The organism is Streptomyces sp. NPDC093111 (genome assembly GCF_040683955.1).
Lineage (GTDB): Bacteria > Actinomycetota > Actinomycetes > Streptomycetales > Streptomycetaceae > Streptomyces.
In genome coordinates this window covers 1-394,543 of record NZ_JBFBNW010000007.1, presented here as the reverse complement: position 1 = coordinate 394,543, position 394,543 = coordinate 1, and the positions used below count along the sequence as shown (strand labels likewise).

Sequence of the window (394,543 nt, the reverse complement as noted above, 5' to 3'; positions counted from 1 at the left end):
TACTGCAGGGGGGACCCTGTGGGAGAGTAGGACGCCGCCGAACAATCATTGTGGGAAAGCCCCGCACCTTATGGTGCGGGGCTTTTCTGCGTTTAGGGTGATCTCCATGGGCTATGACCTGATCATCTTCGACAACGACGGTGTGCTCGTGGACAGCGAGCCGATCTCCAACACCCTCCTGGCCGGCTACCTCACCGAGCTCGGCCACCCCACCTCGTACGAGGAGTCGATCCGCGACTACATGGGGTCGGCCATGCACCGCATCCACGAGCTCGTCGAGGAGCGGTCCGGGAAGCGCCTGCCGGCGGAGTTCGACGAGGTCTTCCACCAGCGCGTGTTCGAGGGCTTCCAGCGGGAGTTGGAGCCCGTCGCCGGGGCCGCCGAGGTCATCGAGCGGCTCGTGGACGCGGGAGTGCCGTACTGCGTGGCCTCGTCCGGGAGCCACGAGCGGATCCGGGTCGGACACCGGAAGACCGGGCTCGACGTCTGGTTCCGGGACGGGATCGTGTTCAGCGCCGAGGACGTCGGCCGGGGCAAGCCGTCGCCCGACCTCTTCCTGCACGCCGCCGAGCGCATGGGAGTGGCCCCCGAGCGGTGCGCGGTGATCGAGGACAGCGGGCTCGGCGTCCAGGCCGCCGTGGCGGCCGGGATGGACGTCTACGCGTACACGGCGATGACGCCGCGCGAGCGTCTGGCGGGTGCCACCGGGTACTTCGGGGCGATGGACGAGCTTCCGGCCACATTGGGTATGTGATCCATCTACCGCTGAGTAGGTCCCGGCCCTACGCTGTGCCGCCATGAACGATGCGCGTTTGCGGCGTGGGCGGGGATCCCTGGCGGTCGGCTTCTTCGTGCAGGGGGTCACCTTCGCCCTGCTCGTGACCCGAATACCGGCGATCCAGGACCGGTACGGGATCTCCGACGGGCTGCTGCCCCTGTTCCTCGCGGCCGTGCCCGTGCTCGCCGGGGTGTCCAGTGTGCTCACCGAGAAGCTGGTGGCCCGGATCGGCCCCGCGCGGGTGCTGCGCTGGGCCCAGCCGGTGGTGCTGCTGGCGCTGCTCGGCGTGGGCGCCGGGTCCGAGCTGTGGCAGGCGGCCGTCGCCCTCGGGGTGTTCGGCCTCGCCGTCGGGGCGCTCGACGCCTCCATGAACATGCTGGGCGTCAGCCTCCAGCGGGCGTACGGGCGGAGCATCATGCTCGGCTTCCACGCCACGTACAGCCTCGGCGGCATCGCCGGTGCCTCGCTCGCCTGGGCGGGGGCGCACTGGCAGCTGTCGCTGTTCGTGTCCTACCTGCCGGTGGTGGCGCTGCTGCTGCCCGTGGTCCTCGTCGGGAGCCGCTGGTACGTGGCCGGGGAACGGGGCCCGGCGGCCGGAGAGGAGGGCGCCCAGGCCCCGGCGGGCGGCGGCGGTGTGGTGTTCCGGATGCTGCTGCCGCTGTGCCTGGTGATGACCTTCGCGTACATCGGGGACTCGACGGTCTCCAACTGGTCGGCGAAGTACCTCCAGGACGTCCTCGGCTCCTCCGAGGAACTGGCGACCGTCCCCTACAACGCGTACATGGTGACGACGCTCCTCGGGCGGGCCGTGGGCGACTTCGGGGTGCGGCGGTTCGGTGCCGTGCTCGTCGTGCGGTCCGGGGCCGTGCTCGCGGCCCTGGGCTTCGCCGTGGTCGCGCTGGCGCCGGGGCCGTGGGCGGGGATGGCCGGGTTCACGGTGCTGGGGCTCGGCCTGAGCGTGATCGTGCCGCAGACCTTCGCCGCCGCCGGCCGCATGTTCCCGGCCGCGAGCGACGCGGCCGTGGCACGGCTGAACGTCTTCAACTACGTGGGCTTCCTGGTCGGCTCGCCGCTGGTGGGCGCGCTGGGCGACGCGTGGAGCTACCGCGGGGCGATGGTGGTGCCGATGGTGCTGGTCCTGGTGACGGTGGTGTACGCCACGTCGTTCGGCTCGGAGAAGGCCCGATACGGTGGCTCGCATGAGCGGTCGCGCACTGTTGATGTGGGATGAAGCGGTCACGGGGTACGACTTCGGGCCCGAGCACCCGATGGACCCGGTGCGCCTCGCGCTGACCATGGGGCTGGTACGGGCCTACGGGCTCGACCGGGCCGTGGACGTGGTGGCGGCGAAGCCGGCCGGGGAGTCGACCCTGCGGCTCGTGCACCGCGAGGACTACGTGGCGGCGGTGCGGGCGGCGTCGGCCGACCCGCGGGCGGCCGACCAGGCGTACGGGCTCGGGACGGTGGACGACCCGGCGTTCGCCGGGATGCACGAGGCGTCGGCGCTGATCGCCGGGCAGTCGGTGGCCGCGGCGGAGGCGGTGTGGCGCGGCGACGCGGCGCACGCCGTCAACTTCGCGGGCGGCCTGCACCACGCGATGCCGGGGGCCGCCTCGGGGTTCTGCGTCTACAACGACGCCTCGCTGGCCGTCGCCCGGCTCCTGGAGCTGGGCGCGGAGCGGGTCGCGTACGTGGACGTGGACGTGCACCACGGGGACGGCGTGCAGGCGGCGTTCTGGGAGGACCCGCGGGTCCTGACGATCTCCCTGCACGAGCATCCGCGGACGCTGTTCCCGCAGACCGGCTGGCCGGAGGAGACCGGCGCGTCCGGCGCCGGCGAGGGCGCGGCGGTGAACCTGGCGCTGCCCGCGGGCACCGGGGACGCGGGCTGGCTGCGCGCCTTCCACGCGGTGGTGCCGGAGCTGATCGCCGATTTCCGGCCGCAGGTCCTGGTGACGCAGCACGGCGCGGACACCCACTTCGAGGACCCGCTGGCGCATCTGGCGGTGTCGCTGGACGCGCAGCGGGCGGTGCAGGAGGCGTGCCACGAGCTGGCCCACGCGCACGTCGACGGCGGCAGGTGGGTGGCGCTCGGCGGTGGCGGGTACGCGGTCGTGGACGTCGTACCGAGGTCGTGGACGCATCTGGTGGGCATCGCGGCGCACGCCCCGGTGGAGCCGGAGTCGGTGATCCCGTCCTCGTGGCGGGACGAGGTGTACGCGCGGACCCGGCAGCTGGGTCCCGCGCGGATGACGGACGGGCGCCGGCCGGTCGAGTGGCGGGACTGGGCGGCGGGTTACGACCCGGCGGACCGGCTCGACCAGGCGATCCTGGCGACGCGCAGGGCGGTGTTCCCGCTGCGCGGGCTGCTGGTCTGAGCCTGGCCTGAACCCGTTGCGGACAGATGCGTGGTGGTTACGCCAACTGTGCGGTGTGCGGGAGGTTTCGGCTCGGCCGCGGGGGTGTTCCGGCAGCATCGGGAGGATGTTGAGTACCGGGGCGCTGCGGGCGCATCTGTTGGCGGCGGGGTTGGCGGGGACGGTGGCGACGCCCCGGGAGACGAGTCTGCGCAGCTACCGGCTCTTCGCCGCGCGCGATCCTCGGGTGACCTTGGGGATCGAGCCGCTGTGGCGGTGGGACGAGGCCGAGTTGCTGCGCCTGATGGCGGACCGGTGCGGGGTGTCGGGGGATCCGGCGCACCGTTCGGGGCCGGACGCGATCGATCCGGAGCGGACCCTCGGGGGCCTCGCGGCGTTCGCGGAACGGCTCGGGGAGGCGGCGGGACGGCGTGCCCCGGTGCTGTTCGGAACGGGCCATCCGCACCGGCTGCTCGGTTTCTACGCCACGCTCGCAGACGCTTTGTCGGCGGCGGGATGTCTTGTTCTCACCCCGGCGCAGGGGAGATGTGTCGACATAACGACCCGGTTCGGCGTACGTACGTACCTCGTGGACTACGTACGGGGGGTCGCGCTGGTGCGCGAAGCCGACCTGTCCGCCGCAGGGCGTGAGACCGGGGCGCACACCCACTCCCCGCTGCCGGTTAGGGCCGTGCTGGAAGGTGCGGCCGAGGCCGGCTGGCCGCTGCCGGAGCTGGTGGTGGGGGATCACGGCTGGGTCTGCGGGGCAGGTCAGCTGGGTATCGAGGCCATCGGTCTCGCCGATACGGATGATCCGGCGTTGTTCGTCGGGGAGGCGCAGGGGCAGGTGTCCGTGGCCGTTCCGCTTGATGACGCGGTGCGCTCGGACTACTACCGTCCACTCACTCGCTATGTACTCAATCGAGCGTGTCTGTCACGGTAAACGGTCGATGGCAGCTCCTCTTCCCCACTCGTACCACCCGCCCCTAGTCTGGGCGTGAGCGCTCAGCGACGAAGAGTCACCGGAGGGGAAGCCGGTGCGCGTCGTGTGCGGAAGGTACAGGTGGGTCATGGCTGCTGGCGACAGGCCTCTCAACGAGGTGAAGTTTCTGACCGTGGCGGAGGTCGCCTCGGTGATGCGCGTCTCGAAGATGACCGTGTACCGCTTGGTACACAGCGGTCATCTGCCGGCGATCCGGGTGGGCAGGTCCTTCCGGGTGCCGGAACAGGCGGTTCACGAGTACCTCAGGGAGTCCTTCGTGGGGGTGGCGACCGCGTAGCGAGCGCGCGGCCCCAGTCCGCTTCCGCCCTCGGATTACGAGCGGGTCGCTCGGGGCGGTAGGCTAGCCCCTCGTAGGTCGTGTGGGCCCAGACGCCCCGCACCGATCCCCGCTGGCGCGGGGATGTTCCGAGTAGTGAGCGAGGGTAGTCGTGGGCTCTGTTATCAAGAAGCGGCGTAAGCGGATGGCGAAGAAGAAGCACCGCAAGCTGCTGAAGCGCACGCGTGTTCAGCGTCGCAACAAGAAGTAAGCGACCGTTGTAACGACGGCGTTCTGCCTCGGCGTGGCCCCTCACCGGTTTTCCGGTGGGGGGCCACGCTTTTATTGCGCCGAAATGCGGAGGCGCTACGGTGTCGGACAGCGGAACACCGATGGAAGACCGACGGAAGGCGCTCCTCTTGGGCAAGGTCGTGCTCGTCACCGGTGCGGCCCGGCACCTGGGCGCACGTTTCGTACGGCGCGTCCAGCGGGACCCCGAGGTCGGCCGGGTGATCGCCGTCGACGCGGTCGAGTCCCCGCACCCGCTCGGCGCCGCCGAGTTCGTCCGGGCGGACATCAGACAGCCCGCGATCGCCAAGATCCTGGCCCAGCACGACGTCGACACGGTCGTCCACATGGACGTCACCGGGACGGCGCTCGGCTCCGGCGGCCGTACGTCGGTCAAGGAGACCAACGTCATCGGCACCATGCAGCTGCTCGGCGCCTGCCAGAAGTCGCCGCGGGTCAGGCGGCTCGTGGTCAAGTCCAGCACCAGCGTGTACGGGGCCGCGCCCCGCGACCCCGCGGTGTTCACCGAGACGACGCCGGCGAAGTCGCTGCCGAGCGGGGGCTTCGCCAAGGACGCCGCCGAGGTCGAGGGGTACGTACGGGGCTTCGCCCGGCGCCGCCCGGACGTGGCGGTCTGCGTGCTGCGGTTCGCGAACATCCTCGGGCCGCGGGTGGACTCCCCGCTCGCCGAGTACCTGGACCTGCCGGTCCTGCCGACCGTCTTCGGCTACGACCCCCGGCTGCAGTTCGTCCACGAGGACGACGTCATGGACGTCCTGGAGCTCGCCGCGCGGGAGCCGCGCCGGGCCACCCTCAACAGCGGCACGTTCAACGTGGCGGGCGAGGGGGTGCTGCTGCTCTCCCAGTGCGCGCGGCGGCTCGGCCGGCCGACGGTGCCGGTGCTGCTGCCGGCGGTCACCTGGGTGGGACAGGCGCTGCGCACGGTCGGGGTCACCGACTTCTCGCCGGAGCAGATCCGGCTGCTCACCCACGGCCGGGTGGTCTCCACCGTCCAGATGCGCGAGACGCTCGGCTTCACCCCCCGGTACTCGACGGCGGAGGCCCTCGCCGACTTCGCCGCCAGCCGCGGTCCCGGCCTGCTGCCGCCGGAGCTGCTCGCGGGGGCCGTGGACCGGCTCGCCGGGCGCGTCGCCGCCTCCTCCACCCCGACTTCCCGACCCGCGGAATAGGAGCCCAGATCCCGATGGCGGACGCCAAGGTCATTCCGTTCGACGACGACCGGTCGCGGGCCCGTCGCAGGCCCCCCGTCCCCGGTGGCGGGGACGCGGCCGTGCGGGCCCTGCCGGCGCAGCAGCCCCCGGCCGGGGCCCCGGCGGAGCCCGCCGCGGGGTCCGCCGGCTGGGAGCGGCGCCTGGCGGGCGGTCTCGCGTTCCTGCGGCGGCGGGTGACCGGTGACTACGAGGTCGACGAGTTCGGCTACGACAAGGAGCTCACCGACCAGGTCCTGATGTCGATGTTGCGCCCGGTGTACGAGAAGTACTTCCGGGTGGAGGTGAAGGGCGTCGAGAACATCCCGAAGGACGGCGGGGCCCTGGTGGTCTCCAACCACTCGGGGACGCTGCCGCTGGACGGCCTGATGATGCAGGTGGCCGTCCACGACCACCACCCGGCCGGCCGGCACCTGCGGCTGCTCGCGGCGGACCTGGTCTTCATGCTGCCGGTGGTGAACGAGCTGGCCCGCAAGGCCGGGCACACGCTGGCCTGCTCGGAGGACGCGGAGCGGCTGCTGCGGGCCGGGGAGATCGTCGGTGTGATGCCGGAGGGCTTCAAGGGGATAGGGAAGCCGTTCGCCGAGCGGTACAAGCTGCAGCGCTTCGGGCGGGGCGGTTTCGTGTCGACGGCGCTGCGCGCGGGCGTGCCGATCGTGCCGTGCTCGATCGTGGGCGCGGAGGAGATCTATCCGATGCTCGGCAATGCCAAGACCCTGGCGCGGGTGCTGGGCCTGCCGTACTTCCCGCTGACCCCGACCTTCCCGTGGCTGGGGCCGATGGGCGCGCTGCCGCTGCCGACGAAGTGGACCATCCAGTTCGGCGAGCCGATCCCGACGGACGGCTATCCGCTGGAGGCGGCGGAGGACCCGATGCTGATGTTCAACCTGACCGACCAGGTCCGGGAGCAGATCCAGCACACGCTGTACAAGCTGCTGGTGCAGCGGCGGTCGGTGTTCTTCTGACGGCCGCCGACGGGCGCCGCTGAGCCCTGCCGTAGGTACGGGGAAGGGGGCGCCGCCCGGCCCGGGTGGCGCCCCCTTCCCCGTATCGCCGGGGCTACTTCACGTCCTCGCTGTTGATGCCGAGGCCGGGCAGCAGGCCCGGGAGGATCGGCGGGATCGTGACGTCCGGCGGGCGGGGTGTGGGATCGCCGGACGGGGTGGTGTTCTGGCCGGTCTGGGGCGGGTTGAGCAGGCCGCCCGTGTTGCCGCCGAGGAGGCCCTCGTCCTTGGGCGCACCCGTGCCGGTGCTGGAGCCCGAGGGGTGCGGCTGGGTGGCGTCGCCCGTGGTGGAGGGCGTGGCCGGCTGGGTGCGCGGGTGCTGGGGGTCGGCCGGCTGGGTGTGTCGCGGCGTGCTCGGGCCGCCGGAACCGATCGTCCCGCGCTCGGGGGTGCGCGGGAGCACGGACTGGAGGGGCTCGACCTCTTCGTCTATGGCGTCGAAGACGTCGTTGACCTGGTTGCCCACGTCGGTCAGCTGGACCGGGAGCCGGTCGCGCAGCCCGTCCCAGGTGGCGCGGTGGGACTGGGCGAAGGAGTTCAGCCGGGCCATGGGGCCGATCTCGCCGTCCCGTTCGTAGGCCTGGCGGAGCAGTCGGTGCCCCTCGGAGGCATCGTGCTCCATGCCGCTCAGCACTCGGCGGATCTCGCCGAGGGACTCGTGGTCGAGGTCGCCCAAGCGGCCCCGTTCCATGAGTCTGCGGGCTTCGCTCAGTCGGGTGGAGGCCTGGTCGAGGTAGATCCCGCCGCGGTCGGCGTCGTCGTCGGCCATGCCCAGCTTGAGGTCCTCCATGCCGCGCTTCAGCCCGTACAGGGAGTCGCCTGGGAGGGCGTCGGAGCTCGCTGCGGCGACGCCGCTGAAGGCTCCCGCGGCGACGCCGACGGTGAGCCCGCCCGCGGCGAGGCCCTTGGTCCAGCGGGAACGTGGTCGTAGCTTCCGGAGCGGGGAGGCCCGGTGGGCCCCCTTGCCGCCGGCCGTCCGCTGCTCGGGCACGGTACGGACCGCTGCCGCGGTCCCCTCCGCGAACATCGCCTCCATGGCGGCGACGAGCTGTGCTCGTTGCACCACCTTGACCTCGGGGTCCATCACCGGCTTCGGCAGCTCGCCGAGACCGTTCGCCAGGGCCAAAAGCCGTCCCTGCTCGGCCGGTTCGGCCGTAGCTTCGGACTGCTCGGCCGCCACGGCCTCGGACGTCCGGTCCTCCAGGGCCTGGGCGAAGGCGTTCGCCCGCCGGTGCGCCGATACGTTCGCGATCACTGGCGGCACCTCCTCTCGTCATGACGTACGACTCCCCGGGGGGTTCGGAGGGTTGCACACCTTGAGCGCATCCACACGAAAGAGTGAGTGGATGCGGACCCGGTGTGACCACAGGGAGTCTGCATGTCGCACAACGAGCGGCGCGGCACTTGGGTTACGCGCGAAAGATGATCGGACCAGTGCGTCATCGAGGCGTCACCGACTGTGAGTTGGTCTCGGGTAGTGGGGGGTGTGGGGGGAGGGGCGACGCCCGGGCGTCGCGGCGCGTGTGGGGGGCGCGCCGCGCTCAGCGGGCGTCGTCCGGGAGGAGCCGGGCCAGGGTGCGGACGGCCCGGTACTGGAGGGTCTTGATCGCTCCCTCGTTCTTCCCCATGACCCGGGCGGTCTCGGCGACCGACAGGCCCTGGAGGAAGCGGAGCGTCACGCACTCCTGCTGCTGGGGGTTGAGGCGGCGGACCGCGTCGAGCAGGGCGGCGTTGGAGAGGGACTCGAGGACGGAGTCCTCGGGGCTGCGCTCCACCTCGTTGGCGTCGAGCATCTCGCCGGTGGTCACTTCGAGGCGGAAACGGCTCGACTTGAAGTGGTCGGCGACGAGGTTGCGCGCGATGGTCACCAGCCAGGCGCCGAAGTCGCGGCCCTGCCAGGTGAAGGTGGAGATCCGGCGCAGGGCGCGCAGGAAGGTCTCGCTGGTGAGGTCCTCCGCCGTCGCCTTGCCGCCGACGCGGTAGTAGATATAGCGGTAGACGGTGTCGCTGTACTGGTCGTAGAGGCGGCCGAAGGCGTCGGCCTCCCCGGCCTGGGCGCGTTCGACCAGGTCCATCATGCGGGCGCTGTCGCTGTCGGCGGTGGGCCGGCGGGCGGCGGTCGAGGTTCCGGCGCCGCCCCGGGAGCCGCGTCTGCCGACGGCGGCACCGCTCTCGGCGAGGGCATAGCAGGGACCGACAGGTGCCGGTCCGGCGAAGGCGGGTGCGAGGCCGGCGTACGCGGTGGGGACGAAGCCGCGCAAACGGTCGAGGACCGTTGCGCGCAGCGTAGCCAGGCCCGAGGCGTCAACCCCGACGTGTGGGTACACGGGACTCCCAGAGGCAGAGCTTCCATCACGTGCAGTGCGGGACCGTTCACTCGTCGTGGCGACGTGTGGGGTCTCTCATGCGTCTGAGGAGAATAACGCTTCGTACAGGCAGCGCTACACCCAGTTGCTCAAATCATCGATTCCGTCGTATCCGTTACTGCTTACAGTCGGAACAAGTCGCACTTCGTGACCGGTTGTTGACCGGATTACTTCCGAGTGTGATCGGAGGCGGGTTGGGTTGTGCTCAAGTGCGGGACGGGGGAGTGATCGAGGCCGCTGCCGGGTAGGGGGCGGTGTCGCCGGGGTGGCGCCGCGCGCGTGGGTGTTCGACCACGTACGGGTGAGGCCGGCTGGTCCCGGGTTGTCCTAGGTGATCACAGCCGGAACGTATCCGCGGGGCGCGCCGCGCCGGGAGCGCGCGGGAGCGGGGCGGCGCCCGGGCGGGCCGGGCCCGGTGTCAGCGGCGGCGGCGGTGCAGGGCGAGCGCGGCGGCCGTGCCGCCCGCGAGGGCGCCGACGCCGGCGGCGGCCGGGATGCCGACCTTGGCGGCCTTGCGGCCGGTCCGGTAGTCCCGCAGCCGCCACTCCCGCTCCCGCGCGTGCCGGCGCAGCTTGGTGTCCGGGTTCACGGCGTACGGGTGCCCGACCAGCGAGAGCATCGGGATGTCGTTGTGGGAGTCGCTGTACGCGGCGCAGCGCGCGAGGTCCAGGCCCTCGGCCGCCGCCAGGGCGCGGACCGCCTCGGCCTTGGCCGGTCCGTGCAGGAGCTCGCCGACCAGGCGGCCGGTGTAGACGCCGTCGACGGACTCGGCGACCGTGCCCAGCGCGCCGGTCAGGCCGAGCCGGCGGGCGATGATCGTGGCGGTCTCGACGGGGGCCGCGGTGACCAGCCAGACCTTCTGGCCCGCGTCCAGGTGTGCCTGGGCGAGCGCCCGGGTGCCGGGCCAGATGCGGTCGGCCATGTACTCGTCGTAGATCTCCTCGCCGATCGACATCAGCTCGGAGACGCGGTGGCCCTTGACGATGGACAGGGCGCTGTCGCGGGCCTCCTGCATGTGCTCGGGGTCCTCGACCCCGGCCAGCCGGAACCAGACCTGCGCCCAGGCGAAGCGGGCGAGTTCGCGGCGCTGGAAGAACTTCCGCTTGTACAGGCCGCGGCCGAAGTGGAAGATCGCGGCGCCCTGCATCACGGTGTTGTCGAGGTCGAAGAAGGCGGCGGCCTCGGTGTCGCCGGCGACCGGGAACTCCGGCTCCGCGGGGGCGGTTTCCTCGGCGGCCTCGTCCCGCCGCAGCGCCTCTTCTCTCTCCCGCTCCAGCTGCTGCGAGGTCTTGCGGGCCGCCTCCGCGGCGGCCTCGCCTGCCAGGACGCTGCGCGCGGTGGCGGAGCGCCTACGGGGGGTGAGCCATCCCAGAGCGGCCATGTCGTTGAGCATAGCCAGTCTGTTCGGTACTTCCCGACTTGTGAGGATGCCGTGGTGTGAACTCTGGGAGCCGCGCGTGTGACCCGGGCCGTGCGGGCCGCGCAGAATGGGCGGCATGTTCGGACGTACGAAGAAGAAGGCCGGCCCGCGCACGGTGACGCTGATCGGGAAGCCGGGGTGTCATCTGTGCGACGACGCCAGGGCGGTGGTCGAGGCCGTCTGCGCCGAGACGGGCGCACTCTGGGAGGAGAAGGACATCACCCTGGACGAGGAGCTCCACCGGGCCTACTGGGAGCAGATTCCGGTGGTCCTGATCGACGGCGAACAGCACACGTTCTGGCGGGTGGACGCCGGGCGGCTCCGGCGCGAACTGGGTGCGTGACCGAAAGACGGCTACCATCATGGACGTTTTGTTGGGTTTGGGGGCGGCGTGGTGAGGAGAGTGTGCGGCTTTGCCCCCTTCGGGTTCTCAACGCTCTGACGCCGTCCGCGGTTCCGTACCGTCGCGAACCGGCCGCGTGACCCCGGTCACTTTGGCCAGACAAAACGGACACCATCTTTGTGCACGCGTTCACAAAGACATAGCCTGCATTCGACGGGGCGGTCCTGGGACACACGGCCGCCTGCAGCCCCGCTCATCCCGCAGGAGCACCGTGGCAACTGGCCGAACTCACCGACCGGCGACCCGTAGCCGAGGAATTCCCGAGGCCACCGTCGCCCGCCTTCCGCTGTATCTGCGTGCCCTCACGGCGCTGTCGGAGCGCTCCGTACCCACGGTCTCCTCCGAAGAGCTCGCGGCCGCCGCGGGGGTCAACTCCGCGAAGCTGCGCAAGGACTTCAGCTACCTCGGCTCGTACGGGACGCGCGGCGTCGGCTACGACGTCGAGTACCTCGTCTACCAGATCTCCCGCGAGCTCGGCCTGACCCAGGACTGGCCCGTCGTGATCGTCGGGATCGGTAACCTCGGCGCCGCGCTGGCCGGCTACGGCGGCTTCGCCTCCCGTGGCTTCCGGGTCGCCGCCCTGATCGACGCCGACCCCGCGATGACCGGCAAGCCGGTCGCCGGGATCCCCGTCCAGCACAGCGACGACCTGGAGAAGATCGTCAACGAGGACGGCGTCTCCATCGGCGTCATCGCGACCCCGGCCGGGGTCGCCCAGGTCGTCTGCGACCGCCTCGTGGCCGCCGGCGTCACCTCCATCCTGAACTTCGCCCCGACCGTGCTGTCCGTGCCCGACGGCGTGGACGTGCGCAAGGTCGACCTCTCCATCGAGCTGCAGATCCTCGCCTTCCACGAGCAGCGCAAGGCCGGCGAGGAGACGGGCGCCGACACCGCCGCCGCGCCGCCGGCCGGCCGCGGCACGGACGAGGGCGAGCGCAAGGGACCTGACGGGGACATGCCCGCCGTGATGCCGGCATGAGCCTCCTCGTCGTCGGTCTCAGCCACCGCAGCGCCCCCGTCAGCGTCCTGGAGCGGGCCTCCCTCTCCGGCGACGCCCGCGCCAAGCTGCTGCACGACACCCTCGCCGCCGAACCGGCCGCCGAGGGCGCCGTCCTGGCCACCTGCAACCGCATCGAGCTCTACGCCGACGTGGACAAGTTCCACGCCGGTGTCGCCGAGCTGTCCACGCTGCTCGCGCAGCACAGCGGCGTCGGCCTCGAAGAGCTCACCCCTTACCTCTACGTGCACTACGAGGACCGGGCCGTCCACCACCTCTTCTCGGTGGCCTGCGGCCTGGACTCCATGGTCGTCGGCGAGGGCCAGATCCTCGGCCAGATCAAGGACGCCCTCGCGGTCGGCCAGGACCTGCACACCGCCGGACGCCTCCTGAACGACCTGTTCCAGCAGGCCCTGCGGGTCGGCAAGCGGGCCCACAGCGAGACCGGCATCGACCGCGCCGGACAGTCGCTGGTCACCTTCGGGCTCCAGCGCCTCGTCGAAGGCGCCGGCAATGGCACCGGCACCGGCACCGGCGCCGCGCACGGCACCGACGTGGACGCCTGGGCCCGGGGCAAGCGCGCCCTGGTCATCGGCGCCGGCTCGATGTCCTCGCTGGCCGCCGCGACCCTCGCCCGCTCCGGCGTCGCCGAGATCGTCATCGCCAACCGCACGGCCGCCCGCGCCGACCGCCTCGTGGAGATCCTCACCGAGGCCGGGGGAACGGGCGTGGCCGCGCGCGCGGTCGAAATGGTTGCCGTCGGCGACGAACTGACACGTGCCGACATCGTCGTCTCCTGCACCGGCGCCACCGGCCTCGTCCTCACCGGCGACGAGATCGAGACCGCCGCCCAGGGCCGCACCGCGCCCCTCCACCTGCTCGACCTCGCCATGCCCCGCGACATCGACGCCGCCGCCCACCGCATGCCGGGCGTCCACCTCGTCGACATCGAGTCCCTGGCCGAGGCCTCCGCCGACGCGCCCATGGCCGCCGACGTCGACCAGGTGCGCACCATCGTGTCCGACGAGGTCGCCGCCTTCGGCGCCGCCCAGCGCGCCGCGCACATCACGCCGACCGTGGTCGCCCTGCGCGCCATGGCCGCCGGCGTGGTCGCCGGCGAGGTCGCCCGCCTCGAAGGCCGGCTGCCCGACCTCGACGACAAGCAGCGCGCCGAGATCACGCAGACCGTGCGCCGCGTGGTCGACAAGCTCCTGCACGCGCCGACCGTGCGCGTCAAGCAGCTCGCCAGCGAGCCCGGCGGCGCCGGGTACGCGGACGCACTGCGGACACTCTTCGACCTCGACCCGGAGACGGTTGCCTCTGTCAGCCGGGCCGACCTGAACGACGGCGACGTCAAGAACCGAGGGCGAGTATGACCGAGAGGGCACTGAGGCTCGGGACCAGGCGCAGCAAGCTCGCCATGGCCCAGTCCGGACATGTGGCCGACGCCGTCCGGCAGGCGACCGGCCGACCCGTCGAGCTCGTGGAGATCACGACGTACGGGGACACCTCCCGCGAGCACCTCGCGCAGATCGGCGGCACCGGCGTCTTCGTCGCCGCCCTCCGCGACGCGCTGCTCGCCGGCGAGGTCGACTTCGCCGTGCACTCCCTCAAGGACCTGCCGACCGCCCAGCACCCCGAGCTGGCGCTGGCCGCGATCCCGAAGCGCGAGGACCCGCGCGACGTCCTCGTCGCCGGCCCCGGGGTCACCCTCGACCGGCTGCCCGCGGGCGCCCGCGTCGGCACCGGCTCCCCGCGCCGCATGGCCCAGCTCAACGCGTACGCGCGCAGCCACGGCCTGACCATCGAGACCGTGCCGATCCGGGGCAACATCGACACCCGCGTCGGCTATGTACGCAGCGGAGAACTGGACGCGGTGGTACTCGCCGCGGCCGGACTCAACCGCATCGGCGGAACCGAGGAGCTCACCGGCTCCCTGTCGCTCGACCACCTGTCGGTCGACTCGGTCCTGCCCGCCCCCGGCCAGGGGGCCCTGGCGGTCGAGTGCCTGGCGTCCGACGCCGCGCTCGTCGCCGCGCTCGCGGAGCTCGACGACCCGTTCACCCGGGCCGCCGTGACCGCCGAGCGATCCCTGCTCGCCGCCCTGGAGGCCGGCTGCTCCGCACCTGTGGGTGCGCTGGCCGACCTGCTGGCCGACGACCCCGGTCACGGGCAGGTTGTCACCGAAATGCGCCTGCGCGGCGTCGTCGGCACCACCGACGGCTCGACGCTGGTGCAGCTGTCCACCACCGGTCCCGTACCCACCTCGCACGACGAGGCGGTGGCACTCGGACGCGAACTCGCGGACGAGATGCTCGCCAAGGGTGCGGCCGGTCTTATGGGGGAGCGAGCACTTTGAGCCCCACCAGCCCGACCACCAGCCCCGCGTCCGCAGCCTTCTTCGGCCACGGTCACGTCACCTTCCTCGGCGCAGGCCCGGGCGACCCCGGGCTCCTGACGCTCCGGGCCGTCGAAGCCCTGTCCGGAGCGGACGTCCTGATCGCCGAGCCGGAGGTGCTCGAAGTCGTTCGCGGCCATGCGCGCGCGGGCGTGAGCACGCCTGAGCTGACGGTCATTGACGACGCGTCAACAACCGTCGGAGTCCCCGTGTTGAGGGATGCGACCAATCTTGTCATGGAGGCCGCACGCGGCGGCAAGCGGGTCGTCCGTGCGGTGACCGGCGACCCCGGCCTCGACGGGAACGCGGGCCAGGAGATGCTCGCCTGCGCCGCCGAGGGCATCGCCTTCGAGGTCGTGCCCGGTGTCGCCACCGCCGTCGGCGTGCCCGCGTACGCCGGTGTCCCGCTGCGCGACGCGCAGGGCACCGACGTCCGCTTCGTCGACGCCCGTACCGCCGACGACCGCTGCTGGTCCGAGGTCGGCGCCTCCGACGGCACCGTCGTCGTCTCCACGACCCTCGACGCGGTGGCCGCGGCCGCCGGTGAACTGGTGGCGGCGGGCCGTAAGCCGGACACCCCGCTCACCGTCACGATCGCCGGCACCACCACCCGTCAGCGCACCTGGAACGCCACGCTCGGCACCATCGCGCAGGTCTTCAAGCAGGGCAAGGTGCTCCCCTCGCCCGAGGGCCACCGGCCGGCGATAGCCGTGGTCGGCGAGCGCAGCGCCGCCGCACAGCGCGACCAGCTGTCGTGGTTCGAGTCCAAGCCGCTCTTCGGCTGGCGGGTCCTCGTGCCCCGCACCAAGGAGCAGGCCGCGTCGCTCTCCGACCAGCTGCGTTCCTACGGCGCGGTGCCGCACGAGGTGCCGACCATCGCCGTCGAGCCGCCGCGCACCCCGCAGCAGATGGAGCGGGCGGTCAAGGGCCTGGTCACCGGCCGCTACGAGTGGATCGCCTTCACCTCGGTCAACGCCGTCAAGGCCGTCCGGGAGAAGTTCGAGGAGTACGGGCTCGACGCCCGCGCCTTCGCCGGCATCAAGGTCGCCGCGGTCGGTGAGCAGACCGCCGCCGCCCTCGTCGACTTCGGCGTCAAGCCGGACCTGGTGCCCAGCGGCGAGCAGTCCGCCGCCGGCCTCCTGGAGGACTGGCCGCCCTACGACCCGGTCTTCGACCCGATCGACCGCGTCTTCCTGCCGCGCGCCGACATCGCGACCGAGACCCTCGTCGCCGGGCTCATCGAGCTGGGCTGGGAGGTCGACGACGTCACCGCCTACCGGACCGTACGGGCCTCGCCGCCGCCGGCGGACACCCGCGAGGCGATCAAGGGCGGCGGCTTCGACGCCGTGCTCTTCACTTCCTCGTCGACCGTGCGGAACCTCGTCGGCATCGCCGGCAAGCCGCACAACGTCACCGTCATCGCCTGCATCGGCCCGGCGACCGCCAAGACGGCCGAGGAGCACGGCCTCCGGGTCGACGTCCTGTCGCCCGAGCCGTCCGTGCACAAGCTGGCCGAGGCCCTCGCCGACTTCGGCCTGCGCCGTCGCGCGGCGGCCCTGGAGGCCGGCGACCCGGTCACCCGGCCGAGCGAGCGACGGCCCGGGGCACGGCGCCGCCGCACGACGTGATGTGACCCGCCCGAAAGGGGCGCGGACCCTCCCGGGACCCGCGCCCCTTTCGCGTACCGGCGGCAACACGGTGTCGGTAAGTGCGCCCGGCGGGCGGGCGTAGCCTCGGGGCATGAATGCGTACGGATCCTTTCCCGGGGCGCGCCCGCGCCGGCTGCGGACGACTCCCGTCATGCGACGGATGGTGGCCGAGACGAGGCTGCATCCAGCCGATCTGATCCTGCCCGCCTTCGTGCGGGAGGGCGTCACCGAACCCGTGCCGATCTCCGCCATGCCCGGCGTCGTCCAGCACTCGCGGGACACGCTCCGCAAGGCCGCGGTCGAGGCCGTCGCCGCCGGCGTCTCCGGGATCATGCTGTTCGGCGTGCCCGAGGACGAGAAGAAGGACGCCGCCGGCACCGCGGGCACCGACCCCGACGGGATCCTCCAGGTCGCCATCCGCGACGTGCGGGCCGAGGTCGGCGACGAGCTCGTGATCATGTCCGACCTGTGCCTGGACGAGTACACCGACCACGGCCACTGCGGCGTCCTCGCCGCCGACGGGCGCGTCGACAACGACGCCACCCTGGAGCGCTACGCCGAGATGGCCCAGGTCCAGGCCGACGCCGGCGTCCACGTCGTCGGCCCCTCCGGGATGATGGACGGCCAGGTCGGCGTCATCCGCGACGCCCTGGACACCATCGGCAAGGAGGACGTGTCGATCCTGGCGTACACCGCCAAGTACTCCTCCGCCTTCTACGGCCCCTTCCGCGAGGCCGTCGGCTCCTCCCTCCAGGGTGACCGCAAGACGTACCAGCAGGACCCCGCCAACCTGCGCGAGTCGCTGCGCGAGCTCGCCCTCGACCTGGAGGAGGGCGCGGACATGGTCATGGTGAAGCCCGCCGGGCCCTACCTGGACGTCCTCGCCAAGGTCGCCGAGTCCGTCGACGTGCCCGTCGCCGCGTACCAGATCAGCGGCGAGTACGCGATGGTCGAGGCCGCCGCCGAGAAGGGCTGGATCGACCGCGACAAGGCGATCTTCGAGACCCTGACCGGCATCCGCCGGGCCGGCGCGCAGATGATCCTCACGTACTGGGCGACGGAGGTCGCGCAGAAGCTGAGGGCGGCGCACTCTGGATAGGTAGCCGACAGGTATCCCGCCGGAGGTGGTCCTCATGATGAACACGCTTGTCGGATGGCACGTCGAGATGGAGTTCCGGGAGGAGGGCGACCGGACGAGCGCGGCGGCGATGGTGCGGCTCGGCGACGGCACCGAGTTCCGCGCCCACGGCAACGCCCATCGGCACCCCTCCGACCCGGATCAGCTGCGCGTCGGGGAGGAGATCGCCGGCGCCCGGGCCCTCATGGACCTGGCCTCCCAGCTGCTGCAGAAGGCCCACACCGAGATCGACGACGCCTCGGGGCGGACCTCCCACCCGATCAACCGCTGAGGGCCGAGGCCCTCAGTACGTGAGCGCGTCCTCCAGGGTGCGCTGCCAGTACGAGACGGCGGCGCCGTCGTCGGCGAACGTGCCGCTCGGCGCCGTCACCGTCTTGCCGCTGTCCGAGGTCAGGTACACCCGGATCGTGCGGATGGTGCGGCCGTTCGTGTCCGGGCCCGGCTCGCCCGTCAGGATCAGCGAGGCGTAACCCGACTCGCCCGGCGCCAGCGTCACCACCGCCTGCGGCTTGCTGTCCTCCACGACCCTGATCGCCGCCTGCGGGTCGTCGAAGCCCACGGAGGGCGCGCCCAGGGCGTTGCAGGGGCGGCTTCCCACGTTGGTGACGGTCAGCACCAGGTGGTTGACGGGGCGGCTGACCCGGCTCGCCACGATCTTCGTGTTCGCCGCCGTGCAGGTGGCGGTGACCGGCGTGCCCGAGGACGGCTTGTGGGGCTTGGCGGACGGCTTCGGCGCGGGCTTCCCGGTGGTCTGCGGCGCCGGCTTCGCGTCCTGCCCCGACGCGGTGGGCTCCGCCGACGGCGTCCCGGACGCCGTTCCGGACGGCTGCCCGGCCGGGGGAGTCGTGTGCGTCGCCTTGCTCGTCGCCGACGTGACCGGGGCCGGGTCGGCGGTCGTCCTGCCCCCGTCCGACTGGCAGGCGGTCAGGGAGAGCGCCGCCACGAGGGCGGCGGCGGGCAGGGTGAGACGGCGGGCGAAGGTGCGCATGGTGGGGTCCCCGTGTGGTGGTCGGTGAGTGGTGCGGTGCGGTGTGGTGCGTGGTGCGGTGCGGTGCGGTGCGGTGCGTGGTGCGGTGCGGTGTCGTGCGTGGTGCCGTGCGGTCACTGGTGGATCAGGAGAGCGATCACGATCGCCGTGCAGGCGATCAGGACCGCGACGGCCAGGGCGTCGGTGACGCTGCTGTTCGGCATGGCTCAAACCTTGCGGGGAGAGGTGATCCACCCGCAATCGGCACGGGACAATGGGGGACGCTGGAACGCTCACACCTACGGTGACCTGGGGAAATGGTCCTCCCCTGGAACGCGTTCCCGGGATGCGGGGAGAGGCTGATGGAGGCGGCGGACGGCTTCGCGGAGCTCATGCGTGAGCTGAAGGAACGGTCCGGACTCAGTTACGGCGCGCTGGCGAAGCGCCTGCACGTCAGCACCTCGACCCTCCACCGGTACTGCAACGGGGACGCCGTACCGACGGAGTTCGCCCCCGTCGAGCGGCTCGGGCGCCTGTGCGGCGCCGGCCGCGAGGAGCTCGTCGAGCTGCACCGGGCCTGGATCCTCGCGGACGAGGCGAGGCGGCGGGGGAAGACGGAGCCGGGGGGCGGGGCGGGAGCCGAGCCGGGAGCCGGGCCGGAGGGCGGGGCGGAGGGCGGGGCGGGAGCCGAGTCGCTAGTGGCCGCCGGAGGCGGGGGCGGGGCGGAGAGCGGGGGCGTGGCGGAGGCCGGGGGCGTTCCCGAGGCCGGAACCGTGCCCGGGGCCGTTGCCGTGGCCGTGGCGTCCGGGTCCGGTGTCGCCGGTGGTGTTCCGGGGGCCCGTAAGCGGCTCGTCGTCCTGCTCGCCGCCGTCGCGGTCGTCGGACTCGTCGTCCCCACCGCGTACGTCGTCGGGCGCGCCGACGACAACCGGGACGGAGCCGCAGGAGCGGGCGCCGACACGGGGCCGCCCGCACCGCTGAGCGTCGGCATCAGCTCGTACAACTGGGCCGAGCCCTGCGGCCAGTACTACGTGCTCGACCAGCAGCCCGGGCACGTCCCGCCGCCGCCCACGCCCCAGGACACCCGCGGCTGGGCCCGTGCGCTCGGCGGGATCGACGGCGGGCACATGCAGCTCCAGCTCACCGTCACCGGCCGCACCCAGGCACCCGTGGTCCTCACCAAGCTCCACGTGCGCGTCGCCGAGCGCGGCAAGCCGCTGGACGGTTCGGTGTACTCCATGGGCGACGGCTGCGGCAGCGGGGTCACCCCGCAGACCTTCGACGTCGACCTCGACGCCCCCCGCCCCTACCTGAAGCCCGTCGCCGGACAGGACGGCGACCGGGTGGTGCCCGCCAAGAACTTCCCGTACAAGGTCTCCACCGGCGACCCCCAGGTCCTCAACCTGGACGTGCACACCGAGGAGAACGCCGCCACCTGGTACCTGGAACTCAGCTGGAGCAGCGGCGAGCAGCACGGGACCGTACGCGTCGACGACGGCGGGCAGCTGTTCCGCACCACCGCGATCGCCGGACGCCCCACGTACGGCTACTGGCCCGACAAGGGGACCTGGAACAAGCAGGAGTGACCCGGTCCCCTCGTCGTGCCGCCGTGTGCCGTCAGAGGCGCTCGGGGGTCCGGATGCCCAGCAGCGCCATGCCCTGGTGCAGGGTGCGGGCGGTCAGGTCGCACAGGAACAGGCGGTTCTCCACCTGCTCCGGGGTGTCGGCCTTCAGGACCGGGCACTCCGAGTAGAACGTCGTGTACTGCGACGCCAGCTGGTACAGATACGCGGCCAGCTTGTGCGGCGCGTACTCCACCGCCGTCTCCTGGACCAGCTCGCCGAACGTGTCCAGGTGCAGACCCAGCGCGCGCTCCGACGCCGCCAGCGCCAGCTCCGGGTGGGCGACCGGCTTCGCGTCCCCCGCCTTCCGCAGGATCGACTGGATCCGCGCGTACGCGTACTGCAGGTACACCGACGTGTCGCCGTTGAGCGAGACCATCTGGTCCAGGTCGAACTTGTAGTCACGCGCCGCCGACGTCGACAGGTCCGCGTACTTCACCGCGCCGATGCCCACCTGGGCGCCCCGCTCGGCGATCTCCGCCTCCGACAGGTCCTGGGCCTTCTCGCGGACGACGGCCGACGCGCGGTCGATCGCCTCGTCCAGCAGGTCCACCAGACGCACCGTCTCGCCCTCACGGGTCTTGAACGGCTTGCCGTCCTTGCCGAGGACCGTGCCGAACGCCAGCTGGACGGCCTTCACGTCGTCGTTCAGCCAGCCCGCCCGGCGGGCCGTCTCGAAGACCATCTTGAAGTGCAGCGACTGACGGGCGTCCACCACGTACAGCAGCGTCGACGCCTTCAGGTTGCCCACCCGGTCACGGATCGCCGAGAGGTCCGTCGCCGCGTAGCCGAAGCCGCCGTCGGACTTCTGGACGATCAGCGGCGTCGGGTTGCCGTCCGGGCCCTTCACGTCGTCGAAGAACACGCACAGCGCGCCCTCGGACCGCACCGCGACACCCGACTCCTCCAGGAGCCGGCACGTCTCCTGGAGCATCTCGTTGTAACCGGACTCGCCGACCACGTCGACGTCACGGATGTCCATGTCCAGCTTGTCGAAGACCGAGTAGAAGTAGATCTTCGACTCGTCGACGAACCGCTGCCACAGCGCCAGCGTCTCCTCGTCACCCGCCTGCAGGTCCACCACCCGCGCACGGGCCCGCGCCTTGAACTCCTCGTCGGAGTCGAACAGCGCGCGGGAGGCCTTGTACAGCCGGTTCAGGTTCGACATGGCCTCCTCGCCGGAGACCTCCGCGCCCTCACCGCCGGCCGAGTGGTCCAGCTCGTGCGGGTGCTCGATCAGGAACTGGATGAGCATGCCGAACTGGGTGCCCCAGTCGCCGATGTGGTGACGCCGCACCACCGTCTCGCCCGTGAACTCCAGGATCTCGACCATCGCCGCGCCGATCACCGCCGACCGCAGGTGCCCGACGTGCATCTCCTTCGCCACGTTCGGCTGCGCGTAGTCGATCACCGTCGTGCCCGCCGACGGGTTGAACGGCACACCCAGCCGGGCGTCCGCCGCACGGGCGGCCAGCGTCCGCACGATCGCCTCGTCGGTCACCGTGATGTTCAGGAAGCCGGGGCCCGAGACCTCGATCTCCTTCAGCACGTCGTTCTCCGGGATCGCCGCGACGACCTGCGTCGCCAGCTCACGCGGATTGCCCTTCAGCCGCTTCGCCAGCGCCAGGATGCCGTTGGCCTGGAAGTCGGCCCGGTCGCTTCGTCGCAGCAGCGGGTCGGCGGACCCGGCGTCCGGCAGGGCTGCCGAGAGGCCGTCCGCGAGGCGCTGCTGCACGGTCGAAGCGAGGGAAGGGACCGAGGCCATGAGCTTCCGTTCCTGTAGGGGGATGTCCGGGCCGCGCCCGGTGGTCTATTTCGCTTGTCAAGTGTCCCATGGGGCGGCAACGTGTTTTCTCCGCCTGTGGACAAAACGCCAGCCTGTGGACAACCTCGGAGCGCGCGCTTCCGTCTGGGACAATGGCGGAAGCAACGCCGCAGGGCCGCGAGGCCGTGCAGGGCATCAGGGAATCCAGCAAACCCCAGGAATGAAGGACGTACCGACCGTGGCTCAGAGCAGCACCGAGACCGACTGGGTCTCCCGTTTCGCGGACGAGGTCATCGCCGAGTCGGAGCGACGTGCGCCTGGCAAACCGGTCGTCGTCGCCTCCGGCCTCTCCCCGTCCGGCCCCATCCACCTCGGCAACCTCCGCGAGGTCATGACCCCGCACCTGGTCGCCGACGAGGTCCGCCGCCGCGGCCACGAGGTCCGCCACCTCATCTCCTGGGACGACTACGACCGCTACCGCAAGGTGCCCAACGGCATCGAGGGCATCGACGCGTCCTGGGCCGAGCACATCGGCAAGCCGCTGACCTCCGTCCCCGCCCCGGCCGGCTCCCCCCACGCCAACTGGGCGGAGCACTTCAAGGCGGCCATGGTCGAGGCCCTGGCCGAGCTGGGCGTCGAGTACGACCCCATCAGCCAGACCGAGCAGTACACCGCGGGCGTCTACCGCGAGCAGATCCTGCACGCCATGAAGCACCGCGGCGACATCGACGCCATCCTCGACCAGTACCGGACGAAGAAGGCCCCGAAGAAGCAGTCCCAGAAGCCCCTCGACGAGGCCGAGCTCGAAGCCGCCGAAGGCTCCGGCGCCGCCGGCGAGGACGACGGCTCGGGCGCCGGCGCAGGCTACTTCCCGTACAAGCCGTACTGCGGCCGCTGCGAGAAGGACCTCACCACCGTCACCTCGTACGACGAGGACACCACCGAGCTCGCCTACACCTGCACCGCCTGCGGCTACGCCGAGAACGTCAAGCTCAGCGAGTTCAACCGCGGCAAGCTGGTCTGGAAGGTCGACTGGCCCATGCGCTGGGCCTACGAGGGCGTCATCTTCGAGCCCTCCGGCGTCGACCACTCCTCGCCCGGCTCCTCCTTCCAGGTCGGCGGCCAGATCGTCGGCATCTTCGACGGCGTCCAGCCCATCGGCCCCATGTACGCCTTCGTCGGCATCAGCGGCATGGCCAAGATGTCCTCCTCCCGAGGCGGCGTCCCCACGCCCGCCGACGCCCTGGCGATCATGGAGCCGCAGATCCTGCGCTGGCTCTACGCCCGCCGCAAGCCCAACCAGTCCTTCAAGATCGCCTTCGACCAGGAGATCCAGCGGCTCTACGACGAGTGGGACAAGCTGGAGGCCAAGGTCGCCGACGGCACCGTCCTGCCCGCCGACGCCGCCGCCCACACGCGCGCCGCCCGCACCGCCGCCGGAGAGCTCCCGCGCACCCCGCGACCGCTCCCGTACCGGACGCTCGCCTCCGTCATGGACATCACCGCGGGCCACGACGAGCAGACCCTGCGCATCCTCACCGAGCTCGACCCGGAGAACCCGGTCACCACCCTCGACGAGGTCCGCCCCCGCCTCGACCGCGCGGAGAACTGGATCACCACCCAGGTCCCCGCCGACCAGCGCACCATCGTCCGCGCCGAGCCCGACACCGAGCTCCTCGGCACCCTGGACGACGAGGGCCGCGAGTCCCTCCGCCTCCTCCTGGAGGGCCTCGACAGCCACTGGTCCCTCGACGGCCTCACCACGCTCGTCTACGGCGTCCCCAAGGTCATGGCCGGCCTCACCCCCGAAGCCAAGCCGACCCCCGAGCTCAAGCTGGCCCAGCGCACCTTCTTCGCGCTGCTCTACCAGCTGCTCGTCAGCCGCGAGACCGGCCCCCGCCTGCCCACCCTGCTCCTCGCCGTCGGCGCGGACCGGGTGCGCAAGCTGCTCGGCGCGTAACCGGCACCGGTCACCCGGCCCGGCCACCACGGAAGGCCGTCACCCGCACCGCGGGCGACGGCCTTCCGTGTCGTCGGCGTCGTCGGCGTCTTCGGCGTCCTGGGCGTCGTCAGCGTCGTCAGCGTCGTCTGTGTCTTCTGCGTCGTCTGTGTCTTCTGTGTCTTCTGCATCCTTCGGCGGAGGGCGAGTTCCACCGTGGGCACGACGCGACGCCCACCGCGCCGGGAGACCGTGGAGACATGAAGAACGAAGCCCTCGCAGTCATCGGCTGGATCGCCCTCGTCCAAGGCGGACTCGGCGCCGCAGGCCGCCTCTTCGGAGACGGCCCCTGGGGCCTGCTCCAGAAATGGTGGGACATCCCCACCCCCGTCTACCTCGTCCTCTTCGCCCTCGGCGCCGCCCTCGCCGCGTACGGCGAGAACGAGAAGAGAAAGGCCAAGGCCACGACGGCCTGAGGAGAAGGGCGGCCGGCACCCACGGGACACGGGCGCGCCTACGGCGTGTGGGTCTCCGCCCACTCCTGCTCGATCCGGTGCCGCAGCTGCGGCGTCAGCTCCCGCAGGATCGACGCGCTCCGCGGATGCGTGATCCCGTGCATGTCACTCAGCCTTATGTCGAGCTGCTCCGACGTCGGGAACTCCTGGTGCTCCTCCAGGAAGTCCCACATCGCCTTGTACGCCGCCTCCGCGAACTCGTCCCCCGAAGGCTCCTCGTCCACGAACTCCGAGTACTCCTCGAACTCCTCGGGACCCGGCGGAGGAACATCCTCCGGACCCTGCGGAATCGGCACCGGCGTCGGCTCCAGACCCTCCACGATCTGCGGGTTGTACGAACCCTGATACGTCTCCGGCGACACCTCGGCCGCGAACCACTGGCTCTCCTGCGACGCCGCGTCGCCCTCCGGCACGGCCACCGGCCCCGGCCCCTGCCGCGGAACCTCCGCGAGCCGCACCGGCACACCACCCGCCACCGGCTGCGGCACCGACGCCTGCGCCTGCGTCAACTCCGGCTGCGGGAGCTGCTGCGCCTGCCCCGCCTGCACCGCCGGAACGGCCTGCACCGGCCCCGGCGGCAACAGCACCGGCTCCACACCCGCCGCCGCCAGACCCGCCGCCGCCGTCTCCGCCAACGGCACCCCGTACTTCGCCAGACGCAGCGGCATCAACGCCTCCACCGGCGCCTTACGCCGCCACCCGCGCCCGAACCGCGCCTGGAGCCGCGCCTGATAGATCAGGCGGTCCTGCTCCAGCTTGATCACCTGCTCGTACGAACGCAGCTCCCACAGCTTCATCCGCCGCCACAACCGGAACGTCGGCACCGGCGACAACAGCCACCGCGTCAGCCGCACACCCTCCATGTGCTTGTCGGCCGTGATGTCCGCGATCCGGCCCACCGCGTGCCGCGCCGCCTCGACCGCCACCACGAACAGCACCGGAATCACCGCGTGCATACCCACACCCAGCGGATCCGGCCACGCCGCCGCACCGTTGAACGCGATCGTCGCCGCCGTCAGCAGCCACGCCGTCTGCCGCAGCAGAGGGAACGGGATGCGCATCCACGTCAGCAGCAGATCCAGCGCCAACAGCACACAGATACCGGCGTCGATACCGATGGGGAAGAAGTACGAGAAGGTGCCGAAACCCTTGTCGATGGCGAGCTCGCGCACAGCGGCGTACGAGCCGGCGAAACCGATCCCGGCGATGACCACCGCACCGGCGACGACCATGCCGATGAGTATTCGGTGCGTCCGTGTCAGCTGCATCGCGGCCACCCGCGACCCCTCCCCGTCAAACGACAACTCGCGGGCACAGCGTGGCACACGCGCGACGGGCCCGACCCCCGGGGGAGGGACGGGCCCGTCATAAAACAGCTCAAACCGCTACTTGTTGGCCACCGCGACCGCCGCGACGGCCTCCTTCGCCGCCTTCAGCGCACCCTCCGTCACCGTCTTCGACGACGGACCGTCCGCACCCGCGTACCCCGCACCGTTGTACGACAGCAGCACCAGCACATTGCCCGTACGCGCCACCACCGACGCGTACGTGAAGTCCTCGTCCGTCTTCCGCAGCTGGTACGTCACCGTGTTCGCCTCGTCGCCGATGCCACCCGCGGTCATCGTCTTCAGCTGCTTGGCACCCTGCGTGCCCTGGATCTTGGCCAGCTCCTTGGCGAAGTTCTCCGACGCCCGCTCCTGACCACTGCCCAGCGTCGCGTCCGACGTGTACCGGTAGAAGGACACGTCGAGCCAGCGGTACTGCGAGCCCTTCACACCCTTGTCCTCAAGGCCGTTCCACGAACACCCGCCACGGCTGGCCGCGTCACTGGACTCGGCCGTCGTACCGTTCTTCGCCTTCGCCTTCGGCACCAGACTCGCCGTCGTCTTCGCCGACACCGCCTTGCACACGTCCGGCAGCTTCGCGAACTTCGCCGCCTCCACCGTCTTCGTCGGCGTGGGCTTCGGAGTCGCCGACGCCGACGACGAAGCCTCACCCGAGGAACCGGAGCCCTTGTCACCGGAATCCGAACCGGACGAGCAGCCGGCGGCGACGAGCATCACCGGGACGGCGGCACAGGCGAGTATGCGGGAGAGTCGCGAGGCGGATCGCTGCATGGTTCCTTCAGTCGCTTGTCGTACAGGCCCGCGCGTCACACGGACCGGGCGGCCGGCGGCCGGGGTACGCCGACACGTTACGTGGTCGGACCCCGCTCACGGAGCGGGTCCGAACCGCTACTCCTCCAGCCGCTCCGCGAGCAGCCGAGCCAGATTCCGGGCCTTTTCCTGCAGCTCCCCGCTGTCCGGAGCGTCCGCCGACGCCGTCGACTGCTCCTCGTACTGCACCGTCACGATCACGTTCGATGTGCGGAACACCACGCTCACGAGCCGCTTCACACCCGCCGGACCCGTCGTCGTCAGGGCGTCGTCCAGATACGCGACATCACCCGGACCGTCCAGGGAACGCGGCTCCAGACCGGTGGTCGGCGTCGAGGACGGAGCCGTCGCACCGACCGGCGGCTTGCCCGACCCGGCGGCGTGCCCGCCCGGAGCCTGCGGCGGACGCTGCCCGGCGGCCGGGGCGCTCGCCGTCGAGGTGGCGGTCGCCGTCGGCGTCGCGGTGGCCGTCGGCGTCTTCGGCGCCAGCGGCACACCGGCCGCCGTCTGCTTGCCGGCGAACACCTCCTGCGCCCGGTCGTCGTCGCTCACCGCCGGGTCGTACGAGACGACCCGCTCGATGTCCAGGGTGAGCCGGTGCGCCGCGTCGGGGGAGTCGGCCCGCCAGCTGCAGCCGACCCGGCGATCGGTGTCGAACGTGACCGCCGCGGTGCCTCGGTAGGCCCGCTCCCGCTCGACGTCCGGCAGCGCCGCGGCGCCCGGGAGCAGGTCCTTCAAGGTCGCCTGCGGGACGGCGCCGCAGGGCTCGAAGAGGGTGCGGTAACGCCCGGGGGGCACGGCCTGCGCGGCGGGCCCCGCCTTGGCGTCGACGGCGTCGACGTCCGCCTTCGCGCCGGAGGAGCAGCCGCTCAGGCCGATTCCCAGACCGAGGGCGAGGGCGGCCGCGGTGAGCACCGCGGGCCTGGACCGGCCGGGCACGTACGCCTTTCGCTGCACGATCCCAGGCTCCCTTCTCCCGGAGGCATCCCCCGAAAACCGTTTGTCGCGCCCCAGGGGGCGATGAACACAATGTCTATCGCACGCGCCGCTGTTGATGCCGGTCCGTAGTCACCTGTACGGGCTTGTGCTCCGGTTTTTGCGCTATCAGACTTATGGGGGGAATTGAGGCACTATGTCGTACGTAGAGGTAGCGGGCGCGAAGGTCCCCATCCGCCTGTGGACCGACCCGGCGTCGGTCGACGAGGGCGCGATGCGACAGCTCCAGAACACGGCGACCCTGCCCTGGATCAGGGGCCTGGCCGTCATGCCGGACGTGCACTACGGCAAGGGCGCGACGGTCGGCTCGGTGATCGCGATGCAGGGCGCGGTGTGCCCGGCGGCGGTCGGCGTGGACATCGGCTGCGGCATGTCCGCCGTCAAGACCTCCCTGACCGCGAACGACCTGCCGGGCGACCTGTCACGGCTGCGCTCGAAGATCGAGCAGGCGATCCCGGTGGGCCGGGGCATGCACCGAGAGATGGTGGACCCGGGCCGGCTCTTCCAGTTCCCGACGGCGGGCTTCGGGGACCTGTGGTCGCGGTTCGACACGGTCGCGGACTCGGTGAAGTTCCGGCGGGAGCGGGCCGAGAAGCAGATGGGAACGCTGGGATCCGGAAACCATTTTGCAGAGCTTTGTGTCGATATGTCCGATTCGGTGTGGCTCATGTTGCACTCGGGGTCGCGCAACATCGGCAAGGAGCTGGCCGAGCATCACATCGGCGAGGCGCAGAAGCTGCCGCACAACCAGGGGCTGGTCGACCGGGACCTCGCGGTGTTCGTCGCGGACACCCCGCAGATGGCGGCGTACCGCAACGACCTGTTCTGGGCGCAGGAGTACGCCAAGTACAACCGGGCGATCATGATGGCCCTGTTCCAGGAGGTCGTCCGGCGCGAGTTCCGCAAGGCGAAGGTGAGCTTCGACCCGGTGATCTCCTGCCACCACAACTACGTGGCGGAGGAGCGGTACGAGGGCATGGACATGCTCGTCACCCGCAAGGGCGCGATCCGGGCCGGCTCCGGTGAGTTCGGGATCATCCCGGGCTCGATGGGCACCGGTTCGTACATCGTGAAGGGCCTCGGCAACGCCGCCTCCTTCAACTCGGCCTCGCACGGTGCGGGCCGCCGGATGAGCCGGAGCGCGGCCAAGCGGCGCTTCTCGACGCGGGACCTGGAGGAGCAGACGCGGGGTGTGGAGTGCCGCAAGGACTCCGGCGTCGTGGACGAGATCCCGGGCGCCTACAAGCCGATCGAGCAGGTCATCGAGCAGCAGCGTGACCTGGTCGAGGTCGTCGCGAAGCTGAAGCAGGTCATCTGCGTCAAGGGCTGACCGGAACGGAGACAGGGTGCCGCGTCAGCGGCACCCTGTAGTTCGCCGTGGTGTCGGGCTACTCGGCGGGTGTCGGGGTCCGGCCGGTGCGGAGTCGCCACAGACGCATGGAGCAGCTTTGTTCGGTCCGGTCGAGGGCGACGGCCGCAGCGGCGGGGTCTCCGAGCCGCAGGAGTTCGCGGTCGTCCCTCTCGGTCCAGCGTCGACGCGGCGGTGCGATCCTCATGTCCGCCGGGCGTACCCAGGTCTGGATCGCCGCCGCGTTGGCCTTCTTGTGCTCCAGGGCGAGGCAGTCGGGGTAGTAGAGGTGCTTGGCGAGCTGCTGCGCCTGTTCCTTGAAATACGTGATGACGTAGACCTGGTCGCGGGTGTTGCGGCGGGCGATGCGCTCGGCCCCCGTGACCTTCTTCCCGTAGTGGCAGAGGTAGGCGGCCACGGCCGTACTGGCCGAGGTGAGCGAGAGGAACGGGATCCCTTGTGCGGTCCAGCCGAGGGACCCGTCGGCGTCAATGACGCCGCGGATGTAGTCGGGTCGGGAGAAGTCGACGCGCGGCGGCTTGATGGTTCGCGACTTCTTGCCGTGAGGGATCCCCAGCTCGTTGAGGGTGCTTCTGGCCTCCAGCGCGTGTAGCGACCACGTGGCGGAGTGGTGCTGTTCGGCGAAGTTGGTGGTGCGGACCCGTTCCGTGATGGAGCTGTAGTACGGGGTCAGGCGCTGGAACTCGTACAGGATGTGGGCGTCGCGCGCGTTGATCTCGACGGTCAGTGTGCCCTTGCGCCCCTTGCCCGCAGAGAGGTGCCCGTCGGCCTGGAGGAAGCCGAACATGTACGCGTACTCGGGGTTTTCCAGGTCCATGAAGGACGGCGTGGGTGCGGCGAGGTCGAACAGGGTCGGGGCGCTAGGGTCGTGTTCAGCCATGGGAAGTTTTCGCCTTCCTGATGGTGAGGCCCTCGGTCGGGATGGGAGTCCCGGCCGAGGGCCGTTCTGTATGGAGTTGTGTCGAGCCTAGGTTCGGGTTTCGTACGGTGTGGGGGTTTTGGGGCCGTTCACTCGAACGGGTGGGCGGTGGTCGTCAGAGCTCGCGGTGGACCTTGGTGTTGGAGGCCTGGGCTCGGGGGCGGACGACGAGGAGGTCGATGTTGACGTGCGGGGGGCGGGTGCAGGCCCAGGTGATGGTGTCGGCGACGTCGTCGGCCGTGAGGGGTTCGGCCACGCCGGCGTAGACCTTGGCGGCCTTCTCCGTGTCGCCGCGGAAGCGGGTCGTGGCGAACTCGTCGGTCTTGACCATGCCGGGGGCGATCTCGATGACGCGGACCGGGGTGCCGACGATCTCCAGGCGGAGGGTCTCGGCGAGGACGCGGGCGCCGTTCTTCGCGGCCACGTAGCCGCCGCCGCCCTCGTAGGTGGAGTGGCCCGCGGTGGAGGAGAGGACGACGACCGTGCCGTCGCCGCTCGCGGTGAGGGCGGGGAGCAGGGCCTGGGTGATGTGGAGGGTGCCGATGACGTTGACCTCGTACATGCGGCGCCAGTCCTCCGGGTCGCCGGTGGCGACGGGGTCGGCGCCGAGTGCGCCGCCGGCGTTGTTGACCAGGACGGCGAGGCTGCGGAACGCGGTGGCGAACTCGTCGACGGCGGCGCGGTCGGTGACGTCGAGGGCGTAGGCGGTGGCCTGGTGGCCGGCTTCGTTGATCTCGGCGGCGAGGGCTTCGATGCGGTCCTTGCGGCGGGCGGTGAGGACCACGCGGTAGCCGGCGGCGGCGAGCTGTCGGGCGGTGGCGGCGCCGATTCCGCTGCTCGCTCCGGTGACGACGGCGATGGGGGTACCGGCGGCAGTCATGACGTGCTCCTCGCGCGTGTGGTCGATTACGGTCGATCGCCCGGCCAGGATAGGCGGGGTGCGGTCAGCGGCCGCGCGGGGCGTACATGATCACGGCCATGCCGGCGAGGCAGATGAGGGCGCCGGTGACGTCCCAGCGGTCGGGTCGGTAGCCGTCGGCGACCATGCCCCAGGCGAGGGAGCCGGCGACGAACACGCCGCCGTAGGCGGCGAGGATGCGGCCGAACTCGGCGTCGGGCTGGAGGGTGGCCACGAAGCCGTAGATGCCGAGGGCGATGACTCCGGCGCCGATCCAGACCCAGCCGCGGTGTTCCCGGGCGCCTTGCCAGACGAGCCATGCGCCGCCGATCTCGAACAGGGCGGCGACGGCGAACAGGGCGATGGAGCGGGCGATCAGCATGGGGGAAGGGTGTCATCCCGTTCGTGTGGTCTTCGGGACACGCGGCTGACGGCTAGTCATAATGTATGGGTGTGTGTCGGTATGTTCCTGGTATGAGTGTGATGCGCAAGGCTCTGCTCGGCGCGGCCCTCGCCGCTGCCCTGACGGTCGGCACGGGGGCCGGCGCCCGCGCCGTCGGGCCCGGGGCCGAGGCCGAGGCCGATCTGGCCCATCACGGGCATGTCTCCCTCTGGGGCGGGCGGCTCGGGGTGTGGCTGGTCAGCGAGAATCACGGGCCCTCGGACGTCTCCCAGGCGACCGTACGGCTCGACTTCTCGGAGCCCATGGCGGGCGGCCAGGAGCTGCCGCCGGCCTGCCTGTGGAGCAGCGACCGGGTGGTGTCCTGCCGCACCGGTGAGCTGCGGGCGGCCGGCGCGGCCGGCGAACTGGCCCTCGATCTGCGGACGGCCGGGCGGCCGGACGAGCTGACCGTCGACATCCGCACGGCGTGGCGGGACGGGGTCGCCGACACGAACCCCCGGAACGACCGGCATCGCGTGCTCGTGCTGGCCACCGGGGATCCGTACGTCTTCTGACGCCCGCCGCCTCGATCAGGCGCTGAGCGGGGTCGTGTAGCCGTCCGGGCGGATCAGGACCGTCTCACGGCGGGCCGGGTCCGCCCAGGTGGCCCGTATCAGGCGGGCCGGTGCGACCGGGGCGGTCGGGGGCAGGGCCGGGCTCCGGCCCTCCGGGGCGATCAAGACGAACTCGCCCGCCCGCAGCGCCTCGTACAGGCGCCCCTCGCGCAGGGCCTCGTCCGGGGCGCGGCGGGCCCCCGAGGCGTACGCGATGCCGATGCCGCTGATCTGGCCCATGGCGCGGGTGGCGACCGGGCGGACCGTGCCGAGCAGCCGGGTGGCGAGGGTGCGGGCGGTGCGCTGGAGCGGGGTGCGGGCCATCGCGAGGCGTACGAGGGTGCCGCTGCTGCGCAGGACGGTGGCGCCGACCGGGTGGCGTTCGGCCTGGTAGCTGTCGAGCAGCGTCTCGGGGTCCCGGGCCTCGTCGCGCAGGACGGCGGCCAGCTTCCAGGAGAGGTTGGCGGCGTCCTGGAGGCCGGTGTTCATGCCCTGGCCGCCGGCCGGGGAGTGGACGTGCGCGGCGTCCCCGGCGAGGAAGACGCGGCCCGAGCGGTACGCCGGGGCCTGCCGCTCGTCGCTGTGGAAGCGGGAGACCCAGCGGGCGTCATGCATGCCGAGGTCGCTGCCGAGGGCGCGGCGGGTGATCGCCCGGACGTCGTCGAGGCCGACCGGTTCGGTGTCGTCGGCCTGCCGGGTCGCGTCCCAGCCCATCACCCGGTACCAGCCGTCGCCGAAGGGGGCGACGAAGGCGAAGGCGTCCTCCGCGGCGGTGACGGTGAGCAGCCTGCCCGGTTCCTCGGCGAGGCGGACGTCCGCCAGGACCATGGAGCGGATCACCGACGCGCCGGGGAAGGGCAGGCCGAGGGCCGTGCGCACGGAGCTGTGCACGCCGTCCGCGCCGACGAGGTAGCGGGCCCGGAGGGTGTCGCCCGTGGCCAGTTCGGCCGTCACCGCCGTGGCGTCCTGGCGGAGGGTGCGCAGCTCCGTCCCGTACCGGAAGTCCACGCCCGCGGAACGCGCCCGGCGTTCGAGGAGGCGCTCCACCTCGTACTGCGGCGTGAGGAGGAGGAACGGGAAGCGGGAGGGGAGCGCGGACAGGTCGAGCGTGAGGCGGCCGAAGAGGCGCAGGTCGGCGACCGGGGTGCCGGTGGCGACCAGTTCGTCGGCGAGGCCGCGGGCGTCGAGCTGCTCCAGGGTGCGGGCGTGGACGCTGAACGCGCGGGTGAGGTTGCTGATGCCGGGGGCTCTGCGCTCGACGAGGGTGACCCGCAGGCCGGCGGTGGCGAGATCACCGGCGAGGAGGAGGCCGGTGGGGCCCGCGCCGATGACGAGGACGTCGACAGCCGTATCCGTACCCGTACCCGGATCCGTAGCCGTACTCGGATCCGTACCTGCGCCCGTGTCCGTACCCGCGTCCGTGGGCTGTGAGTCGTTGCCCGTGCCCTTGGTGCTCATCGTTGCCTCCGAGAGGGTCCTGCTCGCGCATCAACGGCCGTTGGCCAACGCTTGTTGGTCAACGCTTGTTGGCAAGTCTGGACCCGTCGGGCATAGCGTGTCAACGCCCGTTGGCCTACAGTTGTTGGCATGACGACCGCACGCCGCTCCGACGCCACCCGCGCCGCGATCCTGGAGGCCGCCCGCGAGCACTTCGCCGGCGAGGGGTACGAGCGCGCGACCATCCGGGCCATCGCCCGTGACGCCGGGATCGACCCGTCGATGGTCATGCGCTACTACGGCAGCAAGGAGGGGCTGTTCACCGCCGCCTCCGACTTCGCGCTGGAGCTCCCCGAGCTCGGCGCGCTGCCCGCCCGGCACGTCGGCGCCGCGCTCGTCGCGCACTTCCTCGACCGCTGGGAGCGCGACGACGTCCTCACCGGGCTGCTGCGGGTCTCCGTCACCAACGCCGCCGGGACCGAGCGGATGCAGAAGATCTTCGAGGAGCAGCTCGGGCCGGTCACCCTCGGCGTCTGCCCCGACCCCGCCGAGGCGCCGCGCCGGGCCGCGCTCGTCGCCTCCCAGATCCTCGGCATGGCGCTCACCCGCTACGTGCTGCGCCTGCCGCCCGCCGTCGAGATGTCCCGCGAGGAGGTCGCCGCCTGGCTCGGGCCGACCGTCCAGCGCTACCTCACCGCCGAGCACCCCTAGGAGCGCCGTTCCGGCCGGGCGCCCCGGTGCCTGTTCCGTACACTCTCTGCATGCCGCAGAAGACCAGCGCACGGCGCGACGAGCTGATGACCGAGCTCCAGGGGGAGGCCCGGCGCTACATGGCCGCCTACGCCCTGTTCAACCAGGCGGTCGCCGACCACCTGGGGCTGCACCCGACGGACGTGCAGTGCCTCAACCTGCTCAGCCTGGAGCGCGACCCCGTCACCATCGGGCGGATCGCCGAGCTCACCGGGCTCACCACCGGCTCCGCCACCCGGCTCGTCGACCGCCTGGAGCGGGCCGGATACGTGCGGCGGGAGCGGGACGCGGTGGACCGCCGGCGGGTCATGGTCGCGACGGAGCCCGCTCGGATGGCCGAGCTCGGCACATTGTGGCGGCGGCTCAACGGGACCTGGGGCACCCTCTTCGACGGCTACAGCGAGCCGGAGCTGGCCCTGCTCACCGGCTACATGCGCAAGACGGTCGAGCTGAGCGCCGTACAGATCGAACGGCTGCGGTCGGGCGCGTTCTCGGGGCCGTCGGAGGAGACGGCCGGGGACCTCGGGGGCGCCCCGGAGCCTGCGGGCGACTCGGGCGACTCGGATGCCCCGGACGCCGGGAAGCGTACCTAGTCGGGCGGCCGTCGGGCGGCAGTCGGGCGGTCAGCCGCCAGGCAGACACCAGCCAGCCGCCAGCCCGGCACCCGCCAGCCATCCGCCGGCCCCGCGTCGCCTCAGCTCGCCGTCGCCTCGCCGAACTCCCGCAGCGCGTCGCTGACGACGGCCTCCAGGCGGGCGTGGTGGGCGCCCCGCCAGTACACCCGGTCGCACCTCGTGCACTGCGCGAAGACGTCGTACGTGTGCTCCGTGCCCTGCTCCAGCCGCTCGCGCACCGCGTCCTTGTCGGCCTCCGCCAGCTCCCCGTTGCACGCGGTGCAGCGGGTCCAGGGCGCGAGGCGCGGAGCGAAGCGGCCGAGGACGTCGCGGAGCTGCTCGTCGGGCTGGTCGCTGTAGACGTACGCACCGGCCCACAGCTCCCGGCGGCGCAGCAGACCCCGGTCGCGGGAGAGCAGCACGCGCCGCTCCTTCGCCGACCGCGCTGCCAGCGCCGGGTCGCCGATGTCCTCGCTCTCGTACGCCGCGTCGACGCCGAGCAGGCGCAGTCGCCGGGCGAGCGTGCCGAGGTGCACGTCGAGGAGGAAGCGGAGAGGGGCGCCGGGGACCGGCTGGGGGCGTGCGACGCCCTCGACGTCGACGGTCTCGCCCGCCGCCGGGACGTGCGAGGCCGCCACCGGCCGCCCGTCCACGAGCAGGCGCCCGGCCTCGGTCAGGGGCACGCCCAGCGACTCCACCACGTGGCCGAGCGAGGACGAGCCGTCGGTCGTCACGGCCGAGTGCCCCGAGCGGCGGTCGGCCGCCACGAAGAGGCGCAGGGCGGGGGCGAAACTGATCTGGATCTCCGGTCCGTTCACGGGGACAGGATGGCACCGGAGCAAGCGCCCGGCCAGGGAATTCCGGTGGCGCCCCCGGGCCCCGGGGTACGGTCCCGCCATGAAGATCATCGATGTCGAGCCCGGCGATCCGCGCCTGGAGTCCGAGCTCCTGCCCGTGCTGAGCGAGCTGCGCCCGCACCTGACGCCGGAGCTGTTCCACGACGTGTACGAGCGGGGGTACCCGCAGGGGCTGCGGTTCAGCGCCGCGTACGCCGACGACGGCGCGTGTGTCGGGGTCGCCGGATGGCGGATCGTCCACAACACCAGCTCCGTGAAGAAGCTGTACGTGGACGACCTGGTGACCAAGGCCGTCAGCCGGTCGAGCGGCGTCGGGCACGCGCTCGTCGAGCACCTCGAAGGGCACGCCCGCGCGGCCGACTGCTTCGAGCTGAACCTGGACTCCGGCACCCACCGCACCGGAGCCCATCGCTTCTACCTGCGGGAACGATTCGACATCGTCGCCTTCCATTTCACCCGGATGCTCAAGAGCCTGGGGTAGTGAGACCTGGGGTAGTGAGACCTGGGGTAGTGAGACCTGGGGTAGTGAGACCTGGGGTAGTGGGAGCGGGGGGAGTGAGTTCGAGACGCCAGTCGTTGCAGCGCATCCGCCGGCCCGGCGGGTACTCGAACTCCCGCTCCGTGAGCAGCGTGAAGCCCGCCTTGCGGCACACCGCGTTCGACGGCGCGTTCTCCGTGGACGGGTAGGCGTGCAGGTGGCGGAATCGGCCCTCCGCCCGGGCCCGTTCCACCACCGCGAGCGTCGCCGCCGTCGCCACGCCCCGGCCCTGGAATCCGGGGAGCACGGTCCAGCCCGTCTCGTACACGGAAGTGCTCGGGGTGCCCGGAGTGTCCGGGGTGTCCGGCGTGCCGGTGTCCTCCACGTGCTCCCAGAACCCGATCGAGCCCGCCGCCTTCTCCTCCGGCAGCAGCACGATCCGGAACATGCACCCCGCGCGGTCGGCGTCCACGCTCAGCCGCTCGTAGCGCAGCTGGCGGGCCGCGAGCTGCTGTTCGGTCTCCGGGCCGCCCAGATGCTCCATCAGCTCCGGCGCGTTCATGGCCCGGAGGAGCCAGAAGTCCTCCGCCGACCAGGGTTCGAGCCGTACCGTGTCGTGCGCGCCGTTCCCGCTCTCCTCGTCCATGCGCGCACCCTAGGTCACGCCGCTGACAGTGCCCGGGCGTACGCGGTCGGCGGCACTCCCACGGTGGCCGTGAAGTCCCGTACGAGATGGGCCTGGTCGCTGTAGCCGAGTTCGGCGGCGAGCCGGGACCAGTCCGGGGTGCCGGCCGCCGGGGCGGACCTGGCGCGTTCCAGGGCCTCGTGGATGCGGTAGCGGAGGATGACCCACTTCGGGCCGACGCCGACGTACGTGGCGAACAGGCGCTGGAGCGAGCGCGGCGAGAGTCCGGCCTCGTGGGCGAGGACCGAGACGCGGCGCATCGCGCGGTCCGTGCGGACCAGGTCGACCAGTGCCATGGCCTCGTCGGCGAGCGGGTCCGGGTCGGGGCCGTGGGCCAGCAGGAACGCGTCCAGCGCGGCCACGCGGGCCGTGTCCTCGGCGGGGGACAGGACGCCCGAGACCTCGGCGGGGCCGGTGGCCGGGAAGGCTTCCGTGAGCGGGGTGATCCGGCCCGTCCAGTGCGAGACCGGCCACGTGGCGGCGAACGGGCGGAAGCCGCCGGGCCGGAACTGCACGCCGCAGACCCGGCCGGTGCCGGTCAGGCGCTTCGTGAACAGGCCGAGGCCGATGCCGGACAGGACGGCCGAGCCACCGGCCCCTCCGCCCCCTCCGCCTCCCCCGGCGATACCAGCGCTCCCCGTGTTCCCGGAGTGCTCGAACACCACGTTCACCGACGGGTGCGGGACGACGTGGGACGCGTACGGCTCCGTCAGGTCCCAGTCGATCAGCCAGTAGTGCTCCAGGTACGGGCGGAGCGCGGGTGCGGGGGAGTGGCGGCGGAAGTGGACGCGGGTGAGGAGTTCGGCGGGGTCCACGATGCCCCGGGTGTCCCGGCGCGGGTGAGGGCTCAGCGGAGCCGCCCCGCCGAGCTCAGCGAGAGGCGGGAGACGACCTGGCCGAAGACCTGCTCCTCGGCCGGGGTGAGGGCTACCGTCTCCTGCGGGTGCCAGATCCGCTCCAGCGGGGTCCTCGCCCGGTCGCGGCGGGCGCGGGCCCGCAGGCCCAGGGCGACCCAGACGGCGGCGGACAGGGCGAGGAGGCCGAAGAGGGTGATCACGCGGGGGTCCGAGAACTGGCCGGGCAAGGTCATGGCTGACTCCAGGGCGGGGGACCGCACGGTGGCGTGCCCAGGGCAGGGGCGCACGCGCGTACGGTGCTGTCGATTCCTACTGCTTCCTCCCGACCCGTTCAGTTAACACCACCCTGGGGGTCTTTCGGCAGGGGGGTCCGGGACCAAAGTCCCGCGGCGCGCGCCGGAGCGGAGGCCCTCTTGTGCGCGCCGTGGAACCGCTTCAAGGTGGCGGGGACGGAGGTTTCCGGCCGGGGAGGGAGCGGTCCTATGGCTGACGCGACGGGTACGGGCGGGTGGGGTTTCACCGACGACCGGGGTACGGCCCTGGCGGCGGGGCGCAGGCCGGAGCGGGTGGTGGCGTACGTACGGGCCGGGGCGGCCCTGCTGGACCTGGGCGTGCGGCCGGTCGCGGTGTACGGCTCCGGGCACGACGGCGAGCTGCTCGATCCGGTCAAGGCGGGCGGTCTGGCGGCGGCGGGCGTGCCGTACCTGGGGCCGGGGCGGGCGCTGGACGCGGCGCGGCTGCGGGCGCTGGGCGGCGTGGACCTGGTCGTGGACGTGACGTACGACGGGAAGAGCCCGTACGCCGTGGACGAGGCGCTCGCGGAGGAGCTGGCGGTGCCGTTGGCGGCGCTGTCGGTGGGTGGCGAGCTGACGCTGCCGGCGATCGTGGACCGGTTCGGGGAGCTGGCGGCCGAGCTGGGCGCGGCGGCCGGGTCCTCGGGGCGGGTGGGCGACGCGGAGGCGGCCTTGCGGGCGGCGGCCGGGCGTGCGGACGTGGGGGTGCTGGCGCTGTCGGGGGCCGGGCCCGAGCAGGTGCATCTGGCGCGCCCGCACGCCTGGCCCGAGCTGGCGCGCCTCGCCGAGCTGGGGGTGCGGTTCGTGGACCCGGGGCCGGGGCCCGGCGCGAACTGGCTGACGACCGACTGGGAGCACGCGGTGGGGCTCGCGCCGGACCTGGTGCTGTTCGACAGCCGGGCCAACGCGGTGCCGCCGCACGCGGTCCCGCCGGGGGCCCGGCTCGCCCCCTGGAACCCGGAGACCCCGCCGAGCCCCGCCGCGTGCGCCCGCTTCTTCCAGGACCTGGCGGCGGCCTTGGAGGGCCGGGAGGCGTAGCCGCGCGCCGGGCGACGGCCCGAGCGCTCCCGCCCCCCTACGGCAGCCGCGCCCGCAGCGACGCCGCGAACTCCTCCGCCCTGGTCAGCTGGGCGTGGAGTTCCGCGACGCGGGCGCTCGCGGCGCGTTCGTAGCCGCGGACGCGGGCGACGAGGGCGGCCCGGGTGGGCGGGTCGAGTTCGTCCGGGGTGTCCGGGGTGTCGGCGGCGAGGCGGTCGACGGCGGTGAGCAGGTCGCGGGTCTCGTCGAGGGTGAAGCCGAGCGGCTTCATGCGGCGGATCACCATCAGCCGGGCCACGTCGGCGTCCGTGTAGAGCGGGAAGCCGCCCTCGGAGGCCGCGGACGGGACGACGAGGCCGCTGTCCTCGTACTGGCGGATGGTGCGCAGGGGCAGTTCCGTGCGGGCCGCGACCTCGCCGATCTGCAGGGGGTCGCCGGTCACGCGGGGGGCGGTGCGCGTCGTGCTCACGGTGTCGGGTCCTTCCTCGTGCGGGCCCTTCGGAAGGGCCTCGTGCGGACTGTCGTGCGGACTGTCGTGCGGACTGTCGTGCTGACTCTCGTACGCGACCCTCGGTGCGGGCTCTCGTGCGGACTCGTACTGACTCTCAGGCGGGCTCTCGGGCCGGCTCGCCCGCGCTGTCGGGCCGGTGCGCCCAGGCCCTCGTCCGGGCCGTGGGCGGGCGCGGCTTCCATGTATTACATCCGATTCGTCCTAACTTCAGCACTTATGAGAGCTGGAAGCGTGGCGAAACGCCTGCTGGTAGGACGTCCGTTGGACAGCGCGCGGCTCGGCGAGACGCTGCTGCCGAAGCGGCTGGCCCTGCCGATCTTCTGCAGCGACCCGCTCTCCTCGGTGGCGTACGCGACCGAGGAGATCCTGCTGATCCTCGCCCTCGGCGGCCTCGCCGTGCTCCATCTGGCCTGGTACGCGGCGGTCGGCATCGTCGTCCTGCTGCTCGTGGTCGTCGCCTCCTACCGGCAGACCTGCTACGCCTACCCGGGCGGCGGCGGGGCGTACATCGTCGCCTCGGAGAACCTGGGCACCACGGCGGCGCTCACCGCGGCCGGCGCGCTGCTCATCGACTACGTGATGACCGTCGCCGTCTCCGTCGTCTCCGGGGTCGCCGCCATCACCTCCGCGGCGCCCGCGCTCGACGGGCACGCGACGCTCATGTCGGTGGGGTTCGTGGCCGTGATCGCCTGGCTGAACCTGCGCGGGGTGCGCGAGTCGGGCCGCTGGTTCGCGCTGCCCACCTACGCGTTCGTCACCGTGATCTACCTGATGTTCGCGGTCGCGGCGGCCCGGATGGCGACCGGCACGACGATCCGCGCCGAGTCGGCGGACCTGCCCGTCGAGGCGGTCTCCACCTACTCGGGCATCGCGCTCGTGCTGCTCGGGCTGCGGGCCTTCGCCTCCGGCTGCACGGCGCTGACCGGCGTCGAGGCGATCAGCAACGGCGTGCCGGCCTTCGCGAAGCCCAAGAGCCGCAACGCGGCCATGACCCTCGCGGTGATGGGCGGTCTTTCCGTGACCATGTTCTTCGGGATCACGGTGCTCGCCATGGTCTACCAGGTGCACGTCGCCGAGGACCCCACCCAGCTGGGGCTGCCGCCCGGCACCCCGACCTCGACCGCGCTCGCCCAGATCGGCCGCGCCACCTTCGGCGACTGGCACGTCCTCTTCTACGCCCTCCAGGCCGTCACCGCGGGCGTCCTCGTCCTGGCGGCCAACACCGCCTTCAACGGCTTCCCGATGCTCGCCTCCGTCCTGGGCCGCGACCGCTTCGCGCCCCGACAGCTCGTCCACCGCGGCGACCGGCTCGTCCACTCCAACGGCGTCCTCCTCCTCGCGCTGGCCGCCATCGCCCTGATCGTCGCCTTCGACGCCAACCTCACCCGGCTCATCCAGCTCTACATCCTGGGCGTCTTCGTCTCCTTCACGCTGTCCCAGGCGGGCATGGTCAAGCACTGGCGGCGAGAACTCGCCACGCCGGCCGGTGCCGCCGAGCGCCCGCACATCCTGCGCCGGCTGGCGATCAACGCGTTCGGCGCCTGTCTGACGGCGGTCGTCCTCGTCATCGTCCTCATCACCAAGTTCACGCACGGCGCCTGGATCGTCGTCATCGCCATGCCGGTGCTCTTCGCCGGGATGAAGGGGGTGCGCCGGCACTACGACGCCGTCGCCGCGGAGGTGGCCGTCGCCCCCGACGCCCACCCGCAGCCCCTCGCCGCGAACCACGTCCTGGTCCTCGTGTCCTCGGTCACCGCGCCGAGCCTGCGCGCCCTGTCGTACGCGAAGACCCTGAAGCCCGCCTCGCTGACCGCGGTCACCGTCGCCGAGGACGTCGCCCAGGCGGAGGCGCTGCGCGCCTCCTGGGAGGCCCACGGCATCGACGTACCACTACGGGTGCTGAACTCGCCCTACCGGTCGATCGTGCAGCCGCTGCTGCGGCACATCCGCGACGCGCCCGAGCGTTCCCCCGACTCGGTGCTCTCCGTGGTCATCCCCGAGTACGTGGTCGGCCGCTGGTGGGAGCAGCCGCTGCACAACCAGAGCGCGCTACGGCTGAAGACACGCCTGCTGTTCATGAAGAACGTCGTCGTCATCGACGTGCCCTACCGGCTCGCGTCGGCCCGGGAACTGGCCGCCGAGCGCGCGAGGGCCGCCGACGAAGCCGCCGGACTCGTACGCCGGGACGAGGGACCCCGGGACCCGGCCTAGGGCCACACCAGGCAGTACGGCTGGTGGCCCGCCTCGTGCAGACGGACCGAGAAGTCCTGCCACTCGTGGAGCAGCTGGTAGACGTTGAAGGCGTCCCGGGGGCCGCCGCGGTCGGGGACCGTGGACCAGATGAAGGCGGCGGCGCCGACCGACTCCTCGCCGATGCCGCGCAGCGGGTCGACGACGGTCATGGGCAGCTTCACCACGGCGTAGTCGGGGTGCAGCACCACCAGTTCCAGCGGGGGCACCTTGTACAGGGGCATGCCCTGGATGCCGGTGAGCACCATCGCGGCTATGGTCTCCGGCTTGATCTTGGTGAACATGCCGCCCATGCCGAGCTCGTCACCGCCGAGCTCCTCAGGGCGCATCGAGATGGGCACCCGGGCCGCCGTCGCTCCGTCGGGCGCGCCGAAGTACTTGTACGTCACCCCCAAGCGTCCTCCCCGCGACTCCTCGGCCTTCGGCTTGTCCGCCCCCGGCTCGCCCGGTCCCGCCGGCTCTCCCGTCCGCGGGGCGTTGGCCCTGGGCTCCTCGGCCCTCCGGCGCCGGTGCCTCCCCCGCCGGACAGGGTCGGGACCCAGGTCGTCGGTCCCCTCGCCCGGTCCGCCACCGCGATGCATATCTCCACCCGACTGCTGTTCCGGGCCGCGCGTCTCCGCGGCGTGACCCGATCATCGTGACAATGACCTCCCCCACGTTCGTACGGTGAAACACCTGTCCGCAAGAACGCCGTGGCCTCTGACACCATGGATTCCGTGAGCCATCCCTATGACGCCCCAGTTTCGCAGACGCGGAGGACAGACGCCCCGGCGTAATTCAGAGGGTGCTCACTCCATCCCTCCGTACTCGCAGGTCAGGATCCCAGTGCCGTATTCATACGAAGCCCCAGTCTCACAGACGCTTTTCGACCGCGCGTCCCTTGTGACGCCCGGCGGCGTGAACTCACCGGTGCGCGCCTTCCGTGCCGTGGGCGGTACGCCCCGGTTCATGGTGTCCGGTACCGGTCCGTATCTCACCGACGCCGACGGGCGTGAGTACGTCGACCTCGTGTGCTCGTGGGGTCCGATGATCCTCGGTCACGCGCACCCGGAGGTGACCGCGGCCGTGCAGGCGGCGGTGGTCCGCGGTACCTCGTTCGGTACGCCGGGCGAGGGCGAGGTCGCGCTCGCGGAGGAGATCGTCGCGCGGGTCGAGCCGGTCGAGCAGGTCCGGCTGGTCTCCAGCGGCACCGAGGCCACGATGTCGGCGATCCGGCTGGCCCGCGGCTTCACCGGCCGCGCCAAGGTCGTGAAGTTCGCCGGCTGCTACCACGGGCACGTGGACGCGCTGCTCGCCGCGGCCGGCTCCGGTGTCGCCACCTTCGGCCTGCCGGACACGCCCGGCGTGACGGGCGCGCAGGCCGGGGACACCATCGTGCTGCCGTACAACGACCTGGCCGCGGTGCAGGAGGCGTTCCACCGCTTCCCGGGCGAGATCGCCTGTGTGATCACCGAGGCGTCGCCGGGCAACATGGGCGTCGTTCCGCCGCTGCCGGGCTTCAACCAGGGTCTGAAGGACGCCTGCGCGAAGAACGGCGCGCTGTTCATCTCCGACGAGGTCATGACCGGTTTCCGCACCTCGCGGGCCGGCTGGTACGGCGTCGACGGGGTGAAGCCCGACCTGATGACCTTCGGCAAGGTCATGGGCGGCGGCTTCCCGGCGGCGGCCTTCGGCGGCCGTGCCGACGTGATGGGCCACCTCGCCCCGGCCGGCCCGGTCTACCAGGCGGGCACCCTGTCCGGTAACCCGATCGCCACCGCCGCCGGCCTCGCGCAGCTGAAGCTGCTGGACGCCGCCGCGTACGAGAAGGTCGACGCGGTCTCCGCGGAGATCCAGGGTCTGGTGACCGACGCGCTCACCAAGGAGGGCGTGGCGCACCGGCTGCAGACGGCGTCCAACATGTTCTCGGTCTTCTTCACCTCCTCCGAGGTGCGCGACTACGAGGACGCGAAGCGTCAGGAGGCGTTCCGCTTCAACGCCTTCTTCCACTCGATGCTCGCGGACGGGGTCTACCTGCCGCCGTCGGCGTTCGAGTCCTGGTTCGTGTCGGCCGCCCACGACGAGCGCGCCGTCGAGCGGATCGCCGCCGCGCTGCCGGCCGCCGCCCGCGCCGCCGCGGAGGCCACGGCATGAGCGACGTACGCCCCGAGGGCAACGCGAGCGACGTGAGCGGCCCGAGCGACCCGAGCGACCCGAGCGACACCGACATCACCGTCGTGCACCTGATGCGGCACGGCGAGGTCCACAACCCGGACGGGGTCCTGTACGGGCGCCGCGCGGGCTACCACCTGTCCGAGCTGGGCCGGCAGATGGCCGACCGGGTCGCCGAGCACCTGGCCGGCCGGGACATCACGCATGTCGTGGCCTCCCCGCTGGAGCGGGCGCAGGAGACGGCCACGCCGATCGCCAAGACCCACGGTCTGGACCTGGCCACGGACGGGCGCCTGATCGAGGCGGCGAACGTGTTCGAGGGCAAGACCTTCGGCGTCGGCGACGGGGCCCTGCGCAAGCCGGGCAACTGGAAGCACCTCACCAACCCGTTCCAGCCGTCCTGGGGCGAGCCGTACGTGGAGCAGGTCGTCCGGATGATGGGCGCGCTCGACGCGGCGAAGGACGCGGCGCGCGGGCACGAGGCGGTGTGCGTGAGCCACCAGCTGCCGATCTGGATCGTGCGCAGTTTCGTGGAGAAGCGCCGGCTGTGGCACGACCCGCGGCGGCGGCAGTGCACGCTGGCCTCGCTGACCTCGTTCACGTACCGGGGCGACCGGATCGTGTCGGTCGGCTACAGCGAGCCGGCCCTCGATCTGGTGCCGGTCCACCTGCGCGCCGGTGCGAAGCCTGTGAAGGGTAAGGCCAAGGCCTTCGGCGCGTAGCTCTTCCGCTCTATTGTTCGGGGCGGCCCGTGGTGATCAGTCACACGGGCCGCCCTAAAATATTTGTTCGTTTTTCCGGAACCTCCGTGTTCCTCAGGACATCTCACTGTTTGTCGGTTTGAAATGACTTCAGGTCATACGTCAGCGCGAATGGGGATGTCATGCGCGGGATCAGTCGAAGGGGACTTCTGGGGGCCGGGGTCGGTGCCGCGGCGGTGCTCGGGATCGCCGGATGCGGTGGTGGCAATCAGGACAAGTCGGGGCGTTCCGGGCCGGGCAAGGGTGGTGACGCGACCGGCGCCCCCGCGACGCCCACCCGGGACGACGGCCGGCTCATCGGCGACGGTTCGACCTCCGACACCGGAAAGCAGCCGAACCAGCCCGACGCCCCCGTCCCGCTCGAACCCGGCCAGACCCCGCCGCAGTTCGTGATCTTCTCCTGGGACGGCGCCGGCGAGGTCGGCAACGGCCTCTTCCCGCGCTTCCTCGAACTGGCCAAGAGCCACGACGCGGCCATGACCTTCTTCCTCTCCGGGCTCTACCTCCTGCCCGAGTCGAAGGCCCAGCTCTACCGCCCGCCGAACAACCGCGTCGGCGCCTCCGACATCGGCTACCTCACCGACGACCACGTCAAGCAGACCCTGAAGTACGTCCGCCAGGCCTGGCTGGAGGGCCACGAGATCGGCACCCACTTCAACGGGCACTTCTGCGGCGGCTCCGGCTCGGTCGCCAACTGGACCCCCGCCCAGTGGCAGAGCGAGATCGACCAGGCGATCGGCTTCGTCACCAAGTGGAAGACGAACAGCGGCTGGACCGACCTCGAACCGCTGCCCTTCGACTACACCAAGGAGCTCGTCGGCGGCCGCACCCCCTGCCTGCTGGGCCAGGACAACCTGCTGCCCACCGCCAAGCGGCTCGGCTGGCGCTACGACGCCAGCTCCCCGGGCGGCCGTCAGATGTGGCCGGTCAAGCGCGGCGGCCTGTGGGACCTGCCGCTCCAGGCCGTGCCGTTCCCCGGGCACTCCTTCGAGGTCCTCTCGATGGACTACAACATGCTCGCCAACCAGTCGAAGAACTCGACCAAGGGCATGCCCTCCCGCTACCCGGGCTGGCGCAAGCAGGCCACCGAGGCCTACCTGGCCGGTTTCAACCGGGCGTACGAGTCCAACCGCGCCCCCTTCTACATCGGCAACCACTTCGAGCAGTGGAACGGCGGCATCTACATGGACGCCGTCGAGGCCGCGCTCAAGGGCATGGCCGGCAAAAAGGACGTCCGGCTCGTCTCCTTCCGCCAGTTCTGCGACTGGCTGGACGTCCAGGACCCGAAGATCCTCGCCAAGCTGCGTACCCTGGAGGTCGGCCAGGCCCCGGCCGGCGGCTGGAACACGTTCCTCAGGCCGGCTTAAGCGATCTTGACAAGGGGCATCTGGGGCACGTAGGGGGGTGCCCAAGATCCGCGAAACGCCCATGCGAAACTTTTCACATGAGTCTTAGCCGTACCTCGCGACGCACCCTGCTCGCGGTCGGAACCGTGACGATCGCCCTTGCTCTCTCGGCCTGCAGCTCGGACACGAACGGCAAGTCCGGCGGCGGTGGCGACACCAACTTCGTGACCAACACGGGCGGTATCTCCACCGTCGCCAAGGGCGAGCGCAAGCCCGTCGCCACGCTCTCGGGCGACACGCTCGAAGGCAAGCGGCTCGACGTCGCCGACCTCAAGGGCAAGGTCGTCGTCCTCAACGTCTGGGGCTCCTGGTGCCCTCCCTGCCGGGCCGAGGCACCGCACTTCGCCAAGGTCGCCAAGGACCTCAAGGCCAAGGGCGTGGAGTTCGTCGGCATCAACACCCGCGACCCCAACAAGCAGCCCGCCCTCGCCTTCGAGGCGGACTACGGGGTGCCCTACCCCAGCCTCTACGACCCGGCCGGCAAGCTCATCGTGAGCGGCTTCCCCAAGGGCACGCTCAACCCGCAGGCCATCCCCTCCACCGTCGTCCTGGACAAGAACGGCAAGGTCGCCGCGCGTTCGCTGATGGCGCTCGACGAGACCAAGCTCCGCTCCATGATCGAACCCCTGATCGCGGAGAAGTGAGAGGCACGACGTGAACGAGACGGTCTTCAGCGGAGCCCTTCTGCTGGCCCTGCCCATCGCCGTCCTCGGCGGTCTGGTCTCCTTCTTCTCGCCGTGCGTGCTGCCGCTCGTCCCCGGTTACCTGAGCTACGTCACCGGGGTCACCGGCACCGACCTCGCCGAGGCGCGGCGCGGCCGGATGGCCGGCGGGGCGGCCCTGTTCGTGCTCGGCTTCACCGTCGTGTTCGTCTCCGGCGGCGCGCTGTTCGGCTACTTCGGCTCGACCCTCCAGGAGTACCGCGGGACGCTCACCACCGTCCTCGGCGTGCTCATGATCCTCATGGGCGTCTTCTTCGTCGGCCTCATGCCCTGGTTCACCCAGCGCGAGTTCCGCTTCCACAAGAGGCCCGTCACCGGCCTCGTCGGCGCGCCGCTGCTCGGCGCGCTCTTCGGCATCGGCTGGACGCCCTGCATCGGCCCGACCCTCGCCTCCGTCACCGCGCTCGCCGCGAACGAGGCCAGCGCCGGCCGCGGGGCGCTGCTGACCGTCGCGTACTGTCTCGGCCTCGGGCTCCCCTTCATCCTCACCGCCATCGCCTTCCGCAAGGCGCTCGGCGCGTTCGGCTGGGTGAAGAAGCACTACACCTGGGTGATGCGGGTCGGCGGCGCGATGATGATCGTCACCGGTCTGCTGCTCCTCACAGGAGTGTGGGACAGCATGGTGGCCGACATGCAGAGCTGGTCCAGCGGTTTCACGGTGGGGATCTGAGGGTTTTCGACATGAGCAAGACCGAAACGACGGAACAGCAGGAGCCCCTCGGCGACGCCGGGGCCCAGCTGTCCACCGCCCCCCGGGAGGAGTCCGTCCTCGGCGGGCCCACCCTCGGCCCGTTCGGCTGGGTCCGCTGGTTCTGGCGCCAGCTGACCTCCATGCGGGTCGCCCTGATCCTCCTCTTCATGCTCTCGCTCGGCTCGATCCCGGGCTCCCTCATCCCGCAGACCAGCGCGGACGAGGTGAAGGTGCGCACCTTCAAGGAAGCCCACGAGACGCTCACGCCGGTCTACGAGAAGCTCCAGCTCTTCGACGTCTACAGCTCGGTGTGGTTCTCCGCGATCTACATCCTGCTGTTCGTCTCCCTCATCGGCTGCATCGTGCCCCGCACCTGGCAGTTCGTCGGCCAGCTCCGCAGCCGCCCGCCGGGCGCCCCCAAGCGGCTCACCCGCCTGCCCGCGTACACGACCTGGCGCACCGAGGCCGAGCCCGAGCAGGTCCGCGAGGCCGCGCTCGCGATGCTCAAGGGCCGCCGCTACCGCGCCCACCAGGTGGGCGACGCGGTCGCCGCCGAGAAGGGCTACCTGCGCGAGGCCGGCAACCTCATGTTCCACGTCGCGCTCATCGTGATGCTGGTGGCCTTCGCCTGGGGCGTGATGTTCAAGTCCGAGGGCGGCAAGCTGATCGTGGAGGGCGACGGCTTCTCCAACACGCTCACGCAGTACGACGACTTCAAGTCCGGCTCGCAGTTCGGCACCGACGAACTGGAGCCGTTCGGCTTCACCCTGGACAGCTTCACCGGCACCTACGAGAAGAGCGGCCCGCAGCGCGGCACCCCGCGCACCTTCGAGGCGGCCGTGCGCTACTCCGAGGTCGGCAAGCCGGAGAAGAAGGCGGTCATCCGCGTCAACGAGCCGCTGAAGGTCGGCGACGCCAAGGTCTTCCTGATCGCCCACGGGTACGCGCCCGTCGTCACCGTCAAGGACGGCCGCGGCAAGGTCGTCTACCACGGCGCCGTCCCGCTGCTGCCCTTCGACAACAACATCACCTCCACCGGCGCGATCAAGGTGATGGACGGCTACCGCGACAAGAACGGCAAGAAGGAACAGCTCGGCTTCAACGCCTTCTTCGTGCCCACCTTCGCCGGCGCCGGCAAGGGCCAGATGTTCTCCCAGTTCCCGGCGCTCGACTTCCCCGTGATGGCCGTCACCGGCTACCACGGCGACCTGCGCGTGAACTCCGGTCTGCCGCAGAACGTGTACCAGCTGGACACCTCCAAGATGAAGCAGTTCAAGGTCCAGGGAGGCACGGGCAGCGCGAACCGGCTGCTGCCCGGCGAGACCATGACGCTGCCCGACGGAGCGGGCTCGATCACCTTCGAGAAGGACATCAAGGAGTGGGCCAGCTTCTCCGTCACCCAGCAGCCCGGCAACGGCCTCGCCCTCGCCGGGGCGGTCGCCGCGATCGCCGGACTCAGCGGCTCGCTGTTCATCCAGCGCCGCCGGGTCTGGGTCCGGGCCGTGCGGGGCGAGGACGGCGTCACCGTCGTCGAGATGGCGGGCCTCGGCCGGAGCGAGTCCGCCAAGCTGCCCGAGGAGCTGGCCGGACTCGCGGTCACGCTCAACACCCAGGCGCCGACCGCGCCGGAACCACCCTCCGAAGAACCCGCCGAATCCGCGGAAGAACCTGCCGAAGGGGCTGAGAAGTGAATCTCGCCGCCACGACCCTCGCCGCCACGACCAACGAGAGCATGGCGCAGATGAGCAACACGCTCATCTACTCCTCGATGGCCGTCTACACCCTGGCCTTCCTGCTCTACATCGCCGAGTGGGTGCTCGGCAGCCGCAGCAAGGTCGCCCGCACGGCCGCCGCGCTGACCGGCCCCGAGGCGGCCGACAAGGCCCCGTCGGTCACCGTCACCTCGGCGGCGGGCGGCACCGCCGTCCTCGACCGCCCGAAGGTCGTCGTCCGCTCGGCGGCCGGCTCCCGGGACGTCCCCGACGGCCCCGGCGCGGCCGGCGGCACCGCCAAGGGCGACCTCTACGGCCGGATGGCGATCTCGCTGACCGTCCTCGCCTTCGCGATCCAGGCGACCAGCGTCGTCGTCCGCGCCCTCGCCGTGCAGCGCGCCCCCTGGGGCAACATGTACGAGTTCTCCACCACCTTCTCCACGGTGGCGGTCGGCGCGTTCCTCGGCTTCCTCCTGGCGAAGAAGAACGTCCGCTGGATCGGCCTGCCGCTGGTGACGGTCGTCCTGCTGGACCTCGGTGTCGCCACGACCGTGCTCTACACCTCCAGCGACCAGCTCGTCCCCGCGCTGCACTCGTACTGGATGTGGATCCACGTCTCGACCGCGATCATCTGCGGCTCGGTGCTCTTCCTCGGCGCCGTCGGCACCGTCGCGTACCTGCTGCGCGACTCGTACGAGAACAAGCTGGCGGGCGGCGGGAAGCCCAGCGCCCTCACCACCTCGGTGATGGAGCGGCTGCCCTCGGCGGCGACCCTGGACAAGTTCGCGTACCGGGTCAACGCGGCGACCTTCCCGCTGTGGACCTTCACGATCATCGCGGGCGCGATCTGGGCCGGCGACGCGTGGGGCCGCTACTGGGGCTGGGACGCCAAGGAGGTCTGGGCCTTCATCACCTGGGTCGGCTACGCCGCCTACCTGCACGCCCGGGCGACGGCCGGCTGGAAGGGCCGCAAGGCCGCGTACATCGCGCTCATCGCCTTCGGCTGCTTCCTCTTCAACTACTACGGCGTCAACATCTTCGTGAGCAGCAAGCACTCCTACGCGGGCGTCTGAGCCGGCTCCGGGCCGCTCCGCGCTAGCGGGCGACGGGCCCCGGGGTCACGCTGGAGGTATGAGCGAGATTCCCCGGGGCAGGAGCGAGACCCACGACGGCGACACGCACCTGCTGCGGTTCACGGCCGGACTCCCGCACCCGATGCCCCTGGTGTGGGCGGCCGTCGCCAGCCCCGAGGGCCTGCCGCAGTGGCTCTGCGCGGCCGACCCCCTGGAGCCGCGGCTCGACGGGAACGTCACGCTGCGTTGGCTGAACGGCGACACGGTCGTCTCGGGCCGGGTGACCGCCTGGGACCCCGACAACGTGGCCGAGTACACGGTCGGCCCGCCGCACGGCCGGATCCGGTTCCACCTGGAACCCGGACCGGACGGCGGCGGGTCGACCGTGCTGCGTTTCACCGCCGAGTTCCGCGGGACGCGCGGCGTGAAGCTGGACATGCTGGCCGGCTGGCACGAGCACCTGGAACGACTCGCCCGCGCCCTGGCCGGCCACCCCACGGACTGGCGCGACTGGACCCCCGAGCGCTGGAGCGCGCTCCGCGAGCTGTACGGGCGGGACGACGCGCCCTGGCCCCGCTGGGAGCCGTAGGACACGCCCGGCCCGCCCGGGGTGTCACCCCTTGCCGGGCGGCAGGCAGCTCTCCGCCGGGGGCCTGCCCTCCGGCCAGGCGATCGCGACGAAGCGCTGGGTGCCGTCCTGGGCGAGCTCGACGATCGGGACGGCCTTGTTGTACGGGTTGCCGTAGTTGTCCAGGCAGATCCAGCCGCTCGCGCCCTGCACCCGCAGGGAGCCCTTCACCTGCGGCCACTGCACCGGGACGTCCGCGAGCTCCGGGTACGCGGCCTTGTCCGGGGTGGCCTGCCGGATCGCGTGGACGGCCGTCGCCATCGCGTCGTACGCGACGATCGCCTGCCCGTCGGCGAGCGGCACCGGCTTCTTGGAGGCGCGCGCGATGTCGCCGACGAAGGTGTCGTACGCGATGGTCGAGCCGCCCGTCGCCGGGACCGGCCGCCCGGGGGCGGGGCGCCAGGCGTCGGGGTGGGCGAGCGAGGCGTAGCGGACGGTCAGCCGCGCCTTGAGGGCGGCCCGGTTCAGCTGGGCGTCGTTGCCCAGGTACGAGCCCTCGTCGCCGGTGAGGATGGTGAACGGGCGGTCGATGCAGCCGCGGGCGCCCAGCGCGTTGATGAACTGGCGCAGCTGGGTGTGGCGGCCGGCGAAGAAGACCGTCTCGGCGCGGGTGTCGCAGATGAGGTGGGTGATCTGCCGGAAGGTGTTGGCGGTGGTGCCCTCCTCGGTCGGGTCCGGCGGCGAGGTGAACAGCTGCGGCTCGTAGGGCGCGCCCTTGAGGGAGGCCGAGAACGCCGCCTTCAGGGTGTCGGTGTAGTGGTCGCCGTTGCGGGTGTCCTGGACGAGGATGGCCTTGGCCGCGTTCACCTTGCCGAAGTGGGCGAGGGCCTTCGCCTCGTCGCTGTTGGTGGGGGAGACCCGGGCGAGCCCGGGGTACTTGTCGTGGCCGGGTCCGTCGGCGATGTCGTCGGCGGTGATGGTGGTGCCGACGACGGCGATGCCCGCGCCGGTCAGGGCCGCCACCGCCAGGCGTATCTCGGTGGACGAGGTGGCGACGCCGGTGACCGCGCGCAGCCGGGCCGGACCGTCGGTCATGCCCTTCAGCTGCTCGACGACGCTCTCCCAGTGGGCGTTGCCCTTGCCGGTGTTGGCGAGCACCAGGCGGATCTTCGGGGTCTCGCTGTTGGACTCGTGGTTGGCCCGGTACTGGCGGGCGTAGGCGCCCTGGAGCTCGTGCAGGACCTTGACCCGCATGCCGGGGTCGGGCGAGGTCAGCGGGAGGAAGACGGCGACGGTGGCGTACGTGTCGGGCTTCAGGGTGGCGTTCTCGCGCTGGATGAGCCCGGCGACCTCGGCCAGGCCGGGGACGCCGAAGGCGTAGCCGTCGCCGTTGACGCCGACGCACTCGGTGGAGCCCTGGGGGCGCTCCACGCCCGCCGCGCAGGAACGGTCCTCCGGAGTGACCCAGGCCCGGATCCCGTAGAACAGCGGCACACCGAGGACGACCAGGGCGATCAGTCCGGCGAACAGCTTCTGTCTCGCGGTGTAGAGGTAACGGTTGCGCAGCCGGTTGGCCATGGCCTCAGACTCCGTCCTCGCGGCCCGGCGGCAGTGACAGGCGCCGCCAGGCGTGAATGTCCCTCGGCCAGTGGGTGGCCGCGTCCCACAACGGGCTGTTGCCGGTCAGATGACGCCCGGACAGCTGGCGCAGCTCGTGCGCCAGCTTCTCGGTGACGTCGTCGTCGGGCAGGGCGAGCGGATCGGTGAGCAGCCATACGGCGTGCAGCAGACGCCGTACGGACAGGTGGAGTTCGGTCGCCTCGGCGTCGAGCCCGGCGGGCAGCCGGTCCGGCACCTGCCGGCCGAGCGCGGCGTCACGGCGCGGGTCGGGGCCGGTGCGGCCGGCGACCCGCGGGTACGGGGCGGAGGCGATGAACCGCAGCCGGCCCAGCCAGCCCACCACGTCGAGCTGGTGGAAGGTGCTCCGCAGATGGGCGACCGCGTCCTCGGCCCGGCCCAGGGCGAGCTCGTGATGGAGCCGGTACGGACGGGCCGTGTTCGGATCGTCCCCGCCGTAGTGCCGGTGCAGGGTCTCGTGGACCGCCCGCCAGGCGTCGTGGCGCGGGTGGTCGCCGTCGGCGAACCGCAGCCGGTGCAGCAGCAGGGCGCGCAGCAGCGGGTCGCCGACGAAGTGCTCGGGGCCCTCCGGCCAGTCCTCGGCGCGCAGCTGGTCGCGAACCCGCAGCGCCATGTCGCCGTCGCGGGACTCGGTGTGCAGCCGGGTGCGGGCGAGCAGCCGGGCCGACACCTCGTCGTGGGCGGCGGCCAGCACGGTGAACGGCTCCAGGCGCGGCTGCGGCAGGAGCGCGGCGAGCAGGGCCGGGGCGACGGGCACCGGGTGGGCGTCCTCGCGGAGTTCCACGTCGCGGTCGAGGAGGGCGCCGGGGGTGAGCCCGGGCCGTTCGGAGCGTGGCGTCTCGGCGGCGGCCTGCCCGAGCAGCGTCACGCCCAGCGGGCGCCCGCCGGTCAGCCGGTGCACGCCCCGGGCCAGTTCGGCCGGGGTCAGTCCGGAGGGGTCGAGCCGGTCGAAGGCGGCCTGGGTCTGGGCGGCGGACAGCGGGGTCAGCTCGACGGCGAGGATGCCGGAGGTGACGTCGCCGCCGCGCTCGCAGGGCGCCCGGTGGGTGGTCTCGGGCAACCGCAGGCGGCGGGCGTGCCGCATGCCGTCGTGCCGGCCGACCCGGGAGGTCGCGAAGACGACCACCTTGTCGCGGCGGCCGTCGTGGCGGCCCCGCAGGACCGGCTCGACGAGCCGTCGGCCGAGCTCGCCGTGGGCGTTGTCCAGGAGCAGGACGGGCCGGCCGCGCCGGGTGCCGACCCGGGTCAGGCCCTTGTACGCCTGCCCCAGGTCCTCGACGAGCGCGCCGACGAGGAAGTCCTCGGCCTCCTGGCGGCGCCGGCCGCCCGCCTCGAAGTCGATGGCGAGCTGCTGGAGCCCGGCCTTGCCGCGCCCGCCGGCGTTGCGGTAACTCCCGTACCAGCTCTCGGACTTCTGGTGGAAGCGACCGAAGACCTCCTCCATGACCGTCTCCACGGTGGCCTCGGCGAGCAGCCCGGCCAGCGGGACGGCGGCGTCGGCGAAGGTGGCGGCCAGCTTGGTGAGGACCTTGGTGACCCAGTTGGTGGCGGCGCCCTTGGTGGCGTCGACGGTCGACAGGACCGGGCCGAGCCGCTGGAGGTCGCGCTGGGCCCGTTCCTCGTCCTGCTGGGTCCAGCTGATGGAGGCGACCGCGACCAGGCCGAGCGAGAGCCTCGGGAACTGCACGGACTTCGCCCCGGTCACCCGCGGCGACAGCTGGACGGCGAGCTCGGCCAGCGCGCCCGTGAGCTCGGTCCAGCCCGGTCCGTGGTCGGCGGGCGGCTCGATCCGCTCGCAGTCGATCAGCGCGAGCGGGGTGGCCCCCTTGTAGGTGTTGCGGAGCTGTTTGAGCAGCGCGGACTTGCCCATGCCGCGCCCGCCCGTGAAGACGACCACGGGCGGATCCTCGCCGTGCTCGAACGCGACCCGCGCGAAATCCTGGCCGCGGAGCCCGATGAGCCGCGCCGCGAGTCCCGAGTCGTGGAACACCGCCTCGCGACCGTAGAGGACTCTGTCCACCCGCCACCCCCGCATCCCACCAGACGTGCCCCGTCACATCCTCAAGTCCAGGATATCGAGCGGGTGTTGGGAAATGAGCAGACTTTACGACCCGGTTTTCCCCGGATCCCCGGCCCGCCGCTCGATCAGCGGCCGGCAGCACCCGGCACCGGGGCCGGGCGGCCCTCCGCACCCCCACGGTCCTCCACCCCGTCCCCGCCCCCGACCTCACCCTTCACCGATGTCCTCGTTCCACAGCTCCGGGTTTCCCTCGATGAAGTCCCGCATCAGCGCGGTACACGCGGGATCGTCGAGCAGGACGATCTCGACCCCGTGATCGGCCAGCCACTCATGCCCGCCGGGAAAGCTCCGCGCCTCCCCGACCACCACCCGCGAGATCCCGAACTGCCGCACCAGCCCGGAGCAGTACCAGCAAGGCGACAGCGTCGTCACCATCGTCGTCCCCCGATACGACCGCTGCCGCCCCGCCGCCCGGAAGGCGGCGGTCTCGGCGTGCATGGCCGGGTCCCCGTCCTGCACCCGCCGATTCCGCCCCCGCCCCAGCACCACCCCGTCGGCCCCAAAGAGCGCGGCCCCGATCGGCACCCCACCTTCCTTGAGCCCGGCCCGCGCCTCGTCGAGCGCGGGGGCCAGCCAGCGGCGTGCCAGTTCCAGATCCATGCGAGGAGCCTTCCCCGGCAGGGCGCCGGTGTCACGCCGGATCGGTCGATGCGATGCGCTATTTCCCGGCCGAGCGGTTCATTCCACGGAATTCCCGCATCCATATATATGTCAAGTAGCTATGGGGGTATGGCTGCGGGAATGTCCCATTCCTTGCTCCGGAACCCTCAGGTCTACCTCAGAACTATCCGAGGCTTCTTTCGTGCGGGCCGAAGGTGTCTAAGGTTGTGCCCAGCCGGTCGGCCTGTCAGGGTCGGCCTGGGGGAGGGGAATAGGAAATGGGACTCGATATAAAGCGCGGCCCGCTTCTGGTCGCGTTCGCCCTTGCTGCCGCGACGGCCGTGGCAGCTCCGGCGACCGCGTTCGCCGCGCAGGGCGCGGCGGCTGCCGTCACGGAGGAGCCGGCGCCGGTGGGCACCGCACCCGCCGACGACGCGGTCAACACCGCCCCGCCTCCGGAGCCGGAGGAGACCGATCTGCAGGCGCCCGGCGACCCGGAGCCCGAGCCGGCAGTGACGGGCAAGCCGCCCACGGACACCACGAACGGTGAGTACTGCGGCCCCACCCAGCGCATCTACAACCCCACGAGCAAGGGCACCACCTATCACGTCCTCGTCGGAGCCGTGAACTCGAACTACAACGGCACGTCCCGGACGGTGCGCTCGACCTTCACCTCGGAGGTCACCGGCGAAGTCGGTGTTTCGATCACCGCCGGTCTCTCGCCCAGTATCGAAGTGATGATTGCCAAGATCGAGGGCAAGTACGAGGTCAACCTGTCGGCCAAGCTCACCGCGAAGCTGGGCAACTCCGTCTCCGTCGACACTCCGCCGAAGAAGACCACCAACGCCAAGTACGGCGTCTACCGGCTCAAGAACACCGGAACGAGTTATACCGTCTACAGCAACTGCACGAGCACCCCGAAGAAGACGATTATCAGCTACACCCCGATGAAGGTTGGCTGGTATCTGTGGGAGAACTGAAGCGAATGACGCGCAGGAATCCGATCCGCACGGGAGCCGCGTTCCTCGCCTGCACCGTCGCTCTGATGGGTGCCGGCGCGTGCACCGACACCGGCGCCGGCCGGCAGACGCCCACCACGTCCGCGACGCGGCCGACCAGCACGCCGAGCAGCACCAGGGCCGAGCACGTCGAGGGTGAGAGTGTCACCAGGGCGCCCAAGGCCGTCAACGGGACCGCGCTGCTCAGCGTCTCGTCGCGTACGGGCAACGCCACTCTGCCGCTGGGGAAGAAGGTGACTCAGGGGCGGGTGGGTATCCAGGTCAATTGCCTGGGTGAAGGCACCCTCACGGTCTCGCTCGTGCCAGTGGGCCTCGACTTCCCCCTGACGTGCGTCGACGGAGAGGTCAGCAGCACCTACAACGAGATCCACCTCAAGGAACCCCGCGACGAAGCGGCCGTACAGATCACCGCGCCGTCCACCGTCCGCTGGGCACTGACAGCCGAGCAGTGAGCGGGGGAGCATCCGGCAGGACGCTGGTCACCTTCTCGAAGGTGACCAGCAGTCGCAGCTCCATCAGCCCTCGGTCTCCTCGCCCCGTTCGCGGCGCTTCAGCTCCTCCTCGCGGCGGCGCAGGTCGGCCTCCCAGTCCTTGAGGTGGGACGCGTCGTCCGCCGGCTGCTCGGCGGGGGCGGAGTCCTCGCGGAGCGACTTCAGGAACTCGGGGTTGTCGTCGGGGGCGACCCAGCCGGAGCCGGCCGCGCCGCCGCGGGCCGAGGCCCGGCGCTGCTTGCCGGCGGCGAACCAGACGATCGGGCCGACGATCCAGAAGAGCAGGATGATGATGACCCAGACCACCTTGGGCAGGTGCTTGGTCTCTTCCTCGGGGGTGTTGAGGCAGTCGATGAACGCATAGATCGTCAGCGCCAGCGGCAGGATGTACATCAACGCCCTGAGCATGTGGGACAGCCCCCTGGAAGCAGCGGCGGGAGCGCGTTTCGACGGCCCCGGTGACACGGCCAGCGTAGCCGGTGACCGATACTTGCCCGTATGGCTTACGACGATCTCCGCTCGCTGCTCAGGGCGCTGGAGCGCGAGGGCGACCTCAAGCGCATCAAGGCCGAAGTCGACCCGTACCTGGAGGTCGGGGAGATCGTCGACCGCGTGAACAAGGCGGGAGGCCCGGCGTTGCTCTTCGAGAACGTGAAGGGCTCCGCCATGCCGCTCGCGATGAACGTCTTCGGCACGGACCGCCGGCTGCTCAAGGCCCTCGGCCTCAAGTCGTACGAGGAGATCTCCGAGAAGATCGGCGGGCTGCTCAAGCCCGAACTCCCGCACGGCTTCGTCGGGGTCCGCGAGGCCTTCGGGAAGCTGGGCTCGATGGTCCACGTGCCGCCGAGGAAGGTGAAGGACGCCCCCGTGCAGGAGGTGGTCCTGACCGGCGACGACGTCGACCTCGACCTGCTGCCGGCGCTGTTCACCTGGCCCAAGGACGGCGGCTCCTTCTTCAACCTGGGCCTCACCCACACCAAGCACCCCGAGACCGGGGTCCGCAACCTGGGCCTCTACCGCCTCCAGCGGCACGACCGGCGCACCATCGGCATGCACTGGCAGATCCACAAGGACAGCCGCAACCACTACGCGGTCGCCGCCGCGAAGGGCGAGCGGCTGCCGGTCGCCATCGCCTTCGGCTGCCCGCCGGCCGTGACGTACGCCTCTACGGCGCCGCTGCCGGGCGACATCGACGAGTACCTGTTCGCCGGTTTCGTGCAGGGCAAGCGGATCGAGATGGTCGACTGCAAGACCGTCCCGCTCCAGGTCCCCGCGCAGGCGGAGGTCGTGATCGAGGGCTGGCTGGAGCCGGGCGAGATGCTCCCGGAGGGCCCGTTCGGCGACCACACCGGCTTCTACACGCCGCAGGAGCCGTTCCCCGCGCTGAAGATCGACTGCATCACCATGCGGAAGCGCCCGCTGCTCCAGTCGATCGTGGTCGGTCGCCCGCCGACCGAGGACGGCCCGCTGGGCCGGGCGACCGAGCGGTTCTTCCTGCCGCTCCTGAAGATCATCGTCCCGGACATCGTCGACTACCACCTGCCGGAGTCGGGCGGCTTCCACAACTGCGCGATCGTCTCGATCGACAAGAAGTACCCGAAGCACGCGCAGAAGGTGATGCACGCCATCTGGGGCGCGCACATGATGTCGCTGACCAAGCTGATCATCGTGGTCGACAAGGACTGCGACGTGCACGACCTGCACGAGGTGTCCTGGCGGGCGCTCGGCAACACCGACTACGCCCGTGACCTCACGGTCGTCGAAGGCCCCGTCGACCACCTGGACCACGCCTCGTACCAGCAGTTCTGGGGCGGCAAGGCCGGCATCGACGCGACGAAGAAGCTGCCCGAGGAGGGCTACACGCGCGACGGCGGCTGGCCCGACATGGTCGAGTCGGACCCGGCGACGGCGGCCCTGGTGGACCGCCGCTGGAAGGAGTACGGGCTGTGACCACGGCCGCGGTGCCCGGCGCGCAGCCGGGACGGACGAAAGCGTTCCTGCGGCTGGTGATGATCGAGCACTCGGTCTTCGCGCTGCCCTTCGCGTACATCGCCTCGCTGACCGCCATGTACCAGCTGGACAAGGAGATCCACTGGTGGACCCTGTTCCTGGTGACGGTCTGCATGGTCGGGCTGCGCACCTTCGCGATGGCCTGCAACCGGATCATCGACCGCGAGATCGACGCCCGTAACCCGCGCACCGCGCAGCGCGAGCTGGTCACGGGCGCGGTCTCGGTGCGTTCGGCGTGGACCGGCGCCGGTGTCGCCGTCGTCGTCTTCCTCGGCGCCGCGGCGCTGCTGAACCCGCTCTGCCTGGCGCTCGCGCCGCTCGCCGTGATCCCGATGGTGGTCTATCCGTACGGCAAGCGGTTCACCAACTTCCCGCACGCGATCCTGGGCCTGGCCCAGTCGATCGGCCCGATCGGGGCGTGGCTCGCGGTCAGTGGCGAGTGGTCCTGGGACGCGGTGATCCTGGGTCTCGCGGTGGGCATCTGGATCGGCGGCTTCGACCTGATCTTCGCCTGTCAGGACGTGCAGGCGGACCGTGCGCACGGCGTGATGTCCGTCCCGGCGCGCTTCGGCGTCCCGGCCGCCCTGTGGGGTGCCCGCGCCTCGGCCGTGGTGACCACGGGCCTGCTGGTCTGGTACGCGCTGGCGACGGACGCGGGCATGTTCTTCTGGGCCGGTCTGGTGATCGTGGCGGCGGCCTTCTGCTACGAGCACTCGATCGTGAAGCCGCACGACCTGTCGCGGCTGAACCGGGCCTTCTTCACCACCAACGGCTTCATCGGCGTCTGCCTGTTCCTGTGCGCGCTGCTGGACCTGCTGGTGCGCGGGCTGTCCCTGTAGGGGCCGGATAGGCTCGTCGGCGTGGAGCAGGTGAACGAAGAGCAGCGTCGTCCGTGGGTCGTCGGGGTGTCGGGGGCGTCGGGGACGCCGTACGCCGCCGCTGTGCTGCGGGGACTGCTCGCGGCCGGGGAGAGCGTCGATCTGGTGGTGTCGCGGGCCTCGCGGCTGACGCTGCTCGACGAGACGGGGATCGCGTTCCGGGACGCGCACTGGCGCGAGGACCTGGCGGTCTGGCTGGCGCGGGGGGCCGACGGGAAGCCGGACACCTTCGACGTGTCGGGCGGGCTGGACGACGTGCGGTACTGGCCGGCCGGGGATCTGGCCGCGGGGCCGTCCTCCGGCTCGTACGCCGTGAAGGGGATGCTGATCGTGCCGGCGTCGACGGCCGCAGTGGCGGGGGTCGCGCTCGGGCTTTCGAAGGACCTGCTGCAGCGGGTGGCGAGCGTCACGCTCAAGGAGCGGCGTCCGCTGGTCGTCGCGGTGCGGGAGACCCCGCTGAACGGACAGACCCTCAAGCACATGGTGGCGCTGGACGAGGCGGGCGCAGTGGTGCTGCCCGCCTCTCCGGCGTTCTACGCGGGGGCGACGCACATCCAGGATCTGGTGGACTTCGTCGCCGGGCGGGTGCTCGACGCGGCAGGTGTGCCGCACGTGCTGTACCGCCGTTGGGAGGGAGAGCTAGGTGGCGCCCTCCGACCTGCTGATTAGCGCTTCTTGGCGCGCTTCTTCGCGGCGCGCTTCGAGGCGGGGGTCGACTGGTGGGCACGCGAGCGGTTGGCCATTTCCTGCAGCTCGCGCATACGGGCGTAGGCCATCTCGATCGTGTACACGGTGAACACCACTCCTGAAAGATCGTCTTTGATCTGCTGAAAGATTCACAGGGTGTCGCCCCTGTGTACCTTAGATTCTATACCTAAACTCGCGGTATCGCTGGACAATGGAAGGCTTCATACCTATGGACGCCGTGGACAGGCAGCTCATCCAGGCTCTGCGCGAGAACGGCAGGGCCTCGTACGCCGAGCTCGGCCGGCTCGTCGGGCTCTCCGGCCCCTCCGTCACCGACCGCATCAACCGACTTGAGGCGGCCGGGGTCATCACCGGTTACCGCGCCACCGTCGACGCCGCCTCGCTCGGCCTCGGCGTCACCGCCCTCATCGGCATCTCGCTCTCCGACGCCGCCGACCACGAGGACGTGGCCCGCCGGCTGAAGGACCTGGCCGAGATCGAGGACTGCTGGTTCATCGCCGGCGACGACTCCTTCATGCTCAAGGTCCGCTCCGACGACGTGGACGGCCTGGAGAAGACGATCCGTCGGCTCAGCGGGACCAAGGGCGTGTCGCGGACCCGTACGACGATCGTGCTCTCCACCAAGTGGGAGAACCGGGTCGGGGATCTGCCCGAGGAGGGCTGACGCGAAGCGGCATGGGGGCCCCTCCCGCCCGAAAGGCGGGGGAGTACGGTTGGCAGGCCTGATTTCGGAGAAAGAGGAGGCATCCGTATGGACGCGGGGCTCAAGCGGGAGCTGGAGCAGAAGGTCCTCGCCGGCGAGCGGCTGAGCCGTGAGGACGGCATCGCCCTGTACGGATCGGACGACCTCGCCTGGCTCGGCGGACTGGCCCACGAGGTCCGGACCCGCAAGAACGGCGACGTGGTGCACTTCAACGTGAACCGTCATCTGAACATGACGAACGTGTGCACCGCCTCCTGCGCCTACTGCTCCTTCCAGCGCAAGCCGGGCGAGAAGGACGCGTACACCATGCGCATCGAGGAGGCCGTGCGCCTCGCGAAGGCGATGGAGAACGAGAACCTCACCGAGCTGCACATCGTCAACGGGCTGCACCCCAACCTGCCCTGGCGCTACTACCCGCGCTCGCTCTCCGAGCTGAAGAAGGCGCTGCCGAACGTCTCGCTGAAGGCCTTCACCGCCACCGAGATCCACCACTTCGAGACCATCTCGGGCCTGTCGGCCTCCGAGATCCTCGACGAGCTGATCGAGGCCGGTCTGGAGTCCCTGACCGGCGGCGGCGCCGAGATCTTCGACTGGGAGGTCCGGCAGCACATCGTGGACCACGCCACCCACTGGGAGGACTGGTCCCGGATCCACCGGCTCGCGCACGAGAAGGGCCTGAAGACCCCGGCCACGATGCTGTACGGGCACATCGAGGAGCCGCGCCACCGCGTGGACCACGTGCTCCGGCTGCGGGAGCTCCAGGACGAGACCGGCGGCTTCCAGGTCTTCATCCCGCTGCGCTACCAGCACGACTTCGTGGACATGAAGGACGGCAAGGTCCGCAACAAGCTCCAGGCGCGGACGACGATGGCGACCGGCGCCGAGGCCCTGAAGACCTTCGCCGTCTCCCGGCTGCTCTTCGACAACGTCCCGCACGTCAAGGTCTTCTGGGTGATGCACGGCGTCCAGACCGCGCAGCTGGCGCTCCAGCACGGCGCGGACGACATGGACGGCTCGGTCGTCGAGTACAAGATCACGCACGACGCCGACAACTACGGCACCCCGAACAAGCTGGGCCGCGAGGACCTGCTGGAGCTCATCCGGGACGCCGGTTTCAAGCCGGTCGAGCGCAACACGCGCTACGAGATCATCCGCGAGTACCCGGGCCCGGACGCGGAGCGGCGCGAGACCCCGCAGCTGATGCGCTTCTGACCGGTCGTCGCCCGCCGCTGCCGCCGCCTCCTAGGTGAGCGGCAGCAGCATGACGATCTCGTCGCGGTCGTCGCCCGGGGACACCCGGACGGCGGCCGGGACGCGGCCGACCTCCTTGTAGCCGGCCCGCGCGTAGAAGGCGTCGACGCCGGTGCCGCCCCGGCAGGTGAGCCGGACCGCCTCGATCCCCTCGAAGCCCTCGGCGGTCCGCGCGGCGCGCTCGACGGCGGCCATCAGCTCCAGCCCGTACCCCTTGCCCTGGTGCCGGGGGTGCACCATCACCGTGTACAGCCACACCCAGTGCGTCATCAGGGGGTGGCTGTTGTACGTGAAGAAGGCGGTGGCGGCGACCCGGCCGGTGCCGTCGCGGCCGACCAGCAGCCGGGTGTCCCCCCGGGCCATCCCCACCAGGTGGGTGAGGAGGGCGGGCCGGATCTCCTCGCGGGTCACGGGCGGTACGAAGCCGACGGCGCCGCCCGCGTTGGACACGTCCGCCCAGAGGTCGAGCACGCCGTCGCGCAGTGCGGGGCCGACGGGCGGATCCAGCTCAAAGGTAAGGGTCATGGGCCGAATCTATCCCTTACTTGGTAGAGCGCTCAAGGAGTTCCGACCTTCGGACGTCCGGATCGGGACCTTCGGCCGTCGGTCCGGGATAAGGGCCGGAGTAGTTTGTGAATGTATTCACGAGCTCCGATCCCGGGCTCCTGACCAGGGAAGAAGGTTGTCGCCATGGCTGTCCACACGCCGGAACGTCACACCCTCCGCAGCACCGCCGGCCGACCCGGAAGCCAGGACGACGTGCTCGTCCGCTCGGGCGCCACCCGCGCCCTGCTCGGCGCCTCGCGCGTCCTCGTCGGCTTCTTCTTCCTGTGGCCGTTCCTGGACAAGGCCTTCGGCCTCGGCAGGTCGACCCCGTCGGCCGGCGCCTGGATCAACGGCGGGCACCCCACCGAGGGCTTCCTGCTGCACGGCACCAAGGGCCCCTTCGCCCACATGTTCGACTCGGTCGCCGGTACCTGGTGGCTCGACACCCTCTTCATGCTCGGCCTGCTCGGCGTCGGCCTCGCCATGATGCTCGGCATCGGGATGCGGATCGCCGCCGTCTCGGGAACGCTGATGATGGGCTTCATGTGGATGGTCACCCTCTGGCCCGACGCCAACCCCTTCATGGACAGCCACTGGATGATCGCCCTGGTGCTGCTCATCACCGCCGCCACCGGCGCCGGAAGCTACTACGGTCTCGGCGGCTGGTGGGCCCAGCAGCGCCTGGTCCGCGAGCACCGCTGGCTGATCTGACCGCCGCCACGACCCCGGTCCCGACGAGCGTCCCTCCCCGTGCTTCACTGGAGGGACGCTCGTCCGGTATGGGAGGGAACAGACATGCTCCGCTACACCCTGATGCGCCTCGGCATCTTCGCCGGCAGCTTCCTCGCACTGTGGGGCCTGGTCTACGTCGGCGTGCTGCCGCGAGGCCTCGGCGACTCCAACCTGCTGTGGGTCCTGCTGCTCTCGGTGGTCATCTCCGCGCCGCTCAGCTTCGTGCTGCTGCGCAAGGAGCGGGACGCGATGAGCGTCCAGATCGTCGACAAGGTCGACCGCGCCAAGGGCCGGCTCGACGCGAACCGCTCCGCCGAGGACGCGGTCTGAACGGCATAAACGCCGCGTAAGTTACCTCACATCACCGCCCCGGGCGGGAGCTTCCAAGGCTCCTGTCTGGGGTTTTCTGCGTTTCGAAGGCGTCTCACCCCAAAGAACACCTTTGAGGATCTCAAAGTTCAAGTGTTAACGTGTTCGACATGAAGACAGCAGTGCGCCTCCCCGATGCCGCGAGCACCCCGCTCGTCGCGCGCCTGCATGTCGATCTGTGCCGCTGTATGTCCGCGGTCTGTTGCCGCTAGGTCCGACCCCGGCATCATGCAGCGGTCCGCGTTTCGAGCGCGGGTGCCGCACCCCCGTCCCGTATTTCCCGATACGCACCGCTGGAGTGTGTCCGTGTCCGCGTCCTCGTCCGTGCCCGTGGCGAAGTCCCGCATACCCAAGGTCCCGTTCTGGGCCCAGATCGTCGCCGGTCTCGTCATCGGCGTCCTGCTCGGCTGGCTCGCCCGCAGCCAGGACATCGGCTGGCTGAAGGAGACCCTGACCCAGGTCGGCGGCATCTTCGTCCAGCTGCTCAAGCTGGCCGTCGCCCCGCTCGTCTTCTTCGCGATCCTGGTGTCGATCACCAACCTCCGCAAGGTGAACAACGCGGCCCGGCTGGCCGCCCAGACCCTGATCTGGTTCATGATCACCTCGCTGATCGCGGTCGGCATCGGCCTCGCGATCGGCCTGCTGACCAACCCCGGCGCCGGCACCGGCCTCACGCCGAAGGACGGCAAGCTGCCCGAGCACCAGGGCAGCTGGATCGACTTCCTGACCGGCATCATCCCGACGGACGTCATCACCCCGTTCACCGAGCTGAACGTCCTCCAGATCGTCTTCATGGCCGCCGTCGCCGGCATCGCCGCCCTGAAGCTCGGCGAGAAGGCCCAGCCGATCCTCTCGCTCTCCGAGTCGGTCCTGGAGCTGCTGCAGAAGGCCCTGTGGTGGGTCATCCGGCTCGCCCCGATCGGCACCGCCGGCCTCATCGGCAAGGCCATCGTGAACTACGGCTGGGACCTGCTCGGCAAGTACGCCACGTTCACCGCCGACGTCTACATCGGCTGCGCCCTGGTCCTCTTCGGCGTCTACCCGCTGCTCCTCGCGACCGTCGCCAAGCTGAACCCGCTGCAGTTCTACAAGGGCGCCTGGCCCGCCATCCAGCTGGCTTTCGTCTCCCGCTCCTCCGTCGGCACCATGCCGGTCACCCAGCGCGTCACCGAGCGCCTCGGCGTCCCGAAGGAGTACGCCTCCTTCTCCGTGCCGTTCGGCGCCACCACGAAGATGGACGGCTGCGCCGCGATCTACCCGGCGCTCGCCGCGATCTTCATCGCGCAGATCTTCGACGTGCAGCTGGGCATCAAGGAGTACCTGCTGATCGCGTTCGTCTCGGTCATCGGCTCGGCGGCCACCGCCGGCCTCACCGGCGCGACGGTCATGCTGACCCTGACCCTCTCCACCCTCGGCCTCCCGCTGGAGGGCGTCGGCCTCCTGATGGCCATCGACCCGATCCTCGACATGATGCGCACGGCCACCAACGTCGCCGGCCAGGCCCTGGTCCCGGTCCTCGTGGCCTCCCGCGAGAAGATCCTCGACCTCGCCGCGTACGAGTCGGCCTCGGCCTCCCCGGTCGACGACCTGGTCGACGCCGGCGCGCCCGAGCCGAAGGTCGCCGTCGCGGCCTGACGCCCCACCGCACCGCGGCCGTGAGGCCCATGCCCCCGAGGAGGGGGGCATGGGCCTCACGGCTTTTCCGGCTACGCGCGCTCGGGATCCGGCTTCGCGTCGGGCTTCGTGTCCGGCTTCGTGTCGGCCTTCGTGTCCGCCGGGGCCGTCCCGTCTGCGTCCGCGTCCGTTCCCGTTCCCGTGCCCGGCGTCGAGTAGAGGATGTCGCGGGCCTGCTCGGCGGCCCGCATCAGGCTCTCGCCGATGAAGTCGACGAAGCGGGCGATGGTCTCCAGGCGGGCGGCGGCCGGGGTGTCGGGGCCGAGGACGCCGATGCCCTGACGGGCCGTCTCGGCGAGCTGGAGGTTGGCCCGGGCGCCCGCGATCGTGCCCTGGTACCAGACGTCGTTGTCGGCGGTGTAGCGCTCGCGGCGGCGTTCGTCGCGCTCCCGGCGGACGAGGCCCTGGCCGTCGAGGAAGGTGATGGCCTTGGAGACGGACGCCGGGCTGACCTGGAGGTGCTGGGCCAGTTCGGAGGCGGTGAGGCTGCCCGAGTCGCTGGTGTAGAGGGCCATCAGGACCCGGGCCATCATCTTGGGCAGGCCCTGCGCGATGAGGAGGGTCGTGAACGTCTCCTCGTACTCCCGTACGGCCTCGGGGTCGCGCCCGTGGGTCTGCGGCGCCGCCCCGCGCCCCCGGGGCGTGGTCTGCCGGCGCTGGTGGGTGCGGCGCTCGGTGGCGCGCTGGGCGAGGTCGGAGCGGTAGGAGGTGGGGCCTCCGTTGCGCATGACCTCGCGCGTGACGGTCGAGGTCGGGCGGTCGAGGCGCCTGGCGATCTCCGCGTAGGCGAGGCCGTCGCCCAGTCCCAGCGCGATCTGCTGACGTTCCTGCTGGGTGAGTCTGCCTCCCGGCATCGCGGTCTCCCTCTGTGTGCCCTTTTCCTGCTGCCTGACCTGGCCAGCATAGCGTTCACTCCACATCCATTGCAACGTCAAGGGCTGCTGACGTTGCGTTAAATCCATCTCCGTTGCAACGATTTTACTGCTGTGACCTGGGATTATCTGATCTGCACGCAACGAAGATGTTGATGAGATCTCGAACGCAACGTAGCTTTTCCAATGTCGGAAACGCCGACGGAGCGGTCGAGAGTCACAGGAGAACGTCATGCAGAACTTCGCCACCACCACCCCCGTCACCACCGTCCTGAACATCCCCGCCGGCCGCGTCCGGCTCGTCGCGGCCGACCGGCAGGACGCCACCGTCGACATCCGCCCCGCGAACGCCGCCAAGGGCCGCGACGTGAAGGCCGCCGAGCGGATCGAGGTCGCCTTCGCCGACGGAGTGCTGCGGATCGCCGCCCCCGAGGCCGAGCACCAGCTCCTCGGCAGCTCCGGCGAGGTCGAGGTCGAGGTCCGGCTCCCGGCCGGCTCCCGCGTCGAGGCCAAGGTCGCCGCGGGCGAGCTGCGCGGCGCCGGACCGCTCGGCGACGTCGTCCTGGAGACCGCGCAGGGCCCGGTCACGCTGGACGAGGCCGCGAGCGCCCGGATCGGCGTCCAGGACGGGGCCATCACGGTCGGCCGCCTGAACGGCCCGGCCGAGCTCCGCACCCGGCAGGGCGACATCAAGGTCGCCGAGGCCCTGCGCGGCGCGGTCGAACTGCGCACCGAGAAGGGCGACATCGAGATCGGCACGGCCCCCGGGGTCTCCGCCACCCTCGTCGCCGGCACCGGCTACGGCCGCGTCGACAACGCGCTCCGCAACGCCGAGGGCGCCGCCGCCGAGCTGAACCTCCGCGCCACCACCGCGTACGGCGACATCACCGCCCGCAGCCTCTGACCCCGACGCAGGCGCCGACCCCGACACCGGCGCCCACCCCCACCCCCACCGCACTCCCCATCCCGCCCACCCGGCAGCAGCGTGAAGGAGCACCTCTCATGACCGGTTCCACCGACCTCGCCATCGCGGCGCACGGGCTGCGCAAGTCCTACGGGGACAAGCTGGTCCTCGACGGCATCGACCTGGCCGTCCCCGAAGGCACCGTCTTCTCGCTGCTCGGCCCGAACGGGGCCGGCAAGACCACCGCCGTGAAGATCCTCTCCACCCTGGTCTCCGCCGACGCGGGCACCGGCGGCATCCGGATCGGCGGCCACGATCTCGCGTCCGACCCGCAGAAGGTGCGCGCCTCGATCGGCGTCACCGGACAGTTCTCCGCCGTCGACGGGCTGATCACCGGCGAGGAGAACATGCTCCTCATGGCCGACCTGCACCACCTGTCCCGGCGCGAGGGCCGGCGGGTCGCCGCGGAGCTCCTGGAGCGCTTCGACCTCACGGACGCGGCGAAGAAGCCCGCCTCCACGTACTCCGGCGGCATGAAGCGGCGGCTGGACATCGCGATGACGCTGGTCGGCGGCCCGCGGATCATCTTCCTCGACGAGCCGACCACCGGCCTCGACCCGCGCTCCCGGCACACCATGTGGCAGATCATCCGCGGCCTGGTCGCCGAGGGCGTGACGGTCTTCCTCACCACCCAGTACCTGGAGGAGGCCGACCAGCTCGCCGACCGGATCGCCGTGCTCAACGACGGCCGGATCGCGGCCGAGGGCACCGCCGAGGAGCTGAAGCGGATCGTCCCCGGCGGACACGTCCGGCTGCGCTTCACCGACCCGGCCGCCTACCGGGCCGCCGCCCTCGCCCTCGGCGAGGTCCTGCCGGACGACGAGTCGCTCACCCTCCAGGCGCCCAGCGACGGCAGTCAGCGCGCCCTGCGCGAGCTGCTCGACCGGCTGGACTCGGCCGGCGTCGAGGCCGCCGAACTGACCGTGCACACCCCGGACCTCGACGACGTGTTCTTCGCCCTGACCGGCCCCGGATCCGGCCCCGGCGCCACGCTGCCGGCCCAGAGCGACCGCTCGGCCTGACCGGCCGACGGGCACCCCCTCCCAGCCCGCACCGCCCAGCCCGCACCGCCCAGCCCGCACCGCCCGTACCGCCTCGCCCGCCCCGCCCCGTCCAAGGAGGACGTCCGATGAGCTCCCTCTCCCTCGCCGTGCGCGACTCGGCCACGATGCTGCGCCGCAACCTGCTGCACGCGCGCCGCTACCCGTCGCTGACGCTGAACCTGCTGCTCACCCCGATCATGCTCCTGCTGCTCTTCGTCTACATCTTCGGCGACACGATGAGCGCGGGCCTCGGCGGCGGCGTCCCGGACCGCGCCGCGTACATCGCGTACCTCGTCCCGGGCCTGCTCCTGATGACCATCGGCAGCACCACGATCGGGACCGCGGTCTCGGTCTCCAACGACATGACCGAGGGCATCATCGCCCGCTTCCGCACCATGGCCATCCACCGCCCGTCGGTGCTCGTCGGACACGTCGTCGGCAGCGTGCTCCAGTCGGTCGCCAGCGTCGTCCTGGTCGGCGCCGTCGCCGTCGCGATCGGCTTCCGCTCCACCGACGCCACCGTCCTGGAGTGGCTGGCCGCCTTCGGACTGCTCGTGCTCTTCTCCCTGGCGCTCACCTGGATCGCGGTCGGCATGGGCCTGGTCAGCCCGAACGCCGAGGCCGCGAGCAACAACGCGATGCCGCTGATCCTGCTGCCGCTGCTGTCCAGCGCGTTCACGCCGGTCGAGTCGATGCCCGGCTGGTTCCAGCCGATCGCCGAGTACCAGCCCTTCACCCCGGCCATCGAGACCCTGCGCGGGCTGCTGCTCGGCACCGAGATCGGCTCCGACGGCTGGCTGGCGGTCGCCTGGTGCGTCGGCCTCGCGGTCCTCGGCTACTTCTGGTCGACGTCGAAGTTCAACCAGGACCCCCGGTAGCGGCGGCCGCCGTGACGGCAACGGGTCACCGCCCCAGGGCGGCGCACCCCGGCGACACCGCCGGAGCGCGCCGCCCTTTCGGCGTTCCCGGGCCGAACGAGGCGCGCGCGGATCTGTCCAAATCCCTTGCCGCACCCTAGATTTACTCGGAAGTAAGGTTACTGTCCGGTTCTCGACGCCCGAGGAGCCGCACGTGCCCGTCTCCGAGTCGCCGCCCCTCCGCGGCACGGCACCGCCCGCTCTGGTCCGCGTCGACGGGACCGTGCGCGAGGCGTCCGTACCCGCGCTCGTGCCGCCCGTACGGCGCGGCTCGCTCGCCGACCTCCCGTACAGCACCGCCCGGGAGGAGCCGACGGCCGTGCTCTTCGCCCGCAAACGGGCCGACGGCGGCTGGGCCGACGTCACCGCCGCCACCTTCGCGGCCGAGGTGCACTCCGTCGCCAAGGGGCTCATCGCCCAAGGGCTGCGGCCCGGCGACCGGCTCGCCCTGATGGCCCGCACCCGCTACGAGTGGACCCTCATCGACTTCGCGGCCTGGGCCGCGGGACTCATCACCGTCCCGCTCCACCCCACCTCCTCCGCGTACCAGACCCGCTGGATCCTCCAGGACTCCGGCGCCGCCGCCTGCGTCGTCGAGGACCCGGCCCAGGCGCGCCTGGTCTCCGCCGAACGGCGCCAACTGCCCGCGCTGGCACAGCTCTGGGTGCTCGACACCGGCGCCGTCGACCAGCTGCGCAAGGCCGGCGCGCACGTGCCCGACGAGGCCGTCACCGCCCGCCGCGGGCTGCTCACCCCCGAGACCCTCGCCACCCTCGTCTACACCTCGGGCACCACCGGCCGCCCCAAGGGCTGCGCGCTGACCCACGGCAACTTCCTCACCGAGGTCGACAACGCCGTCGGCCTGCTCCACCCCGTCTTCAAGGCGCTCAGCGAGGAACCCGCCTCGACCCTCCTCTTCCTCCCGCTCTCCCACGTCTTCGGCCGCATGGTCGCCATCGGCTGCGTCCGCGCCCGCGTGAAGGTCGGGCACACCCCGTCCGCGGAGAGCGACGAACTCCTCGCCGACCTGGCCGCCTTCCGGCCGACCTTCCTCCTCGCCATCCCGTACGTCCTGGAGAAGGTCTTCCACACCGCCCGCGCCACCGCCGAACGCGCCGGCCGCGCCGCCTCCTTCGACCGCGCCGCCCGCGTCGCCGAACGCTACGGCCACGCGCTCCGCCCCTCGCTCGGCCTGCGCGCCGCCCGCGCCCTCTACGAGCCGCTCGTCTACCGGCGCATCCGGGCCGCGCTCGGCGGACGCGTCCGGCACGTCATCTCCGGCGGCTCGGCGCTCGGCGCGCGGCTCGCCGAGTTCTTCGCCGGGGCGGGCATCGAGGTCTACGAGGGGTACGGCCTGACGGAGACCGCCGCCGCCGCCACCGTCACCCCGCTCGGCGGACCGCGCCCCGGCACGGTGGGCCGCCCGCTGCCCGGCACCGCCGTGCGGATCGCCGACGACGGCGAGGTCTGGCTCAAGGGCGGCCACGTCTTCGCCGGCTACTGGGACGCCCGGCGCGGCGTCGCCCTTCCCTACACGGACGAGGGCTGGTTCCCCACCGGCGACCTGGGCGCCCTCGACGAGGAGGGCCATCTGCGGATCACCGGCCGCAAGAAGGACATCATCGTCACCTCCGCCGGCAAGAACGTCGCCCCCGCCCCGCTGGAGGACTGGCTGCGCGCCCACCCCCTCGTCGCCCAGTGCATGGTCCTCGGCGACGACCGCCCGTACGTCACCGCGCTCATCACCCTCGACCACGACGGGCTGCTCCACTGGCGGCACATGCGGCACAAGGACCACCTCGCGCTGTGGGAGCTGGCCCGCGACGAGGAGCTGACCGCCCTCGTCCAGCGCGCCGTCGACGAGGCCAACCGGCTGGTGTCGCGGGCCGAGTCGATCCGGGACTTCCGGATCCTGACGAGGGAGTGGACGCAGGCCGGCGGACACCTGACACCGTCCCTGAAGCTCAAGCGGAGGGCGGTCCTGCGGGACTTCGGCCGGGAGATCGAGGAGATGTACGGGGGCTGAGGTCCCGTCAGGGCCAGAGCAGCTCCCGCTCCCAGCCGCCGCCCGGCGTCCGCCGGTACCGGAGCCGGACGTGCCGGCGCCGCTCGTCGCCCTGGAAGAACTCCACCTCGGCCGGCTCGACCACGTACAGGGTCCAGCTCGGCGCGTCGGCCGCCGGCTCCCGCAGCGCCCGCTCCCAGGCGGCGGCGCTCGCCTCGGCGAGGGTCCGCGTCGCGTCCAGCACCTCGCTCTGGTGCCCCACGAGCGCGGAGGCGAGGGCGCCGGGGGTGCGGGCGTGGAGGTCGGCGTACGCCTCCTCGGGCGTCCCGGTGGACACCCGGCCCCGGACCCGGACCTGGCGGCCCTGGACCGGCCAGTAGAAGGTGAGCGCCGCCTCGGGCCGCGCGGCGAGCTGCCGCCCCTTGGCGCTGCCCGCGTGCGAGGCGAAGTGCCAGCCGCGCGCGTCGGCGTCGTGCAGCATCACGATCCGCGCGTCCGGCCGCCCGTCCGCGCCGACGGTCGACAGCGCCATGGTGTGCGGCTCCACGGCCCCGGCCGCGACGGCGGCGACGAACCACTCGTGGAAGAGCGGCAGCGGCTCGGCGGGCGCGGAGTCGGGCGCGAAGGCGGGCAGCGCGGTGTCCCAGACCCGGGACGACCGCAGGGCCTCGACGAAGGGCGACTGGCTCGTGTTCATGCCGCCCATCATGAGGCCCCGCGGGGGTGTGCCGCCGCCGTCAGCCGGTGTAGTAGCCGGCGATGTCGGCGATGAGGTCGACGGTGCCGGAGTGGTTGTAGAAGGTGACCTTGCCTTCCCGCACCGGCACGACGACGAGGTTCGGGACGGTCTGGCCGGCGACGAAGTTGAGGTTCGAGGCGGCCGTGCGGGTCGTCCCGTACGGGTACACGGAGACGAAGCCGTCGGCCGTCGGGCCGGTCGCGGTCACGTTGAGGACGACGGCGGTGTACTTGTACCCGACCGGCAGGTTCACCGTCTTGCCGGCCCCGATCCTCCCCTTGGCGACGCCGGTGCCGTCACGGGTGTCCATGAGGCGCTTGGGCTGCATGCCGGTGAAGACGGAGCCGGTGCCCTGCTTGAAGTAGCCGGCGACGTCGGCGAGGAGGTCGACGGTGCCGCTCTTGTTGTAGAAGGTGATCCTGCCGTCCTTGACCGGGACGACGACGAGGTTCGGGACGGTCTGGCCGGCGACGAAGTTGAGGTTCGAGGCGGCCGTGCGGGGCGTCCCGTACGGGTGGACCGAGACGAAGCCGGTGGCCGTCGGGTTGGTCGCGGTCACGTTGAGGACGACGGCCGTCGCGCCCGGCTCGGTGACCGGCAGGGTGACGGTGCCGTTCGCGGCGACCTTCGCCTTGGCCACGCCGGTGCCGTTACGGGTGTCCATGAGCCGCTTCGGCGTCACCGGCTGGTAGGTGGAACTGCTCGTGCCCTCGGTGTAGTAGCCCGCGATGTCGGCGAGCAGGTCGACCGAACCGGCGCGGTTGTAGAACTCGACCCAGCCGTCGACGACGGGCACGGTGACCAGGTTGGCGCTGGTCCGGCCGGCCGTGAGGTTGAGGTTCGAGGCGGAGGTGCGCCGCGTGTCGTGCGGGTACGCGGAGACGAAGCCGCTCGCGGTCGCGTTGGTCGCGGTCACGTTCAGCACCACGGCGCTGAGCCCCTCGGCGGGCACGCCCGCCTGGCCGGCCACCTTCAGCAGGACCGTGCCGTCGGCCCCCAGCTTGGCCTTCGGGACGCCGAGGCCGGAGCGGGTGTCCATGAGGCGGGTGGGGGTGACGGGGGTGTAGGTGCCGGGGAGGGTGGTGAGGGAGCTGCCGGTGACGGGGAGCGCCCCCCACGCGGTCCGGGAGGGCCCGACCCCGTCCAGCGGGCGGGCGGTCAGCTCCCAGCGGTACTGGCCGGACTCGATGCCGCGGCCCTTCGCGTCCTTGCCGTCCCAGTCCACGCGGACGGCGGCGCCGTCGCCCCGCGTCCCTTCGAAGGTGCGCACGACCGCGCCGTCGCCCTTCAGGAGGGAGACCTTCCAGGAGCCGACCGGCTTGGAGAAACGCCAGACGGGCGTCCAGGCCGCCGTCGGCTCGGCCGTGTCCTTGCCGCTGAAGGGCAGACCGGAGGGCACGCGGGACTCGACGAGCGCGAGCGGCGGGCGTACCGACGCGACCCGCTTGACGTGGATGTCCTGCGTCCCCGGGTCGACGAACGCGACGTCGCCGCCGAACTTGTCCACGGTCCAGGCGGTCCCGCGGCCGGAGCCCGTCGCGGAGGCGGGCAGGTCCGCGAAGTCGGTGGTGGTGCCGGTGGCCGCGTCCGTCAGGCGCAGCCTGTCGCCCTCGTGGCGGACGAGGAAGCCGTCGCCGAGCAGCGCCTCGCCGGTGGGCACGGCGACGCTCTTCTTCAGCGTCCGGTCGTAGACACCGGCCTTGGTGGCACCGCAGGCCCAGTAGAGCCAGCGGTCCGTGGTCTGGAGCTCGGTGGGCCGGCAGCCGGAGCCGAGGTCGACGGGCGCCGAGGTGGCCTTCGTCTTCAGGTCGTACGCGTTGACCGTGCCCGTCGTCGTGGCGGGCTTCCATGCCTGGGTGCCCCACACGGCGGCGGGGGAGTCCGTCAGGGTGAGCAGGACGGCCGAGGCGTCCGCGCGGGCGCTGTCGAGGTCGCCGACGTAGGTCTTCGTCCCGTCGGTCGCCACGGCGTAGCGGCCCGCCGCGTCCACGACGGTGCTCTGCGCGGGCAGCGGGAAGGTCCGGTAGGAGCCGGGACCGGTGGGGGCGGCGAGCGTGCCGCCCGAGTGGGCCACCGCGTCGCCGTCGCCGAGGGACGCCATGCTGCTCACCGGGGCGTGGAAGGAGTACCGCAGCGCTGGGGCGGCCGGCGTGGCGGATCCCGCGACGTCCACGTCGAGGAGCTCGGTCGTGTCGTCGCGGGGGCTCAGGTAGCTCAACCGGCCGCCGCCGAGCGCGAGTCGGGTGACGCCCCGGGGCATCACCGGCACGGCGCGGACCGTGTCGGGCGCGGGCTTGCCGTCCGTGCCGAGGGCGAGGCGGTGCACCGCCCAGTCGGTGGCAGCGCTGCCGCCGACGGTACGGAGGCTGCCGTCGCCGGCGGGGGCGATCCGGCCCGCCGTGTGGGGCAGCAGCTGCACGGCGGTGCCGCCGCCGAGCGGGACCGCGCGGAGCGGCGCGCCGAGGGCCGGCCGCTGCCCGGCGTAGGCGGTGGTGAGCACCCAGTCCCCGAGGACGGCGAAGTCGCCGGTGACCGGGCCGGCTCCGTTCGGTACGACGACGGTCGTCATGGGCGGGGCGACCGGGTTCGCCCGGGGTACCGAGACCAGCGTGCCCGAGCCGCCCTTGCGGGCCAGGAGGTGCGCCGGGGAGAGGCGGTAGTCGGTGAGACCGGAGAGCGCGGGCGGGAGTTCGGTGAGGGCGGCGCTCGCGAAGTCGAGGTAGAACGCCCGGGTGCCGACGGGGTCGGAGAAGAGCGCGCCTCCGGAGTCCTGCACCTCCAGGTACAGGTCGTCCAGGCCCGCCGGGAGGCCGGTCACGGGGCGTTCGGCGGCTGCCCCGGCCCCGGCGGAGAGCAGCGTGAGCGAGCTGAGCCGGTCCGCGTCGTACCGGCCGGCCAGCACGGTGTCGGCGGTGAACGCCTCGACCCAGGCCAGGCCCTGGGGCACGCCGACGGAGGTCGTGCGGTCGGTCGCGAGGTCGGTGATCTCGACGGCGTCACCGGACCCCTTGGCGCTGAGCCCGGAGTGGCCGGACTCCGCCTGCCAGGGCAGGGACTTCGTCGCACCCGAGGCCGCGTCCGTCCACAGGATGCCCTCGGTGCCCTCCTGCCGGTGGGCGTAGCCGGTCGTTCCCGCCTGGAGCAGGACGTCCAGGCGGGGCCTCTCGCGCCCCGGGTCGGGGATGACGACCTCGTCCGTCGCGGTGCCGGCGGCCGGTGCCGCCGAGGCCGGGACGGCCGTGACCGCGGCGGTCAGGCCGGCCGCGAGGCCGAGGGTGGTGGCGATGGCGAGCGCTTTCCGCGTACGCGCTCGTACGTGCTGCTGCAAGGCGGGTTCCCCTCCGGGGCTCGTCAGGTCCGGGTACGGGCGCCGCCGCGAGCGCGGCTTCCGCGCTGCCCCCTCCGGCGCCCGTCCCGGGCCGTGAACGTCGTTCTGCTGTCAGCTGGTGTAGTAGCCGGCGATGTCGGCGATGAGGTCGACGGTGCCGGAGTGGTTGTAGAAGGTGACCTTGCCGTCGTGGACGGGGACGACCACGAGATTCGGGATGGTCTGGCCGGCCGTGAAGTTGAGGTTCGAGGCGGCCGTGCGGGTCGTCCCGTACGGGTAGACCGAGACGAAGCCGGTCGCGGTCGGGCCGGTGGCGGTCACGTTGAGGACGACCGCCGTGTACGCCGGGTTCACGTCGAGGCTGACGGTCCGGCCGGCCCCCACCTTGCCCTTGGTGACGCCGGTGCCGTCGCGGGTGTCCATGAGGCGCTTGGGCTGCATGCCGGTGAAGACGGAGCCGGTGTCCTTCTTGAAGTAGCCGGCGACGTCGGCGAGGAGGTCGACGGTGCCGTACTTGTTGTAGAAGGTGACCTTGCCGTCCTTGACGGGGACGACGACCAGGTTCGGGACGGTCTGACGGGCCGTGAAGTTGAGGTTCGAGGCGGCGGTGCGGGTCGTCCCGTACGGGTAGACGGAGACGAAGCTGGTCGCGGTCGGGTTCGTGGCGGTCACGTTGAGGACGACGGCGGTCGCGCCCGGCTCGGTGACCGGGAGGGTGACGGTGCTGTTCGCCGCGAGCTTGGCCTTCGGGACGCCGGTGCCGTCACGGGTGTCCATGAGCCGCTTCGGCGTGACCGGCTGGTACGCCGAACCCGCCGTCCCCGCGGTGTAGTAGCCCGCGACGTCGGCGAGCAGGTCGACCGAACCGGCCCGGTTGTAGAACGTCACGCGGCCGTCGACGACCGGCACGGTGACCAGGTTCGCGGCGGTCCTGCCGGCCGTGAAGTTGAGGTTGGACGCGGACGTCCGGCGGGTCCCGGACGGGTGGACGGAGACGTGGCTGCTCGCGGTGGCGCCGGTCGCGGTCACGTTCAGGACCACCGCCGTCACGCCCGCGGCCGGCACCCCGCCGGTGCCCGTCACCTTGAGGGAGACGGACTGCCCGGCGCCGACCTTGGCCTTGGCGACACCGAGGCCGGAGCGGGTGTCCATGAGGCGGGTGGGGGTGACGGGGGTGTAGGTGCCGGGGAGGGTGGTGAGGCCGACGTCGAACCCCCAGACCGTGCCGGTGCCGCGCACGGCGGCTCCGACGCCGTTCGCGGGCTGCGCGGTCATGACGTACGTGTACGTGCCGTCCTCGACACCGCGGCCGAGGTCGTCGCGGCTGTCCCAGTCGACGGCGACGCCGGCGCCGTTCCCGGCGGTGCCGCGGTAGGTGCGGACGGCCTTGCCGGCCGCGTTCCTGATCTCGACGCTCCACGCCCCGACCGATCGGGACATGCGCCAGCGGAGCTTGCTGGTGCCGCCGTCGTACTGGAGCAGGCCCGTGTCGAGCAGCGTGAGCGGCTGGGCGGCGACCGGGACGCGCTTGACGTGGATGTTCCGCTGGGCGTCGGTGAAGGCGACGTTCGCGCCGAACTTGTCGACGGTCCAGCTGGTCCCGCGCGGGTCGGCGGCCGTCCAGGCCGGGACCGTGGCGAAGTCCGTGGTCACGCCGGTCGCGGCGTTCGTCAGGAGCAGCTTGTGCGCCGCGCTGTCCCGGCGGACGACGAAGCCGTCGCCGAGCAGCGACTCGCCCACCGGGACGGCGACGTTCTTCTTCAGCGTCCGGTCGTAGACCCCGGCCTTCGCCTCCGCCGCGCACGCCCAGTACAGCCAGCGGCCGACCGCCTGGAGTTCGGACGGGACGCACGCGGAGCCGATGTTCAGCGCCGGCGAGGTCGTGCCCGTCGCCAGGTCGTAGGCGTTGACCGTGCCCTTGGTCGGGGCGGGCTTCCACACCTGGCTGCCCCACAGGGCGGCGGCGGACTTGACCAGGGTGAGCCGGAGTTCGGACTCGTTGGAGTTGTCGATGTCCAGGTCGACGGCGTAGGTCGTGTCGCCGTTCCTCGCCAGGACGTAGCGGCCCGCGGCGTCCACGACGGTGCTCGCGGCGGGCAGTTCGGAGGAGCGGAACGAGTCGTGCGTGGGCGCCTCGACCCAGTTGTTCTGCCCGTAGACCGCGTTGCCGTCCCCGAGCGAGCGAAGGCCGTTCGGGGTGCCGAAGGGCTGGTACCGCAGCCGCGGCGCGGACGCCGAGGGGGTGCCGGTCGCGCTCGTGTCGACGTCGAACAGGGCGGGCACGCTTCCCGGCGTCGAGTCCGCCAGGTAGCTCAGCTGGCCGCCGCCGAGCGTCAGGCCGCTGTACGTCACGGGGACCCGTGGCACCTCCCGCACGGCGGCCGTACGGGGAGCGCCGTCCTCGCCCAGGGTGATCCGGTGCACCGCCCAGTCGGCGGCGCCGGTACCGCCGACGGCCAGGACACCGCCGTCCGGGCCGACGGTGAGGCCGGCCGCCGCGGCCGGGAGCAGGTCCGTGGTCGCGCCGCCGCCGAGGGGCACGGTCTGGAGCTTCTGGGCGAGTACGCCGCGCTTGTCGTAGAACGCGGCGGGCCGGACGAAGAGGACGCGGGAGCCCAGGACCGAGAACTCCACCTTGCCGGCGGGGTCGGACGGGGACGGGACGTCGGTGGTCACGGGCGTCGCGGAGGCGTCCGCTCGCGGGACCGTGTACAGCGTGCCCCTGCCGGTGGACCAGGCCAGGACGTGGTCCGGGGCGAGCCGGAGGACCGAGGCGTTCCTGAAGGCCGCGGGGAGCGGAGTCAGCGTGCCGGTCGCGTAGTGGAGGTAGAACACGGCGCCGTCGGAGGAGCGGAGGATCGCGCCCCGGCCGTCCTGGCCGGTCGTGCCGGCCCGGCTCAGCGCGCCCGTGCCCTCCGGGACGCCGGTCACGGGGGTCTCGACGATGCCGCCGTCCACGGAGCGCGTCAGCGTGAGCGCCACGGACGTGCCGTCGGCCTGGGGGGTGCTGGTGACGATGCCGTCGGCGCTGTAGACCCCGGACCAGCTCCGGCCCGCGGGGACGGAGATCGTGGTCGTGGTCCCCTTCGCGATGTCGGTCACGGTGACCGCGCCGCCGCCGGTGGTGGCGTAGAGGCCGGAGTGGCCGTTCTGGGCCGCCGCGGGGAGCGTGGTGGTGGTGCCGGAGGCGGCGTCGGTCCAGAGGAGGCCGGTGGTCCCCTCCTGCCGGTGGACGTAGCCGGTGGCCCCGGCCTGGAGCAGGTTCTCCTCGCGCGGCCTGGCGCGTCCCGGGTCGGGGATCACGGCCTCGTCGGCCGCTGCCGGGATCTCGGCGGCGAGGGCCGGGGCGGTCAGTGTGGTGGTGAGGCCGGCCGCGATGGCCAGGGTCGTCGCGGCGGCAAGCGCTCTGCGCGCGCGCACGCGGGAGTGTCCGTTCAAGGTGGTTCCCCTCCGAAGCCTGTGCAGGCAGGGGACGGGTGGCCTTCGTTCGCGCGTGTTCCGCGCGGCCCCTCCCGGCGCTTCCCGTCCGAAGCCGTGATCGTAACAGGGGGTCCGTCCGCACCGGTAGCGGATTTCGAACGGGTTCAAATGCCCTGGAGTGTCCCGTTCACCGGGTTCATCCGGCTCGCCCCCTCGGTCGCCTTCCTCTCGTGCGCCCCGTACTCCTTCACCGGCACCGCGTGGGCCGCCCGCTGGATCTCCTCCCGGATCATGCGCGCGATCAGGTTCCTCCACGGCATCTTCGGCAGGGTCCGCACCAGGAGCATGCGCAGGGCGATCTTGCGGCGGGACGAGACCGTCATCTCCTTGACCATCTTCTCGGCGAAGCGCCGGTTGAGCTCCACGCCCGGCCGCATCACCGTCTCGTACGCCGCGAAGGCCGCCACGTGGTCGCCGCCCGCCGCCGCGAGTTCGCCGGCCAGGACGTAGGCGCCGGTCAGGGCGAGGCCGGTGCCCTGGCCCGAGGCGGGGGAGGTGCAGTGGGCGGCGTCGCCGAGGAGGACGACGCGGCCCCGGGACCAGCGGTCCATGGTGATGGTGGCGATGGAGTCGAAGTAGAAGTCCTCGGCGTCGGCGGAGTCCGCGATCAGGTGCGGGATCTCCCAGTCGTCGCCCGCGAACGCCTCCGCGAGCAGGCGCTTCTGGGCGAGGGTGTCGCGGTGGTCGTGGGCGAGCTCGGCGGGGGAGGCGAAGACGAAGCAGTTCTTGGCGGTGCCGGCGCGCTCGCCGGACGTGCTGTAGACGGAGACCAGCTTGTCGGGGCGGGCGTGGTAGGTCTCCCAGCGGTCCAGGCCGAGCCGGTCGGGGCCCGTGAAGATCGAGATGTACGCGCCCAGGTGCCGCTTGAACCGCCGTTCGTCGCCGAAGACGAGCCCCCGGGTGTGCGAGTGCATGCCGTCCGCGCCCACCACCAGGTCGAAGCGGCGGCGGGTGCCGCTCTCGAAGACGACGTCCACGCCCTCGCCGTCGTCGTGCAGCGAGGCGACGGAGTCGCCGAAGAGGTACTCGACGTCGTCGCGGGTCTTCTCGTGGAGGATGCGGGCGAGGTCGCCGCGCATGATCTCGTCGTCCTGTTCCGCCCGGCCGCCGAAGATCTCGGCGGGCAGTTCGCCCACGGTGCGGCCCCGCGCGTCGACGTACGAGCCGCCGGCCATGTCCGTGGAGGCCGCGCGGACCTCGGCGAGGATGCCCATCCGCTCGCAGATCTCGATGGCCCCTCCGCGCAGGTCGACCTTGTAGCCGCCGGTGCGCAGTGCGGGGGCGCGCTCGACGACGGTGGGGGCGAAGCCGTAGCGGTGCAGCCAGAGCGCGAGGGCGGGGCCGGCGATCGAGGCGCCGGAGATCAGGACCGTACGGGCTGCGCGCATGGCGGGACTCCTTGTCGGGTGGTGCGGGGCCGTGACGGCCCCGCACTCCTGACTATACGGATGTCCTACACGTCTGTCTATGACGCTTGTATAGATCTGGGGGTGGTGGGCGGAGGTGGCGGGGCGGGGCGCTCACCCCCGTCCCAGCACCACCGTCCCCGACGAGCAGAACCAGCCCCCCGTCCCCGACGCCACCGCGAGCTCCGGCAGCGAGCCGTCCGGGCGGCGGACCTGGAGACCGGGGGCCTCGCCGCGGAGTTGGCGTACCGCCTCGACGAGGAGGAACAGGCCCCGCATCCCCGGGTGGCAGGCGGAGAGGCCGCCGCCGTCGGTGTTGACCGGCAGGCGGTCCGCGCGCCCCTTCTCCTCGAAGAAGGCGCCCCCCTCGCCCTTCGCGCAGAAGCCCAGGTCCTCCAGGGTCACCAGGGTCATGTAGGTGAACGCGTCGTAGATCTCGGCGAGTTCGATGTCGGCGGGGGTCACGCCGGCCCGCTCGAAGGCCAGCTTGCCGCTGACCGCCGCCGGGGAGACCGTGAAGTCCTCCCACTCCGACATCGTGGTGTGCGAGGCGTACTCGCCGGTGCCGAGCACCCACACCGGGGCCTTCGCCGTGTCCGGCACGTACTCCTCGGCCGCCAGCAGCACCGCGCAGCCGCCGTCGCTGCGGATGCAGCAGTGCAGCTTGGTGAACGGGTCGGCGATCATCGGGCCGTCCAGCACCTCGTCGACGGTGATCGGGGTGCGGAACATCGCCTCGGGGTTGAGCGCCGCGTTGGCCCTGGCCTGGACGGCCACCTCGGCCAGCTGCTCCAGGGTGGTGCCGTACTCGTGCATGTGGCGGCGGGCGGCCATCGCGTACTTGGCGATGAGGGTGTGGCCGTACGGCACCTCGAACTGGAGCGGGCCGCGGGCGCCGAAGGAGAGGTTGGAGGTGCGCCGGCGGGCCTTGATGTCGGCGCGGGCGGTGGAGCCGTAGACCAGCAGGACCGCGTTGGCGCGGCCGGTCGCGATGGCGTCGGCGGCGTGCGCCGCCATGACCTCCCAGGTGGCGCCGCCGACGGCGGTCGAGTCCACCCAGCGGGGCCGCAGCCCCAGGTATTCGGCGACCTCCACCGGGGCGAGGGTGCCGAGGCCCGCCGAGGCGAGGCCGTCGATGACGGAGCGGTCGAGCCCGCTGTCCGCGAGGGCGCGGCGGGCGGCCTGGGCGTGCAGGGCGTAAGGGGTGGCCTCGTCGACGCGGCCGCAGTCGGAGAGGGATATGCCGACGACGGCGACGCGGCGACGGCGGTCCCCTGAGGTGGTGGGCATGAATCTGACGGTACATCAGATACGGCGGATCCGGCGCCGTACGGGGAGGGTCGGGGTCCTTGTTTCCGGAGCGCCGCGGGCTGTGTTTCTGGCGCTCACCGCTCTAACATGACGCCCCGTCAGTTACGGAGGGGAGCCCCATGCGTACCGCCGCCGTCACCGAAGAGCAGCAGGAGATCCGCAGGACCCTGCGCGAACTCCTCGCTCAGCGGGCAGGACCGGCCGAGATCCGCGCCGCCGTCACCACCCCCGAGGGGTACGACACCGGACTCTGGGCCGCCATGGCCGACGCCCTCGGCCTGCCCGGCATCGCCCTGCCCGAGGAGTACGGGGGAGCCGGCCGCGGTCCCGCCGAACTCGCCCTCGCCTGTGAGGAGACCGGCCGCGCCCTCGCCCCGTCCCCGCTGCTCGCCACCGCCGTCCTCGTCGCCCCGCTGATCGCCGCCCTCGGCACCGAGCGGCAGCGCGCCGAACTGCTGCCCCGGATCGCCGACGGGTCGCTGACCTGCGCCCTCGCCCTGCCCGGCGGCTCGCTCCCGCTCGCCCTCGGGCTCACCGGGGACAACGCGGCCGAGCCCTGGTCGGGCGGCGGGCGCTCCGGCGGCGTCCAGGCGACCCGGCCCCCCGGCGGCGAGCGCTGGTCGCTCTACGGCGAGGCCGTCCAGGTCCTCGACGGGCACAGCGCCGGGCTGCTCCTGGTCGCCGCGCACGCCGGCGGCTTCCCGCGCAGCCGCACCCTGCTCTTCCTCGTCCGGGCGGAGGCGGACGCCGCCGGGCTCGTACGGCGGCGGCAGCCCGCCCTCGACGTCACCCGGTCCCGGGCCACCGTCCAGTTCAGGGACGTGGCGGGGGAGTTGCTGGGGGAGGAGGCGGCGGAGGCCCCGGCGGTGCTCGCGGCGCTCGCCGCCGCCGGGCGCACCGCGGCCGTCGCCCTCGCCGCCGAGGCGGTCGGCGCGGCCCGCGGCATCCTCGACCGCACCGTCGGGCACGCCGCCGCCCGCGAGCGGTTCGGGCGCCCGGCCGGCTCCCTCCAGGCGGTCCGGCACCGCCTCGCCGACCTCCTGGCGCAGGTCGAGACGGCCCGCTCGCTGACCTTCTGCGCCGCCCTCGACGACGCGGCGCCGGAGGCCGGCGCGCTGGCCCTCGCGCAGGCCCTGGAAGCGCTGCGGGCCGCCGCCGCGGAGACGGTCCAGCCGCACGGCGGCACCGGCGGCGGCGGGGAGCACGACCCCGCTCTGTACGTCGAGCGCGCGGCCGCCGGCGAGCTCCTCTTCGGCCCCGCCCACCGGCTGCGCGCCCGCGCCGCCGAACGCAGCGGACTCTTCGGGGAGGTGGCCTAGGTGCCGATCGGACTGCGCATGATGCAGAAGGTCTCCTCCACCCGCGCCTTCGCCAAGGTCGCCCCGCACGTCATCCCCGCCATGGACCGGACCGTGCACCGGCTGACCCGCGGCAAGGTGATGCTCAGCGCGCAGATGCTGCCGGGCGTGGTCCTGACCGCCAAGGGGGCGAAGTCCGGGCAGCCGCGGGTCACCCCGCTCGCCTGCATGCCGGAGCCGGCGGACGGCACCTGGCTGCTGATCGGCTCCAACTTCGGCCGCCCGGGCCATCCGGCCTGGACCGCCAACCTGCTCGCCCACCCGGACGCCGAGGTCAGCTGGCGCGGCGAGAGCTTCCCCGTACGGGCCCGGCTGCTCGCGGGGGAGGAGCGGGCGGCGGCCTGGCAGGCGGCGCTGGTCTTCTGGCCGCCGTACGCGACGTACCAGGCGCGGATCGACCGCGAGATCCGGCTCTTCCGGCTGACCAGGACCACTCCGGCGGAGGGGTGAAAGAACGCCGGCGGCAGTCCCGGGCCCGTACGACAGGTACGAGCGCGGGACCGCCGCCGGCGCGACAGGACGGGTGAAGGAGAGCCCTGAGGGCTCGCGGGGGCTACTTCGTCGGCTTCTTGCCCGTGATCCCCAGGTGCACCAACAGGGCCAGGTTCGGACGCAGTTCGGCCTGCTTCACGCCCCAGGTCTGGAAGCCCTTCTGGTGGCCGGCGACCGCCGCCAGCATGGCCACCAGCGAGCCCGCCATCGCCGCGGGGCTGACGTCCTTGTCGACCTTGCCCTTCGCCTGGAGCTCCTTCACCGCGTCCGTCAGGGAGTTGGTGACCGAGTTCAGGATCTTCATGCGGATCTTGTAGAACCGCTTGTCGCCCTCGGCGGCCCCGAGGTCCACCACCCGCAGGATCGCGTCGTGCCGGCGCCAGAAGTCCAGGAATCCCTCGACCAGTTCCTCGGAGGTCGCCCAGCCGGCCTTGCCGACCCAGGAGCGGCCAGAGACGAGATCGGTCAATCCCGCGCCCTCCTTGGCCATTTCCTCCGCGATTTCGAGGACTGCGCCCTCGACGTCAGGGAAGTACTGGTAGAACGTCGCGGGTGAAGTACCCGCCTTCCGGGCCACGTCGATGACCTTGACGTCCCGGTAGGGCGAGGAGCTGAGCATCTCGCCGAGGCAGTCGAGCAGCTTCTGCCGCGTCGCCTGGCCGCGTCGTCCGGCCACGCGGCCGTCGACGGTGCGTACTTGTCCTGTCATGCCGTCAGCTTACCGAGGGGTGATCGGGGCGCGATTCGGCCGACTGCAAATGGGTATCCGGCCCCGGATCCACGGCCCTCTCCCCAATAGGCTTATTAACAGCCTGTGGACAACTTCGGTGGACAACTGCTTCGGAGCCCTTGTGGGGCAAGGGCTCCGGACCCCCTAAAGGCACATATGTTCGTTTTTAGGCGGGTGCGGGGCGCGCGGACGGACCCTAGCGTGAGGCCATGGCCGTATTCACACAGGGCACCCCCTGCTGGGTGGACGCGCAGCTCCCGGACCTCGAAGCGGGCAAGCGCTTCTACGGCGAGCTCTTCGGCTGGAGCTTCGACCCCGACCGCGACGAGGCCCTCCTCGACGGCAGGCGGGTGGCCGGCCTCCTCCCCAAGCGCGACGGCCGGATGCCCACCACCTGGACCGTCTACCTCGCCACCGGCGACGCCGGCACCCTCGCCGCCCGGATCAAGGCCGCCGGCGGGCGGATGGTCATGGAGCCCTACCCCGTCGGCCCCTTCGGCGTCCGGGCCCTCGCCGCCGACCCCGGCGGCGCCGTCTTCGGACTGCGCCAGTCCGGTGACGACGACGGCTTCGAGACCGTGAACCGGCCCGGCGCCTTCTGCTGGATGGAGGTGTACACCCGCGAGCCCGAGGCGGTCGACACCTTCTACGCCACCGTCTTCGGCTGGCTGGGCCGCCAGGCCGACCCCGCCGAGGAGGGCCGCGACGGCTCCTTCGACTACCGCGTCTGGTCCCCGCCCGGCTCCCGCGCGGGCGACGACAGCGCCTTCGGCGGCCGGGCCGTCATGACCGCCGCCTTCCCCGCCGCGCTGCCCGGCCACGTCCTCCCCTACTTCGCCGTCCGCGACTGCGACGCGGCCTGCGCCACCGCCGTACGCCTCGGCGGCCGGGTCGCCACCGCCCCCTTCGACACCCCGCACGGACGGATCGCCGTCCTCCACGACAACCAGGGCGCCCGCTTCGCCGTCCTGGCCGAGCCCGCCTGACGGGCGACGGCACGCGCGGCGAAACGAACGCCGGCACGAACGCCGACGCGAACGCCGACGCGAACGCCGGTACGAACGCCGAAACGCACGCCGATAGAACGCCGATATGAACGGCGACATGTACGCCGATATGAGCCAGGACACCCCGATCCGCCCCCGGGTTCGCCACCACCGCCTCGGACAGGAACAATCAGGGTCCACGGGGCCGTACCCTCATGGCCCTACGGGGAGGTGGCAGGCAAGTGGAGCAGCTGACGCAGCACGACCCGAGACGGATCGGGCCCTTCGAGGTGCTGGGCCGGCTCGGTGCGGGCGGAATGGGCCTCGTCTATCTCGCGCGCTCGGCGTCCGGGCGGCGCGTGGCGATCAAGACCGTACGGACGGAGCTCGCCGAGGACCAGCTGTTCCGCGTCCGCTTCACCCGCGAGGTCGAGGCCGCGCGGGCGGTCTCCGGCTTCTACACGGCGGCCGTCGTCGACGCCGACCCGCGCGCCGCCGTGCCGTGGCTCGCCACGGCGTACGTACCGGCGCCCTCCCTCGAAGAGATAGTGAACGAGTGCGGGCCGCTCCCGGCCCAGGCGGTGCGCTGGCTCGCGGCCGGCGTCGCCGAGGCCCTGCAGTCCATCCACGGCGCCGGCCTCGTCCACCGCGACCTCAAGCCCTCCAACGTCCTCGTCGTCGAGGACGGCCCCCGGGTGATCGACTTCGGCATCGCGTCGGGCGTCTCCAACACGCGCCTGACCATGACCAACGTCGCCGTCGGCACCCCGGCCTACATGTCCCCCGAGCAGGCCCGCGACTCGCGCAGCGTCACCGGCGCGAGCGATGTCTTCTCGCTGGGCTCCATGCTGGTCTTCGCCGCCACCGGGCACGCCCCGTTCCACGGCGCCAACCCGGTCGAGACCGTCTTCATGCTGCTGCGCGAGGGCCCCGACCTGGAGGGGCTGCCGGACGAGCTGCGCCCGCTGATCGACTCCTGCATGCAGACGGACGTCAGCAAGCGCCCCACCCCGGCCGACCTCCAGGCCCAGCTGGCCCCGCACCTCTTCGGCGCCGGCAGCGACGACAGCGGTACGGCGGCGGCCTGGCTGCCGCAGCGCGCCACCGCCATGATCGAGACCCGCCGCGGCGGCCGGCCCAGCCCCCCGCGGCCCCCGGCCGACCCGCCGATGCCGCCGCGCCCGCCCCGGCAGCCCGCCGACTGGACCGGCGACCCGCGCGCCGGCCGGCCCTCCGACCGGCCCTCCGACCCGTACGGCGACCGTCCCGGTGGCGGCCGGCACGCCGGTCCCGCCGCCGCCCCGGTGCCCGACTCCGGTCCCGTACGGCTGGGCGGCGGGACCGTGCCGATCGGCCCCGGCCCCCGGGTCGCCGACACCCGGGCCGCCGTCGGCGTCGGCCTCGGGGCCGCCGCGGGCACCGCCACCGGCTGGATCCGCCCGCCCGGCGGCGCCGCGGGCGGCGCCGAGCCCGGCCCGCCGCCCGGCTCCCGCCCGCTGCCCGGCCCCGCGCGGGCGCCCGAGGCCCAGCAGGCCCCGCCGGCCCCCGAGGCGCCCGGCCACTGGCGGCCCTGGCGCTTCCGCATGTCCAACGACGTGTGGGGCACCCCGGTCGTCGACGGCGACCTGCTCTACGTCACCTCCTTCGAGGTGCACGCGCTGGACACGGCGAGCGGCCGGCGCCAGTTCAAGACCCGCGACGTGGCCTGGTCCATGGCGGTCGCCGGCGGCCGGATCCACGCCTCCGACGGGCCCACCCTGTACGCGCTCGACGCCCTCGACGGCGCCGAGCGCTGGCGGCTGCACACGGACGCCTGGGTGTACTCCCTCCAGGTGGACCGGGGCACCGTCGTCACCGGCACCCGTGGCGGCGGTGTCCAGGGCTGGGAGGCGTCCAACGGCGCCAAGCTGTGGGAGATCACCGGCGCCCAGACCGACTTCGAGACGCCCGAGGGCGGGCCCGCCGTGCACGGCGACACCGTGTACGTGTGGCGCGACGCCCGGCTCCAGGCGCTCGACGCCCGCACGGGCGTGGAGCGCTGGTCGTACCCGGTCGGCGACGCCGCCTCCTGCGCGCAGGTGCCGGTGCGGGTGGCCCCGGCCGAGGACGGCTGCGTGTACGTCGCGGCCGGCACCCGGGTGCTGTGCGTCGACATCGCGTCCGGGCACGTCCGCTGGCACTTCGAGGCGCCGGCCGTCTTCCTCGCGCCGCCCGCCTTCGCGCCGGGCCCGGCCGTCACCGGCGGCGGGGTCTACCTCGTGGACCACCTGGGCACGGTGTACGCGCTCGACGCGACCACCGGCAAGGACCGCTGGCGGATCGCCACCGAGCCCCGCCAGTCCACCGAGCCGGTGCTGGTCGCCGCCGGCAACGTGCACGTCGGCAGCGGCAGCGCGCTCTACACCCTGGACGCGGTCACCGGCACCCCGAAGTGGCGGTTCGCGGCGGGCGGCGAGCTGATCGGCGCCCCCGTCGTCGCGGACGGCCGGGTGCACTTCGGCTCGGCCGACCACGTCCTGTACACGCTGGACGCCACGGGCGGCCAGCTGCGCTGGAAGCTGGCGACGGGCGGCGAGATCACCGGCTCGCCGGTGGCCAGGAACGGCGTCGTGTACGCGTGCAGCAAGGACCGCTGCGTGTACGCGCTGGACGCGGTGAAGGGCACGGCGACCAACCGCGGCGCCTGAGCCCGCCCGACCGCCCCACCCGGGCCCGCCCCGCCCCCTAGGCCCGATGCCCCGGGGGCGGTGGCGTCTCGTCGCGGGCCGGGTCCCAGGGCACGTCCGACGAGGGCGGCGGGGCGGCCTCCGGCGGCCCGTACGCGTACGGCTCCTCGGGCGGCGTCCCGTACGCCCGCGTCGGCTGCTCCCGCGACCCGTCGGGGGTCGAGTGCGCGGGGTACGTGGCGTGCGGCGGGACCTGGTCGACCCGGGTGCGGTGGCGTCCGGAGCGGCCCGACATCACGACCGCGCCGAGGAGCAGCAGCACCCCGCCGCCCAGGGCGTTGGCGACGCCGTCGCCGAGACCGTGCCCGTCGGCGCCGACGGTGAGGCTGCCCTGCGCCTGTCCGACCCGCACCATCCACAGGATCGTGAAGCCGAGCACGACCAGACCCGCGAGGGCGACCAGCAGCCGGGAGCGCAGCACGACGCCGAGGACGGTGAGCAGCGCGGCGAAGGCGAAGGGCAGCAGGATCGAGCCGAGCAGCGAGGACCGGCCGCCGGTGATGCCGGTGAAGAGCTCGTCGATGGCGTAGTCGCGCCCGTGACGGCCGTCGTACCAGGCACGGAAGGGGCTCCAGACGGCGGCCGTCGCTCCGGCGAGGGCCAGGACCGAGCCGACGACGTTGCGGATCATCGATCGGCCTCCTCGGGTCCGGCTCTCGCTGTCGACGCTACGCCCGCCGTGGGGGCCCCGCCAGGTGGCGCGGACCCGGCGCTAGGGTGACGCGGACACGGCGAAAAGTACGGGGGGAGCGGGGAATGGTCCGCACACGGCTGAAGCTGGCGGCGACGCTCACGGTGGTGGTGCTCGCGCTGACCGGCTTCCAGACCAGCAGCAGCGGCGGCCACAGCGGTGGCAGCGGCAAGTCCGGCAGCAAGTCCGGCAAGAGCAAGAGCAGCAGCAAGAGCAGCGGCGGGGGCGGGGGCGGGGGTGGCTGCTCCAGCTCCGAGAAGAAGAACGACGACTACGACGACTACGACGGCGGCAGCAGCAGCGGCAGCAGCGGTTCGAGCGGCTCGGGTGGCTCGACGGGCACGTCCTCCCCGACGGCGAGCCCCTCCTCCGACATCGAGGTCGAGGTCGTCGACTGTGTGGATCCCGCGCAGAAGAAGCGCAAGGGCACGCCGGCCCGCAAGGCCGACACCACGGCCACGGTGCGGGTCACCGCGCGCGACGGGGAGGCGGGGCGGTACCGCATCGTCCTGGAGTTCGACCGGACCGACGGTTCGCGGGTCGACCAGGGCGAGGTCCTGGTCGACCTGAAGGGCGGCGGCTCCCGGCTCTACGACGTCGCGATGCGGTCCCCCGGGAGCGTGGGCCAGGTGGAGCACTGCGCGGTGTACGAGGTGACCCCGCAGTCCGGCGGCTCCGCCACCCCCACCCCTACCGCGTCCGGTAGCCCGTCGTCCGCCTCGTGAACCGCTCGGCCTGCCGCTCCGGCGGCAGGTTCCCGAGGGTCACCAGGTGCGGGGCGTGGGCCAGGGCCTGGGCGCGGGCGGCCTCCCGGGCCGACCACAGGGCCCGTACCGTGCCCTGTACGGCCTCGGTCGGACAGTCCGCGATGACGGCGGCGGCTTCCCGTGCGGCGGCGAGCGCCCCGCCGGGCGCGGTCAGCTCGGAGACCAGGCCGGTCTCGTACGCGCGCCGGGCGGAGACCCGTTCGGCGGTGCCCATGAGGGCCATCCGGGCGACTTCCCCGTACGGCATCCGCTGGGCCATGTGGATGGTCTCGAAGGCGGAGACCATCCCGTAGGTGGTGTGCGGGTCGAAGAAGGCGGCGTCCTCGCCCGCGATCAGGAACTCAGCCTCGCCGAGCAGGTAGAACGCCCCGCCGCAGGCCATCCCCTCGACGGCGGCGATCACCGGTTTCCACAGGTCGTTGGCCTTGGGGCCGATCGTGAGCAGCGGATCGTCGATCGTGTACGGGGAGGAGGGCTGCGGCAGGTCCGTGGCGGCGGCGCGGTCGACGCCGGTGCAGAAGGCCCGGCCGCCGGCGCCGGTGACGACGATCGCGCGGATCCCGTCCTCGTAGCGGAAGCCGCGCCAGGTCTCGGCGAGGGTGCGGGCCATCTCCAGGGTGATCGCGTTGTGCTTCTCGGCCCGGTCGAGGGTGACGACGGCGACGCCGGTCTCCTTGTCCCGTTCGACGAGGATCCCGGAGCCGCTCATCCGCGCTCCAGCAGCCAGCGCGGCACGGTGACCCCGTCGATCTCGGTGAACGCCACCTTCACGGCGGCGCCGATCCGCAGCCGGGCTGGGTCCACGGAGTTCAGCGGGGCGTCGGGGGAGGCGACGACGTTGCCGACGAGGCGGATGCGGGGGGCTTCGGCGAGTTCGACGAGGACCGCGTTGTACGGGGCCTGTTCGGCGTAGTCGGGGAGCAGCGGCGGGTGGGGGAGGACGAAGGACCAGATCCGGCCGCGCCCGGACATCCGGCGCCACTCGCTGTCGAAGGACTGGCAGTGCGGGCAGCAGGGGCGGGGCGGGAAGCGGAGTTCGCCGCAGTCGGGGGCGGCGCAGGCCTGGACGCGGAGTTCGCCGCGGGCGGTGTACTCCCAGAAGGGGGCGCCGTCCTCGTCGGTGACGGGGGTGAGCAGGGCCATGGGTCTCAGCTCCTCAGCAGGATCGCGGACGTGGGGACGCCTTCGCCCGCGGTGACCAGGCAGGTGGCGGCGTCGGGGACCTGGGCGGTGGAGACGCCGCGGAGTTGCTTGACGCCCTCGTTGATGAGGTTGAAGCCGTGGACGTACGCCTCGGAGAGCCCGCCGCCGCCGGTGTTGAGCGGGAGCCGGCCGCCGATCTCCAGGGCGCCGCCCTCGGTGAAGGCGGCGCCCTCGCCGCGCCCGCAGAAGCCGTAGCCCTCCAGGGAGAGCGGGATGAGCGGGGTGAAGGCGTCGTAGATCTGGGCGACGTCGACGTCGTCGGGCCCGAAGTCGGCCTGCTTCCACAGGTGTCGGGCGGCGGTCCAGGCGGGGCCGGACAGCGGGTCGTCGTTCCAGTAGTTGACCATGCCGTGGTGCTGGGCGGGCAGGCCCTGGGCGACGGAGTGGACGTAGACGGGCTTCTGCCGGCAGTCGCGGGCCCGCTCGGCGGAGACGATCACGCAGGCCAGCGCCCCGTCGGTCTCCAGGCAGTTGTCGAAGAGGCAGAGGGGTTCGCTGATCCAGCGGGAGGTCATGTACATCTCGCGGGTCAGCGGGCGCTCGTACATCATCGCGGCGGGGTTCTGGTTGGCCCGGTTGCGGCAGGCGAGGGCCACGTTGAAGAGGTGGTCGCGGGTGGCGCCGTACTCGTGCATGTAGCGGCGGGCGAGCATGCCGATCTCGTCGGCGGGGCGGAGCAGCCCGAAGGGGCGGGTCCACTGGCCGGGGGTGGGCAGCTGGACGGCGGTGTTCTTCCACGGGCGCGGCCCGCTGCCGCGCTTGCGGGAGCGCCAGGCGACGCCGACGGTGGCCTGGCCGGAGGCGATGGCGGCGGCGAGGTGTCCGACGGTGGCGCAGGAGCCGCCGCCGCCGTATCCCACCTTGGAGAAGAAGGTGACGTCTCCGGCGCCGATGGCCTTGGCCACCTCGACCTCGTCGGTCTCCTCCATGGTGTACGAGGCGAAGGCGTCGACCTCGGAGGGGGCGATGCCCGCGTCGTCGAGGGCGGCGAGGATCGCCCGGCAGGCGAGGGTCCGCTCGGACTCCGGGAGCTGTTTGGCGAAGGGGGTCTGGCCTATCCCGACGATGGCTGTTGCGTCCTTGAGCACGTGGTCCTCCCGGCCCGGCAGCACTGCTGACAGCGCGTCAGGCTACAGCTAATCTGACGGATAGTCAGCTACGGGAGGGGTGGGCGATGGAGTGGAGCTCGATACCCGAGGCGGTGCGCCGGGCGGCCGAGCGGTACGCGGAGCGCGAGGCGGTCGTCGACGGCCGCACGCGGATCACGTACGCCGAACTCGGCGAGCGCGTCGAACGCGCGGCGGCCGCCTGTCTCGCCACCGGGATACGGGCCGGGGACCGGGTCGGCATCTGGGCGCCCAACACCCTCGACTGGATCGTCTCCGCCCTCGGCGCGGTCACCGCGGGCGCCGTCCTGGTCCCGCTCAACACCCGATTCAAGGGCGCCGAGGCCGCCGACGTGCTGGCCCGCTCCCGGGCCCGGCTGCTCTTCGTCACCGGCACCTTCCTCGGCACCTCGTACGTGGCCTCGCTGCGCCGCGCGGGCGTGGAACTTCCGGACCTGGAACGGGTGGTGGTCTTCGGCGACACGGCGCCCGACGACCCCGGCTACACCACCTGGAAGTCCTTCCTCGCGGAGGGGAACGAGGTCCCGGCCGCCGACGTGTGGGCCCGGGCCGCCACGATCTCCCCCTCCGACCCCTCCGACATCATCTACACCTCCGGCACCACCGGCCGCCCCAAGGGCGCCGTCATCACCCATGGGCAGACCCTGCGCTGCTACGCCCTGTGGGGCGAACTCGCGGGGCTGCGCGAGGGCGACCGCTATCTGATCGTGAACCCCTTCTTCCACACCTTCGGCTACAAGGCGGGCGTCATCGCCTGCCTCCAGCGCGGGGCGGTGATGGTGCCGCAGCCCGTCTTCAACGTGGACACCGTCCTCGCGAACATCGCCGCCGAGCGGATCACCGTCCTGCCCGGCCCGCCCACCCTGCACCAGTCCCTCCTCGACCACCCGGCCCGCGGCGCGTACGACCTGTCCTCGCTGCGCCTGGTCGTCACCGGCGCGGCGGTGGTCCCGCTCCAGCTGGTGGAGCGGCTGCGGACGGAGCTGGGCGTCGGCACCGTCCTCACCGCGTACGGCCTCTCCGAGGCGAGCGGCATCGTCACCATGTGCCGCCGGGGCGACCCCGCCGAGGTCATCGCGCGCACCTCCGGCCGCGCCGTCCCGGGCACGGAGCTGCGCCTCTCCGAGACGGGCGAGGTCCTGGTCCGCGGCTTCCACGTGATGGCCGGCTACTTCGAGGACCCGGCGGCGACGGCGGCGGCGATCGACCCGGACGGCTGGCTGCGCACCGGTGACGTGGGCGTCCTGGACGCGTCCGGGAACCTGCGGATCACCGACCGGATCAAGGACATGTTCATCGTCGGCGGCTTCAACGCCTACCCGGCGGAGATCGAGCAACTGCTCGGCCTGCACCCCGACATCGCGGACGTCGCCGTCGTCGGCGTCCCGGACGCCCGCCTCGGCGAGGTCGGCAAGGCCTTCGCGGTCCGCCGTCCGGGCTCGACGCTCACGGCGGACGACCTGATCGCCTGGTCCCGCCGCGAGATGGCCAACTACAAGGTGCCGCGCGAGGTCGAGTTCGTCCCGGAGCTGCCGCGCAACGCGAGCGGCAAGGTGCTCAAGGGCGAACTGCGCGCCCGCTGAGCTCCGCGCGGCGGTACGCAAAAGGGCCTGGACCGGTTGTGCCGGTCCAGGCCCTCCCCCCTGCGCGCGCGTGGCGTGCCTCGTCCTGGTCGGGCGGACGGTCCCCACCGTCTGCCCTTCCGAACGTGATCGATCATCGCGGACATCGAACGCGAGTGCGAGATCGGGCCGCGTACTTCGTCAGGTCCGCCGCCGGCGGCACCCCCCGTGACGTGCGACGGAGGGGCCGGGTGTGCACCCGGCCCCTCCGTCCTGCGGTCGCCCGCCCCCCACCGCACCGGACCGTGCCCCACGGATCCCCCCGACCCGGGGGCGTCCCCCGAACCGGTGCGGCCTTGCTCTGCGGACGACCACGGCCCCGGCGACTCCCCCGATGGCGCCGCCGGAACCGCCCCGTGGCGTGTGGCTCAGATGGCCGGCTTGGCCGGCTTGGCAGGCTCGGACGTGGCGTGCATGTCCATGGTCGTGAGGTCGCCGCCGCCCTTGCCCGTGACCTTGGCGGTGATGGCGTCGATCGCGGGCTCGGACGTGGCGTGCATGTCCTTCGTCACGATCCCGCTCTCGGTGCCGCCCGTGGCGTGCATGTCCTGGGGCTTGACGACCGGGTCCTGCTCGATCGGGTTGCTCATCTCGTCTGCTCCTGCCTGAAGGGTGGGGCTGCGGCGTTCGGATCCGTCCGGCCGCTCCCCCGTGAACCAGCCGGACGGATCCTTCGTGGCCGCTCACCCTAGTTGCCGGCGATGACGGCCTTGCCGGTGACCCGTGTGCCCCCCGACGCGACGGATCGACAGGATCAGCGTGCCGTTCGGCGATAAACGAACGATGAACGCGCAGGCCGGGGCTTGTGGGGCCGGTCCGGCACGCCCGCCGGGACCGGCCCGGCGCCTGCGGTCAGGCCGCGCTGCTGACGTTCAGCAGCTCGCGGACCTCGGCCGCCTCGGGGGAGCCGAGCCCCTCGAAGACGTCCAGCGCCTCCCGCCAGCACACCTGGGCGCGCCCCGACTGGCCGATGCCGCCGAGGGCCCGGCCGAGCACCGTCAGCACGTTGGCGCGGCGCCACTCGCCGCCGATGCCCCGCAGGACCGTGAGCGCCATCTCCGCGTTGGACGCGGCCTGGGCGGGCCGCCGCGCGGCGATGTCCACCTCCGCGAGCCGGAACAGGGTCATGCCCTCCCACAGGCGCTGCCGGCTGTCCCGGAACACCTCCAGCGCCTCGCGCAGCCGGTCGACGGCCGGTCCGAGCTGGCGGGCCTCGGTGAGCGCGAGGCCCAGCGCGTAGCGCCCGTTGGCGCCGCGCAGCGAGTGCCCGATCGAGTCGTATATCGCCGTGCCCTCCTCGGCCAGCGCGATCGCCCGCGCGGTGCGGCCGGTGGCCAGGTGGATCCGGGACAGGTTGCACAGGGCGCTGGCCTCGCCGGGCCGGTCGCCGATGCCGCGGAACCGCTCGATGGCGTGGGCGAGATGCACCTCGCCCTCCTCGAACCGGTTCTGGTAGAGGGCGATGATGCCCCGCGCGTTGGCCGACCAGCAGGCGGGCAGCGGGTCGCCGGCCGCCTCCGCGCAGCGCAGCGACAGCGTCGCGTCCCGGTCGGCCTCCTCGAAGCGGCCCGCCGTGTGGTGGATGCCCGCCAGCGCCATGAGGGCCCGGCCCTCGGCGCGCACGTCCCCGTACCCGTGCGCCGCGTCCCGGACGCCCGAGGCGATCGCCTCGAACTCCTTCGCGTTCGTGCCGGACTCGCCCAGGTCGAGCGCCGCCCACAGCAGGTCCACCGCCCGGCGCAGCGTCCCCGCCGTCGCCGCCGACTGGCGGACGCAGGCCAGCAGGCAGTTGGCCTCGGCGTACAGCCAGTCCTGGGCGGCGTGCCGGTCGGTGAAGGCGAGGCCCTGGTAGGCGGTGGCCTCCAGGTGGTCGACGAGACGGTCGCCGGGCCGCTCCAGGGCGTACACCCGGGAGGCGGTGGCCAGGTAGAAGTCGAGCAGGCGGGAGAGGGCCAGCTCCCGTTCGGCCGGGGGCTGTTCGTCGCGCTCGGCGCAGGCACGCGCGTAGAGGCGTACGAGGTCGTGGTAGCGGTAGCGGCCCGGCGCGGCGGACTCGACCAGGGAGGTGTCGACGAGGGCCTCCAGGAGGTCCTCCGTCTCCCATTCCGGCAGGTCCAGGACGGCGGCGGCGGCGGCCAGCGAGATGTCGGGCCCGTCGGCGAGGCCGAGCAGCCGGAAGGCGCGGGCCTGGGCGGGCTCCAGCTGCCCGTAGCCGAGCTCGAAGGTGGCCTTCACGGCCAGGTCGCCGGCCTGGAGCTCGTCCAGCCTGCGCCGCTCGTCGGCCAGCTTCGCGGCGAGCACGGAGACCGTCCAGGTGCGGCGGGCGGCCAGCCGGGAGGCGGCGATGCGGATGGCCAGCGGCAGGAAACCGCAGGCGGCGACGACGTCGAGGGCGGCCTCGCGCTCGGACTGGACCCGCTCGGTGCCGACGATCCGGGTGAAGAGCTGGAGCGCCTCCTCGGGCGACATCACGTCCAGGTCGACGAGGTGCGCGCCGGCCAGGTCGACCATGCGGATGCGGCTGGTGACGAGCGCGGCGCAGCCGGCCGTGCCGGGCAGCAGGGGCCGGATCTGGGCGGCGTCCCGCGCGTTGTCGAGGAGCACCAGGACGCGGCGGCCGTCGAGCGTGGAGCGGTAGAGCGCGGCCCGCTCGTCGAGCGAGTCGGGGATGGCGGAGTCGGGGGTGCCGAGGGCCCGCAGGAAGGCGCCGAGGACGGTCTCCGGGGCCGCCGCCCGCGAACCGGCGCCCTGGAGGTCCACGTACAGCTGCCCGTCGGGGAAGTGCGGGCGGGCCTCGTGGGCCACGTGCACGGCGAGGGTGGTCTTGCCGACGCCGCCGATCCCGGCGAGCGCCGAGACGGCCATGACGTGCCCCTCGGCGCTGGCGAGCCGGCCGCCCAGCTCCCGTACGAAGGAGGCGCGGCCGGTGAAGTCGGGCACGGTGGCCGGCAGCTGCGCGGGGCGGGCGACGGGCGCGGCGGCCGGGGGCTGCGCGTCCACGGGCCGGGCGAGTTCGGCGTCGGCCTGGAGGATGCGCTGCTGGAGGCGGGCGAGTTCGGGGTTGGGGTCGACGCCGAGTTCGTCGGCGAGGAGGCGGCGGGTGTCCGCGTACACGGCGAGGGCCTCGGCCTGCCGGCCGGAGCGGTAGAGCGCGAGCATGAGGAGTTCGCGCAGGCGCTCGCGCAGCGGGTGGGCGGCGGTCAGCGCGGTCAGCTCGGAGACGGCCTCCGCGTGGGCGCCGACCTCCAGGTCCAGGTCGAGCCGGGTCTCCAGGAGCCGCAGCCGCCACTCCTCCAGGCGGGTGCGCTGGGTGTCCGCGTACGGGCCGGGCACCGAGGCGAGGGTCTCGCCCTCCCAGAGGCCCAGCGCCCGGGCGAGCAGCTCGCGGGCGGCGGAGCGCTGCCCGGCGGCGCGCAGCCGGTCCGCCTCGGCGGCGAGCTCGTGGGCCTCGGCGAGGTCCAGGGTGAGGCCGGGTCCGGTGGTGCGCAGGGCGTAGCCGCCGGATTCGCTGACGAGGACGCCGGGGTCGAGGATCTTGCGCAGCCGCGAGGCGTACGTACGGACCGCGGCGAGCGCCTGGGAGGGCGACTCCTCGCCCCAGATCGCGTCGATCAGCTCGCCGGCGGTGGCGGTCCGCCCGTCGCGCAGCAGCAGCGCGGCGAGCAGGGCGCGCTGCTGGGGCGACCCGGTGGGCAGCACCTGGTCCCCGCGCGAGGCCCGGACGGGCCCGAGGACGCCGAACCGGAGCGAGCCGGCGGCGGCCGGGGCGTCGGCGGCCGGGGCGTCGGTGCCGGGGGCCGGGGCGTCGCCCGTCCCGCCCGTACCGGCGGCGTCGGCAGCCCTGGAGGCGTCGGCGGCGTCGGCGGCGTCGGCTACGTCGGCGGCGTGGTCCGTCCCGTCCGTCCCGTACTTCCCGCCGGTCTCGTCCGTCCCGCCGGTCCCGTCTCCGGGCACGCGGGAGCGCGGTTCCTCGGCCGGCCCGGTGCCGGTCCCTTCGGAAACCGTTGCCGGAGTGCGTTGCTCCGGAACCCGCGGCCCGTTCTCACGGTCCATTAGCTCCCCCTGCCCGTACCGCTGGTTTCGCCCAAGACAGTCTGCCTTGTCCGGAGGGCGCGCGTCAGCATCGGGTCGGCCGATCCGGGATCGGTGGGAGACACATCAGCTGACGAACCGTCAGATCGGCGCTACCGTGAAACGCATGGAGAGCTTCCCCAAGATCATCTCGGTGGACGACCACACCGTGGAGCCCCCGCACGTCTGGCAGGACCGGCTCCCGTCCCGCTACCGGGACACCGGCCCCCGGGTCGTCCGTGCCCCGCTGAAGGAAATGACCTTTCTGGGCGGAAAGTTCGCCCCCGTCATGGGTGCCAAAGGGGACGAAGGCCCCATAGGCGACTGGTGGGTCTACGAGGACCTGCACCGTCCGCTGACCCGGCTCGACACCGCCGTCGGCTACGACCGCGACGAGATCAGGCTGGAGGTCATCACCTACGAGCAGATGCGGCCCGGCTCGTACTCCGTGCCCGAGCGGCTCGCGGACATGGACGTCAACCACGTCCAGTCGGCCCTCTGCTTCCCGACCTTCCCCCGATTCTGTGGTCAGACCTTCACAGAAGCCGCCGATCGTGAACTCGGTCTCCTCGGCGTCCGCGCCTACAACGACTGGATGGTCGAGGAGTGGTGCGGCCCCGAGGCGGGGGGCCGGCTGATCCCGCTGACCCTGATCCCGCTGTGGGACCCGGAGCTCGCCGCCGCCGAGGTCCGCCGCAACGCGGCCCGGGGCGTGCGCGCGGTCGCGTTCTCCGAGATACCGCCGCACCTCGGGCTGCCCTCGGTCCACACCGACCACTGGGACCCGTTCCTGCGGGCCTGCGACGAGACCGGCACCGTCATCGCGATGCACATCGGCTCGTCCAGCCGGATGCCGTCCACGTCCGCCGACGCGCCGCCGGCCGTCGGCTCCACCATCACCTTCGCCAACTGCTGCTTCTCGATGGTCGACTGGCTGATGAGCGGCAAGTTCGAACGCTTCCCCAACCTGCGGATCATGTACGCCGAGGGCCAGATCGGGTGGATCCCGTACATCCTGGAGCGCGCGAACGTCGTGTGGGAGGAGAACCGCGGCTGGGGCGGGGTCGCCGAGAAGGTGCTGCGCCCGCCGTCGGAGCTGTTCGCCGAGCACGTCTTCGGCTGCTTCTTCGACGACGCCTTCGGACTGCGCAACCTCGACGCCATCGGGGTCGGCAACGTCCTCTACGAGACCGACTACCCGCACTCGGACTCCACCTGGCCCAAGTCCCGTGAGGTCGGCGAGGCGCAGATGGGCCACCTGGCGCCGGACGTGGTCGAGCGGATCGTGCGCGGCAACGCGATCGACCTCCTCGGCCTCACCGAGGACGGCCTCTGGCGGCCGTAGGGCGTGACGTCGCGGACCCCGCAGGGCCCCGGCCCGCCGCCCGAAAAGGGCCCGCCCGGCCCGCCGAGGGAGGCGGACCGGGCGGGGGCTGGGGGAGGCGCGGATCAGTAGGAGCCGGTCCGCACGTACTTGATGCCGCCGGCGACGTCGACGAATCCCTCCGCGTACGAGGAGACCCCGGCGTCGTTGACCATGCGGGTGTAGCAGGAGCTGCCGCCCACGGCGACGGTGCAGGAGTAGCTGCGCCCGTCGGAGTTGCGCACGACCTTCGCCTGGGCGCACGCCTTGCCCGCGGACGCGTTGCCGCAGTTCGACTGGGTGCCGTCGAGGGTGATCCGGGCCCAGGCGGTGCGGCAGCCGGAGTTGTAGCGCAGCTCGATGGTGCCGACGTGGGTGCCGAAGTACGGGTCGTTGATCGACGCCGACTGGACGGTGCTGGTGGTGCCGCCGCAGCTGGTGGCGGCCGGGTCGGCGCCGTCGTAGGTGGCGGCCTGGGCGGATCCGCCGGTCAGCGCGAGGGCGCCGGCGGCGAGGAGCAGGGCGGTGCCGGCCTGGGCGGTGCGGCGGAGGAGGTCACGCATGGTGGTGGAGGGCCTTTCCGCTCTCAGTAGCTGCCGGTGCGGGTGTACTTGGTGCCGCCGGCGGTGTCCGTGTAGCTCTGGGCGTACGAGCTGACGCCGGCGTCGTTGACCATCGGCGTGTAGCAGGAGTTGTGGCCCTGGGTGACGGTGCAGGTGTACTGGCGGCCGTCGGAGTTGCGGATGACCCACGCCTTGGGGCAGGCGACGCCGGCGGAGGCGTTGCCGCAGGCGCTCTGCGTGTAGTCCATGGTGATCCGGGCCCAGGCGGTGCGACAGCCCGAGTTGTAGCGGAGCTCCAGGGTGCCCAGGTGGGTGCCGTGCTGGTCGGTCATCGCGGCCGACTGGACGGTGCTGGTGGTGCCGCCGCAGTTGGCGGTGCCCGGGTCGCCGCCGTCGTAGGTGGCGGCCTGGGCGGACCCGCCCGTGAGGGTGAGGGCGCCGGCGGCGAGGAGCAGGGCGGTGCCGGTCTGGGCGGCGCGGCGCAGCAGGGTACGCATGGGGTGGGTCCGTTCGACGAGGGCCCGGGTGGGCCACGGGGAGGGGCAGGGGGGCTGCCGCACCCACCGTGCGGCACGGACCCGTCCCCGGTCTTGGAGAAAAGCGCGGTCCGCGACTCCCGGCGTACGCGGACCCGGCACACCCCTTGCCTGACGGCACGTCAGAAGACAGCATGGGGGCCGTCGCCGTAACTGACGGAACGTCAGATGAGGGAGTCCCCATGGTGGTCTACGGCATGCAGCTGCCCGTCCAGTCCCAGAGCACGATCTACGCCGAGCCCTGGGAGGCCGCCGCGGGCCCCGACGACCTCATCGCCGTCGCCCGCGCGGCCGACGCCCTCGGCTTCGACTACATCGCGAGCTGCGAGCACGTCGCCGTCCCGCGCCGGCTCGCCGGGGCGATGAGCACCATCTGGTACGACCCGGTGGCCACCCTCTCGTTCCTGGCGGCGGCCACCGAGCGGGTCCGGCTGGTCTCCCATGTCGCGCTCGTCGGGCTGCGCCACCCGCTGATCTCGGCCAAGGCGTACGCGACCCTCGACCACCTCTCCGGCGGGCGGCTCGTCCTCGGGGTCGGGGCCGGGCACCTGGAGGAGGAGTTCGAGACGCTCGGGGTGGACTTCGCCGGGCGGGGCGGCGTGCTCGACGAGACCGTCGACGCGCTGCGGGCGGCGCTCGGGCCCGAGGAGTTCCCGGAGCACAGCGGCGAACGCTTCTCCTTCCGGGACCTCGGGCAGCGCCCCCGCCCCGCGCAGGAACGCGTCCCGGTCTGGATCGGCGGCTCCTCGCCCGCCGCCGTGCGCAGGGCCGCGGTCAAGGGCGACGGCTGGCTGCCGCAGGGCGACCCGCGCGACCGGCTGGCCGAGCAGATCGTCCGGCTGCGGCGGCTGCGCGAGGAGGCCGGCGTCGAGGCGCCGTTCACCGTCGGGGCGATCGCCGAACCGCTGTACGTGGGGCAGCCCGACTGGAACACCGGACGGCGCACCCTGACCGGCAAGCCGCAGGCGCTCGCCGAGTCGCTGCGCGCCTACGGGGAGATGGGCGTGGACCAGATCCAGGTGCGGTTCCGCTGCCGGAGCCGGGCCGAACTCATCGACCAGATGGGCGCGTTCGCGGCCGAGGTCGCTCCGCACCTCAATTAGGAGGAGTCACCGCATGGGCAAGCTGGACGGGCGCGTCGTCGTCATCACGGGCGCGGCGCGCGGGCAGGGCGAGCAGGAGGCGCGGCTCTTCGCCGCCGAGGGGGCCCGGGTGGTCCTGGGGGACGTCCTGGACGGCCCCGGCGAGGCGCTCGCCAAGGAGCTGGGGGAGGACCGGGCGCACTACGTGCGCCTGGACGTCACGTCCGAGGCGGAGTGGGCGGCCGCGGTGGCCGCCGCGAAGGACCGCTTCGGGCGGATCGACGGCCTGGTGAACAACGCCGGCATCCTGCGCTTCAACGAGCTGGTGACGACGCCGCTGGACGAGTTCGAGGCGATCGTGCGGGTCAACCAGGTCGGCTGTTTCCTCGGCATCAAGGCCGTGGCGCCCGAGATCGCGGCGGCCGGCGGCGGCACGATCGTGAACACCGCCTCGTACACCGGCGTGACCGGCATGGCGGGCGTCGGCGCCTACGCGGCGAGCAAGCACGCCGTGCTGGGGCTCACCCGGGTGGCCGCGCTGGAGCTGGCGGCGAAGGGGATCCGGGTGAACGCGGTCTGCCCGGGGGCGATCGACACCGCCATGAGCAACCCGGAGGGCGTCGACCCGGCGGCCACGGCGGAGCTGTACCAAAAGCTGGTGCCGCTGGGGCGGATCGGGCGGCCGGAGGAGGTGGCGGCCCTCGCGCTCTTCCTGACCGGCGAGGACTCCGCGTACATCACGGGCCAGCCCTTCGTCATCGACGGCGGCTGGCTGGCGGGCGTCAGCCTCTTCTGAGTGTTTCTGACGCACCATCAGGTATTGACGCCCCCGTCGCACGGTGCGACAGTCGGGCACATCGCTGATCTGACGATTCGTCAGAAACTCACGAGGACGGTGACCTTCCGTGGAATTCGGGATCTTCGTACAGGGATACGTCGGCAAGCGGGCCGAGACCGATCCCGAAGCCGAGCACAAGGCCCTCATGGAGGAGACCGAGTACGTCATCCAGGCGGACAGGTCCGGGTTCAAGTACGCCTGGGCCTCCGAGCACCACTTCCTGGAGGAGTACTCCCACCTCTCCGCCAACGACGTCTACCTCGGCTACCTCGCCCACGCCACCGAGCGCATCCACCTCGGCTCCGGCATCTTCAACCCGCTCGCCCAGGTCAACCACCCGGTGAAGGTCGCCGAGAAGGTCGCCATGCTCGACCACCTCTCCGGCGGGCGCTTCGAGTTCGGCTCCGGGCGCGGCGCCGGCTCCCACGAGATCCTCGGCTTCTTCCCGGGCATCACGGACATGAACCACACCAAGGAGATCTGGGAAGAGACCATCGCCGAGTTCCCCAAGATGTGGCTCCAGGAGGAGTACGAGGGGTTCCAGGGCAAGCACTGGTCGCTGCCGCCCCGCAAGATCCTGCCCAAGCCGTACGGCAAGTCCCACCCGGCCATGTGGTACGCGGCCGGCTCCCCCGCCTCGTACGCCATGGCGGGGAAGAAGGGCCTCGGCGTCCTCGGCTTCAGCGTGCAGAAGGTCTCCGACATGGAGTGGGTCGTCGAGTCCTACAAGAACGCGATCAAGGAGGCCAAGGCGGTCGGCGACTTCGTCAACGACAACGTCATGGTGACCTCCACGGCGATCTGCGCCGAGACCCACGACAAGGCCGTCGAGATCGCCGTAGGCGGCGGGCTCAACTACCTCCAGTCGCTGCTCTTCCGCTACCACGACACCTTCCCCCGGCCCGAGGGCGTCCCCGAGTGGCCCGAGCTGCTCCCCGAGTACTCGGCCGAGATCATCGAACTCCTCATCGCGGAGGAGCTGATGATCTGCGGCGACCCGAGCGAGGTGCTCGCCCAGTGCAAGCGCTGGGAGCGCGCGGGCGCCGACCAGCTCTCCTTCGGCCTGCCGATCGGGATCTCGTACGAGGACACGATGAACTCCATCAAGCTCATCGGCGAGCACGTGATCCCCGAGATCGACACGGACCCGGTCCACCGCACCACCCGCTTCCGCCAGGGCGCCGGCTCCTGACGGAGCGCACCCGGCCCCGGAGGGCCCGTACCAGAAGCGCGGGGCGGCGTCTTCCCGGACCGCCGCCCCGTACCGGCCCCGGCCGGAGGCACCCGCGGCCGCGGCCGGCCGCGGGCACGGCCCCCGTCCGGGGCGCGCCCGTGCGCCCGCGCGGGACCCGCGCAGAAAGGACGGTCATGCTCGATCACCTCATCCGAGGCGCCACCGTCGTCGACGGCACCGGCGCCCCCGCCCGCACCGCCGACGTCGGCATCCGCGACGGCCGGATCGTCGTCGTCGCCGCGCCCGGCACCGTCGCCGAGGAGGCCCGGAGCACCGAGGACGCCACCGGCCTCGTCCTCGCGCCCGGCTTCGTCGACCCGCACACCCACTACGACGCCCAGCTCTTCTGGGACCCCTTCGCCACCCCGTCCATGAACCACGGCGTCACCACCGTCGCCGGCGGCAACTGCGGCTTCACCCTCGCCCCGCTCCACCCGGACCGGCCCGAGGACGCCGACTACACGCGCCGGATGATGTCCAAGGTCGAGGGCATGGCCCTGACGGCCCTGGAGGAGGGCGTCGACTGGAGCTGGTCCTCCTTCGCCGAGTACCTGGACGCCCTCGACGGCCGCACCGCCGTCAACGCCGGCTTCATGGTCGGCCACTGCGCCCTGCGCCGGTACGTGATGGGCGCCGACGCGGTCGGCGGACAGCCCACCGAGGAGCAGCTGGCCCGGATGGTCGCGCTCCTCAAGGAGGCCATGGCGGCCGGCGCCTGGGGCCTGTCCACCACCCAGTCGGCCACCCACTCCGACGGCGACGGCGCCCCCGTCGCCTCCCGGCACGCCCTGCCCGCCGAGCTCATCGCCCTGTCGAAGGCGGTCGGCGAGCACGAGGGCACCCAGATCGAGGCGATCCTGGCGGGCTGCCTCGACCAGTTCTCGGACGCCGAGATCGACCTGTTCGTCGAGATGACGGCCGCCGCCGGCCGCCCGCTCAACTGGAACGTCCTCACCATCGACGCCACCGTCCCCGAACGCGTCCCGCGCCAGCTCCTCGCCTCCGAGCGGGCCCGCAAGTCCGGCGGCCGGATCGTCGCCCTCACCATGCCGATCCTCACCCCCATGAACATGTCGCTCGGCACCTTCTGCGCCCTCAACCTCATCCCCGGCTGGGGCGAGGTCCTCGGCCTGCCGGTGCCCGAGCGGATCGCGCGGCTGCGCGACCCCGGGGTACGGGCCGAGCTGCTGCGCCGCGCCGACTCCAAGGAGGCCGGCGTCTTCCGGCGCCTGGCGCACTTCGGGCGGTACGTCATCGGCGACACCTACAGCGCCGAGAACGAGGGCCTGACCGGCCGGGTCGTGAAGGACATCGCCGCCGAACGCGGCCAGGACGCCTTCCAGTGCCTGGTGGAGATCTGCGCCAACGACGAGCTGCGCACCGTGCTGTGGCCGATGCCCACCGACAACGACCCGGCGTCCTGGGCGCTGCGCCAGGAGACCTGGCAGCACGAGGACGTCCTGCTCGGCGGCTCCGACGCGGGCGCCCACCTGGACCGGATGTGCGGGGCGCCGTACACCACCCGCTTCCTCGGCGACTGCCTGCGCGGCCGGAAGCTGGTGCCGCTGGAGCAGGCGGTGAAGATGCTGAGCGACGACCCGGCGCGGCTCTTCGGGCTGCGCGAGCGCGGCCGGATCGCCGAGGGCTACCACGCCGACCTGGTCCTCTTCGACCCCGAGCGGATCGACGCGGGCCCGGCGACCCTGGTCCACGACCTGCCGGGCGACAGCCCGCGCCTGGACTCGCGGGCGGTCGGGATCGTGTCGGTGCGGGTCAACGGGGTCGAGACGGTACGCGACGACGAGGTGACGGGCGCCATCCCGGGCCGGGTGCTGCGCTCGGGCCGCGACACGAGGACGGTGAGCACGCGATGACGCGGGAGATCAGGGAGCGCCTCTATATAGGGGGAGAGTGGGTCGAGCCCGACGGCGGGCACTACGAGGTGATCGACCCCGCCTCCGAGGAGCTCGTCGGCCTCGCGCCGGAGGCGTCCCGGGGCCAGGTGTACGCGGCGGCCGGGGCGGCCCGCGAGGCCTTCGCGAGCTGGTCGCGGACGAGGCCGGAGGAGCGGGCCGCGATCCTGGACCGGGCCGCCGACCTGATGGCCCGCGACGCGGACGCGAACGCCCTGCTGGCCCGTGCGGAGACCGGCGCGACCACCGCGACCGCGCGCGGGATGCAGGTCGCGGTCGGCGCCTCGCGCTTCCGGCGCTACGCGCGCGGCGCCCTGGAGCCGGTCGAGCAGGCGCTGCCCCCGCAGATCAACGAGGCCGGCCCGATGGGGAAGGCCGGCGTGTTCGGGGCGGTGGCGGTGCGGCGCCCGGTCGGCGTGGTCACCTGCATCACCTCGTACAACAACCCCTGGGCCAACCCGGCCGGCAAGATCGCCCCGGCGCTCGCCATGGGCAACACGGTCGTGGTGAAGCCCGCCCCGCAGGACCCGCTGTCGGTGTTCGCGATGGTCCGCGCCCTGGAGGAGGCGGGGGTCCCGGCCGGGGTGGTCAACCTCGTCACGGGCTCCGCGCCGGCCGTGGGCGAGGCCGCCGTGGACTCCCCGGACGTCGACATGGTCTCCTTCACCGGCTCGACGGCGGTCGGCCAGGCGATCGGCGAGGTCTGCGGCCGGGACCTCAAGCGGCAGCTGATGGAGCTGGGCGGCAAGGGCGCGGCGCTGGTCTTCGACGACGCCGACCTGGACGCGGCGGTGCTGGGGATCGGCACCACCTTCTCCTTCTACAGCGGGCAGATCTGCACCGCGCCGACCCGGGTGCTGGCCCAGCGCGGGATCCACGACCGGCTGATCGAGAAGCTGACCGGCTATCTCGCCTTCATGAAGGTGGGCGACCCGGCGGAGCGGGGCACGGTGGTCGGCCCGGTGATCTCGGCGGCCCACCGGGACCGGATCGAGTCGTACGTCGAGCTGGGGCGCAAGGAGGGGGCCACGGTGGTGGCGGGCGGCGAGCGCCCGGCCGGTCCGGGCCTCGACCGCGGCTTCTACGTGGCGCCGACGCTCCTGGCGGAGTGCACCAACGAGATGCGGGTGGTGCGGGAGGAGATCTTCGGCCCGGTGGTCGTGGTGGTCCCCTTCGACGACGAGGAGGAGGGCATCGCGCTGGCGAACGACAGCGACTACGGGCTGATCGACTACGTGTGGTCCGGCGACGTGGCCCGCGCCTTCCGGGTCGCGGCGCGGCTGCGGGCCGGCGGGGTCGGGGTGAACACCATCGGCCGGAACATGGAGGCGCCGTTCGGCGGCTTCAAGAAGAGCGGGGTCGGCCGGGACGTGGGCTCGTACGCGCTGCACGCGTACAGCGAGACGCAGGCGGTGGTCTGGCCCGGCTGAGGGCTCGGGGATCCCCCGGAGGTTCCCCCGGAGGATCCCCCGCAAAACCCCCGGAAAAATTCCTCGGGAAATTTTGGAATCGGACATTCCGGGCAGTGCTGCGGTTCCCGCATATCGGACACTCCGCACCGGACCTACCGCTTGGTCGGTCCGGTGCGGTCGTCGATCTTTCAATCATTGGCAACTGTCCGGATTCGCCCTCTCAATGCAAGGTGATGATCGATCAAATGAGCGGACTACGGTCTTCCGGATGTGGAAACCGCAGCATTTAACGTCCTGTTCATGACTCAGGTGGATGTGCGGCCCCAGGCCGGAGACACGGTAAGGGGCACCGCGACCGCGGGTGACCACACCCAGGGCGTGCGCACCAAGGGACTCGGCGGCAACTCCGTGGGTCTGCTCGGCAGCGCCGTCATCGGCATCTCCACCGTCGCCCCCGTCTACTGCCTCACCTCGACGCTCGGCTCCACCGCCGGCGAGGTCGGCCTCCAGATGCCCGCGATCTTCCTCGCGGGCTTCCTGCCGATGCTGCTCGTCGCCTTCGCGTACCGCGAGCTCAACAAGGTCATGCCCGACTGCGGCACCTCCTTCACCTGGACGGTGAAGGCCTTCGGCCCGAAGCTGGGCTGGATGTGCGGCTGGGGCCTGGTCATCGCGACGATCATCGTGCTGTCCAACCTGGCCGGCGTCGCCACCTCGTACTTCTGGCTGCTCGCCGGGGAGATCACGGGCAACCCCTCGATCGCGGCCCTGGACGACAACAAGGCCGTCCACATCGTCACCTGCCTCGCCCTGATCGCCACCGCCACCGCGATCAGCTACCGCGGCATGACCGCCACCAAGGGCCTCCAGTACACCCTCGTCGGCCTCCAGCTCGTCGTCCTCGGCCTCTTCGTGGCGATGGCGCTGTCGAAGGCCGGCTCCTTCGAGACCTCGGTCTCGTTCTCCTGGTCCTGGATGAACCCCTTCGCGGTGCAGTCCTTCGCCGCGTTCACCGCCGGACTCTCCCTGTCGATCTTCATGTACTGGGGCTGGGACGCCTGCATGGCCTCCAACGAGGAGACCACCGGCAGCGAGAAGACCCCCGGCCGCGCCGCGCTCATCGCGATGGTCGTCCTGGTCGGCTCCTACCTGGCCACCGGCATCGCCGCCCAGATGGCCGTCGGCTCCGGCGACCAGGGCCTCGGCCTCGCCAACCCGGCGACCTCCGACAACGTCTTCGCCGCCCTGGCCGGCCCCGTCATGGGCCCCGCCCTCGGCATCCTGCTCTTCGTCGCGGTGCTCGCCTCGGCCGCCGCCAGCCTCCAGACGACCTTCATCCCGGTCGCCCGCACGGTCCTGGCCATGTCCACCTACGAGGCCCTGCCGAAGTCCTTCACCAAGGTCCACCCGGTCTTCAAGACCCCCGGCAAGGCCACGGTGGTGGCCGGCGTCGCCACCGGCGTGTTCTACACCGTGATGACCCTGGTCAGCGAGCACGTCCTGGTCGACACGATCTACGCGCTCGGCCTGATGATCTGCTTCTACTACGCCCTGACGGCCTTCGCCTGCGTCTGGTACTTCCGCGGCGAGCTGTTCCGCTCCGTGCGCGACTTCGCCTTCAAGGGCCTCATGCCGGCCCTCGGCGGCCTGATGCTGACCGCCGTCTTCGGCAAGACGCTGTACGACATGTGGGACCCGGCCTACGGCTCCGGCTCCGCGGTCTTCGGCGTCGGCTCCGTCTTCGTCATCGGCGTCGGGCTGCTGCTGCTCGGCGTGGTGATCATGCTGGTGATGCAGCGCCGCAGCCCCGCGTTCTTCCGCGGCGAGGTGCTCACCAAGGAGACCCCGTCACTGGTGGTCGCGGACTGATGGACTCCGCGACCGTCGGCTGACGGAAACGACGAGGTGGCGGGCCCGTGGGGGGTCCCGCCACCTTCGTCGTCCTCCCGCCGGTCAGTGCCCGCCGGGCAGCAGCCCCGACACCAGCTTGTTGGCGCCGGGCATCGCGGCGGGGGCCGCGCCCTTGCCCTGCGGCATGAGGACCCCGCTGAGCGGGAGGACGGAGGGGAGGTTGGCACCGCCGGTGTCGGCGGCGGCGGTCCCGGCGGCGGCCGTGAGGCCACCCGCCACGGCGAGTCCGGCGAGGGCGGCTGCGGTGAGGATCTTCTTCATGCCCGCTCCAACGCGGACGGACGCGATCCGGTTACGCGCGGCGGACACCGGGCCCCGGGCAGGGCGACCGCGCGGGTGGCCACGCGGACGACGGACAGGGGGGTCTCCTTAGGATGCGTACGTGTACACGGAAACGGGTGGGGGACGGGGCTGGCGGATACGCGCCGCGCGCGCGGCGGACGTGGAGCCCGTCGCCGAGCTGAAGGCCGTCGTGATGCGGGACGACCTGGAGCGCCTGGGCCGCTACGACGCGCACCGGGTGCGCCAACGCCTGCGGGACGAGTTCCGGCCCGAGCACACCTCGGTCGTCGAGGTGGACGGCGCCTTCGCGGGCTGCGTGGCCTTCGGACCGCACCCGCACGGCCCCGGCCGCTATCTCGCCCACTTCTACCTCGCCCCCGAGGCCCAGGGCAGGGGCCTCGGGACGGCGGTGCTCACCGCGCTGCTCGACCGGGCGGACGCCGACGGCGTCCCGGTCCGGCTGACCGTGGTCCAGGGCAGCGCGGCGCGCCGGCTCTACGAACGGGCGGGCTTCACGATCGAGTCCGAGGACCCGGTCGACGTGCGGATGGTGCGGGAACCGGCCCTCAGAACCCCGCCCCGGCCGGCTGCCGGGTCGTGACGTTGATCCGGTTGAAGAGGTTGGTGACGCCGACCATCAGCACGATCGAGGCGAGCTGCTTCTCGTCGTAGTGGTCGGCGGCCGCGTCCCACACCTCGTCCGGCACGGCGTCCGAGCGGTCGGCGAGCCGGGTCGCCGCCTCGGCGAGGGCGAGCGCGGCCCGCTCCTCGTCGGAGAAGTACGGCGCCTCGCGCCAGGCGGCGACCGCGAACAGCTTCTCGTCGGAGACCCCGTTCTTCCGGGCGCTCTTCGCCCCGAAGTCCACACAGAACCCGCAGTTGTTGATCTGGCTGGCCCGCAGGTGCACGAGCTCCAGCGTGGACTCGGGGACCCCGCCCTGGCGGGTGGCCTTCAGCAGGTCCATGATCGCCGGCCCGGCGTCGGAGAGCAGGTGGGCGGGGTTGGTCATCCGTGCCTTGATCTCGTACTGCATGGTCGCTCCCGGGTGTGTGTCGGTCCGCCGTCGCGGCGTCTTCCGTTGCCTTCACAGCACTGACGGAGCGCGCGCGGAGGATGTGACAGCTTCCGGGAAACTTCTTTCGGAGCGGCTGGAGCGGGCTCCTCCGGGGCTTCGGCCGGTTCGGCCGCTTCCGCTGGCTCGGTTGCTTACGCCGGTTCCGTAGCTTCAGCCGCTTCAGCTGCTTCCGCCGGTTCAGCCGGTTCAGCCGGTTCCGCGATGAGTGCCGTCGCGACCGTCCGGAAGCCGAGGCGGGCGTACATCCGGGCCACCGTGGCGTCCGTGGCGCTCAGGAAGACCGTCGTCACGCCCGCCGCGCGCGCGTCGGCGACGAGCGCCGCGGTGACCGCGAGCCCGAGCCCCCGGCGCCGTGCCTCCGGGCGGGTGCCGACCCCGACGACCTCCGAGACCGTGCCGACCGTCTGGTGCTGCCCGGCCGCCAGGGCGGTGCCGGAGGCGTCGAAGGCCGCGGCGAGCCGGGTGAGGCCCGCCGCGATCCTGTCCCGGACCTGCCCGGCGGCACCCGGCGTGGGTGTGGCGCCGAAGGCGGCGTACGGGGCGGCGACCGCGGCCTCCAGGGCGGGATCGCCGACGCCGACCATGCGTACGGTGACGCCCTCCGGCAGCGCGCCCGGCGTCCCGGCGCCCTCCGCGAGCACCATCAGCGGGTGCTCGTGCACCACGAGCCCGCTCGCCTCGACCGCCGCCCGCAGCCCCGGCGTCGTCTCCGCCACCCACTCGAACGCCTCGGGCGCCCCCAGCTCCCGCTGCCGCGCCCGGACGGCCTCCACCGCCGCCACGGACACCGCGCCCTCGTGACCCAGCGCGGGCCGCGCGTAGTACGGCCACCCCGCCCCGTCCCGTACGAAGAGGGTCAGCGGCCCGAACTCCTCGGCGCGGGCGGCGGAGCGGGGAACGGCGTCGTAGTACGTCTCCAGTCGCTTCAGCATGCGCCCAGGATGTCGCAACGGCGCGGGCGCGCGGGATGATGGACCCATGACCGAGATCCTCACCCCCCGACTGCTGCTGCGCCGCTGGACCGACGACGACCTCGTCCCCATGGCCGAGATCAACGCCGACCCCGAGGTCATGCAATGGATCGGCGACGGATCCGTGCGCGACCTGGAGCAGACGGCGGAGCGCATCGAGCACTGGGAGGAGGAGTGGGACGAGGAGGGCTTCGGGCTCTTCGCCGTCGAGCTCCTCGGCTCCGGCGAACTGATCGGCTTCACGGGCCTGTCGGTGCCGCACTTCCTGCCCGAGGTGGCGCCGGACGTGGAGATCGGCTGGCGCCTCGGCCGCCAGTTCTGGGGCCAGGGCTACGCCTCGGAGGCCGCCCACGCCTCCCTGGAGTTCGCCCTCCAGGACCGCGGCCTCGACCGGGTGATCAGCATCGCGCGGGCCGGGAACACGGCCTCGGAGAACGTGATGCGGAAACTGGGCATGACCCTGGAACGGGAGACCGTCCACCCCGAGTTCGGCCACGCGCTCCGCGTCCACGCGATCGACCTCACCGAGTACCGGGCCTGACCGCCGGGGCCGGGAGGGCCGGGAGGACCGGCCGGGTCGCCGCGGTACGGAACGGTGACGCGGCGGCGACCCGCGGGTGACAGGGACCCGTCACCCTGTGCCGGAGGGACCGGCACCACGGGGACGAGGGGGAACCATGAACGGGACCACGCACACCTGCCCGGGCTGCGCGCGCGACGACCTGGTGCAGGCGGTGCCCGCCGTGTACCTCGCCGGCCGCAACGCCGTCACCAGCCGCGAACGCGACGCCGACGGCGACCTGCGCACCGTGACGCGGACGGCCACCACCGCCCTCGCCGACGCGCTCGCGCCGCTGCCGGAACGCCCGAGCCGCGCGCTCGGCGGCCTCGGGCTGCTCGCGGCGCTCGTGAGCCTCGGCACCTTCCTGGGATGGCGGCTCGCCGGGACGGCGGCCGAGGACGAGTTCGCCTTCGGCGGGGACCCCGGCCCCGACCTGTCCTTCCTCGGCGGGGTCTCGGCCGTCATGCTGGGCGTCGCCGTCCTCGTGGCCGGGGTGCTGCTGTACCGCGAGGCCGCCCACGCCCGGCGCACCCGGGGCCGCCGGCAGGCCGAGGAGCTGTGGTCGCGCGGCTGGTACTGCCACCGCTGCGGCACCGTCACCTTCCACGACGTCCCCGGCGAGGACCGCGTCCCGCTCACCCTCCAGGGCTTCCGCGAGCGGGTGTGGGAACGCGGCGGCTACGGCGCCCTCGCCGCCCGCCGGCCGATCACCGGCAGCTAGGGCCGATGCCCGGACCCGCCCCCAGGAACACCGGGTTGGTGAACGCGGCGAGCGCCCCCGGCAGGGGCGGGGCCGTCGCCGGGTGCCGGACCTCCGCCCGTACGTACGTGGCGTAGGCGGCGGTCGTCGTCCACTCGGCGCGGTCCGTGCCCTGGACCGTGTGCAGGACCCCCTGGTCGGTGACGAGGCGGAGCGTGCCGCCGGGCGGGGCGCCGGTGACGCGGAGGCGGACGGTGACGGGCTCGTCGGCGGGGACGGCGAGCCGCTCGCCGATGCCGGCGGTGCGCCCGTGGCCGTCGGTGACGCCGAACTCCACCGAGACCGCCGAGGACTCGGCGACGTAACTCCGCCCCGCCCGCAGCCCGTCCAGGACCGCCGCCCGGCTCAGCTCCTCCGCGAGGACCACCGTCTGCGGGGTGCCGACTCGGTCGGGGTCGCGGTGCGCGTCGCTGTTGCCCATCGCCGGCGTCCAGCGCCCGCGCGCCAGCGCCGCGTCCCAGCCGGCCAGGGCGACCTCGTCGTCCGGGGTGTACGGCCCGTTCCACACCTCCACCGCGTCCGCGTCGCCGAAGCCGAACTTCCAGGCGCAGCCGACGCAGGTGGCCTGCGGGTGCGCGGGGACGACCAGACCGCCGGCCCGGCGGATCTCGCGGGCGAAGTGGCCGAACCGGTTCTCCCTGGCCCGGTAGCGCCAGTCGACGAAGGTGCCGGGATCGGTGCCGAGGGCGAGGACGTGCCCGTTGCGGGTGGTGACCTCCTCGCCGAGCAGCACCAGCAGGTCCTCCCCGCCGAGCCCGGCCCACGCCCCGTGCCCGGCATGCGTGTTGTGCTCGGTGGCGGTCAGGAAGTCCAGCCCCGCCGCCCGGGCCAGCGCGGCCACCTCGGCCGGGGTGCGGCGCCCGTCCGAGTACACGGTGTGCAGGTGGCAGTCGCCCCGGTACCAGGCCCGGCCGCGCCCCCGGGCCCGCTCCGGCGGATACGCGACGGGGGCGGCGGGCGCGTCCGGACCCAGCCGCAGCGTCACCGTCACCGTGTACGCGAGCCCCTGCGGGGCGACCGTGTACGGGGCGAGCACGAGGTGCCACAGGCCGGGCCGCAGCGGCCCCGCGACATAGCCGGGCGTCGCGTCGTCGGCCCGTACGAAGAACTCCTTCCGCGCCCCGCCGGACCAGCCGCGGAAGCCCCGGCCGCCGAGCGCGGTGCCGCGCTGGTCGAACAGGCCGATGTCGAGCGCGTTGCCCTGGGTGCCGGCGGGCACGGCCGGCCGCTCGTAGCCGTACGCCACGTGCAGCTCGCGCACCCCGCGCGGCAGCTCCAGCGGCAGGTACACGTAGTCGGGGGAACCCGGCGGGAGGCTGCCGCTCACCGTACGGACGAGGTCCCCGCCGTCGGCCCGGGCGAAGCTCACGGTCCCCAAGGTAAGCGCGGTCGCCGCGCCCGTCACGAGAAGCGCGCGTCTGGTGGTCTCCGTCATGCCCCTGACTGTCCTCCCACCCCGTGAACGACGGAACAACACGACGTGCCCACCGTCCACCACCCACCCCGGCGATTCGGGACGCCGGGCCCGTGGCGACGCGGGCGGATCCGGCACGGGCCACCACCCGCCCCCGAACCTCCCCGCACGCCTCTCGGAATTCGGCCCCCCACCCCCTACCGTGCCGTCATGCGGATCTCGACCACGCTCTTCCTGACCGACGAGACCATCACCCCCGTGCGGCTCGCCCGCGAGCTCGAACAGCGCGGCTTCGCCGGGCTCTATCTGCCCGAGCACACCCACATCCCCGCCGAGCGGACCACCCCCTACCCGGCCGGCGGCCCGCTGCCGCCCGAGTACACGCGGGTGCTGGACCCCTTCGTCGCCCTCGGCCAGGCCGCCGCCGTCACCGAGCACCTGCTGCTCGGCACCGGCGTCACCCTGGTCATGGAGCACGACCCGATCTCCCTCGCCAAGCGCGTCGCCACCCTCGACCACCTCTCCGGCGGGCGTTTCACCCTCGGCGTCGGCTTCGGCTGGAACCGGGAGGAGGCCGACGACCACGGCGTCACCTGGTCCACCCGCCGCGAACGCACCCGCGAGGCCGTGCACCTGATGCGCGCCCTGTGGGCCCCCGACCCCACCGCGTACACGGCCCCCTCCGGGCTCTCCGTGCGCGCCTCCCTCGCCTGGCCCAAACCGGCCGGCGGCGCCCCGCGCACCCTCGTCGGCGGCGCGGCGGGCCCGAAGCTCTTCGAGCACATCGCCGACTACGCCGACGGCTGGATGCCCATCGGCGGCCGTGGCCTCACCCGGACCCTCCCGGTCCTCCGCGAGGCGTGGGAACGGGCCGGCCGCGACCCCAAGACCCTCCAGGTCGTCCCCTTCGCCATCCACCCCGACCCCGGCAAACTGGCCCACTACGCGGAGCTGGGCTGCGAGGAGGTCGTGGCGCAACTGCCGCCGGGGGACGAGGGGGAGGTGCTGCGGGCGCTGGACGCCCTGGCGGTCCACCTCTGACGGGACGGACGACGGCTCGGAGCGCGCGCCGGGCCCGCCCGTCGCGGGAGCGCCCGGGAGGCCGGCGGACACGTACGCGTACGCACCTCAGCCGCGCGCTCGTATGCTCGCCCCATGACGGATCACCAGGCAGAACGCCCCGCAGGACCCACCGAGAACGCGATGCGCCGCGCCCTCAGGCGGGCCAGGGACGGGGTCGCGCTCGATGTCGCCGAGGCCGTGGTGCTGTTGCAGGCGCGCGGGGCGGATCTGGCGGAACTGGTCGGGGTGGCGGGACGGGTGCGGGACGCCGGGCTCGCGGCGGCCGGGCGGGCCGGGATCGTGACGTACTCGAAGAGCGTGTTCATACCGCTGACGCGGCTGTGCCGGGACAAGTGCCACTACTGCACCTTCGCGACCGTGCCCGGCAAGCTGCGCCGGGACGGGCACGGGATGTTCATGTCGCCCGACGAGGTGCTGGACATCGCCCGCCGCGGTGCCGAACTCGGCTGCAAGGAAGCGCTGATCACGCTCGGCGACAAGCCGGAGGACCGCTGGCCCGAGGCCCGGGAGTGGCTGGACGCGCGCGGGTACGACGACACCATCGCGTACGTGCGGGCCATGGCGATCCGGATCCTGGAGGAGACCGGCCTGCTGCCGCACCTCAACCCGGGGGTGCTGTCCTGGACGGACTTCCAGCGGCTCAAGCCCGTCGCCCCCAGCATGGGGATGATGCTGGAGACGACCTCGGAGCGGCTGTGGAGCGAGCCCGGCGGGCCGCACCACGGGTCGCCCGACAAGGAGCCCGCGGTCCGGCTGCGGGTGCTGGAGGACGCCGGACGGTCGTCGGTGCCGTTCACCTCGGGGCTGCTGCTCGGGATCGGCGAGACGTACGAGGAGCGGGCCGAGTCGCTGTTCGCGCTGCGCCGGGTCGCCCGCGCCTACCACGGCGTCCAGGAACTGATCATCCAGAACTTCCGGGCCAAGCCGGACACGGCGATGCGCGGCATGCCGGACGCCGAGCTCGACGACCTGGTCGCCACGGTGGCCGTGGCCCGGCTCATCATGGGACCGAGCGCCTGCCTCCAGGCCCCGCCGAACCTGGTCGACGCCGAGTACGAGCGGCTGATCGCGGCCGGCATCGACGACTGGGGCGGGGTGTCCCCGCTCACCATCGACCACGTCAACCCGGAGCGGCCCTGGCCGCAGATCGAGGAACTGGCGGAGCGGTCCCGCGCGGTCGGCTTCGAGCTGCGGGAACGGCTGTGCGTCTACCCCGAGTTCGTGCGCCGCGGCGAGCCCTGGCTGGACCCGCGGCTGCTGCCGCACGTGCGGGCCCTCGCCGACCCCGAGACCGGTCTGGCCAACCCGGACGCCCCCGTGCGCGGACTGCCCTGGCAGGAGCCCGACGAGGCGTTCAGCGGCGCCGGCCGCACCGACCTGCACCGCACCATCGACACCGAGGGCCGCACCGGCGACCGCCGCGAGGACTTCGACGAGGTGTACGGGGACTGGGAGGCGCTGCGCGAGGCCGCCGCGCCCGGCATGGTCCCCGAGCGGATCGACACCGACGTGCGGGAGGCCCTGGCCGTCGCCGCCGACGACCCGACCCGGCTCACCGACCCGCAGGCCCTGGCCCTGCTGCACGCCGACGGGCCCGCCCTCGACGCGCTGACCCGGATCGCCGACGACGTCCGGCGCGCGACGGTCGGCGACGACGTCACGTACATCGTCACGCGCAACATCAACTTCACCAACGTCTGCTACACCGGCTGCCGTTTCTGCGCCTTCGCGCAGCGCCGCACGGACGCCGACGCGTACACCCTCTCCCTCGACCAGGTCGCCGACCGCGCCCAGCAGGCCTGGGACCTCGGCGCGGTCGAGGTGTGCATGCAGGGCGGCATCCACCCGGACCTGCCGGGCACCGCGTACTTCGACATCGCGCGGGCGGTGAAGGAACGCGTCCCCGGCATGCACGTGCACGCCTTCTCCCCGATGGAGGTCGTCAACGGCGCCTCCCGCACCGGCCTGTCGATCCGGGAGTGGCTGACCGCCGCGAAGGAGGCCGGGCTCGACTCGATCCCCGGCACCGCCGCCGAGATCCTCGACGACGAGGTCCGCTGGGTGCTCACCAAGGGCAAGCTGCCCACGGCCACCTGGATCGAGGTGATCACCACCGCGCACCAGCTGGGCATCCGGTCCTCGTCGACCATGATGTACGGGCACGTCGACCAGCCCCGGCACTGGCTCGGGCACTTCCGCACGCTGTCCCGCATCCAGCAGGAGACCGGCGGTTTCACCGAGTTCGTGACGCTGCCGTTCATCCACACCAACGCGCCGGTCTACCTCGCCGGCATCGCCCGCCCCGGCCCCTCGGTGCGCGACAACCGGGCCGTCATCGCGATGGCCCGGCTGCTGCTCCACCCGCACATCCCGAACATCCAGACCAGCTGGGTGAAGCTGGGCACGGAGGGCGCGGCGGAGATGCTGCGCTCGGGCGCCAACGACCTCGGCGGCACCCTGATGGAGGAGACCATCTCCCGTATGGCGGGGTCGAGTTACGGCTCGTACCGCTCGATCCGCGACCTGGAGGCCATCGCCGGGAGCGCCGGCCGCCCGGCGAAGCCGCGGACGACGCTGTACGGGGAGGTGCCCCAGGAGCGGCAGCGCGTCGCGCGCGCCTCCGACGGGCATCTGCCGGAGCTGCTGCCGCTCGTCCAGGAGTAGGGCCGGGGTCAGCCCACCAGGAGCTCGCGCTTGAGCTCCTTGAGCTCCTGGTGGTCGACGCCGAGGCCCTCGCGCAGGTACGCGCGGAAGGAGCCGTACTCCCGCTCCACCTCGTCGAGGCCGGCGTTCAGGTACGCGGGACGGACGTCCAGGAGCGGCTTGTAGACGGCGGCCTGCTGGGGCGGGAGGTGGGAGAGGACGGCCTCGTTGGCGGCGGCCCGGTAGGTGTTGCTGGCGAGGTAGTCGGCCATGACCGTCTCCTCGGGGACGCCGAGGGCGGTGAGCAGGGCGGCCTCGGCCCAGCCGGTGCGGTCCTTGCCGGCCGTGCAGTGGAAGAGGACGCCGCCGTCGCCGAGGGTGTCGAAGACCGTGCCGTACGCGGCCTTGGCGGTGCCGCCACTGACCATGAAGCGGTTGCCCGTGACCATCATGTTCTCGGCCTCGGCGGGGGACTTGGGCAGGGCGGTGAAGGTGCCGGTGCCCGCGAGGACGTCGGCGACGGCGTAGCGCGCGCCGGCCGGGACGCGGTCCGGGGCGGCGGCCCGCTCGGACTCCATGCGCAGGTCGAAGACGGTCCGTACGCCGAGGCGCCGCAGCTTGGCGAGGTCGGCGTCGGTGGCCTTGTCGAGGGCGTCGGAGCGGTAGACCTCGCCCATCTTCACCCAGTGCCCGTCGCGGGTGCGGTAGCCGCCGGCGTCACGGAAGTTGACCGTGCCCTGGAGGCGGATCAGCCGGTCGGCGAGGCGCAGCGAGCCGCCCCGCTCGGGGACCAGGTCGAACCAGCGGCGGTCGGCGGCGGGCAGCCCGGTGACGGTGACGCTGCCGGCGGAGCCGCCGCGGGCGACGGTGCGGCCGTCGGTGCGGACGGTGACGGCGCGGGTGCCGGGGGCGTTCCAGGTGACGGTGAAGGTGCCGCCGGCGTTCTCGGTCACGGTCGCGGCGGTGAAGGGTACGGCGGTACGGGAGTGCTCCGCGTGCCCGTGCTCGGGGCGGGCGTGCGCGGAGGCGGTCGGGGCGCCGAGACCCACCAGGAGCGCGGCGGCGGCCAGCGCGGCGGCGGAGGTCTTGACTCGTGTCACAGGGCTCATGGCGCGGATGTTTCTGGCCGGCCGCGAACTTCCGGTGAACTGTGGTCGAAACGCTACCGAAAACGGACTGTCAGGCGTCCGATCACATAACGCTCCGCGCCCCGAACGAGCGCATCCGGTCTATTACAGTGCTGGACCAGTAGCTGCTGACCCGGGGGAGGCACGTCGTGACCACCACAGCCGCGGCCGTGTGGGGCCGCACCGAACAGCAGGACTTCCGTGCCCGCGTCCGCGGCTGCCTGCTCGGCGGCGCCGTCGGCGACGCGTTCGGCGCCGGCGCGGCCGGCCGCACCCTCGCCGAACTCCGCACCGCCCACGGCCCCGACGGCCTGACCGAGCCGGTTCCCGCGCACGGCCGCCACGGCGCCGTCACGGCCGCCACGCAGATGGCCCTGTTCACCGTGGACGGCCTCATCCGCGCCCAGGTCCGCCGCGACACCGGCGCCTGGCACCCGCCCACCGACGTGCACCGGGCGCACCTGCGCTGGGCGGCGACCCAGCGCGACTGGGGCCCCGACGAGCGGCGCGCCGATCTGGGCTGGCTGGCCCGCGAGGAGTGGCTGTACGTCCGCCGGGACCCGGCCAGGGCCTGCCTGACCGGCCTCGGCGACGAGGTCCTCGGCACCCTGGAGCGGCCCAAGAACCCGACGGCGGCGGACTCCGGCGCCCTGGTCCGCTCGGCGCCCTTCGGGCTGCTCGTCGGCTGGGAGCCGCAGCTGGTCTGCCAGCTCGCGGTGGAGTGCGCGGCGCAGACCCACGGCGCCCCGGCCGGGTACCTGGCGGCCGGCGCCTTCGCGGTCGTCGTGCACGGCGTGGCCCGCGGCGACGGCGTCGACGGCGCCGCCCGCACCGCGCTGGAGCAGCTCGCCCCGCGCCCCGGCCACGAGCCGGTCACCGAGGCCCTGGAGGCCGCACTGGGCGCCGTACGCCAGGGGGCGCCGGACGCGGACCGGGTGGCGGCGCTCGGGGCGGCCGAGGACCGGGCGGCCGGGCAGCTGGCGGCGGCCGTGTACTGCGCCTCGGTCGGCGAGGACATCCGGCACGGGCTGCGGCTCGCGGTCAACCACGACGGCCCGTCCGCGGCGACCGGCGCCCTGACCGGGGCGCTGCTCGGCGCCCTGCACGGCGAGACGGCCCTCCCGCCGGCCTGGCTGGCCGGCCTGGAGGGCCGGGCGACGGTGCTGGAGCTCGCGGACGACTTCGCCATGGAGATGACCCAGGGCGCCGCGCTGCACGGCCCCGCCGAGTCGGCGCCCGGCTGGCTGGCCCGCTACCCGAGGGGCTGACCGCCGGCGTCCCGGCGGGGCGCGCGAGGCGCATCAGCGCATCAGCGCATCAGCGGATCAGCGGATCAGCGGATCAGTGCATCAGTGCATCAGCGTCTCAGCGCCTCAGCGCCTCAGTGCAGCAGCGTCTCAGCGCATGAGCTCCCCGGCGTTGACCAGCAGCGACTGCCCGGTGATGGCCCGCGCCCGGTCCGAGGCGAGGAAGGCCGCCGCCTCCGCGACGTCCCCGTCCGTCGCCAGCTCCGGCAGCGCCATCCGCTCCGTGAGCCGCCCGAGCACCTCGGCCTCCGGCACCTGCTCGGTGTGCGCGGTGAACTGGACGTACGCCTGGACCGGCGGCCCCCACATCCAGCCCGGCAGCACGGTGTTGACCCGGATCCGGTGCGGCCCGAGCTCGCGCGCCATCGAGTACATCGCCGAGGTCAGCGCCCCCTTGGACGCCGCGTACGCCGCCTGCCACACCTGCGAGGGCGCGGCCACCGCCGACTGGGTGCCGATCAGCACCACCGAGCCGCCCCGCTCCTTCAGGGCCGGCAGGCAGGCGCGGGTCATCCGCAGCGTGCCGAGCAGGTTGACGTCCAGGACCCCCTGCCAGGTCGCGAAGTCGGCGTCCTCAAGCCCCCCGAAGTACGAGTCCCAGGCGGCGACATGCACCACGGCGTCGATCCCGCCGAAGCGCTCCACCGCCAGCGCGGCCAGCGCCTCGCACTGGGCCTCGTCGGTGATGTCGGTGACCCGGTACGCGGTGCTGTCGCCCCCGGGGTCGATCTCGGCCGCCGTCTTGACGAGATTGGCCTCGGTCCGCGCGCCGAGCACCGCCCGGCCCCCGTCCCGCACCACCGTCTCGGCGACCCGGTGGCCGAGCCCGCCGCCGACACCCGACACGACCACCGTCTTTCCCTGGAGCAGTCCTTGGAACGGCATCCGGAACCTCCCTGGGCCTGTTCAATGATCTGACGGCCCGTCAGAGTAGGTGCACGGAACCGAGCAGGGAAGGGGCAGGACGATGAGCGACATCGAGACCTACGCGGAACTGGCGTCGGTCGGCCCGTACGGCGTGCACCCCGGCCACGCGCTGATCACCATGGTCGAACCGCACCCGGGCCACGAGTACGCCTACAACCGCTGGTACGAGGACGACCACTACTACGCCGGCGCCATGGCCATGCCGTGGATGTTCGCCGGCCGCCGCTGGGTCGCCACCCGCGCCCTCCAGGACCTGCGCGGCCCCGAGAAGTCCGCGGTCGCCCAGCCGGTCACCGCCGGCTGCTACCTCTCCACGTACTGGATCACCGAGGGCCGCTACGACGAGCACATGAAGTGGACCGTCGGCATCAACAAGCGCCTCAACCGGGACGCCCGCGTCTACCACGACCGCACCCACGTCTTCACCTCGTTCCAGGACCACGAGACGACGGTCTACCGCGACGGCGCGGCCGGCCCCCGCGACTTCCACGCCCTCGACCACCCCTACGCCGGGCTTGTCCTCCAGGTGGTCGACACCGAGGGCACCGAGGCACGGGACGCCCTGGTGGAGCACCTGCGCTCCCGCGAACTGCCGCGCCGCCTCGCGGGCTCACCCGCCGCGATGGTGACGCTCTTCCGCCCGACCCCGCTGCCGGGCGACCGCATGACGTACGTGAAGCAGGTCGAGGGCGTCGACACCCGACTGACCCTCCTGTGGTTCCTGGAACGCGACCCGCGCGACTGCTGGGCGGACCACTTCGCGGACCTGGTGGCACCGGAGTGGGGCGGCCGCGTCGAGCTGCTGGCACCCTTCGTACCGACGGTGCCGGGGACGGACCGGTACGTGGACGAGTTGCGTTAGCGGATCTCTCTGGGGTGGCGGCGCGGGTTCCGGCTGACAGTGTCGGAGGGCGCACCTATCGTGGACGTCCGGTCGGAGCGACTGTCGCTGTGCCGGCCGAGCCAGGGGGCGTTCATGGAAGCACAGTTGGTGGAACTCGCGCGCACCGCGGGCGTCGCCGTGGTCACACTCATGGCCACGGACGCCTGGGAGCGGACCCGGGACGGAGTCGTGGCGCTGTGGCGCCGGGCCAGCCCCTCCCGGGCGGAAGCCGTGGAAGGGGAGCTCGAAGCCACCAGGGACGATCTGCTCGCGGCCCGGGAGGGCGGGGACGACCTCACCGAGCAGGAGCTGAGTGAGGAATGGACGGGCCGGCTGCGCCGTCTCCTGCGCGAGCAGCCCGAGGTCGCCGATGAGCTGCGCCGCGTCCTCGCCGAAGCCGATCCCGGCTCCCACGGCGTCCCCGCGGGGACGGTGCGGATGCGGGCCACGGCTTCCGGCAGCGGGCGCGTCTACCAGGCGGGCCGCGACCAGCACATCACCGAGCGGTGAACGACGCGGAGCGGCACGCCGAGCCGGTGATTCAGGGGCGGGCGTCCGGCCAAGGCCGGGTGTACCAGGCCCAGGGCGACCAGTACGTGACCGAGCACCATCACCACTATCCGGCCGACGCCGGACCGTCCCTCTTCGGCCCGTCCCCGGACCGTACTGCCGTCCCGGCACCCCGCGCCGCCCCCGGCGCCGTCTCGTCGGCGCCGGACTCGGTCCGCACGCCACTCGTGGGGCGGACGCCGCTGGTGCTGCGCGACCGCAGGGATGTCCTGCCCGGTCTTCTGGCAGCGGCCCGGGACGAGACCGGAAGCGTGCACGTCCTCCACGGTCTGGGAGGCTGTGGAAAGACGTCGGTGGCCCAGGCCGTGTTCAACGAGGTGAGCCGCGGGAGCAGGCGCCTGGGGCTGTGGGTCAACGCCTCGGAACGGGCGACGCTCCGTGCGGGCATGCTCGCCGTCGCGGCGGACCGTGGAGCGCAGGCGGGCGAGTTGGCCGCGGCCCACGGAGGGCAACGCGCCTCGGCAGACCTCGTCTGGCACTACCTCCACTCCTCGCCGGAGCCATGGCTCCTGGTTCTCGACAACGCGGATGATCCCGAGGTGCTGGGGGAAGGAGGTTGGCTGCGGCAGAGTCCGCAGGGCACGGTCATCGTCACCACACGGCAGGCCGGCTCTCCGGTGTGGCAGGGGGCACGTCTGCACCACCTGGGGGTACTGCCGGTCGAGGATGCCGCACTGGTGCTGCGTGACCTCGCTCCCGAAGCGGGATCGGCCGAGGACGCGGCGACCGTGGCGCGACGACTCGACTGCCTGCCACTGGCGTTGACACTGGCCGGATCCTTCTTGTCAGGGCAACTTCTGGAGAGCTGGTCCATGAGCGACTACCGCCGGCACTTGGACGACAACCCGACCGAGCTGATCGACCAAGGCGCGACGCCCGGGAACTCCGAGAGAAACGCCAGACAGCTCGTCGGGCGGACCTGGGAGATCTCGCTGACCGCCCTCGCGGGCGACGGCCTCCCCGAATGCGCCTCACTCCTCGGACTGCTGTCGTGCTGGAGCTCCGACCCGGTACCGCTGGCTCTCATCCGTCCCGAAGCGATCGACGTGACCGGCCTCGGGGCGCTTGCCACGCCGCTGACGGGGGCGCGGGTCGAGGCCGCGCTCCGCGGCCTGCTGGGGCATTCACTGGTCTCGATGGTGAGTCTCGACGCCGGTGGTGTGCCGGTTCGGTGCGTGAAGACGCACGGAGTGGTCCTGGACAGTGTCGCCGCCGCCGTACCCGAGGAGCAGCGGGCGCTGCTCGTCACGGCCGCCGCGCACCTGCTCGCGCGCGAGGTTCCGGAGAGCGGAGCCCGTGCTCAGGACGCGTTCCGCGTCGCACGTCTGGTCCCGCACGCCGCGAACCTGCTCCGGCGGGTGACGGATGCGGAGAGTGCCGGTCACGCGGTGCTGCTCGCCACGCGCCTTGCCGCGTGTCTTTTCGACATGGGTGACTTCCAGGCCGCGCTCTCCCTGGCCCAGACCGCGGCGGAAGCGGCCGGACAGTGGCTGGGAGCGGAGGATCCGGCCGTGCTCCGCGCGGAGCACCGGGCGGCCGTGTCCCTGTTCCGGCTCGGCCGCTTCGAGGAGTCGGAGGCGCTGCACCGGCGCGTGCTGGAGGCCCGGGAGAGGCTGTTCGGGCCGGAACACCCCGAGGCGCTGGAGAGCCGGCAGGACATCCATGAACCGCTCAGTCAGCTGGAGCGGACCGAGGAGTGCGTAGCCACCCTGCGGGACACGGCACGCATCCGGTCACGTGTCCTCGGCGACCACCACCAGGACACGCTGCACGCCAGGGCGCTCCTCATCGAGTACCTCGCCGTCTCCGATGCAGTCGAGGAGTTCGACCGGATGGGTCCCGAGATCGTCGCCGCATGCGAGGAGCACCTGGGCGACGACGCCTTCACCACGGTGACGGCTCGCCACAACTACGCGTTCGGGCTCTACCGCTTCGGTCGGCAGGAAGAGGCGGAGGCGGCGGCCAGGAGGGCGCTGGCCGGGCGTGAGGCCGTCCACGGACCCGATCACGCGCTTGCCCTTTCCGCGGCCGTCCTGCTGAGCTGGATCCTCGGCAAGCTGGGACAGCTGGAGGAATCCCTCACGCTGGGGCGCCGGGTCGTCGAGGGGCAGGAACGGGCACTCGGAAGGGAACACCCCTATCTGCTGGCCAACCGCACGGGTCTGGCCGAGACCTTGGCGGCGGCGGGGGAGGAGGCCGAGTCGCGGGCCCTGGCGGCGGAGAACCTTCCGCTGTGCGAGCGGGTGCTGGGTCTGGACGACCCGGTCACGGTGAAGACGCGTTCCCTGGCCGCCTAGGAGAGCGGCCCCCGGATAGCAGGAAGCCCCCTCGGCCAGGACGGCGATCCAGTCGAGAGGGCCTGCGTAAGGGGGCCGTGCGACGTCGGGTTCGGGCGCTGTTAGCGCCCGCTGACGTCGAGGACGAAGGCCGTCCAGGTCTCGGCGGAGAAGCCGAGACCCGGACGGGAGATGTCCTTCGAGTCCCTGACACCGATCAGGAGATGGTCCTGCGACTTGACCTCTACGCAGTCGCCATTGACCGCCGAGTAAGAGGACTTGGTCCATTCCGCCAGCGCGTCGTGCCGAAACAGCATCGTGACTCCGATGGTTGTGCCAGTGGGGTGGGTGACGTGCGATTCAGCCGCTTCGGCAGCGGCTCTGTGACCGACGCTACGCTGCAACATCACTAGTGATGTGACGCGTTCACCCATCCGAGTGGCATGTTCCATAGAAATCTATGCACCAACGCCCTGGCGGTATATGGTGCCCGATCTTCCGCCGGGGTGTCTCAGTCGGACGCCAGCTCGTTGGCCACCTTGAGGATGAACTCGAGGGAGTGCTCGGCACTCAGGGCCTTCGCCCTGAGGTGCTCGTACATCACCGCGTAGCTCTGGACGTCCGTCGTCTTCTCCAGGTAGAGGTCGCTCGTGACGCCCTCCAAATAGACGACGCTCGCGTCCACCGCCTCGTGGAACTCCAGGATGGCGAACTTCCCGTACATCCCCGGGTGGGCGCCCACGTCGTACGGCAGGACCTGCAGCGTCACATGCGGCTTCTCGCTCAACTCGGCGAGATGGCGCAGCTGGTCGGCCATGATCTGCGGACTGCCGACGACCCGGCGCAGGAGTGCCTCGTCGATGACGGCCCAGAACCGCAGCGGGTTGACCGGATCGGCGAGGCGGTCCTGACGCTTCACGCGTACCTGGATCCGCTTGTCGATCTCGCTGGGGGTGGCCTCGGGCCACATGCCCTCGATCACGGCTTGCGCGTATGCGCGGGTCTGCAGAAGACCCGGGACGATCAGCGATTCGTACACGCGCAGCGACGCGGCGTCGGTCTCCAGACCGATGTAGACGCTGTACGGGATGTCGCCGAAGGCGTGCCACCAGCCCTGCTGGCGGGAGTCCTTGGCCATCTGCATGAGCGAGTCCACCACCCGCTCGTCCTCGACCTCGTACACCCCGCACAGGTCGCGCACATCGCGCTGGCTGATGGAACGACGGCCGTTCTCGAGGCGGCTGATCTTCGACTGGGAGACGAGGAGACGCTCGGCGACCTGCTCGGCCGTCATGTTCTTCGCTTCCCGGAGCCGGCGCAGCTCCTGGCCCAATCGGCGTCGCCTGACGGTGGGGTTGACACTGGACGCCACGGAAACTGCACCTCCGGCTGTCGGCTGCGTAGCTGTGAGTATCTACTGCTTGGCAGACTGCCACCAAAGGTGTGGTGTGCGCTGGGAAATCACCAGACGGGCGCAGGTGACGTGCGGGTGCGGGGCGAGCGTCTCGACGCCCGTCCCGCACCCGCACGCGGCTCCCGGTGTGGATCGGGGGGTGCGGGTGACGCGCTGTTCGCGCGCCGGCCGCACGCCCGGGGTCACACGGCTCGGGCCATGCTGCCCCGGCGCGGCTGCTGCGGAACCCCGCTCGCCGCCGCGTTGTTGCGGCGCGGCTGTGCGGCCACGCCGTTCTGGACGTCCATCACGGCGTGCGCCACGAGGCCGCCCATGGGGTCGTGCCGGATCAGGTCGCGCAGCCGGGACCGCGACGACCGTCCTTCGTTCCCCGGGTACAGGTGCTTGCCGAGACCGACCGCGTGGGCCAGCGCGGCGAGCGCCGCGGTCCGCGGGTCCGGCGGTACGCCGGTGCGGATCGCACTGTCCAGCCGGGAGCGGATGTCCCTGCTGATCGCCGTGTCCGTCGCCTGGTAGCGAGTCGTCGGCAGCACCCCGCACATCTGGCCCTCCACGGCATGCACCATGCCGCAGCGCTCCAGGTGCGCGAGATAGATCTGACGGAGCCCCAGTCGGGGTCCGCCGATCCAGTGGACGGCCCGAACCGGACTGCCGCGTCTGCGCAGCAGTTCCAGTGCGGAGTCCAGAGTCGGATCTCCGGTCGGCCGTGGCATCACCACGGCGATACGATCCCCGTCAGGGGCTATCCGTCCTGCCAGAGCCAGCTCCACTAGCTGTGCTCCGGCGAGGCCGAGGTCGAGCGACTGCGGCTGCGCTGTGGTACCCGTGGCCGGGTCCAGAGCGAGCAACAGAAGCTCCTCCGGAATTGTTCTGCGGCTCCTGCCCATCCATGCCTCCCCGCGTGGATGAATGACAGGGTGACCCCTCTCACATTCATCTGTCGAGAGCACCTGGTCGGTTCGTACGGGAACCAGCAGGTATGTCGTTCTCGTCTAGCACGGGAGCCAAGGGGTCCACACGGGACACTGGTACATGGTTCGGACGTCCGGACGAGTTCCGGACGCTTTTCGTATGACGTTTCGTTTGACGCATGGAGGAGGCACGGTGGCGGGCGAGTCCCCCGACAAGGCGGAGCAGCGGGAGAGCGCGGCCGGCGGCGACGGCAAGGACCCGCGGCTGTCCGTGCTCCAGGCCCGAGTGGACGAGCCGACGGCCGTCTTCAAGGCACTGGCCCCGCGGACGGCCCCGGAGGACGCGGAGGACGCGGAGCCGGCTTCGGGGGAGCCGGAGGGGCCCGCGGAGGGCGCCGAAGCCGTCGAGGTCGTCGAGGGCGAGCAGGGTGCGTCCGAGGGGGGCGCTTCCGGTGAGGACGCCCCGGAGGCCGCCGAGGACGCTTCCGAGGGCGCGGACGCGCCGGCCGGGGACGCCCCGGGGGGCGACCGGCTGAGGGCCGCTGTGGCGGCGTGGGTCGCCACCGAGGACGAGGACGGCGACGTGGAGGGCGACGCGGACGGCGACGAGGAGTCGCCGGAGGGCGCCGGGACGGCCGCTGGGGCGTCCGGCGACGTGGCGGGCGAGGAGAGCGGCGACGCGCCGGAGGCGGGCGAGCCGGAGGCCGTCGAGGCCGTCGAGTCCGTCGAGGCTGCCGGTGCCGACGCTGACGGTCCGGAGGTCGACGCCGCCGCCGAGGAGCGGACGGACGACGCCGAGCCCGCCGACGAGGCCGAGGAGAGCGCCGAGGCGGACACCGAGCCCGAGCCCGAGCCCGAGGCGGACACGGCTGCCGAGGCCGCCGCCGCGCCCCCGGCCCGTACCACCTCCTGGGCCAAGGGCGACGGCCCCGCCGAGGAGCCGAAGGCGGCTGCCGCCGCCGGTGGCGAGTCCTGGTTCGCCGCGCGGAAGCCGACGGCGCCCAAGGCCGAGGGCGAGAGCGAGACCAAGACCGAGACCGAGGGCGAGGGCGAGTCCGAGGAAGCGCCCAAGGCGGAGTCCGAGGCGAAGCCCGCCACGGACCCGGCCACCGACGCCACGCCCGTGGACCAGCCGACGGCCGTCTTCAAGGCGCCCAAGCTGCCCGCGGAGCCCGAGGCGAAGGCCGCCACCGACTCCGCCCCCACCCCTGACGCCACGCCCGTGGACCAGCCGACCGCCGTCTTCAAGGCGCCCAAGCTCCCCGCGGAGCCCAAGGCGCCCGTGGTCGACCAGCCCACCACGGCCCTGAAGCTGCCCGAGTCGATGTTCCGCCCGCTCCAGGGCGACATCACCCAGGAGCAGCCCAAGCCGACGCCGACGCCGAAGGCTCAGCCTCAGGCGCAGGCGAGCCCGGCCCAGGCCCAGGGCACCCCGCCGCCCGCCGCCAAGGCGCCGGCGCCGGGCCCCACCCCCGTACCCTCGTCGCTCGCCGAGGCGGAGCGGACCAGGCAGCAGCCGCTGCCGCCGCGTCCGCCGCTGGAGATCCTGGCGGAGCTGACGAACACCCCGCCGCCGGCGGAGACGCCGCTGCGGACCGGCGTGCGCCGGGTGAAGATCTGGACCCCGCTGCTCCTCCTGGTGCTCGTCGTGTTTGCGGTCGTACAGATCGTGCGGCCGCTGCCGGACCCGGCGCTGACGCTGTCGGCCGAGCCCACGTACACCTTCGAGGGCGGGGCGCTGCAGATGCCGTGGCCGTCCGAGGGCCAGGGCGCCGCCGAGGTCGAGGGCGTGGGCTCGCTGGGCACGTACGGCCCGCAGAAGCCGGCGCCGATCGCGAGCGTCGCGAAGACCATGACGGCGTACGTGATCCTCCGCGACCACCCCGTGAAGGGGAAGGAGAAGGGTCCGAAGATCGAGGTCGACGCGATCGCCGGTGAGCAGGCGAAGGCGAAGGACGAGTCGACGGCCCAGATCAAGGAGGGGCAGAGCTACACGGAGAAGGAACTGCTCCAGCTCCTGATGATCCCGTCCGGCAACAACGTGGCGCGGCTGCTGGCCCGCTGGGACGCCGGTTCGGAGGCCGCGTTCGTCGAGAAGATGAACGCCGCGGCCAAGGAGCTCGGGATGACGGACTCGACGTACACGGACCCGTCCGGTCTGCAGTCGAGCACCGTGTCGACCCCGCTGGACCAGCTGAAGCTGGCGAAGGCGGTCATGCAGTACGACGTGTTCCGCGAGATCGTGGACATGCCGAACCTGACCGTCGACGGCATCCCCGGCCGGATCGAGAACAACAACACGATCCTGCTGGAGCCGGGCGTCAGCGGCATCAAGACGGGCTCGTCCACCCCGGCCGGCGGCAACCTGCTGTGGGCGGCGAACACGGTCGTCGACGGCAAGAAGCAGCGCATCCTCGGCATCGTGATGGGCGCGAAGGACGCCGACCAGCTCTACCAGAAGCTGGACCTGGCCATCGCGAACAGCCTCAAGGTGATCCAGCAGGCCCAGAAGGACGTCACGTCCGCGGCCGTGGTGAAGAAGGGGCAGGTCGTCGGGTACGTGGACGACGGCCTCGGCGGCCGGACGCCGGTCGTGGCGACCAAGGAGCTTCGGGCGGTCGGCTGGCCCGGGCTGAAGGTGGACCTGGAGCTCACGAACGGCGGAAAGGCACTGCCGCACTCCGGGAAGGCCGGCGACGTGGTCGGCCAGGTGTCGATCGGCACGGGCAACGGCAAGGTCAGCGCGCCGGTGGCGCTCCAGGGCGACCTGGTCGAGCCGGGCCTCGACAAGAAGCTGACGCGCGTCGGCTGAGCCGAGTGGGCTGATCGCGGCGGGTGCCCGGGGAGCTTCCCGGGCACCCGCCTGTTAGCGTCGTGCCGGGGACGGGAAGCGGAACACCGGTACGGAACGGCATCAGCAGAGCCGGGCAGGGCAGGGGAGAGGGCCGCAGTTGACCACCGCAGAGGGGACCCGGGAAACCGGAGGCCAAACCCACGTGTCTTCGCCTTCGCGAATAGAGCTCCCGGGTCAGCGACCGGCCCCGGAGCCGTCCGCGCCCCCGGCGCCCCCCGCGCCGCCACGGCGCAAGCGCCGCTACACGGTGCTCGTGGCGACGGCCGCGGCGGCCGTCACCCACATCCTCTGGTTCCTCTTCTTCGCGAACAGCGGCGGCGACCTCGCCGCGCAGGACGCGTGGGCGGAGTTCGTCGGTCGGCACCCGGACTCGGCGTACAACCTCGCCTGGTACGGGGGGATGCACCCGGTCTCGTACAGCGTGGTGTCGCCGTACGTGATGTCGGTGCTGGGCGTGCGGACCACGATGATGATCGCGGGGACGCTGTCGGCGGCGCTGACGGCGCTGATCCTGGTGCGGGTGCGGGCCGTCCGCAACCCGATGGCGTGCGTGCTGGCCGGGGTCTTCGCGTTCCTGTGCAACGCGCTGTCGGGGCGGGTGACCTTCGGCCTCGGCATGATGTTCGCGCTCGGCGCGGTCGCGGCGGTCTTCTGCTGGCCGCACCGCTGGCGCTACCGCCGCTGGGCGAAGGCGGCGGTGGCGGCACCGCTGGCCGGCCTCGCGACGGCGTGCAGTCCGGTGGCGGGCCTGTTCCTGGGCGTGGCGGCGGCGGCGCTCTTCCTCAACAAGCGGCGCCCCGGCGCGTACGCCCTGGGTCTGGCCCCGGTCGTGGTGGTGGCCCTGTCGGCGTGGCTGTTCCCCTTCTCGGGGACGCAGCCGATGTCCTTCATGTCGACGTCCCTCCCGCTCCTCTTCGGCATCCTCTGCTTCGTCCTCGTCCCGAAGGACTGGCGCACGGTCCGCACGGGCGCGGCGGTGTACTCGGCGGGCACGCTCCTCACCTGGCTGATCGACTCGCAGATCGGCTCGAACGTCTCGCGCCTGGTGATGCTCTTCGCGGGCGTGGTCCTGCTGGCGGCGCTCCCCTACACGGTGCCGCGCTCGCGCCGCTGGTACGCGATCGTGCTGGCCTTCGCCGGCCTGAACTTCTGGATCGGCTTCAAGGGCGTCGACGACGTGATCCGCACCGCCCCGGACGCGTCCTGGGCGCGCGAGGTCGCGCCGCTGATCAACCAGCTCCAGGTGCGGGGCGCGGAGAAGGCCCGGGTGGAGGTCGTCCCGGCATCCAGCCACCGCGAGTCGTCCGCCCTGGCCCCGTACATCAACCTGGCCCGCGGCTGGAACCGCCAGGCCGACATGGAGCGCAACCCGCTCTTCTACGACGACACCCTGAACGCGGCGAACTACCAGGACTGGCTCGGCCGCTGGGCCGTCCACTACGTGGTGCTGCCGACGGGCGCCCCCGACTCGGGCGCCGAACGCGAGGCGGAGCTCGTCGACGAGGGCCTGCCCTACCTCCACCAGATCTGGTCGGACGCGAACTGGCGCCTGTACGAGGTCACCGACCCGACGCCCCTGGCGGACCCCCCGGCCCAGGTCCAGCGCGCCGAGTCCAACGAGGTCGTCATCCGCCTCGACGCCCCCGGCCGCGTCCTGATCCGCGTCCCGTACTCCCCCTGGCTCGCCCTCCTCGACGCCGACGGCACCAAGATCGAACCCCCCCAGGAGACGGAAGCCTCCAAGGAGGCCCGCGAGGCCTCGGAGACGGACCTCCCGAAGACCTTCGCGAACAAGGAGGGCTGCCTCCTGAAGGCGGAACCCGACGCGGAGGGCGACGAGTGGACCGAACTCCTCGCCCCCAAACCGGGCACCTACCGCCTCGGCGCCCCGTACAAGCTCTTCCCCCGCGGCACGACCTGCCCGGAAGAACTCCGCTGACCACCCGCACACGCGAAGGCCCCGGACAGGCGAAGGCCCCGGACACGCGAAAGGCCCCGGACCACGATCGGTCCGGGGCCTTTCCCCTTGTGCCCCCGGCAGGATTCGAACCTGCGACACCCGCTTTAGGAGAGCGGTGCTCTATCCCCTGAGCTACGAAGGCGGGGGCTTGGAAAAAACCTTGGAGAAAACCCAGCAAGTGGATCTTCGGCAAGGAAGCCAAGCCCGCTGGTCAGACGCGGTGCGGATCCCGCTGAGCAGTATCGCTGCCCGACAAGAGCCGCGCCAACAGCCGACCAGAGAACAGGGTAGCGGATGACCATCCGCCAGGGGGCCCACGTTTCCCGGGCGGCTCGCGGGGGCGCGCTGACCAGTGGGTTTGCCGCGATTCATGGGCGGGGCGACCTGGCCCTTGCGGGTTCAGAAGACCGTTCTGTCCCCAGAACGATCTTTCAACCATGCTGCATGCTGTGCCCCGTGTGCCCTGTGCGGTGTCGGGTGTGGCGTCGGCGTCCGCTCGTAGGCGTGAACTAGTCCGAATCCGCTGCGGCACGAACGGGGGCCGACTTGGATACGCAGAGTGTCCACCACCCTTCCCGCGCAGCACTCAGTAGACGCAGACCCGGACGGTGACGCTCCGGTCACCACACGACGCGAGTACCTGCAGTACGGGGCAGCCATCGGTGCGGTGGCAGCTCTGGTGCTGTACGGACTGCAGTACTGGGCCCTGGAGCGTTTCTACGAACGGTTCGGCGTCACCCCGGAACAAGTGGGGATCGGCAAGACTGAGGTGCTGACCAGGCTTGCTGTCTGGCTCGGATTCCTCGGTTTCTTCGCTGTCCTGATCCTGCCCGTGATGTTCGTGTTGCTGGAGCTCATCGCTGGGGCGCTCGTACCGAGGAGTCTGTCGGACTTCATGCGACACGGGCTGGTCTCCCACGCCTGGGCCCGCAGAGGCGTGCTCGTCGCGGTGACGGCGACATGGCTTGCCTTTACTGCGGTGAGGACCACAGGGGCGCATCCCTTCGGCCTGCCGACCGCTTTCGAGTTCGCGATCGCACTGTTCTATGCGGGTGCGGCCGTCGCAGTGGCCCGCCATCGCTCGCCGCGCCTGCGCGGTGCGCGGGAGATCGCGATCACGCTCGCTCTGTGTGTGCTCGCCCTGGGGTACTGGCTTGGCAACACCATGGGAGAGGATGCCGAGCACGTACGAGTGAGCGGCCACGTCGGCCACTTGGCGCAGTTTGTCGGCGTGCGCCTGCAACCCGTCTGCGTGGACCTCGCGGATGTACCTGGACTCACTGCCGTGGGTGACTTCCGGGGGTTGCTGATTGGCGAGGCTGGCGGTGTCCACACTGTGTACGACATCGCTCGGCAGAGGGTGTTCCGCGTTCCGGCAGCCCAGGCGCGCCTGTGGTCGCCGGCTCCGGGAAGCGATACGGATACTTCCGCGACGTGGTGGGAATGCGGAGCGGGACGATGAACTTCGGATGCGCCGACGACGGTGCTGTTTCGGGGATCTCTTGGGCCGTTTGGCAGAAGCGACGGCACCTGTACCGGTTGGATGGACGGCGGGGCCGCTGTGGGCGGCTGGGGCTGCATGAGGCAGGGTGGAGGCCATGGTGACCTTGGCGAACTCCGTGATCGATGGTTCCGTTCGGGCGGCTACCGCTCCCTTGCTGAAGCCGGACGGACTTGCGAAGGTCATGCCCGCTCTGGGTACGGAGGCGCTGTTCTTCTACCGAATGGACACCGCCGAGCATGAGAGGAGAGCAGCTGTTGGCGCGGCTCGGCTCGATCGCATGCACGTGCTGGAGACCCTAATGAGCCTCCCTGTGGGGCTCCCTGTGCCGCTGGCGGCGCTGGCGCAGAGAGAGAGGCGCGCCGTACGTCTCCTGCCTGCTGGCGCTACCGACCGGGAGCAGAGGTCGGTTACGCGACGGGCGGTCCGCCCGCTCCATGTCGATCTCGCGGTCGTACGGGCCACTGGCTGGAAGCGTGGCCTCGAAGAGGCAGGTCGCTTCGCCCCGTACTGCCGACGGGCCATGCTGCTTACCCGGCGCCCGGCCAGGATGAGCGAGGCGCTGGTCGAGGCGGACTTCTACGGGATCGGGGTTTTCCTCGCATCGGATGACGAGGTCGAGATGGTGCTGGAGCCCCGCGACTACAGGCCGCTGCGGCACACCGCTGCGGCCTGGTCGTTCGTCGAGGAGCTGTATCAGCGGGTGCGCTGAGTAGCTGTCGCCGTGGTGGTGCTCGCCTCTGGTGCGGGGGCGGCCAGTGCCCACCGCTTCAGCTGTTCGGGGACCTTGAAGGCATTCGGCTGGGAGATTGCCGCGTTCACCAGCGGATGACGGTCGACAGCGGCCTTGCAGCGCTCATGCCACCAGAGTTCGCGGGCGGAACCCTTGGGAAGGGCGTCGAGGGCGCACAGCCAGCTCATGAGCACCGCGACGTTGTGTGCGGCTGCCGCGGCGGGTAGAGGGCTGTGGAGGCTGGTGAAGCTGTCGAGCGTACGAGCGCCGAGGCAGGCCGCACAGGAGCAGACAGGGGCCGGCGACGCGGCGAAGCGCTTGGCCAGGGTCGCGCCGAGGAAGAAGCTCATCAGCTCCGGGTACAGGACGTGCGGCGAGGTGGCGAAGCCGCCGCTGCCGGTCTTCGCCTTCTCCCCGGGCGCGACGATGTGCCTGAGTTTGCTGCTGGTGCCGAAGGCGGTGAATGTCGCCCCGGCGGCCAGGGCGCCGAATGCCGCCAGGTCCGTACGCAGCAGGGCGGCGTCCGGTACCTGCTCGATCACCCGCCGGAGATGACCGACAGCCTTGGAGTAGCGGGCGAGCGGGTCCATCTGCCCGCCCAGCATGATCGCCTTCGGGCCCTTCACCAGCCGCAGAAAGGCGATCAGCTGCCGCACCGGCTCCTCATCTCGGAGCCACGCGACATCGATCGGAACGGCGAAGACCACCGACGGGTCGTCGAGGTCGGCGACGCGGCTGACGGCAGCCCTCAGTGCGTCGGAGTCCTCCGCGTGGATGTAGCCCGTGGGAGTCATGGGTGCGGTGGCACCGGCGGCGCGCTGTTCTGCCAGCGAGACTTCCAGGGGGTCGTCGAAGGGCAGGGCGTCCGAGGCGACATGCGGAAAGGGGGCGTCCCCGGTCGCTGCGCTCACTTCGTACGCGGCGGGATCGACCAGCAGCGCACCGCCGTATGCCTCCTCCCGGCGCAGCCGCGCGGCCTTCCGCAGCGCATCCTTGCCGCAGAGAATCAAACCGCTTCGGACTGGGTCGAGGTGCCCCTGCACCTGTCCGACGCGGGCCGGGGAGACCTGGAGCAGCATGCGGTCGCGGAGGGCGTCGAGTACTTCCCCCGCCGTGCGTGATGCCTCGGCGGAGCGCTGGCGCGGCAGCGGGACGGAGGAGTCGGTCATGGCCTCACCTTCACAGCGGCAAAAGGGATGACGTGCGATCGCCTTCGACGTACAGGCGTTGGAAGTCCTCGGGTAGTAGATGGGCGCAGGACGCGGCTTCCTCGAGTGGGAGACCGTGCTCGTCGAGCAGAGTGTGAACGAGTTCGGAAACGAGCCGGGGACGCTCCTGAGCGATCTCGACGGGCTCGGCCGTGCGGTAGCCGAGCGCCGACATCTCGATGGTGACGGTGCGGTGTTGCCACTCGGTGATGGAGCCCAGATCCAGAGCCCGGCGGAGCAGGGCGCTCATGGACACACGCCAGGTCCGCTTCAGCTCCATCAGTCTCGGCAGGTCAACGCGGCCCGTGAACGCCTTCCGAATGTCGGATGCCGGCATCAGGAACTCCGCCGCGAACGCGTCGGCCTGTCTCTCCTGCTCAGGACCGGAGCCAGGATCCACGTGCATGACCAAGTGGCCCAGTTCGTGCGCCATGCTGAACCTGCATCGATCGCCCGGCGCACGGTCGTTGACCAACAGCAAGGGTGCACCGTGCTCACCCCACTGGCTGACCGCGTCCAGGAGTCCGCTGCCGAGATCGCGGACGACGACGAGCCCGCCGGCCTCCTCGATCGCGCCGATCACATCGGGTACCGGCCCAGGGGAGATACCCCAGGCGCGACGTAGGTGTCTGGCCGCGTCCTTGGCCGTGACGAGGTCATCGAGCACCACTCTGACGAACCTGTGCCGAGAGGTCGGATTCCCGGCAGTGGAGGCCAGCCCCCGCAACTGGATCTGGGTGAAGGCGAGCTGGGCGTGCACACGACGCAGCGTGGCGACGGAGAGGGACGCGCGCTTTCTGTGGTGGATCAGACCGACTCCCACCCCACTGACATCAGGATCGAGGCAGAGCAATCCCCTTGGATAGCTGAGAGCTGTCGCATACAGGTCCAACCGGTCGTCCGACACGGTCAGGCGACCCGCCTCGGCGCGGCTCACATATCCCTGCGACACCACCGTCGCGCCCGACGGTGAAGCCTTGGTCATGGCGTCGGCGACGTCAGCCTGCGTCATCCCGCGGGACTCGCGTGCGAGCACGAGCATCCCCGGATGTGCCTGCCGTTCCGTCACTGCCATGCAACCTAGCTCCTCGTATCAGACCTCGGAATGCTAGCACCAAATATTCCGCGACTGATGTGGAGTCACATCGCTGCGTGTCGCGCATGGGTGAGTCAGTGACGGCACCGGCGGGTTTCGTCCGGCTGGGCGAGGCGGCTTGGAGCGCTCTGGGGCGCCTGACGGCCCCGTGGGCTTGCCCGAGGATGGCGGTGCTCCGCCCCGCAGGCCTATTGGAATCGGCTGCGGATTCGAGGTGGATGCGGCGGCTGGTGGCGTTCTGGGCGAGGGCGAAGCCGAGCATGAAGACGTTTTGGCGGTCGAGGCCGTAGGAGATCATTCGCTCGTTCCACAGGCTCTTGTCGAGCTGGTTGTGGACGGACTCTGCATCGCTTCGGTACGGGTAGACCCGCTGGTGGGCGAGGGTTGGTTCCGGGATCTGCTGGAGGTGTTCGGCGCGGTGGAAGTCGCGTTCGGCATCGCTCTCTTGAGGCGCCGGCCGGTGTCGCGATCTGTGCCGAGGCGGTCGCCGGATGTGGTGGTGATGCCGACGGGGACGCGGTGGCTGTGGGCTCCGTGGTGGCAGGGGATGGAGAGCAGGTGGTACCAGCGGGACTTCGTGCGGCCCTGGCGGTGTTCGAGCCCGCTGATGGGGACGGGAGCGAGGCTGCTGGATCCGTCGTCGAGGAGGACACGTTCGGCGATGCGGCCTTGGTCGCACCACAAGTCGTGGCGGCAGCGCCCGAAGCGGAGAAGTTCGTAGGCGCGGGGCTTGACCGAGCCGTGCTGCTTGTTGACGACGAGGAGCCCGAGGCGGGCGAGGGCGTCGCGGTGCGTGCCGCGGAAGGCGCCGTCGTAGACGCCCCCCATGCAGCCGGGCGAAATGTAGCTGAGCTGGATGAATGCCCTTACCGCGATGGCTGCTTCGTCCTCGTACTCGCCGTCGGCGACGTGCCGCACGGAGAGGGTGACGCGTTGCCAGTAGCCGTCGTCGCGGGCGGAAGCGAAGAACCACTTCTTGCCGCGTGCGACACGCTTCTCCTTCTCCCCGTTCTCGTAGTAGAGGTGGGCGGAGGGATCGAACTGACGCCGGCGCATCTCGCCGGTCGTGGTGTCGGGGGTGTAGGCCTGCCCCGTCTTGGAGGGAGCTTTGGGGGCAGTGGCGTCGCCGACGAGTAGCTGTCGTCGCTCGGGCCGGGACCAGACGCGCGGGGCATCGGCGGGGAAGAGGCCCTGGTGGACGGCTTGTTGGGGTGGATGCTGCTCGAACAGTTCACGGAGCGGCTCGATGCTGGAGGCCAGGAGATTCAGCTCGGCGTCTCGTACTGCTTGCGGCTGGGCGGGGTGACGGGCAGGAGAGCGGCCGCCCTGCGTCCGGCGTGGCGCTGTACGGAGGCCCGGACGGAACGCCACCGCTTGTCGTCGAGGGTGCCGACAGCGGAGCGCTTGGAACGGGTGACGGTCATCAGCGCGGACAGGATGACGTAGATGACGGGCGGGTACCGCCGGGGAAAGTCGCGGCTGGCCGGAGGGGGCGGAAGCTCAGCCATCTCGTGCAGGCGCGGATCGTCCAGGCGGTCTGCGATCCGGCGTTGCTGGTTGCGCTGCTCCTTGTCGCTGAGCTGGCGTTTCCTGCTCGGGCGGAGCTCCCTGGGAAGGGGTCGCCGAAGACGTCGTCAGGCACAGTCCGCTCCCAGGTCGCTCTCGGCGTCGGCCTTGGCGCGCCAGGAGTAGCCGATGACGGCGGCCGTCCGGTCCAGGGAGCGCAGACCGAGTAGGCGGGCGGCGTCCTCGATCCGGCCAGTACGCTCGAACTCCGCGACCGCGGCCCAGACGGTGACCGAAGCAGGTTGGACGTCCTCCTCGCCCCCGAGGCCGATGCGCTTGAGGAGGTCAGCCAGGGCGACGCAGGCACGGGCCTGGAGAGAGGCATCGGAGGCGTGCCGGTCGGAGACGGCGAGGCGGGTGTGGGGAGCCGACTCGGGCCGGAGCCGGCGGGCCGTGACGAATGCGGCGCGGCTGTTCAGGACGTTCAGGCCCCAGTCGTCGAGCGGGGTGGGTCCGTCGTGGCAGGGGCCCGAACCCCGGTCAGTAGGTGAAGCGGTTCAGGTAGTCCGCGTTGGCGATCGGGGTGGCCGTCAGGTATTCGGCCGGGAGGTCGAAGGCGGCGGCCAGGGGGGTGAGGTGGGGGGCCAGGGTGGCCAGGGTGTGGTCGGTCGTGGTGTGGAGGGAGTCGACCTGGGCGGGGGTCAGGTGGCCCGCGGCGAGGAGGTCGCCGGTGTGGGGGCGCAGTTCGTGGAGGAGGAAGAGGCGGGCCAGGGCCTCCAGGAGGGGGCGGGTGGTGGTCGCGCGGTCCGTGGCGGTGAGGAACGCGTCGGCGGCGGCCACGCGGGCGTGGGCGGCGACCATCTCCAGGGCGGCGCCCGAGGTCTCGTTCCAGCGGCCGACCGGGTCGCCGGAGGGGCCGTTGCGCAGGGCGGTGCGGGCGCGGGTCTGCCAGATGCGTTCGACGCAGGCGTGCAGGTTCCGGAGGAAGGGGAGGTCGGTGAGGTCGGCGCGGGAGCCTTCGGGGAGGGGGGCGGGGCCCGCCTCGTGGGCGAAGACCAGCTCCGCGGCGGCCTTCTGCCAGATGACCAGGTTGTCGCCCTCGGCGGTGATGCCGCCCTCGACGTTCAGCGGCAGGTCCGCCAGGCCGTTCTCGGGGAAGAGGCCCTGCGCGCCGCAGCGCTCGCGGCTCTCGATCGTGATGTCCCGGGCCTGCCAGGTGATCCAGCCCTTGGCGACCGCGACGATGCGTTCCGCCGCCTCGCGGTCCTCGCGGTCGGTGGGGTCGTGGGCGGCCCAGCGGTCGAGGACGGACCGGTGCAGGAAGGTCATCGCGTACGCCGTGGCCAGCGCGTGCAGCAGGCGTCCGTGGTGGCTGCGGTGCGCGGTGAGCGGCATGCGCTCGCCCGCTCTCGGCGCGGCCACCTGGCGGTGCTCGGCGTAGCGGACGGCGATGGCGAGCGAGGCGCGGGCCATGCCCAGCGTGCCGGCGCTCATGCACAGCTTGCCGACGGTGACCCGGCCGACCGAGCGCAGGAACCGCTTGCGCCGGTTGCCGAGGCTGCTGCCGAACCGCCCGTCCTTGTCGAAGCGCCCGTGCGCCGCCTCCAGGAGCGCTTCGCGCGGGAGCCGGACCTGGTCGAAGGAGGTCAGGCAGTGGTCGACGGGGGTGCCGGTCCGGTCGGGCAGCCGGCGCACCCGTATGCCCGGGAGGTGGCCGTGCTCGTCGCTGAGCGGGGTCAGGAAGAGGAAGACGCCCTGGTCCTCGCCGTCCACCAGCAGCCGGGCGGCGACCAGGGCGCTCTTCGGGCCGCCGGTGAGGCTCGTGTTCGGCATGAACTTCTGCGCACCAGGGTTCGGCGTGTGCAGCTCGAAGCCGCCCGTCTCCCGGTCGAGGACGGCCACCGTCTCCAGCGCGGCGACGTCGTTGCCGTGGGCGAGCTCGGTGCACAGGAACGTGCCGGTGCGCTCCATCGTCGTGTACGTGGTGAGGTCGCGCCGGTAGCCGTCGTGGTCGAGCAGGCTGCCGAGGAACAGGTTGTAGTGGATGCTGGCGAGCGTGCACAGGCCGCCGTCGACGAAGCCGGTCCACTCGTGGAGGGCGGCGAGCCGGTGCGCGTCGTAGCTGAGCACCTCGGCGCCGGTTCCGGCCACGGTGTCGTTCACCAGGCGCAGCCGCTCGTACGAGAGGGCCGTGCGCTCGGCCGGGGTCAGGCCGGCGCGGTGGGTGAAGGCGTCGCCCGAGACCAGCCGGCGCCACTCGGCGTGGATCCGCTCGCGGTCGTCCGTATCGAAGAGAATCCGGGTCAGTTCGCCGGTCGCTGTGGCACTCTCGTCGAGGCCGTGCGCGGCGTCCGAGGGTTCAGGGGCTGCGGCGCCTTCTCTGAGCGGCGTCTCCGCGTGCTGGAGCATCGACTCGTCCCCCGAAGAGAGTGGACCCGGTAAGGATGGTGGTGGCCTGCCCCATAAAGATACGGATCCACCGGTTTTGTTTCAATATCCTTGTCAAACCGGTTGGATGGTTTTATTCTCGAAATGTGGACGTGTGAAGAATCCGGTCTCGCCCGGCCTCACCCTACTGCCGACGGGAGTTCGTGCGGACCGGTCGCCGACTCATCACTCCATGTGAGCCGTTGGAATACCAGCCTCTCGGCCTCCCGGGGTCGCGGGGTACGGAGGATGTAGTGGCACAACAAGAACGGGCCATCCGCACGCGCCAGAAGATCGTGCTCGCGGCGGCCGAACTGTTCGACGAGGTCGGCTACGAGGCGGCGACGATCTCCGAGGTCCTGAAGAAGTGCGGCGTGACCAAGGGCGCCCTCTACTTCCACTTCGCCTCCAAGGAAGAGCTCGCCCAGGAGGTGCTGGCCGGGCAGGTCGCCGCGCTCCCTCCCGTGCCCGAGCGCGAACTCCTGCTGCAGCAGCTCACGGACGAGGCGCTGGTCCTCGCCCATCTGCTGCACGTGGGCGACCCCATGGTGCGCGGCAGCGTGCGCCTCACCGTCGACCAGGGCTCGCCCCACGACGGCCTCGACCGCCGGGTCCCCATGCAGGGGTGGATCGACCACAACATGGACCTGCTCAGCCGCGCCAAGGAGGCCGGCGAGCTGCTCCCCCACGTGGACATCACCTCCGCGGCCGCCCTGTTCACCGGCAGTTTCACCGGGGTCCAGGTGCTGTCCAAGATCATGACCGGGCACGGGGACATCGTGGAGCGCGAGGCGGACCTCATGCGGACCCTGCTGAGCGCCATCGCCGTCCCCGGCGTACTAGTCCGCCTCGACTTCACCGTCTCCCGCGCCGAGCAGTCCTACCTGGAAGCGGTCCGGCTGCGTGACGCCGGCGCCGCCGTCACCGTCGCCGGCAGCTGACGGAGTCGGCCGCCGGGGCGGGTGGCCGGAGCGGGTGGCCGGAGCGGGTCACCGGAGCGGGGCGCCGATACGGGCGGCTGGAGCGGGCGGTCGGTAAGGGCGGTCGATACAGGCTGCCGGAACCGGCCGCCGGTACGAGCTGACGGAACGATCCGCCGGAGCGGGTCGCCGGTACGAATTGACGGAACGATCCGGCGGAACGGGCCGACGCGGCGGGAGCCGCGGGAGCCGCGGGAGCCGCGGAGCCCTGCCCCGGGCCGGAAGGTCGCGGGGGAGGGGAGGCGCGTGTTCTCCTCGGTCGCGTGCGCGGTGGCGGCGCGGGACACAAGGACGAACCGAATGGAGCGCACACACATGCAGGTGGACACGGACATGGGTACGGGCATGGACGTCGGTACGGGCCTGGGCACGGGCGCGGATGTCGGCACGGGCGTGGGTACGGGCCTCGGCCCGGACGCCGATACGGGCCTGGGTACGGGCTCGGGCACGGGCGCCCCGACCGGTGGCGGCGGCGGTGCCGGCGCCACCTGCCCCTACTCCTCCCCGGCCCCGCACGCCCTCGACGTCACCGGGCAGGACCTCGCCGGTGAGGCCGCCGCGCTCCGTGCGCAGGGGCCCGCCGTCCAGGTCGAACTCCCCGGCGGCGTGCGGGCCTGGGCCGTCGTCGGCCAGGAGCACGTCGAGCGGCTGCTGCTCGACCCCCGGGTCTCCAAGGACGCCCGCCGCCACTGGCCCGCCTTCGCCGAGGGCCGGATCACCCCCGAGTGGCCGCTCTACCCCTGGGTCGCCAACGAGAACATGCTCTTCTCGTACGGTGCCGAGCACGCCCGCCTGCGCCGCCTGGTCGCCGCCGCGTTCACCGCCCGCCGCACCGCCGCCCTCAGACCCCGCGTCGAGGAGATAGCGGCCTCCCTCCTCGACCCGCTCGCCGCCGCGCTCGACGCCGGCGGCACCGCCGAACTCCGCACCGCCTACGCCGAGTCGCTCCCGCTCCAGGTCATCTGCGAGCTCTTCGGCGTCGCCGAGGGCGCCGCCCGCGACGAACTCTGCGCGGCCCTGCGCACCGTCTTCAGCTCCAGCGTCTCCGCCGCCACCATGGAGGCCGCCCGCGGCACCGCCTTCCGGCAGCTCGCCGGGCTCGTCGCCGAACGGCGCCGGGCGCCCGGCGACGACCTCACGTCCTCCCTCATCGCCGCCCGCGACGGCGCCGACGCGCTCACCGAGAACGAACTCCTCGGCTCCCTCTTCCTGTTGATCGCCGCAGGTCAGGACACCACCGCCGCGCTCATCGTCAACGCCGCCGCCGCCCTGCTCGCCCATCCCGAGCAGCTCGGCCACGTCCGGGCCGGCCGCGCCTCCTGGGAGGACGTGGTCGCCGAGACCCTCCGCACGCACAGCCCCGCCGCCTACTCGCCGATGCGGTTCGCCGTCGAGGACATCGAGCTCGACGGCGTGCGGATCGCCCAGGGCGACCCGATCCTCGTCAACTTCGCCGCCGGCGGCCTCGACCCGAGCCGGTACGGGGCGGACGCCGCCCGCTTCGACCTGCTCCGCACCGACCGGGACACGCTCGGTTTCGGTCATGGTGTGCACCGCTGCCTCGGGGCCCCGCTCGCGGTCCTGGAGGCGTCCGTCGCGCTCTCCGCGCTCTTCGACCGCTTCCCGCGCCTGGAACTCGGCTGCTCGGCGACCGCCTTGGCCCCGATGCCGACCTTCCTCCTGAACGGGTACGGGGCGCTGCCCGTACGCCTCGGCGCCTAGCGGTCCTGGCCGGTCCTGGCCGGACGCTCGCAGTCTCTTTTCCCGGCATCGAAAACCGCAGGGCCGGTTTGTTAAAGTGCGGGACGATGAAACGTGTTGGCACGCCCTCGACCGAGCGGCGGTAGCGACGGAGGCCCCTTGGCCAAGCAGGAGCGGGCGATTCGTACCCGCAACGCGCTCATCGAGTCGGCCGCCGCGCTCTTCGACCGGGACGGTTTCGAGGTCGCCTCGCTGGCGACCATCAGCGCCCGCGCCGGGGTCAGCAGCGGGGCGCTGCACTTCCACTTCCAGAGCAAGGCGGCCCTCGCCGACGCGGTCGTCGGCGCGGCGGGGGAGCGGCTCGTCCGGATCACCCGGGACCGCGAGGCGCTGCCGCTCCAGATCGTCATCGACGCCAGCCACGAACTGGTCCAGGGGCTGCGCGCCGACTCCGTGCTGCGCGCCGGCTTCGACCTGAGCGCGGGCTCCGAACGGCGCCCGCGCGCGACCCAGGACCTGCGGCGGTTCTGGCGGGACTGGGTCGAGTCGACCGTGGCGCGCGCCGAGCGCGAGGGCCAGCTCGCCCCGGACGTGGCGGCGCGCGACGTCGCCGCGGCGGTGGTGGCGGTGGCCGCCGGGCACGAGGTGCTCGGACACCAGGACCCGTGCTGGCTCGAACGCGCGCCGCTCACCCGCTTCTGGTCCTTCCTGCTGCCCCGCGTGGTCGGCGACACCCGCGTCGGCCTCTTCGTCGCCTCGGGCGACCCGGCGGCGGAGCCGGTGGCGGGGTAGCGGACCCCAGGGCCGGACCGGGCGTGCTTGACGCCCCCGACGGCCGGGGCATAGCGTCGGCCGCCGACTGGCTGAGCAAGCGCTTAGGAGGGCAGCTCGTGGTCGAGCCGCGCACGGACCCGTACACCGGCACGGGTGCGGACCCACGGACGGAACGGCTCACCGCCCCCGGCGGCCCCTTCGCCGTCGAGGACGGCGTGTACGTCGGCGGGCCCCGGACCCTGCGGGAGTTCGTGGAGGCCACCTGGGCCTACGGCGACCGTCCGTTCCTCGTCGCCGAGGACCGGACCATCGGCTACCGGGAGTTCTTCGACGCCGCCTGCGGACTCGCCCGCCGCCTCCTCGACGTCCACGGCCTGCGCCCCGGCGACCGCGCCGTCGTCGCGATGCGCAACCACCCCGAGTGGCAGATCGCCTTCTGGGCCGCGCAGCTCGCCGGGCTCGTCGCCGTGCCGCTCAACGCCTGGTGGACCGAGGACGAGTTCACGTACGCCCTCGACGACTGCACGCCCCGCGTCCTGCTCGTCGACGGCGAACGTGTCCCGCGCGTCGCCGCCTGGGCCCGAACCCGCTCCGTACCCGGCATCGTCTTCCACCCCGGGACGCGGCCGGACTCGGACGCGGGCCTGCTGGGCCGCGCCCCCGGGACGCGGCCGGACTCGGACGCTGGCCTGCCGGGCCGCGCCCCCGGGTCGCGACCGGACTCGGACGCCGGCCTGCTGGGCCGCGCCCCTGGGATGCGGCCTGCCCCGGACGCGGGCCTGCCGGACCGCGCCCCCGGGACGCGCCCGGACCCGGACACCGACCTGCCGGACCTCTTCGAGGCGTACGTCCCCGACCTCGACCCGTTCCTCGGGCCCCCGCCCGTCGACGTGCTGCCCGAGCAGGACGCCACCGTCCTCTACACCTCCGGCACCACCGGCCGTCCCAAGGGCGCCGTCGCCACCCACCTCGCCCAGGTCGGGGCGGCGATGCACCCGCGCTACCACGCCGCCGCCTCCGCGCTCCGCCGCGGCGAGACGCCCGGGGCCGGACCCGTACCCGTCTCGCTCACCACCTTCCCCTTCTTCCACGTCGCCGCGTTCACCTCCTTCTACTCGGTGATGGCGGCAGGCGGCACGCTCGTCCTGATGCGCAAGTGGGACGCGGACCGGGCCCTGGAGCTGATCCGCGCCCACCGCGTCACCCACTACGCGGGCGTCCCGACCACCGCCCTCCAGCTCCTCGACGCCGCCGCGCGCACCGGGGACCCGCTGGAGACGCTCACCATGCTCAACACCGGGGGAGCGGCGGCCCCGCCCGGGATCGCCGCGCGGATCGCCGCCCGGTACGGCGAGCGCATCGAGCCCCGCAACGGCTACGGCCTCACCGAGACCTGCGGCGGCGTGCTCGCCAACTTCGGCGCCGAGTACCGGGCCCACCCCGAGAGCGTCGGGCGGCCCGCCCCCGCCACCGAGGTGCGGGTCGACCGGCCGGACGCCGAGGGTGTCGGCGAGCTGTGGCTGCGCGGCCAGTCGCTGATCCGCGGCTACTGGGGCGACGAGGAGGCCACCCGGGCCGCCTTCACCCCCGAGGGCTGGTTCCGCACCGGCGACCTGGCGCACGTCCGGGACGGGCGGGTCACCGTCGTCGACCGGATCAAGGACCTGGTGATCCGGGGCGGCGAGAACGTCTACTGCGCCGAGGTCGAAGGCGTCCTCCACACCCACCCGGACGTCGTCGAGGCCGCCGTCGTCGGCGTCCCGCACCCCGTCCTCGGCGAGGAGGTCGCCGCCGTCGTCCGGCTCCGCACGGGCGCCACGCCCGACCCCGAGGCCCTGCGGACCCACGTCGGCGCCCGCCTGGCGGCGTTCAAGGTGCCGGCCCACGTCCTCGTACGGGAGACGGAACTGCCCCGCAACGAGACGGGGAAGGTGCTGAAGCGCCGCCTGCGGGACGAGGTCCGGGCGACCGGGCCCGCCGGGCCCGGCGGGCAGGCGTAGGCGCGGGCCGGGGCCGCGGACCGGATCTTCGGGGCGGCCCGGGGGGCCAAGCTCCGCGAGCCCGGCCCCGGGGGCCGAGCCCTGCGAGCCGAGCCCTGGGGGTCAAGCCCCGTGAGCCGGCCCCCGTGAGCCGGCCCCCGTGAGCCGGCCCCCGTGAGCCGAGCCCCGTGAGCCGGCCCCTGCGAGCCAAGCCCTGAGCCGGGCCCCGCAGGCCAAGCCCTGAGCCAAGCCCTGAGCCGATCCCTGAGCCGGGCCCCGGGGACGCCCCCGGTACGCCCCCGGAGGCGCCCCCAGGACGCCGCCCCCCGCCCCCCCCACCCCTCAGCTCCGCGACACCCGCACCCGGTACCCGCCCGTCGTCTCGTCCTCCGCGACCACGCTGATCCGGATGCCGTTCGCGCGGTCGGCGAAGCTCTCGCCCGGGCCGTACGGGGCGTCCGAGAGTTCCGCGTGGACGTTGGGGCGGCGGGTGCAGCCGCCGCTGCCGCGTTCGCTGTCGGTGACGGTGACCGGGCCGCGCCCGGTGTCCACGTCGGTGTCGACGCGGTAGATCAGGACGCCCGGCCGGCAGACGGCCTCGTCGTTGCCCTCGCGGGTGCGGACCTCGACCGCGTACCCGGCCTTGTCGGAGAGCGGGACGAAGATCAGCTTGCGGCCGCCGGTCGTGGCCAGCGGGCTCAGCGCGAACTCGATGTCGCCGGTCCGCGAGGCGCAGCCGACCTGGTCGTTGTCGAGCCAGCCCAGCTTCCACTTGTGCCAGCCGAGCAGGTCGTTGTTGGCCCCCCAGTCCTCGGACATGATGTCCCAGTGCCCGACCGTGCCGCCGCCGTCGACGGTGTAGAGGTCGGGCAGGCCGAAGACGTGCCCGTTCTCGTGCGGCAGGACCCGGTAGCCGGTCTCGGAGTACGACCCCGAGCCGTCGTCCTGGCGGCTGTAGACGAAGGACGTGTTGGCGAGCGGGACCCCGTCCGCGTAGGGGGCGTCGTCGTTCCCGGAGAAGGTGACGGACAGCACCGTGTCGAGGGCCGAGGGGCCGGCGTTGGGTGTGACCAGCACGTTGACCAGGTCGTACGCGCTGAAGTCGACCTTCGGGTCGGCGGCCTTCACGATGTCCTCGACCAGCCTGCGGTAGCCCGGTTCGTACGGTGAGCCGCGCTCGATGCCGTACGAGGAGAAGGGCCGGGGCATCCGCAGCCAGTCCGGTATCGGCGCCTCGGGCTGGTAGACCAGGCGCCCGTACGAGCTGGTGCGGAACCAGTCGGCGGTCTGCGGGAAGAACTCGCGGTAGCGGCTCATGGCGGTGCCCTCGCCGAGGGCGTCCGGGAAGTCGACCATCAGGTTCAGGGCCCTGATCCGGCCCGTGGAGCGCGCGTACCCGGGGGAGGTGGGCAGGCCCTCCGACATCTGCACACCCATCGTCGTGGCGATCCGGCACGGGCCGAGCGGCGCTTCCCCGGGGCCCGCGGCGATCGGTCCCGCGGAGGCGGGCGCCGGGCCGGGCAGGGTCGTGCTGGCCGATGCCAGGGCGGCGAGCGCGAACGCGCCGGCCGCTGCCAGGGCGATGGGTCTGCGTATGCGTCGGCGGGGCTCCTGCATGCGGTCGCCTCTCTGATCTGCGCCGATCGGGGTCGGCACCGTGGGATCAGCCTGTGGCGGGGGTGGGGGGCGCGCGCGCCGGGTGGCCCGACCGGGGTACCCGGGAAGGCTTCGCACCTCTCGACGCGAGATGTGACCCAGGTCACAGTCAGGGCGGGAAATAACCGGGGACCAAGTCCCCGTTTAAGTCTGTGTTCGACGAAGTGGGGACCTGGTCCCCGGTTACGGGAAAGTTCTGGAGGCAGCGCAGTGAGCAGGAGCAGCAACACCGCCGACGCGGCACCCGTCCGCCGCCTGCCCCGCCCCCGGGCGGACGCGCTGCGCAACCGCGAGCGGATCGTGACGGCGGCGCGGGAGATGTTCGTCGAGTTCGGCGCCCAGGTGCCGCTCGACGAGATCGCGCGCCGCGCGGGCGTCGGCAACGCGACGCTCTACCGGAACTTCCCCGAGCGGGGCGACCTCGTCCGCGAGGTCGTCAACTCCCTCATGGCCCGCGTCACCGAGCGGGCCCTGGAGGCCGCCGAGCAGGAGGCGGACACCTTCGCCGCCCTGCGCCGGTTCACCCATGCCGCGGCCGACGAGCGGATCGGCGCCCTGTGCCCGATGCTCGACGGCGCCTTCGACAAGGACCACCCCGACCTGCGGGCCGAACGCGAGCGCCTGGAGGAGGCCGTGCAGGGCCTCGTCGACCGGGCGCAGGCGGCCGGCCGGCTCCGTGCCGACGTGGGCGTCGGGGACCTGATGGTCGCCGTCTCCCAGCTCACCCGGCCGCTGCCCGGGACGGGCTGCCTGAACATGGACCGCTTCGTCCACCGTCATCTGCAGGTGTTCCTGGACGGTCTGGAAGCGCCCGCGCGCTCCGAACTGCCCGGTGCCGCCGCCACCCTCGAGGACCTGAGGAGCGAAGCCGTCTGCTCCTCGTGACCTCGCCCTCAGCTCCGTAACTCCTTCTCGGAAGTTCTTCGCGGTTCTTCACAGCTCTTCGCAGTTCTTCGCGGTTCTTCGCAGCTCCGAGAAGTCCCTTTTCACCAGTACGCGCCAAGAGGTGGCTACCCCCATGTCCAAAACCCCCGCATCCTCGCCTCCGACCCAGGCCGACCCGAGCCGCTGGAAGGCGCTCGTCTTCATCGCCCTGGCCCAGCTGATGGTCGTGCTCGACGCGACGATCGTGAACATCGCGCTGCCCTCCGCCCAGCAGGATCTGGGGATCTCCGACGGCAACCGGCAGTGGGTCATCACGGCCTACGCCCTCGCCTTCGGCGGTCTGCTCCTGTTCGGCGGACGCGTCGCCGACCTGTGGGGCCGTAAGCGCACCTTCGTGGTCGGCCTGATCGGCTTCGCCGCGGCCTCCGCCCTCGGCGGCGCCGCCACCGGCGAGGCGACGATGCTCGGCGCCCGCGCGCTGCAGGGCGCGTTCGGCGCGCTGCTCGCCCCGGCGGCCCTCTCCCTCCTCGCGGTGATGTTCACCGACGCCAAGGAGCGCGCCAAGGCCTTCGGCATCTACGGTGCGATCGCCGGTGGCGGTGGCGCCGTGGGCCTGATCCTCGGCGGTTTCCTCACCGAGTACCTGAACTGGCGCTGGACCTTCTTCGTCAACATCCCGTTCGCGATCGTCGCCGCCCTCGGCGCGTACTTCGTGATCCGTGAGCCGGCCGGCGGCCGCAACCGCTCGCCGCTCGACGTCCCGGGCGTGGTCCTGTCCACCCTCGGTCTGGTCTCCCTGGTGTACGGCTTCACGCGCGCCGAGTCCGACGGCTGGAGCGACCCCACCACCATCGGCCTGTTCGTCGGCGCCGTCCTGCTCCTGGCCGCCTTCGCGCTCGTCGAGTCGCGGGTGAAGTCGCCGCTGCTGCCGCTGCGTGTGGTGACCGACCGCAACCGCGGCGGTGTCTACCTGTCGCTGGGTCTCGCGGTCATCGCGATGTTCGGCCTGTTCCTGTTCCTGACCTACTACCTGCAGGTCGTGAAGGGGTACTCGCCGGTCAAGACGGGCTTCGCCTTCCTGCCGATGATCGCGGGCATGATCACCGGATCCACCCAGATCGGCACGCGGCTGATGACCCGGGTCCCGCCGCGCTTCCTGATGGGCCCCGGCTTCCTGACCGCCGCGGTCGGCATGCTGCTGCTCACGCAGCTGGAGATCGGCTCGTCGTACGCCGGTCTGATCCTGCCGGCGCAGCTGCTGCTGGGCCTCGGCATGGGTACGGCGTTCATGCCGGCGATGTCCCTGGCCACGCACGGGGTCGACCCCCGCGACGCCGGTGTGGCGTCCGCGATGGTCAACACCTCGCAGCAGGTCGGCGGCGCCATCGGCACGGCCCTGCTGAACACGATCGCCGCCTCGGCGACGACCGCGTACCTGGTCGACCACGCGGCCGGCGCGACCACCCCGGCGGCGCAGAAGCTGCTCCAGCTCCAGGGCATGGTCGAGGGCTACTCGGCCGCGATCTGGTGGGCGGTCGGCATCCTGGTCGCCTCGGCCACGATCGCGCTGACCCTCATCAACACCGGCAAGCCGGGCACGGGCGCGGTCGCCGCCTCGGGCTCCGGCGCGGGCGCCGGGGACGAGGTGAAGGTCCCGGTCATCGCCCACTGACCCGCGGTCGCCACCTCGCGCGTCACCCGCCTGCCCTGGCTCCCGTTCAGCGGAGCCAGGGCAGGTCCGCGTTCGGGTCCGCCGGTTCCAGGCCCTCGGCCATGGTGCGCATGATGGCGCCGAGCTGCTCGACCTGCTCCGGGGTGAGCCGGTCGAAGAGCGCCTGCCGTACGGCGCCGACATGGCCGGGCGCGGTCCTGCGCAGCACCTCGAGCCCCTCGTCGGTCAGGGCGGCGAACTGGCCGCGCTTGTCGGAGGGGCACTCCTCGCGGGTCACCCACCCGTTCTTCTCCAGGCGCGCGACGGCGTGCGAGAGCCGGGAGCGGGTGATCTTCACGTCCTTGGCCAGCTCCGTCATGCGCATCCGGCGGCGGGGGGCCTGGGAGAGCTGGACGAGCAGCCCGTAGTACGTGTGCGGCATCCCGGCGTCGCGCTGGAGCTGGCGGTCGAGATGGTCCTCCAGCAGGGTGGTGGCATGGAGGTAGGCGCGCCAGACGCGCTGTTCCTCGTCGCTGAGCCAGCGGGGTTCGGTCACGGTCATGGCATCCATCGTACGACTCATTCTTGAAAGTTGAACTATATGGACTTACGCTGTCCTGGACAGCGAGCTTGAAAGTTCAAGGATCGGCTGCTGAGGCCGCTCCTCCGACACCCGGCTCGAAGAACCACGCACGAAAGGCGGACGCCATGGACGCCACGCTGGAACGGATGCCCGCCCTCTACCTCTCGCACGGCGCCCCGCCGCTCGCCGACGACCCGGTCTGGCCCGGCGAGCTCGCCGCCTGGTCCGCGACGCTGCCCCGCCCCAAGGCGATCCTCATGGTCTCCGCCCACTGGGAGGAGGCTCCGCTCGCCCTCGGCGCGACCGAGACCGTCCCGCTCGTCTACGACTTCTGGGGCTTCCCCGAGCACTACTACCGGGTCCAGTACGCCGCCCCGGGCGCCCCCGCGCTCGCCGAGTCCGTCCGCAAGCTGCTGCGCGCCCCCGGCACGCCCGTCCAGGACATGCCCGACCGGGGGCTCGACCACGGCGCGTACGTGCCGCTCGTCGAGATGTACCCCGGCGCCGACATCCCCGTGCTCCAGATCTCCATGCCGACCCTCGACCCGCGCCGGCTCATGGAGATCGGACGCAGGCTCGCCCCGCTGCGCGACGAGGGCGTGCTGATCGTCGGCAGCGGCTTCTTCACCCACAACCTGGCCGCCCTGCGCCACGCCGGGCCCGGCGTGCCCGGCTGGTCCGCCGAGTTCGACGCCTGGGGCCACGAGGCCCTCACCGCGCACGACGTCGACGCCCTGCTCGACTTCGAGGCGAAGTCCCCCGCGGGCCGGCTCGCCCACCCGCGCACCGAGCACTTCGCCCCGCTCTTCGTGACGATGGGCGCCGCGGACGCCGCCGGCGACCTGGACCGGGAGCGGAGCACCATCGACGGCTTCTGGATGGGACTCGCGAAGCGATCGGTCCAGTTCGGCTGAGCAACCTCGCGCGCGCGGGCGTCGTCTTCAGGGGTGAGGGCGGAGCCGAGGGAGTCCCCGTACCGAGTGTGACGGCGATCTCACGCGCGCGGCGTTCGCGTGGCCGGGCCGGAGGCGCCGGATCGGCCCCCGTACCGGCCTGACCTGCGCGTCCGTGGGTCTCCTCGGGCTGCCCTCCTCGTCGGCGGCGGCGCAGGATACTGCATGATCGCGAAAATCCATGTGCCTGGTGGGAATTCTGTCCTGATTCCAGTCGTTGTTTCCGTCGGATGCAGGGCACCCGAAAGGGTGTCGCGACCTACTCAGCAAGGGAGCACGCATGGCAACCCGTGCCGTCGCCCGTCGTCAGTCCTCCGCCAAGAGCGGAAGCAGCCGGGCAAGCAGCGTTCGCGCCGTGGGCGGGGAGATCGCCGACCGCGACCTGGTCGGCATGTACCTCGACGAGATCGCGCGCACACCCCTGCTCGACGCCGCCAAGGAGGTCGAGCTCTCGCAGACCATCGAGGCGGGCGTCTTCGCCCGGCAGATCCTCGACGGGGAGATCGAGAGCGAGGCGGGCGGCGCGAGCCGCGAGGAGCTGGAGGCGCTGGTCGTCGAGGGCGAGCGTGCCAAGGACCTCTTCATCAAGTCCAACCTGCGCCTCGTCGTGGCCGTGGCCCGGCGCTACCCGCGCAGCGGGCTGCCGCTGCTCGACCTGATCCAGGAGGGGAACGCGGGCCTGGTGCGCGCGGTCGAGAAGTTCGACTACGCCAAGGGCTTCAAGTTCTCGACGTACGCCACGTGGTGGATCCGCCAGGCCATCACCCGCTCCATAGCCGACCAGTCCCGCACCATCCGGCTCCCCGTCCACCTGGTGGAGGAGCTCGGGCGGATCCGCCGCGTCCAGCGCGAGTTCAACCGCGAGCACGGGCGCGAGCCGGAGCCCGCGGAGATCGCGGCCGAGCTCGACTCGACCCCCGCGCGGGTCACCGACGTCCTGGACTGGGCGCGCGACCCGGTCTCGCTCAACATGTCGGTGGACGACGAGGGCGAGACGCAGTTCGGCGACCTCCTGGAGGACACCTCGGCGATCTCGCCGGAGCAGTCGGTGCTCACCCTGCTGCGCAGCGAGGAGCTCGACGACCTCATCGACAAGCTGGACAACCGCACCGCCTCGATCATCCGCATGCGCTACGGCATCGAGGACGGGCGCGAGCGGACCCTGACCGAGGTCGGCAAGCAGCACGGCCTGACCCGCGAGCGGATCCGCCAGATCGAGAAGCACGCGCTGCTGGAGCTGAAGAAGATGGCCCGGGACACGGGCTTCGACGCGGTGGCCTAGGGCGGCCGGCATGACCGGCACGACCCGCGCCGACGACGGCGGGCCCGGACCCCATCGGGTCCGGGCCCGCCGTCGTCGTAGGGGCCGGCAGGTGTCGTAGGGGCCGGCAGGTGTCGTAGGGCCCGGCAGGTGTCAGGGTGCCCGTCAGTGCTCCCGGGCCGCCGCCCCCAGGCGTGTCGAGAGGTCCGCCACGAACGTGCGGAGCGACTCCGGGCCGTGGATCGTGAAGGGCGCGTCGACCAGGGCCAGGCGCACGGCCAGCCACTCGGTCGAGTCGGTCGTACGGGTGCGCAGGCGGCAGCTCGTCCCGCCGGTCGCCACCGGGGCCAGGTGGGAGGGGAGGCGGCCGGTGACGAAGTCGACCGGGGCCTCGAAGCTGACGTCCAGGTCGAGCTCGGGCTGGGCCCGGGCCATCGACCGCGCCATGTAGGCGGCGGCGTCCTCAGCCGGGAGCTCGCGCGGGGTGAAGCGGGCGCCCGTCGGGAAGGGCTCGCTGACCCGGTCGACCCGGAAGGTCCGCCAGTCCTCGCGCCCCAGGTCGTACGCGACGAGGTACCAGCGCCGCCCCGTCGACACCAGCCGGTACGGCTCCACGAGCCGCTTCGTCTCGGTGCCGTCGCCCGCGCGGTAGCCGAAGCGGAGGCGCTCCTGGCCGGTCACCGCGCCCGCGAGCGCCGTGAGGGTGGAGGGGGCGACCGTCGCGCCGTCCCCCCGGGTCAGCGGGATGGTCGCGTTCTGGAGGGTGGAGACCCGGTGCCGCAGCCGGGACGGCAGCACCTGCTCCAGCTTGGCCAGGGCCCGTACGGAGGCCTCCTCGACGCCCTCGATGGCATGGCCCGCCCCGGCCCGCAGGCCGACCGCGATGGCCACCGCCTCCTCGTCGTCGAGGAGCAGCGGCGGCATCGCCGTACCGGCGACCAGGCGGTAGCCGCCGACCGCGCCCTTGCTGGCCTCGACGGGGTAGCCGAGGTCCCGCAGCCGGTCGATGTCCCGTCGGATCGTGCGCGCGGAGACCGCGAGCCGCTCGGCGAGCTCGCTGCCGGGCCACTCGCGCGGGGTCTGGAGGAGCGACAGCAGATTCAGGAGTCGTGCCGGAGTGTCCGTCATGTGTTCCAGGATGCGACGCATCTAGGACATGGACTGACCTATTTCACTCTTATCTTTCTCGTATGAGTGCACACGACGCCGTCACGGAAGCGGCCCCCACCGACAAGAGGCGCTGGATCGCCCTCGCCATCGTCATGACCGCCGCCTTCATGGACCTGGTCGACGCCACGATCGTGAACATCGCGATCCCCAGCATCGAGCGGGACCTCGGCGCCACCTTCGGCGCGATCCAGTGGATCACCGCCGGATACGCGCTCGCCTTCGCCGCCGGCCTGATCACCGGCGGCCGGCTGGGCGACATCTACGGCCGCAAGCGCCTGTTCCTGGTCGGCACCGCCGGCTTCACGATCGCCTCTCTGCTGTGCGGCGTCGCCGCCAACCAGGAGATGCTGGTCGGCTCGCGCCTGCTCCAGGGCGCCGCGGCGGCCATGATGGTGCCGCAGGTCCTCTCGATCGTGCACGTCACCTTCCCGGCGCACGAGCGCGGCAAGGTCTTCGGCATGTTCGGCGCGATCATCGGCCTGGGCGCGGTCTCCGGCCCGCTGCTCGGCGCGCTGCTCACGCAGTGGAACATCGCGGGCCTGGAGTGGCGCCCGATCTTCCTGATCAACCTGCCGGTCGGCGTCGCCGCGATCATCCTGGGCCGTCGCTTCATCACCGAGTCGAAGGCCCCGAAGGCGCTCCGCCTCGACCTGGTGGGCATGGTCCTGGTGACCGGCGCGCTGCTCATGCTGATCTACCCGCTGACCCGCGGCCGCGAGCTGGGCTGGCCGCTGTGGGGCCACCTGATGATGGCCGGCAGCCTCGTCGTCTTCGGCGCCCTCGTCGCGTACGAGAAGCACAAGACGAAGAAGGACGGCTCGCCGCTCGTCGAGCTGTCGCTGTTCAAGGTGAAGAGCTTCGCGGCGGGCGTAGAGGTTACACCCTGACACCTTGCAGAGATGCCCAGTTCAGAGAACGACGAAGCCCCGCCCGGCACTTGGCCGAACGGGGCGTTTTGCTGTCTGCGGCGAGGCTTACGCGGGGGCGTCCATGTCCGCGCGGTCTGCGTTCCACGCTTCTTCGTAGCGCGCCCTGTCGCGCTTGAGTCGGGCCTCGGGCGCGATGTCCTCCGCCAGATACTCCGCGTGCTTGAGCACGATCAGCGCGGCGCGCTCCATCCCTGCGGCGGTCTGCTTCGCCGTCTTCTGGGCGGCGGGGGTTCGGTTCCGCTGCGAGTTCAGAACCAGCGCCCACGCCTCACACACGACGTGCGCATAGATCGGGTTCACTTCCTCGGCGAGCGTTTCCGAGAGGTACTGCCGTTCTCGTGATGCCAGGGCCATGTCTGCCCCTCCCTTCTGTGCGATGTCCGATAGTGCCAGTGCGAGGGTTCTACGCGTCCCTCTCAAGCTCTCCGGGCATCGGGCCGGGGATCATGGCCACGGCGTGGCTCGGGCAGGCGTACAGGGTGACTCCGGGGCCGCTTACCCGCTCGACGTACCGAACGGGCACGGGGGCTGCCGTCCAGTGGTGGCAACGGGAGCACATGGCCCCGGTCAGCTCGGGGGCGTGGGTGCTGCCGAGCAGTGCGGCGACGATCCGGGCGGGGGTCATGCGGTCACCGCCGGGGTGCACTGCGCGAGAGCGTCGAACTGGTTCCCCGCGTAGCTGTACGAGTCGTCCAGGTTGAGCGTGGCGCGTTCGGCGGCTCGGCGTCGGGCGCAGATCCTTGCGAGGGGCACCGTGTCGTCGTCTACGTGTACGTAGGGTCGGACGAGCTTGGTTTCCTCTCCCTGGATCGGGAGTGTGCGCGCGTGGACGTGCACGGGAACCGGGGTAGGCCACGGCTTGGTGCGCGGGCCCGTGAGGGTGGGCAGGGTCGGGGTTGCCTGGTAGGCGGCGCTGTGGCGTCCGGGTCGGCGGGGGGTGAATCGGAGTGCGGCCCAGAGGATGGTCAGCATCCCGAGTCCGATGAACGTGAGGGCGATAAACTCGCGCATGTCGTTTCAGCTCCTACAAGCTGTTCGGCGAAGCCCCGGCGGACCGTGTGCAGCGGTCTTCCGGGGCGCTTTTTTGGTGCTCCGTACGACGGTAGAGCAACTGGTCTAACTGGTCTACTGGTCTAACTCCTCTATGTGGTCCACTGGTCTAAGTCGCCCGAATCTCGTCGCTTGTCTACGCTTCGGCTCATGCCTGATCAGCCGACGAATCCGCGTGGACCGCACGCGCCGTACATGACGGTGCTCGACGCACTTACGGCGGAGATTCGGGCAGGCAAGTACGCGCCCGGGGAGCGCATCCCGAGCGACCGAGAGCTGTCCGAGCGTTTCGGTGTGGCCCGGATGACCGCGCGGCGGGCCGTGGACGAGCTGCGTAAGGCAGGACTCGTCACGACCGAGTGGGGCCGGGGAACCTTCGTGCGCGTGCCCGCCGGCGACGACCAGGCGGACGGCGAGAACGACTAGAGGTAGCCCGGCGGCAGCCCGTAGCGCTCGGGGTTCGCGATGATGTCGGCCCGCAGTGCTTCGCGGGTCGGGTCCACAACGTCCCACGAGTGCTCGGCCGGGTGGTCGGCGTAGAGACCACACACACGCTCGGGGACGGCCTCGTACGCCTCGCAGTGGGGGAGGCTGGCGATGGTGTGTTCGTGGTCGTCCCATTGGAGCCAGACGCAGCGGAAGGTTTCGGGGCTGTCTCCGATGTCCCATAGGTGGTCCGCGTGCGCGCCGGGGTGCTTCTCTCCGAGTTCGCACATGGCCATCTCGCCGGCGACGTGGTCGGGGTAATCCAGATCCGGAGTCGCGCGCATCGCTGCGAGGGTCTGAGCGTAGGGGCGGCGCCGGATGGCCGTGCACTGCAACATCAGAGGTACGCCCATTCGCGTGCTTCCCAGGAGTGCCCGCAGTCGTGGGCGAGTGGCAGCCAGCACGCCATCCGTTCCTTCAAAGGGATGGACAGATCATCCTGTGCGCAGATGGGTACGCGAACATAGATGATCTTGTCGTCGTCCCACTGGACCCACAGTTCCGGCTCCGCACCGGGCGCGTACACCGAGCCCATGTGGCGTCCGTTGTGCTTCTCGCCGAGTGCGCACGTGCCGAACGCGTCGTCGAGCTTGGGGTATTCGCTCTCGTTGGCGCCCGCGTCCCGCATGGCGGTCAGCAGCTCGACGTAGGGCAGGCGGTGCGTGGCGCGGCAGATGTCCATGGTCTTCCTGGGGTGTGGGGGGTAGGCCCCGCCCGTGCGCCACGGGGGCAGCGCACGGACGGGGCGGTATGGGTGCGCGGTGCTGTACGGGCCGAGCTACGTCACGCCGTACGGGCACTCGTCGCCGGCTTCGCGCGGACAGGCGATCAACGCTCGGGACACGTACTGACCGGCTTTCGACCAGTAGCCGTAAACGACGTCCCCGGCCCGTTGTACGGCGGGGGTGCTCTCGGTGGCGAGGACAGTGGATGTGGACATGAGGCTTTGTCGGGAACCTTCCAGCCGCTCGAAAACGGGGTAGTGCTCCTCATCTACGGGCGGGTTCTGCGTCAGCTCGCTTTCGAGCCACGCCACCGCTCGGTCCAGCCCGTCAGGCCCGTACGCGAACGTCTGGGCGAGATGCCCGCTAGAGCGCCGAAGCCAATGCGCAACCTCGATCGGCGGGTAGTTGGGCGGCGCCGTCTGTTTGCGGATGTCCGCGTCCGAATACTTCCGTCCCGTGTACGCGTACGCGTGCCAGTGCGCTGTCACGCTCGGAGCGTATGAGTCAGGGGACCTCTCCTCATGCGACACCCTTGGCCATCCTTCGAACGGGTCCGGTCATGTCGTCGGGTGTCATCGTGAGTAACGCTCCGAGCAGGTACTTACGTGCCCGCTCGATGGCGGGACCGGGGGCGTCGAGCAGTTCGGCGGGAGGAACCTCGGCCCGTAGCGCGGGGTCCACGAGGGCTTGCGTCAGAACCTCGGCCGCGAGGCGTTCGGCGAGCCAATGGCGCGTCCGTTCCTTGAGCGCGATCGTGAGGTGAAGTGAGGTTTCCTCCCCTACCGTGTACGGCGCGTGGATGTAGCCGCGAGGGAGCCAAAAGACGCTGCCCGGCTCAAGGGTGACGGTCTGCGCCGGCGGGGTCGTGGCAAGCCACTGCCGTTCTTCGGGAGTGAAGCCCCGGCCCTCAAACGCCCCGTGCTCGCTCATGGGGTTCTGCACGATCGGCGGGTGAAGCGGCCACGCCTTCCGGCCCGCTACCTGGATGATTAGCGTTGCGTACGGGTCATAGTGGTACGTGAGCCCGTGACCGCCGGGCGGGGTCATGTACGCATTGATATGGACGCGACAGCCGGTTTCCTGCCGGATCTCGTCACACAGTCGACTGACTGCCGGTCTGAGCGCTTGAAGATCCCGGAGGGTGATCGTGCCGCCCTGGTCCAGGTGCGCGCGGATGGCTCCCGAACGGGGCATGTCGCCCGAGACATAGGTGTCCCGGTGGATGATCTCGCCGTCTTTCAGCAGCACGACGTTTCGTGCGGCGAGGCAGTGCGCGTCAACAAGCGCGTTGACCTCAGCGAGGGTCAGCAGGCGCGTGAGCGAGTTCGGGTGCCGCTTGAACAAGAGGGGCTTGCTCGGCCACCGAGTCAGGATCTTGGGCACGTTGTCGACCAGGTCAGACAAGGGCATAGGTTGTGCTCCCTGGCATCTACGGAAGGGGGAGCGAGGGCCCGCACCCGACCGGTACGGACCCCCGCGTTGCGGCATCAGGCGGACGGGCCCCGGTTGCCGGCCAGCCACTCCGTGGCGAACGTGGTGATCTCCGCCTCGCTCATGCGGAGCTGCCGACCCGCGCCCTCGGGCTTGCTGTCACCGAGGGCGTAACCGCCACCAGTCAGCTCGGCGAGGGTGAGGCAGCTCTCGGCGTTGCTGGTACCACCGGCACCGCCGCAGAGCGCCGCGAACTCGCCCGTGATCTCGCTCTCGTACAGGTTGGGCTGACTCATTACTGTGTCTCCTGTCTCTGTTTTCTTCGATGGGGACTCCGCCCCGCCCTCTGTGATGTCTGGCGAGACCGTCAGGGGGCGGGGCTTATCCGTTCTCCCGGCTCGGGACCTCCCCGCAGATGGGGCCGGGACCGAGGGAACGGAGTCTGTGAGCGGGCCCCGCCCACGCCCGGGGAGGGACGTAGGCGGAACCCGTGGGTGCGGCCCCGCCCGTAAGGACGGGGAGTTTGGGGCTAGCTCGGGATGACGATCAGCCACGGGTAGGGGCTCATGTCGGGTACTCCCATCTCTCGTGTACGAATGTGGCTCCGGGGTGGGGCCCGAAGAAGTGGCCCGGCTTGCTACGGGCGTGTCCTGCCGGGGTGGGAATGGGGGTCTGCGCTTGGAGGTACATGCGGCACGTCACTCGGCGACGGGTCTCCGCACGGCGTCCCCGCAGGAAGCTCCCGCCCCGGGCGGTGATGGTCGGAAGCTCTACACCGCAGCACGTCGTACGGTCGGCACCTGAGTCAGCAATGTGGATCACGCGGGGCCAGTAGTACGAGACGACCGGGCCAAGTACTCCGCCGTGCCACCCCTGGTGAGCCAGGGGCAGCAGGCAGACAACCAGACCACCGCCGCGCGCCCACATCAGGCGGGTCTGAAGGGTGGCTTCGCACCGCGCTGTCATCGGAGTGCCACCACATCTTCCAGGGTGCGAGCGAAGATCGTGTGTCCGTAGCGGGCGCGGTGATCAGCGCAGTCGGACATGACCTGCGTCAGGCTCGCCGGCGCGACGGTCCAAGCGCAGTCGCCGAACAGGCATGCCGCAGTGACCAGAGGCGGGGCCGTAATCCTGATCACGGGCATCGGCCACCTCAGCGGTACGGCGGCAACCGTCACCGTGGAACTCCTTCGGTGGTGCCGCTCTTCCCCTCCCGGAGCGGATCACAGGAGGGGAAGAGCGGGGATCAGCGGATGATGAACAGCAGTCCGAACGTGAACCAGACAGCGAACTTGCCGCACTTCCAGGCCAGTTCCGCCGGCGTGAGGGGATCAGCTCGGAAGCGGGGACGCTGGCTCACTGACCCGGCCGGAGCGGGGGAGGGTCGTGCGCCGGGACGGTCAACTTGCGCGGCTTGTGAGGGTGGTTCCGTATCTCCACCACGCAGTCCAGCGCCCCCGAGGGGTTGTCCGTGGCGTCGTTGTGTCTGCGCCACTTGTCGAGCCGTGCACACACCGTGCACCCCGGCACCGGTTCGGCCGTCGGACGAAACCCGCCCATCGGGTCGAGCAGTACCAGTCGGGGGCCCGGCAGCGCTCCGGTCACTGCGTCACCCCGACGACCGGAGTCGTCAGAACGCGAATCCGGTCCCACTCGGCCTCGGTGGGCGGACGCAGGTTCTTGGGCTCGGCGATCCACTCGGTGCCCCCGCCGGGGGGACGCAAGTACAAACATCCGCCGACGTCCGCAGTGACCTGCCCGAGCCGAGGCGGCGTCGACTCGATGTCCACTACGTAACCATTCATAGTCCGGGGCCAAACACCGGCGCCCATGTCTCACCTCCCGTACGGGAACGCTCTGTTCCCGCCATGCACAGATCGGCTGCGTACGAAGAGCTAACCGTGGGACGTGCATGAACCGGTACCTTGGAGGGGAGGGCAAATCATAAGTCTCATAAGCGCTAGGGGTTGGCGTGGCCAGAGCTTCTGAACGACGGCGTAATCAAGGACTCTGCACCCTGCTTGATCAGGCGGGATACTCGGACACGAAGTTCGCCCATGCAGTGAACCGTCTCGGTGTTGAGGCTGGCCTCTCCCTTGCCTACCAGCAGCCCTCCGTATCCCAGTGGAAGCAAGGAGCACAGCCAAAAGCCGAGGTCAGACCCGTAATCCTCGCTGCGCTGGAACACCGATTGGGCCGCCCGGTGACCTACGCAGAGGCGGGGCTGCAACGGCCTGAGGGGCACTCAGACGGGTCCAAGCGTGACACCGTGGAGTCCCTGATCGATCTCGGGAAGGAAGACATGGACCCATCCCGCCGCAAACTCTTAACTGCGGGCATCTACTCCGCTGCGCTCACTGTGCCCGCCTTTTCTGCGCTTGTGGCGGAAGCGCATGCCGATGACCGTGAACGTCTCACTCGGCCGACGGGAAGAATCGGGCAAGGGGAAGTCGATACCGTCCGCCGAATGACCGACAAGATCGCGGATATCCTGGATGATCTGGGCGGTGGACACGCTCGGCCCATGGCCGCTGCGTTCCTCGTCAACACCGTTGGAACCTACTTGCGGGCAGACGCATCAGGCACGGTGCACCGGGACATGCTCTCTGCGGCGTCCGATCTCGTCTACCTCACTGGGTGGATGGCGATGTACGAACGCGCCCACGGACTAGGCCAGACCTACTACCTTCGAGCCCTGGACCTAGCGCGGGAGTCCAGCGACCAACTCACCTACTGCCGGACGCTGCGCGGGATGAGTTTGCAGGCGTCCCACCTTCGCCATGGTCGAAAGGCTCTGGAGTTCGCAGACTCGGCTGCCGAAGCGGCCCCCCAAGCTGGCCCGCGACTGGTGGCGTTCCTACGCGGGCAGCAGGCTCACGCATCCGCCATGGTCGGTGATCACCGGGGAGCCCGCGCGCGGCTTGCCGAAGCGGAAGCGGCTCTATCCAAGGCGGACTCCAGGCGTGACGCCGTGGGCGGCTACGACCAAGCCGCGTTCCAGTTCCATGTGTCCCATGTGCACTACGAGCAAAGGGACTTGGCGGGCTCAATTAGGGCCCTCAAGTCGTCCATCCGGATCATGTCGCCGACAGAGCGACAAGGACGGCTTCACGCTCATGCTGTTCTTGCGCAGCGACAATTCGAGCTTGGGCACGTGGAGGAAGCGTGCGCGTCGTGGGGGCGCTTCCTGGACGACTACGAAGTCCTCTCCACGGCGCGCGGAGATGAGCACTTCGACAAGCTACGGGCCTTGACGATGCCCCCGCGTAACACATCGAGGGCAGTACGTGAGCTGCGCGATCGAATCCCTGAGGTGACTAGGCGGAAGGCGGCATGACGCACGTCCCGATGTCCGTCGGCGCGTTTTCCGTGTTCCTGGCGAACGTCAAGGCCGACCAGCACGCCGCCTGAACGCACAACAGCCCCGCCCCACACCCGAGTTGGGAGTAGGGCGGGGCTTCGTCATGCAGCGGCGGCAAGCTGGGCGGGCAGGGGCAGGAAGGGAACGCCGACGGGCGGGGCCTGGTCGGGCGCGCGGTCCGTCAGCCACACGCCCCACCCCGTCTCATCGCGGGAGATCGGGATGCGGTGCACGCTCACGCCGTACCGCAGAGTGAGGCCGGCTCGAACGAGAACCCTCGCCATGTCGGCCGCAGCTTCGTAGGCGTCCGTCCTGGACTCCGTGCCGTCGATAAACGTGCGCGTCGGGGCCGTGGTCACGCTGCCCCCCGATTCAGCTCGTCGGCAAGTCGGTTCACCCGGTGCAGCGCTGCGACGCGCTCGCGGTCGTCGAGGATGACCCACGGTTCAGTGTTGGGGATCCAGCGGTCCGTCTCTTCGGAACGCTGCCAGTACCACTGACCCACCACGTCGCCCGTAGCGATGTGGTGGGCTGTGATGCGCCACATCATCTCGTCGCACTTCTCCAGGAGGCTGGCGACTCGGGGCCCGTGCAGCGCGAGAGCTGCCACGAGTTCCCCGTCATGGGCGGCGGCGACCCGCCGAGCGGGTACGTCGTGCGCGGGCACCCACTCCCAAAACAAACCGGCCGGTCCGCGCTGAAACACCTCTACGCGCAGCTCTACGGACGGGCCACCCCTGCCCGTAGTCCGGTTCGTCGTGATCTTGACCCTTTCAGTACCCACGCCCACCCCTCCATGATCGAACACCTTTGCGGCTTCGACGTCGACATTAGGTCATCGCATTCGGCCACGCAAGGGGTTTCGATCCGAAGAACCGCAGGTCAGGGCAGCTATGAGACCGCACGGTCTGGTTTTGAGGGTGCCTCTTGGCTCAATCTGCGCGTGGATGCTGAAAGTTGAGACCCGAACGACCGGCGGGCAGGGGTGCTGCTTGTGGTCCACCAAGCGAGACCGGCAGATTTCGGAGCTCCGGCAGCAGTCGTGCAGCCTCACACACGGGTCTGACAACGGTGGCGACGGTGCGGCCGGTGCTGTCCTGAACGTGCATGTCCACCAGGGCGCCGCATCGGGTGACGGTCACGGTGCCGCCGTCGCGGGTCGGCAGGGTCACCATGCGCGTGCACCAGCTCGGTACAGCTCGGCAAAGCGAACCTTGCCCTTACTGCGGGCTTGCTTCACCTGGTCCGTGGTCACGCCCATGTCGTCCGCCAAGTCGGCGTCCGGCCCGTCGCCGTAGTGCCCGACCGGGGATACGCCATGGTCGGCCTTGAGTACGTGGCGCTGCCGCTCGGACAGCAGCCCCAACGTGCGGTGCACACACTCGCGGATGACGCGGCGGCGGTGGCTCGCGATGTCGGCGGAGTCCACCAGGTCGGCGGGCACGCCCATTTCCTGAGCGATCACGTCCCCGAGAGTGAAGCTCTCGCCGTGCCGAGCGCTGTTGACCGGCCTGTCCAAAGAGTCGAGACCGAGCCACGAAAGGCGAGCCGCGCGGGCAAGATCAGGGGTCAGCCTGTCGGTTCCGCGTTCCTCGGACGCAGCGATTTTCTCCGCTTCGTAAGGGTCGCCGGCGGCGAGGCAGAGCGCGTGCTCAAACCGCTTGGCCGTGTAGGCACTGACCCCGGGGCGGGTGGCTTCGCGCCGTGCGTCAGCCATGGCCCGGGTAATCCGACGGTCGATGTGTGCCATGAACTGTGCGGGGTCGTCACCGGCGAACTCACCGAGCGCTTCCCACACCGCTATTCGACCCACCTGCGTGAGGTCTTCCACCAGGTCCGAGTCTGTGTGCCCGGTCGTGGCGGCGAACCTGCGGGCTCGGGACTTTACGAGTTCTTCGGTTTCCCGGATTACTGACGACACCGCGTCAAGGTCATTGCTCTTGGCGTCGGAAATCTGGACATGGGTGAGCTGCGTCATGGGGCACCGTTCCGAGTGGGATTTGTTGGGTCCTGTAGGGACCGGGGGTGTCCCGGAACGGAGCGGAAAAGGGCAAGAAAGCCCCTCAGCTCGAATGCAATGCGCCTTGCAAAAGGGCATGAAAATGCCCCGTCCCGGATTAGCAGGACGGGGCTTGCGCATTGCCTTGTCGCTGCGTGGCACCGAAATTAGGTCGGCGCCACGGAGCGGGCAATGTCATAGATTCATGCGTTATCTTCGCCTAGTAGGGCAAAGGGTCTTGATTGGACATGGGACCGTTATCTGATGGGTCGTCATTGCTTGATTTGTGATCAAGCAGAGGGCAACCCTCCCGCTTGATCACGTGTCCGCGCGGACATGAAATCGCAAGTCTTCGCAGGTCAAAGGGTTAAGTCAGTAGTCGGCGCCGTACAGGCTGCCCCACGAGCGACCGCCGATCTCGACGTCGGCTGTGATGGGCACGCCGTACAGGTCCATGGACATGCACCGCTGGAACTCCCGCGCGATGTCCTCGGCGTCACGCTTCGGAACGGACGCCAAAGCCTCATCGTGAATAGGCAAGCGGCAGTATTCGAGCAGCCCGGCACTCTGAATGTTGAGCAGTGCCTGTCCAAGTAGATCGCGCGCCGCGCTTTGGCAGGCGTAATTGACGACGCTGTAACTGCGGTCCCGATCCAGAGGGAGCCGGCGGCCCGTGGCGGAGATAAAGACCATGCCGTTTTGGAAAGCCTGTCGCTGCCACCGCGAGGATGCACGCTTGATCTCGGGAAAGGCGCGGTCATACGCGGCGACCGCTTGCGCAATCTCCGCTTCGGTGGCTCCGGTCTGCCTCGAAATCGTCCGGATGCCGCCCCCGTATACCTTTCCAAATCCGGCCCCCTTGAATACCTTGCGGTCTTTCGTGGTGGCTTGGTCGCCCTTTATGAGCCGCGCGGTGTATGCGTGAATATCGAACTTCTCACCACCGCTTAGGAATCCCTCTTTCATGCGGCGCACGTTGGCGAGCGCTGCGAGGACCCGCATTTCCACTGCCTGAAAGTCGGTGGAGACAATGACGTGTCCGGGCTCGGCGAGAATCGCGCGGCGGATGACGTGATCCGAACTCGGGAGCTGGTGCAACCCGTCCGTAACACTCATGCGGCCCGTGCGTGCGGCGAGAGGGGAAATCGTGCTGTGAATGCGCCCGTGCGCATCCAGCTTGGTCATGAAGCGTTCGGCATAACTGACGCCCCACTTTGACGCTCGCTTCGCTCTCAGCACCGCATCGGCAAGCACGTTCGGCTCTCGGGCCCCGATGCGCTGCCAGTCCCGGTCAAGGTCGGCGAGGGGCAGCAGGACGGCTTTATCCACCTTGAGCGCGCCCGAGTCGGTCCGCTCGGTCAAGGTCTCGCCCATGCCCAAGAGGGCTTCCGCCACCTGCGCGGGGCTGCCGACCGACGCGACTCCGTAGCGGGCTGCCACCGCCGCGTAGGTGTCGGTTTCCTCGGCGAGCCGGCGAGCGAGCGGGCCCGCGTAGTCCTGGTCCACCAGCAGCCCCGTGCGCTGCATGACCGCGCAGATACGCGCTAGCTCGTGCTCGTACATAACGAGCTGGTCCCGCACGCCGAGCCGCGCGAGTTCCCGACGCAGCACCGGGCCGAGCCGCGCCGTGAGGATCACGTCAAGTCCCGCGTATAGAAGGTAAGTCGGGTGCGTGAGCGAGATACCGGCCCACCCGGTTGCCTTAGTCAGCCCAAGGGAGTTGAAAACCTTTGTGAGTCCGCCCTGAGTGTCGGGGGCGGACGGGTCGACCCACTTCGCCGAAAGGGGCTTGAGTGCGGTTCCTGCCCCGCCCTCGGAGGGCTGCCGAGGATCAATAAGCGCCGCAAGGATGCGGGTATCCGTGGTGAGCGGTGCCAGGTCTTCCAAGGGAATACCGGCGCACTGGCCGAGGACGAGCCAGTCAAAGGCAGCATTGTGGATCAGGATTTCCCGGCAGCGCAGCAGCGCGTCATGGGCATACTGCGCGTGGTGGCCCCCACGTTCATAGAGGATCACCCATGCGTCCCGCGCATCACCGAACTGGACCGTGCGCAAGCGAAACGAAGGGCTAAAGATCTCAAGGCCCGTTGTCTCGGTGTCAATGGCGATAGGGCCCCGGGCACGGGCGCGGTATAGCCACTTCCAGAATTCTCCGAGGTCTTCCGTCGTCTCGGGAACGTGCACGGTCACCGGCTCGCCGGCTATCTCGTGCCGTAGCTCGATCATGCTTCCCCCTTGAAACAAAAAAAGGGGCCGCCCACCTGGTCAAGGTGAACGGCCCCGCGTGCTTGGTGCTAGCTCCCGAAAATTCCCGGGCCGGTCTGTTCGGGGCTCTCGTCGGCAAGTCGCAGACCACCGAGGGAGATACCCCGGTTGGTTCGCCTTTTGATCGCTCCGCGTTCCTCCATGGCGGAGTAGAAAGCCTGACGCGTCCAGCGCTCCCGACCGGGGAGGTTTTCGGCCTCACACCAATCCAAATAGCTGTTGAAAGCATCGTTTCCGCTCATGGTCACCGAGTCGTCGGCCCATTCCAGAACGCCCGGCAGGAAGCCGGCGAGCGGGTCCGAGGTCTCGCGGTACTCCTGACTTGCACCCGTGATGACCTGCGGGTCTCGCAGTCCCTCGCGGTACCAGGACACGGCCCCACGGACCGCCCACGCGGCAATCCCCTCGGCCTCGGCGAGCAGCTTCCTATCGAGCGCAGGGTCTCGCTCCTCGGGAGCAAACCACCTGGTGAAAGGAAGCAGCTTGACGCGTCGCCAAAGTCCCTCGTCCTGACTCTTAAACTTGGGCTTGTGGTTCGTCGCGAGCAGCAGCAGGAACGACGGTCGGAACTCGAAGAATTCCTGTCGCAAGAACCTTGCCGAGATCATGTCCTTACCGGTCACCCGCTTGAGAATCGACTCGGACATGGGCTTTCCGGACTCACCCTCGGACGCCATTACCAGCCTTGCACCCCGAAGCGCTGCGATGTCATTCGGAATGCCGCCGCTCTTGCGTTCCTCGAAAGTGGAGAACGGAGTAGTGCGCGAGATAGCCCGGAACACCGACGTGAGAGTGTCCACGAGCACGCTCTTTCCGTTGGCTCCCTTGCCCCACAGAACCGCGAATGCCTGTTCCGTGGTGTGCCCCGTGATGCCGTACCCGACCATGCGCTGAATGTACGCAGGCATGTCCGGCATACCGGGGAAGATTTCCTGTAGGAATGCCTCCCAGCGGGGGCACTGTGCGGCGGGGTCGTAGTCGATGTCGAGTGCGTACGTGAGTAGGTCGGCCTGGTCGTGAGGGCGCAGCCGGCCCGTACGCAGATCAACGGTCCCGTTACGGAAGTTCAACAGGTCGGGACGGTCGTCAAAGTCGGTCGCACTGATAGATACGTTGGGAACGGAACAAAGCTCGGTCAGCAAAGCGTCAATGCGACTGGTCATGGTGAAGCCCCGAGCAAGCTGGTTTTGACCCGCAAGCACCAGGGCGGCGCCCATGCGGTGGATTTCCTGCCTCACTCGCATGTCGGACCGGACCCACACCCGCCCGTCCCACGTATAGAAACCGAGCCCGGACGCGTAGCGAATGCGTCCCCCGGACCACGCCACCAAAGCGTGTGCGTTCATCGCGTCGGATTCGCCGTACGTGCTGACGAGCTTGGACAGGATCTCCGCAGCCTCCGCGCCCTGGTCGCGCGACACGGTGTCGGCACCGGTCCGGTGCGTCAGCTCGGCGGTACGGGCCGCCGCTTCCCGCTCAGCGGTGTCCCTCGCGGGACGGGCCGCCTTGACCGCACGGTGCAACTCGGCGGGGAACGCGACAGGGTCCCGCTCGCGCCAGTCGGTCAGATCGTCGCCCGGGTGCGGGACATCGAGCACCAGGGCAGCGACCCCATGGGCTGTCAGCCCCTCGGCGAGACGCTGCGAGAATCCCGAGCCCGCTCGGTCGGCGTCGCCGCAGATGATCACGAGCTGTCCGCGCAGCCCCTCGGCAAGCTCGGCAACCAGCTCGGGCGAGCCGGCGAGCGAGGCACCACGCACCACCACCGCGTCATAGCCCACCGCCACGGCAGTAAGACCATCCCCCGGGCCCTCGGTGACCAGGACCGTGCCGTATCCGCCCTGGCCCCGCATGACTCCGTACGGAGCCCACCGGTACCCGCGCGGATTCATCAGTGAGAGCCACCGCCCCGGACAGTCGCCGGTCAGGTCTCGCCCCTGTAGCCCCTGCGTCGCTCCGTTGAATCCACGGAGTGGAACGGTCAGCCGCGCAAATGAGCGGTACGCGCGGGACAGGTGGGGGAAGCCCTCGCCCTGGTGCCCGTCGTCGACACCCACACCGAGTTCAACGGCGGTGTCCAGGTCGAGCCCGAAGCGGCCCGTGAGGTACTTCCGTGCGCGCTCGGGCCACTCGCCGGCGTAGTCCCCAGCTAGGGCGAGTGAGCATCGGTCTGCGTACGTGGCGAGGGCGGCAGTGTGGGCCACGGACACCAGCTCGGGGCGTCCAGCAGCCACCACGGCCCCGGGGCCGGTCGCGTCGAATAGATCGGACCAGCCGAGCCGTACGGCGGCGATCACGTCCCCCGTGTCGCAGCCGGCCCGGCACGTAAGCCTCACCTTGTCGTCCTCGCCCCGCCAGATACGCAGCGAGGGCCGCGAGTCCTGGTGAGCGGGGCACAGCGCGGAGTACCCGCCGTCCGCCTCGCTGGACGCCGACTCGAACCGGGCAAGCAGATCAGCGAACAGCACGCGCGCTCACCCCCGAGGGAGCGTTACGGCGGTAGTCGCCGATCAGGTGGGCGAAGTCCCGCACGGTGGTGGTCAGATACCAGCGGGACGTGTCGAGCCCGCGCAGCGAGACCGACCAACCGTAGAGAGCCGCGAATTCCTGCGTGGGCATTCCGAGGGCGAGGCGGATGCGGGTCCAGGTCCGTACGGAGACATGTACGCGCCCCATGGCGACTGCGGACCCGCGTACCTTCCGGACGACCACGCCGAACGGGAATCCCGCGTGTCCCGCCTCGGTCTCCGCCTGCCGAATCCACGTCGGCACGGCGGGTGTTGCGGTGTTCTTCGCCTCCAGGACGAACGGCGCACAGTGGATGTCGCCAACGTCGCGTGCACCTTCCTGCGCAGCTCGGCGAACGTTCGCCCCGTTCATCGGGTCAAGGAACTTTCCGTGCGCGTCCACCAGGCCGAGGAAGCTATTCAGATAGTCGCGGATCGCGCTTTCCCACTGCGTGCCGCGTGCCTTGTTCGGGTTAGCCAATTTCGGCCCCCTGACGAATCACGCAACCCCGCCCCATGGCGTGTGCCGCTGCGGCGAGATAGCGAATCCAGTCCGGACGCGACTTCCAGCCGTCGTAAAGGTGTAGTTCGTCGCCTGCCGACAGTTCGCGTACGTCCCCGATGGGGGGCGCACAGTCGGCGGATATCTCGTAGATCATTCGTCCCCCCACACAGCAGAGGGCCGGGCAACCTGTAATTGGTCGCCCGGCCCTCTGCCTGGTCGTACTTTTACTTTCGTTCGCCGGCTGCACCCGGAATGATGAGCCGGACATGCTCCGCAGAAATCCACTCCTTGCGGAGCGACCGGCGCTTGGTGAATCCGGATTCAACCCCGGTGGGCTGCACGCGCAGCATTGCCCGCAGACGCCCGTCAACAAGGCGAGTGGTCACCCGATCGACGATCGCGTCGACCATGCGCACCCGGTTCCCCTGCCGTGCCGCGTAGGCCACGAGATCGTCCCGGTAGAGCTCTTCGCCGCTGTAGTCGGTGACTACCCCTCGCTTACCCATGCCCGTCCCCCTTGTAGTTCAGTAGATGTAGATAGGCTGCGAAAGCCTGTTGCGACACGACTCCGTTACCAGCTGCCTTTAGCTGCCGAGCCCGATTGAGGCCCGGAACGTGCGTGACCCAGCCACGGGGCAACCCCATGAGCCATTCCGCAAAAACGGACGCGAGCCGACGACCACCGCGAGGCCCAAATTCGACCGGGATCGGTGCGGGGGTGCCCATGAGCACTTCCCAGCGATGCACAGCCGGCGCATAGTCCGCCCACCACTCGCGAGGGCTGTGAAAAGCCCCCGGAGTCTCCTCAGCAACTTCCGGGTCTACGGGCAGCAGATAGGAAACCTCATCATCGAGCGTCGGCCCGTGCCCGCCCGCCTTCCGCTTTTCGGGATGCTGCGGAGCGCCATTCGACCCCAAATTCGCGGTCGGTGTTTTGAAGAGCTTATGCGCGCGGTCCTTGTCGAATAGACGGGCTACTGCGGTAACGAGATCCTGCCCGCCGCTACCGTCCCGCTCGTCCCGCGCGAAATCAGGGCCCTTCGTGGCGTCGGATGCCAGCGGAGTTGGCAGCAGGGGTAGCGACGAGAAACCATCTATCGCGGTGGTGGGCGGCTCCAACTGCGGAAGCCCGATGGCAACACCATCTTGTGTCGTACCGTGCCTCGGCCAGTCCCGCGAGTATGTGCGCGAGGCCCCTGTTTCGGATGGCGGATACGTTCTCCAAGAAAACGAGCCGTGGTCGAAGAACGCGAATGGCCCCGAGTACGCTTTCCCAGATACCCGACCTCTCACCGTGAATCCCCGCCCGCTTTCCCGCATTGCTGATGTCCTGGCAGGGGAAACCCGCCGTAATAATGTCTACTTCGCCCGCGATGGCGGACCAGTCGTACGTAGTGATGTCGCCTAGATTTGGTGCGTGCGGATACCGGTTGGCGAGGATCAGGGACGCGTAAGGGTCTACCTCCGCTACGTATCTGATTCGTTCCCCGGTCAGTGCCTCTACGGCCCGGCCGATTCCCCCGTATCCGGCGCACAGTTCCAGAATCGGAATGTGGATACCTCCGTGATAGAGGGGCCCGAATCGTGCCGGGCCCCTCGGCCGGCTAGAACGGAGTCGGCTCCGCAATCGCGTCATTCCAGGACTTGAGCACGCGGATAACCGGCTTGCGGTATGAAACTTCGCGGCCCTTCTTCGTGGTGAACTCCACCAGCTCAAGCTCAAGCGTGCACAGCGCTTCGCCGTTGACCTTGTCCAGGGCGTCTTCCACCTGGTAAAGAACCTCAGCGAGCTTCCAGGAGCCGGTCTGGAGCTTGAAGATGCCAAGGTCGTAATCCTCGGCGAGACGGAAATTCACGGCGATAGAAGGAGACGGGCCACGCTTGGCCTTCGCAGCCGCCTTACGGTCTTCCATGAGCGCGGGGCAGCGGCACGGCTTGCCCTTGTCCTCATCCGGAGAAAGGAACTCGACACCATCACAGTGGTGAATGAGAGCCGAGCCGTTCCAGAGCTTGAGATCCGAGGAAATCGCGTCCGCTCCGGAAAGAACCACCTTGGTAAGCGACTTCTCCGTCAGAACCTCAATGTAGTTCTCGGACGTGGAATCGGTCTCGACCGGAGTTCCGCCCATGAGCTGAGAAATCGATTCGGCAACCTCAGGATCGCCGGTCGTCACACGCCACTCGGAAAGGGCAACAGGAATGCCGTTCTCCGCCTTGCCGCCGTGAAAGCGGCCCACCGTGTCATCAGAGAACGCCTGCTTCGGCTTGGCGTTCGGGTCGGTCTCAAAAATTCGCAGAGCCATACTGTATCCCCCTGGTTTTGGGCATGAAAAAAGACGAGTCGCCTAGTTGCGCTCGTCCGTGCTTAGGTGCGTTTGGTTTTGGCTAAGAGGCTCGCCGCTGCGTGCCGGTGACAAGCCGGCGGACGCTCTCGGCAATCGGGACACCGAAAACGGTCTTGGACAGATCGCGGTCCCAGTGGAAGACGTGGCGCAGCGTCAGAAAGACATTGAAGATCTCTTCATCGATACGGACCGGCTTGAACACCCACCCCTCGGGCGTGATGTGGAGTACCGCAGCCCCGTCAATCTGCGGCATCGGCTCGGACGTGCCGTCAGGGGAAATCAGACGGTCGGCGTGCGCGTATGCGGCGAGCTGTAGCGCCACATCCGGATATGCGCTCTTGCTCGTCTTCCAGTCGACAACGAGCGTGTGCCACTCGCCGTTCTCGTGGTCGGGCTTACCGTCCTCACCGAGCCTCACGCGCACAATGGCATCAAAAGAGCCCGCGTACCGGTGCTCATCCGACCACGCCACGTCTTCGGCGCGGACGAGCTGCGGGCGCACAGCCGTAAGGAACTCGGCGAACCCGATTCGGTACGGCTCTAGATCTGGGTGCACGCGGCCGATCTCTTCCAGGCGAACCATGCGCTCGAACATGTCGTGCGCATCGCTACCCACCTTTGCCCGGAGCTTGGTGTATCGCGTGTGAGCGTTTCGCAGGAAATCCACGGCGCCCGCAGGATCGCGCTCGGCGATAGCCCGTACGGCTTCCAGGTTCTCCACTGCGGTTTCCGCAGTCATCCGAGCAGCCCAGAAAGTCAAATAAGGCTTTGGGAGCATCGAGACGATAGAAGTAACACCCGGCACCTTTTCTGCGGTGGACGGGTTGACATAGAAGCGGCTGCCGCCGCGCTTAATGGTCCGGATGGCTCCGGGCATGGTTCCCCCTCGTAGTGCTTGCGTGGATGCGACCAGCGGGCGAGGAGTGGCGAAGTGACGAACTTGTCTTACTTTCTTGGTGAACAAGAAAAACCCAAGAAAAAGAAGGACAGGGGCCACATTCGCCACCCCGTCACCCGCTGGTCGTCAGCGCCGGACGGCGAGCCGGTCCGCGAGTGCGTACAGCTCGTCCACGGACCCGCCGTTGGTCAGCACGGCGTCCGCTGGGTATCCGTCTAGCTCGGTTTCGGACCGGTGTTCGCGCTCGTCCCGTCCGATCGATGTGCGGTCGGGGCGTTCCACCCGGACCAGCAGCGCGCCCCGTTCACGGAGTGCGCGGGCTTCGTTCTCGTACCGGCAGTCCGTGACGACCACGGGCAGCCCCCACCGGTCGGCTACGTCGAGCTTGGCGAGGGCGAGCCGGAGCCAATGCCCCTCGTCCTGGTCCCGGACCCCCTGCCCGAGCCGTTGGAGCGTCCGGCGTACCTCGGGCCGCCGCTTCGCCCGGTCCCACCCCTCACGGCGCAGCACATCGGACAGCCGCAGCGGCAACGAGCTGCCCCCCGCCGGCTCGTGTCCCACGATGGGGTCCACATCGAGGGCGAGGGCGCGCAGCGGGTCCGCAAACGCCACCCGCACAAACTGAAAACGGCTCACGAGCCGAGCGGCTGTTGTGTCCTTCCCAGACCCCGCCCGGCCCATGAACGCGACGTGCCGATAGGTCACGCGGACAGCTCGTCGGCCTGGTCGTCGGCCTGGTGCTCCTCGATGTCGTCGGCCTGGTCGTCGCCCTCGCCGGCCGCAGCGGTCTTGCCGTTCTCGGTGCGCTGGACTGCCTCACCGACACCGAGGACAGCAGCCACCAGACCGAGGACGAGTGCGCTCGGCAGATCGGGCCGGTAGTGGGCGACCAGGGCGAGGGCGGCGACCGCCACGGCATAGATACGGGCGGGATGGGCAGAAACGAACGTATGCATGGGATGTCCTAGGAAATCTCGATTCGAGGACTTGCCCCAAGCGGGGCAGTAGCCTCGGAAGATGGATCGCTTAGAGGTGGCGTACGCCAATGGAGTCCCGCAGTGGATGACTGGTTGTGGGACATGCAGTGACCTGCTTCGCCAACTTGCGGATATCCGATCCGCAGGGACGGACCTGATGGACGAGTGGCGGGAAGTGCAGCGCTGCACATACGAGTTGATGGAACATCAGGTAGATCACGTCGCGGAGCGCGGTGTGCGTCCCCCGCCCCCGTGGGTACTGGGGTGCTCCATCTGCCGCGTGTCCCTCGGTCGCTACTACGTGTCCCTTGACCACAAGGCGCGCGCCATTCGGGACGGCAGCGCCGGTTACTGGGACCACGACGAAGGCTTTATGCGTCGGCATCTCGTGCAGGCGCATAGCGCAGCGCTACCCGACTTGGATCTGACAGGCTGCTCGGTCTGCGCAATGTGGTCGGGCGATGCTGGCCAAGATGTACCCCCGTGGGAGGCGCTTCTCATCCTGGAGCACCGGGCCGACCACGCCTTTCGGATGCGCTGCTAGCGGATGGTCAAGCGGCGGGAACCCGCAGGGCGTCCCACGTGCTCTTGCCGGGCCAGCCGTCTGCGTCGGCACCGCCGAACCCTCGCTTGCGCTGCCATGCCGCGTAGCTCTTGCGGTCCGCTTCGGTCCACTGCGGACCAGGCCCGGACGCGTAACGCCCGCAGCCCTCGGCTGTGAGCCTCTTGCCCATGGCCGTGATCAGAGGGGATCGGGGGTGACGGCGGAAGTAGTCGACCCCGGGGAACGGGGCATAGACCGGCTTCGGCTTGTCCGCCGGGGGCGAGCCGGCGAGCCGCTTGGCCCGAGCGACGATCTCAGGGAGCTGCGCAACGATCCGGGGGCCGGGGCAGCTCGTGTGCCCGCCCCACGCGGCCCCGCCCATCGCGTGCCAGCCGAGCCCCCTGCCGGACGGCCCGGACGCCACCTGTAGCGGCACACCGTGCGTGCGGTGCAGCCACGCGAGCACGTCGGCAATCCGGTCCATCTGCGCGGACGTGAGGGTGTCCCCGCCCTTTCCCTCGTTCTCGATGCTGAGCCACGACGAATTGCCGTCCGCCTGAGCCCATGCCCGGTCGGCCGTGTCGACCCACTGCGTCAGTGCGCCACTCTTCCCGGTGCCGAAGTGGCTCGATGCTCGGGCGGCAGGGTTCCGGAACCAACTGTCCGTACCTGTGAGGGTGCCCGCCATGATGTGCACGACCAGACCGCGTACGGAACTCTGGCCGCCTGGACGGTAGTTGCTTGCAATGGGACGCCATGTCGCGCCCTTGAACTTCGCCATGCTTCCCCCTGATTTCGGGCATGAGAAAGCCCCGTCCGGTTGGCCCGGTACGGGGCGTGTGCTGTGTGTGGTGGGCTACGCGCCGAGCTTGGCCACGGCTAGGCCGGCTGCAACGACGGTTGCCACGGCAGTGATCAACGCAACGGGGAGCACGTACTTTGCTCGCTCGGACTCCAGCCCCCGGATACGGGTCTCGTGGTCCTCCAGCGTCTCTGTCACGCTCTCGCCCTCCTGGCCGAGCCTCTGCACGTCTCCGCGCAGCCCCACCACTTCGTCGTAGATCTCCCGCGCGCCGATACGTACGCCTAGCGGGTCATCGTGTTCGTCCATGCGCCCCTTCTAGGTCGGCGGTGATGCTCCTGGTCGAGTGGGAGGGTCCGGTACCAGTCCCGTATCCGTTGGGGCCCCGGTGCCCTTCGCTCCGCGCAGTGCGAGCGTCTGCCGCACGGCTGTGCCGCTTCCCTCTGTGCGCACACCGACTACCCACGCGAAGGTGTCTAGTTGGGCGCCGGTGGTGTCGGCGACGCGGACAAGGTCCCCCAGGTCAATGCGAGGGTCGGGCAGAACCTCCACGTTCTGAAGCTGCGGGGAGGGGTACGCCCCCGCCCTGATCAGCGCTCGGGCCACTTCCGTTCCCGTGCTCGCATCCTGAATCCATGGAGAGCCCTCGTGTGTGTACGACTGCACCCCGTACGCCGCTTGGCTCGCAATGTCCCTCTCTACCGCAACCGAGATCACGGGGGTGCCCGTACTCTGGGACGGTTTCACCGCCGTGAGGCTGGACGCGTGATAGTAGAACGTGGCAGTTGAACGGTTGCGGATTGTCAGATGGGCCATTCCGCCATCACGCCGCACACTGAACTCCGCAGCGCCATGCACAACAGGCGCCGTCGCACTGGCAGTTGTGCGGATGACCAGCCGTCCATAATTGAGGATGTCGCTGGTCACAACCGGATTGGTCGGGTCGTAGCGGTCCTCGCTCATGGGCATACTGCGGGTGATCGAAGCGCCCGCCGCTACCGCTATGGGACTGGCAGGTGTATCCGTAATGCCGTCCGGTTCGTAGTCGTGGCCTGCCCAGTTCTGCCACCTGACAGTCACGTCATTCCGACACGCGTCGATTTCCTCGGTTACCGTGAGGCTGCCGAGTTCCCGAGCGGACGAGATCGTCAGAACGGGTGCGGTTGGTTCTGCCGCCCACCGGGTGAAGTCCTGCCATCTGACAAATCCGTCTCGGTCGATCTCAATGGTGGACAGTGTGGCCCGTGCAATATCGGTGAGCACCGACCACGTATCGCCCGAGACGGACGGGAAAGCAGCCATGGGAAATGCAGGCGTTCCGAGCGTCGCCCCCTTGGACCACGTTCCCGTCAGGGTCCGTTCAGCGTCCGTGGCCGGCTTGGCAGTCAGCTGCGAAATCTGCATTGCCTCGATGCGCAGATTCGTCACCACGAGATTCACGGTACGGAGCTCTCCAGGAGGTGACGGAGTCGTTGACAGACTCTGATCCGCGCCCACCCAAGCAGTGCCGCCGCTCTTTGTCACCACGGGTGCGATAGTCGGCACGCCGGTAGAGCTCCAACGAAGCCACCATCCGAAATGGTAGGTACCGGGACCCGTGATGGTGGAAGTGGTCCACGTGACCCTCTGATTCAGGGCAGGGTCGGCATTCGCCCCATGACTCGCGGTCAGTGTTCCACTGAGGAAGTTGACATCAACCGCGACGTAACGCGAGTCGGTGCCCGTGTCGTACTGGAGCTTGTAGCGGAGAACCTGGTCGGTGTTGGGGTTGCTGAACGTGGTATTGGCCCACCCCTCCAGCCAAAGCCCGTCAGCAGTGCGATTGACCGTCGCAACCGCCGGCCGATAGGTAGCCTCGGCCGTAGAGAACGTTCCATTCATCGCACTTTCAAAAGGAGCGCCATTTTTAGTCCAGAACGTCCACAGTCCGCTCAGCCGATCCAGATTTCCGACTGTCGGGGAAGCACCTCCATGCATGGGCGCATAGAAAATGGCCGAACTTCGCGGCGGCGGGCATGTATGGATTCCCGCAGCCCTCAAAAGGTGATCCACAACCCACGTGCTAGATGCGACCCAATAGAAGACCAAGCTGCTTTCGGTAACGGCTTTCAGCGGGATGTCGGGGTAGGGGAGCCGGGCCGGCTGACGTAGCCGCTCGGCCCCGTCGAGCGCGGACACACGCACCACGTCTGTCCCGGACTCCGCCGAGCGGCTACGCACCCGCCCCCGGAAGGAGTCGAGCGTCTGGCCCCCGACGCCCCACCCGTGGACTACGGACTGTCCCGGCCGGACAGCATCTCCAGTACCGCGCGGGGACCATGGGCCGTACAGCGCGGGCCCGCTCTTGCCGCCGGCCCCTGTCAGCGTCACGTCGAGCTGCGCGCTACTGGATCCGCTGAACGCCCTCATCGAGTCGGGCAGGTCCGTGGAGTACGCACGGTCCAGCGACCAACGTTCGACCTGCGACGTCATGTCGCGGCCCCCGCACCGCAGTGTGTGTGCTGCGGTGCGCTGTCCGATAGCGAGAGCAGCGGTAAGGGCTGCGTTAGCCGGTTGCACTGTTCGTCACCTCCACCAAGTCCAGGCCGATATCCCGGTAAGAGCCGTCCCCAGGTGTGGCCGAGGTCCGGTACCCCGTGATGCTGTACGCAGGGCTGCCCTCACCTATCGGGCGCGAGCCGGCGAGTAGCGCAGCGGATGTATCTCCGAGACTGAGAGCTGCGTAGCCCGTAGGGAAGAGTCCAGTTGCCTTTAGACGCACGGCGGGCCGCATGAAAGCCGCATTCGCCGGGCTGGTTGCGACCAGTGGCCGAGCCGTATCCGTCTGCACGGCGGAGCTAATGAGCGTCTTAGCGCGGGTATACCAGTGCAGATACACCCCTTCCACCTTTGACGAGTAAGTGGGAGAGGAAGCCGTCTCGGGCCACCAAGTGATCCGCTGACTAGCGGGTACGGGGAAAATTGACCAATTCGGGTTGACCCATGAGAGTTCTGCTGCTCCACTCGCAGGCACGATTCGCACATCGGCTACCTGACGGAACGGCTCCGTTTCGGTAGCCATGAACGTAATTTCTCCCGGCACCACACCCCACTGAGCGGTGCTGCCCCTTCCCTCGGCCTGACGGCTCCCCAACATGTTGGACGAAAGAGGGTCGATAACGGCTAGAGGTTCAAAGCTGTAGCTTTGTCGGGCGAGCAAATCTATGTGGCGGACATCCTCGGGCATCATTGCGGTCCACGTCAGCTTGTACCTGCGCGGCGCATTGGACGGTGTCCATGTCGTGATCCCGCCAGCCAGCGAGCGGAATTCGGTGACGCCGAGATCAGGGCTGCGGTCAAATGAGGCAGCGCCGTCACGGATCTCCCGCAATCCGCCTTCGTTCGAAAATCGGCCCGGCACGCCGATCCACATCTAGTGTCACCTCCTTCCTATCTGCCGTTGCCCCTCGGCCACGGCACGAGCAATTTCCTGCGCCCCGATCTTGACTACGATCTCCTGACGCTCTCGACGTTCAGCGATCATGCGGCCAAATTCTTGACGCCAGAATTGGGTCAGGTCGTCAAGGCTCCGCTTGGGCGCGACCTTCCCCGCAGCCTTGTACGTATCGACTCGGGGAACCGTGACCATGGCCCGGAGACGGGCGTCGAGAACATGCTGTGTCTCGTCGATTCCGTCGACCACACCGGGTGGAATCCATCGGCCAATTGCGTCCCGCATGAGACGCGAGGGAGAGTTGATCCCGAGAGCCGACGCGATGGGGCCGGGGATAGCATCTTTCGCCCAGCCAACGAGCTTGTCTTTGAGCCACCCGGTCATTTTTGAAATGCCGTTCCACAGGCCGTGGATCAGGTCACTCCCCTTGTCGGCGAGCAGTCGGCCGAAGTCGCCGAGCGACTTCTTGATCCGATCAGGCATGCCCTTCAGCCAGTCGACGAACTCGCCAAACTTGGCTTTGGACTTCGTACCGAAATCGGCAACCCACCGCACCGCATCCACGAAAGCCCCGCCCAGCTTTCCGATCCAGCCGATGATGTTTCCCAGCCAGTCGATAGCCGTACCGAGCACCGTGAAAAGTCCGGAGAAGATCGGGCCGGCTAGCCGGATAATCACCGGAATCACCGCACCAAGGATCTTCGCAGCAAGCTGAGCCACCCACGTAATGATGGTCGACACCACGGAAATTACCGGCTGCGCCTTCTGCACGAGCTCGGCCAGCTTTCCGCCGATCATCTGTACAGCAGGGGTGACTCGCGTCGTAACGAACTCTGCGAACGCCGAAAAGATCGGCTGGACATTCTCAAGGACCGTCGTATAGATCCGCATAGCTGCGGGGATGATGGTCTCGGTGAAGATCCGCGCTAGGCTAGTTAGAACCGGCATAACCGAGCTGTAAACCGCGCCGTACAGACCCATAAAAGCGGGGAGGAGCTGAGTGGAAACCACGGCCCACAGGCCCCGCAGGGCGGGTAGCATCGTCGAGTTGAAGAGCTGCCCGAGCGCGGTGAATCCTGGAGCAAGAGAGTCCCGGGCGGTCGCGCCAATACTGGCCAGGGTTTGCCCGAGCCCGGCAATTGACTGCCCGCCGGCCCCGGATGCGAACACCCTGAAGAAGCCACCGACCACGTTCCGCGCAGTCGAGAGCGCGGGGCCGAGAACGCCGCCGACCGTGGAAGCGAGCGACATCAGCGGCGGCAGTACCTTGTTCCCGATGAAATTGGAAACACCAACTTCGAGCGACCGCTTGAACTGGTCGATCCGGGCCGCCGCGTTATTGTGCAGCGCATCACCCATATTGGTTGCTGCCCCCGCTGTGTCCCCGAGCGCCTTAACGGCGGTCTTGGGGTCCATGGCGAAGAGAGCCTGCCCAAGGTCCTCGGCTTTCGTGCCGAAGAGTCCGACTGCCGCCGCATTCTGTTCCGCCGGGTCCTTGATGGCCTTGATGCCGTCTAGAACTTGCTGCAAGCCCTCTTTGGCCCCGGCACCACCACCCGCAATTTTGCGGGTCATCTCCTCGGCATTGAGTCCGATGGCTTTATAGGCGTCCGCGCTGGACTTACTGCCGTCCGTCGCCCGGATCTGGAATTCCTTCAGAGCATCGGCCATTGTGTCCGTGTCTCGGGCGCCAGCCTGGAGACCCTGGGACATGAGCCCCATGGCGTCCGCAGCGGAAAGCCCGAGGTCACGGAATTTGGTCGAATACTCGTTGAACGTGTCGGCCATGTCGTCGGCCCTCGGCCCCATCCGCTGCATTCCAGCGGTGAGGATGTCGAGCGCTTCCGTGCCGTCCTTGGCAAGCCCGTTCTTGAGTATCTGACCAACAGCATTACTGGTCTGGCCTAGGTCCAGCTCGAAAACGTCCGAAAGGTTGGCGACCTTGCCGGTGATCTCTTCAATCTGCGCGTTGGTCGCATCCGGAGGAAGAATGCCCGAGCGCATGACGCCCGAGATTGCCGAAGCCGCTTCCTCCACGGACCCCGTGATGCCGTGCGCGTAGAGCTGTCCGGCGGCCTCGCCGTAACGTTTCGCCTCGGCGGGAGTACTGCCTAGGGACGCCTGTATTCGCCCGTCGATACGAGTCCGGTCCAGGGCATCAGAGAACCCCTTGACCAATAGGGCGGCGGCAGCGATGCCGATAGCGGCGAGCCCGCCCTTGAGGACCCCGCCCATTTTGCCGGTGAAACCTTCGCCGGCTGCCTGCCCGCCCTCGGTGCCCGCGTTCTCGGCGGGGCCGGTCACCTGGCGCTGTAGCTCGGCCGCGAACCCTTGCACTTCTGGAACGATGGACACGTAGCCCATGCCAACTTCAACGGCCATCAGCCTTCACCCCCCGGGCCGGGCTGCCACCGGGCGAGATACGCAGCGACTTCACGCGAGTCCCGCTCGGTCCCACCGATCCGATCCGGGCGAACACCCGGACGCGGAATGGGAGTTGGGCGACGGCTCGGCGTCCGCACCCCCTCATTCGCCCTCTGCCAGTTCGCTTCCGCGAGCCGGTCGTGAAGCGCTGCGAGTAGCTGCGTCTCCAGCGTCCAAGCGGAGTCCTCGCCCCCGAGTGAGCGTCCTAGCGCGGACTCGGCAGGAAGGTTGGTCACCAGGGCCCGCAGCCTGCGCCATGTGAGCCCCGAGCCCGGCCGGAAGGCGTCCCGGATGTCGGCGCGGTAGTAGCGCGCTAGGTCCGCTTCGATGGCCTCTCCGTGCTCACTCAGGAGTCGGCAGAGGCCGGCGATTCCCCCAGCGGCGTACCCTCATGGCGCTGCCACTGACGGAAGAGCTCGCCAAGTGCGGACAGAGGAATCGGCAGCTCGTCGAACACCGGCCACTCGGTACCGAGGCCAGCCCTGAGTAGCGTCTCAATGTCCGTTGCCGACGGGTTATCGACGTTCACGGTCTTGAGAATCTTCTTATCGAGCTCTCCCGCTGCGGGCATCTCGAAAAGGTGACCGGCGGTAGTGAATCGGAAGGGCTCACGGCGAGCCTCGCGGACCCAAACGTCAAGATCAAAAGCAGAAGTAGACAAAAGTCCCCCTGTGGAGTTGCTGAATGCGGTTAAGCTGCCGCTGCGGCAGACCAGGCAGGGTCATTGCTGTACTTGAATGCCACCGTGTTGTCCGGGCCCGGATAGGCCGTAATGGTGAGCTCGTACGCAATGGCCTTGTCGCCCTTGTATGTGATGTCACCGGTTTCGGTGACTTCGCCGTCCGGAATGACGATCCGGATATGCGAGTCACCGTCGATGACGTCGAACCCGAAAACTCGGCGATCCGGCCCCGGAGCCTTGACGGCGAGCACGCTCTTGCCGGAAGTCGTGACCACCTTTGAGCCCTTGTGGTACAGCTCAAGCACCGTCCTGCTGGTCTCGATGGCCGTAAAGGAAAAGGTCATCTCGGACGAGCTGATTACCTTGCGGACTGTCTGCCCGCCCTGCCAACCCTTGATCTCGGAAGAGTCGGAAGAGTTCGACTCGGTAATACCGTCATCGGCGATCCATCCGATATCGGTGAATGCTGCGCTCCACGTGGACTCGGAATCGGTCGGGACCGTGGTCTTGGGCGGTGCCACATACGCGGCGCCGGTCACGGCAACGCGAACAGCGTTGGCGGAAAGAGGCATGGGTGTCCCCCTAGTGAGTTCTTGGAAAAGGCCAGCGACGCGACATCAGCGGCAGTACAATGCGCGCCATGGACGCAGGATTGGCCGCTGTATGCGGCGCATTAGCAGGAGCGGCAGGCGCCGTTGGGGCGGCTTTCATGACATCCCGGGCGCAGTGGAAAGGTGCCCGGCTTGCGGCCAGAGCCGAGCATGTCCGACAGCGTCGAGACGAACGAGCCGAGCGCTATCGGGACTTCCACAAATCCGCTCTAGAGTTCGGTCGCGTGCTGAACCGACTTTCGTACAACTATGACCCGGCTGTTTTCACGAGCAGATTTGGGGATGCTGTAGTTGACGCGAATGAGCTGTGTCAGGTGGCAGGAATGGAGGTCCACTTTTCAGGGCCTAGGTCAGTCGGGAAGGCCGTACGCGCGACGCTTGCAGAAATGAACTGGATAACGAACCAGGTGAGATATCTCTGCGTGACGTCTAGAGACGGTATGCCGTCGGGAGGGCAAGAATCTTTCGCCGAAATGCAGCGCGCCATTGAAAAAGTGGAAGACCTTTTTGAGGCTTTCTCTCTAAAGGCGGCGGATGCGCTCGATGATTACGGCGAACGACGGCCTAGATAAGTCGCCCCCGCACATGTACTTCCACGGCGAACGCGTAGCGAGGGGTAGTGGTCTGGTCATCGGGCAGCCACATCGGGCCGCCTACCTCCCGCACGCCGTACACCGTGACCCCTTCCCGGACGCCCGGCATCGCGTGCACCAGGGCGCGGACCAGCTCGGCAAGATCGGCGGCGGCAGCTTCGGTCTCGGCCCATGCGTGGATGTCGAGCCGGGGCCGGTCTGACACGACCGTCTGACGCGTGCCCCCGACCCGTTCCACCCGGACGAACCGAGGGGGGCGGGTAGCGGGGATGCGGGAGACGACCGGGACCGGTTCGCCGGCTGCCGCGAGAGCGGAGCGGAGATAGGTGGTCACCACGGCCACGGCGTCCGGCATGACGACCACGGGTCGGGTGTTCAGTCGGCACCGTCCAGCCCGCGCAGCAGCGCCCGGCGGGTCCGTTCGGCTGCCCGCATCCGCTTGTAATCGCCGATCACAGCGGCACGCCAACGGCGCGTCCCGAGGGCCGAGTCTGTGCGGAAGTCGCCTCCGTCTGAGCCCGCAGCGGACGCGATGCGCTCGGCCACCCGTCGCACCTCGGCGCCAACGTCGGTCGTCTTCATGAGGAAGTTGATCCCGGACCTGTTCGGGCGGAACTTCATCCAGTTACCTCCTTTAGCCGTGCTTCGGTGTGGTGGTGTCGTCCTGCGACGGTCCAGCGCGCCGCGTCCCCGTCGACGTCGAGTAGCCGGCCGAGCGTCGCCACCCGGTCCCCGGGCTGTAGGTCGACATCGACACCGCGACGCGTGGTCAGGCGCCATCCGGTGACGACCACGGGGCGGTCCCCGGTGGCTTCTGTGGACACGTCGGGCTGGACGGACACGCGGCGGACGGTCGTCCTGGTTGCACGGGGCCAGTCGCGTTCCGAGGTCTCGTTGCCGTACCGGTCGACGATGTACGGCGCCCGCAGGATGACGACCGTCTGTGTGTAGTGCAGCGCGGTCACCAGGGCCGCCCCTTGCCGAGCTGCACCACGGCAGCGCGGGGGCGGTATCGGGCGAGCTGGTCCCGCTCGATGGGGGCGAGGCTCGCGCCGATGGTCTCGGCCGCGTACGTCACGGACACGCTGCCCACGGACTCTTGCCGGAGATCGTTCGGGTTGGTCAGCACCCGTCCGGCGAGGGTCAAGACGATTGCCCGCACGGGGGCGGGAACGTCTGCATACCCGTGGGAGTAGGTGACGACTACGGACCCGTACTCGGCTGGGAGCCACAGTTCGTCCCGCCAAAGCCGGTACTCGTCCGGGCGTAGCTCTCGGCCTCCTGCGCGAACCAACTCGACTGACACGACAGGCCGTTGGGGAAGGTTGACCACGTGGTCCCGGGGGGAGAGGGCGACCGTGCTCGTCCCCCTGGTGAACCTCTGCCGTGCCTCGCTGCGGACGATCGCGCTTGCGGTGTCGAGCACCAGGGCGGCGCCCTTGGGCAGCTCGTCCGGCTCGCGCTGCATCCACGCGGCAAGCTCGTCCACGGTCGCCAGTGCGGGGAGTGCCATTACGCGTTACCTCCCTTGGTCACTTCACTGTCTGAGCGCCGCACGCCAGACACCGCGAAACGGTCCGAGGGGCCCCGTAGGAATCGAGAACGGGAAAGCTCTCGACTCGGTCCGGGACGCCGCACGAATCCGTGTGCGGAATCTTCGGGGCGGACGCTGTCCGCTTACGCGGTGGCATTCCGTCCCTTTCCGTTACTTGGCGAGCACGCCGTTAAGGCGAGCAGCGCCACGACCGCCGAATACTGCGAGTCCGGTGTAGAACTCGATTCGCGTGCGGTAAGCCGGCTTGGACTCCAGCTCGCCGAGGTCGGTTACCTGAATTCCACCGTTAGTGAGACCGGTCACCGCGCGGTCGTCCTCGGCCTGACCGAAGCGGACGGCGTAAATGGAAGACGCGTCCGTTGCGGTGCCCTGCGTCTCCGTCTGCGGAAGGATGTCCGCACCGGCAGCAGTCTGGCCCGGGTCGAGCAGGGGAATCCCGTTGTACGTCGGGACGGTCTTTCCGGTCAGAGACTCGCGGACCATCTCGTAACCGCCGATCCGGCGAGCAGCCGACTTGATCTTTGCGATAACCGCGCGGTTCGCGTAAAGCGCGCCGTTGGCGTTGGTCAGACCCGGGACCTGCGCAATCAGCGCGTCCAACAGGTCAAAGAACGCGTGCGAGTCCTTGCCGTCGGTGCCCACGATCGGAGCGCCGTTGGTACCCGCAGAAATGACCTGCGCGCCCACGAGCCGCTTACGCAGACCGTCGAATCCCTTGGGCTCGGTCGCGACGTCGCCATTGAAAAAGGAATCCTGGAACTTGTAGGCGGCGGCCTTGATCTTCATGCGCGTCTGAACGGCACGCTGATCGTTCAGGTTGCCCCTGGTCTTAACAATGAACTTGTCCACGTCGGCGTCACCGCCGAGGATGACCAGGCTTTCCGACTTCTGGTTTACCGTGCCCGTGCTCTCGGCATACGCCTCATTGACCGCACGGAACTGGACGCCGGGCAGGGTGCCTTCCTCGTTGTAGGCGTAGGAATTGCCCTCGATGGTGAGTAGCGGAAGCCGGTCCAGGATGCTGGATTCCTGAACGAAAGTCTCGATGACGCCGCGCTGTAGATCGGTGTTCGAGAGCTTTGCGGCCTCGGGAAGGGTAAGTGCCATGTGCTGAGTTCCCCCTTATTTTGGGCATGAAAAAGGGGACGGCGTCATTTAGGCGCGTCCCCTGGAATAGGTGGTGAAGGGTGCGGGTGCTACTCGGCGTAGGCCCGACGTAGACGGTCGAGCGGGGTCGCCGGCTCGGGCTCGGCGGTGTCGTGCTGACCGGCGCCCACGTCGCCCCATGACGGAGCGGGAGTGCTCGGGGCGGTCTCGGCTGCGAGATAGGGCTTGGCCTTGAGCAGTGCTGCCACTGCCTTGCCGATCGCGTCCGTATCGATGTCGCCCCCGGTATCGACCAGGGCCGCGACGTCCACCAGGGCGAGGGCGTCCGCCGGGTCGCGCAGCTTGCCCGCCGCAGCCGCACGCAGCTCGGCGCGGACGAGCTGCGCTGTGAACTCGCCCCGGATCTCGTCGCGGAGCGCGTCAAGGTCTCCGGGCTTCTGTGCCGCATTCGACCGGCGGAGCCGTGCCGCTTCCGCTTCGGCGGTCTCGGCTCGCTTCTCGGCGGCCTTGACCGCGTCGACCTGGTCGCCCTCGGTGCCCGTGCCCTGGTCGCCCTGCGGTGAGTTGGCATTGCCCGTACCGGGCGTGTTCTCGTTCTCGCCCTCGGGACCGTTGCCCGGGGCATTCTGCGGGTCGTCTGCCATTGGTGTTCCCCCTACACGATGTATCCGTGTTTCTTGAGCATCGCTATTTGGTGCTCGCGGTCGTCTCCCGCGAGTTTGAGAATGGTCTCGGGCATGAGTCGGGCCTCGGTGGCGCGCTCATACCGGGTGCCGCCGGGAACCTTCGCGAACGGGCCGAGATTCTTGCCGCCGATTCCGCGTTTGGTCGTTCCCTCGGTCGTGACTTTCATGGGCCCTCGCCCAGTGGCAGCAGTAGCCAACCCCCGGCGCGCGTTGATCAGTTGCCCGAGGTCTGCGCCCGCTTCCAGTGCCTTGACCCCTGCGGCCCCGAGCCGCTTCCGCTGTTCGGCGGGGCTCATCTCCCGAAATAGATCCTCGGGTGTCTTGGTCTGTTTCCATTCGGCATCGGTCATCGGCTCCATTCCGCAATCGCAGCGGGGATGCCGTTTGAAACCAGTGGAATAGCTGTACTGCCGCCCCGAAAGGATGATGCAGCGAGCGCAGGCCGGCAGCCTCACCACTCGCACATACGAGACGCACCGAGGGTGCGCGGCCATGCCGATGGACGTAGCTGTACGGGCCGTGTCGGCTACCTGCGTGCTCGCCATCATCGCCATTTGCGTTAGGCCACGGAGTGCCGCCACTTCGGCGCTCTCGCCGGCTGCGAGGGCTTGAGCCGTAGTGATGGCAGGGAGTTGCAGCAGCGAGGCGAGCGGGCGCCCGTCCGAAGCGACACCCACCAGGGCGGACGGTTCGAGCAGCCCGAGCGGGGCCGCAACAGCCCCTTGGGCCGCCATAGCGGCACCGACGAACGCTTGGGCCCCCTGCGCCGCAGAGAGCTGCCCTGCGGTTACCGCTGCGAGGATCTGCCGCCCCGCTTCCCCTTGCATCGCGGACAAGATCCGGTCGGCCGGTACGTCACGCCAGATTCCCTGTACAGCTTCCACAACCGCCCGGGAAACACTCTGGACTTGCGCGTATCGCTCGGCCGCTAGATCAGCCGTGCTCGGCACTACGAGGCTCCCACGGACGAATCCTCGGGCGCATCGTCGTCGGCCTGGTCGTCGACCTCGGCTCGACCGGGCTTCGGCCCGAACAGCTCGGCGACGTTCCCGCCGAGGATCGCGCCCGCCGCATCCGTACGCATGGTCTTCCACCGGTCGATTTCGTCCGGAGTGACCCCGGGGATTCGCTCCCACAGCGCTTCATCCGGGACGCCAATGGACTTGAGCTTGACCAGCGCATCGGAGTATTGGGCGTCAGACCTGAACTGCGGGTCCCGCCAGACCACGGAGCCAAGCGCAAGGGATTCCGCCCGCCGCGCCTCGCCCTGCGCGAGGGCTTCAAGGCGCATGATCTCGCGGAGCGCCGAGCCGAAGTGCCGTTGCATCTCCGATACCTTGGCGATTAGCCCCGCTTCCGATGCGGCGAACCCGTCGGGGCTCACGTTGACGAGCTGACCCGCCAAGTACGAAGGCGGGGTGCGGGTTTGGGCCGCAATGTGCTGCACCGCCACCTCAATAACCTTGAGATAGTTCTCAAGATCAGCGGCGGAGAACTCGGCGATTTGCGCGCCCTGCTTCTCAAGCCACAGCAGACGGTCAGAGCGGAAGCGGTCTAGCGGTAGATCCTCCTCGCCGACGACTTCACCCGACTCCGGGTCCACGATTTCACGGACGGGCCGATCCATCCCGAGCACCGCCCGTGCGGGCAGCGCAAGACCGTCCGACGCGGTCATTAGGTGTGCCCACAACGTGTTCACGGCATCCTGTAGCGGAAGGACCGTCGCAATCTCGGACCGGGGTTTTCCGTGTAGCCGCGAGCGGTTCGGCAGCTCGACCAACGGCACCACGCCGAGGGGATTCGGAACGTGACTCGGCTCGCCCCGGGAAAGCCCTGCGGTGCGGCCCGTCCACTGCCCGCCCTCGCAGATCGGGCGCTGCCACCGGTAAACCATGCTCGGCGTGAACAGCGTTGCAAACTCGGTGTCGTAGTCCCGCCACGTCATAAGCCCCGCCTTACGAAGCCGACGGCGACCAGGGACGTATTCGACTATCGCGCTCCCAGCGTGCTGAAAGGTGATCTCAACTGCCATCGTTATTCCAGACCAGGGCATAAGACCGCCCCGTGATAAGAGCCTCCAGCAGAGCTAGGCCGATCTCAACATCGGCTTCCGAGCGCTTCCACGCCTTACCGGCACCCTTGTCAATCGACCCGTCTTCCAGACGGAACCCGATCGGCATAAGACGTTCAACCGTCGCGTCGGGCACCACCGCGCACCAGTTATCGGAGAATCCATCAAAGAGCCCGCCTGTCTGCGTGCTGAATTCTGGCGAGGCAAACAGTAGAGGACGGTCACCCTCGTATGCGTCGCTCCACTTTTTAGCTTGGTGCCTACGTCGCTGCACCTTGCCGTACAGCCGTTCCGTCATCTGTAGCGGTGTTTCCGCCATGCGTCCCCCTTGTACTACGCGCTCGCCGCACGGGCACGCTTGATCGGCCGACGGACATATCCATCCAGAGCCATAACCGCCGCAGCGATACCGTCAATACGGGCGCTCGACTTTCCCCGGTCAGGTTTCACGGGGCGCAAATTGTCGTTCCCGTCCCGGTACACCTCGACTACCGACGCATTCCAACGCAGGATCGGGTTTCCGCCGTGGTGTATTCGGCCCTCGCGGAGCAGCCTTTCAAGCTCTTTACTGCCGGGGCTCATCCCTAGATAGGTCTGCGCGACCGGCACCACGTCCACACCACGGGTTTTCTGTTCGATGCGCTGGACGAGCTGCCCGGCAAACATCCGGTCGTAACTGATTCGCTGTACGTCCAGCCGGCGACAGTCCGCGATTATCTGTTTCTCGATGGCGTCATAGTCGATCGCGTCACCCTCGGTAAGGGTCAACAGGCCATCGGCAGCCCACTGTCGTAGCGGGACCTGTAGCTGTTGCTCCAGCTCGTCTACGCGTTCCTCAGGCAGCCAAAAGCGAGATATGAGTTCCAGCTCGACCCCGGGCTTGCGAGACTCCACAGCGAGAACCCACGCGGAAAGGTCCGAGACCGCCGAGAGGTCCACCCCGCCCCACGCCCGCCGGAACCGAAACGTCTTGTCGTTCACCGGGCCGTTGTTCTCGTCCCACAGCGAAAGCGGGAGCCACCGCGAAGCGGCCCGCATCCGGCGGTTGAGCGACAGACGACAGAACGTCGGGAAGTAACTCGGCGTCGAACGTGCCTTGTTCGCCTCACGCCGCATATACGCGAGCGAGGGAGACGCCCCCAGACCCGGGTTCGCTTTTCGCCACGTGCTCTCTGCGAACGGGTCGTCTTTCTCCTCGGCTGCCCAAATCACGCCGTAATGACCGGGATCCGAGATCACAGCGTCCGCACAGCGGCGCGTGTACGTGTGTTTCTCGTCGTAAATGCTGCCCTCGGTGCCCTCATCAGCCGTCGTGATGTAGATGATCAGAGGCTGGTCACGGGCACCCGTGCCCGTCTCGATAGCGTCGATGAGATCACGGCGCTTGTGCACGTGGACCTCATCCACGATCGCGCCGCTCACATTCAAACCGTGGGCAGTCTCGGCAATCTTGGACAGCGCGCGGAAGATGCCACCGGTCCTCGGCACCCGGATAAGGCCCCGCAGTACCTCTACACGGCCCCGTACGGCCCTACTGGTGAGAGCCATACGCTTAGCGTCATCAAAGACGCGCTCGGCCTGTGGAAGCGAACCGGCAGCCGCGTACACCTCTGCGCCGATTTCGCGATCTGCGAGCAACAGCACCAGGCCGATGCCGGATGAAAGCGTGCTCTTGCCGTTCTTGCGAGGAACTTCGACCCACGCCGAGCGGATCACGCGGACAGCGCGCCCCAACTCGGCGTCATGGGCGAGCCATCCGAAAATCGGGGCGATTACCCAAACGATCTGCCACGGCGAGAGCTTGAGCCGCGAGTTACCCCAACGCCCCTTGGTGTGCTTGAAGGTCTGAATCGCATCAACGGCCCGCCGAGCGGCTGTTACATCGAAGTAGGCACCCGGGGCACTCTGCGCTTGGGCCGCAACCACCAGGGGGCGGGATTCGAGCGCGTCGGCTATCTCGTCCTCGGACAGCCCGAGTTCGCACAGTGCGTCCAGCGGGACGGGGAGGACATCAGTCGAAGATTCCGTCATCCTCGCCCCCGCGATCGTCCGGCGGAGTCAACCGGCCACGCGCAGAGGGAGACAGACCGAGTTCACCGATGTACCGGGCAAGCTGCGTGCGGTACTGGCCGACGATCGTCGTCGCACCGTTCTTCTGCCACCCGCGCTCGCCCTGCATAAGGATTCCGTTCGCGGAAATCTCCCGCTCGCACTGGTCGATGCGCGCAACGCAGACGCAGTAGTCCGTGAGCGTCGCGGTGTCCACCGTGCCGATACCGGCCGTGAACTCCAGAACCGGAACAACACGGCGCCACTCGCGGGAAGCAACGTTTCTGCACCGCTCGTTCACCGGGCCCTGATCTCCGGGCACGTCCGCGAACGTGTCCGTCCAGTCCGGTTCGGACAGCTCGGCAGGCGGCACCCGCACCCCCTCGGAGATCGGGCGCTTACCGGGGTTACCCTCGCGGACCACCTGCAACGGCGGTGTCTTTCGTGTCGGGTCGGCCATTCCTTCACCCCTTCCACGGGTCGTGAGCCGGCCGCGTCGGCACCATGCCGTCGCGGATGAGATTGGTGGGGGTCATCACCCCGGCGAAGAGCAGGAAGAACGCCATGGCAGCCCGCGCAAAGGGCGGTAGCTGCGGCGCTAGCTTTTTGCCTCCCTGCCGCTCAGTTGGCGAGAGGGTCGGGGGTACCCCCCTGGTCAGAACGGCGGGCGCTCCAGCGACTCACGCCGCGAGCGAGCCTCAGCAGCCCAACCACCAGGCTGGTGCCGTGCCGTCTCCCCGTTGTGGCACGACGTACACAGCGGACGCAGATGCTTCGCCGCATCCGGATTTGCCTCACCCCGAGCGACCAGCTCTCGCCGGCTCAGAGGGAAGTGGTCCGCCACGTTCGCCGCTCGACCGCACAGCACGCACCACGGGTTTGCGTACAGGTACGCCTTCCGGATGCGCTGCCACCGCGTCGTGTACACCGAGCCGCCACGCGACGCACGGTCCTGGTTCGCCTCACGCTCGTGAGCGGCACAGCGGCCACCACGGGCAGTCAGCTCGGGGCACCCGGGTACCGAGCACGGGGGACGGGGTCGTCGGGGCACGGATCACCTCCCAGGGGTGGCGCAAGCACCAAGGGCGCGCGCGGATCGTGTACGCCAGCTCTACATACCGCTCGGTATGCATAGCTGAGCAGGTAGAGGCAAATTCGCCAGGCTGCGCCAGGGCTCGCCGCCTTCCCTGCCGCACGGCGCGTCAGGTGGGATAGGGCTCCACGGCACCGGCACAGGAGATGTAGCCATGACGCTTAAATCCGAGACCCGCCCTGCAATCGAACTACGCTTAGGTGGGCTGCACTTGACCGTGCAGCGCATCCCGTCATGGCTCGTCGCCCTGATCACCACCGCCGGCGGGGCAGCGGGGACGTGGTGGGCGCAGCGGTAGGAAGTCCGATCGCCGGTCGGGCCCGTGCGGTCAGTTCGTGGCACATGAGCGTCAAGCACAGAGACGTAAGCCGCGCAGGCGAGGCCGCCCTCAGCCCCGAAGCCCAGGCCGTGTCGGTCGCGACGGCTAGACTCCGGGCGTACGGCACTCAACCCGTGGGGAGGTGAAGTGATGGAGCCAAAGCGCAAGATTTGGGCGGATACCGGTGTGGACATCGATATTCTTCCAATCCTTGCATCGATCGAAGATGTGGACGGAAGCCCAGACGTTTTCCGAGAGCAGATCTGGCGACTCGGGACTCTCGCCCACGACCGTTCGAAGGTCTCAATCCGCCTCTGGGGCGATGCTGACTTCAAGGCGGCCGAGGCGATCGCTCGCCTGGGGGACCTCCGTCAGCCTCGCGGCACTCGCGACCGGCTTAGGGGTGCCGCTGAGGATCTGCGGTCAGCAGTCACCGTGACTGAACGACGTTCGGCGGTTCGCGAGTTTCGTGCGGCTCTCGCCGAGTTTCTTGACTGCCTGCTGCGGTTCCTCGTGCGGGTGCTCATCCTGCTCCTGTCCCGCATGTTGGGCCGCGTAGGAGCCGACGACGTTCCCGTGTGGAAGCCGGACCCCATCGACGCAACGCCACAGATCACACCCCGAGGACCGAACACTGCCTTCCCCGTGACCACCTACCGGGGCGGGCGTCGCAGCAGCGCGCAGGGGAGCGCCGTACTCGCTGCCTAGACAGCCCGTCGACCAAGCACGGTCGAAAGGCTCGAAGATCATGTTTAGCCTGCCGGAAAACGCCCCTTGGTGGGCGCTGCTGGCCGTATCCGCGTTCCTCGCTGTTGTCTTCGGTGGTATCCAGCTGTGGCGCCACACGTGGCCGCAGAACAGTCGGGACCGACGCATTGTCATCGAAGGATGGCAGCGTGACCGCGCCGAGCGGCGTAAGGAGCTCGGCCGCAGGAACGATCAGCAGAACCGATAGCCGCTGCGGGACCGGGGCCGTTGTCGTACAGCACCTTCACGAAGTGCGGCACGGCCCAGCAGCGCCGAACTCCGTACGCGTCTTCAGCGCGTGGCACCCCCGGCACAGCACCTGAACGTTGCCGTCCGTGTCGGTCCCTCCCATAGAGAGGGGCCGCACATGGTCCACGTCTACACCTGCCGTGGGGAAGTCGCTTAGGCACCAGTCGCACCACGCGGTCCCCTTCCGCTCGATGATCCGGCGGAGCCGTGCAGCAGCATCGTTCCGGGCCGCCCGTCGTCGACTCCGGGCTCGACGGGTACGGACCGTCGGGCGTTCCTCGTACGCCCCGTGATGGGTCTTGCAGCGGCCCCGATGGGTCGCCGGCTCCGTGCAGTCGATACAGCGCATGGCGCCCCCTCGATGTCGTCGGCCTGGTCGTCGTTCTCTACGCGCCCACCCCCGGACTCGAACCGGGGACCTCTGCGGCCGATATCCCGGACGAGCCGGGCCGGTACCGCGCACCTCTGCCGTTGGGTCAGTGGGCTTGGTCGTCCTCGCCGGCGGGGCCGGTCCGGACACGGTGGGGACCGCACGCGCTTACGACCCCTTTCGGCGCCCCCGGTCAAGGGGCGGTTACTCATGGGAGGTGCGGTCCCCGCGCTCTGCCACACGACCCCTGCGGCCACCCCCGTAATGGCGGGGTGCGTGGTGCACGGGCAGAGCTGCGAGAGAGCGGGCACTCAGTCCGCCAGGTTCCCCCTCGGGGTGGGTGCGCGGTAGTCCCGCTCTCTCTTGCCCCAGTAGTAGGGACCGAAGGTGTCCCGCGCCCTCGCCGCTTCGTGCGGTGGACGGTCGGGGTTCGCTCGGTTCCTCCCTGGTGCCCCAGTAGTAGGGACCGAAGGTGTCCCGGGGGTGCCGAGCGGTGTCGGTGGTGACGACAGAGACCCCGGTTTCTCTTTCTCTGTATTTTTTCTATGCGTTCTAAAAAGTGTCGAAAGTCGTCACTCTCAACACCTCCTTGCCCCGCTGGTCGGCCTCGCCGGCGAGCGCCCCACAGCCCCGAGACGGGCAGCAGAAAGCCCCGGTGGTCCGCGAGGGACTACCGGGGCGGGGCGGGCTGGTCGTACTGCATTTCCGGGCTCTAGAGACCGTCGTGCACCAGCCCTACCCCGCACACTCCATGTCGGCACGGGGTACACCGAGCCTATCCGGGGCCACGGGTGCCCCCCCCTGCGGGCAGCAGAAAGCCCCGGCAGTCACAGGGACCGACCGGGGCTCTCTTGGGCCTACACGGGGCTTACGCGGCTTGCTCGAACTCGTCCGTGTCGGGCTCGGCCCCTTCCGGGTCGGCCCACACGACGGTCACGCGCTCGTCACCCACGAACCGCTTCCCCTTCCCCGGGGACTTGGACACGATCACGCGGTCTATCGCCAGTCCCAGCAGATCCCGCCGAAGCTGCGGGGCGGCTGCCTCCCACGTCTTCGCTGCCTTCCCCTCGATAAGGAACGTGATGTCTACACGGTCCTCGCCCGTCAGTTCCCTCACCTTGTCTTCGGCAGCGTCGAGCCGCTTTTCCGCAGCGATCTTTGTAGGGATGCGGTACTTAGCGGACCGGCCCGAGTAGAACCCCGCTCGGTCGTCGGCGTGGAACTTGTCAAGCTGCGCCGACGCGGCTTTCAGCTCGGCCCGTGCTTCCTTGACCTCTGCCGTCTCGCTCGGTCGCTGTAGCTGTTGCCAACGCTCGGCAACAGCGATCAACAACGGGTCGTCGTCGTCCGACGCGTGCAACCGGGTCGACCAGAGATCGACTACGTAGGCTTCCAGGGGCTTTTGCATCACGTACGTAGGCGCCGCACAGACCCCGCCCTCTGCCGTGAGATCGCAGCGATAGCCCCGTCCGCTCTTCGTCATCGCACCGTTGCAGCCCGCGCATATGAGCTTCCCGGAGAGAGCGTGTACGGGGAGCCCGTCTTTCGGCTTGGGCTTCGTCCACTCGGCACCAGCGAGAACGCGCCGTGCCTTGCTCGCGAGGGCCGAGGGGATCATCTCGGGCAGCGTGCTCGGTTCCACGCAGCGGACAGGGGACCCGTTCGCGTCCATGTAGCGCGTAGCGGTCTCGGACGCCCCGACTGCGACCGTCAACCAACCCTCGTACACAGGGTGGTGCAAGATCTTGAGAATCTGCGGGGCACGCCATTGGGCCCCCGTGATCGTGCGGAGCCCAATCCGATTGAACATCCGCGCGAGTGCACGGGCGGCGGTTCCGGCCGCTACCGCGTTGAAAATGCACTCAACAACTTGCCACGGGGTGACTTCCTCTCGGGTGCTGACGAGACACGTGTACGGGGTGTGGTTGGGGCTCAAGCGGCGCGTGTCAGGGTGTGCCGTGAGGCCGAACGGAGCTTTAGCGAGCCACCGTCCTTCGTTGCGCTGACGCCCCTTGGTGGTGGTCACGTTGTGGCTCAAGCGCTGCGAGTATTCGCGGGCGTTCTCGGCACGGTCGATGATCCATCGGCGGTCTCGCTCGTCCATCGAGTCGAGCCGTTCGTAATCGAAGATCACGCGGGCTTTGCCGAGGATCGGCACCACCGACTCAGCGCCCTTCCGGCTGAACCGGTCGAGCGCGTAGCACCACAGCGCGGGTACCTCGCCGTTTAGTACGGCGGACATGGCGGCGTCGTACTTGGGGCGCCGCACGTCGCTCCACGCCGACAGGTTCTCTTTCCAGACCTTACGCACGCAGTATTCGTGCTCATCCGCCCACGCTCGGCCCCGCTCTTCCTGCGCCCGGATGGAAAGGGCGCGCTCGCCCTCACGGACCACTTTCGACTTGCGGAGCAGCAGATCAGCCCACGGTCGTCCGTGGCACGCGCAGGCCCCGCCCTGAGTGGGTGTGTTCATGTCTCCGGTAGGGACCGAAGGTGTACGTGCGTTGCGTGTCAGGGTGGCCGTTGCCATCGAGACCCCTAGTGAACTGCGGGTTCGGCCCGCTACCGGTAGGTGTCAGGGTGTTTCGCCTACTGGCATCGCGGTGCAGCTCACCTTCGGCGTCGTGATGGGCATCTTCTTCCTGGTCTGGACGCTCTACATGCAGATCGGCCTCGGCTGGACCCCGCTCCACGCGGGTCTGACCGGTGTGCCGTTCTCGATCGCGGTCTCCATGGCGGCGGGCCTCTCGGTGCAGCAGCTGGTGCCGCGCTTCGGCCGCAAGGTGCTCCAGGCCGGCGCCCTGACCATGGCCGCGGGCATCCTGCTCTACCTCTTCGAGGCGGGCCGGTACGGGACCGGGATCCACTCCTGGCAGATGATCCCGCCGCTGGTCGTGATGGGCCTCGGCATGGGCCTGATCGTCGCCCCGCTGACCGACGCGGTCCTCTCGGAGGTCCCGCGCGAGCACGCCGGTTCGGCCTCCGGCCTGATCAACACGACCGGCCAGATGGGCAACGCGCTGGGCCTCGGCCTGGTGTCGGTGGTGTTCTTCGGGACCATCGACGACGAGCGGCTGGCCCGCTTCCCGGCGGAGACGGGCGCGGCGTTCACCGACGCGTTCCAGAACTCGCTGGGCTGGGCGGCGGCGGTGCTGGGCGCCATCTTCCTGATCATGTTCGCGCTGCCGGCCAAGCCGAAGCAGCACCTGGAGGGCGGGGACGACGGCGAGGAGCCGACCACCGCCCCGACCGTGACCACGGTGGAGAAGGAGACCGCGCTCGTCTCCTGATCGGCGACGAGCGGCGGTCGGTGGCCGACGGTCGGTGGCCGGCGGTCGAGGCAGGCCGTGGGCACAAGGCCCCGGCCCGGGATTCCCGGGCCGGGGCCTTCGGCATGCGCGGGGAGGGCCCTTCGGCCCGAATGCCCGCGCGATGCCCGTTCCTGCCCGTATCGATGCCCGATCGCGTGTACTTTCCCGAAATCCGGGCGTAGCGTGACGCTGAAACCACAGGTTCGGGCATGGAACGGACGTAAACCCACATGTACGCACCGGAACGCCAGCAGGCGATCCTCAGCCTCGCCCACGAGAGGGGCCGGGTCGACGTGCTCTCCCTCGCCGAGGAGTTCCAGGTCACCGCCGAGACCGTACGGCGTGACCTCAAGGCACTCGACCGCGCCGGGCTCGTCCGCCGCGTGCACGGCGGCGCCATCCCGGCCGGGCGGCTCGCCTTCGAGCCTGACCTGGCCGAGCGCGAGTCCACCGCGGCCGACGAGAAGGAGCGGATCGTCCGCGCCGCCCTCGCCGAACTCCCCGAGGAGGGCAGCGTCGTCCTCGACGCGGGCAGCACCCTCGCCCGCCTCGCCGCCGAGTTCCCGCTGGACCGGGACCTGACCGTCGTCACCCACGCCCTGCCCGTCGCCGCCCGGCTCGCCGACCACCCGGGCATCGACCTGCACCTCGTCGGGGGCCGCGTCCGGCACCGCACCCGCGCCGCCGTCGACGCCTGGGCGCTGCGCGCCTACGGCGAGATCCGCGCCGACGTCGCCTTCCTCGGCGCCAACGGCTTCTCGCCCGAACACGGCCTGACCACCCCCGACCTCGCCGAGGCCGCCGTCAAACGGGCCGTCATCGGCGCCGCCCGCCGGGTCGTGCTGCTCGCCGACTCCGCCAAGCACGGCCAGGAACACTTCGCCCGCTTCGGCGACCTGACCGACATCGACCTGCTCATCACCGACAGCGGCCTCGCCGCCGAGGACGCCGCCGCGATCGAGGCGGCCGGAACGGAGGTCGTCCGCGCGTGATCCTCACCGTCACCCCCAACCCCTCCCTCGACCGGACCTACGAGGTCCCGGCCCTGGAACGCGGCGAGGTGCTGCGCGCCTCCGCGGAACGCGTGGACCCCGGCGGCAAGGGCGTCAACGTCTCCCGCGCGGTCGCCGCCGCCGGACACCGCACCGTCGCCGTCGTCCCCCTCGGCGGGGCGCCCGGGGCGCTCGTCGCCCAGCTGCTCGCCGGGCAGGGCATCGAGGTCGCCCCCGTGCCGGTCGCCGGACAGACCCGGTCCAACATCGCGATAGCCGAACCCGACGGCACGCTCACCAAGGTCAACGCGCCCGGCCCGGAACTGACGCCCGAGGAGTCCGAGACCGTCCTCGCCACGGTCTCCGCGCACGCCCCGGCCGCCGACTGGATCGCCTGCTGCGGCAGCCTCCCGCGCGGCCTCGCCCCCGAGTGGTACGCCGAGCTGGTCACCCGCGTCCACGGCGCCGGAGCCCGGATCGCCCTCGACACCTCCGGCCCCTCCCTGCTCGCGGCCCTCGCCGCCCGCCCCGACGTCGTCAAGCCGAACGCCGACGAACTCGCGCAGGCCGTCGGCCGCCCGCTCGCCACCGTCGGCGACGCGGTCAAGGCGGCGCAGGAGCTGCGGGAACGCGGCGCGGGCGCGGTCCTCGCCAGCCTCGGCGCCGACGGCCAGCTCCTCGTCACGGCGGACGGCGTCCACTACGGCCGGGCCGCCGTCCCCGTGGTCCGCTCCAACGTCGGCGCGGGCGACGCGTCCCTCGCCGGCTTCCTCGCCGCGGGCGGCTCGGGCCCCGAGGCCCTGGCCGCGGCGGTCGCCCACGGGGCGGCGGCCGTCCAACTCCCCGGCAGCGAGATGCCGACCCCGGCGGACCTGGACCCCGGCCGGGTGACGGTGACCGCCGACGTACCTCTGGACTTCGTCCTCAGCGAGCAAGGGAGCCCGCGATGAGCAGCATGATCGCCGCGGACCTGGTCGACCTCGACCTGTTCGCCGCAACCAAGGAGGCGGCGGCCCGCTCGCTCGCCGAGCGGATGGTCGCGCGGGGCCGGGTGACCGACCTCGACGGCTTCCTGGCGGACGTCGCCGCCCGCGAGGCCCAGATGCCGACCGGCCTCGACGGCGGCATCGGCATCCCGCACTGCCGCAGCGCGCACGTCACCGAGCCGACCCTGGCCTTCGGCCGCTCGGCCACGGGCATCGACTTCGGCGCCCCCGACGGCCCGGCGGACCTGGTCTTCCTGATCGCCGCCCCGGCCGGCGCGGACGACGCCCACCTGACGATCCTCTCCGCCCTGGCCAGGCACCTGATGGACCCGGATTTCACCGCGGCACTGCGCTCGGCGACCTCGCCGGAGGAGGCGGCGGCACTGATCGCGGGGGAGGAGGGGGCGGGGGAGCCGGAGGGGGCGGCTAGCCCGGAGGGCGGGGGCGGTGCGGCCGGTCCGGACGGTGCGGCCGTGGCGGCCAGCCTGGCCAGTCCGGCCAGTCCGGCCAGTCCGGCCAGTCCGGCCAGTCCGGCCAGTCCGGCCAGTCCGGCTGGCCCGGCGGTCTCGGCTGGCCCGGCGGTGCTGGTGGCTCCGGCTGGCCCGGCGGCCCCGGTGGCTCCGGCTGGCCCGGCGGCCTCCGCGGCCCCGGCGGAGACCTTCCGTATCGTCGCCGTCACCTCCTGCCCCACCGGCATCGCCCACACCTACATGGCCGCCGAGGCCCTGGAGAAGGCGGGCGGGGCGGCCGGCGTCGAGCTCGTGGTCGAGACGCAGGGTTCGGCGGGCTTCACCCGCCTCGACCCGGCGACCGTGGCCGCCGCCGACGGCGTGATCTTCGCGCACGACGTCCCCGTACGGGACAAGGAACGGTTCGCCGGGAAGCCGACCGTCGACGTCGGCGTCAAGGCCGGCATCAACCGCCCCGCCGAACTCATCGCCGAGGTCCGCGACAAGGCCGCCCGCGGCGAGCTCACCGGCCCCGCCCCGGCGGGCGACGCGGCCGGGGCCACCCCCGTGGAGAACGCGGGCGAGCCCGACGAGGGATACGGCACCAAGCTCCGCAAGTGGCTCATGTCCGGCGTCAGCTACATGGTGCCGTTCGTCGCCGCCGGCGGCCTCCTCATCGCCCTCGGCTTCGCCCTGGGCGGCTGGGACATCAACAAGGCCCCCTCCGTCGCCGAGCACTTCGACTGGGGTCAGGTCGACAGCTGGGCCGCCCTGATGTTCCAGATCGGCGGACTGGCCTTCGGCTTCCTCGTCCCGGTCCTCGCCGGATACATCTCGTACGGCATGGCCGACCGCCCCGGTCTCGTCCCCGGCTTCGTCGGCGGCGCGATCGCCCTCACGATCAACGCGGGCTTCCTCGGCGGCCTCGTCGCCGGTCTGGTGGCCGGCGGCACCGTCCTCGCCATCCAGAAGGTGCGGATCCCCGCCGCGCTCAGAGGCATCATGCCGGTCGTCGTGATCCCGCTGCTCTCGTCGATCGTCGTCGGCTTCCTGATGTTCCTCGTCATCGGCAAGCCGATCGCGAGCCTCCAGAACGCGCTCACCGACTGGCTGTCCGGCCTCTCCGGCGCCAACGCGGTGATCCTCGGCGTCATCCTCGGCCTGATGATGTGCTTCGACCTCGGCGGTCCGGTCAACAAGGTCGCGTACGCGTTCGCCGTCGGCGGTCTCGCCACCCCCAACGAGGGCTCGCTCATGGTCATGGCGGCCGTGATGGCGGCCGGCATGGTGCCGCCGCTCGCGATGGCGCTGGCCACGACCGTCCGCGGCCGGCTCTTCACCAAGACCGAGCGGGAGAACGGCAAGGCCGCGTGGGTGCTCGGCGCGTCGTTCATCTCCGAGGGCGCGATCCCGTTCGCCGCGGCCGACCCGCTGCGGGTCATCCCGGCGGCGATGGCGGGCGGCGCGGTCACCGGCGCCCTGTCGATGGCCTTCGAGTGCACCCTGCGGGCCCCGCACGGCGGCCTGTTCGTGATCCCGCTGATCGGCAACCCGCTGCTGTACCTGCTCGCGATCGTGGCGGGCACGGTGGTGAGCGCCTCGCTCGTCATCCTCCTCAAGAGCGCCCGGAAGCCGGCGCGGTCGGCCGCCGCCGGCGAGGAGGCCCCGGCCGGGACGAAGGTGCCCGTCACGGCCTGACCGGTGTGACGGTGGAGAGAGGGGCCCCCGGCCGGGGGCCCCTCTCGGCGTCAGCGGTTGACGACGCCGTCGCCGTCCCCGCCGTCCGTCGGATCCCCCTGGGCCTTGTACCGGAACGCGCGCGGCCATGGGCGGCTGGGGCGAGGAGGTCGCCTACGCGCTGCTCCAGGCCGGGGTCCTCGCCGCCGAGCACCCGGAGGTGGCCGACGGCGGCTGGCCGGCCGCCCAGGACTCCCTCGTACGGGCCTGGGAGGCACGGCCGCAGCGCCTCGAAGCCTGCTGCGAACTGGCCTCCCGGCTCCGGCGGATGAGGCGGCACCATGCCGCCCACGCCCTCCTGTCCACGGTCCTCGACCGGCCGCAGCCCGCCGACGACCTGCTGTTCCTCCAGCCGTGGGTGTACCGGTGGGGGCTGCTGTTCGAGTACTCGATCACCGCCTACTGGGTCGGCGACCACGCCGCCTCGCTCGCGGCCTGCGACCGGCTCCTCGCCCTGCCCGAGCTGCCCGCGCCGTACCGCGAGCAGACCAGGACCAACCGGGAGTTCGCCGTGGCGCGACTCGGCACCGCCGCCGCTCCCGTCCCGGCCGGCTGAAGTCCCCCGGACGGGAGCCCCCTCGTACCGGAGGGGGCGTGCGGGGTCACCGCACCCGGGAGCGGGACTCCATCGCCCCGCGGGCCGCGCGCTCGTCCTCGTACACCTCGCACATGTGGCGCCCGTCGGGCGTCGCCGTGTGCTCGACCTCCCAGAGGCTGACCTCGCTGCCGTCGAGGAGCAGGAACTGGTGCTCGTAGAGGGTGAAGCCGGCGTCCCGGCCGCCCTCCACGGCGCACTGGCGCCCGAAGGCCTGCGTGATGTGGTGCGCGAACGCCAGCCGCAGCCGCCGCACGGTCGGCTCGCCGGGCCGGTCGGCGTTCTCCGCGCGCCGGAGCACCCGGCGGGCGTGGTCCGCGGAGTTGTCCGGCACGTACATCCTGGGCTGGGCGGGTATGGGGCGGGCGAGGAGCGCGCTCAGCACCTCCAGGTCGTCGTCCTCGTCGGCCGCCGTGCCGTCCGCGCGCTCGACGCTCCAGCCGAGCGAGGGGCCGGCAGGCAGGCGCGAGGCGGCGAGCCGGGCCTCGGACTCCTCCACGTACAGCTCGTGCTGCTCGGTGCCGTCGCGGCCGGAGTTGTGCACCAGCTCCCAGAGGGTGAGGGCGGTGCCGTCGGCCAGGAGGTAGGTGTGACGGTTGGTGGTGCGGTGCAGTGAGGCGCTGTGGTGCGAGGAGTGCAGCGTGCTGGAGTGGGCGAGCGCGGACGCCAGGCGCTCGACCGTGGAGTCGGGCAGGTCGAAGGAGTTGAGCGCCCGGCCGAGGAGCCGCTCAACCTGGGTGTCGGTCGTCTCGTACGGATCGTGCGAAAGATCCTGCGGATCGTGCGGATCGTTCAAGGGGGTCTCCAGGCCGTCGCCGCATGTCACTTGGTGCTTGCTAAACGTAGTCCCTGGGTCTGACATCGTGTCCGGCGTTCGGGAAAACGAACGGGGGCGCATATGGAGTTCCCGCGCCCCCGCACGAGTTCGTCAACTCCCTTTGGTATACCGGGAGTCGCTTCAAGGGGCTAGTCGTCGGACACGGTGCCGTACAGCTCGCGGTACGCGGGGTGGTCGCCGCCCGGTCCCGTCACACCCGTCTCCGGGGCGAGAACTGCCTGGACAATGGCCCGGGTGACCACGTCGGCGCCCGCCGCGAGGATCTCGTTGAGGGCGAGCGGACCGGCCTCGGCGGACAGTTCGCGCGCACCGGTCGCGAGGGCGAAGACCGTGTCGCCGTCGTTGAGAAGATGCACCGGACGGACGGCGCGCGCGATGCCGTCGTGCGCCGTCCCCGCCAGCTTCTGCGCCTGCGCCCGGGTCAGCGCCGCGTCCGTGGCGACCACCGCGAGCGTCGTGTTCATCGGCGGCGCCGCCCGCTTCGCCCGGGCCTCGGCCAGCCGGCGTCGCGCCGCCTCGTGCACGGCCGGGTCGGGACGGTCGGGCCACCCGCCGGCGAAGTACCGCCCGTACGGCACGCCGGTCTCCGGGTCGACCGCCGAGCCGACCGCGTTCACGACCACGAGCACCCCGACGGTGATCCCCGACGGCAGCACGGTGCTCGCCGTCCCCACCCCGCCCTTGAGCCCGCCGACCACAGCCCCCGTGCCCGCGCCCACCGTGCCGGTCGCCACCGGCGCGTACGGCCCGGTCGAGGCCGCGTCCTCGACTGCCGCCCGGCCGGTCGAGGCGTCGGGGCGGGCCGCGAAGTCGCCGCCCCTGCCGAGGTCGAAGAGGCAGGCGGCGGGGACGACCGGCACCACGTGCGCGGGGTCGGGCCCGACCCGCACCCCGCGCCGCCGCTCCTCCAGCCAGGCCATCACCCCGCCCGCGGCGTCGAGGCCGTAGGCGCTGCCGCCGGTCAGGACGACGGCGTCGATCCGCTGGACCAGGTTGCGGGGGTCCAGCGCGTCCGTCTCCCGCGTGCCGGGCCCGCCGCCGCGCACGTCCACGGCGGCCACGGCCCCGCCCTCCGGGGCGAGGACGACGGTGGTCCCGGAGAGCGCCCCGGCGCCCGGGACCCGCGCGTGGCCGACCCGCAGGCCGCCCACGTCGGTGAGTGCGTCGTGCCGATGCAGTGTCATGTCCCCTGCGTACCACGCGGGTCAGCGCTTGGGCCCGAGGCACGTGCCGCCGGGAGCGGGCGCGCCCGCGACGGTGAGTGGGCCGAGCGGCCGGAAGATCGTGCGACGCGTCGCGGCTCAGGCGGCCTCGCGGGTGGCCGGGTTGGTCGCGGTCAGGGTCACCCCGACCGCGACGGTGGCCGCGGCGACCAGGCCGGCCGCGAACACCGCCCATTGCCCGGCGAACGTGCACATGAGGACGGCGAGCGCGGAGCACGGGAGGACCGCCTGCTGGGCGAGGCCGACCTTGAAGTAGCGGGCGTGCAGGAGCCACACGCAGAGGAGGAACACGGCGGTCGGGATGGTGACGGCGGAGGAGGCGGCGAGGGTGGAGATGTGCGCCTTGCCGACGGCCTGCTCGACGGCGATCTCCAGGCCGGCGCCGATCGCGGCGGCCGAGGTGAAGATCAGGAAGTGCCCGTAACCCCACAGGAAGCCCTGCCGGGTGGAGGCGAGCCGGTCGTGGGCGGGGACGACGAAGTAGACCCACCAGGCGGCGAAGACGATGAGGAGCCCGCCGGCGGCGATCGGCAGCAGCTCGCGCAGGGCGTCGTTCTCGGTGATGCCCGACTTCACGGCGACCGTCGCGGCGGCGATCGACTCGCCGAGCACGATGATCGTGAACAGGCCGTAGCGTTCGGCGATGTGGTGCGGGTGCCACTGCGTGGTGATGTCCTTCTCCGCGAACACCGGGACGGCCATCTCGGCCAGCGCCATCACGAGGAACACCCAGGGCCGTACGTCCTCGGGCACCAGGAGCAGCGCGGCCCAACCGACCTGGCAGGCGATGACTCCGCCCGCGTACCGCCGGCACATCGTCCGTTCGGCCGGATCGGTGGCGTGGTGCGCGGCGCGCAGCCACTGGGAGGAGAGCGCGAGCCGCATCACGACGTAGCCGATGTAGACGACGAGGAAGTCGTGGTCCTCGAAGGCGCGGGAGACCCCGGCGGCGAGGATGAGGACGCCGGCGATCTGGACGAGGGTGACGACCCGGTAGAGGGCGTCGTCGTTGTCGTAGGCGGAGGCGAACCAGGTGAAGTTCATCCACGCCCACCAGATGGCCCAGAAGACCATCGTGTAGTTGATGACCCCGCTTCCGGCATGCCCTTCGGCGACGGCATGCACGAGTTCGGCACCCGCTTGGGCGACGGCGACGACGAAACACAGGTCGAAGAAGAGTTCCAGCGGCGTGGAGGCGCGGTGTGACTCCTCGATGGACCGGGCGGTGAGCGGCAGGAAGGGTTGTCTCATGCCCCAAAGCACAGCAGATGGGGGGTGAGGGATCGCGGTTCAGGGGGGTGGGGGAGGGGCGTGTCCGGGCCCCCGCTCCGGCCTCCGGGCACGGCACGTCTGTGGCTAGGGCTGGGCTCCCGCTCCGGCCTCCGGGCCCGTTCGCGGCCGGCGCCGCGGCTAGCGCTGAGCCCCGGCCACGGCCACCGGTCGGCCCGCGGGCGTCCGCATGCGCCTGTCCGGCTGAGCCCCCGGCGCCGTCCCCGCCGCCGCGCCCGCGTCCCCGGTCGCGTACCTCTCGTACCGCTTCGCCACCGCTCCCGCGACCCGCGGGTGGTCCGCCAGCGGTGCCGAGACCGCCCACACGTCGGGGAGGGCCGCGAGGGCCTGGGTGAAGCGGCCGGGGGCCAGCAGGTGCGCGGCGACCGCGATGCGGCGGAAGCCGCGGGCGTGGAGCGCGTCGACGGCCTCCGCGACCGGTGGGGCGGTGGGGCCCGTCGCCGAGCAGTACGCGGCGGCCACCGGGACGGGGAGCAGGTGCTCCAGGTGGTCCACGGCGTGGAGGGTGCCGTCGTTGCCGCCCGGCCGGGACGAACCGGCTCCGGCGACGAGGACCGCGTCGGCCGGCCCGCCCGCTGCCCGCTCGGCCGCGCGCAGGCGGTCGTACAGCGCGAGCCCGACCCCCGGCTCGCCGCTCAGGCCCCGGGTGACGGCGCAGTCGAAGTGCTGGGCGACGGAGGGGATGTCGACGGTGCGGTGGTAGCCGTCGCCGAGCAGCAGCGGGACGACGACGGCGCCCGGCCGGTCGGCCAGCACGTACGGGAGCGACGGCTTCTGGTGGTCGAGGTGCGCGACGGCGACGGGCGCTCCGGTGAGCCGCTCGACGGCGTCGGCGAGCCGGGCGACGGTCTCCCCGGCTTCGGGCACGGCGCTGCCGTGCACCGCGAGTACGAGATCCCGCATGACTGCCTCCGTGATCACGCCGATCCAGGGGCCGCGTCCCGGCGCGTTGCGACACGCTCCGGCACGACATTCCTGGACGGCTCCGTCCTGGCCCCCTGGTCTCCTGGTGCGGTCCTGGCCCCTGGTTCGTGGCCCGGTCCTGGCCCCTGGTGCGGTCCTGGCCCCTGGATTCCTGGCCCGGTCCTGCTCCCCGGCCCGCCCCGGCCGCCCAAGGAGCCCGCCGCGCCAAGTCCCCGTCCATGGCCGCGCCGCCCCAAACCCCGTCCGGGGCCGCGCCGCCGGTGTCGTTCGGCGTCGCGGCCCCCTCACCGCTCACGCTATGCCCGCGTTCCCGCCACCCGGCCCCGCCGCAGGTCCCGTCCCGCAGGGCCGCAAGTCCCGGTGCCTCGGGTCTTTTTCGGGGCGGGTCGGGCGGTCGGACCGCCCTACCGTCGAGGTGACGGAGCTCGGGAACCCCCGCTGCCCCACCCGCACCTCCCACCCCACACGGAGACCGCCATGGCTGCCGCCCCCGCCGGCCCCGCCCAGCAGACCCGGAACCTCGTGCTGATCGGCCACGGCATGGTCGGGCACCGGCTCCTGGAGGCGCTGGCGGAGCGGGACGCGCTCGCCGGTCCCGACGGCGGGCCCGGCTGGCGGGCGGTCGTGCTGGGGGAGGAGGACGTCCCCGCGTACGACCGCGTGCACCTGTCCTCGGTGTTCACCGGCACGGAGCCCGGGGACCTCGGGCTGCCCGCCCTCGACGACGGCCTCGTCGACCTGCGTCTGGGCGACCCGGCCGAGCACGTCGACACCGCCGCCCGCACGGTCACCACGACCTCCGGCGCCGTCGTGCCGTACGACGTGCTGGTCATGGCCACCGGCTCGTACCCGTTCGTGCCGCCCATCCCCGGCGCCGACGCGGCCGGCTGCTTCACGTACCGCACGCTCTACGACGTCGACGCCCTCACGGCGTACGCCGGCGCGGGCGACGGCATCCGCACCGGCGTCGTCGTCGGCGGCGGGCTGCTCGGCCTGGAGGCGGCGGGCGCGCTGCGCACGCTGGGGGCGACGACGCACGTCGTCGAGTTCGCGTCCCGGCTGATGCCGCTCCAGGTCGACGACGGCGGCGCGGCGGCGCTGCGCGGCACCATCGAGTCGATGGGCGTGGCCGTGCACACGGGTGTCGGCGCCGTCGAGGTCGACGTCGACGCGGACGGCCGGGTGCGCTCCCTGAAGCTGTCCGACGGTACGCGGATCCCCGCCGACCTGGTGGTCTTCTCGGCGGGCGTACGGCCCAGGGACCGCCTCGCGCGCGAGGCGGGGCTCGCGGTCGGCGACCGCGGGGGAGTGGTGGTCGACGAACACTGCCGGACCAGCGACCCGTACGTGTACGCGGTGGGCGAGTGCGCCCAGACCTGCGACGGACGGGTCTACGGTCTGGTCGCGCCCGGCTACCAGATGGCGGAGGTGGTCGCGGACCGGCTGGCGGGGCCGGGCGGTTCGGTGTTCACGGGCGCCGACACGTCGACCAAGCTGAAGCTGCTCGGCGCGGACGTGGCGTCCTTCGGCGACCCGTTCTCGGACGTGCCGCGGGCCACCGAGATCGTGTTCTCGGACGGGCGCGAGGGCGTCTACAAGAAGCTGCTGCTCGGCCCGGACGGGCAGCTCCTCGGCGGCATCCTGGTGGGTGACGCGGAGGCGTACGGCTCGCTGCGGCCGCACGCGGGACGGCAGCTTCCGGCGCCGCCCACGGCGTTCCTGCTCCCGTCCGGGGACGGCGCGGGGCAACTGCCGGGCGCCGACGCGCTCGCGGACGACGCCGTCGTCTGCTCGTGCCACAACGTCACCAAGGGCGCGGTACGGGAGGCGATCGCCGAGCACGGCCTCACCGACGTCGGCGGCGTCAAGCGCTGCACCAAGGCGGGTACGGGCTGCGGCGGCTGCGTGAACACCCTCCAGGCGGTCCTGGACGCGGCCGGGGTGGAGAAGCGGCGCGGACTGTGCGAGCACTTCCCGGAACTGGGCCGCGCCGAGCTCTACGAACTGATCCGCACGGAACACATCCGCTCCTTCACCGAGTTGATGGAGCGGCACGGGACGGCCGACGGGGACTCGGGCGCGGGCGCGGGCACAGGTGAGGCTTCCGACCTCGGCTCCGGCTCCGGCTCCGCCCCCCGCCCCGTCTCCGGCTGCACGGTCTGCAAGCCCGTCGTAGCCAACGTCCTCGGCACCCTCGCCCCCGAACTCGGACTGCGGCACGTCCTGGAGGGCGAGCAGGCCGCGCTCCAGGACTCGAACGACCTGTTCCTCGCCAACCTCCAGAAGGACGGCACCTATTCGGTCGTGCCGCGCGTCCCGGGCGGCGAGATCACCGCCGAGCAGCTCATCGTCATCGGCGAGGTGGCCCGCGACCACGGCCTCTACAGCAAGATCACGGGCGGCCAGCGCATCGACCTGTTCGGCGCGCGCAAGGAGGAGCTCCCCGGGATCTGGCGCCGGCTGATCGCCGCGGGCTTCGAGTCGGGGCAGGCGTACGGGAAGTCGCTGCGGACGGTGAAGTCCTGCGTCGGGTCGAAGTTCTGCCGCTTCGGGCAGGGCGACTCGGTGCAGCTCGCGATCGACCTGGAGCTGCGTTACCGGGGCCTGCGGGCCCCGCACAAGATCAAGGGCGGGGTGTCGGGCTGTCTGCGCGAGTGCGCGGAGGCCCGCGGCAAGGACATCGGTGTGATCGCCACCGCCGGCGGCTGGAACCTGTACGTCTGCGGCAACGGCGGCACCAGCCCGCGCCACGCCGACCTGCTGGCCTCCGACCTGTCGGCGGCGGAGCTCTTCGCGCTGATCGACCGCTTCCTCATGTACTACATCCGGACGGGCGAGCGCCTGGAGCGCACCTCGGCCTGGCTGGAGCGCCTCGGCGGGACCGGCGGGGGCATCGAGCACCTGCGCGAGGTCGTCGTGGAGGACTCGCTGGGCATCTGCGCCGAGCTGGAGGCGCAGATGGAGCGGCACGTGGCCGCGTACCGCGACGAGTGGCAGGCGGTCCTGGAGGACCCGGCGGCCCTGGAGCGCTTCGGGCCGCACGTGGCCGGGGTGGAGTTCCTGGAGCCCGGCCGGGGCCGGGCCACGGTGCTCGCCGACGGGACGGAGGCGGCGCTGTTCAAGGACGGCGCGGGCGAGGTGTACGCGGTGGGCAACCGGGACCCGTTCTCGGGCGCCGACGTCATGGCGGACGGGATCATGGGCACCCGGGGCGGCGTACCGGTGGTGGCCTCGCCGATGCACAAGCAGGAGTTCGACCTGCGGACCGGCGTCTGCCTGGACGACCCGGAGGTCGCGCTTCCGCTGCTGCCGGTCCCGGAGGGTGCGTAGGGCCCGGGAACGACGGGACCTAGGCCGCTCGCTCAGCCGACCATCGACCCTCCCGTACCCCTGATGCGGCGCCGCAGCCTGGAAGGGCAAGAACGTCTCGAAAAAGTCAGGGGAGCGCCATGAGTTCCGTGGTCCACGACAGCAGAACGAAGGGCGGGCCGTCACCCGCCTCGTACGACCCGGAGCAGTACCGTCCCGGCAGGCCGATCACGGACTGGGAGCCGGAGAACGAGCTGTTCTGGAAGTCCGTCGGCAAGAAGGTCGCCAACCGCAACCTGTGGATCGCGGTCCCCGCCCTGCTCGTGGCCTTCGTCGTCTGGCAGGTGTGGTCGGTCACCGCGACCAACCTGAAGGACGTCGGCTTCTCCTTCTCCACGTCCCAGCTGTTCTGGCTGACGGCCATCCCCGGTCTGACCGGCGGCACGGCCCGGATCTTCTACACCTTCCTCGGCCCGATGATCGGCCAGCGGCGCTTCACCGCCCTGTCGACGGTGGTGCTGATCGTGCCGCTGATCTGGCTGGGCATCGCGATCCAGGACCCGTCGACCTCGTACGGCGTGATGGTCGCCATCGCCGCGCTCTGCGGCATCGGCGGCGCCAACTTCGCCTCCTCCCTGGCCAACATCGGCTTCTTCTTCCCCAAGGCGAAGAAGGGCAGCGCGACCGGCATCAACGGCGGCCTGGGCAACCTGGGCGTCTCGGTGGTCCAGCTGCTGACGCCGATCGTCATCACCTGGTCGACGATCGCCATCGGCTCCGCCCAGCACAAGGCGGACGGCACCCCGGTCTACCTGCAGAACGCGGCCTTCATCTGGGTGCCCGTGCTGCTCGTGCTCGCGGCCGTGGCCTGGTTCGGGCAGAACGACCTGAAGGTGGCCTCCACCCCCTTCAGCCGCCAGAAGATCATCTTCAAGCGCAAGCACAACTGGCTGATGACCTGGCTGTACGTCGGCACCTTCGGCTCCTTCATCGGCTTCGCCGCGGCGCTCCCGATGCTGATCAAGACCACCTTCCCGGACTACTCGGTCGCCACCTACGCCTGGATGGGCCCGGCGGTCGGCGCCCTCGCCCGGTGGGCGGGCGGCTGGATCGCGGACAAGTGGGGCGGCGCGCGCGTCACGATCCTGTCCTTCGTGGGCATGGCGATCTCCATCATCGGCGTGATCAACTTCCTGCCCTCGGGCGGTGACGGCGGCTCCTTCTACGGCTTCTTCTTCTGCTTCCTCGCGGCGTTCCTCTTCTCCGGCATCGGCAACGGATCGACCTTCCGCCAGATCCCGGTCATCTTCCGCGGCACCCACCTGAAGGGCCTGACGGAGGGCACCCCGGAGTACGCCCGGGCCCTCAAGCAGGCGGAAATGGAGTCCGGCGCGGTCACCGGCTTCACCTCGGCCATCGCGGCCTACGGCTTCTTCTTCATCCCGGCCCTCTTCGGCTCGGTGGCCGTGACCAGCGCGATGTGGGGATTCGTCGCCTTCTACGCGAGCTGCACCGTCGTGGCCTGGTGGTTCTACGCCCGCAAGGGCGCCGAGGCCCCCAGCTGACCGGTCCTGCCTCCCCCTCATCGAAAGGCCCCGCCCCGGCGGGGTCTTTCGCCGTTCCCCGAAGGGGACCTACGGCCATCGAGTGGTGACCATTGCCGCCCCCTTTGATCGATCAAACGGAGTGCAATGGAAGCAAGCAACGATGCGAAGTCGAACGATCGAGAAGGCGGTGCGGGCAGTGACTGCGACCCCTGCTGAAGCGACGGTGAACGAGGGAGCCTGGAAGGGCTTCAAGGGCGGCCTCTGGCGCGACGCCATCGACGTCCGTGACTTCATCCAGCAGAACTACACGCCGTACGAGGGCGACGACTCCTTCCTCGCCGGCCCCACCGAGCGGACCACCGCCGTGTGGAAGGCCATCACGGACAAGTTCCCGGAGGAGCGGGCCAAGGGCGTCTACGACGTCTCGTACGACATCCCCTCCACGATCACCGCCCACGCCCCCGGCTACATCGACCGCGACAAGGACCTGATCGTCGGCCTCCAGACGGACGCCCCGCTCAAGCGCGCGATCATGCCGTACGGCGGCTGGCGGATGGTCGCCGGCGCCCTGGAGACCTACGGCTACCCGGTCTCCCAGGAGCTGGAGAAGGTCTTCACCGAGTACCGCAAGACCCACAACGCCGGGGTCTTCGACGCCTACACCCCCGAGATCCGCGCCGCCCGCAAGGCCGGCATCGTCACCGGACTCCCCGACGCCTACGGCCGCGGCCGCATCATCGGCGACTACCGCCGCGTGGCCCTCTACGGCGTCGACCGCCTCATCGCGGTGAAGAAGGAGGAGAAGGAGGAGCTCAACTCCCTCCCCGCCGGTCACCGCTCGCTCGAAGAGACGATCCGGCTGCGCGAGGAGCTCTCCGAGCAGATGCGCGCCCTCGGCGAGCTGAAGGCGATGGCCGCCTCCTACGGCTACGACATCTCCGGCCCCGCCACCACCGGCCGCGAGGCCATCCAGTGGCTGTACTTCGCCTACCTCGCCGCCGTGAAGGAGCAGAACGGCGCCGCGATGTCGCTGGGCCGCACCTCCACCTTCGTCGACGTCTACCTCCAGCGTGACCTCGACGCCGGCCGCCTCACCGAGGAGCAGGCCCAGGAACTGGTCGACGACTTCATCATCAAGCTGCGCATCGTCCGCTTCCTGCGCACCCCCGAGTACGACGAGCTGTTCTCCGGCGACCCGACCTGGGTCACCGAGTCCATCGCCGGCATGGGCGAGGACGGGCGGCCGCTGGTCAGCAGGACCTCCTTCCGCTACCTCCAGACCCTCTACAACCTCGGCCCGGCCCCCGAGCCGAACATGACCGTCTTCTGGTCGCCGCAGCTCCCCCAGGGCTTCAAGGAGTTCTGCGCCAAGGTCTCCATCGACACCTCCTCCGTGCAGTACGAGTCGGACGAGCTGATGCGGCCGCGCTTCGGCGACGACACCGCCATCGCCTGCTGCGTCTCGGCGATGCCCGTCGGCAAGCAGATGCAGTTCTTCGGCGCCCGCGTGAACCTCGCCAAGACCCTCCTCTACGCGGTCAACGGCGGCCGCGACGAGAAGTCCGGCGCGCAGGTCGGCCCCGAGACCGGAGCCATCACCGCGGACGTGCTCGACTACGACGAGCTCATGCGCAAGTTCGACGAGCAGATGGAGTGGCTGGCCGACGTCTACGTCCACGCCCTGAACGTCATCCACTACATGCACGACCGGTACGCCTACGAGCGCATCGAGATGGCCCTCCACGACCGCGACGTGCGCCGCACCATGGCCTGCGGCATCGCCGGCCTCTCGGTCGCCGCCGACTCGCTGGCCGCCGTCAAGTACGCCAAGGTCACCCCGGTGCGCGACGAGACCGGCCTGGCCACCGACTACACGATCGAGGGCGACTTCCCGGCGTACGGCAACAACGACGAGCGCGTCGACGAGATCGCCGTGTGGCTGGTCGAGGAGTTCATGCGGAAGGTGCGCAAGCACCCGACCTACCGCAACGCCGAACACACCCAGTCCGTCCTGACGATCACCTCCAACGTCGTCTACGGCAAGAAGACCGGCAACACCCCCGACGGGCGCCGCGCCGGCGAGCCGTTCTCCCCGGGCGCCAACCCGATGAACGGCCGCGACACCCACGGCTACGTGGCCTCGGCGATGTCGGTCGCCAAGCTGCCGTACGAGGACGCCGAGGACGGCATCTCGCTGACCAACACCGTCACCCCCGACGGCCTGGGCCGCACCCCCGAAGAGCGGATCAAGAACCTCGCCGGTGTCCTCGACGGCTACATGGCCAGCGACGGCTTCCACATGAACGTCAACGTCCTCAACCGGGACGTCCTGATGGACGCGATGGAGCACCCGGAGAACTACCCGCAGCTGACCATCCGGGTCTCCGGATACGCGGTGAATTTCGTCCGCCTCACCCGCGAGCAGCAGCTCGACGTCCTGAACCGCACCTTCCACGGGTCCCTGTGACCCCCGGGCCGGCCCTCACCGGTCGGCCCGCCCCAGATTCGCGCGGCCCCGGGGCCCGATTCCTCGACCCTCACCCGGGTCCCGGAGCCGCGCGTGAACACCATCCCGCACCCCCGCCCCCGCATCCCCGCCCCCGCACCTCCCCCACACCACCTCTTCCATCCGCCTGGACAGGAGGCCCTGCCATGGCCGTGCTCCTCGGCTCGGACATCCCGACCGCTCCCCTCACCCCGGCCGCCGCGGCGACCCAGCGGCCCTCCGAGGGCTCCGTGCACTCCTGGGACCTGTCCACCGGCGTCGACGGCCCCGGTACGCGCTTCGTGACCTTCCTCTCCGGCTGTCCGCTGACCTGCCTCTACTGCCACAACCCCGACACGTGGCGGATGCGGAACGGCAAGCGCACCTCGGCCGACGACGTGATCGCGGAGGCGTCCAAGTACACCCGCTTCATCTCCGCCTCCGGCGGCGGCGCCACCGTCTCGGGCGGTGAACCGCTGCTCCAGCCCGTCTTCACCGGCGAGCTGCTGCACCGGATGAAGCACGAGCTCGGGCTGCACACCGCCCTCGACACCTCGGGCTTCCTGGGCGTGCGCGCGACCGACGCCCTGCTGCGCGACACCGACCTGGTCCTTCTCGACATCAAGTCCTGGGACCCGGACACGTACAAGGAGGTGACCGGCCGGCCGCTGCGGCCCACTCTGGACTTCGCCCGGCGTCTCGCCGACCTCGGCCAGGAGGTCCACGTCCGCTTCGTGCTCGTCCCGGGGCTGACCGACGACCCCGCCAACGTCGAGGGAGTCGCCGCCTTCGCCGCCGGTCTCGGCAACGTCTCCCGCGTGGACATCCTTCCCTTCCACAAGCTGGGCGAAGCGAAGTGGCAGGCACTCGCCAAGCCCTTCTCCCTCCACGACACCCCCTCGCCCACTCCGGAGCAGGTCACGGCGGCCCGCGAGGTGTTCCGGTCCCACGGCCTGTACGCCGTCTGAGGGACAGCCCCGGGAGCCGGCACCACACCGGACGCCCGGTCGGCACCACGCTCACCCACCTGCGTGGCAAAACAGGACAAATCTGAATCATCTTGCCTACGGTGACCGCGTGACCGAGCCACCGCAGGCCCCCGCCGAACCGCCGCAGGCCCCCGCCGGGACGCCGACCGCCTCCGCCGACCCGCCGCCGCAGACCCCCGCCCAGGTGCGCCGCCGCGCGACCCTCGCGGGGGTCGTCGTCTCCGCCCTGCTGATCGTCGCGATCGTCCTCGGCAGCCGGCTGCTGCGCGACTTCGACTCGGCCCTCCTGCCGTACGCGGTGGCGACCGTCTTCCTCGCCTTCGGCGTGGCCTACCGCTACACCGTGTGGATCTCGGCGCCCGGCGCCCGGCGCCTGTTCAAGCAGGGCTGGCGCGCCTTCTTCTCCGTCGAGAACTTCCGCCGGGCCCCCACCGCCCTGCCGAAGATGATCGCCACCTACCTGGGGTTCCAGAAGTTCCTCGGCGCCCGCTCGCACGCCCGCTGGGCCGCCCACCAGTTGATCTTCTGGGGCTGTGTGCTGGCCGCCCTGATCACCTTCCCGCTGACCTGGGGCTGGTTCACCTTCACCTCGTCCACCGGCTCGGGCCCCGGCTACGAGATGCGGATCTGGGGCTTCAAGGTCCTCGGGTTCGACTCGCTGAACGTCATCGGCTGGCTGATGTTCCACGGCCTGGACATCGCCGCCGTCCTCGTCATCCCCGGCGCCTGCTACTTCCTGTGGCGCCGGATGAAGGACCGCGGGGCCAGCACCGGCCAGCGCTTCGGCTACGACCTGGTCCCGCTGATCGCCCTCATCGTGATCGCGGTGACCGGCCTGCTGCTCACCTTCTCCTCGATCTTCCTGCACGGCGGCGGCTACGAGTTCCTGGCGATCCTGCACATGGTGTCGGTGGTCTTCACCCTGATCTACATCCCGTTCGGGAAGTTCTTCCACATCGTGCAGCGGCCGGCCGCCGTCGGCATGCAGCTGTTCAAGTACACCTCGCGGAGCAAGGCCGGCACCGCCGCTGCCGCCGCTACCGGGACCGCCGCCGCTGCCGGTACGGCCGGTATTGCCGGTATGGCCGGGGCCGCCGACGGTGGGGCCGTGGCGGGTGCCGAAGCGGGGCTCCTCGCCTGCCGCCGCTGCGGCGAGCCCATCGACGCCGCCCCCTACGTCGAGAACCTCCAGGGCACCATGCGCGACCTCAGGCTCGACTTCGACGAATGGGCCGAGTACTGCCCCCGCTGCAAGCGCGTCCTGCGCGGCAACGCCTACCTCACCCACGTCAAGAAGGGCTTCAAGTGACCCACCCGCAGGCCGGGCAGCCGCTCCCGCTCGACCCCTCGGTCGCCCCGCCCGGCACCCGGAACTTCCGCGACGCCGGAGGCATCCCCGCCGACCGCTGGCACGCCGACCAGAACGGCGAGACCCTCGTCCCCACCCACTGCTGCTTCTGCGGCGTGCAGTGCGGCATGTACCTGCGGGTCGACCACGCGGGGAAGGTCTTCGGCGTCGAACCCCGCAACCACGACATCAACCGGATGCGGCTCTGCCCCAAGGGCATCAACGCCTACCAGCAGGTCAACCACCCGGACCGGCTCACCTCCCCGCTCATGCGCCACAACCGCGACGAGCCCTTCCGCGAGGTCAGCTGGGAGGAGGCGCTCGACTTCACCGTCTCCGAGATCCGCCGCATCCAGGGCGAGTACGGCAACGACGCCTTCGGCCTGCTCGGCGGCGCCAGCCTCTTCTCCGAGAAGACCTACCTGGTCGGCAAGTTCGCCCGCGTCGCCCTGAAGAGCAAGCACGTCGACTACAACGGCCGGCTCTGCATGGTCTCCGCCGCCGGGGCCAACAAACTCGCCTTCGGCATCGACCGGGCCGGCAACCCCTTCTCCGACATCCTCCTCACCGACTGCCTGCTGATCGCCGGCTCCAACGTCGGCGAGTGCTTCCCCGTGATGACCCAGTACCTGTGGGGAGCCCGGGACCGGGGCGCCACCCTGATCGTGGTCGACCCCCGCGAGACACCCATCGCCCGCACCGCCGACCTGCACGTCGCCCTCAAGCCCGGCACCGACTCCGCCTTCTTCAACTCCGTCCTCCACGTCGTCGTCACCGAAGGACTCACCGACGAGGACTACCTCGCCGCCCACGCCACCGGCTGGGAGGACGTGAAGCGGACCGTCGCCGAATACCCGCCGGCCCGCGCCGCCGAGATCTGCGGCGTCCCCGAGGAGCAGATCGTCCAGGTCGCCCGCATGTTCGCCGGGGCCGACAAGGCGATGGCCTGGCACGCCCGCGGCGTCGAGCACCACTCCCAGGGCGTCGAGAACTGCCTGTCGATCATCAACCTCTGTGTCGCCGCCGGACACATCGGCCGCCCCGGCGCCGGCTACGGCACCATCACCGGCCAGGGCAACGGCCAGGGCGGCCGCGAGCACGGCCAGAAATCCGACCTGCTGCCCGGCGGCCGCTCCATCTCCAACCCCGAACACCGCCGCCAGATCTGCGAGATCTGGGGCATCGACGAGGCCGACCTGCCGGCCGCCGGCACCTCCATGATGGAGATGGTCTGGCAGATGCAGCGCCGCGAGATCCGCGGCCTCATCGGCATCTGCAACAACCCCTTCGTCTCCCTCCCGAACTACGCCACGGTGAAGGACGGGTACGACACCGCCGAGTTCCACGCCCAGTTCGACTTCTTCCTCTCCGAGACCGCGGCCAACGCCCACGTCGTCTTCCCCGTCACCGTCTGGGCCGAGGACGAGGGCGTCATGGCCAACGCCGAGGCCCGCGTCGTCAAGCACAACAAGGCCCAGGAACCGCCCGCCGGCGTCCGCACCGACACCTGGGTCATGTGCGAACTCGCCCGACGCCTCGGCGTCGCCGACAAGTTCGACTTCCCCGACTCCCGCTCCGTCTTCGAGGAACTCCGCGTCGCCTCCGCCGGAACGGTCAACGACTACTACGGCATCACCTACGAGCGGCTGGAGGAGACCGGCGGCATCGTCTGGCCCTGCCCCGACACGGAGCACCCCGGCACCCCCCGCCTCTTCGAGGACGGCCGGACCTACCACCCCGACGGCAAGATCCACATGCAGGTCGTCGAATGGCACCCGCCCATGGACCCGTACACCGAGGAATACCCCCTCTCCCTCACCACCGGACGCACCGTCGCCCACTTCCTCTCCGGCAACCAGACCCGCCGTCTGGGCGCCCTCGTCGAGCAGACCCCCCGCCCCTGGGTCGAGGTCCACCCCTCCCTCGGCTTCCGCAACGGCGACCCGGTCCGCGTCGTCACCCGCCGAGGCAGCGAGGTCCTCCCCGCCCTGGTCACCGAGGCCATCCGCCCCGACACCGTCTTCATCCCCTACCACTGGCCCGCGCCCACCGCGGCCAACGTGCTGACCATCGACGCCCTCGACCCGCGCTCCAAGATCCCCGAGTACAAGGTCTGCGCCGCCCGCGTCGAGCCGGCCGAACGGATCGACGAGGTCCCCGCGCCGCCCACCGCCCCCGGCCAGGTCGCCTACCCGGAGACCCAGGTCTCCCGCGCCGACCCCCTGCCCCCCACGGCCCCCCAGGGCCGTGGCACCTCGGAGAGGAGCTGACGCCGCACATGATGGGCCGCACGATCTTCATCGACCCGGGCCGCTGCATCGGCTGCCAGGCCTGTGTCTCCGCCTGCCGCGAATGCGACTCGCACCGCGGCAAGTCGATGATCCACCTGGACTACCCCGAAGAGGGGCGCTCCGTCGCCTCCCTTCCCACCGTCTGCATGCACTGCGAGGACCCCGTCGCCCCGTGCGCCGAGGTCTGCCCCGCCGACGCCATCCTGGTCACCGCCGACGGCGTCGTGCAGCAGGCCGACACCACCCGCTGCATCGGCTGCGCCAACTGCGTCAACGCCTGCCCCTTCGGCGTACCGAAGATCGACCTCCAGGCGAAGCTGCAGATGAAGTGCAACCTCTGCTACGACCGCACCGCCTACGGCCTCGCCCCCATGTGCGCCACCGTCTGCCCCACCGGCGCCCTCTTCTACGGCACCCTCGACGAGCTGCGGGCCGAACGCCCCGGCGTCCAGGTCGCCGACTCCTTCACCTTCGGCTCCACCACCGTCTCCACCGGCGTGGCGATGGTCGTCCCCGCCGACAAGGTCCAATGGCCCGTCCCCGGCGGTCTTCCCATCGTCGAAGTCAACGGAGTGGACGTCCGATGAGCCTCACCGAGCAGCCCTCCGACAACGGCGCCGAAGCACCCGACGCCGCCCAGGCCGCCCTCCACGACCGCATCTCCGCCGACTCCCTCACCACCCGCCGCGACTACCTGCGGATCGTCGCCACCGTCTCCGGCGGCCTCGCCGTCGGCGGCATCGGCGTCGCCTCCGGCATCCTGCACCGGCACGGCGACAGCGACGGAGCGCCCCAGCCCAAGAAGATCGCCGACTCGCTCCCGCCCGGCGAGTCCCTCGCCTTCCGCTACCCCGAGGAAGAGGACCGCGCCGTCGCCGTCCGCCTGGAGGACGGCACCCTCGCCGGCTACTCCGCCGTCTGCACCCACCTCGCCTGCGCCGTGCTCTGGCGCAAGGACCGGGGGGACGAGGGCGAGCTGTACTGCCCCTGCCACGAGGGAGTCTTCGACGCCCGCACCGGCGAGGTGACCGCCGGCCCGCCACCCCGGGCGCTCCCCAAGGTGCTCCTCGTCGAGGAGGCCGACGGAAGCGTCTGGGCCGTCGGCACCACACGCTCCGGCGAGAGCGTCCAGCAGGGCCTCTGCCGCCAGCTCGGCGAGACCCGCCCCGAACTCGCCGGCCGCCTCGGCTGCCCGGGCGCCACCGAAGGCAGCCCGCTCGGCAGCACCCTGGAGAGGAGCCGCCGGACATGACCGACACCCCCTTCCCCAAGGACCCGGCCGCCCCCGCCCATCCACCGGAGACCCCGCAGGAGCTCCCGCCCCGGCCCGCCTACACCCCCGGCAGCGCCCAGCCGCGCCTCAACCGCCCGGTGCACGAGCGCTACCCCCAGATCCGCCCCACCAGCGGCTACGGCGACCCCCGGATCCGGCACACCGGCCCCGGCCCGGGCGCCGGGACCGAGCAGGAGCCCGAACGCTCCTCCAGGCTCACCGCTCGTCTGGTACTGGCCCTCACCGTCGTCGTGGGCCAGCTGTGGGGACTGACGGTCGTGGTCGACGAGTGGATGTCCGGCGACACCGGGACCGCCTGGTGGGGGGCGGGCTTCCTGGTCCTGTCCTTCCTTGTCGTCCTCGTCCTGTGGATGCTCGACCCGAAGGACCGCTGACGGGGCCACCGTCCGGCCCGGTCCGGGGCGGTGCTCCCGGCGTACCCTGAAGGCATGAGCACCGCCCCCGCCCCCGGACCGCGAGCAGCGAAGCAGTCCGACTCCCGACCCGATCCCCGACCCAGGCCGGCACTGATCTTCGACGATCCACTGGACCAGCAGTCCGCGGACGACACGGACCGAGGATGGGGCGAGCGGCCTCCGGCCGGCGGCGACAGCGCCGCCGACCTCGCGCGCTTCCTCGACGAGAAGCCGCCGCACCACCTCTGACGCCGGCGCGAGCCGTCGGTCAGGAGGTGGGGTGCGCCCCGGTGCTCGAACCGGAGGACGGGCCCCGCTGGGCGACCAGGGTGTCGCGGATCTCCTTGAGGACCTCCAGCTCGCTGATCTCCATGGTCTCCTGCACGCCCTCCTTCGCCTTGTCGTGCGCGGCGCGCTTGGCCAGCACCTTCGCCATGGGCAGCACCATCAGGAAGTAGACGACGGCCGCGGTGATGATGAAGCTGAGGATGGCGCTGAGGACCAGGCCCCACTCCAGCTGGATGCCCTGCATCTCTCCGTTCACGATCTTGCAGGGGTCCTTGAGGCAGGACTTGTAGCTCTCCAGGTTCTTGGTGCCGAAGGCGCCGACGATCGGGTTGATGATGCCCTTCACCACCGAGTTCACGATGTTGGTGAATGCGGCACCGATGACGACCGCCACGGCCAGGTCGATGACATTGCCCCGCATGAGGAAGGCTTTGAAGCCGTCCAGCACGCTTTCCTTCTTCGCGCTCACCGTGGTGCCCTTCGTCTTGTGTGCAGTGTGCTGAGCCATTACGCCGCGACCGGCGCAGAGGCGTCCAATCCGTACACACGGGACGGTGACTTGACAGTCCGTCAGTGCGAATCAGCACAGCGTCACCGCGAGTTGGGACGTCATGCCCGCACCGGCGAGCTCCGCCGCCGTGGGCCGTGGGACGGACAGGACGACCAACGCCCCGCCGTCCGAACGAGTCTCGCCCGGTCCGGGTACTTCGGCCACTCGGACGCCCGAGGCGACCACGCGCGCCGCGCCGCTCCCGCCGGCCCCGAGCGTCGTCATGCCGGGCGCCGCGATCACGTCCACCAGGTCGCCCGGCCGCAGCAGCCGGACGGTCTCCGCGTCGGCGATCCGCACCGGGGCCGACACGAGCGGCACTGCCGGCGGCCGGTGCCGCTCCTGCGCCGCGGGCCGGGGCGACGGCCGGGCGACCAGGTCGTCGGCCCCCGCCACACCGGCCGCCGCGAGCGTGGCGGCGGTCACCGCCAGGACCGCGGCGGGGGCCCGCCGCCCCCGCCGCAGCACCCGGCGCAACCGAAGCCTTCCGCCGCGCACGCGCAGCGGATCGAACGGGGGGACACCACACGGCGCGGGGACCGAGGTGCGGGTGTGGGGGAGGCAGGAGTCTGAGGTCATCGCGGATACCGCCTGTCGTGGGACGAGCCGTCCGCCGGACCGTCCGGCGAACCGCTCACACCATCCCGCTCTCGCCGCGATCCCGCTCCGGCCTGTGGACAGACGGGCTTCTGTGGACAACTTCCTCACCCCGGCGAGCGATTGCGGCCGTGCGGCGACGTCCGCGACGCTTGAGGCAGTCCGGTCCACGCGGTGCGTTCCTCACCCCGCCGCGAGGCTCAGGGCAGTTCGATCCCCAGGTCCCATCCGTCGTGGGCCCGGGAGCACAGGCAGTCCCGGTCGGTCGTCGCGGGGAGCGCGCCCACCGCGTCGAAGAGCACGTCACGCAGCCGGCCCAGGTTCTCGCCGAACACCCGCAGTACCTCGGAGTGTGAGACGCCGTCCCCCGTCTCCGCACCCGCGTCCAGGTCCGTCACCAGTGCGAAGGAGGTGTAGCAGAGTCCCAGTTCCCGGGCGAGGACGGCCTCGGGGTGGCCGGTCATGCCGACCACCGACCAGCCCGCGGCCGCGTGCCACCGCGACTCGGCGCGTGTGGAGAAGCGGGGGCCCTCGACGACGACCAGCGTGCCGCCGTCGACGGGTTCCCAGCCCCGCCCCCGGGCGGCCTTCAGGGCGACCTTGCGCCCGTCGGGGCAGTAGGGGTCGGCGAAGCTGACGTGGACCACGTTCGGGACGGCGCCGTCCGGCCGTGGCTCCCCGTCGAAGTAGGTCTGAGCGCGGGTCCTCGTCCGGTCGACCAGCTGGTCAGGCACGACGAGGGTGCCGGGGCCGTACTCCTCGCGCAGGCCGCCCACCGCGCAGGGCCCGAGGACCTGCCGGACGCCGACCGAGCGCAGGGCCCAGAGGTTGGCGCGGTAGTTGATCCGGTGCGGCGGCACGCTGTGGCCGCGGCCGTGCCGGGGAAGGAAGGCGACCCGTCGCCCGGCGAGCTCGCCGAGGAAGAGGGAGTCGCTGGGGCTGCCGTACGGGGTGTCGACCGGCACCTCGGTCACATCGTCCAGGAAGGAGTAGAACCCCGAGCCGCCGATGACACCGATGTCCGCGAACACGTCGCTCGTCATGGCGGTCACCCTAGCCCCCGGAACGCGGAATGCCCCGCCGACGGAAGTCGGCAGGGCAGGCGCGGGAAAGGTGGATCAGGCCGCCGAGGTGGAGCTCGACGAGGCCGCCGGCTTCGAGTCCGAGGAGGACGAAGACGAGGACGCGGGGGTCGACGAAGACGACGACGGAGTGGAGGACGACGACGAAGAGGACTTCGACGCGGCCGGCGAGCTGCTGGACGACGCACCGCGGCTGTCGTTCCGGTAGAAGCCGGAGCCCTTGAACACGATGCCGACGGCCGAGAACACCTTCTTCAGGCGTCCCTTGCAGTTCGGGCACTCGGTCAGAGCGTCATCCGTGAACTTCTGCACCGCCTCGAGGCCCTCGCCGCACTCGGTGCACTGGTACTGGTAGGTCGGCACTTGTCTTCCTCCTGGCACTCACACTCATCGAGTGCTAACGACGATCCATAGTGACGTATTCCGCCGGTTCAGTCCACCGCCACGGGAACTCGGTGACCGATGCCACGCGCGGCGACGCGGCCCGTCGTGGGCGGCAGGAGCCGCGAGCGCAGGGCGAGCAGGGTGACGAGGGCGAGCACGGTGCCCGCCATCGGGACCAGGAAACCGGTGCTCGCGCCGTGGGCGTCGGCCAGTCGGCCGGCGACCATGACGGCGGCGGCCTGGCCCAGGGCCACGGCGGCTGTGAGGCAGGTGAATGCCTCGGTGCGGGAGCTGCGCGGGACCAGGGTCTCGACGATCGTGTAGCCGGTGATCAGCGCCGGGGCGATGCACAGACCCACGACCAGGCCGAGGGCGCCGAGCAGCAGGACGGAGTGCGTGGTCCACAGAAGGGAGGCGGCGATGGTGAGACCGATGTAGCCGAAGATCAGGCGGCGGCGCGGGCCCATCTTCCAGGCGATGGCGCCCATGGCGATGCCGGCGAGCATGTTGCCGGCGGCGAAGATGCCGTACAGCAGACCGTTGGCGCCCGGGTTGCCGATCTCCTGGCTGAAGGCGGTGAGCGAGACCTGCATGCCGCCGAAGACGGAGCCGATGCCCAGGAAGGCGATGGCGAGGACCCGGACGCCGGGGATGGACAGGGCCGAGCGGTGCGGTTCGCCGTTCTGGTCGGCGGCCGCGGCGGTGCGGCCGAAGGCGGGCTGGGTGCTGCGCTGGGCGGCGAAGAACAGGCCGCCGATCAGGGTGAGCGTGGCTTCGGTGATCAGGCCGGCGGCGGGGTGGATGCCGGTGCACAGGGCGGTGGCGAGGACCGGGCCGACGACGAAGGTGAACTCGTCGGTGACCGACTCGAAGGCCGCCGCGGTCGACATCAGGGGCGTGCCGTCCAGCTTGGCGGCCCAGCGGGCCCGGACCATCGGGCCGACCTGGGGCACCGAGGCGCCGGCGGGGACGGCCGCGAGGAACAGGGCCCACAGGGGGGCGCCGGACAGGGCCAGTGCGACGAGGAGGGAGACCGAGGCGGTGTGGATGAGTACACCGGGGACGAGGACGGCCCGCTGGCCGAAGCGGTCGGCCAGCTTGCCGCTCTGCGGGGCGAACAGCGCCATCGAGACGCCGGTCGCGGCGGCGACGATGCCGGCGCTGCCGTAGGAGCCGGTGGTGTGCTGGACGAGCAGCACGATGCCGATGGTCAGCATCGCGAAGGGCTGCCGGGCGGCGAAGCCGGGCAGAAGGAAGGACAGGGCTCCCGGGGTGCGCAGCAGCCTGCCGTATCCGGGCCGCTTCTCGGGGACGACCGTGGACTCCACGGTCCATGCCTTTCTGCCGCCTGGTAGCGGGCCCGTGCACGGGTGGTGCGGGTATCGCCGAGAGCTGTCCTCATGCGCGGAACTGCGGTAGATACCCGGGCCCCACAGGTGGGGGGCTCCGCGGCCGCCATACGGTCGCGCCAGCTCTGCGTCAGGCAGAGTTGGTTCGATCAAGTGTGCCTTCATGGTACAGGGAAGGGCGCCTTCCCGCCTGGGAAAACGCCCCTGCACCTGAATTAATGCCTGGGATTAACCGGATGTTCGCCGGAAGGGGTTCGGAAGGGGGCTTCGGTGGCGGGACGGGGCGGTGACGGCGGTCGCGCCGCCCGTGCCCAGCCAGCCGGCCAGCTTGCCGCCCTGGCCGACCGCGCGCAGCCGGCGCTCGGTGGCGTCCCGGACCGGGTCGGTGGCGACCACCAGGAGCTCGTCGCCGCGGCGCAGCACGGTGGCGGGGCCGGGGACGAAGCTGGTGTCCTCCCGGACGACCAGGGTGACGGCCGCACCGGCGGGCAGCCGGAGCTCGGCGACCTCGACGCCGTGCATCTTGGAGCCCTCCGGGATGGCCACGGAGAGGAGGTGTCCGCGCAGCCGCTCCAGGGGGGCGGACTCGACGCCGAGGTCGGCGGCCTCGGCCGAGTCGGCCAGTTTGAGGGCCTTGGCCAGCCAGGGCAGGGTCGGGCCCTGGACCAGGGTGTAGACGACGACCAGCACGAAGACGATGTTGAAGATCCGCTCGCTGCCCTCGATCCCGGACACCATCGGGATGGTGGCGAGGATGATGGGCACGGCTCCGCGCAGGCCGGCCCAGGACATCAGGGCCTGCTCCTGCCAGGGGATGCGGAACGGAAGGAGGCTGACGAAGACCTCCATGGGGCGGGCGACCATGGTGAGGACGAGGCCGATGACGACGGCCGGCCAGAAGTCGTTGACCAGCTCGTGCGGGGTGACGAGCAGGCCGAGCAGGACGAACATGCCGATCTGGGCGATCCAGCCGAGTCCCTCGGCGAAGCCGCGGTTGGCGGGGGCGTGCGGCAGCTTCGCGTTGCCGAGCACCATGGAAGCCAGGTAGACGGCGAGGAAGCCGGAGCCGTGGGCCATGGCGCCGGCGGCGTAGGCGACGACGGCGATGGCCATGACGGCGATCGGGTAGAGGCCGGAGGCGGGCAGCGCGATGTGGCGCAGGCCATAGGCGCCGAGGAAGCCGACGGCGAGGCCGACGGCGACGCCGATGGCGAGTTCCAGGGCGATCTCGCCGACGAGGAGGTACCAGGCGTCGACGGGGCCGGCGGTGGAGAAGGCGACGACCAGGATGACGACGGGGGCGTCGTTGAATCCGGACTCGGCCTCCAGGACGCCGGTGACCCGGGAGGGCAGCGGCACCTTGCGGAGGACGGAGAAGACGGCCGCGGCGTCGGTGGAGGAGACGACGGCGCCGATGATCAGGGCCTGCTGCCATTCGAGGCCGACGAGGTAGTGCGCGGCCGAGGCCGTGATGCCCACGCTCACCGCGACGCCGACGGTCGACAGCACGACCGCCGCGGGCAACGCGGGTTTGATCTCCTTCCACTTGGTGCCCAGGCCGCCCTCGGCCAGGATCACGACAAGTGCGGCATAGCCGATCACCTGGGTCAGTTCGGCGTTGTCGAAGGCGACGTTGCCGATGCCGTCCTGCCCCATGGCGACCCCGATCCCGAGATACAGCAGCAGGCTGGGGAGCCCGCTCCGGGAGGAGATTCGCACCGCCGCGACAGCGATGAGCAGTACGAGCGAGCAGATGAGCAGGAGTTCGTTGAGCTGGTGGACAGTCAGTGGCCGATCCTTCCCCTCACGTGCAGCTGGATCGTTCCTCCAGCGCCGGTACTTCGTTACCTTACCTAATCTTTAACGTTTTCTTGACGCCTCCTTGGTGTTCCATCGCACATCCGTGCGTATAAGTACGGATCTCTTCCTGACACCGCGTCCAGGCCCTCCGGACGCTGCGCCTAAGGTTGCTCCCGTACTCCAGGACCACCCTGCCCCTCGAAGGACAGCGATGCCCTCCAACACGACCGCGCCTCCCGCCAAGAAGAAAGGGCGGCGCGCCCGCCTGATCGTTCTCGTCCTGGTCCTCGCTCTGGTCGCGGGCATCGGGTACGGGGCGTACTGGGGCGTCAGCACCGTCCGGGGCTCGTTCCCGCAGACCACGGGCACCCTCCGGATCGACAAGCTCTCCGGACCGGTGGAGGTGAAGCGCGACGCCTACGGGGTCCCGCAGATCTACGCCGACAACGAGGCGGACCTCTTCCGCGCCCAGGGATTCGTCCAGGCCCAGGACCGCTTCTACGAGATGGACGTCCGCCGTCACATGACGGCCGGCCGCCTCTCCGAGATGTTCGGCAAGAGCCAGGTCGACACCGACGCCTTCCTGCGCACGCTCGGCTGGCGGCAGGTCGCGCAGCAGGAGTACGACAAGGTCCTGTCGGCGGACACCAAGAAGAATCTCCAGGCATATGCCGAGGGCGTCAACGCCTATCTCAAGGACCGGGACCCGTCCGACATCTCGGTCGAGTACGCGGCCCTGGCCTTCACCAACGACTACGCGATCGAGCCGTGGACCCCGGTCGACTCGGTGGCCTGGCTCAAGGCGATGGCCTGGGACCTGCGCGGCAACATGCAGGACGAGATCGACCGCTCGCTGATGGCCAGCAGGCTCACGGCGCAGCAGATCAAGGACCTCTACCCGGGCTACCCGTACGAGCTCCACCAGCCGATCGTCCCGCAGGGCGCCGTCGACAAGATCACCGGGAAGTTCGACCCCCAGGCCGAGTCCCACGACTCCGACGGCGGCGGCAACGGCGCGGACGCGCTCAGCGGCACCCGGTCGCAGCTCTCCGCGCTCTCCGACGCCCTCGACGAGATCCCCGCGCTGCTCGGGCCCAACGGCAACGGCATCGGCTCGAACTCCTGGGTCGTCTCCGGGAAGTACACGACCTCCGGCAAGCCGCTGCTCGCCAACGACCCGCACCTCGCTCCGATGCTGCCGTCCCTCTGGTACCAGATGGGCCTGCACTGCCGTTCCGTCTCGGCGACCTGCCGCTACGACGTCGCCGGCTACACCTTCTCCGGCACCCCCGGCGTGATCATCGGCCACAACGACTCCGTCGCCTGGGGCTTCACCAACCTCGGCGCCGACGTCACCGACCTCTACCTGGAGAAGGTCGGCGATCAGGGTTACGTCGTCGACGGCAAGGTCAAGCCGTTCCGGACCCGCGAGGAGACCATCAAGGTCGCCGGCGGCGGCGACCGCACCATCACGGTCCGCTCCACCGAACACGGCCCGCTGGTCTCCGACCGCTCCACCGAGCTGGAGAAGGTCGGCAAGAACGCCCCCGTCGGCAACGCCGCCCCCGACCGTGGCACCGGCTACGGCGTCGCGCTCCGCTGGACCGCGCTCCAGCCCGGCAAGTCGATGGACGCCGTCTTCGAGCTCAACCGGGCCAAGGACTTCAAGAGCTTCCGCGCCGCGGCCAAGGACTTCGAGGTCCCGTCCCAGAACCTGATCTACGCCGACACCGAGGGCCACATCGGCTACCAGTCGCCCGGCAAGATCCCGGTCCGCACCAAGGGCGACGGCACCCTGCCCGCGCCCGGCTGGGACTCCTCGTACGACTGGAAGGGCTACATCCCCTTCGACGAGCTGCCCTACGAGTACGACCCGGCGCGCGGCTACATCGTGACCGCCAACCAGGCCGTCATCGACGAGAAGAAGTACCCCTACCTGCTCACCAAGGACTGGGGCTACGGCTCGCGCAGCCAGCGGATCAACGACCTCATCGAGTCGAAGATCAAGGACGGCGGGAAGATCTCGCCGGACGACATGCAGACCATGCAGATGGACAACCGCAGCGAGATCGCGACCCTGCTCAACCCGCTGCTGCTGAAGATCGACATCTCGGACCCGCAGGTCCGCGAGGCACAGAAGCTGCTGGAGGGCTGGGACTACACCCAGGAGCCCGACTCGGCCGCCGCCGCGTACTTCAACGCGGTCTGGCGCAACGTCCTCAAGCTGGCCTTCGGCGAGAAGCTGCCCAAGGAGCTGCGCGTCGAGGGCGAGTGCATCAACGTGCGCCGGGCGGACGCCACCGGACCGGTCGACGAGCAGAACAAGCTGGTCCGCGAGTGCGGCGAGCGCGATGCCGACTCGGCGCAGCCGGACGGCGGCGACCGCTGGTACGAGGTGGTCCGCCCGCTGCTCAAGCAGGACAAGAACGACTGGTGGAAGACGCCGGGCGGCCGGCTCGACGCCCCCACCGAGACCCGTGACCAGCTGCTCGCGCAGGCCATGAAGGACGCCCGCTGGGAGCTGACCGCCAAGCTGGGCAAGGACGTCTCGACCTGGAGCTGGGGCCGGCTGCACCAGCTGACCCTGAAGAACCAGACCCTCGGCACCGCGGGTCCCGGCTTCGTCCAGTCGCTGCTCAACCGCGGCCCGTGGAACCTGGGCGGCGGCGAGGCGGCCGTCAACGCCACCGGCTGGAACGCGGCCGGCGGCTACGACGTGATCTGGGTGCCGTCGATGCGGATGGTCGTCAACGTCGGCGACTGGGACAAGTCCCGGTGGATCAACCTCTCCGGCGCCTCCGGCCACGCGTACAACAGCCACTACACGGATCAGACCGACAAGTGGGTGAAGGGCGAGCTGCTGGACTGGTCCTACGGGAAGGCGGCGGTCGACACCGCCACCAAGGACACCCTGACGCTCCAGCCGTAGGGCCTCCGGAAGTCTTTACGGGAAGTCTTCCCAGGAAGGCTTCCCGGGAGGACCTCCCGTAAAGATCAGGGCGCGAAGCGCCGGACCCCCTGCGGGGTCACCACCGCGTGCACGGGGTGGTCGTGCGGCTCCTCCGGGACCCGCGTGACCACCTCGTTCGCGTAGAGGAGCACCACGAGGGCCGGCTGCGCCCCGGCGCGTACGAGCCGGGCGAGGACCCGGTCGTACGAGCCGCCGCCCCGCCCCAGCCGCATGCCGCGCGCGTCGACCGCGAGGCCCGGCAGGAGGACCGTGTCCGCGGCGCACACGGCCTCGGGCCCGAGGCGTTCGCCGACCGGTTCGAGCAGCCCGCGGCCCGCCTTCGCGAGCCGCTCGGACCCTTCGTAGACGGCCCAGTCGAGGTCGTTGTCGGGCAGGAGCACCGGCAGCAGGACCCGTACGCCCCGCTCGCGCAGCGCGTCGAGGAGGGCGCGCGTGCCCGGTTCGCGCCCCACGGAGACGTAGGCGGCGACCGTCCCGGCCCCGGAGAGCTCGGCGAGCTCCAGGGCGGAGCGCGCAAGGAGCTCGGCGGCCCGTGCGGTGGCGTCGGGGGTCAACTCGGCGCGGGCGCCGAGGAGCTCGCGGCGCAAGACGGTCTTCTCGGACAGTTCCGTACGCGGATCCTGGCTCAACGCGACTCGAATTCCTCTTGTATCGGGTGGTAGCGGTACGAGGTCGAGAAAGCTCACGGGATGCTCATCTTCCTCCCATACCGAACGGCTAGGGTGCAGCGCATGACGCAGACGCCGCCCCTCACCAAGGCTGTCATCCCGGCCGCCGGCCTCGGTACCCGGTTCCTCCCGGCGACCAAGGCGACGCCGAAGGAGATGCTCCCGGTCGTCGACAAGCCGGCGATCCAGTACGTCGTCGAGGAGGCCGTCGCGGCCGGGCTCTCGGACGTCCTGATGATCACCGGCCGCAACAAGCGGCCCCTGGAGGACCACTTCGACCGGAACTACGAGCTGGAGGAGGCGCTGAGTCGCAAGGGCGACGAGGAACGCCTCACGAAGGTCCAGGAGTCCAACGACCTGGCGACCATGCACTACGTGCGCCAGGGCGATCCGCGCGGCCTCGGTCACGCCGTGCTGTGCGCGGCCCCGCACGTGGGCGACGAGCCGTTCGCCGTGCTCCTGGGCGACGACCTGATCGACCCGCGCGACCCGCTCCTCGCGCGCATGGTCGAGGTGCGGGAGCGCTTCGGCGGCAGCGTCGTCGCGCTGATGGAGGTCGAGCCCTCCCAGATCCACCTCTACGGCTGCGCGGCGGTCGGCCCGACCGGCGACGCGGACGTGGTGAAGGTGACCGGCCTGGTGGAGAAGCCGGACCCGGGGGAGGCGCCCAGCAACTACGCGGTCATCGGGCGCTACGTCCTGGACCCGGCCGTCTTCGGCATACTGCGCGAGACCGAGCCGGGCCGCGGCGGGGAGATCCAGCTCACCGACGCGCTGCAGAAGCTGGTCTCGGACGAGCGGGCCGGCGGCCCGGTGCACGGCGTGGTCTTCAAGGGCCGCCGCTACGACACCGGGGACCGCGGCGACTATCTGCGTGCCATTGTCAGACTGGCGTGCGAACGTGAAGATCTGGGACCGGACTTCCGGAACTGGCTCCGCAGGTACGTCAACGAGGAGATGTAGCACCTTGAGCAGCAGCACGGCACCGTCGGACCACGGCCCGTCCGACCCCTGCGCCGGCCCCGCCCGCGGCCTGTGGTCCGTCGACGAGCACCTCGGCGACATCCTGGCGGCCGTCGCCCCGCTCGAACCCATCGAGCTGCAACTGCCCGAGGCCCAGGGCTGCGTCCTGGTCGAGGACGTCACGGTGCCGGTCTCGCTGCCGCCCTTCGACAACAGCTCCATGGACGGGTACGCGGTCCGTGTCGCCGACGTGGCCGGGGCGAGCGAGGAGTTCCCGGCCGTCCTGACCGTCATCGGCGATGTCGCCGCGGGCGCGGACGGCCTGCCCGAGGTCGGCCCCGGCCAGGCCGCCCGGATCATGACCGGCGCCCCGCTGCCGCCGGGCGCCGAGGCCGTCGTCCCGGTCGAATGGACCGACGGCGGTACGGGCGGGGGAGCGGCCGGCGCGATGCGCCCCGCGAGCGCCGCCCCGGAGGACGCGGCCGGCGAGGTCCGCGTGCACCGCGCGGCCGAGGCCCGCGCCCACGTCCGGGCGCGCGGCAGCGACGTCCGGGCGGGTGAGCTGGCGCTCGCGGCGGGCACGGTCCTCGGGGCGCCGCAGATCGGCCTGCTCGCGGCGATCGGCCGCGGCACCGTCCGGGTGCGGCCCCGCCCGCGCGTGGTCGTGCTCTCCACCGGCAGCGAACTGGCGCAGCCCGGCGAGCCCTTGGCCGAGGGCCAGATCTACGACTCCAACAGCTTCGCGCTCGCCGCCGCCGCCCGCGAAGCCGGAGCGCTCGCCTTCCGCGTCCCGGCCGTCGCGGACGACGCCGAGTCGCTGCGGAGCGCGATCGAGGACCAGCTGATCCGGGCCGACCTGATCGTCACCACCGGTGGGGTGAGCGTCGGGGCGTACGACGTGGTCAAGGAGGCGCTGACGGCGGACGGCGAGGTCGACTTCCGCAAGCTGGCCATGCAGCCGGGCAAGCCGCAGGGCTTCGGCATGATCGGCCCGGACCACATCCCGCTGCTCGCCCTGCCGGGCAACCCGGTCTCCTCGTACGTGTCGTTCGAGCTGTTCGTCCGGCCCGCGATCCGCGCCCTCATGGGCCTCTCCGACCGTCCCGACACCGCGCGGCCGACGGTCCGGGCGGCGCTCAAGGCGGACCGGGCGCTGTCCTCCCCGGACGGGCGGCGCCAGTTCCTGCGGGCGGCGTACGACGCCGGGTCGGGCACCGTCACTCCGGTGGGCGGATCCGGCTCGCACCTCATCGGCGCGCTCGCGCAGGCGGACGCGCTGCTCGTCGTACCGGAGGAGGTGACGGCCGTCGAGCCCGGCACCGAGCTGGACGTGGTCCTCCTCGGCTGAGGAGGCCCAGGTGGGGGTACCGTGTCGTCCCACACAGCGACCGGGAGTGTCACCGCCATGAGCACGCAGCAAGGACTCACCCACATCGACGAGGCGGGGGCGGCCCGCATGGTCGACGTCTCCGCGAAGGACGTCACGGCCCGCACCGCCCGCGCCAGCGGCCGCGTCCTCGTCTCGCCGCGCGTGATCGAGCTGCTGCGCGGCGAGGGCGTGCCGAAGGGCGACGCGCTCGCCACCGCCCGGATCGCCGGGATCATGGGCGCGAAGAAGACCCCCGACCTGATCCCGCTCTGCCACCCGCTGGCCGTCTCGGGCGTCACCCTGGACCTGTCGGTCGCGGACGACGCGGTCGAGATCCTGGCGACCGTGCGGACGACGGACCGCACGGGCGTCGAGATGGAGGCCCTGACGGCGGTGTCGGTGGCGGCGCTGACCGTCGTCGACATGGTGAAGGCGGTCGACAAGGGCGCGGTCATCTCCGACGTACGGGTCGAGGAGAAGACGGGCGGCAAGTCGGGCCACTGGACGCGGAGCGAGGCGTGACGCGCGCCGGCCGGGTGGCGGGGGCGCACGACCACGAGCAGGCGCCCGCCCCGGCGGCGCCCGGCGCCGGCCTCGGCGGTGCCCTCGCCGCCCCGTACTCCGCCCTCGTCGTCACCGCCTCCAACCGGGCGGCGGCCGGGGTCTACGAGGACAAGGGCGGCCCGCTGATCGCCGAGGCGCTGCGCGGCCTGGGCTTCGCCGTGGACGGCCCGCGGGTCGTCCCGGACGGCGCGCCCGTCGAGGCGGCGCTGCGCGCCGGGGTCGCCGCCGGGTACGACGCGATCGTCACCACGGGCGGTACGGGCATCTCGCCCACCGACGAGACCCCCGAGGTCACCCGCCGCGTCCTGGAGCGGGAGATCCCCGGCATCCCGGAGGCGATCCGCGCGTACGGCCGGGAGAAGGTGCCCACCGCGGCGCTCTCCCGCGGCCTCGCCGGGGTGGCCGGCGGGACGCTGATCGTGAACCTGCCGGGTTCGACCGGCGGGGTACGGGACGGGCTGGCCGTCCTGGAGCCGCTGCTCCTGCACGCCGTCGACCAGATCCGTGGCGGCGACCACCCGAGACCCGCGCCGGAAGCGGGCCCGGAGTCATGATTCCGACCTGGCCCGTGGTCCTGGTGGACGGCGACGTGCTGCTCCGCCCGATAAAGATGCGCGACCAGCGGGCCTGGCGCGAGGTGAACCGGCGCAACCGCGACTGGCTGCGCCCCTGGGAGGCGACCGTGCCGCCGCCCGGGCCCGGCGGGCCGGTCGCGCAGCGCCCCACGTACCGCCAGATGGTGCGTCATCTGCGGGCCGAGGCGAACGCGGGGCGGATGCTGCCGTTCGTGATCGAGTACCAGGGCCGCCTGGTGGGGCAGTTGACGGTCGCCGGGATCACCTGGGGCTCGATGTGCTCGGGGCACGTCGGCTACTGGGTGGACAGCGAGGTGGCCGGACGGGGTGTCATGCCGACGGCGGTCGCGCTCGCCGTCGACCACTGCTTCGGCGCGGTGGGGCTGCACCGCATGGAGGTGTGCATCCGCCCCGAGAACGGCCCGTCGCGGCGGGTCGTGGAGAAGCTGGGCTTCCGGGAGGAGGGGCTGCGCCCCCGTTACCTCCACATCGACGGCGCGTGGCGGGACCATCTGGTCTTCGCGCTGACGGCGGAGGAGGTGCCGGAGGGGCTGCTGCGCCGGTGGCACCAGGCGCGTCGCCAGCACCACTGAAATGACATAAGTGTTCGAATTTCATCCCCAGTTGGCACCCAAAGCGCTCAATCGGTCTGAACAATCACAAAAAAATTCAGTGATATCAGCCAGATCGTGCGACACACCGGCCCAATTGGCCGATGCCTCCACGCGAACCCCTCTACGGTGTGAGGCGTGAGCAGCAGCGGCCTCATCTACGCAGTCATCGTCGGGGCCTGGGCCGCCTACCTGGTGCCGATGTGGCTCCGCAGGCAGGACGAGCTGAACGAAGCCCGTCCGACGGAACGCTTCAGCACCGCCATCCGGCTGCTGTCCGGACGGGCGGGAATGGAGCGCCGGTACGCCAAGGAGCTCAAGGGCCGGGATCGTGCGGTTGAGGGAGTGGCGCCCGAGGTGGACCCGGACGCGGCGACGGAGCAATTGAGCTCGGTCGACGTCCGGGGCTTCAGCGCGCCCGCGGCCAGGACGGAAGCCCGCCTGGAGATCCCGGACCCGGCACCCGCCCAGGCCCAGCCCCAGGCACCCGCCCAGGCTCAGTCCCCGGCACCCGCCCCCGCGCCCGCCCGGCGTGCGCCGAGCGCGGCGGCCGAGCGGGCCCGAAGAGGGAAGGCCCTGGCCCGCCGCCGGCGCACCACGGTCCTCCTCTTCCTGGCCTTCACCCTCGGCGCGGTCGTCGCGGCCGTCGGCGGCCTCGCCTTCCTCTGGGCGCCCGCCGTCCCCGCCCTGCTCCTGAGCGCGTACATCGTGTACCTGCGGGTCCAGGAGCGGCGGCGCTTCGTCTACGTGATGGACCGCCGCAACGCCGAGGCCGCCGCCGCCCGCCTGCGCGAGAGCCGCCGCCCCGCCCCGACGCCCGAACCGACGCCCGCCGAGACCCCGGCGCCCGCCCCGGTCTCCCCGCAGGAGGCCGGCCGGCGCGCCCTGGTGGAGCAGACGGACCACGCCGAGTGGGTGGACCAGCAGCGCGACCGCGGCCCGGCCCGCGGCGACAGCTGGGAGCCCGTCCCGGTCCCGCTGCCGACGTACGTCACCGCCCCGGTCGCCCCGCGCGCCTCGGGCGGCGTCGACATCACGGACCCGGAGACCTGGAGCGCGGCCCGCTCCTCCACGGCGGCGGACCCGACCCCGGCGCCCGCCCCGGCCCCCCGCCAGCGCACCGCCCAGCCCCGCGCCCGCCGCGACCACGGCCGCACCCCGCTCTTCGACCAGTACGCGGACGACGACCGCCCCCGGGCGGCCAACGAGTGACCCGCCCCCGGGGGCCCGCGACGGCCCCCGGCTGACCTGCGGGGGAGCGGATTTCCAACTACCCCGGTCGGGGTGCTAATGTTTCACACGTCGCAAGGGCCTGTGGCGCAGTCTGGTAGCGCACCTCGTTCGCATCGAGGGGGTCTGGGGTTCAAATCCCCACAGGTCCACAGACACAGAGGATCCCGTCCGGTCGAAAGACCGGGCGGGATCCTCTGCTTTGTGCGGGTGATCACCGCGACCAAGTCGGGGGCGGACGAGTTACCCGGGCATGACTGAAGATTTCTCGTCCGCCCTGTGGCCGTTTCACGTCGGGCCGGTTCTCGCGCTGAGGCCGCGTCGCAGGATCGACTCGCCCGAGGGCTGGGTGCTGGACGTGTCCGCGGCGGAGCTCGTCGGGCTGGTGGAGGGGGCCGGGGCCGCGCGGCTGCTGAGGGCCCGGCGCATGTACCTCGGCGACACCAGGACCAACCGGGTCCTGGCGGAGATCCTGCGGCGGGCGCCGGAGGAGTTCGGGGCGGTGGGGACCGTCGTGCTGGGGGCGGATGCCGTCGAGCTGTCCGGCGGGGACTGCCGGGGGTTCGGCGGGGAGCTGCGGGTCCTGGGGGTGGAGTGCATCGACGGGTTCCAGCGGCTGATGATCATCGCGGGTGTGGCGGCGGCCCTGGGGGTGTCGCACGTCGGGCGGGCCACGGTGCGGCTGGAGGTGCGGTGCGGGCCCGCCAGGGAGGTCGCCCGGCGCCTCCACCGTTCGGCCGGTGACCTCGTCAACGCCTCCACGGCGCAGGACGGGCTGATCCACTGCCCCCACATCGACCGGCTCGTGCGGGCGGACTGGGAGGAGACGGGCTCCTTCGAGCCCCGGCGCGGTGTCGTCCCCGGGCCGCGCCGCCGGTTGTTCACGATGCCGGAGGTCACCCGCGCGCTGGCCTGCCTGTCGCCGTCTCCGGAGGCGGTGAACCTGGTGGCCACGGACGAGGGCCTGGAGGCGTTCTGGGCGGGCATCGGGACCCCGCTCTATCTGAGCGTGTTCCATGACCACTTGAGTCCGCTGGGCGTCGTGCGGGCCGTGGAGGCGTGGGGGAGGGCGCTGGGCGCGCTCAGGGCGATGCCGGGGAGGCTGAAGGGCGGGGCCGGGCATCTCATCCGGTACGCGCCGGAGCTGATCTGCTGGGCCGCCTGCCGTGAGGTGCTGCCCCTGGACCGGTTGCACGAGGAGAGTTCGGTCTTCGACTGGGACGGCGTCATCCGCGACCGGCTGCCCGCGCACACCCAGCGGACGGCCGAGCGCCTCGTGCGGCAGTACGAGGGTGTGCGCGAGGCGCGGGGCAGTACGGGGACGTACGTCGACGAGGCGCCCCAGCTGGACGTCTGGCTCGACGTGCTGGCGTACCGGCGGTGACGCGGCCGGGCCGGGCCGGACCCGGGGGTCCGGCCCGGCCGGGTGGTCAGGCTCGGCAGCGGAGCATGGTCAGGGCGGGGTTGTCGTTGAAGACCTGCCAGAAGTCCTCGCCGTACTCCTTGATGCCGGCGGGGGAGATCTCCAGGGGGACCCAGGTCAGGTCGGTGAAGCCGGCGGCCCGGAGGGTGTCCTCGAAGACCTCGCGGCGGGGCGGGTGGGCGGTGAAGGAGATCGGCGGGTCGAGGAGGGCGGTGAGGCGGATGTGGGGGCCGACCTCGTTCTCGTCGCCCATCGGCTCGCAGCGGAAGCCGTACTTGGCCAGGGTCTCGCCGCCGAGGCGGAACTCGGGGTTCTGGGTGAAGACGAAGAACTCGGCGCCCGGCGCCAGGCTGCGGTGGATCGCGCGGGTCATCCGCTCGATCGTGGCGACGTCGTCGGCGTAGTTGAACGCCTGGACCGCCACCGCGATGTCGAAGGGCTCGTCGAAGGTGCGCAGTTCGGCGATGTCGCCGACCTCGTAGGCGATGCCGAGCGGGTCGGCGTCCTCCAGGGACCGCGCGGCGGCGATCATCTCGCCGGAGATGTCGACGCCGAGGACGTGGGAGGCGCCGCGGCGCTTGAACTCGCGGCTGTAGAAGCCGGTGCCGGAGGCCAGGTCGAGGATCGACTTGCCCCGCACGTCGCCCACCAGGGCGAGGAAGCCGGGCACCTCCCCGTAGCGGGCCAGCGGAAGGGTCTTGAAGCCCTCGAACGCCTCGCCGATCTCGTCGTACAGCTGACCGCTCATCGTGCTGTTCCCCTCAGTCGTGGGCGTCGGTCCGGGTGGGCCGCGGCCTCTGGCGGAGAGTCTTCCGCCGGGTGGCCGGAGGCTGAACAGACGGAAGATCCGAAGATCCAGGGGGAGTTGAGACGTGCGGATCTCGGCGGCCGGGTGGGCGACTGGTGGGATCGTCCAAGGTGGTGAGGGTGGAAGGGTTGGCGGGTCGGACGGGTATGGGGAGGGGGCGGGGTGGGCCGCCCCGGTCCGGGCTAGAGGGGCTTCGCGTAGCAGCGGCTGTTCGGGTAGTCGCGGTAGTAGCCGAACTTCGCGCAGGGCTCGTAGCCGCTCGACGTGTACAGGGCGATGGCCTCCGGCTGGGCCGTGCCCGTCTCCAGGACCATGCGGGTGCGGCCGGCCGCGCGGGCGTCCGCCTCCAGCGTGCCGAGGATGCGGCGGGCCAGGCCGAGGCCCCGGGCCTCGGGGATCACGTACATCCGCTTCAGTTCGGCGTCGCCGTCCGCGTACCCCTCGTCGTCGGCCTCCTGGGAGCGCCAGCCGCCGGTCGCCACCGGGTGGCCCTCGGGGGCGTACGCGATCAGGTAGAGGCCCTGCGGCGGGGCGAACATCGTGGCGTCGAGCGGTGTGAGGTCGCCCTCGCCGTCGCCTTCCTCGTCCTTGTATCGCTCGGCGTACTCCAGCTGCACGGCGTCGTTCAGCTTGACGGCGTCGGGGTGGTCGTACGGCGTGGGGCGTATATCCATGCGCGGTATCGTACATGTATGCGGCATGCGGGTGTCGGTATTCTCCCGGGATGCTCACTGTGACGACTGCGAATGTCAATGGCCTCAGGGCCGCCGCCAAGAAGGGCTTCGTCGAGTGGCTGGCCCAGACCTCCGCCGACGCCGTCTGCCTCCAGGAGGTGCGCGCCGAGGAGGCCCAGCTGCCCGCCGAGGTCCGCGCCCCCGAGGGCTGGTTCACCGCCCACGCCCCCGCCGCCGCCAAGGGGCGCGCCGGCGTCTCGCTCTACACCCGGCGTGAGCCCGACGCCGTGCGCGTCGGCTTCGGGTCGAGCGAGTTCGACGGCAGCGGGCGCTACATCGAGGCGGACCTCCCCGGAGTCGTCGTCGCCAGCCTCTACCTGCCCTCCGGCGAGGTCGGCACCGAGCGGCAGGACGAGAAGATCCGGTTCATGGACGCGTTCCTGCCCTACCTCAAGGAGCTCCGGGAGCGCGCCGCCGCCGACGGCCGCGAGGTCGTCGTCTGCGGCGACTGGAACATCGCCCACCGCGAGGCCGACCTCAAGAACTGGAAGGCCAACCGGAAGAGCGCCGGCTTCCTCCCCGAGGAGCGCGAGTGGCTCGGGCGGGTCTTCGAGGAGGGCGACGGCGGCTACGTCGACGTCGTCCGCGCGCTCCACCCCGACCAGGACGGGCCCTACTCCTGGTGGTCCTACCGCGGGCGGGCCTTCGACAACGACAGCGGCTGGCGGATCGACTACCAGGTCGCCACGCCCGGACTCGCCGGGCGGGCCGTCAAGGCGTACGTCGAGCGCGCCGCGACCCACGAGGAGCGCTGGAGCGACCACGCGCCCGTCACCGCCGTCTACGAGATGTAGGCGCCTCGCGGGCGGTCCGGCGGGGCGGCCTCGCGGGCGGTTCGGCGGGCGGGCTGGCCGGGCGGTCCCGTGGGTGGCTACGCGGGTGATCCGGCCGGTCGGCCCCGTGGGCGGTCCTGCGGGTGGTCCTGCCGGCGACCCCGGCAGGCGCCCGCGAGCCCCCGCCGGACTCAGGGCTGGAGGTGGCGGTCCAGGGCGAGGGAGAGTTCGGCCTCCACCACGCTCTTGGCCAGCGGGCGCAGCCGCTGGAGGTCGCCGTCCGCCGCGTACTTCCCGAGCAGCTCCGTGAAGAGCTCCGCGAGTGCCTCCGCGTGCGCGCGGACCCGCCCGCCGGCCTCCAGTACGGCGGCCAGCGGGACGCCCTCGCGGACCAGCGCGGCGGAGACGTCGAGGAGGCGGCGGCTGACGTGGACGATGTCCTCGCCGTCCGTCGCCAGGTAGCCGAGGTCCAGCGCCGCCGCCAGGTTCTCCGGGGTGACCTGCCCGGCGAAGTGGTCGGCCAGCTCCTCCGGGGTGAGCCGGACCGGCTCCTCCTCCGTGGGGGTGCCGAGTTCGAGGACCTCCCCGACGTCCCGCCCGGACTCGAACGCGGCCGTGAGGTCGGCGATCCCGTTGAGGGTGTGGCCCCGGTCGAGCAGCGCGGCGATCGTCCGCAGCCGGGCCAGGTGGTGCGCGTCGTACCAGGCGATGCGGCCCTCGCGGCGGGGCGGCGGGATCAGCCCGCGCTCGCGGTAGAAACGGAGGGTGCGCACGGTGATGCCGGCCGCTTCGGCGAGCTCGGTCATGCGGTACTCGCGGGGGGCGGGTCCCGTGGCCGCGCCCGCTTCCGCGAGCGCCGAGCCGTCGGCGTCACCGTGCGCGCCCGCCGCTGCTCCCGCCGTCCCCGCCGTCATCGGTCCCTCCGGGCGCTCCGGCCCCTGTGCTCCCACCCGTTGTCCTGATCGTTTCGCCACGCTCGCCAGCCTATGTTGTACCGCCGGTAACTTTCCCCGGCCGTACCCCTACCGCTCGGTATGCCGCTGCTCTACAGTCCCGATTGTGCCAGTGATTGCTGGCGTAATTGGCCGGGCGCACCGGGAGGCGGCATGGCGAAGCACGAGCACGTACGGGTGGCGGTGATCGGATCGGGGTTCGGTGGACTCGGGGCCGCGGTCCGGCTGCGCCGTGAGGGGATCACCGACTTCGTCGTCCTGGAGCGGGCCGACTCCGTGGGCGGCACCTGGCGGGACAACAGCTACCCCGGCTGCGCCTGCGACGTCCCCTCCCACCTCTACTCCTTCTCCTTCGCGCCCAACCCCGACTGGCCCCGCACCTTCTCCGGACAGCGCCACATCCGCGCGTACCTGGAGCACGTCGCCGACACCTTCGGGATCCGGCCGCACCTGCGGCTGGGCCACGAGGTCATGCGGATGGCCTGGGACGAGGACGAGCTGCGCTGGGAGATCGAGACGAGCCGCGGCACCTTCTCCGCCGACGTCGTCGTCTCCGCCACCGGTCCGCTCTCCGACCCCAAGGTCCCCGACATCCCCGGGCTCGCCGACTTCACCGGCAAGGTCTTCCACTCCGCCCGGTGGGACCACGACTACGACCTCACCGGCAAGCGGGTCGCCGTGGTCGGCACCGGCGCCTCCGCCATCCAGATCGTCCCGGCGATCCAGCCGAAGGTCGGGCGGCTCACCCTCTTCCAGCGCACGCCCCCGTGGGTCATGCCCCGCGCGGACCGCGCCATCAGCGCCCCCGAGCGCTGGCTGCACCGGCAGCTGCCGTTCACCACGGCCGCCCGCCGCGGGCTGCTCTGGGGCATCCGCGAGCTCCAGGTCAGCGCCTTCACCAAGCGCCCCAACGAGCTGGGCCTGGTCGAGCGGCTCGCCAAGGCCAACATGGCCAAGTCGATCAAGGACCCGGCGCTGCGGGCCAAGCTGACCCCCTCGTACCGCATCGGCTGCAAGCGGATCCTGCTCTCCAACGCCTACTACCCGGCCCTCGCGCGGCCCAACGTCGACGTCGTCGCCGCCGGGCTCAAGGAGGTCCGCGGGAACACCCTCGTCGCCGCCGACGGCACCGAGACCGAGGTCGACGTGATCGTCTTCGGCACCGGCTTCCACGTCACCGACATGCCGATCGCCCCGCGCGTGGTCGGCGCCGGGGGACGCTCCCTCGCCGACCACTGGAAGGGCGGCATGGAGGCGCTGCGCGGCGCGACCGTCGCGGGCTTCCCCAACTGGATGACGATCATCGGGCCCAACACCGGCCTCGGGAACTCCTCCATGATCCTCATGATCGAGTCCCAGCTGAACTACATGGCCGACTACCTCCGCCAGCTCGACGTGCTCGGCGGGCGCGCCGCCCTCGCCGCCCGGCCCTCCGCCGTCGGCACCTGGAACCGGCGGGTGCAGGCCCGGATGGAGCGGAGCGTGTGGAAGTCCGGCGGCTGCGAGAGCTGGTACCTCGACGCCAACGGCCGCAACACCACCCTGTGGCCGGGCACGACCGGCGAGTTCCGGCGCGAGACCCGGGGCGTCGACCTGTCCGAGTACGAGGTGCTGCGCGCCGCCGCCACGCCCGCCGCCGCCCGCCGCGCCCCGCGCCGGAAGGAGACGGCCAAGTGAACCCGGCCGCGCGCGAGCTGACCGCGCTCTCCGCCGACGGCTCCACCCTCCACGTCGAGGTGTACGGCGCCGAGGGCGCCCCCGCCGTCGTCCTCGCCCACGGCTGGACCTGCTCGACCCGCTTCTGGGACGCCCAGATCCGGGCGCTCGCCGTCGACCACCGGGTCATCGCCTACGACCAGCGCGGCCACGGCCGCAGCCCGGTCCCCGCCCCCGGCGGCAAGGGCTACGCGACGGACGCGCTCGCCGACGACCTGGAGGCCGTGCTCGCGGCCACCCTCGGGCCCGGCGAACGGGCCGTCGTCGCCGGGCACTCCATGGGCGGCATGACGGTCATGGCCGCCGCCGGGCGCCCCGGCCTGCGGCAGCGCGCCGCCGCCGTCCTGCTCTGCTCCACCGGCCCGTCCCGGCTCGCCGCCGAGTCGCTGGTCCTGCCGCTGCGGCCGGGCCGGCTCCGTACCCGGCTGACGACCTCCGTGCTGGGTGCGAAGGCGCCGCTCGGACCGGTCAACGCCGCCTCGAAGAAGATCCTCAAGTACGCGACGATGGGACCGGGTTCCGCGCCCGACCGGGTCGAGACCTGCGCCCGGATCGTGCACGCCTGCCCGCGCGCCGCCCGGGTCGGCTGGTCGCACGTCCTGGCCGGGCTCGACCTGGAGGCGGGCGTGCGGGAGCTGCGGCTGCCCGTGGCCGTGCTGGTCGGCACCGCCGACCGGCTCACCCCGCCGGTCCACTCCCGCGCGATGGCGGCCGCCCTGCCGCACTGCACGGGCCTGGTCGAACTGGCCGGGATGGGCCACATGACGCCGGTGGAGGCCCCCGAGGCCGTCACCGCGCAGATCCGCGAACTGACGCTCACCTACCTGGGCGCGAAGCAGAACGAGGAGGCAGGGGCATGAGCAGGGTGAGCCTGGAAGGACAGGTGGCGGTCGTCACCGGCGGGGCCCGCGGCGTCGGGGAACTCCTCGCCCGCAAGCTGTCCGCGCGCGGCGCGAAGATCGCCCTGGTCGGCCTGGAGCCGGAGCTCCTGAAGGAGGTCGCCGGCCGGCTGCACACCGAGGCCGACTGGTGGCACGCGGACGTCACCGACCACGAGGCCATGGCGAAGGTCGCGGCCGAGGTGAAGGAGCGGTTCGGCAAGGTCGACATCGTGGTCGCCAACGCGGGCGTCGCGGCGGGCGGCCCGTTCGTGGACTCCGACCCCGTCGCCTGGCGCCGGGTGATCGAGGTCAACCTGATCGGCGGCGCGGTCACGGCCCGGGCGTTCCTGCCGGTCCTCATGGAGTCCCGCGGCTACTTCCTGCAGATCGCCTCGCTCGCCGCGATGACCCCCGCCCCGATGATGACCGCGTACTGCGCCTCCAAGTCCGGCGTGGAGGCCTTCGCGCACAGCCTGCGCGCGGAGGTCGCGTACAAGGGCGTGCGGGTCGGCGTCGGCTACCTCTCCTGGACCGACACGGACATGGTGCGGGGCGCGGACCAGGACGACGTCATGAAGGAGCTGCGGCAGCGGCTGCCGTGGCCGTCGAACCGCACGTACCCGCTCGGCCCGGCCGTCGACCGGATCGTCGCGGGCGTCGAGCGCCGCTCGGCCCACGTCTACGCCCAGTGGTGGCTGCGCGGGATGCAGTCCACCCGCGGCTACCTGCCCGGGATCATCGCCTCCGTCGGACAGCGCGAGATGCGCCGCTTCGAACCGCGGCTCGGCTCGGTCTCCAAGGGCCTGGTGGGCGCGGGCGGGGCGGCGGACGAACAGGAGCGCGGCGAGCGGGTGTGACGCCGTGTGACCGGTCGACATGCGCCGGGTGAACCACCGTGCCACGCTGGTCGAGGCCCAGGGGCGGATCCGCCCCGCACCCCTCACACCCTTCTAGGAGTGAACCTTCATGGGCATCAAGGACCAGTTCCAGGACAAGGCGCGGGACCTCTCGGACAAGGCCAGGCAGGCCGCCGGTTCGAAGAAGGACGAGGCGTCCGAGCGTGCCTCGCAGGGCAGGGACCAGGCGCAGCAGGACGCGCAGCGCGCCCAGCAGGAGGCACAGGACCGCTTCGACCAGGACTACGACGCCTGACGCCGTCCTGTGAGGAAGGCGCACCCGGGACGCCGGGTGCGCCTTCGCGCGTATCCGGCCACGGAGCGGCCGGCCGGCCATAAACAGGGGCGCGGAGCCGCCCCCGTTCCGTACGGTGGCGCGCATGCCGGTACTTGAGCGACTGCGTCCCGACCACGCGCCCGCCCTGCTCGCGTTCGAGCGGGAGAACAGGGCCTTCTTCGCCGCCTCCGTGCCCGACCGGGGGGACGCCTACTTCGAGGGCTTCGACGCCCGCCACCGCGCCCTGCTCGACGAGCAGGAGAGCGGCCGGATCGCCTTCCACGTCCTCGTCGCGGACGACGGGGAGATCCTCGGCCGGTTCAACCTCGTGGACCTCGACGGGGACAGCGCGGAACTCGGCTACCGGCTCGCCGAGAAGGCCACCGGGCGCGGGCTCGCCACCCAGGGCGTGCGCGCGCTGTGCCGGCTGGCGCGCGAGGAGTACGGGCTGAGCCGGCTGACCGCCGAGACGACCCTCGGCAACGGGCCGTCCCGGGCGGTGCTCGCCCGGGTCGGCTTCGGGGCGGTGGGGGGCGTGGCGCTCCAGGGCGCCGCCACCGGATCCGCCACCGGGTCCGCCGGGGCGGGCGCCGGCGGTTCCGGCGAGCACCAGCCCGGGATCGCCTACGAGCTGGACCTCGGCGGCAGTTTCGGCCGGGAGTGGTCCGGCAGTCCCTCGTAGCCCGGAGGGCTCGCCGCGGGGGTCTCGGCGAGCAGCGCCAGCGCGATGTGCACGGCGTCGTCGAGCTGGGCGTAGCGGCCCTCGGCCCAGTCGAGCGGGGTGCGCAACACCGCGAGGTCCGGTTCCACGCCGTGGTTCTCGATCGACCAGCCGTACTCGGGGAACCAGGCCGCGTTCATCGGCACGGTGATCTGGGTGCCGTCGCCGAGCCGGTGGCGGCCCGTCATGCCGACGACGCCGCCCCAGGTGCGCTGCCCCACCACGGGGCCCAGCCCGAGCAGCTTGAACGCGGCGGTGATCATGTCGCCGTCGGAGGAGGTGGCCTCGTCGGCGAGGGCCACGATCGGGCCGCGCGGGGCGTTGGAGGTGTACGAGACGGGCTGGGCGTCGCGGGTGAGGTCCCAGCCCAGGATGCGGCGGGTCAGCTTCTCTATCACCAGCTCGCTGATGTTGCCGCCGGCGTTGCCCCGGACGTCCACGATGAGGGCCGGCCGGGAGACCTCCATGCGCAGGTCGCGGTTGAACTGGGCCCAGCCGGAGCCGCCCATGTCGGGGATGTGCAGGTAGCCGCAGCGCCCGCCGCTCAGCTCCCGTACGACCGCGCGCCGTTTCGCGACCCAGTCCTGGTAGCGCAGCGGGCGTTCGTCGACCAGCGGGACGACGGCGACGCGGCGGGCCCGGCCCGCGCTGCCGGGCGGCCGGAAGGTGAGCTCGACGGTGGTGCCGCCGGTGCCGGACAGCAGCGGGTAGGGGCCGGTGACCGGGTCGACGGGGCGCCCGTCGACATGGGTGAGGACCGCGCCCTCGCGGATGCCGGTGCCGGCCAGCGGGGAGCGCGCCTTGGAGTCGGAGGAGTCGCCGGGCAGGATCCGCTTGACCAGCCAGCCCTCGTCCCGGGGCACGAGGTTGGCGCCCAGCAGCCCCTGGGCGCGCTGGTAGTGCGCCGGGCCCTCGTTGCGGCGGGCGGGGGTGACGTACGCGTGGGAGGTGCCGAGTTCGCCGAAGACCTCGCGCACCAGGTCGGCGAACTCGTCCGGGGAGGCGCAGCGTTCGACCAGCGGCCGGTACTGGTCGAGCACCGCCGTCCAGTCCACGCCGCCCATGCCGGGCTCCCAGAAGTAGGCGCGGACGATCCGGCCGGCCTCGTCGAAGGCCTGCCGCCACTCCGCCGCCGGGTCCACCTCGTGCACGATGCGCCGCAGGTCCAGGTAGACGGTCGAGTCGGAGTCGCCGGGCTCGTTGGCGGGGACGGCGCGCAGTTCGCCCTCGTCGACGACGACGAGCCGGGAGGCGTCGCCGCTGACCGCGAACCAGTCGAGGTGGGTGACGAGTTCGGTCTTGCGGGCCTTGGTGATGTTGTAGTGCTCCAGCGTGGGCCGGGGCGAGGGGTCCGAGGGGTTGGCGAAGGTCTCGCCGAGCGCGCCGGAGATCGGCCAGCGCAGCCAGACCAGACCGCCGCCGGCCACCGGGTACAGCGCCGAGTACTTGGAGGCGGTGACCGGGAAGGGCGTGACCCGGTCGGCGAGCCCCTCGGTCTCGACGGTCACCGTGCCGTCGCCGGTGCCCGCCTCCTCGTCGACCGGGTCCATGCCGCCCGCCGCGGGCCGCCCGTCGGGCAGCAGCGCGAACGGGGACGGGGTCGCCGAGTTGAGCGGTACGAGGTAGGGGCGGCAGCCCAGCGGGAAGGACAGGTCGCCGGTGTGGACGTCGTACACCGGGTCGAAGCCCCGCCAGGAGAGGAAGGCGAGGTAGCGCCCGTCGCTGGTGAAGACCGGGTTCTCGTCCTCGAAGCGCCCGTTGGTGACGTCGACGATCATGGGGGCGCCGGGCCCGGAGATCCGGGCCATCTTGATGGACCGCAGGGAACGCCCGATGCCCGGGTGGGACCAGGTGAGCCAGGCGCCGTCGGGGGAGAACGCCAGGTCGCGGACGGGGCCGTTGACGGAGCGGATGAGCTCGGTGACCTGGTCGGGGGCTTCGGGAGCGGAGGCGGTGACTGATCCTGTGCTGGTGCTTGTGCCGGCCGTCTCGGCTGGGGTGGTTGCGGTGGCTGCGCCCGTCACGGCGTCCCCGGCGTCCCCGGCGTCGGAAGGGGTGGCCCCGGCGCGGGCGGCCTCCCCGCCCGCCACTTCCTCCTCGTCCTCACCCTCCTCCTCGGTCGTCGCGATCAGCAGCAACCGGCCGTCGTTGGAGGCGATGGCCAGCCGTTCGCCGTCCGGGTCGGAGACCAGCTCCTCGACGCGGCCGAGCCGGCCCGCGGCGAGCCGGCGCGGCTCCCGGTCGCCGCTGGCGCGCGGGAGGGTCGCGATCTCGATGGCGTCCTCGCCCTCCGCGTCGGTGACGTACGCGACCTGCCCGCCGCTGCCCAGCATCTCGGGCTGCCTGACCCGTACGCCCGGGGTGTCGGCGATGGTGCGGGCCGGGCCGTCGCGGTGGGTCAGCCAGTAGAGGCTGCCGCGCACGGAGACGGCGCTGGCCCGCCCGGTCTCGTCCACGGAGAGCGCGTCGACGTGGTGGGCGGCCGGCACCTGGTAGGGGCGGCGGCCGGCGCGGGGCCCGCCGAGCCGGACCTCCAGGCGGCGCGGCTGCGCGCCGGCGCTCAGGTCGTCGACGATCCACAGTTCGCCGGCGCACTGGTAGACGACCCGGCGCCCGTCGCTGGAGGCGTGCCGGGCGTAGAACTCGTCGTGGTCGGTGTGGCGGCGCAGTCCGGTGCCGTCGGGGCGGCAGGAGTAGAGGTTGCCGATGCCCTCGTGGTCGGAGAGGAAGGCGATCCGGTGGCCGCCCTCGGCCTCGGGCGCGGCGACGAACAGGGGGGCTTCGAGCTGCCCGCCGAGCTCTTCGAGGAGCCGTACGCCGTGCAGCCAGAGCCGCCCCGTCGCGCCGCCCCGGTAGCGCTTCCAGGAGGCCGGCTCGTGCGGCGGGCGCCCGGTGAGCAGCAGGGTGCGGCGCTGCCCTCCGGGGCCCTCGGCGCCGGAGGCGTCCTCGCCCAGGTCGGCGACGGCGATGTCGGAGACCGGGCCCCAGGGCATCCGGCCGCCGGGGGTGCCGTCGGTGGGGACGCTGTAGGCCCAGGAGTAGTACGAGAAGGGCTGCCCGTGCGAGGAGACGGCGAGGATGTCGGACCGGCCGTCCTTGTCGGGCGGCGACCAGCCGCAGACCCGGGTGTCGGTGGACCCCCAGTAGGTCAGCCGCCGGGCCGGGCCGCCGTCGACCGGCGCGAGGTGGATCTCGGGGTCGAGGCTGCGCCAGCTCGTGTACGCGAGGTGGCGCCCGTCGGGGGAGAAGCGCGGGGGCCCGACCCGCGTCCGGTCGACGGTGACCCGCCAGGCGCGGCCGGGGCGGTGGCCCTCGGGCACGAGGGGGGAGACCCAGAGGTCGTCCTCGGTGACGAAGCACAGCAGCTCGTCGTGGAGGTGCGGGAAGCGGAGATACGCGAGGTCGTCACTCACCTCCTCATGCTTTCCGCGCGAAGGGGGCGCGGCAACTCGTACGTGTGGTCGAGTCGGGATTCCCGGGCGGGGAACGGCGGGAGCGGCGGGGTGCCGGTGGGGTCTCGGCGGGGTGCCCGTGGGGTGCCGGTGAGGTCCCGGCGGGTGCCCGTGGTGTGGCCCAGGACACGTACGAAACGGTTTCGTTTCGTAGGGGCGGTGGGTATCGTCGTGGTGTACGAAACGGTTTCGTTCGGGTCCCGCCCGCACGGAACCGCGTCACCGAACCACGTGAACCCCCGTCGGGACAGGAGGCCGGTCATGGCCAGCAGGCTCACCCCCGAAAGGGAGGCCGAGCTCTACACGGCCGTGCTCGAACTGCTGCGCGAGGTCGGCTACGACGCCCTCACCATGGACGCCGTCGCCGCCCGTACCCGATGCAGCAAGGCCACCCTCTACCGCCAGTGGGGGAGCAAGCCGCACCTCGTCGTCATGGCGCTGCGCCATGACAAGCCGGTCAAGCTCGCCGAGATCGACACCGGCAGCCTGCGCGGTGACTTCGACGTGATGCTGCAACGGACCGACGACTGCCGGCTGGAGAAGGACACCGCGCTGATGCGGGGTCTGGCCCACGCCGTCCACAACAACCCCGACCTGCTCCGCGCCATGCGCGAGCTGCTCGTCGAACCCGAGATGGACAGCCTCGACGAGGTGCTCCAGCGGGCCGTCCGCAGGGGAGAGATCGCCGCCGACAACCCGGCGCTCAAGCTCCTGCCCCACATGCTGATCGGAGCGTTCGTCGCCCGCCCGCTGATCGAGGATCAGCCGGTCGACGCCGCCTTCCTCAGCGCCTACGTCAACGCCGTGGTGCTCCCCTCACTCGGCGCCTGACGCACCGGCCTTCCCGGCCGGAACCGCAGACGCGTCCGCACCGGCTCCCCGGCCGGTACCACCGGACCGTCCGCACCCGTACCCCCTGACGCTGCGCACCGCTCACGCCGTCGGGCCGGCTCCCCATGCCCTGTCCCACTCAACACCGGGAGTACGCCCCCGTGGCCACGTTCCTCTACAAGCTCGGCCGTTCCGCCTTCCGGCGCCGACGGCTCGTCGCCCTGCTCTGGGTGGCGCTCCTCGCCCTCGCCGGCGTCGGCGCCGCCACCGCGCCCGCCGCGACCTCCAGCTCCTTCTCGATCCCCGGCACCGAGGCCCAGCGCGCCTTCGACCTGCTCGAAGAGCGCTTCCCCGGCGGCAGCGCCGACGGCGCCACCGCCCGGGTGGTCTTCGAGGCCCCGGCCGGCCAGACCATGAAGACGCCGGCCAACAAGGCGAAGGTCGAGGAGACCGTCGCCGCCCTGAAGTCGAGCTCCTCCCAGGTCGCCCGGGTCACCGACCCGTACACCGCGCAGGCCGTCTCGCAGGACGGCCGGATCGCCTACGTCTCGGTCTCCTACAAGGTCAGCGGGATGGAGCTGACCGACGAGACCCGTGACGCCCTCAAGGAGGCCGGGCACGCCGCGCAGGGCCAGGGCCTGACCGTCGAGATCGGCGGCGACGCGCTCCAGAGCATGCCGGAGACCGGCGCGGGCGAGATCGTCGGCGTGGTCATCGCGGGCATCGTGCTCGTCATCACCTTCGGCTCGCTGGTGGCCGCCGGACTGCCGCTGCTCACCGCGATCATCGGCGTCGGCATCGGCGTCTCGACGATCACCGCGCTCGCCAACGTCCTGGACCTCGGCTCCACCACCTCCACCCTCGCGATGATGATCGGCCTCGCCGTCGGCATCGACTACGCCCTGTTCATCGTCTCCCGCTACCGCGCGGAGCTCGCCGAGGGCCGTGCGAAGGAGGAGGCCGCCGGGCGCGCCGTCGGCACCGCCGGCTCCGCCGTGGTCTTCGCCGGACTCACCGTGGTCATCGCGCTGGTCGGCCTGGCCGTCGTCAACATCCCGATGCTGACGAAGATGGGCTTTGCCGCCGCCGGCACGGTCGTGATCGCCGTACTGATCGCGCTCACCCTGATCCCGGCCCTGCTGGGCTTCGCCGGCGACAAGGTCGTGGGCCGCAAGGCGCGCAAGGGCGCGAAGACGCCCGCCGACGGCGCCGAGGCGGCCGACAAGCCGAACGGCGGCACCCGCTGGGCCCGCTTCGTCATCCGCCGCCCCGTGTTCGTGCTGCTCGTCGGCATCCTCGGCCTCGGCGCGATCGCCGTGCCGGCCGCCTCCCTGGAGATGGGCCTGCCCGACGACGGCGTCAAGCCCGTCTCCGCCACCGAGCGGCGCGCCTACGACCTGCTCTCCGAGGGCTTCGGGCCCGGCTTCAACGGCCCGCTGCTCGTCGTCGTCGACGGCGACAAGGCGACCGCCGACAGGACCGTGGACACGATCAAGGGCCTCGACGGCGTCGTCGCGGTCACCCCGCCGACCCCGAACAAGGCCGGCGACGCCGCGATGATCACGGTGATCCCGAAGGACCGCCCGTCCTCCGTCGACACCGAGACGCTGGTGCACGACATCCGCGGCGCGACCGGCGACGAGGTCCTGGTCACCGGCGCCACCGCGATGAACATCGACTTCTCGCAGAAGATGAACGACGCGCTGCTGCCCTACCTGGCGCTGGTCGTCGGACTCGCCTTCCTGCTCCTGATGGTGGTCTTCCGCTCAATCCTGGTCCCGCTGAAGGCGGCCCTCGGCTTCCTGCTCTCCGTGGTCGCCGCCCTCGGCGCGGTCGTCGCGGTCTTCCAGTGGGGCTGGCTCGGCAGCCTGTTCGGGGTCGAGCAGACCGGCCCGATCATGTCGATGATGCCGATCTTCATGGTGGGCGTGGTCTTCGGTCTGGCCATGGACTACGAGGTGTTCCTGGTCACCCGGATGCGCGAGGCGTACGTCCACGGGGCGCGCCCCGGCGAGGCGATCGTGACCGGCTTCCGGCACAGCGCCCGGGTGGTCACCGCCGCCGCGGTGATCATGATCGCGGTCTTCTCCGGCTTCATCGGCATGGACGACCAGATGATCAAGATGATCGGCTTCGGTCTGGCCGTCGCCGTCCTCTTCGACGCGTTCGTGGTCCGCATGGCGATCGTCCCGGCGGTGCTCGCGCTCCTCGGTCACAAGGCGTGGTGGCTGCCGAAGTGGCTCGGCCGCGTGCTGCCCAACGTGGACGTCGAGGGCGAGGCGCTGGCCGCCCGGGACGCCGGCGGCGCCGACGAGGAGCCGAAGGAGCTGGTCTCCGCCTGACCTCACGCACTCCGGGGCCGCCGCTCGAGCGGGCGGCGGGCCCCGGACCGCGCCGGGACCTGTGGGGACGGGGAGCCGACGCGACCCCGCGCCGTCACCGTGTCGTACGCGACGCGGTGGCGGCGTAGGTGTGCCGGAGGAAGCGCGTCAGGGCCGTCGTGTCGAACTGCACGACGGCCACCCCGTCGACGCTGTGGAACTCGACGACCGTCTGGACCCGGCCGCAGGGCCAGACCTCGATGTCCCCGCGCCGGGTGGGTCCGCGCAGCCCGGTCTCCAGGAGCGCGCGCGGGAAGGACCACTCGATGTCGCCGGGGAAGACGAAGCGGACGGTCGCGGGGGAGAAGCCGGCGTCGTAGCGGAGGACGACCGGTACGGGGCGGGAGAGGGGGGCGTCGGTGACGACCCGCCCCCTGGCGCTCTCCTCGACCGCGTACGCCGGGGAGGAGCGGCCGGTGCGGGTAGCGGGGGTGGCGGGGGTGGCCTGGGAGGCGGGGGCGGCCAGGGCGGTACGGACGGTACGGACGGTGGGGGTGGCGTGGTCATCCGTGGCGCGCGTCATCGAACGGCTCCTCATGCTCATCGTGCTCATCACACTCATCGCATTTGCTCTCTAATGTCCCATATATCCCGGCGCATGCGCCGGGTGAGCCCGCCTCTTTTGTGCTCTCCACGCTCTTGCAAGCTCTTCGCAGGAGCGCTCTATGATGCGGGACGTGCATGTACCTGACGGATTCATCAACGCTCCCGTATCGGCCGTGGCCGGTGTCGTCGCCGCCGGCGCCGTCGCCGTCAGCCTGCGCGGCGCCCGCAAGGAGCTCGACGAGCGGACCGCGCCGCTGGCCGGCCTCGTCGCGGCCTTCATCTTCGCCGTGCAGATGCTCAACTTCCCCGTCGCCGCCGGAACAAGCGGGCATCTTCTCGGCGGGGCGCTGGCCGCCATCCTCGTCGGCCCCTACACCGGCGTGCTCTGCATAGCCGTCGTCCTGCTCATGCAGGGCGTCCTGTTCGCCGACGGCGGCCTCACCGCCCTCGGCGTGAACGTCACCGTCATGGGCGTGGTCACGGTCGTCGTGTCGTACGCGCTCTTCCGCGGCCTGGTCCTCGCGCTGCCGCGCACCCGCCGCTCCGTGACGATCGCCTCCTTCGTCGCCGCGCTGGTCTCCGTACCGGCCGCGGCCACCGCCTTCACCGGGATCTACGCGCTCGGCGGCACCACCGACGTGCCGATCACCAAGGTCCTCACCGCGATGGTCGGCGTCCACGTCCTCATCGGCGTCGGCGAGGCCGTCATCACCATGCTCACCGTCGGCGCGGTCATCGCCGTCCGGCCCGACCTCGTGCACGGCGCGCGCGGCCTGACCGCGCCCCTCAAGCTGCGCGTGGGCGGTGCGCTGATCGACGCCGCCCCGGTCACCACGCCCGCCACCGCCCCGGCCGCCCCCGCCGCCCCCGCCTCCTCGAAGAAGCTGTGGATCGGCGGCGTCGTCACCGCCCTCGTCCTCGCCGGCTTCGTCTCCTTCTACGCCTCCGCCAGCCCGGACGGCCTGGAGAAGGTCGCCGCCGACAAGGGCATCGACAGCAAGGTCCAGCCGCACGCGGCGGCCGACTCCCCGCTCGCCGACTACGGCGTCAAGGACGTCGGCGACGCCCGGCTGTCCGGCGGCCTCGCCGGCGTGATCGGCGTGGGCGCGACCCTCGCCGTCGGCAGCGGCGCCTTCTGGGTCGTGCGCCGCCGCCGGAACGCGAACCCCGCCGTCCCCGCGAACGCGGACGCCTGATGGGCGCGGGGCACGCCCACAAGCTCTACCGGCGGGCCGACTCGCCGGTCCACGGGCTGCCCCCGCACACCAAGCTGGCGGCCGTCTTCGCCTTCGTCGTGGTGGTCGTCTCCACCCCGCGCGAGGCGGTCTGGGCCTTCGCCGGGTACGCCGTGCTGCTCGGCGTGGTCGCCGGCCGGGCCCGGGTGCCGGCCGGATTCCTGCTGAAGCGGCTGCTCATCGAGATCCCGTTCGTGGCCTTCGCGGTGCTCATGCCCTTCGTGGTGCCCGGCGAGCAGACCACCGTCCTCGGTGTCCCGCTCTCCGTCCCCGGCCTGTGGGGCGCCTGGAACGTCCTCGCCAAGGGCACCCTCGGCGTCGCCGCCTCCGTGCTGCTCGCCGCCACCACCGAGCTGCGCGCCCTGCTCCTCGGCCTCCAGCGGCTGCGGCTGCCCCCGCTGCTCGTACAGATCGCCACCTTCATGATCCGCTACGGGGACGTGATCACCGACGAGATGCGCCGGATGTCCATCGCCCGCCGCTCGCGCGGCTTCGAGGCCCGCGGCGTACGGCACTGGGGCGTCCTCGCCAAGTCGGCCGGCGCCCTCTTCATCCGCTCCTACGAGCGTGGCGAGCGGGTCCACCTCGCGATGGTCAGCCGCGGCTACACCGGCTCCATGCCGGTCATCGACGAGGTCACCGCCACCCCCGCCCAGTGGCGGTACGCCGCCGCGCTGCCGCTCGCCGCCCTCCTGATCTGCCTCCTCGGATGGACGCTATGACCACACCCCCCTCGTCCCCCGCGTCGGGCCCGTCGGCCTCGCTGGACGTGCGCGGCCTCGCGTACGCCTACCCCGACGGCCACCAGGCCCTGTTCGGCGTGGACCTCACCGTCGGGCGCGGCGAGCGGGTCGCCCTGCTCGGCCCCAACGGCGCCGGCAAGACCACCCTCGTCCTCCACCTCAACGGCATCCTCACCGGCGGCGCGGGCGGCGTCACCGTCGCCGGGCTGCCGGTCGCCAAGAAGAACCTCGCCGAGATCAGGCGCCGGGTCGGCATCGTCTTCCAGGACCCCGACGACCAGCTCTTCATGCCGACCGTCCGCGAGGACGTCGCCTTCGGCCCGGCCGCCGCGGGCCTCCGGGGCGCGGAGCTGGAGGCGGCCGTCCACCGGGCCCTGGAACGGGTCGGCATGGCGGAGTTCGCCGACCGGCCCCCGCACCACCTCTCGTTCGGACAGCGCCGCCGGGTCGCCGTCGCGACCGTCCTCGTGATGGAGCCGGAGATCCTCGTCCTCGACGAGCCCTCCTCCAACCTGGACCCGGCCTCGCGCCGCGAGCTCGCCGACATCCTGCGCTCCCTGGACGTCACCGTCCTGATGGTCACCCACGACCTGCCGTACGCCCTGGAGCTCTGCCCGCGCGCGGTGATCCTCAGCGAGGGCGTGATCGCCGCCGACGGACGGACCGCCGACATCCTCACCGACGAGGAGCTCATGGCCCGGCACCGGCTCGAACTGCCCTACGGCTTCGTGCCGAGCTCGGTGGCCTGAACCCCGGAATCGGCCGCTCGCCCCGCACGTTGCACCATGGGGGGTCGAACGACGAGAGGAAGCGTGGGTCAGGTGGGTCAGGCGGACGTCCGGGGCACGGTGGGGGCCGGTTTCGAGCCGGTCAGGGACGCGTTCCTGCGCAACTTCGAGCAGCGCGGCGAGCGGGGCGCGGCCGTCACCGTCTACCGGGACGGCGCGAAGGTCGTCGACCTGTGGGCGGGCACGAAGGACGTCGAGGGCGAGGAGCCCTGGACGAAGGACACCGCGCAGGTCGTCCGCTCCGCCACCAAGGGCGTCGCCGCCGCCGTGCCGCTGCTGCTCCACCAGCGCGGGCAGCTCGACCTGGACGCCCCGGTCGCCACGTACTGGCCCGAGTTCAAGGCGGCCGGCAAGGAGCGGGTGACCGTGCGGCAGCTGCTCGCGCACCGCGCGGGCGTCCCCGTCCTCGACCGCCCGCTGACCCTGGCCGAGGCGGTCGACCTGCCGACGGCGACCGCCGCCATCGCGGCCCAGGCGCCCGTCTGGGAGCCGGGCACGGCCCACGGCTACCACGCCCACACCTTCAGCTGGCTGCTCGGCGGCCTGGTCCACCGGGCCACCGGCCGCACGATAGGCCGCTGGGTGGCCGAGGAGATCGCCGCCCCGCTCGGCCTCGACCTGTGGATAGGACTCCCCGAGGCCGAGGCCCACCGGGTCGGGCGGCTCGGCCCGGTCGAGGAGCTGGAGCCGGCCGACAGCGGCGCGCTCAGGCTGCGCCCCAAGCGCGCGGTCTCCGACGCGTACAAGGACCCGGAGTCGCTCACCCGGCGGGCCTTCGGGGTGATCGAGCCCGCGCCCGACGAGAACGACCCGGTGTACCGGGCGGCCGAACTGCCCGGCTCGGCGGGCGTGGCCACGGCCGGCGCGCTGGCCCGCTTCTACGCCGCGACGCTCGGTCCGGTCGACGGCGCCGCGCGGCTCTTCGCCCCGGCGACGACGACGCTGGCCCGCACCGAGGAGTCGGCGGGCGCCGACCGCGTGCTGCTGGTCGGCACCCGCTTCGGCCTCGGCCACATGCTGCACGGCCCGGCCTCGCCGCTGCTCGGCCCGAGCTCCTTCGGCCACCCGGGCCGGGGCGGCTCGCTGGGCTTCGCCGACCCCGAGTCGGGGATCGCCTTCGGCTACGTCACCAACGGCATGCGCAAGACGGTCACGGCCGATCCGCGCGCGCAGGCGCTGGTGCGGGCGGTGCGGGCGGCGCTCTAGCGGATGTACCAGCCCTGGTCCGCGTAGTCCTCGCAGTCGTACTGGAACGGGTTCCGGTCGTTCTCGGTGCCCTGCAACGCCAGGCACTTGCCGCTGTTGAAGTTCTTCAGCTTGAAGACGTCCGGGTTCTCGGTGGCGACCTTCTGCCAGAACTGGTCCGCGAAGTTCAGGCAGTCGAACTGGATCGGGACCTTGCCGTTGTCGGACCCCTGCACGACGAGGCACTTGCCGCTGTTGCGGTTCTTGAGCTGGTAGACGCCCGGGGTCGGGGCGTTGGTGTCGTCGAATATCCAGTACTGGTCGCCGTAGTCCAGGCAGTCCCAGGCGAACGGGATGTTGAGGTTCTCGGTCCCCTGCAGGGCGACGCACTTGCCGCCGTAGGCGTTCTTGAGGTGGAAGGCGGGCTGCGGCTCCACGTACACCGCGGCGGCGGTGGAGGCGGAGCCGACGAGCGCGGTGGCCGTCAGCGCGGCGGTGGCCAGGGCGGTGCCCAGGACGCGCGACCTGATCATGTGATCTCCCTCGTAGGCGGGCGTACGCGGCACGGGGCGGCGTACGCGATCTTGATCAGGAAGATAGGTGGCCGATAAGGGTCTTGTCGTCGAGTTTGGGATGTGGAGTGCGCCTTCCGCTTGACCGCCCGGATTGACCCGAACTCCCCACCTCACACTGAGCCCACGGCCCACTCCGGCCCCGCCCAGCTCACGCGGGCCCACCCGGCGCACCCGCCTCGCCTGGCGCACCCGCCCCGCCTGATCCGGCCTCAGACCCGTCAGGCCCGTCAAACCCGTCAGGCCCGCCTCATCTGGCCCCGCCCGGCGCACCCGCCCCGCCCGGCCCCGCCGCGTAGGCCAGCGGAGGCGCGATCGCCTGGGCGTCCGCCCTCTCGCCGACCCACAGCCCGATGAACAGGGCGGCGGTCGCCTCCAGCAGAGCCGCCCGTTCGAGACCGCCCCCGGCCACGGGCTCGCACCCCACAGCGCGCACCAACTCCCCTACCCGCCGCAGGGCCGCCGCGTCGTCCCCACAGAGCGGCACGGCCAGCGGCCGCCCGTCGAAGACGGGCGGCCGCATGCGCCAGACGTCCTCGTGGCAGAGGTTGAACCCCTTGACCACCCGCGCCCCCGGCGCCGCCGCGGCCAGCGACTCCGCCGCCGACGGCCCCCCGCCCGTCAGCAGCCGGAAGCCCGCCCCGACCGGGTTGGAGCAGTCGAGCAGCACCGTGCCCGCCAGCTCCGCGCGCAGCCCCCGCACCACCTCGGCCCCCGCCCCGAAGGGCAGCGCGACCAGCACCACGTCCTGACCGGCGTCGACGGCCGCACGCAGCCCGCCGGCCCGCGCACCGCCTCCGACCCGGGCCGCGAGCCGCTCGGCCCGGCCGACGTCCCGCCCGCCGAAGGTCACCTCGTGCCCGGCCCGCACCCAGTGCCCGGCCAGCGCGTCGGCCATGTTCCCCGTCCCCAGCACACCGATCCGCATCCCCAACCATCCCTTCCACCACGCCGGATTGCCTCGTTCACACCGACGCTAGAGGGCCGCTCGGGCACCATTCGGTACGTGACGACCGACGCCTTCCTCGCCGACTGCCGCGCCCGCCTCGCCTTCGACCTGCTCTCCAACACCTGGAACGCCGTGGTCCTCTGGGCCCTGCGCGACGCCCCCCTGCGCCCGGTCGAACTCCGGGAACGCATCGGGGGCATCAGCTCCAAGGTCCTCACGGAGACCCTGCGCAGACTGCAGTTCAACGGCCTGGTCGACCGCCGCACGGACCCGGCCGCACCGGCCCGCGTCACCTACCGCCTCACCCCGCTGGGCCGCACCTTCCTGGCCCCCATCGAGGCGGCGGGCGCCTGGGCCTTCGCGCACGGGGACGAGGTGATGGCCGCGCAGGAAGCGGCCTCGGAGTCCTGAGCGGGCCGCTGCCGGCCGCTCAACTCGCGTACAGCATCAACCCGATGCCCACCACCATCAGCCCCGCCGCCGCGATCCTCGGGCCGCCGAAGCGTTCCTTGAAGAGGAGGGCGCCGATGGCCGCGCCCACGATGATGGAGGACTCGCGCAGGGCCGCGATCGGGGCGAGGGGGGCCTTGGTCTGGGCCCACAGGACGAGGGCGTAGGCGCCGACCGAGAGGGCCGCGCCGAGGAGGCCGCGGGCGGCGTACGGGCGGAGTTCGGCGGCCAGGGCGGCGCGGCGGCGGTGCAGGGCGTAGGCGGGGATGACCAGGCCCTCCAGGAGCATCAGCCAGGCGATGTAGCCGAGCGGGTTCTCCGAGGCGCGGACGCCGACGCCGTCCACGACCGTGTACGCGGCGATGGACAGGCCCGTCGCGCCCGCCGCCAGCAGGGCCGGCCAGTGCGGGCGGGCGCCCTTGCCGCGGATGCCCCACAGGGCGAGGCCGGTGAGGCCCGCGCAGGCCACCGCGACGCCGGCGAGCTGCTCGGCGGACGGGATCTCGGCGACGAACACCGCGGCGAGCAGGGTCACCACGAGCGGTGCCGTGCCCCGGGCGATCGGGTACATCTGGCCGAAGTCGCCGAGCGCGAACGACTTCATCAGCAGCGCGTAGTACGCCACGTGCAGCACGGCCGACGCGACCAGGTACGGCCACGCCCCCGCCGCCGGAAGCGGCACGAAGCAGGCGGTCACGGCGCCGATCAGGGCGCCGCCGCCGGATATCAGGGTGAAGGAGAGCAGCTGGTCCTGGATGCGGGCGGCTATCGCGTTCCAACTGGCGTGCGTCACCGCCGCGATCAGTACGGCCGCGACGACGAGGGGCGTCACGCCGTACGCTCCCGGACGTCCACCGGCGTGCCGCCCGCGTGCGCGATCAGCGTCCCGGGGTCCAGGGCGAAGACGGTGTGCGGGGTGCCGGCCGCCGCCCACACCACCGCGTGGTCGAGCAGCCCGCGGTCGGCGAGGACCCGGGTGCGGGTGCGGTGCCCGAAGGGCGGGACGCCGCCGATCGCGTAGCCCGTCGTCTCCCGGACCAGGCGCGCGTCGGCGCGGGTCACCTCCGCCGCGCCGAGCTCGGCCCGGACCCGTTCCAGGTCCACCCGCGAGGCGCCGTCCATGAGGACCAGCACGGGCACCCCTCCCCCGAGCTCTCGACTTCGCTCGAGCAGGGGGGACTCCCATGCCACGAAGACCAGCGACTTCACGATCTCCGAGACCGCGCAGCCGATGGCGTCGGCGGCCTGCTGCGCGGTCCGCGTCTCGTCCGGGAAGCGCCGGATCTCGACGTCGAGCCCCAACTCCTTCAGGGCGGCGGCGAACTGGGGGTGGGCATCGGCGTGTGACGTCGTCATGGACCGTCACGCTAGCGGTACGTGTACGAGGCATGCGACCGGGTTACGGCGGCCTGGCGCCGAGGGCGCCGAGGGCGCCTGGCGCCCGGGATCCAGCGGCCGGGCACCAGGCGGCCCAGCGCCTGGCGCCCCGGCGACCCCGCACCCGGCGCCCCGGGCGCCCCCGCCTAGTCCGCGTTCAGCACCCCCGCCACGATCGGCCCCGCCGCCGTCGCGCCGTGGCCGGCGCCCTCCGCGAAGGCCGCCACCGCCAGGTCGTCGGCGAAGGCCGTGAACCAGGAGTCCGAGGTCTCCTGGCCGCCGACCTCGGCCGAGCCGGTCTTGGCGCCCTTGTCGCCGGTGACCGAGGCCATCGCTCCGGTCGCCGTGCCGTAGCCCGCCGTCGCGGTGCGCCGCATCATGTCGCGCAGCTGTCGGGCCGCCGAGGGCGACAGCTTCCGTTCGGCGCGGGCGAACGTGCGGTCGTCCAGGTCCTGGGCGACCAGGTACGGCTGCTTGAAGGTGCCGCTCTTCGCGGTGGCCGTGATGGACGCCATGTTCAGCGGGTTCATCTGGACGGTGCCCTGCCCGATGTACTGCTCCGCGGCGGCGCCGCCGGTCTCCTGGGGTACCGAGCCGTCGGTGGAACGGATGCCGGTCTTCCACTCCAGGCCGATGCCGAAGACCTCCCCGGCCTCGCGGGCCAGCCCGAAGTCGTCGCCCTCGGTCTTCTCCACGTCGTCGATCTTCTTGATGAAGGCGGTGTTGCAGGACCGCGCGAAGCTCTCCGCGAAGGTCGCGCCGGCCAGCGAGAAGCCGTTCAGGTTCCCGATGGTGCGGCCCTGGTAGAGGGCGGTCTCCGGGCACTCGGTGACCTGGTCGGCCTTGACCAGGCCCTTCTCCAGGAGCAGCGCCGCGGTGACGATCTTCATGGTGGAGCCGGGCATCTTCTTGCCCTCGAAGGCCGCGTTGAAGCCGTTCGCCGGGCTGTTGGCGACCGCCCGTACCGCGCCGGTGGACGGCTGGATCGCGACCACGGACGCCGTGCCGTACCGCCGCACGCCCCGCTCGGCCGCCGCCTGCACCTCGGCGTCGATCGTCGTCTCCAGCTTGCCGGGCTCGCCCTCGGCGAGGGTGAGGAGGGGCGTGTCGGGCACGCCCTCGACGCCCGAGTCGACGAAGGTCTCCACGCCCGGCTTGCCGCCCGCCAGCGCGCCGTACCGCTGGCGCAGCTGGTCCAGGACCGGGCCGAGCGACGGGTACTTCTCCGCTGTGAGGACCCGGCCCTTGCGGTCGAGGGCCTCGATCGCCGCCGTCTTCGCCGCGCCGGTGCGGATCGAGGCCGACGCCGAGTTCAGCTTCGGGTGCAGCACGGCCGGCTTCCAGTCGACCAGCGGGCGCCCGGTGGTGGCCCCGCGGACCACGGTGAGCCGCGAGCTGTACGTCCAGGGCTTGGAGACGCCCTCGTACGTGACGGTGGCCCGCACCGTGAACGGCACCGTCGTGCCCGTCGCCGTCCCGGGGCTGATCGTCACCGCGGAGACCTTGGCCTGTTCGCGGAAGCCCAGCAGGGCGGGGCCCGAGCCGACCGGGTCGTCGGTCAGCTGCGCGGCCCGGTCGGACTCGCCGCCGGCCCAGGCGGCGAGGAAGTCCTTCGCCGTCGTCGTCACCTCGTCCGGGGTGACCGGACCCGACTTCGGAGCCGAAGCGGACCTCGGGTCCGCTCCCGCCGTTCCTCCGGTGATCCCGGTCCAGAGGTTGTATCCCCCGTACCCGACCCCGCTCGCCACGACGACGAAGACCCCGCCGACGACCGCGACCTTCACACCACTGCGCATGGTTGCGCCTCCCTCCCCCAGGTGTGGCCGTTGGGCAGCCTAGGGGGCAGGAGTGACAGCGGGAACGGTCGTTACCGGAAAGCGACCGGAACGTCTGTTTCCCGCTACACCCAGGTGTCGAGCCACATCCGGTTCCGCCAGCCCTGAATCGGGATCGCCTGCCCGGTGTACAAGGGCCAGAAATAGATGAAATTCCAGATGATGAGGAGAACGAGCACTCCCGCGGCCACTGCCCCGAAAGTGCGCCTTCTTTCCGAGGAACCCGCCGGTCCCACGATCGCCCCGATCATCATCGCCACCGCGAGGCACAGGAACGGGACGAACACCACCGCGTAGAAAAGGAAAATGGTGCGTTCCTGGTAGAGGAACCACGGCGCCCAGCCGGCCGCGATGCCGCAGGCGATCGCGCCCGCCCGCCAGTCGCGGCGGAACACCCAGCGCCACAGCACGTACAGGATCGCGAAGCAGGCCGCCCACCACAGCAGCGGCGTGCCGAGCGCCAGGACCTCCTGGGCGCACTTGTCGCTCGCGCTCGCCGGGCAGCCGGACTGGCCGGGGGCGGGGGACTCGTAGAAGTAGGAGACCGGGCGGCCGAGGACGATCCAGCTCCACGGGTTGGACTCGTAGGTGTGCGGCGAGTTCAGCCCGACGTGGAACTTGTAGACCTCGGTCTCGTAGTGCCACAGGCTGCGCAGCCAGTCCGGGAGCAGGCTCCAGGTGCCGCCGCCGTTCAGTTTGTCCTGCTCGGCGGCCCAGTTGCGGAAGTAGCCCTTGTCGGTGACGATCCAGCCGGTCCAGGAGAGCAGGTAGGTGCCGATCGCCACCGGGACGACGGAGACGAAGGCCGGCAGCAGGTCGCGCTTGAGGACCGCCGTGTACGGGCGGATCGCGCCGGCCGTGCGGCGGGCGCCGATGTCCCACAGGACGGTCATCAGGCCGAACGCGGCCATGATGTAGAGGCCGTTCCACTTGGTGCCGGCCGCCAGGCCGAGCATCACGCCGGCCGCGAGCCGCCACGGGCGCCAGCCGAGCCGCAGCTTCTCCGCGACCGAGGCGTCCGGCCGCAGCAGGCCCTGGTCGTCCTCGGGCAGGCCCGCCGCGAGCCGGGCCCGCGCCTTGTCCCGGTCGACGACCAGACAGCCGAAGGCCGCCAGCACGAAGAACATCAGGACCTGGTCGAGCAGCGCCGTGCGGCTCATCACGAAGTGCAGGCCGTCCACGGTGAGCAGCACGCCGGCCAGGCAGCCCAGGAACGTCGACCGGAACAGGCGCCGCCCGATCCGGCACAGCATCAGCACCGACAGGGTGCCGAGCAGCGCGACCATGAAGCGCCAGCCGAAGGGCTCGAAGCCGAACAGCTTCTCGCCGATGCCGATGATCCACTTGCCGACCGGCGGGTGCACGACGTACCCGGGGTCGGTCGGCACGAGGACCGCGCCGGGGTCGTTCAGGATCGTCTTGTCGATGTCCTTCGGCCACGCCCCCTCGTACCCCTGGTTGATCAGGGCCCAGGAGTCCTTGGCGTAGTACGTCTCGTCGAATATCACCGCGTGCGGCTTGCCCAGGTTCCAGAACCGCAGCACGCCCGCGACCAGCGCGACCAGCAGCGGTCCGCCCCAGGCGGCGGCGCGCACGATCCGGTCGGCGGCGGCCGGCCCGATGGTCAGCAGCGACCACAGGCGCTCCGAGGGGCGGGCGTACGGCGGCACGAGCCGGTCCCGCAGGCCGACGGAGAGGGCGCCCGTGGTGTCCGGCCGGTAGCCGAACTGCCGCAGCCGCCGCTGCCACGTAGAGGGCTCTGCCACGGTGGGTGCCACGGGGTGCTGACCCTCCAGGGCCTCGGGTGCGGTACTGGTCACCGCGCCATCGTAGGGAACGCGCCTGTGCGCGTCGCCTGTCCGGGCTGGGAGGATGACCCGTGTGACAGGAACGCTGGTACTCGCAGGGACCCCCATCGGCGACATCGCGGACGCACCGCCACGGCTCGCCACCGAACTGGAGAACGCGGACATCGTGGCCGCGGAGGACACCCGAAGGCTGCGCGGGCTGACCCGCGCGCTCGGCATCCACACCACGGGCCGGGTCGTGTCCTACTTCGAGGGCAACGAGTCCGCCCGGACGCCCGAGCTGGTCGAGGCGCTCGTCGGCGGGGCCCGGGTGCTGCTCGTCACGGACGCCGGGATGCCCTCGGTCTCCGACCCGGGCTACCGCCTCGTCGCGGCCGCCGTCGAGCAGGACATCAAGGTCACGGCCGTGCCGGGCCCGTCCGCCGTGCTCACCGCGCTCGCCCTTTCCGGGCTGCCCGTGGACCGCTTCTGCTTCGAGGGCTTCCTGCCGCGCAAGGCCGGCGAGCGGCTCGGACGGCTGCGCGAGGTCGCGGACGAGCGCCGGACCCTCGTGTACTTCGAGGCCCCGCACCGCCTCGACGACACGCTCGCCGCGATGGCCGAGGTCTTCGGCGCCGACCGCCGGGCCGCCGTCTGCCGCGAGCTGACCAAGACGTACGAGGAGGTCAAGCGCGGCCCGCTCGCCGAGCTCGCGGCCTGGGCGGCCGAGGGCGTGCGCGGCGAGATCACCGTCGTCGTCGAGGGCGCCCCCGAGGCCGCGCCCGCCGAACTGGACGCCGAGGAGCTGGTGCGCAGGGTGCGGGTGCGCGAGGAGGCGGGGGAGCGGCGCAAGGAGGCGATCGCGGCGGTCGCGGCCGAGGCGGGGCTTCCCAAGCGCGAGGTGTTCGATGCCGTGGTGGCGGCAAAGAACGCGGAGGCGACAGGCCCTGGAAACGGTAAAGGACTAATCTGAAAGGCAAAGCGGAACCCGGCGGCGGGCCCCTCCGAAGCCCCTCAGGGCAAGGAAACGCCAAAGAGCGTCCATGGTTTTTCCGCCACTGATGCGCTCCGGCCGGAAAAGGCGTCCACTGGACCAGTGGAGAGGAGCTGGAATGACTGAGATCACCGGCACCGGAACGCCCGTCGCACACGAGGCGTACGCCTTCGCCTGCATGAGATGCGGCTATGGCTGGGAGCAGGCGTACGAGATAGAGCACCACATCGACGCCAAGGGTCATGAATTCATCGTCTACAAGGCCGACGGAGAGCGGGTCCCGTCCCCGCTGTCCAGCCCGACCTGCATGAACTGCGGCGGTCACGTCGTGCGGATCATGCGCTCGGGTCAGGTGTCCTCGGTGCTCGACCTGATGGCCGCCGCCGAACGGCACGGCCACGGGGCGAAGTCGACCAAGCCGGTGTCCATCGCGGGACCGATCGGCCAGGAGCTCACGGAGGACACCCCGGCCGGTCCCGGGCAGGAGAAGCCCGCGCACCACTGGCACCTCTCCGACCTGCTGCATCCCTTCCGCTCCCGGCGCTAGCGGAGCGGTCGGGCGCGGCGCCGCGGTACGCCTTGGCGGGCGGACTCATGGCCCTCGTACGATCGGGCCATGAGTTCCAAGGACGCCCCGCCGCCGCTGCCCGAGCCCCTGCCGGTCCCGGTCGCGGACTCGCACACCCACCTCGACATGCAGTCCGGCACCGTCGAGGAGGCCCTGACGAAGGCCGCCGCCGTCGGCGTCACCACGGTCGTCCAGGTCGGCTGCGACCTGAAGGGCTCCCTGTGGGCCGCCGAGACGGCCGCCCGGTACGACAACGTGTACGCGGCCGTCGCCCTGCACCCCAACGAGGCGCCCCGGATCGTCCTCGGCGATCCTGGGGGCACCTCCCAGCCCCCTGGGGCTGGGGGAGGATGGTCCCGCCAGGGCGCCCGCACCCCCGGCGGGGACGCGGCCCTCGACGAGGCCCTCGCCGAGATCGACCGGCTGGCCGCCCTGCCGTACGTACGGGCCGTCGGCGAGACCGGCCTGGACTACTTCCGCACCGGCCCCGAGGGCGTGGCCGCGCAGGAGCGTTCCTTCCGCGCCCACATCGAGATCGCCAAGCGCCGGAACAAGGCCCTCGTCATCCACGACCGGGAGGCCCACGCCGACGTCCTGCGGGTCCTCGACGAGGAGGGCGCCCCCGAGCGGACCGTCTTCCACTGCTACTCCGGCGACGCCGAGATGGCCGAGATCTGCGCCGCCAAGGGCTACTACATGTCCTTCGCCGGCAACGTCACCTTCAAGAACGCGCAGCCGCTGCGCGACGCCCTCGCCGTCGCCCCGCTGGAGCTCGTCCTGGTCGAGACGGACGCCCCCTTCCTCACCCCCGCGCCCTACCGGGGCCGCCCCAACGCCCCGTACCTGATCCCGGTCACCGTCCGGGCCATGGCGGCGGTGCGCGGCATCGGCGAGGAGGAGCTGGCCGGGGCGATCGCCGTGAACACGGCCGCCGCCTTCGATTACTGATCCATAACGGTTACGTAAGGTAGCCGGGTCGTTCGGGAGAGTGAGCGCGCGCGGGACTAGGGTCCCGGCCTCGTGAGCACCCCCCAGTCCGGCCACCGCGCCGGCGCCCGTCGGGCCGCCCGGCGGCGCAAGGCGTCCCCCGTCACCGGCGAGGGGCTGCGGCGGATCGTCCCGCAGGCCCTCGTCGTCGCGTTCCTCGCCGGCGGCACCACCGCCTTCGTCGCCCAGGACAAGGCCGTCCGGCTCTCCGTCGACGGCGTCCCGCGCACCCTGCACACCTTCGCCGACGACGTCGACGAGCTGCTCGCCGACGAGGGCCTGGCCGTCGGGGACCACGACATCGTCGCCCCCGCCCCCGGCGCCGCCCTCGCCAGCGGCGACGAGATCGTCGTCCGGTACGGGCGGCCCGTCGCCCTCACCCTCGACGGGCAGCGCCGCCAGGTGTGGACCACCGCGCGGACCGTCGACGGGGCCCTGCGGCAGCTGGGCGTCCGGGCCGAGGGCGCCTACCTGTCCACCTCCCGCTCGGCACCCATCTCCCGGCAGGGCCTCGCCCTCGACGTGCGCACCGAGCGGACCGTCACCTTCCTCGCCGACGGCCGGGAACGGACCGTGCGCACCAACGCGGCCACCGTCGAGGAGGCCGTCGAGGAGGCCGGGATCACCCTCGCGGGCCAGGACACCACCTCCGTGCCGCCCGGCTCCTTCCCGCGCGACGGGCAGACCGTCACCGTGCTGCGGATCACCGGCAGCCAGGAGGTCCGCGAGGAGCCCGTCCCGTACGCCGTCGAGCGGGTCCGCGACCCCGAGCTGTTCGCCGGGACCGAGCTCGTCGAACGGCAGGGCGTCCCCGGCGTCCGCCGCGTCACGTACAGCCTGCGCACCGTCAACGGCGTCCGGCAGCGGCCCCGCCGCACCGGCGAGGAGACCGTCCGCGAGCCCGTCGCCCAGAAGGTCCGGATCGGCACCCGCGCGCTGCCCACCTCCGTCGCCGGGGCCGACGGCCTGAACTGGGGCGCGCTCGCCGCCTGCGAGTCCGGCGGGCGCCCCGGCGCCGTCGACCCCTCCGGCACCTACGGCGGGCTCTACCAGTTCGACCCCGGCACCTGGCGCTCGCTCGGCGGCAGCGGCGTCGCCCAGAACGCCCCCGCCGAGGAGCAGACGTTCCGGGCGAAGAAGCTGTACGTGACCCGGGGGGCGACTCCGTGGCCCCACTGCGGCCGTAGGCTGTACCGGTGAGCACCACCACCGGACCCGACAGTCCCGACGCCCTCCTCGGCCCCGCAGACATCCGCGAGCTGGCCGCCGCCCTCGGCGTGCGCCCGACCAAGCAGAAGGGCCAGAACTTCGTCATCGACGCGAACACGGTCCGGCGGATCGTCCGCACGGCCGAGGTGCGCCCCGACGACGTGGTCGTGGAGGTGGGGCCCGGTCTTGGCTCCCTCACCCTGGCCCTCCTGGAGGCCGCGGACCGGGTGACCGCCGTCGAGATCGACGACGTCCTCGCCGCCGCCCTGCCGTCCACCATCGCCGCCCGCATGCCGCGGAAGCAGGACCGCTTCGCGCTGGTCCACTCCGACGCCATGCAGGTCCAGGAGCTGCCGGGCCCGCCGCCCACCGCGCTCGTCGCCAACCTGCCGTACAACGTCGCCGTCCCGGTGCTGCTGCACATGCTGGACCGCTTCCCGACCATCGAGCGGACCCTCGTCATGGTCCAGGCCGAGGTCGCCGACCGGCTCGCCGCCAAGCCGGGCAACAAGGTGTACGGCGTGCCGTCGGTCAAGGCCAACTGGTACGCGGAGGTCAAGCGGGCCGGCTCCATCGGCCGCAACGTCTTCTGGCCCGCGCCCAACGTCGACTCGGGCCTGGTCTCGCTGGTGCGGCGCACCGAGCCGGTGGACACCACCGCCTCCAAGCGGGAGGTCTTCGCGGTCGTCGACGCGGCCTTCGCCCAGCGCCGCAAGACCCTGCGCGCCGCCCTCGCGACCTGGGCGGGCTCGCCCGCGGCGGCCGAGGCGGCCCTGGTGGCGGCCGGCATCTCGCCGCAGGCGCGCGGCGAGGCCCTGACGGTCGAGGAGTTCGCCCGGATCGCGGAGGCCAAGGCGTGAGCGGCGCCGTCACCGTACGGGTCCCCGCCAAGGTCAACGTGCAGCTCGCGGTCGGCGGCGCCCGGCCCGACGGCTTCCACGACCTGGCCAACGTCTTCCTCGCCGTCTCCCTGTACGACGAGGTGACCGTCTCCCCGGCGGCGGAGCTCACGGTCACCTGCGAGGGCCCCGACGCCGACAAGGTGCCGCTCGACCGCACCAACCTGGCGGCCCGCGCGGCCGAACTCCTCGCCGCCCGGCACGGCATCGCCCCCGACGTGCACCTGCACATCGCCAAGGACATCCCCGTCGCGGGCGGCATGGCCGGCGGCAGCGCCGACGGCGCGGGCGCCCTGCTGGCCTGCGACGCCCTGTGGGGCCTGGACACCCCGCGCGAGGTCCTCCTGGAGATCTGCGCCGAGCTGGGCAGCGACGTGCCGTTCAGCCTGGTCGGCGGGGCCGCCCTCGGCGTCGGCCGGGGCGAGCGGCTGACCGCGCTGCCGGTCGGCGGCGCCTTCCACTGGGTCTTCGCCGTCGCCGACGGCGGGCTCTCCACCCCGGCCGTCTACGGCGAGTTCGACCGCCTCAACGAGGGCGTGGAGGTGCCCGAGCCGGTCGCCTCCCCGGCCCTTCTCGACGCCCTGCGCACCGGCGACACCACCGCCCTCGCCGGGACCCTGGCCAACGGCCTGCAGGCCGCCGCCCTGTCGCTGCGGCCCTCGCTGGCCGCGACGCTGGAGGCCGGCACGGCGGCCGGGGCACTGGCCGCGCTGGTCTCGGGCTCGGGCCCGACGACCGCGTTCCTGGTGAAGGACGCCGAGTCCGCCGAGACGGTCGCGGCGGCCCTCACCGCCTCCGGCACCTGCCGCGCGGCCCGCGTGGCGACGTCCCCGGCACCGGGCGCGACCGTCCTCGGCTAGGCCGTCAGCCCGGCAGGATCCGGAAGAAACGGCCTAGCGCGTCAGCAGGTCGATCACGCCCGTCAGGTCCTCCTCGCCGCCGCCCGTCTCCAGGCGGCGGCGCATCAGGGCGAAGTAGGGGCTGAGCAGTTCCGGGCTGACGCCCTGCTGCTCGGCCGTGCTCAGGAAGGTCGGGGTGCCCGCCACCTGCATGGCCAGGTTCGAGACGACCCCCTGGGTGTAGTCGCCGCTGCGCAGCTGCCGCGCGGTCAGATGGACGCCCGGCGCCATGGCGACGAGCCAGTCGGCGAGCAGCGGGGCGAGCGAGGCCGGGTCGATGTCCTCCTTGCGGATCAGGGCGAAGGCGTGCGCGGCCCCGGCGAACATCCCGTACATGGCGCTGAGCAGGGCCACGTCGTGCAGGGCCGCGAATCCCGGATCCTCCCCCACGTAGGTGGTGCCCGCCGGGACGGCCAGGTTCTCCCGGTGCCGCGTGAACAGCTCCCGCGCGCCGCTGTAGAAGACGTAGCCGCCGGCCTCCGGGACGCCGATCATCGGCGGTACGGCCATGATCCCGCCGTCCAGGTAGCGGGCGCCGCGCTCCGTGGCCCAGCGGGCGCGGGCCCGGGCCTGCTCGGGTGTGGTCGTGGTCAGGTTGACCAGGTCGCGACCGGCCAGGTCGAGGCCGTCGAGGGCCTCGCCGACCGAGGCGTCGTCGAGCAGACAGACCACGACCAGGGGGCCGGCCGCGACCGCCGCGGCGGCGCCGTCCGCGACCCGGGCGCCTTCGGCGGCGAGGGCGGCGGCGCGGGCCGGGGTGCGGTTCCAGACGGTGAGCGGGTGGCCCGCGGCGAGCCAGGCGCGGGCGAGGGCGGTGCCCATCGCGCCGAGTCCGAGCAGCGTGACGGGCGCCTTTCCGTCGGTGTCGCGCTGCGGGTCGTTCGGGTTCCGTGTGTTCTCTCGCATGACGATCAGCCTGGTCACAGGCGTGTGGATGCTCAAGTACGCACTTGGGAGTGGGTGGTTACCCTGAGGTGAGCGAGCAGGTCGGAGGGGTGGGGCATGACGACGACGAACCGGCCGGGGACACCCGACGGGCATGTCTGCGGGATCGACACCGCGATGGAGATCATCGGCGGCAAGTGGAAGGTGCTGATCCTCTGGGCGCTCCACGAGCGCCCGCACCGGCGCTTCGGCGAGCTGCGCCGGCTGCTCCCGGGGATCACCGAGAAGGTGCTCGCCTCCCACCTGCGCGAGATGGAGGCGGACGGGGTCGTGCGCCGTGTCTCGTACGAGGAGGTGCCGCCCCGCGTCGAGTACTCGCTGACCGAGGACGGCACCCGTCTCAACAGCGCGCTGGAGCCGCTGGCGGCCTGGGGCCGCGCGCGGACGCCCGCGCCCCCGGCCTAGGTCGTGTCCGGAAAGTCCCGCCTGGCTCCGGGCAGACGGCGCTACTTTCCGGACACGACCTAGTCCTTGTTCTTGGAGATCCGGGCGAGCAGCAGGTTCGGGTCCGGGTCCTGCGGGACGTAGAAGGCCGCGCTGTTCACGTAGACGGTCTTGGCGCGCACGGCCACCGAGGTCGGGTTCTGCAGGCCGTCCTTCGCGGTGAGGACCGTCTTGTGGGTGCCGTCCGGGCGGACCAGGGCGAGCTCGTGCACCGTGTTGAGGGCGGCGAGGACCGTGTCGCCGTGCCCGGTGAAGGCGAAGTCGTCGACGGTCGTGAGCCCGGTCGCCCGGGTCTCGACGGGGCCGGCGGTCCGGTCGGGGCCGTGGCCGAAGGGGATCCGCAGCAGGGTGCCGTGGGCCGTGTTGGAGACCCAGACGGCGCCGTCGTGCAGCTTGAGACCGTTGGCGCCGAAGGGGAGCTGCGGGGTGCCTTCGAGCGCCGCCCCGGTGGCCCAGGCGGTGGGCTCGCCGCCGTCCACGGGGACGCGCCACACGGTGCCGAGGGTCGAGTCGGCGGTGTAGAGGGTGCCGCAGTCCTCGTCGAGGGCGAGGCCGTTGGGGAAGCCGTCGACGGGCAGCTGGGCGATCTGCTCGGGGGCGCTGCCGTCCGGGGCGAGGCGCCAGACGCCGGTCTCGGGCGTCCCGGTGACGTAGTTGACGTACAGGGTGCCGTCCTCGGCGCGGGCGATGCCGGAGACGATCGCGGCGCCGACGTTCGGGGTCTGCGGGTCCGCCACGGTGGGCAGGGTGGCGAGGATCCGGGTGTCGCCGTGCCGGTCGACGCGGGCGACCTGGTGGGCGAAGGCGAGGGTGAGGTCGGCGGAGCCGTCGGGTTCGAGGGCGATGTTCTCCGGGGTCTGCCCGGCGGCGAAGTCGAAGTGCGCGAGGACGTGCGGGTCGGTCACGGTCGGGTCGCCGGCGCAGGCGGCGGGTCCCGCGGCGAGCACGGTGAGGGCGGAGGCCGCGGCGACGGCGGCGGCCAGGCGGGCCAGGCGGGGGAGGCGGGGGAGGTGCACCATGGTTCTCTCCTCGGTGGGATGCGGCCCGGACACGGGCACGTGACGGTCCGGAACCCCCATGAACATGACGGACCGCCCGCCCGCCTCACCGGCAGCCGGGGCCGCGGAGTCGCCCGCGCGGCCGAGGACAGCCCTCCGTTCGTCCTCACGCGCGGGCCGAGAGGCGTCCCTCAGCGGCTGTCGTCCACCCGTCCCGGGCCCGGCGCGTCGCAGCCGTGGGCCCGCGCCGAGCGGGCGGCGAACCGCTGGAGCGCGGCCCGCAGCCCCGGGTGGTCCAGGGCCTGCTCGCCGGCGCCGTCGGCCTGACCGGGCGTGCCGACCGTGTACGCGGCGCGCTTCGCCCCGCCGGGGCACGCGGCCCACAGGACGGGGCCGCCGTCGGCGTCCCCGACCTTCGCGGCGTCCGTACGGCCCTCCAGGCGCTCCTCGGCGGACCAGTCCAGGCCCGCCCCGTACGCGGCGGTGAACTCGTACAGCGGCGCGCCCCGCAGCCCGCCCAGCACGCAGCCCTCGACGGGCTTCGGGCCCGGTGCGGTCTCCACGGCCGTACGGACGCCCCAGCGGCCGGCCGTCGCCGCGTCCACGATCCCGGCGCAGCTCCCTGACACCGCCGTGATCGGCTCCTGGTCCCAGGCGGTCACCGAGACCCCGACCGCCGTCACCGGCCGGCCCTCGACGGCCTCGCAGCCGGTCTGCCGGGCGTACGCCGTCGCCGTCCCGGTCAGCACGGCGGCGAGCCGGGCCCGCTCCTCGGGCCGGCCGAAGTCCCGGCGGTCGGTCCGCGCCCGCACCTCGGCGGTGAGCCCGCCGCCCCGCTTCCCGCGGCAGTCGAGCAGCAGGGTGGCGGTGGCGTCGCCCTGGTCGGCGTTCTCCCGGTCGGGGTCGAAGGCGAAGCCGCCGGTCCAGCCGTGTCCGAGCGGCGCGTCGGCGCGGGACGCGTCGATCTCGAACATCCGGTCGCGCGCCCCGCTCACCGTCACCCGCAGGTCGATCCGGCCGTCCGCCTCCTCGTCGGCCCCGGTCACCCGGCACTGCCACCAGGAGCCGGCCCGGTCGTGCCGGATGTCCGCGGTGAGCTCCGCCCCGTCCACCAGCGCCCGCACCGGCGCCGCCGCCAGCGTCCCGTCGCACGCCGAGTCCAGGGCCCGGTCGTGCCGCCAGGCGTCCCAGCCGCCCGAGACCCAGAACAGGGCTCCGGAGACGAGGGCCGCACCGGCGGCGAGGCCGGCCACCGGCTTCGGCCACCGGCGGCGCCGGGTCGTCGCCGGCGTCTCCGGTGTGCCCTGCGTCTCCGGTGTGTCCGGTGCCGTGTCCGTGCTCACTTCGCCACCGTCCCCAGCGTCTTCGTGTCGCGGCAGTGCGCCGCCTCCAGGTAGCGGCCGAGCAGCGCCTCGGCCCGTTCCGCGAGGCCGTCCGGCTCCGCGGCCGTCACGCTCACCCGGTGCAGCGCCGGGCCGTCGGCGCAGCGGGCCTCGGCCCAGGCGGCGACCGTGTGGGTCCGCCGGTCCGTGCGGGGCGCGGTGCCACGGCCCGCGACGGCGAGCTCGTGCGCGTACTCGGTGCGCACCTCGGGCAGCAGTTCGCCCCACCAGCTCGCGGAGGTCACCCCGAGGCCCTCCCGCCCCTTCAGGCCGCCGGTGACGCAGGCGCGGGCGCCGGTGTGGGTGGCGCCCCGGTCGGGCTGCCCGGCCGGCCGCCAGCCGGCGCCGAGGTCCGCGGTCCGGAACCAGCGGCAGGCCGCACGGGTGTTCCGCTCGTCCGCGTCGGAGTCCGTGCCGGAGTCCGTCGCCGACCGCGGGGCCGGCTTCACGTCGGCCGGGCGTACGGGGGAGCCGCCGCAGTGGTGGGCGGTGCGGAGGTCGTCCGCGACGGCGGCGACCGCCTCGGCCAGCCGGGTGCGCCAGCCGGGCGGTACGGCGTCGCCCAGGGTGGACAGGTTCCCGTGCACGCGGAACGCCGTCACCGGCCGGGCGTACCCGGGCAGCCCGCGCGGGCAGGCGACCGTGGCCGTGCCGTCGGCCCACCGGTGCTCCCCGACCCAGCGGGGTGCGCGCGCGTAGGGGTCGCCGGCGACGTGTTCGACCCGTACGCCCTTCAGGGGCGTCTCCAGGACGGGGGTCGCCGTCACGTCGAGCCGTATGTCGTCCCCGCCGTCGGCGTCCTGGTAGACCCCCACGCCGCACGACAGCAGCCCGCGCGGTCCCGGGCCGCTCCGCTCGTCCCACCGCTCGTCCTCGGGGAGCAGGCCGCGCACCGCGTCCCGGGGCAGCACCCCGCCGCAGGCACGGGCCAGGACGTCCGCGTTGTGGCCCGCCCGGCGCTCGGCCCGCACCAGCACGAAGCCGGTGATCAGCGCCGCCGCCAGCAGGACCAGCGTGGCCTGTGGCAGCCACCGGTGCCGCCGGAACCGTGCCCATGCCGAGTCGTCCATCCCAGGCCCCCGCCCCTGTACGCGATCGCGAACGAATCACCGCACGCTATCCCACCCGCCCCGCCCGTCTACCCTGGACGTCGATCGATCCCCTGGTACAGGAGTGAAATGGCCGTCAACCTGGTCAATGTCGAGTCCGTCAGCAAGGTGTACGGCACACGTGCACTGCTCGACGGGGTCTCGCTCGGCGTCTCCGAAGGGGACCGGATCGGAGTCGTCGGGCGCAACGGTGACGGGAAGACCACCCTGATCCGGATGCTCGCGAAGCTGGAGGAGGCCGACACCGGCCGCGTCACGCACAGCGGCGGGCTGCGGCTCGGGGTGCTCACGCAGCACGACTCGCTCGACCCGAAGGCGACCATCCGCCACGAGGTCATCGGTGTCATGGCGGACCACGAGTGGGCCGGCAGCGCCAAGATCCGGGACGTGCTCACCGGGCTGTTCGGCGGCCTCGACCTGGCCGGCTTCGAGCACGGGCTCGACACCGTGATCGGCCCGCTCTCCGGTGGCGAGCGGCGGCGCATCGCGCTCGCCAAGCTGCTCATCGAGGACCAGGACCTGCTCGTCCTCGACGAGCCCACCAACCACCTCGACGTCGAGGGCATCGCCTGGCTCGCCGGGCACCTGCGCGAGCGGCGCTCCGCGCTCGTCTGCGTGACCCACGACCGCTGGTTCCTCGACCAGGTCTGCACCCGCATGTGGGACGTGCAGCGCGGTGACGTCTACGAGTACGAGGGCGGCTACTCCGACTACGTCTTCGCCCGCGCCGAGCGCGAGCGGATCGCCGCCACGGAGGAGGTCAAGCGGCAGAACCTGGTCCGCAAGGAGCTCGCCTGGCTGCGCCGCGGCGCCCCCGCCCGTACCTCCAAGCCGCGCTTCCGGATCGAGGCGGCCAACGCGCTCATCGCGGACGTGCCGGAGCCGCGCGACGCCTCCGAGCTGATGAAGTTCGCCAACGCCCGGCTCGGCAAGACCGTCTTCGACCTGGAGGACGTGACCGTCACCGCCGGTCCCAAGACGCTCCTCCAGCACCTCACCTGGCAGCTCGGCCCCGGCGACCGCATCGGCCTGGTCGGCGTCAACGGCGCCGGCAAGACCTCGCTGCTGCGCGCCCTCGCCGAGGCGTCCCGCACCGGCGGCGAGGCGCAGCCGCCCGCCGGGCGGATCACGGTCGGCAAGACCGTGCGGCTCGCCTACCTCTCGCAGGACGTCACCGAACTCCCCGCCTCCCTGCGGGTCCTGGAGGCCGTGCAGCAGATCCGCGACCGGGTCGACCTCGGCAAGGGCCGGGAGATGACCGCCGGGCAGCTCTGCGAGCAGTTCGGCTTCGGCAAGGACAAGCAGTGGACGCCGGTCGGCGACCTGTCCGGTGGCGAGCGGCGCCGGCTCCAGCTGCTGCGGCTGCTGATGGACGAGCCCAACGTGCTCTTCCTCGACGAGCCGACCAACGACCTGGACATCGAGACCCTGACCCAGCTGGAGGACCTCCTCGACGGCTGGCCGGGCTCCATGGTGGTCATCTCCCACGACCGGTTCTTCCTGGAGCGCACCACCGACCGGACCTTCGCGCTGCTGGGCGACCGGGCGCTGCGGATGCTGCCGCGCGGCATCGACGAGTACCTGGAGCGCCGCCGGAAGATGATCGAGGCCGCCGTCCCGGCCGCCCCCGCCCCGGCCGCCGCGCCGAAGCAGGGCGTGTCGGCGGCCGACGCGCGCGCCGCGAAGAAGGAGCTTCAGAAGGTCGAGCGGCAGCTCGACAAGCTCTCCGACAAGGAGGCCAAGCTGCACGCCCAGATCGCGGACAACGCCACGGACTTCGAGAAGGTGGCGAAGCTGGACGCCGAGCTCCGTGAACTCGCAGGTGAGCGCGAGGAGCTGGAAATGCGCTGGCTGGAACTGGCCGAAGACGCGTAGAGATGTCGTAGAGGACGAGTAACGACGTCATCACGGGCCGGTCCGTCCTTGGGAACAAGGGGCGGACCGGTCACTTTTGCGCCATCCGGTGAGTGGTAGAAAGAAAACCCGCTCACAAAAGGGGGAAGCGCTGATGACCCAGCCGCCCAGCAACCAGCCGCCGGGGGGCTTCGGCGCTCCGGACCCGAACGTCCCGCCGGTGCCGCCGATGCCTCCGCAGACACCGCCGGTCCCGCCGCAGGCTCCGCAGGCCCCGGCCCCGCAGACGCCGCCGCCGGGCCCGTACGGGTACCCGCAGCAGGCTCCGCAGACGCCGCCGCCCGGGCAGCCGGGCCCGTACGCCCAGCAGCCCGGCCCGTACGCCCAGCAGCCCGGCCCCTACGGCCAGCAGCCGGGTCCGTACGGTCAGCAGCCCAACCCGTACGGCGGTTACCCGACCGGCCCGATGCAGCCGGCTCCGCCCGGGGGCGGCGGCAAGAACCCGTTCAAGGGCAAGCCCGGCGTCATCGTCGCCGCGGCCGCCGCCGCGCTGCTCGTCATCGGCGGCGTCAGCTGGTTCGCGCTGAGCGGTGACGACGAGAAGGACCCCGTCGCCCAGCCGAGCAACTCCGCCACCACCGCCCCGAAGCCGACGGACTCCGTCGACGAGGGCGACGGCAGCGGCGACGGCGAGAACGGCGACGAGAGCCTGAACGCCGGCCGCAAGGACGGCGAGGCAAAGATCAACTGGCTGCTCAAGAACAACGTCGACCTGCCGCGCAACGGCGCCGACGTCTACGGCCCGTGGATCGTCGGCGACACCGTCGTCAAGGCCATGTACAAGGGCATCGACGGCTACAGCCTGGCCGACGGCTCCGCCAAATGGCACCTCGACGTGCCCTTCGAGCTGTGCGCCGCGCCGCCGGAGCCCAACGCCGACGGCGTCATGGTCTTCGCGTACAACGACAGCGCGGGCGACCGCGCCAAGTGCACGCAGATGCAGCAGGTCGACCTCAAGACCGGCAAGGCGGGCTGGAAGAAGGCCGTCCCGAAGGCCACCGGCCTCTTCGCCTTCTCCGACAACACCCTCACCATCAGCGGCAACACGGTGACCGCGGCCGGCTCCAGCTCCGCGTACGGCTTCTCGCTGGCCGACGGCAGGCAGCTGTTCTCCTCGCCGACCAGCGGCTGCAAGCCCTTCGCGTACGCGGGCGGCAGCAAGCTGATCGCCGCCTCCAAGTGCCCCTCCGGCGACGTGAACAAGCAGTCGCAGGCGGTCAGCGAGGTCGACCCGAACACCGGCAAGCCCAAGTGGACCTTCAAGCTCCAGGCCGACTGGGAGGTGGACCGGGTCTACTCGGTCGACCCGCTGGTCATCTCCGCCACCCAGCGCGAGCAGAAGAAGTGGGCGATCTTCTCGCTCAAGGCCAACGGCACCGAGCGCTCGCAGATCCAGGGCGGCAAGGACAAGTTCGCCCCCCGCTGCGGCGGCTCGTTCGTCGTCTTCGGCAAGAACCTCCAGGGCTGCACCGGGGTCGCCGCCGACGCGAACTCCTTCTACATGTCCACGGAGACCGCGTACGGCACGCCCAACGAGGTCATCGCCTTCGACCTGAACACCGGCAAGCCCAAGTGGCGTTCCAAGGCGCCCGGCGAGCAGCAGATGAAGCCGCTCCGCATGGAGGGCTCCGACGTGCTGCTCTACATCGAGCCCCGCTACGACACGGGCGGCGCGGTCGCGACCCTCGCCCCGACGGGCGGCGCGCCGAAGGTGCTGCTCCAGCACCAGGCGGCGGTCTCCACGGTCGAGAGCTCCTTCTACAGCGCCGGCTACGCCTACGGGAACGGCAGCTTCGTGATCGCCGCCGGCCGGGTCTCCGCCTCCAACGACAAGGAGGAGAAGGAGGCCAAGACGATGATGGCGTACGGCAAGTGACGCCCCGCCCGTCCCGTCCCCTTCTCCACTCCGAGGTACCCACGCCATGACGCAGCCACCGCCACCGCCGAACCAGCCCCCGGGCGGCTTCGGCGCGCCGCAGGATCCCCCGCCGGGCGGGTTCGGCGCACCGCAGGACCCGCCGCCGGGCGGCTTCGGCGCACCGACGCCCCCGCCGCAGCAGCCGTACGGCTACCCGCAGCAGCCGGGGCAGCCGACGCCGCCGCCCGCGCAGCCGCCGTACGGCTACCCGCCGCAGCAGCCGCCGACGCAGCCGCAGCAGGCCCCGTACGGCTACCCGCAGCAGCAGCCGGGCCAGCCGCAGCAGCCGCCGTACGGCTACCCGACCCAGCCGCAGTACCCCCAGTACCAGCAGACGCCCCCGCCGGGTTCCGGCGGCGGCAAGAAGCTGTCGACGCAGATGCAGATCCTCATCGCGGCGGCCGTCGCCGTCGTGCTGATCATCGGCGGCGGCGTCTGGTACGCGACCTCCGGCGGCGGTGCCGACGACAAGGACGCCAAGGGCACCTCCGGCTCCACCTCCGACGGCGGCTCGGACACCGGCTCCGGCGGCGGTACGGGCGGCGGCGGCAAGGAGAAGGCCCCGGCGAACACCGCGGCGAAGCTGACCGTCCAGCTGCCGCAGCCCAAGGTCGAGGACGTCACCGACGTCGCCGGCTCCTGGATCACCGACAAGGCGTTCGTGAAGACCGGGGTCAACTCGGTCGTCGCGTACGACCTCGACAAGGGCACCGTGCTGTGGACGCTGCCGCTGACCGGCCAGGTCTGCGGAACCTCCTCGCACGTCACCGCGGACGGGAAGACCCCGATCCTGTTCGAGGCGACCAAGCGGCTGCCCCCGAAGAACTACCAGCCGTGCACCGAGGTCGGCCTGGTCGACCTGAACGCCGGCAAGCTGGTCTGGTCGACCTCCGTCACCGGCGGCTCCGCGGGTGACAGCAAGGCCAAGTTCAGCGAGGTCACGCTCAGCGGCGCGACCGTCGCGGCCGGCGGCACCGACGGCGGCGCGGCCTTCGACGTCGCCAACGGCAACCCGCGCTGGAAGCCGCAGGCCAACTCCGACAACTGCTACGACATGGGGTACGGCGGCGGCGAGGGACTGGTCGCGGCCCGCAAGTGCGGTCCGTACGGCAACCAGTACGTGCTGATCCAGAACCTCAACCCGGCCACCGGCGCCCCGATCTCGCAGTTCAAGATGCCCACGGGCGTCGACTACGCCTCGGTCGTCTCGACCAAGCCGCTGGTGGTGGCCGCCGACGTCGGCGACAGCGCGACGGACGGCTCCGGCATCTCGGACTTCTTCTCCATCGACGAGAAGACCGGCAAGCTGAAGGCGAAGATCACCGCGGACTCCGAGCGCTACGCGGCCCGCTGCCGCTCCACCGAGGTGGAGAACTGCAGCAAGGTCGTGGTCGGCAACGGGCGGCTCTACCTGCCCACCGAGAAGCACGAGGGCAGCACCGGGGAGTACGGCGACGAGACCAACGAGATCGTCGCGTTCGACCTGGTCAGCGGCAAGCCGGTGCCCGAGAAGGCCGACGCGGGCGACCGCTACACGCTGGTGCCGCTGCGGATGGACGGCGGCGACATCGTGGCGTACAAGCTTCCCCCCTACGACAAGGGCGGGAAGATCGTCTCCATCGACGGCGGCTCCATGAAGGAGACCACGCTCCTGGAGAACCCGGTGGAGAAGGGCATCAACAGCCCCGAGCGGTCCTTCTCCTCGGACTACGCGGAGATCGACTACGCGGACGGGCGCCTCTTCCTGTCCGAAGTCATGATCGACAAGCCGCGCTCCGCCTCCTCCACCAAGGAGTACCTGGTGGTGGGGTACAGCACGCACTGACGTTCCGTCACCGGACAGGCCCGGCGCACCGATTCACATCGGTGCGCCGGGCTGTTTGCATAGGGGCCTGCTTGGCGAAGAATTCGACAGTCCGGGGGGATCGGGGAGAGATGGGGGCCACATCGATGGGCGTTCGGCTCGTGGTGGTCGACGACCACCGCCTGCACGCGGAGGCGCTGGCCTCGGCGCTGAAGCTGCGCGGGCACCGGGTGCTGGCGTCGGCGGCGCCGGTGGCGGGCGCGGCGGAGCTGGTGGTGAGCCGCGCGCCGGAGGTCTGTCTGCTGGGCACCTCGGCGCCGGCCGAACCGGGCGCCTTCGACCCGGTGGTACGGATCAAGCGGGAGCGCCCGCAGGTGGCCGTGGTGGTGCTCGGGCCGGTGCCCTCGCCGCGCGGCATCGCGGCGGCCTTCGCGGCCGGGGCCTCGGGCTATGTCCGGCACGACGAGCGGATCGAGGGCGTCGAGCGGGCGTTGTCGAAGGCCCGCGCCGGGGAGGTGGCGATCGCGCCGCAGCTGCTCCAGGGCGCCTTCGCGGAGCTGCTCAACCCGGCGGCGCAGCCGGACGACGAGGGGCTGCGGCTGCTGCGGCTGCTCACCCCGCGCGAGGCGGAGGTGCTGGTGCGGGTGGCGGAGGGGGAGGACACCCGGGACATCGCGGCGGGGATGGCGATCGCCCCGAGCACGGCGCGGACGCATGTGCAGCGGGTGCTGATGAAGCTGGGCGTGGGCTCGCGCCTGGAGGCGGCGGCGCTGGCGGCGCGGACGGGGCTGCTCGACCGGGTGCCGGTACAGCGCCGGTAACCCTTCCCGCGTCTTCGGTCATCTGTCTCCCGTCCCCCGTCCTCCGTCCTCCGTGTGGGTGGCCTGGCGTGGACGAGTGTTGACCTTCGATGTTTGATTGTGGTTTTTTATGGGTGGTTCTGTTTGATGGAGGCTGTGGAGGCCGCCCGCCGTGAAGAAGACCGCCCTGATGAAGCCCGCCGTGCGCAAGACCGTCACCCGTCTCTCCGACGGGCGGGAGCTCCTCTACTTCGACTCCGGGTCCGGGGACGCGTCCGGCGCCGCCCGCGACGCCGTCGACCGCCGGGCGCTCGCCCCCGTCGTCTCCGTCTCCGAGGTCCGCCACGATCCGCTCCTCGGCGAGGACGTGGCCATCGCCTCGCACCGGCAGGGCCGGATCTACCACCCGCCCGCCGACACCTGCCCGCTCTGCCCCTCCACCGAGGAGTGGCAGAGCGAGATCCCGGCCGCCGCGTACGAGGTGGCGGTGTTCGAGAACCGCTTCCCCTCCCTCTCCGGCGCCCACGGCCGCTGCGAGGTCGTCTGCTTCACCTCGGACCACCGGGCCTCCTTCGCCGACCTCACCGAGGAGCGGGCCGCGGTCGTCCTCGCCGCCTGGACCGACCGCACCGCCGAGCTCTCCGCCCGCCCCGGCGTCCGGCAGGTGTACTGCTTCGAGAACCGGGGCGCCGAGATCGGCGTCACCCTGGCCCACCCGCACGGCCAGATCTACGCGCTCTCCTACACCGCGCCCCGCACGGCCACCATGCTCCGCAACGCCGTCGCGCACCGCGCCGCCACCGGCCGCAACCTCTTCGAGGACGTCCTGGAGCGGGAGCGGGCCGGCGAGCGGGTCGTGCTGGCCGGGGAGCACTGGACCGCGTTCGTGCCGTACGCCGCCCGCTGGCCGTACGAGGTGCACCTCTACCCGAACCGGCGGGCCGGCGACCTCACGGAGCTCGACGAGGACGCCCGCGCGGAGTTCCCCCGGCTCTACCTGGAACTCCTGCGGCGCTTCGACCGGATCTTCGGTACGGACGAGCCGCCGACGCCCTACATCGCCGCCTGGCACCAGGCGCCGGTCACCGGCGCCGGCCGCCAGGAGTTCGCGCTGCACCTGGAGCTTTTCACCGTCCGCCGGGCCTCTGGCAAGCTGAAGTACCTCGCGGGCACCGAGTCCGGCATGGGCGCGTTCATGAACGACGTGTCGCCGGAGTCCGCGGCCGACAGACTCCGAGAGGTGGCAAGCAGTTGAGCAAGGCAGGCACGTCGAAATACCTGGTGACCGGTGGGGCCGGCTACGTGGGCAGCACGGTCGCGGCCCACCTCCTTGAGGCGGGACACCAGGTCACCGTCCTCGACGACCTCTCCACGGGCTTCCGCGAGGGCGTCCCGGCCGGGGCGGAGTTCATCGAGGGGCGCATCCAGGACGCCGCCCGGTGGCTCGACCCCAGCTACGACGGCGTGCTGCACTTCGCCGCCTTCTCCCAGGTCGGCGAGTCCGTCGCCAAGCCCGAGAAGTACTGGGACAACAACGTCGGCGGCACCATGGCGCTGATCGCCGCCATGCGCGAGGCCGGCGTGCGCCGCCTGGTGTTCTCCTCGACCGCCGCCACGTACGGCGAGCCCGAGACGGTGCCGATCACCGAGGCCGCGCCGACCGCGCCGACCAACCCGTACGGCGCGACCAAGCTGGCCGTCGACCACATGATCACCGGCGAGTGCGCCGCGCACGGCCTCGCCGCCGTCTCGCTGCGCTACTTCAACGTGGCCGGCGCCTACAAGGAGTGCGGCGAGCGGCACGACCCCGAGTCGCACCTCATCCCGCTGGTCCTCCAGGTAGCCCTCGGGCAGCGCGCCGCGATCAACGTCTACGGCGACGACTACCCGACGCCCGACGGCACCTGCGTCCGCGACTACATCCACGTCGCCGACCTCGCCGAGGCGCACCTGCTGGCCCTGGACGCGATGACCGCGGGCGAGCACCTGATCTGCAACCTCGGCAACGGCAACGGCTTCTCCGTGCGGGAGGTCGTCGAGACCGTCCGCAAGGTCACCGGCCACCCGGTGCCCGAGGTCATGGCCGAGCGCCGCGCCGGGGACCCGGCCGTGCTCGTCGCCTCGGCCGACACGGCGCGCGAGCGCCTCGGCTGGAACCCGTCCCGCCCGGATCTGGCGGCCATCGTGGAGGACGCCTGGGCGTTCACCCGGAAGAAGGAGCAGGGACAGGCATGAGCACGGTCGCGGCGGAGTTCGGCGCGCTGTACGGAGCGGCTCCCGACGGGGTCTGGGCCGCTCCCGGGCGGGTCAACCTGATCGGCGAGTACACGGACTTCAACGAGGGGTTCGTCCTCCCGCTGGCTCTGCCGCACACGGCCGTGGCGGCCGTCTCCCGCCGCGACGACGGCGTGCTGCGGCTGCACTCCGCCGATGTGGCGGGCGGGGTCGTGCAGCTCGACGTCGCCGACCTGGAGCCGCTGTCCCGGAACTCCGCGTACGGCTGGGCCGCGTACCCCGCGGGGGTGGTCTGGGCGCTGCGGGCGGCGGGGCACCCGGTGACCGGCGCGGACGTGCATCTCGCGTCGACGGTGCCGACCGGCGCCGGGCTCTCCTCCTCCGCCGCCCTGGAGGTCGTCACCGCCCTCGCCCTGAACGACCTGTTCGGGCTCGGGCTCTCCCGCCCCGAACTCGCGGTGCTCGCCCAGCGGGCGGAGAACGACTTCGTCGGCGTGCCGTGCGGGGTGATGGACCAGATGGCCTCCGCGTGCGCCACCGAGGGCCACGCCCTCCACCTGGACACCCGGGACCTGTCGTACCGGCAGGTGCCGTTCGACCTCGCCGCCCGGGGGCTGTGCCTGCTGGTCGTCGACACCCGGGTCAAGCACGCCCTCGGGGACGGCGCGTACGCGGAGCGGCGCGCCGGGTGCGAAGCGGGTGCGCGGGCGCTCGGGGTGCGTGCGCTGCGTGACGTATCGGCCGCGCAACTGTCCGATTCTCTCGCTCGTTTGGACGACGAAACGGTTCGCCGCTATGTCCGGCACGTCGTCAGCGACGACGACCGGGTCGAGCGGGTGATCGCCCTCCTCGACGCCGGCGACCCCCACGCGGTGGGCGCCCTCCTCACCGAGGGCCACGCCTCGCTCCGCGACGACCTGCGGGTCTCCTGCGCCGAACTGGACCTCGCCGTCGAGGCGGCGAACGCGGCGGGCGCGCTGGGCGCCCGGATGACCGGCGGCGGCTTCGGCGGCTCGGCGGTCGTCCTGGTGGCGACGGAGCGGGCGGACGCGGTCGCCGCCGCGGTCGGCAAGGCCTTCGCGGAGGCCGGGTTCGCCGACCCGGGCGTCTTCCCCGCGGTCCCCTCGGCGGGCGCCCGACGGGTGCTCTGACGGCCGGCCCGACGGCCCCGACTTCCCACAGGTACGCACAGTTCCGCGAATCGGCCTCCACCGACGCGCCGCACCCTTACCCTGGTGCGCAGCGCCGGTGGGGGCCGGTGCTGATCAGGGGTATCGAGACCCGCCGGGTACGGCGCCCGGGGCGGGGTAACTGTCTTGGCACGGCGGCGGCCGTGCGATCGGCGGACCCGCCCCCGGCGTCGTGCCCGCGCCGGGCCGTTCCTCGACACTTGGGGGTGTCCGTGGCCCGTATCCGGGTTCTGGTGGTGGACGACCACCGCATCTTCGCCGAGTCGCTCGCAGCCGCCCTCGCGGCGGAGCCCGACGTCGACGTCATCGCCGCGGGCAGCGGCCCGGCCGCGCTGCGCTGCCTGGACCGCGGCGCGGGGGAGGGGCGCCGCTTCGACGTGATGCTGGTCGACGCCGACCTGGGCGGCGGCGACGGGATCGCGCTGGTCGCGGGCGTCCGCGAGGGGCGGCCCGGGCTGCGCAGCGTGGTCCTCGCCGAGAAGGACGACGCCCAGCGCGCGGCGCTCGCGCTCCAGGCCGGTGCCTGGGGGTGGGTGGCCAAGGACTGTTCGCTGCAACGGCTGCTCGCCGTGGTGCGCGGGGTGCTGCGGGACGAGACGCATCTGCCGCCCGCGCTGCTCACGGGTGTGCTGCGGGAGCTGACGGAGGCCCGCAAGCACCGTACGGAGAGCGAGCGGCTGGTGGAGTCGCTGACTCCGCGCGAGCGGGAGGTGCTGCGCTGCATGGTGGCCGGTCTCGGCCGCAAGGCGGTCGCGGAGCGCCTGTTCCTGTCGCCGCACACCGTCCGGACCCATATGCAGAACGTGCTGGGCAAGCTGGGCGTGCACTCGACGCTGGCCGCCGTGGCGCTGGCCCGCCGGGCCGGGGTGGGTCCGGCCGAGGACCCGGCGGCGGAGCTAGCCCGGGATGTTGTCGAACGGGGCGGTCAGCTGGCGTAGCAGGGCCGCCAGTTCGCCGCGCTCGGTGCGCGAGAGGCGGGCCAGGATGGCCCGCTCCTGGGCGAGGAGCCCGGCGAGCGCCTGGTCGGCGCGGTCACGGCCCTCGGGGGTCAGCCGGACCAGGACGCCGCGCCGGTCGCTGGGGTCGGGCAGCCGCTCGACCAGGCCCTTCTTGGTGAGCCGGTCGATGCGGTTGGTCATGGTGCCCGAGGTGACCAGGGTCTGGGTGAGCAGCTGGCCGGGGGAGAGCTGGTAGGGCGCGCCGGCCCGGCGGAGCGAGGTCAGGACGTCGAACTCCCAGGGCTCCAGCTGGTGCTCGGAGAAGGCGAGTCGACGGGCGCGGTCGAGGTGCCGGGCCAGGCGTGAGACACGGCTGAGCACCTCGAGCGGTTCCACGTCGAGGTCCGGGCGCTCTCGGCGCCATGCAGCGACCAGTCGGTCGACCTCGTCCTCCATGACGATCAGTGTAGAGGGTCTGTTGACATAAAGTCTCTTGGTATTAAGTCTCTCTATTTCAAGTATCTTGATCACAAGAATCTTGACGTGGAGATATAGTCTCCTTGACTATGGGGAAGGGACCGGGCCGGAACTCCGTTCCGCTTCGGCATCTCGTTCCAGCAAGGGGGCTTCGATCATGCATTCCGTGGAATCCGCCGCACCGACATGGGACCCGCAGCAGTACCTGCGTCACGCGGGGCACCGCACCCGCCCGTTCCTCGACCTGCTCGCCCGAATACCGCAGCTGCCCGGCTCCGACGCCGGGCCGGCCCGCATCGCCGACGTCGGCTGCGGCCCCGGCAACGTCACCGTGCTCCTCGCCGACCGCTGGCCCGACGCGCACATCACCGGCCTCGACCTCTCCCCCGAGATGCTGGAGCGGGCCGAGAAGGACTGGGCGGGCACCACCTCGGGCGGCGGCTGGATCGACTTCCGGGCGGCCGACGCGGCCCACTGGACGCCGGAGGAGCCGTACGACCTGATCGTGTCCAACGCCGCCCTGCAATGGGTGCCGAACCACCCCGAGTCCTTCGCCCCCTGGATCGCCGGCCTGCGCCCCGGCGGCGTCTTCGCCTTCCAGGTCCCCGGGAACTTCAACGCGCCCAGCCACGCCCTGCTCGGCGAGCTCTGCGAGACGCCCGAGTGGCGGGAACGGGTCGGCGACCAGGGCCGGCGCTTCGTCCACATCCTCGAACCGGCCGACTACCTCCGCCGGCTCGCCGACCTCGGCTGCGAGACGGACGTCTGGGAGACCACCTACTACCAGCTGCTCACCGGCGAGGACCCCGTCCTCGACTGGGTGAAGGGCACCGCCCTGCGCCCCGTGCTCACCGCCCTCAGGGACGACCACGCCGCCACCGAGGCCTTCCTCGACCAGTACCGCGAGCGGCTCCGCGAGGCCTACCCGCCGGGCCCGCACGGCACCGCGTTCCCGTTCCGGAGGATCTTCGTCCTGGCAAGGAAGGCCGTCTGATGTTAATCGCCGTCGATCACGTCCAGCTCGCCGCTCCGGCCGGCAGCGAGGACCTCCTGCGAGCCTTCTACGGGGACGTCCTCGGCATGACCGAGATCCCCAAGCCACCCGCGCTCGCCGCCCGCGGCGGCTGCTGGTTCGCCGCCGCCGGCGGCGCCGTCCAGCTCCACCTCGGCGTGGAGGCCGACTTCCGGCCGGCCCGCAAGGCCCACCCGGGACTACGGGTGACCGGGATCCTCGACTACGCGGCCCGGCTGGAGAGACACGGGGCCGAGCTCCGCTGGGACGACGGCCTGCCCGGCCACCGCCGCTTCCACACCGACGACCCGGTCGGCAACCGGCTGGAGTTCCTGGAGCCCGTCGACTGACACGGGGACGGGGGCGCCGCACCCGCGTGCGACACCCCCGTCCCCGGCCCCGGGCTCTCCGCCCCGGCCGTCAGCTCTTGCGGTGCCCTATCAACCGCGGCTTCTGCTCCAGGCCGTCCAGCCCGTGCCAGGCCAGGTTCACCAGGTGCGCCGCGACCTCCGCCTTCTTCGGCTTGCGCACGTCCAGCCACCACTGCCCGGTCAGGGCCACGCTGCCCACCAGGGCCTGCGCGTACAGCGGGGCCAGCTTCGGATCGAAGCCGCGGGTCTTGAACTCCAGACCCAGGATGTCCTCCACCTGCGTGGCGATGTCGCTGATCAGCGACGCGAAGGTGCCCGTCGACTGCGCCACCGGCGAGTCCCGGACCAGGATCCGGAAGCCGTCCGTATAGCGCTCGATGTAGTCCAGCAGGGCGAACGCGGCCTGCTCCAGGAGCTCGCGCGGATGACCGGCGGTCAGCGCACCCGTCACCATGTCCAGGAGCTGGCGCATCTCCCGGTCCACCACGACCGCGTACAGGCCCTCCTTGCCGCCGAAGTGCTCGTACACCACCGGCTTGGACACCCCGGCCTTCGCCGCGATCTCCTCCACCGACGTGCCCTCGAAGCCCTTCTCCGCGAACAGCGTGCGACCGATGTCGAGGAGCTGCTCCCGGCGCTCCGCGCCCGTCATCCTCACCCGGCGGCCGCGCCGGGGCTTCGGTTCGCTCGTACCGCCTGTCATGCCTGTACCGCCGTCGTTCGCCACGTCTTCCATCATGCCGCGTCGACGGACGTGCCCTGGCGCCGGGCTTCGATGCGGGACGCGGCCGGCCAGCGCACGTCGGAGGCCCAGCCGAGCTGCTCGAACCAGCGGATCAGCCGCGCGCTGGAGTCGACCTGCCCCCTCAGCACGCCGTGCCGGGCCGAGGTCGGGTCCGCGTGGTGCAGGTTGTGCCAGGACTCCCCGCAGGACAGCACCGCGAGCCACCACACGTTGCCCGAGCGGTCCCGCGACTTGAAGGGACGCTTGCCCACCGCGTGGCAGATCGAGTTGATCGACCAGGTGACGTGGTGCAGCAGCGCCACCCGGACCAGGGAGCCCCAGAAGAACGCCGTGAACGCGCCCCACCACGACATCGTCACCAGACCGCCGACCACCGGCGGGATCGCCAGCGACACCACGGTCCACAGCACGAACTGGCGGGAGATCCGGCGGATCGCCGGGTCCTTGATCAGATCGGGCGCGTACGTGTGCTGCGGCGTCTGCTCCTCGTCGAACATCCAGCCGATGTGCGCCCACCACAGCCCCTTCATCAGGGCCGGCAGCGTCTCCCCGAACCGCCACGGCGAATGCGGGTCGCCCTCCGCGTCGGAGAACCTGTGGTGCTTGCGGTGGTCCGCCACCCAGCGCACCAGCGGCCCCTCGACCGCCAGCGAGCCCATGACCGCCAGCGCGATCCGCAGCGGGCGCTTCGCCTTGAACGAACCGTGCGTGAAGTAGCGGTGGAAACCGATCGTGATGCCGTGACAGCCGATGTAGTACATCGCCGTCATGAGCCCCAGATCGAGCCAGCTCACCCCCCAGCCCCAGGCCAGCGGCACCGCCGCGACCAGGGCCAGGAACGGCACCGTGATGAACAGCAGCAGGGTGATCTGCTCGATCGAACGCTTGCTGTCACCACCCAGCGTGGCGGACGGCGGATCGGGGGCGGTCCCGCGTGCCTCGGCGGCGGATTCCGAGGTCACCTCGGGGCTGATGGTCATACGTGTCCCCTGGGGGGTGAGGGTGAGGGCGCGTGCGAAAAGAAGCCGAGGCTACGGTCCCGTAACCTACGGCGACGTAAGTATGGCAGCGCGTCGGCGCCCGACAAGAGTGCCTAAGCCGGGGCGTTGCCCGTGCCGCCGAATCGGACACCTATCCTGGGTGCGTCGGACAGCGCGGTCCGCAAGCCTCCAGTACCCCTCCAGACGTGCTCAAACACTGCAAGGAGCCGCACCTGTGAGCAGTGCCGACCAGACCTCCACAGCCAGCGCCGAGCTGCGCTCCGACATCCGCCGACTGGGCGACCTGCTGGGCGAGACGCTCGTCCGCCAGGAGGGCCCGGAGCTCCTGGACCTCGTCGAGAAGGTCCGCCGCCTCACCCGCGAGGACGGCGAGGCCGCCGCCGAACTGCTGCGCGGAGTCGAGCTGGAGACCGCCGCCCGCCTGGTGCGCGCCTTCTCCACCTACTTCCACCTGGCCAACGTCACCGAGCAGGTGCACCGCGGCCGCGAGATGCGCGAGCGGCGCGCCGCCGAGGGCGGACTGCTCGCCCGTACGGCCGACATGCTCAAGGACGGCGACGCCGCCCACGTACGCGAGACGATCAAGAACCTCAACGTACGGCCGGTGTTCACCGCCCACCCCACCGAGGCCGCCCGCCGCTCGGTCCTCAACAAGCTGCGGCGCATCGCCGTGCTCCTGGAGACCCCGGTCATCGAGGCCGACCGGCGCCGCCACGACCTCCGGCTCGCCGAGAACATCGACCTCATCTGGCAGACCGACGAGCTGCGCGTGGTCCGCCCCGAGCCGGCCGACGAGGCCCGCAACGCGATCTACTACCTCGACGAGCTGCACGCCAACGCGGTCGGCGACGTCCTGGAGGACCTCGCCGCCGAACTGGAGCGGGTCGGCTTCGAACTGCCCTCCGGCACCCGCCCGCTGACCTTTGGCACCTGGATCGGCGGCGACCGCGACGGCAACCCCAACGTCACCCCCCAGGTCACCTGGGACGTGCTGATCCTCCAGCACGAGCACGGCATCACCGACGCCCTCGAACTCGTCGACTACCTGCGCGGACTGCTCTCCAACTCCATCCGCTACACCGGCGCCACCCAGGAGCTCCTGGACTCGCTCCAGGCCGACCTGGAGCGCCTCCCGGAGATCAGCCCCCGCTACAAGCGCCTCAACGCCGAGGAGCCCTACCGGCTCAAGGCCACCTGCGTCCGCCAGAAGCTGGTCAACACCCGCGAGCGCCTGGCCACCGGCACCCCGCACGTCGAGGGCCGCGACTACCTCGGCACCGCCGAACTGCTGCGCGACCTCACCCTGATCCAGACCTCGCTGCGCGAGCACCGCGGCGGCCTCTTCGCCGACGGCCGGATGGACCGCACCATCCGCACCCTGTCCGCGTTCGGCCTCCAGCTCGCCACCATGGACGTCCGCGAGCACGCGGACGCCCACCACCACGCCCTCGGGCAGCTCTTCGACCGGCTCGGCGAGGAGTCCTGGCGGTACGCCGACATGCCGCGCGACTACCGGCAGAAGCTGCTCGCCAAGGAGCTCAGGTCGCGCCGCCCGCTGGCGCCCACGCCCGCCCCGCTCGACGCGGCCGGGCAGAAGACCCTCGGCGTCTTCCACACCGTCAAGGAGGCCTTCGAGCGCTTCGGCCCGGAGGTCATCGAGTCCTACATCATCTCGATGTGCCAGGGCGCCGACGACGTCTTCGCCGCCGCCGTCCTCGCCCGCGAGGCCGGACTCGTCGACCTGCACGCCGGCTGGGCCGAGATCGGCATCGTGCCGCTCCTGGAGACCACCGACGAGCTCAAGGCCGCCGACGTCATCCTCAACGACATGCTCGCCGACCCCTCCTACCGGCGCCTCGTCTCGCTGCGCGGCGACGTCCAGGAGGTCATGCTCGGCTACTCGGACTCCTCCAAGTTCGGCGGCATCACCACCTCGCAGTGGGAGATCCACCGCGCCCAGCGCCGACTGCGCGACGTCGCCCACCGCTACGGCGTGCGCCTGCGCCTCTTCCACGGCCGCGGCGGCACCGTCGGCCGCGGCGGCGGCCCCTCGCACGACGCGATCCTCGCCCAGCCCTGGGGCACCCTGGAGGGCGAGATCAAGGTGACCGAGCAGGGCGAGGTCATCTCCGACAAGTACCTGATCCCGTCGCTGGCCAGGGAGAACCTGGAGCTCACGGTCGCCGCCACGCTCCAGGCCTCCGCCCTGCACACCGCGCCCCGCCAGTCCGACGAGGCGCTGGCCCGCTGGGACGCGGCCATGGACACCGTCTCGGACGCCGCCCACTCGGCGTACCGCCGGCTGGTCGAGGACCCGGACCTGCCGACGTACTTCCTCGCCTCGACCCCTGTCGACCAGCTCGCCGACCTGCACCTGGGCTCGCGGCCGTCCCGCCGCCCCGGCTCGGGCGTCTCGCTCGACGGACTGCGGGCCATCCCGTGGGTGTTCGGCTGGACCCAGTCCCGCCAGATCGTCCCCGGCTGGTTCGGCGTCGGCTCCGGCCTCAAGGCCTTGCGCGAGGCCGGTCTCGAAGAGGTCCTCGGCGAGATGCACGAGCACTGGCACTTCTTCCGCAACTTCCTCTCCAACGTGGAGATGACGCTCGCGAAGACGGACCTGCGGATCGCCCGGCACTACGTCGACACCCTCGTCCCCGAGGAACTCCAGCACGTCTTCGACGCCATCCAGGCCGAGCACGACCTGACCGTCGCCGAGGTCCTGAAGGTGACGGGCGGCGAGAAGCTGCTCGACTCGCACCCGGTGCTCCAGCAGACCTTCGCCATCCGCGACGCCTACCTGGACCCGATCTCCTACCTCCAGGTCGCCCTGCTGGCCCGTCAGCGGGCCGCCGCGGAGCGAGGCGAGGACCCGGACCCGCTGCTCTCCCGCGCGCTCCTGCTCACGGTGAACGGCGTGGCGGCGGGCCTGCGCAACACCGGCTGACGGTCCTTCCGGACCCGGACACGACAGTGCCCCCGCGGGGAATCCCCGCGGGGGCACCGTCATGACGGCGTGCGCCGCCGGTACCGCCGGGCCCTAGTGCTGCCGGGCCGCAGTGCTGCCGGGCCTCAGTGCTGCTGGGCCTTGCGACGACGGCTCACCAGGAACGCGCCGGCGCCCGCGAGGACGGCGGCGACGGCGGCGAGGACGCCGATCGGGGCGCTGGAGCCGGTCTGGGCGAGACCGCCGCCGGCCGACTCGGACGCGCCCGGGGTGGGCTGGCCGGAGGCGGAGCTCTCCGAGGCGGAGGCGGTGGGGGAGACCGACTCACTCGGGGTGCCGGAGGTCGTACCGGACGGCGTCTCGGACGGGGTGCCGGACGGGGTGCCGGACGGCGTCTCCGAGGGGGTCCCGGACGGCGTGCCGCTCGGGGTCTCGGAGGGGGTGCCGGAGGGGGTGCCCGAGGGGGTGCCGGTCGGGGTGCCGGGGTTCTCCTCGCCGGGCTCGCAGTCGGTCTTGAAGACCTTCTGCTTGGCCTTGCCGTTCTCGCCGGCGAAGTTCCAGAACAGCTTGTACTGGCCGTTCGGGAGGGTCATGTCCGCGGTGCGCTCGTGGCCGTCACCGTCGAGGACGATGCTGCCCTCCTTGACCGTGGTGCCCTTCTCCTGCGCGTTGTCGGCCCAGGCCTCGATGTGCCACTGGACCCTCTGGTCGGCGTCGAAGCCGAAGGCGTCGAGGTAGAAGGAGCAGACCTTGGGCTCGTTCTGCTTGAGCTCTTCCTTGGTCTTCGAGTCGTGGATCTTCACGGTGCCGTTGTCGCCGTGCGGCTTGCCGCTGGCGAGGGCGTGCGGAGCCAGGACCAGGGAGCCTGCCACCGCCACGACAAGCGCGCCGGCGGATATCAGGGAACGTCGCATGGGCAGTCGTCCATCTATGGGAATGAGGGATGCCGTGGGAGGTGGCTCGGGCAGCCTATCCGTCGCTTTAAGTCACCCTTAACCCAGAGGGCGATAACGATTCGATGGGATCACGCCGCGGTGTCCGAAAATCGTCAGAGCGCGAAGAATGCGCCCAGCAACACCGCCGCCCCCGCCCCCGCCGCCGACCACGCCGTCCTCGGCAGCCGCATCCCGCCACCGATCAGCGGCGCCGCGAGCAACAGCGCCCCGCCCAGCGGCAGCCACGCGTGCAGCCCCCCGCCCCAGCCCGCGCGCACCGCCTCCTGCGTGCCCGGCTTCACCACCACCGGCAGCGTGTCGCCCTTCTCCGCCGCCACCGAGTGCGCGATCGTCACCGCCCGCAGCCGCGAGGCCGGGTCGTCCGGCACGTAACGCCCGCTGCACGTCTCCTCGGTGCAGCCCGTCACCGTCAACGTGCCGTGCTCACGCCCCTTCGCGAGCAGCACGTGCTGGGCCGTCCCCCAGGACGACCAGGCACCCGCGACGAGCAGGAGCAGGACGACGAGGGCCATGGCGGCGTTACGGGCGAGCGTCATGACCCGCGATCGTACAGTCGTACGCGCGGACCGCGGGGTCCTACGTGTTGTACGCCGACTGCGCCCGCTCCAGACCCTCCGTCACCAGACACTCCACCGCGTCCGCCGCCCGGTCCACGAAGTAGTCCAGCTCCTTGCGCTCCGTCGACGAGAAGTCCTTCAGGACGAAGTCCGCGACCTGCATCCGGCCCGGCGGCCGCCCGATGCCGAACCGCAGCCGGTGGTACTCCGCACCCATCGACTTCGTCATCGACTTCAGGCCGTTGTGCCCGTTGTCCCCGCCGCCGATCTTCAGCCGCAGCACCCCGTAGTCGATGTCCAGCTCGTCGTGGACCGCCACGATGTGCGCCGTCGGCACCTTGTAGAAGTCCCGCAGCTGCGTCACCGGGCCGCCCGACAGGTTCATGTACGACATCGGCTTCGCCAGCACCACCCGGCGGTTGGCCGGCCCGGGCGGACCGATCCGGCCCTCCACCACCTGCGCCTGCGCCTTCTGCGCCCGCTTGAACTTGCCGCCGATGCGCCCGGCCAGCAGGTCCGCCACCATGAAGCCCACGTTGTGCCGGTTGCCGTCGTACTCCGGGCCCGGGTTGCCGAGGCCGACGATCAGCCAGGGGGCGTTCGCGTCGTCCGTCATCTGCGTCACGTCTCCTCGTATGCGTACAGACAGAAAGAAACGGGGTGGCGGGCCGTTCCCGGCCCGTCACCCCGTCACGTCAAGCAGAGCCTACGGCTCAGGCCTCGGCGCCCTCGGCGGCCTCGGTCTCGGCGGCCGGCTCCTCGGCCTGCGCGGCCAGGACCTGCAGGACGACGGCGTCGGCGTCGGTCACCAGGGAGGCACCCTTCGGGAGGGCGATGTCCTTCGCGAGGATGGAGGCACCGGCCTCCAGGCCCTCCACGGAGACCGTGACGGTCTCGGGGAGGTGGGTGGCCTCGGCCTCGACGGCCAGGGTGCCGAGCACGTGCTCCAGCAGGTTGCCACCGGCGGCGAGCTCACCCTCGGCCTGCACCGGGATCTCGACGGTGACCTTCTCGCCGCGCTTCACGAGGAGCAGGTCGACGTGGATGAGGAAGCCCTTGATGGCGTCACGCTGGACGGCCTTCGGGAGCGCCAGCTCGTTCTTGCCGTCGATGTCCAGGGAGAGCAGGACGTTCGGCGTACGCAGCGCCAGGGCCAGCTCGTGGGACGGAAGGGTGATGTGGGCCGGCTCCGAGCCGTGGCCGTAGACGACGGCGGGGACCAGGCTGGCACGACGGATCGCGCGGGCGGCGCCCTTGCCGAACTCGGTACGGACGGAAGCGGCGAGCTTGACCTCGGACATGTGCACTCCTCGTATGGGTGGTGACGTCTGTGACTGTCACCCGGCCACGACTGGCGATGGCCTGCTACGAAGAGCGCGTCGATAACGGACCGCCGGGATCCCACAGGATCCGGCCTCCCTCGCCGAGCAACCACGACAGTCTAGCGGCAGCCCACCGGGCACCCAAATGGATCACTTCCGAGGCCAGGACCGCCCGGGCACGCGTAAGGGCCGCCTCCCCAGGGAGACGGCCCTTACACGTCAGACCTCCCGGCCCTCAGGGCCGAGCGGCGAGGCTCAGTGCTCCTCGAAGAGGCTCGTCACCGAACCGTCCTCGAACACCTCACGCACCGCGCGCGCGATCGTCGGCGCGATCGACAGCACCGTGATCTTGTCGAGCTCCAGGGAGCCCGGGTCGGGCAGCGTGTCCGTGAACACGAACTCGCTGACCTTCGAGTTCTTCAGACGGTCGGCCGCCGGACCCGACAGGATGCCGTGCGTCGCCGTCACGATGACGTCCTCCGCGCCGTGCGCGAACAGGGCGTCCGCCGCCGCGCAGATCGTGCCCGCGGTGTCGACCATGTCGTCCACCAGGACACACACACGGCCCTTCACGTCACCGACGACCTCGTGGACCGTCACCTGGTTGGCGACGTCCTTGTCACGACGCTTGTGGACGATCGCCAGCGGTGCGTCCAGACGGTCGCACCAACGGTCCGCCACACGCACCCGACCGGCGTCCGGGGACACGATCGTCAGCTTCGAACGGTCCACCTTCGCGCCCACGTAGTCCGCCAGGACCGGCAGCGCCGACAGGTGGTCCACCGGACCGTCGAAGAAGCCCTGGATCTGGTCCGTGTGCAGGTCGACCGTGAGGATGCGGTCCGCACCCGCGGTCTTCAGCAGATCCGCGACCAGACGGGCCGAGATCGGCTCACGGCCGCGGTGCTTCTTGTCCTGACGGGCGTAGCCGTACGACGGGACGATCACGGTGATGCTCCGGGCCGAAGCCCGCTTCAGAGCATCGATCATGATCAGCTGCTCCATGATCCACTTGTTGATCGGAGCCGTGTGGCTCTGGATCAGAAAGCAGTCCGCGCCACGAGCCGACTCCTGGAAGCGGACGTAGATCTCACCGTTGGCGAAGTCGAAAGCCTTGGTCGGCACGATGCCGACACCCAGCTGGTGTGCGACCTCCTCGGCCAGCTCGGGGTGGGCGCGGCCGGAGAAGAGCATGAGCTTCTTCTCGCCGGTCGTCTTGATCCCGGTCACAGCACTGTCTCCTCGACGGTTTCTCTGGCAACGGATACCCGCGCTCCCGTGCGCGTGTGCGAGCCAGCCGAATTTGTGTGCACGTATCACGGTACGCCGAGTTCGACGTACTCGTTTCCGGTCAGCTTTCGCCGACGGAGTTCTCCGAGGCGGCATGGGCCGCCTGCGCGGCCGCGCTGCCCGGACGCTTACGGGCCACCCAGCCCTCGATATTCCGCTGCTGGCCACGGGCGACGGCCAACGAGCCCGGCGGCACGTCCTTCGTGATCACGGACCCGGCGGCGGTGTACGCCCCGTCCCCGATCGTGATGGGCGCCACAAACATGTTGTCCGAACCCGTACGGCAGTGAGAGCCGATCGTGGTGTGGTGCTTCGCCTCCCCGTCGTAGTTCACGAAAACGCTCGCCGCACCGATGTTCGTGTGGTCGCCGATCGTCGCGTCACCCACGTACGACAGATGGGGGACCTTCGTCCCCTCGCCCACCACGGCGTTCTTCATCTCGACGTACGTACCGGCCTTCGCCCTCGCACCCAGCTTGGTGCCCGGACGCAGATACGCGAACGGCCCCACGGACGCGCCCTCGCCCACCACGGCGGAGTCGGCGACGGTGTTGTCCACCCGCGCCCCCCGCGCCACCGTCGTGTCCGTCAGACGCGTGTTCGGACCCACCACGGCGTCCTCGCCCACGTGCGTCGCACCCAGCAGCAGCGTGTTCGGCAGCACCACCGCGTCCGGCTCGAAGGTCACCGTCACGTCCACGAAGGTCGAACCCGGGTCCACCACCGTCACGCCGGCGAGCATCGCCCGCTCCAGCAGCCGCTGGTTGAGCAGCGCACGCGCCTCGGAGAGCTGCACCCGGTTGTTGATACCGAGGATCTCCCGGTGGTCCGCGGCCACGGAAGCGCCCACCCGGTGACCGGCCTCGCGCAGGATGGACAGCACATCGGTCAGGTACTCCTCGCCCTGACTGTTGTCCGTCCGCACCTTGCCGAGCGCGTCCGCCAGCAGCGCCCCGTCGAACGCGAACACCCCGGAGTTGATCTCCCGGATCGCCCGCTGCGCGTCGGAGGCGTCCTTGTGCTCGACGATCGCGGTCACCGAACCGGTGGCCTCGTCGCGCACGATCCGCCCGTAGCCGGTCGCGTCCGGGACCTCGGCGGTCAGCACCGTCACGGCGTTCCCGTCGGCCGCGTGCGTCGCGGCGAGCGCCCGCAGCGTCTCGCCCGACAGCAGCGGGGTGTCGCCGCACACCACGACCACGGTCCCCTCGGGCGCCCGCCCGAGCTCCCCGAGCGCCGTCCGCACCGCGTGCCCGGTCCCGTTCTGCTCCTCCTGCACCGCGGTCCGCGTCCCCGCGTACCGCTCGTCCAGATGCCCCTTGACCTGCTCCCGCGCATGCCCCACGACCACGACCAGGTCCTCGGGCTCCAGCTCACGAGCGGCGGAGACGACGTGCCCGACGAGCGAACGCCCGGCGATCTCGTGCAGGACCTTGGGGGTCTTCGACTTCATGCGGGTGCCCTCACCCGCTGCGAGGACGACGACGGCGGCCGGGCGGTTGGCGCTCACGGGTGTGCCCTTCGGCTTCGGGGGGTGGACCTCCGAAGGATACCGGGGGGTACTGGGCGGGGTATGAGTAAGGGTCCCGACCGGAACGGTCGGGACCCTCGTACGAACAGCTCCCCTGCCAGGACTCGAACCCGGACATAGGACTCCAAAGGTCCCAGTGCTGCCGATTACACCACAGGGGATAGCTAAGTCGATCAAATCGGGCATTACGTCACCCCGGTCGAATCGACGGCACCTACTATGCCGCACCACCAGCCCTCGATGCGACGGTAAAGCTCGGCGCCCCGCGCGACGCGGATGACGAGGCAGCCGCGATACGTGGAGCCGGTGTTCTTCCGGATCGTCTTCGGGTTGTGCTTCTTGATCGTGGTCCGCTGGAACGCGGCCGGCGCGACACCGACGAGCTCGGCCCAGTAGCGCTCCGCGCCCTCGGCGTCCGCCGTCGCGTGGATCATGACCCGGAAGGTCAGCCGCTCCGCTTCGACGCCCAGCAGGCGCAGCCAGGCCAGATAGACCTGGATGACGCCCGGGTCGCTGTTCACGAACTGGACGTTCTCCCGGCGCGAGTAGGGCTTGTCCTTCGCCCCTTCCGCCCAGTACAGGGCCGTTCCCGCGATCAGGAGCTCGCGATCCGTCATCGGACCGATCTCCTGGCGCGCCGCGTGCTTGGTCCTCTGGCGTTCCCCCTCGCGTACGGCGAGCTCGTGCTCCCAGCGCTTTCGGCCGGCCAGCCTGGCCTGCTCGGACGGCTCCGGCCGCGCCGGCTTCGGGAGGTCGCGCACCCAGAGGGAGATCGAGCTCTTGGAGCAGCCCAGCTCCAGCTGGATCTGGTCGTAGGTCCGGCCCGCCAGGCGCAGCTCCCGGGCGCGGGTGCGCAGGTCGTCCTTGGCGTTGGGGCGTTTCGTCCATTCCGGGGCGGGCTCGCCCCGCACCAGCCGGTGAAGGATGTCGTTGTTGTAGACCTTCAGGCGGTCGCGGATCTGGCGGAGGCTGAGACCCTCGCGACGCAAGGCCACTGCCTGCGCGCGCAAGTCTTCGAAGTCGGCGTACCGGCTCGTCTCTCGTGACATGGGGCCAGCCTCGTCCGGAATGCGGACGTCCGGGTCGAAAGTGCTGGCGATTCAATAGTTCGAGGGACTGGTGTGCGCACATGTTGACGCGCGCCGCTCCGGGCGGCGGTGGAGGCGGGAAAATCGGCGGCGGTCGCCCGTAGGGTGGACGGCATGACCACAACGGGGGCAGATCAGGACGCTGTGGGCGCGCGCGCCCCGCGTAGCTGGTGGTGGTGGGGGAGACGGCGGAGTGTCGTGCTGGACGTGGCGCTGGCCGTCGTGTCCGCGCTGGAGTGCGGGCTCGAAGGGATCGGCTTCGCCGAGAAGGCCGCGCTGCCGGTGCCCGTCGGGGTGCTGTTCGGACTGATGGTCGGGTCGGTACTGCTGGTGCGGCGCCACTGGCCGATCACCGTCGTGCTCGTGTCGATCGCCGTCACGCCCGCCGAGATGGGCTACCTGATGGGCATCGTCGGCCTCTACTCGCTGGCCGCCTCCGAGGTGCCCCGCCGGTTCACGGCCGCGCTCGCCGGCATGTCCACGGTCGCCGTGTACATCGTGACGATGGTCCGGCTCCGCCAGGACGTCGCCCACGCCGACGTGGACCAGCAGGACTTCGACCCCAGCGGCTGGTACGTCCCCGTCGTCTCCCTCTTCATGACCCTGGGCCTCAACGCCCCGCCGCTGCTGTTCGGCCTCTACATAGGGGCCCGGCGCCGGCTCATGGAGTCCCTGCGCGAGCGCGCGGACAGCCTGGAGCAGGAGCTGTCGCTGCTCGCCGACCGGGCCGAGCAGCGCGCCCAGTGGGCGCGGCAGGAGGAGCGGACGCGGATCGCGCGCGAGATGCACGACGTCGTGGCGCACCGGGTGTCGCTGATGGTGGTGCACGCGGCGGCGTTGCAGGCGGTCGCGTTGAAGGATCCGCAGAAGGCGGTGCGGAACGCGGCGCTGGTGGGTGACATGGGGCGGCAGGCGCTGACGGAGCTGCGGGAGATGCTGGGGGTGCTCCGCGAGGAGGTCCCGAAGGCGTCCCCGGCGTTGCCGCTGGCCGCGGTCGGGCGTGCCGCCGCTGCCGCCGCCGAGGCCGCGGCGGGGGACGGCGGCCCGTGTCTGGACGCCCTGGACGCGCTGGTCGAGCAGTCGCGGCAGGCCGGTGCGGTGGTGGAACTGGTGGTGCTGGGCGAGCCCCGCGCGTACGGCGCCGAGGTGGAGCAGACCGCGTACCGGGTGGTCCAGGAGGCGCTGACCAACGTCCACAAGCACGCGGCGGGCGCCGAGGTGGTGGTGCGGCTGGCGCACCGCGAGGCCGAGGTCGCGATGCAGGTGGAGAACGGTCCCTCGGACGCGACGGCCGCCGACGCGCATCTGCCGAGCGGCGGGAACGGGCTGGTCGGCATGCGTGAGCGCGTGTCGGGTCTCGGCGGGGTGTTCGTGTCGGGGCCGACGGACGCGGGCGGCTTCCGGGTGAGCGCGGTGCTTCCGGTGGTTCCGGTGGTTTAGGGAGCGGCGCTCTCCATAGGACGACCCGGGGGACCCGTAGGCCCGTAGGACCCTGGGGACCCGCTCGTTCCGCTCAGCCTCCGGCGGTCAGGCGCGTCGGCTGGGTTCCCGTGACGAGGGTCGACAGGGCCGCGTCGATGTCCCGGCCCAGGTACCAGTCGCCGGTGTGGTCGACGCTGTAGACGCGTCCCTCGACGTCCATGGCGAGGACCGCCCGCTGGTCGCCCTCCTCGCCGAGCGGTGCCAGCTCGGTGTCGAGGGCGCGGCCGAGGTCGCCGAGGGTGCGGGCGAGGTGGATGCCGGCGAGGGGGTCGAAGCGGATGGTGGCGGGGGCTATCTGGCGCCCGTTCCCGGGCGCGGTGACGTGCAGGCCGCCGAATTCCGCCCAGGCCTCGACGGCCGCGGGGAAGACGCTGTGCCGGTGTCCGGCCGGGGTGACGTGGGCGCGCAGGGTGTCGGCCCATTCTTCGGCCAGCTTGATGTCCCAGCGGCCCGGCTGCCAGCCGGCCTCGCGCAGGGCGGCGTCGACGTTGACCGGGAATCGGGTGCTGTTCAGGTCGGGCATGGGTGTGGTTCCGCCGTTCTGGGCGTGGGGGCGGCCGTGTCGTGGGCCCGGTCGGACGGGTTCAGCCGTCGGTCGGGTCGACGGCGCGGACGCCGAAGTGCGCGAGCATCGCCGTACAGGAGCGGCAGGGTGTGGCGTAGCTGCCGTGCAGCGGGTCGCCGTCCTCGCGGATGCGCCGTGCGGTGAGTTTGGCGTGCTTGAGGGACCGGCGCGCCTCGCTCTGGGTGAGCGGTTTGCGCTGGGCCCGTTTGGAGCGGGTGCCCTCGGTGGCGGTGAGGGCCCGGGAGAGCAGGATCGCTTCCGGGCAGCGTCCGGTGAAACGTTCGCGCTGGCCGCTCGTGAGGGTGTCGAGGAAGTCCTGGACGAGCGGGTGGAGGTCCGGTGCCCGGTCGCCGCGGGCGGCGGTACAGGTGAGGGTCTCGCCGCGGACGGACAGGGCGGCGCCGACCGCGGGCAGGATTCCGTCGCGGCGGTGACGCAGTAAGGGGGCGCGCTGGCTGTCCGCGTCGCTGCCCCAACTGAGGCGTGGGTCACCCTGCGTGGGCGATGGTGCCGGTGTGGTGCTTGCGTGCATGGTGCTGGTCTTCCCCTCCCGCAATCCCCCGAGTTGCTGGAACAGCCTGCCAAACCCGGTGCCGGATGTGGAAGCGGGGGCGCGGAAACGTGCTTTCGGTGTGTCGGAATCATGGCGGTGCTGTCATGCCGTCGTGACACGTGGTCACCATGGGAGGGGTGGGCGCATCGGGCCGGGTCGGGGGCGCGCGGCACCGCTTAGGCTGTGCGGACCAACCAGCAGCAGTCGGCGCCCGCCGGCAGCAGTCACAGGGGGCAACCGCCATGACGACAGGTCGGCTCGGCCAGGACACCGCGCCGCCGAACTCGGCGTACGCCGGGCAGGTCGTGCACTTCCCGGACCCGGTCCGGGCCTCCCGGCATCCCCGAGGGGTGCGGGTGGACGAGCGCGGCTACCCGGACTTCTCGGCGTACGCGCGGGCGGCGGCGGAGATCGCCGATCCGCCGGAGGGTTTCGGTGTCGACGAACTGCGCCTGACGGACTACGTGTCGGCGAACGCGGCGCTGGCCGCGACGGGGCACGAGCTGTGGGACACGATTCCGGCGGTGGCCACCCCGCACGGCTGGACCTGGCACCACGTGGCGCACACGCGCCGGCTGGAGCTGGTGCCCGTCGAGGTGAAGGCGCTGCTGCGGCACCACGGTGGGGTGACGACGGCGGCCGTGGACCACGCGAAGCGCGGGACCCGGCCGCTGCAGGAGACCCGGCCCGCGCACTTCGGGCTGCCGAAGCGCGCGATGCCGGTGTCGGAGCAGCAGCTCCAGGGTGTCGAGGAGGATCTCGGCTACCGGCTCCCGGGCGCGTACCGGTCCTTCCTGAAGGCGGCGGGCGGCTGCGCGCCGATGGGTGCCGCGCTCGACGCGGAGCTGGGCCTGCTGGTGGACCAGCCGTTCTTCACGGTGCGCGAGGAGGCCGGGGTCAACGACCTCGTCTATGTCAACAAGTGCCTCCGTGACCACCTGACGAAGGACTACCTGGGCGTGGCCTTCGTCCAGGGCGGTCTGCTCGCGGTGAAGGTGAAGGGCGAGGCGGTCGGCTCGGTGTGGTTCTGCGCCTACGACGACGCGCGCGACCGTGACGGCTGGTCGGTGAACGAGCGGGTGGAGCGGCTGCTGCTGCCCTGCGGCGCCGACTTCGACGTGTTCCTCCAGCGCCTGGCGGGCAATCCGCCGGAGCTGGAGACGGTGGCGAACCTGATGGTGGACGGCGGCTTCGCGCGCGCCGTTCCCGTGGTCCCGGTGGGGGAGTGAACTGGCTGTGGTGACGTTCGCGCAGGCGCAGGAGCGCGCCGAGGAGTGGATCAACGGCGATGTGCCGGCGTACCTGCACCGGGAGGTGCGGGTACGCGAGTTCGGGCTCGGTTTCGTCGTGTGGGCCGAGGACCGCGAGGAGGCGCCGACCCAGGACGGGGGCCGGCAGCGGCTGGTCATCGCCCGCGACAGCGGCGAGGCGACGCTGTGGCCGGGCCTGCCGGTGGGTGAGGTCATCCGCCGTTACGAGGAGGAGTACGGCGCGGTGGCCGAGCCGGCCGCGTCGGTTCCGGCGCAGGCGTCCGCCCGGATCGACCTGAACCAGACCTCGTTCCTGTTGAGCCCGCCGGAGTGGCTCCAGGAGGCCGCGGACAAGATCGGCCTGCCGCCGGTGGCGTCGAACGCGTCGCAGGCGAGCGCGGGAGCGTCGACGGAGGGCGGATCGACGGGGCTGGGGGCTTCCGGGGCCGAGGCCGGTGTGGGGGGCGTCGGGGTTGCCGGTGCCGCTCAGGAGCCGTCCGCGCCCGCGCCGCTGCCCGTACCCGAGTCCGCGTCTGTGCCCCTGCCCGTACCTGAGTCCGCGCCTGCGCCGCGGCCCGTACCCGAGTCCGTGCCCGCGCCCCTGCCCGTACCTGAGTCCGCGCCTGCGCCTGCGGCTTCTCCGGTCCCTGTTCCGGACCAGACTCCGCCTCCGGCCTCGCCCGCGCCGTCGGTTCCGGCGTCCGCTCCGGGTGATGCTCCCGCAGCCGCTCCCGCGCCGTCCTCGTCGAGCCCCTGGGCGGACGCGAACGCGAGCGCGGGCGGTGCCGACGGGGCCGTACCGCTGCCGGCGACGGTGTTCGCGCCGCCGCTCTCGGGGGCGGACGACGACGACACGCCGCCGCCGGTCGTGGGGGCGGACGCTCCCACCGCGCTCATGAAGGGCGGCAGCGCGCTGCCCGCGACGGCCATCGCGCCGCGCCTGAACACGGACGCCCCGTTCCCGCAGGGCGGTCCCGCGGTGCCTCCGGGCCCGCCGGCCGGTCCGCCGGCCCCGCAGCCGAGCGCTCCGCCGGTGCCGCCGGGCGCGCCCGGCGCCGCGGACATCGCGGACGCGGCGACCAGCAAGGCGCCGACGCCGCCGCCCGGTGGGTACGTGCGGACGCAGCTGGTGTCGCAGCTCGGGCCCGAGGGGCCGCAGCCGACGCCGCCGGGCCCGCCCGCCCAGCCGGCGCCGCCCGGTCCGCCGGGCCCGCCCGCGCCGCCCGGCGCGACGCCGCCGCCCGCCGTGCACCACGCCGCGACGATGCTGGCGCATCCGAACCAGGGTGGGCCCGGTGCGCCGCCGCCTCCGCCTCCGCCGCCGGGGGTGCCGGGTGCGCCCGGGACGCCGCCGGGCGGGGTGGCGCATGCCGCGACGATGCTGGCGCATCCGAATCAGGGTGGGCCCGGTGCGCCGCCGCCTCCGCCTCCGCCGCCGGGGGTGCCGGGTGCGCCCGGGACGCCGCCGGGCGGGGTGGCGCACGCCGCGACGATGCTGGCGCAGCCCGGTCCCGGTGGTCCCGTCGGGCCGCCCCCGCCGCCCGGTCCGGTGCCGGCGCCGGTGAACGCGCCCGCGCCGCCGCCCGCGTACGGGTACCCGCAGCAGCCGCCCGTCGGGCCGCCGACGGTGGGCCCCGGCTACCAGGCCGTGCTGCGCTACCGCGCGCCCGACGGCTCGGAGCAGCAGATCATCCGCCGTTCCGCGCCGGGCACCCCGCACCCGGAGTGGCAGATCCTGCACGAGCTGCGCGCGATGAACGTGCCGCCGCAGCAGGTGCTGGAGCTGCACACGGAGCTGGAGTCCTGTGAGCTGCCGGGCGGTTACTGCGCGCGGATGATCAGGGAGACCTGGCCGCAGGCGCGGATCACGAACATCGCGCCGTACGGGCGTGATCACGCGGGCCGTCAGCAGGGCATGCAGCAACTCGTGACCCACCAGGGCGAGTTGCACCAGGTCGCGGACGGTCCGGCGCGCCCCGCGCCGGTGCGGGCGCCGTTGCCGCAGGTGCAGCCGGCGCCGCCGCTGCCGCCGGACGGCGTGGCGCAGGAGCTGGCCGGGGCCTTCGGTCCGGGCATCCTGCGCTTCGACCAGCGCGCGGTGTCCCGGCAGGGTGTTCCGGAGCTGGTGGCGGTGACGCTCGTGTGGGCGGGGCTGCCGGCCGACTTCGGGCCGTTCTTCTGGGCGCAGCCGGCCATGCCGGTGGTGCCGACGCTCGCGGAGCTCGCGGCGCAGCGGCAGGTGCAGCCGGCGGCGGACGCCGGGTCGTACCTGGTGCTCGGTTCGGACTTCGGCCGGGCGATCTGCGTCCAGTACGGGACGGCGCACATCGTGGCCGTACCGGTGGAGGCGGGTCCGGGCGGGCAGTCGGTGCCGCCGCAGTTCGTGAACACGGGGCTGCCGGAGTTCGTCCGCTGCCTGGCGCTGCTCGGGCGCATGTGGCGGCTGCGGTTCGGGCTCAACCCGGAGCAGGCGGGCCGCTGGACGAGCGATTTCCAGGCGCAGTTGGCGATGCTGGACCCGGCGGCGCTGTCCTCGCCGGAGAACTGGTGGTCCGTGCTCCTGGAGCAGATGTGGGACGGCCTGCTGTAGCCCGACCGGGTCCCCGCGGGAACGCGATGTGACGAAAGGCGCTCGACGTGTGTTCACGTCGGGCGCTTTTTGTCCGTTCTGATGCCGCATCCTTGGTGTTTGTTGGACATAAGGGAGACGAAGGGGCGTCAGGCATGAGTTTCGCCGTCGGACGGGGGCGCGGTTACCGCCCGGAGCAGGTCGACCGCTACCTGGCCGCGCTCTCCGAGGAACGCGACGGCGCGTGGGAGCGCGCGGCGCGCCTGACGGTCCTCGCCAAGGAGATGGCGGCGGAGGCCGCCCGGCTGCGCGAGGCCGTCGCCACGCTCGCCCCGCAGCGTTACGACTCCCTGGGCGAGCGGGCCCGCCGCATCCTGGAGCTCGCCGAGGCCGAGGACGAGACCCTGGTACGGGACGCGGAGGCCGAGGCGCAGGCGCTCGCCGAGGCGGCGGAGGCCGCGGCCGACGAGGCGGCGGAGGCGGCGAAGGCGTACGCGGAGGGCGTCCGCGCGGCGGCCGACGCGGCGGCCCGGGCGACCGGCAAGGAGACCGGCCTCCAGGCGGACGCGCTCCGCACCTCGGCGCTGCGCGACGCCGAGCAGGCGCGCGCCGAGGCGCGGGCCGCCTTCGACGAGACCCGGCGCGAGGCCGAGGCGGTCCGCGCGGCGCAGCGCGAGGAGCACCAGACGCTCCGCGAGGAGGCCGACCAGGCGGCGGCCCGGCGGGTGGCCGAGCTCGACGCCCGGCACGAGGAGCTCGTCGCCTACGCGGACGGCAAGCTGGACGAGGCGCGGCGCGGCCTCGCCGAGACCAAGGAGGCCGCGCGGCACGGCCAGGAGGACGCGGAGGCGAAGGCCGCGGAGATCCTCGCCGAGGCGCGGCTCAAGCAGGAGCGCGTCGAGCGCGAGACGGACCGGGTGCGGCGCGAGCACGACGAGGCCCGGGAGGAGATCCACTCCCACATGGAGCACATCCGCTCGTCGCTCGCGGCGCTCACGGGGCGGGTGGAACCACCGCGGGACGGGGAGAAGCCCGGAGGCGGGGAGAAGCCTGAGGCAGGGGAGTAGCCCGAGGCCGGGGAGTAGCCCGAGGCCGAGGGGCAGGGCGGCGACCAGGAGACGCCGCCCTGCCCCTTAGGGGCGCCGAGTCCTGACCGGTGCGGCCTGCCCGCCCGCCGGCGCTTGCCCGCCCGGCGCGGCCTGCCCGCCCGCCAGCGCCTGCCCGCCCGCCGGCGCCTGCCCACCCGCCGCGGCCCGCCCGCCCCCGGCGCCTGGGCGGCCGTGCCCGCCGTCCTCGCCACCGCCAGCAGGAACAGGCCGCAGCCGGTGACGAGGAGCCAGCCGGGGCGGGAGGCTTCGGCGAGGCCGGTCGGGGGGACGCCGGTGACCAGGGCTCCGGCGACGGCGATGCCGACCGCCGCGCCGATCTGGCGCGCGGTGGAGGTGATCGCCCCGGCGACGCCCGCCCGGGACGGCGGCAGGCCGCCGACGGCGGTGTTGGTCAGGGGGGCGTTCGCGAAGCCGAAGCCGATGCCGATGAGCAGGTACGCGGTGAGGAGCAGCGGCACGGAGGTGTGCGGTCCCAGACCGGTCAGGCTCAGGCCGCCGGCGGCGGTGAACCCGCCCGCGAGGAGCAGCGGGCGGCGGGGCCCGTGGCGTCCGGTGAGGCTGCCGGACCAGGGCGCGCACAGGGTGGCGCCGAGCGCCATGGGCAGGGTCGCCGCGCCCGCGGCGAGCGGGGTCCAGCCGCGGGTGTGCTGGAGGTAGAGGGTGTTGAGCAGCAGTCCGGTGTTGAGCGCGGCGAACACCGCGACCGCGCCGAGGACCGCCCCGGCGAAGCGCGGGCGCCGGAACAGCCGGAGGTCCATGAGGGGTTCGGGGCGCCGGAGTTCGACCCGCACGAAGGCGGCCGTGGCGGCGGCGAGCAGGGCGTAGCAGGTCAGGGCCGCGGGGGAGCCCCAGCCGATGCGCGGGCCCTCGATGAGGACGCCGACGGACAGGCCCAGGACCGCCGTGAGGAGCAGCTGGCCCGGCAGGTCGAGGCGCCGGGTCCGCCGCCCGTCCCGTACCCCGTCCGCCGGTACGAAGACGGCGACCAGGACGAGGGCGGCGACGACGACCGGCGCGTTGACCCAGAACACCGCCCGCCAGCCCGCGACGTCGACGAGCGCGCCGCCGGTGACCGGCCCCGCCGCCATGCTGAGCCCGAACACCGAGGCCCAGACGCCGATCGCCCGGGCCCGCTCCCGGGCGTCGGGCATCGTGTTGACCACGATCGCCAGGGCCACCGGGCTCAGCATCGAGGCCCCGACGCCCTGGAGCGCCCGGGCCGCGACGAGGACGCCGAGCGACGGGGCGAGCGCGCAGGCCAGGGAGGCGAGGCCGAAGACGACGAGCCCGCAGCGGAACACCCGGCGCCGCCCGAAGCGGTCGGCGAGCGCTCCGGAGGCCATCAGCAGGCCGGCCAGGACGACGGTGTACGCGTCGACGACCCACGCCAGGCCGCGGGTGCCGGTGCCCAGGCCCTCGCCGATCGTGGGCAGGCCGACGTTGACGATGGTCGTGTCGAGCCCGACCAGGAACATGCTCAGCGCGCAGACGGCCAGGACCGTCCACCGTCCGCGGGCACCGAGTGTGGGGGGTTGCGTCGCAAGAGTGGTCACGGGCCCGCCTTCTGCCGTCGGAGGCGCGTCTCGCGCGCTCGGGAGCGCCTCGACGGCGCCTGCGGGCCATGGTCGGGCCGGGGCGGGACCCGGACCACGAATCTTGCGGATCCGGCAAAGAGATTTTCAGTCGCGGAGGTCGGGCGCCGGCGCCGGCACCGGCCGCAGCACCGTCAGGGACTCCTCGCGGCGGGCCGCCATCGCGAAGGGGAAGCGGTCGACCTCCAGGCAGAGGGCGACGTCGTCCGGGTGGGAGCCCTCGCGCAGCTCGGCCGCGAGCTCGGCCGCCGCGCGGGAGTTGCCCGCGCGGCGGACGTACGGCGCCGGGTCGACCCCGTCGCCCGCGAGGGAGCGGCCGATGTACTCGGCGCAGGCCCGGTCCTCGTCGGCCCGCCCGTCCTCGCCGGTGACGACGAAGGTGACCGGGCCGGCGTCCGCGGCCCGCAGGAACCGGGCGGTCGGACCGGCCACGACGAAGCTCGCGCACAGGACCAGCGGGGCGTCCGCGACGGCCAGCGCGCCCACGGTGCCCGCCGTCGTCTTCTGCACCAGCGTGCGCCCGGTGAAGTCGCGCGACCGGAGCAGGGCGGGGGAGTTCACCGCGTCGAAGCCGGCTGCCGGGGCCCCGTCCTTCAGGGCCAGCCAGCCCGGGTGGCGCTCCTTCAGGGCGAGCGCCTCGTCCACCGTCCCGGCCAGCACGATCCGTTCGGCGCCGCGCGCGAACGCCCAGGCGGCCACGGTGAAGGCGCGCATGACGTCGATGACGACCGCGACGCGGGGGACGCCGGTCAGTTCGGGTATGCCGACGAAGTGATGATCCATCGTGCCATTCTGATGCCAAGGGGCTGGCGGCGGAGGGCAATTACCCGGCGGACGGCCGGGCCTCGCCCCGCTCGTGGTCCTCCCCGCTCTGCCCGTCCTCCCCGTCCTGCTGTTCCTTCAGGACCGGGAAGCGTCGTGGGGCCAGGGTGAGCAGGGCCAGCAGGGCGAGGGCGGCGGCCGCCGCCGCGCCCAGGTAGACGTAGTCCACGGCCGCGTCGACCGCCCGGCGCAGGTGGTCCGCGGCCTGCCCGGTGAGGGAGCCGGGGGTCTCCAGGGAGCGGACCAGGCCGTCCAGGTCGCCGCTCCCGGCGCCGAGGCGCGCGGCGAGCACCCCGTTGGCCACGGCGCCGAACAGGGCGGCGCCGACGCTCTGTCCGACCTGCCGGACGAAGAGGACGGAGGCGGTGGTCGTGCCGCGCTCCTCGTACGGGACGGTCGACTGGACCCCGACGATCAGTGGCAGTTGGAAGAAGCCGAGTGCCCCGCCGAGCAGCAGCATCAGCAGGGCGGGCTGCCAGGGTTCGCCGGGGAAGGGCAGCAGCGGGAAGGCGAGCAGGACCAGGAGGGCGCCGGTCATGCCGAGGACGGCGGTCAGGCGGAAGCCGATGCGGCTGTAGACCCGGTTGGAGAGGGCGGCCGTGACGGGCCAGCTGAGGGTCATCGCGGAGAGCACGAAGCCGGCGGCGATCGGGCCGAGTCCGAGGACGGCCTGGGCGTAGGTGGGCAGGAAGACGGTCGGGGCGACCATCAGCAGGCCCAGGGCGCCGAGCGCCAGGTTGACGGCGGCTATGGTCCGGCGGCGCCAGACCCAGCCGGGGATGATCGGTTCGGCGGCCCGGCGTTCGATGAGCACGGTGAGCGCGCCGAGGGCCGCCGCACCGCCGAAGAGGCCGAGCGACGGGGCGGAGAGCCAGGGCCAGGCGACGCCGCCCTGGACGAGCGCGGTCAGGAGCAGGGCGCCGGTGCCGAAGATGGCGAGCGCGCCCGCCCAGTCGACGGAGACCCGGGGCCGCGGACGGACCCCGTCGGGGGCGCCGCTTCCGGTCCTGTCCCCTAGGGGACGCCCCGGCTCGACCAGGTAGCGGCTGATCAGCCACAGCGCCGCCGCCCCGACCGGCAGGTTGACCAGGAAGATCCAGCGCCAGTCCGCGTATCCGGCGAGCAGCCCGCCCGCCGTCGGGCCCGCGACGGCGGCGGTGGCCCACACCGAGGAGAGCCGGGCCTGGATCCTGGGGCGCTCCTTCAGCGGGTACAGGTCGGCGGCGATCGTCTGGACGGTGCCCTGGAGGGCGCCGCCGCCGAGGCCCTGGACGACGCGGAAGGCGATGAGCGAGTACATGTCCCAGGCGGACGCGCAGAGCACGGAGCCGATCAGGAAGAGGACGATGCCCGAGATCAGGACGGGTTTGCGGCCGAAGGTGTCGCTGAGCTTCCCGTACACCGGCAGGGTGACCGTGACGGCGAGCAGGTAGCCGGAGAACAGCCAGGAGAAGACGGAGAGTCCGCCGAGGTCGCCGACGATCTGCGGGACGGCGGTGGAGACGACGGTGCCGTCGAGCGCGGCGAGCGCCATGCCGAGCATCAGCGCGGCGACGACCGGCCCGCGCCGGGTGGCGTCCGCCGTCGGCGCAGCCGTCTGTCTCGTGGTCGCCTCGGACACCACTGGCCCCTCTCCCCACCCGACAAGCACCGCAAGCACCGACGCGCACCGGCCAGCACCGGCCAGCACCGGCCAGCACCGGCAAGTACCGACAAACACCGGCAGGCACCGACGAACCCCGACGGATGCTTCGTACATCTAAGTGCGCCCGGGCCACCCTCTCACTCGATCCTCCGATGGAGAACCCCTAGGGGCTCCTCCCCCATACAGCCCAGGGCCCGTTCGTCCCGACGGAGGACGAGCCGGGAGCCCGCCGTCCTTAGCTTGGTCTTACGGGATCCCGTACGGACACCCCTCACACCACACGCCGCATCAGACGCCTACAAGGCATGCGGCGCATCCAACGCATAGGAGAACTACCGTGACTTCGGCTGTGACCATCCCCAGGCACGGGGGTACTGGAGGGCGTACGGCCGTCGCCGCGCGGGCGCGTCAGGTCGTCAAGGCGTACGGCTCGGGGGAGACCCGGGTCGTCGCGCTCGATCACGTCGACGTGGACATCGCCCGCGGCCAGTTCACCGCGATCATGGGCCCCTCGGGCTCCGGCAAGTCCACGCTGATGCACTGCCTCGCCGGTCTCGACACCGTCTCCGGCGGCCAGATCTTCCTCGACGAGACCGAGATCACCGGCCTGAAGGACAAGAAGCTGACCCAACTGCGGCGCGACCGCGTCGGGTTCATCTTCCAGGCCTTCAACCTGCTCCCCACGCTCAACGCGCTGGAGAACATCACGCTGCCGATGGACATCGCCGGCCGCAAGCCCGACCAGGAGTGGCTGCGCCGGGTCGTCGAGACCGTCGGGCTCGGCGAGCGGCTCAAGCACCGCCCCGCCCAGCTCTCCGGCGGCCAGCAGCAGCGGGTCGCCGTGGCCCGCGCGCTCGCCGCCCGGCCCGAGATCATCTTCGGTGACGAGCCGACCGGAAACCTCGACTCGCGGGCCGGGGCCGAAGTCCTCGGCTTCCTGCGCCAGTCGGTCGACGAGCTGGGGCAGACCATCGTGATGGTCACCCACGACCCGGTCGCCGCCTCCTACGCGGACCGGGTGCTCTACCTCGCCGACGGGCGCATCGTCGACGAGATGCTCCGGCCCACCGCGGACGCCGTCCTCGACCGCATGAAGGACTTCGACGCGCGCGGGCGGACCTCGTGACCGTGTTCAAGACCTCGCTGCGCAGCTTCCTCGCGCACAAGGGCCGCATGGCGCTCTCCGCCGTCGCCGTCCTCCTCTCCGTCGCGTTCGTCTGCGGCACCCTGGTGTTCAGCGACACCATGAACACCACCTTCGACAAGCTGTTCGCCTCCACCGCCTCCGACGTCACCGTCAGCCCGTCGAGCGCCGCCGGGAACGACGAGCTCCCGCAGAACGGGCGGCCCGAGACCCTGCCCGCCTCGGTCGTCGCGCAGGTCCGGGGCGTCGAGGGGGTCAAGGCCGCGCAGGGCCGGGTCTTCTCCACCAGCGTCACCGTCGTCGACTCCCGCGACGAGAACGTCGGACCCACCTCCGGCGCCCCGACCATCGCCGCCGACTGGTCCGCCGACGAGCTGCGTTCGATGGAGATCGCCTCCGGTCACGAACCGCGCGGCCCCACCGAGGTCATGGTCGACGGCGGCACCGCCGAGAAGCACCACCTGAAGATCGGCGACGAACTGCGCACCATCGCCGTCACCGGCGACTTCACCGCGAAGATCTCCGGCATCGTCGACTTCAAGGTCACCAACCCCGGCGCCACCCTCGTCTACTTCGAGACCGCCACCGCGCAGCGCGAACTCCTCGGCAAGGAGGGCCTGTTCACCCAGGTCACCGCCGACGCGGCGCCCGGTGTCGACGACGACGCGCTGAAGGCGGGCATCGCCGCGGAGCTCGGCTCCGGCTACAAGCTGCAGACCGCCGCCGAGTCCGCCGACGCGGGCCGCGAGGACGTCGCCGGGTTCCTCGACGTCATGAAGTACGCGATGCTCGGCTTCGCCGGGATCGCCTTCCTCGTCGGCATCTTCCTCATCGTCAACACCTTCTCCATGCTGGTCGCCCAGCGCACCCGCGAGATCGGTCTGCTGCGGGCCATCGGCTCCAGCCGGCGCCAGATCAACCGCTCCGTCCTCGTCGAGGCGCTGCTCCTCGGCGTCTTCGGCTCGATCGCGGGCGTCGCGGCCGGCGTGGGCCTCGCCGTCGGCCTGATGCAGCTCATGTCGTCCATGGGCATGGAGCTGTCCACGCAGGACCTCACCGTCCGCTGGACCACCCCCGTCGTCGGTGTCGTCCTCGGCGTCGTCGTCACCGTCGTCGCCGCGTTCGTCCCCGCCCGGCGGGCCTCGAAGGTCTCCCCGATGGCCGCCCTGCGCGACGCGGGCACCCCCGCCGACGGCAAGGCCGGTGCGGTACGGGCCGGGCTCGGCCTGCTCCTCACCGCCGCGGGCGGCGCGGCGCTGTGGACCGCGACCCAGGCCGAGAAGGCCGGCGCGGGCTCCCTCTGGCTCGGCCTCGGCGTCGTCCTGTCCCTGCTCGGCCTCGTCGTGATCGGCCCGCTGCTGTCCGGCGTCGTCGTCCGCGCCCTGGGCGTCGTCGTGCTGCGGGTCTTCGGCCCGGTCGGCCGGATGGCCGAGCGCAACGCGCTGCGCAACCCGCGCCGCACCGGCGCGACCGGCGCCGCCCTGATGATCGGCCTCGCGCTGGTCGCCTGCCTGTCCGTCGTCGGCTCGTCGATGGTCGCCTCCGCCACGGAGGAACTCGACCGGACCGTCGGCGCCGACTTCATCGTGGAGTCCACCAACCGGCAGCCCGTCGTGCCGCAGGCGCTGGCCGCCGTCGAGAAGGCCGCCGGGCTCGACCACGTCACCGAGTACAAGTGGGTCGAGGCCGTCGTCACCGACCCGCGCGGCAAGAGCGCGGAGCTCGGCCTGGTCGCCGCCGACCCGACGTACGCGCAGGACGTGCGCCGCGTGACCACGGCGGGCGAGCTGTCCGCCGCGTACGGTCCGGGCGCCATGTCCGTCGGCAGCACCTACGCGGCCGAGCACGGCGTGAAGGTCGGCGACACGCTCACGGTCGCCTTCAAGGGCGGCGAGAAGGCCCGGCTGCGCGTCGCGGCCGTCACCTCCGACGACAGCAACATCGACAAGGGCGTGATGTACACGAACATCACGACCGCCGCGCGCTTCCTGGCGCCCGACCGGATGCCCAAGAGCATGATCGTCTTCGCCACGGCGAAGGACGGCCAGGAGGACGCCGCGTACGAGAGCCTGAAGAAGGCCCTCGCCCCCTACCCGCAGTACAAGGTCGCCGACCAGGCCGACTACAAGAAGCAGCTCCAGGACCAGATCGGCCAGCTCCTCAACATGGTGTACGGGCTGCTCGCCCTCGCGATCATCGTCGCCGTCCTCGGCGTGGTGAACACCCTCGCCCTGTCGGTCGTCGAGCGGACCCGCGAGATCGGCCTCATGCGCGCCATCGGCCTCTCCCGCCGCCAGCTGCGCCGCATGATCCGCCTGGAGTCGGTGGTCATCGCCCTCTTCGGCGCCCTCCTCGGCCTGGCCCTGGGCCTCGGCTGGGGCACCGCCGCCCAGCAGCTCCTCGCCCTGGAGGGCCTGGGCGTCCTGGACATCCCCTGGCCGACGATCCTCACCGTCTTCGTCGGCTCGGCCTTCGTCGGCCTCTTCGCGGCCCTGGTCCCGGCGTTCCGGGCGGGTCGGATGAACGTGCTGAACGCGATCGCGACGGACTAGGGGGGGAACGGACGTGGGCGGGCCCCGGCGGAGTGTTCCGCCGGGGCCCGCCCACCGGTCACGGCGTGCGACCGAGGTGGAGCACCATGACCGTGATGGTCGCCTCGGTGATCTCGTACATGACCCGGTACCTGCCCACGTGCATGCGCCTGAGGTTGCGCGAGCCGTACTCGGAGGTTCCCGCGGGGCGCGGGTCGTCGGCGAGGAGGTCGGTCGCCTCGAACACCTGACGTAGCCCGTCGGGGTCGTCCACCAGGAATTTGGCGGCGACGTCGAGGGCCGGCTCGTCCCATAAGACGGTGTAGGTCACGACCGCTCCAAGCCCAGGCGCGCACGGGCCTCGTCCTGCGGGACGCCGACGGCGGTGCCTTCGGCCTGGCGGGCCCGGTACCGTGCCAGCGCCAGGTCGTCCTCCAGGTCCGCCAGGCGCTGCTCCAGCTCGTTCAGCTCCGTGGGGTTTATGAAGACGGCCGCGGCCTGGCCGTGGTCGGTGATGGTGATGCGTTCGCGGGCGTGGGCCGTCCGGCGGATGAGGGTGCCGAACTGGGCGCGCGCCTCGGTGATCGGGAACGTGGCACTCATGTACTGGACTGTACAGAGGAGTGCATGCTGCCGCGATCCCACGAACGAGTGACTGTCACCGCGTCGTCGTAGGCTGGAGGCCCCGGCCCGTGAGACGTGTCGGGCCGTTCGCGTTGCCCACCTCCGCCGGGATGGACCCTCCATGAGCCTGCACGGTCTGCTGGACGCCGTCGTCAAGGACGCCGCACTCACCGAGGCGGTCAAGGCCGCCACGGACGGCAACCGCCGCCACGTCGACCTGGTCGGCCCGCCCGCCGCCCGCCCCTTCGCCGTCGCCGCCCTCGCGCGGGAGGCCGGGCGGACGGTGCTCGCGGTGACCGCGACCGGGCGGGAGGCCGAGGACCTGGCCGCCGCTCTGCGTTCGCTCCTCGATCCCGACACGGTCGTCGACTACCCGTCCTGGGAGACGCTGCCGCACGAGCGGCTCTCGCCCCGGTCCGACACCGTCGGCCGGCGCCTCGCCGTGCTGCGCCGGCTCGCCCACCCGCGTACCGACGACCCCAGCGCCGGACCCGTCAGCGTCGTCGTCGCGCCCATCCGCTCGGTGCTCCAGCCGCAGGTCAAGGGGCTCGGCGACCTGGAGCCGGTGGCGCTGCGGAGCGGGCAGACCGCCGATCTGAACGAGATCGTCGAGGGGCTGGCCGCCGCCGCGTACTCCCGCGTGGAGCTCGTCGAGAAGCGCGGCGAGTTCGCCGTGCGCGGCGGCATCCTGGACGTCTTCCCGCCCACCGAGGAACACCCGCTCCGCATCGAGTTCTGGGGCGACGACGTCGAGGAGATCCGCTACTTCAAGGTCGCCGACCAGCGCTCCCTCGAAGTCGCCGAGCACGGCCTGTGGGCACCGCCCTGCCGCGAGCTGCTGCTGACCGACCAGGTCAGGGGGCGGGCCGCCGCCCTGGCCGAGGCCCACCCCGAGCTCGCCGAGCTGCTCGACAAGATCGCCGAGGGGATCGCGGTGGAGGGCATGGAATCCCTCGCCCCCGTCCTCGTCGACGACATGGAGCTGCTCGTCGACGTCCTCCCCAAGGGCTCCATGGCCGTGGTCTGCGACCCCGAGCGGGTCCGGACGCGCGCCGCCGACCTGGTGGCGACCAGCCAGGAGTTCCTGGCGGCGTCCTGGGCGGCCACGGCCGGCGGCGGCGAGGCCCCGATCGACGTCGGCGCGGCCTCCCTGTGGGGCATCGCGGACGTCCGGGACCGGGCCCGCGAGCTGGACATGATGTGGTGGTCGGTGTCGCCCTTCGCGGCCGACGACACCGCCCTCGACGCGGACACCCTCAAGGTGGGCATGCACGCCCCCGAGACCTACCGCGGCGACACCGCCCGGGCCCTCGCCGACACCAAGGGCTGGCTGGCCGAGGGCTGGCGCACGGTGTACGTGACGGAGGCCCACGGCCCGGCCTCCCGCACCGTCGAGGTGCTCGGCGGCGAGGGAATCGCCGCCCGCCTCGCCCCCGACCTCGCCGAGATCGCCCCGTCCGTCGTCCACGTGGCCTGCGGCTCCATCGACCACGGCTTCGTCGACCCGGCGCTGAAGCTGGCCGTCCTCACCGAGACCGACCTGTCCGGGCAGAAGGCCGCCGGCAAGGACGGGCAGCGGATGCCCGCCAAGCGGCGCAAGACGATCGACCCGCTGACCCTGGAGGTCGGCGACTACATCGTCCACGAGCAGCACGGCGTCGGCCGCTACGTCGAGATGGTCCAGCGGACCGTGCAGGGCGCCACCCGCGAGTACCTCCTCGTCGAGTACGCCCCCGCCAAGCGCGGCCAGCCCGGCGACCGCCTCTACATCCCGACCGACCAGCTGGAGCAGGTCACCAAGTACGTGGGCGGCGAGGCCCCCACCCTGCACCGCCTCGGCGGCGCCGACTGGACCAAGACCAAGGCGCGCGCGAAGAAGGCGGTCAAGGAGATCGCCGCCGACCTCATCAGGCTGTACTCCGCCCGCATGGCCGCTCCCGGCCACGCCTTCGCCCCCGACACCCCCTGGCAGCGGGAGCTGGAGGACGCCTTCCCGTACGCGGAGACGCCCGACCAGCTGTCCACCATCGCCGAGGTGAAGGAGGACATGGAGAAGACCGTCCCCATGGACCGTCTGATCTGCGGCGACGTCGGCTACGGCAAGACGGAGATCGCCGTCCGCGCCGCCTTCAAGGCGGTCCAGGACGGCAAGCAGGTCGCCGTCCTCGTCCCGACCACCCTGCTCGTGCAGCAGCACTTCGGCACGTTCTCGGAGCGCTACTCGCAGTTCCCCGTCAACGTCCGCGCCCTGTCCCGCTTCCAGTCCGACACCGAGTCGAAGGCGACGATGGAGGGCCTGAAGGACGGCTCGGTCGACGTCGTCATCGGCACCCACCGCCTGTTCTCCTCCGAGACGAAGTTCAAGGACCTGGGCCTGGTCATCGTCGACGAGGAGCAGCGCTTCGGCGTCGAGCACAAGGAGCAGCTGAAGAAGCTGCGCGCCAACGTCGACGTCCTCACCATGTCCGCCACCCCCATCCCCCGCACCCTGGAGATGGCGGTCACGGGCATCCGCGAGATGTCGACGATCACCACCCCGCCCGAGGAGCGGCACCCGGTCCTCACCTTCGTCGGCCCGTACGAGGAGAAGCAGATCGGCGCCGCCGTCCGCCGCGAACTCCTCCGCGAGGGACAGGTCTTCTACATCCACAACCGCGTCGAGTCCATCGACCGCGCGGCGGCCCGGCTGCGCGAGATCATCCCCGAGGCGCGCATCGCCACGGCCCACGGGCAGATGTCCGAACAGGCCCTGGAGCAGGTCGTGGTGGACTTCTGGGAGAAGAAGTTCGACGTCCTCGTCTCGACGACCATCGTCGAGTCCGGCATCGACATCTCCAACGCCAACACCCTGATCGTCGAGCGCGGCGACAACTTCGGCCTGAGCCAGCTCCACCAGCTGCGCGGCCGGGTCGGCCGGGGCCGCGAGCGCGGCTACGCCTACTTCCTGTACCCCCCGGAGAAGCCCCTCACCGAGACCGCCCACGAGCGCCTCGCGACCATCGCCCAGCACACCGAGATGGGCGCGGGCATGTACGTGGCGATGAAGGACCTGGAGATCCGCGGCGCGGGCAACCTGCTCGGCGGCGAACAGTCCGGCCACATCGCGGGCGTCGGCTTCGACCTGTACGTCCGCATGGTCGGCGAGGCCGTCGCGGACTACCGGGCGCAGATGGAGGGCGGCGAGGAGGAGGAGGCTCCCCTGGAGGTCAAGATCGAGCTCCCGGTCGACGCCCACATGCCGCACGACTACGCCCCCGGCGAGCGGCTGCGCCTCCAGGCCTACCGGTCCATCGCCTCCGCCAACTCGGAGGAGGACATCAGGGCGGTACGCGAGGAGCTCACCGACCGCTACGGCAAGCTGCCCGAGCCGGTCGAGAACCTCCTCCTCGTCGCCGGCCTGCGCATGCTGGCCCGCGCCTGCGGCGTCGGCGAGATCGTCCTCCAGGGCCCGAACATCCGCTTCGCCCCGGTGGAACTGCGCGAGTCCCAGGAACTGCGCCTGAAGCGCCTCTACCCGCGCACGGTCATCAAGCCGGCCGTCCACCAGATCCTGGTGCCCCGCCCGACGACCGGCAAGATCGGCGGCAAGCCGGTGGTCGGCCGCGAACTCCTCGCGTGGACCGGGGAGTTCCTGGCGGAGATCCTGGGTTCCTGACCCGGCCTGTCCCAGCGGACCGGCCTCATGGCGTACGCGTGCGGCGGGCCCGCTCCGCACGTCGGGTGCCGCCTACCGGTTCCGCCACCGGGAGTTCCGGGAGTGGCTGGTGCGGCACCCCGCGCCGTGAGGCGTACGGGGTGCCGCACGGGCCCGGCGGTCTACAGCTCGTCGAGGTCCAGCGCCCCGGCCATCGCGCGGTAGCCCGCGTCGCCCGGGTGGAGGTGGTCGCCCGAGTCGTACGCCGGGAGGATGCGGTCCGGGTCGGCCGGGTCGGCGACCGCGCGGTCGAAGTCGACGACCCCGTCGTACGCGCCGGAGGTGCGGACCCAGGTGTTGAACGCCTCGCGCTTGGCCTCGTTCTCGGGCGTGAAGTAGAACGAGCCCTTGATCGGGGTCAGGGTCGCGCCGATCACCTTGATGCCACGGGCGTGCGCCTGGCGGATCAGGGAGCGGTGGCCCTCGACGAGGCGGTTCACGGACACTTCGGGGGTCGGGCCGCCGGGGAAGGACGGGCCGCTGCCGCCGATGTCGTTGATGCCTTCGAGGAGGACGACCGTGCCGACGCCCCGCTCCGTGAGCACGTCCTTCTTGAAGCGCGCGATGCCCTTCTCGCCGGCCCACGTGGTGTCGTTGACGACCTGGTTGCCGCCGATGCCGTGGTTGAGGACGGCGCGCGGGGAGCCGGCCGCGGCGAGGCGCTCGGCGAGCTCGTCGGGGTAGCGGTCGTCCGCGCCGGGGGTGGCGCCGACGCCGTCGGTGATGGAGTCCCCGAAGGTGACGATGCCGTCGCGGCGGGCGGTGTGGGAGCCGCCGGAGACCTCGACGCCGGAGAGGTAGTACCAGGACGAGTCGGTCTCGGTGAAGGCCGTGCCGGCCAGGTCGGCGCGGTGGTCGCCCGCCGCCCGGTAGCTGGTGGTGCCGGCGAAGTGGTGGAAGGTGGCGGGGCCGGTCGGGGACGCCAGGTAGAGCGTGACGGTGAGGGTCTCCAACGCGGAGGTCCGCAGCGGGGCGCCGTCGCTGAGGAGCGTGCCGCCGGCCGGGACCGTGACGGAGCCGCGCCCGTCGAAGGTGAGCGTCCGGACCGAACCGGGCCGCACCGCGCCGCCCTCGGCGGTCCGGGCGACGGTCGCGCCGGTGATCCTCAGCGGGGTGCTGCCGTAACGGTTCGTCAGCTCGATCCGGGCCAGAGTGCCGCCGGTGGTGACCCGGACCGTCTGGCGGACGGTCTGGTTGTCGAAGCCCTTCTCCGACCAGTTGGGCCCGAAGGGAGCCGCCGCGGCCTGCGGCGAGGCGGCCCAGGCGCCGTGCCACGCGGCGCCGCCGCGGGACGGGTCGGCCGTCGCGGCGGTCGCGGGGAGCGCGGTGAGCAGGCCGGCGGTGAGCAGGGCCGTGCCCGCGCGCCGGAAGGTGGTGCCGGTGGTCTTCATGTGTTCCGCCCGTTGTCGTGTGCCGTGGTCTTTCCTGTGCGCACGAGGAGGGACAAGTCGTGATCGACTTCGGCTATTCCCGCCCGCCGCGGCCGAGTTGGGCGGAACCGAGCAGTCCGGTCAGCGAGCGGAACACCTCGCCCGGATCGCGGTCGCCCAGCGGGGCGTCGAGGTTGTGGGTGAGCAGCAGGGTCGCGAAGCCGTGCGCCAGCGACCAGGCGGCCATGCCGGTGTCGCGGGGCGCGTCGGCGGAGGCGGGCAGTCCGGTGACGCCGGCGCGGAGCTCCGCGCCGGCCCGCTCCTTCGCGGCGAGCAGCTCCGGGTCGTCCGCGCGGTGCAGGCCCGGCTGGAACATGACCTGGAAGTGTGCCGGGTGGGCCGCCGCGAAGCGGACGTAGCGCACCCCGCGCTCCCGCAGGTCGGGCGCGTCGGCGAGGGCCTCGGCGAGCAGCTCGTAGCCCTGGGCGGCGATCGCGGTGAGCAGGCCGGTGCGGTCCTTGAAGTGGTGGGCGGGCGCCGCGTGCGAGACGCCCGCGCGCCGGGCGAGGTCGCGCAGGCTCAGCGCGGCGGGGCCCTCGGTGCCGATCACGTCGAGGGCGGCGGTGAGGACGGCCTGTCGCAGGTCGCCGTGGTGGTAGGTGCGCCGACTGGTCATGGCAGCAGCGTACGCGGGATCTAGGCATTGACAAGTTCGGGAGGCAGGAGGAATCTAGTCAGTGACAAGAATCTAGTCAGCGGAAAGATGTCGGCCCCTCCCCGGCGGGATGCCGGGACGAGCGGCGGGCGACGACGACCGAAGGGGACGTGCCATGACCCTGCAGGATCAGGATCAGGATCAGGATTGGGATCAGGGCCAGGATCGGGACCAGGGCCAGGGCCAGGGCCAGGACCGGAGTCAGGACCAGGGCCGGATCCGGGCCGTGGAGCCCGGCCGTGTGCGCCAGATGTGGCACCTCCTCGAACCCCTCCACGCCGTGCTCTACTACGCCCCCGCGGCCTTCGACGAGGCCGCCGCCCTCGGCTACGGGGTGGCGGAGCGCTGGCCCTCCTACTTCGCCTGGCGCGCCGCACCCCTCGGGGCCGTCGGGAGCACCCGCGTGAGCTCCGCCTTCTACAGCTTCGCCCCCGCCATGACCGCCTGGTACGTCCCCGCCGCCTGGGACGTCGCCACCCCCGCCGCCGTCCTCGCCGCCCGGCTCCGCGCCGTCGACCGGACCTACCGGACCGTCCTCGGCGACGACCTGCTCCGTGGCCCCGAGCTCGCCGAGGCCGCCGCCCTCACCCGGCGCGCCGCCGGGGCCGCCGGAAGCGCGGGGCGCCCGCTCGCCGCCGCCAACGCCGAGCTGCCTTGGCCCGAGGCCCCGCACCTCGTCCTGTGGCAGGCCGCCACGATCCTGCGCGAACACCGCGGCGACGGGCACCTCGCCGCCCTCCTCGCCGCCGGCCTCGACCCCGCCGAGGCGCTGGTCTCCTTCGCCGCCGTCGGCGCCGCCGCCGAGACCACCTTCGCGAGCCGCGGCTGGACCGACGCGGAGTGGGCCGCCGCCCGCGCCCGCCTCGCCGCCCGCGGCCTCGTCCACCCCGACGGCACCGCCACCGAGGCCGGACGCGCCCTCCGGGCCGAGGTCGAGCGCCGCACCGACGAACTGGCCGCCGCCCCCTGGGCCGCCCTCGGTCCGGAGGCCACCGCCCGGCTCTGCGACCTGCTCGGCGGACCGTGGCTCACGGTCATCGGCTCGGGGCTGCTGCCGGCGGAGAACACGCTGGGGATCGGCAAGGTCTGACGCGGGGTCGGATGCTGAATCATGGATATTGGATCCAATATCCATGATTCAGCATCAAATAGGATCTTCTGGTGCTGACGTACCAAAAGACCCTCATCGCCTCGGCCCTCGCCGCCCTCGCCCTGCTCGCCAACGCCGCCTGCGCTCCCCTCACCGGCGGCGCCGACGCTTCCGGTGACGGCGGCGGCACGCCGCCGAAGCCCGCCGCCGGCGGCACCGCGCTCGCCGCCGTGGACGCGCTCGCGGTGAAGGGGCGGGCGCCCAGGACCGGTTACGAGCGGGAGAAGTTCGGGCGCGCCTGGGTCGACGTCGACCGCAACGGCTGCGGGACCCGTGACGACATACTCCAGCGCGACCTGTCCGGTGTCCGCCTCGCCGACGGCCGGTGCAAGGTCGCCTCCGGGACGCTGGAGGACGACCCGTACACGGGGGGTTCCATCGCCTACGTGCGCGGGCGCAGCAAGGTCGACATCGACCATGTCGTGGCCCTCTCGGACGCCTGGCAGAAGGGGGCGCAGAAGTGGGACCCCGGCACCCGGCTGCGCTTCGCGAACGATCCGCTCAACCTGCTCGCCGTCGACTCGGCCACCAACCGGCGCAAGTCGGACGGCGACGCCGCGACCTGGCTGCCGCCGAACAAGGCGTACCGCTGCACGTACGTGGCCCGGCAGGTCGCCGTGAAGAAGAAGTACGGGGTGTGGGTGACGTCGGGGGAGCGGGACGCGATGAAGCGGGTGCTGACGGGGTGTCCGGAGCAGCGGCTGCCGTGAGGTCTGCGGGGTGCGGGGCGGTGACCAGGAAAAATCGTTTCCGCATCGCGGGGAACGCTCGTTAGCATCCCTTCCATGGAACTGCGCATCACGACCCTCGCCGAACGCCCCGAACTCGAAGGGGCCTTGTGGGGGATGAAGGACCTCTGGCCGGAGTTCATGATGTACGACCCGGTCGGCTGGGCGAACATGGGACAGATCGTCACCGCGTTCCCCGAGTACGTCCTCGTCGCCACCGACTCCGACGGCAAGGTCGTGGCCCGCGCGTTCAGCGTGCCCTTCCAGCTCCAGGCCAAGGGCCGTGGCGAGCTGCCCGGCACCGGCTGGGACCAGGTCCTGCTGTGGGCGTTCTCCGACCTCCGGCACGGGCGCACGCCCGACACGGTCAGCGCGATCGAGGTGACCGTGGACACGAGCGCGCTCGGCAACGGCGTCTCGCACGTCATGCTCGCCGCCATGCGCGACAACGCCCGTCGGCTCGGCTTCGCCGAGGTGGTCGCCCCAGTGCGCCCCAACGGCAAGCACAAGGAGGCGGCGTCGGCCATGCACGAGTACGCCTTCCGCACCCGCGAGGACGGGCTCCCGGTCGACCCGTGGCTGCGCGTCCACGTCCGCGCGGGCGGCACGGTCGAGAAGGTCGCCCCGGCCTCGATGACGATCGGCGCCGCCGTGGAGCAGTGGCGGCAGTGGACGGGCCTGCCCTTCGACACCGACGGCCCCGTCGAACTCGACGGCGCCCTGGTGCCGGTGCACTGCGAGGCATCCCGGGGCTACGCGGTGTACGTCGAGCCCAACGTGTGGGTGCGGCACCGGCTCTGACCCGTCCCGCGCGACACCGAAAGGCGTGAAGGCCGCTCCCCTGCGGTGGCCTTCACGCCTTCTTCGTTCCCCCCTGGGGATCCCCCCCCGGGATCCCCGGTCCGTCAGCCCGTCAGCCGAGCTGCTTCTCGTCCACGACGTCCTTCGCCGGCGGCGCCTTCGCCTCGACCGGCTTGTCGTAGTCGGAGAAGGAGATCGTGCCGGGCTCCTTGCCGCCCGCCGTCACGATCTTCAGCAGATACGGCTTGCCCTCGGTGGCCACGTAGAGCGTGGTCTTCTCGGAACCGGAGGTCTGCGTGAGCGGCAGCGCCTTCTTGCCGCCGACCGTGGTCTCCTCGCCCTTGGCCGCCCGGCCGGTGCCCTGCTCGAACTCGGAGAGCAGCGACTTCAGGTCGCACAGGGCGAGGCTCTCCTTCGCGTCGGGGTCCTTCGCGTCGGTCTTCACCCAGCGGCCCTTGAGCTCCTTGAGCACCGCCGCCTGCACCTCGGCGGACTCGCCCTTCGCCTGCTCCTTGAGGAACGCCTCGTCGAAGCGCATGTAGACGGCCTTGGCGTCCGGCTTGATCAGCTCGGCGGTGCCCGTCGCGCCGAGCGTCATCGTGCCGGCGCAGCGGCCCCGCACGTCGGTCGCGAGGTAGGCCTTGATCGGGCCGTCGGTGGTCTTCAGGGCGATGTCGAGGGTGAGCGAGTCCGCCGTCTTCGTCGCGCCGATCGCCTTGTCGGCGATCTGGGGACCGGTCAGCTCCCCGAAGGGGCCGGCGGGCTTGGCGGCGTCGGCCGCGCCGCCGGAGAAGGGGCCGCAGGCGGTCGCGCCGAGCGCGACGGCGGCACACAGGGTCGCGGTGAGGGCGGCGCGGCGGAGGCGGGCGGCGGTGGCAGGCATGGTGGTTCTCCGAGGGGGATCGGGGCGTACGTGATGCGCGGTGCGTGGTGCGGGGGCGGCGGGTGGTGCCGGGGGTGCCGCGTCGGGGGTGCGGGAGTGGGGGTCCGGGAGTGGGGGGTCCGGGCGGTGGCTCGGGTCAGCCGACCTTCAGGTCCCACTGCGAGGCGTTGTAGTCCAGGCCGGGGCCGACCTCGACCGTGAGGTCCTTCGCGGCGGCCGGGGCGTCGAAGGCGAAGGTGGCGGTGGCCTTCTTGCCCGGCAGGACCGTGCCGCTGAAGCCGCTGCCGACCTTCTCGTCGAAGATCTGCTCGGCGGTGGCGCCGTCCTTGCCCGCGCGGGCCTGGAGCGTCACCAGGGCGGTGTCGAACTTCTTCTTGCCGCCGTTCTCGATGGTGACGGTGACCTGGTACGCCTTGTTGCCGTCGGTGTGGCCGGCCGCGAACTCGCTGGGCTTGTAGCTCTTCGCCTCGGTCACGGTGACCTTCAGGTCGTCGTCGTAGACGACGGTGTCGCCGGCCGCGAGCGGCTTGTCCTTGCCCGCCGCGTCGCCCTTGCCCGCCGGGCTCTTGGACGTCGGGTCCTTGGGGGCGGAGTCCTTGATCGCCTTGTCGATCTCGTCCACCGCGTCGCTGACGGCGGTGAAGGTGATGACCGCGCCGACCACCGAGAGGACCAGGGCCGCGAGGCCGAGGATCGCGCCGGTCAGCGCCGCACCCTTGTTGCTCGCCTCGCCGCGCTTCACGCGCCCCTTGCCGACCAGGCCGAGGATCAGCGCGATCAGGCCGAGGATGCCGGCCAGCCAGAAGAACAGCGGGATGAGACCGGAGACCGTGCCGATGATGCCGAGGATCAGGGCCGCGGTGCCCAGTCCGTTGCGCATGGCCGCCGGGGTCGGGGCGTGCGGGAGCTGCGTGTCGTGCGACATGGGTGTGTCCTCCCGGACAGTGAGTTTGTCTGGCGCGATGGATCAATAACAACAGAGACTGTGAACCGAGTCAACACGGTTCACGGGGAATGGGTCTGATCACGCTGTGAAGTGGTGTCGACGGTGTTCGTCAGTAAGATCGGCGTCACACACACGCCAATGAGGGGAGTTGAGGCAGGTGCCCGACAGCGCAGCAGAGGTGACCGCCGCGGGCATCGCCCGTCTCGCGGGGGTCGGCCGTGCGGCCGTGAGCAACTGGCGCCGCCGCCACGCCGACTTCCCCAAGCCCGTCGGCGGTACGGAGACCAGCCCGTCCTTCGCCCTCCCCGACGTCGAGGAGTGGCTGCGCGCCCAGGGCAAGCTGGCCGAGGTCCCGCTGCGCGAGCGCGTCTGGCAGCTGGTCGCCGGGCACCCCGCCGGAGCGGTCACCGCCCTCGTCCACGCGGGCTGCGCGCTCCTCCTCGTACGGGACCGGCGGGCGGCCTGGCCGGCGCTGGCCGCCGTGCCCGACGAGCGGCTCGCGGAGGTGCTCCCGGTCCCGCTGGAGGAGACGCTGACCGAGCGCCTCGGCGCCGAACGGGCCGTCCGCACCCCCTCCGCCGTCGAACTCGCGCCGTCCGTCCCCCTCCTGCGCGGTGTCGTCGAACTCGCCGCCACCGGCACGGCCACGCCCACCACCGGCACGGCCACGCCCGCGCCCGGCACGGCCACGCCCGGCCCTGCGGCCTCCGGAGCCCCCACCGGCCCCGCAGCCCCCACCGGCCCCGACGCCCACGGCGCTCGCGACGCGTTCGAGTTCCTCCTCGGCCGTCACCTCGACGCCAACCCGCGCCAGTACACGCTCACCCCGCCCGGCCCCGCCGCCCTCATGGCGGCACTCGCCGGGCCGGCGGCCACCGTCCTCGACCCCGCCTGCGGCACCGGCGCCCTGCTCGCCGCCGCGCTGCCGACGGCCGGGGACCCCGGCGCCGGGGACCCGGCCGCCCCGGACCGCGCGGCCGGCCGGCCGGCGCCCCGCGCGCTCCACGGTCAGGACGCCGACCCCGACCTGGCCGCGCTGACCGCCCTGCGCCTGGCGCTCTCCGGCGACGCCGACGTGCGCGTCCACGCGGGGGACACCCTGCGCGCCGACGCCTTCCCGGCGCTCACCGCCGACGCCGTGCTGTGCCACCCGCCGTTCAACGAGCGCAACTGGGGCCACGACGAGCTGGCCTACGACCCCCGCTGGGAGTACGGCTTCCCGGCCCGTACGGAGTCCGAACTGGCCTGGGTCCAGCACGCCCTCGCCCGCCTGCGCCCCGGCGGCACCGCCGTCCTGCTCATGCCGCCCGCCGCCGCGTCCCGCCGCTCCGGCCGCCGCATCCGCGCCGACCTGCTGCGCCGCGGCGCCCTGCGGGCCGTCGTCGCCCTGCCGGCCGGCGCGGCACCCCCGTACGGCATCCCGCTCCACCTGTGGGTGCTGCGCGGGCCCGTCCCCGGTGAACGGCCGCCCGCCGAGCTGCTGCTCGTCGACACCGCGCCCGACCACACCGCGGGCGCCCCCGTGGGCCGCGACCGGCTCGACTGGCCCGCCGTGGAGACCGCGGTCCTCGACGCCTGGCGGCCCTTCGACCGGGACGGCGTCCTGGCCGAGACGCCCGGCGAGAGCCGGGGCGTGCCGGTCGTCGAGCTCCTCGACGACGACGTCGACCTGACCCCCGCCCGCCACCTCCCGCCGCCCGCCGCCGCCGAGGGCGCCGCGCAGCTGACCGGGGTGCGCGAGCGGCTCACCGCGACCCTGCGCCGCACCCGTGAACTGACCCCGCCGCCCGCCGTGGGGCCCACCCCCGGCGGCCTCCGGTGGCCCGCGACGACGGTCGGCGAGTTCGCCCGCGCGGGCGCCCTCACGCTCCGCGCGGGAGGCGCCGGGACGACCGCCCCCGGCACCTCCGTCGCCGTCCTCACCGACACCGACGTCCTCGCCGGCCAGCCGCCCTCCGGCGTGCTGCCCGAGGCCCCGGCCGAAGGCCCGGGGGAGGAGCCGGTGCTCCTCGCCGCCGGTGACGTCGTCGTCCCCGTGCTCGGCGGCGGCTCCGTCACCCGGGTCGTCGACCCGGCGACCGCGGGCGCCGCCCTCGGCCGCAACGTGCACCTGCTGCGCCCCGACCCGGCCGCCCTGGACCCCTGGTTCCTGGCCGGCTTCCTGCGCGCCACCGCCAACAACCGGCAGGCCAGCTCGTACGCCTCGACCTCCACCCGGCTCGACGTCCGCCGCCTCCAGCTGCCCCGCCTGCCGCTCGCGGAACAGCGGCGGTACGGGGAGCGGTTCCGGGCGCTCGCCGAGTTCGAGGAGGCGCTGCGGACGGCGGGGCGGCTCGGCGAGCAGCTGGTGCAGGGGATGTACGACGGGCTCGCGGACGGCACCGTAGCTCCCTGACGGCCCGGCCCCCACTTGTATACGCTCGTCCTCGACAACAGAGCCATTCAGGTGACCAGGAGCAGGAATGTACGGCCACGGCCATCCGCAGCCCGTTCCGCCGCAGCGCGGTGTTCCGGCCTCGGTCATCGTGCTGCGGGTGCTCTTCACGGTGCTCCCGCTGCTCAGCATCGGGTTCCTGACCTGGGCGACGGCCCTGCGGATCGCACTGCTCACCCGCCGGGTCGTCGACTGGATCCTGCTCGGGGTCTCCGTCGCCGTCGTCGTCGCCGGGATCGTGCTGATGCCGGAGGACGAGAACACGAGCCGGGCCGACTGGGTCGTGGGGATGATCCTGCTCAACGCGTTCGCGTTCGCGGCGTACTTCCTCGTCGTGGACATCCGCCACGACCACCTCGCCGGCCGCGCGACGGTCCCGCCGCCCCCGTACAACCCGTACGCGGCGACGGTCCCGCAACACCAGCACCAGCAGCCCCAGCCGCAGCCCCAGCAACTCCCGTACCAGCAGCCGCAGCCGTCCTACGGCTACCCCCAGCCCCAGCCCGTCACCACGCCGACGCCGACCCCGACGCCGACCCCGACCCCGACCCCCACGCCACCCCCCGTGGCGAGCCCCCGCATCGACCAGGTCCGCGCCGAGCTCGACGAGCTCAGCGACCTCCTCCGCAAGGACAAGGACCCCCGGGAAGGCGGGCGGTGAACGGGCGGGTCATCGGCGGGCGCTACGAACTGTCGACCCTGATCGGCCAGGGCGGCATGGGCCAGGTCTGGACGGCGTACGACGGCCGGCTGGACCGCCGGGTGGCGGTGAAGCTGCTCAGCCCCGCCGCCATCAGCGGCCCGGCGACGGCCGCCCAGGAGCTGCGCCGCCGCTTCGTGCGCGAGTGCCGGGTCACCGCCCAGGTCGGGCACCCCGGGCTCGTCACCGTCCACGACGCGGGCAGCGACGGCGACGACCTGTACCTGGTCATGCAGTACGTGGAGGGCGCCGACCTCGCCGACCACCTCGCCGAGCAGGACCCGTACCCCTGGCCGTGGGCCGTCTCCGTCGCCGCGCAGCTGTGCGCGGTGCTCGCGGCCGTGCACGCGGTGCCGATCGTGCACCGCGACCTCAAGCCGCGGAACGTGATGGTCCGCCCCGACGGCACCGTCATCGTGCTCGACCTGGGCGTCGCCTCCGTCCTCGACAGCGACACCACCCGCCTCACCCACACCGGCTCGCCCATCGGCAGCCCCGCGTACATGGCGCCCGAGCAGGCGATGGGCGGCGCCGTCGGCCCGTACACCGACCTGTACGCGCTCGGCGTGCTCCTCCACGAACTCCTCAGCGGAAACGTCCCCTTCGCCGGCTCGACCGCGCTCGGCGTGCTCCACCGGCACCTGTACGAGGCGCCCGTCCCGGTCCGCAGGATCCGGCCCGAGGTGCCCGAGGTCCTGGAGGCGCTCGTGCTGCGGCTGCTCGCCAAGGACCCGCTGGCCCGCCCCTCGGGCGCGCAGGAGGTGTACGAGCACCTGCTGCCGCTCCTGCCGCCGCGCGGGGCCGCCGGACCGGCCGGGCCGCTCGACCCGAGCCGCCCGTTCCGCCGCCCGCACGCCCCCTGGCCGGACCGGGCGGTGCAGGCCGTCCCGCCCCCGCCGCCGGTGCCGCCCGCGCCCGCGAAGCCGGACGTGGCCGCGGCCGTCGACGAGGTGAAGCGGCTGCTCGGCGAGGGCTCGTTGACCCAGGCCGTGGACATGCTCGGCGGCATCCTCCCGGCGGCGGCGGCGGAGCACGGCGAACACTCGCCGGTCGTGCGCATCCTGCGCAAGCAGTACGCGTCCACGCTGATGGACGACGGCCAGTACCGGCGCGCCCTGCCGGAGCTGCGCCGCCTCGCCGAGGACCGGGCGGCGGAGGCGGGACCGGCCGATCCGCAGACCCTTCAATTCCGTTATGACGCGGCCCAGTGCCTGGAACAGCTCGGCGACCCGTCGGCCGCGCTCGCCGAGTACCGCGCCCTCCTGCCGTACTTCGAGCACGGCACCACCCCCGACCAGCAGGCCCGCGCCTTCGACATCCGGCACCGGATCGGACTGTTGCTGCTCGCCAGGGGCGAGCACGGGCCGGGCCGCGCGCAGTTGCAGGCGCTGCTGTTCGACGCCGAGCGGGTGTACGGGGCCTACCATCCGCTGGCGGCGGATCTGCGGCGCGCGCTGGAGAGGCAGCAGGCGGTCGACCCCCGCCTGTGATCTGACGGGGCGGCAGGGTCACGACTCCGTATCCGATTGGACAACGGATGGAAGAGGTCCCTTTTGACCTTTTCGCGGTCTGTAACGTGCGCGTTCGATCATGTCCACGTCGTTCAAGGATTCCCCATGACCACGCCTCCGCCGTCCGACCCGTTCGCCGCCGCGCCCGTCCCGGCGCCCGCTCCCGAGAAGAAGGGCGGCGCGCTGAAGAAGATCGGTGGCTTCGTGGTCCTCCTCGTGGTGGGTCTCGCCGTGAAGCTGGGTCTCCCGTACGTCACCGGTGACGCCCCCGTGCACGCGAAGGCGGGCGAGTGCGTGACCGTGACCGGTCCCGAGAACGACCCCAAGGTCGACAGCCAGCCGTGCGACTCCGGCAAGGCCGACCTGTTCAAGGTCGTCAAGGTGTACGACGACACCTTCGACCTGAACAAGTGCGGCGACCAGCTCTCCGCGCTCGCGCAGCAGCTGGACTCGGACAAGTTCGTGCTCTGCCTGGACGCCGTCAAGAAGTAAGCGCGCACCGCGCGCGCGAGAGGGGCCGGTCCACCAGGACCGGCCCCTCTTCGCGTCGTGCCGTCCTCAGCCTCCGAGCAGCATGCCCAGCGGCGACAGCTGGTTGCCCGACAGCGGGATCTCGCCGAGGGCGGGCGCGCTCTGCGCCGTCGAGCCGGGCGCGGCCGACAGGTCGGCCGCCGACGCGGGGCGCGGCGCCGGGGCGTCGCCGTCGCCCGGGCCGTCGGCCGCGGCCACTCCGGCAGAACCGAGGGCCATGGCCCCCGCCAACAACACGCCGCCGATGATCCTGGACTTCATGGGTCCGCCTTCCGAGAGGAGGGGGTGACTGGTACGGCGTGCCCAACGACACCGCACCGTGGTCGGACACGAGGCGGTGGGCCGCTCGGCGGTGGCGCGCGGGACAAAAGAAAAAGAACCCAGGGAAAGAACCAACCCCACCCCTCCCGCCTCCCCGTGTCGGCGCTCGTCAGCGCAGATCGGGCTCGTCACCCACACGAGGGAACTGTGGCAACTGGGCTGGATTCGAGGCCGGTTGCCTGGCATATGCTCGCGCCGACCGCACTGAAAAACAGTTCGGCCCCCGGCCGGGAGTAACGATCCCGATCGAGGGCCTGACCAACGAGGAAGAACCACCTTCCCGATGGATGTAAAGAACCCTAGCGCCCCCGCGCCCGCGTTACCCGCGACTTCGCCGACTGCCACCCGATCCGGTGTCGGTCACGCCAAAACCCGCCTGTCGAGCGGCTTCACCGTCATCGACAACGACCTCCTCCAGCGCAGCGGGATGACCCTCACGGCCATCGCCCTCTCCTGCCACATCCAGTCGCTGCCCGAGGGCGCCGGCGTCTCCATCCGCTCCCTCGCCGCGCACTTCCCCGAGGGCGAGGTCCGCATCGCCACCGCCCTGCGCGAACTGGAACGCCACGGCTACCTGGAGCGCCTGCGGGTGCGGCTGCCCAACGGGCGGGTGATCACGCGGACGATGGCGTACACGGTCCCGAAGCGGGCGCCCGCGGGGGACCCGGCGCCCCCCACCGCCGTGGAGCCGCTGCCGCAGCCTCCGGCCGCCGTGGAGCCGGAGCCACAACAGGACCCGGAGCCCGACCCCGATCCGACCCCCGAGCCCGATCCGGACCCGGATCCCGACCCGCCGTCGGGCGGCGCCGCGCCGCCACCGCCACCGCCGCCCCCTCCTCCCGTACGGGAAGCAGCTCCCCGCCCGCCGAAGCCCGCCCGGCCCCCCGTGCAGCCGCTGCCCGAAGGCCCCGCCGCCGAACTCCTCCTGGGCCTGCGGGCCCAGGAACCGCGCCTCACTCTCTCGGTGCGCGACGTGCTGCGCCTGGCGCCCGGCGTGGACGCCTGGTTCGCCCGGGGCGCGACCCCCGACGCCGTGCGCCGCACCCTCACGGCCTGCCTGCCCGCCGACCTGAAACACCCGGCCGGAATCCTGGACTACCGCCTCACCAGCCTCCTCCCGCCACCCCTCCCGGCCGCGCCCGTGGCGCCCCCGGCACCGGACCCGTTCCAGACGTGCGACGACTGCGAACGGGCCTTCAGAGCCCCGGAACCGGGCCTGTGCCGGGACTGCCGGGAGGAACGGCGGGCAAGCGCCGCCTGAGGCGGGAGCTGCTTCGCGCGCACGGACGAACCGCCGTCGCCCCCACCGTCCGGTACTCCTGCGCCTACTGGCCGACCAGCTTCGCGTAGTCGGCGGCGGAGAGCAGGTCGTCGGTGGTGGCGCCCTTGCCCAGCTTGATCTTGAACAGCCAGGTGTCGTACGGCTCGCTGTTGACGTCCTCGGGTGAATCCGAGGCGTCCGCGTTGACCGCGACGACCTCGCCGGTCAGCGGCGAGTAGATGTCGGACGCGGCCTTGACCGACTCCACGACCCCGATGGCGTCACCGGCCGCGACCTCCTTGCCCACCGGCGGGAGTTCGAGGAAGACGATGTCGCCGAGCGTCCTCTGGGCGTGGTCGGTGATGCCCACGGTGCACGTGCCGTCGGACTCCTTGAGGATCCACTCGTGCTCGTCGGTGTAGAGCAGCGAGGTGGGGACGTTCGACATGCGGGACTCCGGCTCTGACGTGGGTGGACGACGACGGAACGGGGCCATCATCCCCACCCACGGTCAGGCTGCGGTCACTTTCCGGGGGCTTGGCGCGCTGGTGTCACCTCAACGAGTGGCAGCGGCCCCGAAGGCGAGGGCGGGGCCGCCGGGCTTCCTGTGGTCACCGGCGCCAGAACAGGTGGTGCACGACCCCGCTCGCGCTGGGTACGACCTCCAGGTGGAAGCGGTCCGTGAGTTCCTCGGGCGACTCCCAGAGCCGGATCCCGGAGCCGAGTTCCACCGGGGCGACCGCGATGTGCAGTGTGTCGACCAGGTCGGCGTCGAGGAACTGCCGGACCGTGCTGACCCCGCCGCCGAGCCGCACGTCCTGGCCGTCGGCGGCCTTCCGTGCCTGTTCGAGGACGTCGGCCGGGTCGCCGCCGACGAAGTGGAACGTGGTCTCGCCGAGGGTGATCGAGGGGCGCTCGTGGTGGGTCATGACGAACACCGGCGTGCGGAACGGCGGCTCGTCGCCCCACCAGCCCTGCCACTCGTGGTCCTGCCACGGGCCGCGCTGCGGGCCGAACTTGTTGCGGCCCATGATCTCGGCGCCGATGTTCCGGGCGAAGTCCCGCGTGAAGTAGTCGTCGAGCCCCCGGCTCCCGCCGGCGTCCGCGCGCATCGGCCAGCTCGCGGTGGCGCCGGCCCACGCGAACAGGCGCTCCGCGTGGGGGAGACCGAACGGGTTCTCCAGGCTCTGGAGCTCGTCGGGCCCCGCCCCGATCCCGTCGCTCGACACGTTGAAGTTCATGACTCTCAGCAGCTGGTCCATGGGACTCCTCCTCGATCAGGTCCTGTCGCATCCTCGTGCGGCGAAGCGCCCCACACCAACACGTCGAACGGGGCGTCGCCGAATCGACGGCGACACCCCGACGAGTCACCTGGATGACCGTGCGGGATCGCGCCCTCGCGCTCCGTGTTGGAGGGTGGGAGGCGACTCGGGAACCGACAGGCATCACGCACGGACGGATCGAGATCATGACGGCGAGAACGGCCGGTTCGGGCAGCGAGAAGATCGTCACCGTCGTCGAGGTGGCGCTGGTCGACGGCGTCTGGGAGTACACCGACCTCAACTTCGGGCTGACGGACGTCCCCCGGGACGAGGCGGCACCGGCGGGCGGTCCCGGCCCGCCCAGGAAGATCGCGCCCTTCGCCTCGCCGCACAACGGCCTGGCCGCCGTCCGGCTCAGGAAGGGCTCCCTGCGCGTCTACTACGTGGACGTCTACGGCGGCATCATCGAGTTCGCGGTCGAGAGCGGGGAGCTGTCCTACCGGAACGTCACGTCCGCGTGCGGCGCGCCGGTCGCCGGCCGCGTGAGCCCGCTGGCCGTCACGGAGTCGGGCGGTCTCGCGGTCCACTACGTCGACACGGACGGGCGGCTGTGCCGGCTGTGGCACAAGGACGGCGGATGGTCCTGGTACCGGTACGGCGGCACCGAAGCTCCCGCCGTGTCCCCGGCCAGCGCGCTCGCGGCGATGGTCACCGCCGAGGTCTCCCGGGGGTTCGTCTACTACCTGGACACCCACAACCGCCTCTTCGAGGTCGGCTGGCAGCACGACAAGAAGGCCGCGGTGAGCGATCTCAGCGACCTCGTCCGCGGGCTGCCCGCGCTGTCGCCCGTCGGCCCGCTCTCGGCCGTGGGCTTCGGCACGGACTCCCGCCGGGTCTACTTCCTGGACCTCAACGACAACCTCGTCGAGCTCGCGCACACCGTCGGGAAACCGGGCCAGTCCTGGTGGTCCTTCGCGAACCTGGCCACCGCCGCGGGCGCTCCGGTGGCCCGTGAGGGCAGCGCGCTCGTCGCCCGGCTCACCACCCGGTCGCACACCCGGGCGTACTACGACGGAGTCGACGGCGACACCGTCGAGGTCGAGAACTCGGGGACCGGATGGGCCCCCACCACCCCGGGCCGGCTCGCGAACGACGGGGCCTGCGCCCCGCGCGCGGCGGACACCAGCGCGCTGGCCGCGGTCCTGTCGGCAGACGACGTCAGGAACCACGTGTTCTACCAGGACGGCGACGGGCATCTGATCGACCTGGAATGGACCGGCGGCCGGTGGGTGTCCCGCGACCTGACCGCCCACCTGGGCCTTCCGGTGGCGGCGCACGCCTCGCCGTTGTCGGCCGTCTTCGACGGCGGTCCGCGCGCCTACTACCTGAGCGCCGAGTAGGGAGCACGCCATGGAGATGAACGACTTCTACCAGGCCGCCCTCGACGGCACCCTCCGCTCCCACGAGAGGGGCGACGAGGGCGTGCTGGTCGTCACCAACGACACCTCGGTCCACCTCGACCTCTTCTGGATCGACGGCCGGGGCGACCACGCGGGCTACAACGCGCGGACCGGTTTCTGGGAGGCCGGCTATCCGGGCACGCGCCTGGAGCCCGACGGCGGGCAGATGATGGTCGACACCTGGCCCGGCCACGTCTGGCTCGCCCGGGTCTCCGCGTCCGGCGCCTTCGCCGCCGTCTTCGAGATGGCGGACAAGCGGCGCCAGTTGACCACCCTCTCCGGCGCGGACCTGCTGGACCCGAACGACCTCGGGGAGGTCCCGATGCCCAGCAGGACGAAGCTCATCCCGCCGGACGGGCCGCGCATCCTGGTCGGCACCGGCACGCTCCCGATCGGCAACACCGTGAGCCGCGAGCAGTTCTGGCAGCGCCAGCCCGAGTCGTACAGCATCGCCCCCGGGCAGACGAAGACGGTCACCTACACGGCCACCTCGGGCACCCAGGACAGCTCGTCGAGCGAGGACACCGTCTCCAAGTCCATCAGCGCGAGCGTGAGCGCCGGCTGGGGCCCGGTCAGCGCCTCGGTGTCGGCCGCGCTGAGCAGCTCGTCGACGACCAGCCAGCAGCTCACCGTGACGACCCAGGACACCTCGTTCGTGTCGAACGAGTACGAGAACAAGAACGAGTACCCGGAGATGATGCTCTTCTGGCAGCTGGTCGACGTCGTCACCGTCTTCGACCCAGCCGGGAACCCGCTCTCCGCCATCGTGACCGGCACCCAGCCCGTCGTGATCTCCGGCCCGTGGAACGTCGACGAGCTCAAGAAGCCGCCGGTGGAGCCGGCCGTCGTCCACGAGGTCGGCTCCCGGCCCACCCTCGCGTCGGTCGAACCGGCGATGCGCATCACCTCCTAGGAGGCCCGCCATGCCCCTCGACCAGCCCGTCCGGCCGACCCCGGGCGGATACGAGATCCACTGCGGCCCGACCCGTACCTCCGGGACGCTGGGAGCCACCGTCCTCTGGGAAGGCCTGAGGATCGGGATCACGAACGCGCACATCCTCCCTTTCAAGGGGGAGGCGGTCTTCCAGCCCAACTGCCTGACGCATCGCTACGCCCGGAAGATCGGCAACGTCGAGGGGGTCTCCGCGGGCCGTCTGTACCCCAACGAGCAGGCCTACTTCGCCGACGTCGAGAACCGGGAGGACGCACTGTACGACTTCGCCTACTTCCAGGCCCTCCCCGCGGAGACGTCGACGCGGATCGCCGGTGGCATCTACGACGGCCCCTGGGGCCTACTCCACGGGTGGCTGGGCATCGACCCCGTTCCGCTGCAACTGCGGGAACCCAAGCTGGGGGAAGAGGTGCGCTGGATCGGAAAGGCGACGGCGGCGGTCCGGACGGGCCGGATCGTCGACCTCGATCACTGGGGGTTCATCCAGCGCACGAGGGATCCGGACCGGTTCGTCGGCATGGCGGGGATGATCCGGATGGAACCGCTCGGCGGCCCCTCCCAGGCGGGCGACTCGGGCGCCGCACTCGTCGCGACCACCGACCAGCGGATCGTCGGCCTGTACTGCGGCGCCACCGCGGACGAGAAGTTCGACCTCGGTTCCAAGATCCCGGCGAACGCGTTCGAGCTCGGATCGAGCACGCCCGTCTCCCAGGAGCTGGCGAGAGAGCGGTACGAGAAGTACCGGACGAAGCCGAAGGAGCAACAGGTGTTGCGGTGACCGCCCCCGTCGCCCCGCCCCCGTCGCCCCGGCCGCTACGCGCCGGGCGGCAGGAACTGGCGGGTCAGGGCGAACGCGGCCGTGGCGGTGGACAGCAGCGTGTTGATCCGGCCGAGGACGCGGGCCGTCCGGTCCGCGTCCTGGCCCTCGACGGCCGAGGCCAGGTCGTCGGCGTACTCCCGGGCCCGCACCGCCTCGTCGGGCGTCGCGGTGTCCGCGTCCGCCCGCAGGGCGTGGATCAGCTGCTGGTGGGAGATCTGGGCCCCGGTGTTGGTCTGGTTGCCGTAGCCGCCGTGGGCGACCGACTGGTGGCTGTTGACGTTCGCCACGATGAAGCCGCCCGTACCCGAGGAGATGTTCACGCCTCCGCCTCCCGTCCAGATGAACTTGCTCTGGTACTCCGCCCAGCCCTTGCGCGTCACGCAGTAGGCGCCGAACCGCCAGCCCCTGACCTTGATCAGCTTGTGCTTGAGCGGCTCCTCCAGGATCCGCAGGGCGTCCGCCCGGTTCCACCCCTGCTCGATGAAGTAGGGCCGCATCGTCACGCGCGGTCCCGGGTTCGTGGCCTTCCGGCAGATCGCGCGGAACGCCTGCCCCTGGCACATCTCCAGCTGCCCCGGGGCGAGCGACGGCTCCGGCAGCCGCCAGTGGTGCGCCGTCCTGCGGCCCCACACGAACAGCGCGCGCAAGCCCCAGCACACCAGGCCGATCAACACCACGTGTTCCAGCCTCATGCCTGTCAGCCTCCCCCGAGTCACTGTCAAGTGAGGGAATGGTAGGGGTGGTCGGCCTAAAGCGCGCCTGCTTTCCGGTCGGATTCCGCCCGGGACGCCGGTACGGGAGCCGCGGCGAGGAGAGGCGCCCGCCCGGACCGGAGCGCCGTCCATGTCACCCACACCGCCAGCAGCAGCGCCGCCGCCCCGGCCGCGCCCAGTCCGGCGCGCAGGCCCGGGGGGCGGAACGAGCAGGTCACCGAGGTGCGGCCGTCGGCGCGGACCGCGACCAGGCCGCCGTACGCGTCCGCCGGGCGGCCCTCGCAGGTCCAGCCGGCGAGGCGCGGGGCGGCGAGGACGACGGTGCCCCGGGTGCCGGGGCGCAGGCCGGCGCGGAAGCCGTCGGAGGTGACGGTGATCGTGGTGGGGGCGGTGGAGCGGAGGGCGGCGACGGCCGTGGCCAGGCGGGTGCGGTCGAGGCAGGCGAGTTCGCCGTGGTGGCCCTGGCCGGTGAGGACCGGGACCGAGGGCCGCGCGGGGGTGCCCAGGGAGGTCAGGGTGGCCCGCCACTTCTGGAGCTGTCCGCGCAGCTTCACCGTGCGGTCGCCGAGGCGGGCGGTGCCGGTGAAGTCGGGCGCCCAGAGGAAGGTCTCGGTGCCGGTGCGGCAGGCGCCGCCGGCGGCCGGGGGCTCGTAGACGCGGGCGCCCAGGAGGAGTTCCTGGTTGCGGAAGGGGGAGGGGCCGTAGGCGGGCGGCGGGCCCGGCGGGCGCACCGTCACGAGCGGTGCCGTCGGGCCCGTACGGACCACGGCGCCGTCCCGCCAGCGGGCGCCGACCGCGAACAGGGCGTCGGTCACCGGGTTGTCGAGGCTCTGGAGGTTGCGCCCCCGGGAGGTCCAGCCGACGCCCAGGTCCCGCATGGTGCGGGTCAGCACGTCGGGGGTGAGGCTGCTGTAGTAGGCGCCGCCCTGGCCGCCGAGGAGCATCGGCTCGTTGCCGGTGACCTGCGGGCGGCCGGAGTCGGTGCGGTACGCGGGCCAGCCGTCGGCCTCGGCGAGCGCGGCGGCCCGGCGGGTGTCGGCGGCGCTCCACGCCGGGTAGTCGTCGAGGCGGGCAAGGCGTTCCTGGTCGCCCCAGGCCGTGGTGGCGGCCACCTGCGCGACGAGGACGGCGGCCAGGACGAGGACGGCGGGCCGCCCCCGGCGCACCACGAGGGGTGCCGCGAGACCCGCCGCGAACAGGGCCCAGCCCCAGCCGGTCGCCTGCGCGCTGCCGAGCGCCGCCAGGGCGAGCAGGCCGATCAGGCCCGTGCCGCCGAGCAGCGCCCGCCGCTCCGGCGGTCCGTCGGCGACGGCCTGCCACGCGGCGAGCACCAGGACCCCGGCCAGCACGAAGGTCTGCCGGTAGGGGCTGCCGTTCGGGGTGGCGAAGACGTGCCACACCAGGTGCGTCGGGCCCCACTGGAGGGAGAGCGCGACCGCCGCGACCAGCACCGGCCACCGCCACACCGCGGGCGCGCGGGCGTCGCGGCGGAAGAGCAGGGAGGCGGCGAGGACCGGGACCGCGGTGAAGACGAAGAGGGCCGGGGTGGCGAAGCCGTACGTGGCGGGCATCAGGCGGGCGGCCAGGTCCGGGCCGTCCGCCGCGGCGAAGTCCCGGACGACGCCCGGATAGGCGTGCCGGGTGCCGAGGAAGACCGGCAGCAGCAGGGGCGCGCTGAGCCCGACCCCGAGCAGCACGGTCACCGCGCCCCGCAGCAGCACCCGCCACCGCGGCGCCGTGACCAGCAGGACGAGGGCGGCGCCGAGGGTCGCCATGTAGGCGGTGTAGAAGTTCGCGGTCCAGCAGGCCGCCACGAGGAGCGTCCCGAGCAGCGGCCGCCGCCCCTCCCGTACCCACACGCCCACCAGGCACAGCAGCGGGAACGCGATCAGGCCGTCCATCCACATGGGGTTGTAGACGGCCTCCAGGAGCGCCCAGCCGCAGGTGCCGTACGCGGCGCCCAGCAGGCCCGCCGCCCACCACGCGCCGGGCCGGATCCGCGGCAGCACCCACGCCATCGCCGCCGCGGCGGCGGCCATCTTCAGGACGGTGATCCCGTACAGCGCGTACGCGAGGTCCGCGCGCGGGAAGAGGGCGACGAGCGGGGCGAACGGGCTCGTCAGGTAGGTGCCGAGGTCGGGGAGGAAGCTGCTGCCCCAGCCGGACTGCCAGTTGAGCAGCAGGCCGCCGTCGGCCCGCCCGTGCAGCAGGTCCCACAGGTGCGCGTGGAAGGGCAGGAACTGGTTGGCGAGGTCGTTGACACCGCGCCGGTGCCGGCCGAACGGGAAGGTGCTCGCGACGGCGTCCCCCGCGCACACGGCGAGCACGGTGAGCAGTGCGGCGAGCCCGGCGGCACGCGGGATCCGGATCTTCATCGTGTGTCGAATATGGCAGCGGGAACGGGCGTGAAGGTGTGAAATCGGTGTACGGGAAGGTCAGTTCATTCAATGGTCGCCTGCCCGTCACCGGTCGAATCCGACGCCGACATCCGCACCCGTTGTCGTGTCGTGCGTGCTGCTCTCGATCGTGGTCCCGTGCTTCAACGAAGAAGAGATCATCGGTCGCTTCCACGACCATGTGACGAAGGAACTCTCCCGTTTCGAGGGAGAATTCGAGATCGTCTATGTGGACGACGGAAGCCATGACCGTACGCTGCCGCTCCTGGAGGAGATCGCCGCAGGCGACCCCCGGGCGCGCTACGTCTCCTTCAGCCGCAACTTCGGCAAGGAGGCCGCGATGCTGGCCGGTCTCCAGCACGCGGGCGGTGACGCCGTCGTCATCATGGACGCCGACCTCCAGCATCCGCCGGAGCTCGTGCACCGCATGGTGGCCCTGCACGGCGAGGGGTACGACCAGGTCATCGCCCGGCGCACCCGCACCGGCGACCGGGTCACCCGCACCCTGACCGCCCGCGCCTACTACTGGGCGATCAACCGGCTGGTGGACGTCGAGCTGGTCGACGGTGTCGGCGACTTCCGGCTGCTTTCCCGCCGCACGGTCGACTCGATTCTCGAACTGACCGAATACAACCGGTTCTCGAAGGGGATCTTCGCCTGGGTCGGATTCCGGACGACGACCTTCTCGTACGAGAATGCCCTGCGCGAGGACGGGCGTTCGAAATGGACCTTCGGAAAGCTGCTGAACTACGGGCTCGACGGTCTCATCTCCTTCAACAACAAGCCACTGCGGGCCGCCGTCTATCTTGGAATGGCACTGGTCGCGGTGGCTTTCGCCTACGCGGCCTGGATCGTCGGTGTCGCCCTGGTGAACGGGGTGGACACCCCCGGCTATGTGACCCTGCTCGTCACGGTCACGGCGCTCGCGGGCGTGCAGATGGTGATGCTGGGGCTGGTCGGCGAGTACGTCGGACGCATCTACTACGAGGTGAAGCGGCGCCCGCACTTCCTGGTGAAGGCCACCAACGCGGCCGTCCCGGCCCAGCGCGCCGCCCGTGACAAGGAGCTCCTGCGCCGATGACGACGCTGCCGCCGACACCGCCGACGCCGATGCCGACGCGGCCGACGACCCGCACCGCCGTCCTCGGGCAGGTGGTGCGCTTCGCCCTGGTCGGCGCCGTCAACACCGGCACGTACTACGGCCTCTACCTGCTGCTCGGGCTCCGGCTCCCGTACCTCGCCGCCCATGTCCTGGCGTTCGCGCTCTCCATGGTCGGCTCGTTCTTCCTCACCTCGTACTTCACCTACCGGACCCGCCCCACCTGGCGGAAGTTCCTCCTCTTCCCGCTGACCAACGCCGCCAACTTCGTCGTCACGACCGTCGGCGTCTACGTCCTGGTGGACCTGCTGTCCGTCGACAGCACCTACGCGCCGCTGCTCGCGGCGGCGGCGGCCATCCCGGTCACCTTCCTGCTCTCCCGGACGATCATGCTGGGACCCGACACCACCCGAACACGTGAGTCGTTGACCGAAACAGTCGCTTCCAAGTAGTGGCCCGGGCCACGGCGACTGCCTAACATCGATCACCGCACGGTCGTCCCACTGACGCACGACCCACGCCGGGAGGCTCCTTTGCACCGCCGCACCGCGCTCTCCGTCTCCGCCGTCGCCCTGCTCGCCGCGGCCCCGCTGCTCACCGCCTGTGGCAGTGACGCCCATCCCGGGGCGGCGGCCGTCGTCGGCGGTCAGCGGATCGAGGTCTCCAGTCTGCAGGCGCAGGTCGAGGACGTACGGGCCGCCCAGCAGGCCTCGCCGCAGTCCGCGCAGCTGATCAAGGAGACCGGCGACCTCAGCCGGCGCAAGCTGCACAGCCTGATCTTCGACCGGGTCGTCGACAAGGTCGCCGCCGAGAACGGGGTCACCGCGAGCCGCGGGGAGATCCAGAAGGCCCGCGGCGACTTCGCCCGCCAGAGCGGCGGCGAACAGCAGATGGCCGCCGTGCTGCTCCAGCAGCAGGGCGTCGCGCCCGACCAGATCGACGACGTCGCCCGGCGGGCCGTCCTCATGAACAAGATCGCCGAGAAGCTGGGCGCCACCGACTCCCCCGAGGGCCAGAAGAAGCTCACCGAAGCCTTCGGACGGGCCTCCAAGGCGCTGCGGATCGACGTCAACCCGCGCTTCGGGAGCTGGGACGACGAGAAGATCCAGCTCGCCGCCTACAACGCGCCGTGGGTGCGGCAGATCAGCAAGGCGCCCGAGCAGAACCTGTGAGCCGTGGGCCGGGGTAGGTTCGAAGGGTGAACGCCCAGAACCCTGACCCCGGCCGCATCGTCCTGCTCACCGCCAGCCATCGCGTCGCGCCCGGGCTGCTGTCCTGGCCCGCCTGGCAGGCGCTGCGCGCGGCCGACCGGGTGCTGTGCCCCGACCCGGGCCACCCCCAGCTGCCGTACCTGCGCGAGGCCGGGGTCGACGCCGAGCTCCTGCGGCCCTCGGCCCAGGAGCTGGTGGAGGCGTGCGCCGGGGGCCGGACGGTCCTCGTGCTGCCGTCGGGGGAGGGGGACGCGGCGCTGACCGACGGCCTCGCCCGGCTCGCCGGCTCCGGCCGCGTCACCATGCCCGACCTGGAGCTGCTGCCCGGCTCGTACGACCTGCCGGGGGCCCGGCTGCTCGACCTCGTGCAGGTCATGGACCGCATCCGGCGGGAGTGCCCGTGGTCCTCGCGGCAGACGCACGAGGGGCTCGCGAAGTACGCCATCGAGGAGGCGTACGAGCTCGTCGAGGCCATCGAGGACGGCGACCGGGAGGCGCTGCGCGAGGAGCTCGGCGACGTGCTGCTCCAGGTGGTGTTCCACGCCCGGATCGCGGAGGAGGACGCCGAGGAGCCGTTCTCCGTGGACGACGTGGCCGGGACGATCGTGGCGAAGCTGATCCACCGGCATCCGCACGTCTTCGGCGACGCGACCGCCGAGACGCCGGAGGAGGTCAAGGCGCACTGGCTGCGGACCAAGGCCGACGAGAAGCGGCGGGAGTCCGTGACCGACGGGGTGCCGCTCGGGCAGCCGGGCCTCGCGCTCGCGGCGAAGCTCGCGGGCCGGGTGCGCACGGCCGGGCTCGGCGTCGCCCCGCCCACGGGGGACGGCATCGGGTACGAGCTGCTGGCGCTCGCGGTGCGGGCGGAGGCCGCCGGGGTCGACCCCGAGGCGGCGCTGCGGGCGGCGGGCCGGCTCTACCGGGACGCGATCCGCGAGGCGGAGGGCGTCGGCGAGGGCTCCGGCGCCGAGTAGGGGCCGCGGGCCGGGTCACCCCGAGGGGTTCAGGGCTCGCGCGGGGCGCGGGCCTCCGGGTTGTGCCAGTGCAGCGGGGGCGGCTCGATCAGCCACTCCGCGCGGGTGTTCGGGCGCTTGGTGAAGCGGCCCACGGCCGGGAGCGTGTCGTGGAAGACGCGCGCCGGGTCGGTGCCGAGCTCCTCCAGTTCCTCGGCGACCTCGCCGAGGAAGCCGGGCGGGCCCGCGAGGTAGACGTCGTGGGCGGGCCAGTGGACGGCCGCCCGCAGGGCCTGGACGAGGCGTTCGGTGGCCTGGTCGCGGGGCCGGCGGGGCGCGGCGGTGATGTAGGTGACGTGCAGGCCGGGTATGAGCGCGCGGAACCGCTCGGCGTCCGCCCTCCCGTACAGGTACTCCTTGGCGCGGGCGACGACGAACAGGCGCCCCTCCAGCTCGGGTTCGTCCTCGGCGGCCTCCTCCAGGAGGGCCCGTACGGGTGCCCAGCCGGTGCCCGCGGCGATGTAGGTGCGGGGCTTGCCGGGCGGGGTGCGGGCGGTGAGGGCGCCGCCGGGGCTGCTGAGCCGCACCGTGTCGCCGACCCGCAGCACCTCGGTGAGCGCGGTGCTCATCAGGCCGCCCGCGACCCGGCTGACATGGAGTTCGAGGGTGCCGTCGGCGCGGGGCGCGCCGGCCAGGGAGTAGGTGCGCCAGATCCGGGGCAGGTGCGGGGTGCTGACGCTGACGTACTGCCCGGGCAGGTACGGGTAGGGGCGGCGGGGGCGCAGGGTCAGCAGGGTGAGGTCGTCCCCGTACCGCTGGTGGCCGACGAGGTCGGCGTCCCACCAGGCCGGCTGCCCCTCCTTCTCGGCGGCCGAGGCGCCGGCCGTCATCAGCTCGGCGACCCGCCCGTACGCCTCGGTCCACGCCTTCTCGGCCTCGATGGTCCAGGCGGCCCCGGAGGCGTGCGCGAAGGCGGCGAGCAGGCTGGTGCCGACGGCGGAGTAGAGGGCGGGCGTGGCCAGGAACTTGCGGTGGTCGCGGCCCAGTTCGCGGAGGTAGTGGGGGAGTCCCGGCTCCTCCAGCCGGTTCACCACGTGGGTGAGGGCGGCGAAGAGGCGGTCGCGCTGCGGGGCCAGGTCCTGGGGGAAGAGCGCGCGCATGCCCGGGTTGTTCCAGAAGAGGTGCGAGTAGAAGAAGGTGACGGCGTGTTCGGCCCGTCTCTCGACGACCGCGAACGTACTTCTGAGCAACTGGGCATCCACGGGGTGAATCTAGGCCACGGGGCGTCACGTGACGATCACAACCGCGGGGCCGGAGGCGGAATCCGGGCTTCCCCCGGGGGCGGGCGTCTAGGTTTTCGATCATGAACCTCTTCCGCAATGGACATGGCAAACGAGAGCGCGGGCGACATAGCGGCGGGCGCCGCCCGGGGGCCTGGCCGGTCTCCCTCGCCGCCCTCGCGGTCCTCCTCCCGACGGTGCCCGCGCTCGGCCTCGCCGCCGCGCCGCCCGCCGCCGCGAGCGGCACCCGGATATCCACCGACGGCGACCTCGGCACCCAGCAGATCCTCTTCCGCTCCGGGACCGCCGGCTACGGCTGCTTCCGCATCCCGACCCTGGTGAAGACGGCCAAGGGCACGCTGCTCGCCTTCGCCGAGGGCCGTACCTCCCCCTCGTGCGCGGACCGCGGCCCCATCGACATCGTGGTGCGCCGCTCCACCAACGACGGACGCACCTGGTCCCCGATCCGGGTCGTCCTCTCCGGCACCGAGACCGACCCGGACGCCCCGCACGTGCGCGGCAACCCCTCGCCGGTCGCCGACCGCGACGGCGGCGTCCTCCTCCTCTCCAACTCCGAGACCTCCGCCCCGGTCAGCACCCGCATGTCCTGGGTGCAGCGGAGCGACGACGACGGCCTGAGCTTCGGCGCCCCGCGCGCCATCCCGCGGCTGACCGCGAGCGGGAAGAAGTGGTTCGGCACCGGCCCCTCGCACGGCATCCAGATCCAGGAGGGCCCGCACGCCGGACGCCTGGTCGTCGGCGCCTACGAGACCGCGAGCGACACCGCCGGGTCCGAGGACCAGCGGGCCGGCGTCCTCTACAGCGACGACCACGGGCAGAACTGGACCGCGAGCGTCACCGAGAACTCCTTCCTGCGCGCCAAGGACCTGCCCGCACCGCCGCCCGGCAGCACCCCCGACACCCCCGTCGCCAAGCCCGGCGAACCGGTGGTGGCCGAGCTGCCCGGCGGCCAGGTCTACGTCAGCGCCCGCAGCCCCTACGACGTACGGGTCAGCGCGACCGACGCCACCCAGGTCGAGGGCCACCGCACCCACACGAGCGCCGTCGACGACCCGACCGGCGCCCTCAAGGTGCCCAGGCTGGGGCTGACCAGGGGATTCAAGGGGCCGGACGTGCAGGTGGGCCTGCTCGCCCCCCGCCAGACCTACCGCAGCCGCCCCGGCGACCTGCTCCTCATGTCGACGCCCTCGCACATGACGCTCCGCCAGGGCATGCGGATCCGCTACTCCGACGACCGCGGCGAGACCTGGCAGGACGCCCCCGGCGGGCAGGTCGCCAAGGCGCTCGGCGACCGGGCCGGCTACTCCGACCTGGCCGAGCTGTCCGCCGGCGAGATCGGCATGGTCCACGAGGGCGGCCAGTCCTTCTCGGCCGAGCACCTCTACTTCACCCGCTTCACGGTCGGCGAGCTCGGCCTCCCGGGCGCCTTCGCCGCCCAGGGCACCGCGCTGCCGCAGACCTCCCCGGCCGCCGGCCGCACCAGCCCCGACACCACCGTCCAGGCCGCCGACGTCTACCTCGGCAGCGGCGCCACGCTCGCCCCGGGCGCCCGGTTCGGCGCGCGGAGCTTCGGCCAGGGCCTCACGCTGGACGGCGGCGCCGACGGCAACGCCGGCTCCGCCGACCTGCCGTACGCGCCCGAGCTCGACCCGGGCGCCGGGGACGTCACGTACTCCCTCTTCTTCTCCTACGACGCCACCGCCACCACCCCGCAGCAGACCCTGCTCTGGGCGTACGGGGTCGGCGACCCCCGGCCGCAGGTGTGGGTCCGGGTACAGCCGCAGAACGACCAGGTCATGGCCCGGGTCGAGGGCGACAGCGGGCAGCACGTGACGCTGACCCTCAAGGCGCCCGCGCACCCGACCGCCAGGGCCTTCGGCGACGGCCTCTGGCACCACCTGGTCCTCACCCGCCAGGGCGCCGCCGTCACCCTCCGGGTCGACGACCTCACCGCCCAGGACACCCGCACCGACGTCGGCCGGCTCGCCCCGGCGCGCACCGCCGACCCGGCCGGCATCCGCCTCGGCGACAAGCCGGGCACGGACGTCAGCGACGGCTTCACCGGCACCCTCGACGAGTTCCGGCTGTACGGCACGGTCCTGTCCGACCAGGACCGGGACGCCCTGCGCGGCCCGAGGCCCGAGGACGTGGCCCCGGCCGCGCTCAGGGCCCACCTGCCCTTCGAGGTGATCGACACCGCAGACCCGGTCGCCCTCGTGAACACCCGGATCCAGGACGACGTCTCCGGCCACTGCGCCGACGGCACCGTGCTCGGCACCACCAGCACCGAGAGCGCGGTCGTCAAGGGCCGCATCGGCGGCGGCGCCCTCGCCGTCGGCCCGAACCTCCCGGGCGTCGAGGTGCCCTACGTCCCCGCCGTCGACAACGGCAGCGGCGAGTTCACCTTCGCCCTCTGGTTCCGCTACGACTCCGCCGCCGCCCCGCAGGACGCGGCGCTGCTCTGGGCGTACGGCTCCACCTCCGGCAAGCCCTCGCTGTGGGTGCGGGCCAAGCCGTCCGCCGACCGGCTGACGGCCCGCCTGGAGACCGCCGGCGCCTCGATCCCGCTCGACGTGATCGACACGAAGGCCGACCGGGTCGCGTTCGGCGACAACGCCTGGCACCTCCTCACCCTGACCCGCAGGAAGGCCACCCCGGACGCCGCGGCGACCACCGTCAGCCTGCGCGTCGACAACGGCACCCCCACCACCGCCGAGGGCCTCACCGGCTCCTTCACGGACGGCATCGCCGCCCCCGAGGGCTTCCGCGTCGGCTCCAAGCCCACCGGCACCGACGTCCTCACCGGCCAGCTCGACGACTTCCGCTACTACAAGCGGGCCCTGACGGCGACCGAGGAGACCGGCCTCTACGCCACGGCCGTCGGCGGATCGAGCGCCCCGCGCGACCCGTACGTCTGGTGGACCATGGAAGGCGGCCACACCGAGCAGCACCTGGTGAGCCGCCCCGCCGACGACCCGGCCGCCCGCGCCACCCCCGACGCCTCCCGGCACTGCGGCCACGGCCTCGTGCGCCCCGGCGCCACCGTCACCGACACCGGCGGCAGGTTCGGCCGGGGCCTCGACCTCGACGGGCGGACCGGCGCAGTGGAGCTCCCCTACGGGGAGGACCGCGCGCTCGGCTCGGGCGACTTCACCCTGGCGACCTGGGTGCGCTTCCGGCAGGCCGACAACACCAGCCCGGTGCTCGTCTGGGCGTACGGGACCGGAACCTCGGAACGCCAGCTGTGGATCCGCGCCCTCTCCCAGGAGAACAAGGTCGTCGCCCACGTCCAGACCGACCGGGGCATCACCAGCCTGGAGGCGGCGGCCCCGGCCGGGACCGTCCTCGGCGACGACACCTGGCGGCACGTCGTCCTGCGCCGGCAGGGCGGCACGCTGACCCTGTCGGTCGGCGACGGCACCGCCCTGCGGTCCGTGGCCACCGGCACCGTCGCCGGAGCCGTCACCTCCGAGGACGGCTTCGACGTGCGCGGCCTCCGGCTCGGCGCGCGCCCCGACAGCGTGGGGGCGGACAAGGACCGGCTCACGGGCTCGCTCGACGAGTTCACGCTGACCCGGCGCTTCCTGACGGACGCCGAGATCACCACGGTGGGCGGGCCGCTGCCGGTCGAGAGCGCCACCGTGGTCCGGCTGGCCTTCGACCAGCTGACGGCGAAGGGCGTGTACGCCCGCCTGTAGGAGAGGAGTGCGCCCGGAGACGACGGGCGGGCGGGCCGCGCGACCGTACGGGGGCGCGTGCCCGTCGGGGCGGGGGGTTAGTGTCGGGAGCATGCCCGACCAGCCCTCCGCCGCTTCCGTTCCGCCGCCCGCTCCCGAGCTCTTCACCTGGGAGTTCGCCACCGATCCGTACCCCGCCTACGCCTGGCTGCGCGAGCACGCGCCGGTGCACCGGGCGAAGCTGCCCAGCGGGGTGGAGGCCTGGCTGGTGACCCGGTACGCGGACGCCCGGCAGGCGCTCGCCGACCAGCGGCTGTCGAAGAACCCGGCGCACCACGACGAGCCGGCGCACGCCAAGGGCAAGACGGGCATCCCGGGCGAGCGCAAGGCCGAGCTGATGACCCACCTGCTCAACATCGACCCGCCGGACCACACCCGGCTGCGGCGGCTGGTGTCGAAGGCGTTCACCCCGCGCCGGGTGGCGGAGTTCGCGCCGCGCGTGCAGGAGCTCACGGACCGGCTGATCGACGGCTTCGCGGAGAAGGGGAGCGCGGACCTCATCCACGAGTTCGCCTTCCCGCTCCCCATCTACGCGATCTGCGACCTGCTCGGCGTGCCCGAGGAGGACCAGGACGACTTCCGGGACTGGGCCGGGATGATGATCCGGCACGGCGGCGGGCCGCGCGGCGGGGTGGCGCGCTCGGTGAAGAAGATGCGCGGCTATCTGCTCGAACTGATCCACAAGAAGCGCGAGGCCCCGGGGGACGACCTGATCTCCGGGCTCATCAGGGCCTCCGACCACGGCGAGCACCTGACCGAGAACGAGGCCGCCGCGATGGCCTTCATCCTTCTCTTCGCGGGCTTCGAGACCACGGTCAACCTCATCGGCAACGGCGTGTACGCGCTGCTGCGCCACCCGGAGCAGCGGGCGCGGCTCCAGGAGTCGATCGCGGCGGGCGAGACCGGACTCCTGGAGACGGGCGTCGAGGAGCTGCTGCGGTACGACGGTCCGGTGGAGATGGCGACCTGGCGGTTCGCCACCCGGGCGCTGACGATCGGCGGGCAGGAGATCCCGGCCGGCGACCCCGTTCTCGTGGTGCTGGCCGCCGCCGACCGCGATCCGGAGAGGTTCGACCGGCCCGGCACCCTGGATCTGGCGCGGCGCGACAACCAGCATCTCGGGTACGGGCACGGCATCCACTACTGTCTGGGGGCTCCGCTGGCGCGCCTGGAGGGGCAGACGGCGCTGGCGACGCTCCTGACTCGCCTGCCGGACCTGCGACTTGGGGCCGACCCGGAGGAACTGCGGTGGCGCGGCGGGCTGATCATGCGTGGCCTGCGCACGCTTCCGGTGGAGTTCAGCGCTTCCCACAAAGGGCCGCGCGACTGACGCATAGCTGACGGGGCGTCAAGAATGTGATCTTCGCGTGATCTCCGCTGCATCGACTTGTGACTCACGTTCGAATGCCGCTACGTTCACCGGAATCTCAGCCGCCACGCGAAAGGCAGTCCGTATGCGCTCCGGGAACGGACGACACCGCAGACCCCGCCAGGCCCCCGCCCTCGTCGTCGCGGCGGGTGTCACCGGCTCGGCCCTGGCCCTGCCGTTGCTCGCCACCGGCTCCGCCTCCGCGGCGGACGCCCCGACCTGGGACCGGGTCGCCGAATGCGAGTCGGGCGGCGCGTGGAGCGCCAACTTCGGCAACGGGCTCTACGGCGGTCTCCAGTTCACCCAGGAGAGCTGGGAGAAGCACGGCGGCCTGGCGTACGCGCCGAGCCCCGACCTCGCCAGCCGGGCGCAGCAGATCGCCATCGCCGACAAGGCGCTCGCCGCGGGCGACACCCAGTGGGCCACCTGCGCCCCGATCGCCGGCCTGAAGAACGACGGCAGGAAGCCCGCCGTCTCCCCGGGGTCCGCCGCGAAGCCCAAGGCGTCCACGGGCCCGGTCGCCGAGTCCAACCGGACGGACGGCCGTCCGGCCGGCTCGGGGGCGAGCACCACGACCCCGGCCACCCCGGCCGCCCCGGTGACCCCGGCCACCCCGTCGGGCACCGCCACGACCCCGCCCGCGACCCCGGCCACCCCCGACGGCTCCGCGACGCCGGGCACGCCGGACGGCTCCGTCACGCCCGGTACGCCGGTGACGCCCGGTACGCCCGACGCGACGGACCCGGCCTCTCCCGGCACGGGCAAGCACCGCGGTGACGCCGCGTCGGAGAATTCGGGCAACTCGGACACCACGCCTGAATCCGGGCGTCACGCGGCCCCGGCTGACGGGTCGACGGGTGACGTGACCGGCGGTAAGGGCTCGGCGGAGAGCGCGGTCGCCGGGAAGAAGGCGGACAACTCGGGCAAGGCCGACGAATACACCGTCAAGCCGGGTGACAGCCTGTCGGACATTGCGCAGGAGAACGCGCTGCCCGGCGGGTGGGCCGCCCTCTATGACGCCAACAAGAACACGGTCGGCGCCGACCCGGACCTCATCATCCCTGGTCAGAGCCTTGAGTTGAAGGCCGAAACCGTCGCGGCGGCGGAGTAGTTCGCTGCTGAATGTCCGTTATGAGTAAGTGAGACATGGGTCTCTCTTGCCGAACTGGCGTGTCACGTCCGCAAAGTTTGCTTGCGTCGCCCCTCACCTGCGCAAACACCCCTCCCGGGGGAGCAAGTAGGGGCGATATTTCCGGGTTGATGGTCTTTGAACTTCCCCCGGGTCTATGTCTACGGTCATCACCGCTCGCCACCGCGGGCCCCGTCGACCGGTACGCCGAATCCTGCCGCCGACCGACGGGAAGTCGTCGCGCAAGCGCCGAAGGCAGGACCGGGGGACCCAAGGTAAGTGCCGGCCCCGGCCGTTGAGACAGACGGCCGACGATCGGCTTGGGGTGAAGCCGCGTGCAAGGACACGCGGCCGGGCAACTCACTCGCCCGAACCCGACAGCTCACCTCGTAGGCGTCGGTGAGGAGAATTCCCATGCTGTTTTCCGGTAACAAGGGCAAACACCGCCGTCCCTCCAAGGCCACCCGCGTCGCCACGCTCGTCGGCGTCACCGGTGTCGCCGTCGCCGCCCCGCTGATGACCGCGGGCACCGCCTCGGCCGCCACCACCTCCGAGTGGGACGCCGTCGCCGCGTGCGAGTCCGGCGGCAACTGGTCCATCAACACCGGCAACGGTTACTACGGCGGCCTGCAGTTCTCGGCCTCCACCTGGGCCGCGTACGGCGGCACCGCCTACGCCGCGACCGCCAACCAGGCGTCGAAGTCGCAGCAGATCGCCATCGCCGAGAAGGTCCTGGCCGGCCAGGGCAAGGGCGCGTGGCCGAGCTGTGGCGTGGGTCTCTCCAACGCCGCGTACGACGGTGGCTCCGCCTCGTCGAGCTCGTCGAGCCCCAGCTCCTCCTCTTCCTCCTCCAGCTCCTCCTCGTCGAAGCGCTCCACCGAGCAGCCGACGACCCGCAGCGAGCAGCGCCAGGCGCCGAAGACCACGTCGAAGAAGACCGTCTCCAAGAAGACGGTCACCACTCCGACCGGCAAGAAGGTGCAGAAGGGCGACGGCGAGTACAAGGTCGTCGCCGGCGACACCCTCAGCAAGATCGCCCAGGCGCACGGCGTCAAGGGCGGCTGGGCCAAGCTGTTCGAGCTGAACAAGGACGTCGTCGACAACGCCGACCTGATCTACCCGGGCCAGCAGCTCCACCTCAAGTGAGCCTGACGACCCACCCGCGGTGACCACCCCGGTCCGTAGCGCCTTCCCCCGTGCGCTCCGGACCGGGGTTTCCCCGTTCAGACCCCTACCGATCGGTAGTGACGGGTCTTTCGTCCTCAGATACGTGCCCTTGGGTCCTTTTTCGTCCCAGGGGGCGGGCGTCCGGCTGGCCGGAGGCCCGGAGCCGGTTAGGCTCATGTCGCAAGGCGAACGAGACCTTGCCGCATGCGTCACAACCAGCGTCACATCCCAGAAGGAGATGCTCGTGCCGTCCATCGACGTCGTCGTAGCCCGGGAAATCCTGGACTCCCGAGGCAACCCCACGGTCGAGGTCGAGGTCGGCCTCGACGACGGCAGCACCGGTCGTGCTGCCGTGCCGTCCGGTGCCTCCACCGGTGCGTTCGAGGCCCTTGAGCTCCGCGACGGTGACCCCAACCGTTACCAGGGCAAGGGTGTCGAGAAGGCCGTCCTCGCGGTCATCGAGCAGATCGGCCCGGAGCTCGTCGGCTACGACGCCACCGAGCAGCGTCTGATCGACCAGGCGATGTTCGACCTGGACGCCACCCCGGACAAGTCCTCGCTCGGCGCCAACGCCATCCTCGGCGTCTCCCTCGCCGTCGCGCACGCCGCGTCCGAGGCCTCGGACCTGCCGCTCTTCCGCTACCTCGGCGGCCCGAACGCGCACCTGCTGCCCGTTCCGATGATGAACATCCTGAACGGCGGCTCGCACGCCGACTCCAACGTGGACATCCAGGAGTTCATGATCGCGCCGATCGGCGCCGAGTCCTTCTCCGAGGCCCTGCGCTGGGGCACCGAGGTCTACCACACCCTCAAGAAGGTCCTGAAGGACAAGGGCCTGTCCACCGGCCTCGGCGACGAGGGCGGCTTCGCCCCGAACCTGGAGTCCAACCGCGCCGCGCTCGACCTCATCCTGGAGGCCGTCAAGCAGGCCGGCTACGTCCCGGGCAAGGACATCGCGCTCGCGCTCGACTGCGCCGCCTCCGAGTTCTACAAGGACGGCAAGTACGAGTTCGAGGGCAAGTCCCGCTCGGCCGCCGAGATGACCGAGTACTACGAGGAGCTCGTCTCCGCGTACCCGCTGGTCTCCATCGAGGACCCGCTGTTCGAGGACGACTGGGCCGGCTGGAAGGTCATCACCGACAAGCTGGGCGCCAAGGTGCAGCTGGTCGGCGACGACCTGTTCGTCACCAACCCGGAGCGCCTCGCCCGCGGCATCGAGGAGGGCTCCGCGAACGCCCTCCTGGTCAAGGTCAACCAGATCGGCTCGCTGACCGAGACCCTGGACGCCGTCGAGCTGGCCCAGCGCAGCGGCTTCAAGTGCATGATGTCGCACCGCTCCGGCGAGACCGAGGACGTCACCATCGCCGACCTCGCCGTCGCCACCAACTGCGGCCAGATCAAGACCGGCGCCCCGGCCCGCTCCGAGCGCGTCGCCAAGTACAACCAGCTGCTGCGCATCGAGGAGATCCTCGACGACGCCGCGGTCTACGCCGGCCGCAGCGCCTTCCCGCGCTTCAAGGGCTGACACCTGCTCTGATCCGTACGTCCCCGCACTCGGTCCCGTACCGTGTGCGGGGACGTGCGTGTGAAGAGGGCCGGAAGCGACAGGGGAGGCGTACGACATGGCCGTGAAGGACCGGGACCGGTTCTCGACCGCGACCCGGATCAGGCTGCTCGGCGAGCAGACCGCCGCCCGTGTCTACCGCTCCCAGACCCGCCGCCAGGCCCGCCGCTCCCGCCTCACCGGCCGCGCGGCCTTCCTCGCGCTGGTCGTCTGCTCGCTCGTGGTGGCGCTCGCCTACCCGATGCGGCAGTACGTCTCCCAGCAGGGCGAGATCGACGACCAGCAGCGCCGGTCCGCCGAGGCCGCCCAGCGGGTCGAGGAGCTGCGGGACGAGAAGGCCCGCCTCCAGGACCCCGCCTATGTGCGCCGGCTCGCCCGCGAGCACCTGCACTACCTGATGCCCGGCGAGACCGGCTTCACCGTGAACGACCCGGACGCGGAGCACCGGCCCCGCACCGACCAGGGTGCGACGGACCGCCCCTGGTACGACAACCTGTGGGACGGCGTGGACAGCGCCGACCGCCACTGACCAACCCCAGGATCCACCATGGAAACGCCTCCTCCGCAGACCGAACGCACCGAGCCGACCGACGTGGACATCGCGGCGTTCGAGGCACAGCTCGGCCGGCCGCCCCGCGGCCTGCGTGCCATCGCGCACCGCTGCCCGTGCGGCAACCCGGACGTCGTCGAGACCGCGCCGCGGCTCCCCGACGGCACCCCGTTCCCCACGACGTACTACCTGACCTGCCCCAAGGCGGCCTCGGCCATCGGCACCCTGGAGGCCAACGGGGTCATGAGGGAGATGCAGGCCCGGCTCGCCACCGACCCGGAGCTCGCCGCCGCCTACCGGGCCGCGCACGAGGACTACATCGCGCGCCGCGACGCCATCGAGGTCCTGGAGGGCTTCCCGAGCGCCGGCGGCATGCCGGACCGGGTCAAGTGCCTGCACGTGCTCGTCGGCCACTCGCTGGCGGCCGGCCCGGGCGTGAACCCCTTCGGCGACGAGGCCCTCGCGATGCTGCCCGAGTGGTGGGCGAAGGGCCCGTGCGTGACGCCGTGCGCCGACGAGAAGGAGTCCGCCGAGTGACCCGGGTCGCCGGAATCGACTGCGGTACCAACTCCATCCGCCTCCTCGTCGCCGACGTGCACCCGGAGACGGGCGAGCTGATCGAGCTCGACCGGCGGATGACGATCGTCCGGCTCGGCCAGGGCGTCGACCGGACCGGCCGGCTCGCCCCCGAGGCGCTGGAGCGGACCTTCGCGGCCTGCCGCGCGTACGCGGCCGTCATCGAGGAGTTCGGGGTGGGCGCCGACCGGCTGCGTTTCGTCGCCACCTCCGCCTCCCGCGACGCCGAGAACCGCGCCGACTTCGTGAACGGGGTCGTGGCGATCCTGGGCGTCGAGCCCGAGGTCATCACCGGCGACCAGGAGGCGGAGTTCTCCTTCACCGGCGCCACCGGCGAGCTGCACGGCGCCGACCGGCGCCTGGTGGTGGACATCGGCGGCGGCTCCACCGAGTTCGTCGTCGGCAACCGGCACGTCGAGGCCGCCCGCTCGGTCGACATCGGCTGCGTCCGGCTCACCGAGCGGCACGTGCGGCACGACCCGCCGGCCCCCGAGGAGATCGCCGCGATCCGCGCCGACGTGCGGGCCGCGCTGGACCTGGCCGCCGAGACCGTGCCGATCGCCGAGGCCGAGACCCTGGTGGGCCTGGCCGGCTCGGTGACCACCGTCGCCGCCGTCGCGCTCGGGCTCCCGGAGTACGACTCCACGAAGATCCACCACGCGCGGATCTCCCGCGCGCAGGTCGACCGGGTGGTCGCCCGGCTGCTCGCCTCCACCCACGACGAGCGGGCCGCGATCCCGGTGATCCACCCCGGCCGGGTCGACGTGATCGTCGCCGGCGCGCTGGTCCTCGCCGAGATCATGGAGCGCACCGGAGCCGCCGAGGTGGTCGTCAGCGAGCACGACATCCTCGATGGGATCGCGCTATCCGTCGCATAGCGGGTGCCTATGAGCCCTGACAGGGCCCCCTGGGCGACGCCCCGTCGGGAAAGTTCGTGAAGTTCTTCACAAGAGAAAGGGCCCTGATGGCGCCCGAGGAGGGCCTTTGGTCCCTTCGAGGGGGTTCTCAGGGCCCTTTCGCAGGTGCGGAGGCCACTTCGCTCGATGTTTCCTTCGTGTGAACGCACCCCATGGTTCTGCGTTGCGTAAGGCTCTCCGGGCCAGTTCACAGGGGGTGAACAACGTCCACCGGCACCCCGTGGTTCCTTTGCTGGACCATGACCTGGGTCACGTGGGCGGCGGAGTGTAGCAGAGCACCCCGACAAGCTTGTGAAGGGGCGCACGAGCACCCCCCCTGGGAGGGGTGGATACTCGGATGCATGAGCACCACGGAGCGTCCCAGGATCCTCGTAGTAGGCGGCGGGTACGTAGGCCTGTACGCAGCTCGGCGCATCCTCAAGAAGATGCGCTACGCGGAGGCGACCGTCACGGTCGTCGACCCGCGGTCGTACATGACCTACCAGCCCTTCCTCCCCGAAGCCGCCGCCGGCAGCATCTCGCCGCGCCACGTCGTCGTCCCGCTGCGACGCGTCGTGCGCGGAGCCGAGGTGCTCACCGGCCGGGTCACCACCATCGACCAGGACCGCAAGGTCGCCACGATCTCGCCGCTCGTCGGCGAGGCGTACGACCTGCCGTTCGACTACCTGGTCATCGCGATGGGCGCCGTCTCCCGTACCTTCCCGATCCCCGGTCTCGCCGAGCAGGGCATCGGCATGAAGGGCATCGAGGAGGCCATCGGCCTGCGCAACCACGTCCTCGAGCAGCTCGACAAGGCCGACTCGACGACCGATGAGGACGTCCGCCGCAAGGCGCTGACCTTCGTCTTCGTGGGCGGCGGCTTCGCCGGCGCGGAGACCATCGGCGAGGTCGAGGACATGGCCCGCGACGCGTCGAAGTACTACCAGAACGTGAAGCGCGAGGACATGCGCTTCATCCTGGTCGACGCCGCCGACAAGATCCTTCCCGAGGTCGGCCCGAAGCTGGGCCAGTACGGCAAGGAGCACCTCGAGGGCCGCGGCATCGAGATCTACCTCCAGACCTCGATGGACTCCTGCGTCGACGGCCACGTCGTCCTGAAGAACGGCCTTGAGGTCGACTCCAGCACGATCGTGTGGACCGCCGGTGTGAAGCCGAACCCGGCGCTCTCCCGCTTCGGTCTGCCGCTCGGCCCCCGCGGCCACGTGGACTGCAACGAGAAGCTCCAGGTCAACGGCATGGACTACGTGTGGGCCGCGGGCGACAACGCCCAGGTCCCGGACCTGGCCGCGATCAAGGCCGGCGTCCCGGCCGAGCGCGCCTGGTGCCCGCCGAACGCCCAGCACGCGCTGCGCCAGGCCAAGGTCCTCGGCGACAACGTGGTGTCCGGCATGCGGGGCTTCCCGCAGAAGGAGTACGCGCACTCCAACAAGGGCGCCGTCGCGGGTCTCGGCCTGCACAAGGGCGTCGCGATGATCGTCATGGGCAAGATGAAGATCAAGCTCAAGGGCCGTCTCGCCTGGTACATGCACCGTGGCTACCACGGCATGGCGATGCCGACCTGGAACCGCAAGATCCGCATCTTCGCCGACTGGACCCTGGGCATGTTCCTCAAGCGTGAGGTCGTCTCCCTGGGCGCCATGGAGACCCCGCGCGAGGAGTTCTACGAGGCGGCCAAGCCCGCCCCGGCGCCGGCCGCCCCGGCGCAGGAGAAGGCCAAGGCCTGACCCCTTCAGCAACACCCGAAAAGGGCCGTCCGCCATCCGTGGTGCGGACGGCCCTTTCGCGTGCGCGGTGGTCCTCGAACGCACCCCCGCGCACCGCCCTTCGCGTGTTTTTCCGGACTCGTTGCCCTCGAACGGGAGTGGAACGCCTACCGACGGTGTTCCCTTGGTGACAAGCATTTCTGGGGCACGAGATCACGGAGGTGTTTCATCATGGCCGACGCCGCGTCGCGGCTGACCGCCCTCGCCGAAGACGTGCTGGGAGCCCCGCTCCCCGTGCGACTGCGGACCTGGGACGGCAGCGAAGCCGGTCCCGCGGACGGCCCGGTTCTGATCATCCGCGAGCGCCGCGCCCTGCGCCGGCTGCTGTGGAAGCCGGGGGAGCTCGGGCTCGCCCGGGCGTGGGTGGCGGGGGAGATCGACGTCGAGGGGGACCTCTACACGGTCCTCGACCGGCTCGCCGGGTTCTTGTGGGAGCGCGGCGAGGAGTCGCGCGGACTCCTGGAGACCGCGCGCGACCCGAAGGTGCGGGCCGCCGTCGCCGCCCTCCTGAAGCTGGCCGGCCCGTTCCCGCCGCCGAAGCCTCCCCTGGAGGAGATGCGCGGGCGCAGCGGCGCGCGGCACACCCGGCGCCGGGACAAGCAGGCGATCAGTCACCACTACGACGTGGGCAACGAGTTCTACGAGCTGGTGCTGGGCCCGTCGATGGTCTACTCGTGCGCGTACTGGACGGAGCAGGGCTCCCTTGAGGACGCCCAGCGGGACAAGCTGGACCTGATCGCGCGCAAGCTGCGCCTGAAGGAGGGCGACCGGCTGCTGGACGTCGGTTGCGGCTGGGGCTCGATGGCGATCCACGCGGCGCGGGAGTACGGCGCCCGGGTGGTCGGCGTGACCCTGTCCCGGGAGCAGGCCGCGTTCGCGCGCAAGCGGATCGCGGAGGAGGGGCTGACCGACCGGATCGAGATCCGGGTGCAGGACTACCGGGACGTCACGGACGGCCCGTTCGACGCGATCTCGTCGATCGGGATGGCCGAGCACGTGGGCACGGTGCAGTACCGGGAGTACGCGGACGCGCTGTACGGGCTCCTGAAGCCCGGCGGGCGGCTGCTCAACCACCAGATCTCGCGCCGCCCGGAGCCGGACGAGGAGGCGTACGAGGTGGACGCGTTCATCGACGCGTACGTCTTCCCGGACGGCGAACTGGCGCCGATGGGCCGCACCCTGACGACCCTGGAGGACGCGGGCTTCGAGGTGCGGGACGTGGAGGCGATCCGCGAGCACTACGCGCTGACCCTGCGCGCCTGGGTGGCGAGGCTGGAGGCGGACTGGGACCGGGCGGTGCGGCTGACCTCGCCGGGCCGGGCGCGGATCTGGCGCCTGTACATGGCGGCCTCGGCGGTGTCCTTCGAGCGCAACCGCATCGGGGTGAACCAGTTCCTGGCGGTGCGGACGCCGGGCTCGGGCGCCTCGGGCGTGGGGCTGCGGCCGAGGGTGTGGAGTGAGCCGCGGGAGTCCGGGGAGTCCTAGGGGTCCCGAGGGCGCTGATACGTTCGGACCTTCGGGTTCCGGAAGGCGGGGTGCCGGTTCGGTTCGGCACCCCGTTCCTTCCGGGTCCTGATTGTCATGTATATGTCGTTTCGTGCCCGAGGGGGAATCTTGCGCCGTCCCGTCCGTCTCGTCCTGGCCCTGGCCGCCGCCGTCGGCCTGCTCACGGCCTCCCCGGCCCCGGCCGGTGCCGACACCGCCGCCGGCACCACCACCGCCGGCACCGCGGCCGTGACCACCACGGCCACCTTCAACGACCCGTCCGGCGACGCCGCCGCCCAGGACCGGGTCCGTGACCACATCACCGGCCTCATCGCCCAGACCCCCGCGGGCGCCACCATCACCGCCGGGCTCTACACCTTCACCGACGACACCGTCACCGACGCCCTCGGCGCCGCCAAGGACCGCGGGGTGAACGTCCGGGTCGTCGTCGACCACACCTCCGTCACCATGACCGGTGGCGAGTACCCCCGGCTCGTCGCCCGCCTCGGCACCGACCGCGCCCAGGGCTCCTGGGTCTTCGCCTGCCCCGCGGGACGCGGCTGCATCGGCTCCCGGCAGCTGCCCGGCGACCCCGACGGCGCCATCAACCACAACAAGTTCTGGCTGTTCTCGAACACCGGCGGCGCGAACGACGTCGTCGTGCAGACCTCCGCCAACATGACGGGCGTCCAGCGCACCGACCTCTTCAACAACGCCGTCACCATCGTCGACACCGGCCTCTACGGCATCTACCAGGACTACTTCGCCGACCTGCTCGCCCAGGGCACCTCCGCGACCGGTCTCAGCCACTACTACAAGACCCCGGCCAGCGGCCCCTACAAGGCGTACTTCTTCCCGCGCAAGGAGGCCGCCGGCACCACGTACGACAACGACGCCTCCACCGACACGGTGAAGCTGATCCTCGACAACGTCAGCTGTGCCGGCGGCACGCAGATCCGGATGGCCGCCAACCTCTTCACCCGCGACGAGGTCGCCACCAAGCTGGTCGCCCTGAAGAACGCCGGCTGCTCGGTGACCCTCGCCCACGACGGCGCCCCCGGCTCCATGGGCACCACCGTCGAGTCGATCGTCTCGGGCAAGCTCACCCAGCGCGTCCAGTGCTACGAGGACCGGGGCACCGGCGTCGCCAAGGCGGGCCTGCACTCCAAGTACCTGCTGATCGAAGGCACGTACGACGGGGTGGCCGGGAAGAAGCTGGTGTGGACCGGCAGCCACAACTACACCTACCCGGCGCTGCGGGCCAACGACGAGACCCTGCTGAAGATCGACGACCCCGCGCTCTACGCCCAGTTCAAGGCCAACCACCAGTACCTCATGACGTACTGCGCGGGCAGCTGACCCGTACGCCGAAGGGCCGGGCTCCCCAGGGGGAACCCGGCCCTTCGGCGCGTACGGGGTGCTACTCGGCCTTGATCGCCGCGAGCATGTTCAGCTTCGCCGCGCTGCGGGCCGGCCACAGCGAGGCCAGCACGCCGACCAGTCCGGCCAGGACCAGGAAGAGCCCGATCCGGCCCCACGGCAGCACCAGCGCGTAGTCCGGCAGGCTGCTCCGCAGCGTCTCGCCGATCGCCCAGCCGAGGAACGCGCCGAGGCCGATGCCGACCACCGCGCCGAACAGCGAGATGACCACGGCCTCCAGGCGCACCATCCGCTTCACCCGGCGCCGGTCGAGACCGATCGCCCGCAGCATGCCGATCTCCTGCTGACGCTCGAAGACCGACATGGCCAGCGTGTTGACGACACCGAGCACCGCGATGATCAGGGCCATCGCCAGCAGGCCGTACATGATGTTCAGCATCATGTTGATGACACCGCCGAACGAGTCGCGGATGTCCTTCTGGTCCATGACCGTCATGGCCGGGTTGTCGCCCATCGCCTTCATCAGGGCCTTCTCGGCCGAGTCGGAGGCGCCGCCGTCCATCTTCACGAGGATCTGCGGGATGTACGGCTTGGGGTCGTGCGCGTTGAGGATCTTCGCGTCCAGGAGGAGCGGCGAGACGAACTCGCTGCCCTCGTAGAGCGCGCCGACCGTCAGCGAGCCCTTCTTCTTGTCCGAGAACTCGACCGGCAGGGTCGTGCCGACCTTCCAGCCCTTCTTCTCGGCGGTCTTGTCCTCGACGGCGACCTTGCCCTGGGCCAGCGAGCCCAGCGAGCCGTCGACGACCTTCAGGTTGAGGAGCTTCTCGATGTCGCCAGGAGCGACACCGGAGACCGACTTGAAGTCGCCCTTCACCTGGAGGTAGCCGGCCTGCTGCGGCGAGACGGCGGACAGGCCGGGGGTCTTGCGGACGGCGTCCAGCGCGGCCTGGTTGAGGCCGTCACCGCTCGCCATGGAGATCATGTAGTCGGCCTTGACCTGATCGGTCGTCATCCGGTCCACGGCCGAGCCGACCGTGGCGCCGAGCACCGACAGACCGGTGACCAGGGTGAGACCGATGGCGAGCGCGGAGGCCGTGGCGCCGGTGCGGCGCGGGTTGCGGACCGCGTTCTGACCGGCCAGCGAACCGGCCACGCCGAAGGGCTTCAGGAGCGGGCGGGCCAGCGCGATCACCGGGCGGGACAGCAGCGGGATCAGCACGATCACACCGATGAGCGAGAGGAACGCGCCGCCGGCGATCAGCATCCGGCCGTCGTCGCCGCCCGAGCCGGCGCCGCCGATGATGGCGACCGCGCCCAGGGCGGTGATGATCGCGCCGAGGGTGTTGCGCAGGACCAGGGACTTGGTGGACGCCACCGCGTGGACGCTGCTCATGGCGGCGACCGGCGGGATCCGCGCGGCGCGGCGGCCGGGCAGCCAGGCGGCCAGCATGGTGACCAGGATGCCGACGGCGAGCGCCGAGATCAGCGGGGTGCTGCCGATGACGAGGTCACCGGCCGGGACCTTCAGGCCGAAGGTGCTCATGGCGGAGCGCAGGGTGGCCGCGAGCCCGATGCCGAGGACGAAGCCGACCACGGAGGCGACCAGGCCGACCACGCCGGCCTCCGCGAGCACGGAGCGGGTGATCTGCTTGCGCGAGGCGCCGACGGCGCGCATCAGCGCGAGTTCCTTGGTGCGCTGGGCGACCAGCATCGTGAAGGTGTTGGAGATCAGGAAGATGCCGACGAAGAGCGCGATGCCGGCGAAGCCGAGCAGCATCTGGTTGAGCGCGCTCAGGCCCTGCTCGATGTTCTTGGCCTGCTCGTCGGCGAGGGCCTGGCCGGTCTTGGCGTCGGCGGTGTCGCCGACGACCTTCTCGACCTCGGAGAGGATCTTCGCGGAGTCCGCGCCGGGCTTGCCGGCGACGTTGATGTCGAGGAAGTAGCCGGGCTTGAGGTACAGCTTCTGCGCGGTGGGCGTGTCGAACACGACGAGGCTGCCGCCGGCGTTCACGGCGCCGTCCTCGGTGGTGAAGACACCGGAGAGCGTGTACGTCTCGACCGGGCCGTTGGTGGCCACCCGGACCTGGTCGCCGACCTTGTAGCCGCCCTTGTCGGCGGTCTCCTTGTCGAGCGCGATCTGGTCGTCCGCGACCGGTCCCGCACCGCTGGTGAAGGCGTACGCCGGGTCCTTGCCGTCCTGGCCGGGGGCGAAGTTGGTGCCCTTGTTGGACCAGCCGACGCCGATCAGCTTGCCGTCCTTGTCCGGCACGCCGGCGAAGCCGTTGACCCGGCCGGTCGCCCCGGCGACGCCGTCCAGACCGGCGATCTTCTGCCGGGTCTGCTCGGACAGGCCCGGCGTCCTGTTCGGGTCCTGCTGGTGGGGGGCGGCGCTGACGGCGACGGCGACATCGTCATAGCTCTTGGCCGACTGGCTGCGGAAGGCGTTGGAGAGGGTGTCGGTGAAGACCAGGGTGCCGGAGACGAAGGCCACGCCGAGCATCACGGCGAGGACGGTCATCAGCAGCCTGGCCTTGTGCGCGAGCACATTGCGCAGGGCGGTACGGAACATGGGTGGGGTCCTGAACGGAAGCTGGGACGGAGGACGGGGTGCGGCGGGGCCGCGTCAGCTCGTGCGGCCCTTGGCGTCGAAGGCCTTCATGCGGTCGAGCACGCCGTCCGCCGTGGGGTGCAGCATCTCGTCGACGATCCGGCCGTCGGCCAGGAAGATCACGCGGTCCGCGTAGGAGGCGGCGACCGGGTCGTGGGTGACCATCACCACGGTCTGGCCGAGCTCGCGCACCGAGTTGCGCAGGAAGCCCAGCACCTCGGCGCCGGAGCGCGAGTCCAGGTTTCCGGTCGGCTCGTCACCGAAGATGATCTCGGGCTTGGAGGCCAGCGCGCGGGCCACGGCCACGCGCTGCTGCTGGCCGCCGGAGAGCTGCGCGGGACGGTGGCTGAGCCGGCCGGAGAGGCCGATCATGTCGATGACGTTCTGCACCCACTGCTTGTCGGGCTTGCGGCCGGCGATGTCCATCGGCAGCGTGATGTTCTCCAGCGCGGTCAGCGTCGGCAGCAGGTTGAACGCCTGGAAGATGAAGCCGATCTTGTCCCGGCGCAGCTGGGTGAGCTGCTTGTCCTTCAGGGAGCCGAGCTCGGTCTCGCCGATCCGCACGGAGCCGGAGCTGAAGGAGTCGAGGCCCGCGACGCAGTGCATCAGGGTCGACTTGCCGGAGCCGGACGGGCCCATGATCGCGGTGAACTCGCCCTGCCGGAAGTCCACGCTGACCCGGTCGAGGGCGACCACCTGGGTCTCGCCGTGTCCGTAGACCTTGGAGAGGTCGGTGGCGCGGGCGGCCACCGCGGTCGAGCGGGGCACGGTGGGGGTGGTGGTCACGACGGCGACTCCTGTCAGTGCGACTGTTCGGGAACCACTCCATCGTTTCGAACGTTCCGGGCCGCGGCGTCCGTCCACGTGCCCGTTCCGAGGGCAGCCTGGAGGCGGACCGGGGGGCCCGGCTCTCCTCCTGAGGTATGACGGCGACCCTGATCTTGACGGACTACTGGCGGACCGTCGACGAGTTTTCGTCAATCCGGCACGCCGCTCTTTGCGCCCGCGAGCCCCGCAGCCCTTCACATAAGGGCCCCCACCTGCACTGACACACCCTCAGGTGTCAATAAAATAAGACAACATCGGAAGGCTGTTCCGCTGAACGAGCGACCCGCCCCGATAGGCTCATGTGCCAACGCGGAGCTTCGCGACCCGCCCGGATGGTGGAATGCAGACACGGCGAGCTTAAACCTCGCTGGCCTTCAGGCCGTACCGGTTCGAATCCGGTTCCGGGCACAGCTCCTCTTCTCACCCCCTTCCCGCCCCGTCCGGTCCCTTCCCCTTCACCGAAAGATCCTCCCCGAGCACTAGGGAGTTTCTTTTGCTTCCCTATTACTCTTGAGGGGACGCCGCGCAGTGCGGCCATGGAGGAGTGAGATGAGGAGCAGCAACCCGGTCTTCTCGCGACGGGGGTTCAGCCGCGACAACGGCTACGCCGGCTTCAACGCGCAGCAGCCGCAGGCCGGGGGCCCCGCCGTCGGAACCAACCCGTACGCCACCGGCAATCCGTACGCCGAGGGTGCGACCAACCCGTACGCGACCAACCCGTACGCGCCGCAGGACACCGTCCCGGGCGCGCCGCAGCAGGTCCGCGGCAACGTGATGACGATCGACGACGTGGTGAGCCGCACGGCCATCACGCTCGGCACGGTCGTGGTCACCGCCGTCCTGTCCTGGCTGCTGCTGCCGGTCGACCCGGCGAACCTGGCCAAGTCCTACGGCATCGCCATCGGCGCCGCGCTGGTGGCGCTGGTCCTGTCGCTGGTCCAGTCGTTCAAGCGCAAGCCCGTGCCGGCGCTGATCCTCGGCTACGCGGCCTTCGAGGGCGTCTTCCTCGGTGTGCTGTCCGCCGCCGTCTCGACGTACATCGCGGACGGCGTCGTCATCCAGGCCGTGCTCGGCACCATGGCGGTCTTCGCCGGCGTGCTGATCGCGTACAAGATGCGCTGGATCCGCGTCACCCGCCGCTTCTACGGCTTCGTGATGGCCGCCGCGATGGGCTTCATGCTGCTCATGGTGGTCAACCTGCTGTTCGCCGTCTTCGGCGGCGGTGACGGCCTCGGCTTCCGCAGCGGCGGCCTCGGCATCCTCTTCGGTGTCATCGGCATCGTCCTCGGTGCCTGCTTCCTCGCCCTGGACTTCAAGCAGGTCGAGGACGGCATCACCTACGGCGCTCCGCGCGAGGAGTCCTGGCTGGCGGCCTTCGGCCTCACCATGACCCTGGTGTGGATCTACCTGGAGGCGCTGCGTCTGCTGTCGATCCTCCAGGGCGACGACTGACCCGTCAGTACGTGAGCGAAGGGCCCGCCCGGCACATGCCGGGCGGGCCCTTCCGCGTCTCCGGGGGGCTCAGGACACCGCGGCGTCGAGCAGCACCCGCGCCGCGTCCTTGGCCTGCGCGGCCGGCTCGGAGGTGCCGTTGATGCCGGCGACGGCCATGGCGCCGTTGGCGAGCAGGGCCAGCTGGTCGGCGAGGGCGGGCGGGGCGTTCATGGCGGTCGTCTGCTCGGCGAAGTAGTCCCGCAGGGCCTGCTTGTGGCCCCGGGCGATCTCGGCGACGTCGGGGGAGATGCCGCCCATCTCGCCGAAGGTGTTGATGAAGGCGCAGCCGCGGAAGCCGGGGTCGGCGAACCACTCGCCGAGGTAGTCGAAGACCGCGAGGCTGCGCCCGTACGGGCTGGTGGCGTGGGTGGCGCCGTGGGCGGCGATCGCCTCGCGGACGGCGCCGTCGCGGCGCTTGAGGACCGCCCAGACCAGATGGTCCTTGGAGGGGAAGAGCTGGTAGAGGCGCTTGAGCGAGACGCCGGACGCGCCGCGGATGGCGTCCATGCCGACGCCCTGCACCCCCCGCTCGTCGAACAGCGTCTCGGCCGTCTCCAGGAGCCTCAGCTCGGCGGTCTCCGCGTCCATCCCGACCACTCCTCCGTCATGCGCCCGCGGACCGCCCGCGGGGGTGCCCGCGTATCCGCTTGCGCCGAGAACCATCGTTCTCCTACTCTACAGGGCAGAGGGAGAACGCTCGTTCTCCTCCGGAGGAGGGGCATCCCATGTCCGTATTCGCGCTGCGCGGCCGCACCGAGAACATCGACGGCCTGGAGATCTTCTACCGGGAGGCCGGCGACCCGTCCCGCCCCACCCTGGTGCTCCTGCACGGCTTCCCGGCCAGCTCGCACATGTACCGCGGCCTGATGGCCGAGCTCGCCGACTCGTACCACCTGATCGCACCCGACCACCTCGGCTTCGGCGCCTCCGCCGCGCCCGCCGTGACCGACTTCGCCTACGGCTTCGAGAAGCTCACCGAGATCACCCTGAAGCTGCTCGACCGGCTCGGCCTCGACCGCTTCGCCCTCTACCTCCAGGACTACGGCGCCCCCATCGGCCTGCGCATCGCCTCCCGCCACCCCGAGCGGGTCACCGCGCTGATCACCCAGAGCGGCAACGCCTACCTGGAGGGCTTCACGCCCTTCTGGGACGTGCTCTTCGCGCACGCCGGGGACCGGGAGACCCACGAGCCCGCCGTGCGCGAGCTGCTGACCGCCGAGGCCACCCGCTGGCAGTACACCCACGGCGTCCCCGCCGACCGGCTCGACCGCGTCGGGCCCGAGACCTGGACCCTCGACCAGGCCGGCCTCGACCGGCCCGGCAACAAGGAGATCCAGCTCCAGCTCTTCTGGGACTACCAGTTCAACCTGGACGGCTACCCCGCCTTCCAGGAGTACTTCCGCACCCACCGGCCCCCGCTGCTCGCCGCCTGGGGACGCGGCGACGAGATCTTCGGGCCGGCCGGCGCCGAGGCCTTCGCCCGCGACCTGCCGGACGCGGAGATCCACCTCCTGGACGCCGGGCACTTCGCCCTGGAGACGCACGGCGAGGAGATCGCGGAGCTGGTCCGCGACTTCCTCGGCCGGTGGGTGAAGGAGTGAGCCGCGGGCGGTCCGCCGTCAGAGCATCCGGCGGGCCGCCCGGCGCAGGTCGTACTCGTGGATGATCGCCTTGGCGTGGCCGTACGCGAGGTCGTGCGCCCCGCGCAGCCAGCTGACCTTGTCCTCGAAGCGGAGGAGGGAGGGCCCGTCCTCCACGGTCTTCAGCCACTCGGAGATCTCGCGGCCGGTGCGGTGCGGGATGCGGGCGAGGAGGTTGCGGTGGGTCTCTTCGGAGAAGGTGGGGGACATCGGCGCCTCCGGACGCGTTGTGCCGTGTGCTGCTCCTTCACGTCACCGTGCCCGAGCGTTCGCCCGTTGGCAATGGTGCCCGGCCGCCGCATAGGGTCGCACCGTGCGTGATACGAGTGGACTGACCGCCGCCGCAGAGCGGTTCGCCGACCGGCTGCGGGCCGCCCCGCAGAGCCGCCTCCAGCGCGGCGCCGCCGCCGAAGGGCTGGCCCTGGCCAGGGAGTTGGCGACCCGGGCGCAGCGCGTCGAGTTCCCGGACCGGGAGCCGGCGGAGCTGCCGGACGCCGGCGTCTTCGTGGTCGCCGACCAACTGGCGGTCGCCGCCGCGGATCTGGCCGAAGCACTGCGGACGGCCCCGGCCGGCGCCCCCGAGGGGGACCTGGACGAGGCCGTGAGGCTGGTACGTGAGGCGGAGGCCCGCTCGGGCCTCTAGACGCCCCTGGGTCACCGGGCGTCGGTCAGAGGCTCGCGATCACGCGGTCCGCCAGGATGTACACGTTGTCCTCCGCCGCGTCGCCGCAGGAGAAGGTCAGGGCGTAGGCGCCGGAGACGCCCGAGCCGCCGAGCAGGACCGGGGTGTGGCCGGTGCGCAGGGCCTCGGCGAGCCGCTCCGCGGTCTCCCGGTGGCCGGGGGTCATACAGAGCGTGGTGCCGTCGGCGAAGACGTACACGTCCAGCGTGCCCAGCGGGCCGGGGCGGACGTCGGTCAGCGCCGTGCGGGTGTCCGCCAGCTCCTCCAGGCGGGCCACCGTGCGCTCGTGGTCGGTGACCACGGGCGTCTGGACCGGCACGAAGTCGGGGTGCGAGGGGTGCCGGCGGCGGGCCGCGGCCAGCTCGGGGGAGTCGTCCGGGTACTCGGACGCCCCGGTCAGCTCCGGGAACTCGTCGAAGGTGTCGAAGACGTCCAGCGGGTCGGTGCCGTCGAGCGCGGCGGCCTCCGCCTCCATGGCCTCCAGCGCCATCGCCTCCAGGCCCACGAAGTCGGCCTGACGGGGCACGAAGTAGGGACCGTCCTCGGCCGGGCTCCCCGCGCCGCCGAGCAGCGACGGGGCGTCGGCGGCGTCCCGGGCCTCCTGCGCGGCCCAGAAGGCCCGCGCCTCGGCCAGCTCCCGCTCGCGCTCCTCGGCCAGCGCCTCGGCGACCGCGGCCCGTATCTCCGCGGCGGGCGTCTGGCGGGCGTGCGGCACGGACAGGCCGTTGGCGGCGGCGAGTTCGCCACGCAGCGCGAGGATCTGCTTACGGAGAGCGTGGGCGGAGTGCAGGGCGGCGACGCCCACCGCGGTGGCAGCCGCGGTGGTCACCAGCAGGGCAAGAGACAGTGCGCTCACTGACGTACTCCCGATTCCGAGTCGATCCCCCGACTTCCTACATCAGCTTGGCCTGGGGTGGTGCGTCCTGTCAGTGCATTACGTCACGAATTGGACAGGTATTTGTGCCAGGTGTTTAGTCCCGAAACCCCTGTGACCTGGGAAAACAGTGCTCCCCCGGGACGTAGGTCACATCCTGGGGGAGATTCGGTCACGGCTTGGACGCGGGGTGGTTAGCTGAGGCGCTCGATGACCATGGCCATGCCCTGGCCGCCGCCCACGCACATGGTCTCCAGACCGAACTGCTTGTCGTGGAACTGGAGGCTGTTGATGAGGGTGCCGGTGATGCGGGCGCCCGTCATGCCGAAGGGGTGACCGACGGCGATGGCGCCGCCGTTGACGTTCACCTGGTCCAGGTCGAAGCCCAGCTCGCGGTAGGACGGGATGACCTGCGCGGCGAACGCCTCGTTGATCTCGACCAGGTCGATGTCGGAACTGGTCAGGCCGGCGCGGCGGATGGCCTGCTTCGAGGCCTCGACCGGGCCGAGGCCCATGATCTCGGGGGAGAGGCCGGAGACGCCGGTGGAGACGATCCGGGCCAGCGGGGTCAGGCCCAGCTCGCGCGCCTTGGTGTCGGACATGATCACGAGCGCGGCGGCGCCGTCGTTCAGCGGGCAGCAGTTGCCGGCGGTGACCAGGCCGTCGGGGCGGAACACCGGCTTGAGGCCGGAGACGCCCTCCAGGGTGACGCCGGCGCGCGGGCCGTCGTCGGCCGAGACGACGGTGCCGTCGGGCAGCGTCACCGGGGTGATCTCGCGCTCCCAGAAGCCGTTCTTGATGGCCTGCTCGGCGAGGTTCTGCGAGCGGACGCCGAACTCGTCCATCTCCTGGCGGGTGATGCCCTTCCAGCGGGCCAGGTTCTCGGCGGTCTGGCCCATGGCGATGTACGCGTCGGGGACGATGCCGTCCTCGCGCGGGTCGTGCCAGGTGGAGCCCTCGGACTCGGCGACGGCCTTGGTGCGGGCCTCGGCGTCGGCGAAGAACGGGTTGTGCGTGTCCGGCAGCGAGTCCGAGTTGCCCTTCACGAAGCGGGACACCATCTCGACACCGGCCGAGATGAAGACGTCGCCCTCGCCCGCCTTGATCGCGTGCAGCGCCATCCGGGAGGTCTGGAGCGAGGAGGAGCAGTAGCGGGTGATCGTGCAGCCGGGGAGGTGGTCCATCCCCATCTCCACGGCCACGATCCGGCCCAGGTTGTTGCCCTGCTCGCCGCCGGGCAGACCGCAGCCGAGCATCAGGTCGTCGATGTCGCGCGGGTCCAGCTCGGGGACCTTGGCGAGGGCGGCCTGGATGATCGTGGCGGTGAGGTCGTCGGGCCGCAGGTCCTTGAGGGAGCCCTTGAAGGCCCGGCCGATCGGGGAGCGGGCGGTCGAGACGATGACGGCTTCGGGCATCACGGCTCCAGGAGGGTGCTGGGTGGGCGGACTGAAAGGGAAGTTACCCGTACGTACCGCATGGGGTCACCGGCCTCGGCATGTGATGCGGACCTCTTTTCTAAGCGTACGCTCAGGCGCGTGCGGTTCGGGCAGGTGCGGGGCGCGGTCCGGTCGTGCGGGGGTGCCCGGTCCGGTCGTGCGTGGGGCGCGGCCCCGTCGCACGCGGGAGCGCCGGCCCCGTCGTACGTGCGCGCGGGTGCTCACTCCTGTCGTACGGAGGTGTTCCGGGGGCCCGGGCCACCCTCCTCGCCCTCCGGGTGCCCCTCCGTCGTCCGGGGGTCCGCCGTGGGCGTCCCCGGCACCGGCAGCCGCCGGCGCCTGCGGTGCTTGAGCAGGGCCCACGGCGCGCGGGCGCCGGTGACCTCCGTGCCGGCCTCCTTCGCCGCCTCGGCCGCCGCCTTCGCCACCGGCAGCATGTTCTCGTGCCGGTCCTCGTCGATCCGGTCCGCCTCCGGCCACATCGCGAGCGCCGCGCAGACCGTCGGGAGCAGGGCCATCGCCGCCGTCGCGTACCCCTCCGCCGACGGGTGGAAGTTGTCCACCCCGAACATCTCGCGCGGGTTCGCCGCGAACTCCGGCCCCAGCAGGTCGCCCAGCGACACCGTCCGCCCGCCCTGCTCGACCACCACGATCGTCTGCGCCGCCGCCAGCTGCCGCGAGGCCCGCCGGGCCAGCCAGCGCAGCGGCTGGTAGACCGGCTCGATCGTGCCGAGGTCCGGGCAGGTGCCGACCACCACCTCCGCGCCCGCCGTCCGCAGCCGCCGCACCGCCGACGCCATGGCCCGCACCGACTGGGTGGCCGGCATCCGGTGGGTGACGTCATTCGCGCCAATCATGACCACGCACACGTCCGGCGCCCCGGCCGGTCCCGCGAGGAGCAGCGACACCTGCCGCTCCAGGTCGTCCGAGCGCGCTCCCGGCAAAGCCACGTTCCGGAGGTCCACCGGGCGCTCGGCCACCGCGGCGAGCCCGGAGGCGAGCAGCGCCCCCGGGGTCTGCCCCGTGCGGCGCACGCCCTGGCCGGCCGCCGTGGAATCACCCAGAAGGGCCAGCCTGAGCGGGGTCTCGCCGCCGTACGCCGTCCCGTACCGGCCGTCCGCGCCCGGCGGCAGCGGCGCCACGCCGCCCCCCACCGACCGCTTGGCCAGCTGCACCTCGGCGAGCAGGACCCCGACGGCGGCCACGCCGATCAGTCCGATGCCGCCACCGCCGTACGCCGCACCCGCCGCGATCCGCCGTGCCACCCTCGCGCTGGACATCGGGGCCGTCACCTCCTTCGAGTCCTTCGAGTCCTTCGAGCCACCTCGTGACTACTCACTGCCCCGTAAGCGCCTCCGTCTACGCATCACACGCAATACGCTGGCCACACCATTACGGAGACCCCGGAGATTACGGTGCAATACCACGACTCGATGATCAGCCTCGTCGGCAACACCCCGCTGGTGAAGCTCAACAACGTCACTGCGGGCATCCAGGCCACCGTCCTGGCCAAGGTGGAGTACTTCAACCCCGGCGGTTCGGTCAAGGACCGCATCGCCCTGCGCATGATCGAGGCGGCCGAGGAGAGCGGGGCGCTCAAGCCCGGCGGCACCATCGTCGAGCCCACGTCCGGCAACACCGGCGTCGGCCTCGCGATCGTGGCCCAGCAGAAGGGCTACAAGTGCATCTTCGTCTGTCCTGACAAGGTGTCCACGGACAAGATCAACGTCCTGCGGGCGTACGGCGCCGAGGTCGTCGTCTGTCCGACGGCCGTCGACCCCGAGCACCCCGACTCGTACTACAACGTGTCGGACCGCCTCGTCCGCGAGACCCCGGGCGCCTGGAAGCCGGACCAGTACTCGAACCCGAACAACCCGCGCTCGCACTACGAGAGCACCGGCCCGGAGCTCTGGGAGCAGACCGACGGGAAGATCACCCACTTCGTCGCCGGCATCGGCACCGGCGGCACCATCTCCGGCACCGGCAAGTACCTGAAGGAGGTCAGCGGCGGCAAGGTCCAGATCGTCGGCGCCGACCCCGAGGGCTCGGTCTACTCCGGCGGCTCCGGCCGTCCGTACCTGGTCGAGGGCGTCGGTGAGGACTTCTGGCCGACCGCCTACGACCGGACCGGCACCGACCGGATCGTCGCGGTGTCCGACAAGGACTCGTTCCAGATGACCCGCCGCCTCGCCAAGGAGGAGGGCCTCCTGGTGGGCGGCTCCTGCGGCATGGCGGTCGTCGCCGCGCTCGAGGTCGCCAAGGAGCTCGGCCCGGACGACATCGTCGTGGTGATCCTGCCGGACTCCGGCCGCGGCTACCTCTCCAAGATCTTCAACGACGAGTGGATGGCCGACTACGGCTTCCTGGAGGACACCACCTCCGCCACCGTCGCCGACGTGCTCCGCCACAAGTCGCACGGCCTGCCCTCCCTCGTCCACATGCACCCGGACGAGACCGTCGGCCAGGCCATCGAGGTGCTGCGCGAGTACGGCGTCTCCCAGATGCCGATCGTCAAGCCCGGCGCCGGTCACCCCGACGTCATGGCCGCCGAGGTCGTCGGCTCGGTCGTCGAGCGCGAGCTCCTGACCGCGCTCTTCACCCAGAAGGCCGCCCTGGAGGACCCGCTGGAGCACCACATGTGCGCTCCGCTGCCGCAGGTCGGCTCGGGCGAGCCGGTCGCCGACCTGATGTCCGTCCTCGGTGAGGCGGACGCGGCGATCGTGCTGGTCGAGGGCAAGCCGACCGACGTGGTCAGCCGTCAGGACCTGCTGGCCTTCCTCGCCGCCAGCGGGGGCGCGAAGCAGCACTGATCCCGTACGTCCGGACCGTGCGGTGACGGCGGGTGCGTTCGCGCAACTGGTACGAGCGCGACATGTACCCGCAGCACCCGCTTAACACGGGTCGGGCAGATTGGATCCCGTCGGCGTCACGGACCTCCGGAGCGGCTCCCGGACCTCCCTCGACGCCACGGACGCGGACCGGCCCTGACCCGGGCCCGTGTCCCTCGCGGGGACCGCCGTCGTCCCGCCCCCCGGAAACGGGGGTGCGGCGGTCCCCGCGCAAGCCTTCCTCCCGGTCCCCGCGGCCGCCTCCCTTGCCTGCCTGCATATCCTCATGCAGAGTTCCAGGTGAATGAATAGGCGGAAGGGGGACGGCATGAGCGACAGCCCGGCCGGGCGGCTGCAGGCGCTCTTCGAGGGGCAGCGGCTGACACCGACACAGCGACGGATCGCCCACTGCATGGTCCGGCGCGCCGCCGACGTGCCCTTCCTGTCCAGCGTGGAGCTGGCCGAGCTGGCCGGCGTCAGCCAGCCCTCCGTCACCCGCTTCGCCGTCGCCCTCGGCTTCGACGGCTACCCGGCGCTCCGCAAGCACCTGCGGGAGAGCGCGCCGGCGGCGCCGGTGCGGGAGGAGTCCGGGGAGGCCGGGTACAACGAGTACCAGCAGGCCGTCCTCGCCGAGATCGAGAACCTGCGGCACCTCGCGGAGCTGCTCGCCGACCCGGCGCCCGTCGAGCGGGCCGGCCGGCTGCTCGCCGGCTCACGGCCGCTGCTCGTGCTGGGCCTGCGGGCGGCCTCCTCGCAGGCGCGGGGCTTCGCCTACTTCGCCGCCAAGGTGCACCCGGACGTCCGGTTGCTCGACGAGGGCGGCTCCATGCTCACCGACCGCGTCGACGCGGCCGTACGGGCCGGGGCCACGGCCCTGCTCTGCTTCGCGCTGCCCCGGCATCCGCGCGAGGTCGTCGAGGCCCTGGAGTACGCGCGCTCGGCCGGGCTCACCGTGGTGACCGTCGCCGAGTCGGCGTTCGCGCCCGTCGCCGCCCACAGCGACCTGCTGATCCCGGCCGCCGTCGGCACCGGGCTGGCCTTCGACACCGCCTGCGCCCCGATGCTGCTGGGCCGGGTGCTCCTGGAGGCGATGGCGGACGGGCTGCCGGACGCGCAGGCCCGCCTGGAGGAGTTCGACTCCAAGGCGGCCGCGCGCGGGCTGTTCGTGGAGTAGGGGTCTCAGACCTCCAGCTCCTCTTCGATCCGCTTCAGCTGGTGGCGGGCCATCGCCAGGTTGGCGCGGCCCTTGTCGAGGGCCAGATAGAGGAAGAGGCCGTTGGAGCCGCGGGACTTGAGCAGCCGGATCAGGTGGTACTGGCTGCCCAGGGTGATCAGGATGTCCTCGATCCCCTCCTTGAGGCCCAGCATCTCCATCGTGCGGACCTTGGCGCGGACCACGTCGGTGTTGCCCGCCGCGGCCATGTTCAGGTCGAGCTCCTTGCCGCCGCCGATGGTGCCGAGCGCCATGCCGCTCGTGTAGTCGACGAGGGCGGCGCCGATGGCGCCTTCGATCTGCGCGGCTTCCTTGAGGGAGGTCTCGGTGTTCGCCATGGCTGTCGTACTTCCTTCGTGAGAGAGGGGTGTGCGTCGGTCGGTTTCCGGTCTCAGTTGAGGTCTCTGCGTTCCAGCGCGCCGTCCACGAGCTCCCCTATCCGGGCGCTCGACCGGCGGGCCTCCAGGTGGAGGCGTCCCACGTTGATCCTTGGCTCGGCGAGCAGGGTCAGGACGGCCGAGCCGCCCGCCGCGTACGTCGCCACATAGCCGCGCTCGCCCCGGACCAGGAGCTCGCGGAAGCCGCCCTGCCCGGTGCTCTCGGTCAGCCGCTGTCCGACGCCGAGGGCCGCCGCCGTCAGGGCGGCCACGCTCTCCGCCTCGCCGTCGACGGTGTCCGAGGCCAGCACCAGGCCGTCGGCGCTGGCGGCGAGCGCTCCGGTGAGCTGCGGCAGGCGGGCCCGCAGCCGTCTCAGCTCGCCGAGCACCTCGGCTTCTGCGGTCATCAGTTGTCTCCTCTCGGCGCGCAGGCGCAGGGCACGCCTCATCACAGTGCTGCCTCCAGGGCGTCGCGGAGCCGACGGAGCAGGGCGATGTCCGGGTCGGTGGCGACCTCGCCGACCCAGGCGGGTACGGCGGGCGGGTCGGGCGGCGGCTGTTCGCTCGGGGTCTCGACGAGCCCGGCCGCCGCGAGCCGCCGCACGTCGAGCAGCGTGTGGAAGGCGGGCCTGCCGAGCGCCCGCGCGATCTCCGCCGGGGTCCGCACCCCGTCGGCCGCCGCGAGCAGCGCGCGCTGCCGGGCGCCGACCGGCTGCCCGGGGGCGGCGGGGCGGGGCACGACGGGCGCGGTGTCGACGGCCGGGTAGGGCCAGACGCTGTCGAGGAGTTCGCGGCGGCGCGCGGTCTCGCGCTCGACGGTCTCGGCGTCGACCGGCCGCACCGCGCCGAACCAGTGCCCCACCCCGTACCGGAAGCGGCTGGGGCCGCTGGTGGGCGCGAGGGCGAAGAACGCGGCGTCGAAGACGGCGCCGAGGTGGCATATCTCCAGCTCGCCGTCGTGCAGCCGGCCGCTGTCGACGAGGAAGCGGCCGACGGCGCGGTGCGCCCCGGCCCGGTCCACGGCCTCGTCCCAGCGTTCGCGGGGCAGCCGCCCGCCGGCCGTGAGGAGGACGTCGAGGCCGGGCGCGGAGGGGCTCTCGGCGTGCACGACCCGGCCGTCGACGAGGTAGAGCGTGCCGTGGTCGCGGAGCAGGGCGCCGGTCGCCTTCTCGGCGGCGAGGCGGGTGAGCATCGGGGAGACGGTCATCCGAGGACCAGCCTCTCCGCGAGGTCGCCGAGCCGCATCCGGGCGAGGGCCAGGTTCCCGCCGTCGCGGTCGAGCCAGAGGTGCAGGAAGACGCTGCTGTCGAAGGCGGTCTCGACGAAGCGGAGCAGGTGGTAGCCGGTGCGGGTGGTGAGGATCAGGTCCTCCACGGGTGAGCCGTCCGGGCCGGCCGGCTCACCGGACCCTGGCGATGGTGACTCGAACTCGGCGGCGGCACGGGCCAGTTCGGCGGTCTCGGCCGCCGTCGTCTCGTGGTCGCCGACCGGGGACTCGCCCGCCGCGCCGAGGGCCAGCCCGCTGGTCCAGTCGACCAGCCAGGCGCCGCGTGCCCCCGGCAGGCTCATGGCCTCCAGTAGGCACTCGTCGATTCCGGGCACGCGAGATCCCCTCCCGATGAGGCGTGCGGACGTACGGCAGTGACGGTGACGCTACTCAACGTCGCGGCCTGGGGGAGGGGTTCTGGCATTTTCCAGAGGAATTTGTCAGAGGGATGGTAGGAGCGGGCGAAATCTGTTCGAAGGGCGGCCGGATGCCGTCCCGAGCGACCTCCCGGAGCCGTCCGGAGCGACCTCCCGGAGCGGTCCGTACGCGTCCGGAAGGCGTCGTTCCGGCGGCGCTCAGCCCCGGCTCTCGACCGCCGCCGCGATCTCCGCCAGGTCCTTGGCGAGCGCGCGGGCGACCGCCCGCGCGCCGAAGCGGTTGATCAGCCGGGTGGCCAGGCCGGGCCTGCGGTCGTTGGCGGGGCGGGCGCTGAAGGTCATCCGCAGGGTGGTGGCCCCGGCCGAGACCGCCGGGCCCTCGGGGAGCAGGGCGATCTCGTTGACGTAGTGCATGCCGTGCGAGTCGGCCACGGTGACATAGCGCTCGGGCGGTTCGCAGGCGGTCACGGTCATCTCCTCGGTGGCCGTCTTGCCCATCATCCGCCGGGTCTCGCGCCAGCGGGTGCCCACCCCGAAGCCGCCCTGGGTGAGCACCTCGACCTTCTCGACGCCGCTGAGCACCCGGGGCATGTCCCGCAGGTCGGTGATCGACTCCCAGACCCGCCCGGGGGAGGCGGCGACCCGGCGCTCGACGACCACGGAGCTGGTTCCTGTCATGGCTTCATGGGACCACCGCCGGCCCCGTCCCGCAGGAGCGCGCCGGGCCGGTCGCCGCCCGCCTCCGCCACGATCTCGTCGAGGGTCTGGGCCCTGCGGACGGTGGTGAAGGCGACGCCGCCGTCGTCCGTCGGGGTGAATCCGTGGACGGCGGGCCGGGGCAGGCTGTTGTACGCGTAGTGGTGGGCGAAGTAGTACGCGCCGGTGTCCGGCACGGCCACCACGTCGTCCGGCCGCAGCAGCGGCAGCAGCCGCCCGGTGGCCAGCAGGTCCCCGGCGAAGCAGGCGGGGCCCGCCACGTCCTGGACGGTCTCCTCGCCGGTGCGGGGGCGGCCCCCGGCGTCGTACGCGAGGACGCGCAGCGGCCAGGACTCCGGCGCGTAGACCGTGCGGGTGGCGACCTGGACGCCCGCGTGGGTGACGGCGATCGGGCGCCCGCCGGAGACCTTGGTGTACTCGACGCGGGCCAGCACCGTGCCGTGCTTGGCGAGCAGCGAGCGCCCGAACTCGGTGACCAGGGCGTAGCGCCCGTCGAGGAGGCCGGGGACGGTCGCGGCGAGCAGGGCGGCGTACCCGGCGTAGGTGGGGGTCTCCTCGTCGGAGGCGAAGTTCACCGGGAGCCCGCCGCCGATGTCGAGGGTGTCGATCTGCTGTCGGCCGGCCTTGGTGTTGATCTCCTCGGCGAGCGCGTAGGCGGCGCCGACGCCCTCGGCCATCAGGGCGAGCGGGATGCCCTGGGAGCCGGTGTGGGTGTGCAGCCGGGTGAGCCAGGGGCGGTCGAGGTACGCCCGGACGACGGCCTCGCGGGCGCCCTCGTCGCGCAGCGCCACGCCGAACTTGGAGGTGGCGGTCGCGGTCGACAGCGCGCCGATGGAGCCGGCCCCGATCTGCGGGTTCACCCGCAGCCCGAGCGGCGAGGCGGTGGGCGCGGAGGCGACCAGCGCGTCCAGCCGGGCCAGCTCCTGGAGGTTGTCGGCGTTGACCGCGATGCCCAGCGCGAGGGCCTGGCGCAGTTCGGCGGGGGTCTTGGCGGGCGAGTCCAGGACGGTGCGGGCGGGCGGCACCCCGGCCGCGCGGGCCAGGGCCAGCTCGCCGGGGCTGGCCACCTCGACGCCCAGGCCCGCCTCGTACAGCAGGCGCAGGACGGGCACGAGCGGGGCGGCCTTCACGGCGAAGGCGTGCAGCACGGGAGCGTCGGTGACGGCGGCGAACGCGCTGGTCAGGGCGGCCGCGGAGGCGCGGATGCCGGCGGTGTCGAGGAGGGCGACGACGGGCTCGTCGGGGGTGAGGAGGCCCTGCTCGACGGCGGCCCGGACGGCCCGGTCGCGAGCGTGTTCCCGGCGGTTCGTTCCGTCGTCCGTTCCGTGGTCCGTTCCGAAGGAGGAAGCCATCTCCCCATCCCACCACCGGGTGGGGTGACGGCGCAGCTGTTGACTACTTCTATTCAGCGAGTCAGGATGTGAATATCTGATCCACATTCGAGGAGGCACCGCCATGTCAGGACCCCGCCCCGTACGGGCCCCGCGCGGTACGGAACTGAGCGCCCTGGGATGGCAGCAGGAAGCCGCCCTCCGGATGCTCCAGAACAACCTCGACCCCGAGGTCGCCGAGCACCCCGACAAGCTGGTCGTCTACGGCGGCACCGGCAAGGCCGCCCGCGACTGGCGCTCCTTCGACGCCATGGTCCGCACCCTGCGCACCCTCAAGCAGGACGAGACCATGCTGGTCCAGTCCGGCCGCCCGGTCGGCGTCATGCAGACCCACGAGTGGGCCCCGCGCGTCCTCATCGCCAACTCCAACCTGGTCGGCGACTGGGCCAACTGGGAGGAGTTCCGGCGCCTGGAGGCCCTCGGCCTCACCATGTACGGCCAGATGACCGCCGGCTCCTGGATCTACATCGGCACCCAGGGCATCCTCCAGGGCACCTACGAGACCTTCGCCGCCGTCGCCGCGAAGAAGTTCAACGGCACCCTGGCCGGCACCATCACCCTCACCGCCGGCCTCGGCGGCATGGGCGGCGCCCAGCCGCTCGCCGTCACCATGAACGACGGCGTCGCGATCTGCGTCGACGTCGACCCGCGCGCCATCGAGCGCCGCATCGAGCACCGCTACCTGGACGTCAAGGCGGACAACCTCGCCCACGCCCTCCAGCTGGCGACCGAGGCCCGCGACGCCCGCCGCCCGCTCTCCATCGGCCTGCTCGGCAACGCCGCCGAACTGCTCCCGCAGATGCTCGCCGAGGGCGCCCCGATCGACATCGTGACGGACCAGACCTCCGCCCACGACCCGCTGGCCTACCTCCCGGTCGGCGTCGCCTTCGAGGACATGGCCGACGCCGCCGCCAAGGACCCGGCCGGCTTCACCACCCGCGCCCGCGAGTCGATGGCCCGCCACGTCGAGGCCATGGTCGGCTTCATGGACGCCGGCGCCGAGGTCTTCGACTACGGCAACTCCATCCGCGGCGAGGCCCAGCTGGCCGGCTACGACCGCGCCTTCGCCTTCCCCGGCTTCGTCCCGGCCTACATCCGCCCGCTGTTCTGCGAGGGCAAGGGCCCGTTCCGCTGGGCCGCCCTCTCCGGCGAGGCCTCCGACATCCACAAGACCGACAAGGCGATCCTCGACCTCTTCCCGGAGAACGAGTCGCTGCACCGCTGGATCAAGATGGCCGGCGAGCGCGTCCACTTCCAGGGCCTGCCCGCCCGCATCTGCTGGCTCGGCCAGGGCGAGCGCGACAAGGCCGGCGACATGTTCAACGACATGGTCGGCAACGGCACCCTCGCCGCGCCCCTCGCCATCGGCCGCGACCACCTGGACTGCGGCTCGGTCGCCTCCCCGTACCGCGAGACCGAGGCCATGCTCGACGGCTCCGACGCGATCGCCGACTGGCCGCTGCTCAACGCCATGGTCAACGTCGCCTCCGGCGCCTCCTGGGTCTCCATCCACCACGGCGGCGGCGTCGGCATGGGCCGCTCCATCCACGCCGGCCAGGTCTCGGTGGCCGACGGCACCAAGCTGGCGGGCGAGAAGATCCGCCGCGTGCTCACCAACGACCCCGGCATGGGCGTCATCCGCCACGTCGACGCCGGCTACGACATCGCCGAGCGCGTCGCCGACGAGAAGGGCGTGCGCGTCCCCATGCGCGAGGGTGACTCCGCGTGACCTCGTCCTCCGACGCCGCCGAGGCACCCCGGGACTCCCGGGGTGCCTCGGCGGGCACCTCCCCGACCTTCCACGCCATGTGGCGCAGCCTCGCCGGCATCGGCCGCGACGCGGACTCCGGCGGCTACCGCCGCTACGCCTGGACCGCGGCCGACGCCGACTGCCGGCTCTGGTTCCGGATGCAGGCGGAGGCCCGCCGCCTCGACGTCGAGACCGACCGCAACGGCAACCAGTGGGCCTGGCTCGGCGACCCCACCGCCGGTGACGCCGTCGTCACCGGCTCCCACCTGGACTCCGTCCCCGACGGCGGCGCCTTCGACGGGCCGCTCGGCGTGGTGTCCTCCTTCGCCGCCCTCGACGAACTCCGCAAGCGCGGCGTCTCGTTCAAGCGGCCCCTCGCCATCGTCAACTTCGGCGACGAGGAGGGCGCCCGCTTCGGGCTCGCCTGCGTCGGCTCCCGCCTCACCTCCGGGCAGCTGACCAAGGAGAAGGCCTTCGCGCTGCGCGACGCCGACGGGATCAGCCTCCCGCAGGCCATGGAGGCGGCCGGGTACGACCCCGAGGCCATCGGCGCGGACCCGGAGCGGCTCGCCCGCGTCGGCGCCTTCGTCGAGCTCCACGTCGAGCAGGGCCGCGCCCTCGACCTGTCCGGCGACGCCGTCGGCATCGCCTCCGCGATCTGGCCGCACGGCCGCTGGCGGTACGACTTCGCCGGCGAGGCCAACCACGCCGGCACCACCCGGCTGGTCGACCGGCGCGACCCGATGCTCACCTACGCCGAGACGGTCCTCGCCGCCCGCCGCGAGGCCGAACTCGCGGGAGCCGTCGCCACCTTCGGCAAGATCGCCGTCGAGCCGAACGGCGTCAACGCCATCCCGTCGCTGGTCCGCGGCTGGCTCGACGCGCGCGCCGCCGACCAGGGCTCCCTGGACGCGGTCATCGCGGGCGTCGAGAAGGCCGCGCGGGAGCACGCCGCGCGCGCCGGCATCGACCTCACCGTGGTCCGCGAGTCCTTCACGCCGATCGTGGACTTCTCCCACGCGCTGCGCGACGAGCTGAGCCGCATCCTGCTGGACCGGACCGGCGACAAGGTCCCCGTCCTGGGAACGGGCGCGGGACACGACGCCGGAATCCTCTCCGCGTCGATCCCGACCGCCATGCTGTTCGTACGCAACCCCACGGGCGTCTCGCACTCCCCGGCCGAGTTCGCGGCCGAGGACGACTGCGTGGCGGGCGTCCACGCACTCGCCGACGTACTGGAGGACCTGGCGTGCAGGTGACCTACTGGCTGGAGCACGCCTGGCTCGGCACCAACGTCGAGCCGGGCGTCGCCCTGGACGTGTCCGCCGACGGGCGGATCGCCGCCGTACGGACCGGCGCCGACACCCCGCCCCCCGGCGCCGTGGTCCTCCGCGGGCTCACCATCCCCGGACTGGCCAACGCCCACTCGCACGCCTTCCACCGCGCCCTGCGCGGCACCGTCCAGGTGGGCTCCGGCACCTTCTGGACCTGGCGCGAGATCATGTACACCATCGCCCAACGCCTCACCCCCGACAGCTACTTCACGCTGGCCCGGGCGGTGTACGCGGAGATGGCGCTGGCCGGCATCACGAACGTCGGCGAGTTCCACTACCTCCACCACGCGCCCGGCGGCACCCCGTACGCCGACCCCAACGCCATGGGCGAGGCGCTCATCGCGGCGGCGGGCGAGGCGGGCATCCGCATCACCCTCCTCGACACCGCCTACCTCTCGTCCGGCTTCGGCGCCGCCCCCGAACAGCACCAGCTGCGCTTCACCGACGGCACCGCCGACGCGTGGGCCGAGCGGGTCTCGGCCCTCAAGGAACGGGACGGCGTCCGCGTCGGCGCGGCGATCCACTCCGTACGGGCCGTCCCGGCCGACCAGCTGGCGACGGTCGCCGACTGGGCCCGGGGACACCAGGCCCCGCTGCACGTCCACCTCTCCGAGCAGACCGCGGAGAACGACGCCTGCCTGGCCGCGCACGGCATGACACCCACCCAGCTGCTCGCCGAGCACGGCGTGCTGGGCGCGCGGACCACCGGCGTCCACAACACCCACCTGACGGACACCGACATCGCGCTGATCGGCGGCTCGTCGACGGGCACCTGCATGTGCCCCACCACCGAACGCGACCTGGCGGACGGCATCGGCCCGGCGGTCGCCCTCCAGCGGGCCGGCTCGCCCCTCTCGCTGGGCAGCGACAGCCACGCGGTCATCGACCTCCTGGAGGAGGCGCGGGCCATGGAGCTCGACGAGCGCCTCCGCACCCGCACCCGCGGCCACTGGACCGCCGCGGCCCTGCTCCGCGCGGCGACGGCCGACGGCCACGCGGCCCTGGGCCGCCCCGACGCGGGCACCCTGGAGCCGGGCGCACTGGCCGACTTCACCACCCTGACCCTCGACTCGGTCCGCACCGCGGGCCCGGTCGCCCGGCTGGGCGCCGAGACGGCGGTCTTCGCGGCGACGGCGGCGGACGTGCACCACGTGGTGGTCGGCGGCCGGGCGATCGTCCAGGACGGCGTCCACACGTCCGTACCCGACGTGGGCGCGGCCCTCGCGCACGCGATCAAGGCCCTCAGAGACTGACCGGCCCCGGGGGTTGTGGGCACCCGTTCGTCCCCCAGACGGAACGGGTGGGCGCAACCCCCCACCGGCCCGCACCCTCCCACCCTCCCGGAGCGCCCCATGACCACCACGCTCATCACCGACATCGCCGGCCTGGTCACCAACGACCCCGCACTCGGCGACGGCTCACCCCTGGGGCTCGTCCAGGACGCGGCCCTCGTCCTGGACGGCGACCGGGTCGCCTGGGCGGGCCCGGCCTCGCAGGCCCCGGCGGCCGACCACCGGGTCGACGCCGGGGGCCGCGCCGTCGTCCCCGGCTTCGTCGACTCCCACTCCCACCTCGTCTTCGCGGGCGACCGCACCGCCGAGTTCAACGCCCGCATGTCCGGGCAGCCCTACAAGGCGGGCGGCATCCGCACGACGGTCGCGGCGACCCGCGCGGCCACGGACGCCGCACTGTCGGCGAACGTCGCCCGGTACATGCGGGAGGCCCTGGCCCAGGGCACGACCACCTTCGAGACGAAGTCCGGCTACGGCCTGACGGTCGAGGACGAGGCCCGCGCCCTGCGCATCGCGGCGGAGCACACGGACGAGGTCACCTACCTGGGCGCCCACATCGTCGCCCCGGAGTACGCCGACGACCCGGCCGGCTACGTGGACCTGGTGACCGGCGCGATGCTGGACGCCTGCGCCCCGTACGCCCGTTGGGTCGACGTCTTCTGCGAGAAGGGCGCGTTCGACGGCGACCAGGCGCGGGCGATCCTGACGGCGGGCAAGGCGAAGGGCCTCCTCCCGCGCGTGCACGCCAACCAGCTGTCGTACGGCCCCGGCGTGCAGCTCGCGGTGGAGCTCGACGCGGCGAGCGCCGACCACTGCACCCATCTGACGGACGCGGACGTGGACGCCCTGGCGTCCGGGAACACGGTCGCGACGCTGCTGCCGGGCGCGGAGTTCTCGACCCGCGCCGAGTGGCCGGACGCCCGCCGCCTGCTGGACGCGGGCGTGACGGTCGCCCTGTCCACGGACTGCAACCCGGGCTCGTCGTTCACGTCCTCGGTCCCGTTCTGTATCGCGCTGGCCGTCCGCGACATGCGGATGACCCCCGACGAGGCCCTCTGGTCCGCCACGGCCGGCGGCGCGGCGGCCCTCCGCCGCACGGACGTGGGCCGCCTCACCCCCGGCGCCCGCGCCGACCTGCTCCTCCTGGACGCCCCCTCCCACGTCCACCTGGCCTACCGCCCGGGCGTCCCGCTGGTCTCGGAGGTCTGGCGCGGGGGCACCCGGGTGGTCTGACGGGGGCGCCCGGCAGCCGTACGGCGAGGCCGGGCGCTCACTCCTCTGCGGTCAGGCCCCTGCGCAGTCGGGCCAGGGTGCGGGCGAGGAGGCGGGAGACGTGCATCTGGGAGATGCCGAGTTCCTCGCCGATCTCGGACTGGGTGAGGCCCGCGGTGAAGCGGAGGGAGAGGATGCGGCGGTCGCGGGGCGGGAGGGAGGCGATCATCGGCTTGAGGGACTCGATGTACTCGATGCCCTCGATGCCGTGGTCCTCGTAGCCGAGCCGGTCGGCGAGGGCGGTGCCCTCGTTCTCGGTCTCCTCGGACGGGGCGTCGAGCGAGCTCGCGGTGTACGCGTTGGCGGCGGCCATGCCCTCGACGACCTCGTCGGGGCCGATGCCGAGTTCGCGCGCGAGCTCCTCGACGGTGGGGGAGCGGTCGAGGAGCTGGGCGAGCAGGTCGCCGGCCTTGGCGAGCTCGATGCGGAGTTCCTGGAGCCGTCGCGGGACGTGCACCGACCAGGAGGTGTCGCGGAAGAAGCGCTTGATCTCGCCGATGATCGTCGGCATCGCGAAGGTGGGGAACTCGACGCCGCGGGCCAGGTCGAAGCGGTCGATCGCCTTGATGAGGCCGATGGTGCCGACCTGGACGATGTCCTCCATCGGCTCGCTGCGGGTGCGGAACCGGGAGGCGGCGAACTTCACCAGGGCCAGGTTGAGTTCGATCAGGGTGTTGCGGACGTACGCGTACTCGTGGGTGCCCTCCTCCAGCTCGCCGAGGCGGGCGAAGAGGGTCTTGGACAGGGCGCGCGCGTCGTGCGGCGCGATCTCGTCCGGGTGCGGGATCCGCGGGAGGTCCGCGAGCTCCGGGACGTCGAGCCGGGGTGACATGGTCTCCTCCATCGTTGTTCTCTTGCTGCGGTGTACGGCGCCTCCAAGCCGGCCATGCGGAATGTGTCCTTCTAGCCCTACCGGTTCAGCCCCGATGGTTGCAAGTGGCAATTGTCCGGGTTATTCCTATTTAGGGTGGAGCTCATGTGCGGTGAACCGGCCCACGCTTGTATGGTTCGAGGCATGTACCGGCAGCACATCGGCAGCGCACCCGAGCGGTTCCGGGTCGAGGTCCGCACCGTGGGAGCGAGCGAGGTGCTCACCCCGGTGGGTGAGCTCGATCACCACACCGCCGAACTGTTGCGTGCGCCACTCGACCGGGCCCTCGACGAGGGACGCTCCCGACTCGTACTCGACTGCTCGCGGCTGGACTTCTGCGACTCCAGCGGCCTCAACGTCCTGCTCGGCGCCCGCCTGAGGGCGGACGCCGCCGGCGGCGGGGTCCATCTCGTGGCGATGCGGCCCGTGGTGGCCCGGGTCTTCGAGATCACCGGCGCGGACGCGGTCTTCACCCTCCACGACTCGCTCGCCTCCGCCCTGCCCGACTGACCCCACCGATCCCCGGCCCTCCGGCCCCGCGACCCTGCTCGTCCCGTCACTCGTCAATCGGCTGAACTCGGTGAGGTGAAGCGCTGATGGAGACTGCCTCCGGCGACCCCGACGTCCGCACCCTCGCCCTCGGGGCGGCCAGTGGCACCGTCCCGCTCGCCCGCGACTTCACGCGCCAGGCGCTCTTCGACTGGGGCTGGCTGCCGGCCGCCACCGCCGACCGCAGGGCCGCCGCCGAGGACGTCCTGCTCGTCGTCTCCGAACTGGTCACCAACGCCTGCCTGCACGCCGACGGCCCGGAGAGCCTGCGGGTGCTCCGGTCCGCCGGGGTGCTCCGCCTGGAGGTCGCCGACCGCGGCGCGGGACAGCCCGCCCCGCGCACCCCGCACCGGTCCGGACGGCCCGGCGGGCACGGCATGTTCATCGTGCAGCGGCTCTGCCGCAGCTGGGGCGTCGACCGCGTCCCCGGCGCCCCCGGCAAGACGGTCTGGGCCGAACTCGGCGCACCCGCCTAGGACTTTCACAAGCTCTCCGTCCTCTTGTCTTCCCTCCTCCGGACCCCAGGCGTACCTTGACGCCCAATCTGAAAGACCGTCAGTAACTTCGCGGTGCCCAGCCGCGGTGCGACGGTCCCCGAGGGTGAGGGGTGCTTGAGGTGCCGAACCGGAGGAGAACGGCCGGCGCGCTGACGGCGGCGATGACGGTGGCGGGCGCGACGGTCCTGCTCACCGCTCCCGCCGCCCACGCGGCGGTCGTCGACGTCAACTACGCCTGCGAGACGAAGATCGGCCCCAAGGGCGCCGTCTCGCCCGTCGACATCACCGCCGTCAAGAACGGCGGCTCGTACACGATCACCATGTCCTTCGAGAAGGGCGTCTCCGACAGCCCCGTCGAACTCCCGAAGGGCGTCATGACACCGCGCGCCGAACTCGTCGTCGGCGGCGCGGACAGCGGCAAGGTCCAGGTCAAGGGCGTCCCCAACACGGTCGCCATCCCGCCCAGCACCCCGATCTCGATCGGGAAGCTGACGGGGACGTACACCCCGAAGAAGAGCGGCAAGGTCACCTTCACCGCCGGGGTGCTCACCGTCCACGCGCTCGGCATGGACGCGGCCGTCTGCACCCCCAAGAACAACCCCAAGGCCGGGCTGGAACTGGACGTCACGGCGGCCGGCGGCTCGGGCGGCGGCGACTCCGGGGGCAGCGGCGACTCCGGGGGCTCCGGCGGATCCGGCGGTTCGGGCGGATCCGGCGGTTCGGGCGGCACGGACACCCTGCCCAAGACCGGCCCGCTCGACTCGGCCGTCGCCCTCGGCACCCTCGGCGGCACCGTGCTGCTGACCGGCGCGGCCGGGGTGCTCTGGCTCACCCGGCGCACGGCACGCTGATGCGGACGGTGTGGGCCGGCGCCGGGGCCGCCGCGCTCGCCCTCCTCGGGGCGGTCGCGGTGGCCCCCGCGCCCGGCTGGACGGCGGCGCCCGCGGCGGGACGCCCGTACGTCTATCTGGAGGGCGCCGCCGGCAGCGTGCTCCAGGACACCCTGTCCGTCACCAACCCCGGCGCCCGCCCGCTCACGGTCCGGCTCACCGGCCAGGGCGCCCGGGGCACCCGGGTCGTCCTCGCCGCCCGGACCGTCACCGTGCCCGCCAGGACCCGCGCGGACGTGCCCTTCGCGGTGACCGTCACCGCCGACACCCCGCCCGGCGAGCTCCGCGGCGCCGTCCGCGCCGCCGCCGACGGGCGCGAGACGCTCGTCCCGCTGCACCTGCGGGTCAGCGGGCCGCGGCTCGCCGCGCTCACCGTCGAGGACGTCCGCGTCGACCGCTCCGGCACCCTGCACTACACGCTCGTCAACCGCGGCAACACCCTGCTCGCCCCGCGGCTGGCCGTCCGCGCCGACGGCGCCCTCGGCCGGCGGCTCGTCGACCGGCCGGAACGCCCGCTGCCGCTGACCCTGCGCCCCGGCGAGCGGGCCGCCCGCACCGAAGCCTGGCCCGACCCGCCCGCCCTGGACTCGGTCACCGTCCGCGTGACGGCCACCGCCCCGGGCGCGGTCCCCGCGACCGCCGCCGCGGACACCGTCTTCGCCTCCGCGGCGGGCGTCGGCGCCGCGGCCGCCGCCCTGCTCGGGGTGTCCGGCGCGACCGCGTACGCGATACGGAGGAACCGATGAGGCCGACGAGGCCGACGAGGCCGCTGCGTACGGGCACGGCCGCCGCCCTGCTCGCCGCGCTGCTGTTCGCCCTGCTGCCCACCGCCCCCGCGGCCGCCGAGCCGGCGCCCAAGGTGGCGCTCTCGCAGAGCGAGGGCGGCAAGGGCGGCGAACTCACCGTCAGCGGCTCCGGCTGGAAGCCGGGCGCCCTGCTGATGCTGCTGATCTGCGGCCAGTCCGCACCCGGCAAGGGCGTCATCGGCGGCACCAACTCCTGCGCCAACACCGACGGCCGGGCCGCCACCGTCGACGCCAAGGGCGCCTTCAGCCAGAAGCTGCCGATCGCCGAACCGCCCAAGCCCTGCCCCTGCGTGGTCCATGTGGCCGGGGTCACCGGACAACAGGACTCCGTGGACGTCGGGTTCACCGTCGCGGGGCACCCCACCGCGCCGCTGCCCGAGCCGGCCGGCGGCGGAAGGCTGGCCGTGCTCGCCACCGTACGGCTCGAAGGCTCCAGCGGCGTCCTCGTCTGGTTCGGCGCGCCCGCCCGCCGCGAGGTGGTCTTCACCGTCGGCAACCTCGGCCAGACCCCGGTCAAGGACCCGGTCTTCGAGGTCGGCAGCAGCCACGGCGTCTTCTCCCCGCAGTACGAGGAACGCCAGTGGCGCGGCACCCTCGCGCCCGGCCGCAAGGCCCTGATCCGGCTGCCCGTCGAACTGACGGCGGGCGCCCACGGCGACTACCAGGTGTCCGTGCGCTACGGCGGCAAGGTGCTGGTCGAGCAGCCCTGGGGCGTCGGGCGCCCGTGGGGCGTCACGCTCTTCTGGCTGCTGCTCGCGGTGGTCGTGCCGGCCGCCCTGTTCCGGATCGGGATGGCGGTCGTCGACCGGACCCGCCCGGCGGGCCGCCGGCGGCAGCGGCCGCGGCAGCACCAGCACCGGGCGCCGGACCGCGCCCCCGTGCCCGTACCGCCGGCGACCGCCGGTGACGAACCGACGGCGGTCCTGCCGTGGTTCACCCCCCATTCCGCACCGTCAGAGAACAGTCCGACGACGAAGGGACAGTCGTGAGCACGACACGCACGACCCGGAGGACGCTCGCGGCGGGCGTCGCGCTGATGCTCGGCGGCGCGGGAATCCTGCTGACCGCGAGCCCCGCCCTGGCCGCCGAGGTCTCCTACACGACCGAGTGCATCCCGCCCCCGATCTCCGGCCTCCCGGCGATGCAGGGCACCACCAGGGTGCTGATCACCGCACCGGCCGAGGCCAAGGTGGGCGACGAGGTCGAGGTGGTCTGGAAGACGGTCCAGGCCGCCTCCAAGAACCCCGACGTCCTCGACCTGGACAAGGACACGGTGAAGCCGAGCGGCACGATCAGGCTCGGCGGCGCCGGCAGCGGCACGCTGTCCATGGAGGGGCCGCGGCAGAACCCGCCGATCAAGAAGAACACCCCGATGGTCCTGCCGGACATGAAGGGCAAGCTGAAGCTGGACAAGGCCGGCGAGATCACGCTGACGCCGGACAAGTACACGATCAACGTGTCCAAGCCGCTGTCGACGGACACGAAGTGCTCCCCGAAGGAGTCGGTCGGTGCCGCCGCCACGATCAAGGTGACGGACGGCGGGGGCACGACGAGCTCGGGCGGCACGACGAGCTCCGGAGGCTCCACGAGCTCCGGCGGTACGACGACCTCGGGCGGCTCGACGACCACGTCCGGCGGCTCGACGACGACCTCGGGCGGCACCACGTCCGGCGGTTCGACCACCACGTCCGGGGGTTCGACCACCACCTCGGGCGGCTCCACGACGACCTCGGGCGGCACCACGTCCGGCGGGTCGACGAGCACCTCCGGTGGCGGCACCACCGCCTCCGGCGGGGGTTCCGGCGGCGGTGGCGGCCAGTCCGACTTCCCGGGCAAGGAGGTGGCCGTCAAGCTGTCCTGCGAGTCGCCCGGACCGAAGGCCGTCACGTCCAAGATCTCCATCAGCGCCCGTAAGAGCGGCGGCTCGTACGCGCTGACCGTCAAGACGGCGAAGGGCGTCATGACGAGCCCGGCCCCGCTGCCCAAGGGGGCGCTCAAGCCCTCCATGGACGTACGGATCGGGGGCGCCGACAGCGGCAAGGTGACCGTACGGGGCGCGGCGAACCCGGCTCCCGTGGCGGCCGGGGAGATGGTGTCGCTGACCGACATGACCGGCACCTACAAGCCGGGCGCCAGCGGCAAGGCGCAGCTCAGCCCCGGAGACCTGACCATCACGGTGACGCTCTCCGGCACGGACATCGTCATCCCGTGCAAGGTCCAGGGCACCTCGCCGGTCTCCCTGGAGCTCGACACCACCAAGCAGGCCGGCGGAGTCGTCGGCGGCTCGGGCGACTCCGGGGGCTCCGGCGGCTCGGGCGGCGGTGACGACCTCGCGCACACCGGCGCCGACGACACCGGCGCCCTGCGCGCCCTCGCCCTCGTGGCGGGCACCGTGATCCTGCTCGGCGGCGCGGTGTTCACCTTCACGCCGTGGGCCCGCCTGCGGCGCTAGCGGGCCGGGAAACCGGCGGGAACGGCGGAGGGCCGCCGCACCGAATCGGTGCGGCGGCCCTCCGTACGCGTGGGACCGGCAGGGTCAGTGGACGCTGCCCATGAGCGCCTGGACCTTCTTGCGGTACATGAAGACCGCGAATCCGGCCAGGACGGCGCCCGCCGCTTGGAGCCCGATGATCCCGGTGCCGTTCAGGTCCACACCGGCCAGCGAGAGCAGACCCGTGGTGCAGTCACCGGCGGTGACGGCGAGGAACCAGACACCCATCATCTGGGAGGCGTACTTCTGCGGCGCCATCTTCGTGGTGACCGAGAGGCCGACCGGGGACAGGCACAGCTCACCGATGGTCTGGATCATGTAGATCGAGACGAGCCACATCGGGGAGACCTTGGTGCCGTCGCCCGCCATGTTCATCGGGACGATGAAGACGAAGAAGGACGCGCCGACCAGGACCAGGCCCATCGCGAACTTCACGACGGTGTTCGGCTCCTGGTTCTTGCGGGCCAGCCACAGCCACAGCCAGGCGAAGACCGGGGCCAGCGACATGACGAACAGCGGGTTCAGCGACTGGTACCAGGTGGCCGGGAAGCCGAGGCCGAAGACGGTGCCCGAGGTCTTGTCGGAGGCGAACAGCGACAGGGTCGAGCCACCCTGGTCGTAGATCATCCAGAAGACGGCGGCGGCGACGAAGAACCAGATGTAGCCGGTCATCCGCGACTGCTCGCCCTTGTCGAGGTCCTTGTCGCGCTTGATGCGCGTCAGCACCGCGACCGGGATGATCAGGCCGGCGAGGGTGATCGGGACGAGCGCCCAGTTCAGGGTGTAGATGCCGAGCGCGACGATGGCGCCGTAGAAGGCGGCGGCGAGCACGACGACGAGCGAGACCTTGACCAGGATGCCCTTGCGCTCCGCCGGGGAGAGCGGGTTCGGGACGATGTTGCTCTTCGGGCTCAGGCTCTTGGTGAAGGCCAGGAAGCAGGCGAGGCCGACGCCCATGCCGACCGCGGCCAGCGCGAAGCCGAGGTGCCAGTTGACCTTCTCGCCCAGCGTGCCGACGGCGAACGGGGCGATGAAGGCGCCGAGGTTGATGCCGATGTAGAAGAGCGTGAAGCCACCGTCACGGCGCGGGTCGTCCGGGCCGTTGTAGAGGTGGCCGACCATCGTGGAGATGTTGGCCTTGAGCAGACCGGAGCCGACGGCGACGAGCGCCAGACCCGCGAAGAACGCGGCCTGACCCGGGAGCGCCAGCGAGGCGTGGCCCGCCATGATCACGAAACCGGCGATGGCGACCGTCTTGCGGGCACCCCAGACGCGGTCGCCGAACCAGCCGCCGGGCATGGCCATCAGGTAGACCATCGACACGTACACGGAGTAGATCGCCGTGGCCGTGGCAGCCGTCATGGCGAGGCCGCCGCCCTGGCTGCCGGTGGCAGCGTCCGTGCCGCCGGAGACCAGGTACAGGACGAGAAGGGCCCTCATGCCGTAGTAGGAGAAGCGCTCCCACATCTCGGTGAAGAAGAGGGTGGCCAGACCACGGGGGTGGCCGAGGAACGTCTTCTCGGAACCCGGGGTTCCGGTCGAAGCCGTCGTCAGGCTGGACGCCATGTCGATCCTTGCTCTGTCGGGACGCGCGCTTCGTGAGCGGGACGCCCGGTGGGGGAGGCCGGCACCGGCGAGGCGCGGTCGCGTCTCCCCGGGATCCACGCCCCGGCGCGTCATCGCGTCCAGGACCCGGCCCACAGGTCATTCACTGTTCCCAAGACTGCCGAGGCGCGCCTTGTGCTGAAAAGAGACCCTTGGCGGATGAACACGGCCAAAGGTCCCCGATTACCGCTACAGAACTCTCGACACCATACGACACGACACTGCCGGATATGGAAGGACTTGAGAGATGGATCACAGGCGGCCACGGAACCAACTTCCGTCATTCGAAGGTCAACAGCCGGTTGCAGGCCAAGATCCAGAGGCGTGGCGCACGGCCGGTGGATCACGCCGCGGCACCGCCGCCGTGCGGACTACCATCACCCCATGACCCGTGTACTGCTCGCCGAGGACGACGCCTCCATCTCGGAACCGCTGGCCCGCGCCCTGCGGCGGGAGGGCTACGAGGTCGAGGTGCGGGAGGACGGTCCGACCGCTCTCGACGCCGGACTCCAGGGCGGGGTCGACCTGGTCGTGCTCGACCTGGGCCTGCCCGGCATGGACGGCCTGGAGGTCGCCCGCCGGCTGCGCGCCGAGGGCCACACGGTGCCGATCCTGGTCCTCACCGCCCGCGCCGACGAGGTCGACACGGTGGTCGGCCTCGACGCCGGGGCCGACGACTACGTCACCAAGCCCTTCCGGCTCGCCGAGCTGCTGGCCCGCGTCCGGGCCCTGCTCCGGCGCGGCGCCACCGAGCCGGCCGTCGCCCCCACCACGCACGGCGTGCGGATCGACGTCGAGTCGCACCGCGCCTGGATGGGCGAGGAGGAGCTCCAGCTCACCGCGAAGGAGTTCGACCTGCTCCGGGTGCTGGTCCGCGACGCCGGCCGGGTGGTCACCCGCGACCAGCTGATGCGCGAGGTCTGGGACACCACCTGGTGGTCCTCCACCAAGACCCTCGACATGCACATCTCCTGGCTCCGCAAGAAGCTGGGCGACGACGCGGCCAACCCCCGCTACATCGCCACGGTCCGGGGCGTCGGCTTCCGCTTCGAGAAGAGCTAGGCACCCACCTCCGTGCGCCGCCGTCTGATCAACTCCACGCTCGCCGTGGTGCTCGTCGTCATCGCCGTATTCGGGGTCTCCCTGGTGATCGTCGAGTCCCGCACCATCTCCAACAGCGCCCAGGAGAGCGTGGACTCCGAGGCGCTGCGGATCGTCTCCATCGTCGACAGCCGGCTCATCGGCGGTGAGCCGGTCAACCCGGACATCCTGGCCGAGCAGAGCGGCGCCAAGCGCTACGCCCGGATCACCATCCCCGGCCGCGACGCCATCGAGATCGGCACCCGCCCGAGCGGCGAGGTGATCCACGGCCTGGCCGAGGGCGAGCGCGGCGAGACGGTGACCGTCGAGGAGGCCCGCTCGGTCGTCACCGACGAGGTCGCCCGCACCCTGATGATCATCGCGGGCGTGGCGCTGCTCTGCGTCGTGGCCGCCGTGCTGCTCGCCGTACGGCAGGCGAACAAGCTGGCCTCGCCGCTCACCGACCTCGCCGAGACCGCCGAGCGGCTCGGCTCCGGCGACCCGCGCCCCCGGCACAAGCGGTACGGGGTGCCCGAGCTGGACCGGGTCGCGGACGTCCTGGACAACTCCGCCGAGCGGATCGCCCGGATGCTCACCGCCGAGCGCCGGCTCGCCGCCGACGCCTCCCACCAGCTCCGTACGCCCCTCACGGCCCTCTCCATGCGCCTGGAGGAGGTCGCCATGGCCGACGACCTCGACACGGTCCGGGAGGAGGCGACGATCGCGCTCACCCAGGTCGAGCGGCTGACCGACGTGGTCGAGCGGCTGCTCACCAACTCGCGCGACCCCCGGACGGGCTCCGCCGTCGCCTTCGACCTGGACGAGGTCGTCAAACAGCAGATCGAGGAGTGGCGCCCCGCCTACCGCAGCGCGGGCCGGGCCATCGTCCACTCCGGCAAGCAGGGCATGCGGGCCGTGGGCACCCCGGGCGCGGTCGCCCAGGTCCTCGCGGCACTGATCGAGAACTCGCTCATGCACGGCGGCGGCACCGTCGCGCTGCGCACCCGGGTCACCGGCAACCAGTCGGTGATCGAGGTCACCGACGAGGGCCCCGGCGTCCCCGCCGACCTCGGGGCGCGGATCTTCGAGCGGGCGGTCAGCGGACGCAGCTCCACGGGCATCGGCCTCGCGGTCGCCCGGGACCTCGCGGAGGCCGACGGCGGGCGTCTGGAGCTGCTCCAGCAGCAGCCGCCGGTGTTCGCGCTCTTCCTGGGCCGCGAGGTCCGCAGCCGCACGGACACCGCACGGGACCGCCCGGTCCGCTGAGCGGACCGGGCGCCTTGGGTGCCTGAGGGGGTGGAGCGGCCGGGATCAGACCCGGTCGGGCTGCTTCCGGGAGGGCTGGCGGGGCGCCTGCTCCAGGAACGATTCGGCGGTCTGCACCGCCTCCTTCGCGGGCAGCGCCTTGAAGACCCAGGTCCGGTAGGACCAGAAGCGGAACAGCGTCGCGACGCCGATGCCGAAGAACTTGAAGAAGTTGCTCGCCAGCGGGGTGTCCCAGCCGAAGCCGTACGTCGCCGTGTAGAGCACGCCGTTCTCGATCACCATGCCGACCAGGCTGAACAGCAGGAACAGGGTCAGTTCCTTGGTCCGCCCGGACTTGTCGCGGTCGCGGTACGTGAAGTAGCGGAACCCCACGTAGTTGAAGGCGATCGCCACGGCCGTGGCGATGATGCTCGCCCTGACCACCGGGAGGTCGGTGAGGTGGCGGACCAGGTTGAAGACCAGCAGGTTCACCAGGACGCCCAGTCCGCCGACCACGCCGAACTTGGCTACCTCGCGGACGAGCCGGTCCACTCGCATGCGCAGCGCGCCGGGTTCACTCATCGTGATGGCCCTGTCCCGTCCGTTTCGGATGTGCTCCGGCCGACGCCCGGACGGCGTCAACCAACCCATGCTAACCACCCCTCCTGCCACCCGCCCGTGTTGCTCGCGATCCGTGCGCGAACCCACTCCCGGCTGTGACAAAACACAGCCGGACGAGTGTCCGGAACTTGTGCGGATACCCTAAGAGGGTGACGTTCCCGGTAGTCGGCATGGTCGGTGGCGGTCAGCTCGCCCGTATGACCCACGAGGCGGGTATCCCCCTCGGCATCAAGTTCAAGCTGCTCAGTGACACCCCGCAGGACTCGGCGGCCCAGGTGGTGAGCGAGGTCGTCGTCGGCGACTATCGCGACCTGGACACGCTGCGTGACTTCGCGCGCGGCTGCGACGTGATCACTTTCGATCACGAGCACGTGCCCGCGGAGCACCTGGCGGCCCTGGAGGCGGACGGCATCGCCGTCCGTCCCGGCCGTGCGGCCCTCGCGCACGCCCAGGACAAGGGGGTGATGAGGGCGAGGCTCGACGAGATCGGGGCGCCCGCCCCGAGGCACCGCCTGGTGGCCGACCCGGCCGACGCGGCGGCCTTCGCCGCCGAGGGCGACGGCTTCCCGATCATCCTGAAGACCGTGCGCGGCGGCTACGACGGCAAGGGCGTCTGGTTCGTGCGCTCCGAGGCGGACGCCCACGACGCGTTCCGCGCCGGTGTCGCGGTCCTCGCCGAGGAGAAGGTCGACTTCGCGCGCGAGCTCGCCGCGAACATCGTCCGCTCCCCGCACGGACAGGCCGTCTCCTACCCGGTGGTGGAGTCCCGCCAGGTCGACGGCGTCTGCGACACGGTGATCGCGCCCGCCCCCGGCCTCTCCGACGAGCTGGCGGGCCAGGCGCAGGAGCTGGCCCTCCGCATCGCCAAGGAGCTCGACGTCGTCGGCCACCTGGCCGTGGAGCTCTTCGAGACCGCCGACGGGCGCCTCCTCGTCAACGAGCTCGCCATGCGCCCGCACAACTCCGGCCACTGGACCCAGGACGGCGCGGTCACCTCGCAGTTCGCCAACCACGTCCGGGCCGTCCTCGACCTTCCGCTGGGCGACCCGCGCCCCCGCGCGAAGTGGACCGTGATGTGCAATGTTCTCGGTGGCGACTTCCCGGACATGTACGCCGCGTACCTGCACTGCATGGCCCGGGATCCGCAGCTGAAGATCCACATGTACGGCAAGGACGTGAAGCCCGGTCGCAAGGTGGGCCACGTCAACACCTACGGCGACGACCTGGACGACGTGCTGGAGCGCGCCCGCCACGCCGCCGGCTACCTGCGAGGAACGATCGTTGAGTAATCCACTCATTGGCATCGTCATGGGGTCCGACTCGGACTGGCCCGTCATGGAGGCCGCCGCGCAGGCCCTCGACGAGTTCGAGATCGCGTACGAGGTCGACGTCGTCTCCGCGCACCGCATGCCCCGCGAGATGATCGCGTACGGCGAGCAGGCCGCCGAGCGCGGTCTGAAGGCGGTCATCGCGGGCGCGGGCGGCGCCGCCCACCTGCCGGGCATGCTCGCCTCGGTCACCCCGCTGCCCGTCATCGGCGTCCCCGTGCCGCTGAAGTACCTCGACGGCATGGACTCGCTGCTCTCCATCGTGCAGATGCCGGCCGGCGTCCCGGTCGCCACCGTCTCGGTCGGCGGCGCCCGCAACGCGGGCCTCCTCGCGGCCCGCATCCTCGCCACGCACGACCCCGGACTCCTCACCCGCATGCGGGACTTCCAGCAGGAGCTGAACGACCAGGCGACCGAGAAGGGCAGGCGGCTGCGGGCCAAGGTCACGGGCACGGAGTCCTTCGGGTTCGCCCGATGAGCGCGGCCGACCGCCTCGCGGAGGCGCGGGAACTCCTCGCCTCCGCCCCCGTCGTCGACGGGCACAACGACCTGCCCTGGGCGCTGCGCGAGCACTGCGGCTACGACCTCGACAAGCTGGACATCGCCGGCGACCAGAGCGGCGCGCTCCACACCGACCTGGCCCGGATGCGGGCCGGCGGCGTCGGCGCCCAGTTCTGGTCGGTCTACGTGCCCTGCCGGCTCACCGGCGACGACGCCGTCAGCGCCACCCTGGAGCAGATCGACGTCGTCGACCAGCTCCTGGAGCGCTACCCGGCGGACCTCGCGCCCGCGCTCACCGCGGACGACATGGAGGCGGCCCGGGCGGCCGGCCGGATCGCCTCCCTCAAGGGCGCCGAGGGCGGCCACTCGATCAACAACTCCCTCGCCACCCTGCGCGCCCTGCACACCCTGGGCGTGCGGTACATGACGCTCACGCACAACGACAACAACGACTGGGCGGACTCCGCGACCGACGTGCCGCGGGCCGGCGGACTGACCGCCTTCGGCCGCGAGGTCGTCCGCGAGATGAACCGCACCGGCATGCTGGTCGACCTCTCGCACGTCGCCGCCACCACCATGCGCGACGCGCTGGACACCACCGCGGCGCCGGTGATCTTCTCGCACTCCTCCTCGCTCGCCGTCTGCGACCACCCGCGGAACATCCCGGACGACGTCCTGGAGCGGCTGCCCGCCAACGGCGGCGTGGCGATGGCCACCTTCGTGCCGAAGTTCATCCTCCCCGCCGCCGTCGAGTGGACCGCCCTGGCCGACGCGAACCTGCGCGCCCACGGCTTCGACCACCTCGACACCACCCCCGAGGCGATGGCGATCCACCGCGCCTTCGAGGCGCGGACCCCGCGCCCGGTCGCCACGGCCGCCACGGTCGCCGACCACCTCGACCACATGCGCGAGGTCGCCGGCATCGACCACATCGGCATCGGCGGCGACTACGACGGCACCGCCTTCACCCCGTCCGGCCTGGACGACGTCGCGGGCTACCCGAACCTGATCGCGGAGCTCCTGACCCGCGGCTGGACGCACCCGGACCTGGCCAAGCTGACCTGGTCCAACGCGGTACGGGTGCTGCGCGACGCGGAAGCCGTGTCCCGCGAGCAGCGCGCGCTGCGGGGCCCGTCGGTGGCGACGATCACGTCGTTCGACGCGTAGGGCGGTCGACCACCGGAGGGCTCCGTCGAGGACGGGGCCCTCCGGCGTTCCCGCCCGCCCGTTCCTTCCGTCCCGTCCGCGCGCCCGTCAGGCCCGCGGGCGGCCCATCGCCCGGTACGTCCAGCCGGCCTTGCGCCACCGCTCCGGGTCGAGCGCGTTCCGGCCGTCCAGGATCACCGGCGACGAGACGACCTCCGCCAGCTCGGCCGGGTCCACCGCGTCCCGGAACTCGCGCCACTCGGTCAGGTGCAGCACCACGTCCGCCCCGCGCACCGCCTCGACGACGGTGTCCGCGTACGCCAGCGTGGGGAAGAGCCGGCGCGCGTTGGCCATGCCCTTGGGGTCGTAGACGGTGACCTGGCCGCCCTGGAGGTGGATCTGGCCCGCCACGTTCAGCGCCGGCGAGTCGCGCACGTCGTCCGAGTCCGGTTTGAAGGCCGCGCCCAGCACCGCCACCCGCTTGCCGAGGAAGCCCCCGCCCAGCGCCTCGCGGGCCATCTCCACCATGGACGCGCGGCGCCGCATGTTGATGGAGTCGATCTCGCGCAGGAAGGTCAGCGCCTGGTCCGCGCCGAGCTCGCCGGCCCGCGCCATGAAGGCCCGGATGTCCTTGGGCAGGCAGCCGCCGCCGAAGCCGATGCCGGCCCGCAGGAACTTGCTGCCGATCCGGTCGTCGTGCCCGATCGCCTCGGCCAGCTTGGCGACGTCGCCGCCGGCCGCCTCGCAGACCTCGGCCATCGCGTTGATGAAGGAGATCTTCGTGGCGAGGAAGGAGTTGGCGGAGGTCTTCACCAGCTCGGCGGTCGGGTAGTCGGTCACCACGAACGGCGCCCCCTCCGCCACCGGCACCGCGTACACGGTGCGCAGCAGCTTCTCGGCCCGCTCGCCGCGCGCGCCCTCGGCGACGCCGACCACGATCCGGTCCGGGTGCAGGGTGTCCTGCACGGCGAAGCCCTCGCGGAGGAACTCGGGGTTCCAGGCCAGCTCGACGCCCTCGGGCAGCAGCCCGGCGAGCCGCTGCGCCGAGCCGACGGGCACGGTCGACTTGCCGACGACGAGGGCGCTCTCGCGCACCACGCCGGACAGCGAGGCGAAGGCGGCGTCGACGTACGACATGTCGCAGGCGTACTCGCCGTGCTTCTGCGGGGTGTTCACGCAGACGAAGTGGACGTCGCCGAAGGCGCCGACCTCCTCCCAGGAGGTGGTGAACCGCAGCCGGCCGCTGGACCCCTCGATCCCGTCGACGTGGCGCGCGAGCAGTTCCTCCAGGCCCGGCTCGTACATCGGCACCCGGCCGGAGGCGAGCAGCTCGATCTTCTCGGGCACCACGTCGAGCCCGAGGACCTCGAAGCCGAGCTCAGCCATGGCCGCGGCGTGTGTGGCGCCGAGGTATCCGGTGCCGATCACGGTGATCTTGAGGGCCATGCGGGACTCCCTGTGCGTACGGGCGGGGAAATGCCTGCCCGAGCATAGTCGGGGCCTGGATCGCGGCCCGGTCACGCCCTACCCTTTGGGTTACTTAACGGTAGTTAGCAAGCGTGGAAGCGAGTGAGCTGAGCATGGCGTCCGGGAAGAACAACACCCCTGATTTCGACCTGTATCGCCCGTCGGAGGAGCACGACATGCTCCGGGAGACGGTCCGTGCGCTGGCGGAGGCGAAGATCGCGCCGTTCGCCGCGGCGGTGGACGAGGAGGGCCGGTTCCCCCAGGAGGCCCTGGACGCGCTGGTCGCGGCCGACCTGCACGCCGTCCACGTGCCCGAGTCCTACGGCGGCGCGGGCGCCGACGCCCTCGCGACCGTGATCGTGATCGAAGAGGTCGCCCGCGCCTGCGGCTCGTCCTCGCTGATCCCCGCGGTCAACAAGCTGGGCTCGCTGCCGGTCATGCTGTCCGGCTCGGAGGAACTGAAGGCCAAGTACCTCGGCCCGCTCGCCAAGGGCGACGCCATGTTCTCCTACGCGCTGTCCGAGCCCGACGCGGGCTCGGACGCCGCCGGCATGAAGACCCGCGCCGTGCGCGACGGCGACTTCTGGGTCCTCAACGGCGTCAAGCGCTGGATCACCAACGCCGGCGTCTCCGAGTACTACACGGTGATGGCCGTCACCGACCCGGAGAAGCGCTCCAAGGGCATCAGCGCCTTCGTCGTCGAGAAGTCCGACGAGGGCGTCTCCTTCGGCGCCCCGGAGAAGAAGCTCGGCATCAAGGGCTCCCCGACCCGCGAGGTCTACCTCGACAACGTCCGCATCCCCGCCGACCGCATGATCGGCGCAGAGGGCACCGGCTTCGCCACCGCCATGAAGACCCTCGACCACACCCGGATCACGATCGCCGCCCAGGCCATCGGCATCGCCCAGGGCGCCCTCGA

356 protein-coding genes, 4 tRNA genes, 3 pseudogenes and 1 riboswitch are annotated in these 394,543 nt (G+C 71.7%); of the genes and pseudogenes, 196 read left to right on the top strand and 167 right to left on the bottom strand.

From position 1 onward, the window contains the following. Positions 1 to 106: 106 nt before the first annotated feature. The 8 genes from AB0Q96_RS15095 (at position 107) to AB0Q96_RS15060 (ending at position 6,876) form a co-directional block, all read left to right on the top strand. Positions 107 to 754 (top strand): HAD family hydrolase, encoded by a 648-nt coding sequence (locus AB0Q96_RS15095; RefSeq protein ID WP_365325396.1) that lies wholly within the window; start codon positions 107 to 109, stop codon positions 752 to 754. Positions 755 to 797: 43 nt separating this feature from the next. After that, positions 798 to 2,009 (top strand): MFS transporter, encoded by a 1,212-nt coding sequence (locus tag AB0Q96_RS15090; protein ID WP_365325394.1) that lies wholly within the window; start codon positions 798 to 800, stop codon positions 2,007 to 2,009. Beyond that, entirely contained in the window at positions 1,978 to 3,156 is a 1,179-nt protein-coding gene (locus AB0Q96_RS15085; RefSeq protein ID WP_365325392.1) for an acetoin utilization protein AcuC, read from the top strand. Before AB0Q96_RS15090 ends, AB0Q96_RS15085 begins: the two co-directional genes overlap by 32 nt. 106 nt (positions 3,157 to 3,262) lie before the next feature. After that, positions 3,263 to 4,078 (top strand): phosphatase, encoded by an 816-nt coding sequence (locus AB0Q96_RS15080; protein WP_365325390.1) that lies wholly within the window; start codon positions 3,263 to 3,265, stop codon positions 4,076 to 4,078. A 127-nt stretch (positions 4,079 to 4,205) separates the two neighbouring features. After that, positions 4,206 to 4,415, top strand: coding sequence for a helix-turn-helix domain-containing protein (locus AB0Q96_RS15075; RefSeq protein ID WP_046910004.1), 210 nt, complete (start codon positions 4,206 to 4,208; stop codon positions 4,413 to 4,415). 151 nt (positions 4,416 to 4,566) lie between these two features. Continuing rightward, on the top strand, positions 4,567 to 4,665 hold the full coding sequence (locus tag AB0Q96_RS15070) for an AURKAIP1/COX24 domain-containing protein (RefSeq protein ID WP_003948845.1): 99 nt from the start codon (positions 4,567 to 4,569) through the stop codon (positions 4,663 to 4,665). A gap of 148 nt (positions 4,666 to 4,813) precedes the next feature. Then, positions 4,814 to 5,872 carry an NAD-dependent epimerase/dehydratase family protein gene (locus AB0Q96_RS15065; RefSeq protein ID WP_365325444.1) on the top strand — a complete coding sequence of 353 codons (1,059 nt, stop codon included), beginning with the start codon at positions 4,814 to 4,816 and terminating at the stop codon, positions 5,870 to 5,872. Positions 5,873 to 5,886: 14 nt separating this feature from the next. Next, positions 5,887 to 6,876 carry a lysophospholipid acyltransferase family protein gene (locus AB0Q96_RS15060; RefSeq protein ID WP_365325388.1) on the top strand — a complete coding sequence of 330 codons (990 nt, stop codon included), beginning with the start codon at positions 5,887 to 5,889 and terminating at the stop codon, positions 6,874 to 6,876. Between the two features lie 94 nt (positions 6,877 to 6,970). Here the strand turns inward: AB0Q96_RS15060 and AB0Q96_RS15055 are convergent, their stop codons facing one another. The 3 genes from AB0Q96_RS15055 to AB0Q96_RS15045 form a co-directional block, all read right to left on the bottom strand. Next, positions 6,971 to 8,170, bottom strand: a complete 1,200-nt coding sequence (locus AB0Q96_RS15055) for a DUF5667 domain-containing protein (protein WP_365325386.1) — start codon at positions 8,168 to 8,170, stop codon at positions 6,971 to 6,973. A gap of 286 nt (positions 8,171 to 8,456) precedes the next feature. Then, on the bottom strand, positions 8,457 to 9,242 hold the full coding sequence (locus tag AB0Q96_RS15050; protein ID WP_365325384.1) for an ECF subfamily RNA polymerase sigma factor, BldN family: 786 nt from the start codon (positions 9,240 to 9,242) through the stop codon (positions 8,457 to 8,459). A gap of 457 nt (positions 9,243 to 9,699) precedes the next feature. Continuing rightward, a complete protein-coding gene (locus tag AB0Q96_RS15045) occupies positions 9,700 to 10,662 on the bottom strand; it encodes an HAD-IB family hydrolase (protein WP_365325382.1) in 963 nt (320 codons plus the stop codon). A 106-nt stretch (positions 10,663 to 10,768) separates the two neighbouring features. On the opposite strand from AB0Q96_RS15045, the gene AB0Q96_RS15040 reads away from it, so the two are divergent. The 7 genes from AB0Q96_RS15040 to AB0Q96_RS15010 all read left to right on the top strand — a co-directional run bounded on the left by AB0Q96_RS15040 (position 10,769) and on the right by AB0Q96_RS15010 (position 17,557). Continuing rightward, complete coding sequence (locus AB0Q96_RS15040; RefSeq protein ID WP_365325380.1) at positions 10,769 to 11,044, top strand: glutaredoxin family protein; 276 nt, start codon at positions 10,769 to 10,771, stop codon at positions 11,042 to 11,044. A gap of 271 nt (positions 11,045 to 11,315) precedes the next feature. After that, complete coding sequence (locus AB0Q96_RS15035; RefSeq protein ID WP_365325378.1) at positions 11,316 to 12,083, top strand: redox-sensing transcriptional repressor Rex; 768 nt, start codon at positions 11,316 to 11,318, stop codon at positions 12,081 to 12,083. Next, positions 12,080 to 13,477: a glutamyl-tRNA reductase gene (locus AB0Q96_RS15030; RefSeq protein WP_365325376.1), complete on the top strand. Its 1,398-nt coding sequence runs from the start codon at positions 12,080 to 12,082 to the stop codon at positions 13,475 to 13,477. Before AB0Q96_RS15035 ends, AB0Q96_RS15030 begins: the two co-directional genes overlap by 4 nt. Then, positions 13,474 to 14,460 (top strand): hydroxymethylbilane synthase, encoded by a 987-nt coding sequence (hemC, locus tag AB0Q96_RS15025; protein WP_365325374.1) that lies wholly within the window; start codon positions 13,474 to 13,476, stop codon positions 14,458 to 14,460. Before AB0Q96_RS15030 ends, hemC begins: the two co-directional genes overlap by 4 nt. Beyond that, entirely contained in the window at positions 14,457 to 16,127 is a 1,671-nt protein-coding gene (locus AB0Q96_RS15020) for a uroporphyrinogen-III synthase (protein ID WP_365325372.1), read from the top strand. The genes hemC and AB0Q96_RS15020 overlap by 4 nt, the downstream gene beginning before the upstream one ends. Before the next feature lie 112 nt (positions 16,128 to 16,239). Then, a complete protein-coding gene (hemB, locus tag AB0Q96_RS15015; RefSeq protein ID WP_365325370.1) occupies positions 16,240 to 17,247 on the top strand; it encodes a porphobilinogen synthase in 1,008 nt (335 codons plus the stop codon). A gap of 37 nt (positions 17,248 to 17,284) precedes the next feature. Beyond that, on the top strand, positions 17,285 to 17,557 hold the full coding sequence (locus AB0Q96_RS15010) for a DUF1876 domain-containing protein (RefSeq protein WP_365325442.1): 273 nt from the start codon (positions 17,285 to 17,287) through the stop codon (positions 17,555 to 17,557). A 12-nt stretch (positions 17,558 to 17,569) separates the two neighbouring features. Here the strand turns inward: AB0Q96_RS15010 and AB0Q96_RS15005 are convergent, their stop codons facing one another. Continuing rightward, the gene (locus AB0Q96_RS15005) at positions 17,570 to 18,274 is read right to left on the bottom strand and encodes a DUF4232 domain-containing protein (RefSeq protein WP_365325368.1); all 705 of its coding nucleotides are present in this window, start codon (positions 18,272 to 18,274) and stop codon (positions 17,570 to 17,572) included. A gap of 341 nt (positions 18,275 to 18,615) precedes the next feature. Between AB0Q96_RS15005 and AB0Q96_RS15000 the strand changes: the two genes are divergently transcribed. Next, positions 18,616 to 19,839 carry a helix-turn-helix transcriptional regulator gene (locus AB0Q96_RS15000; RefSeq protein WP_365325366.1) on the top strand — a complete coding sequence of 408 codons (1,224 nt, stop codon included), beginning with the start codon at positions 18,616 to 18,618 and terminating at the stop codon, positions 19,837 to 19,839. Between the two features lie 31 nt (positions 19,840 to 19,870). Here the strand turns inward: AB0Q96_RS15000 and argS are convergent, their stop codons facing one another. Beyond that, positions 19,871 to 21,640, bottom strand: coding sequence for an arginine--tRNA ligase (gene argS, locus AB0Q96_RS14995; RefSeq protein WP_365325364.1), 1,770 nt, complete (start codon positions 21,638 to 21,640; stop codon positions 19,871 to 19,873). Between the two features lie 220 nt (positions 21,641 to 21,860). On the opposite strand from argS, the gene lysS reads away from it, so the two are divergent. Continuing rightward, on the top strand, positions 21,861 to 23,600 hold the full coding sequence (lysS, locus tag AB0Q96_RS14990; protein ID WP_365325362.1) for a lysine--tRNA ligase: 1,740 nt from the start codon (positions 21,861 to 21,863) through the stop codon (positions 23,598 to 23,600). A gap of 239 nt (positions 23,601 to 23,839) precedes the next feature. After that, entirely contained in the window at positions 23,840 to 24,055 is a 216-nt protein-coding gene (locus AB0Q96_RS14985) for a hypothetical protein (RefSeq protein WP_365325360.1), read from the top strand. Between the two features lie 38 nt (positions 24,056 to 24,093). On the opposite strand, the gene AB0Q96_RS14980 is transcribed toward AB0Q96_RS14985, so the two are convergent. The 3 genes from AB0Q96_RS14980 to AB0Q96_RS14970 form a co-directional block, all read right to left on the bottom strand. Beyond that, positions 24,094 to 25,371: a DUF2637 domain-containing protein gene (locus AB0Q96_RS14980; RefSeq protein ID WP_365325359.1), complete on the bottom strand. Its 1,278-nt coding sequence runs from the start codon at positions 25,369 to 25,371 to the stop codon at positions 24,094 to 24,096. 108 nt (positions 25,372 to 25,479) lie between these two features. Further along, positions 25,480 to 26,211, bottom strand: coding sequence for a DUF3558 domain-containing protein (locus AB0Q96_RS14975; RefSeq protein ID WP_365325357.1), 732 nt, complete (start codon positions 26,209 to 26,211; stop codon positions 25,480 to 25,482). A gap of 117 nt (positions 26,212 to 26,328) precedes the next feature. Beyond that, the gene (locus AB0Q96_RS14970) at positions 26,329 to 27,207 is read right to left on the bottom strand and encodes a DUF3558 domain-containing protein (protein WP_365325355.1); all 879 of its coding nucleotides are present in this window, start codon (positions 27,205 to 27,207) and stop codon (positions 26,329 to 26,331) included. A 175-nt stretch (positions 27,208 to 27,382) separates the two neighbouring features. Here AB0Q96_RS14970 and AB0Q96_RS14965 point away from each other — a divergent pair, with 175 nt between their 5' ends. After that, on the top strand, positions 27,383 to 28,576 hold the full coding sequence (locus AB0Q96_RS14965; protein ID WP_365325353.1) for an RtcB family protein: 1,194 nt from the start codon (positions 27,383 to 27,385) through the stop codon (positions 28,574 to 28,576). A 58-nt stretch (positions 28,577 to 28,634) separates the two neighbouring features. Here AB0Q96_RS14965 and AB0Q96_RS14960 read toward each other — a convergent pair whose 3' ends face one another. From AB0Q96_RS14960 to AB0Q96_RS14950, 3 genes are all read right to left on the bottom strand, one after another. Continuing rightward, the gene (locus AB0Q96_RS14960; protein ID WP_365325351.1) at positions 28,635 to 29,495 is read right to left on the bottom strand and encodes a hypothetical protein; all 861 of its coding nucleotides are present in this window, start codon (positions 29,493 to 29,495) and stop codon (positions 28,635 to 28,637) included. A 154-nt stretch (positions 29,496 to 29,649) separates the two neighbouring features. Continuing rightward, on the bottom strand, positions 29,650 to 30,414 hold the full coding sequence (locus tag AB0Q96_RS14955; protein WP_365325349.1) for an SDR family NAD(P)-dependent oxidoreductase: 765 nt from the start codon (positions 30,412 to 30,414) through the stop codon (positions 29,650 to 29,652). A gap of 64 nt (positions 30,415 to 30,478) precedes the next feature. Then, positions 30,479 to 30,814 (bottom strand): YnfA family protein, encoded by a 336-nt coding sequence (locus AB0Q96_RS14950; RefSeq protein ID WP_365325347.1) that lies wholly within the window; start codon positions 30,812 to 30,814, stop codon positions 30,479 to 30,481. Between the two features lie 92 nt (positions 30,815 to 30,906). Between AB0Q96_RS14950 and AB0Q96_RS14945 the strand changes: the two genes are divergently transcribed. After that, positions 30,907 to 31,389 (top strand): hypothetical protein, encoded by a 483-nt coding sequence (locus AB0Q96_RS14945; protein WP_365325345.1) that lies wholly within the window; start codon positions 30,907 to 30,909, stop codon positions 31,387 to 31,389. A 15-nt stretch (positions 31,390 to 31,404) separates the two neighbouring features. Here AB0Q96_RS14945 and AB0Q96_RS14940 read toward each other — a convergent pair whose 3' ends face one another. Continuing rightward, entirely contained in the window at positions 31,405 to 32,886 is a 1,482-nt protein-coding gene (locus AB0Q96_RS14940; RefSeq protein ID WP_365325343.1) for an FAD-dependent oxidoreductase, read from the bottom strand. Positions 32,887 to 33,015: 129 nt separating this feature from the next. Between AB0Q96_RS14940 and AB0Q96_RS14935 the strand changes: the two genes are divergently transcribed. Beyond that, positions 33,016 to 33,576 carry a TetR family transcriptional regulator gene (locus AB0Q96_RS14935; RefSeq protein ID WP_365325340.1) on the top strand — a complete coding sequence of 187 codons (561 nt, stop codon included), beginning with the start codon at positions 33,016 to 33,018 and terminating at the stop codon, positions 33,574 to 33,576. A gap of 50 nt (positions 33,577 to 33,626) precedes the next feature. Next, positions 33,627 to 34,208 carry a MarR family transcriptional regulator gene (locus tag AB0Q96_RS14930; protein ID WP_365325337.1) on the top strand — a complete coding sequence of 194 codons (582 nt, stop codon included), beginning with the start codon at positions 33,627 to 33,629 and terminating at the stop codon, positions 34,206 to 34,208. 101 nt (positions 34,209 to 34,309) lie between these two features. Here AB0Q96_RS14930 and AB0Q96_RS14925 read toward each other — a convergent pair whose 3' ends face one another. Beyond that, positions 34,310 to 35,047, bottom strand: coding sequence for a Mut7-C RNAse domain-containing protein (locus AB0Q96_RS14925; protein WP_365325335.1), 738 nt, complete (start codon positions 35,045 to 35,047; stop codon positions 34,310 to 34,312). Positions 35,048 to 35,126: 79 nt separating this feature from the next. Here AB0Q96_RS14925 and AB0Q96_RS14920 point away from each other — a divergent pair, with 79 nt between their 5' ends. Then, on the top strand, positions 35,127 to 35,567 hold the full coding sequence (locus AB0Q96_RS14920; RefSeq protein WP_365325333.1) for a GNAT family N-acetyltransferase: 441 nt from the start codon (positions 35,127 to 35,129) through the stop codon (positions 35,565 to 35,567). On the opposite strand, the gene AB0Q96_RS14915 is transcribed toward AB0Q96_RS14920, so the two are convergent. Genes AB0Q96_RS14915 through AB0Q96_RS14905 form a run of 3 tightly spaced genes read right to left on the bottom strand, consistent with a single transcriptional unit; the run spans position 35,551 to position 37,339 of the window. Beyond that, complete coding sequence (locus AB0Q96_RS14915; RefSeq protein WP_365325331.1) at positions 35,551 to 36,210, bottom strand: GNAT family N-acetyltransferase; 660 nt, start codon at positions 36,208 to 36,210, stop codon at positions 35,551 to 35,553. The genes AB0Q96_RS14920 and AB0Q96_RS14915 overlap by 17 nt on opposite strands. A 14-nt stretch (positions 36,211 to 36,224) precedes the next feature. Beyond that, complete coding sequence (locus tag AB0Q96_RS14910) at positions 36,225 to 37,100, bottom strand: helix-turn-helix domain-containing protein (RefSeq protein ID WP_365325440.1); 876 nt, start codon at positions 37,098 to 37,100, stop codon at positions 36,225 to 36,227. After that, positions 37,097 to 37,339 carry a hypothetical protein gene (locus AB0Q96_RS14905; protein WP_365325329.1) on the bottom strand — a complete coding sequence of 81 codons (243 nt, stop codon included), beginning with the start codon at positions 37,337 to 37,339 and terminating at the stop codon, positions 37,097 to 37,099. Before AB0Q96_RS14905 ends, AB0Q96_RS14910 begins: the two co-directional genes overlap by 4 nt. Before the next feature lie 249 nt (positions 37,340 to 37,588). Between AB0Q96_RS14905 and AB0Q96_RS14900 the strand changes: the two genes are divergently transcribed. After that, complete coding sequence (locus AB0Q96_RS14900) at positions 37,589 to 38,437, top strand: ABC transporter substrate-binding protein (RefSeq protein ID WP_365325327.1); 849 nt, start codon at positions 37,589 to 37,591, stop codon at positions 38,435 to 38,437. Between the two features lie 37 nt (positions 38,438 to 38,474). Here the strand turns inward: AB0Q96_RS14900 and AB0Q96_RS14895 are convergent, their stop codons facing one another. Beyond that, entirely contained in the window at positions 38,475 to 38,879 is a 405-nt protein-coding gene (locus tag AB0Q96_RS14895) for a MerR family transcriptional regulator (protein ID WP_365325438.1), read from the bottom strand. 285 nt (positions 38,880 to 39,164) lie between these two features. Between AB0Q96_RS14895 and AB0Q96_RS14890 the strand changes: the two genes are divergently transcribed. Further along, complete coding sequence (locus tag AB0Q96_RS14890; protein ID WP_365325325.1) at positions 39,165 to 41,159, top strand: APC family permease; 1,995 nt, start codon at positions 39,165 to 39,167, stop codon at positions 41,157 to 41,159. Here AB0Q96_RS14890 and AB0Q96_RS14885 read toward each other — a convergent pair. Next, complete coding sequence (locus AB0Q96_RS14885) at positions 41,156 to 41,779, bottom strand: hypothetical protein (RefSeq protein ID WP_365325324.1); 624 nt, start codon at positions 41,777 to 41,779, stop codon at positions 41,156 to 41,158. The two genes, AB0Q96_RS14890 and AB0Q96_RS14885, sit on opposite strands and share 4 nt — an antisense overlap. A gap of 244 nt (positions 41,780 to 42,023) precedes the next feature. On the opposite strand from AB0Q96_RS14885, the gene hemL reads away from it, so the two are divergent. The 8 genes from hemL to AB0Q96_RS14845 all read left to right on the top strand — a co-directional run bounded on the left by hemL (position 42,024) and on the right by AB0Q96_RS14845 (position 50,303). Beyond that, positions 42,024 to 43,331 (top strand): glutamate-1-semialdehyde 2,1-aminomutase, encoded by a 1,308-nt coding sequence (hemL, locus tag AB0Q96_RS14880; RefSeq protein WP_365325322.1) that lies wholly within the window; start codon positions 42,024 to 42,026, stop codon positions 43,329 to 43,331. A gap of 92 nt (positions 43,332 to 43,423) precedes the next feature. Next, positions 43,424 to 44,071 carry a histidine phosphatase family protein gene (locus AB0Q96_RS14875; RefSeq protein WP_365325436.1) on the top strand — a complete coding sequence of 216 codons (648 nt, stop codon included), beginning with the start codon at positions 43,424 to 43,426 and terminating at the stop codon, positions 44,069 to 44,071. Between the two features lie 161 nt (positions 44,072 to 44,232). Then, a complete protein-coding gene (locus tag AB0Q96_RS14870; RefSeq protein WP_365325320.1) occupies positions 44,233 to 45,477 on the top strand; it encodes a hypothetical protein in 1,245 nt (414 codons plus the stop codon). Between the two features lie 77 nt (positions 45,478 to 45,554). Further along, the gene (locus tag AB0Q96_RS14865; protein WP_365325318.1) at positions 45,555 to 46,160 is read left to right on the top strand and encodes a TlpA disulfide reductase family protein; all 606 of its coding nucleotides are present in this window, start codon (positions 45,555 to 45,557) and stop codon (positions 46,158 to 46,160) included. A 10-nt stretch (positions 46,161 to 46,170) separates the two neighbouring features. Then, positions 46,171 to 46,908, top strand: a complete 738-nt coding sequence (locus tag AB0Q96_RS14860) for a cytochrome c biogenesis protein CcdA (RefSeq protein WP_365325316.1) — start codon at positions 46,171 to 46,173, stop codon at positions 46,906 to 46,908. An 11-nt stretch (positions 46,909 to 46,919) separates the two neighbouring features. Beyond that, the gene (locus tag AB0Q96_RS14855; protein ID WP_365325314.1) at positions 46,920 to 48,620 is read left to right on the top strand and encodes a cytochrome c biogenesis protein ResB; all 1,701 of its coding nucleotides are present in this window, start codon (positions 46,920 to 46,922) and stop codon (positions 48,618 to 48,620) included. 41 nt (positions 48,621 to 48,661) lie between these two features. Then, positions 48,662 to 49,714 (top strand): c-type cytochrome biogenesis protein CcsB, encoded by a 1,053-nt coding sequence (gene ccsB, locus AB0Q96_RS14850; protein ID WP_365325434.1) that lies wholly within the window; start codon positions 48,662 to 48,664, stop codon positions 49,712 to 49,714. 58 nt (positions 49,715 to 49,772) lie between these two features. After that, positions 49,773 to 50,303, top strand: coding sequence for an SRPBCC domain-containing protein (locus AB0Q96_RS14845; protein ID WP_365325312.1), 531 nt, complete (start codon positions 49,773 to 49,775; stop codon positions 50,301 to 50,303). A 24-nt stretch (positions 50,304 to 50,327) separates the two neighbouring features. Here AB0Q96_RS14845 and AB0Q96_RS14840 read toward each other — a convergent pair whose 3' ends face one another. From AB0Q96_RS14840 to AB0Q96_RS14830, 3 genes are all read right to left on the bottom strand, one after another. Next, positions 50,328 to 51,860, bottom strand: a complete 1,533-nt coding sequence (locus AB0Q96_RS14840; RefSeq protein ID WP_365325310.1) for a hypothetical protein — start codon at positions 51,858 to 51,860, stop codon at positions 50,328 to 50,330. A 4-nt stretch (positions 51,861 to 51,864) separates the two neighbouring features. After that, a complete protein-coding gene (locus tag AB0Q96_RS14835) occupies positions 51,865 to 53,910 on the bottom strand; it encodes a hypothetical protein (protein WP_365325308.1) in 2,046 nt (681 codons plus the stop codon). A 237-nt stretch (positions 53,911 to 54,147) separates the two neighbouring features. Continuing rightward, the gene (locus AB0Q96_RS14830; protein ID WP_365325306.1) at positions 54,148 to 54,600 is read right to left on the bottom strand and encodes a nucleoside deaminase; all 453 of its coding nucleotides are present in this window, start codon (positions 54,598 to 54,600) and stop codon (positions 54,148 to 54,150) included. A 278-nt stretch (positions 54,601 to 54,878) separates the two neighbouring features. Here AB0Q96_RS14830 and AB0Q96_RS14825 point away from each other — a divergent pair, with 278 nt between their 5' ends. Together AB0Q96_RS14825 and AB0Q96_RS14820 are read left to right on the top strand one after the other, a co-directional pair. Further along, positions 54,879 to 55,580 (top strand): hypothetical protein, encoded by a 702-nt coding sequence (locus tag AB0Q96_RS14825; RefSeq protein ID WP_365325304.1) that lies wholly within the window; start codon positions 54,879 to 54,881, stop codon positions 55,578 to 55,580. Further along, complete coding sequence (locus tag AB0Q96_RS14820) at positions 55,568 to 56,071, top strand: hypothetical protein (protein WP_365325302.1); 504 nt, start codon at positions 55,568 to 55,570, stop codon at positions 56,069 to 56,071. Before AB0Q96_RS14825 ends, AB0Q96_RS14820 begins: the two co-directional genes overlap by 13 nt. Before the next feature lie 63 nt (positions 56,072 to 56,134). Here the strand turns inward: AB0Q96_RS14820 and AB0Q96_RS14815 are convergent, their stop codons facing one another. Further along, positions 56,135 to 56,518, bottom strand: coding sequence for a PLD nuclease N-terminal domain-containing protein (locus AB0Q96_RS14815; RefSeq protein ID WP_365325301.1), 384 nt, complete (start codon positions 56,516 to 56,518; stop codon positions 56,135 to 56,137). A 90-nt stretch (positions 56,519 to 56,608) separates the two neighbouring features. Between AB0Q96_RS14815 and AB0Q96_RS14810 the strand changes: the two genes are divergently transcribed. Genes AB0Q96_RS14810 through AB0Q96_RS14800 form a run of 3 tightly spaced genes read left to right on the top strand, consistent with a single transcriptional unit; the run spans position 56,609 to position 59,667 of the window. Beyond that, positions 56,609 to 58,060 carry a menaquinone biosynthesis decarboxylase gene (locus AB0Q96_RS14810; RefSeq protein WP_365325299.1) on the top strand — a complete coding sequence of 484 codons (1,452 nt, stop codon included), beginning with the start codon at positions 56,609 to 56,611 and terminating at the stop codon, positions 58,058 to 58,060. Further along, a complete protein-coding gene (mqnP, locus tag AB0Q96_RS14805; RefSeq protein WP_365325297.1) occupies positions 58,057 to 58,959 on the top strand; it encodes a menaquinone biosynthesis prenyltransferase MqnP in 903 nt (300 codons plus the stop codon). Before AB0Q96_RS14810 ends, mqnP begins: the two co-directional genes overlap by 4 nt. A gap of 30 nt (positions 58,960 to 58,989) precedes the next feature. Beyond that, on the top strand, positions 58,990 to 59,667 hold the full coding sequence (locus AB0Q96_RS14800; RefSeq protein ID WP_365325432.1) for a UbiX family flavin prenyltransferase: 678 nt from the start codon (positions 58,990 to 58,992) through the stop codon (positions 59,665 to 59,667). Here the strand turns inward: AB0Q96_RS14800 and AB0Q96_RS14795 are convergent. After that, a complete protein-coding gene (locus AB0Q96_RS14795) occupies positions 59,664 to 59,789 on the bottom strand; it encodes a hypothetical protein (protein WP_361172156.1) in 126 nt (41 codons plus the stop codon). The two genes, AB0Q96_RS14800 and AB0Q96_RS14795, sit on opposite strands and share 4 nt — an antisense overlap. A 125-nt stretch (positions 59,790 to 59,914) precedes the next feature. Here AB0Q96_RS14795 and AB0Q96_RS14790 point away from each other — a divergent pair, with 125 nt between their 5' ends. Continuing rightward, positions 59,915 to 60,370 (top strand): Lrp/AsnC family transcriptional regulator, encoded by a 456-nt coding sequence (locus AB0Q96_RS14790; protein ID WP_132915199.1) that lies wholly within the window; start codon positions 59,915 to 59,917, stop codon positions 60,368 to 60,370. An 87-nt stretch (positions 60,371 to 60,457) separates the two neighbouring features. Continuing rightward, positions 60,458 to 61,621, top strand: a complete 1,164-nt coding sequence (gene mqnE / locus AB0Q96_RS14785) for an aminofutalosine synthase MqnE (protein WP_365325295.1) — start codon at positions 60,458 to 60,460, stop codon at positions 61,619 to 61,621. 30 nt (positions 61,622 to 61,651) lie between these two features. Here the strand turns inward: mqnE and AB0Q96_RS14780 are convergent, their stop codons facing one another. After that, positions 61,652 to 62,185: a GNAT family N-acetyltransferase gene (locus AB0Q96_RS14780; RefSeq protein WP_365325293.1), complete on the bottom strand. Its 534-nt coding sequence runs from the start codon at positions 62,183 to 62,185 to the stop codon at positions 61,652 to 61,654. A gap of 165 nt (positions 62,186 to 62,350) precedes the next feature. On the opposite strand from AB0Q96_RS14780, the gene AB0Q96_RS14775 reads away from it, so the two are divergent. From AB0Q96_RS14775 to AB0Q96_RS14765, 3 genes are all read left to right on the top strand, one after another. Next, entirely contained in the window at positions 62,351 to 62,917 is a 567-nt protein-coding gene (locus AB0Q96_RS14775) for a hypothetical protein (RefSeq protein ID WP_365325291.1), read from the top strand. Between the two features lie 84 nt (positions 62,918 to 63,001). Continuing rightward, positions 63,002 to 63,268 (top strand): DUF4229 domain-containing protein, encoded by a 267-nt coding sequence (locus AB0Q96_RS14770; protein WP_365325289.1) that lies wholly within the window; start codon positions 63,002 to 63,004, stop codon positions 63,266 to 63,268. Positions 63,269 to 63,613: 345 nt separating this feature from the next. Further along, positions 63,614 to 64,942 carry a dicarboxylate/amino acid:cation symporter gene (locus AB0Q96_RS14765; protein WP_365325287.1) on the top strand — a complete coding sequence of 443 codons (1,329 nt, stop codon included), beginning with the start codon at positions 63,614 to 63,616 and terminating at the stop codon, positions 64,940 to 64,942. A 71-nt stretch (positions 64,943 to 65,013) separates the two neighbouring features. Here AB0Q96_RS14765 and AB0Q96_RS14760 read toward each other — a convergent pair whose 3' ends face one another. Then, positions 65,014 to 65,835: a helix-turn-helix domain-containing protein gene (locus tag AB0Q96_RS14760; protein ID WP_365325285.1), complete on the bottom strand. Its 822-nt coding sequence runs from the start codon at positions 65,833 to 65,835 to the stop codon at positions 65,014 to 65,016. 250 nt (positions 65,836 to 66,085) lie between these two features. Here AB0Q96_RS14760 and AB0Q96_RS14755 point away from each other — a divergent pair, with 250 nt between their 5' ends. The 4 genes from AB0Q96_RS14755 to AB0Q96_RS14740 all read left to right on the top strand — a co-directional run bounded on the left by AB0Q96_RS14755 (position 66,086) and on the right by AB0Q96_RS14740 (position 70,803). Next, complete coding sequence (locus AB0Q96_RS14755; protein ID WP_365325283.1) at positions 66,086 to 66,757, top strand: DUF4097 family beta strand repeat-containing protein; 672 nt, start codon at positions 66,086 to 66,088, stop codon at positions 66,755 to 66,757. Positions 66,758 to 66,855: 98 nt separating this feature from the next. Continuing rightward, entirely contained in the window at positions 66,856 to 67,839 is a 984-nt protein-coding gene (locus tag AB0Q96_RS14750; protein WP_365325281.1) for an ATP-binding cassette domain-containing protein, read from the top strand. A 107-nt stretch (positions 67,840 to 67,946) separates the two neighbouring features. After that, a complete protein-coding gene (locus tag AB0Q96_RS14745) occupies positions 67,947 to 68,738 on the top strand; it encodes an ABC transporter permease (RefSeq protein ID WP_365325279.1) in 792 nt (263 codons plus the stop codon). 241 nt (positions 68,739 to 68,979) lie between these two features. Next, entirely contained in the window at positions 68,980 to 70,803 is a 1,824-nt protein-coding gene (locus AB0Q96_RS14740) for an AMP-dependent synthetase/ligase (RefSeq protein ID WP_365325430.1), read from the top strand. Between the two features lie 7 nt (positions 70,804 to 70,810). Here AB0Q96_RS14740 and AB0Q96_RS14735 read toward each other — a convergent pair whose 3' ends face one another. The 5 genes from AB0Q96_RS14735 to AB0Q96_RS14715 form a co-directional block, all read right to left on the bottom strand. Beyond that, positions 70,811 to 71,479, bottom strand: a complete 669-nt coding sequence (locus tag AB0Q96_RS14735; protein ID WP_365325277.1) for a pyridoxal 5'-phosphate synthase — start codon at positions 71,477 to 71,479, stop codon at positions 70,811 to 70,813. A 40-nt stretch (positions 71,480 to 71,519) separates the two neighbouring features. After that, complete coding sequence (locus tag AB0Q96_RS14730; protein WP_365325276.1) at positions 71,520 to 74,849, bottom strand: hypothetical protein; 3,330 nt, start codon at positions 74,847 to 74,849, stop codon at positions 71,520 to 71,522. A 111-nt stretch (positions 74,850 to 74,960) separates the two neighbouring features. Next, complete coding sequence (locus AB0Q96_RS14725) at positions 74,961 to 78,269, bottom strand: FlgD immunoglobulin-like domain containing protein (RefSeq protein ID WP_365325274.1); 3,309 nt, start codon at positions 78,267 to 78,269, stop codon at positions 74,961 to 74,963. A gap of 164 nt (positions 78,270 to 78,433) precedes the next feature. After that, positions 78,434 to 79,717, bottom strand: a complete 1,284-nt coding sequence (locus AB0Q96_RS14720) for an FAD-dependent monooxygenase (protein ID WP_365325272.1) — start codon at positions 79,715 to 79,717, stop codon at positions 78,434 to 78,436. Between the two features lie 132 nt (positions 79,718 to 79,849). Beyond that, a complete protein-coding gene (locus tag AB0Q96_RS14715) occupies positions 79,850 to 81,025 on the bottom strand; it encodes an acetyl-CoA acetyltransferase (protein ID WP_365325270.1) in 1,176 nt (391 codons plus the stop codon). Between the two features lie 140 nt (positions 81,026 to 81,165). Between AB0Q96_RS14715 and AB0Q96_RS14710 the strand changes: the two genes are divergently transcribed. Both AB0Q96_RS14710 and AB0Q96_RS14705 read left to right on the top strand, forming a co-directional pair. Next, a complete protein-coding gene (locus AB0Q96_RS14710) occupies positions 81,166 to 82,365 on the top strand; it encodes an acyl-CoA dehydrogenase family protein (RefSeq protein WP_365325268.1) in 1,200 nt (399 codons plus the stop codon). Then, the gene (locus AB0Q96_RS14705) at positions 82,366 to 82,854 is read left to right on the top strand and encodes a nitroreductase family deazaflavin-dependent oxidoreductase (protein WP_365325266.1); all 489 of its coding nucleotides are present in this window, start codon (positions 82,366 to 82,368) and stop codon (positions 82,852 to 82,854) included. Between the two features lie 103 nt (positions 82,855 to 82,957). Here the strand turns inward: AB0Q96_RS14705 and AB0Q96_RS14700 are convergent, their stop codons facing one another. After that, on the bottom strand, positions 82,958 to 83,605 hold the full coding sequence (locus AB0Q96_RS14700) for a TetR family transcriptional regulator (protein ID WP_365325264.1): 648 nt from the start codon (positions 83,603 to 83,605) through the stop codon (positions 82,958 to 82,960). A 230-nt stretch (positions 83,606 to 83,835) separates the two neighbouring features. Between AB0Q96_RS14700 and AB0Q96_RS14695 the strand changes: the two genes are divergently transcribed. Beyond that, the gene (locus AB0Q96_RS14695; RefSeq protein WP_365325263.1) at positions 83,836 to 84,612 is read left to right on the top strand and encodes a VOC family protein; all 777 of its coding nucleotides are present in this window, start codon (positions 83,836 to 83,838) and stop codon (positions 84,610 to 84,612) included. Positions 84,613 to 84,854: 242 nt separating this feature from the next. After that, complete coding sequence (locus AB0Q96_RS14690; RefSeq protein ID WP_365325261.1) at positions 84,855 to 87,299, top strand: PQQ-binding-like beta-propeller repeat protein; 2,445 nt, start codon at positions 84,855 to 84,857, stop codon at positions 87,297 to 87,299. 37 nt (positions 87,300 to 87,336) lie between these two features. On the opposite strand, the gene AB0Q96_RS14685 is transcribed toward AB0Q96_RS14690, so the two are convergent. Beyond that, a complete protein-coding gene (locus AB0Q96_RS14685; protein ID WP_365325259.1) occupies positions 87,337 to 87,969 on the bottom strand; it encodes a hypothetical protein in 633 nt (210 codons plus the stop codon). A 125-nt stretch (positions 87,970 to 88,094) separates the two neighbouring features. Here AB0Q96_RS14685 and AB0Q96_RS14680 point away from each other — a divergent pair, with 125 nt between their 5' ends. Next, a complete protein-coding gene (locus tag AB0Q96_RS14680; protein ID WP_365325258.1) occupies positions 88,095 to 88,754 on the top strand; it encodes a hypothetical protein in 660 nt (219 codons plus the stop codon). Here the strand turns inward: AB0Q96_RS14680 and AB0Q96_RS14675 are convergent. Genes AB0Q96_RS14675 through AB0Q96_RS14665 form a run of 3 tightly spaced genes read right to left on the bottom strand, consistent with a single transcriptional unit; the run spans position 88,720 to position 91,087 of the window. After that, on the bottom strand, positions 88,720 to 89,505 hold the full coding sequence (locus AB0Q96_RS14675) for an enoyl-CoA hydratase/isomerase family protein (protein WP_365325256.1): 786 nt from the start codon (positions 89,503 to 89,505) through the stop codon (positions 88,720 to 88,722). The genes AB0Q96_RS14680 and AB0Q96_RS14675 overlap by 35 nt on opposite strands. Next, positions 89,502 to 89,939 (bottom strand): OB-fold domain-containing protein, encoded by a 438-nt coding sequence (locus tag AB0Q96_RS14670; RefSeq protein ID WP_365325254.1) that lies wholly within the window; start codon positions 89,937 to 89,939, stop codon positions 89,502 to 89,504. The genes AB0Q96_RS14675 and AB0Q96_RS14670 overlap by 4 nt, the downstream gene beginning before the upstream one ends. A 5-nt stretch (positions 89,940 to 89,944) precedes the next feature. After that, entirely contained in the window at positions 89,945 to 91,087 is a 1,143-nt protein-coding gene (locus AB0Q96_RS14665) for a lipid-transfer protein (protein ID WP_365325252.1), read from the bottom strand. Positions 91,088 to 91,173: 86 nt separating this feature from the next. Here AB0Q96_RS14665 and AB0Q96_RS14660 point away from each other — a divergent pair, with 86 nt between their 5' ends. Beyond that, a complete protein-coding gene (locus tag AB0Q96_RS14660; RefSeq protein WP_365325250.1) occupies positions 91,174 to 92,709 on the top strand; it encodes a FadD3 family acyl-CoA ligase in 1,536 nt (511 codons plus the stop codon). Positions 92,710 to 93,116: 407 nt separating this feature from the next. On the opposite strand, the gene AB0Q96_RS14655 is transcribed toward AB0Q96_RS14660, so the two are convergent. Both AB0Q96_RS14655 and AB0Q96_RS14650 read right to left on the bottom strand, forming a co-directional pair. Then, a complete protein-coding gene (locus AB0Q96_RS14655; RefSeq protein ID WP_365325248.1) occupies positions 93,117 to 93,338 on the bottom strand; it encodes a hypothetical protein in 222 nt (73 codons plus the stop codon). 262 nt (positions 93,339 to 93,600) lie between these two features. Further along, positions 93,601 to 96,801: a BTAD domain-containing putative transcriptional regulator gene (locus tag AB0Q96_RS14650; RefSeq protein WP_365325246.1), complete on the bottom strand. Its 3,201-nt coding sequence runs from the start codon at positions 96,799 to 96,801 to the stop codon at positions 93,601 to 93,603. A 145-nt stretch (positions 96,802 to 96,946) separates the two neighbouring features. On the opposite strand from AB0Q96_RS14650, the gene AB0Q96_RS14645 reads away from it, so the two are divergent. Further along, positions 96,947 to 98,164, top strand: coding sequence for an amidohydrolase family protein (locus AB0Q96_RS14645; RefSeq protein ID WP_365325244.1), 1,218 nt, complete (start codon positions 96,947 to 96,949; stop codon positions 98,162 to 98,164). 104 nt (positions 98,165 to 98,268) lie between these two features. On the opposite strand, the gene AB0Q96_RS14640 is transcribed toward AB0Q96_RS14645, so the two are convergent. Beyond that, positions 98,269 to 98,745 (bottom strand): DUF2690 domain-containing protein, encoded by a 477-nt coding sequence (locus AB0Q96_RS14640; RefSeq protein WP_365325242.1) that lies wholly within the window; start codon positions 98,743 to 98,745, stop codon positions 98,269 to 98,271. Positions 98,746 to 98,768: 23 nt separating this feature from the next. Next, the gene (locus AB0Q96_RS14635) at positions 98,769 to 99,242 is read right to left on the bottom strand and encodes a DUF2690 domain-containing protein (protein ID WP_365325240.1); all 474 of its coding nucleotides are present in this window, start codon (positions 99,240 to 99,242) and stop codon (positions 98,769 to 98,771) included. Between the two features lie 221 nt (positions 99,243 to 99,463). Between AB0Q96_RS14635 and AB0Q96_RS14630 the strand changes: the two genes are divergently transcribed. From AB0Q96_RS14630 to AB0Q96_RS14605, 6 genes are all read left to right on the top strand, one after another. Beyond that, a complete protein-coding gene (locus tag AB0Q96_RS14630) occupies positions 99,464 to 100,384 on the top strand; it encodes an LLM class F420-dependent oxidoreductase (protein ID WP_365325238.1) in 921 nt (306 codons plus the stop codon). 13 nt (positions 100,385 to 100,397) lie between these two features. Beyond that, entirely contained in the window at positions 100,398 to 101,159 is a 762-nt protein-coding gene (locus AB0Q96_RS14625) for an SDR family NAD(P)-dependent oxidoreductase (RefSeq protein WP_365325236.1), read from the top strand. A 109-nt stretch (positions 101,160 to 101,268) separates the two neighbouring features. Then, entirely contained in the window at positions 101,269 to 102,393 is a 1,125-nt protein-coding gene (locus AB0Q96_RS14620) for an LLM class flavin-dependent oxidoreductase (RefSeq protein WP_365325234.1), read from the top strand. Between the two features lie 176 nt (positions 102,394 to 102,569). Further along, positions 102,570 to 104,309 (top strand): D-aminoacylase, encoded by a 1,740-nt coding sequence (locus tag AB0Q96_RS14615; RefSeq protein WP_365325232.1) that lies wholly within the window; start codon positions 102,570 to 102,572, stop codon positions 104,307 to 104,309. Then, on the top strand, positions 104,306 to 105,778 hold the full coding sequence (locus tag AB0Q96_RS14610; RefSeq protein WP_365325230.1) for an aldehyde dehydrogenase family protein: 1,473 nt from the start codon (positions 104,306 to 104,308) through the stop codon (positions 105,776 to 105,778). The genes AB0Q96_RS14615 and AB0Q96_RS14610 overlap by 4 nt, the downstream gene beginning before the upstream one ends. 282 nt (positions 105,779 to 106,060) lie before the next feature. Then, positions 106,061 to 107,629, top strand: a complete 1,569-nt coding sequence (locus AB0Q96_RS14605; protein WP_365325228.1) for an APC family permease — start codon at positions 106,061 to 106,063, stop codon at positions 107,627 to 107,629. A gap of 84 nt (positions 107,630 to 107,713) precedes the next feature. Here AB0Q96_RS14605 and AB0Q96_RS14600 read toward each other — a convergent pair whose 3' ends face one another. Continuing rightward, positions 107,714 to 107,932 (bottom strand): chaplin, encoded by a 219-nt coding sequence (locus AB0Q96_RS14600; RefSeq protein WP_365325226.1) that lies wholly within the window; start codon positions 107,930 to 107,932, stop codon positions 107,714 to 107,716. 121 nt (positions 107,933 to 108,053) lie between these two features. Between AB0Q96_RS14600 and AB0Q96_RS14595 the strand changes: the two genes are divergently transcribed. Next, positions 108,054 to 108,554 carry a GNAT family N-acetyltransferase gene (locus tag AB0Q96_RS14595; protein ID WP_365325224.1) on the top strand — a complete coding sequence of 167 codons (501 nt, stop codon included), beginning with the start codon at positions 108,054 to 108,056 and terminating at the stop codon, positions 108,552 to 108,554. Here the strand turns inward: AB0Q96_RS14595 and AB0Q96_RS14590 are convergent. Then, the gene (locus AB0Q96_RS14590) at positions 108,520 to 108,987 is read right to left on the bottom strand and encodes a carboxymuconolactone decarboxylase family protein (protein WP_365325222.1); all 468 of its coding nucleotides are present in this window, start codon (positions 108,985 to 108,987) and stop codon (positions 108,520 to 108,522) included. The two genes, AB0Q96_RS14595 and AB0Q96_RS14590, sit on opposite strands and share 35 nt — an antisense overlap. A gap of 173 nt (positions 108,988 to 109,160) precedes the next feature. Then, complete coding sequence (locus AB0Q96_RS14585) at positions 109,161 to 109,961, bottom strand: GNAT family N-acetyltransferase (protein ID WP_365325220.1); 801 nt, start codon at positions 109,959 to 109,961, stop codon at positions 109,161 to 109,163. A 46-nt stretch (positions 109,962 to 110,007) separates the two neighbouring features. On the opposite strand from AB0Q96_RS14585, the gene AB0Q96_RS14580 reads away from it, so the two are divergent. After that, entirely contained in the window at positions 110,008 to 110,541 is a 534-nt protein-coding gene (locus AB0Q96_RS14580) for a GNAT family N-acetyltransferase (RefSeq protein WP_365325218.1), read from the top strand. 136 nt (positions 110,542 to 110,677) lie between these two features. Next, entirely contained in the window at positions 110,678 to 111,283 is a 606-nt protein-coding gene (locus AB0Q96_RS14575) for a hypothetical protein (RefSeq protein WP_365325216.1), read from the top strand. On the opposite strand, the gene AB0Q96_RS14570 is transcribed toward AB0Q96_RS14575, so the two are convergent. Continuing rightward, positions 111,270 to 112,757 (bottom strand): CehA/McbA family metallohydrolase, encoded by a 1,488-nt coding sequence (locus AB0Q96_RS14570; RefSeq protein WP_365325214.1) that lies wholly within the window; start codon positions 112,755 to 112,757, stop codon positions 111,270 to 111,272. The genes AB0Q96_RS14575 and AB0Q96_RS14570 overlap by 14 nt on opposite strands. 189 nt (positions 112,758 to 112,946) lie before the next feature. Between AB0Q96_RS14570 and AB0Q96_RS14565 the strand changes: the two genes are divergently transcribed. Further along, complete coding sequence (locus AB0Q96_RS14565) at positions 112,947 to 113,777, top strand: TIGR03619 family F420-dependent LLM class oxidoreductase (RefSeq protein ID WP_365325212.1); 831 nt, start codon at positions 112,947 to 112,949, stop codon at positions 113,775 to 113,777. 114 nt (positions 113,778 to 113,891) lie between these two features. After that, the gene (locus AB0Q96_RS14560) at positions 113,892 to 116,483 is read left to right on the top strand and encodes a bifunctional FO biosynthesis protein CofGH (RefSeq protein WP_365325210.1); all 2,592 of its coding nucleotides are present in this window, start codon (positions 113,892 to 113,894) and stop codon (positions 116,481 to 116,483) included. A gap of 8 nt (positions 116,484 to 116,491) precedes the next feature. Here AB0Q96_RS14560 and AB0Q96_RS14555 read toward each other — a convergent pair whose 3' ends face one another. Continuing rightward, positions 116,492 to 117,571, bottom strand: coding sequence for a tyrosine-protein phosphatase (locus AB0Q96_RS14555; protein WP_365325208.1), 1,080 nt, complete (start codon positions 117,569 to 117,571; stop codon positions 116,492 to 116,494). A gap of 167 nt (positions 117,572 to 117,738) precedes the next feature. On the opposite strand from AB0Q96_RS14555, the gene AB0Q96_RS14550 reads away from it, so the two are divergent. After that, the gene (locus tag AB0Q96_RS14550) at positions 117,739 to 118,857 is read left to right on the top strand and encodes an ADP-ribosylglycohydrolase family protein (RefSeq protein WP_365325206.1); all 1,119 of its coding nucleotides are present in this window, start codon (positions 117,739 to 117,741) and stop codon (positions 118,855 to 118,857) included. 129 nt (positions 118,858 to 118,986) lie between these two features. Here AB0Q96_RS14550 and AB0Q96_RS14545 read toward each other — a convergent pair whose 3' ends face one another. Then, positions 118,987 to 119,781: an SDR family oxidoreductase gene (locus tag AB0Q96_RS14545; RefSeq protein WP_365325204.1), complete on the bottom strand. Its 795-nt coding sequence runs from the start codon at positions 119,779 to 119,781 to the stop codon at positions 118,987 to 118,989. Between the two features lie 82 nt (positions 119,782 to 119,863). Between AB0Q96_RS14545 and AB0Q96_RS14540 the strand changes: the two genes are divergently transcribed. The 3 genes from AB0Q96_RS14540 to AB0Q96_RS14530 all read left to right on the top strand — a co-directional run bounded on the left by AB0Q96_RS14540 (position 119,864) and on the right by AB0Q96_RS14530 (position 123,573). Further along, positions 119,864 to 120,685: a hypothetical protein gene (locus AB0Q96_RS14540; RefSeq protein WP_365325202.1), complete on the top strand. Its 822-nt coding sequence runs from the start codon at positions 119,864 to 119,866 to the stop codon at positions 120,683 to 120,685. A 114-nt stretch (positions 120,686 to 120,799) separates the two neighbouring features. After that, positions 120,800 to 121,216: a hypothetical protein gene (locus AB0Q96_RS14535; RefSeq protein ID WP_365325200.1), complete on the top strand. Its 417-nt coding sequence runs from the start codon at positions 120,800 to 120,802 to the stop codon at positions 121,214 to 121,216. Beyond that, positions 121,213 to 123,573, top strand: a complete 2,361-nt coding sequence (locus AB0Q96_RS14530; protein WP_365325198.1) for a tetratricopeptide repeat protein — start codon at positions 121,213 to 121,215, stop codon at positions 123,571 to 123,573. Before AB0Q96_RS14535 ends, AB0Q96_RS14530 begins: the two co-directional genes overlap by 4 nt. Positions 123,574 to 123,674: 101 nt before the next feature. Here AB0Q96_RS14530 and AB0Q96_RS14525 read toward each other — a convergent pair whose 3' ends face one another. The 3 genes from AB0Q96_RS14525 to AB0Q96_RS14515 form a co-directional block, all read right to left on the bottom strand. Continuing rightward, a complete protein-coding gene (locus AB0Q96_RS14525; protein ID WP_365325196.1) occupies positions 123,675 to 123,869 on the bottom strand; it encodes a DUF397 domain-containing protein in 195 nt (64 codons plus the stop codon). A gap of 194 nt (positions 123,870 to 124,063) precedes the next feature. Beyond that, complete coding sequence (locus AB0Q96_RS14520) at positions 124,064 to 124,924, bottom strand: helix-turn-helix transcriptional regulator (protein WP_365325194.1); 861 nt, start codon at positions 124,922 to 124,924, stop codon at positions 124,064 to 124,066. A 224-nt stretch (positions 124,925 to 125,148) separates the two neighbouring features. Then, positions 125,149 to 125,853 carry a GPP34 family phosphoprotein gene (locus AB0Q96_RS14515; RefSeq protein ID WP_362476094.1) on the bottom strand — a complete coding sequence of 235 codons (705 nt, stop codon included), beginning with the start codon at positions 125,851 to 125,853 and terminating at the stop codon, positions 125,149 to 125,151. 184 nt (positions 125,854 to 126,037) lie between these two features. Between AB0Q96_RS14515 and AB0Q96_RS14510 the strand changes: the two genes are divergently transcribed. Together AB0Q96_RS14510 and AB0Q96_RS14505 are read left to right on the top strand one after the other, a co-directional pair. Then, positions 126,038 to 128,689 carry a D-alanyl-D-alanine carboxypeptidase gene (locus tag AB0Q96_RS14510; protein ID WP_365325192.1) on the top strand — a complete coding sequence of 884 codons (2,652 nt, stop codon included), beginning with the start codon at positions 126,038 to 126,040 and terminating at the stop codon, positions 128,687 to 128,689. A gap of 289 nt (positions 128,690 to 128,978) precedes the next feature. Then, positions 128,979 to 130,670 carry an MFS transporter gene (locus AB0Q96_RS14505; RefSeq protein ID WP_365325190.1) on the top strand — a complete coding sequence of 564 codons (1,692 nt, stop codon included), beginning with the start codon at positions 128,979 to 128,981 and terminating at the stop codon, positions 130,668 to 130,670. A 90-nt stretch (positions 130,671 to 130,760) separates the two neighbouring features. Here the strand turns inward: AB0Q96_RS14505 and AB0Q96_RS14500 are convergent. Next, positions 130,761 to 130,833, bottom strand: a tRNA-Arg gene (locus AB0Q96_RS14500). A gap of 417 nt (positions 130,834 to 131,250) precedes the next feature. On the opposite strand from AB0Q96_RS14500, the gene AB0Q96_RS14495 reads away from it, so the two are divergent. Together AB0Q96_RS14495 and AB0Q96_RS14490 are read left to right on the top strand one after the other, a co-directional pair. Next, entirely contained in the window at positions 131,251 to 132,153 is a 903-nt protein-coding gene (locus AB0Q96_RS14495) for a hypothetical protein (protein WP_365325188.1), read from the top strand. Positions 132,154 to 132,289: 136 nt separating this feature from the next. After that, the gene (locus AB0Q96_RS14490; protein WP_365325186.1) at positions 132,290 to 132,904 is read left to right on the top strand and encodes a hypothetical protein; all 615 of its coding nucleotides are present in this window, start codon (positions 132,290 to 132,292) and stop codon (positions 132,902 to 132,904) included. On the opposite strand, the gene AB0Q96_RS14485 is transcribed toward AB0Q96_RS14490, so the two are convergent. The 5 genes from AB0Q96_RS14485 to AB0Q96_RS14465 all read right to left on the bottom strand — a co-directional run bounded on the left by AB0Q96_RS14485 (position 132,889) and on the right by AB0Q96_RS14465 (position 139,144). Further along, positions 132,889 to 134,094 (bottom strand): hypothetical protein, encoded by a 1,206-nt coding sequence (locus AB0Q96_RS14485; RefSeq protein WP_365325184.1) that lies wholly within the window; start codon positions 134,092 to 134,094, stop codon positions 132,889 to 132,891. The genes AB0Q96_RS14490 and AB0Q96_RS14485 overlap by 16 nt on opposite strands. Before the next feature lie 10 nt (positions 134,095 to 134,104). Beyond that, on the bottom strand, positions 134,105 to 135,208 hold the full coding sequence (locus AB0Q96_RS14480) for an ImmA/IrrE family metallo-endopeptidase (RefSeq protein WP_365325182.1): 1,104 nt from the start codon (positions 135,206 to 135,208) through the stop codon (positions 134,105 to 134,107). Between the two features lie 315 nt (positions 135,209 to 135,523). Further along, positions 135,524 to 136,285: a hypothetical protein gene (locus AB0Q96_RS14475; protein ID WP_365325180.1), complete on the bottom strand. Its 762-nt coding sequence runs from the start codon at positions 136,283 to 136,285 to the stop codon at positions 135,524 to 135,526. 209 nt (positions 136,286 to 136,494) lie between these two features. Beyond that, positions 136,495 to 136,737, bottom strand: coding sequence for a hypothetical protein (locus AB0Q96_RS14470; protein WP_365325178.1), 243 nt, complete (start codon positions 136,735 to 136,737; stop codon positions 136,495 to 136,497). 538 nt (positions 136,738 to 137,275) lie between these two features. Further along, positions 137,276 to 139,144 carry an acyl-CoA dehydrogenase gene (locus AB0Q96_RS14465; RefSeq protein ID WP_365325176.1) on the bottom strand — a complete coding sequence of 623 codons (1,869 nt, stop codon included), beginning with the start codon at positions 139,142 to 139,144 and terminating at the stop codon, positions 137,276 to 137,278. A gap of 272 nt (positions 139,145 to 139,416) precedes the next feature. Here AB0Q96_RS14465 and AB0Q96_RS14460 point away from each other — a divergent pair, with 272 nt between their 5' ends. The 4 genes from AB0Q96_RS14460 (at position 139,417) to AB0Q96_RS14445 (ending at position 144,617) form a co-directional block, all read left to right on the top strand. Further along, complete coding sequence (locus AB0Q96_RS14460; RefSeq protein ID WP_365325174.1) at positions 139,417 to 140,103, top strand: ScbR family autoregulator-binding transcription factor; 687 nt, start codon at positions 139,417 to 139,419, stop codon at positions 140,101 to 140,103. A 339-nt stretch (positions 140,104 to 140,442) separates the two neighbouring features. Then, positions 140,443 to 141,864 carry a cytochrome P450 gene (locus AB0Q96_RS14455; RefSeq protein ID WP_365325172.1) on the top strand — a complete coding sequence of 474 codons (1,422 nt, stop codon included), beginning with the start codon at positions 140,443 to 140,445 and terminating at the stop codon, positions 141,862 to 141,864. A 138-nt stretch (positions 141,865 to 142,002) separates the two neighbouring features. After that, the gene (locus AB0Q96_RS14450; protein ID WP_365325171.1) at positions 142,003 to 142,635 is read left to right on the top strand and encodes a ScbR family autoregulator-binding transcription factor; all 633 of its coding nucleotides are present in this window, start codon (positions 142,003 to 142,005) and stop codon (positions 142,633 to 142,635) included. Positions 142,636 to 142,733: 98 nt separating this feature from the next. Next, positions 142,734 to 144,617, top strand: coding sequence for a class I adenylate-forming enzyme family protein (locus AB0Q96_RS14445; protein WP_365325428.1), 1,884 nt, complete (start codon positions 142,734 to 142,736; stop codon positions 144,615 to 144,617). A gap of 321 nt (positions 144,618 to 144,938) precedes the next feature. Here AB0Q96_RS14445 and AB0Q96_RS14440 read toward each other — a convergent pair whose 3' ends face one another. Then, entirely contained in the window at positions 144,939 to 146,213 is a 1,275-nt protein-coding gene (locus AB0Q96_RS14440) for a M6 family metalloprotease domain-containing protein (protein WP_365325169.1), read from the bottom strand. 249 nt (positions 146,214 to 146,462) lie between these two features. Between AB0Q96_RS14440 and AB0Q96_RS14435 the strand changes: the two genes are divergently transcribed. Both AB0Q96_RS14435 and AB0Q96_RS14430 read left to right on the top strand, forming a co-directional pair. Next, positions 146,463 to 147,137: a TetR/AcrR family transcriptional regulator gene (locus tag AB0Q96_RS14435; RefSeq protein WP_365325167.1), complete on the top strand. Its 675-nt coding sequence runs from the start codon at positions 146,463 to 146,465 to the stop codon at positions 147,135 to 147,137. Between the two features lie 133 nt (positions 147,138 to 147,270). Continuing rightward, positions 147,271 to 148,809: an MFS transporter gene (locus AB0Q96_RS14430; protein WP_365325165.1), complete on the top strand. Its 1,539-nt coding sequence runs from the start codon at positions 147,271 to 147,273 to the stop codon at positions 148,807 to 148,809. A 46-nt stretch (positions 148,810 to 148,855) separates the two neighbouring features. Here the strand turns inward: AB0Q96_RS14430 and AB0Q96_RS14425 are convergent, their stop codons facing one another. Then, complete coding sequence (locus AB0Q96_RS14425; protein WP_365325163.1) at positions 148,856 to 149,359, bottom strand: MarR family transcriptional regulator; 504 nt, start codon at positions 149,357 to 149,359, stop codon at positions 148,856 to 148,858. A gap of 137 nt (positions 149,360 to 149,496) precedes the next feature. Here AB0Q96_RS14425 and AB0Q96_RS14420 point away from each other — a divergent pair, with 137 nt between their 5' ends. Both AB0Q96_RS14420 and AB0Q96_RS14415 read left to right on the top strand, forming a co-directional pair. After that, the gene (locus AB0Q96_RS14420) at positions 149,497 to 150,285 is read left to right on the top strand and encodes a class III extradiol ring-cleavage dioxygenase (RefSeq protein WP_365325161.1); all 789 of its coding nucleotides are present in this window, start codon (positions 149,497 to 149,499) and stop codon (positions 150,283 to 150,285) included. Between the two features lie 319 nt (positions 150,286 to 150,604). Next, entirely contained in the window at positions 150,605 to 151,606 is a 1,002-nt protein-coding gene (locus tag AB0Q96_RS14415) for a sigma-70 family RNA polymerase sigma factor (protein WP_365325160.1), read from the top strand. Positions 151,607 to 151,750: 144 nt separating this feature from the next. On the opposite strand, the gene AB0Q96_RS14410 is transcribed toward AB0Q96_RS14415, so the two are convergent. Continuing rightward, complete coding sequence (locus AB0Q96_RS14410; protein ID WP_365325159.1) at positions 151,751 to 152,713, bottom strand: YafY family protein; 963 nt, start codon at positions 152,711 to 152,713, stop codon at positions 151,751 to 151,753. A 62-nt stretch (positions 152,714 to 152,775) separates the two neighbouring features. Between AB0Q96_RS14410 and AB0Q96_RS14405 the strand changes: the two are divergent. Then, positions 152,776 to 153,627 (top strand): annotated as a pseudogene (locus tag AB0Q96_RS14405) (MFS transporter); the annotation flags it as partial. Between the two features lie 102 nt (positions 153,628 to 153,729). Here AB0Q96_RS14405 and AB0Q96_RS14400 read toward each other — a convergent pair. The 3 genes from AB0Q96_RS14400 to AB0Q96_RS14390 are packed head-to-tail and all read right to left on the bottom strand — an operon-like array spanning position 153,730 to position 154,437. Further along, positions 153,730 to 154,038, bottom strand: coding sequence for a hypothetical protein (locus AB0Q96_RS14400; protein ID WP_365325158.1), 309 nt, complete (start codon positions 154,036 to 154,038; stop codon positions 153,730 to 153,732). A gap of 49 nt (positions 154,039 to 154,087) precedes the next feature. Then, complete coding sequence (locus AB0Q96_RS14395) at positions 154,088 to 154,309, bottom strand: hypothetical protein (RefSeq protein WP_365325157.1); 222 nt, start codon at positions 154,307 to 154,309, stop codon at positions 154,088 to 154,090. Beyond that, positions 154,306 to 154,437, bottom strand: a complete 132-nt coding sequence (locus tag AB0Q96_RS14390; protein ID WP_365325156.1) for a hypothetical protein — start codon at positions 154,435 to 154,437, stop codon at positions 154,306 to 154,308. Before AB0Q96_RS14390 ends, AB0Q96_RS14395 begins: the two co-directional genes overlap by 4 nt. Before the next feature lie 447 nt (positions 154,438 to 154,884). Here AB0Q96_RS14390 and AB0Q96_RS14385 point away from each other — a divergent pair, with 447 nt between their 5' ends. Beyond that, entirely contained in the window at positions 154,885 to 155,160 is a 276-nt protein-coding gene (locus AB0Q96_RS14385) for a GntR family transcriptional regulator (RefSeq protein WP_365325155.1), read from the top strand. On the opposite strand, the gene AB0Q96_RS14380 is transcribed toward AB0Q96_RS14385, so the two are convergent. The 5 genes from AB0Q96_RS14380 to AB0Q96_RS14360 form a co-directional block, all read right to left on the bottom strand. Beyond that, positions 155,157 to 155,504, bottom strand: a complete 348-nt coding sequence (locus AB0Q96_RS14380; protein WP_365325153.1) for a hypothetical protein — start codon at positions 155,502 to 155,504, stop codon at positions 155,157 to 155,159. The two genes, AB0Q96_RS14385 and AB0Q96_RS14380, sit on opposite strands and share 4 nt — an antisense overlap. Positions 155,505 to 155,557: 53 nt before the next feature. Then, positions 155,558 to 155,902 carry a hypothetical protein gene (locus AB0Q96_RS14375; protein WP_365325151.1) on the bottom strand — a complete coding sequence of 115 codons (345 nt, stop codon included), beginning with the start codon at positions 155,900 to 155,902 and terminating at the stop codon, positions 155,558 to 155,560. A 96-nt stretch (positions 155,903 to 155,998) separates the two neighbouring features. Further along, positions 155,999 to 156,433 (bottom strand): hypothetical protein, encoded by a 435-nt coding sequence (locus AB0Q96_RS14370; RefSeq protein ID WP_365325149.1) that lies wholly within the window; start codon positions 156,431 to 156,433, stop codon positions 155,999 to 156,001. 31 nt (positions 156,434 to 156,464) lie between these two features. Continuing rightward, positions 156,465 to 157,355, bottom strand: a complete 891-nt coding sequence (locus tag AB0Q96_RS14365; RefSeq protein ID WP_365325147.1) for a cupin domain-containing protein — start codon at positions 157,353 to 157,355, stop codon at positions 156,465 to 156,467. A 77-nt stretch (positions 157,356 to 157,432) separates the two neighbouring features. Further along, complete coding sequence (locus tag AB0Q96_RS14360) at positions 157,433 to 157,672, bottom strand: DUF397 domain-containing protein (RefSeq protein WP_365325145.1); 240 nt, start codon at positions 157,670 to 157,672, stop codon at positions 157,433 to 157,435. A gap of 1,676 nt (positions 157,673 to 159,348) precedes the next feature. On the opposite strand from AB0Q96_RS14360, the gene AB0Q96_RS14355 reads away from it, so the two are divergent. Beyond that, positions 159,349 to 160,713: a hypothetical protein gene (locus AB0Q96_RS14355; RefSeq protein WP_365325143.1), complete on the top strand. Its 1,365-nt coding sequence runs from the start codon at positions 159,349 to 159,351 to the stop codon at positions 160,711 to 160,713. Positions 160,714 to 161,092: 379 nt separating this feature from the next. Here the strand turns inward: AB0Q96_RS14355 and AB0Q96_RS14350 are convergent, their stop codons facing one another. From AB0Q96_RS14350 to AB0Q96_RS14265, 18 genes are all read right to left on the bottom strand, one after another. After that, positions 161,093 to 161,347 carry a hypothetical protein gene (locus tag AB0Q96_RS14350; protein WP_365325141.1) on the bottom strand — a complete coding sequence of 85 codons (255 nt, stop codon included), beginning with the start codon at positions 161,345 to 161,347 and terminating at the stop codon, positions 161,093 to 161,095. A gap of 558 nt (positions 161,348 to 161,905) precedes the next feature. After that, positions 161,906 to 162,715, bottom strand: a complete 810-nt coding sequence (locus AB0Q96_RS14345) for a sigma factor (RefSeq protein ID WP_365325139.1) — start codon at positions 162,713 to 162,715, stop codon at positions 161,906 to 161,908. A gap of 393 nt (positions 162,716 to 163,108) precedes the next feature. Then, on the bottom strand, positions 163,109 to 164,962 hold the full coding sequence (locus tag AB0Q96_RS14340; protein WP_365325137.1) for a DNA polymerase: 1,854 nt from the start codon (positions 164,960 to 164,962) through the stop codon (positions 163,109 to 163,111). A gap of 68 nt (positions 164,963 to 165,030) precedes the next feature. After that, positions 165,031 to 167,469 carry a phage/plasmid primase, P4 family gene (locus AB0Q96_RS14335; protein WP_365325135.1) on the bottom strand — a complete coding sequence of 813 codons (2,439 nt, stop codon included), beginning with the start codon at positions 167,467 to 167,469 and terminating at the stop codon, positions 165,031 to 165,033. Next, a complete protein-coding gene (locus tag AB0Q96_RS14330; protein ID WP_365325133.1) occupies positions 167,456 to 167,989 on the bottom strand; it encodes a hypothetical protein in 534 nt (177 codons plus the stop codon). Before AB0Q96_RS14330 ends, AB0Q96_RS14335 begins: the two co-directional genes overlap by 14 nt. Positions 167,990 to 168,237: 248 nt before the next feature. Then, positions 168,238 to 168,519 (bottom strand): hypothetical protein, encoded by a 282-nt coding sequence (locus AB0Q96_RS14325; RefSeq protein ID WP_365325131.1) that lies wholly within the window; start codon positions 168,517 to 168,519, stop codon positions 168,238 to 168,240. A 524-nt stretch (positions 168,520 to 169,043) separates the two neighbouring features. Continuing rightward, on the bottom strand, positions 169,044 to 169,649 hold the full coding sequence (locus tag AB0Q96_RS14320; RefSeq protein ID WP_365325129.1) for a DNA cytosine methyltransferase: 606 nt from the start codon (positions 169,647 to 169,649) through the stop codon (positions 169,044 to 169,046). Then, on the bottom strand, positions 169,618 to 170,316 hold the full coding sequence (locus AB0Q96_RS14315; protein ID WP_365325128.1) for a hypothetical protein: 699 nt from the start codon (positions 170,314 to 170,316) through the stop codon (positions 169,618 to 169,620). Before AB0Q96_RS14315 ends, AB0Q96_RS14320 begins: the two co-directional genes overlap by 32 nt. An 82-nt stretch (positions 170,317 to 170,398) precedes the next feature. Continuing rightward, a complete protein-coding gene (locus AB0Q96_RS14310) occupies positions 170,399 to 171,235 on the bottom strand; it encodes a hypothetical protein (protein WP_365325126.1) in 837 nt (278 codons plus the stop codon). A gap of 147 nt (positions 171,236 to 171,382) precedes the next feature. Then, a complete protein-coding gene (locus AB0Q96_RS14305) occupies positions 171,383 to 171,868 on the bottom strand; it encodes a hypothetical protein (protein WP_365325124.1) in 486 nt (161 codons plus the stop codon). A gap of 89 nt (positions 171,869 to 171,957) precedes the next feature. Then, complete coding sequence (locus AB0Q96_RS14300) at positions 171,958 to 172,212, bottom strand: hypothetical protein (RefSeq protein ID WP_365325122.1); 255 nt, start codon at positions 172,210 to 172,212, stop codon at positions 171,958 to 171,960. A 572-nt stretch (positions 172,213 to 172,784) separates the two neighbouring features. Continuing rightward, positions 172,785 to 173,558 (bottom strand): peptidoglycan-binding protein, encoded by a 774-nt coding sequence (locus AB0Q96_RS14295; RefSeq protein ID WP_365325120.1) that lies wholly within the window; start codon positions 173,556 to 173,558, stop codon positions 172,785 to 172,787. Positions 173,559 to 173,633: 75 nt separating this feature from the next. Further along, a complete protein-coding gene (locus AB0Q96_RS14290) occupies positions 173,634 to 173,888 on the bottom strand; it encodes a hypothetical protein (protein WP_365325118.1) in 255 nt (84 codons plus the stop codon). 9 nt (positions 173,889 to 173,897) lie between these two features. Further along, positions 173,898 to 175,757 (bottom strand): hypothetical protein, encoded by a 1,860-nt coding sequence (locus AB0Q96_RS14285; RefSeq protein ID WP_365325116.1) that lies wholly within the window; start codon positions 175,755 to 175,757, stop codon positions 173,898 to 173,900. Between the two features lie 367 nt (positions 175,758 to 176,124). Next, positions 176,125 to 176,991 (bottom strand): hypothetical protein, encoded by an 867-nt coding sequence (locus AB0Q96_RS14280; protein ID WP_365325114.1) that lies wholly within the window; start codon positions 176,989 to 176,991, stop codon positions 176,125 to 176,127. 6 nt (positions 176,992 to 176,997) lie between these two features. Beyond that, on the bottom strand, positions 176,998 to 179,394 hold the full coding sequence (locus AB0Q96_RS14275; RefSeq protein WP_365325112.1) for a phage tail tape measure protein: 2,397 nt from the start codon (positions 179,392 to 179,394) through the stop codon (positions 176,998 to 177,000). A 388-nt stretch (positions 179,395 to 179,782) separates the two neighbouring features. Continuing rightward, positions 179,783 to 180,007, bottom strand: a complete 225-nt coding sequence (locus AB0Q96_RS14270) for a hypothetical protein (protein WP_365325110.1) — start codon at positions 180,005 to 180,007, stop codon at positions 179,783 to 179,785. 119 nt (positions 180,008 to 180,126) lie between these two features. After that, positions 180,127 to 180,690 carry a hypothetical protein gene (locus tag AB0Q96_RS14265; RefSeq protein WP_365325108.1) on the bottom strand — a complete coding sequence of 188 codons (564 nt, stop codon included), beginning with the start codon at positions 180,688 to 180,690 and terminating at the stop codon, positions 180,127 to 180,129. Between the two features lie 68 nt (positions 180,691 to 180,758). On the opposite strand from AB0Q96_RS14265, the gene AB0Q96_RS14260 reads away from it, so the two are divergent. Next, positions 180,759 to 181,301 carry a hypothetical protein gene (locus tag AB0Q96_RS14260; protein ID WP_365325106.1) on the top strand — a complete coding sequence of 181 codons (543 nt, stop codon included), beginning with the start codon at positions 180,759 to 180,761 and terminating at the stop codon, positions 181,299 to 181,301. On the opposite strand, the gene AB0Q96_RS14255 is transcribed toward AB0Q96_RS14260, so the two are convergent. The 11 genes from AB0Q96_RS14255 to AB0Q96_RS14205 form a co-directional block, all read right to left on the bottom strand. Next, positions 181,294 to 181,677 carry a hypothetical protein gene (locus AB0Q96_RS14255; protein WP_365325427.1) on the bottom strand — a complete coding sequence of 128 codons (384 nt, stop codon included), beginning with the start codon at positions 181,675 to 181,677 and terminating at the stop codon, positions 181,294 to 181,296. The genes AB0Q96_RS14260 and AB0Q96_RS14255 overlap by 8 nt on opposite strands. Before the next feature lie 20 nt (positions 181,678 to 181,697). Beyond that, entirely contained in the window at positions 181,698 to 181,943 is a 246-nt protein-coding gene (locus AB0Q96_RS14250; protein ID WP_365325104.1) for a hypothetical protein, read from the bottom strand. Continuing rightward, entirely contained in the window at positions 181,940 to 182,287 is a 348-nt protein-coding gene (locus tag AB0Q96_RS14245; protein ID WP_365325102.1) for a hypothetical protein, read from the bottom strand. The genes AB0Q96_RS14250 and AB0Q96_RS14245 overlap by 4 nt, the downstream gene beginning before the upstream one ends. Beyond that, entirely contained in the window at positions 182,284 to 182,835 is a 552-nt protein-coding gene (locus AB0Q96_RS14240) for a hypothetical protein (protein ID WP_365325100.1), read from the bottom strand. The genes AB0Q96_RS14245 and AB0Q96_RS14240 overlap by 4 nt, the downstream gene beginning before the upstream one ends. Before the next feature lie 192 nt (positions 182,836 to 183,027). Continuing rightward, positions 183,028 to 183,984 (bottom strand): major capsid protein, encoded by a 957-nt coding sequence (locus AB0Q96_RS14235; RefSeq protein WP_365325098.1) that lies wholly within the window; start codon positions 183,982 to 183,984, stop codon positions 183,028 to 183,030. An 89-nt stretch (positions 183,985 to 184,073) separates the two neighbouring features. After that, positions 184,074 to 184,628, bottom strand: a complete 555-nt coding sequence (locus tag AB0Q96_RS14230; protein WP_365325096.1) for a hypothetical protein — start codon at positions 184,626 to 184,628, stop codon at positions 184,074 to 184,076. An 11-nt stretch (positions 184,629 to 184,639) separates the two neighbouring features. Further along, positions 184,640 to 185,554 carry a hypothetical protein gene (locus AB0Q96_RS14225; RefSeq protein WP_365325094.1) on the bottom strand — a complete coding sequence of 305 codons (915 nt, stop codon included), beginning with the start codon at positions 185,552 to 185,554 and terminating at the stop codon, positions 184,640 to 184,642. A gap of 65 nt (positions 185,555 to 185,619) precedes the next feature. Continuing rightward, a complete protein-coding gene (locus AB0Q96_RS14220; RefSeq protein ID WP_365325092.1) occupies positions 185,620 to 186,615 on the bottom strand; it encodes a phage portal protein in 996 nt (331 codons plus the stop codon). Positions 186,616 to 186,691: 76 nt separating this feature from the next. Continuing rightward, positions 186,692 to 187,060 carry a hypothetical protein gene (locus AB0Q96_RS14215; protein ID WP_365325090.1) on the bottom strand — a complete coding sequence of 123 codons (369 nt, stop codon included), beginning with the start codon at positions 187,058 to 187,060 and terminating at the stop codon, positions 186,692 to 186,694. A 14-nt stretch (positions 187,061 to 187,074) separates the two neighbouring features. Next, positions 187,075 to 188,772: a terminase TerL endonuclease subunit gene (locus AB0Q96_RS14210; protein ID WP_365325088.1), complete on the bottom strand. Its 1,698-nt coding sequence runs from the start codon at positions 188,770 to 188,772 to the stop codon at positions 187,075 to 187,077. Then, complete coding sequence (locus AB0Q96_RS14205) at positions 188,753 to 189,250, bottom strand: phage terminase small subunit P27 family (protein WP_365325086.1); 498 nt, start codon at positions 189,248 to 189,250, stop codon at positions 188,753 to 188,755. Before AB0Q96_RS14205 ends, AB0Q96_RS14210 begins: the two co-directional genes overlap by 20 nt. Positions 189,251 to 190,349: 1,099 nt before the next feature. Between AB0Q96_RS14205 and AB0Q96_RS14200 the strand changes: the two genes are divergently transcribed. After that, positions 190,350 to 190,910, top strand: coding sequence for a hypothetical protein (locus AB0Q96_RS14200; RefSeq protein WP_365325084.1), 561 nt, complete (start codon positions 190,350 to 190,352; stop codon positions 190,908 to 190,910). Positions 190,911 to 191,193: 283 nt separating this feature from the next. On the opposite strand, the gene AB0Q96_RS14195 is transcribed toward AB0Q96_RS14200, so the two are convergent. Beyond that, on the bottom strand, positions 191,194 to 191,547 hold the full coding sequence (locus tag AB0Q96_RS14195; RefSeq protein WP_365325082.1) for an HNH endonuclease signature motif containing protein: 354 nt from the start codon (positions 191,545 to 191,547) through the stop codon (positions 191,194 to 191,196). An 889-nt stretch (positions 191,548 to 192,436) separates the two neighbouring features. Further along, a complete protein-coding gene (locus tag AB0Q96_RS14190; protein WP_365325080.1) occupies positions 192,437 to 194,041 on the bottom strand; it encodes a recombinase family protein in 1,605 nt (534 codons plus the stop codon). 121 nt (positions 194,042 to 194,162) lie between these two features. Here AB0Q96_RS14190 and AB0Q96_RS14185 point away from each other — a divergent pair. The 5 genes and pseudogenes from AB0Q96_RS14185 to AB0Q96_RS14165 all read left to right on the top strand — a co-directional run. Next, a pseudogene (locus tag AB0Q96_RS14185) lies at positions 194,163 to 194,858 on the top strand (MFS transporter); the annotation flags it as partial. 251 nt (positions 194,859 to 195,109) lie between these two features. Continuing rightward, on the top strand, positions 195,110 to 195,871 hold the full coding sequence (locus AB0Q96_RS14180) for a DeoR/GlpR family DNA-binding transcription regulator (protein ID WP_365325078.1): 762 nt from the start codon (positions 195,110 to 195,112) through the stop codon (positions 195,869 to 195,871). After that, complete coding sequence (gene pfkB / locus AB0Q96_RS14175) at positions 195,868 to 196,821, top strand: 1-phosphofructokinase (RefSeq protein ID WP_365325076.1); 954 nt, start codon at positions 195,868 to 195,870, stop codon at positions 196,819 to 196,821. Before AB0Q96_RS14180 ends, pfkB begins: the two co-directional genes overlap by 4 nt. Continuing rightward, positions 196,818 to 199,004: a fructose-specific PTS transporter subunit EIIC gene (locus AB0Q96_RS14170; protein ID WP_365325074.1), complete on the top strand. Its 2,187-nt coding sequence runs from the start codon at positions 196,818 to 196,820 to the stop codon at positions 199,002 to 199,004. Before pfkB ends, AB0Q96_RS14170 begins: the two co-directional genes overlap by 4 nt. Before the next feature lie 127 nt (positions 199,005 to 199,131). Beyond that, on the top strand, positions 199,132 to 199,599 hold the full coding sequence (locus AB0Q96_RS14165; protein WP_365325072.1) for a hypothetical protein: 468 nt from the start codon (positions 199,132 to 199,134) through the stop codon (positions 199,597 to 199,599). A 46-nt stretch (positions 199,600 to 199,645) separates the two neighbouring features. On the opposite strand, the gene AB0Q96_RS14160 is transcribed toward AB0Q96_RS14165, so the two are convergent. The 4 genes from AB0Q96_RS14160 to AB0Q96_RS14145 form a co-directional block, all read right to left on the bottom strand. Beyond that, positions 199,646 to 200,500 (bottom strand): DUF6227 family protein, encoded by an 855-nt coding sequence (locus tag AB0Q96_RS14160; protein ID WP_365325069.1) that lies wholly within the window; start codon positions 200,498 to 200,500, stop codon positions 199,646 to 199,648. A gap of 104 nt (positions 200,501 to 200,604) precedes the next feature. After that, positions 200,605 to 201,660, bottom strand: coding sequence for a P1 family peptidase (locus tag AB0Q96_RS14155; protein WP_365325067.1), 1,056 nt, complete (start codon positions 201,658 to 201,660; stop codon positions 200,605 to 200,607). 117 nt (positions 201,661 to 201,777) lie between these two features. Further along, positions 201,778 to 202,950 (bottom strand): low temperature requirement protein A, encoded by a 1,173-nt coding sequence (locus tag AB0Q96_RS14150; protein ID WP_365325065.1) that lies wholly within the window; start codon positions 202,948 to 202,950, stop codon positions 201,778 to 201,780. 159 nt (positions 202,951 to 203,109) lie between these two features. Further along, entirely contained in the window at positions 203,110 to 203,892 is a 783-nt protein-coding gene (locus AB0Q96_RS14145) for a CbiX/SirB N-terminal domain-containing protein (protein ID WP_365325063.1), read from the bottom strand. Between the two features lie 498 nt (positions 203,893 to 204,390). Between AB0Q96_RS14145 and AB0Q96_RS14140 the strand changes: the two genes are divergently transcribed. From AB0Q96_RS14140 to AB0Q96_RS14095, 10 genes are all read left to right on the top strand, one after another. Beyond that, entirely contained in the window at positions 204,391 to 207,243 is a 2,853-nt protein-coding gene (locus AB0Q96_RS14140) for an FAD-dependent oxidoreductase (protein WP_365325061.1), read from the top strand. Between the two features lie 119 nt (positions 207,244 to 207,362). Next, positions 207,363 to 208,787, top strand: a complete 1,425-nt coding sequence (locus tag AB0Q96_RS14135; RefSeq protein WP_365325059.1) for an MFS transporter — start codon at positions 207,363 to 207,365, stop codon at positions 208,785 to 208,787. 142 nt (positions 208,788 to 208,929) lie between these two features. Continuing rightward, entirely contained in the window at positions 208,930 to 211,236 is a 2,307-nt protein-coding gene (gene pflB / locus AB0Q96_RS14130; protein WP_365325057.1) for a formate C-acetyltransferase, read from the top strand. A 185-nt stretch (positions 211,237 to 211,421) separates the two neighbouring features. Continuing rightward, a complete protein-coding gene (pflA, locus tag AB0Q96_RS14125; RefSeq protein ID WP_365325056.1) occupies positions 211,422 to 212,222 on the top strand; it encodes a pyruvate formate-lyase-activating protein in 801 nt (266 codons plus the stop codon). Positions 212,223 to 212,331: 109 nt separating this feature from the next. Further along, positions 212,332 to 213,552 (top strand): MFS transporter, encoded by a 1,221-nt coding sequence (locus AB0Q96_RS14120; protein WP_365325054.1) that lies wholly within the window; start codon positions 212,332 to 212,334, stop codon positions 213,550 to 213,552. Further along, complete coding sequence (locus AB0Q96_RS14115; RefSeq protein ID WP_365325052.1) at positions 213,549 to 215,861, top strand: molybdopterin oxidoreductase family protein; 2,313 nt, start codon at positions 213,549 to 213,551, stop codon at positions 215,859 to 215,861. The genes AB0Q96_RS14120 and AB0Q96_RS14115 overlap by 4 nt, the downstream gene beginning before the upstream one ends. An 8-nt stretch (positions 215,862 to 215,869) precedes the next feature. Beyond that, positions 215,870 to 216,469: a 4Fe-4S dicluster domain-containing protein gene (locus tag AB0Q96_RS14110; RefSeq protein WP_365325051.1), complete on the top strand. Its 600-nt coding sequence runs from the start codon at positions 215,870 to 215,872 to the stop codon at positions 216,467 to 216,469. Next, positions 216,466 to 217,134, top strand: coding sequence for a Rieske (2Fe-2S) protein (locus AB0Q96_RS14105; protein ID WP_365325049.1), 669 nt, complete (start codon positions 216,466 to 216,468; stop codon positions 217,132 to 217,134). Before AB0Q96_RS14110 ends, AB0Q96_RS14105 begins: the two co-directional genes overlap by 4 nt. Then, positions 217,131 to 217,550, top strand: coding sequence for a hypothetical protein (locus AB0Q96_RS14100; RefSeq protein WP_365325047.1), 420 nt, complete (start codon positions 217,131 to 217,133; stop codon positions 217,548 to 217,550). The genes AB0Q96_RS14105 and AB0Q96_RS14100 overlap by 4 nt, the downstream gene beginning before the upstream one ends. Positions 217,551 to 217,604: 54 nt before the next feature. Continuing rightward, positions 217,605 to 217,820, top strand: coding sequence for a hypothetical protein (locus AB0Q96_RS14095; RefSeq protein ID WP_365325045.1), 216 nt, complete (start codon positions 217,605 to 217,607; stop codon positions 217,818 to 217,820). Positions 217,821 to 217,839: 19 nt separating this feature from the next. Here the strand turns inward: AB0Q96_RS14095 and mscL are convergent, their stop codons facing one another. The 6 genes from mscL to AB0Q96_RS14065 all read right to left on the bottom strand — a co-directional run bounded on the left by mscL (position 217,840) and on the right by AB0Q96_RS14065 (position 223,609). After that, entirely contained in the window at positions 217,840 to 218,328 is a 489-nt protein-coding gene (mscL, locus tag AB0Q96_RS14090) for a large conductance mechanosensitive channel protein MscL (RefSeq protein WP_365325043.1), read from the bottom strand. A 111-nt stretch (positions 218,329 to 218,439) separates the two neighbouring features. After that, positions 218,440 to 218,988 carry a hypothetical protein gene (locus AB0Q96_RS14085; protein WP_365325041.1) on the bottom strand — a complete coding sequence of 183 codons (549 nt, stop codon included), beginning with the start codon at positions 218,986 to 218,988 and terminating at the stop codon, positions 218,440 to 218,442. Positions 218,989 to 219,206: 218 nt separating this feature from the next. Beyond that, positions 219,207 to 220,049 (bottom strand): S-methyl-5'-thioadenosine phosphorylase, encoded by an 843-nt coding sequence (locus AB0Q96_RS14080; protein ID WP_365325039.1) that lies wholly within the window; start codon positions 220,047 to 220,049, stop codon positions 219,207 to 219,209. A 75-nt stretch (positions 220,050 to 220,124) separates the two neighbouring features. Then, positions 220,125 to 220,451 carry an FmdB family zinc ribbon protein gene (locus tag AB0Q96_RS14075; RefSeq protein ID WP_365325037.1) on the bottom strand — a complete coding sequence of 109 codons (327 nt, stop codon included), beginning with the start codon at positions 220,449 to 220,451 and terminating at the stop codon, positions 220,125 to 220,127. 68 nt (positions 220,452 to 220,519) lie between these two features. Continuing rightward, on the bottom strand, positions 220,520 to 221,800 hold the full coding sequence (locus AB0Q96_RS14070; protein WP_365325035.1) for an MFS transporter: 1,281 nt from the start codon (positions 221,798 to 221,800) through the stop codon (positions 220,520 to 220,522). A gap of 249 nt (positions 221,801 to 222,049) precedes the next feature. Further along, positions 222,050 to 223,609: a potassium/proton antiporter gene (locus AB0Q96_RS14065; RefSeq protein WP_365325425.1), complete on the bottom strand. Its 1,560-nt coding sequence runs from the start codon at positions 223,607 to 223,609 to the stop codon at positions 222,050 to 222,052. A gap of 223 nt (positions 223,610 to 223,832) precedes the next feature. On the opposite strand from AB0Q96_RS14065, the gene AB0Q96_RS14060 reads away from it, so the two are divergent. Beyond that, positions 223,833 to 226,550 (top strand): penicillin acylase family protein, encoded by a 2,718-nt coding sequence (locus tag AB0Q96_RS14060; protein ID WP_365325033.1) that lies wholly within the window; start codon positions 223,833 to 223,835, stop codon positions 226,548 to 226,550. 65 nt (positions 226,551 to 226,615) lie between these two features. Here the strand turns inward: AB0Q96_RS14060 and AB0Q96_RS14055 are convergent, their stop codons facing one another. Continuing rightward, positions 226,616 to 227,221 (bottom strand): 5-formyltetrahydrofolate cyclo-ligase, encoded by a 606-nt coding sequence (locus AB0Q96_RS14055; RefSeq protein ID WP_365325031.1) that lies wholly within the window; start codon positions 227,219 to 227,221, stop codon positions 226,616 to 226,618. A gap of 102 nt (positions 227,222 to 227,323) precedes the next feature. Here AB0Q96_RS14055 and galU point away from each other — a divergent pair, with 102 nt between their 5' ends. The 8 genes from galU (at position 227,324) to AB0Q96_RS14015 (ending at position 233,956) form a co-directional block, all read left to right on the top strand. Further along, entirely contained in the window at positions 227,324 to 228,223 is a 900-nt protein-coding gene (gene galU, locus AB0Q96_RS14050; RefSeq protein WP_365325029.1) for a UTP--glucose-1-phosphate uridylyltransferase GalU, read from the top strand. Between the two features lie 70 nt (positions 228,224 to 228,293). Next, positions 228,294 to 229,571 (top strand): gephyrin-like molybdotransferase Glp, encoded by a 1,278-nt coding sequence (gene glp / locus AB0Q96_RS14045; protein ID WP_365325423.1) that lies wholly within the window; start codon positions 228,294 to 228,296, stop codon positions 229,569 to 229,571. A gap of 57 nt (positions 229,572 to 229,628) precedes the next feature. Beyond that, positions 229,629 to 230,114, top strand: coding sequence for a cyclic pyranopterin monophosphate synthase MoaC (gene moaC / locus AB0Q96_RS14040; RefSeq protein ID WP_365325027.1), 486 nt, complete (start codon positions 229,629 to 229,631; stop codon positions 230,112 to 230,114). A 14-nt stretch (positions 230,115 to 230,128) separates the two neighbouring features. After that, entirely contained in the window at positions 230,129 to 230,710 is a 582-nt protein-coding gene (locus AB0Q96_RS14035) for a MogA/MoaB family molybdenum cofactor biosynthesis protein (protein ID WP_365325421.1), read from the top strand. Continuing rightward, positions 230,707 to 231,324 carry a GNAT family protein gene (locus tag AB0Q96_RS14030; RefSeq protein ID WP_361171705.1) on the top strand — a complete coding sequence of 206 codons (618 nt, stop codon included), beginning with the start codon at positions 230,707 to 230,709 and terminating at the stop codon, positions 231,322 to 231,324. The genes AB0Q96_RS14035 and AB0Q96_RS14030 overlap by 4 nt, the downstream gene beginning before the upstream one ends. A gap of 156 nt (positions 231,325 to 231,480) precedes the next feature. Then, a complete protein-coding gene (glpR, locus tag AB0Q96_RS14025; RefSeq protein ID WP_365325025.1) occupies positions 231,481 to 232,554 on the top strand; it encodes a gephyrin-like molybdotransferase receptor GlpR in 1,074 nt (357 codons plus the stop codon). A gap of 96 nt (positions 232,555 to 232,650) precedes the next feature. Further along, positions 232,651 to 232,724: transfer RNA gene (locus AB0Q96_RS14020), tRNA-Ala, on the top strand. Between the two features lie 101 nt (positions 232,725 to 232,825). After that, on the top strand, positions 232,826 to 233,956 hold the full coding sequence (locus AB0Q96_RS14015; RefSeq protein WP_365325023.1) for a hypothetical protein: 1,131 nt from the start codon (positions 232,826 to 232,828) through the stop codon (positions 233,954 to 233,956). A 46-nt stretch (positions 233,957 to 234,002) separates the two neighbouring features. Here the strand turns inward: AB0Q96_RS14015 and AB0Q96_RS14010 are convergent, their stop codons facing one another. Further along, complete coding sequence (locus AB0Q96_RS14010) at positions 234,003 to 234,743, bottom strand: class I SAM-dependent methyltransferase (protein ID WP_365325021.1); 741 nt, start codon at positions 234,741 to 234,743, stop codon at positions 234,003 to 234,005. Between the two features lie 242 nt (positions 234,744 to 234,985). Continuing rightward, positions 234,986 to 235,477, bottom strand: a complete 492-nt coding sequence (locus tag AB0Q96_RS14005; RefSeq protein ID WP_365325019.1) for a GNAT family N-acetyltransferase — start codon at positions 235,475 to 235,477, stop codon at positions 234,986 to 234,988. Positions 235,478 to 235,527: 50 nt separating this feature from the next. Between AB0Q96_RS14005 and AB0Q96_RS14000 the strand changes: the two genes are divergently transcribed. Further along, on the top strand, positions 235,528 to 236,331 hold the full coding sequence (locus tag AB0Q96_RS14000) for an exodeoxyribonuclease III (protein WP_329421277.1): 804 nt from the start codon (positions 235,528 to 235,530) through the stop codon (positions 236,329 to 236,331). Positions 236,332 to 236,501: 170 nt separating this feature from the next. Here the strand turns inward: AB0Q96_RS14000 and AB0Q96_RS13995 are convergent, their stop codons facing one another. Further along, complete coding sequence (locus AB0Q96_RS13995; protein ID WP_365325419.1) at positions 236,502 to 237,116, bottom strand: MerR family transcriptional regulator; 615 nt, start codon at positions 237,114 to 237,116, stop codon at positions 236,502 to 236,504. A 300-nt stretch (positions 237,117 to 237,416) separates the two neighbouring features. Here AB0Q96_RS13995 and AB0Q96_RS13990 point away from each other — a divergent pair, with 300 nt between their 5' ends. The 5 genes from AB0Q96_RS13990 (at position 237,417) to AB0Q96_RS13970 (ending at position 241,715) form a co-directional block, all read left to right on the top strand. After that, complete coding sequence (locus AB0Q96_RS13990) at positions 237,417 to 238,940, top strand: NAD(P)/FAD-dependent oxidoreductase (RefSeq protein WP_365325017.1); 1,524 nt, start codon at positions 237,417 to 237,419, stop codon at positions 238,938 to 238,940. After that, positions 238,937 to 239,839, top strand: coding sequence for an alpha/beta hydrolase (locus tag AB0Q96_RS13985; protein WP_365325015.1), 903 nt, complete (start codon positions 238,937 to 238,939; stop codon positions 239,837 to 239,839). Before AB0Q96_RS13990 ends, AB0Q96_RS13985 begins: the two co-directional genes overlap by 4 nt. Continuing rightward, positions 239,836 to 240,717 (top strand): SDR family oxidoreductase, encoded by an 882-nt coding sequence (locus AB0Q96_RS13980; protein WP_365325013.1) that lies wholly within the window; start codon positions 239,836 to 239,838, stop codon positions 240,715 to 240,717. Before AB0Q96_RS13985 ends, AB0Q96_RS13980 begins: the two co-directional genes overlap by 4 nt. A 109-nt stretch (positions 240,718 to 240,826) precedes the next feature. Next, on the top strand, positions 240,827 to 241,012 hold the full coding sequence (locus AB0Q96_RS13975; RefSeq protein ID WP_365325011.1) for a hypothetical protein: 186 nt from the start codon (positions 240,827 to 240,829) through the stop codon (positions 241,010 to 241,012). Between the two features lie 124 nt (positions 241,013 to 241,136). Then, the gene (locus tag AB0Q96_RS13970; RefSeq protein WP_365325009.1) at positions 241,137 to 241,715 is read left to right on the top strand and encodes a GNAT family N-acetyltransferase; all 579 of its coding nucleotides are present in this window, start codon (positions 241,137 to 241,139) and stop codon (positions 241,713 to 241,715) included. On the opposite strand, the gene AB0Q96_RS13965 is transcribed toward AB0Q96_RS13970, so the two are convergent. Further along, positions 241,658 to 245,167 carry a S41 family peptidase gene (locus tag AB0Q96_RS13965; protein WP_365325007.1) on the bottom strand — a complete coding sequence of 1,170 codons (3,510 nt, stop codon included), beginning with the start codon at positions 245,165 to 245,167 and terminating at the stop codon, positions 241,658 to 241,660. The two genes, AB0Q96_RS13970 and AB0Q96_RS13965, sit on opposite strands and share 58 nt — an antisense overlap. A gap of 300 nt (positions 245,168 to 245,467) precedes the next feature. On the opposite strand from AB0Q96_RS13965, the gene AB0Q96_RS13960 reads away from it, so the two are divergent. Together AB0Q96_RS13960 and AB0Q96_RS13955 are read left to right on the top strand one after the other, a co-directional pair. Beyond that, positions 245,468 to 246,037: a TetR/AcrR family transcriptional regulator gene (locus AB0Q96_RS13960; protein WP_365325005.1), complete on the top strand. Its 570-nt coding sequence runs from the start codon at positions 245,468 to 245,470 to the stop codon at positions 246,035 to 246,037. A 161-nt stretch (positions 246,038 to 246,198) separates the two neighbouring features. Beyond that, a complete protein-coding gene (locus tag AB0Q96_RS13955) occupies positions 246,199 to 248,379 on the top strand; it encodes an MMPL family transporter (RefSeq protein WP_365325003.1) in 2,181 nt (726 codons plus the stop codon). Positions 248,380 to 248,473: 94 nt separating this feature from the next. Here the strand turns inward: AB0Q96_RS13955 and AB0Q96_RS13950 are convergent, their stop codons facing one another. Beyond that, positions 248,474 to 248,884, bottom strand: a complete 411-nt coding sequence (locus tag AB0Q96_RS13950) for an SsgA family sporulation/cell division regulator (protein ID WP_365325417.1) — start codon at positions 248,882 to 248,884, stop codon at positions 248,474 to 248,476. 211 nt (positions 248,885 to 249,095) lie between these two features. On the opposite strand from AB0Q96_RS13950, the gene AB0Q96_RS13945 reads away from it, so the two are divergent. The 4 genes from AB0Q96_RS13945 to AB0Q96_RS13930 all read left to right on the top strand — a co-directional run bounded on the left by AB0Q96_RS13945 (position 249,096) and on the right by AB0Q96_RS13930 (position 252,936). Then, complete coding sequence (locus tag AB0Q96_RS13945) at positions 249,096 to 250,160, top strand: energy-coupling factor ABC transporter permease (protein ID WP_365325001.1); 1,065 nt, start codon at positions 249,096 to 249,098, stop codon at positions 250,158 to 250,160. Continuing rightward, entirely contained in the window at positions 250,160 to 250,921 is a 762-nt protein-coding gene (gene cbiQ, locus AB0Q96_RS13940; protein ID WP_365324999.1) for a cobalt ECF transporter T component CbiQ, read from the top strand. The genes AB0Q96_RS13945 and cbiQ overlap by 1 nt, the downstream gene beginning before the upstream one ends. Beyond that, on the top strand, positions 250,918 to 251,691 hold the full coding sequence (locus AB0Q96_RS13935) for an ABC transporter ATP-binding protein (RefSeq protein ID WP_365324997.1): 774 nt from the start codon (positions 250,918 to 250,920) through the stop codon (positions 251,689 to 251,691). Before cbiQ ends, AB0Q96_RS13935 begins: the two co-directional genes overlap by 4 nt. A gap of 63 nt (positions 251,692 to 251,754) precedes the next feature. Next, a complete protein-coding gene (locus AB0Q96_RS13930) occupies positions 251,755 to 252,936 on the top strand; it encodes a serine hydrolase domain-containing protein (RefSeq protein WP_365324995.1) in 1,182 nt (393 codons plus the stop codon). On the opposite strand, the gene AB0Q96_RS13925 is transcribed toward AB0Q96_RS13930, so the two are convergent. Together AB0Q96_RS13925 and AB0Q96_RS13920 are read right to left on the bottom strand one after the other, a co-directional pair. After that, a complete protein-coding gene (locus tag AB0Q96_RS13925) occupies positions 252,933 to 253,448 on the bottom strand; it encodes an RICIN domain-containing protein (RefSeq protein ID WP_365324993.1) in 516 nt (171 codons plus the stop codon). The two genes, AB0Q96_RS13930 and AB0Q96_RS13925, sit on opposite strands and share 4 nt — an antisense overlap. A gap of 289 nt (positions 253,449 to 253,737) precedes the next feature. Continuing rightward, positions 253,738 to 254,415: an NAD(P)-binding domain-containing protein gene (locus AB0Q96_RS13920; protein WP_365324991.1), complete on the bottom strand. Its 678-nt coding sequence runs from the start codon at positions 254,413 to 254,415 to the stop codon at positions 253,738 to 253,740. A gap of 78 nt (positions 254,416 to 254,493) precedes the next feature. Here AB0Q96_RS13920 and AB0Q96_RS13915 point away from each other — a divergent pair, with 78 nt between their 5' ends. Then, entirely contained in the window at positions 254,494 to 254,847 is a 354-nt protein-coding gene (locus AB0Q96_RS13915; RefSeq protein ID WP_365324989.1) for a helix-turn-helix domain-containing protein, read from the top strand. A gap of 19 nt (positions 254,848 to 254,866) precedes the next feature. Here AB0Q96_RS13915 and AB0Q96_RS13910 read toward each other — a convergent pair whose 3' ends face one another. From AB0Q96_RS13910 to AB0Q96_RS13895, 4 genes are all read right to left on the bottom strand, one after another. Beyond that, on the bottom strand, positions 254,867 to 255,718 hold the full coding sequence (locus tag AB0Q96_RS13910; protein WP_365324987.1) for a DMT family transporter: 852 nt from the start codon (positions 255,716 to 255,718) through the stop codon (positions 254,867 to 254,869). Next, positions 255,715 to 256,242 (bottom strand): YbaK/EbsC family protein, encoded by a 528-nt coding sequence (locus tag AB0Q96_RS13905; RefSeq protein WP_365324985.1) that lies wholly within the window; start codon positions 256,240 to 256,242, stop codon positions 255,715 to 255,717. Before AB0Q96_RS13905 ends, AB0Q96_RS13910 begins: the two co-directional genes overlap by 4 nt. A 167-nt stretch (positions 256,243 to 256,409) precedes the next feature. Next, positions 256,410 to 258,059 (bottom strand): penicillin-binding transpeptidase domain-containing protein, encoded by a 1,650-nt coding sequence (locus tag AB0Q96_RS13900; protein WP_365324983.1) that lies wholly within the window; start codon positions 258,057 to 258,059, stop codon positions 256,410 to 256,412. Positions 258,060 to 258,163: 104 nt separating this feature from the next. Next, positions 258,164 to 259,918: a phospholipid carrier-dependent glycosyltransferase gene (locus tag AB0Q96_RS13895; protein WP_365324981.1), complete on the bottom strand. Its 1,755-nt coding sequence runs from the start codon at positions 259,916 to 259,918 to the stop codon at positions 258,164 to 258,166. Between the two features lie 52 nt (positions 259,919 to 259,970). Between AB0Q96_RS13895 and rsmI the strand changes: the two genes are divergently transcribed. The 6 genes from rsmI to AB0Q96_RS13865 all read left to right on the top strand — a co-directional run bounded on the left by rsmI (position 259,971) and on the right by AB0Q96_RS13865 (position 265,402). Then, complete coding sequence (gene rsmI / locus AB0Q96_RS13890; RefSeq protein ID WP_365324979.1) at positions 259,971 to 260,858, top strand: 16S rRNA (cytidine(1402)-2'-O)-methyltransferase; 888 nt, start codon at positions 259,971 to 259,973, stop codon at positions 260,856 to 260,858. Between the two features lie 139 nt (positions 260,859 to 260,997). Beyond that, on the top strand, positions 260,998 to 261,426 hold the full coding sequence (locus AB0Q96_RS13885; protein WP_365324977.1) for a hypothetical protein: 429 nt from the start codon (positions 260,998 to 261,000) through the stop codon (positions 261,424 to 261,426). Between the two features lie 69 nt (positions 261,427 to 261,495). After that, complete coding sequence (locus tag AB0Q96_RS13880; RefSeq protein ID WP_365324975.1) at positions 261,496 to 262,395, top strand: TatD family hydrolase; 900 nt, start codon at positions 261,496 to 261,498, stop codon at positions 262,393 to 262,395. Positions 262,396 to 262,467: 72 nt separating this feature from the next. Continuing rightward, positions 262,468 to 263,634, top strand: coding sequence for a ubiquitin-like domain-containing protein (locus tag AB0Q96_RS13875; protein ID WP_365324973.1), 1,167 nt, complete (start codon positions 262,468 to 262,470; stop codon positions 263,632 to 263,634). Continuing rightward, a complete protein-coding gene (gene rsmA / locus AB0Q96_RS13870) occupies positions 263,631 to 264,503 on the top strand; it encodes a 16S rRNA (adenine(1518)-N(6)/adenine(1519)-N(6))-dimethyltransferase RsmA (protein WP_365324970.1) in 873 nt (290 codons plus the stop codon). Before AB0Q96_RS13875 ends, rsmA begins: the two co-directional genes overlap by 4 nt. Next, the gene (locus AB0Q96_RS13865) at positions 264,500 to 265,402 is read left to right on the top strand and encodes a 4-(cytidine 5'-diphospho)-2-C-methyl-D-erythritol kinase (protein ID WP_365324968.1); all 903 of its coding nucleotides are present in this window, start codon (positions 264,500 to 264,502) and stop codon (positions 265,400 to 265,402) included. The genes rsmA and AB0Q96_RS13865 overlap by 4 nt, the downstream gene beginning before the upstream one ends. A 33-nt stretch (positions 265,403 to 265,435) precedes the next feature. Here AB0Q96_RS13865 and AB0Q96_RS13860 read toward each other — a convergent pair whose 3' ends face one another. Further along, positions 265,436 to 266,347, bottom strand: a complete 912-nt coding sequence (locus AB0Q96_RS13860) for an NAD(P)-binding domain-containing protein (RefSeq protein ID WP_365324966.1) — start codon at positions 266,345 to 266,347, stop codon at positions 265,436 to 265,438. Positions 266,348 to 266,443: 96 nt separating this feature from the next. On the opposite strand from AB0Q96_RS13860, the gene AB0Q96_RS13855 reads away from it, so the two are divergent. After that, positions 266,444 to 266,791 (top strand): helix-turn-helix domain-containing protein, encoded by a 348-nt coding sequence (locus tag AB0Q96_RS13855; protein ID WP_365324964.1) that lies wholly within the window; start codon positions 266,444 to 266,446, stop codon positions 266,789 to 266,791. A 59-nt stretch (positions 266,792 to 266,850) separates the two neighbouring features. On the opposite strand, the gene AB0Q96_RS13850 is transcribed toward AB0Q96_RS13855, so the two are convergent. From AB0Q96_RS13850 to AB0Q96_RS13840, 3 genes are all read right to left on the bottom strand, one after another. Then, the gene (locus tag AB0Q96_RS13850) at positions 266,851 to 267,849 is read right to left on the bottom strand and encodes an SMP-30/gluconolactonase/LRE family protein (RefSeq protein ID WP_365324962.1); all 999 of its coding nucleotides are present in this window, start codon (positions 267,847 to 267,849) and stop codon (positions 266,851 to 266,853) included. A gap of 170 nt (positions 267,850 to 268,019) precedes the next feature. Next, positions 268,020 to 269,171, bottom strand: coding sequence for a hypothetical protein (locus AB0Q96_RS13845; protein WP_365324960.1), 1,152 nt, complete (start codon positions 269,169 to 269,171; stop codon positions 268,020 to 268,022). Beyond that, on the bottom strand, positions 269,168 to 270,280 hold the full coding sequence (locus AB0Q96_RS13840) for a hypothetical protein (RefSeq protein ID WP_365324958.1): 1,113 nt from the start codon (positions 270,278 to 270,280) through the stop codon (positions 269,168 to 269,170). The genes AB0Q96_RS13845 and AB0Q96_RS13840 overlap by 4 nt, the downstream gene beginning before the upstream one ends. A 108-nt stretch (positions 270,281 to 270,388) precedes the next feature. On the opposite strand from AB0Q96_RS13840, the gene AB0Q96_RS13835 reads away from it, so the two are divergent. The 8 genes from AB0Q96_RS13835 to AB0Q96_RS13800 all read left to right on the top strand — a co-directional run bounded on the left by AB0Q96_RS13835 (position 270,389) and on the right by AB0Q96_RS13800 (position 281,118). Continuing rightward, on the top strand, positions 270,389 to 272,194 hold the full coding sequence (locus AB0Q96_RS13835; protein ID WP_365324956.1) for an ABC-F family ATP-binding cassette domain-containing protein: 1,806 nt from the start codon (positions 270,389 to 270,391) through the stop codon (positions 272,192 to 272,194). A 133-nt stretch (positions 272,195 to 272,327) separates the two neighbouring features. Beyond that, entirely contained in the window at positions 272,328 to 274,109 is a 1,782-nt protein-coding gene (locus tag AB0Q96_RS13830) for a PQQ-binding-like beta-propeller repeat protein (protein ID WP_365324954.1), read from the top strand. Positions 274,110 to 274,155: 46 nt separating this feature from the next. Beyond that, complete coding sequence (locus tag AB0Q96_RS13825) at positions 274,156 to 275,976, top strand: PQQ-binding-like beta-propeller repeat protein (RefSeq protein ID WP_365324952.1); 1,821 nt, start codon at positions 274,156 to 274,158, stop codon at positions 275,974 to 275,976. A gap of 125 nt (positions 275,977 to 276,101) precedes the next feature. Then, entirely contained in the window at positions 276,102 to 276,776 is a 675-nt protein-coding gene (locus AB0Q96_RS13820; protein WP_365324950.1) for a response regulator transcription factor, read from the top strand. A gap of 181 nt (positions 276,777 to 276,957) precedes the next feature. Further along, positions 276,958 to 278,010 carry a galactose-1-phosphate uridylyltransferase gene (gene galT / locus AB0Q96_RS13815; RefSeq protein ID WP_365325415.1) on the top strand — a complete coding sequence of 351 codons (1,053 nt, stop codon included), beginning with the start codon at positions 276,958 to 276,960 and terminating at the stop codon, positions 278,008 to 278,010. Beyond that, the gene (gene galE, locus AB0Q96_RS13810) at positions 278,007 to 278,990 is read left to right on the top strand and encodes a UDP-glucose 4-epimerase GalE (protein ID WP_365324948.1); all 984 of its coding nucleotides are present in this window, start codon (positions 278,007 to 278,009) and stop codon (positions 278,988 to 278,990) included. The genes galT and galE overlap by 4 nt, the downstream gene beginning before the upstream one ends. Beyond that, positions 278,987 to 280,141, top strand: coding sequence for a galactokinase (galK, locus tag AB0Q96_RS13805; protein ID WP_365324946.1), 1,155 nt, complete (start codon positions 278,987 to 278,989; stop codon positions 280,139 to 280,141). The genes galE and galK overlap by 4 nt, the downstream gene beginning before the upstream one ends. A gap of 251 nt (positions 280,142 to 280,392) precedes the next feature. Beyond that, on the top strand, positions 280,393 to 281,118 hold the full coding sequence (locus AB0Q96_RS13800) for a response regulator transcription factor (protein WP_365324944.1): 726 nt from the start codon (positions 280,393 to 280,395) through the stop codon (positions 281,116 to 281,118). Here the strand turns inward: AB0Q96_RS13800 and AB0Q96_RS13795 are convergent. Beyond that, a complete protein-coding gene (locus tag AB0Q96_RS13795; protein ID WP_046906954.1) occupies positions 281,077 to 281,574 on the bottom strand; it encodes a MarR family transcriptional regulator in 498 nt (165 codons plus the stop codon). The two genes, AB0Q96_RS13800 and AB0Q96_RS13795, sit on opposite strands and share 42 nt — an antisense overlap. A gap of 178 nt (positions 281,575 to 281,752) precedes the next feature. On the opposite strand from AB0Q96_RS13795, the gene AB0Q96_RS13790 reads away from it, so the two are divergent. Both AB0Q96_RS13790 and AB0Q96_RS13785 read left to right on the top strand, forming a co-directional pair. Next, the gene (locus tag AB0Q96_RS13790) at positions 281,753 to 282,589 is read left to right on the top strand and encodes a trans-aconitate 2-methyltransferase (RefSeq protein WP_365324942.1); all 837 of its coding nucleotides are present in this window, start codon (positions 281,753 to 281,755) and stop codon (positions 282,587 to 282,589) included. Then, a complete protein-coding gene (locus AB0Q96_RS13785; RefSeq protein WP_365324940.1) occupies positions 282,589 to 282,957 on the top strand; it encodes a VOC family protein in 369 nt (122 codons plus the stop codon). Before AB0Q96_RS13790 ends, AB0Q96_RS13785 begins: the two co-directional genes overlap by 1 nt. Before the next feature lie 70 nt (positions 282,958 to 283,027). On the opposite strand, the gene AB0Q96_RS13780 is transcribed toward AB0Q96_RS13785, so the two are convergent. Next, positions 283,028 to 283,717 (bottom strand): TetR/AcrR family transcriptional regulator, encoded by a 690-nt coding sequence (locus tag AB0Q96_RS13780; protein ID WP_365324938.1) that lies wholly within the window; start codon positions 283,715 to 283,717, stop codon positions 283,028 to 283,030. Further along, positions 283,714 to 284,703 (bottom strand): fatty acid desaturase, encoded by a 990-nt coding sequence (locus AB0Q96_RS13775; RefSeq protein ID WP_365324936.1) that lies wholly within the window; start codon positions 284,701 to 284,703, stop codon positions 283,714 to 283,716. Before AB0Q96_RS13775 ends, AB0Q96_RS13780 begins: the two co-directional genes overlap by 4 nt. Positions 284,704 to 284,938: 235 nt before the next feature. Here AB0Q96_RS13775 and ppc point away from each other — a divergent pair, with 235 nt between their 5' ends. Then, positions 284,939 to 287,668: a phosphoenolpyruvate carboxylase gene (ppc, locus tag AB0Q96_RS13770; protein ID WP_365324934.1), complete on the top strand. Its 2,730-nt coding sequence runs from the start codon at positions 284,939 to 284,941 to the stop codon at positions 287,666 to 287,668. A gap of 125 nt (positions 287,669 to 287,793) precedes the next feature. Here ppc and AB0Q96_RS13765 read toward each other — a convergent pair whose 3' ends face one another. The 8 genes from AB0Q96_RS13765 to AB0Q96_RS13730 all read right to left on the bottom strand — a co-directional run bounded on the left by AB0Q96_RS13765 (position 287,794) and on the right by AB0Q96_RS13730 (position 294,373). After that, positions 287,794 to 288,582 (bottom strand): LPXTG cell wall anchor domain-containing protein, encoded by a 789-nt coding sequence (locus tag AB0Q96_RS13765; RefSeq protein WP_365324933.1) that lies wholly within the window; start codon positions 288,580 to 288,582, stop codon positions 287,794 to 287,796. Between the two features lie 134 nt (positions 288,583 to 288,716). Further along, positions 288,717 to 289,160 (bottom strand): hypothetical protein, encoded by a 444-nt coding sequence (locus AB0Q96_RS13760; protein ID WP_365324931.1) that lies wholly within the window; start codon positions 289,158 to 289,160, stop codon positions 288,717 to 288,719. 40 nt (positions 289,161 to 289,200) lie between these two features. Then, positions 289,201 to 289,797 (bottom strand): aminoacyl-tRNA hydrolase, encoded by a 597-nt coding sequence (gene pth, locus AB0Q96_RS13755; RefSeq protein WP_365325413.1) that lies wholly within the window; start codon positions 289,795 to 289,797, stop codon positions 289,201 to 289,203. 97 nt (positions 289,798 to 289,894) lie between these two features. Beyond that, the gene (locus AB0Q96_RS13750) at positions 289,895 to 290,482 is read right to left on the bottom strand and encodes a 50S ribosomal protein L25/general stress protein Ctc (RefSeq protein ID WP_365324929.1); all 588 of its coding nucleotides are present in this window, start codon (positions 290,480 to 290,482) and stop codon (positions 289,895 to 289,897) included. A gap of 276 nt (positions 290,483 to 290,758) precedes the next feature. Next, positions 290,759 to 291,733 carry a ribose-phosphate diphosphokinase gene (locus tag AB0Q96_RS13745; RefSeq protein WP_351665269.1) on the bottom strand — a complete coding sequence of 325 codons (975 nt, stop codon included), beginning with the start codon at positions 291,731 to 291,733 and terminating at the stop codon, positions 290,759 to 290,761. 121 nt (positions 291,734 to 291,854) lie between these two features. Further along, positions 291,855 to 293,303 (bottom strand): bifunctional UDP-N-acetylglucosamine diphosphorylase/glucosamine-1-phosphate N-acetyltransferase GlmU, encoded by a 1,449-nt coding sequence (gene glmU / locus AB0Q96_RS13740; RefSeq protein WP_365324927.1) that lies wholly within the window; start codon positions 293,301 to 293,303, stop codon positions 291,855 to 291,857. 110 nt (positions 293,304 to 293,413) lie between these two features. Continuing rightward, a tRNA-Gln gene (locus AB0Q96_RS13735) sits at positions 293,414 to 293,485 on the bottom strand. A gap of 24 nt (positions 293,486 to 293,509) precedes the next feature. Continuing rightward, positions 293,510 to 294,373, bottom strand: coding sequence for a hypothetical protein (locus AB0Q96_RS13730; protein WP_365324925.1), 864 nt, complete (start codon positions 294,371 to 294,373; stop codon positions 293,510 to 293,512). A 153-nt stretch (positions 294,374 to 294,526) separates the two neighbouring features. On the opposite strand from AB0Q96_RS13730, the gene AB0Q96_RS13725 reads away from it, so the two are divergent. After that, positions 294,527 to 295,852 (top strand): histidine kinase, encoded by a 1,326-nt coding sequence (locus tag AB0Q96_RS13725; protein WP_365324923.1) that lies wholly within the window; start codon positions 294,527 to 294,529, stop codon positions 295,850 to 295,852. 73 nt (positions 295,853 to 295,925) lie between these two features. On the opposite strand, the gene AB0Q96_RS13720 is transcribed toward AB0Q96_RS13725, so the two are convergent. Both AB0Q96_RS13720 and AB0Q96_RS13715 read right to left on the bottom strand, forming a co-directional pair. Next, a complete protein-coding gene (locus tag AB0Q96_RS13720) occupies positions 295,926 to 296,417 on the bottom strand; it encodes an SUKH-3 domain-containing protein (protein WP_365324921.1) in 492 nt (163 codons plus the stop codon). A gap of 61 nt (positions 296,418 to 296,478) precedes the next feature. Then, on the bottom strand, positions 296,479 to 296,991 hold the full coding sequence (locus tag AB0Q96_RS13715; protein ID WP_365324920.1) for a YwqJ-related putative deaminase: 513 nt from the start codon (positions 296,989 to 296,991) through the stop codon (positions 296,479 to 296,481). A 263-nt stretch (positions 296,992 to 297,254) separates the two neighbouring features. Here AB0Q96_RS13715 and AB0Q96_RS13710 point away from each other — a divergent pair, with 263 nt between their 5' ends. The 3 genes from AB0Q96_RS13710 to AB0Q96_RS13700 all read left to right on the top strand — a co-directional run bounded on the left by AB0Q96_RS13710 (position 297,255) and on the right by AB0Q96_RS13700 (position 301,898). Then, positions 297,255 to 298,241, top strand: coding sequence for an SMI1/KNR4 family protein (locus AB0Q96_RS13710; RefSeq protein WP_365324918.1), 987 nt, complete (start codon positions 297,255 to 297,257; stop codon positions 298,239 to 298,241). Between the two features lie 7 nt (positions 298,242 to 298,248). Continuing rightward, positions 298,249 to 300,852 (top strand): SUKH-4 family immunity protein, encoded by a 2,604-nt coding sequence (locus AB0Q96_RS13705; RefSeq protein WP_365324916.1) that lies wholly within the window; start codon positions 298,249 to 298,251, stop codon positions 300,850 to 300,852. Positions 300,853 to 300,986: 134 nt separating this feature from the next. Beyond that, on the top strand, positions 300,987 to 301,898 hold the full coding sequence (locus AB0Q96_RS13700) for a cellulose-binding protein (RefSeq protein WP_365324914.1): 912 nt from the start codon (positions 300,987 to 300,989) through the stop codon (positions 301,896 to 301,898). 329 nt (positions 301,899 to 302,227) lie between these two features. On the opposite strand, the pseudogene AB0Q96_RS13695 reads toward AB0Q96_RS13700, so the two are convergent. The 3 genes and pseudogenes from AB0Q96_RS13695 to AB0Q96_RS13685 all read right to left on the bottom strand — a co-directional run. After that, positions 302,228 to 303,493: pseudogene (locus tag AB0Q96_RS13695) on the bottom strand (MFS transporter); the annotation flags it as partial. Positions 303,494 to 303,619: 126 nt separating this feature from the next. Continuing rightward, positions 303,620 to 304,315, bottom strand: coding sequence for a 2-phosphosulfolactate phosphatase (locus tag AB0Q96_RS13690; protein WP_365324912.1), 696 nt, complete (start codon positions 304,313 to 304,315; stop codon positions 303,620 to 303,622). A gap of 40 nt (positions 304,316 to 304,355) precedes the next feature. After that, complete coding sequence (locus tag AB0Q96_RS13685) at positions 304,356 to 305,897, bottom strand: MFS transporter (protein WP_365325411.1); 1,542 nt, start codon at positions 305,895 to 305,897, stop codon at positions 304,356 to 304,358. Positions 305,898 to 306,336: 439 nt separating this feature from the next. On the opposite strand from AB0Q96_RS13685, the gene AB0Q96_RS13680 reads away from it, so the two are divergent. Continuing rightward, positions 306,337 to 307,125: an ABC transporter ATP-binding protein gene (locus AB0Q96_RS13680; RefSeq protein ID WP_365324911.1), complete on the top strand. Its 789-nt coding sequence runs from the start codon at positions 306,337 to 306,339 to the stop codon at positions 307,123 to 307,125. After that, positions 307,122 to 309,695: an FtsX-like permease family protein gene (locus AB0Q96_RS13675; protein ID WP_365324909.1), complete on the top strand. Its 2,574-nt coding sequence runs from the start codon at positions 307,122 to 307,124 to the stop codon at positions 309,693 to 309,695. The genes AB0Q96_RS13680 and AB0Q96_RS13675 overlap by 4 nt, the downstream gene beginning before the upstream one ends. Positions 309,696 to 309,753: 58 nt before the next feature. Here the strand turns inward: AB0Q96_RS13675 and AB0Q96_RS13670 are convergent, their stop codons facing one another. Continuing rightward, positions 309,754 to 310,005, bottom strand: a complete 252-nt coding sequence (locus AB0Q96_RS13670) for a type II toxin-antitoxin system RelE/ParE family toxin (RefSeq protein ID WP_365324907.1) — start codon at positions 310,003 to 310,005, stop codon at positions 309,754 to 309,756. After that, entirely contained in the window at positions 310,002 to 310,277 is a 276-nt protein-coding gene (locus tag AB0Q96_RS13665) for a type II toxin-antitoxin system Phd/YefM family antitoxin (protein WP_365324905.1), read from the bottom strand. The genes AB0Q96_RS13670 and AB0Q96_RS13665 overlap by 4 nt, the downstream gene beginning before the upstream one ends. Before the next feature lie 142 nt (positions 310,278 to 310,419). On the opposite strand from AB0Q96_RS13665, the gene mfd reads away from it, so the two are divergent. Beyond that, the gene (mfd, locus tag AB0Q96_RS13660; RefSeq protein WP_365324903.1) at positions 310,420 to 313,953 is read left to right on the top strand and encodes a transcription-repair coupling factor; all 3,534 of its coding nucleotides are present in this window, start codon (positions 310,420 to 310,422) and stop codon (positions 313,951 to 313,953) included. Positions 313,954 to 314,114: 161 nt separating this feature from the next. Here mfd and AB0Q96_RS13655 read toward each other — a convergent pair whose 3' ends face one another. Together AB0Q96_RS13655 and AB0Q96_RS13650 are read right to left on the bottom strand one after the other, a co-directional pair. Continuing rightward, entirely contained in the window at positions 314,115 to 315,383 is a 1,269-nt protein-coding gene (locus AB0Q96_RS13655) for an SGNH/GDSL hydrolase family protein (RefSeq protein WP_365324901.1), read from the bottom strand. 73 nt (positions 315,384 to 315,456) lie between these two features. Further along, positions 315,457 to 316,038, bottom strand: a complete 582-nt coding sequence (locus tag AB0Q96_RS13650) for a TetR/AcrR family transcriptional regulator (protein ID WP_365324899.1) — start codon at positions 316,036 to 316,038, stop codon at positions 315,457 to 315,459. Between the two features lie 289 nt (positions 316,039 to 316,327). Here AB0Q96_RS13650 and AB0Q96_RS13645 point away from each other — a divergent pair, with 289 nt between their 5' ends. The 3 genes from AB0Q96_RS13645 to AB0Q96_RS13635 all read left to right on the top strand — a co-directional run bounded on the left by AB0Q96_RS13645 (position 316,328) and on the right by AB0Q96_RS13635 (position 318,756). Beyond that, positions 316,328 to 317,167 (top strand): hypothetical protein, encoded by an 840-nt coding sequence (locus AB0Q96_RS13645; RefSeq protein WP_365325410.1) that lies wholly within the window; start codon positions 316,328 to 316,330, stop codon positions 317,165 to 317,167. A 71-nt stretch (positions 317,168 to 317,238) separates the two neighbouring features. Beyond that, a complete protein-coding gene (locus AB0Q96_RS13640) occupies positions 317,239 to 317,937 on the top strand; it encodes an HNH endonuclease family protein (RefSeq protein ID WP_365324897.1) in 699 nt (232 codons plus the stop codon). Between the two features lie 75 nt (positions 317,938 to 318,012). Beyond that, positions 318,013 to 318,756, top strand: a complete 744-nt coding sequence (locus AB0Q96_RS13635; protein ID WP_365324895.1) for an N-acetyltransferase — start codon at positions 318,013 to 318,015, stop codon at positions 318,754 to 318,756. A gap of 112 nt (positions 318,757 to 318,868) precedes the next feature. On the opposite strand, the gene AB0Q96_RS13630 is transcribed toward AB0Q96_RS13635, so the two are convergent. Continuing rightward, a complete protein-coding gene (locus tag AB0Q96_RS13630) occupies positions 318,869 to 319,639 on the bottom strand; it encodes a hypothetical protein (RefSeq protein ID WP_365324893.1) in 771 nt (256 codons plus the stop codon). 136 nt (positions 319,640 to 319,775) lie between these two features. Beyond that, positions 319,776 to 320,564 (bottom strand): DUF4352 domain-containing protein, encoded by a 789-nt coding sequence (locus AB0Q96_RS13625; RefSeq protein ID WP_365324891.1) that lies wholly within the window; start codon positions 320,562 to 320,564, stop codon positions 319,776 to 319,778. A 178-nt stretch (positions 320,565 to 320,742) separates the two neighbouring features. Between AB0Q96_RS13625 and AB0Q96_RS13620 the strand changes: the two genes are divergently transcribed. From AB0Q96_RS13620 to AB0Q96_RS13605, 4 genes are all read left to right on the top strand, one after another. Further along, positions 320,743 to 322,980, top strand: coding sequence for an N-6 DNA methylase (locus AB0Q96_RS13620; protein WP_365324889.1), 2,238 nt, complete (start codon positions 320,743 to 320,745; stop codon positions 322,978 to 322,980). A gap of 67 nt (positions 322,981 to 323,047) precedes the next feature. Then, positions 323,048 to 323,680 carry a hypothetical protein gene (locus tag AB0Q96_RS13615; protein ID WP_365324887.1) on the top strand — a complete coding sequence of 211 codons (633 nt, stop codon included), beginning with the start codon at positions 323,048 to 323,050 and terminating at the stop codon, positions 323,678 to 323,680. Further along, the gene (locus AB0Q96_RS13610; protein WP_365324885.1) at positions 323,677 to 325,209 is read left to right on the top strand and encodes a serine/threonine-protein kinase; all 1,533 of its coding nucleotides are present in this window, start codon (positions 323,677 to 323,679) and stop codon (positions 325,207 to 325,209) included. Before AB0Q96_RS13615 ends, AB0Q96_RS13610 begins: the two co-directional genes overlap by 4 nt. A 126-nt stretch (positions 325,210 to 325,335) precedes the next feature. After that, positions 325,336 to 325,722, top strand: coding sequence for a hypothetical protein (locus AB0Q96_RS13605; RefSeq protein ID WP_365324883.1), 387 nt, complete (start codon positions 325,336 to 325,338; stop codon positions 325,720 to 325,722). 66 nt (positions 325,723 to 325,788) lie between these two features. Here the strand turns inward: AB0Q96_RS13605 and AB0Q96_RS13600 are convergent, their stop codons facing one another. After that, positions 325,789 to 326,022, bottom strand: a complete 234-nt coding sequence (locus tag AB0Q96_RS13600; protein ID WP_365324881.1) for a hypothetical protein — start codon at positions 326,020 to 326,022, stop codon at positions 325,789 to 325,791. Between the two features lie 487 nt (positions 326,023 to 326,509). On the opposite strand from AB0Q96_RS13600, the gene AB0Q96_RS13595 reads away from it, so the two are divergent. Continuing rightward, entirely contained in the window at positions 326,510 to 327,343 is an 834-nt protein-coding gene (locus AB0Q96_RS13595; RefSeq protein ID WP_365324880.1) for a helix-turn-helix domain-containing protein, read from the top strand. A gap of 64 nt (positions 327,344 to 327,407) precedes the next feature. Here AB0Q96_RS13595 and gcvH read toward each other — a convergent pair whose 3' ends face one another. After that, on the bottom strand, positions 327,408 to 327,791 hold the full coding sequence (gene gcvH / locus AB0Q96_RS13590) for a glycine cleavage system protein GcvH (protein WP_365324877.1): 384 nt from the start codon (positions 327,789 to 327,791) through the stop codon (positions 327,408 to 327,410). 163 nt (positions 327,792 to 327,954) lie between these two features. Next, positions 327,955 to 328,605 carry a dihydrofolate reductase family protein gene (locus tag AB0Q96_RS13585; RefSeq protein WP_365324875.1) on the bottom strand — a complete coding sequence of 217 codons (651 nt, stop codon included), beginning with the start codon at positions 328,603 to 328,605 and terminating at the stop codon, positions 327,955 to 327,957. A gap of 206 nt (positions 328,606 to 328,811) precedes the next feature. On the opposite strand from AB0Q96_RS13585, the gene AB0Q96_RS13580 reads away from it, so the two are divergent. The 3 genes from AB0Q96_RS13580 to AB0Q96_RS13570 are packed head-to-tail and all read left to right on the top strand — an operon-like array spanning position 328,812 to position 331,795. Continuing rightward, positions 328,812 to 330,005 carry a hypothetical protein gene (locus AB0Q96_RS13580; RefSeq protein WP_365324873.1) on the top strand — a complete coding sequence of 398 codons (1,194 nt, stop codon included), beginning with the start codon at positions 328,812 to 328,814 and terminating at the stop codon, positions 330,003 to 330,005. 10 nt (positions 330,006 to 330,015) lie between these two features. After that, complete coding sequence (locus tag AB0Q96_RS13575) at positions 330,016 to 330,978, top strand: hypothetical protein (protein WP_365324871.1); 963 nt, start codon at positions 330,016 to 330,018, stop codon at positions 330,976 to 330,978. A gap of 10 nt (positions 330,979 to 330,988) precedes the next feature. Continuing rightward, a complete protein-coding gene (locus tag AB0Q96_RS13570; RefSeq protein ID WP_365324869.1) occupies positions 330,989 to 331,795 on the top strand; it encodes a hypothetical protein in 807 nt (268 codons plus the stop codon). Positions 331,796 to 331,830: 35 nt separating this feature from the next. Here AB0Q96_RS13570 and AB0Q96_RS13565 read toward each other — a convergent pair whose 3' ends face one another. After that, on the bottom strand, positions 331,831 to 332,529 hold the full coding sequence (locus AB0Q96_RS13565) for a hypothetical protein (protein ID WP_365324867.1): 699 nt from the start codon (positions 332,527 to 332,529) through the stop codon (positions 331,831 to 331,833). Positions 332,530 to 332,585: 56 nt separating this feature from the next. Next, positions 332,586 to 334,925: a YfhO family protein gene (locus AB0Q96_RS13560; RefSeq protein WP_365324865.1), complete on the bottom strand. Its 2,340-nt coding sequence runs from the start codon at positions 334,923 to 334,925 to the stop codon at positions 332,586 to 332,588. Between the two features lie 136 nt (positions 334,926 to 335,061). On the opposite strand from AB0Q96_RS13560, the gene AB0Q96_RS13555 reads away from it, so the two are divergent. The 4 genes from AB0Q96_RS13555 to AB0Q96_RS13540 all read left to right on the top strand — a co-directional run bounded on the left by AB0Q96_RS13555 (position 335,062) and on the right by AB0Q96_RS13540 (position 338,230). After that, the gene (locus tag AB0Q96_RS13555) at positions 335,062 to 336,027 is read left to right on the top strand and encodes a glycosyltransferase family 2 protein (RefSeq protein ID WP_365324863.1); all 966 of its coding nucleotides are present in this window, start codon (positions 335,062 to 335,064) and stop codon (positions 336,025 to 336,027) included. Between the two features lie 29 nt (positions 336,028 to 336,056). Next, positions 336,057 to 336,497, top strand: coding sequence for a GtrA family protein (locus tag AB0Q96_RS13550; RefSeq protein ID WP_365325408.1), 441 nt, complete (start codon positions 336,057 to 336,059; stop codon positions 336,495 to 336,497). A gap of 81 nt (positions 336,498 to 336,578) precedes the next feature. Then, on the top strand, positions 336,579 to 337,217 hold the full coding sequence (locus AB0Q96_RS13545; RefSeq protein WP_365324861.1) for a SurA N-terminal domain-containing protein: 639 nt from the start codon (positions 336,579 to 336,581) through the stop codon (positions 337,215 to 337,217). Between the two features lie 26 nt (positions 337,218 to 337,243). Next, positions 337,244 to 338,230: a nucleoside triphosphate pyrophosphohydrolase gene (locus AB0Q96_RS13540; RefSeq protein ID WP_365324859.1), complete on the top strand. Its 987-nt coding sequence runs from the start codon at positions 337,244 to 337,246 to the stop codon at positions 338,228 to 338,230. A gap of 29 nt (positions 338,231 to 338,259) precedes the next feature. Here AB0Q96_RS13540 and AB0Q96_RS13535 read toward each other — a convergent pair whose 3' ends face one another. Then, entirely contained in the window at positions 338,260 to 339,471 is a 1,212-nt protein-coding gene (locus AB0Q96_RS13535) for a globin domain-containing protein (protein WP_365324857.1), read from the bottom strand. 101 nt (positions 339,472 to 339,572) lie between these two features. On the opposite strand from AB0Q96_RS13535, the gene AB0Q96_RS13530 reads away from it, so the two are divergent. The 11 genes from AB0Q96_RS13530 to AB0Q96_RS13480 all read left to right on the top strand — a co-directional run bounded on the left by AB0Q96_RS13530 (position 339,573) and on the right by AB0Q96_RS13480 (position 355,126). Next, complete coding sequence (locus AB0Q96_RS13530) at positions 339,573 to 343,208, top strand: LamG-like jellyroll fold domain-containing protein (RefSeq protein WP_365324855.1); 3,636 nt, start codon at positions 339,573 to 339,575, stop codon at positions 343,206 to 343,208. Positions 343,209 to 343,299: 91 nt separating this feature from the next. Then, positions 343,300 to 344,577: a cytochrome P450 gene (locus tag AB0Q96_RS13525; RefSeq protein WP_365324852.1), complete on the top strand. Its 1,278-nt coding sequence runs from the start codon at positions 343,300 to 343,302 to the stop codon at positions 344,575 to 344,577. A 124-nt stretch (positions 344,578 to 344,701) separates the two neighbouring features. Then, entirely contained in the window at positions 344,702 to 345,727 is a 1,026-nt protein-coding gene (locus AB0Q96_RS13520) for a transglycosylase family protein (protein ID WP_365324850.1), read from the top strand. A 255-nt stretch (positions 345,728 to 345,982) separates the two neighbouring features. Then, positions 345,983 to 346,156: riboswitch (cyclic di-AMP (ydaO/yuaA leader) on the top strand. A gap of 3 nt (positions 346,157 to 346,159) precedes the next feature. Beyond that, on the top strand, positions 346,160 to 346,891 hold the full coding sequence (locus AB0Q96_RS13515; RefSeq protein WP_365324848.1) for a transglycosylase family protein: 732 nt from the start codon (positions 346,160 to 346,162) through the stop codon (positions 346,889 to 346,891). A 259-nt stretch (positions 346,892 to 347,150) separates the two neighbouring features. Then, positions 347,151 to 348,437, top strand: coding sequence for a phosphopyruvate hydratase (gene eno / locus AB0Q96_RS13510; RefSeq protein WP_365324846.1), 1,287 nt, complete (start codon positions 347,151 to 347,153; stop codon positions 348,435 to 348,437). A 97-nt stretch (positions 348,438 to 348,534) separates the two neighbouring features. Continuing rightward, a complete protein-coding gene (locus AB0Q96_RS13505) occupies positions 348,535 to 349,005 on the top strand; it encodes a septum formation initiator family protein (RefSeq protein WP_365324844.1) in 471 nt (156 codons plus the stop codon). 18 nt (positions 349,006 to 349,023) lie between these two features. Next, entirely contained in the window at positions 349,024 to 349,563 is a 540-nt protein-coding gene (locus AB0Q96_RS13500; protein ID WP_365324842.1) for a DUF501 domain-containing protein, read from the top strand. Next, positions 349,560 to 350,480, top strand: a complete 921-nt coding sequence (locus AB0Q96_RS13495) for a Ppx/GppA phosphatase family protein (protein WP_365324840.1) — start codon at positions 349,560 to 349,562, stop codon at positions 350,478 to 350,480. The genes AB0Q96_RS13500 and AB0Q96_RS13495 overlap by 4 nt, the downstream gene beginning before the upstream one ends. Positions 350,481 to 350,860: 380 nt before the next feature. After that, entirely contained in the window at positions 350,861 to 352,243 is a 1,383-nt protein-coding gene (locus AB0Q96_RS13490) for an NAD(P)/FAD-dependent oxidoreductase (RefSeq protein ID WP_365324837.1), read from the top strand. A gap of 210 nt (positions 352,244 to 352,453) precedes the next feature. Then, positions 352,454 to 353,767: a cyclopropane-fatty-acyl-phospholipid synthase family protein gene (locus AB0Q96_RS13485; protein ID WP_365324835.1), complete on the top strand. Its 1,314-nt coding sequence runs from the start codon at positions 352,454 to 352,456 to the stop codon at positions 353,765 to 353,767. Positions 353,768 to 353,896: 129 nt separating this feature from the next. Further along, positions 353,897 to 355,126 (top strand): phospholipase D-like domain-containing protein, encoded by a 1,230-nt coding sequence (locus AB0Q96_RS13480; RefSeq protein WP_365324833.1) that lies wholly within the window; start codon positions 353,897 to 353,899, stop codon positions 355,124 to 355,126. Between the two features lie 61 nt (positions 355,127 to 355,187). Here AB0Q96_RS13480 and AB0Q96_RS13475 read toward each other — a convergent pair whose 3' ends face one another. Together AB0Q96_RS13475 and AB0Q96_RS13470 are read right to left on the bottom strand one after the other, a co-directional pair. Continuing rightward, complete coding sequence (locus AB0Q96_RS13475; RefSeq protein ID WP_365324831.1) at positions 355,188 to 357,716, bottom strand: FtsX-like permease family protein; 2,529 nt, start codon at positions 357,714 to 357,716, stop codon at positions 355,188 to 355,190. Positions 357,717 to 357,770: 54 nt separating this feature from the next. Beyond that, the gene (locus AB0Q96_RS13470; RefSeq protein WP_365324829.1) at positions 357,771 to 358,541 is read right to left on the bottom strand and encodes an ABC transporter ATP-binding protein; all 771 of its coding nucleotides are present in this window, start codon (positions 358,539 to 358,541) and stop codon (positions 357,771 to 357,773) included. 368 nt (positions 358,542 to 358,909) lie between these two features. Between AB0Q96_RS13470 and AB0Q96_RS13465 the strand changes: the two genes are divergently transcribed. Both AB0Q96_RS13465 and AB0Q96_RS13460 read left to right on the top strand, forming a co-directional pair. After that, positions 358,910 to 358,991, top strand: a tRNA-Leu gene (locus AB0Q96_RS13465). 141 nt (positions 358,992 to 359,132) lie between these two features. After that, the gene (locus tag AB0Q96_RS13460) at positions 359,133 to 360,035 is read left to right on the top strand and encodes a Bax inhibitor-1/YccA family protein (RefSeq protein ID WP_365324827.1); all 903 of its coding nucleotides are present in this window, start codon (positions 359,133 to 359,135) and stop codon (positions 360,033 to 360,035) included. Between the two features lie 69 nt (positions 360,036 to 360,104). On the opposite strand, the gene AB0Q96_RS13455 is transcribed toward AB0Q96_RS13460, so the two are convergent. After that, complete coding sequence (locus AB0Q96_RS13455; RefSeq protein ID WP_365324825.1) at positions 360,105 to 360,665, bottom strand: TetR/AcrR family transcriptional regulator; 561 nt, start codon at positions 360,663 to 360,665, stop codon at positions 360,105 to 360,107. Positions 360,666 to 360,802: 137 nt separating this feature from the next. On the opposite strand from AB0Q96_RS13455, the gene AB0Q96_RS13450 reads away from it, so the two are divergent. Continuing rightward, positions 360,803 to 361,678 carry an alpha/beta hydrolase gene (locus tag AB0Q96_RS13450; RefSeq protein ID WP_365324823.1) on the top strand — a complete coding sequence of 292 codons (876 nt, stop codon included), beginning with the start codon at positions 360,803 to 360,805 and terminating at the stop codon, positions 361,676 to 361,678. A gap of 18 nt (positions 361,679 to 361,696) precedes the next feature. On the opposite strand, the gene AB0Q96_RS13445 is transcribed toward AB0Q96_RS13450, so the two are convergent. Beyond that, positions 361,697 to 361,927 (bottom strand): DUF4287 domain-containing protein, encoded by a 231-nt coding sequence (locus AB0Q96_RS13445; protein WP_365324822.1) that lies wholly within the window; start codon positions 361,925 to 361,927, stop codon positions 361,697 to 361,699. 103 nt (positions 361,928 to 362,030) lie between these two features. On the opposite strand from AB0Q96_RS13445, the gene AB0Q96_RS13440 reads away from it, so the two are divergent. Continuing rightward, positions 362,031 to 362,360 carry a hypothetical protein gene (locus AB0Q96_RS13440; RefSeq protein ID WP_365324820.1) on the top strand — a complete coding sequence of 110 codons (330 nt, stop codon included), beginning with the start codon at positions 362,031 to 362,033 and terminating at the stop codon, positions 362,358 to 362,360. Between the two features lie 25 nt (positions 362,361 to 362,385). Here AB0Q96_RS13440 and AB0Q96_RS13435 read toward each other — a convergent pair whose 3' ends face one another. The 3 genes from AB0Q96_RS13435 to AB0Q96_RS13425 all read right to left on the bottom strand — a co-directional run bounded on the left by AB0Q96_RS13435 (position 362,386) and on the right by AB0Q96_RS13425 (position 365,974). Then, complete coding sequence (locus tag AB0Q96_RS13435; protein WP_365324818.1) at positions 362,386 to 363,255, bottom strand: hypothetical protein; 870 nt, start codon at positions 363,253 to 363,255, stop codon at positions 362,386 to 362,388. Positions 363,256 to 363,467: 212 nt separating this feature from the next. Further along, the gene (locus AB0Q96_RS13430; protein ID WP_365324816.1) at positions 363,468 to 364,688 is read right to left on the bottom strand and encodes an acetyl-CoA C-acetyltransferase; all 1,221 of its coding nucleotides are present in this window, start codon (positions 364,686 to 364,688) and stop codon (positions 363,468 to 363,470) included. 242 nt (positions 364,689 to 364,930) lie between these two features. Beyond that, on the bottom strand, positions 364,931 to 365,974 hold the full coding sequence (locus AB0Q96_RS13425; protein ID WP_365325406.1) for an SGNH/GDSL hydrolase family protein: 1,044 nt from the start codon (positions 365,972 to 365,974) through the stop codon (positions 364,931 to 364,933). Between the two features lie 150 nt (positions 365,975 to 366,124). Here AB0Q96_RS13425 and AB0Q96_RS13420 point away from each other — a divergent pair, with 150 nt between their 5' ends. Then, entirely contained in the window at positions 366,125 to 367,519 is a 1,395-nt protein-coding gene (locus tag AB0Q96_RS13420) for a cystathionine beta-synthase (RefSeq protein WP_365324814.1), read from the top strand. 346 nt (positions 367,520 to 367,865) lie between these two features. Then, on the top strand, positions 367,866 to 368,711 hold the full coding sequence (locus tag AB0Q96_RS13415) for a MurR/RpiR family transcriptional regulator (protein WP_365324812.1): 846 nt from the start codon (positions 367,866 to 367,868) through the stop codon (positions 368,709 to 368,711). A gap of 5 nt (positions 368,712 to 368,716) precedes the next feature. On the opposite strand, the gene AB0Q96_RS13410 is transcribed toward AB0Q96_RS13415, so the two are convergent. The 6 genes from AB0Q96_RS13410 to AB0Q96_RS13385 all read right to left on the bottom strand — a co-directional run bounded on the left by AB0Q96_RS13410 (position 368,717) and on the right by AB0Q96_RS13385 (position 372,840). Next, a complete protein-coding gene (locus AB0Q96_RS13410; RefSeq protein WP_365324810.1) occupies positions 368,717 to 369,088 on the bottom strand; it encodes a hypothetical protein in 372 nt (123 codons plus the stop codon). A gap of 53 nt (positions 369,089 to 369,141) precedes the next feature. After that, positions 369,142 to 369,534, bottom strand: a complete 393-nt coding sequence (locus AB0Q96_RS13405; RefSeq protein WP_365324808.1) for a roadblock/LC7 domain-containing protein — start codon at positions 369,532 to 369,534, stop codon at positions 369,142 to 369,144. Positions 369,535 to 369,575: 41 nt separating this feature from the next. Continuing rightward, a complete protein-coding gene (locus AB0Q96_RS13400) occupies positions 369,576 to 370,334 on the bottom strand; it encodes a transcriptional regulator (protein WP_365324806.1) in 759 nt (252 codons plus the stop codon). After that, entirely contained in the window at positions 370,331 to 370,729 is a 399-nt protein-coding gene (locus AB0Q96_RS13395; protein WP_365324805.1) for a hypothetical protein, read from the bottom strand. Before AB0Q96_RS13395 ends, AB0Q96_RS13400 begins: the two co-directional genes overlap by 4 nt. A gap of 240 nt (positions 370,730 to 370,969) precedes the next feature. Continuing rightward, positions 370,970 to 371,449 (bottom strand): SRPBCC family protein, encoded by a 480-nt coding sequence (locus tag AB0Q96_RS13390; protein WP_365324803.1) that lies wholly within the window; start codon positions 371,447 to 371,449, stop codon positions 370,970 to 370,972. Next, positions 371,446 to 372,840, bottom strand: coding sequence for a diaminopimelate decarboxylase (locus AB0Q96_RS13385; RefSeq protein WP_365324801.1), 1,395 nt, complete (start codon positions 372,838 to 372,840; stop codon positions 371,446 to 371,448). Before AB0Q96_RS13385 ends, AB0Q96_RS13390 begins: the two co-directional genes overlap by 4 nt. A 103-nt stretch (positions 372,841 to 372,943) precedes the next feature. Between AB0Q96_RS13385 and hutU the strand changes: the two genes are divergently transcribed. The 4 genes from hutU (at position 372,944) to hutI (ending at position 378,488) form a co-directional block, all read left to right on the top strand. Further along, positions 372,944 to 374,608, top strand: coding sequence for a urocanate hydratase (gene hutU / locus AB0Q96_RS13380; RefSeq protein ID WP_365324799.1), 1,665 nt, complete (start codon positions 372,944 to 372,946; stop codon positions 374,606 to 374,608). Positions 374,609 to 374,685: 77 nt separating this feature from the next. Next, entirely contained in the window at positions 374,686 to 375,888 is a 1,203-nt protein-coding gene (locus AB0Q96_RS13375) for an allantoate amidohydrolase (protein WP_365325404.1), read from the top strand. Beyond that, positions 375,879 to 377,216 carry a formimidoylglutamate deiminase gene (locus tag AB0Q96_RS13370; RefSeq protein ID WP_365324797.1) on the top strand — a complete coding sequence of 446 codons (1,338 nt, stop codon included), beginning with the start codon at positions 375,879 to 375,881 and terminating at the stop codon, positions 377,214 to 377,216. The genes AB0Q96_RS13375 and AB0Q96_RS13370 overlap by 10 nt, the downstream gene beginning before the upstream one ends. A 99-nt stretch (positions 377,217 to 377,315) precedes the next feature. Next, positions 377,316 to 378,488 (top strand): imidazolonepropionase, encoded by a 1,173-nt coding sequence (hutI, locus tag AB0Q96_RS13365; protein WP_365324795.1) that lies wholly within the window; start codon positions 377,316 to 377,318, stop codon positions 378,486 to 378,488. A gap of 37 nt (positions 378,489 to 378,525) precedes the next feature. Here the strand turns inward: hutI and AB0Q96_RS13360 are convergent, their stop codons facing one another. Then, the gene (locus AB0Q96_RS13360; RefSeq protein ID WP_365324793.1) at positions 378,526 to 379,359 is read right to left on the bottom strand and encodes an RNA polymerase sigma factor SigF; all 834 of its coding nucleotides are present in this window, start codon (positions 379,357 to 379,359) and stop codon (positions 378,526 to 378,528) included. Positions 379,360 to 379,542: 183 nt separating this feature from the next. On the opposite strand from AB0Q96_RS13360, the gene AB0Q96_RS13355 reads away from it, so the two are divergent. From AB0Q96_RS13355 to AB0Q96_RS13330, 6 genes are all read left to right on the top strand, one after another. After that, positions 379,543 to 379,908: an STAS domain-containing protein gene (locus AB0Q96_RS13355; RefSeq protein WP_365324791.1), complete on the top strand. Its 366-nt coding sequence runs from the start codon at positions 379,543 to 379,545 to the stop codon at positions 379,906 to 379,908. Positions 379,909 to 379,994: 86 nt separating this feature from the next. Further along, the gene (locus tag AB0Q96_RS13350) at positions 379,995 to 380,423 is read left to right on the top strand and encodes an ATP-binding protein (RefSeq protein WP_365324789.1); all 429 of its coding nucleotides are present in this window, start codon (positions 379,995 to 379,997) and stop codon (positions 380,421 to 380,423) included. A 140-nt stretch (positions 380,424 to 380,563) separates the two neighbouring features. Continuing rightward, the gene (locus AB0Q96_RS13345) at positions 380,564 to 381,295 is read left to right on the top strand and encodes a peptidase (RefSeq protein ID WP_365324787.1); all 732 of its coding nucleotides are present in this window, start codon (positions 380,564 to 380,566) and stop codon (positions 381,293 to 381,295) included. Next, a complete protein-coding gene (locus AB0Q96_RS13340; protein WP_365324785.1) occupies positions 381,295 to 382,080 on the top strand; it encodes a hypothetical protein in 786 nt (261 codons plus the stop codon). Before AB0Q96_RS13345 ends, AB0Q96_RS13340 begins: the two co-directional genes overlap by 1 nt. Beyond that, the gene (locus tag AB0Q96_RS13335) at positions 382,077 to 383,129 is read left to right on the top strand and encodes a hypothetical protein (protein ID WP_365324783.1); all 1,053 of its coding nucleotides are present in this window, start codon (positions 382,077 to 382,079) and stop codon (positions 383,127 to 383,129) included. The genes AB0Q96_RS13340 and AB0Q96_RS13335 overlap by 4 nt, the downstream gene beginning before the upstream one ends. A gap of 47 nt (positions 383,130 to 383,176) precedes the next feature. Beyond that, positions 383,177 to 384,592: a hypothetical protein gene (locus tag AB0Q96_RS13330; RefSeq protein ID WP_365325402.1), complete on the top strand. Its 1,416-nt coding sequence runs from the start codon at positions 383,177 to 383,179 to the stop codon at positions 384,590 to 384,592. 84 nt (positions 384,593 to 384,676) lie between these two features. Here the strand turns inward: AB0Q96_RS13330 and AB0Q96_RS13325 are convergent, their stop codons facing one another. After that, on the bottom strand, positions 384,677 to 386,197 hold the full coding sequence (locus tag AB0Q96_RS13325; protein WP_365324781.1) for an oligopeptide:H+ symporter: 1,521 nt from the start codon (positions 386,195 to 386,197) through the stop codon (positions 384,677 to 384,679). A 423-nt stretch (positions 386,198 to 386,620) separates the two neighbouring features. Here AB0Q96_RS13325 and AB0Q96_RS13320 point away from each other — a divergent pair, with 423 nt between their 5' ends. Together AB0Q96_RS13320 and AB0Q96_RS13315 are read left to right on the top strand one after the other, a co-directional pair. Continuing rightward, positions 386,621 to 387,298, top strand: a complete 678-nt coding sequence (locus AB0Q96_RS13320) for a response regulator transcription factor (protein ID WP_365324779.1) — start codon at positions 386,621 to 386,623, stop codon at positions 387,296 to 387,298. Between the two features lie 12 nt (positions 387,299 to 387,310). Next, positions 387,311 to 388,582 (top strand): ATP-binding protein, encoded by a 1,272-nt coding sequence (locus AB0Q96_RS13315; RefSeq protein ID WP_365324777.1) that lies wholly within the window; start codon positions 387,311 to 387,313, stop codon positions 388,580 to 388,582. 45 nt (positions 388,583 to 388,627) lie between these two features. Here the strand turns inward: AB0Q96_RS13315 and AB0Q96_RS13310 are convergent, their stop codons facing one another. Further along, on the bottom strand, positions 388,628 to 389,143 hold the full coding sequence (locus AB0Q96_RS13310; RefSeq protein ID WP_365324775.1) for a GtrA family protein: 516 nt from the start codon (positions 389,141 to 389,143) through the stop codon (positions 388,628 to 388,630). Between the two features lie 209 nt (positions 389,144 to 389,352). On the opposite strand from AB0Q96_RS13310, the gene AB0Q96_RS13305 reads away from it, so the two are divergent. Genes AB0Q96_RS13305 through AB0Q96_RS13295 form a run of 3 tightly spaced genes read left to right on the top strand, consistent with a single transcriptional unit; the run spans position 389,353 to position 392,178 of the window. Beyond that, positions 389,353 to 390,471, top strand: coding sequence for a 5-(carboxyamino)imidazole ribonucleotide synthase (locus AB0Q96_RS13305; RefSeq protein ID WP_365325400.1), 1,119 nt, complete (start codon positions 389,353 to 389,355; stop codon positions 390,469 to 390,471). A 19-nt stretch (positions 390,472 to 390,490) separates the two neighbouring features. Next, positions 390,491 to 390,988, top strand: coding sequence for a 5-(carboxyamino)imidazole ribonucleotide mutase (gene purE / locus AB0Q96_RS13300; protein ID WP_365325398.1), 498 nt, complete (start codon positions 390,491 to 390,493; stop codon positions 390,986 to 390,988). Next, a complete protein-coding gene (locus tag AB0Q96_RS13295) occupies positions 390,985 to 392,178 on the top strand; it encodes a dipeptidase (protein ID WP_365324773.1) in 1,194 nt (397 codons plus the stop codon). Before purE ends, AB0Q96_RS13295 begins: the two co-directional genes overlap by 4 nt. Positions 392,179 to 392,265: 87 nt before the next feature. On the opposite strand, the gene AB0Q96_RS13290 is transcribed toward AB0Q96_RS13295, so the two are convergent. Then, a complete protein-coding gene (locus AB0Q96_RS13290) occupies positions 392,266 to 393,603 on the bottom strand; it encodes a UDP-glucose/GDP-mannose dehydrogenase family protein (RefSeq protein ID WP_365324771.1) in 1,338 nt (445 codons plus the stop codon). 134 nt (positions 393,604 to 393,737) lie between these two features. Between AB0Q96_RS13290 and AB0Q96_RS13285 the strand changes: the two genes are divergently transcribed. Beyond that, positions 393,738 to 394,543: acyl-CoA dehydrogenase family protein (locus AB0Q96_RS13285; protein WP_365324769.1), on the top strand; the 806-nt coding region annotated here is incomplete at its 3' end.

Coding starts and splice junctions, on each gene's coding strand:
- AB0Q96_RS15095 (WP_365325396.1), top strand. CDS start 107: ATGGGCTATGACCTGATCATCTTCGACAACGACGGTGTGCTCGTGGAC.
- AB0Q96_RS15090 (WP_365325394.1), top strand. CDS start 798: ATGAACGATGCGCGTTTGCGGCGTGGGCGGGGATCCCTGGCGGTCGGC.
- AB0Q96_RS15085 (WP_365325392.1), top strand. CDS start 1,978: ATGAGCGGTCGCGCACTGTTGATGTGGGATGAAGCGGTCACGGGGTAC.
- AB0Q96_RS15080 (WP_365325390.1), top strand. CDS start 3,263: ATGTTGAGTACCGGGGCGCTGCGGGCGCATCTGTTGGCGGCGGGGTTG.
- AB0Q96_RS15075 (WP_046910004.1), top strand. CDS start 4,206: ATGGCTGCTGGCGACAGGCCTCTCAACGAGGTGAAGTTTCTGACCGTG.
- AB0Q96_RS15060 (WP_365325388.1), top strand. CDS start 5,887: ATGGCGGACGCCAAGGTCATTCCGTTCGACGACGACCGGTCGCGGGCC.
- AB0Q96_RS15045 (WP_365325382.1), bottom strand. CDS start 10,662: ATGGCCGCTCTGGGATGGCTCACCCCCCGTAGGCGCTCCGCCACCGCG.
- AB0Q96_RS15040 (WP_365325380.1), top strand. CDS start 10,769: ATGGGCGGCATGTTCGGACGTACGAAGAAGAAGGCCGGCCCGCGCACG.
- AB0Q96_RS15030 (WP_365325376.1), top strand. CDS start 12,080: ATGAGCCTCCTCGTCGTCGGTCTCAGCCACCGCAGCGCCCCCGTCAGC.
- hemC (WP_365325374.1), top strand. CDS start 13,474: ATGACCGAGAGGGCACTGAGGCTCGGGACCAGGCGCAGCAAGCTCGCC.
- hemB (WP_365325370.1), top strand. CDS start 16,240: ATGAATGCGTACGGATCCTTTCCCGGGGCGCGCCCGCGCCGGCTGCGG.
- AB0Q96_RS15010 (WP_365325442.1), top strand. CDS start 17,285: ATGAACACGCTTGTCGGATGGCACGTCGAGATGGAGTTCCGGGAGGAG.
- AB0Q96_RS15005 (WP_365325368.1), bottom strand. CDS start 18,274: ATGCGCACCTTCGCCCGCCGTCTCACCCTGCCCGCCGCCGCCCTCGTG.
- AB0Q96_RS15000 (WP_365325366.1), top strand. CDS start 18,616: ATGGAGGCGGCGGACGGCTTCGCGGAGCTCATGCGTGAGCTGAAGGAA.
- argS (WP_365325364.1), bottom strand. CDS start 21,640: ATGGCCTCGGTCCCTTCCCTCGCTTCGACCGTGCAGCAGCGCCTCGCG.
- lysS (WP_365325362.1), top strand. CDS start 21,861: ATGAAGGACGTACCGACCGTGGCTCAGAGCAGCACCGAGACCGACTGG.
- AB0Q96_RS14985 (WP_365325360.1), top strand. CDS start 23,840: ATGAAGAACGAAGCCCTCGCAGTCATCGGCTGGATCGCCCTCGTCCAA.
- AB0Q96_RS14975 (WP_365325357.1), bottom strand. CDS start 26,211: ATGCAGCGATCCGCCTCGCGACTCTCCCGCATACTCGCCTGTGCCGCC.
- AB0Q96_RS14965 (WP_365325353.1), top strand. CDS start 27,383: ATGTCGTACGTAGAGGTAGCGGGCGCGAAGGTCCCCATCCGCCTGTGG.
- AB0Q96_RS14960 (WP_365325351.1), bottom strand. CDS start 29,495: ATGGCTGAACACGACCCTAGCGCCCCGACCCTGTTCGACCTCGCCGCA.
- AB0Q96_RS14955 (WP_365325349.1), bottom strand. CDS start 30,414: ATGACTGCCGCCGGTACCCCCATCGCCGTCGTCACCGGAGCGAGCAGC.
- AB0Q96_RS14950 (WP_365325347.1), bottom strand. CDS start 30,814: ATGCTGATCGCCCGCTCCATCGCCCTGTTCGCCGTCGCCGCCCTGTTC.
- AB0Q96_RS14945 (WP_365325345.1), top strand. CDS start 30,907: ATGAGTGTGATGCGCAAGGCTCTGCTCGGCGCGGCCCTCGCCGCTGCC.
- AB0Q96_RS14940 (WP_365325343.1), bottom strand. CDS start 32,886: ATGAGCACCAAGGGCACGGGCAACGACTCACAGCCCACGGACGCGGGT.
- AB0Q96_RS14935 (WP_365325340.1), top strand. CDS start 33,016: ATGACGACCGCACGCCGCTCCGACGCCACCCGCGCCGCGATCCTGGAG.
- AB0Q96_RS14930 (WP_365325337.1), top strand. CDS start 33,627: ATGCCGCAGAAGACCAGCGCACGGCGCGACGAGCTGATGACCGAGCTC.
- AB0Q96_RS14920 (WP_365325333.1), top strand. CDS start 35,127: ATGAAGATCATCGATGTCGAGCCCGGCGATCCGCGCCTGGAGTCCGAG.
- AB0Q96_RS14915 (WP_365325331.1), bottom strand. CDS start 36,210: ATGGACGAGGAGAGCGGGAACGGCGCGCACGACACGGTACGGCTCGAA.
- AB0Q96_RS14905 (WP_365325329.1), bottom strand. CDS start 37,339: ATGACCTTGCCCGGCCAGTTCTCGGACCCCCGCGTGATCACCCTCTTC.
- AB0Q96_RS14900 (WP_365325327.1), top strand. CDS start 37,589: ATGGCTGACGCGACGGGTACGGGCGGGTGGGGTTTCACCGACGACCGG.
- AB0Q96_RS14890 (WP_365325325.1), top strand. CDS start 39,165: ATGAGAGCTGGAAGCGTGGCGAAACGCCTGCTGGTAGGACGTCCGTTG.
- AB0Q96_RS14885 (WP_365325324.1), bottom strand. CDS start 41,779: ATGCATCGCGGTGGCGGACCGGGCGAGGGGACCGACGACCTGGGTCCC.
- AB0Q96_RS14875 (WP_365325436.1), top strand. CDS start 43,424: ATGCGGCACGGCGAGGTCCACAACCCGGACGGGGTCCTGTACGGGCGC.
- AB0Q96_RS14870 (WP_365325320.1), top strand. CDS start 44,233: ATGCGCGGGATCAGTCGAAGGGGACTTCTGGGGGCCGGGGTCGGTGCC.
- AB0Q96_RS14865 (WP_365325318.1), top strand. CDS start 45,555: ATGAGTCTTAGCCGTACCTCGCGACGCACCCTGCTCGCGGTCGGAACC.
- AB0Q96_RS14855 (WP_365325314.1), top strand. CDS start 46,920: ATGAGCAAGACCGAAACGACGGAACAGCAGGAGCCCCTCGGCGACGCC.
- ccsB (WP_365325434.1), top strand. CDS start 48,662: ATGGCGCAGATGAGCAACACGCTCATCTACTCCTCGATGGCCGTCTAC.
- AB0Q96_RS14845 (WP_365325312.1), top strand. CDS start 49,773: ATGAGCGAGATTCCCCGGGGCAGGAGCGAGACCCACGACGGCGACACG.
- AB0Q96_RS14840 (WP_365325310.1), bottom strand. CDS start 51,860: ATGGCCAACCGGCTGCGCAACCGTTACCTCTACACCGCGAGACAGAAG.
- AB0Q96_RS14830 (WP_365325306.1), bottom strand. CDS start 54,600: ATGGATCTGGAACTGGCACGCCGCTGGCTGGCCCCCGCGCTCGACGAG.
- AB0Q96_RS14825 (WP_365325304.1), top strand. CDS start 54,879: ATGGGACTCGATATAAAGCGCGGCCCGCTTCTGGTCGCGTTCGCCCTT.
- AB0Q96_RS14815 (WP_365325301.1), bottom strand. CDS start 56,518: ATGCTCAGGGCGTTGATGTACATCCTGCCGCTGGCGCTGACGATCTAT.
- AB0Q96_RS14810 (WP_365325299.1), top strand. CDS start 56,609: ATGGCTTACGACGATCTCCGCTCGCTGCTCAGGGCGCTGGAGCGCGAG.
- AB0Q96_RS14790 (WP_132915199.1), top strand. CDS start 59,915: ATGGACGCCGTGGACAGGCAGCTCATCCAGGCTCTGCGCGAGAACGGC.
- mqnE (WP_365325295.1), top strand. CDS start 60,458: ATGGACGCGGGGCTCAAGCGGGAGCTGGAGCAGAAGGTCCTCGCCGGC.
- AB0Q96_RS14780 (WP_365325293.1), bottom strand. CDS start 62,185: ATGACCCTTACCTTTGAGCTGGATCCGCCCGTCGGCCCCGCACTGCGC.
- AB0Q96_RS14775 (WP_365325291.1), top strand. CDS start 62,351: ATGGCTGTCCACACGCCGGAACGTCACACCCTCCGCAGCACCGCCGGC.
- AB0Q96_RS14770 (WP_365325289.1), top strand. CDS start 63,002: ATGCTCCGCTACACCCTGATGCGCCTCGGCATCTTCGCCGGCAGCTTC.
- AB0Q96_RS14760 (WP_365325285.1), bottom strand. CDS start 65,835: ATGCCGGGAGGCAGACTCACCCAGCAGGAACGTCAGCAGATCGCGCTG.
- AB0Q96_RS14755 (WP_365325283.1), top strand. CDS start 66,086: ATGCAGAACTTCGCCACCACCACCCCCGTCACCACCGTCCTGAACATC.
- AB0Q96_RS14750 (WP_365325281.1), top strand. CDS start 66,856: ATGACCGGTTCCACCGACCTCGCCATCGCGGCGCACGGGCTGCGCAAG.
- AB0Q96_RS14745 (WP_365325279.1), top strand. CDS start 67,947: ATGAGCTCCCTCTCCCTCGCCGTGCGCGACTCGGCCACGATGCTGCGC.
- AB0Q96_RS14735 (WP_365325277.1), bottom strand. CDS start 71,479: ATGAACACGAGCCAGTCGCCCTTCGTCGAGGCCCTGCGGTCGTCCCGG.
- AB0Q96_RS14720 (WP_365325272.1), bottom strand. CDS start 79,717: ATGCGCGCAGCCCGTACGGTCCTGATCTCCGGCGCCTCGATCGCCGGC.
- AB0Q96_RS14715 (WP_365325270.1), bottom strand. CDS start 81,025: ATGCCCACCACCTCAGGGGACCGCCGTCGCCGCGTCGCCGTCGTCGGC.
- AB0Q96_RS14710 (WP_365325268.1), top strand. CDS start 81,166: ATGCGTACCGCCGCCGTCACCGAAGAGCAGCAGGAGATCCGCAGGACC.
- AB0Q96_RS14700 (WP_365325264.1), bottom strand. CDS start 83,605: ATGACAGGACAAGTACGCACCGTCGACGGCCGCGTGGCCGGACGACGC.
- AB0Q96_RS14695 (WP_365325263.1), top strand. CDS start 83,836: ATGGCCGTATTCACACAGGGCACCCCCTGCTGGGTGGACGCGCAGCTC.
- AB0Q96_RS14685 (WP_365325259.1), bottom strand. CDS start 87,969: ATGATCCGCAACGTCGTCGGCTCGGTCCTGGCCCTCGCCGGAGCGACG.
- AB0Q96_RS14680 (WP_365325258.1), top strand. CDS start 88,095: ATGGTCCGCACACGGCTGAAGCTGGCGGCGACGCTCACGGTGGTGGTG.
- AB0Q96_RS14675 (WP_365325256.1), bottom strand. CDS start 89,505: ATGAGCGGCTCCGGGATCCTCGTCGAACGGGACAAGGAGACCGGCGTC.
- AB0Q96_RS14670 (WP_365325254.1), bottom strand. CDS start 89,939: ATGGCCCTGCTCACCCCCGTCACCGACGAGGACGGCGCCCCCTTCTGG.
- AB0Q96_RS14660 (WP_365325250.1), top strand. CDS start 91,174: ATGGAGTGGAGCTCGATACCCGAGGCGGTGCGCCGGGCGGCCGAGCGG.
- AB0Q96_RS14655 (WP_365325248.1), bottom strand. CDS start 93,338: ATGAGCAACCCGATCGAGCAGGACCCGGTCGTCAAGCCCCAGGACATG.
- AB0Q96_RS14650 (WP_365325246.1), bottom strand. CDS start 96,801: ATGGACCGTGAGAACGGGCCGCGGGTTCCGGAGCAACGCACTCCGGCA.
- AB0Q96_RS14645 (WP_365325244.1), top strand. CDS start 96,947: ATGGAGAGCTTCCCCAAGATCATCTCGGTGGACGACCACACCGTGGAG.
- AB0Q96_RS14640 (WP_365325242.1), bottom strand. CDS start 98,745: ATGCGTGACCTCCTCCGCCGCACCGCCCAGGCCGGCACCGCCCTGCTC.
- AB0Q96_RS14635 (WP_365325240.1), bottom strand. CDS start 99,242: ATGCGTACCCTGCTGCGCCGCGCCGCCCAGACCGGCACCGCCCTGCTC.
- AB0Q96_RS14630 (WP_365325238.1), top strand. CDS start 99,464: ATGGTGGTCTACGGCATGCAGCTGCCCGTCCAGTCCCAGAGCACGATC.
- AB0Q96_RS14625 (WP_365325236.1), top strand. CDS start 100,398: ATGGGCAAGCTGGACGGGCGCGTCGTCGTCATCACGGGCGCGGCGCGC.
- AB0Q96_RS14615 (WP_365325232.1), top strand. CDS start 102,570: ATGCTCGATCACCTCATCCGAGGCGCCACCGTCGTCGACGGCACCGGC.
- AB0Q96_RS14610 (WP_365325230.1), top strand. CDS start 104,306: ATGACGCGGGAGATCAGGGAGCGCCTCTATATAGGGGGAGAGTGGGTC.
- AB0Q96_RS14605 (WP_365325228.1), top strand. CDS start 106,061: ATGACTCAGGTGGATGTGCGGCCCCAGGCCGGAGACACGGTAAGGGGC.
- AB0Q96_RS14600 (WP_365325226.1), bottom strand. CDS start 107,932: ATGAAGAAGATCCTCACCGCAGCCGCCCTCGCCGGACTCGCCGTGGCG.
- AB0Q96_RS14590 (WP_365325222.1), bottom strand. CDS start 108,987: ATGCAGTACGAGATCAAGGCACGGATGACCAACCCCGCCCACCTGCTC.
- AB0Q96_RS14585 (WP_365325220.1), bottom strand. CDS start 109,961: ATGCTGAAGCGACTGGAGACGTACTACGACGCCGTTCCCCGCTCCGCC.
- AB0Q96_RS14580 (WP_365325218.1), top strand. CDS start 110,008: ATGACCGAGATCCTCACCCCCCGACTGCTGCTGCGCCGCTGGACCGAC.
- AB0Q96_RS14575 (WP_365325216.1), top strand. CDS start 110,678: ATGAACGGGACCACGCACACCTGCCCGGGCTGCGCGCGCGACGACCTG.
- AB0Q96_RS14570 (WP_365325214.1), bottom strand. CDS start 112,757: ATGACGGAGACCACCAGACGCGCGCTTCTCGTGACGGGCGCGGCGACC.
- AB0Q96_RS14565 (WP_365325212.1), top strand. CDS start 112,947: ATGCGGATCTCGACCACGCTCTTCCTGACCGACGAGACCATCACCCCC.
- AB0Q96_RS14560 (WP_365325210.1), top strand. CDS start 113,892: ATGACGGATCACCAGGCAGAACGCCCCGCAGGACCCACCGAGAACGCG.
- AB0Q96_RS14555 (WP_365325208.1), bottom strand. CDS start 117,571: ATGAGCCCTGTGACACGAGTCAAGACCTCCGCCGCCGCGCTGGCCGCC.
- AB0Q96_RS14545 (WP_365325204.1), bottom strand. CDS start 119,781: ATGCCGTTCCAAGGACTGCTCCAGGGAAAGACGGTGGTCGTGTCGGGT.
- AB0Q96_RS14540 (WP_365325202.1), top strand. CDS start 119,864: ATGAGCGACATCGAGACCTACGCGGAACTGGCGTCGGTCGGCCCGTAC.
- AB0Q96_RS14535 (WP_365325200.1), top strand. CDS start 120,800: ATGGAAGCACAGTTGGTGGAACTCGCGCGCACCGCGGGCGTCGCCGTG.
- AB0Q96_RS14525 (WP_365325196.1), bottom strand. CDS start 123,869: ATGCTGTTTCGGCACGACGCGCTGGCGGAATGGACCAAGTCCTCTTAC.
- AB0Q96_RS14515 (WP_362476094.1), bottom strand. CDS start 125,853: ATGGGCAGGAGCCGCAGAACAATTCCGGAGGAGCTTCTGTTGCTCGCT.
- AB0Q96_RS14510 (WP_365325192.1), top strand. CDS start 126,038: ATGACGTTTCGTTTGACGCATGGAGGAGGCACGGTGGCGGGCGAGTCC.
- AB0Q96_RS14490 (WP_365325186.1), top strand. CDS start 132,290: ATGGTGACCTTGGCGAACTCCGTGATCGATGGTTCCGTTCGGGCGGCT.
- AB0Q96_RS14485 (WP_365325184.1), bottom strand. CDS start 134,094: ATGACCGACTCCTCCGTCCCGCTGCCGCGCCAGCGCTCCGCCGAGGCA.
- AB0Q96_RS14480 (WP_365325182.1), bottom strand. CDS start 135,208: ATGGCAGTGACGGAACGGCAGGCACATCCGGGGATGCTCGTGCTCGCA.
- AB0Q96_RS14475 (WP_365325180.1), bottom strand. CDS start 136,285: ATGCGCCGGCGTCAGTTCGATCCCTCCGCCCACCTCTACTACGAGAAC.
- AB0Q96_RS14470 (WP_365325178.1), bottom strand. CDS start 136,737: ATGGCTGAGCTTCCGCCCCCTCCGGCCAGCCGCGACTTTCCCCGGCGG.
- AB0Q96_RS14465 (WP_365325176.1), bottom strand. CDS start 139,144: ATGCTCCAGCACGCGGAGACGCCGCTCAGAGAAGGCGCCGCAGCCCCT.
- AB0Q96_RS14455 (WP_365325172.1), top strand. CDS start 140,443: ATGGAGCGCACACACATGCAGGTGGACACGGACATGGGTACGGGCATG.
- AB0Q96_RS14440 (WP_365325169.1), bottom strand. CDS start 146,213: ATGCAGGAGCCCCGCCGACGCATACGCAGACCCATCGCCCTGGCAGCG.
- AB0Q96_RS14430 (WP_365325165.1), top strand. CDS start 147,271: ATGTCCAAAACCCCCGCATCCTCGCCTCCGACCCAGGCCGACCCGAGC.
- AB0Q96_RS14425 (WP_365325163.1), bottom strand. CDS start 149,359: ATGGATGCCATGACCGTGACCGAACCCCGCTGGCTCAGCGACGAGGAA.
- AB0Q96_RS14420 (WP_365325161.1), top strand. CDS start 149,497: ATGGACGCCACGCTGGAACGGATGCCCGCCCTCTACCTCTCGCACGGC.
- AB0Q96_RS14415 (WP_365325160.1), top strand. CDS start 150,605: ATGGCAACCCGTGCCGTCGCCCGTCGTCAGTCCTCCGCCAAGAGCGGA.
- AB0Q96_RS14410 (WP_365325159.1), bottom strand. CDS start 152,713: ATGACGGACACTCCGGCACGACTCCTGAATCTGCTGTCGCTCCTCCAG.
- AB0Q96_RS14400 (WP_365325158.1), bottom strand. CDS start 154,038: ATGGCCCTGGCATCACGAGAACGGCAGTACCTCTCGGAAACGCTCGCC.
- AB0Q96_RS14395 (WP_365325157.1), bottom strand. CDS start 154,309: ATGACCCCCGCCCGGATCGTCGCCGCACTGCTCGGCAGCACCCACGCC.
- AB0Q96_RS14385 (WP_365325155.1), top strand. CDS start 154,885: ATGCCTGATCAGCCGACGAATCCGCGTGGACCGCACGCGCCGTACATG.
- AB0Q96_RS14380 (WP_365325153.1), bottom strand. CDS start 155,504: ATGCGCGCGACTCCGGATCTGGATTACCCCGACCACGTCGCCGGCGAG.
- AB0Q96_RS14375 (WP_365325151.1), bottom strand. CDS start 155,902: ATGGACATCTGCCGCGCCACGCACCGCCTGCCCTACGTCGAGCTGCTG.
- AB0Q96_RS14365 (WP_365325147.1), bottom strand. CDS start 157,355: ATGCCCTTGTCTGACCTGGTCGACAACGTGCCCAAGATCCTGACTCGG.
- AB0Q96_RS14360 (WP_365325145.1), bottom strand. CDS start 157,672: ATGAGTCAGCCCAACCTGTACGAGAGCGAGATCACGGGCGAGTTCGCG.
- AB0Q96_RS14345 (WP_365325139.1), bottom strand. CDS start 162,715: ATGACGCAGCTCACCCATGTCCAGATTTCCGACGCCAAGAGCAATGAC.
- AB0Q96_RS14340 (WP_365325137.1), bottom strand. CDS start 164,962: ATGATCGAGCTACGGCACGAGATAGCCGGCGAGCCGGTGACCGTGCAC.
- AB0Q96_RS14325 (WP_365325131.1), bottom strand. CDS start 168,519: ATGGGTAAGCGAGGGGTAGTCACCGACTACAGCGGCGAAGAGCTCTAC.
- AB0Q96_RS14320 (WP_365325129.1), bottom strand. CDS start 169,649: ATGACGCGATTGCGGAGCCGACTCCGTTCTAGCCGGCCGAGGGGCCCG.
- AB0Q96_RS14315 (WP_365325128.1), bottom strand. CDS start 170,316: ATGGCTCTGCGAATTTTTGAGACCGACCCGAACGCCAAGCCGAAGCAG.
- AB0Q96_RS14310 (WP_365325126.1), bottom strand. CDS start 171,235: ATGCCCGGAGCCATCCGGACCATTAAGCGCGGCGGCAGCCGCTTCTAT.
- AB0Q96_RS14300 (WP_365325122.1), bottom strand. CDS start 172,212: ATGCATACGTTCGTTTCTGCCCATCCCGCCCGTATCTATGCCGTGGCG.
- AB0Q96_RS14295 (WP_365325120.1), bottom strand. CDS start 173,558: ATGGCGAAGTTCAAGGGCGCGACATGGCGTCCCATTGCAAGCAACTAC.
- AB0Q96_RS14290 (WP_365325118.1), bottom strand. CDS start 173,888: ATGGACGAACACGATGACCCGCTAGGCGTACGTATCGGCGCGCGGGAG.
- AB0Q96_RS14280 (WP_365325114.1), bottom strand. CDS start 176,991: ATGTGGATCGGCGTGCCGGGCCGATTTTCGAACGAAGGCGGATTGCGG.
- AB0Q96_RS14275 (WP_365325112.1), bottom strand. CDS start 179,394: ATGGCCGTTGAAGTTGGCATGGGCTACGTGTCCATCGTTCCAGAAGTG.
- AB0Q96_RS14270 (WP_365325110.1), bottom strand. CDS start 180,007: ATGCCCGCAGCGGGAGAGCTCGATAAGAAGATTCTCAAGACCGTGAAC.
- AB0Q96_RS14265 (WP_365325108.1), bottom strand. CDS start 180,690: ATGCCTCTTTCCGCCAACGCTGTTCGCGTTGCCGTGACCGGCGCCGCG.
- AB0Q96_RS14260 (WP_365325106.1), top strand. CDS start 180,759: ATGGACGCAGGATTGGCCGCTGTATGCGGCGCATTAGCAGGAGCGGCA.
- AB0Q96_RS14255 (WP_365325427.1), bottom strand. CDS start 181,677: ATGCCGGACGCCGTGGCCGTGGTGACCACCTATCTCCGCTCCGCTCTC.
- AB0Q96_RS14250 (WP_365325104.1), bottom strand. CDS start 181,943: ATGAAGTTCCGCCCGAACAGGTCCGGGATCAACTTCCTCATGAAGACG.
- AB0Q96_RS14240 (WP_365325100.1), bottom strand. CDS start 182,835: ATGGCACTCCCCGCACTGGCGACCGTGGACGAGCTTGCCGCGTGGATG.
- AB0Q96_RS14235 (WP_365325098.1), bottom strand. CDS start 183,984: ATGGCACTTACCCTTCCCGAGGCCGCAAAGCTCTCGAACACCGATCTA.
- AB0Q96_RS14230 (WP_365325096.1), bottom strand. CDS start 184,628: ATGGCAGACGACCCGCAGAATGCCCCGGGCAACGGTCCCGAGGGCGAG.
- AB0Q96_RS14220 (WP_365325092.1), bottom strand. CDS start 186,615: ATGACGTGGCGGGACTACGACACCGAGTTTGCAACGCTGTTCACGCCG.
- AB0Q96_RS14215 (WP_365325090.1), bottom strand. CDS start 187,060: ATGGCGGAAACACCGCTACAGATGACGGAACGGCTGTACGGCAAGGTG.
- AB0Q96_RS14210 (WP_365325088.1), bottom strand. CDS start 188,772: ATGACGGAATCTTCGACTGATGTCCTCCCCGTCCCGCTGGACGCACTG.
- AB0Q96_RS14205 (WP_365325086.1), bottom strand. CDS start 189,250: ATGGCCGACCCGACACGAAAGACACCGCCGTTGCAGGTGGTCCGCGAG.
- AB0Q96_RS14195 (WP_365325082.1), bottom strand. CDS start 191,547: ATGCGCTGTATCGACTGCACGGAGCCGGCGACCCATCGGGGCCGCTGC.
- AB0Q96_RS14190 (WP_365325080.1), bottom strand. CDS start 194,041: ATGAACACACCCACTCAGGGCGGGGCCTGCGCGTGCCACGGACGACCG.
- AB0Q96_RS14180 (WP_365325078.1), top strand. CDS start 195,110: ATGTACGCACCGGAACGCCAGCAGGCGATCCTCAGCCTCGCCCACGAG.
- AB0Q96_RS14170 (WP_365325074.1), top strand. CDS start 196,818: ATGAGCAGCATGATCGCCGCGGACCTGGTCGACCTCGACCTGTTCGCC.
- AB0Q96_RS14165 (WP_365325072.1), top strand. CDS start 199,132: ATGGGCGGCTGGGGCGAGGAGGTCGCCTACGCGCTGCTCCAGGCCGGG.
- AB0Q96_RS14160 (WP_365325069.1), bottom strand. CDS start 200,500: ATGTCAGACCCAGGGACTACGTTTAGCAAGCACCAAGTGACATGCGGC.
- AB0Q96_RS14155 (WP_365325067.1), bottom strand. CDS start 201,660: ATGACACTGCATCGGCACGACGCACTCACCGACGTGGGCGGCCTGCGG.
- AB0Q96_RS14150 (WP_365325065.1), bottom strand. CDS start 202,950: ATGAGACAACCCTTCCTGCCGCTCACCGCCCGGTCCATCGAGGAGTCA.
- AB0Q96_RS14145 (WP_365325063.1), bottom strand. CDS start 203,892: ATGCGGGATCTCGTACTCGCGGTGCACGGCAGCGCCGTGCCCGAAGCC.
- AB0Q96_RS14140 (WP_365325061.1), top strand. CDS start 204,391: ATGGCTGCCGCCCCCGCCGGCCCCGCCCAGCAGACCCGGAACCTCGTG.
- AB0Q96_RS14135 (WP_365325059.1), top strand. CDS start 207,363: ATGAGTTCCGTGGTCCACGACAGCAGAACGAAGGGCGGGCCGTCACCC.
- pflB (WP_365325057.1), top strand. CDS start 208,930: ATGCGAAGTCGAACGATCGAGAAGGCGGTGCGGGCAGTGACTGCGACC.
- pflA (WP_365325056.1), top strand. CDS start 211,422: ATGGCCGTGCTCCTCGGCTCGGACATCCCGACCGCTCCCCTCACCCCG.
- AB0Q96_RS14110 (WP_365325051.1), top strand. CDS start 215,870: ATGATGGGCCGCACGATCTTCATCGACCCGGGCCGCTGCATCGGCTGC.
- AB0Q96_RS14105 (WP_365325049.1), top strand. CDS start 216,466: ATGAGCCTCACCGAGCAGCCCTCCGACAACGGCGCCGAAGCACCCGAC.
- AB0Q96_RS14100 (WP_365325047.1), top strand. CDS start 217,131: ATGACCGACACCCCCTTCCCCAAGGACCCGGCCGCCCCCGCCCATCCA.
- AB0Q96_RS14095 (WP_365325045.1), top strand. CDS start 217,605: ATGAGCACCGCCCCCGCCCCCGGACCGCGAGCAGCGAAGCAGTCCGAC.
- AB0Q96_RS14085 (WP_365325041.1), bottom strand. CDS start 218,988: ATGACCTCAGACTCCTGCCTCCCCCACACCCGCACCTCGGTCCCCGCG.
- AB0Q96_RS14080 (WP_365325039.1), bottom strand. CDS start 220,049: ATGACGAGCGACGTGTTCGCGGACATCGGTGTCATCGGCGGCTCGGGG.
- AB0Q96_RS14060 (WP_365325033.1), top strand. CDS start 223,833: ATGCCCTCCAACACGACCGCGCCTCCCGCCAAGAAGAAAGGGCGGCGC.
- galU (WP_365325029.1), top strand. CDS start 227,324: ATGACGCAGACGCCGCCCCTCACCAAGGCTGTCATCCCGGCCGCCGGC.
- moaC (WP_365325027.1), top strand. CDS start 229,629: ATGAGCACGCAGCAAGGACTCACCCACATCGACGAGGCGGGGGCGGCC.
- AB0Q96_RS14030 (WP_361171705.1), top strand. CDS start 230,707: ATGATTCCGACCTGGCCCGTGGTCCTGGTGGACGGCGACGTGCTGCTC.
- AB0Q96_RS14015 (WP_365325023.1), top strand. CDS start 232,826: ATGACTGAAGATTTCTCGTCCGCCCTGTGGCCGTTTCACGTCGGGCCG.
- AB0Q96_RS14010 (WP_365325021.1), bottom strand. CDS start 234,743: ATGAGCGGTCAGCTGTACGACGAGATCGGCGAGGCGTTCGAGGGCTTC.
- AB0Q96_RS14005 (WP_365325019.1), bottom strand. CDS start 235,477: ATGGATATACGCCCCACGCCGTACGACCACCCCGACGCCGTCAAGCTG.
- AB0Q96_RS14000 (WP_329421277.1), top strand. CDS start 235,528: ATGCTCACTGTGACGACTGCGAATGTCAATGGCCTCAGGGCCGCCGCC.
- AB0Q96_RS13995 (WP_365325419.1), bottom strand. CDS start 237,116: ATGACCGAGCTCGCCGAAGCGGCCGGCATCACCGTGCGCACCCTCCGT.
- AB0Q96_RS13990 (WP_365325017.1), top strand. CDS start 237,417: ATGGCGAAGCACGAGCACGTACGGGTGGCGGTGATCGGATCGGGGTTC.
- AB0Q96_RS13980 (WP_365325013.1), top strand. CDS start 239,836: ATGAGCAGGGTGAGCCTGGAAGGACAGGTGGCGGTCGTCACCGGCGGG.
- AB0Q96_RS13975 (WP_365325011.1), top strand. CDS start 240,827: ATGGGCATCAAGGACCAGTTCCAGGACAAGGCGCGGGACCTCTCGGAC.
- AB0Q96_RS13970 (WP_365325009.1), top strand. CDS start 241,137: ATGCCGGTACTTGAGCGACTGCGTCCCGACCACGCGCCCGCCCTGCTC.
- AB0Q96_RS13960 (WP_365325005.1), top strand. CDS start 245,468: ATGGCCAGCAGGCTCACCCCCGAAAGGGAGGCCGAGCTCTACACGGCC.
- cbiQ (WP_365324999.1), top strand. CDS start 250,160: ATGGGCGCGGGGCACGCCCACAAGCTCTACCGGCGGGCCGACTCGCCG.
- AB0Q96_RS13935 (WP_365324997.1), top strand. CDS start 250,918: ATGACCACACCCCCCTCGTCCCCCGCGTCGGGCCCGTCGGCCTCGCTG.
- AB0Q96_RS13925 (WP_365324993.1), bottom strand. CDS start 253,448: ATGATCAGGTCGCGCGTCCTGGGCACCGCCCTGGCCACCGCCGCGCTG.
- AB0Q96_RS13920 (WP_365324991.1), bottom strand. CDS start 254,415: ATGCGGATCGGTGTGCTGGGGACGGGGAACATGGCCGACGCGCTGGCC.
- AB0Q96_RS13905 (WP_365324985.1), bottom strand. CDS start 256,242: ATGACGACGTCACACGCCGATGCCCACCCCCAGTTCGCCGCCGCCCTG.
- AB0Q96_RS13900 (WP_365324983.1), bottom strand. CDS start 258,059: ATGCGCAGTGGTGTGAAGGTCGCGGTCGTCGGCGGGGTCTTCGTCGTC.
- rsmI (WP_365324979.1), top strand. CDS start 259,971: ATGACCCGTGTGACAGGAACGCTGGTACTCGCAGGGACCCCCATCGGC.
- AB0Q96_RS13885 (WP_365324977.1), top strand. CDS start 260,998: ATGACTGAGATCACCGGCACCGGAACGCCCGTCGCACACGAGGCGTAC.
- AB0Q96_RS13880 (WP_365324975.1), top strand. CDS start 261,496: ATGAGTTCCAAGGACGCCCCGCCGCCGCTGCCCGAGCCCCTGCCGGTC.
- AB0Q96_RS13860 (WP_365324966.1), bottom strand. CDS start 266,347: ATGCGAGAGAACACACGGAACCCGAACGACCCGCAGCGCGACACCGAC.
- AB0Q96_RS13855 (WP_365324964.1), top strand. CDS start 266,444: ATGACGACGACGAACCGGCCGGGGACACCCGACGGGCATGTCTGCGGG.
- AB0Q96_RS13850 (WP_365324962.1), bottom strand. CDS start 267,849: ATGGTGCACCTCCCCCGCCTCCCCCGCCTGGCCCGCCTGGCCGCCGCC.
- AB0Q96_RS13840 (WP_365324958.1), bottom strand. CDS start 270,280: ATGGACGACTCGGCATGGGCACGGTTCCGGCGGCACCGGTGGCTGCCA.
- AB0Q96_RS13835 (WP_365324956.1), top strand. CDS start 270,389: ATGGCCGTCAACCTGGTCAATGTCGAGTCCGTCAGCAAGGTGTACGGC.
- AB0Q96_RS13830 (WP_365324954.1), top strand. CDS start 272,328: ATGACCCAGCCGCCCAGCAACCAGCCGCCGGGGGGCTTCGGCGCTCCG.
- AB0Q96_RS13825 (WP_365324952.1), top strand. CDS start 274,156: ATGACGCAGCCACCGCCACCGCCGAACCAGCCCCCGGGCGGCTTCGGC.
- AB0Q96_RS13820 (WP_365324950.1), top strand. CDS start 276,102: ATGGGCGTTCGGCTCGTGGTGGTCGACGACCACCGCCTGCACGCGGAG.
- galK (WP_365324946.1), top strand. CDS start 278,987: ATGAGCACGGTCGCGGCGGAGTTCGGCGCGCTGTACGGAGCGGCTCCC.
- AB0Q96_RS13795 (WP_046906954.1), bottom strand. CDS start 281,574: ATGGAGGACGAGGTCGACCGACTGGTCGCTGCATGGCGCCGAGAGCGC.
- AB0Q96_RS13790 (WP_365324942.1), top strand. CDS start 281,753: ATGCATTCCGTGGAATCCGCCGCACCGACATGGGACCCGCAGCAGTAC.
- AB0Q96_RS13785 (WP_365324940.1), top strand. CDS start 282,589: ATGTTAATCGCCGTCGATCACGTCCAGCTCGCCGCTCCGGCCGGCAGC.
- AB0Q96_RS13780 (WP_365324938.1), bottom strand. CDS start 283,717: ATGATGGAAGACGTGGCGAACGACGGCGGTACAGGCATGACAGGCGGT.
- AB0Q96_RS13775 (WP_365324936.1), bottom strand. CDS start 284,703: ATGACCATCAGCCCCGAGGTGACCTCGGAATCCGCCGCCGAGGCACGC.
- AB0Q96_RS13765 (WP_365324933.1), bottom strand. CDS start 288,582: ATGCGACGTTCCCTGATATCCGCCGGCGCGCTTGTCGTGGCGGTGGCA.
- AB0Q96_RS13760 (WP_365324931.1), bottom strand. CDS start 289,160: ATGACGCTCGCCCGTAACGCCGCCATGGCCCTCGTCGTCCTGCTCCTG.
- pth (WP_365325413.1), bottom strand. CDS start 289,797: ATGACGGACGACGCGAACGCCCCCTGGCTGATCGTCGGCCTCGGCAAC.
- AB0Q96_RS13750 (WP_365324929.1), bottom strand. CDS start 290,482: ATGTCCGAGGTCAAGCTCGCCGCTTCCGTCCGTACCGAGTTCGGCAAG.
- AB0Q96_RS13730 (WP_365324925.1), bottom strand. CDS start 294,373: ATGTCACGAGAGACGAGCCGGTACGCCGACTTCGAAGACTTGCGCGCG.
- AB0Q96_RS13725 (WP_365324923.1), top strand. CDS start 294,527: ATGACCACAACGGGGGCAGATCAGGACGCTGTGGGCGCGCGCGCCCCG.
- AB0Q96_RS13720 (WP_365324921.1), bottom strand. CDS start 296,417: ATGCCCGACCTGAACAGCACCCGATTCCCGGTCAACGTCGACGCCGCC.
- AB0Q96_RS13715 (WP_365324920.1), bottom strand. CDS start 296,991: ATGCACGCAAGCACCACACCGGCACCATCGCCCACGCAGGGTGACCCA.
- AB0Q96_RS13710 (WP_365324918.1), top strand. CDS start 297,255: ATGACGACAGGTCGGCTCGGCCAGGACACCGCGCCGCCGAACTCGGCG.
- AB0Q96_RS13700 (WP_365324914.1), top strand. CDS start 300,987: ATGAGTTTCGCCGTCGGACGGGGGCGCGGTTACCGCCCGGAGCAGGTC.
- AB0Q96_RS13690 (WP_365324912.1), bottom strand. CDS start 304,315: ATGGATCATCACTTCGTCGGCATACCCGAACTGACCGGCGTCCCCCGC.
- AB0Q96_RS13685 (WP_365325411.1), bottom strand. CDS start 305,897: ATGCTCGGCATGGCGCTCGCCGCGCTCGACGGCACCGTCGTCTCCACC.
- AB0Q96_RS13665 (WP_365324905.1), bottom strand. CDS start 310,277: ATGAGTGCCACGTTCCCGATCACCGAGGCGCGCGCCCAGTTCGGCACC.
- mfd (WP_365324903.1), top strand. CDS start 310,420: ATGAGCCTGCACGGTCTGCTGGACGCCGTCGTCAAGGACGCCGCACTC.
- AB0Q96_RS13655 (WP_365324901.1), bottom strand. CDS start 315,383: ATGAAGACCACCGGCACCACCTTCCGGCGCGCGGGCACGGCCCTGCTC.
- AB0Q96_RS13650 (WP_365324899.1), bottom strand. CDS start 316,038: ATGACCAGTCGGCGCACCTACCACCACGGCGACCTGCGACAGGCCGTC.
- AB0Q96_RS13645 (WP_365325410.1), top strand. CDS start 316,328: ATGTGGCACCTCCTCGAACCCCTCCACGCCGTGCTCTACTACGCCCCC.
- AB0Q96_RS13635 (WP_365324895.1), top strand. CDS start 318,013: ATGGAACTGCGCATCACGACCCTCGCCGAACGCCCCGAACTCGAAGGG.
- AB0Q96_RS13630 (WP_365324893.1), bottom strand. CDS start 319,639: ATGCCTGCCACCGCCGCCCGCCTCCGCCGCGCCGCCCTCACCGCGACC.
- AB0Q96_RS13625 (WP_365324891.1), bottom strand. CDS start 320,564: ATGTCGCACGACACGCAGCTCCCGCACGCCCCGACCCCGGCGGCCATG.
- AB0Q96_RS13615 (WP_365324887.1), top strand. CDS start 323,048: ATGTACGGCCACGGCCATCCGCAGCCCGTTCCGCCGCAGCGCGGTGTT.
- AB0Q96_RS13605 (WP_365324883.1), top strand. CDS start 325,336: ATGACCACGCCTCCGCCGTCCGACCCGTTCGCCGCCGCGCCCGTCCCG.
- AB0Q96_RS13600 (WP_365324881.1), bottom strand. CDS start 326,022: ATGAAGTCCAGGATCATCGGCGGCGTGTTGTTGGCGGGGGCCATGGCC.
- AB0Q96_RS13595 (WP_365324880.1), top strand. CDS start 326,510: ATGACCCTCACGGCCATCGCCCTCTCCTGCCACATCCAGTCGCTGCCC.
- gcvH (WP_365324877.1), bottom strand. CDS start 327,791: ATGTCGAACGTCCCCACCTCGCTGCTCTACACCGACGAGCACGAGTGG.
- AB0Q96_RS13585 (WP_365324875.1), bottom strand. CDS start 328,605: ATGGACCAGCTGCTGAGAGTCATGAACTTCAACGTGTCGAGCGACGGG.
- AB0Q96_RS13580 (WP_365324873.1), top strand. CDS start 328,812: ATGACGGCGAGAACGGCCGGTTCGGGCAGCGAGAAGATCGTCACCGTC.
- AB0Q96_RS13575 (WP_365324871.1), top strand. CDS start 330,016: ATGGAGATGAACGACTTCTACCAGGCCGCCCTCGACGGCACCCTCCGC.
- AB0Q96_RS13570 (WP_365324869.1), top strand. CDS start 330,989: ATGCCCCTCGACCAGCCCGTCCGGCCGACCCCGGGCGGATACGAGATC.
- AB0Q96_RS13565 (WP_365324867.1), bottom strand. CDS start 332,529: ATGAGGCTGGAACACGTGGTGTTGATCGGCCTGGTGTGCTGGGGCTTG.
- AB0Q96_RS13560 (WP_365324865.1), bottom strand. CDS start 334,925: ATGAAGATCCGGATCCCGCGTGCCGCCGGGCTCGCCGCACTGCTCACC.
- AB0Q96_RS13550 (WP_365325408.1), top strand. CDS start 336,057: ATGCCGACGCGGCCGACGACCCGCACCGCCGTCCTCGGGCAGGTGGTG.
- AB0Q96_RS13530 (WP_365324855.1), top strand. CDS start 339,573: ATGAACCTCTTCCGCAATGGACATGGCAAACGAGAGCGCGGGCGACAT.
- AB0Q96_RS13525 (WP_365324852.1), top strand. CDS start 343,300: ATGCCCGACCAGCCCTCCGCCGCTTCCGTTCCGCCGCCCGCTCCCGAG.
- AB0Q96_RS13520 (WP_365324850.1), top strand. CDS start 344,702: ATGCGCTCCGGGAACGGACGACACCGCAGACCCCGCCAGGCCCCCGCC.
- AB0Q96_RS13515 (WP_365324848.1), top strand. CDS start 346,160: ATGCTGTTTTCCGGTAACAAGGGCAAACACCGCCGTCCCTCCAAGGCC.
- eno (WP_365324846.1), top strand. CDS start 347,151: ATGCTCGTGCCGTCCATCGACGTCGTCGTAGCCCGGGAAATCCTGGAC.
- AB0Q96_RS13505 (WP_365324844.1), top strand. CDS start 348,535: ATGGCCGTGAAGGACCGGGACCGGTTCTCGACCGCGACCCGGATCAGG.
- AB0Q96_RS13500 (WP_365324842.1), top strand. CDS start 349,024: ATGGAAACGCCTCCTCCGCAGACCGAACGCACCGAGCCGACCGACGTG.
- AB0Q96_RS13490 (WP_365324837.1), top strand. CDS start 350,861: ATGAGCACCACGGAGCGTCCCAGGATCCTCGTAGTAGGCGGCGGGTAC.
- AB0Q96_RS13485 (WP_365324835.1), top strand. CDS start 352,454: ATGGCCGACGCCGCGTCGCGGCTGACCGCCCTCGCCGAAGACGTGCTG.
- AB0Q96_RS13475 (WP_365324831.1), bottom strand. CDS start 357,716: ATGTTCCGTACCGCCCTGCGCAATGTGCTCGCGCACAAGGCCAGGCTG.
- AB0Q96_RS13460 (WP_365324827.1), top strand. CDS start 359,133: ATGAGGAGCAGCAACCCGGTCTTCTCGCGACGGGGGTTCAGCCGCGAC.
- AB0Q96_RS13455 (WP_365324825.1), bottom strand. CDS start 360,665: ATGGACGCGGAGACCGCCGAGCTGAGGCTCCTGGAGACGGCCGAGACG.
- AB0Q96_RS13450 (WP_365324823.1), top strand. CDS start 360,803: ATGTCCGTATTCGCGCTGCGCGGCCGCACCGAGAACATCGACGGCCTG.
- AB0Q96_RS13445 (WP_365324822.1), bottom strand. CDS start 361,927: ATGTCCCCCACCTTCTCCGAAGAGACCCACCGCAACCTCCTCGCCCGC.
- AB0Q96_RS13430 (WP_365324816.1), bottom strand. CDS start 364,688: ATGCCCGAAGCCGTCATCGTCTCGACCGCCCGCTCCCCGATCGGCCGG.
- AB0Q96_RS13415 (WP_365324812.1), top strand. CDS start 367,866: ATGAGCGACAGCCCGGCCGGGCGGCTGCAGGCGCTCTTCGAGGGGCAG.
- AB0Q96_RS13410 (WP_365324810.1), bottom strand. CDS start 369,088: ATGGCGAACACCGAGACCTCCCTCAAGGAAGCCGCGCAGATCGAAGGC.
- AB0Q96_RS13405 (WP_365324808.1), bottom strand. CDS start 369,534: ATGACCGCAGAAGCCGAGGTGCTCGGCGAGCTGAGACGGCTGCGGGCC.
- AB0Q96_RS13400 (WP_365324806.1), bottom strand. CDS start 370,334: ATGACCGTCTCCCCGATGCTCACCCGCCTCGCCGCCGAGAAGGCGACC.
- AB0Q96_RS13390 (WP_365324803.1), bottom strand. CDS start 371,449: ATGACAGGAACCAGCTCCGTGGTCGTCGAGCGCCGGGTCGCCGCCTCC.
- AB0Q96_RS13385 (WP_365324801.1), bottom strand. CDS start 372,840: ATGGCTTCCTCCTTCGGAACGGACCACGGAACGGACGACGGAACGAAC.
- hutU (WP_365324799.1), top strand. CDS start 372,944: ATGTCAGGACCCCGCCCCGTACGGGCCCCGCGCGGTACGGAACTGAGC.
- AB0Q96_RS13375 (WP_365325404.1), top strand. CDS start 374,686: ATGTGGCGCAGCCTCGCCGGCATCGGCCGCGACGCGGACTCCGGCGGC.
- hutI (WP_365324795.1), top strand. CDS start 377,316: ATGACCACCACGCTCATCACCGACATCGCCGGCCTGGTCACCAACGAC.
- AB0Q96_RS13360 (WP_365324793.1), bottom strand. CDS start 379,359: ATGTCACCCCGGCTCGACGTCCCGGAGCTCGCGGACCTCCCGCGGATC.
- AB0Q96_RS13355 (WP_365324791.1), top strand. CDS start 379,543: ATGTACCGGCAGCACATCGGCAGCGCACCCGAGCGGTTCCGGGTCGAG.
- AB0Q96_RS13350 (WP_365324789.1), top strand. CDS start 379,995: ATGGAGACTGCCTCCGGCGACCCCGACGTCCGCACCCTCGCCCTCGGG.
- AB0Q96_RS13340 (WP_365324785.1), top strand. CDS start 381,295: ATGCGGACGGTGTGGGCCGGCGCCGGGGCCGCCGCGCTCGCCCTCCTC.
- AB0Q96_RS13335 (WP_365324783.1), top strand. CDS start 382,077: ATGAGGCCGACGAGGCCGACGAGGCCGCTGCGTACGGGCACGGCCGCC.
- AB0Q96_RS13330 (WP_365325402.1), top strand. CDS start 383,177: ATGCTCGGCGGCGCGGGAATCCTGCTGACCGCGAGCCCCGCCCTGGCC.
- AB0Q96_RS13325 (WP_365324781.1), bottom strand. CDS start 386,197: ATGGCGTCCAGCCTGACGACGGCTTCGACCGGAACCCCGGGTTCCGAG.
- AB0Q96_RS13320 (WP_365324779.1), top strand. CDS start 386,621: ATGACCCGTGTACTGCTCGCCGAGGACGACGCCTCCATCTCGGAACCG.
- AB0Q96_RS13310 (WP_365324775.1), bottom strand. CDS start 389,143: ATGAGTGAACCCGGCGCGCTGCGCATGCGAGTGGACCGGCTCGTCCGC.
- AB0Q96_RS13305 (WP_365325400.1), top strand. CDS start 389,353: ATGGTCGGTGGCGGTCAGCTCGCCCGTATGACCCACGAGGCGGGTATC.
- purE (WP_365325398.1), top strand. CDS start 390,491: ATGGGGTCCGACTCGGACTGGCCCGTCATGGAGGCCGCCGCGCAGGCC.
- AB0Q96_RS13295 (WP_365324773.1), top strand. CDS start 390,985: ATGAGCGCGGCCGACCGCCTCGCGGAGGCGCGGGAACTCCTCGCCTCC.
- AB0Q96_RS13290 (WP_365324771.1), bottom strand. CDS start 393,603: ATGGCCCTCAAGATCACCGTGATCGGCACCGGATACCTCGGCGCCACA.